The 461373-nt window shown below is 64.9% G+C and carries 380 protein-coding genes, 3 tRNA genes, 7 pseudogenes and 2 riboswitches (2 of these 392 only partly in view); of the genes and pseudogenes, 188 read left to right on the forward strand and 202 right to left on the reverse strand.

What is annotated here, in order from left to right; genetic code table 11:
* A protein-coding gene (locus NJ69_RS20225) for a ParA family protein (protein WP_029613852.1) crosses the window boundary here: on the forward strand, window positions 1-739 show its 3' portion. Its footprint begins 35 nt before the window's first position; only the last 739 of its 774 coding nucleotides appear in the window; the start codon falls outside the window, past its left edge; it ends in the stop codon at window positions 737-739.
* Here NJ69_RS20225 and trxC read toward each other — a convergent pair.
* The 7 genes from trxC to betI form a co-directional block, all read right to left on the reverse strand.
* The gene (gene trxC / locus NJ69_RS20230; RefSeq protein ID WP_039582593.1) at window positions 736-1170 is read right to left on the reverse strand and encodes a thioredoxin TrxC; all 435 of its coding nucleotides are present in this window, start codon (window positions 1168-1170) and stop codon (window positions 736-738) included. The two genes, NJ69_RS20225 and trxC, sit on opposite strands and share 4 nt — an antisense overlap.
* 46 nt (window positions 1171-1216) lie before the next feature.
* Window positions 1217-2677, reverse strand: a complete 1461-nt coding sequence (gene selO / locus NJ69_RS20235; protein ID WP_039582595.1) for a protein adenylyltransferase SelO — start codon at window positions 2675-2677, stop codon at window positions 1217-1219.
* An 81-nt stretch (window positions 2678-2758) separates the two neighbouring features.
* A complete protein-coding gene (mscK, locus tag NJ69_RS20240; RefSeq protein ID WP_039582596.1) occupies window positions 2759-6067 on the reverse strand; it encodes a mechanosensitive channel MscK in 3309 nt (1102 codons plus the stop codon).
* A 35-nt stretch (window positions 6068-6102) separates the two neighbouring features.
* Complete coding sequence (locus NJ69_RS20245) at window positions 6103-7845, reverse strand: potassium/proton antiporter (protein ID WP_039582597.1); 1743 nt, start codon at window positions 7843-7845, stop codon at window positions 6103-6105.
* A 269-nt stretch (window positions 7846-8114) separates the two neighbouring features.
* Window positions 8115-9806, reverse strand: a complete 1692-nt coding sequence (betA, locus tag NJ69_RS20250; RefSeq protein WP_029613849.1) for a choline dehydrogenase — start codon at window positions 9804-9806, stop codon at window positions 8115-8117.
* Between the two features lie 233 nt (window positions 9807-10039).
* The gene (betB, locus tag NJ69_RS20255) at window positions 10040-11512 is read right to left on the reverse strand and encodes a betaine-aldehyde dehydrogenase (protein ID WP_029613848.1); all 1473 of its coding nucleotides are present in this window, start codon (window positions 11510-11512) and stop codon (window positions 10040-10042) included.
* A gap of 30 nt (window positions 11513-11542) precedes the next feature.
* Window positions 11543-12202, reverse strand: a complete 660-nt coding sequence (gene betI, locus NJ69_RS20260) for a transcriptional regulator BetI (RefSeq protein ID WP_039582598.1) — start codon at window positions 12200-12202, stop codon at window positions 11543-11545.
* 536 nt (window positions 12203-12738) lie between these two features.
* On the opposite strand from betI, the pseudogene NJ69_RS20265 reads away from it, so the two are divergent.
* Window positions 12739-14282, forward strand: a pseudogene (locus NJ69_RS20265) (BCCT family transporter); the annotation flags it as partial.
* 46 nt (window positions 14283-14328) lie between these two features.
* Window positions 14329-14685, forward strand: coding sequence for a hypothetical protein (locus tag NJ69_RS23285; protein ID WP_304484843.1), 357 nt, complete (start codon window positions 14329-14331; stop codon window positions 14683-14685).
* A gap of 4 nt (window positions 14686-14689) precedes the next feature.
* Here the strand turns inward: NJ69_RS23285 and NJ69_RS20270 are convergent, their stop codons facing one another.
* Window positions 14690-16159, reverse strand: coding sequence for a trypsin-like serine peptidase (locus NJ69_RS20270; RefSeq protein WP_039582602.1), 1470 nt, complete (start codon window positions 16157-16159; stop codon window positions 14690-14692).
* A gap of 153 nt (window positions 16160-16312) precedes the next feature.
* Between NJ69_RS20270 and NJ69_RS20275 the strand changes: the two genes are divergently transcribed.
* On the forward strand, window positions 16313-20968 hold the full coding sequence (locus tag NJ69_RS20275) for a dermonecrotic toxin domain-containing protein (RefSeq protein ID WP_039582603.1): 4656 nt from the start codon (window positions 16313-16315) through the stop codon (window positions 20966-20968).
* Between the two features lie 6 nt (window positions 20969-20974).
* On the opposite strand, the gene NJ69_RS20280 is transcribed toward NJ69_RS20275, so the two are convergent.
* The 3 genes from NJ69_RS20280 to NJ69_RS20290 form a co-directional block, all read right to left on the reverse strand.
* On the reverse strand, window positions 20975-21739 hold the full coding sequence (locus NJ69_RS20280) for a divergent polysaccharide deacetylase family protein (RefSeq protein ID WP_039583329.1): 765 nt from the start codon (window positions 21737-21739) through the stop codon (window positions 20975-20977).
* Between the two features lie 8 nt (window positions 21740-21747).
* Complete coding sequence (locus NJ69_RS20285; RefSeq protein WP_039582604.1) at window positions 21748-23073, reverse strand: S41 family peptidase; 1326 nt, start codon at window positions 23071-23073, stop codon at window positions 21748-21750.
* Between the two features lie 85 nt (window positions 23074-23158).
* Entirely contained in the window at window positions 23159-24460 is a 1302-nt protein-coding gene (locus NJ69_RS20290; RefSeq protein WP_039582605.1) for a murein hydrolase activator EnvC family protein, read from the reverse strand.
* Window positions 24461-24768: 308 nt separating this feature from the next.
* Here NJ69_RS20290 and NJ69_RS20295 point away from each other — a divergent pair, with 308 nt between their 5' ends.
* Window positions 24769-25203, forward strand: a complete 435-nt coding sequence (locus NJ69_RS20295) for a sn-glycerol-3-phosphate transporter (protein ID WP_155290554.1) — start codon at window positions 24769-24771, stop codon at window positions 25201-25203.
* A gap of 65 nt (window positions 25204-25268) precedes the next feature.
* On the opposite strand, the gene gpmI is transcribed toward NJ69_RS20295, so the two are convergent.
* A complete protein-coding gene (gene gpmI, locus NJ69_RS20300; protein WP_039582607.1) occupies window positions 25269-26804 on the reverse strand; it encodes a 2,3-bisphosphoglycerate-independent phosphoglycerate mutase in 1536 nt (511 codons plus the stop codon).
* Between the two features lie 206 nt (window positions 26805-27010).
* On the opposite strand from gpmI, the gene NJ69_RS20305 reads away from it, so the two are divergent.
* The 3 genes from NJ69_RS20305 to secB are packed head-to-tail and all read left to right on the forward strand — an operon-like array spanning window position 27011 to window position 28204.
* Window positions 27011-27424: a rhodanese-like domain-containing protein gene (locus NJ69_RS20305; RefSeq protein ID WP_029613838.1), complete on the forward strand. Its 414-nt coding sequence runs from the start codon at window positions 27011-27013 to the stop codon at window positions 27422-27424.
* A 1-nt stretch (window position 27425) separates the two neighbouring features.
* The gene (gene grxC / locus NJ69_RS20310; protein WP_029613837.1) at window positions 27426-27680 is read left to right on the forward strand and encodes a glutaredoxin 3; all 255 of its coding nucleotides are present in this window, start codon (window positions 27426-27428) and stop codon (window positions 27678-27680) included.
* A 41-nt stretch (window positions 27681-27721) separates the two neighbouring features.
* Window positions 27722-28204 (forward strand): protein-export chaperone SecB, encoded by a 483-nt coding sequence (gene secB, locus NJ69_RS20315; RefSeq protein WP_039582608.1) that lies wholly within the window; start codon window positions 27722-27724, stop codon window positions 28202-28204.
* Window positions 28205-28275: 71 nt separating this feature from the next.
* Here the strand turns inward: secB and NJ69_RS20320 are convergent, their stop codons facing one another.
* Together NJ69_RS20320 and NJ69_RS20325 are read right to left on the reverse strand one after the other, a co-directional pair.
* A complete protein-coding gene (locus NJ69_RS20320; protein WP_029613836.1) occupies window positions 28276-28719 on the reverse strand; it encodes a hypothetical protein in 444 nt (147 codons plus the stop codon).
* 78 nt (window positions 28720-28797) lie between these two features.
* Entirely contained in the window at window positions 28798-30897 is a 2100-nt protein-coding gene (locus NJ69_RS20325; protein WP_039582610.1) for a TonB-dependent receptor, read from the reverse strand.
* Window positions 30898-31367: 470 nt separating this feature from the next.
* On the opposite strand from NJ69_RS20325, the gene NJ69_RS20330 reads away from it, so the two are divergent.
* Complete coding sequence (locus tag NJ69_RS20330) at window positions 31368-32687, forward strand: OprD family porin (RefSeq protein ID WP_039582612.1); 1320 nt, start codon at window positions 31368-31370, stop codon at window positions 32685-32687.
* Between the two features lie 85 nt (window positions 32688-32772).
* On the opposite strand, the gene NJ69_RS20335 is transcribed toward NJ69_RS20330, so the two are convergent.
* The 13 genes from NJ69_RS20335 to tssA all read right to left on the reverse strand — a co-directional run bounded on the left by NJ69_RS20335 (window position 32773) and on the right by tssA (window position 51081).
* Window positions 32773-33909: an ankyrin repeat domain-containing protein gene (locus NJ69_RS20335; protein ID WP_039582613.1), complete on the reverse strand. Its 1137-nt coding sequence runs from the start codon at window positions 33907-33909 to the stop codon at window positions 32773-32775.
* A complete protein-coding gene (locus NJ69_RS20340) occupies window positions 33906-38291 on the reverse strand; it encodes an RHS repeat-associated core domain-containing protein (RefSeq protein ID WP_039582615.1) in 4386 nt (1461 codons plus the stop codon). The genes NJ69_RS20335 and NJ69_RS20340 overlap by 4 nt, the downstream gene beginning before the upstream one ends.
* A 6-nt stretch (window positions 38292-38297) precedes the next feature.
* Window positions 38298-38732 carry a DcrB-related protein gene (locus tag NJ69_RS20345; protein ID WP_039582617.1) on the reverse strand — a complete coding sequence of 145 codons (435 nt, stop codon included), beginning with the start codon at window positions 38730-38732 and terminating at the stop codon, window positions 38298-38300.
* Between the two features lie 11 nt (window positions 38733-38743).
* On the reverse strand, window positions 38744-40681 hold the full coding sequence (locus tag NJ69_RS20350; RefSeq protein ID WP_039582618.1) for a type VI secretion system Vgr family protein: 1938 nt from the start codon (window positions 40679-40681) through the stop codon (window positions 38744-38746).
* Between the two features lie 23 nt (window positions 40682-40704).
* Entirely contained in the window at window positions 40705-43380 is a 2676-nt protein-coding gene (tssH, locus tag NJ69_RS20355) for a type VI secretion system ATPase TssH (protein WP_039582620.1), read from the reverse strand.
* Complete coding sequence (tssG, locus tag NJ69_RS20360; RefSeq protein WP_039582622.1) at window positions 43373-44422, reverse strand: type VI secretion system baseplate subunit TssG; 1050 nt, start codon at window positions 44420-44422, stop codon at window positions 43373-43375. The genes tssH and tssG overlap by 8 nt, the downstream gene beginning before the upstream one ends.
* The gene (tssF, locus tag NJ69_RS20365; RefSeq protein WP_039582624.1) at window positions 44386-46248 is read right to left on the reverse strand and encodes a type VI secretion system baseplate subunit TssF; all 1863 of its coding nucleotides are present in this window, start codon (window positions 46246-46248) and stop codon (window positions 44386-44388) included. The genes tssG and tssF overlap by 37 nt, the downstream gene beginning before the upstream one ends.
* Entirely contained in the window at window positions 46245-46760 is a 516-nt protein-coding gene (tssE, locus tag NJ69_RS20370; protein ID WP_039582625.1) for a type VI secretion system baseplate subunit TssE, read from the reverse strand. Before tssE ends, tssF begins: the two co-directional genes overlap by 4 nt.
* Window positions 46754-47251: a hypothetical protein gene (locus NJ69_RS22835; protein ID WP_205419297.1), complete on the reverse strand. Its 498-nt coding sequence runs from the start codon at window positions 47249-47251 to the stop codon at window positions 46754-46756. Before NJ69_RS22835 ends, tssE begins: the two co-directional genes overlap by 7 nt.
* Before the next feature lie 71 nt (window positions 47252-47322).
* Window positions 47323-47811 carry an Hcp family type VI secretion system effector gene (locus tag NJ69_RS20380; protein ID WP_039582628.1) on the reverse strand — a complete coding sequence of 163 codons (489 nt, stop codon included), beginning with the start codon at window positions 47809-47811 and terminating at the stop codon, window positions 47323-47325.
* A gap of 152 nt (window positions 47812-47963) precedes the next feature.
* A complete protein-coding gene (tssC, locus tag NJ69_RS20385; protein WP_039582630.1) occupies window positions 47964-49457 on the reverse strand; it encodes a type VI secretion system contractile sheath large subunit in 1494 nt (497 codons plus the stop codon).
* A 10-nt stretch (window positions 49458-49467) separates the two neighbouring features.
* Window positions 49468-49983: a type VI secretion system contractile sheath small subunit gene (tssB, locus tag NJ69_RS20390; protein ID WP_039582632.1), complete on the reverse strand. Its 516-nt coding sequence runs from the start codon at window positions 49981-49983 to the stop codon at window positions 49468-49470.
* A gap of 57 nt (window positions 49984-50040) precedes the next feature.
* Entirely contained in the window at window positions 50041-51081 is a 1041-nt protein-coding gene (tssA, locus tag NJ69_RS20395) for a type VI secretion system protein TssA (protein WP_039582633.1), read from the reverse strand.
* A 406-nt stretch (window positions 51082-51487) separates the two neighbouring features.
* Between tssA and tagH the strand changes: the two genes are divergently transcribed.
* From tagH to NJ69_RS20480, 17 genes are all read left to right on the forward strand, one after another.
* The gene (gene tagH, locus NJ69_RS20400) at window positions 51488-52888 is read left to right on the forward strand and encodes a type VI secretion system-associated FHA domain protein TagH (protein WP_039582634.1); all 1401 of its coding nucleotides are present in this window, start codon (window positions 51488-51490) and stop codon (window positions 52886-52888) included.
* Between the two features lie 48 nt (window positions 52889-52936).
* Window positions 52937-53428, forward strand: coding sequence for a type VI secretion system lipoprotein TssJ (gene tssJ / locus NJ69_RS20405; RefSeq protein WP_052192174.1), 492 nt, complete (start codon window positions 52937-52939; stop codon window positions 53426-53428).
* A 15-nt stretch (window positions 53429-53443) separates the two neighbouring features.
* Entirely contained in the window at window positions 53444-54778 is a 1335-nt protein-coding gene (tssK, locus tag NJ69_RS20410; protein WP_039582636.1) for a type VI secretion system baseplate subunit TssK, read from the forward strand.
* A 6-nt stretch (window positions 54779-54784) separates the two neighbouring features.
* Window positions 54785-56092, forward strand: a complete 1308-nt coding sequence (locus tag NJ69_RS20415; RefSeq protein ID WP_039582637.1) for a DotU family type VI secretion system protein — start codon at window positions 54785-54787, stop codon at window positions 56090-56092.
* Window positions 56089-59595 (forward strand): type VI secretion system membrane subunit TssM, encoded by a 3507-nt coding sequence (tssM, locus tag NJ69_RS20420; protein ID WP_039582639.1) that lies wholly within the window; start codon window positions 56089-56091, stop codon window positions 59593-59595. The genes NJ69_RS20415 and tssM overlap by 4 nt, the downstream gene beginning before the upstream one ends.
* Window positions 59592-60254 (forward strand): type VI secretion system-associated protein TagF, encoded by a 663-nt coding sequence (tagF, locus tag NJ69_RS20425; protein ID WP_155290555.1) that lies wholly within the window; start codon window positions 59592-59594, stop codon window positions 60252-60254. Before tssM ends, tagF begins: the two co-directional genes overlap by 4 nt.
* A complete protein-coding gene (locus NJ69_RS20430; RefSeq protein WP_039582640.1) occupies window positions 60251-60970 on the forward strand; it encodes a PP2C family protein-serine/threonine phosphatase in 720 nt (239 codons plus the stop codon). The genes tagF and NJ69_RS20430 overlap by 4 nt, the downstream gene beginning before the upstream one ends.
* Window positions 60971-60978: 8 nt before the next feature.
* Window positions 60979-63996, forward strand: coding sequence for a serine/threonine-protein kinase (locus NJ69_RS20435; RefSeq protein ID WP_039583334.1), 3018 nt, complete (start codon window positions 60979-60981; stop codon window positions 63994-63996).
* Window positions 63996-64712, forward strand: a complete 717-nt coding sequence (locus NJ69_RS20440; protein WP_039582641.1) for an ABC transporter ATP-binding protein — start codon at window positions 63996-63998, stop codon at window positions 64710-64712. Before NJ69_RS20435 ends, NJ69_RS20440 begins: the two co-directional genes overlap by 1 nt.
* Window positions 64712-65926 carry an FtsX-like permease family protein gene (locus NJ69_RS20445; RefSeq protein ID WP_039582644.1) on the forward strand — a complete coding sequence of 405 codons (1215 nt, stop codon included), beginning with the start codon at window positions 64712-64714 and terminating at the stop codon, window positions 65924-65926. Before NJ69_RS20440 ends, NJ69_RS20445 begins: the two co-directional genes overlap by 1 nt.
* 31 nt (window positions 65927-65957) lie before the next feature.
* Window positions 65958-67718, forward strand: coding sequence for a formylglycine-generating enzyme family protein (locus tag NJ69_RS20450; RefSeq protein WP_369811419.1), 1761 nt, complete (start codon window positions 65958-65960; stop codon window positions 67716-67718).
* A 68-nt stretch (window positions 67719-67786) separates the two neighbouring features.
* A complete protein-coding gene (tagQ, locus tag NJ69_RS20455) occupies window positions 67787-68704 on the forward strand; it encodes a type VI secretion system-associated lipoprotein TagQ (RefSeq protein WP_039582648.1) in 918 nt (305 codons plus the stop codon).
* A 126-nt stretch (window positions 68705-68830) separates the two neighbouring features.
* Entirely contained in the window at window positions 68831-69733 is a 903-nt protein-coding gene (locus NJ69_RS20460) for a hypothetical protein (RefSeq protein ID WP_039582649.1), read from the forward strand.
* Window positions 69733-70164, forward strand: a complete 432-nt coding sequence (locus NJ69_RS20465) for a hypothetical protein (protein WP_039582651.1) — start codon at window positions 69733-69735, stop codon at window positions 70162-70164. Before NJ69_RS20460 ends, NJ69_RS20465 begins: the two co-directional genes overlap by 1 nt.
* A gap of 82 nt (window positions 70165-70246) precedes the next feature.
* A complete protein-coding gene (locus NJ69_RS20470; protein ID WP_039582653.1) occupies window positions 70247-70480 on the forward strand; it encodes a hypothetical protein in 234 nt (77 codons plus the stop codon).
* Window positions 70477-70935, forward strand: a complete 459-nt coding sequence (locus NJ69_RS20475) for a hypothetical protein (protein WP_039582654.1) — start codon at window positions 70477-70479, stop codon at window positions 70933-70935. The genes NJ69_RS20470 and NJ69_RS20475 overlap by 4 nt, the downstream gene beginning before the upstream one ends.
* Before the next feature lie 53 nt (window positions 70936-70988).
* A complete protein-coding gene (locus NJ69_RS20480) occupies window positions 70989-71390 on the forward strand; it encodes a hypothetical protein (protein WP_052192176.1) in 402 nt (133 codons plus the stop codon).
* A gap of 1 nt (window position 71391) precedes the next feature.
* Here NJ69_RS20480 and NJ69_RS20485 read toward each other — a convergent pair whose 3' ends face one another.
* Window positions 71392-72759, reverse strand: a complete 1368-nt coding sequence (locus NJ69_RS20485; protein WP_039582655.1) for an ATP-binding protein — start codon at window positions 72757-72759, stop codon at window positions 71392-71394.
* A 1-nt stretch (window position 72760) separates the two neighbouring features.
* The gene (locus NJ69_RS20490; RefSeq protein ID WP_039582657.1) at window positions 72761-73477 is read right to left on the reverse strand and encodes a response regulator; all 717 of its coding nucleotides are present in this window, start codon (window positions 73475-73477) and stop codon (window positions 72761-72763) included.
* Window positions 73478-73613: 136 nt separating this feature from the next.
* Between NJ69_RS20490 and NJ69_RS20495 the strand changes: the two genes are divergently transcribed.
* Window positions 73614-75911 carry a TonB-dependent siderophore receptor gene (locus NJ69_RS20495; RefSeq protein WP_039582658.1) on the forward strand — a complete coding sequence of 766 codons (2298 nt, stop codon included), beginning with the start codon at window positions 73614-73616 and terminating at the stop codon, window positions 75909-75911.
* 476 nt (window positions 75912-76387) lie between these two features.
* Here NJ69_RS20495 and NJ69_RS20500 read toward each other — a convergent pair whose 3' ends face one another.
* Together NJ69_RS20500 and NJ69_RS20505 are read right to left on the reverse strand one after the other, a co-directional pair.
* Window positions 76388-77614 (reverse strand): type II toxin-antitoxin system HipA family toxin, encoded by a 1227-nt coding sequence (locus NJ69_RS20500; RefSeq protein ID WP_039582660.1) that lies wholly within the window; start codon window positions 77612-77614, stop codon window positions 76388-76390.
* Window positions 77614-77937 carry a helix-turn-helix domain-containing protein gene (locus NJ69_RS20505; protein ID WP_029612673.1) on the reverse strand — a complete coding sequence of 108 codons (324 nt, stop codon included), beginning with the start codon at window positions 77935-77937 and terminating at the stop codon, window positions 77614-77616. The genes NJ69_RS20500 and NJ69_RS20505 overlap by 1 nt, the downstream gene beginning before the upstream one ends.
* 229 nt (window positions 77938-78166) lie before the next feature.
* Between NJ69_RS20505 and NJ69_RS22970 the strand changes: the two are divergent.
* A pseudogene (locus tag NJ69_RS22970) lies at window positions 78167-78322 on the forward strand (phage integrase); the annotation flags it as partial.
* A 696-nt stretch (window positions 78323-79018) separates the two neighbouring features.
* Here NJ69_RS22970 and NJ69_RS20510 read toward each other — a convergent pair.
* The 7 genes from NJ69_RS20510 to NJ69_RS20540 form a co-directional block, all read right to left on the reverse strand.
* Window positions 79019-79094: transfer RNA gene (locus tag NJ69_RS20510), tRNA-Thr, on the reverse strand.
* Window positions 79095-79191: 97 nt separating this feature from the next.
* Complete coding sequence (locus tag NJ69_RS20515) at window positions 79192-79443, reverse strand: hypothetical protein (protein WP_039582662.1); 252 nt, start codon at window positions 79441-79443, stop codon at window positions 79192-79194.
* A 429-nt stretch (window positions 79444-79872) separates the two neighbouring features.
* Entirely contained in the window at window positions 79873-81090 is a 1218-nt protein-coding gene (locus NJ69_RS20520) for a methyltransferase (protein ID WP_039582664.1), read from the reverse strand.
* Window positions 81091-81153: 63 nt separating this feature from the next.
* Window positions 81154-81843, reverse strand: a complete 690-nt coding sequence (locus NJ69_RS20525; RefSeq protein WP_029612671.1) for an ABC transporter permease — start codon at window positions 81841-81843, stop codon at window positions 81154-81156.
* The gene (locus tag NJ69_RS20530) at window positions 81840-82535 is read right to left on the reverse strand and encodes an ABC transporter permease (RefSeq protein WP_029612670.1); all 696 of its coding nucleotides are present in this window, start codon (window positions 82533-82535) and stop codon (window positions 81840-81842) included. The genes NJ69_RS20525 and NJ69_RS20530 overlap by 4 nt, the downstream gene beginning before the upstream one ends.
* A gap of 57 nt (window positions 82536-82592) precedes the next feature.
* Window positions 82593-83348 (reverse strand): ABC transporter substrate-binding protein, encoded by a 756-nt coding sequence (locus NJ69_RS20535; protein WP_039582665.1) that lies wholly within the window; start codon window positions 83346-83348, stop codon window positions 82593-82595.
* 11 nt (window positions 83349-83359) lie between these two features.
* Window positions 83360-84133 (reverse strand): ABC transporter ATP-binding protein, encoded by a 774-nt coding sequence (locus tag NJ69_RS20540; RefSeq protein ID WP_039582666.1) that lies wholly within the window; start codon window positions 84131-84133, stop codon window positions 83360-83362.
* A gap of 616 nt (window positions 84134-84749) precedes the next feature.
* Between NJ69_RS20540 and gabP the strand changes: the two genes are divergently transcribed.
* Both gabP and NJ69_RS23025 read left to right on the forward strand, forming a co-directional pair.
* Entirely contained in the window at window positions 84750-86138 is a 1389-nt protein-coding gene (gabP, locus tag NJ69_RS20545; RefSeq protein WP_029612667.1) for a GABA permease, read from the forward strand.
* Between the two features lie 154 nt (window positions 86139-86292).
* Entirely contained in the window at window positions 86293-86427 is a 135-nt protein-coding gene (locus NJ69_RS23025; protein WP_275898074.1) for a hypothetical protein, read from the forward strand.
* Window positions 86428-86487: 60 nt separating this feature from the next.
* Here NJ69_RS23025 and trmL read toward each other — a convergent pair whose 3' ends face one another.
* The gene (gene trmL, locus NJ69_RS20550) at window positions 86488-86943 is read right to left on the reverse strand and encodes a tRNA (uridine(34)/cytosine(34)/5-carboxymethylaminomethyluridine(34)-2'-O)-methyltransferase TrmL (protein ID WP_039582668.1); all 456 of its coding nucleotides are present in this window, start codon (window positions 86941-86943) and stop codon (window positions 86488-86490) included.
* Here trmL and NJ69_RS20555 point away from each other — a divergent pair.
* Complete coding sequence (locus NJ69_RS20555) at window positions 86942-87379, forward strand: hypothetical protein (protein WP_029612666.1); 438 nt, start codon at window positions 86942-86944, stop codon at window positions 87377-87379. The genes trmL and NJ69_RS20555 overlap by 2 nt on opposite strands.
* A gap of 466 nt (window positions 87380-87845) precedes the next feature.
* Here the strand turns inward: NJ69_RS20555 and ntrC are convergent, their stop codons facing one another.
* The 4 genes from ntrC to glnA form a co-directional block, all read right to left on the reverse strand.
* Window positions 87846-89282 carry a nitrogen regulation protein NR(I) gene (gene ntrC, locus NJ69_RS20560; protein WP_039582669.1) on the reverse strand — a complete coding sequence of 479 codons (1437 nt, stop codon included), beginning with the start codon at window positions 89280-89282 and terminating at the stop codon, window positions 87846-87848.
* The gene (gene glnL / locus NJ69_RS20565) at window positions 89279-90364 is read right to left on the reverse strand and encodes a nitrogen regulation protein NR(II) (RefSeq protein ID WP_039582670.1); all 1086 of its coding nucleotides are present in this window, start codon (window positions 90362-90364) and stop codon (window positions 89279-89281) included. The genes ntrC and glnL overlap by 4 nt, the downstream gene beginning before the upstream one ends.
* 252 nt (window positions 90365-90616) lie before the next feature.
* Window positions 90617-91159, reverse strand: a complete 543-nt coding sequence (locus NJ69_RS20570; protein WP_052192177.1) for a chorismate mutase — start codon at window positions 91157-91159, stop codon at window positions 90617-90619.
* Between the two features lie 150 nt (window positions 91160-91309).
* The gene (gene glnA, locus NJ69_RS20575) at window positions 91310-92716 is read right to left on the reverse strand and encodes a glutamate--ammonia ligase (RefSeq protein ID WP_039582672.1); all 1407 of its coding nucleotides are present in this window, start codon (window positions 92714-92716) and stop codon (window positions 91310-91312) included.
* Between the two features lie 427 nt (window positions 92717-93143).
* On the opposite strand from glnA, the gene thiI reads away from it, so the two are divergent.
* A complete protein-coding gene (thiI, locus tag NJ69_RS20580) occupies window positions 93144-94598 on the forward strand; it encodes a tRNA uracil 4-sulfurtransferase ThiI (RefSeq protein WP_039582674.1) in 1455 nt (484 codons plus the stop codon).
* A gap of 127 nt (window positions 94599-94725) precedes the next feature.
* Window positions 94726-96546, forward strand: a complete 1821-nt coding sequence (gene typA, locus NJ69_RS20585) for a translational GTPase TypA (protein ID WP_039582676.1) — start codon at window positions 94726-94728, stop codon at window positions 96544-96546.
* Between the two features lie 117 nt (window positions 96547-96663).
* Here the strand turns inward: typA and NJ69_RS20590 are convergent, their stop codons facing one another.
* The 6 genes from NJ69_RS20590 to NJ69_RS20615 form a co-directional block, all read right to left on the reverse strand.
* A complete protein-coding gene (locus NJ69_RS20590) occupies window positions 96664-98364 on the reverse strand; it encodes an acid phosphatase (protein ID WP_039582678.1) in 1701 nt (566 codons plus the stop codon).
* Window positions 98365-98474: 110 nt separating this feature from the next.
* Window positions 98475-100130 carry a bifunctional metallophosphatase/5'-nucleotidase gene (locus NJ69_RS20595; RefSeq protein ID WP_052192242.1) on the reverse strand — a complete coding sequence of 552 codons (1656 nt, stop codon included), beginning with the start codon at window positions 100128-100130 and terminating at the stop codon, window positions 98475-98477.
* Window positions 100131-100228: 98 nt separating this feature from the next.
* On the reverse strand, window positions 100229-100876 hold the full coding sequence (locus NJ69_RS20600) for a MotA/TolQ/ExbB proton channel family protein (protein WP_039582680.1): 648 nt from the start codon (window positions 100874-100876) through the stop codon (window positions 100229-100231).
* A 23-nt stretch (window positions 100877-100899) separates the two neighbouring features.
* Complete coding sequence (locus tag NJ69_RS20605) at window positions 100900-103182, reverse strand: TonB-dependent receptor (RefSeq protein WP_039582682.1); 2283 nt, start codon at window positions 103180-103182, stop codon at window positions 100900-100902.
* A 23-nt stretch (window positions 103183-103205) separates the two neighbouring features.
* Window positions 103206-103976, reverse strand: a complete 771-nt coding sequence (locus NJ69_RS20610; RefSeq protein ID WP_039582684.1) for an energy transducer TonB family protein — start codon at window positions 103974-103976, stop codon at window positions 103206-103208.
* Window positions 103973-104380 carry an ExbD/TolR family protein gene (locus NJ69_RS20615; RefSeq protein ID WP_029614708.1) on the reverse strand — a complete coding sequence of 136 codons (408 nt, stop codon included), beginning with the start codon at window positions 104378-104380 and terminating at the stop codon, window positions 103973-103975. The genes NJ69_RS20610 and NJ69_RS20615 overlap by 4 nt, the downstream gene beginning before the upstream one ends.
* A 189-nt stretch (window positions 104381-104569) precedes the next feature.
* On the opposite strand from NJ69_RS20615, the gene NJ69_RS20620 reads away from it, so the two are divergent.
* The gene (locus tag NJ69_RS20620; RefSeq protein WP_039582686.1) at window positions 104570-106138 is read left to right on the forward strand and encodes an alkaline phosphatase D family protein; all 1569 of its coding nucleotides are present in this window, start codon (window positions 104570-104572) and stop codon (window positions 106136-106138) included.
* A gap of 66 nt (window positions 106139-106204) precedes the next feature.
* On the opposite strand, the gene NJ69_RS20625 is transcribed toward NJ69_RS20620, so the two are convergent.
* On the reverse strand, window positions 106205-106603 hold the full coding sequence (locus NJ69_RS20625) for a YkgJ family cysteine cluster protein (RefSeq protein ID WP_029614709.1): 399 nt from the start codon (window positions 106601-106603) through the stop codon (window positions 106205-106207).
* 185 nt (window positions 106604-106788) lie between these two features.
* Here NJ69_RS20625 and NJ69_RS20630 point away from each other — a divergent pair, with 185 nt between their 5' ends.
* The 5 genes from NJ69_RS20630 (at window position 106789) to NJ69_RS20650 (ending at window position 112053) form a co-directional block, all read left to right on the forward strand.
* On the forward strand, window positions 106789-109239 hold the full coding sequence (locus NJ69_RS20630) for a glycogen/starch/alpha-glucan phosphorylase (RefSeq protein WP_039582687.1): 2451 nt from the start codon (window positions 106789-106791) through the stop codon (window positions 109237-109239).
* A 174-nt stretch (window positions 109240-109413) separates the two neighbouring features.
* Window positions 109414-110424 carry a class 1 fructose-bisphosphatase gene (locus NJ69_RS20635; RefSeq protein WP_039582689.1) on the forward strand — a complete coding sequence of 337 codons (1011 nt, stop codon included), beginning with the start codon at window positions 109414-109416 and terminating at the stop codon, window positions 110422-110424.
* 3 nt (window positions 110425-110427) lie between these two features.
* Window positions 110428-111024, forward strand: a complete 597-nt coding sequence (locus NJ69_RS20640; RefSeq protein WP_029614710.1) for a DUF924 family protein — start codon at window positions 110428-110430, stop codon at window positions 111022-111024.
* 205 nt (window positions 111025-111229) lie between these two features.
* A complete protein-coding gene (bamE, locus tag NJ69_RS20645; RefSeq protein ID WP_029614711.1) occupies window positions 111230-111484 on the forward strand; it encodes an outer membrane protein assembly factor BamE domain-containing protein in 255 nt (84 codons plus the stop codon).
* Window positions 111481-112053 carry a lipocalin family protein gene (locus NJ69_RS20650; RefSeq protein ID WP_039582690.1) on the forward strand — a complete coding sequence of 191 codons (573 nt, stop codon included), beginning with the start codon at window positions 111481-111483 and terminating at the stop codon, window positions 112051-112053. The genes bamE and NJ69_RS20650 overlap by 4 nt, the downstream gene beginning before the upstream one ends.
* A gap of 45 nt (window positions 112054-112098) precedes the next feature.
* Here the strand turns inward: NJ69_RS20650 and NJ69_RS20655 are convergent, their stop codons facing one another.
* Window positions 112099-113463, reverse strand: coding sequence for a formimidoylglutamate deiminase (locus NJ69_RS20655; RefSeq protein ID WP_039582691.1), 1365 nt, complete (start codon window positions 113461-113463; stop codon window positions 112099-112101).
* 141 nt (window positions 113464-113604) lie between these two features.
* On the opposite strand from NJ69_RS20655, the gene hutC reads away from it, so the two are divergent.
* Together hutC and NJ69_RS20665 are read left to right on the forward strand one after the other, a co-directional pair.
* Entirely contained in the window at window positions 113605-114315 is a 711-nt protein-coding gene (gene hutC, locus NJ69_RS20660; protein ID WP_167335988.1) for a histidine utilization repressor, read from the forward strand.
* The gene (locus NJ69_RS20665; protein ID WP_039582694.1) at window positions 114312-114887 is read left to right on the forward strand and encodes a HutD/Ves family protein; all 576 of its coding nucleotides are present in this window, start codon (window positions 114312-114314) and stop codon (window positions 114885-114887) included. The genes hutC and NJ69_RS20665 overlap by 4 nt, the downstream gene beginning before the upstream one ends.
* A gap of 335 nt (window positions 114888-115222) precedes the next feature.
* Here NJ69_RS20665 and NJ69_RS20670 read toward each other — a convergent pair whose 3' ends face one another.
* A complete protein-coding gene (locus tag NJ69_RS20670; protein ID WP_155290556.1) occupies window positions 115223-115384 on the reverse strand; it encodes a hypothetical protein in 162 nt (53 codons plus the stop codon).
* Between the two features lie 626 nt (window positions 115385-116010).
* Between NJ69_RS20670 and hutU the strand changes: the two genes are divergently transcribed.
* The 9 genes from hutU to hutG all read left to right on the forward strand — a co-directional run bounded on the left by hutU (window position 116011) and on the right by hutG (window position 127028).
* On the forward strand, window positions 116011-117690 hold the full coding sequence (gene hutU, locus NJ69_RS20675) for a urocanate hydratase (RefSeq protein WP_039582696.1): 1680 nt from the start codon (window positions 116011-116013) through the stop codon (window positions 117688-117690).
* Between the two features lie 93 nt (window positions 117691-117783).
* Window positions 117784-118752, forward strand: coding sequence for an ABC transporter substrate-binding protein (locus tag NJ69_RS20680; protein ID WP_029614634.1), 969 nt, complete (start codon window positions 117784-117786; stop codon window positions 118750-118752).
* A gap of 27 nt (window positions 118753-118779) precedes the next feature.
* Window positions 118780-119631: an ABC transporter permease gene (locus tag NJ69_RS20685; RefSeq protein ID WP_029614635.1), complete on the forward strand. Its 852-nt coding sequence runs from the start codon at window positions 118780-118782 to the stop codon at window positions 119629-119631.
* Window positions 119628-120458, forward strand: a complete 831-nt coding sequence (locus NJ69_RS20690) for a quaternary amine ABC transporter ATP-binding protein (protein ID WP_039583338.1) — start codon at window positions 119628-119630, stop codon at window positions 120456-120458. Before NJ69_RS20685 ends, NJ69_RS20690 begins: the two co-directional genes overlap by 4 nt.
* Before the next feature lie 8 nt (window positions 120459-120466).
* On the forward strand, window positions 120467-121990 hold the full coding sequence (locus NJ69_RS20695; protein WP_039582698.1) for an HAL/PAL/TAL family ammonia-lyase: 1524 nt from the start codon (window positions 120467-120469) through the stop codon (window positions 121988-121990).
* A 23-nt stretch (window positions 121991-122013) separates the two neighbouring features.
* On the forward strand, window positions 122014-123546 hold the full coding sequence (gene hutH, locus NJ69_RS20700; protein WP_039582699.1) for a histidine ammonia-lyase: 1533 nt from the start codon (window positions 122014-122016) through the stop codon (window positions 123544-123546).
* A 45-nt stretch (window positions 123547-123591) separates the two neighbouring features.
* On the forward strand, window positions 123592-124995 hold the full coding sequence (locus tag NJ69_RS20705; RefSeq protein ID WP_039582701.1) for an amino acid permease: 1404 nt from the start codon (window positions 123592-123594) through the stop codon (window positions 124993-124995).
* A 15-nt stretch (window positions 124996-125010) separates the two neighbouring features.
* Complete coding sequence (gene hutI, locus NJ69_RS20710; RefSeq protein WP_039582702.1) at window positions 125011-126216, forward strand: imidazolonepropionase; 1206 nt, start codon at window positions 125011-125013, stop codon at window positions 126214-126216.
* An 8-nt stretch (window positions 126217-126224) separates the two neighbouring features.
* Window positions 126225-127028 (forward strand): N-formylglutamate deformylase, encoded by an 804-nt coding sequence (gene hutG, locus NJ69_RS20715; protein ID WP_039582704.1) that lies wholly within the window; start codon window positions 126225-126227, stop codon window positions 127026-127028.
* Window positions 127029-127056: 28 nt separating this feature from the next.
* On the opposite strand, the gene NJ69_RS20720 is transcribed toward hutG, so the two are convergent.
* On the reverse strand, window positions 127057-131676 hold the full coding sequence (locus tag NJ69_RS20720; RefSeq protein WP_155290557.1) for a dermonecrotic toxin domain-containing protein: 4620 nt from the start codon (window positions 131674-131676) through the stop codon (window positions 127057-127059).
* A gap of 204 nt (window positions 131677-131880) precedes the next feature.
* Here NJ69_RS20720 and pip point away from each other — a divergent pair, with 204 nt between their 5' ends.
* The 7 genes from pip (at window position 131881) to NJ69_RS20755 (ending at window position 140720) form a co-directional block, all read left to right on the forward strand.
* The gene (pip, locus tag NJ69_RS20725; protein ID WP_039582708.1) at window positions 131881-132852 is read left to right on the forward strand and encodes a prolyl aminopeptidase; all 972 of its coding nucleotides are present in this window, start codon (window positions 131881-131883) and stop codon (window positions 132850-132852) included.
* Window positions 132849-133286, forward strand: coding sequence for a D-aminoacyl-tRNA deacylase (gene dtd, locus NJ69_RS20730; protein WP_039582710.1), 438 nt, complete (start codon window positions 132849-132851; stop codon window positions 133284-133286). The genes pip and dtd overlap by 4 nt, the downstream gene beginning before the upstream one ends.
* A gap of 311 nt (window positions 133287-133597) precedes the next feature.
* On the forward strand, window positions 133598-135343 hold the full coding sequence (locus NJ69_RS20735; protein WP_280790893.1) for a glucan biosynthesis protein G: 1746 nt from the start codon (window positions 133598-133600) through the stop codon (window positions 135341-135343).
* Window positions 135336-137903, forward strand: a complete 2568-nt coding sequence (gene mdoH, locus NJ69_RS20740) for a glucans biosynthesis glucosyltransferase MdoH (protein ID WP_039582712.1) — start codon at window positions 135336-135338, stop codon at window positions 137901-137903. The genes NJ69_RS20735 and mdoH overlap by 8 nt, the downstream gene beginning before the upstream one ends.
* Window positions 137904-138107: 204 nt before the next feature.
* On the forward strand, window positions 138108-138905 hold the full coding sequence (locus tag NJ69_RS20745) for a transporter substrate-binding domain-containing protein (protein ID WP_029612516.1): 798 nt from the start codon (window positions 138108-138110) through the stop codon (window positions 138903-138905).
* 125 nt (window positions 138906-139030) lie between these two features.
* Window positions 139031-139993 carry an amino acid ABC transporter permease gene (locus tag NJ69_RS20750; protein WP_039582714.1) on the forward strand — a complete coding sequence of 321 codons (963 nt, stop codon included), beginning with the start codon at window positions 139031-139033 and terminating at the stop codon, window positions 139991-139993.
* The gene (locus tag NJ69_RS20755) at window positions 139986-140720 is read left to right on the forward strand and encodes an amino acid ABC transporter ATP-binding protein (RefSeq protein ID WP_039582716.1); all 735 of its coding nucleotides are present in this window, start codon (window positions 139986-139988) and stop codon (window positions 140718-140720) included. The genes NJ69_RS20750 and NJ69_RS20755 overlap by 8 nt, the downstream gene beginning before the upstream one ends.
* A 202-nt stretch (window positions 140721-140922) precedes the next feature.
* On the opposite strand, the gene NJ69_RS20760 is transcribed toward NJ69_RS20755, so the two are convergent.
* The 12 genes and pseudogenes from NJ69_RS20760 to ubiE all read right to left on the reverse strand — a co-directional run bounded on the left by NJ69_RS20760 (window position 140923) and on the right by ubiE (window position 151065).
* Complete coding sequence (locus NJ69_RS20760) at window positions 140923-142866, reverse strand: methyl-accepting chemotaxis protein (RefSeq protein WP_039582718.1); 1944 nt, start codon at window positions 142864-142866, stop codon at window positions 140923-140925.
* Between the two features lie 152 nt (window positions 142867-143018).
* Complete coding sequence (locus NJ69_RS23290) at window positions 143019-143891, reverse strand: methyl-accepting chemotaxis protein (protein ID WP_369811488.1); 873 nt, start codon at window positions 143889-143891, stop codon at window positions 143019-143021.
* Window positions 143874-144935, reverse strand: a pseudogene (locus tag NJ69_RS23295) (methyl-accepting chemotaxis protein); the annotation flags it as partial. The gene NJ69_RS23290 and the pseudogene NJ69_RS23295, both read right to left, overlap by 18 nt.
* Before the next feature lie 106 nt (window positions 144936-145041).
* Window positions 145042-145749, reverse strand: a complete 708-nt coding sequence (locus NJ69_RS20770) for a 16S rRNA (uracil(1498)-N(3))-methyltransferase (RefSeq protein ID WP_039582721.1) — start codon at window positions 145747-145749, stop codon at window positions 145042-145044.
* A complete protein-coding gene (gene tatC / locus NJ69_RS20775; RefSeq protein WP_039582723.1) occupies window positions 145746-146537 on the reverse strand; it encodes a twin-arginine translocase subunit TatC in 792 nt (263 codons plus the stop codon). The genes NJ69_RS20770 and tatC overlap by 4 nt, the downstream gene beginning before the upstream one ends.
* The gene (gene tatB / locus NJ69_RS20780) at window positions 146534-146908 is read right to left on the reverse strand and encodes a Sec-independent protein translocase protein TatB (protein ID WP_039582724.1); all 375 of its coding nucleotides are present in this window, start codon (window positions 146906-146908) and stop codon (window positions 146534-146536) included. Before tatB ends, tatC begins: the two co-directional genes overlap by 4 nt.
* A gap of 3 nt (window positions 146909-146911) precedes the next feature.
* Window positions 146912-147205, reverse strand: a complete 294-nt coding sequence (locus NJ69_RS20785) for a twin-arginine translocase TatA/TatE family subunit (RefSeq protein ID WP_029614272.1) — start codon at window positions 147203-147205, stop codon at window positions 146912-146914.
* Window positions 147206-147260: 55 nt separating this feature from the next.
* The gene (locus NJ69_RS20790; protein WP_029614271.1) at window positions 147261-147596 is read right to left on the reverse strand and encodes a phosphoribosyl-ATP diphosphatase; all 336 of its coding nucleotides are present in this window, start codon (window positions 147594-147596) and stop codon (window positions 147261-147263) included.
* 2 nt (window positions 147597-147598) lie between these two features.
* On the reverse strand, window positions 147599-147991 hold the full coding sequence (hisI, locus tag NJ69_RS20795; protein ID WP_039582725.1) for a phosphoribosyl-AMP cyclohydrolase: 393 nt from the start codon (window positions 147989-147991) through the stop codon (window positions 147599-147601).
* A gap of 73 nt (window positions 147992-148064) precedes the next feature.
* Window positions 148065-149675, reverse strand: coding sequence for a ubiquinone biosynthesis regulatory protein kinase UbiB (gene ubiB, locus NJ69_RS20800; RefSeq protein ID WP_039582727.1), 1611 nt, complete (start codon window positions 149673-149675; stop codon window positions 148065-148067).
* A complete protein-coding gene (locus NJ69_RS20805) occupies window positions 149672-150295 on the reverse strand; it encodes a ubiquinone biosynthesis accessory factor UbiJ (protein ID WP_039582728.1) in 624 nt (207 codons plus the stop codon). Before NJ69_RS20805 ends, ubiB begins: the two co-directional genes overlap by 4 nt.
* The gene (gene ubiE, locus NJ69_RS20810) at window positions 150295-151065 is read right to left on the reverse strand and encodes a bifunctional demethylmenaquinone methyltransferase/2-methoxy-6-polyprenyl-1,4-benzoquinol methylase UbiE (protein WP_039582730.1); all 771 of its coding nucleotides are present in this window, start codon (window positions 151063-151065) and stop codon (window positions 150295-150297) included. Before ubiE ends, NJ69_RS20805 begins: the two co-directional genes overlap by 1 nt.
* Before the next feature lie 124 nt (window positions 151066-151189).
* On the opposite strand from ubiE, the gene NJ69_RS20815 reads away from it, so the two are divergent.
* Together NJ69_RS20815 and NJ69_RS20820 are read left to right on the forward strand one after the other, a co-directional pair.
* A complete protein-coding gene (locus NJ69_RS20815; RefSeq protein ID WP_039582732.1) occupies window positions 151190-151465 on the forward strand; it encodes a polyhydroxyalkanoic acid system family protein in 276 nt (91 codons plus the stop codon).
* Between the two features lie 212 nt (window positions 151466-151677).
* Window positions 151678-152355 carry a phasin family protein gene (locus NJ69_RS20820; RefSeq protein ID WP_039582734.1) on the forward strand — a complete coding sequence of 226 codons (678 nt, stop codon included), beginning with the start codon at window positions 151678-151680 and terminating at the stop codon, window positions 152353-152355.
* Window positions 152356-152404: 49 nt separating this feature from the next.
* On the opposite strand, the gene NJ69_RS20825 is transcribed toward NJ69_RS20820, so the two are convergent.
* The 16 genes from NJ69_RS20825 to gshB all read right to left on the reverse strand — a co-directional run bounded on the left by NJ69_RS20825 (window position 152405) and on the right by gshB (window position 166631).
* On the reverse strand, window positions 152405-153019 hold the full coding sequence (locus NJ69_RS20825; RefSeq protein ID WP_029614268.1) for a TetR/AcrR family transcriptional regulator: 615 nt from the start codon (window positions 153017-153019) through the stop codon (window positions 152405-152407).
* Window positions 153020-153025: 6 nt separating this feature from the next.
* Entirely contained in the window at window positions 153026-153247 is a 222-nt protein-coding gene (locus NJ69_RS23300; protein WP_432416626.1) for a hypothetical protein, read from the reverse strand.
* Complete coding sequence (phaZ, locus tag NJ69_RS20830; RefSeq protein WP_432416627.1) at window positions 153220-153888, reverse strand: poly(3-hydroxyalkanoate) depolymerase; 669 nt, start codon at window positions 153886-153888, stop codon at window positions 153220-153222. The genes NJ69_RS23300 and phaZ overlap by 28 nt, the downstream gene beginning before the upstream one ends.
* 61 nt (window positions 153889-153949) lie before the next feature.
* Window positions 153950-155629, reverse strand: coding sequence for a class II poly(R)-hydroxyalkanoic acid synthase (gene phaC, locus NJ69_RS20835; protein ID WP_039582735.1), 1680 nt, complete (start codon window positions 155627-155629; stop codon window positions 153950-153952).
* A 234-nt stretch (window positions 155630-155863) separates the two neighbouring features.
* Window positions 155864-156241 carry a gamma-butyrobetaine hydroxylase-like domain-containing protein gene (locus NJ69_RS20840; RefSeq protein ID WP_039582737.1) on the reverse strand — a complete coding sequence of 126 codons (378 nt, stop codon included), beginning with the start codon at window positions 156239-156241 and terminating at the stop codon, window positions 155864-155866.
* Between the two features lie 180 nt (window positions 156242-156421).
* Entirely contained in the window at window positions 156422-157765 is a 1344-nt protein-coding gene (hslU, locus tag NJ69_RS20845; protein WP_039582738.1) for an ATP-dependent protease ATPase subunit HslU, read from the reverse strand.
* 76 nt (window positions 157766-157841) lie between these two features.
* The gene (gene hslV / locus NJ69_RS20850; RefSeq protein WP_039582739.1) at window positions 157842-158372 is read right to left on the reverse strand and encodes an ATP-dependent protease subunit HslV; all 531 of its coding nucleotides are present in this window, start codon (window positions 158370-158372) and stop codon (window positions 157842-157844) included.
* 114 nt (window positions 158373-158486) lie between these two features.
* On the reverse strand, window positions 158487-159134 hold the full coding sequence (locus NJ69_RS22545) for a hypothetical protein (RefSeq protein WP_080754786.1): 648 nt from the start codon (window positions 159132-159134) through the stop codon (window positions 158487-158489).
* Window positions 159118-160572, reverse strand: a complete 1455-nt coding sequence (locus NJ69_RS20855) for an AAA family ATPase (RefSeq protein ID WP_039582741.1) — start codon at window positions 160570-160572, stop codon at window positions 159118-159120. The genes NJ69_RS22545 and NJ69_RS20855 overlap by 17 nt, the downstream gene beginning before the upstream one ends.
* 176 nt (window positions 160573-160748) lie before the next feature.
* On the reverse strand, window positions 160749-162020 hold the full coding sequence (locus NJ69_RS20860) for a dihydroorotase (protein WP_039582743.1): 1272 nt from the start codon (window positions 162018-162020) through the stop codon (window positions 160749-160751).
* Window positions 162017-163021: an aspartate carbamoyltransferase catalytic subunit gene (locus NJ69_RS20865; protein WP_029614263.1), complete on the reverse strand. Its 1005-nt coding sequence runs from the start codon at window positions 163019-163021 to the stop codon at window positions 162017-162019. Before NJ69_RS20865 ends, NJ69_RS20860 begins: the two co-directional genes overlap by 4 nt.
* A 12-nt stretch (window positions 163022-163033) precedes the next feature.
* Entirely contained in the window at window positions 163034-163552 is a 519-nt protein-coding gene (gene pyrR, locus NJ69_RS20870; RefSeq protein ID WP_039582744.1) for a bifunctional pyr operon transcriptional regulator/uracil phosphoribosyltransferase PyrR, read from the reverse strand.
* Window positions 163553-163598: 46 nt separating this feature from the next.
* Window positions 163599-164024, reverse strand: a complete 426-nt coding sequence (gene ruvX, locus NJ69_RS20875) for a Holliday junction resolvase RuvX (protein WP_029614262.1) — start codon at window positions 164022-164024, stop codon at window positions 163599-163601.
* The gene (locus NJ69_RS20880; protein WP_039582746.1) at window positions 164024-164593 is read right to left on the reverse strand and encodes a YqgE/AlgH family protein; all 570 of its coding nucleotides are present in this window, start codon (window positions 164591-164593) and stop codon (window positions 164024-164026) included. Before NJ69_RS20880 ends, ruvX begins: the two co-directional genes overlap by 1 nt.
* 61 nt (window positions 164594-164654) lie before the next feature.
* Window positions 164655-165554 (reverse strand): energy transducer TonB, encoded by a 900-nt coding sequence (locus NJ69_RS20885; RefSeq protein ID WP_039582747.1) that lies wholly within the window; start codon window positions 165552-165554, stop codon window positions 164655-164657.
* Window positions 165555-165674: 120 nt separating this feature from the next.
* Window positions 165675-166631: a glutathione synthase gene (gene gshB, locus NJ69_RS20890; RefSeq protein WP_029614260.1), complete on the reverse strand. Its 957-nt coding sequence runs from the start codon at window positions 166629-166631 to the stop codon at window positions 165675-165677.
* 234 nt (window positions 166632-166865) lie between these two features.
* Between gshB and NJ69_RS20895 the strand changes: the two genes are divergently transcribed.
* The 7 genes from NJ69_RS20895 (at window position 166866) to trhA (ending at window position 176801) form a co-directional block, all read left to right on the forward strand.
* Entirely contained in the window at window positions 166866-167267 is a 402-nt protein-coding gene (locus tag NJ69_RS20895; protein ID WP_029614259.1) for a response regulator, read from the forward strand.
* Between the two features lie 46 nt (window positions 167268-167313).
* Entirely contained in the window at window positions 167314-167679 is a 366-nt protein-coding gene (gene pilH / locus NJ69_RS20900) for a twitching motility response regulator PilH (protein ID WP_029614258.1), read from the forward strand.
* On the forward strand, window positions 167676-168230 hold the full coding sequence (locus NJ69_RS20905) for a chemotaxis protein CheW (protein WP_039582750.1): 555 nt from the start codon (window positions 167676-167678) through the stop codon (window positions 168228-168230). Before pilH ends, NJ69_RS20905 begins: the two co-directional genes overlap by 4 nt.
* Before the next feature lie 64 nt (window positions 168231-168294).
* Complete coding sequence (locus NJ69_RS20910; protein WP_052192244.1) at window positions 168295-170316, forward strand: methyl-accepting chemotaxis protein; 2022 nt, start codon at window positions 168295-168297, stop codon at window positions 170314-170316.
* Window positions 170317-170326: 10 nt separating this feature from the next.
* Window positions 170327-175621 carry a hybrid sensor histidine kinase/response regulator gene (locus tag NJ69_RS20915; protein ID WP_245219487.1) on the forward strand — a complete coding sequence of 1765 codons (5295 nt, stop codon included), beginning with the start codon at window positions 170327-170329 and terminating at the stop codon, window positions 175619-175621.
* Entirely contained in the window at window positions 175614-176087 is a 474-nt protein-coding gene (locus tag NJ69_RS20920; protein WP_039582751.1) for a chemotaxis protein CheW, read from the forward strand. Before NJ69_RS20915 ends, NJ69_RS20920 begins: the two co-directional genes overlap by 8 nt.
* 96 nt (window positions 176088-176183) lie before the next feature.
* A complete protein-coding gene (trhA, locus tag NJ69_RS20925; protein WP_029614549.1) occupies window positions 176184-176801 on the forward strand; it encodes a PAQR family membrane homeostasis protein TrhA in 618 nt (205 codons plus the stop codon).
* 149 nt (window positions 176802-176950) lie between these two features.
* Here trhA and NJ69_RS20930 read toward each other — a convergent pair whose 3' ends face one another.
* Window positions 176951-177670 carry a 16S rRNA (uracil(1498)-N(3))-methyltransferase gene (locus NJ69_RS20930; RefSeq protein WP_039582753.1) on the reverse strand — a complete coding sequence of 240 codons (720 nt, stop codon included), beginning with the start codon at window positions 177668-177670 and terminating at the stop codon, window positions 176951-176953.
* An 87-nt stretch (window positions 177671-177757) separates the two neighbouring features.
* Window positions 177758-179164: an adenosylmethionine--8-amino-7-oxononanoate transaminase gene (locus tag NJ69_RS20935; protein ID WP_039582754.1), complete on the reverse strand. Its 1407-nt coding sequence runs from the start codon at window positions 179162-179164 to the stop codon at window positions 177758-177760.
* Window positions 179165-179469: 305 nt separating this feature from the next.
* Between NJ69_RS20935 and NJ69_RS20940 the strand changes: the two genes are divergently transcribed.
* The 3 genes from NJ69_RS20940 (at window position 179470) to NJ69_RS20950 (ending at window position 182755) form a co-directional block, all read left to right on the forward strand.
* Window positions 179470-181386, forward strand: a complete 1917-nt coding sequence (locus tag NJ69_RS20940; RefSeq protein ID WP_039582756.1) for a flavin monoamine oxidase family protein — start codon at window positions 179470-179472, stop codon at window positions 181384-181386.
* A gap of 204 nt (window positions 181387-181590) precedes the next feature.
* Complete coding sequence (locus NJ69_RS20945) at window positions 181591-182142, forward strand: cytochrome b (protein ID WP_039582757.1); 552 nt, start codon at window positions 181591-181593, stop codon at window positions 182140-182142.
* A 34-nt stretch (window positions 182143-182176) separates the two neighbouring features.
* Window positions 182177-182755 carry a YceI family protein gene (locus NJ69_RS20950; RefSeq protein WP_029614547.1) on the forward strand — a complete coding sequence of 193 codons (579 nt, stop codon included), beginning with the start codon at window positions 182177-182179 and terminating at the stop codon, window positions 182753-182755.
* 54 nt (window positions 182756-182809) lie between these two features.
* Here the strand turns inward: NJ69_RS20950 and NJ69_RS20955 are convergent, their stop codons facing one another.
* From NJ69_RS20955 to ahcY, 4 genes are all read right to left on the reverse strand, one after another.
* Window positions 182810-184720, reverse strand: a complete 1911-nt coding sequence (locus NJ69_RS20955; RefSeq protein ID WP_039582759.1) for a DEAD/DEAH box helicase — start codon at window positions 184718-184720, stop codon at window positions 182810-182812.
* Between the two features lie 219 nt (window positions 184721-184939).
* Complete coding sequence (locus tag NJ69_RS20960; protein ID WP_039583342.1) at window positions 184940-185728, reverse strand: substrate-binding periplasmic protein; 789 nt, start codon at window positions 185726-185728, stop codon at window positions 184940-184942.
* Between the two features lie 122 nt (window positions 185729-185850).
* Window positions 185851-186696, reverse strand: a complete 846-nt coding sequence (gene metF, locus NJ69_RS20965) for a methylenetetrahydrofolate reductase [NAD(P)H] (protein WP_039582760.1) — start codon at window positions 186694-186696, stop codon at window positions 185851-185853.
* A gap of 162 nt (window positions 186697-186858) precedes the next feature.
* Window positions 186859-188268 (reverse strand): adenosylhomocysteinase, encoded by a 1410-nt coding sequence (gene ahcY, locus NJ69_RS20970; RefSeq protein ID WP_039582761.1) that lies wholly within the window; start codon window positions 188266-188268, stop codon window positions 186859-186861.
* A 21-nt stretch (window positions 188269-188289) separates the two neighbouring features.
* A riboswitch (S-adenosyl-L-homocysteine riboswitch) is annotated at window positions 188290-188385 on the reverse strand.
* A gap of 179 nt (window positions 188386-188564) precedes the next feature.
* Here ahcY and NJ69_RS20975 point away from each other — a divergent pair.
* A complete protein-coding gene (locus NJ69_RS20975) occupies window positions 188565-188966 on the forward strand; it encodes an acyl-CoA thioesterase (protein WP_029614545.1) in 402 nt (133 codons plus the stop codon).
* A gap of 50 nt (window positions 188967-189016) precedes the next feature.
* Here the strand turns inward: NJ69_RS20975 and NJ69_RS20980 are convergent, their stop codons facing one another.
* Window positions 189017-190252: a cation:proton antiporter gene (locus NJ69_RS20980; RefSeq protein ID WP_029614544.1), complete on the reverse strand. Its 1236-nt coding sequence runs from the start codon at window positions 190250-190252 to the stop codon at window positions 189017-189019.
* A 262-nt stretch (window positions 190253-190514) separates the two neighbouring features.
* Between NJ69_RS20980 and NJ69_RS20985 the strand changes: the two genes are divergently transcribed.
* Window positions 190515-190901 carry an MAPEG family protein gene (locus NJ69_RS20985; protein ID WP_039582763.1) on the forward strand — a complete coding sequence of 129 codons (387 nt, stop codon included), beginning with the start codon at window positions 190515-190517 and terminating at the stop codon, window positions 190899-190901.
* Window positions 190902-190967: 66 nt separating this feature from the next.
* On the opposite strand, the gene mltA is transcribed toward NJ69_RS20985, so the two are convergent.
* Window positions 190968-192125 (reverse strand): murein transglycosylase A, encoded by a 1158-nt coding sequence (gene mltA, locus NJ69_RS20990; RefSeq protein ID WP_039582765.1) that lies wholly within the window; start codon window positions 192123-192125, stop codon window positions 190968-190970.
* Between the two features lie 119 nt (window positions 192126-192244).
* Between mltA and NJ69_RS20995 the strand changes: the two genes are divergently transcribed.
* Window positions 192245-192691: a c-type cytochrome gene (locus tag NJ69_RS20995; RefSeq protein WP_039582766.1), complete on the forward strand. Its 447-nt coding sequence runs from the start codon at window positions 192245-192247 to the stop codon at window positions 192689-192691.
* Window positions 192692-192731: 40 nt separating this feature from the next.
* Here NJ69_RS20995 and NJ69_RS21000 read toward each other — a convergent pair whose 3' ends face one another.
* From NJ69_RS21000 to NJ69_RS21010, 3 genes are all read right to left on the reverse strand, one after another.
* Window positions 192732-193127, reverse strand: a complete 396-nt coding sequence (locus tag NJ69_RS21000; protein ID WP_039582768.1) for a DUF1090 domain-containing protein — start codon at window positions 193125-193127, stop codon at window positions 192732-192734.
* A 187-nt stretch (window positions 193128-193314) separates the two neighbouring features.
* Window positions 193315-194505 carry a methionine adenosyltransferase gene (gene metK, locus NJ69_RS21005; protein ID WP_029614541.1) on the reverse strand — a complete coding sequence of 397 codons (1191 nt, stop codon included), beginning with the start codon at window positions 194503-194505 and terminating at the stop codon, window positions 193315-193317.
* A 12-nt stretch (window positions 194506-194517) separates the two neighbouring features.
* On the reverse strand, window positions 194518-195516 hold the full coding sequence (locus tag NJ69_RS21010; protein ID WP_039582769.1) for an ArsR/SmtB family transcription factor: 999 nt from the start codon (window positions 195514-195516) through the stop codon (window positions 194518-194520).
* 260 nt (window positions 195517-195776) lie between these two features.
* On the opposite strand from NJ69_RS21010, the gene tkt reads away from it, so the two are divergent.
* The 8 genes from tkt (at window position 195777) to NJ69_RS21050 (ending at window position 205568) form a co-directional block, all read left to right on the forward strand.
* A complete protein-coding gene (gene tkt / locus NJ69_RS21015) occupies window positions 195777-197774 on the forward strand; it encodes a transketolase (RefSeq protein ID WP_029614540.1) in 1998 nt (665 codons plus the stop codon).
* Window positions 197775-197927: 153 nt separating this feature from the next.
* Window positions 197928-199004 (forward strand): erythrose-4-phosphate dehydrogenase, encoded by a 1077-nt coding sequence (epd, locus tag NJ69_RS21020; RefSeq protein WP_039582772.1) that lies wholly within the window; start codon window positions 197928-197930, stop codon window positions 199002-199004.
* Window positions 199001-200164: a phosphoglycerate kinase gene (locus NJ69_RS21025; protein WP_039582774.1), complete on the forward strand. Its 1164-nt coding sequence runs from the start codon at window positions 199001-199003 to the stop codon at window positions 200162-200164. The genes epd and NJ69_RS21025 overlap by 4 nt, the downstream gene beginning before the upstream one ends.
* 33 nt (window positions 200165-200197) lie before the next feature.
* Window positions 200198-200416 (forward strand): hypothetical protein, encoded by a 219-nt coding sequence (locus NJ69_RS21030; RefSeq protein ID WP_039583343.1) that lies wholly within the window; start codon window positions 200198-200200, stop codon window positions 200414-200416.
* Window positions 200417-200502: 86 nt separating this feature from the next.
* A complete protein-coding gene (locus NJ69_RS21035) occupies window positions 200503-200829 on the forward strand; it encodes an MliC family protein (RefSeq protein ID WP_039582775.1) in 327 nt (108 codons plus the stop codon).
* A 100-nt stretch (window positions 200830-200929) separates the two neighbouring features.
* Complete coding sequence (gene fba, locus NJ69_RS21040; RefSeq protein WP_029614535.1) at window positions 200930-201994, forward strand: class II fructose-bisphosphate aldolase; 1065 nt, start codon at window positions 200930-200932, stop codon at window positions 201992-201994.
* A gap of 389 nt (window positions 201995-202383) precedes the next feature.
* Window positions 202384-203667 (forward strand): GGDEF domain-containing protein, encoded by a 1284-nt coding sequence (locus NJ69_RS21045; protein ID WP_039582776.1) that lies wholly within the window; start codon window positions 202384-202386, stop codon window positions 203665-203667.
* Between the two features lie 122 nt (window positions 203668-203789).
* On the forward strand, window positions 203790-205568 hold the full coding sequence (locus NJ69_RS21050) for an acyl-CoA dehydrogenase C-terminal domain-containing protein (protein WP_039582778.1): 1779 nt from the start codon (window positions 203790-203792) through the stop codon (window positions 205566-205568).
* Window positions 205569-205851: 283 nt separating this feature from the next.
* Here NJ69_RS21050 and NJ69_RS21055 read toward each other — a convergent pair whose 3' ends face one another.
* Entirely contained in the window at window positions 205852-206757 is a 906-nt protein-coding gene (locus tag NJ69_RS21055) for a LysR family transcriptional regulator (protein ID WP_029614532.1), read from the reverse strand.
* A gap of 209 nt (window positions 206758-206966) precedes the next feature.
* Here NJ69_RS21055 and NJ69_RS21060 point away from each other — a divergent pair, with 209 nt between their 5' ends.
* The 3 genes from NJ69_RS21060 (at window position 206967) to NJ69_RS21070 (ending at window position 213437) form a co-directional block, all read left to right on the forward strand.
* Window positions 206967-208145, forward strand: coding sequence for an aspartate aminotransferase family protein (locus NJ69_RS21060; protein ID WP_039582780.1), 1179 nt, complete (start codon window positions 206967-206969; stop codon window positions 208143-208145).
* 287 nt (window positions 208146-208432) lie between these two features.
* The gene (locus NJ69_RS21065) at window positions 208433-210574 is read left to right on the forward strand and encodes a putative bifunctional diguanylate cyclase/phosphodiesterase (RefSeq protein WP_039582781.1); all 2142 of its coding nucleotides are present in this window, start codon (window positions 208433-208435) and stop codon (window positions 210572-210574) included.
* Window positions 210575-210650: 76 nt separating this feature from the next.
* Complete coding sequence (locus tag NJ69_RS21070; protein ID WP_052192179.1) at window positions 210651-213437, forward strand: RHS repeat-associated core domain-containing protein; 2787 nt, start codon at window positions 210651-210653, stop codon at window positions 213435-213437.
* Between the two features lie 15 nt (window positions 213438-213452).
* On the opposite strand, the gene NJ69_RS21075 is transcribed toward NJ69_RS21070, so the two are convergent.
* The 8 genes from NJ69_RS21075 to NJ69_RS21110 all read right to left on the reverse strand — a co-directional run bounded on the left by NJ69_RS21075 (window position 213453) and on the right by NJ69_RS21110 (window position 222831).
* On the reverse strand, window positions 213453-214385 hold the full coding sequence (locus NJ69_RS21075) for a carbohydrate kinase family protein (protein ID WP_039582782.1): 933 nt from the start codon (window positions 214383-214385) through the stop codon (window positions 213453-213455).
* Window positions 214386-214420: 35 nt separating this feature from the next.
* On the reverse strand, window positions 214421-215911 hold the full coding sequence (gene xylB / locus NJ69_RS21080; protein ID WP_039582783.1) for a xylulokinase: 1491 nt from the start codon (window positions 215909-215911) through the stop codon (window positions 214421-214423).
* Window positions 215912-215925: 14 nt separating this feature from the next.
* The gene (locus NJ69_RS21085) at window positions 215926-217401 is read right to left on the reverse strand and encodes a mannitol dehydrogenase family protein (protein WP_039582785.1); all 1476 of its coding nucleotides are present in this window, start codon (window positions 217399-217401) and stop codon (window positions 215926-215928) included.
* 11 nt (window positions 217402-217412) lie between these two features.
* Entirely contained in the window at window positions 217413-218519 is a 1107-nt protein-coding gene (locus tag NJ69_RS21090; protein ID WP_039582786.1) for an ABC transporter ATP-binding protein, read from the reverse strand.
* Between the two features lie 70 nt (window positions 218520-218589).
* Window positions 218590-219423, reverse strand: a complete 834-nt coding sequence (locus NJ69_RS21095) for a carbohydrate ABC transporter permease (RefSeq protein ID WP_039582787.1) — start codon at window positions 219421-219423, stop codon at window positions 218590-218592.
* Between the two features lie 10 nt (window positions 219424-219433).
* Window positions 219434-220357 carry a carbohydrate ABC transporter permease gene (locus tag NJ69_RS21100; protein ID WP_039582788.1) on the reverse strand — a complete coding sequence of 308 codons (924 nt, stop codon included), beginning with the start codon at window positions 220355-220357 and terminating at the stop codon, window positions 219434-219436.
* Between the two features lie 76 nt (window positions 220358-220433).
* The gene (locus NJ69_RS21105; protein WP_039582789.1) at window positions 220434-221744 is read right to left on the reverse strand and encodes an ABC transporter substrate-binding protein; all 1311 of its coding nucleotides are present in this window, start codon (window positions 221742-221744) and stop codon (window positions 220434-220436) included.
* A 181-nt stretch (window positions 221745-221925) separates the two neighbouring features.
* Complete coding sequence (locus tag NJ69_RS21110) at window positions 221926-222831, reverse strand: AraC family transcriptional regulator (protein ID WP_039582790.1); 906 nt, start codon at window positions 222829-222831, stop codon at window positions 221926-221928.
* A 105-nt stretch (window positions 222832-222936) separates the two neighbouring features.
* Here NJ69_RS21110 and NJ69_RS21115 point away from each other — a divergent pair, with 105 nt between their 5' ends.
* From NJ69_RS21115 to NJ69_RS21125, 3 genes are all read left to right on the forward strand, one after another.
* Window positions 222937-223437 (forward strand): M48 metallopeptidase family protein, encoded by a 501-nt coding sequence (locus tag NJ69_RS21115; RefSeq protein WP_029614202.1) that lies wholly within the window; start codon window positions 222937-222939, stop codon window positions 223435-223437.
* 11 nt (window positions 223438-223448) lie between these two features.
* Window positions 223449-223745 (forward strand): winged helix-turn-helix domain-containing protein, encoded by a 297-nt coding sequence (locus tag NJ69_RS21120; protein ID WP_039582792.1) that lies wholly within the window; start codon window positions 223449-223451, stop codon window positions 223743-223745.
* A 160-nt stretch (window positions 223746-223905) separates the two neighbouring features.
* Window positions 223906-224643, forward strand: a complete 738-nt coding sequence (locus tag NJ69_RS21125) for a substrate-binding periplasmic protein (protein WP_039582793.1) — start codon at window positions 223906-223908, stop codon at window positions 224641-224643.
* A 12-nt stretch (window positions 224644-224655) separates the two neighbouring features.
* Here the strand turns inward: NJ69_RS21125 and yccS are convergent, their stop codons facing one another.
* The 7 genes from yccS to NJ69_RS21160 form a co-directional block, all read right to left on the reverse strand.
* Window positions 224656-226839: a YccS family putative transporter gene (gene yccS, locus NJ69_RS21130; protein WP_039582795.1), complete on the reverse strand. Its 2184-nt coding sequence runs from the start codon at window positions 226837-226839 to the stop codon at window positions 224656-224658.
* Between the two features lie 117 nt (window positions 226840-226956).
* Complete coding sequence (locus NJ69_RS21135) at window positions 226957-228138, reverse strand: NAD(P)/FAD-dependent oxidoreductase (RefSeq protein ID WP_039582796.1); 1182 nt, start codon at window positions 228136-228138, stop codon at window positions 226957-226959.
* A 43-nt stretch (window positions 228139-228181) separates the two neighbouring features.
* Entirely contained in the window at window positions 228182-229519 is a 1338-nt protein-coding gene (gene dbpA / locus NJ69_RS21140; RefSeq protein ID WP_245219556.1) for an ATP-dependent RNA helicase DbpA, read from the reverse strand.
* Window positions 229520-229630: 111 nt separating this feature from the next.
* Window positions 229631-231058 (reverse strand): multidrug transporter subunit MdtD, encoded by a 1428-nt coding sequence (gene mdtD, locus NJ69_RS21145; RefSeq protein ID WP_039582798.1) that lies wholly within the window; start codon window positions 231056-231058, stop codon window positions 229631-229633.
* A gap of 70 nt (window positions 231059-231128) precedes the next feature.
* Complete coding sequence (locus tag NJ69_RS21150; RefSeq protein WP_039582799.1) at window positions 231129-232460, reverse strand: TldD/PmbA family protein; 1332 nt, start codon at window positions 232458-232460, stop codon at window positions 231129-231131.
* The gene (locus NJ69_RS21155) at window positions 232460-233902 is read right to left on the reverse strand and encodes a TldD/PmbA family protein (RefSeq protein WP_039582800.1); all 1443 of its coding nucleotides are present in this window, start codon (window positions 233900-233902) and stop codon (window positions 232460-232462) included. The genes NJ69_RS21150 and NJ69_RS21155 overlap by 1 nt, the downstream gene beginning before the upstream one ends.
* A 30-nt stretch (window positions 233903-233932) precedes the next feature.
* The gene (locus NJ69_RS21160; RefSeq protein WP_039582801.1) at window positions 233933-235735 is read right to left on the reverse strand and encodes an acyl-CoA dehydrogenase; all 1803 of its coding nucleotides are present in this window, start codon (window positions 235733-235735) and stop codon (window positions 233933-233935) included.
* Between the two features lie 335 nt (window positions 235736-236070).
* Between NJ69_RS21160 and NJ69_RS21165 the strand changes: the two genes are divergently transcribed.
* A complete protein-coding gene (locus tag NJ69_RS21165; protein ID WP_167335978.1) occupies window positions 236071-238872 on the forward strand; it encodes an RHS repeat-associated core domain-containing protein in 2802 nt (933 codons plus the stop codon).
* 72 nt (window positions 238873-238944) lie between these two features.
* Here the strand turns inward: NJ69_RS21165 and putA are convergent, their stop codons facing one another.
* Window positions 238945-242895 (reverse strand): trifunctional transcriptional regulator/proline dehydrogenase/L-glutamate gamma-semialdehyde dehydrogenase, encoded by a 3951-nt coding sequence (putA, locus tag NJ69_RS21170; protein WP_039582802.1) that lies wholly within the window; start codon window positions 242893-242895, stop codon window positions 238945-238947.
* 356 nt (window positions 242896-243251) lie between these two features.
* Between putA and putP the strand changes: the two genes are divergently transcribed.
* The 10 genes from putP (at window position 243252) to NJ69_RS21220 (ending at window position 254562) form a co-directional block, all read left to right on the forward strand.
* Window positions 243252-244730, forward strand: a complete 1479-nt coding sequence (gene putP / locus NJ69_RS21175) for a sodium/proline symporter PutP (RefSeq protein ID WP_432416628.1) — start codon at window positions 243252-243254, stop codon at window positions 244728-244730.
* A gap of 105 nt (window positions 244731-244835) precedes the next feature.
* Entirely contained in the window at window positions 244836-245672 is an 837-nt protein-coding gene (locus NJ69_RS21180; protein WP_039582806.1) for a 23S rRNA (adenine(2030)-N(6))-methyltransferase RlmJ, read from the forward strand.
* A gap of 109 nt (window positions 245673-245781) precedes the next feature.
* On the forward strand, window positions 245782-247539 hold the full coding sequence (locus NJ69_RS21185; RefSeq protein WP_029612817.1) for a carbamoyltransferase family protein: 1758 nt from the start codon (window positions 245782-245784) through the stop codon (window positions 247537-247539).
* On the forward strand, window positions 247523-248653 hold the full coding sequence (locus tag NJ69_RS21190; protein ID WP_039582808.1) for a glycosyltransferase: 1131 nt from the start codon (window positions 247523-247525) through the stop codon (window positions 248651-248653). Before NJ69_RS21185 ends, NJ69_RS21190 begins: the two co-directional genes overlap by 17 nt.
* Window positions 248653-249549 carry an antimicrobial resistance protein Mig-14 gene (locus NJ69_RS21195; protein ID WP_039582810.1) on the forward strand — a complete coding sequence of 299 codons (897 nt, stop codon included), beginning with the start codon at window positions 248653-248655 and terminating at the stop codon, window positions 249547-249549. Before NJ69_RS21190 ends, NJ69_RS21195 begins: the two co-directional genes overlap by 1 nt.
* On the forward strand, window positions 249546-250946 hold the full coding sequence (locus NJ69_RS21200; protein WP_039582812.1) for a PIG-L deacetylase family protein: 1401 nt from the start codon (window positions 249546-249548) through the stop codon (window positions 250944-250946). The genes NJ69_RS21195 and NJ69_RS21200 overlap by 4 nt, the downstream gene beginning before the upstream one ends.
* A gap of 42 nt (window positions 250947-250988) precedes the next feature.
* Complete coding sequence (locus NJ69_RS21205) at window positions 250989-251873, forward strand: DUF6625 family protein (protein WP_155290558.1); 885 nt, start codon at window positions 250989-250991, stop codon at window positions 251871-251873.
* A complete protein-coding gene (locus NJ69_RS21210; RefSeq protein WP_039582815.1) occupies window positions 251870-253024 on the forward strand; it encodes a glycosyltransferase in 1155 nt (384 codons plus the stop codon). The genes NJ69_RS21205 and NJ69_RS21210 overlap by 4 nt, the downstream gene beginning before the upstream one ends.
* A complete protein-coding gene (locus tag NJ69_RS21215; protein ID WP_029612811.1) occupies window positions 253021-253905 on the forward strand; it encodes a glycosyltransferase in 885 nt (294 codons plus the stop codon). Before NJ69_RS21210 ends, NJ69_RS21215 begins: the two co-directional genes overlap by 4 nt.
* A gap of 18 nt (window positions 253906-253923) precedes the next feature.
* A complete protein-coding gene (locus NJ69_RS21220) occupies window positions 253924-254562 on the forward strand; it encodes a CatB-related O-acetyltransferase (RefSeq protein ID WP_039582816.1) in 639 nt (212 codons plus the stop codon).
* Here NJ69_RS21220 and NJ69_RS21225 read toward each other — a convergent pair.
* Window positions 254545-255750 (reverse strand): acyltransferase family protein, encoded by a 1206-nt coding sequence (locus tag NJ69_RS21225; RefSeq protein WP_209435520.1) that lies wholly within the window; start codon window positions 255748-255750, stop codon window positions 254545-254547. The genes NJ69_RS21220 and NJ69_RS21225 overlap by 18 nt on opposite strands.
* A gap of 1 nt (window position 255751) precedes the next feature.
* A complete protein-coding gene (locus NJ69_RS21230) occupies window positions 255752-257608 on the reverse strand; it encodes a bifunctional O-antigen ligase/aminoglycoside phosphotransferase family protein (RefSeq protein WP_039582818.1) in 1857 nt (618 codons plus the stop codon).
* 144 nt (window positions 257609-257752) lie between these two features.
* On the opposite strand from NJ69_RS21230, the gene msbA reads away from it, so the two are divergent.
* The gene (gene msbA, locus NJ69_RS21235; RefSeq protein WP_029612808.1) at window positions 257753-259558 is read left to right on the forward strand and encodes a lipid A export permease/ATP-binding protein MsbA; all 1806 of its coding nucleotides are present in this window, start codon (window positions 257753-257755) and stop codon (window positions 259556-259558) included.
* Window positions 259559-259685: 127 nt separating this feature from the next.
* Window positions 259686-261107, forward strand: a complete 1422-nt coding sequence (gene hldE / locus NJ69_RS21240; protein WP_039582820.1) for a bifunctional D-glycero-beta-D-manno-heptose-7-phosphate kinase/D-glycero-beta-D-manno-heptose 1-phosphate adenylyltransferase HldE — start codon at window positions 259686-259688, stop codon at window positions 261105-261107.
* A 51-nt stretch (window positions 261108-261158) separates the two neighbouring features.
* Here the strand turns inward: hldE and NJ69_RS21245 are convergent, their stop codons facing one another.
* The 4 genes from NJ69_RS21245 to NJ69_RS21260 all read right to left on the reverse strand — a co-directional run bounded on the left by NJ69_RS21245 (window position 261159) and on the right by NJ69_RS21260 (window position 264536).
* Window positions 261159-262127 carry a hypothetical protein gene (locus NJ69_RS21245; RefSeq protein WP_039582821.1) on the reverse strand — a complete coding sequence of 323 codons (969 nt, stop codon included), beginning with the start codon at window positions 262125-262127 and terminating at the stop codon, window positions 261159-261161.
* Between the two features lie 25 nt (window positions 262128-262152).
* Window positions 262153-262965 carry an aldo/keto reductase gene (locus NJ69_RS21250; RefSeq protein ID WP_039582823.1) on the reverse strand — a complete coding sequence of 271 codons (813 nt, stop codon included), beginning with the start codon at window positions 262963-262965 and terminating at the stop codon, window positions 262153-262155.
* Window positions 262962-264137 carry an NAD(P)/FAD-dependent oxidoreductase gene (locus NJ69_RS21255; protein WP_039582825.1) on the reverse strand — a complete coding sequence of 392 codons (1176 nt, stop codon included), beginning with the start codon at window positions 264135-264137 and terminating at the stop codon, window positions 262962-262964. Before NJ69_RS21255 ends, NJ69_RS21250 begins: the two co-directional genes overlap by 4 nt.
* Before the next feature lie 66 nt (window positions 264138-264203).
* Window positions 264204-264536, reverse strand: a complete 333-nt coding sequence (locus tag NJ69_RS21260) for a DMT family transporter (protein WP_029612805.1) — start codon at window positions 264534-264536, stop codon at window positions 264204-264206.
* Between the two features lie 86 nt (window positions 264537-264622).
* Here NJ69_RS21260 and NJ69_RS21265 point away from each other — a divergent pair, with 86 nt between their 5' ends.
* On the forward strand, window positions 264623-265513 hold the full coding sequence (locus NJ69_RS21265; protein ID WP_039582827.1) for a LysR family transcriptional regulator: 891 nt from the start codon (window positions 264623-264625) through the stop codon (window positions 265511-265513).
* Between the two features lie 44 nt (window positions 265514-265557).
* Window positions 265558-266829, forward strand: a complete 1272-nt coding sequence (gene waaA / locus NJ69_RS21270; RefSeq protein ID WP_039582829.1) for a lipid IV(A) 3-deoxy-D-manno-octulosonic acid transferase — start codon at window positions 265558-265560, stop codon at window positions 266827-266829.
* A gap of 36 nt (window positions 266830-266865) precedes the next feature.
* Here the strand turns inward: waaA and NJ69_RS21275 are convergent, their stop codons facing one another.
* Window positions 266866-268302, reverse strand: coding sequence for a TolC family outer membrane protein (locus tag NJ69_RS21275; RefSeq protein WP_039582831.1), 1437 nt, complete (start codon window positions 268300-268302; stop codon window positions 266866-266868).
* A 160-nt stretch (window positions 268303-268462) separates the two neighbouring features.
* Window positions 268463-268569: riboswitch (TPP riboswitch) on the forward strand.
* A gap of 158 nt (window positions 268570-268727) precedes the next feature.
* Between NJ69_RS21275 and thiC the strand changes: the two genes are divergently transcribed.
* Window positions 268728-270608, forward strand: coding sequence for a phosphomethylpyrimidine synthase ThiC (gene thiC / locus NJ69_RS21280; protein WP_039582833.1), 1881 nt, complete (start codon window positions 268728-268730; stop codon window positions 270606-270608).
* An 88-nt stretch (window positions 270609-270696) separates the two neighbouring features.
* Here thiC and NJ69_RS21285 read toward each other — a convergent pair whose 3' ends face one another.
* Entirely contained in the window at window positions 270697-271443 is a 747-nt protein-coding gene (locus NJ69_RS21285) for an RsiV family protein (RefSeq protein ID WP_029612802.1), read from the reverse strand.
* A 172-nt stretch (window positions 271444-271615) separates the two neighbouring features.
* Here NJ69_RS21285 and NJ69_RS21290 point away from each other — a divergent pair, with 172 nt between their 5' ends.
* The 9 genes from NJ69_RS21290 (at window position 271616) to NJ69_RS21330 (ending at window position 280927) form a co-directional block, all read left to right on the forward strand.
* Window positions 271616-272233: an NUDIX domain-containing protein gene (locus NJ69_RS21290; protein WP_039582834.1), complete on the forward strand. Its 618-nt coding sequence runs from the start codon at window positions 271616-271618 to the stop codon at window positions 272231-272233.
* Complete coding sequence (locus tag NJ69_RS21295) at window positions 272224-272676, forward strand: DUF1249 domain-containing protein (protein WP_039582835.1); 453 nt, start codon at window positions 272224-272226, stop codon at window positions 272674-272676. Before NJ69_RS21290 ends, NJ69_RS21295 begins: the two co-directional genes overlap by 10 nt.
* An 84-nt stretch (window positions 272677-272760) precedes the next feature.
* The gene (cpdA, locus tag NJ69_RS21300) at window positions 272761-273570 is read left to right on the forward strand and encodes a 3',5'-cyclic-AMP phosphodiesterase (RefSeq protein WP_039582836.1); all 810 of its coding nucleotides are present in this window, start codon (window positions 272761-272763) and stop codon (window positions 273568-273570) included.
* Between the two features lie 159 nt (window positions 273571-273729).
* On the forward strand, window positions 273730-274338 hold the full coding sequence (locus NJ69_RS21305) for a YqiA/YcfP family alpha/beta fold hydrolase (protein WP_029612795.1): 609 nt from the start codon (window positions 273730-273732) through the stop codon (window positions 274336-274338).
* A gap of 33 nt (window positions 274339-274371) precedes the next feature.
* Window positions 274372-276276 carry a DNA topoisomerase IV subunit B gene (gene parE / locus NJ69_RS21310; protein ID WP_039582838.1) on the forward strand — a complete coding sequence of 635 codons (1905 nt, stop codon included), beginning with the start codon at window positions 274372-274374 and terminating at the stop codon, window positions 276274-276276.
* On the forward strand, window positions 276276-277262 hold the full coding sequence (locus NJ69_RS21315) for an esterase-like activity of phytase family protein (protein WP_432416629.1): 987 nt from the start codon (window positions 276276-276278) through the stop codon (window positions 277260-277262). Before parE ends, NJ69_RS21315 begins: the two co-directional genes overlap by 1 nt.
* Window positions 277259-277777 carry a retropepsin-like aspartic protease family protein gene (locus NJ69_RS21320; protein ID WP_029612792.1) on the forward strand — a complete coding sequence of 173 codons (519 nt, stop codon included), beginning with the start codon at window positions 277259-277261 and terminating at the stop codon, window positions 277775-277777. Before NJ69_RS21315 ends, NJ69_RS21320 begins: the two co-directional genes overlap by 4 nt.
* Window positions 277778-277787: 10 nt before the next feature.
* A complete protein-coding gene (gene parC, locus NJ69_RS21325; protein WP_039582842.1) occupies window positions 277788-280043 on the forward strand; it encodes a DNA topoisomerase IV subunit A in 2256 nt (751 codons plus the stop codon).
* Between the two features lie 173 nt (window positions 280044-280216).
* The gene (locus tag NJ69_RS21330) at window positions 280217-280927 is read left to right on the forward strand and encodes a PqiC family protein (RefSeq protein WP_039582843.1); all 711 of its coding nucleotides are present in this window, start codon (window positions 280217-280219) and stop codon (window positions 280925-280927) included.
* Between the two features lie 257 nt (window positions 280928-281184).
* On the opposite strand, the gene NJ69_RS21335 is transcribed toward NJ69_RS21330, so the two are convergent.
* Window positions 281185-282657, reverse strand: coding sequence for a histidine kinase (locus NJ69_RS21335; RefSeq protein WP_039582845.1), 1473 nt, complete (start codon window positions 282655-282657; stop codon window positions 281185-281187).
* 135 nt (window positions 282658-282792) lie between these two features.
* Here NJ69_RS21335 and serB point away from each other — a divergent pair, with 135 nt between their 5' ends.
* Window positions 282793-284007: a phosphoserine phosphatase SerB gene (gene serB / locus NJ69_RS21340; protein WP_039582846.1), complete on the forward strand. Its 1215-nt coding sequence runs from the start codon at window positions 282793-282795 to the stop codon at window positions 284005-284007.
* A gap of 54 nt (window positions 284008-284061) precedes the next feature.
* On the opposite strand, the gene asd is transcribed toward serB, so the two are convergent.
* Genes asd through NJ69_RS21355 form a run of 3 tightly spaced genes read right to left on the reverse strand, consistent with a single transcriptional unit; the run spans window position 284062 to window position 287324 of the window.
* Window positions 284062-284925 carry an archaetidylserine decarboxylase gene (asd, locus tag NJ69_RS22975; RefSeq protein ID WP_039582848.1) on the reverse strand — a complete coding sequence of 288 codons (864 nt, stop codon included), beginning with the start codon at window positions 284923-284925 and terminating at the stop codon, window positions 284062-284064.
* Window positions 284926-284934: 9 nt separating this feature from the next.
* Complete coding sequence (locus NJ69_RS22980) at window positions 284935-285744, reverse strand: rhodanese-like domain-containing protein (RefSeq protein ID WP_039582849.1); 810 nt, start codon at window positions 285742-285744, stop codon at window positions 284935-284937.
* 44 nt (window positions 285745-285788) lie between these two features.
* A complete protein-coding gene (locus NJ69_RS21355; protein WP_039582851.1) occupies window positions 285789-287324 on the reverse strand; it encodes an HDOD domain-containing protein in 1536 nt (511 codons plus the stop codon).
* Window positions 287325-287454: 130 nt separating this feature from the next.
* Here NJ69_RS21355 and motA point away from each other — a divergent pair, with 130 nt between their 5' ends.
* Both motA and motB read left to right on the forward strand, forming a co-directional pair.
* On the forward strand, window positions 287455-288306 hold the full coding sequence (gene motA / locus NJ69_RS21360; RefSeq protein WP_029612787.1) for a flagellar motor stator protein MotA: 852 nt from the start codon (window positions 287455-287457) through the stop codon (window positions 288304-288306).
* A gap of 3 nt (window positions 288307-288309) precedes the next feature.
* Window positions 288310-289341, forward strand: a complete 1032-nt coding sequence (gene motB, locus NJ69_RS21365; RefSeq protein WP_039582852.1) for a flagellar motor protein MotB — start codon at window positions 288310-288312, stop codon at window positions 289339-289341.
* A 33-nt stretch (window positions 289342-289374) separates the two neighbouring features.
* Here the strand turns inward: motB and rsgA are convergent, their stop codons facing one another.
* Entirely contained in the window at window positions 289375-290406 is a 1032-nt protein-coding gene (rsgA, locus tag NJ69_RS21370) for a small ribosomal subunit biogenesis GTPase RsgA (RefSeq protein ID WP_029612783.1), read from the reverse strand.
* 93 nt (window positions 290407-290499) lie between these two features.
* On the opposite strand from rsgA, the gene orn reads away from it, so the two are divergent.
* Complete coding sequence (gene orn, locus NJ69_RS21375; protein WP_029612782.1) at window positions 290500-291042, forward strand: oligoribonuclease; 543 nt, start codon at window positions 290500-290502, stop codon at window positions 291040-291042.
* 117 nt (window positions 291043-291159) lie between these two features.
* The gene (locus NJ69_RS21380) at window positions 291160-291774 is read left to right on the forward strand and encodes a trimeric intracellular cation channel family protein (protein ID WP_205419316.1); all 615 of its coding nucleotides are present in this window, start codon (window positions 291160-291162) and stop codon (window positions 291772-291774) included.
* A 13-nt stretch (window positions 291775-291787) separates the two neighbouring features.
* Here NJ69_RS21380 and queG read toward each other — a convergent pair whose 3' ends face one another.
* Window positions 291788-292858: a tRNA epoxyqueuosine(34) reductase QueG gene (queG, locus tag NJ69_RS21385; RefSeq protein WP_029612780.1), complete on the reverse strand. Its 1071-nt coding sequence runs from the start codon at window positions 292856-292858 to the stop codon at window positions 291788-291790.
* Window positions 292859-292922: 64 nt separating this feature from the next.
* Here queG and NJ69_RS21390 point away from each other — a divergent pair, with 64 nt between their 5' ends.
* From NJ69_RS21390 to NJ69_RS23310, 13 genes and pseudogenes are all read left to right on the forward strand, one after another.
* Complete coding sequence (locus NJ69_RS21390) at window positions 292923-293783, forward strand: NAD(P)H-hydrate dehydratase (RefSeq protein WP_039582854.1); 861 nt, start codon at window positions 292923-292925, stop codon at window positions 293781-293783.
* Entirely contained in the window at window positions 293780-294244 is a 465-nt protein-coding gene (gene tsaE / locus NJ69_RS21395; RefSeq protein ID WP_369811489.1) for a tRNA (adenosine(37)-N6)-threonylcarbamoyltransferase complex ATPase subunit type 1 TsaE, read from the forward strand. The genes NJ69_RS21390 and tsaE overlap by 4 nt, the downstream gene beginning before the upstream one ends.
* Complete coding sequence (locus NJ69_RS21400; protein ID WP_205419300.1) at window positions 294245-295690, forward strand: N-acetylmuramoyl-L-alanine amidase; 1446 nt, start codon at window positions 294245-294247, stop codon at window positions 295688-295690.
* Window positions 295687-297588, forward strand: a complete 1902-nt coding sequence (gene mutL / locus NJ69_RS21405) for a DNA mismatch repair endonuclease MutL (RefSeq protein WP_029612778.1) — start codon at window positions 295687-295689, stop codon at window positions 297586-297588. Before NJ69_RS21400 ends, mutL begins: the two co-directional genes overlap by 4 nt.
* The gene (miaA, locus tag NJ69_RS21410; RefSeq protein WP_039582857.1) at window positions 297589-298560 is read left to right on the forward strand and encodes a tRNA (adenosine(37)-N6)-dimethylallyltransferase MiaA; all 972 of its coding nucleotides are present in this window, start codon (window positions 297589-297591) and stop codon (window positions 298558-298560) included. It begins immediately after the preceding gene.
* 92 nt (window positions 298561-298652) lie between these two features.
* Window positions 298653-298913 carry an RNA chaperone Hfq gene (gene hfq / locus NJ69_RS21415; protein WP_029612777.1) on the forward strand — a complete coding sequence of 87 codons (261 nt, stop codon included), beginning with the start codon at window positions 298653-298655 and terminating at the stop codon, window positions 298911-298913.
* A 12-nt stretch (window positions 298914-298925) separates the two neighbouring features.
* Window positions 298926-300227 (forward strand): ribosome rescue GTPase HflX, encoded by a 1302-nt coding sequence (gene hflX, locus NJ69_RS21420; RefSeq protein ID WP_039582859.1) that lies wholly within the window; start codon window positions 298926-298928, stop codon window positions 300225-300227.
* A 96-nt stretch (window positions 300228-300323) separates the two neighbouring features.
* Window positions 300324-301508, forward strand: a complete 1185-nt coding sequence (hflK, locus tag NJ69_RS21425) for an FtsH protease activity modulator HflK (protein WP_039582860.1) — start codon at window positions 300324-300326, stop codon at window positions 301506-301508.
* The gene (gene hflC, locus NJ69_RS21430; protein WP_039582862.1) at window positions 301508-302377 is read left to right on the forward strand and encodes a protease modulator HflC; all 870 of its coding nucleotides are present in this window, start codon (window positions 301508-301510) and stop codon (window positions 302375-302377) included. Before hflK ends, hflC begins: the two co-directional genes overlap by 1 nt.
* 279 nt (window positions 302378-302656) lie before the next feature.
* Window positions 302657-303844, forward strand: a complete 1188-nt coding sequence (locus NJ69_RS21435) for an ATP phosphoribosyltransferase regulatory subunit (protein WP_039582865.1) — start codon at window positions 302657-302659, stop codon at window positions 303842-303844.
* Between the two features lie 56 nt (window positions 303845-303900).
* On the forward strand, window positions 303901-305193 hold the full coding sequence (locus tag NJ69_RS21440; protein ID WP_039582866.1) for an adenylosuccinate synthase: 1293 nt from the start codon (window positions 303901-303903) through the stop codon (window positions 305191-305193).
* A 1004-nt stretch (window positions 305194-306197) separates the two neighbouring features.
* Window positions 306198-306410, forward strand: a pseudogene (locus NJ69_RS23305) (methyl-accepting chemotaxis protein); the annotation flags it as partial.
* A 390-nt stretch (window positions 306411-306800) separates the two neighbouring features.
* Window positions 306801-307316 (forward strand): annotated as a pseudogene (locus tag NJ69_RS23310) (methyl-accepting chemotaxis protein); the annotation flags it as partial.
* Between the two features lie 3 nt (window positions 307317-307319).
* Here the strand turns inward: NJ69_RS23310 and NJ69_RS21450 are convergent.
* The 4 genes from NJ69_RS21450 to NJ69_RS21465 all read right to left on the reverse strand — a co-directional run bounded on the left by NJ69_RS21450 (window position 307320) and on the right by NJ69_RS21465 (window position 310321).
* A complete protein-coding gene (locus tag NJ69_RS21450; RefSeq protein WP_039582869.1) occupies window positions 307320-308885 on the reverse strand; it encodes an ABC transporter permease in 1566 nt (521 codons plus the stop codon).
* Complete coding sequence (locus NJ69_RS21455) at window positions 308885-309898, reverse strand: extracellular solute-binding protein (protein ID WP_039582870.1); 1014 nt, start codon at window positions 309896-309898, stop codon at window positions 308885-308887. Before NJ69_RS21455 ends, NJ69_RS21450 begins: the two co-directional genes overlap by 1 nt.
* A gap of 167 nt (window positions 309899-310065) precedes the next feature.
* A tRNA-Leu gene (locus NJ69_RS21460) sits at window positions 310066-310152 on the reverse strand.
* Between the two features lie 82 nt (window positions 310153-310234).
* Window positions 310235-310321, reverse strand: a tRNA-Leu gene (locus tag NJ69_RS21465).
* A 273-nt stretch (window positions 310322-310594) separates the two neighbouring features.
* On the opposite strand from NJ69_RS21465, the gene rnr reads away from it, so the two are divergent.
* The 12 genes from rnr (at window position 310595) to NJ69_RS21525 (ending at window position 325258) form a co-directional block, all read left to right on the forward strand.
* A complete protein-coding gene (gene rnr, locus NJ69_RS21470) occupies window positions 310595-313228 on the forward strand; it encodes a ribonuclease R (protein WP_039582872.1) in 2634 nt (877 codons plus the stop codon).
* Window positions 313225-313971 (forward strand): 23S rRNA (guanosine(2251)-2'-O)-methyltransferase RlmB, encoded by a 747-nt coding sequence (gene rlmB / locus NJ69_RS21475; RefSeq protein WP_039582873.1) that lies wholly within the window; start codon window positions 313225-313227, stop codon window positions 313969-313971. The genes rnr and rlmB overlap by 4 nt, the downstream gene beginning before the upstream one ends.
* Window positions 313972-314279: 308 nt before the next feature.
* Window positions 314280-314705 (forward strand): 30S ribosomal protein S6, encoded by a 426-nt coding sequence (gene rpsF / locus NJ69_RS21480; RefSeq protein WP_029612766.1) that lies wholly within the window; start codon window positions 314280-314282, stop codon window positions 314703-314705.
* Window positions 314706-314733: 28 nt separating this feature from the next.
* Window positions 314734-314964, forward strand: coding sequence for a 30S ribosomal protein S18 (gene rpsR / locus NJ69_RS21485; protein WP_003249563.1), 231 nt, complete (start codon window positions 314734-314736; stop codon window positions 314962-314964).
* 33 nt (window positions 314965-314997) lie between these two features.
* On the forward strand, window positions 314998-315888 hold the full coding sequence (locus NJ69_RS21490) for a hypothetical protein (protein ID WP_039582884.1): 891 nt from the start codon (window positions 314998-315000) through the stop codon (window positions 315886-315888).
* A gap of 20 nt (window positions 315889-315908) precedes the next feature.
* Window positions 315909-316355 (forward strand): 50S ribosomal protein L9, encoded by a 447-nt coding sequence (gene rplI, locus NJ69_RS21495; protein ID WP_029612764.1) that lies wholly within the window; start codon window positions 315909-315911, stop codon window positions 316353-316355.
* 112 nt (window positions 316356-316467) lie between these two features.
* A complete protein-coding gene (gene dnaB, locus NJ69_RS21500) occupies window positions 316468-317865 on the forward strand; it encodes a replicative DNA helicase (RefSeq protein WP_029612763.1) in 1398 nt (465 codons plus the stop codon).
* A 122-nt stretch (window positions 317866-317987) separates the two neighbouring features.
* The gene (locus tag NJ69_RS21505; protein ID WP_039582885.1) at window positions 317988-320294 is read left to right on the forward strand and encodes a YgiQ family radical SAM protein; all 2307 of its coding nucleotides are present in this window, start codon (window positions 317988-317990) and stop codon (window positions 320292-320294) included.
* Between the two features lie 340 nt (window positions 320295-320634).
* Window positions 320635-321084: an azurin gene (gene azu, locus NJ69_RS21510; protein ID WP_029612761.1), complete on the forward strand. Its 450-nt coding sequence runs from the start codon at window positions 320635-320637 to the stop codon at window positions 321082-321084.
* 157 nt (window positions 321085-321241) lie between these two features.
* Window positions 321242-321757 (forward strand): sigma-70 family RNA polymerase sigma factor, encoded by a 516-nt coding sequence (locus tag NJ69_RS21515; protein ID WP_037027571.1) that lies wholly within the window; start codon window positions 321242-321244, stop codon window positions 321755-321757.
* Entirely contained in the window at window positions 321754-322707 is a 954-nt protein-coding gene (locus NJ69_RS21520; protein WP_052192184.1) for a FecR domain-containing protein, read from the forward strand. The genes NJ69_RS21515 and NJ69_RS21520 overlap by 4 nt, the downstream gene beginning before the upstream one ends.
* Before the next feature lie 88 nt (window positions 322708-322795).
* On the forward strand, window positions 322796-325258 hold the full coding sequence (locus tag NJ69_RS21525) for a TonB-dependent siderophore receptor (protein ID WP_052192186.1): 2463 nt from the start codon (window positions 322796-322798) through the stop codon (window positions 325256-325258).
* A gap of 53 nt (window positions 325259-325311) precedes the next feature.
* Here the strand turns inward: NJ69_RS21525 and nadE are convergent, their stop codons facing one another.
* Window positions 325312-326139, reverse strand: coding sequence for an ammonia-dependent NAD(+) synthetase (gene nadE / locus NJ69_RS21530; protein WP_029612756.1), 828 nt, complete (start codon window positions 326137-326139; stop codon window positions 325312-325314).
* 3 nt (window positions 326140-326142) lie between these two features.
* Window positions 326143-327348 carry a nicotinate phosphoribosyltransferase gene (pncB, locus tag NJ69_RS21535; protein ID WP_039582888.1) on the reverse strand — a complete coding sequence of 402 codons (1206 nt, stop codon included), beginning with the start codon at window positions 327346-327348 and terminating at the stop codon, window positions 326143-326145.
* A gap of 415 nt (window positions 327349-327763) precedes the next feature.
* On the opposite strand from pncB, the gene NJ69_RS21540 reads away from it, so the two are divergent.
* From NJ69_RS21540 to NJ69_RS21565, 6 genes are all read left to right on the forward strand, one after another.
* Window positions 327764-328900: a branched-chain amino acid ABC transporter substrate-binding protein gene (locus tag NJ69_RS21540; RefSeq protein WP_039582890.1), complete on the forward strand. Its 1137-nt coding sequence runs from the start codon at window positions 327764-327766 to the stop codon at window positions 328898-328900.
* A 157-nt stretch (window positions 328901-329057) separates the two neighbouring features.
* Window positions 329058-329972, forward strand: a complete 915-nt coding sequence (locus NJ69_RS21545) for an ABC transporter permease subunit (protein WP_029612753.1) — start codon at window positions 329058-329060, stop codon at window positions 329970-329972.
* Window positions 329973-329974: 2 nt separating this feature from the next.
* Window positions 329975-331276: a high-affinity branched-chain amino acid ABC transporter permease LivM gene (gene livM, locus NJ69_RS21550; RefSeq protein WP_039582891.1), complete on the forward strand. Its 1302-nt coding sequence runs from the start codon at window positions 329975-329977 to the stop codon at window positions 331274-331276.
* Entirely contained in the window at window positions 331273-332148 is an 876-nt protein-coding gene (locus NJ69_RS21555; protein WP_039582892.1) for an ATP-binding cassette domain-containing protein, read from the forward strand. Before livM ends, NJ69_RS21555 begins: the two co-directional genes overlap by 4 nt.
* Window positions 332145-332861, forward strand: a complete 717-nt coding sequence (locus tag NJ69_RS21560; protein WP_039582895.1) for an ABC transporter ATP-binding protein — start codon at window positions 332145-332147, stop codon at window positions 332859-332861. Before NJ69_RS21555 ends, NJ69_RS21560 begins: the two co-directional genes overlap by 4 nt.
* A gap of 591 nt (window positions 332862-333452) precedes the next feature.
* Window positions 333453-334220 carry an SDR family oxidoreductase gene (locus NJ69_RS21565; protein ID WP_080754788.1) on the forward strand — a complete coding sequence of 256 codons (768 nt, stop codon included), beginning with the start codon at window positions 333453-333455 and terminating at the stop codon, window positions 334218-334220.
* A 35-nt stretch (window positions 334221-334255) separates the two neighbouring features.
* On the opposite strand, the gene NJ69_RS21570 is transcribed toward NJ69_RS21565, so the two are convergent.
* The 3 genes from NJ69_RS21570 to NJ69_RS21580 form a co-directional block, all read right to left on the reverse strand.
* Window positions 334256-335365, reverse strand: coding sequence for an AGE family epimerase/isomerase (locus tag NJ69_RS21570; RefSeq protein WP_052192188.1), 1110 nt, complete (start codon window positions 335363-335365; stop codon window positions 334256-334258).
* A 135-nt stretch (window positions 335366-335500) separates the two neighbouring features.
* Window positions 335501-336133: a TetR family transcriptional regulator gene (locus tag NJ69_RS21575; protein ID WP_029612748.1), complete on the reverse strand. Its 633-nt coding sequence runs from the start codon at window positions 336131-336133 to the stop codon at window positions 335501-335503.
* Between the two features lie 182 nt (window positions 336134-336315).
* The gene (locus NJ69_RS21580) at window positions 336316-336681 is read right to left on the reverse strand and encodes a hypothetical protein (protein WP_039582897.1); all 366 of its coding nucleotides are present in this window, start codon (window positions 336679-336681) and stop codon (window positions 336316-336318) included.
* 329 nt (window positions 336682-337010) lie between these two features.
* On the opposite strand from NJ69_RS21580, the gene NJ69_RS21585 reads away from it, so the two are divergent.
* On the forward strand, window positions 337011-339074 hold the full coding sequence (locus NJ69_RS21585) for an AsmA family protein (RefSeq protein WP_039582898.1): 2064 nt from the start codon (window positions 337011-337013) through the stop codon (window positions 339072-339074).
* Window positions 339075-339731: 657 nt separating this feature from the next.
* Here the strand turns inward: NJ69_RS21585 and NJ69_RS21590 are convergent.
* Both NJ69_RS21590 and osmE read right to left on the reverse strand, forming a co-directional pair.
* On the reverse strand, window positions 339732-340262 hold the full coding sequence (locus NJ69_RS21590) for a ferritin-like domain-containing protein (RefSeq protein ID WP_029613665.1): 531 nt from the start codon (window positions 340260-340262) through the stop codon (window positions 339732-339734).
* 48 nt (window positions 340263-340310) lie between these two features.
* Complete coding sequence (gene osmE / locus NJ69_RS21595; RefSeq protein WP_039582900.1) at window positions 340311-340658, reverse strand: osmotically-inducible lipoprotein OsmE; 348 nt, start codon at window positions 340656-340658, stop codon at window positions 340311-340313.
* A 191-nt stretch (window positions 340659-340849) separates the two neighbouring features.
* On the opposite strand from osmE, the gene NJ69_RS21600 reads away from it, so the two are divergent.
* On the forward strand, window positions 340850-341131 hold the full coding sequence (locus tag NJ69_RS21600) for a PsiF family protein (protein ID WP_029613666.1): 282 nt from the start codon (window positions 340850-340852) through the stop codon (window positions 341129-341131).
* Between the two features lie 70 nt (window positions 341132-341201).
* Window positions 341202-342209, forward strand: coding sequence for an AI-2E family transporter (locus NJ69_RS21605; RefSeq protein ID WP_029613667.1), 1008 nt, complete (start codon window positions 341202-341204; stop codon window positions 342207-342209).
* Window positions 342210-342261: 52 nt separating this feature from the next.
* On the opposite strand, the gene NJ69_RS21610 is transcribed toward NJ69_RS21605, so the two are convergent.
* A complete protein-coding gene (locus NJ69_RS21610; protein ID WP_039582902.1) occupies window positions 342262-343533 on the reverse strand; it encodes an Hsp70 family protein in 1272 nt (423 codons plus the stop codon).
* A 163-nt stretch (window positions 343534-343696) separates the two neighbouring features.
* On the opposite strand from NJ69_RS21610, the gene cbpA reads away from it, so the two are divergent.
* Together cbpA and NJ69_RS21620 are read left to right on the forward strand one after the other, a co-directional pair.
* Window positions 343697-344659: a curved DNA-binding protein gene (cbpA, locus tag NJ69_RS21615; RefSeq protein WP_029613669.1), complete on the forward strand. Its 963-nt coding sequence runs from the start codon at window positions 343697-343699 to the stop codon at window positions 344657-344659.
* 2 nt (window positions 344660-344661) lie between these two features.
* Complete coding sequence (locus NJ69_RS21620) at window positions 344662-344967, forward strand: chaperone modulator CbpM (RefSeq protein ID WP_039582903.1); 306 nt, start codon at window positions 344662-344664, stop codon at window positions 344965-344967.
* A 24-nt stretch (window positions 344968-344991) separates the two neighbouring features.
* Here NJ69_RS21620 and NJ69_RS21625 read toward each other — a convergent pair whose 3' ends face one another.
* From NJ69_RS21625 to NJ69_RS21715, 19 genes are all read right to left on the reverse strand, one after another.
* Window positions 344992-345507, reverse strand: coding sequence for a GNAT family N-acetyltransferase (locus tag NJ69_RS21625; protein WP_039582904.1), 516 nt, complete (start codon window positions 345505-345507; stop codon window positions 344992-344994).
* A 30-nt stretch (window positions 345508-345537) separates the two neighbouring features.
* On the reverse strand, window positions 345538-346236 hold the full coding sequence (gene urtE / locus NJ69_RS21630; protein WP_039582907.1) for an urea ABC transporter ATP-binding subunit UrtE: 699 nt from the start codon (window positions 346234-346236) through the stop codon (window positions 345538-345540).
* A 129-nt stretch (window positions 346237-346365) separates the two neighbouring features.
* Window positions 346366-347223 carry an urea ABC transporter ATP-binding protein UrtD gene (gene urtD, locus NJ69_RS21635; RefSeq protein ID WP_039582908.1) on the reverse strand — a complete coding sequence of 286 codons (858 nt, stop codon included), beginning with the start codon at window positions 347221-347223 and terminating at the stop codon, window positions 346366-346368.
* Window positions 347220-348299: an urea ABC transporter permease subunit UrtC gene (urtC, locus tag NJ69_RS21640; RefSeq protein WP_029613671.1), complete on the reverse strand. Its 1080-nt coding sequence runs from the start codon at window positions 348297-348299 to the stop codon at window positions 347220-347222. Before urtC ends, urtD begins: the two co-directional genes overlap by 4 nt.
* Window positions 348299-349819 (reverse strand): urea ABC transporter permease subunit UrtB, encoded by a 1521-nt coding sequence (urtB, locus tag NJ69_RS21645; RefSeq protein ID WP_430736660.1) that lies wholly within the window; start codon window positions 349817-349819, stop codon window positions 348299-348301. Before urtB ends, urtC begins: the two co-directional genes overlap by 1 nt.
* 114 nt (window positions 349820-349933) lie before the next feature.
* Window positions 349934-351199 carry an urea ABC transporter substrate-binding protein gene (gene urtA / locus NJ69_RS21650; protein WP_039582910.1) on the reverse strand — a complete coding sequence of 422 codons (1266 nt, stop codon included), beginning with the start codon at window positions 351197-351199 and terminating at the stop codon, window positions 349934-349936.
* A gap of 201 nt (window positions 351200-351400) precedes the next feature.
* Window positions 351401-352807 (reverse strand): D-serine/D-alanine/glycine transporter, encoded by a 1407-nt coding sequence (cycA, locus tag NJ69_RS21655; RefSeq protein ID WP_039582912.1) that lies wholly within the window; start codon window positions 352805-352807, stop codon window positions 351401-351403.
* Between the two features lie 119 nt (window positions 352808-352926).
* Complete coding sequence (locus tag NJ69_RS21660) at window positions 352927-355665, reverse strand: polysaccharide lyase family 8 super-sandwich domain-containing protein (protein ID WP_039582913.1); 2739 nt, start codon at window positions 355663-355665, stop codon at window positions 352927-352929.
* Window positions 355666-355780: 115 nt separating this feature from the next.
* The gene (locus tag NJ69_RS21665; RefSeq protein ID WP_039582916.1) at window positions 355781-357145 is read right to left on the reverse strand and encodes a PepSY-associated TM helix domain-containing protein; all 1365 of its coding nucleotides are present in this window, start codon (window positions 357143-357145) and stop codon (window positions 355781-355783) included.
* A 70-nt stretch (window positions 357146-357215) separates the two neighbouring features.
* Window positions 357216-359270 (reverse strand): TonB-dependent copper receptor, encoded by a 2055-nt coding sequence (locus tag NJ69_RS21670; RefSeq protein WP_039582918.1) that lies wholly within the window; start codon window positions 359268-359270, stop codon window positions 357216-357218.
* A gap of 64 nt (window positions 359271-359334) precedes the next feature.
* Window positions 359335-359766: a DUF2946 domain-containing protein gene (locus tag NJ69_RS21675; protein ID WP_029613675.1), complete on the reverse strand. Its 432-nt coding sequence runs from the start codon at window positions 359764-359766 to the stop codon at window positions 359335-359337.
* Window positions 359767-359785: 19 nt separating this feature from the next.
* Window positions 359786-360268, reverse strand: a complete 483-nt coding sequence (locus NJ69_RS21680; RefSeq protein ID WP_039582919.1) for a copper chaperone PCu(A)C — start codon at window positions 360266-360268, stop codon at window positions 359786-359788.
* 45 nt (window positions 360269-360313) lie between these two features.
* A complete protein-coding gene (locus NJ69_RS21685) occupies window positions 360314-360700 on the reverse strand; it encodes a DUF2946 domain-containing protein (RefSeq protein ID WP_039582921.1) in 387 nt (128 codons plus the stop codon).
* A 96-nt stretch (window positions 360701-360796) separates the two neighbouring features.
* On the reverse strand, window positions 360797-361651 hold the full coding sequence (locus tag NJ69_RS21690; protein WP_039582922.1) for an SPFH domain-containing protein: 855 nt from the start codon (window positions 361649-361651) through the stop codon (window positions 360797-360799).
* Window positions 361652-361675: 24 nt separating this feature from the next.
* Window positions 361676-362113 (reverse strand): NfeD family protein, encoded by a 438-nt coding sequence (locus NJ69_RS21695; protein WP_039582923.1) that lies wholly within the window; start codon window positions 362111-362113, stop codon window positions 361676-361678.
* 1128 nt (window positions 362114-363241) lie between these two features.
* On the reverse strand, window positions 363242-364438 hold the full coding sequence (locus NJ69_RS21700; RefSeq protein WP_039582925.1) for an IS256 family transposase: 1197 nt from the start codon (window positions 364436-364438) through the stop codon (window positions 363242-363244).
* A 102-nt stretch (window positions 364439-364540) separates the two neighbouring features.
* Entirely contained in the window at window positions 364541-364972 is a 432-nt protein-coding gene (locus NJ69_RS21705) for a biotin/lipoyl-binding protein (RefSeq protein WP_039582927.1), read from the reverse strand.
* A 223-nt stretch (window positions 364973-365195) separates the two neighbouring features.
* Window positions 365196-366545, reverse strand: coding sequence for an amidohydrolase family protein (locus NJ69_RS21710; RefSeq protein ID WP_039582929.1), 1350 nt, complete (start codon window positions 366543-366545; stop codon window positions 365196-365198).
* A gap of 188 nt (window positions 366546-366733) precedes the next feature.
* Window positions 366734-367423 (reverse strand): GntR family transcriptional regulator, encoded by a 690-nt coding sequence (locus tag NJ69_RS21715; protein ID WP_039582931.1) that lies wholly within the window; start codon window positions 367421-367423, stop codon window positions 366734-366736.
* 100 nt (window positions 367424-367523) lie between these two features.
* Here NJ69_RS21715 and NJ69_RS21720 point away from each other — a divergent pair, with 100 nt between their 5' ends.
* From NJ69_RS21720 to NJ69_RS21730, 3 genes are all read left to right on the forward strand, one after another.
* Window positions 367524-368537 (forward strand): L-dopachrome tautomerase-related protein, encoded by a 1014-nt coding sequence (locus NJ69_RS21720; RefSeq protein ID WP_039582932.1) that lies wholly within the window; start codon window positions 367524-367526, stop codon window positions 368535-368537.
* Between the two features lie 30 nt (window positions 368538-368567).
* Window positions 368568-369413 (forward strand): fumarylacetoacetate hydrolase family protein, encoded by an 846-nt coding sequence (locus NJ69_RS21725; RefSeq protein WP_039582934.1) that lies wholly within the window; start codon window positions 368568-368570, stop codon window positions 369411-369413.
* A gap of 69 nt (window positions 369414-369482) precedes the next feature.
* A complete protein-coding gene (locus tag NJ69_RS21730) occupies window positions 369483-370304 on the forward strand; it encodes a helix-turn-helix transcriptional regulator (protein WP_039582935.1) in 822 nt (273 codons plus the stop codon).
* Window positions 370305-370342: 38 nt separating this feature from the next.
* On the opposite strand, the gene NJ69_RS21735 is transcribed toward NJ69_RS21730, so the two are convergent.
* Entirely contained in the window at window positions 370343-370906 is a 564-nt protein-coding gene (locus NJ69_RS21735) for a YbhB/YbcL family Raf kinase inhibitor-like protein (RefSeq protein ID WP_039582937.1), read from the reverse strand.
* A gap of 273 nt (window positions 370907-371179) precedes the next feature.
* Here NJ69_RS21735 and NJ69_RS21740 point away from each other — a divergent pair, with 273 nt between their 5' ends.
* Both NJ69_RS21740 and NJ69_RS22550 read left to right on the forward strand, forming a co-directional pair.
* A complete protein-coding gene (locus tag NJ69_RS21740; RefSeq protein WP_039582938.1) occupies window positions 371180-372133 on the forward strand; it encodes an aldo/keto reductase in 954 nt (317 codons plus the stop codon).
* A gap of 262 nt (window positions 372134-372395) precedes the next feature.
* A complete protein-coding gene (locus tag NJ69_RS22550; protein ID WP_080754791.1) occupies window positions 372396-372851 on the forward strand; it encodes an REP-associated tyrosine transposase in 456 nt (151 codons plus the stop codon).
* 27 nt (window positions 372852-372878) lie between these two features.
* On the opposite strand, the gene NJ69_RS21750 is transcribed toward NJ69_RS22550, so the two are convergent.
* Genes NJ69_RS21750 through NJ69_RS21760 form a run of 3 tightly spaced genes read right to left on the reverse strand, consistent with a single transcriptional unit; the run spans window position 372879 to window position 375893 of the window.
* Window positions 372879-373598, reverse strand: coding sequence for a cobalt-precorrin-6A reductase (locus NJ69_RS21750; protein WP_039582941.1), 720 nt, complete (start codon window positions 373596-373598; stop codon window positions 372879-372881).
* Entirely contained in the window at window positions 373595-374689 is a 1095-nt protein-coding gene (locus NJ69_RS21755; protein WP_039582942.1) for a cobalt-precorrin-5B (C(1))-methyltransferase, read from the reverse strand. The genes NJ69_RS21750 and NJ69_RS21755 overlap by 4 nt, the downstream gene beginning before the upstream one ends.
* The gene (locus tag NJ69_RS21760; RefSeq protein ID WP_039582943.1) at window positions 374682-375893 is read right to left on the reverse strand and encodes a bifunctional cobalt-precorrin-7 (C(5))-methyltransferase/cobalt-precorrin-6B (C(15))-methyltransferase; all 1212 of its coding nucleotides are present in this window, start codon (window positions 375891-375893) and stop codon (window positions 374682-374684) included. The genes NJ69_RS21755 and NJ69_RS21760 overlap by 8 nt, the downstream gene beginning before the upstream one ends.
* A 136-nt stretch (window positions 375894-376029) precedes the next feature.
* Between NJ69_RS21760 and cobG the strand changes: the two are divergent.
* From cobG to NJ69_RS21795, 7 genes and pseudogenes are all read left to right on the forward strand, one after another.
* Window positions 376030-377360: pseudogene (cobG, locus tag NJ69_RS21765) on the forward strand (precorrin-3B synthase).
* A complete protein-coding gene (locus NJ69_RS21770) occupies window positions 377353-377979 on the forward strand; it encodes a precorrin-8X methylmutase (protein WP_039582945.1) in 627 nt (208 codons plus the stop codon). Before cobG ends, NJ69_RS21770 begins: the two are co-directional and overlap by 8 nt.
* Window positions 377976-378710 (forward strand): precorrin-2 C(20)-methyltransferase, encoded by a 735-nt coding sequence (locus NJ69_RS21775; RefSeq protein WP_205419301.1) that lies wholly within the window; start codon window positions 377976-377978, stop codon window positions 378708-378710. Before NJ69_RS21770 ends, NJ69_RS21775 begins: the two co-directional genes overlap by 4 nt.
* Entirely contained in the window at window positions 378698-380401 is a 1704-nt protein-coding gene (gene cobJ, locus NJ69_RS21780) for a precorrin-3B C(17)-methyltransferase (RefSeq protein WP_039582948.1), read from the forward strand. Before NJ69_RS21775 ends, cobJ begins: the two co-directional genes overlap by 13 nt.
* Before the next feature lie 93 nt (window positions 380402-380494).
* Window positions 380495-381169 (forward strand): hypothetical protein, encoded by a 675-nt coding sequence (locus NJ69_RS21785; RefSeq protein WP_039582950.1) that lies wholly within the window; start codon window positions 380495-380497, stop codon window positions 381167-381169.
* Between the two features lie 60 nt (window positions 381170-381229).
* Complete coding sequence (locus NJ69_RS21790) at window positions 381230-381910, forward strand: hypothetical protein (protein ID WP_039582952.1); 681 nt, start codon at window positions 381230-381232, stop codon at window positions 381908-381910.
* Window positions 381903-382526 (forward strand): hypothetical protein, encoded by a 624-nt coding sequence (locus tag NJ69_RS21795; RefSeq protein WP_039582953.1) that lies wholly within the window; start codon window positions 381903-381905, stop codon window positions 382524-382526. The genes NJ69_RS21790 and NJ69_RS21795 overlap by 8 nt, the downstream gene beginning before the upstream one ends.
* A 13-nt stretch (window positions 382527-382539) precedes the next feature.
* On the opposite strand, the gene NJ69_RS21800 is transcribed toward NJ69_RS21795, so the two are convergent.
* From NJ69_RS21800 to NJ69_RS21850, 11 genes are all read right to left on the reverse strand, one after another.
* Window positions 382540-385290, reverse strand: coding sequence for a hybrid sensor histidine kinase/response regulator (locus tag NJ69_RS21800; protein ID WP_039582954.1), 2751 nt, complete (start codon window positions 385288-385290; stop codon window positions 382540-382542).
* A gap of 104 nt (window positions 385291-385394) precedes the next feature.
* Entirely contained in the window at window positions 385395-386690 is a 1296-nt protein-coding gene (purD, locus tag NJ69_RS21805; RefSeq protein ID WP_039582956.1) for a phosphoribosylamine--glycine ligase, read from the reverse strand.
* 160 nt (window positions 386691-386850) lie between these two features.
* Complete coding sequence (gene purH / locus NJ69_RS21810; protein WP_039582957.1) at window positions 386851-388458, reverse strand: bifunctional phosphoribosylaminoimidazolecarboxamide formyltransferase/IMP cyclohydrolase; 1608 nt, start codon at window positions 388456-388458, stop codon at window positions 386851-386853.
* Between the two features lie 80 nt (window positions 388459-388538).
* A complete protein-coding gene (fis, locus tag NJ69_RS21815; RefSeq protein ID WP_029614158.1) occupies window positions 388539-388859 on the reverse strand; it encodes a DNA-binding transcriptional regulator Fis in 321 nt (106 codons plus the stop codon).
* Window positions 388856-389869: a tRNA dihydrouridine synthase DusB gene (gene dusB, locus NJ69_RS21820; RefSeq protein WP_039582958.1), complete on the reverse strand. Its 1014-nt coding sequence runs from the start codon at window positions 389867-389869 to the stop codon at window positions 388856-388858. The genes fis and dusB overlap by 4 nt, the downstream gene beginning before the upstream one ends.
* Before the next feature lie 212 nt (window positions 389870-390081).
* The gene (locus tag NJ69_RS21825) at window positions 390082-391416 is read right to left on the reverse strand and encodes a DUF3426 domain-containing protein (protein WP_039582960.1); all 1335 of its coding nucleotides are present in this window, start codon (window positions 391414-391416) and stop codon (window positions 390082-390084) included.
* A 41-nt stretch (window positions 391417-391457) separates the two neighbouring features.
* Window positions 391458-392336 carry a 50S ribosomal protein L11 methyltransferase gene (gene prmA / locus NJ69_RS21830; protein WP_039582961.1) on the reverse strand — a complete coding sequence of 293 codons (879 nt, stop codon included), beginning with the start codon at window positions 392334-392336 and terminating at the stop codon, window positions 391458-391460.
* Window positions 392337-392482: 146 nt separating this feature from the next.
* The gene (locus NJ69_RS21835) at window positions 392483-393589 is read right to left on the reverse strand and encodes an acetoin dehydrogenase dihydrolipoyllysine-residue acetyltransferase subunit (RefSeq protein ID WP_039582962.1); all 1107 of its coding nucleotides are present in this window, start codon (window positions 393587-393589) and stop codon (window positions 392483-392485) included.
* Entirely contained in the window at window positions 393586-394608 is a 1023-nt protein-coding gene (locus NJ69_RS21840; protein ID WP_029614155.1) for an alpha-ketoacid dehydrogenase subunit beta, read from the reverse strand. The genes NJ69_RS21835 and NJ69_RS21840 overlap by 4 nt, the downstream gene beginning before the upstream one ends.
* Before the next feature lie 31 nt (window positions 394609-394639).
* Window positions 394640-395617, reverse strand: coding sequence for a thiamine pyrophosphate-dependent dehydrogenase E1 component subunit alpha (locus tag NJ69_RS21845; protein ID WP_039582964.1), 978 nt, complete (start codon window positions 395615-395617; stop codon window positions 394640-394642).
* Between the two features lie 23 nt (window positions 395618-395640).
* Window positions 395641-396696: an ATP-NAD kinase family protein gene (locus tag NJ69_RS21850; RefSeq protein WP_039582965.1), complete on the reverse strand. Its 1056-nt coding sequence runs from the start codon at window positions 396694-396696 to the stop codon at window positions 395641-395643.
* 285 nt (window positions 396697-396981) lie between these two features.
* Here NJ69_RS21850 and NJ69_RS21855 point away from each other — a divergent pair, with 285 nt between their 5' ends.
* Window positions 396982-398835: a sigma-54-dependent Fis family transcriptional regulator gene (locus tag NJ69_RS21855; RefSeq protein WP_039582967.1), complete on the forward strand. Its 1854-nt coding sequence runs from the start codon at window positions 396982-396984 to the stop codon at window positions 398833-398835.
* A 277-nt stretch (window positions 398836-399112) separates the two neighbouring features.
* Here the strand turns inward: NJ69_RS21855 and accC are convergent, their stop codons facing one another.
* The 6 genes from accC to NJ69_RS21885 all read right to left on the reverse strand — a co-directional run bounded on the left by accC (window position 399113) and on the right by NJ69_RS21885 (window position 407286).
* Window positions 399113-400468 carry an acetyl-CoA carboxylase biotin carboxylase subunit gene (accC, locus tag NJ69_RS21860; protein WP_029614228.1) on the reverse strand — a complete coding sequence of 452 codons (1356 nt, stop codon included), beginning with the start codon at window positions 400466-400468 and terminating at the stop codon, window positions 399113-399115.
* Window positions 400469-400485: 17 nt separating this feature from the next.
* Entirely contained in the window at window positions 400486-400941 is a 456-nt protein-coding gene (gene accB / locus NJ69_RS21865) for an acetyl-CoA carboxylase biotin carboxyl carrier protein (RefSeq protein WP_039582968.1), read from the reverse strand.
* Between the two features lie 107 nt (window positions 400942-401048).
* The gene (gene aroQ / locus NJ69_RS21870; protein WP_029614230.1) at window positions 401049-401504 is read right to left on the reverse strand and encodes a type II 3-dehydroquinate dehydratase; all 456 of its coding nucleotides are present in this window, start codon (window positions 401502-401504) and stop codon (window positions 401049-401051) included.
* Window positions 401505-401681: 177 nt separating this feature from the next.
* The gene (locus NJ69_RS21875) at window positions 401682-403445 is read right to left on the reverse strand and encodes a protein-disulfide reductase DsbD (RefSeq protein ID WP_039582970.1); all 1764 of its coding nucleotides are present in this window, start codon (window positions 403443-403445) and stop codon (window positions 401682-401684) included.
* A gap of 103 nt (window positions 403446-403548) precedes the next feature.
* Window positions 403549-405510 (reverse strand): methyl-accepting chemotaxis protein, encoded by a 1962-nt coding sequence (locus NJ69_RS21880; RefSeq protein ID WP_039582971.1) that lies wholly within the window; start codon window positions 405508-405510, stop codon window positions 403549-403551.
* 159 nt (window positions 405511-405669) lie between these two features.
* Window positions 405670-407286, reverse strand: coding sequence for a diguanylate cyclase (locus NJ69_RS21885; RefSeq protein WP_039582972.1), 1617 nt, complete (start codon window positions 407284-407286; stop codon window positions 405670-405672).
* Between the two features lie 250 nt (window positions 407287-407536).
* Between NJ69_RS21885 and NJ69_RS21890 the strand changes: the two genes are divergently transcribed.
* From NJ69_RS21890 to speA, 4 genes are all read left to right on the forward strand, one after another.
* Window positions 407537-408604, forward strand: coding sequence for a DUF2333 family protein (locus NJ69_RS21890; RefSeq protein ID WP_039582974.1), 1068 nt, complete (start codon window positions 407537-407539; stop codon window positions 408602-408604).
* Window positions 408601-409134: an NUDIX hydrolase gene (locus NJ69_RS21895; protein WP_029614352.1), complete on the forward strand. Its 534-nt coding sequence runs from the start codon at window positions 408601-408603 to the stop codon at window positions 409132-409134. Before NJ69_RS21890 ends, NJ69_RS21895 begins: the two co-directional genes overlap by 4 nt.
* A 237-nt stretch (window positions 409135-409371) precedes the next feature.
* Window positions 409372-409743 carry a translation initiation factor Sui1 gene (locus NJ69_RS21900; protein WP_029614351.1) on the forward strand — a complete coding sequence of 124 codons (372 nt, stop codon included), beginning with the start codon at window positions 409372-409374 and terminating at the stop codon, window positions 409741-409743.
* Window positions 409744-409897: 154 nt separating this feature from the next.
* Window positions 409898-411811, forward strand: coding sequence for an arginine decarboxylase (gene speA / locus NJ69_RS21905; protein ID WP_029614350.1), 1914 nt, complete (start codon window positions 409898-409900; stop codon window positions 411809-411811).
* A 39-nt stretch (window positions 411812-411850) separates the two neighbouring features.
* Here the strand turns inward: speA and NJ69_RS21910 are convergent, their stop codons facing one another.
* Window positions 411851-412300: a hypothetical protein gene (locus tag NJ69_RS21910; protein WP_039582976.1), complete on the reverse strand. Its 450-nt coding sequence runs from the start codon at window positions 412298-412300 to the stop codon at window positions 411851-411853.
* A 96-nt stretch (window positions 412301-412396) separates the two neighbouring features.
* Window positions 412397-413734 (reverse strand): MATE family efflux transporter, encoded by a 1338-nt coding sequence (locus tag NJ69_RS21915; protein ID WP_039582978.1) that lies wholly within the window; start codon window positions 413732-413734, stop codon window positions 412397-412399.
* 379 nt (window positions 413735-414113) lie between these two features.
* Here NJ69_RS21915 and NJ69_RS21920 point away from each other — a divergent pair, with 379 nt between their 5' ends.
* Window positions 414114-419015 carry an alpha-2-macroglobulin family protein gene (locus NJ69_RS21920; protein WP_039582979.1) on the forward strand — a complete coding sequence of 1634 codons (4902 nt, stop codon included), beginning with the start codon at window positions 414114-414116 and terminating at the stop codon, window positions 419013-419015.
* Window positions 419016-419111: 96 nt separating this feature from the next.
* On the opposite strand, the gene NJ69_RS21925 is transcribed toward NJ69_RS21920, so the two are convergent.
* Entirely contained in the window at window positions 419112-419405 is a 294-nt protein-coding gene (locus tag NJ69_RS21925; RefSeq protein ID WP_039582982.1) for a hypothetical protein, read from the reverse strand.
* Window positions 419406-419464: 59 nt separating this feature from the next.
* On the opposite strand from NJ69_RS21925, the gene pbpC reads away from it, so the two are divergent.
* Window positions 419465-421825: a peptidoglycan glycosyltransferase PbpC gene (pbpC, locus tag NJ69_RS21930; RefSeq protein WP_039582984.1), complete on the forward strand. Its 2361-nt coding sequence runs from the start codon at window positions 419465-419467 to the stop codon at window positions 421823-421825.
* An 18-nt stretch (window positions 421826-421843) separates the two neighbouring features.
* Here pbpC and NJ69_RS21935 read toward each other — a convergent pair whose 3' ends face one another.
* A complete protein-coding gene (locus tag NJ69_RS21935; RefSeq protein ID WP_029613639.1) occupies window positions 421844-422254 on the reverse strand; it encodes a response regulator in 411 nt (136 codons plus the stop codon).
* 48 nt (window positions 422255-422302) lie between these two features.
* Window positions 422303-422479 carry a Flp family type IVb pilin gene (locus tag NJ69_RS22555; RefSeq protein ID WP_080754792.1) on the reverse strand — a complete coding sequence of 59 codons (177 nt, stop codon included), beginning with the start codon at window positions 422477-422479 and terminating at the stop codon, window positions 422303-422305.
* Between the two features lie 284 nt (window positions 422480-422763).
* On the opposite strand from NJ69_RS22555, the gene cpaB reads away from it, so the two are divergent.
* Genes cpaB through NJ69_RS21975 form a run of 8 tightly spaced genes read left to right on the forward strand, consistent with a single transcriptional unit; the run spans window position 422764 to window position 430157 of the window.
* Window positions 422764-423702: a Flp pilus assembly protein CpaB gene (gene cpaB, locus NJ69_RS21940; RefSeq protein ID WP_039582985.1), complete on the forward strand. Its 939-nt coding sequence runs from the start codon at window positions 422764-422766 to the stop codon at window positions 423700-423702.
* A gap of 17 nt (window positions 423703-423719) precedes the next feature.
* Window positions 423720-424964 (forward strand): type II and III secretion system protein family protein, encoded by a 1245-nt coding sequence (locus tag NJ69_RS21945; protein ID WP_039582986.1) that lies wholly within the window; start codon window positions 423720-423722, stop codon window positions 424962-424964.
* Entirely contained in the window at window positions 424961-426151 is a 1191-nt protein-coding gene (locus NJ69_RS21950) for a pilus assembly protein (RefSeq protein ID WP_039582989.1), read from the forward strand. The genes NJ69_RS21945 and NJ69_RS21950 overlap by 4 nt, the downstream gene beginning before the upstream one ends.
* Window positions 426148-427404, forward strand: coding sequence for a CpaF family protein (locus tag NJ69_RS21955; protein WP_039583352.1), 1257 nt, complete (start codon window positions 426148-426150; stop codon window positions 427402-427404). Before NJ69_RS21950 ends, NJ69_RS21955 begins: the two co-directional genes overlap by 4 nt.
* The gene (locus NJ69_RS21960) at window positions 427401-428279 is read left to right on the forward strand and encodes a type II secretion system F family protein (protein WP_039582991.1); all 879 of its coding nucleotides are present in this window, start codon (window positions 427401-427403) and stop codon (window positions 428277-428279) included. The genes NJ69_RS21955 and NJ69_RS21960 overlap by 4 nt, the downstream gene beginning before the upstream one ends.
* Before the next feature lies 1 nt (window position 428280).
* A complete protein-coding gene (locus NJ69_RS21965) occupies window positions 428281-429168 on the forward strand; it encodes a type II secretion system F family protein (protein ID WP_029613643.1) in 888 nt (295 codons plus the stop codon).
* 9 nt (window positions 429169-429177) lie between these two features.
* Window positions 429178-429879 (forward strand): tetratricopeptide repeat protein, encoded by a 702-nt coding sequence (locus NJ69_RS21970; protein ID WP_080754793.1) that lies wholly within the window; start codon window positions 429178-429180, stop codon window positions 429877-429879.
* A gap of 17 nt (window positions 429880-429896) precedes the next feature.
* Window positions 429897-430157, forward strand: a complete 261-nt coding sequence (locus tag NJ69_RS21975; RefSeq protein WP_039582994.1) for a DUF3613 domain-containing protein — start codon at window positions 429897-429899, stop codon at window positions 430155-430157.
* 9 nt (window positions 430158-430166) lie between these two features.
* Here the strand turns inward: NJ69_RS21975 and NJ69_RS21980 are convergent, their stop codons facing one another.
* Both NJ69_RS21980 and NJ69_RS21985 read right to left on the reverse strand, forming a co-directional pair.
* The gene (locus tag NJ69_RS21980; protein ID WP_039582995.1) at window positions 430167-430943 is read right to left on the reverse strand and encodes a response regulator transcription factor; all 777 of its coding nucleotides are present in this window, start codon (window positions 430941-430943) and stop codon (window positions 430167-430169) included.
* Between the two features lie 115 nt (window positions 430944-431058).
* Entirely contained in the window at window positions 431059-431529 is a 471-nt protein-coding gene (locus NJ69_RS21985) for an A24 family peptidase (RefSeq protein WP_039583354.1), read from the reverse strand.
* Window positions 431530-431606: 77 nt separating this feature from the next.
* Between NJ69_RS21985 and NJ69_RS21990 the strand changes: the two genes are divergently transcribed.
* Both NJ69_RS21990 and NJ69_RS21995 read left to right on the forward strand, forming a co-directional pair.
* A complete protein-coding gene (locus NJ69_RS21990; protein WP_039582997.1) occupies window positions 431607-432050 on the forward strand; it encodes a TadE/TadG family type IV pilus assembly protein in 444 nt (147 codons plus the stop codon).
* Window positions 432047-434689, forward strand: coding sequence for an ATP-binding protein (locus NJ69_RS21995; RefSeq protein ID WP_039582998.1), 2643 nt, complete (start codon window positions 432047-432049; stop codon window positions 434687-434689). Before NJ69_RS21990 ends, NJ69_RS21995 begins: the two co-directional genes overlap by 4 nt.
* On the opposite strand, the gene NJ69_RS22000 is transcribed toward NJ69_RS21995, so the two are convergent.
* The 7 genes from NJ69_RS22000 to NJ69_RS22030 form a co-directional block, all read right to left on the reverse strand.
* A complete protein-coding gene (locus tag NJ69_RS22000; protein WP_039583000.1) occupies window positions 434674-436635 on the reverse strand; it encodes a pilus assembly protein TadG-related protein in 1962 nt (653 codons plus the stop codon). The genes NJ69_RS21995 and NJ69_RS22000 overlap by 16 nt on opposite strands.
* A 154-nt stretch (window positions 436636-436789) precedes the next feature.
* Window positions 436790-437350: a DUF4136 domain-containing protein gene (locus NJ69_RS22005; protein ID WP_039583001.1), complete on the reverse strand. Its 561-nt coding sequence runs from the start codon at window positions 437348-437350 to the stop codon at window positions 436790-436792.
* Between the two features lie 20 nt (window positions 437351-437370).
* Entirely contained in the window at window positions 437371-438000 is a 630-nt protein-coding gene (locus NJ69_RS22010) for a DUF4136 domain-containing protein (protein ID WP_039583003.1), read from the reverse strand.
* Between the two features lie 22 nt (window positions 438001-438022).
* Window positions 438023-438772 carry a methyltransferase domain-containing protein gene (locus NJ69_RS22015; protein WP_039583005.1) on the reverse strand — a complete coding sequence of 250 codons (750 nt, stop codon included), beginning with the start codon at window positions 438770-438772 and terminating at the stop codon, window positions 438023-438025.
* Window positions 438769-439074, reverse strand: coding sequence for a MazG-like family protein (locus NJ69_RS22020; protein WP_039583008.1), 306 nt, complete (start codon window positions 439072-439074; stop codon window positions 438769-438771). The genes NJ69_RS22015 and NJ69_RS22020 overlap by 4 nt, the downstream gene beginning before the upstream one ends.
* A 68-nt stretch (window positions 439075-439142) precedes the next feature.
* Complete coding sequence (locus tag NJ69_RS22025) at window positions 439143-439997, reverse strand: MaoC family dehydratase (RefSeq protein WP_039583009.1); 855 nt, start codon at window positions 439995-439997, stop codon at window positions 439143-439145.
* 2 nt (window positions 439998-439999) lie between these two features.
* A complete protein-coding gene (locus NJ69_RS22030) occupies window positions 440000-441352 on the reverse strand; it encodes a 3-oxoacyl-ACP reductase (RefSeq protein WP_039583010.1) in 1353 nt (450 codons plus the stop codon).
* Window positions 441353-441511: 159 nt separating this feature from the next.
* On the opposite strand from NJ69_RS22030, the gene NJ69_RS22035 reads away from it, so the two are divergent.
* Window positions 441512-442789 carry an acetyl-CoA C-acetyltransferase gene (locus tag NJ69_RS22035; protein ID WP_039583012.1) on the forward strand — a complete coding sequence of 426 codons (1278 nt, stop codon included), beginning with the start codon at window positions 441512-441514 and terminating at the stop codon, window positions 442787-442789.
* A gap of 40 nt (window positions 442790-442829) precedes the next feature.
* Entirely contained in the window at window positions 442830-443618 is a 789-nt protein-coding gene (locus NJ69_RS22040; protein WP_039583013.1) for an AraC family transcriptional regulator, read from the forward strand.
* Window positions 443619-443621: 3 nt separating this feature from the next.
* On the opposite strand, the gene NJ69_RS23315 is transcribed toward NJ69_RS22040, so the two are convergent.
* The 5 genes and pseudogenes from NJ69_RS23315 to NJ69_RS22060 all read right to left on the reverse strand — a co-directional run bounded on the left by NJ69_RS23315 (window position 443622) and on the right by NJ69_RS22060 (window position 448991).
* Entirely contained in the window at window positions 443622-444389 is a 768-nt protein-coding gene (locus NJ69_RS23315; RefSeq protein ID WP_375063416.1) for a methyl-accepting chemotaxis protein, read from the reverse strand.
* 90 nt (window positions 444390-444479) lie between these two features.
* Window positions 444480-445565, reverse strand: a pseudogene (locus NJ69_RS23320) (cache domain-containing sensor histidine kinase); the annotation flags it as partial.
* 183 nt (window positions 445566-445748) lie between these two features.
* The gene (gene cueR / locus NJ69_RS22050) at window positions 445749-446153 is read right to left on the reverse strand and encodes a Cu(I)-responsive transcriptional regulator (protein WP_039583015.1); all 405 of its coding nucleotides are present in this window, start codon (window positions 446151-446153) and stop codon (window positions 445749-445751) included.
* A complete protein-coding gene (locus NJ69_RS22055; RefSeq protein WP_039583018.1) occupies window positions 446150-448552 on the reverse strand; it encodes a heavy metal translocating P-type ATPase in 2403 nt (800 codons plus the stop codon). The genes cueR and NJ69_RS22055 overlap by 4 nt, the downstream gene beginning before the upstream one ends.
* Before the next feature lie 52 nt (window positions 448553-448604).
* Complete coding sequence (locus NJ69_RS22060) at window positions 448605-448991, reverse strand: hypothetical protein (protein ID WP_039583021.1); 387 nt, start codon at window positions 448989-448991, stop codon at window positions 448605-448607.
* A 146-nt stretch (window positions 448992-449137) separates the two neighbouring features.
* Between NJ69_RS22060 and NJ69_RS22065 the strand changes: the two genes are divergently transcribed.
* Window positions 449138-449335, forward strand: coding sequence for a heavy-metal-associated domain-containing protein (locus NJ69_RS22065; RefSeq protein WP_029615189.1), 198 nt, complete (start codon window positions 449138-449140; stop codon window positions 449333-449335).
* Window positions 449336-449391: 56 nt separating this feature from the next.
* Here NJ69_RS22065 and NJ69_RS22070 read toward each other — a convergent pair whose 3' ends face one another.
* The gene (locus NJ69_RS22070) at window positions 449392-451059 is read right to left on the reverse strand and encodes a hypothetical protein (RefSeq protein ID WP_039583023.1); all 1668 of its coding nucleotides are present in this window, start codon (window positions 451057-451059) and stop codon (window positions 449392-449394) included.
* Between the two features lie 223 nt (window positions 451060-451282).
* Here NJ69_RS22070 and NJ69_RS22075 point away from each other — a divergent pair, with 223 nt between their 5' ends.
* Window positions 451283-452464: a multidrug effflux MFS transporter gene (locus tag NJ69_RS22075; protein ID WP_039583024.1), complete on the forward strand. Its 1182-nt coding sequence runs from the start codon at window positions 451283-451285 to the stop codon at window positions 452462-452464.
* On the opposite strand, the gene NJ69_RS22985 is transcribed toward NJ69_RS22075, so the two are convergent.
* A complete protein-coding gene (locus NJ69_RS22985; protein WP_080754794.1) occupies window positions 452415-452612 on the reverse strand; it encodes a hypothetical protein in 198 nt (65 codons plus the stop codon). The two genes, NJ69_RS22075 and NJ69_RS22985, sit on opposite strands and share 50 nt — an antisense overlap.
* Before the next feature lie 507 nt (window positions 452613-453119).
* Between NJ69_RS22985 and NJ69_RS22080 the strand changes: the two genes are divergently transcribed.
* Window positions 453120-453833, forward strand: a complete 714-nt coding sequence (locus tag NJ69_RS22080) for an ArsR/SmtB family transcription factor (protein WP_039583025.1) — start codon at window positions 453120-453122, stop codon at window positions 453831-453833.
* A 23-nt stretch (window positions 453834-453856) separates the two neighbouring features.
* Here the strand turns inward: NJ69_RS22080 and NJ69_RS22085 are convergent, their stop codons facing one another.
* From NJ69_RS22085 to NJ69_RS22110, 6 genes are all read right to left on the reverse strand, one after another.
* Window positions 453857-454804 (reverse strand): adenosine deaminase, encoded by a 948-nt coding sequence (locus NJ69_RS22085; RefSeq protein ID WP_039583026.1) that lies wholly within the window; start codon window positions 454802-454804, stop codon window positions 453857-453859.
* Between the two features lie 95 nt (window positions 454805-454899).
* Window positions 454900-456255, reverse strand: a complete 1356-nt coding sequence (locus tag NJ69_RS22090) for an 8-oxoguanine deaminase (RefSeq protein ID WP_039583028.1) — start codon at window positions 456253-456255, stop codon at window positions 454900-454902.
* 120 nt (window positions 456256-456375) lie between these two features.
* On the reverse strand, window positions 456376-457062 hold the full coding sequence (locus NJ69_RS22095; RefSeq protein ID WP_039583029.1) for an SDR family oxidoreductase: 687 nt from the start codon (window positions 457060-457062) through the stop codon (window positions 456376-456378).
* A gap of 365 nt (window positions 457063-457427) precedes the next feature.
* Complete coding sequence (locus tag NJ69_RS22100; protein WP_039583030.1) at window positions 457428-458012, reverse strand: IMPACT family protein; 585 nt, start codon at window positions 458010-458012, stop codon at window positions 457428-457430.
* 10 nt (window positions 458013-458022) lie between these two features.
* Complete coding sequence (locus NJ69_RS22105; RefSeq protein WP_039583032.1) at window positions 458023-458688, reverse strand: TetR/AcrR family transcriptional regulator; 666 nt, start codon at window positions 458686-458688, stop codon at window positions 458023-458025.
* 72 nt (window positions 458689-458760) lie between these two features.
* Window positions 458761-459678 carry a LysR family transcriptional regulator gene (locus NJ69_RS22110; RefSeq protein ID WP_039583033.1) on the reverse strand — a complete coding sequence of 306 codons (918 nt, stop codon included), beginning with the start codon at window positions 459676-459678 and terminating at the stop codon, window positions 458761-458763.
* Between the two features lie 118 nt (window positions 459679-459796).
* Here NJ69_RS22110 and NJ69_RS22115 point away from each other — a divergent pair, with 118 nt between their 5' ends.
* The gene (locus NJ69_RS22115; protein ID WP_029612533.1) at window positions 459797-461143 is read left to right on the forward strand and encodes an aspartate aminotransferase family protein; all 1347 of its coding nucleotides are present in this window, start codon (window positions 459797-459799) and stop codon (window positions 461141-461143) included.
* 65 nt (window positions 461144-461208) lie between these two features.
* Window positions 461209-461373: the start of a CoA-acylating methylmalonate-semialdehyde dehydrogenase gene (locus NJ69_RS22120; protein ID WP_039583035.1), read on the forward strand. It continues 1329 nt past the right edge of the window; the window shows 165 of its 1494 coding nt (coding positions 1-165); the start codon lies at window positions 461209-461211; its stop codon lies off the right edge, out of view.

Here is a 461373-nt window from a genome sequence, read left to right on the forward strand (position 1 = left end):
GGGCAAGTCGAGCATCGCCTGCAACCTGGCGGCGGTGAGCGCCAGCGAAGGCTATCGCACCCTGTTGATCGACCTGGATGCCCAGGCCAACTCCACCCAGTACCTCACCGGCCTGACCGGCGACGACATTCCCATGGGCATCGCCGACTTTTTCAAGCAGAGCCTGGCCGGCGGGCCGGTCGCGAAGAAGAACAAGGTCGATATCTACGAGACCCCGTTCGACAACCTGCACGTGATCACCGCCACGGCGGAACTCGCCGACCTTCAGCCCAAGCTCGAGGCCAAACACAAGATCAACAAGCTGCGCAAGTTGCTCGACGAGTTGAGCGAAGACTACGAGCGGATCTACATCGACACGCCGCCCGCGCTGAACTTCTACGCGGTTTCAGCGCTGATCGCCGCTGATCGCGTGCTGATTCCCTTCGATTGCGACAGCTTCTCGCGCCAGGCCCTGTATGGCCTGCTCGCCGAAATCGAGGAACTCAAGGACGATCACAACGAAGCCCTGGAGGTCGAGGGCATCGTCGTCAACCAGTTCCAGTCCCGCGCCAGCCTGCCGCAGCAGATGCTCGACGAACTGCTCGCCGAGGGGCTGCCGGTGTTGCCGGTGTACCTGGGCAGCTCGGTGAAGATGCGCGAGTCGCACCACGCCAGCCTGCCGCTGATTCATCTGGAGCCACGGCACAAGCTGACGCAGCAGTTCGTCGAGCTGCACTCGCTGCTCGAAGAGAACGCCTAGACGCCCTGCCCGCGCAGCCACTCCAGCAACGATTGCAGTGGCAGTGCGCCGGCCTGGCGGCTGACTTCGCGGCCCTGCTTGAACAGGATCAGGCTGGGGATCGAGCGAATCCCCAGTTGACCGGCCAGGCTGCGGTTGGCTTCGCTGTCCAGCTTGGCCAGGCGGCAGCGGCCGGCGAGCTGGCGGGCGGCCTGGGCGAACGTTGGGGCGAAGCTCTTGCACGGCCCGCACCAGTCGGCCCACACGTCCACCAGCAGCGGCAGATCGCCCTTGATCTGGCTGGCGTAGCTGCGCTCGGTCAGCTCGAAGGGCTGGCCAAGCAGCACCTCCTGCTTGCAGCGCCCGCACTTGGGGCTGTCGCCCAGGCGCTCGGCCGGCAAGCGGTTGAGGCCGTTGCAGTGAGGGCAGGGGATGACCAGGGGTTCAGGCATATCTTCTCCTTGGGGTGCGATAGGGCTGTCAGGCCGCGCCTGGCATTCAGGACGAGCAACTGATCTCCAGGTGCTTGCCCCAGGTTGGCGGGCGCTCGGCGTAGGCCTGCATGCCGGGCTGTTCCTCGAACGGCCTGCTCAGCACCTGATGCAAGCGCCGGACTTCACTGTAGTCGCCCGCTTCGGCCGCCTCGATGGCCTGCTGAGCCAGGTAGTTGCGCAGGATGTACAGCGGATTGACCGCGTGCATGCGCGCACGCCGGCCCTGGGCATTGTCGGGTTCGCGCTGGCAGCGTGCCAGGTAGTCGGCGGCCCAGGCGTCGAAGCCGGCGAGGTCGACGAAGTCGTCACGCACCCCGTGTAGCGCCTGTTCGACCGGTTGCTCGCCGAGCCGGCGGAAGAACAGCGTGTAATCCACTGCGCCACGCTGCATGCACTGCAGCAGGCGCTCGACCAGCGCCAGGTCGTCCTCTTCAGCACAGGTCAGGCCGAGGCGGCGACGCATCAGGTCCAGGTAGTGGGCCTGGTACAGCGGCAGGAACAGCCCCAGCGTGTCCTTGAGCGCCTCGACCTCCACCACCGTGGTCAAGGCCTGGGCCAGCGCGCTGAGGTTCCAGTGGGCGATCGGCACCTGGTTGGCGTAGCTGTAGCGGCCACGGTCGTCGGAGTGGTTGCAGATGAAGTTGGCGTCGAAGTCGTCGAGGAAGGCGAACGGGCCGAAGTCGAAGGTGATGCCCAGGATCGACATGTTGTCGGTGTTCATCACCCCGTGGCAGAAACCGTAGGCTTGCCAGCGCGCGATCAGCTCGGCGTTGCGCTCGACGATGCTTCGGAACATGGCCAGGTACGGCTGCTCGGCCGCAAGGCACTCGGGGTAGTGCTGTTCGAGCACATGGTCCAGCAGCACCTGCTGCTGCTCGGGTTTCTGCGTGTAATAGAAATATTCGAAATGGCCGAAGCGGACATGGCTGGGCGCCAGGCGCAGCAGCATGGCCGCGCTTTCCTGGGTTTCGCGCCACACCGGCGTGCTCGAACCGATCACGCACACGGCGCGACTGCTGGGAATGCCCAGCGCGTGCAGGGCTTCGGAGGCGAGGAATTCGCGGATCGACGAGCGCAGCACGGCGCGGCCATCGCCCATGCGCGAATACGGGGTCTGGCCGGCGCCCTTGAGGTGCAGGTCCCAGTGCTCGCCCGCGTCGTTGACCACCTCACCCAGCAGCAGGCCACGACCGTCGCCCAGGCGCGGGTTGTAGCCGCCGAACTGATGGCCGGAATACACCATCGCCCGAGGGTCGGCGTCTTCCCAGAGCTTATGACCGCCGAACAGCTCGGCGAACACCGGCAACTCGGCCTGCGCCGGATCCAGATCGAGCAACGCCAGGGCCGCTTCGCTGACCACCACCAGGCGCGGGTCGGCGATCGGCTCTGGCAGCACCTGGGTGGAGAAGGCGTCGCCCAGGCGGGCGAAGCGGTTGTCGAACTGCAGGTGGTCGAGCGTTTTCACGGGCGGCTCCGGGTTGTTGAGGGGCGGTCCAGGTGCAGCGTTGACTGGCATTCTGGGCGCTTGCACCGGTCAGCGTCCAATTCAGCTCGGTGGCGTGCTGCTGTCGGGTGTGTTCTCCAGCGGGATCATCTGCTGCTTGCCGTTCTTGGTGTCCATCAGGAACACCTCCACCTGGCGCACCGAGATCTTGATGTCGTGGGCCTTGAACTCGCGGTTGATGTAGCGGTTGATCTCGTCCAGCGTCGGGTTGCGGTCGCCCAGGTCGCGCACGTGCATGCGCAGTTCGTGGTCCAGCGAGCTCTCGCCGAATTGCAGGAAGTACACCAGCGGCTCAGGGTCCTTGAGCACCCGGGGATTTTCGTGGGCGCCCTTGAGCAGCAGGTCACGCACCAGGTCCAGGTCCGAGCCGTAGTCGATGCCCAGCTTCAGCGTCACTCGGGTCACCGTGTCGGTCAGCGACCAGTTGATCAACTGCCCGGTGATGAAGGTCTTGTTGGGGACGATGATGTCCTTGCGGTCGAAGTCGGTGATGGTGGTGGCACGGATGCGGATCTTGCTCACCGTGCCGGACAGGTTGCCGATGGTGATGGTGTCGCCGATCCGCACCGGGCGCTCGAACAGGATCATGATGCCGGAGATGAAGTTGGCGAAGATCTCCTGCATGCCGAAGCCCAGGCCCAGCGACAGGGCGGCGACCAGCCATTGCAGCTTGTCCCAGCTCACCCCGAGGGTGGCCAGGGTGCTGACGATGCCCACCCCGACGATGACGTACGACAGCAGCGTGGTGATGGCGTAGGCGCTGCCCTGGGCCAGGCTCAGGCGTGACAGCACCAGCACCTCCAGCAGGCCCGGCAGGTTGCTGGCCAGGGCGATGGTGATGCCGGCGATGACCAACGCGCCGAGCAGGTCGCCGAGGCTGATCGGCACCATGCTGGCGGTGGCGCCGGTGCCGCTGGTGTATTCGTACAGGGTGAAGTTGTTGAGGTAGGAGAACACCGAGATCAGGTCCGACCACACCCAGTACAGGCCGGCGATGAAGCCGCCTAGCAAGGCCAGGCGGATCAGGCGCAGCGACTGCTGGTTGACCTGCTCGATGTCCAGGGTCGGTTCTTCGACGATCACCTCGCCGTCCAGGCCTTCCTTGGCCGCCGCACGCTTGCTCAGCGCGCGTTGGTAGGCCAGGCGCCGCGCCGCCACCGACAGACCGCGCACGAACGCCGCCTCGATCACCAGCCAGAACAGCAGCAGGTACAGCGTGTAGATCAGGCGGTCGGTGAGTTTCAGCGCGGTGTAGTAGTAGCCGAAGCACACCGCGACGAACAGCGCGATGGGCAGGGCGGTGAAGGCCACGCCGACGGCCTTGCGGAACAACGAGGTGTTCTGGTGCGCCGGACTGCTCAACAGCAGGCGGCTGAGCAGCCAGGCCATCAGTCCATAGCAGGTCAGGACCACGCCGATGCCGAGCACGTCGTCGGCCAGCGCCGAGGGCTGGTGCTCAGCCACGGCCACCACGCCGACCAAGGCCAGCACCACGGTGCCGAGCCGGCGCACCCAGCCACGCAGGAACTCGACCTGCGGCTTGTGCCAGCGGAAATGCACTTCCGCCACGCCGCCGGGGGCGAGGATGCGGTAGGCGGTGTAGAACACCAGCCAGGCCTGGGCCAGTTGCCAGAGCGCGGCGCCGAGGTTGGCATTCTGCCCGCGCGCGTCGATCTGCAAGGCGTAGCTGCACAGCGCCAGGCCCAGGCTCAGCGGCATCGCAAGGAGGATGTTGATCAAGATCGCCTGGGGCGTGTGCCACTGGCTGTCGCGGCGGAAGTGGCCGATGTCCTGGTGCACCTTGCTCAGGCGCTGGTACAGGTACTTGCGTCGCCACAGCAGCGCGCCGATCACCAGCAGCAGCGGCAGGAACAACAGTGGCCTTTGCAGCAGGCCGTCGGCCAGTTCGTTGATACCCGAGCTCCACGGCAGGCTGGCAACCTGTTCAGCGAGACGCTCCGGCACGTAGCGCAGCCAGTCCCAGTCCAGCGGCTTGTTGCTGGGGATCCAGAACATCTGTTCATCGAGGGTGGTGCGCAGGTTTTGCGCGGTACTGAGCAACTGTTTCTGGTTGAGTTGCAGGGTGATCGATTCGTTGAGCAGCGCCGACAGCTCGCGGTTCAGCCGTTCGAGCAGGTCGCTGCGGGTGATGGCCACTTCCAACAGGGCTTTGCGCAGTTGCGGCGTGACGTCCTGCTCGGGCTGTTTGGACAGCAGGTCGTCGACGTAGCTGATCGGGCTGCTCATCTGCTCGCGCTGCTGGTTGACCTCGAACTGGTAGAGGCGGATATCAGCGATCTGGTCGGCCAGGTCGCGGTCCAGCTTCAGGTGCGGCAGGGCCTGCTTCTGCTTGTAGAGGATCTTGGACAGCAGCAGGCTGCCCTTGAGCACGTTGATCTGCTCGTCCAGGGCCTGGTCGGCCTGGGTCAGGGTATCGAGTTGCTGCTTGGCCTGCAGGTTCTGCTGGGTCAGTTCGTTGAGACGGTCGGTGCTGCGCAGCAGGTAGTCGGAGAGCTTGAGGTTGGCTGCGCTCTCGTTGGCCAGCAGGGTGCTGCCGCCGGCCTTCTGCGCCTCGATGGACTGCTGGGTGACGGTCTGCTGGGACTGCGCCAGGCGCTTTTCGTTGATCAGCGTCTGCAGGTCCTGAATCTCCTGCTCCAGGCGCGCGGTGCGCTCGATCAGCAGGTCATGGCGGGCGCTGCCCAGGTCTTGCAGCAGGCTGTTGCCGGCCAGCTCCTGGCGGCGCAGCAGGGTCAGGGCATTGAGCGAGGCCTGTTCGGCGATGAGCTGGTTGCGCTGGTCGGGGGACAGCGCCTTGCCGTTGTCCTTGCCCGACTTGAGCGCGTTGTTGATCTGCTGGACGCGAGTCTGGTTGTTGCTGATCTCGGCCTGGGCACGCTCGGGGCGGGTCTGCGAGTTGATGATCAGGCTGTTGGCTTCGGACAGCGCTTTTTGCAGGTCGCCCTGCTGGGTGCTGCGTTCGCTGAGCATCAATTCGAGCTGCGGCACGCTGAGGTTGGCGTAGCGCTGCGCCACCGGGGTGGGCTTGCTGGTCTTGAGCTTGGCCAGCTCGTGCTGGCTGTCACGGGTTTCCTGGGGCGCGCTGGCGAGCTGCTGCTTGAGTTCGGCGAGCTTGCGGTCGCTGTCGTCCTTGCTGGCGATCAGCGTCAGGGTTTGCTCCAGCACTTGCTGCAGCGCCTTCTGTTCGGCCTCCGGCAGCTTGCGCTCGGCGATCTTGTCGAGGCTGTTCTGAACGCCCGGAGCGGTGGGCATCTCGGCCGCCACGGCGGCGAACGACAGGGAGAGGCACAGCCCGAGCAGGGCTGTGCGGGCATATACGCGCAGGGACATAGGCAGACTACTAGCGAAAGGGCATGAATCGGAGTTTAGAGGAACAGACCGGGTCCGGGTCGGGTTCCTTCGGGGAATCTGACGCCCACTTTCTGGATCTTGTTCCCGTCCATGGTCGCCACCGTCCAGATCGTGCCCTGCCATTCCACCTGGTCGCCCACGATGGGCGCGCCGCCGACCTTCTGTCGGATGAACTGCGCCAGCGGGGTGGACGCCTCCAGGCCGTCGAGCGTGAGACCGTACAGTGCGGCCACCGCGCCCAGTTCGGCATCGCCTTCGAGCACGAAGTCGCCGAAGAAGCGCAGGTCCAGGCCGCGCTGGGGCGCCTGGCTGAACAGTTTGCCCAGGGCCGGCAGGTTGTGTTCATGGCCGATCACGCAGAGCATGTCGTCGACCTCCAGCACGGTACTGCCGGACGGGTGCAGCAACTGTTGGCCGCGGAACAACGCGGCGATGCGCGTGCCCTCGGGCATCCTCAGCTCGCGCAGGGGCGAGCCGATGCACCATTTTTCCGCGCCGAGGCGATAGACGAACAGCTCCCATTCGCTGGTGATGTGCACCTCCAGCGCCGAGCGGGAAATCGGCGCCGGGTCCGGCGGCACCGTGACCTTCAGCAGCTTGGCCATCCACGGCAGGCTGGTGCCCTGCACCAGCAGCGATACCAGCACGATGAAGAACGCCAGGTTGAAGAACAACTGCGCCTGCGGCAGGCCCGCCATCAGCGGGAACACCGCCAGGATGATCGGGACCGCGCCCCGCAGGCCGACCCAGGAAATGAAGCCTTTCTCGCGACCATGGAAGGCCTTGAACGGCAGCAGCGCAGCGACCACCGACAGCGGCCGGGCGACGAGAATCATCCACAGCGCCAGGCCCAGGGCGGGCAAGGCGATGGGCAGCAGGTCGTGCGGGGTGACCAGCAGGCCGAGCACCAGGAACATGCCGATCTGCGCCAGCCAGGCCATGCCGTCGAGCATGTGCAGGATGCCGTGGCGGCTGCGGATCGGCTTGTTGCCCAGCACCAGGCCGCACAGGTAGACGGCGAGGAAGCCGCTGCCATGCAGGGCGTTGGTCAGCGAGAACACCACCAGGCCGCCCGCCACCACCAGGATCGGGTACAGGCCACCGGCCAGGTTGATACGGTTGACCAGTTGCAGCATCAGCCAGCCGCCGCCCAGGCCCAGCAGGCCGCCGATGCCGAACTCGCGCAGCAGGTGGGTCAGCAGGCTCCAGTGCAGGCCGGTCTGGCCGCTGGCGATCATGTCGATGAGCGTCACGGTGAGGAACACCGCCATCGGGTCGTTGCTGCCGGACTCGATCTCCAGGGTGGCGGTCACCCGCTCGTTGAGGCCTTTGCCGCCGAGCAGCGAAAACACCGCGGCAGCGTCGGTGGAGCCAACGATGGCGCCGATCAGCAGGCCTTGGATCAAGCTCAGGTCGAACAGCCAGGCGGCGACCATGCCGGTCAGCGCGGTGGTGATGAGCACCCCGACCGTGGCCAGCGACAGCGCCGGCCACAAAGCCACGCGGAAGCTTGCCACCCGTGTGCGCAGGCCGCCGTCGAGCAGGATCACCGCCAGGGCCAGGTTGCCCACCAGGTAGGCGGTCGGGTAGTTGTTGAAGATGATGCCGCCGCCATCCACGCCGGCAACCATGCCGACCGCGAGGATGATGACCAGGATGGGAATGCCCAGGCGCGAAGACAGCGAGCTGACCAGGATGCTTGCGCCCACCAGCAGTGCGCCGATCAGGAACAGGCTGTTGATGGTACTGGCATCCAAAGGCAGGTACTCCGGGACTTCGCGGGGATGAAGACGTGGTAGTGCTGAATAGAACTAGCAGGTCGCGTGCCAATCGATTCTAACCTGATGAATTGGCGGCATGTAAAGCGTTTCTGCAGATGTACGAAAGGCACCGTCGAGGTGCCTTTCGTGGGTGCTGCGGTGTGGCGGCGGGTCTCATCGCGGGGCAAGCCCGCTCCCACAGGTTCCCTGTAGGGATCAGCAGCAGCGCCGTTTCAGAGCACTGCGCAGAACCTGTGTGGGCGCGCTTAGCCCTGCTTCACCTCGCGCATCGCCTTGCCCTTCACCGGAGCATCGCCGGCCACATAGTACTTGGCGGTGCTGCGCGGCAGCGGCTGGCGCTGGCGGATCTTGTCGGCGATTTTCTCGGCGATCATGATCGTGGTGGCATTGAGGTTACCGGTGATGATGATCGGCATGATCGAGGCGTCTACCACGCGCAGGCCTTGCATGCCGTGCACGCGGCCTTCGCCATCGACCACCGCCATGTCGTCGGTACCCATCTTGCACGAGCACGACGGGTGGAAAGCGGTCTCGGCGTGCTCGCGGATGAATTTGTCCAGTTCCTCGTCGGTCTGCACGTGCTCGCCCGGGCTGATCTCACGACCCCGATACGGATCCAGCGCCGGCTGGGCCATGATCTCGCGGGTCAGGCGGATGCCGTCGCGGAATTCCTGCCAGTCCTGCTCGGTGGCCATGTAGTTGAACAGGATGCTCGGATGCTGGCGCGGATCTTTCGACTTGGCCTGCACGCGGCCGCGGCTCGGCGAGCGCATCGAGCCCATGTGCGCTTGGAAGCCGTGCTCCTTCACGCCGTTGGAGCCGTTGTAATTGATGGCCACCGGCAGGAAGTGATACTGGATGTTCGGCCACTCGAACTCAGGACGGGTGCGGATGAAACCGCCGGCCTCGAACTGGTTGCTGGCGCCGATGCCAGTGCCGTTGAACAGCCACTCGGCACCGATGGCCGGCTGGTTCCACCACAGCAGCGACGGGTACAGCGACACCGGTTGGGTGCAGGCGTATTGCAGGTACAGTTCCAGGTGGTCCTGCAGGTTCTCGCCGACGCCCGGCAGTTCGTGGACCACGGGAATGTCGAGGCTGTCGAGCAGGGCGCGGGGGCCTACGCCGGAGCGCTGCAGCAGTTGCGGCGAGGCGATGGCGCCGGAGCTGACGATCACTTCCTTGCGTGCACGCGCTTGCACGCGCTCTTCGCTGTCGCCGACCAGGTAGGTCACGCCGACGGCGCGTTTGCCTTCGAACAGGATACGGTCGCTCAGGGCGTGGGTGACGATGGTCAGGTTGGGACGCTTCTTGGCCTGATCCAGGTAGCCACGGGCAGTGCTGGAGCGGCGGCCGTTCTTGGTCACCGAGCGGTCCATCGGGCCGAAGCCTTCCTGCTGGTAGCCGTTGAGGTCTTCGGTGCGCGGGTAACCGGCTTGCACGCCGGCTTCGACCATGGCGTGGAACAGCGGGTTGTTGCCGGCCTTGGGCGTGGCCACGCTGACCGGGCCTTCGCCGCCGTGGTAGTCGTTGGGGCCGATGTCACGGGTTTCGGCCTTGCGGAAGTAGGGCAGGCAGTCGAGGTAGGTCCAGTCTTCCAGGCCTGGCAGCTTCGCCCAGCCGTCGAAGTCCATGGCGTTGCCGCGGATGTAGCACATGCCGTTGATCAGCGACGAGCCACCGAGGCCCTTGCCGCGACCACATTCCATGCGGCGGCCATCCATGTGCGGCTCTGGATCGGTCTCGTAGGCCCAGTTGTAGCGCTTGCCCTGCAACGGGAAGGCCAGGGCGGCGGGCATCTGGGTACGGAAGTCGAAGCGATAGTCAGGGCCGCCCGCTTCGAGCAGCAGCACCGACACGCTGGCGTCTTCGGTCAGGCGGGTGGCCAGGGTGTTACCGGCCGAACCGGCACCGACGATGATGTAATCGTATTCCATGGGGGGCTTCCTCCGGAAGCAGTTGCAAGCTTCAAGCCTCGAGCTTCAAGAAGAAGCGTTCGCGCCAAGCTTGCGATTGATTGGGTCCTGCAAGATCGGTGAGGCGATACGCGCCTCACGTTCCCTGCAGCTTGCCGCTAAGGACTTACGGCTGCGCGTTGCCTGCAAGGGCCGGCGGCTATCGCCGACCGGCTCTTTCTTGCAGCTTGCAGCTAGCCGCTCGCGGCTGTCTGTCAGAAGACCGACGTGTAGCCGCCCAGTTCGACCTGGACCGACTTGATACGGGTGTACTGGGCCAGCGAGCTGACGCCGTTTTCGCGGCCAACGCCCGATTGCTTGTAGCCACCGACCGGCATTTCGGCCGGCGATTCGCCCCAGGCGTTGATCCAGCAGATGCCGGCTTCGAGCTGGTGGATGATGCGGTGGGCGCGGCTCAGGTCGTTGGTGCACACGCCGGCGGCCAGGCCGTACTCGGTGTCGTTGGCGCGGCGTACGGCTTCTTCCTCGGTCTCGTAGCTGAGGATGCTCATCACCGGGCCAAAGATCTCTTCCTTGACGATGGTCATGTCGTCGCGGCAGTCGGTGAACACGGTCGGTGCAACGAAGGCGCCCTTGGCGAAGGCGCCGTCGGTCAGGCGCTCACCGCCGCACAGCACACGGGCACCTTCTTCTTTGCCCTTGGCGATGTAGCCCAGCACGCTTTCCATGTGGGCGAAGCTCACCAGTGGACCGAAGTTGGTGTTGTCATCTTCCGGGTTGCCGACGCGGATGCGCGCGACGCGCTCGAGGATCTTGGCCTCGAAGGCGGCTTTGAGCGAAGCAGGAATGAACACGCGGGTGCCGTTGGTGCACACCTGACCCGAGCTGTAGAAGTTGGCCATCATGGCGATGTCGGCGGCCTTGTCCAGGTCGGCGTCGGCGCAGATGATCAGCGGCGACTTGCCGCCCAGCTCCATGGTCACTTCCTTGAGCGAGGAGCTCGAAGCGCTGGCCATGACCTTCTTGCCGGTGGTGGTGCCGCCGGTGAAGGAGACTTTCTCGATGCGTGGGTGCTCGGTGAGCCAGGTGCCCACTTCGCGGCCGCTGCCGGTCAGCACGTTGAATACGCCGTCCGGCAGGCCGGCTTCGGTGTAGATCTCGGCCAGTTTCAAGGTGGTCAGCGAGGTGACTTCCGACGGCTTGAAGATCATCGCGTTGCCGGCGGCCAGGGCTGGTGCGGATTTCCACAGGGCAATCTGGATCGGGTAGTTCCACGCGCCGATGCCAGCGGTCACGCCCAGCGGTTCGCGACGGGTGTAGACGAAGGACGATTCGCGCAGTGGGATCTGCTCGCCTTCGATGGCGGGCACCAGGCCAGCGTAGTATTCCAGCACGTCGGCGCCGGTGACGATGTCGACGTAGCGGGTTTCGGAGTACGACTTGCCGGTGTCCAGGGTTTCCAGCATGGCCAGCTCGTCGTTGCGCTCGCGCAGGATGTCGACGGCGCGGCGCAGGATGCGCGAACGCTGCATGGCGGTCATCGCGGCCCAGACTTTCTGGCCCCGCTCGGCGCTCTCGACGGCGCGCTCGACGTCAGCCTCGGTCGCACGCTGGACGTGGGCCAGCACTTCGCCGGTGGCCGGGTTGATGGCTTCGAAGGTGGCGTCGCTGGCAGCGTCGACATAACCGCCATCGATGTAGAGTTTTTGCGTTCCGAAACGGGCCATAGAATCCTCGCAAGTGCAGTGTGTGATTGGCTAGCCGCCTCGTGCGCCTGCCTTCAGGGCAGCGGTCGCGGGCGGTTGTGCAGCGGCCTGGGGAGCCAGGTTGTGCTGTTTAGCCAGTTGTAGATCCATGTATTCGTAGGCGATGCGTATCGCCTGTTCCGTGTCGAACGCATCGCCCGACAGCGCGCCGCGCAGCCACAGACCATCGATCAGGGCCGCCAGGCCGCGAGCTGCCTTGCGCGCATGGTAGAGCGGCAGGACGCGGCGAAACTGACAACACAGGTTGGAGTACAGGCGGTGGTCGTTGATCCGCTGCAACCTGTGCAAGGACGGTTGGTGCATGCTCGAGGCCCAGAACGCCAGCCAGGTCTTCATGGCCGGACCGTTCACCTGGCTGGCATCGAAGTTGCCCTCGATGATCGCCTGCAGGTGGGCTCGCGGAGAGTCTTCATGCAGCGCCTCGCGGCGTGCGCTGACCCCTTCGCTGAGCATCTTCATGACGTAACTCATGGTCGCTGCGATCAGGCCGTTCTTGTCCTGAAAGTAGTGACTGATGATGCCGTTGGACACGCCGGCCAAACGGGCAATCAGCGCAATGCTGGCATCTCCCAGTCCGACCTGATCGACCGCCTGTAACGTGGCTTCGATCAACTGCTGGCGGCGGATGGGTTGCATACCGACCTTGGGCATCGTGCTATCTCCTCAGGCCTGCGAGCGGACGAGACGCCTCCGACTCGGCGAGGGCCAGTCTATTTTGTTTTGATTGAACGTTCAATCAATAAAGAATAAGCTCTGCGACAATTTGTGCCATTGACAGCTTTTGAGGCTGCTCCAGCGACACGGATTGACACCCCAGGAAATCGTGAAACCCCCGTGATACAGGGCGTTTGCGGGTAGGAATGGTGCAGCGACAGATCCCGCCGGGCGGTCATCGACCGTGCGGCAGACCTTTGGAGCGGGTCCGGCGAACTGCGACAGATGCGCGCATCCCACGCGGATGATCGTGCTGAAATCCGGCCAGCCACTCTGTTTTTTTGCAGCGATTCGGTTCGGGTTCACGGTTTCCAAGGTGCTTTTATAACACCTGACGCAGTGGGGGGATTCCACCAATTGCTCGGGACAAGACTGAAATTAGCCTCCACCGCCGCACTGCCCGGAGCATTCGTGCAATGAGTTCTGCCTCCCTGACAAAGCCCCCCGCCGAGAGGGTTCGGGTCAACCGCGTGGTGTTCTACACCTCTGCGCTGCTGATCCTCGCGTTGACTGCCTTGCTTATCGCTGTACCCGAAACCGCCGGTCAGGTGCTGAGCGTCGCTCAGCAATGGCTGACACGCAGCTTCGGCTGGTACTACATGCTGGTGATCTGCGGTTACCTGCTGTTCGTCATCTACCTGGCCTTCTCCGACTACGGCAAGCTCAAGCTGGGCGGCAAGGACGACCAGCCCGACTTCAGCTATGGCGCCTGGGCCGGCATGCTGTTTTCCTCCGGCATCGGCATCTCGCTGCTGTACTTCGGCGCGTCCGAGCCGCTGGACCACTACTTCAACCCGCCCGAAGGCACGCCCGCCAGCCTGGAAGCGGCGCGTCAGGGCCTGCAACTGACCTTCCTGCACTGGGGCCTGCATGGCTGGGCGATCTACGCCCTGGTCGGCCTGGCCGTGGGTTACTTCGCCTATCGCCACAACCAGCCGCTGGCGCTGCGCTCGGCGCTGTACCCGCTGGTGGGTGAACGCTGGGTCAAGGGTGCGGCGGGCAACGCCGTGGACATCTTCGGCATGTTCGTCACCCTGCTGGGCCTGGTGACCAACCTGGGCATCGGCTCGATGCAGGTGGCCTCGGGCCTCGAATACCTGTTCGGCATGGACCACAGCAAGACCAACCTGCTGGTGGTGATCCTGGTGATGGCCGGTGTTGCCACCGTGGCCGCGGTGTCGGGTGTGGAAAACGGCATTCGCCGCCTGTCCAACCTCAACATCGTGCTGTTCAGCGGTCTGCTGATCTTCGTACTGCTCGGCGGTGAGACCCTGCACCTGCTCAACGGCTTCGTGCAGAACATCGGCGACTACCTCAATGGCCTGGTGCTCAAGACCTTCGACCTCTATGTCTACGAAGGCGAGGCCGGCAAGTCCGAGCGCTGGCTGGGCCTGTGGACCGTGTTCTACTGGGCCTGGTGGATCTCCTGGGGTCCGTTCGTCGGCATGTTCATCGCGCGGATTTCCAAGGGGCGCACCGTGCGCCAGTTGGTCAGCGGCGTGCTGCTGATCCCACTGGGCTTCACCCTGGCGTGGCTGTCGATCTTCGGCAATACCGCGCTGGACCTGGTGATGAACCACGGCGCCGTGGAACTGGGCAAGACCGCCCTGGAGCAGCCGTCGATGTCGATCTACCAACTGCTGGAATACTTCCCGGCAGCCAAGATCGTCATCGGTGTCGCCGTGTTCGTCGGCTTCGTGCTGTTCCTCACCCCCGCCGACTCGGGCGCGGTGATGATGGCCAACCTTTCCTGCACCGGCGGCCAGGTGGACGAGGACGCGCCGCACTGGATGGTGGTGTTCTGGTCGGTGATCATCACCCTGGTGACCATCGGTCTGTTGTTCGCTGGCAACTTCGAGGCCATGCAGACCATGGTGGTGCTGGCCGGTCTGCCGTTCTCGGTGGTGCTGGTGCTGTTCATGTTCGGCTTGTACAAGGCCATGAAGCAGGACGTGGCGATCGAGCAGGAGCGCGCCGAGTTGGCGGCCCGTGGCCGTCGCGGCTTCAGCGAGCGTCTGACCCAGCTCGAACTGCAGCCGACCCAGGCTGTGGTGCAGCGCTTCATGGACCGCCAGGTCAGCCCGGCGCTCAAGGAGGCGGCTGAGCAGCTCCGCGCCCTGGGCTTCCAGGTCGAGACCCGCGTCGGTCAGTCGCGCAACATGATGGGCGTGCGGGTGATGATGGAAGAGGGCAACCCGTTCGTCTACGAAGTGAGCCTGGACGGCTATCTGGCTGCACCGAACGAGGCGTCGCCCGAGGGCGAGGCAGAAGTGCGCCAGCGCTTCTACCGTGCCGAGGTCTATCTGCATGACGGCAGCCAGGAATACGACCTGATGGGCTTCACGTCCGAGCAGATCGTGCGCGACGTGCTGGATCAGTTCGAAAGCCACCGCCAGGTGCTGGGCCGCGTCTACAGCTGAGCCGTCATGGCGCAGGCAGTAGATGGTCGGTGCGTACCGCCGAATGACTGCCGTTGATGTCCTCGCCTCGGGTGCAGAGTTTCAACGGCAGTTGCTGGGGCTTGAAGGCATACACCTCGTGGCGCGCCCGTCGGTAGCCCGACGGGTTCTCGCAATCGGTCGACTGCGGCGGGCCGCGCTTGACGAAGTAGCGCACCAGATCCGGCGGGTGGCGGGTCCAGGTCACCTCCAGGCTGGCGTCCTCCAGGCGTCGGATCGACACGTCCGGGTCAGGTACTGGCGCAGCCGGAAGCAGATTGACCGGCAGGCTCAGACTGTTGGCCATCAAGCCTGGCGAGGGTCGCTGATCGGCGCCCTCGACGCCGATCAAGCACAGGAAGTACCAGCCCGGCGTCGTGCCAATCGGTGTGTCGATGCGGTTCTGCGCGGCCTCGATCGTGCCGCTGTAGTGCAGCGGATCCTCGCAGGCCTTCGGATCCTGCACGGTCTTGTAGCGATAGCGCGGCGTGTCCAGGGCGAAGGTCATGCCCCACGTCGGCGCCTCGATCTGCCCGTTGGCATCCAGCGCCAGCTTGCGCATGAATGCGATGCGCTCCTGGATCTCGATGTGCACAGCGGGCAGCAAGGTGCAGTCGGGGTTTTCCAGGTCTGCACGCCCCTGTCGCCAGCAGCCTGACAAGCGTTGCACCGGCATGGCGTAATTGAGCGCCTGTCCGGTCAACGCTTCGGCATGATCGAACGCGCACGGGCTGTTGCGCTCGCAGCGCGTCGAATCGGCGACCCCGACACTGTTGATGACGGCGATCAAGCGTTGCCCGTCCTCGCTGATCACCGGGCTGCCCGAGGCGCCCTCGGCGATGCCCGCGCAGTCGTTGCGCTCGATGTCGCGCCAGACCCAGGGGTATTCGATGGCATGGCTGGCACGCTGTTGCGTGCAGCGCATCAGGCGCAGGCCCTCATCAGGCACACTGGGCTCGCCAATCACCATCACCGGCGTGGCCGTATCCGGTCGCTCGCCCAGCCGTAGGGGCTCGATACCCTGGGCCATGACGTCCTGCAAGCTGGCATCAAGCTCGAGCAACGCCAGGTCGGTGCCCTGCATGCTGCTCCACACCCGCTGCTTGAGCGCGAAGGTGACGCGCTGCTCGGACGTGTCGATGAAATAGTTGAAGGCCACCGAGCCCTCGGCCGGCACGTCATGGGCGACCACGCCGTTGCGTGGATCCAGGCAATGGGCGGCGCTGACCACGTAGGCAGGCCCGGACGACTGGCCTGAGGGCTCGCGGGTGTCGAGCAAGGTGGCGATGCATTGATGCGTGCCGTGCTGGGTGCTCAGGCGGCCGATACCGTTCCACTGCACGCTCTGCAACTGGGCATTGAGCAGCGGCACTGGATCGGCGGCGACCACGACGTCGGCGCGAAACGCCAGCAGAAGCCAGGTAGCAGATGCGGATAGGGCGGAGCGTGACGGCATGGCGAATTCCTCTGGACGGTTGCCATGAGGTTGCCGCCGTGGCGCAGACCATCCGCGTTACATAGTGCTGACGATCGAATGCCAGCGATAAGTACGGCCAGTCGGGGTGGGCACCGAGCTAGGGTCGGGGTCCGTTCCCAGCGAGACGTCGTCATGACCGATACCGTCGCTTCATCGCCCGACTTTTGCCTGCTCGTGCGCGCCCAGTTCGCCAGCCGTCCCACGCTGCGACAGGTGCTCAGCCGCCAACTCCTGCTAGCGCTGGTCGAGCAGTACCCGCTAGTCGCCCGCCGGCGCCCCGAACTGGTCGACGCCGACAGGCTCAGCGTGGCCACTCCCAGCCCGGATGACAAGCAGGTCACTTTGCGCCCGCTGGTCGATGTGGTGCTGCAGGCCTACCTCAACGGTGTACTGCTGGATTTCCCCATCGTGGGAATCACCGAGCCTTATCTGATGCTTGATCGCAAACGCTTGTTCGCCATCGAAGATCCGTTTGAAACGGCTGATGGCGATCAGATCGACTTGCAGCGCCTGATCGAGCCATTCAACGATGTGCTGTTGCTGACCGCGGCCTATTTCCGTCAAGCGCAGGTCGATTATTGGCGCGCGCAGGGCAGCATGGGCGCTAGCCGAGACCGCTGCCTGCAGCAAACGATTCGCGCGGCGCTGCTGTACAACCTGCCGCTCAACGGCCTCGATGCGCGCCAGCAGGCGTGCATTCATGGCCTGCTCAAGGGCGGACGTGAGCAGCCGACGGTGTTCATGGTGCAGATCGATCTGCTGCACGACGCCCGCACGAGCAGCACGTTTCTCAGCGATCTGTTCGTGCAGGGGCAGTGGGACGAGGCTGAGGTGGTCCTGTGGTGTCGCCCGTCCGGCGTGATCTGGGCGTTCGACGGCCTCGATGCGCTGACCGATGCCTTGGCCGACGAGTACGCGCCCTCCGCCGAAGGAGTGGGCCTGACCTGGCATCGCCACGTGCTTGAGGGCGACCCCTTCGCACAACTGACGGCGTTGTTGCAGGAGCGCATGCTCGAACAGGTGCAGGCCCTCGACCGTCTGTCACTGCGCAGCGTGGCTGAACTGGAGCAGGCGTATCTGGCGCTCACCGACCCGTCACGCTGGTTTCTCGAAGGCTACATCACCCAGGCACAGATCAAAGGCGTGCCACCGTCGGGCGTGTTCCGGCTCAGTCCAACGAACAGCTTCGCCTGCCAATCGGCGCTGTACGAACTGGCGCTGGCCCAGGCCGAGTCCGGTGGCGCTGGGGCCTTGGGCGAGGTGCTGGACCTGCACAGTTACGCCAGCCAGCAACTGCGCCAGCAACTGCTGGCCGATCACCCGATCGATGCCAATTACTGGCCAGACGACCTGATGCTCGAGCTCACCACCGCCTGGGGCGTGCCAGGCGGGGCGGGTGCCGGCACGGGCGACGGGACGCTGGAACGGCGCAGTGTCAGCCTGACCCAGTTCGCCATCGCCAATCTTGCGTCGCTGCAAGGCGCATCCATCACTGCCATCCGACACCGCGATGGCCAGTTGATCATGGCGTGGATGAACGCCGACTACGTCAAGGCGTTGGTGGAGCGGGTGGACATCGGCGGCAGCTATCCACTGTACGTCGCAGCGCAACTGGACGAGCCGAGCGGCTACTCGATGCGCGTACAGCAGTTCGCTCGACAGTGGCGCAGCGCACTGCTGTTCAGCGCCCTTCGCGCGCGGTTGCACGGACGGATCTGCGAACCCAGTCTGCAAGCGGTCAGCGACTACTGCGCAGGACGCATCGATGTCAATCTGCCGGCGAGCATGCTGATGCCATTGGCCCTGCGCCGTGCGCCCGACAGCCCGGCATACGATGTGGTGCAGGGCATGTATGTGCTGTTCAACGCGGCGCTGAACAACGTCATCCTCTATCGGCCGTTGTACGGCAAGGCCGCCGTGCTCGAGTTCGCGAGTATCGACGCCATGATGCAGGCCGTGCGCGAAGACAAGGACTTGCAAGCCAGCCTGCTCGACTGGTTGCCGCCGCAGGCGCGCCCGGTCTACGACCACGGCGGATTCACCGAACCGCACCTGGGAACGCCGATCGTCGACACCTCGATTCTGCCCGCGCCCGTGGCACCGGTGCAGTTCTGGCCGCGCTACTGGCGCAGAGAGGTGGACCTGCAGCTCTACCAGGCCAACCGCGATCTGCTGGTGACCCTGGCGGACCGCGATTCGGTGTCCAACGCCGAGAGCCGCTGGGCGCTGCTGGTCCAGGGCGCATGGCTGCTGTTCGATGTTGCCAGCCTATTGGTGCGCGGCCCGGTGGCGACGGTGCTGTGGCTGGTGCAGATGTTCGATGCCGCCAGTGCCGATGTGCGAGCGGTGCGCGAGGGCAGCGCGTTCGAGCGCTCGGCGGCCTTGGTCGACATGCTGTTGAACTTGGTCATGGTGATAGGGCACGCCTATGCGCCTGCAGTGTCGCGAGTGCCGGCCAGGCTACCAGATGCAGCCCAGATGCGCGGTCTTGCAGCCGGTGCGGCGCTGCCGATCACCGAGCGCCCCCCCGCGCCTGCGCAGGGCAAGGTGTTCATGGCCGGCGCGCTCGCCAAGCCGCAGGCACTGCTGGACTTCTCCTTCAGTGGCGGTAGCGGATTCAACCTGCTGCCACCGGAACGACTTCGCCAGTTGGAGGCCATGCGCAGCGAGCGTGCGCTGGACGGACTGACCCCACTCGCACAGGGCGCTGCCGCCGGCCTGTACCTCATCGAGGATCAACATTACGTCGGGCTGCGTGGCGATGCCTATCGCGTCACGCTGGGCGAAGAAGGTGTGCGCATCGTCGACGCGCAAGGCAATCCTGGGCCCTGGGTAGAGCGCTATGGTGCCGGCTGGCGAATCGACGTCGGGCAACGACTGCGTGGCGGTATGCCGAAAAGCCGCATTGCCCGCAAGCGCGAGGAGAACATCGCCGCAGAAGCACGGATAAGGGAGCAGGACGTGCAGCTGACCGGTCAGCGCAACAGCCTGGGACAGGCTTTTGGCAAACACCTGGATGAGGTGGAAAAGACCACGGCGAAGATCGACGAGTTGCGGGCGCTGGAGTCTCTGGACGAGCGGCAGCGCGAGTTGCTTGACCTGCATCTGCAGGTGCGCCGGGCACAACGCAACGTGTTGGCGAAAGACCTGAAGGCTCTGATCGAGCATGACCTGGAGCACGAGGCGCTGCTGGCCAGTACCGGTTCGGTGAAGCTGTCCAGTCAGATCGTGGCTGACGCGTTGCTGACGCAACGCAGCGCCTTGCGCCAGGGCCTGATCGCCGCCTGCGAGCATCGCTACAACCTGCTGGCGACGCTTATCAACGATGAGGAGATCGACGCTCAACGTCGGGCGATCGCGATCCTGCCCGAGACCGACGAGGAAAAGCAGCAGTATCTGCGCCTGGTTGCGTCGCTGGAGCGCGTCGAGCAGTTGGGCATCGAACTGGTCGCGCACGCGGGGCGTTTCGACGCGCTTCTGGAAAGCACGCTCAAGGACGACGGTATCGTCTTTCGCGACGATGACGACCAGCCTGTCAACAAGCACCATGAACTGGACAAGGTGATCGAGCAGCGGCGGCACAACGCCGTCGATGTGGAGTTTCGTTTGCTCGAAGACCTTGGCGAGCTGTGCCTGGACCGCCTCAAGGGCTCTACCGAGGAGGAGGTCGCGGACCATGACGAATTGTTGGTCAGCGACGCCTTGCGCAGCGCCGGTAGCGCACATGGCGAACTGGCGGCCAGCGATCTGTCCGAGGAGGAGCGCGTGGCGGTGCTCAACGATGTGATCGAGGCCTACGAGGAAACCATCGGCAGCGCCGAGTATCTGACCAGCACCCAGCCGGCGCTGATTCGCCAGGACAAGCTGCAGTCTTTTCTCAACGTTGCGCGGCGGCTCAAAGCGCGGGCCACTGAACAGATGAGCGCCAGTGTCCGCGAAATCGAACTGAGCGAGCCGGTGCCCCAGCGCACCCCGGTGTATGCGCCGCGCGGCGGTATTCGTCGGGTGGTCAGAACCCAGCGCGGGCGCAATGTGGTGGGTGTGGAGGCCACGGGGGAGGACGGCGAAGCCGTCGTGCAGCAGAGGGACAGTCATGACAATGTGCTCAGAACGTTCCGTCGCCAAGCCAGTCAGTGGCGCGAAGTGGCGGATGAGCTCAAAGAACGGCCTGCCGTCGGGCCTGCACCGCAGCCGGAGGTTCTGCGCACTCAGGTGCAGGCGCTGATTGCCGGCGTGAACCCAACCATCAACATGGCCAAGCGGTTCTTCGGTCACGATGAACCCCTGGGGCTGTCGACGGTGATCGACCTGCATGTGAAGGATCTTCAGCACAGGCTGGCGCAGTTGCCACGCAGTGGCCAGGACGGTGACTTGATCGAGAGGGCCCAGTCAGCCATCCAAGAGCTGGAGGACAGCAAGCGCGATCTGCTGGTCACCCTTTATCTGACCACACGCACGCCGACACTCAATGCCTTGAAGTACCTGCATTCCATTGGTGAGCTCATCATCGAGCGGCGTGATCGACGTTTATCGCTGTCCGATGGTGATTACTTGGACACTTATGAAATCCGGCGGGTGACGGGCAGGAAACTGTGGGAAGCCCATTTCCATTACCCCGCCGAGGAGACCGCCGACCGCGAGTTCCTCCGGGGTCATCTCAAGCTCTGGGAGCAGCGCAAGCTGGGCGCACAAGCGCAGTTGCGTGCGGCAAAGCGCAACCAGGTGCTCAAGGTGTATCGCGGGCAACTGCGCAAGGGCGACGTCGAGGGCATCATTCCCTTCGAGTGAGCACACTCAGCGGTTGCTGTATCGGCCGTGCCGACCATGTGCCGGCATGGCCTGATTGCTGCGCTCGGCGATCATCTGACGCAGCTCGATCAACGCGATGCCCTGGCTGGCCAGCCGGGGCATTTCCCGCTCCAGCACCTGCAAGGTTTGCGGGTACGGATGGCCGATCAGTACCGCCGAGCCTTGCTTGCGCGCCAGCTCGACGCCTTGGCGCAGTTGGGCCGCGATGGCTTCCGGAGTGCGCACATCGTCGAGAAACACATCTCGCGAAACGTGGGCCAGCCCCGTTTCCTGAGCCTTGGCCGCCGCCACCGTGGCGGCGCTGGTGCGGCTGTCGACGAAGAACAGCTCACGACGCTGCAGCTCACCCATCAGCCAAGCCATGGCCTCGGGTTGCGCAGTCATGCGACTGCCCATGTGGTTGTTGACGCCTGCGGCGAACGGCACTTTGATCAGCGCCGCATCCAGGCGCCGCGCCAGTTCCTCGATGGGCAGGCCGGGGTGCCAGGCATAAGGCCCGGTGGCCGGGTCCATGGGCATGTGCAGGATCACCGTGCGCCCGGCCTTGTGGGCCTGGCGGGCGAAGTCGCTGGCGTGCGGGGTATCGGGCATGACCGCCAGGGTGACCGGTCCGGGCAGGGCGAGGGTGCGGCTGTCGCGTTCGCTGTTCTGTCCCAGGTCGTCGATGATGATGCTCATGAACGCCTTGACCGGCGCCGCGTGGGCGGTGCCGGCCAGTGCGCAGGCCAGTGTCAGCAGCAGGGCGCGGATGACGGGCATCAGTCGCCCTTGGTGATGTTCAGGCCCTTGAGCAGGCTCAGGGCCTGGCTGAGCTGGAAGTCATTGTCCTGTGGGCGCTCGGTGCGCTTGCTGCTGCCGGTCGGGCGGTCGGCGCCGCCGTTGCCGTTGCCCAGGTGGCCCTGCAGGTCGGCTTCCTTGAAGTTGTCGGTGTCGGCTTCGGCGGTGAGCTTGGCCTGGCGCACCTCGATGTCCGGAACGATGCCCTGGGCCTGGATGGAGCGGCCGTTGGGGGTGAAGTACAACGCCGTGGTGAGCTTCAGTGCGCGGTCGTTGGTCAATGGCAGCACGGTTTGCACCGAGCCTTTGCCGAAGCTGTCGGTGCCCATCAGCACGCCGCGCTTCTGGTCCTGCAGGGCGCCGGCGACGATCTCCGACGCCGAGGCGCTGCCGCCGTTGATCAGCACCACCAGCGGCACGCCCTCGCTGGCGTCGGCCGGGTCGGCGCTGAAACGCAGCTCGGAGTTGGCGATACGGCCCTTGGTGTAGACGATCAGCCCTTTGGTGAGGAAGTGGTCGGCCACTTCCACGGCCGACTGCAGCACGCCACCTGGGTTGTTACGCAGGTCCAGGACCAGGCCGCGCAGCTTCTTGCCGTTGTCCTTGCGCAGCTTGGCCAGTGCCTTGCCGACTTCCTCGCCGGTCTTGACCTGGAACTGGGTGATGCGGATGTAGCCATACCCGCTTTCCAGCAACTGACTCTTCACGCTCTTGACCTGGATGACCGCACGGGCCAGCGTCACGTCGAACGGTGTGCCACCGTCGCGCACCAGGGTCAGGGTGATCTTCTGGCCGATCTTGCCGCGCATCTTGTCGACCGCTTCGGTCATGGTCTGGCCACGGGTGGGCGCGCCGTTGATCTTGACGATCAGGTCGCCCGCTTCGATGCCGGCGCGCGATGCCGGGGTGTCGTCGATGGGCGAGACCACCTTGATGAAGCCGTCTTCCTGGCCCACTTCGATGCCCAGGCCGCCGAATTCGCCGCTGGTGCTTTCCTGCAGTTCCTGGAAGTCTTCCGGGCCGAGGTAGGCCGAGTGTGGGTCGAGGTTGCTGAGCATGCCCTTGATGGCGTTCTCCAGCAGGGTCTTGTCGTCCACCGGCTCGACGTAGGCGGCCTTGATCCGGTCCATGACCTCGGCGAAGGTGCGCAGCTCGTCCAGCGGCAGCGGCGCCTTGGCCGTCACCTCGGTGGCCGGCATGGCCGCAGGCTTGGCAGCCTTGGCCGGCTCGGCGGCGGTGGCCAGGGGCGCGCCGACGACCAGAGCGATGCTCAGGGCCAGCTGGGTGAGGCGAGACGAGTGCAGCATGTCGAACGAACTCCTGATCCTGTAGGTGCCCCTGACGGAGCATCGACGCCGCCCATAGAGGCGATGCCGTCATGTATGCAAATGCCTAGCCTCGGCACCATTGCGCCGGGTCGGTTGGCCGACCCTGCTGGCGAATCGCGAAGTACAAGCCCGCGCTGTCCTGACCGCCGCTGTCGCCGACGGTGGAAATGGCTTCACCGGCCTTGACGATGTCTCCGGCACTCTTGAGCAGGCTCTGGTTGTGGCCATACAGGCTCAAGTAACCATTGCCGTGGTCGAGAATGACCAGAAGTCCGGCACCGCGCAACCAGTCGGCGAACACCACGCGGCCACCGTGCACCGCGTGCACCTGGGTGCCTGCGGAGGCGGCGATCATCACCCCATCCCACTTGGCGCGGGCGTCACCGCCACGGGTATCGCCGAAGCGTGCCAGCAGTCGACCATTGACCGGCCATGGAAGTTTTCCACGGGCCGCGGAAAAGGCGCCGCCGTAGTTGGCGCCGTCGCTGGATACCAGCGGGCCAAGTACGGTACGGGCCTTCTTCGGCGGCGCTTCGGGCGCTTCGGGCGCCTCGCGCCGAGCATCGGCCAGGGCCTGTTCGCGGCGACGCTTTTCTTCTTCCTGGCGCGCCAGCAGGGCCTTCTGCCGCGCCTCTTCGGCTTCGCGGGCCTGGCGCGCGAGGGTTTCCTCGATGGTCTTGAGCACCTTGGCCAGGTCGGCCTGGTCCTGTTCGCGGGCCTGAAGCTTCTGGTCGCGGGCTTTCATGTCGCTGTTGAGCTTGGCCAGCACCTGCTGGCGCTTGCTGCGCTCGGCTTCCAGTGACTGGCGGCGGGTGTCGAGGTCGGCGCGCTGGGCCAGCAGTTGCTCTTGCTGCCCGGAAATCTCCAGCTCGACGTTGGCCAGTTGGCGCAAGGTTTCGTTGAAGGTGCGCAATTGTTCCAGGCGCGCCTTGCTCAGGTAATCGTAGTAGGTGAGGGTGCGCGCGAACTTCTCGGGATTCTGCTGGTTGAGCAGCAGCTTGAGGTATTCCTCGCGGCCACTCTGGTAGGCCGAACGGGCCTGGATAGCGATCAGCCGTTGCTGTTCAGTACGGGCGGACTGGAGTTTTTTTTTCTCGTGGTCAAGGCGCTCCAGTTCGCCCTCGGTCTTTTTTAGCGCTTGCTGCAGCGCCTCCACCTGTTTCTCGAGATTGCCGATATCGGTCTCGGTGGACTTGAGGTCTTTCTGCACGCCGGCTTTCTCTTCCTGGAGCTTGCCCAGCGTCTTCTTGAGCTCGGCGATGTCCTGGCGAGTGGCGTCCAGCTGTTGCTGGGTCTGGGCGCGCTCGTCGGCGATAGCCGGGGCGAGCAGGCATGACAGGGCGAGGAATATGAGGGCGCGGCGCATGGAATCGGGCGTACCAGGGATGGAGACTGGCCTAGTATGCCCGCCCGGGCTTGCAAAAAAAACGCCTGCCAACGGCAGGAGGGCCGCGTTTGTCAGGAAAGCCGCATGAAATATCGGACTTATCCGTTGTAAAGATCGGAAAGCTCGGCGTGAAGCGCTGCGACGACCGCGCTTACCATCGGCGGCCCTTGCGTGGCGAACGCCGATCCGGCTGCCCGTGCTCTTCCTGCTGTGCGAGAACGTCCATGTCGATATCTTTCCGTTTGTTCCAGTTGAGGCACTTTCTGTTGTGCGCAGGGTGTCTACTGATGGTCCTCATTCCGTCCGTTGCGGCTGCCACCGAGCAGGACAGTTGGACCTTGCAGACCAGTGTCTACACCCGACACTTCAATCCCGACCCGGACCACAACGAGCGTCAGGAACTCATCGGCCTGGAGCGCAATCGCGCCGATGGCCTGCTGTACGGTGCTGCAACCTTCCGCAATTCGTTCCGCCAGCGCTCGGTCTACGCCTACGGCGGCAAGGCCTGGCAGCATGACCGATGGCCGGTGTACGCCAAGGTCAGTGCCGGTTTGCTGCAGGGTTATCGCGGCAAGTACCGCGACAAGCTGCCGCTCAATCGCTTTGGCGTGGCACCCGTGATCATTCCCGCGCTGGGCACCCACCTGGGGCCGGTGGGCATCGAGGCGGTGCTGCTGGGGGGCAACGCCATGATGGTCAACGTTGGCTATCGCTTTCGCTGAACCCTTGAAACGCAAAAAGCCCGATGCAATCGCATCGGGCTTTCATTGTGCAGCGCTGAGCCGGCTCAGGCGTCGAGCAGAATCGAGGTGCCGGTCATTTCGACGGGTTTCTCCAGCCCCAGCAGCTTGAGCATGGTCGGCGCCACGTCCGCCAGCACGCCGCCTTCGCGGACCTTGACCTTGCGCTTGCCGACATAGATGAACGGCACCGGCTCGGTGGTGTGCGCGGTGTGCGCCTGGCCGGTAGATTCGTCTTCCATCTGTTCGACGTTGCCATGGTCGGCGGTGATCAGCGCTTCGCCGCCGACTTTTTCCAGTGCCGTGACGATACGGCCCATGCAGCCGTCCAGCGCTTCGACCGCCTTCACGGCGGCGTCGAATACGCCGGTGTGGCCGACCATGTCGCCGTTGGCGTAGTTGACTACGATCACGTCGAAGCGCTGCTGCTCGATGGCTTCGACGATGCGGTCGGTGACCTCCGGTGCGCTCATTTCCGGTTGCAGGTCGTAGGTGGCGACCTTCGGCGACGGAATGAGAATACGTTCTTCACCTTCGAACGGCTCTTCGCGGCCGCCGGAAAAGAAGAAGGTAACGTGGGCGTACTTCTCGGTCTCGGCGATGCGCAGTTGAGTCTTGCCGTTGTTGGCCAGATACTCGCCGAGCACGTTGTGCAAGCTGGCCGGGGCGAATGCGGCGGGAGCCGGGATCTTCGCCGAGTACTGGGTCAGGCCGATGTAGGCCGCCAGTTTCGGCAGGCGCGCGCGGGGGAACTCGTTGAAATCCGCTTCGACGAAGACGCGCGACAGCTCACGGGCGCGGTCGGCGCGGAAGTTCATGAAGATCACCGCGTCGCCGTCCTCGACCTTCACGGCCTCGCCGATCCGCGTGGCCTTGACGAATTCATCGCTCTCGTCACGGGCATAGGCCGCTTCCAGGCCGGCCACTGCGCTGTCGGCACTGTAGTCGGCGGCGCTGTCGACGATCAGGTTATAGGCCGCGCTGACGCGGTCCCAGCGGTTGTCGCGGTCCATGGCGAAGTAGCGGCCGATCAGGCTGGCGATGCGGCCCTTGCCCAGTCGGGCGAAGGTGGCGTCGAGCAGTTCGAGGGACGACTGCGCGCTGCGCGGCGGGGTGTCGCGGCCATCGAGGAAGGCATGCAGGTAGATCTTCTCGGCGCCGCGCTGCGCGGCCAGTTCGGCCATGGCGACGATGTGATCCTGGTGGCTGTGCACACCGCCATCGGACAGCAGACCCAGCAGGTGGACCGCCTTGCCAGCGGCCACGGCCTTGTCCACGGCGCCGGTAAGCACGGGGTTTTCGAAGAATTCACCGTCACGGATGGCTTTGGTCACCCGCGTGAAGTCCTGATACACCACGCGCCCGGCACCCAGGTTCATATGACCGACTTCGGAGTTGCCCATCTGCCCGTCCGGCAGGCCGACATCCATGCCGGAGCCGGAGATCAGGCCATGCGGCTGGGTGGCGCGCAAGCGGTCGTAGACCGGCGTGTTGGCGGCGAGGATGGCGTTGTATTCGCGGCTTTCGCTGTGACCGAAACCATCCAGGATGATCAGGACCAGGGGCTTGGGGAGGTTCGTCATCGATCAAACTCACGGTTGTTCAAAGATGATAAAGACACGCATTTTAGGGGAAATCGGCCAGAGGCGGCGAATATTCGTCGGACCGCGCGACCAGCGCACCGCCCTATCCTGTGCAAGGCGGGTTTTCGCACCGGCCCGGCGGGCTTTGGCCGGCCTGGGTGGCTGTGTATACTGGCCGGCATTTTCAATCGCCTGGAACACCCCTGATGGTTGCTCACCTGATTCAATTTGCGACAGATCACTTCATCCTGGTTGCGATCTTCTTCATTCTGCTGATCCTGCTGCTTCTCAACGAGATCCGCCGTGGCGGTCAGAGCCTGAGCAACGGTCAACTGACCGCGCTGGTCAACGCCGACAAAGGCGTGGTGATCGATATCCGTCCAGGCAAGGAGTACGCTGCCGGGCACATCGTCGGCGCGCTGAACATTCCCCAGGACAAGATCGCCAGCCGCATGGCAGAGCTGGAGAAGCACAAGGACAAGACCCTGATCATCGTCGACGCGATGGGTCAGCAGTCCGGCACCGTCTGCCGCGACCTGCTCAAAGCCGGCTACACCGCCGCCAAGCTCAGCGGCGGCGTGTCCAGCTGGAAAGCCGACAACCTGCCCCTGGTGAAGTGATATGCAACCGGTCATCGTCTATTCCAGCGACTACTGCCCCTACTGCATGCGCGCCAAGCAACTGCTTGCGAGCAAGAACGTGGCCTTCGAGGAAATCCGTGTCGACGGCAAGCCGCAACTGCGTGCCGAGATGGCGCAGAAGGCCGGGCGTACCTCGGTGCCGCAAATCTGGATTGGCAGCACCCATGTCGGCGGTTGCGATGACTTGTTTGCGCTGGAGCGCTCGGGCAAGCTCGACGCCCTGCTCGAGGCCTGATTCACGCCCCCTTTCAACCCTTTTTCAGACAAGGATCTGCCATGACTGACCAACAGACCAACGGCGCTGCCGAAGAGAACAGCCCGCAATTCTCGCTGCAGCGCATCTACGTGCGCGACCTGTCGTTCGAAGCGCCCAAGAGCCCGCAGATCTTCCGCCAGCAGTGGGAGCCGAGCGTCTCGCTGGACCTGAACACCCGCCAGAAGGCCCTGGAAGGCGACTTCCACGAGGTGGTGCTGACTTTGTCGGTCACCGTCAAGAATGGTGACGAAGTGGCGTTCATCGCCGAAGTCCAGCAGGCCGGCATCTTCTTGATCTCGGGCCTGGACGGGCAGTCGATGAGCCACACCTTGGGCGCGTTCTGCCCGAACATCCTGTTCCCGTACGCGCGTGAAACCCTCGACAGCCTGGTGACCCGCGGCTCGTTCCCGGCGCTGATGCTGTCGCCGGTGAACTTCGATGCCCTGTACGCCCAGGAACTGCAGCGCATGCAGGAAGCGGGCGAGGCACCGTCGCTGCAGTAATTGCCTGCGCGACTTACGAAAAAGCCCCTCGGGATCGACCCGAGGGGCTTTTTCATGGCTGCGAAATGGCGTCAGCCGAACTGTTTCTGCTGTTGCTGCTGCTTGGCCACTGCTTCCGACGCCGCCACATAGGCCGCCTGGAATTCATCGCTTTCCAGCCAGACCATGGTGGCCGCGTCATCGGCACCATCGAGCCAGGCGCGGTAGGCGGTGAACACCAAGACGATATAGTCGGTGGCGTGTTCTTCCTTGTGACCCTTGAGCACCAGCGCCAGCAGGGGGTCGACCAGGAACACCGAAATCATCGCCTCCAGGCCGTTCTCCTGGGCCTGCTTCATCTTCTCGAACAACGCGTCGTAGCTGCCCGAATCCATGGCCTTGTTGAACACCTGCTCGACGCTGGTGCTTTCACCCGAGCTGGCCTTGACCGCCTGGCCACTGCGCACCATCCGGTTCTGCTTGGCCTTGGAGGCGGCGCGCTTGGCGCGTTTCTGTTGCTTGGTGTTGGAAGCCATGCCGTGAATCCTCGGGTGTATCCGCAAAAAACGCGTATTGAAGCCTAGAGTCGGCGTTCTGGATAGAGCCTGGCTGCATCAGAAGCTGTAAGTGCCGGTCACCACCAGGCTGCGCGGGTCGCCGAACTGGATCTGCGCGGCGCTGGTCGCGGCGCTGTAGTAGGTCTTGTCGGTGAGGTTGGACAGGGCCGCGCGCACGTCCCAGTCATGGGTGCGCAACCCGACCAGCGCATCCCAGCGGCCATAGCCGGGCAGTACGGTGGTGTTCTGGTTGTCGGCGTAGCGTTGACCCACCAGGGTCAGGCCGGTTTCGGCGTACCAGCCCAACTCCGGCTTCCAGGTCAGGAACAGGCTGGCATTGCGCCGCGCCACGTTGTTGACTCGGTTGCCCGCCAGGCCGTTGTTGTCCTTGACGATGGTGGCATCCTGCAGACCGACGCCGCCGCGCACGTACCAGTCGCCCACCAGCTTGCCCTGGGCGGTCAGTTCGACCCCGCGTGAGCGCTGCAGGCCGGTGAGCACGGTGATACCCGGGTTGTCCGGATCGCTGGTGCGACGGTTGTAGAGCTCCAGTTCGTAGACGGCGAGGGTAGTGCTCAGGCGGTCGTCGAGCCAGTCGCTCTTGACCCCGATTTCCTTCTGCCGTGTGTTCTCCGGCGCGGTCTCGTTGGTGTTGCCTGCTGCACCGGGGGTGATGCCGATCAAGCCACCGCCGACCGGGGAAAAGGTCTTGCTCCAGGAGGCGTAAAAGGAATGCGCCTGCCAGGGCGAGTACACCACACCAAGGCGCGGACTGGTGCTGTTGTCGTTCTGTTTTTCGGAAATGCCCCGCAGCCTGTTCTGGGTCTGCACCTCGAACTGATCGAAGCGCAGGCCGGCGAGCAGTTGCCATTGATCGTTGAGGCGGATCTGGTCCTGCAGGTAGACACCACGGCTGTCGACCACCGTGTGGTTGTAGCTCGACGCCACCATCGGTCCGGTGTGTTGCAGCCGTCGGTTCGGGGCGTTGAGGTCCAGCGTTGGCACCGCCTGGCCTCCCGCGTTGACCGCGCGCGCGGTGTACAACTGTGGGTCACGGCGCTGGTTGCCGAACTCCACCCCTAGCAACAGCGTGTGGTCCAGCCCCCAGGTGCTGACCTGGCCCTCGGCTTCGAGGTTGTTGAACAGGTTGCGGGTGTTCAGGTCCTGCTGCCAGCGCTGACGAACCACCCGCTGGGTGCTGGGGATGTAGCCGGTGAGGTAGGTGTTGTCGAACTCGCTGTCGAGCTTGAACAGACTCAGGGTGTGGCGCAGTTGCCAGTTGTCGCCCAGCTGATAGTTCAGCCGCGAGCGCAGCGACTGCGCCCGGTCGTCGATGAAGTCGCGCTGCGTATCGCCGTAGGTGGTGCTGCGACCCACATCGGCCGGACGGCCGCCGACGCCGGGAATGCCGCGATCGGGCGTGCGGTTGTAGCGACTGTATTCGTACTGCACCAACCAGTTGAGCTCGGGGCTCAGTTGCCAGCTCATCGACGGGGCGAACAACTGGCGGTTGCCGTCGATGCCGTCGCGGAAACTGTTGTTGTCCTGATTGCCCATGTTCAGGCGCACGCTGATGTCATCGTTCAGGTCGGCGCTGAGGTCGGCGTACAGGCTGCGCAGGTCCTCGCTGCCGCCCTGGACTTCGAGGGTCGAGCGACGACCATGCTCCGGCGCCTTGCTCACCCGGTTGACGATGCCGCCTTGGCTGCCGCGACCGTAAAGCACTGCCGCCGGGCCTTTGAGCACTTCGACGCGTTCGATGTTGTGCAGGTCGCGCACGTACTGGCTGTCATCGCGCACGCCGTCCAGATAGAAATCGTTGCTGGCATCGAAGCCGCGAATGCGCAGGCTGTCGAAGCGTGTGTCGGCCCCGCTGCTGACGTTGGGAATGCCCTCCAGCGCCTTGCCCAGACTATTGCTGCCGTAGTCCAGTACATTGGCCGTCTTGACCGTGTCGATGGCCTGCGGCACGTAGCGCACCGGGGTCGAGGTACGGGTGGCGGTGCTGACGTCCTTGACCCTGGGGTTGTCGCGTTCACGGTCGGTGTCGGCCGAAATCGAGATTTCCGGGAGCAGGGTGGCGGCGCTGACGAGACTGGTGCTGAACATCAGCGAAAAGCCCAAGGGTAGGGATCTGAAGCGGCGGGGAGCAGGCATGGCATGGCATCCGACAAAGGGTCGAGAGAAAGGATGCGAATGGTAATGCTTGCTATTTGCTACTGCTTGGCTATTTGTCAGCTTGAATCATGACGTATGTATCAATTTGTAACTCGCCTCCCGCCAGTAGGTTGGGACCGCAGCGAGATGGCGCTGGCCTTGGTACACACGTCCGAAAAAGAGAAGGAATAACTCCCTGTGAGCCAATCTCCACGGATTTACACCAGCCCAAAGCTTCAATTTGGTTATATCAACCTTCATTTCACGTTTTTTTGACATTCGTTGGCGCGCGCGGATAGGATGCGGCCTCTACGCCTGCCGGCCATCCCATGGCCGAGCGCCGGACGAGGCGCGCGCTCTGCACAGCAGCGCCGCCCACCGTTTGGATACACGCGTCGAACCTACGAAGGGGCGTTGGTTCCTGGCGTTTACGTAGCAGAGCGTTCTGATTCGGTAATAAGGAAAACAACATGTTGAATACAAGGATCAGCCTGGTTGCGCTGGCACTCATCGCCGCCACTCAGGCCCAGGCCAACGACCAGGCCCAGAGCAAGGGGTTCATCGAGGACAGCCACGCCAACGTCCTTCTGCGTAACGCGTTCATCAATCGCGACAAGAAGCACGGCGTCAACGACCAGTCCCAGTGGGGCCAGGGCGTGATCGCCAACTTCTCCTCCGGCTTCACCCAGGGCACCGTCGGTGTCGGCGTCGATGCCTTCGGCCTGTATGCACTGCGCCTGGATGGCGGCAAGGGCCGCAACGGCGGCGGCGGTATCGATTTCTTCAAGCGCGAAAACACCACTGACGCTCAAGGTCGCAGCGACGCGGCCAACGACCTCGCCCGCGCTGGCGGTGCCGTCAAGTTCCGCATCTCCAACACCGTGCTCAAGTACGGCGACCAGATGCCCGCGCTGCCGGTCCTGCAATACGACGATTCGCGCCTGCTGCCTGAAAGCTTCACCGGCACCCTGATCACCTCCAAGGAAATCGAAGGGCTGGAACTGAACGCCGGTCGTTTCACCCAGGAAGCGCGCAAGAGCGCTCAGCGTCGTGACAGCGGTGGTTTGAAGTCGATCAACGTTCTCGGCGGCAGCTACAAGTTCACCGACAACTTCACTGCCTCGCTGTACACCGCGGACAACGAAGACGTCATGAAGCGCCACTACCTGGGCCTGAACTACGTCTTCCCGATCGCCGCCGACCAGTCCCTGACCCTGGACTTTAACGGCTACAAGTCGGACATCGACAGCCAGTACGTGCGTGAAGCCGGCCTCAACGGCGACCGCAACACCATCTGGAGCCTGGCGGCGACCTACGCCTATGGTCCGCACTCCTTCACCCTGGCCCACCAGCGCAGCACCGGCAGCACCGGCTACAACTACGGCTGGTACCAGAACGAAGGCGGCGTGGGCGACGGCGGTTCGACCATCTACCTGGCCAACTCCTACTGGTCCGACTTCAACGCCGAGGACGAGCGTTCCTGGCAACTGGGCTACGGCCTGGACTTCGGCGCCTTCGGCGTTCCGGGGCTGACCTACAAGATCGCCTATGTGGTGGGTGACAACATCAACACCCGCACCGTCGGCAACCCGCAGGGCTGGGGCGAGGGCAAGGAGCGCGAGATCTTCAGTCAGGTCCGTTACGTGGTCCAGGAAGGCCCGGCCAAAGACCTGTCGGTCAAGCTGCGCGGCTCGTTCCTGCGCACCAACGATGCCGTGCGTCAGAATGGCTACAACGACGACGGCAACGAAGTACGCGTGTTCGTCGAGTACCCGATCAGCATCTTCTGATCCGGTTTTGGCGTAACCAACAGCCCCGGCATTTGCCGGGGCTGTTTCGTTTTTGCGTGCAAGGTCGCGAGGTGCGAATTCACCGTTATGGGTTTGGCAACGCCAGGGCGAGTGTCTTCCAGCTTCCCTTGCGCTTGCGCTCCACCAGCGAAGCCAGGGCTTTACCGGTTGGACACTTGGCGAAGGCCAGCGGAGCCAACGTCAGCAGGTAAACGCTGTCCGGCGTGTGCGTTCGGCTGTCCGCCGCTTTGTTCCAAGGCTTGTCGACCGTCAGCAAGGCGTCGGTCTTCTCGGGCCAGGCCAGGTCGGCGAAGCGTGGGTCGCTGCGCAGGATCAATGTGCCTTCACTCAGCGGTGCTTCCTCGAAGGTGAGCGCGGCCAGGCGCTCCAGCAGGCTGACCGGAAAGCGTCGTGCCGCATCGTCGGGGATTCCGGCCTGCGGCAGGGGCCATTCGCCTGGCAGGCACAGGCACAATTCGGTCATCGGCGTGGCCTGGTAAAGGCCAGTGGTGAACAAGAGCTTGTGGGAGGTCTTGCCGTCGATCAGGCTGATGTGCAGGTCGATGCGCGAGTCATTGGTGGGGGGCGAGAAGGCAGTGGGCAGCACGTGCCCGAGGGTCTGGTCGACGAAGTTGACCAGGGTATGCGCTGCACTGTCTTCGACGCCGGTCTCGGGATCCTGCGTGCCGTGGGCGCCGTTGTCCTGCAGCAGCCGCTCGGTGCTTGGGTGGCCCCAAACACGCGTTGCGTCCAGAGGACTTCTGTTGAGGTAGAGGTGCAGCCGGTCGGGGCGTGCGCCTCGCTGAAGCAGCAGCGCCACGACGTCGTCGTGGCCACCTTGGGCGGCTGCGTACAGGGGCGGGCGCACGCTCCAGGGCGAGCCGTCTGGCCAGGCACCTGCGTCCAGCAGGCATGTGCACGTTGCCAGATCGCCCTCGCTGGCTGCCAACTCCAATGCGGTGGAGTGAGCATCGTCCAGGCAGGTCCGATTGGGATCCAGACCTGCTTCGAGCAGTAAGGCGCAGATTTCAGTCTGGCTGGCGCGGGCTGCCAAATGCAACAAGCTAGGTCCATCGCCGTTGCCGTACCGCGGCAAAGTCAGCAGTTCAGGATACTTCTGTATAAAGGCGACCACCGCCGCCACTTTGCCTTCTGCGATGTCCTCATATAGTCGATCAAGTTGGGTTTCGTGCTGTTCGTAGAGTTTCTGCGCTTCGTTCATTTGTTGATCGGTCCCCTTCTGAAGGCTTCGCCCAATTCGGCGAGTGCTCGCTCTACAGCCGGCGTCCCTTTTGCGTCGACTTCCTGCAGGCGCTCGTAGACTTTCCTGGCCGAAGCGACGCTGTGCGTCCCACGGCCATTCTCCGCCCAGGTGAAATTCCTCAAGTCCGTATTCAGGTCGATCTTGTGCTTCCTCATGATCGCCTGGGCATTGAGGATGTAGTCGCGATTTTCCTGCTTCCAGTTCCTCGGTGCATACTCGCGAACGATATGATGGCGATGTGGCCGGACCATGTTGGTCGGTTTGGTCTCATCCAGCTTCGCCATGTCCTCTTTATTCAGCCTGCAGACCTCCAACCCTAGCGGATCGATCCAGGTTGCCGGTGTCGGAGCGTACTGATAGAGATTCAAGCCGCCCGCCAGACCAATCGGATCGGGCTGTGTGAAACGGCCGATATCCGGGTCGTAGTAGCGGAAGGTGTTGTAGTGCAGGCCGGTTTCGCGATCCAGGTATTGACCCTGCATGCGCAGGTTCTGCTCCTGGACCAAGCCGTCCTGGCGAACTTCCTGGACGGTATTGCCCCACACCTGGTACTGGGCCTGCCACAGTAATTGGCCGGTGTCGTCGCTCAGGCGTTCCGGCAGGCCATTCAGGTCATTCTGGTAGTGATGCACCCGCTGGTGAGCGCCTACACCTTCAACGCGCGCCAGAGGCTCATGGCTGTCCTGGTCGTCATAGAGGTAAAGGCTGTGCTGGCCATGCCGGACTTCCTCCAGCAGGCGATAGCCATCCCAGCCGAAACGCGAAAGGCCCAACTGGCGTCCCGTCTCGTCGTGTTCACTTTTTTCGATACGCCGGCCCAGAGGGTCGTAAGTCATGCGCACGATCCGCTCGCGGCCGTTGTTGTGGCTGCGCACCTCGATCAGGCGGTGTTCGGCGTCGTAGGCGAAACGCTGTAGGCCACGCCTGGCGCTGCGCTTTTCGATCAGCCTGCCGAAGGCATCGTAGCGATAGCGCTTGTCCTGATAGGTGAGCACGCGGTTATGCCGTACCCAGCCCAGCGACGGCGTATCGAGCAGGTTGGCGGCTGCATCGTAGGCGAAGACTTCGTCGGGCAGCGCAGCATGGGGCTGGCTGCTACTGACGATTCGCTCGTTGGCATCGTGTTGCAGGTGTTGCTGGACGATACCCTCGGGACTCTGCCGAAAGCGCACGGCCAGGTTGTCCGCCAGGTCGTACTCGAAGCGTTGCTGCAACGGTGCGGGCAGACGTCGGGGTACTGTTCGGGGGTGGCTCAGGCGCGAGCGAATGCGGCCGGCGCGATCGTACTCGCTGCGCGTCTCGAACCCGCCCTGAATGCGCAGCACCTCACGGTGCAGGCGGTCGCGCTCGAAATCGCAGATGACCTTGCCGTCCAGGTTGACCTGATGCAGATGGCCGCTGCCGTAGTACAGCTGGTTGAGCGTACGCCCATCCGGCAGCCAGGTCTGCAGGCGATTGCCCAGTGCGTCATGGCGGTGATGAAGGGTTCCATTGCTGCCCTGCTCCTGGGTCCGCCGGCCGAGGGCATCGAAAGCGAACGCGACGGTCTCGCGCTTGCCTTGGTTGTCGGTGAAGCAGGCCTGCAGCAGTTGGTCTAGGGCGTCGTACTGGTACTCCGTACGGCCATCGTCGGTCACCTTGGCCAGCAGCCGGCAGCCAGCATCACGCTCGAAGAAATGGCTGATCACGGCCGCTGGCGTCGGGGACACCAGCGCCAGGCCGGTCCCGTGCGGTCCGGGCAGGTAGTCGAGCCGCGAGAGGCAGTCGAGAGCGTCGTAGTGATAGCGTTTGGCGCTGTCGTCCAGGTCCCGCTGCTCGACCAGACGATCGGCGGCATCCCAGGTGAAGCGGTACTGCTCGCCATTTTCGTTGGTCAGGCTGAGCAATCGGCCGTACAGGTCGTAGCGGTACTCCACGGTACGGCCCAAGGGATCGACCAACTGCCGCAACTGGCCGCGCGCATCGTACTGGAACTGACGCTGATGGCCGGCAGTGTCGGTATGACGAGCCAGCCGGTCGCCCACGGCATAGTCGAAAGATTGAGTGCGGCCGTCGGGCAGGCGCACCTGCACCAGTCGTCCGGACGCATCGTGCTGGTAGTCGGTACGTTCGCCGTGGGCGTCGATGAGCGCTGCCAGATGACCTCGGTGGTCGTAATCCAGACGCGTGGTGTAGCCGGAGCAGTCGGTCAGGGCACGCAGGGCGCCGAAGTCGGTCCACTGCAACTGCTTGGCCCGACCCGCAGCATCGGTTATTTCGATCACCTGACCGTGTGGGTCATACCGGTAGTGGGTCGTCTGGCCGAGCGGATCGGTCTCGCGGATGCAGTTGCCACGGGCATCGTAGTGGTATCGCCAGCAGTGGCCGGCGGCGTCCATGCGTGAGCGGGGCAGCGCCCAATGCTCCAGCCACTGCGTCGACACGCAGCGGCCCAGAGGGTCGAAGGTCTCGCTGAGGTTGCCGGACTCGTCGTAGTTGAACGACCAGCGTCCGCCGTCCGGGTCGCTGGCGCCGAGCAGTTGCCGGTCTGCGTTCCAGTCGAAACGCCAGGTGCGCCCCAAGGCGTCGGTGTAGGCCGTGATCTGGTACTGGTCGTTCCAGTGGCGTGTGGTGACCCGTTGCAGTCCGTCGGTGACGCGTGTGATGCCCGCTGTCAGGTCGTACTCGAAGCTGTACTCATCACCTGCATCCGTCCAGTGACGAATCACTCGCCAGCCATCCGCCGTCTGCGCCCATTGGTAGTAGCAACTCAAACCGGTGGGCAGTTGGTGCTCGACCATGCGTCCGCCAGTGTCGTAGCTGAAGCGGCGCGTGACCTGCCCGTGGCGATTCTTGACCTGCGCGAGGCGACCAGCGCCGTCGTAGCCGTAGCTCACCAGTGGCTCGACGCTCGCGTCGGTCAGGCGCCGCTCGATCTGGCTCAGGCGCTGCGGCCATTGCGGGTCGTAGCTCAAGAGCGCTTCTGTCTGATCGAAGGTATCGCGTAGCCCACGCAGTCGCCCGCTGTCGTCGTAATCCAGAAAGATACGGTTGTCGTTGCGATCACCGATCTGGCTCAGGCGCAGACGCATGGGGTTGGCGGGGCAGGGCTGGAACAACCGGTAGCGGCCGTCGCGATCCTCGATCAACACCTCGCCGTTGTGTTCGCGGCGCACACTCAGGCCCTCGGCAGCGCTGTAGACCGCATCGCCTGGCGCGATACGGCCCATTTCGATGGCCCTGGCCTGCTCGTCGACGAAGATTAGCCCTTCGCCACCTTGCGCTTGCGTCCTGACTTCGATGTAGACCTCGTACGGCACGCTCCAGCCGGTGCCCAGCAGCCCGTCCTCGCGCTGTCCATGGCTGTTGTAGCAGCGCTGCCAGGTGATGGGCAGCAGGGCCGGCAGGTCGAAGTCGTGATCGTCCTCACCGTTGAGCAGCTTGGCGCCAGTCGGTGTATGCACCGGGTTGGGCGAGCCGACGATGGCCGAGGTGAGGGCGCTGGTGACCTGGCTGGTGACCAGCTGAGTGACGCCACCGATGAGCATGCAGCCGAACTTGCTGTAGAACTTGCCGCCGCGCCCGCGCAGCAGCATCAGCGCGGTGATCGCCAGGCCGATGCCGGGCGTCTTGCCGCTGCGGATCTCGCGCACCACGATGGGCTCGCCGCCGATGCGCACGTTGCTGGAAATCTCGCCAGCGTCCACCACTACCGCCTCGCAGGTGCTGCGATCGCCACTACGGCAGGCCGGGTGGCCGTTGATGAGCACCTTGCTGGAGCCTTCGGCCAGATATTGCGGCGGCATCGCCGGATGTTTGTCGCAGAGGATCTTGTCGTCTTCCGCTTCCTGGGTATTGGGCGCCGGTGTCGCCACGGTCGGCCGCCACATTTGGGAGAAGAAGCCCTTGGCCATGTCCAGGAAGCTTTCTTCCGGCTCATCGCCCGCTGGTTGGCCGGAGGCGTCCGCTGCCGGCCCCACCGGCCCGGTGACGATGCCTGCTGCACGGGCGGCAGGCTTGCCGTTGGTGTGGGTGTTGCCCGAGCCGGTGGCGATGTGCGCCTGCACCGAAGGCGGGAAAAGCGCGTTGCCGATGCCGTCGCATAATCGGCTCAGGCCGGTATCGGCACCGCTCTTGGCCATGGCCACGCCGACCACCAGGCCGACTGCGGCACCCAGCACGAAGCAGCCCAGTCCACCGGTAGCCACGGTGATGCCCAGCGCTGCGCCAACGGCCGCGGTGGCCAGTGCGCCGATCGCCACGTTGGCTGCCACTTCCAGCACGCCCCCGACGATATCGGCCATCATCGAGGTGTGCATCAACGCGTCACCCTCGCGCGCGGCCCAGAATGCATCCGACATACCGGTTCAGCCTAGATTGTCGAAGTCGAGCGACTGCTTGATGGCGGCCCAGTGCGACGCTTCGGATTCACCCAGGGGCGAGGGCTTCACGTAGCTCAGGGCGAACATCTTGCGCGTACCCGGCAGCACCAGCGCCAATTGGTATTGGTAGACCATTTCCTGGCCTTTGCTGAACTGGCTGCTCAGCTCGATGGCCTCGATGTCCTGTGCAGCGCCCACCTTCACCGGGTGAGCCGGCTGGAATTGCAAGTCCTTGACCTGCTGTTGCAGACGCTGCAATTGACCATCGAAGTTGCTCTGCAGCGTTTCGTCATCCGCGAGCGCACTGCGGCTGACGATCAGCGAAGTGCCCAGGCGTTCGAAGCGCAGGATGTTGATGCTGGTGTCGCGCACGTCGGTATCGGGCAGCGCGAGGCAAAATTCATTGAGGCGGTAGTTCATGAAAGGTCTCGTTACTTGCCTGAGTTCGGAAAGAGGGCTTTGACCGCGTCGTCGATGTCCTTCTTTACACCTTGCTTGTCCGGTGAGGTCTGGGCGCCGCTTCCGACATTGAGGTCCAGGGTGCCATCTGTGTTGATTTCCCCGTCCTTACTGGCGTGGAAACTGAAATGCTCGCAGCTGATGTTGATATGGCCGCTGGCGTTGAGCTCGATCACGCTCTTGCCACACACAAGGCGCAGGTTTTCGCCCACCTCGATCAGGTAGCGGGTACTGACGCTGTCTGTTTTACTGGCCCCCACCACCAGTTTGTCGTCACGGCGCACGCCCCGGGTCCGGTCCTGGCCGACGGTGTAGGTTTCCAGCTTGCCCACCGTCTGTGTCCGATTTGCCCCCACCGCCAATGTCTCGTCCTGCTTCACGACAGTGTCCATGTTGCGCTCGGCGTGCATGTACAGCTGTTCCTCTCCGCGCTTGTCTTCCATGCGGATTTCATTGAAATTCGCCGAGCTGCCGTCCTTGCTCGAACGGCTCTTCATGCCACTCTGGGTGGCATTGGCGGGCAGGTCGTAGGGCACTTTCTGCTCGCCGTTGTATACCCGGCCGGTGATGATCGGCGAATCAGGGTCGCCTCCAAGGAAGCTGACGATGACTTCCTGGCCGATCCTCGGAATCTGCATCGCGCCCCAGTTCTTGCCGGCCCAGGATTGCGAAACACGAATCCAGCACGAGCTGTTCTCGTCCGACTTGTCATGGCGATCCCAGTAGAAGTGGACCTTGACCCGACCGTGTTCGTCGGTCCAGATTTCCTCGTCTTTCGGGCCGACCACCAACGCAGTCTGCGGGCCCATGACCTTGGGTCGGGCGGTGCTGGAAACCGATCGGAAGGTCTGCAGCGCATCGGTGCAGGTCAGGTCGCTCTCGAACTGGCCGGCACCGCTGCCGCCGCCGGTTTCCAGCGACTCTTGGACAATGTGATAGCGCGCCGCGACGATCAGGTACTCACGGTTCTGGTCCAGCCGCCAGAAGCTGGTGAGGGCAAACAGATGGCCGCAGGCCAGCCCTCGGGCATTGCCGTGCATGTCGATGCGTTCGTGCAGGCTCTGCAGCGACTCCATGCGCGTGCGTGCGTATTGCTCGCCGTCTTCGGTCTTGCTGTAGCCGCCAGGATAGTCGAACAGCGGATAAGCCCCGTTCAAGTGCGGGCGCGGCATCACCGAGCGCACCTCAAGCCGGGCGTTGGGGCGTTCGAAATCGTAGTCAGTGAGTTCCAGCGAGCCTGGTTGTACCTCACGCGCCAACTGCCAGTCGTTGATGTGGTCGCGCTCGCGGTGCTGTGTGTCGGGCGGATAGAAAGGTACCAGTTCGTAGCCTGGTGCCTTGTGGTGGGCGATGAATGCGTCGGCCAGCACCAGTACATGGCGCAACTTTTCGTGGCGGAAGTAGTAGTAGATGCCTTCATCTTCCATCAGTCGGCTGACGAAATCGAAGCTGGTCTCGCAATACTGCACACAGTACTCGCGCTCGGGATAGCTGCGGCTCAGGCGATCCTCGAAATCCGAGAAACCCAGGTCCCGGAACACTTGCTGGATGATCTGCGGTGCGGTTTTCTTCTGGAAAATCCGGCAATCGCTGGTGCGCGTCAGCATCCACAGCCAGGGCCGCAGCGTAACCCGATAGCTGGCGAACTGACCGCGCGAGACTGACTGGCTGCAGCGGGTCACGATGCCGTGGAAGTAGCGCTTGACCAGGCCATGGGTCTGCACCGATACGCACAAAGGCGTGCCGAGCAGCACGTTAAGCTCGATGGCGATGTTGATGCTGGTCAGTTGCAGCTCGAACTCGAACAGGCGGCCCAGCTCCTCGCTGCCGCCCAGTTCGGAGAGGATCAGCACGTCGGGGCCTAGGGTGCTGTAAACCTTAGCAAGACGTGTCTTTTGCGTGAACAACATGAGTCATCCTATAGGCTCGGCGGTCAGTCGGCCGCGCTGAAGTCATAGTGCAGGTCGTTATCGGTGGTCGTGATGCGCACGCTGGCCAGAGGTTTACCTTCGAGCAGGCGGGTGAGGAATTCACGGCTCATGTCTGGCAGCAGGCCGTTGGTCAGGATGGTGTCGATCATTCGCCCGCCGCTCTCGGTTTCGGTGCAACGCGAGACGATCAGCTCCACGACCGCGTCGTCGTAGGCGAAACCGACCTTGTGCGTAGCCTCCACGCGCTTGCGGATACGCTCCAGTTGCAGGCGGGTGATGGCCTGGAGCATGGCATCGCTGAGCGGATAGTAGGGGATGGTCACCAGGCGGCCGAGCAGGGCGGGCGGAAAGATCTCCAGCAGCGGCTTGCGCAGCAGGGTGGCTACCGCGTCGGGCTCCGGCAGGGTCTGTGGATCTTGGCAAATGTCGGCGATCAGTTCGGTGCCGGCATTGGTGGTGAGCAGGATCAGCGTGTTGCGAAAATCGATCTGCCGCCCTTCGCCGTCTTCCATGACGCCCTTGTCGAACACCTGGAAGAAGATTTCGTGCACGTCGGGGTGAGCCTTCTCCACTTCGTCGAGCAGCACCACGCTGTACGGCCGGCGACGCACGGCCTCGGTCAGCACACCGCCTTCGCCGTAGCCGACATAGCCGGGGGGCGCGCCCTTGAGGGTGGAGACGGTATGCGCCTCCTGGAACTCGCTCATGTTGATGGTGATGAGGTTCTGCTCGCCGCCGTACAGGGCCTCGGCCAAGGCCAGTGCCGTCTCGGTCTTGCCCACGCCCGAGGTGCCGGCCAGCATGAATACGCCGATAGGCTTGTTCGGGTTATCCAGCCCGGCGCGAGAGGTCTGGATGCGCTTGGCGATCATCTTCAAGGCGTGGTCCTGGCCGATGATGCGCTTGGCCAGGTGGCCGTCGAGGTTGAGAACCGTCTCGATCTCGTTGCGCGCCATGCGCCCGACCGGAATGCCGGTCCAATCGGCGACCACCGAAGCCACGGCTTGATAGTCGACGGTGGGCAGGATCAATGGACTTTCGCCCTGCAAGACGCTCAGGCGCTGTTGCAGGTCGATCAGTTGCTCACGCAGTTCATGGCTGCCCTGCGCGTCCACGTCCTGGTCGACGACACCGACCTGCTCACGCAGCCGTGCGCGGGTGGCCAGCAACTCGTCGACCAGCGCCTTTTCGTCGCTCCAACGGCTTTCCAGGGTTTGCAGGCGCTCGCGCTCTTCGGCCAGAAGGCGCTCGGCCGAGGCCTGCCGCTGGGTGGTGTCGACGCCGATGGCTGCCTCGCGGGCGATGATCTGCAACTCGACTTCCAGCGCTTCGATGCGCCGCCGGCTGTCGTCCACTTCGGCGGGCACGGCGTGCAGGCTGATGGCAACGCGTGCGCAGGCGGTATCGAGCAGGCTCACGGATTTGTCCGGCAATTGCCGCGCAGGGATGTAGCGGTGCGACAGCTTGACGGCCGCTTCCAGCGCTTCGTCGAGGATCTGCACCTGATGGTGTTTCTCCATGGTCGAGGCCACCCCGCGCATCATCAGCACGGCCTTGTCCTCGCTCGGCTCATCGACCTGCACCACCTGGAAGCGCCGGGTGAGTGCCGGGTCTTTCTCGATGTGCTTCTTGTACTCGGCCCAGGTGGTGGCGGCCACGGTGCGCAGGCTGCCGCGGGCCAGGGCCGGTTTGAGCAGGTTGGCGGCGTCACCGGTGCCGGCTGCGCCGCCGGCGCCGACCAGCGTGTGGGCTTCGTCGATGAACAGGATGATCGGCTTGGGCGAGGCTTGAACGTCCTCGATGACTTGACGCAGACGCTGCTCGAATTCGCCTTTCATACTTGCGCCGGCTTGCAGCAGGCCGACATCCAAGCTGCGCAATTCGACGTCCTTGAGCGCCGGCGGCACGTCGCCCGCAACGATGCGCAGAGCGAAACCCTCGACCACAGCGGTCTTGCCCACCCCGGCTTCGCCGGTGAGGATCGGGTTGTTCTGCCGGCGGCGCATGAGGATGTCGACCAGTTGGCGGATTTCCTCGTCGCGTCCGACGATTGGATCGAGCTTGCCACTGCGCGCCTGCTCGGTGAGGTCGACGGTGAAGCGCTTGAGCGCCTCCTGCTTGCCCATCGCGGCGGGGGCGACGGCGCCACTGGCTTCGCCCGGTGCCGCTACATTGAAGCCATCGCTGGCGCTCAGGCCGTTTTCGGGGGAGTCGCCGACGTATTCGTCGAAGCGTTCGCTCAGGGCCTCGATCTTCAGCTTGGCGAACTCGCTCGACAGCCCCAGCAGGGCATTACGCAGACTCGACGTCTTGAGAATGCCGACTAGCAGATAACCGGTGCGCACCTGGCTCTGACCGAACATCAAACTGCCGTACACCCAGCCGCGTTCGACCGCTTCTTCCACCTGCGAGGACAGATCGGTGATCGAGGTGGAACCGCGTGGCAGACGGTCCAAGGCATCGGTGAGGTCTCGGGCCAGGCGCGCCGGCTCGACGTTGAACTGGCGCACGATGCGGTGCAGGTCGCTGTCCTGCAACTGCAACAACTGGTGCAACCAATGCACCAGTTCCACATAGGGGTTGCCGCGCAGCTTGCAGAACACCGTGGCGGCTTCGATGGCTTTGTAGGCCACGCTGTTGAGTTTGCCGAACAGCGCGGCGCGACTGATTTCACCCATGTTGCGGACTCCTTGTGCGGGGGGATTGGACCGGTTGCTCGGCGTAGTAGCGAGCCAGTTTGAGATCGTTGGCATCGTGTTGAGGTGTGCCGGCCCAGGTGTCGAAGCCCAGGCGCCTGCCGGCATCGAGCTGCAATGCAGGCACTTGTTCGCGAGCGAGGATAAGGTTCAGGTCCCAATCGAGCTCATGGCCTTGGTACTCGGCGACCCAGGCCGCCAGCTCGACGAAGGCTTGGCCGCCGGGCAGCAGGGCGTGGTATTGCTCCAGGTTCAGCGGGCCAATGCACAGGCGGAACTTGTGCTGGCGATCCCAGACGTGGCGCCCCAGGCACAGGTCCACGCCCAGGCGGTTGGCATGTACGCTCATGCGGCTGCGCTCGGGCAGTTCCAACCACTGGCCGACATACTCTTCGATGTGTACAGGCACGTCGAAATAGCTCGACAGAATGCTGCACAGCCCGTCCGGGTAGCGCGTCTGCGCCGCCAGATGGCCTGAATAGTGCAGTTTGGCCGTATATGGCAGTGGGCCTTGGTGCTGCAGTTCGGGCTGACCTCGGCCGATCAGCGCCGCCAGGCGCGCGGCCCAATAGTCGTCGTCGGGCCGGTCGTGGCTGACTGTCGGCCGTGCCTCGGCCCAAGCCCGATAGAACAGCGTCAGCAGGCGGTGGTGGAAGATGTCGAGGAAGCGCTTGCTGGTGTGGTCGGCGTGGTTGCGCTCGCGCTCGCGCAGGTACTCGGTCAGGTGCAGTGGCAGTGGGCCGTTGGGGCCGCCAAGGCCGAAGAAGAACTGCTCCAGACGCGCGGGCCCGATGTCGCTGTAGGTTATCGAGGCCAGTGTCGCCGGCGCGAAGCTGCAATCGAGGTGCTGACCCAGACGCACGGGTTCGTCGGCCAGGCGCTGGGCATGGCCAAAGCGCGGCAAATCTGGGTGCTCGGTCTCCAGGCGGCGTAGCGCCTGAAAGAAGTCGAACGCCCAGGGTTCGGCGTGCATGGCCTCGAGTATGTTCACAGGCTCGGCCTGCGTCCGGGCTTGGCTTTCCATCGCATGATCTCGCCGCGCTCGGTGGTGCGCAGCACGGTTTCGGTAAAGCTGTTGATGGAGACGTAACGCGTCAGGAAACGCTCGAATACTGCACCGAGCAGGAACACGCCTGTTCCGCGGAAGGCGTTCTCGTCGAATTCCAGAGTGATTTCCAGGCCTCGGCCGAACACGATGGGTCCTGGCATCGGCAGGCGTCGCGTGCAAGGTTTGGCGCTGACCTCGCGCAGGCCTTCGATTTGCAGATGCAAGGCGCTGTCCTGGCTGTCGCCGTAAAGGCGTAACAGCTCGCGCAGCGCTGCCGCCCCTTGACCCTGCTCGGTGAGCGACAAGTAATTGAGCGACAACTGGCTGATCAGGCGCCAGGCGCGGTTGTCGTGGGCGTGGCTGGCCTTCGGCCGGCTGGGACCTGCCAGGCAGCGCACCGCAGAAACCGGCGCGCTGTCGGCCAGGCTGAAATCGCTGCGTCCGTCGCCCACGTTCATGAACAGTGGCAGGTCGCGGTTGCTGCACAGCGCGCTGATACCCAACTGGCGCAAGTCGTGTCGGTAGGGCGCCTGCTGGCCGTCGACCAGGCTGATGAACGTCTCGCTGCCCATGTAACTCGAGCGCGTGCCGGTACGCCGCTGCTCGCTGGACAATACGCGCTGTTCGCGGCGCAGGATGTAGTACGCCTGGTCGCGACCGTAGCGCGATGGGTCGCGCACCGCATAGAACGGCAGGAACGACTGGTCCGAGCCCGTGCCGTGACCGGTGACGGCCTGCAGTGAGTGGATTTCGAAGTCGGTGGGCCGGGTGCGGTCGGCGATCACATGGTGCTCGTTGACCTTGTCGGTCAGATGAATGCGGTCGGTGCGGCGTGGAAACAGGTTGATCGCCGGGGTGCAAAAGGGCACCAGGCGCTCGGCGCCAACACTGTTTTCCAAGGTCGAATCGAAACGCTCGAACAGGACCAGCAGTTCCAGCTCCTGGCCGTTGCAGCGCTTGACCGCGCGCTCGAGCCCGGCGAAGTCGACGAACAGGAACCGTTGCGGCAGGGCGAAATACTCCTGCAGCAGGCGGTAGCCCTGGAAGGCTTGCGGCACCACCGGCAGGGCGGCCTCATGGTCGTCGAAACCGCATGGGCGCAGCGCCTGTTCCAGCGGGATGCGCTCGACCCAGTCGGCGCCGGGCTGGCGGGCGAACACCGCGCAGGCGCTGCCGAGCAACTGCTCGTACAGGCGGTAGGGCATCTCGTCGGCACCATTGAGGTACAACGGCAAGTGCTTGAGTGGCAGGCTGGAAAACGGAATCTCGGCGCCGCTGCGCAGGGTCAGGCGCAAGGCCGCACGAGCCTTGGGCTCGCTGGCAGCGAGGCGACCGAGTACCGCGCCTGGGTTGCCGAAGTACTCTGCGCGCGCCACCTGCAGCGGCCACAAGGTCACCTCTTGCGTGCTGCGGAATTCGCAGGGGGTTTGCGAATCGCGGCCCAGGTTGGCGCGTAATGCGCTGCCGCGCGGCAGCGGGAAACCGGCACTGAGCGAGCCCTCGTCGGGGTCGGTCTGCAACTGCACGATGGTCATCGACGGGGTCGGTGCCAGGTAGTGCGGGTAGGCGATTTCCAGCAGGTTGTGGGTGAAGGTCGGATACTCGGCGTCGAGTTTGAACTGCACCCGTGCGGTGAGGTAGGCAAAGCCTTCGAGCAGGCGCTCGACGTAAGGGTCGGCGCATTCGATGCCGGAGAGCGTCAGGCGCCCGGCGATCTTGGGATACTCACGGGCAAATTCCGCAGCGCTCTCGCGGATGTGGCGCAGTTCTTGGTTGTACAGTTCGAGCAAGCGCGGATTCATGCGCGTCTCCGGCGATCGGCGGTGGTTACACGCACCTGCCCAGACTCCAGGTCCAGGTCGGTCTGCAGCAGCAGTGGCAGGGCCGCGGGCTGGGCCCAGAGGTCGCCTTCGATTTCGAAACTCAGGGCGTTGGCATTCATTTCAGCCGGCGCGGCCAGGGCTCGGACACGCAGCGTGTGGGTCAGGATGCGCGGCTCGTAGGTGGCGATGGCTTGATGAATGATGCGCTCAAGGGCCTGCAGATCGATGTTGGTGGCGCAGTTGCCGGCCAACGCAGGCAGTCCGTAGTTGATCACCGAGGTGCCGGCCGGGGTATTCAGGGTGTCGTCGCTGTCGAGCAACGAGGTGGTGTTCAGTAGCCAGGCCAAGTCGCGCAGGACCGAGGCCTTGAGCTGTTGCAGCGACAGTACGCGTTTGTCCGGAGCTTCCTGCGGGTTGCCGGGATCATCGTCGGTCAGACGATCGAGCAGCGAGGGTTGCAGGCGGTCGCGGGCGGCGATGTCGGCTACCACGTGAATAGCCCCACGAAGTCCTTCTGGTCCAAGGGACCGGTCATGCAGCTCCCACCTTTTGCCAAGATGGAAGGTTCGAGCCCGCTGTCCATCAGGCGCACGGCCTGATACTGGCTATCACATCGCCCAGGCGTTGAGGGATCGGCTTCGACATGGCTCACAATGATGACCTGTGCTCCTCTGAACTGCTCCACTCGAGGCCGGCCAGTGTTGCGTTCGGGGCTCAATTGGCATGGCCACGGCATCTGCAGCTCCAAAAGCGATTGATCGCTTTTTTGCAAGGCGCAGCGGCCTTGGTGACTCACCAGCGCAAGCGTTTGTCCGCCAATCGTGACTGTTGGGTCGAGCGGGAAGGGTGACGGGGTCTGTTGGGTACAAGCACTCAGAGCAAGTGTCATCATCAGGCCGGGCAAGACCCTGGATAGTGTTTCGCAAGGCGAAGCATCGGCGGGGTAGGCATTCCAAAGGTTCATGAAAGAAGGCTTGGCCATGACCGATTACCTTGGGCAAATCTGGTGTACAAGAGAACGCTGGCGCCTTGTGGGGACGCCAGCGTGCGCGATCAGATCTTGACGTTCTGACGCACGTTCCAACCATACTTGATCGCGCCGCCTTCCTTCGTGCCGTCGGCCTTCTGCGGTTGGTAGTCCACGGTAACCTTGGCGAAGTTCAAGGTGACGTTCTCGGTCAGGCGGTCATCGCTGCCCGAGCCGCCGGTGCTCAGCGAGCTGATGATCACTTCATCCAGGTTGATGATCAGGTACTCGACCTGGCTCTCGCCACCGGCCTTGCGCACGGTCAGCTTGACCTTGTCGATGTGCTTGCCGCTGGAGCAGTGGGCCATCAGGTTCGGGCTGGACTTGTCGACGTACTTGGTGATCGACAGGTCCTGGATGTTGACCTTGCCGGCACCGCCGCCGCTGCCCACGTGCATGTTGCCGGACTGGGACATGCCCCAGCTCCAGTTCAGCACGTCGATTTCTTCCTTGTGGGCCTTGTCTGCGGACTCGCCCTTGATGTCGCCGATCTTGATGAAAATGTCTACAGCCATGATGTCCTCGATATATCGCGTCGGTTGGCGTTCGTCGTGAGGTCGTACAGTTCCGGGGAAGCTGCTTCACCTGCGAGACAAGGTTCGTAGGTTGGCAAGGCTTCCCCTCTCGGTCGAGAGGGAAATCACTCCCCCTGAGGGTCAAAAGTCGATCAAGCCCCTTTGGCCGACGGCAGCTTCGAGACCAGTCGCAGCGACACGGTCAGCCCTTCGAGCTGGTAGTGCGGGCGCAGGTAGAAGCGCGAGTTGTAGTAGCCAGGATTGCCCTCGATTTCTTCGACCACCACTTCTGCGGCAGCCAGCGGGTGCTGGGCCTTGGTGGTTTCGCTGGAGTGCGCGGGATCGCCGTCGACGTAGTTCAGGATCCAGTCCTGCAGCCAGCGCTGCATCTCGTCCTTTTCCTTGAACGAGCCGATCTTGTCGCGAACGATGCACTTCAGGTAATGGGCGAAGCGGCAGGTGGCGAACAGGTACGGCAGGCGTGCGGCCAGGTTGGCGTTGGCGGTGGCGTCCGGGTCGTCGTATTCGGCCGGCTTCTGCAACGACTGGGCGCCGATGAAGGCGGCAAAGTCGGTGTTCTTCTTGTGCAGCAGCGGCATGAAGCCGTTTTTCGCCAATTCCGCTTCACGACGGTCGGAAATGGCGATCTCGGTCGGACACTTCATGTCCACGCCACCGTCGTCGGTGGGGAAGGTATGTGCCGGCAGGCCCTGTACTTCACCGCCCGATTCCACACCGCGGATGCGCGAGCACCAGCCGTAGTGCTTGAACGAGCGATTGATGTTCACTGCCATGGCATAGGCGGCATTGGCCCAGGTGTATTTGCTGCTGTCGGCGCCGTCAGTATCCTCTTCGAAAGCGAAGGCTTCGACCGGGTCGGTCTTGGCACCGTAGGGCAGACGTGCCAGGAAGCGTGGCATGGTCAGGCCGATATAGCGCGAGTCTTCCGATTCGCGCAGCGAACGCCAGCCGGCATATTCGGGGGTGGTGAAGATCTTGGTCAGGTCGCGCGGGTTGGACAGTTCCTGCCAGGAACCCATGCCCATAACCGTCGGCGAGGCGGCAGCAATGAAAGGGGCATGCATCGAGGCGCAGACCTTGGACAGCTCGCCAAGCAGCTCGACGTCGGGCGGCGACTGGTCGAAATAGTAGTCGCCCACCAGGCAGCCGTAGGGCTCGCCGCCGAACTGACCGTATTCCTCTTCGTAGAGTTTCTTGAACACCGGGCTCTGGTCCCAGGCGGTGCCCTTGAATTTCTTCAGGGTCTTGTGCAGGTCGGTCTTGGACACGTTGAGCACACGGATCTTCAGTTGCTCGTCGCTCTCGGTGTTGGTGACCAGGTAGTGCAGACCGCGCCAGGCGCTTTCCAGCTTCTGGAACTCGTCATGGTGAATGATCTGGTTGACCTGGGCAGTGAGCTTGGCGTCGATGGCGGCAATGATCTGCTCGATCGAGCCGATGGCATCATCGGAAACCAGATTGGTCTGCGCCAATGCCTGCTCGGCCAGGGTGCGTACGGCGCTCTGCACCGCCTCCTTGGCGCGTTCGGTCTTGGGTTTGAATTCCTGCAGCAGCAGGTTGGCGAACTCGCTGGTCTGCTCGGTGCTGGCCTCGGCGGCCTGGTTGTCGCGCAATGTGTCGGTCATGGCGGGCTCCTCAGGCGCTCGGCTCGTTGTCGGCAGGTTTCGGGGCACTGGCCAGGGCCTGCAGCAGGGCAGGGTCCTTGATGGCCTTGAGGATGATGTCCTCGGCGCCAGTCTTGCCATCCATGTAGGTCAGCAGGTTGGCCAACTGGGTACGTGCCTCGAGCAATTGGTTGAGGGCATCGACCTTGCGCGCGACGGCGGCCGGGCTGAAGTCGTCCATGCTCTCGAAGGTGATGTCCAGGCTCAGGTTGCCGTCGCCAGTGAGTTCGTTGGGGACGTTGAACGCCACGCGAGGCTTCATCGCCTTGAGCCGCGAGTCGAAGTTGTCCACATCGACCTCCAGAAACTTGCGGTCGGCCACGGCCGGCAGCGGGTCTTCCGGCTTGCCGGCCAGATCGGCCAGCACGCCCATGACGAAGGGAAGCTGGACCTTCTTCTCGGCGCCGTACAGTTCGACGTCGTATTCGATCTGCACGCGCGGCGCGCGGTTACGCGCGATGAATTTCTGGGAGCTGTCTTTGGCCACGTGGTTCCTCCTGGTCGCCGCTGGGGGCGCTGTCGTTCGTTGCGGCTGTCGGTGGTATCAGTCGTCCTGGGGCCCGCGCAGGTTCTCGAACTGCGACAGGCCATCGGGAATCAGGTCGCGCACGATGGTCGCGAAATCGGCATCGACCAGGTGCTTGGCCCGGCGCAGCAGCACGGGCAGTGGGCTCGAAGGCTCATGGCGGGCGTAGTACTGCAGCAGCCGGTCGAGGCTCTGGCGGACATCGTCGCGGCTGTTCACCTCGCCGGGCCGCGCTGGCGGGCGGGCACTCGGTGTGGCGGCGCTGGCCGATGGTGCCTGGTCGTTCTCGAACGGGTCATGCGCAGGCGTGTCGGGTACCGTGGCCGATGGCGAGCCGCCGGGTGCGTAGTCGGCGAGCACTTGCGAGGCCAGGCGCAGCGGCTGCTTGAGCGCGCTCAGGTCGACGCCCGAGGCGGAGCCCACGTGGTCGCTCACCCGTCGTTCGATGGCTTCGCAGGCGTCGCGCGCTCGGGTCAAGGCCTGGCGCGTCAGTTCGAGCTCTTCGGCGTCGGCATCGCGCAGTGCGGCGGCCAAGGCTTCGATGCTGAGGTCTTCGCTGGCGAAGTGCTGCAGGCCAGCGGCATGCAGGCCGGCACGCAGGGTCACCGGGCCGAACGCGCGCGAGCGTGCCAGGACGGCTTCGCGCAGCAAGGCGATGTTGGTTTCGCAGGTGAGGCCGGCCAAGGCGTTGACGCGCACGGTCGGGTCGTTGTCGTCCGAGGCATCGAGTTGCGGGTGCAGGTGCAGCCAGTATTCGCCCAGCAGATCGCGGATCAGTTCCAGGCCATCGGCCAGGCCGACAAAACCGTGCAGGGCAAGGTTGGACTGAACCAGGAAGTGGGTAATGCGCAGGTCTTTGCTGCGTTGCAGCAGGGAGATGCAGGACTGTTCGAGAGCGCGCCACTGAGGCGGTTCGGCCGGCTGTACCGCATCGCCCATGACCCGTTCCGGACGCCCTTGGGCATCGCGTTCGAGTTGCAGGAAGTCGGCGTCGTATTCCAGGTCTTCGCCACAAGGGAAGTCATCTGAAACAGCGGCTAGCAGTGCCTGGGAGTTCACCAGATATCGATCTCCATATCGGCCCGTGGTGGGGCTCTGCAAATGGCGCAGGGTAAAAATTTAAAAGTGTGAACCAGCGCACAAAACGCAGGTGAACTTTAAGGGTTGATATTGAACCGATATCAGCGGCTGCAGCTCAAAGTTGCGCATTTATGGTTTATTTCCAAAATGCTGTCAAGGTAAGCTAGCGCGCTGAAAACCCGAGTGTGATCGTTTCAGCAGAATTTCAGCCGGCCGCTGAAACTGACATCAAAGTGCAGCGTGAGTGAGTTAGATTGTCAGGTTCTGTAGCGATAAATAGCGCATCTCCTTTGAAATGACGTGGATTTCAGGGTCTGGTCCTGTAGCGCAAAGCAGTCCATCCATTTGAATGGAATCAAGGTTTATATTCTATGCAGGAGGCGTGATGGCACTTTGCCTAACTATCACTAGTTACCACAAGATCACCCCAGGGCAATGCTCGGAGATCACGGTGGAAAAGGGTGCCGTCAGCATAGGAAGAAGTCCTAACAATGACTGGGTATTACCTGATCCTGAGCGGTTGGTATCTTCTAGTCATTGTGTAGTTCAATTCCGTGAGGGCCGTTACTACATAACGGATAGCAGTACCAACGGTATCGAGTTGGTTCAGGCCGGCGTGCGTCTTCGCCGTGGCAACAGTGAACCGTTGATGGACGGCGAACTCATCCGGATCGGCGATTACGAGATCCAGGCGCGTATCGATTCGGGCTTTTCCGTCGACGAGAGTCGTCAGCCGGGCGCTCAGAGCTTCGAGGCGCTGATGGCCAATCAGGTCGCAGCGTCGAGCTCGCCGATCGCTCCGGCCTCTGCGGCGTTGCTGCAGGGGGCGTCCAGCCACGACACCCTGCCAGATTTGTTCGATTTCCTGGGGGCATCGAGTGTGCCTCCGGCCAGCCAGCCCGACCACGTACCGGCCCAACAACACGATTTCCGGCCACCTGCGCCCGTTGCGCCTGCTCCTGCGCCGCCGCCTCCTGCAGCGCCGGGTATCGGGGCCATTCCAGCGGACTGGAACCCCTTCGACGACAGTCCCGCGCCTGCGCCTTTGCCCGCTGCTGCGCCAGACATCCCGCCCATGCCGGCTTTCGAAAGCCCGTTGGCGGCTGAGCCTGCGCCGCCGATCGCCCCGCCGCAGACGCCTCAGCCGCCGCCCTCAACGCCCGTCGTGGCAGCGCCGCCCGCCCCGCCTGCCGCTGACCAGGGTCTTCTACAGGCATTCCTGCGCGGTGCCGGGATCGACCACCTGCGTTTCGACGCCGAGGATGCGGCTGCGCAGATGGAGGCCGTCGGGCGCAGTTACCGCTTGATGGTCGAAGGGCTGATCGATGTCCTGCGCGCGCGCAGCAGCCTCAAGGGCGAGTTCCGCATGCAGCAGACCACCATCGCCCCCGTGCAGAACAACCCGCTCAAGTTCGCCCCCAATGCCGATGAGGCCTTGCTGCTGTTGCTGCGCCAGGGCAGTCAGGCGTTCATGCCGGCCGACCAGGCCGTGCGCGACAGTTTCGATGATTTGCGTGCCCACCAACTGGCAGTGATGGCCGGCGTCGAAGCCGCCATCAAGCACCTGCTGACCCGCTTCGAGCCTGGGCAACTGGAAGCGCGGCTGGCGCCTGCGGCAGGCCTGGCCAAGCTGTTCGGTGGCTCGCGCCAGGCCCATCTGTGGCAGCAGTTCACCCAGCTCTACGGGCAGATTTCCCGCGAAGCGCAGGACGATTTCCAGGACTTGTTCGGCCGCGAGTTCAGCCGCGCCTACGAAGCCCATACCGCAAGAATGCAACGTTCCTGAGGCTGTGCTTCAGGACCGGAAGAGTTACAGGACGTCATGAGGACGAACATGAATGCAACACGACTGATCACGGCCCTGGCCCTGGTGCTGCTCGGTGCCTGCAGCAAAGACGCGCCCGCACCCGCGTCGGCTGACCACGAGGCGCCCGGCGTCAGCCTGTACTTCAGCGCCGCCGCTGGCCTCAATCCGGGCGCCGACGGCACGCCCGCGCCGGTACGGGTGCGGGTCTACGAGCTGAAGAACGCCGCCGCCTTCGAGCGCGCTGACTATTTCGCCCTGGCCGAGCGCGCTCAGGCCACCTTGGGGGCCGACCTCGTCGATCAGGACGAGGTGCTGCTGCAGCCCGGTCGGCAGTTGCAACTCGACCGTCCGTTGAACCCGGCCACACGCCTGGTCGGGCTGGTCGTCGGCTACCGCGAGGTCGATCGGGCGCAATGGCGCAGCGTGCTGCCGGTGCCGCCACACGACTACCAGATCAGCCTCGATGTGCGCGCCGTGCGCAGCACCGTGGCCACACCACAACCTGTCCCTGCCCGCTAGGCAAACGGAGAACCCATGTCCTGGAACAATCGCGTGGTCTGGTCGGAAGGCATGTTCATCACGACCCAGCACTTCCAGCAGCACGACCGCTACCTGGAGACGTTCATCGATGCCCGCAGTCGCCCGCTGTCCACGGCCGCCTGGGGTTTCTCCGAGTTGCTGATCGACCAGGGCCTGCTGGCCCAGGGCAAGCTGGCGATCATCAGCGCCCGAGGCCTGTTGCCGGACGGTACGCCGTTCGACATCCCGCGTGACGACCTGCCACCGCCGCCGTTGGAAATTCCCGAAGACCTGCGCGATGCGGTGATCTATCTGGGCCTGCCGCTCAAGCGCGCCGGCGCCCGCGACACCGTCGATGAAGGTGAACCGCTGGACGGCGCGCGTTACGTCGCCCGGGTCAGCGAAGTGCGCGACGACAATGCGCCGTTCGAGAACCGCGCGCCGTTGGCCCTGGGCAGTCGCGCCCTGCGCCTGTTGTCCGAGCGCGAGGGCTTGGGCGACTACGCGGCGCTGGGCGTGCTGCGTATCCGTGAGAAGCGCGCCGACCGCGCGCTGATGCTCGATGACAGCTACATCCCGCCCGTGCTGGACGTGGCGGTGAGCGCTACGTTGGCGAATTTCCGCAGCGAACTGCTGGGTCTGCTGCATCAACGCGGCGAAGCGCTGGCCGGGCGCGTGGTGGCTTCGGCCAACGGCGGCGCCTCGGAAATCGCCGACTTCATGCTGCTGCAACTGGTCAACCGGGCGCAGCCGCTGGTCGAGCACCTGGGCCAGCTCAGCCCGCTGCACCCGGAGCGGCTGTTCAGCGAACTGGTCGCCCTTGCCGGCGAGTTCGCCACCTTCACCCAGGACGGCCGGCGTCCGGAGAGCTTCCCGGCGTATCAGCACGATGATCTGGCGGCGACGTTCCAGCCGCTGATGGCTTCCCTGCGCCAAGCCCTGTCGATGCTGATCGACAGCAAGGCGGTGGCCATTCCGATCGTCGAGAAAGCCTATGGCGTGCACGTGGGCATGCTGGCCGACCGCAGCCTGCTGGACAGCGCCAGCTTCATCCTGGTGGTGCGCGCCGATGTGCCGAGCGAAACCCTGCGCAGTCGGTTCGGCCAGCAGAGCAAGATCGGCTCGGTGGAACACATCCGCGACCTGGTCAACCTGCAATTGCCTGGCATCGGCCTGTTGCCGTTGCCGGTGGCGCCCAGGCAGATCCCGTTCCATGCCGGTTCCACTTACTTTGAGCTCGACCGTGGCAGCGAGCACTGGAAACAGTTGCAGCATTCCGGTGGCTTCGCCTTCTACGTCGCTGGCGAGTTCCCTGGGTTGAGCCTGGCGTTCTGGGCCATTCGAGGATAAGCCGCGATGCAGCACGACGATCCTCAAGGCAATGACCGGACCCAATTCATGCCGCGCCCCGGTGGCCGTGGTCCGCAGCCCTCGACACCGGCGCAGCCCGCACCGCCGCCGTTGAGCGTGCCGGCCGAACCGCTGGCGCCTGGGCAGGGCGCCGGGCTCAATCCACTGGAGCAGGCAGCCGGGCCGCTGCTGGCCTTACTCACACGCCTGCGCAACACCATCGCCCATCCCGCCCCGGCCAGCCTGCGCGCACAATTGCTGGCCTACCTGCGTCAGTTCGAGGAGCGTGCCGACGCCGCCGGTGTGCCGCGTAACGAAGTGCTGCTGGCACGCTACGCCCTGTGCACCGCCCTCGACGAGGCGGTGCTGAGCACCCCGTGGGGCAGCAGCAGCGACTGGGGCAAGCAAAGCCTGCTGATCACCGTGCACAACGAGGCCTGGGGCGGGGAGAAGACTTTCCAGTTGCTCGAACATTGCCTGCAGAGCCCGCGTGAGCGCTTGAACCTGCTGGAGCTGCTGTACCTGTGCACCAGCCTGGGTTTCGAGGGCCGCTATCGGGTCATGAACGGGGGCCGCGCGCAGCTCGAAGCGCTGCGCGAACGCACCGCCGCAGCCATCCGCGGCGCCCGTGGCGAGATCGAGCGCGAACTGTCGCCGCATTGGCGCGGCGTCTCGGTCAGCCGCGACCGCCTGGCGCAGTTCATCCCGCCATGGGTCGGCCTGGCCGTGGCCCTGGCGTTGCTGTTGCTGTTGTTGTTCGGCCTGCGCATGAAGCTCGCCTCCGACGCCGAGCCGGTGTTCCGTGGTATTCACGCGCTGGGGGAAATTCCGGTGCAGGCCATGGACCGTCCCGTGGTGCAGCCCAAGCCCGTTGAGCGCCCGCGTCTGGCCGGTTTCCTGGCCGATGACATCAAGGCTGGCCGGGTCTCGGTCGAAGATGCGGTCGACCGTTCGGTGGTGACCATTCGCGGTGACGAACTGTTCGCGTCGGCCAGCGCCAGCATCAAGGGCGACTTCGAGCCCCTGCTGCAGCGCATTGCCGCGGCCGTCTCCAAGGTCAAGGGCAATGTGCGCGTGACCGGGCACAGCGACAACCAACGCATCGCCACGATCCGCTTCCCCTCGAACTGGGCGCTGTCCCAGGCCCGTGCCGAAGAGGTCAAGTCGCTGCTGGTGGCGCGCACCGGTCAGGCCGAGCGTTTCACCGCCCAGGGGCTGAGCGACACCGAGCCGTTGGCGTCGAACGACACCGCGCAAGGCCGGGCGAAGAATCGTCGGGTGGAAATCACAGTTCTGGCGGAGGGCGTCGAGTGAAGGCGTTTTTCAGTTTCGTCATCCGCTGGGTGATCCCGGTGCTGGGGCTGATCGCCCTGAGCCTGATCATCTGGTTCCTGGGTCCGCTGCTGGATGTGCTGGCCCCGCCTGCGCCGCGCTGGATCCTGATCATCCTGCTGTTCGCGGTGTGGATCGCCTACCGCACCTGGCGCATCGTCCAAGCCCGCCGCCAGGCGGCCAAGGTGCTGGAAAGCCTGGCTGCCGAGACGGCGCCGGACCCTACCAGCCTGGCCACTGCCGAAGAACTGGCGACCCTGCGCCAGCGTATGGACGAAGCCCTGGTGCTGCTGAAGAAGGCGCGTCTGGGCGGCGACGAGCGGCGTAATCTCTATGAGCTGCCTTGGTACGTGATCATCGGCCCGCCCGGCTCGGGCAAGACCACTGCGCTGATCAATTCCGGCCTGCACTTCCCGCTGGCCGCGCAACTGGGCGAAGGCGCCATCCGCGGCGTTGGCGGCACGCGCAATTGCGACTGGTGGTTCACCGACCAGGCCGTGCTGCTCGACACCGCTGGCCGCTATACCACCCAGGACAGCCATGCCCAGGTCGACAAGGCCGCCTGGCTGGGCTTTCTCGACCTGCTCAAGCAGCAGCGCTCACGGCGTCCCATCGATGGCGCGTTCATCGCCATCAGCCTGTCGGATCTGCTGCTGGGCAGCGATGCAGAACGCGCCGCGCATGCCATGGCGATTCGCACGCGGATCCAGGAGCTGTATACCCAACTCGGCGTGCGCTTCCCCATCTACCTGATGCTCACCAAGCTCGACCTGGTGCCTGGGTTCATGGAGTTCTTCGACAACCTGAGCAAGGAAGAACGTGCTCAGGTGTGGGGCATGACCTTCGCGCTGGATGAGGGTCAGCAGGGCGAGGGGCCGGTGGCGCAGTTCGAGCAAGAGTTCGGCCTGCTGGAGACGCGTCTGAACCAGCGGTTGGTCGAACGCCTCCAGCAGGAACGCGACCCGGCGCGGCGCGATCTGGTCTATGGCTTCATCCAGCAGTTCGCGGCGCTGCGTGGCAACCTCAAGAGCTTCCTCGACGGCGTGTTCAAACCCAATGCCTTCGAAGAGCGGGCGCTGCTGCGCGGGGTGTACTTCACCAGCGGCACCCAGGAAGGCAGCCCGATCGACCGCCTGATCGGCAGCATGGCGCAGAGCATGGGCCTGGACCGTGCGCACCTGGCGCGTCAGACCGGCACCGGGCGCAGCTACTTCATCGAGAAGCTGTTCACCGCCGTGGCCTTCGCCGAACGCGGGCTGGTGGGCAGCGATCCCAAGGTGGAGCGTCGACGCAAATGGATCGCACGCGGTGCCCTGGCCTTGAGCGTGGCTCTGGTGCTGGTGGTCGGCACCTTGTGGACCTTGAGCTACCGCGCCAACCAGCAGTACATCGCCGAAGTCGACAGCCGCCTCAAACCGCTGGGCAAGAGCGTTCAGGAACTGAGCCCGGCGCAGCGCGAAGTGATCGAGGTGCTGCCGTTGCTCAATGCCGTGCGCCGCCTGGCCAACGATCCGCCCAGTTGGGCCGAGGGCCTGGGGCTGTATCAGGGCGATATGCTCGAGAGCGAGTCCGATAGCGTCTACCGCAAGCTGCTGATCGCCATCTTCGCCCCGCGCCTGGTTACCCGCATCGAGGAGCAGTTGTATGCCGGTGGCCCGTCGGATTACCTCTACGAAGGCCTCAAGGCCTATCTCATGCTCGCCGACAGCGAGCATTACGACGCCGACTTCATCAAGGCCTGGATCAGCCTGGATTGGGAGCGTCATCTGCCGCGCGATCTGGCCCCGGAACAACGTCAGGCACTGGAGCAGCACCTCTCGGCGCTGTTCGACAAGCGCCCGCCCAATGCGCGACTGGATCAGCGCCTGATCGACGACACCCGCCGTCAGTTGCAGCAATTGCCGGTGGCGCAACGGGTGTATGACCGGGTCAAGCGTCAGAAACTGCCGAACGGTGTCAGCGATTTTCGCCTCAGCGACGCGGCCGGTCGCGATGCGGCGCTGGTGTTCCAGCGCAAGAGCGGCAAGCCGTTGACCGATCCGCTGCCGGGCATCTTCACCGTCGACGGTTATCGCAAAGCGTTTCTCGCCGCCAGCGTCGCCCACGCCGAAACCCTGGCCGAGGAGCGCTGGGTGCTGGGTCGCGAGCTGAGCGAGGCCAGCGATGCCAAGCGCCTGGCCGACGACGTGCGCCAGCTCTATTACCAGGACTACATCCGCCAGTGGGATGCGCTGCTGGCCGATCTCGATTTCGTGCCCATCACCAGCGCCGGGCAGGCTGCCGACGTGCTGCGCGTATTGTCCGGGCCGACCTCGCCGCTGAAGAAGCTGCTGCAGGCGGTGGCCAAGGAAACCGACCTGCAACAGCCGACCGTGCTCGACCAGGCCCAGGCCAAGGTGGAGCAGGCCGGGGTTGATCAGTTGCGTCAGCGCCTCGGTGGCCTGCTGGGCGACACGCCGATTCCGGGCACCGAGGCGCAGGCGCGCGAGGTGGACCCGGTCACGGCCCACTTCGCTGAACTGGCCGAACTGGTCGCCAGCGGCGAGGGCCAGCCGAGTTCGCTCGACGGCTTGCTGGCCGACCTCAACGCGCTGTACGTGCAAGTCAGCGCCATGGTCGGCGCCAGTGGCGATGCCTTGCTGGGCGAGGCCAAGAACCAGGCGCAGGCGGCTTCGCAGCGCGTGTCGCTGGGCGCGGCGCGCCAGCCCAAGCTGGTGCAGAACCTGGTCGGTTCGGTGGTCGGCTCGACCAACGCCATCGTCATGGGCGGGGTGCGCAATCAGCTCAACGCCGCCTGGACCAGCGAGGTGGTCAATGTCTACCGTCAGTCGCTCAGCGGGCGCTATCCCCTGAGCGCCGGCAGCCCACGCGATGCCACCCTGGAAGACTTCGGCCAGTTCTTCGGTGTGGGCGGGGTGATGGACAACTACTTCCGCAAGTACCTGCAACCCTACGTCAACACGGCCACGTCGCCCTGGAGCTGGCAGCCGGGCGCCGCGCAGAAACTGGGCATCGGTGGCGGCGTGCTGAACACCTTCCAGCGCGCCGCGACCATTCGCGATGCCTTCTTCCGCACCAGCGGCGGCCTGCAACCGGGGGTGCGTTTCGAGCTCAAGCCGGTGGCGATGGACGCCTCGATCACTCAGTTCCTGCTCGACCTCGACGGTCAGCAGGTCAGCTACGACCACGGTCCGAGTCGCCCGGTGTCGCTGCAGTGGCCGAACCCCAACAGTATCGGCGTGGTGCGCCTGTCGATCTCGCCCCCGGCGGCCAGCGGTCGCTCGGGGATGACACTGGAGGGGCCGTGGGCGTGGTTCCGCTTGCTCGATCAGTCCGATCTCAGTGCCGGCAGTTCGCCGGAGCGCTTCAACCTACGCCTGCGCGTCGATGGCGCCAGCGTGTCCTACGAGCTGCGTGCCAGCAGCGCGTTCAATCCGTTCCGCAGCCGAGTGGTCAGCGGTTTCAGCCTGCCGGAGCATTTGTGAACGACGTGGGTTTCTACGGGAAAATGGCCTGTCGCGGCGATTTCGTCAGCCGCGACCTGCCGCAGACCTTCATCCAGCCCTGGGATCAGTGGCTGGCCGCTGGCATTCAAGCCAGTCAGCGGCAGTTGGGCGAACAGTGGCTACAGGCCTACCTGGTCAGCCCATTGTGGCGCTTTGCCTTGGCGCCCGGCGTGTGCGGGCCTCAGGCGGTGACTGGCGTCGTGATGCCCAGCATCGACCGGGTCGGGCGCTACTTCCCGCTGACCGTCGCTCAGGTGCTTGGGCCGCAGACGTCGCTGGCGGCGATCGTGGCCGGCAGCGATGCCTGGTTCGAGGCGGTCGAGGCGGCATTGTTGGACACGCTGGAGGAGGGGGCGCCGTTCGACGCGTTCGAGCGCGCCGTGCAGCCTTATGGCGCCGACAGCACGGGCATTCAGGGCGCGGCATCCGTACCCAGCGTCGGTGGCCTGCAACGCTTGGTCGCGACCACCCCCGAGGGCCGCGCACACGCGCTGGCCGAGTGCGCCTGCGAAGGCATGAGCCTGTGGTGGGGGCGCGGCTCGGAGCGCATCGCGCCGGGCCTGATGCGTTACCCGGGTCTGCCGCGCAGCGAGCACTTCGCCGCATTCCTGTTGGGCGACGAGGGAGGCGGGGTATGACGACCCTGCATTACAGTGCCGCCAGCTACAGCCACGTGGGCATGGTGCGCAAGATCAACGAGGACGCCTGCCTGGACCTGGCGGCCGATGGCCTGTGGGCTGTGGCCGATGGCATGGGCGGTCATGCGGCGGGCGATTACGTGGCCAGTCTGACTGTCGACAGCCTGCGTCAGTTGCCGTTGCCGGCGCCGCTCGAGGCGCGCGCCCAAGCCGTGCGCGACACCCTGGTGCGGGTCAACCGCGCGGTCCGTGAGGAAACCCATCGTCGGGGCGTGTCGATGATGGGCAGCACGGTGGTGGTACTGGCCGTGCGCGGCGACCAGGGCGTCGCGCTGTGGGCCGGCGACAGCCGTCTGTACCGCCTGCGCGACGGACGCATCGAGCGCCTCAGCCATGACCACAGTTATGTCCAGGAACTGCAGGACAGTGGCCTGCTCAGCGAGGCCGAGGCGCGCGTGCACCCACGCGGCAACATCGTCACCCGCGCCATCGGCGTGGAGGATCAGCTCCAATTGCAGAGTCTCTCGGTGCAAGTCCGTCCCGGCGATACCTACCTGCTGTGCAGCGACGGCCTGACCAAGACCGCCGAAGACCTCGAAATCGGCGAGGTGCTGCACCACGCCGACCCCTATCAGGTGGTGCGCGGGCTGGTCCATCTCGGCCTGACCCGTGGCGCTCCCGACAACATCACAGCCGTGGTGGTGAAGGCCAATTGAAGAACGACATCGACATGCAGATCCCCGGTTTCGACATCGACGGCGAAATTGGCCAGGGCGCCATGGCCAGCGTCTACCTGGCCACCCAGCGTTCGCTGCAACGCAAGGTGGCGCTGAAGGTGATGGCGGCCAGCCTGGCGGCCGATCCGACCTTCTGCGAGCGCTTCCTGCGCGAAGGCCGCACCCTGGCGCGCCTGGCGCATCCGAACATCGCCACCATCCACGACATCGGCAATGTCGGCGAGCTGTACTACATGGCCATGGAGTACCTGCCGGCCGGCACGCTCAAGGAGCGCATCGCGGCGGGTTTGAGCGCCGAACAGGGGCTGGTCTACGTGCGGCAGATGGCCCAGGCGCTGGGCTATGCCCATGCCCAGGGCCTGGTGCACCGTGACGTGAAACCGGCCAACATCCTGTTCCGCGCCGACGGCACTGCCGTGCTGTCGGACTTCGGCATCGCCAAGTCGCTGGATGACCACACCCAGTTCACCCAGGCCGGCTTCGCCATCGGCACGCCCAGCTACATGAGCCCGGAGCAGGCGCGCGGGCTCGAGATCGACGGGCGCGCCGACCTCTACGCGCTGGGCGTGGTGCTGTACGAAATCCTCGTCGGCAAGCTGCCGTACAACGGTGTCGACGCGCTGTCCACGGCGCTGGCGCACCTGACCGAACCGCTGCCGGAACTGCCCATCGAGCACGGCCGTTATCAGGACATCCTGCACGGCTTGCTGGCCAAGGATCCTACTGCACGCTTCGCCGATGCCGACGCGCTATTGGCGGCGTTGGACCGTCTGCCCGCCGAGGGCGACAGCACGGTGTTCATGCCCGTGGCGAGCATTGGGCCGGACTCGGTGTCCGCGCCGGCGCCGGCGTTGGGCGGATTGACCCCGGTCTCCATCGACATTCCCCAGGCCGCTGCGCGCCCAGAGCCGATCAAGCCGCCACCTCTCCAGCCCCAGCCCGCGCCTGCGCCGTCCAAGGCTGCGAAGAAAAAGCCTGCGGTCGCCCTGCTTGCGGTGGCCATCGCGGCGGGGCTGGGGTTGGCTGCCGGTGGCTACTGGCTGTTCAGTGGCGGTGACGAGCCTGCCGTCGAACCGCCGGGGGTGCAGACACCGTCTCACGCCCAGACACCGCCGCCTCTGGCGACAGCCGCCACGGACGATCAGCGTCCGCTGCTCATGCCCGGCAAGAAGACGCTGTTCCAACGCGTGCTGACCAAGCCTGGCGCGCGCCTGGCCGACAGTCCTGGAGGTCAGGCGGGCGAGCCGCTGCCGGCGTTCTCGGTGCTCTACGTCTACCAGCGCAAGGACGTCGACGGTCAGTCCTGGGTGCAGGTCGGTGCCGCCAGCGACGGGCAGCGTGAAGGCTGGCTCGCCGCCGAGCAGACCAGTGACTGGAAGCAGAGCCTGGTGCTCAAGTTCACCGAACGCTCCGGCCGCGCGCCGGTGATGTTCATGCGTCAGCCCGACGACGTGCAGCAGTTGCTCGACGACAGCAACCGCGCCCGCGCGCAATTGCTCCAGGCGCAGAACGATCCGGCCCAGGCGCCCGAGGTGCTGGCGCTGGAGCCTACCGCCAACGCTGTGCCGCAAGACCAGTTCTACCTGATGCCGATCTTCGACTACCGCGAGAGCTTCGACGCCGACGGACAACCTGCGCAGTTGCTCAATATCGCCTCGATCGATCCCGGTGCGGGCGCGTCCGGCGAGGCCGCCAAAGCGTCCCAGGCGCCTGCCACGGGCGCAGCCGACAACAACTTCCGTACCGGCATCGTGCTGGTGGTGGACACCTCGGTGTCGATGCAGCCCTACATCGACCGCGTGCGTCAGGTGGTCAGCGAGCTGCAGGCGCAGTTGGCCGAGCGCGGCGAACTGGACAGCGTCAGCTTCGGCCTGGTGGGCTTTCGCAACAGCATCAAGCGCACGCCGGGCCTGGAATACCTGAGCAAGACCTTGGTGACCCTGGATGAAGGGCGCGATCCTGCACGCTTCCTCAAAGCGGCTTCACAGGTGAAGGCCACCACGGTGTCCAGCCAGTCGTTCAACGAGGACGCCTTTGCCGGGGTGATGCAGGCGGTCGAGGGCATGGACTGGTCCGGCTATGGCGGACGCATCGTGCTGTTGGTCACCGACGCGGGCGCGCTGCGCAAGAGCGATCCGCAAAGCAGCACGCAGATGAACGAAGCCGAAGTCCGTCAGGCAGCGTTGAGCAAGCAGATCAAGATCTACGCGCTGCACCTGCGCACGCCCGCCGGGATCAAGAACCACGGTTCGGCCGAGCAGCAGTACCGCGTGCTCACCGCCGACAGTAACCCGCGCATTGGCGATCTCTACGTAGGCGTGCCGGGCGGTGAGGTGAATGCCTTCGGCGAACGGGTGCGGGAAATTGGTTCGACCTTCGCGGACCTGGTGCATCAGGTCCGCAGCCAGCAGCCGCAGCCGGTGCCGATACTGGGCGCCGGCTCCAGCCTGGCGGCCAAGACCCAGGCGGTGGGCTACGCCATGCACATGGACTTCCTCGGCCGGCGCAGCGCCAGCCAGGCGCCGCAACTGGTCAGCGCCTGGACCGCCGACCGCGACCTGACCAACCCGGCGCTGCCGACCCTGCAAGTGTGCGTGATGCTCACCAAGCTGCAGCTCAACGACCTGCAGCAATCGCTCAAGCTGATCGTCGATGCCGCGCGCAAGACCCGCAGCTCGCCGGGCGACTTCTTCAACGAGATCGCCAGCGCCAGCGCCTACATGAGCCGCGACCCGAGTGCACTGAGCAAGGGCGCCAACCTGGCCCAGGGCGGTGTGCTCGGCGAATACCTCGAAGGCCTGCCGTATCGCAGCAAGTCGTTGAGCATGACCCAGGACCTGTGGCTGTCGCTGTCGGTGGCCGAGCAGGAAGACTTCATCGACGAGCTGGAGTCGAAGATTCGCCTCTACGAAACCTTCCACAACGACATGGCTAACTGGGTGCGTTTCGGCAAGGCCGAGCCGGGCGACGCCTTGTACCGTGTCCCACTGTCGACGCTGCCGTGATGATCAACGTGCAGGGGGTGCGCAAAACGCGCGGGCAGGGTGCCCAGCGCTACAGCCTGGAGATCGGCGAGCTGCATCTGGCGGCCGGTGCGCAGGTGGCGCTGGTCGGCCCCAGCGGCTGCGGCAAGAGCACCTTGCTCGACCTGCTGGCGCTGGTGCTGGCGCCGGACGCTGCCGAGCGTTTCAGTCTCGAACTGGACGGTGCCGCGCAGGACATAGCCGGGTTATGGCGGGCGCGCCAGCTCGATCGCCTGGCGGCGCTGCGCAGCCGCCATCTGGGCTATGTGCTGCAAGCGGGCGGCCTGCTCGGGTTTCTCGATGTGCGCGGCAACATTCGCCTGCCGCGCCAGTTGCTCGGTCTGGCCGATGACGGTGGCGTGGAGCGGCTGGCGGCGGCGCTGGACGTCAGCGATCAGTTGGACAAGCGGCCGGCAGATCTCTCCCTGGGCCAGCGTCAGCGGGTCAGCTGTGCCCGTGCCCTGGTCCATGCACCGACGCTGTTGCTGGCCGACGAGCCGACGGCGGCGCTCGATCCGCTCAACGCCGAGCGGGTGATGCAGTTGCTGCTGCGCCAGGCCGAGGCGCACCGGGTGACCTGCGTGATCGCCACCCACGACGAGACGCTGGCGCGCAACGCCGGGCTGCGGGTGCTGCGCATGCAGTGCCGCCGCGATGCCGATGGCGGCGTCACCACCACCCTGGAGCAGGCCGCCTGATGCGCCCGCTGCTGATCGCCAGGCTGGCCTGGCAGGACTATCGCACCGACGCGCGGCTGTCGGCCTGCGCGGTGCTGGCGCTGGTAGCGGTAATTGCGCCGCTGCTGGTGCTGTTCGGTCTGAAGTTCGGTTTGATCGGCAGCCTGACCGAGCGCCTGCAACGCGACCCCGGTGTGCGCGAAATCATCGCGCTGGGCGGCGGCCGCTTTAGCGCCGAGTTCATCGCGCGGTTGGCAGCGCGCTCCGACGTGGCCTTCGCCATCCCGCGCACCCGGCAGATCGCTGCCACCGCCGAGCTGTTGCTGCCGGCGCAGGGGCGCGGGGTGACGGTCGAGATGCTGCCCACCGCAGCGGGCGATCCGCTGCTCGATGGCGCGGTGGCACCGGACCCCGCCGATCTGCGCGATGTGGTGCTGAGCTTCACCGCTGCAGAAAAGCTTGGCGCGCGGGCGGGCGATCGTCTGCTGGGCAGTTTCAATCGCCAGCAGGGCGGCGATGTGCAGTGGCGGCAGACGCCGTTGCATGTGCGTGCGGTGCTGCCGCTGGCGGCCTTCGAGCGCGACGGCCTGTTTGCCTCGCTGGCGTTGCTGGAGGCAGCCGAAGACTACCGCGACGGCCGCGCGGTGCCTGCGTTGGGCTGGAGCGGCGAAGCGCCGGACGCGGTGGCGGCTGCGGCGCGGGTCTATCCAGCGTTTCGCCTCTACGCCCGCACGCTCGACGATGTGGAGCCGCTGCGGCGCTTTTTCGCGGAGCGCAAGCTGCTGGTGTCGACCCAGGCCGCGCAGATCGCCCAGGTGCAGTCGCTGGGCCGCAACCTGGACCTGGTGTTCTGGATCATCGCCAGCCTGGCGGTGGCCGGCGCCGTAGCGGCCACGGCGGCGGGTGCGGTGGCGGCGGTGCAGCGCAAGCAGCGCGAACTGGCGGTGCTGCGCCTGCTGGGCCTGGGCACCGCCGCGCTGTTGCTGTTCGTGGTGTTGCAGGCCTTGTACAGCGGGTTGTTGGCGGTGTTGTTGGCAACACTGTTGTACCTGCTGGCCGAGCAAGGCCTGAACCGCTTGTTCATGCAGGTGCCGGGTGAATACGCCGCGCATCTGCTGCCCATGCACTATCTCGTCGCACTGCTGGCCGTGCTCTCGGCCAGCACCGCCGCCGCCGCCCTGGGCGGCTGGCGAGTGGCGCGGATCGACGCTTCGCAAGGAATTCGTGATGTGTAAATCAACCGCAGCGGCCCCCGCGCTGCTGAAGGTGCTGTCCCTGGTCGTGGCCGCGATGGCGCTGGGCGCCTGCTCCCCCGCCGATGGCGACGACAAGCCCAAATCCTCCTCCAGCGCCGCTGCGGCCACGCCCGACCCCGCAGCCCTGAGCAAGCTCGACAACCCCAAGCCGCTGCCGGACGACGTCAGCCTGCCGCTGCCGTGCGGCGGTGAAATCGTCTTCCGCCACGTCTACGTACTGGCCCAAGGCAGCCTCGACGACCGCGAGGTCAACCTGGGCTATCCCTTCAGCGAGGGCGAGGCGGGCTACAAGCAGTCGTTCATCTCCGGCTATCGCCGCGACTTCATCAACGGTCAGTTCAGCGTGAAGGACCTGTCGTCCGACTGGCAGAAACAGATCGCCGGCAGCCTGCCCAAGGTCGAGGCCGGCAGCCCGCTCAAGCCGATGATGTACTTCATCGGCAAATACGAAGTCACCGCGCGGCAGTACGCGCAGGTGATGGCCCAGGCCCAGTCGCTGGCCAGTGGCGAGGCCGCGCCGACCTGCGAGCCGGTCACCGAAGCGGCCGGGCGCCTGCCCAAGGTCAAGTTGTCGCGCTTCGAGGCCGAGCGCTTCGCGGCGGTGTATAGCGCCTGGTTGATGAAGCATCACCGCGACCTGCTGCCGGTCAGTGGCCGGGGCAGCAAGGCCGAGGACGGCGGCATCGGCTTCGTGCGCCTGCCCACCGAAGTGGAATGGGAATTCGCGGCCCGTGGCGGCTCGGCGGTCAGCCGCCAGCAGCTCGACGGTCGGTTGTTCCCGCGCCAGGTCGAGGGCAGCGACAGCGAGGGGCCGCTTGCCGACTGGGCGGTGTACAACCAAGTGGCCGGCGGCACCGGCCAGGCGGCGCGGCTGATGCCGATCGGCACCAAGCTGCCAAATCCGCTGGGGCTGTTCGATGTGATCGGCAATGCCGCCGAGATGGTCCAGGAGTCGTTCCAGTTGGTGCATGCCGGGCGTCGCCAGGGTGCCTATGGCGGCTTCGTGGTCAAGGGCGGCAACTACCTCGAAGGCGAAACCACACTGTTCACCGGCATGCGCCGCGAGTACCCGCTGTTCGGCGCCGACGGCACCGAGCAGCGCAACGAGACCACCGGCTTCCGAGTCGCCATCGGTGCGCTGTCGGCGCCGCGTTCGCGCTATCAGGAACTGTTCGAGCAGTGGCAGAAGGAAGGCCGATTGGCGGGCCTGACCGATGACATCGACGCCGCCGCCGACCCGACCCAACGCCTGGACAGCATCATCGCCGGCTCCGGCGATCCGCGCCTGCAAGCCGAGCTGGGCCTGGTCAACGAAGAACTCAAGCGCAATGTCTCGCTGATCGCCCGCCAGCGCGAGGAAGCGGCCGGCAACCTGATCCAGTCCGCCGCTTTGGTGGCCGAGACCATCAACAACTACAACATCCGCCTGACCAACCTGCAGAACACCCAGGCCAAGGCCCAGGCGGCGGGCGACCAGACCAGCGCCAAGCTGTACGGCGCGGCCATCGCCAACGGTCGCAGCGCGCTGGACGGTGCGCTGGCGATCTACATCGACAACCTGGCCAGCGGCACGCGCTACACCGATGCGGTGATCCAGGCGCAGTTCCAGCAGGTCAAGCAGGAACTGGAGCGCAAGCCGGTGCTGGGCCGAAGCCTGGAGGCGCGCGCGACCCTGTTCGTTCGCCACGTCGGCGAATACCGCCAGAACCGGCGGGCCGACCCGGCGACGATTCTCAAGGAGCTGCTGGCCTCGGCCGCTCCACGACCCTGAACCCTTTGCCCAACCTCCGGCCGGCATGACGCTGGCCGGATTTGCACAACCCGAGAGAGAACCCGACCATGCGCATGAACCGCACCTCCCTGATCTCCGCTTCCAAGGCTCGAACTGCCCTGCTGCTCGCCGCCGGCTTCAGCACCGTGCTGCTGACCGGCTGCGCCGGCTCGCCGGTGTCCAAGGTGGGCGCCAGCACCAAGGTGGAGTACTACCCCAACTGCTACGAGCCGGTGCAGCACCTGCGCTCCACCGACGGTGACATGACCCGTTCGGTCGCCACCGGCGCGCTGCTGGGGGCTGTCGGCGGTGCCCTGACCGGTGCCATGGTCGATGGCGACAAGCGTGGCCGTAACGCTGCCATCGGCGCGGCCGGCGGTGCCCTGGTGGGCGGCGCGGCGGGGTACTACACCGAGCGTCAGAAGCAGATCAGCGACGACAAGCAGCGCATCGCCTCCTACGCCGCCGACATCGACAAGAGCGCCGCCGACCTGGACCGCACCACCCAGTACGCCAAGGCCTCGCAGTCGTGCTATCAGCGCGAGTTCGCCAGCCTGATCCAGAACCGCAAGGCCAACCGCATCAACGACACCGAAGGCCGCAAGCGCCTGGCCGAGATCGTCTCGGGCCTGCAGGAATCGAACAACCTGCTGACCGCCGTGAACGGTCGTCTGGGTGAGAACCTGAACAACTACACCCAGGCCTACGAGCAAGACCTCAAGCAAGTGGGCGTGCAGCGCTCGCAAGTGGTCGCTGCGGTCGAGCCGCCGAAGGCCACCGGCAAAGCGGCTGGCAAGAAAGCCTCGTCCAAGGCCAGCAGCACCGTGCCGAGCGAAGCCGTAGCCACCGAGAAGACCCTGCAGAACGCCAGCAGCAAGAAGGCCCAGGCCCAGCAAGTAGCCAAGGCTGGTACCGATCAGGTCAACAGCATGTGCCGCAACCCGGACATGGGCGACTGGGCACCGGTGCCTTGCCCGAACGTTTGATGGGATGCCATGGGGCGCTGCGCGCCCCTTTTCGCGACGCCGGTCCGCCCCGTGCGACCGGTGGCGCGTCGGGTGCAGCGCCGAGGTTTCAGGCGTTGCGCTGCGTGTTGAACGGGGACGCATTCAATGACGGATCTTCTGGTCAATCAACTGGCCAACTCTTCGCAATTCATGGCGCGGCAGCGTCTTCAGTCACGTATCAATCTGCCGCAAATGTTCGCTGCTATCGATGCGGATCCGCGCATCGTGGGGGCTGGGGTGGTTTACGTAGATGCCGATTACAACGTCATCACCCTGCGTGAATTCCAGCCGATTTGCAGCATCAAGCCCAAGCGCGTGATTCTTCGTGAGATCAACAAGTACCAGACACCTGCACAGTACACAGAGCAGCTACAGAACAATCCGCGAGAAACACGCGTGGTGAAGGAGGCGGTCAACACGACGCTGTCTTGCGCAGGTGCAATCATCGGCTGGTGGGTGGTTTTCAGTGGCACCATTGCGGCGCCCTTCACAGCAGGCACCAGCTTGGTGCTGACGTACATCGGGGGAGCGGCAGCCACGGCGAGCACGGCCCAGTGCCTCATTGGCGGAGTACGTACGGTGCGTGAGGTCACTAATCCTGCAGCCAATGACGCAATGGACGACAGTAAGTGGTATCAGGCGACTTCCACGGTGCTCGATGCGGTCTCGCTCATGGGGGTAGGGGCTTCCGGCCTGACCACTCTCAAATACCTTCAGGTTCACAAGGCCGCGACGGGCCGCAGTTGGTTTGAATTGACCAGATCTCTCAGCCGTCAGCAGCGCAAGGCGTTGACCGATGAGTTGCTCTCGATCAAGCACCCGTCACTGACGCCCAAGCAGCTCAAGTTGCAGCAGGCCGCCGGGACCATGACCAAGCGATATACACCCACCCAGATCAACCACGCGACCCAGACACTGTTGCGCGACTCGCTGGGCGCATCGTTCGGCCTGGCGGGAAGTTCGACGGTACAGAGCATTGCCGTGGGGCTCTACGAGGAAATCGACTGATGATGAACTTCAGCGCTTTCCAAGCCTTCATGCGGCAGTACTTTCCCATCTTCCTGACGGGGCTGTTCGTTTCGATCCTATCGATGGTCTTGGCGGTTGCGCTGTGGGTCGATAATCATTGGCGCGACCACCCGGATAATTCCCTCTACACCCTGCTGACGTGTGGTGTGCTATCACTGCTGCTGTGTGTAGGTCACTTCGCGATGATTCGCGGCTTGGGCTGGGCGATATGGGTCGTGCTGTTATCGCTGGCAATCACTTGGCTGATGGCCTTGAGCCTCGTAGGCACGGGGTTGAGCACAATTCTCTTGATCATTGTGACGGCGATGCCGTTGCTGGCGGTTCTGGTGTTGAACAGCTCGCGCCATCGCGAAATGCGCCGAGGCCTGGCGCATCTCCGCGAACAGCGGCGCGCCGCGCGCAAAACTTGAATCAACGCACCGCAGTTATCATCGGTCCGCCGCTCCCGCGCATGACGCAGAGCGGTTTTGTGCAACTCGAGAGAACCCGGCCATGCGTATGGACCGCGCCACCCTCATATCCGCCTCCAAAGCTACCAAGCAAATCAAGTTGAAGCAGAGCACGGGCGCACTCACCAAGCGATACACGCCCACCGAAATCAAGCACGCCACCCAGACGCTGATCAAGGATTTGATCGGTGCATCCCTAGGCTTCGTCGGCAGCAGCACTGTCCAAGGCCAAGCTCAAAGTATCGCGCTGGGCCTTTACGAGGAGTTCGGCGAATGAGCCGTGATCCTGAGCTGCAAAGATTTCTCGATCGGTATCTGCTGATATTTCTAGCCGCCTACTTTCTGTCCCTCTTTGCTATGGCGGGCACCTTTTCACTGGTATGGAGTTCGTACTGCCGCGAATGCACTCGGGAGATCGCCTACCCTGCGAGTCTCGCCGTTTTGATCCTGGCACTTTCCACGGCGCATGCTGCGGTAGTTCGAGGCTTCTACTGGGGGGCATGGTGGGTCGCTGGGCTGTGTATCGGATCAATTGCATTTCTGATTCCGACCTATGCCTACGGACCTCACAAAATGGTCTTCACAAGCATTCTGACCGCAGCGTTGCTTGGCTTGTTGGTGCTTAATAGCCGCACTTATCGGCAGATGCGGATCGTGTTGGCGGAGTATCGAGCCAAGCGTAGGCAGGAGCGTGCGGGGCGAGATTCAAAAGGGCGTACCCCGAAACCATGAGCACTAAGTCACACAACGAAAATCCATCGCCCGACTCTGAACGGTCTTCGTTCATGCGCCGTTATTTTCCGATGTTCATTCTGGGCTTTCTATTGTCCTGCGTGAGCTTGAGTGGCGTAGTGTCGCTGACATTCGCCACCTACCTTCGCGATTTTGAGGGAGATGGGACGTTCTCCTTCGCTGTGACGTTGGGCATTGCTCTGATTGTTGCAGGATCACACATCGCTATCGTTCGAGGCCGCTATTGGGGTGCATGGGTCATGTTGGCGGTATTGGCCGCAGGTCTGGTCGCGGTGGCTCCCTGCTATGCATACACCTCGTTCAGAGGCTCCTTGATAGCGATCGTGCTGCTTATTTTGGTTGCCTTGCTGGTATTCAACACTCGCCGCTACCGCGAAATGCGCCGAGGCCTGGCGCACTACCGTGAACAGCGCCGCGCCGCACGCAAACCCTGAATCACCGAGCCACCGTCACCGTCACCACCAGTCCGCCGCCCTCCCGATTTTCCAGATGCAACGCGCCGCCATGGCTGGCGGCGATGCGCTGGGCGATGCTCAGGCCCAGGCCGTAGCCGCCGGAGCGGTGGTTGCGCGAGGTCTCGCCACGGACGAAGGGGTCGGTGACGGTCGCTAGCAATGCCGGGTCGATACCGGGGCCGCGGTCTTCGACGTGGAGGCGGATGTGTGTCGAGTCAGCGTCCAGTCGCAGCGTCACCTGGCGCCCATAGCGCAGCGCATTGACCAGCAGGTTCTGCAGGCAGCGCTGCATCAGCAACGCATCGACGCGCACCTTGCCGACACTGCCCTGCACCGGCAGTGGTTCCTCGGCGCTGGCCAAATCGGCGCACACCCGCGCCACCAGCCGGTCCAGATCGACCTCTTGCAGGTTCTGCTGCTCTCCGGCATGCAGGTAATCGAGGACCTGGCCGATCATCGCGTCCATCTGCGCGATGTTCTGCTGCAGCCGTACCTTGTGCTCTCCGTCCTCGAGTCGTTCCAGGCGCAGCCGCATGCGCGTGAGCGGGGTGCGCAAGTCGTGGGACACGGCGGCGAGGAAGTAGGCCTTGTCGTTGACCATGGCGATCAGTCGCTGCTGCATGGCATTGAACGCCTGGGCGGCCTGGCGCACTTCCTCCGGGCCCTCCAGCGGCAACGGCGGCTGTTCGAGGTTGCGGCCCAGGCCCAGCGCGGCGTCGGCCAGGCGCCGCAGCGGGCGCAGGCACAGGCGCACCGCCACCAGGCACACCAGCAGCACGGCCAGAATGCGCAGGGCATAGACCCGCAGCAGGTAGTCGCTGATCAGCACCCAGGCCGACTCACCGCTCCAGCCCTGCAACTCTTCGCCATCGACCAGCAACCAGTGGCCGTCCTCCAGCGGTACGGCGAACTGCAAGTGCGCCTGGGCGATGCGCAGGCCGAACAGGCTGCGCCACAGCACCGGTCGGCCCAGTTCGTCGGTGAGCTGCAGCTTGAGCACGCGCGCCTTGAGCGCGTGACCGAGTTCGTAGCTCAGGGCCTGATTGAGCAGCAGTTCGATGCGGTGGCGGCTGTGCGGGTCGTCGGCCTGTGGCGAGGGCAGCGATTCGGCGCAGCGTAGGTGATAGCGGGCAGGGATACGGGGTGGGGTGGTGTGGCAATTGGCCTGGGCGATCAACGGCGCGCTGCGCGCCGCGATCAGCCGCACCGGTGCTTCGAATACCTGGGCGAAGCGCACGTCGAACCAGATGCTGCTGGACACCAACTGCACCAGCAGCGTGCCGCTGATCATGATCAGCAGCAGTTGGCCGAACAGGGTGCGGGGCCACAACCGGCGCAGCAGGCGCACCTTAGACGCCCGGCCTCTGGGCGATGCTGAGCAGGTAGCCTTCGTTGCGGATGGTGAGGATCTGCGCGCTGCCCTCGGCACCACGGCGCAGTTGCTGGCGCAGGCGGCTGATGCACATGTCCACCGAGCGGTCGTCGGGCAGGTGGTCGCGGCCGAAGGCGCTGCGGGTCAGGTGGTCGCGCGACACCACACGGTCGTTGGCGTCCAGCAGTTCGCGCAGCACGCGGTAGTCGGAGCGGGGCAGGTTCAGGGTCTGGCCGTCGGGGAGGGTAAGCAGGCGCTTGATGTGGTCGAGGCTGAAGCCGGCGAAGCGCTGCAGGGACTGGGCCTGTTCTTCGGCAGGGGCGTCCAGGCGCTGGGGGCGGCGTAGCACCGCCTTGATCCGTGCCACCAGCTCGCGCGGCTCGAAGGGCTTGGCCAGGTAGTCGTCGGCGCCCACTTCCAGGCCGATGATGCGGTCCAGGGTGCTGCCCTTGGCCGAGAGCATGATCACCGCCAGGCCCGGTTGGGTGTGCAGGTAACGGCACAGGCTCAGGCCGTCTTCGCCGGGCAGCATCAGGTCGAGCACCACCAGCTCGACCTTGTGTTGCGCCAGTTGCTCGCGCATGCGCTCGCCGTCGGCGGCAGCCAGCACGTGGTAGCCGGCATCTGCCAGGTAATCGCAGAGAAGTTCGCGGATCTCGTCGTCGTCGTCGACGACCAGCAGGGTCGTGCTCATTGCGGGGGCACCTGTGTGGCGCGCGCTGGCGCGCCGTTACGTTCCATTACATCCCCGTACATGTCGGGCATGGAGCCCGGAGGGCACATCCCTAGAATCGTAGCAAAAACCATCTGCGAATACGAAACCTTCCCAAATGAATCCCCTGAAACTTTCCAGCGATTGCGCACGCTCAAGCCGTGGCGGCAGTCGTCTCTCGCCGCTCGCCCTGTGCGTTGCCTTCAGCCTGTGCACCAGTGCTTACGCCGCCGACGGCCAGCCCATCGAACTGAGCGCGACCAGCATCGAGGACAGCGCGCTGCCCAGCGCCGACGCCACCGGGCAGCTTGGCTACACGGTCGAGAGCACACGCAGCTCCACCGGGCTCGATCTTACCCCACGCCAGACCCCGCAGTCGGTGACCACGATCACCCGTCAGCAAATGGACGACCGCGATGTGCACAGCATCGAGCAGGCGTTGGAGACGGCGCCGGGGATCAGCGTCAGCAAAATGGAAGTGGGCGGGCGTACCGACTTCCGCGCCCGTGGCTACACCATCACTAACTGGAAACTCGACGGCCTACAATTTCCGGGCGGCTCGGACTTCAGCGGCAGCGGTAACGCCCTGAACCTCGACTTGTACGAGCGCATCGACATCGTTCGCGGCGCCAACGGCCTGCTCGGCGGCACGGGCGACCCGTCGGCCACCGTGAACCTGATTCGCAAGGCCCCGACCCGCACCTTCGGTGGCAGCGCCTACGCCACCTACGGCAGTTGGGACAAACGGCGCTTGGGCGCCGACCTCAACGTTCCGCTGTCCGAAGACGGCCGCCTGCGCTCGCGCTTCGTGGTCACCCAACAAGACGCCAACTCGTTCCGCGACAACGAGTCCCAGCGCGCCCGCGCCGCCTTGGCCAACTTCGAGTTCGACCTGGATGACGCCACCACCCTCGGCGCCGGCTACCAGTACGAGTACAACAAGGTGGTCGGCGGCGGCTGGGGCGCGAACATCCCGATCTGGTACGGCGACGGCAGCAAGACCCACCTGCCACGCAGCAGCAACGTGGTGCCGAGCTGGAGCTTCGGCGAATACGTCACCCGCACCACCTTCGGCTCGCTGCAGCACCGCTTCGACAACGACTGGACCCTGGACCTCAAAGGCGCCCAGAGCACCACCGATGCGCTCAACCATCGCGGCCTGGCCAAGGTCAACTCATCGGGACGCGGGGTGTACGGCGGCTACTGGGACCAGGACGGCAGCGGCGCCGTGCTCAATGGTTTGCACAGCTCCAGCGACACCACCCAGCAATCGGCGCAGATCGACCTCTCCGGCCCGTTCCAACTGCTGGGCCGCACCCATCAGGCGATGGTCGGCTACAACGACAGCCGCACCGTGGCCTGGTCGCCGGAGTACACCTGCACCCTGACCAGCGCCAACCGCGTCAGCGCGCCGGCGCTGGGCTGTCAGTTCCGCGCCAACAACGGCTTCCCGCTGAGCAACTGGCTCAACGGCGTGGACAGCGACTACAACATGCTCGCCTCGCAAACCGGCCGCCACAGCAAGACCACTACGCGTTTGCAGGGCATGTACGCCGCCACCCGGCTGAGCATCACCGATCCGCTGTCGGTCATTCTCGGCGCCCGCGTGACCGACTATTCCTCGACCACACGCAGCGTCGGCGGCGTGCGCAGCAACCAGCAGAACAATGGCATCGTCACCCCCTACCTGGGCGCGGTGTACGACCTGAACGACACCTACTCGCTGTACGCCAGCTACACCGATATCTTCAATCCACAGACCCAGGAAACCGCCAGCGGTAGCAAGGTCGAGCCGATCCGTGGCCAGAGCTACGAAACCGGCCTGAAGGCCGCCTGGTTCGACGGTCGCCTCAACGCTTCGGCGGCGTACTTCCGCACCAAGCAGGAAAACAAGGCGGTCACCGACGGCGACCTGCTCACCCCGACCGGCGCCACGGCCTACAAGGCCGGCTCCGGCCAGGAAACCGACGGCATCGACCTGGAACTGGCCGGCGCCCTGACCGAAAACTGGAACGTCTACGGCGGCTACACCTACCTGCACTTCCGCCGCCTCGACAGCGACGGCCGCAGCGACCCGTCGCACCTGTTCAAGGCCTCCACCACCTATCGCCTGTCCGGCCCGCTGGACCGCCTGACCCTGGGCGCCGGCGTCACGGCGCAGACCAACATCCGCGCACTGTCCACCCCGGCGGGGCAGCCGACCAATGGCGTGAGCCGCAGCGCCACTGACGTGAACTGGTCGGGTTATGCGATCTGGAACGCCATGGCCAAGTATCAGGTGACCGACGACACCAGCGTCAGCCTCAATGCCGATAACCTGTTCGACAAGCGGTACTACACCCGCTACGGGTTCTATGCGGGGGCAATCTATGGGGATCCGCGGAGTTTGTCGTTGACGGTGAGTACGAATTTTTGAGGTGATTTGGGTGAGGGTTGTTTAAATGTGTGTCGGCATGCCGGTCCTAGTGACCGGCATTGTTGTTTTTAGGGGATTCGGGACATGACGGGAGGGGTTTAGTCTGTGGCAGCTAAAATGCTGGGGCACCAGGAGTCGAAAATTTTAATAAATATATGATTGATAATTTTTTATTTGTTTTTGTGCGGCTCTCTATCTCTAAAACTATCTTTCGGGATTCGCCCAATCTTTCATAGAGGCAAGCAATGCCAAGCTACGATCCATTGCCCTCGAGGCATAGCAGCCTGTCATGCTGACAAGGAGCCATTGCTCCTTTCTAATCGACAGCAAGCGGTTCAAAGGTGCGAAAAGGTAGCTATCCGCTACAAGTGACGTTCAAATCTGTCGATTCAAGCTGGGGCAACTGACGAAGGTGGTGCACGACGATAAAGCAAGCACCAATACCAAGATTTCAATCGAGGGCTTCGTAGCTTATCCTAAGCCAGCAATCTCTTGCTGCTTGTTGCGTCCACCGCCGCATCCAGCTCAGCCCCAGCCAAATGCTTTGCATAGTGCTCCTTCAGTTCCGACTCCCAAGAAGCGACCTGATCCAATAGGGCTACCGCCTCATCTTTCGTCAGTGCGAAATGCTTATGTTGACTAAGCAGGTTATCTCGACTTAGAAGGGGACCGTTTATACCAACATGCATCGACAGCCCTTGTGCAGGCCCCTCTCCCAGTACGGGAAGAACGTCATACATAGGCGAGAGGCGCCAAGCCCCTTCCTGCCAGATCACAGCGTGGTTGCGAGGATGATCGTCACTGTTCCCTACTAGAGCGTTGTAGGCCATTCGCCTGTAGAGCTCTTGCCTATCAGAGTCTGGCGCGCCTCTGCGATACAGCTCATCGGCGAGCGCCGCATAGATCCATCCGTCGTTGCGCTGCGCGTGCCATTCGGCATCGAGAAGAGTCAAGCCACTCATCATTGGGATGCGCCGAAACCTTGCATCAGTCTCTGACCATTTTCGGTCAAATCGCTCCACTATTAGCGTGTTGCCTTTTACACCTTGATGGAGTGCAGTTCGGGCGACATTCATCCCCTTAGTAGTCGCAAAGGTCATGCAGGCATACTCAAATTTCGGCAGGTCGTAGTGATCAAATTTATCGCGAGGCTTAGCAAGAATCAGCTTGTGATCAAAGCGGTATGTGCGCTTGGGCCTGGCACCACCAACAGCTGAGCGCTGATCCCGTATTCTTAAAGCCTCCAACTGCTCAGCGCTCAGCTGGCTGTCATAGATCGCAGCGCAAATATCTATGAAGTGGTCGAGCCCTTTGGCTTCAAGCATTTTCATAGGCCTTTCGCCTGTACCCGGCCTCGGTGTGCGAGCTTCGCCAGCCATGATATTTCCGGCGCGATCTTCGTTAGGAGATAACAACAGGAGCTGGATAGGAGTGAGTTCTCCCTTTTGGGTGCGGCGCAGCAATCGTTCTCCCCAGCCATCTGGCATCGCATCATCAATGAACCCGGGAACGCCGCCATTCTTTTGTACCTGAATGGGTCGAGTGGAGAGCGGATATCGTATTGGATCAGGCACCCAACCCTTGGTATCCACGATCTCCGGCGCATAGACGAAGGTTCCCGTGCGGCCAGAAAGGGTCAGCTTACCCAGCGTCACAGTCTGACCTGTTTGCGGACACTCCATGTAAATGTAAGCGTGCGACATTAGAAGTCCTCCGCTTTGCTGCGCGGCAGTTTTACGCGCTTGGTGGTGTTGCTTTCTAAAGAGTTGAGATCAAGCGCAGGGTCATCGATCAGTGCTTGGAAAACCCGGTCAGAGATCCCCACGGTAAATAGCGCGAGCATGAAATCGCGCAACGAAACACCTTCAGCCTTCCCCCCCTCGAGGTGACGAATAGCTCGGAGAGAAATTCCAGCTAGCTCTGCAAGGTCAGCCTGCCGTATCCCCATGCGCAACCGAGCTTCCTTCATCAGAAGGCCTATACGGTAAAGCACAGAGGTGCTTTGAACAGGGAAAAAGTCTTTCATAAGGTAGCACCTAGCGACATCCTAGAGAGGATAAGATATCACTAATCGCACACTAAAAAATCTTTTGTAGATTTTAAGATGTCGCAAAATGACACCTTATGTACGATAAGGGTTCATGAAATGATACCTTAATAGAGGGGTAGAACCAGCGCGGGTAAGTCAAATCTCGCGTTCTTGGCGGTAATTTTTCCCCAGTTTGGCACTACCCTCGCCAGATCAGCCTTCTGCCAATGGTGGGGATATCCTGACGTTGCAGCGGGTTTTAGGGCACTCGTCGTTGGCCATGACAATGCGCTATGCCCATTTCAGTCCTGGTCACCTTGCAGAGGTGGTAACGCTTAACCCGCTGACCAATCTTGGAGTGAAGGATGCAGGTAATGGTTGAAGCTCTGGAGTGGTGCGTAGTGGTTTGGGATTTTGCTGCTGCGCCGGCTGCCAATCAGTCACTAAACCTGACCACAGTGGGCGTAGCACTGATATCAGGATTGATTGGTATTAGCGGCTCTTGGCTGGCCCTTGGCTGGCAGGCTTGGAGGGAGAGTCGAGTGCAACACCTCTGAAGGGGTAGTCGTTAATCATGGCGTGGGTATTGGGCTCTGTGCGAAAAGTTTTGAGAGGTGAGGTTGTCCGGCGATGGTGGGCTCAGCGCTTGTTTGCCTGATATTCAATGGTGCCAAAGACGCCGTGGACTCAGGCTTTGCTGCCGCTTTGCGGCAGATCGCGGGGCAAGCCCGCTCCCACAGGGTTCTGTGCTGGCTTTTTGGAATTGGGTGGGGCAGTTGCCTTAACGGCGATGGATGGCCGTGCTTTTGGCATTGAACCGAGCGTGTTACTTGGGCTGGGAGAGGCTATTGCCGTCGAAGCGCGTCTACCCGCGCGTTCAGGGCTTGGCCATGCGGCAGGTGGTGTCTATCAGCGGGACTAGTGTGCGAGCTTCGGGCATACCTTTGGCATAGAACTAGACCGTTGCCAGCGCTGGCTGCCCTCCAAGCCCAACGGATCACCAAAACGAAAAAACCCGCCAAAAGGCGGGTTTTCCGTGTGTTCCAGAGATTTAAACAGCCTTCTCCGAAACCTTATATGGTGCCGGCACCAGGAATCGAACCCGGGACCTACTGATTACAAGTCAGTTGCTCTACCATCTGAGCTATACCGGCACAGGGGCGTCATTATAGCGATCGCCAGGCTGCTGTAAACCACTTCCTTGCAATTCGCTCGCAATCACCTAAGTCACCGCCGCGAAAGAAGAAAATCCTACCAGCCGCGATGGATGCTGGTGACGTTCGGCTCGGGTTCGGCTGGGTTGAAAAACAGCTTGTGATTGTCGCAGCCGCGCTTGCGGCACGGGGCGTCTGCTTGCAGGGGCAGGCCGCGGTCGCCGCCGAGCTGCATGGCGGGGGTTTCCCAGCCAAGGTTGGCGGTTTTCGGGGTGGAGGCGCTGTTGGGCGTGCAGCCGCCTAGGGCCAGGGCGAGGGCCAGGAAGGTGAGGGGCGTGGTCTGTTTCACGAGTCGAGATCCGTTCATCAAGCTATCCGGGTGGGCGGATGCGCAGGTGGGTGTTGCCGGTGGGTGGGCGCGGGCGGGATTTTAACGGGTTGCGTGGGGCAGTGGGTAGGGTGAGGTGTGGTGGGTGTGATGGGGTTCTTGTTTGACTCGGGCGAGGGGCTGAGATGGCGGGGGCTGCTGTGTAGGTTTTTCGCGGCGTGTGGGGTGGTGTCGTGAGTGCTAGGCGCGGGGCTTATTCACAAGCGCGAAGCACAGCTTGGGGGAAAGGCAAGGATTGATGACAGTCCGTTGGTCTTTGCGCAAAGGCCTGTTTTTGCTGGTGTTAGATCAGCGATGTGGAATAAGCAAAGAGGCAAAACGTCGCGGGTTAGAGATGAACGGAGAGATTCATCAAAAGCTTGTTCACAGACTTATCCACAGGTTGCTCCGCTATTTTCGTTCGCCTAACAGGAGCAGATTGCGGGGCGTCAGGGGGTAGTCGCAGAAGATGCCGAGTCTGACGTCGTAGCCTTGTTCCTGCAGGAACAACGCGCGGTCGAGCACCAACCAGAGTTCCAGTGGGCGGCGGAACAGGTTGCGCAGCGCTTCGAGGTTGCGCACTTCGGCCAGGCGTTGCCAGCCTGCGGCTTGCAGGGCGGTCCAGTCGGGATTGCCGGTCAGCGGCACGTCGCGCAGGGCGGCGAGGTCGCGGCAGTAGGTTTCGAAGGATTTTTCCAGCCAGGCCGTGGGCAACGAGGGGGTTGGCAGGTAGTCGTCGGTCTGGCGTTGCTGACGCTGCAACAGGTCGAAGCCCAGGCGCCGGGCCATGGAGCGGTCGCGCTGGCGACGGGCGCGGGCGCCGGAGGTGACGGTTTCGCTCAGGGGCAGGCCGAGGTCGTCGAGGCCCAGGTGCAGCGGGGAGGCCTGGGCGGCGAGGGACAGCGGTTGATACTGCGGTGCCTGGATGCGGTTGTAGCAGCACGGGGCCACGGCGATCTGGCGGCAGCCTTGGGCGCTGGCCAGTTGCAGCAGGTGCACGTGCAGGTCGCCGCAGGCGTGCAGGGCCACGACGCTGCTGTCCGGGTGCAGATGGTCGGCGCTGCCGGGGGCCAGTACGTCTTGCTGCACATGCTGGGCCGCGAGTCGGTGGTGATCGCTGAGCGTCTGGCCCGCCGCCACCAGCGCTGGATCGTACTCCAGGCAGGTGAGGTGCTGGCCGGGTTGCAGCAGGCGTCGGCCCAGGTGGCCTTTGCCTGCGCACCAGTCGAGCCAGTGCTGGGCGGGCTGACCGAAGCTGAGGTGGCTGCCGAAGGCTTCGATCTGCTGCCATTTACGGCCGGGCACGTGGACGTCCAGGCGATGGCCGGGCGCGTGCAGCTCGCTGCGCGGCAGCTCGCCGAGGGCGGACAACTGCACGGCCTCGTGGGCCAGTTGCGGGAAGGGCGCTGGGGCGGGCAGTCGTTCGGGGTGCTGCTGCGCGGCTTCGGCGTCATCCAGGGTGCGGGTGCGCAGCCACTGGGCCAGCTCGGGGTGCTGGGATTCCCATGGCAAGTGCAGGGCGGTGAACGGGCGGGGTTTCCAGAGGTGTTCGTGCTGGCGCAGGAACAGGTCCAGGGCCTGGAAGCGCGTGCTCAGTTGTTCGGGGCGCAGGAAGGTGGGCTGAGGCATGACGCGGCGTCGGTGAGGGAAGGGCGCGGGTGGATCGCCGGGGCGACTCACCCGCGAAGGGGGTCAGCGCCCTTGGCAGGCATCGACGCGCAGCCAGCGCTCCAGCAGCTTGAAGCCTTGCACCAGCACGAACGAGATCAGCAGGTAGAACACCCCGGCGGCGAAGAAGATCTCCACCGGCAGGTAGGTGCGGGCGATGATCGTGCGGGCCATGCCGGTCAGTTCCAGCAGGGTCACGGTGCTGGCCAGGGCGCTGGCCTTGAGCATCAGGATCACTTCGTTGCTGTAGGCCGGCAGGCCGATGCGGGCAGCGCGCGGCAGCATGATGTAGACCAGCGCCTTGCCGCGTGACATGCCCAGCGCCCGGGCGGCCTCGATTTCGCCTTTCGGGATGGCCTGCAAGGCGCCGCGCAGGATCTCGGCGATGTAGGCGGCGGTGTGCAGGGTCATGGTCAGCACCGTGCACCAGAACGGATCGCGCAGGTACGGCCACAGCGAACTGCTGCGCACCACGTCGAACTGCGCCAGGCCGTAGTACACCAGGAACAGTTGCACCAGCAGCGGCGTGCCACGGAAGAAGAAGATGTAGCCGTAGGGCAGGGCGCGCACGTACCAATGGCGCGAGGTGCGGGCGATGCCCAGCGGGATGGCCAGGATCAGCCCGGCGATGACGGCGATGGCCAGTAGTTCGAGGGTGAGCGTAGCGCCCTGGGCCAGGCGCGGCAGCCACTTGATGATCACTTCCCAGTTCATTGCGCAGCCCTCGCGAAGCCGCGAGCGGCGCGTTGTTCAAGGAAATGCATGCCGATCATGGCGACGATGGTCAGGCACAGGTAGATGCACGCGGCCACGGCGTAGAAGGTGAACGGCTCCTTGGTCACGGTCACGCCGATCTGCGCGTGACGCATGATTTCTTCCAGGCCGATCACCGACACCAGCGCAGTGTCCTTCATCAGGATCATGAACAGGTTGCCCAGCCCCGGCAGGGCCACGCGCCACATCTGCGGCAGGATGATGCGCGACAGGATGCGGCCTTTGGACAGCCCCAGCGCCAGGCCCGCTTCGCGATGGCCTTTGGGAATCGCCAGGATGGCGCCGCGGAACACTTCCGTGGCATAGGCGCCGAAGCACAGCCCCAGGGCGATCACCCCGGCGGCGAAGGCGCTGAGTTCCAGGCCCGGCATGTTCAGGGCCTCGCCGAGACTGTTCATCAGCCCGACGGTGCCGAAATAGATCAACAGGACCCACAGCAGTTCAGGCACGCCGCGAACCAGGGTCGAGTAGGTGCCGCCCAGCCACTGCAAGGGCTTGAACGGGGAGGTCTTGGCCAGGGCGCCGAGCAGGCCGAGGATCAGCCCCAGCAGCAGGGCACAGAGCGCCAGTTTTACGGTCATCAGGGTGCCGGCCATCATGGCCGGACCGAATCCGTGCAGATCGATATTCATGGGCAGGGTGCATTCAAGGGACGGGCACCGCGCAAAGGCGGTGCCGGTCGGGGTGAATCATTCGATGCTGAACGGGAAGTACTTTTCGTTGATCTTCTTGTACGTGCCGTCGGCCTTGATTTCGGCCAGGGCCTTGTTCAGCTCGTCGCGCAGCTTGGTATCGCCCTTGCGCACGGCGATGCCGATCTTGTCGCTGTCGACCACCGGCTCGCCCTTGAACTCGTAGTTCTGGCCTTCCGGGCTCTTCAGCCAGTCGTACTGCACGTACTTGTCGGCGAGGATGGCGTCGACACGGCCCGAGGTCAGGTCGAGGTAGGCGTTTTCCTGGGTGTCGTACAGCTTGATGGTGATGTCGCTGCCGTAGGTGTCTTCCAGCCAGGTGCCCGCCAGGGTGGCGCGCTGGGTGCCGATGATCTTGCCCTTGAGCGAGTCTTTGTCGGTCTTGAAGTCGACGTTCTTCGGCGCGATGAACTGCAGCTTGTTGGAGTAGTACGGGTTGGTGAAGTCCACCGCCTGCTTGCGCTCGTCGGTGATCGACAGCGACGACACCAAGAAGTCGAACTTCTTGGCGTTCAGGGCGGGGATGATGCCGTCCCAGTTGGAGGTGACGACCGAGCATTCGACCTTCATCTTGGCGCACAGGGCGTCGCCGATATCCTTGTCGAAGCCGACGACGTTGCCGCTGGCATCCTTATTGTTGAACGGCGGGTAGGCCGCTTCGATACCCATGCGCAGTTTTTCCGCAGCCAGGGCGTTGGCCGACATCACCAGCGTGGCGGCCGCGGCCAGGAGAAATTTCTTGTAGGTCTGCATGTGTTGCTCCGTTAGCGGTGGCTGGACATGAATTGCTTGCAACGCGCCGAGGTCGGGTTCTCGAAGACCTGCTGCGGCGATCCCTGCTCTTCCACCAGGCCCTGGTGCAGAAACACCACTTCGCTGGACACCTGGCGGGCAAAGTTCATCTCGTGCGTTACCAGCAGCATGGTACGGCCTTCTTCGGCCAGTGCGCGGATAACGTTAAGCACTTCCTGGACCATTTCCGGATCGAGCGCCGAGGTGGGCTCATCGAACAGGATGACCTTCGGCTGCATGGCCAGGGTACGGGCGATGGCGGCGCGCTGCTGCTGACCACCGGACAGCTGCGCCGGGTAGCTGTGGCGCTTGTCGAAGATGCCGACCTTCTCCAGCAGCGCCTCGGCGGCCTGCACGGCTTCGGCCTTGCTCTGGCCGAGCACGCGGCGTGGCGCCTCGATGATGTTGTCGAGGATCGACATGTGCGGCCACAGGTTGAAATTCTGGAAGACGAAGCCGATTTCACTGCGCAGACGGTTGATCTGCCGGTTGTCGGCGGCGATCAGCTCACCGGTTTTATCGGCCTTGAGCTTGAGCGCTTCGCCGGCCACCAGGATTTCGCCCTGGTGCGGGTTCTCCAGCAGGTTGATGCAGCGCAGCAGGGTGGACTTGCCGGAGCCGGACGATCCGAGGATCGAGATCACGTCACCATCGCGCGCGGTCAGCGAAATGCCCTTGAGAATTTCCTGGTCGCCGTAGCGTTTGTGCAGGTTGCGGATTTCCAGCGCGGGCGTGGCCTGGGCCATGTGCGGTCCTCATGTGATCGGGTGCGTTCCCAGCTGTTGGCGGCCTTCCTGGCGTGCGCAACGCTAGCATAGCGGGTCGGGGCGGCCAACCGGGACGCAGGGGACTCGGGTCGCTGGCGGGACAGTTTGTCGCATCGCTGCAGTGCAACGTCGCGCGGATGTCCGCAACGCGTTGCGCTCGGCGCCGGAGCCTTGATGAAAAAAGGCGCGATGGTGCCAGTTTTGGTTTGGCGAGGAAAGGCTTTTTGCTTCGCGGGTGGATGGCAGGCTCTTGAGTAAGCTTCCTAGCACGGAGTTGGGTTGCGCCTGAGGGTTGCACCTAGGGTGCGTCTTTTTGGTGCGACGGTGTTACTAAGGACTACCTTTGGTGCGTTTGTAAGTGAGTATTTCAGTAATGCACACTGCGCGGACCGCTTCGACGACCCTTCGGTCATTGCTTGGCCGAAGGGCGGCAAAGCCACGTCAATCGCGGTAGCGCGAAGATTCATGTGCATGACCTGCACCGCTGGCGCAGTTATTGCCAGCAGCAAGGCGCCGATTGCCAAGCCGTCTAAATCAACCCTTGGCGCGCTTCGTTCCAGTAATCGGGTGGTCCACTCCTTACAAAGGTAGTTTTATGAGCGGTAAGCACAATTCCAATGACCTCGCTCAGGGGCTCAAACAACGGCATGTCACCATGCTCTCCATTGCCGGCGTGATCGGCGCCGGCCTGTTCGTCGGCTCCGGCCACGCCATCGCCGCTGCCGGCCCTGCCGTACTGCTGGCCTATGCCGCAGCGGGCACCTTGGTGGTGCTGGTGATGCGCATGCTCGGCGAGATGGCGGTCGCGTCGCCCGACACAGGTTCCTTCTCCACCTACGCCGACCGCGCCATCGGGCGCTGGGCCGGGTTCACCATCGGCTGGCTGTACTGGTGGTTCTGGGTGCTGGTGATTCCGCTGGAAGCCAACGCCGCTGCGGCGATCCTGCATGCCTGGTTCCCGGCCGTCGATCTGTGGGCCTTCTCGTTGATCATCACCCTGGCGCTCACCGTCACCAACCTGTTCAGCGTGAAGAACTACGGCGAGTTCGAGTTCTGGTTCGCCCTGCTCAAGGTGCTGGCCATCATCGCCTTCATCGTGGTCGGCTGCGCGGCCATGTTCGGCCTGGTGCCGGGCAGTCAGGTCAGCGGTGTCAGCCACCTGTTCGACACCCAGGGCTTCATGCCTAACGGCCTGGGCGCGGTGCTGGCGGCCATGTTGACCACGATGTTCTCGTTCATGGGCACCGAAATCGTCACCATCGCTGCCGCCGAATCCAAGGATCCGGGCAAGCAGATCAGCCGCGCCACCAACTCGGTGATCTGGCGGATCTGCCTGTTCTACCTGGTGTCGATCTTCCTGGTGGTGGCCATGGTGCCGTGGAACGATCCGGCCCTGGCCGAGAAGGGCTCCTACCAGACCGTGCTGAGCTTGATCGGCGTGCCCAACGCCAAGCTGATCGTCGACATTGTTGTGCTGATCGCGGTCACCAGTTGCTTGAACTCGGCGCTGTACACCTCTTCGCGCATGCTGTTCTCGCTGAGCAAGCGGGGCGACGCCCCTGCCGTCGCCCAGCGCACCACCCGCGCGGGCACCCCGCACTGGGCCGTGCTGCTGTCCACCGCAGCTGCCTTCCTGTGCGTGTTCGCCAACTTCCTCGCACCGGCCGAGGTGTTCGAGTTCCTGCTGGCCAGCTCTGGCGCCATCGCCCTGCTGGTGTACCTGGTGATCGCCGTGTCGCAGTTGCGCATGCGTGCCCAGCGTGAGGCGCGGGGCGAGAAAATCTCGTTCAAGATGTGGCTGTTCCCGGGGCTGACCTGGGCCACCATCGCTTTCATCGTCGCCGTATTGGGCGTGATGGCCCTGCGCGAAGACCACCGCATCGAGATCATCGCCACGGCGCTGTTGAGCATCGCCGTGGTGATCACCGGGCTACTGGTGCATCGCAAGCGCGGCGTCGCCGGACGGGCCGTGCTGGATAACTGAGTCGGCATCTGCATCGAAAAGGCCGCATCCTCTGAAGGATGCGGCCTTTTGCGTTTATCGGACCAGTGGTCGAATCGGCCCGGTAAAAAAATGAATCCCCGGTTTGTCCCCTCGGTCAAGAATTATGTACGCAGTAATCTGACGAGGTAACCGCATGACTATCGAAGCAGAAACACTTGCCGAACTGACCCAGGCGCTCAAGCGACGCGGCCTGAAACGCCTGGTCGATATCGCCTTCACCCGCGCGCCGTACCGCTGCAACCACCGCTGGATCTGCATCGTCGAGTGACGCTTCTCTTTGCCGGCAGCAGGGATTCGCCCGGCCGCCGGCCACCCTTCCTACGCCGATTCAGGCGAATCCTTGCTGGCGCCACGCCTCATACACCGTCACCGCCACCGTGTTGGACAGGTTAAGGCTGCGGCACCCCGGACGCATGGGCAAGCGCAGGCGTTGTTCGGCGGGCAGGCTGTCGAGCACTTCAGCGGGCAGCCCACGACTCTCCGGGCCGAACAAAAACGCATCGCCGGGTTGATAGGCCACTTCATGGAACGGCTGCGAGCCCTTGGTGGTGAAGGCGAACAGGCGCGGCTGGCCGAGGCTTTCCAGGCACTGGGCCAGGCTGTCGTGGCGCTTGAGCGTGGCATACTCGTGGTAATCCAGCCCGGCCCGGCGCAGGCGCTTGTCGTCCAGCTCGAAACCGATCGGCTCGATCAGGTGCAGGTCGCAGCCGCTGTTGGCGCACAGGCGGATGATATTGCCGGTATTCGGCGGAATTTCAGGTTGAAAGAGGATGACGTGGAACATGCACGGCCCCAGGCAGGAAGATGACGCGCATTCTACCCTCGAACCGGACCCGCGTTCGAAGGCATGGCCGCGGGTATTGATGTCGATGGCCATCGTCGGGGTGATGGTCGGTTTGATGATCGGTCGGCTGACGGCGCCCGAGCCGCGTGTGCTGGAACAGGTGCAGGTCATGGATGAAGGCCTGGACCTGTTGTTCAACGCCTCGCCCAAGCTGCATGGCGAGAACGTCAATGGCACCGTGGCGCTGGTGTTCCAGGCCGAGGGCAAGCCGCAGCGTGGCCAGTTGACCCTGCAAGGAAGGCCGGTGGGCTGGCGTTTGCAGCGTAGCGATGAGGGACTGGTGCTGAGCCTGGTGGCCGCGCGTCCCCTGCGCGGCACCTGGAGCGCTGCAGAGGACGCGGGGCGTTGGCGGGTGCAGGTCAGGCTGCACGAATAAAAGAGGGGAGTCTCGGCCTGCCTGTACCGAGGTCCCCGAAGCGGGCGGTGTTGCGAATAAAAGAGGGAGTCTCGGCCTGCCTGTACCAAGGTCCCCAAAACGGGCGGTGTTGCGAATAAAGAGGGGGATGTCCCGGCCTGCCTGTACCGGGGTCCCCGAAACTGTCGTTATCAGTGTTATTGCAGGTGTCGTGCCAGTTTATAAAATCCTTTTAATTCAATGGCTTGCCGGTTTTATTCGATGAGGTGCTCCCTATCCTGTGCCTTGCGCAGGTGCAGCGGGCACTGCATCGGTGCAAGTCCCGGCAGACATGAAAAGGGCCGCTTCGCGGCCCATCCCGGCACAAGGCCGCTCCTACAAAACCCGTGCACGGACCCTGTAGGAGCGGCCTTGTGTCGCGATGGGCTGCGCAGCAGCCCCTATGCCAGCCATGAGCGGCCCCGGTCATGACAGCGACCGCTGGCGATCAGTGCTCCTCGCCGTCGTCCTCATCACTGCCGTCGACCTTCATCCCCAGTTCCTTGATCTTGCGAGTCAAGGTGTTGCGGCCCCAGCCCAACAGCACCGCCGCATCACGCCGACGCCCGGCCGTGTGCTTGAGGGCGGTCTCGATCATGATCCGCTCGAAGCTCGGCACGGCGCTGTCGAGCAGGTTCGACTGACCGCGGGCCAGGGCCTGGTCAGCCCACTGGCGCAGCGCCTGCTCCCAGTTGGTGATCGGTGCCGCGTCGTGGGGCAGGTTGAGCAGTTCTGGCGGCAGGTCGCTGATCAGCACTTCGCGGCTCGAGGCCATCACCGTGATCCAGCGGCAGGTGTTTTCCATCTGACGCACGTTGCCCGGCCACGGCAGGTTGCGCATGAACTCTTCGGTTTCCGGCTTGAGCAGTTTCGGTTCGACTGCCAGCTCCCGTGCCGCTCGCCCCAGGAAGTGACGGGCCAGCGCGGGAATGTCCTCGCGCCGGTCGGCCAGGCGCGGGATATGGATGCGGATCACGTTCAGGCGGTGGAACAAGTCTTCGCGGAACTTGCCGGCCTGCACCAGCGATTCCAGGTTCTGGTGGGTCGCGGCGATGATGCGCACGTCCACCTTGACCGGTAGGTGTCCACCGACCCGGTAGAACTCGCCGTCGGCCAGTACGCGCAGCAGGCGCGTCTGGGTGTCGGCGGGCATGTCGCCGATTTCGTCGAGGAACAGCGTGCCGCCATCGGCCTGCTCGAAGCGGCCGCGGCGCAGGTTGGCCGCGCCGGTGAAGGCACCTTTTTCGTGGCCGAACAGCTCCGACTCCATCAAGTCCTTGGGAATCGCCGCCATGTTCAGGGCGATGAACGGCGCGGCGGCGCGCGGGCTGTGGCGGTGCAGGGCGTGGGCGACCAGCTCCTTGCCGGTGCCGGACTCGCCGTTGATCAGCACGGTGATGTTGGAGTGGCTCAGGCGACCGATGGCGCGGAACACCTCCTGCATCGCCGGCGCCTCGCCGATGATCTCCGGGGTGCGCGCCAGGGTCGGCGGGGCTTGTAGCGCCTGCTGTTCCTGGGCGTGCTGGTTGGCGCGCTTGACCAGCGCCACGGCCTCATCGACATCGAATGGCTTGGGCAGGTACTCGAAGGCGCCGCCCTGGTACGACGCCACCGCGCTGTCCAGGTCGGAATGGGCGGTCATGATGATCACCGGCAGGCGCGGGTGCGCTTCGCGGATCTGCGCCAGCAGGTCCAGGCCGCTGGTGCCGGGCATGCGGATGTCGGAGATGATCACGTCCGGCTGTTGGCGGGCCAGGCGTCCCATGACCCCGTCGGCGCTGTCGAAGCTCTGGGTGGTCATGCCTTCCTGCTGCAGGGCCTTTTCCAGGACCCAGCGGATGGAACGATCATCGTCGACGATCCACACGGTTTCACTACGGCTCATGGGGCTGTGGCTCCTTGTTCCAGGGGCAGGAAGATCGAAAAGGTGGTGTGGCCAGGGTGGCTTTCGCACTCGATCAGCCCCTGATGCTGACTGATGATGTTCTGGGTGATGGCCAAGCCCAGCCCGGTGCCGTCCGGGCGTCCGCTGACCATCGGATAAAAGAGGGTGTCCTGCAGTTGCGCGGGGATGCCGGGGCCGTTGTCGGTGATTTCGATGCGCGCCACCAGGCGGTGGCGCACGTGGCCGATGGTGAACTGGCGCACGGCGCGGCTGCGCAGGGTGATGCGGCCCAGGCGCAATTCGTTCTGGCCGTTGATCGCCTGCATGGCGTTGCGCACGATGTTGAGCACGGCCTGGATCATCTGCTCACGGTCGATCAGCACGTCCGGCAGGCTCGGGTCGTAGTCGCGCACCAGGGTGATGCTGCCTTGGGCTTCGGCGTCCACCAGGCTGCACACCCGCTCCAGCACTTCGTGCACGTTGGTCATCGCCAACGACGGCAGTTTGTTCGAGCCCAGCATGCGGTCGACCAGATTGCGCAGGCGGTCGGCCTCTTCGATGATCACGTTGGTGTAGTCGCGCAGACCGTCCTCGGGCAGTTCGCGGGCCAGCAGTTGCGCTGCGCCGCGAATCCCGCCCAAGGGGTTCTTGATTTCGTGGGCCAGGCCACGCACCAGCATCTTGGTGGTTTCCTGCTTGCTCAGTTGCGCCTCTTCCTTGGTGATGCGCAGCAGCCGATCACGCGGGTGCACTTCGAGCAGCAGCAGGGTGTTGCCCTGATGCAGGATGGGCGTGACAGCGTAGTCCACGGTGATGCTCTGGCCGGTCAGGGAGGTCAACTGGGCTTCGCGCTTGGTGAACGGATGCGCCTGCTCCACGGCCTGGCGCAGGGAGTGCAGCGCTTCGGTCGATTCGGTGAACAGTTCGCTGATGAACTGGCCGTGGCTGCGCTGACCGCTGACTGCCAGTAGCATTTCGGCCGCCGGGTTCATGTACTCCAGGCGCAATTCGCTGTTGAGCAGCAGGGTCGCGGTGGTCAGGTTGTCCAGGAGCAGTCGGTGCTGTGCATCGCTGATGGTCATGGTGCGTTGTCGACCTCTATTGGCGCTGTTCCGGCCCGCATGCCTCAAGGAAGCAGACGGGTCAGCCGCTGGTTGCCCTGGAAAATGCAAGAAACAAACCAAGGCTCCGAAAAGAAGCGGAATTGGCCGATGAAGCGCGGGTTGTGCGCAAAATCGGCTCAATAATTCACGCTTTATCGATTCAACTGACCTGATTTGGGCTGCACCGCAGGGCGTTCAGCTATTTGTTGCACCAATATAGAGCATTGCTCGTCAGCCGCGTGGGCAGAGGCTTGCGGTGGCGCGGATCAGCATGAGGCGGCGAGTGGCATCGCTGGAGCGCAGGCCGATGGCCTTGGCCAGTGCGTGCTCGCAGTGCGCGGGCCGGTGGCGGTCGAAACGCGCCAGGCGATCAAGCATCTGCGCCTGCAACAGGTCCAGTTGTGGGCGAATCTCACGGGTGAGGTCCAGGCGTGGAATGTCTGGCGCGGCTTCCACCAGGCTCCACTGGCTGAGCAGATGGTACTGGCGCAGCTTGTCGGCCTCGATCTGATCGCTGAAGAACAGGGTCGCGCGTTGCGGGCTGACCTTATAGCTCGATGCGGCCTTGCGCACTCTTTCCAGCACCTGCTGCTCGCGAGCGCTGTCCTGCACCGGCTGGCCGCTGTCCCACTTGTGCAGGGCCACGGCGTCGGCGATGGCCAGACGCTGCTCGATGCTGTCGAGCAGGGCCTCGAAGGTGGGGTCGGGATCCGGGGCTTTCAGGCAGCCGGTGAGGGCGAGGATGCACAACAGGCAGAGCGGGGTGAGGCGCATGGCGATCTCCTTGAAATGGGAGACCTGAGTGTGGCCAATGCCCTTTTGTGTACCAGTAGGACGCGTCCGAACCGCGTGACCGTAAAAATACAAACGGCTTCCCGAGGGAAGCCGTTTGGGTTGATCGCTACGGCGCAAGCGCCGCAGTCATCAGACGCTGTAGTACAGGTCGTATTCCAGCGGGTGAACGAAGGTGCGCACCTTGATCTCTTCTTCGGACTTCAGCTCGATGTAGGCATCGATGAAGTCGTCGGAGAACACGCCGCCTTTGGTCAGGAAGGCACGGCCCTTGTCCAGCTCTTCCAGGGCTTCTTTCAAGCTACCGCAGACCTGCGGGATTTCCTTGGCCTCTTCAGGCGGCAGGTCGTACAGGTTCTTGTCGGCGGCATCGCCTGGGTGGATCTTGTTCTGGATACCGTCCAGGCCGGCCATCAGCAGGGCGGCGAAGCACAGGTACGGGTTGGCGGCCGGGTCCGGGAAGCGCGCTTCGATGCGGCGAGCTTTCGGGCTGGACACGTAAGGAATACGGATCGAGGCCGAACGGTTGCGGGCCGAGTAGGCCAGCATGACCGGCGCTTCGAAGCCAGGCACCAGACGCTTGTAGGAGTTGGTGGCCGGGTTGGTGAAGCCGTTCAGGGCCTTACCGTGCTTGATGATGCCGCCGATGAAGTACAGGGCGGTGTCGGACAGGCCGGCATAGCCTTCGCCGGAGAAGGTGTTCTTGCCGTCTTTGGAGATCGACATGTGCACGTGCATGCCCGAGCCGTTGTCGCCGTACAGAGGCTTGGGCATGAAGGTGGCGGTCTTGCCGTAGGCATCGGCCACGTTGTGCACGCAGTACTTCAGGGTCTGAACTTCGTCAGCCTTGGTGACCAGGGTGTTGAACTTCACGCCGATTTCGTTCTGACCGGCGGTGGCCACTTCGTGGTGGTGCACTTCGACGACCAGGCCCATTTCTTCCATGGCGTTGCACATGGCGGTACGGATTTCGTGGTCGTGGTCGCACGGCGGAACCGGGAAGTAGCCGCCTTTGACGGCCGGGCGGTGGCCCTTGTTGCCGCCTTCGACGTCCTGGTCGGTCATCCAGGAGCCTTGCTCGGAGTAGATCTTGAACATCGAGCCGGAGATGTCCGACTTGAACTTGACCTGGTCGAAGATGAAGAACTCAGGCTCAGGGCCGACGAATACGGTGTCACCGATACCGGTGGACTTCAGGAACTCTTCGGCGCGCTTGGCGATGGCGCGTGGGTCGCGGTCGTAGCCTTGCATGGTGGAAGGTTCGATGACGTCGCAGACCAGGATCAGGGTCGGCTCTTCGGTGAACGGGTCGAGCACGGCGGACGAATCGTCCGGCAGCAGGATCATGTCGGAGGCTTCGATGCCTTTCCAGCCTTCGATGGAGGAGCCGTCGAACATCTTGCCGGCTTCGAAGAACTCATCATCCAGCGCATCGCGAGCCGGCATGGTGACGTGGTGCTGTTTGCCTTTGGTGTCCGTGAAACGCAGATCAATCCACTTGACGTCATGATCTTTGATGAGTTGAACCGACTTCGACATGTTGTCCTCCGGATGGTCTAGAGCGCGGTAGGCCGCTGCCCTGGAAAAAGGGTGTCGCCGGGCGCGGATAGTCGGCCAAGCTTACCTGCATCACAAGGGAGCAAATTGTATGCCAGTGCCCGAAAATGGCTAGGGCGGGATAAAAGGCGGCGTCCATAGGCATCTAAGGGCACCCTGCAACGGCGATATGCACCTAAAAAAGGCGTCATTCGCTGGCAATGCACTGATATGGTGCGTAGGTGGGGCAGGCGTGCTTTGTTTGAGGGCTGCGGCGATTCATCAGCCATCAGGCCGCTAAAAGCACTGTCAGACCGCCACGCGGCACCTATCTGTAAACCTCTGATCAAAAGTTGCTCAAATCTCTACCTGTTTCCGCTATAATTCGCGCCCCTCATTTTCGGCAGGCTCCGCGCGCGCTGTTAACCCAATGAAACTTATCGTCAAAGTCTTCCCAGAGATCACCATCAAGAGCCGGCCAGTGCGCAAGCGCTTCATCCGCCAGCTCGGCAAGAACATCCGCAACGTGCTCAAGGATCTGGATCCGGAGCTCGTGGTCAACGGTGTCTGGGACAATCTCGAAGTGGTCACCCGCCTCGAGGACGAGAAGATTCAGCGCGAGATGATCGAGCGCCTGACCTGCACCCCGGGGATCACCCACTTCCTGCAAGTGCAGGAGTATCCGCTGGGCGACTTCGACGACATCGTCGAAAAATGCAGGCAGCACTACGGTCATCTGCTGGCCGGCAAACGCTTCTCCGTGCGCTGCAAGCGCGGCGGTCACCACGATTTCACCTCGATGGACGTCGACCGCTACGTCGGTAGCCAGTTGCGCCAGCAGTGCGGCGCCGCCGGTATCGACCTCAAGCGTCCGGAAGTAGTGGTGCGCCTGGAGATCCGCGACCAGCGCCTGTTCGTCATCCACAGTCAGCACGACGGTATCGGCGGCTACCCGCTGGGCGCGCTGGAGCAGACGCTGGTGCTGATGTCCGGTGGCTTCGACTCCACCGTGGCGGCCTACCAGATGATGCGCCGCGGCCTGATGACCCATTTCTGCTTCTTCAACCTCGGCGGTCGCGCCCACGAGCTGGGGGTGATGGAAGTCGCTCACTTCCTGTGGAAGAAGTACGGCAGCAGCCAGCGCGTGCTGTTCATCAGCGTGCCGTTCGAAGAAGTGGTCGGCGAGATCCTCGGCAAGGTCGACAACAGCTACATGGGCGTCACTCTCAAGCGCATGATGCTGCGCGCCGCCGCGCGCATGGCCGAGCGTTTGCAGATCGATGCCCTGGTCACCGGCGAGGCGATTTCCCAGGTGTCGAGCCAGACCCTGCCGAACCTGGCGATCATCGACTCGGCCACCGACAAGCTGGTGCTGCGCCCGCTGTTGGCCAGCCACAAGCAGGACATCATCGACACCGCCTACCAGATCGGCACCGCCGATTTCGCCAAGCACATGCCCGAGTACTGCGGCGTGATTTCGGTGAACCCGACCACCCATGCCAAGCGTCACCGCATGGAGCACGAAGAGAAGCAGTTCGAGATGGCCGTGCTTGAACGCGCCATCGAGCGCGCCCGGTTCATCTCCATCGACCATGTGATCGACGAGCTGGGCAAGGACATCGAGGTCGAGGAAGTGGCGCAGGCGATGCCTGGCCAGATCGTCGTCGATATCCGCCACCCCGATGCCCAGGAAGACGAGCCGCTGGTGCTCGACGGCATCGAGGTGCAGGTCATGCCGTTCTACGCCATCAACAGCAAGTTCAAGCACCTGGACGACACGCGCCAGTACTTGCTGTATTGCGACAAGGGTGTGATGAGCCGTTTGCACGCACACCATCTGCTCAGTGAGGGACATGCCAATGTGCGTGTTTATCGTCCGGCATAAGACGCCAGGGCTGTATGGCGGCAGCATCCGCCATCGCCCTCCCGACCCACGGGCCCGCTGAGTCTGCTTTCGTACATATTCGCCGCCTACACTGGCGGCCACCGAATCCTCTGCACGAGATACAGTTGTGATCGAAAATCTGCGTAACATCGCCATCATCGCCCACGTTGACCATGGTAAAACCACCCTGGTCGACAAACTCCTGCGCCAGTCCGGCACCCTGGAACGTAACGAGCTCAACGACGAGCGCGTCATGGACTCCAACGACCAGGAAAAAGAGCGCGGCATCACCATTCTGGCGAAGAACACCGCCATCAACTGGAATGGCTACCACATCAACATCGTCGACACCCCCGGCCACGCCGACTTCGGTGGCGAGGTCGAGCGTGTGATGTCGATGGTCGACTCGGTGCTGCTGCTGGTCGACGCCCAGGACGGCCCGATGCCGCAAACCCGCTTCGTGACCAAGAAGGCCTTCGAAGCCGGCCTGAAGCCGATCGTCGTGATCAACAAGGTCGACCGTCCGGGCGCGCGTCCTGACTGGGTCCTGGACCAGATCTTCGACCTGTTCGACAACCTCGGCGCCACTGACGACCAACTGGACTTCCAAGTGGTCTACGCCTCGGCCCTGAACGGCATCGCCGGCCTGGACCACACCGCCATGGCCGAAGACATGACCCCGCTGTACCAGTCGATCGTCGACAACGTACCTGCGCCTTCGGTTGACCGTGACGGTCCGTTCCAGATGCAAATCTCCGCACTGGACTACAACAGCTTCCTCGGCGTCATCGGCGTTGGCCGTATCGCCCGTGGTCGCGTCAAGCCGAACACTCCGGTGGTCGCCATCGACACCGACGGCAAGAAGCGCAACGGCCGTATCCTCAAGCTGATGGGTCACCACGGTCTGCACCGTGTGGACGTCGAAGAAGCCCAGGCCGGCGACATCGTCTGCATCAGCGGTTTCGACGAGCTGTTCATCTCCGACACCCTGTGCGCACCGGACGCGGTCGAAGCGATGAAGCCGCTGACCGTCGACGAGCCCACCGTTTCGATGACCTTCCAGGTCAACGACTCGCCGTTCTGCGGCAAGGAAGGCAAGTTCGTCACCAGCCGTAACATCAAGGACCGTCTGGACAAAGAGCTGCTGTACAACGTAGCCCTGCGCGTTCAAGAGACCGACTCCCCGGACAAGTTCAAGGTCTCCGGCCGTGGTGAACTGCACCTGTCGGTACTGATCGAAACCATGCGCCGTGAAGGCTTCGAGATGGCCGTAGGCCGTCCTGAAGTGATCATCCGCGAAGTGGATGGCGTCAAGCAGGAACCGTTCGAGAACGTCACCATCGACATTCCTGAAGAATCCCAGGGCAAGGTGATGGAAGAGATGGGCCTGCGTAAGGGCGACCTGACCAACATGGTGCCGGATGGCAAAGGCCGTGTGCGTCTGGAGTACAACATCCCGGCCCGTGGTCTGATCGGTTTCCGTAACCAGTTCCTGACCCTGACCAACGGCGCAGGCATCCTGACCTCGATCTTCGACCGCTACGACACCATGAAGTCGGGCCAGATGTCCGGTCGTCTGAACGGCGTCCTGGTGTCGGTCGAAACCGGCAAGGCTCTGACCTACTCGCTGGAAACCCTGCAGGCGCGCGGCAAGCTGTTCGTCGAGCACGGCCAGGAGATCTACAACGGTCAGATCATCGGTCTGAACAGCCGTGACAACGACCTGGGCGTGAACCCGACCAAGGGCAAGAAACTGGACAACATGCGTGCTTCGGGCAAAGACGAAGTCATCGCCCTGGTTCCGCCGGTTCGCCACACCCTCGAGCAGGCCCTGGAATTCATCCAGGACGACGAGCTGTGCGAAGTGACGCCCAAGTCGATCCGTCTGCGCAAGAAGATCCTGGACGAAGGCGAGCGTACCCGCGCTGCCAAGAAAGCCAAGAACTGAGTCAGCGCTGGCTGAATGAAAACGCCCCCGGTCGAAAGGCCGGGGGCGTTTTTTTAGCGGCAAGCGGCAAGCGGCAAGCGGCAAGCGGCAAGTGTGCGGTGGGCTCACTGGGGTGAGCTAGGCGCCGAACTGCAAGGCGTTGGTCAGATCGCCCATGGGCTGCTGACCGCGAGCGATCATCGCCTCGTCGCGGTGCTTGAGACCTTCCAGGGTTTCCAGTTTGAACACCCGCGTGATGAAGCGCAGGATCGAGCCAGTGTCGTACACGGTGTGGTCGACCGTACCTTTACGGGCGAAGGGCGAGACCACCAGTGCGGGAATCCGTGAGCCAGGGCCCCATCTGTCGCCTGCCGGCGGGGCGACGTGGTCCCACCAGCCGCCGTTTTCATCGACGGTGACGATCACCACCATGTCGTTCCATTGCGGGCCTTCTCGCAGCACCTTCAGCACGCGGTTGATATGCCGGTCGCCGGACGCGACATCGGCATAGCCGGCGTGCATGTTGAGATTGCCTTGGGGCTTGTAGAAGGTCACCGCAGGCAGCGTTCCGGCTTGCGCGTCACGTAGAAACAGATTGGTGGCCGGCGTGTCCCCCAGCCCTGCGTCGCGCAGTCTTCGCGTGCGCTCGGCGGGATTTTCAGGTCCCTGCTGCTGGAAGTAATTGAACGGCTGGTGATGGAACTGGAAGTTGGGGATCTTCGGAATGCCGCCCGAATCCTTGAATTGCTCCAGGGTGGCTTGCCAGGCGCCCGCGTACCACGCCCAGTCCACGTTCTTTTTGGACAGCTTGTCGCCAATGTGTTCGTGCGTCTGCGCGACCATGACATTGGGCAATCCGGATTTGGAGTAGTCCGGGCGTTCTGGATCGCGTATCCATGTGGGCCAGTAGGGCGGCGCCAGGGTGTTCACGCCGTAGCCATCGGGTGTCAGGGCGCTGGGGCCAAACTGTGGAGGGCCGTCCATGGCGCTGGCAGGCGAGGTGGGAAGCGGCTTGAGGCGCGGGTCGGTCGGGTCGTCGGACTGCAGCGTGGCGATCTGCGACTTGGCGACCGAGTTCAGCGCATCTGGGTAGTAGGGCGGTCTGGCTGCCACCAGATAGTGGTGATTGAGGAACGAGCCGCCGAAAGCACCCTGGAAGAAGTTGTCACAGAGCACGAACTCCTTGGCGACATCCCATAAGCGCAGCTCGTAGCGCGACTGCGCATAGTGGCCCATCACCAGCCCGCCCGAATCGCCCCAGGCGACGAACCCGTCGTTCTTGCCCCCGTTTATCTGCATCTGGTTCTGGTAGAACACATGCCACAAGTCGCGGGTCACGAGACTGAACGGCAAGTCTTCGCCCTGTGGACCTTTCAGCGCGAAAGGTGCGTTGGGCACGTTGTCCTGAAACGCCTGCCCGGTGGGGTAAGTCACGCCATCCACGGTCTGAGGCCCGACGTGCAGCACCCCTCCCCAGGGTGCAGGCAGCGACGGTAACGCGCTGCCATCTCGGTCGAGCTGGCGATAATCGGCTGGCGCCAGCGACGACAGCGGCTTCTGCAATCCGGGGAAGTCCGCGAACAGGTTGTTGAAGCTGCGGTTCTCGGCATAGATCACCACGACGGTCTTGACCTGCCGTTGCAGCGCCTCGTCCAGTTCCACCGCGCCCAGCGGCGGGCGGCTGGGCGCCGTGCATGGCTTCTCGGTGTCCTCGCAAGCGCCCAGGGTCAGGCCGACCCCCAGCAGTGCGGCACCGCCGATGAAGCGTCTGCGGTTGGGGTCTTGAGGCGAAGGGCTTGGTGTCACGCCATCGCGTTTGTCTTTGGGGGTGTCTGTCATGCTGGTGATTACCTGAGGTCTGCACGTGTCCACGATCTACTGGGCAGAGTAGCGAGCGCAGATGACTGAAAAAAAACACGGGTCACTGCACGCCAGTGACCCGCTCGCGATCAGTTCTTGCGCACGATCCGCCCGGCGCTGTGCGTGGCACCGACGGGGATCGCTTGTTGTTCGCGGTCGCGCAGATAGGCCAGCATCGCGTCCAGGTCGATCCGCTTGCTGTCGACCACATTCGTGCCTTGCTTGAACACCGAGAAGCGCTCCGCGCCTGCCGCCAGGAACGAGTTGGCGACGATGCGATAGCGCGTGTTCATGTCCACCGCTCGCCCCTCCAGGCGCAGGCTGCCGGGTACCACGTAGCTGCCGGCTGGACGTTTGGCATCCCATTGGTAACTGAATCCCTGGGAAATCTGCAGTATGTTGCTGTCGCTGGCGCCGAACTGCTGGTTGAGCAAGGCCAGCAATTGTTCGCCCGTCAGGTCCATCAACACCAGGGTATTGCCGAAGGGCTGCACGCTGGCGACTTGCGCATAGGTCAGGCCCCTGCCAGGGGACTGTTGCAGATCGGCGCGAATGCCGCCGACATTCATGAAGGCGATCTGCGCGCCCCACTGGCGGGTCATGGCCAGTTGCGAATCGGCGACCAAGTCGCCTAGTGGAGACTCACCGTTGCGCTCCTGGCGCTCGCTCACCAGGGGCACGGCGATGCGCCCGGCCGGCGCCTCGAGCACGGCTGCGCTACGCGCCTCAACCTCTTGCTCAAGGGCGGCGAGTTTGGCGTTCTGTGGATAACGCTGAGGATCGGCCAGCAGGTTGTGCGCGGTGACGGCGGTCACCGCATGGGTGCCGGGCGTGACACGCAGGGTCAACTGCGTCAGCAGGTGGCCGTAAGAGCCGCCTTGGCTGACCGACAATTTACCCACCTTGCACAGGTAGCCCTGGTGCGTATGGGCGGTGAGCAGTGCGTCCACCGCCGGATCCAGGCGCTGCGCCACCTCGACGATGTCGCCCTTGAGCTGGCTGCAATCGCTTTGGTCGAACGCTTCTGGCGTACTGCCGCCCTGGTGCACCATGGCGACGATGGCGTTCACGCCTTGGGCCTTGAGATCAGGGATCACACGGTTGATCGCTTCGGCTTCGTCGCTGGCCTGCAATCCTTGCATGCCCTTGGCACTGACCACCTGCGCCACATCGCGCAACACCGCGCCGACGAAGGCGATCTTCACCCCACGGCGCTCCTCGATACGGTAGGCCGCGAACAGCGGCTTGCCGGTGTCGGTGTCGACGAGGTTGGCAGCGATGTATGGGTAACCGCCGCCGGCGAAATCAGGCCGGAAGGTGCAGGCCTGTTGCGGTCGATTGGATTGGCAGCCGCCGTTGATCTGTCGCAGCAGTTCGGCTTTGCCATTGTCCAGTTCGTGGTTGCCCACGGTGCTGAACAGCAGCCCCATGTCGCGCAAGGCCTCGAGCGTGGGTTCATCGGCCCACATCGCCGAAATGGCCGGGCTGCCGCCGATCAGATCGCCATTGCCGACGAACAGCAATTGCGGGTCTTGGGCGCGCAGTTGGTCGAGCATGCCGCCCAAGGTGGCGATCCCTCCGGCGGCGAGGCTGTGCTCGGCGCCGCTGGCATCCTTGTAGCGCCAGGGATTGGCCTGAAGGTAGCCGTGCAGGTCGTTGATGGCGACGATGTTGATCTCCACCGGTTCGCTCGGTGCGACGCTGGGCGTCTGGCTGCAGGCGGCCAGCGCCGCGCACGCCAGCATCGCCGCCAGGCCGCGAGCGTGACGCAGGGCAGTGGACAGGCGCAGTTTTCTGTCGGACGAAGTAAAGGCTTTCACGTGTGAACTCTCGTAGTCCGGCCTCAGGCCGTGCGGTAGTGCGGTGCCTGCACGGGCGTCAGCTCGGCGGGCGCCGTCACCCGAGCACCCATGGAGGCACGGATCAGCAGCATCTTGAGCTGGTCGTTGATGCGCTCCAGGCGATCCTGGAACAGGTTGTGGAAGACCACGCAGAACAGGGCGATGGCGATGCCCAGGCCGGTGGCATAGAGCGCTGTGCCGATGCCGGCGGAAATCTGCCCTGGGTCGGACACACCGGCGCTGGCCAGTGCCTTGAAGGTGTCGATGATGCCCAGGATGGTGCCAAGCAGTCCGAGCAGCGGGGCCGCCGTGACGATGGTCTCGACGATCCACAAGCTGCGCGCCAGGGGCGCCCGGGAAGCGAGATACTGGGTTTCGACGACGTCGTCCAGGTCCTTGCGGCTGCCACCAGCGTGTTTCTGTTTAAGCACTTCCCGGACCATGTCCATGGGCAGGCTCTTGCGTGCGGTCACCTCTTCGCTCAAGCCGCGTTCGTTCTGCACGGCCGGGGTGAGTTGCGCCAGCAGCCGGGCAGCCTGCTTGCGTACGTAGGTGAAATACAGCGAGCGTTCGATGATGATGAACACGGCGATCGCCAGCGCGCCGTACATCACATAGAAGGTCACATCGTGCATCAGGTCGGTGTTCATGAAAGGCTCCGCTTGAGGTTGCGTCAGAAGTTGGCTTCGAGGGCGACGGTCACGGTGCGCTCCACGCCTACGATGTAGGCCGGGTCGCCGTCGCGGAAACCGCTGTAGGTGGCCGAGTTGGTCTTGGTGGTGTAGACGCCGTCGAGGTATTTCTTGTCGAACAGGTTGTCGACGTTCAGGCGCAGCGTCGCGCTCTTGAACACGCGCTTGTCGACCGGCAGGTAGACGCCGGCGCCGAGGTTGAAGACCACGCGGCCGGGGATGCTCTCGTCGTTGGTCAGGTCGCCATACAACTTGCTGGTGAGCTTGCCGCCGAAGGTGCCGTAGTAGCGGCCGTTGTCGTAGCCGATGTTGGCGGCGAGCATGTGTTCGGGCACGTTGGCGAACTGCTTGTCGGCGGTCGGCAGGGTGATCGCCGCACCTTTGTTGAACACTTGCAGGTCGTCTTTCTGCTTGGAGCGGGTGTAGGTGTACGAGGTGTAGTAGTTGAAGTCATGCGGCAGCAGGCCGCTCCACTCCAGTTCCAGGCCGTAGTTGTCCACGGCGCCGGCATTGATGTCGGCAGCGTCGCCATTGATGTCCTTGGACGACACCTGGCGGTTCTTGAACTGCATGTAGAACAGGCTCGCCGACAGGGTCATGTCCGGCTCGACGAAACGCCAGCCCAGCTCGTGGTTCCAGCTGGTTTCAGGCTTCAGCCCGATGGACTCGGGCGAGTTGTCGTACAGCGCGTAGTTCTGCGGGATGCGCATGTTGCGCGACACGCTGTAGAACACCTGGTTGCGGTCGTCGACCTGGTACTTCAGGCCCGCGTTGGGCAGGAATTTGTTGTAGGTCTGGTTGCGGTCCACGGGCGCTTCGGTGAGGCTGCCGTGGTTGTGGCCCTTGCGCTCCACATTCATGAACGACAGGCCGGCGTTGAGGGTCCAGTCGCTGTTGATGTACCAGGTGTCCTGGGCCCAGATCTTCTGCGCCGGGGTTTCGGTGAAGCGGTTGCGGCCCTGGACGATCTGGCCATTGGCGTCGCTCACGCGGTGGCTGTCCGGCCAGATGCTGTCGGGCTTGCCGGCGGTATCGATGCCGATGAAGGGCTGGGTCTGGCGCTGACGCGCATCCTCGAACCAGTAGCCCAATTGCAGGCTGTGTTCGCCCAGGTCCCAGTTCAGCTTGGTGGTGATGCCTGGGCGCCAGGTCTGGGTGCGTGACAAGCGATAGTAGACACCGCTGTTGGGCGTGCCGTCGGCATTGTAGGTGGCGGCCGAGGCCAGGTTGCTCAGGTCGTACACGCCGCTGGCGCTTGAGCCGCTGTTGAGCGCGGAGGTGGAACTGCCGCCACCACCGCCATTGCCGTAGTAGTAATACGGGATGACGTCCATGGAGACGTTGTCGGCGAGTTTGAAATGGGTGTTGAACACCGCCGTGAAGGTTTCGAACGGGTTCTGCGCCAAGCCATAGTAGCTGGTGATCTTGCCGCTGCCGTTGCGCGCGGCCACCGAAGGGTAGGGGTCGTAGCGGCGCCCGAACTGGGTGTACTGGCTCTTGGTCAACTGGCTGTAGCTGTTGTTTTCCTGCTTGTGGTACTTGAGGATCAGGTTGGCCGTATTGCCCTCGCCGGCGTCGAAGAAGCTGTTCCATTCCACCTTGTTGGCGCGCACCGCCCCATCGCCGCGCCACTTGTCACCCTCTTCGTGCGACACCGACAGCCAGTTGCTCAGGCCGTTGATCTCACCGGTATTGAGGCGCGCGAAGGTCTTGCGGGTTGCGTTGCTGCCGATGCTTTGCTTGACGAAGGCACCGGTTTCCTTGGTCGGGCGAAGGGTCACCAGGCCGATGTTGCCGCCACTGGAGCCGATGTGCGGGCCGTCGGCTTCCGAGGCGCCCTGGGTGACGAAGATCTGTTCGATGTTCTCCGCGTCGCCCAGCAGGTTGGAGTACAGCGCATAGTTGCCCGAGTCGTTGATCGGCATGCCATCGACGCTCATGCCGACCTGATCGGAGTTCATGCCGCGCATGGTGAAGCGAAAGCCCGACAGGCCGGTGGCGTCTTCACTGGAGATGTTCAGGCCGGGGGTGTACTTGAGCTTGTCGACGGCGTTGCCGGTGGCGGTCTGCTTGTCCAGTGCTTCCTTGGTCACGGTCGAGCGGGATTTGGCGCTGTCCTCGGGGACCATGTAGCCCCCGCCCTGGGTGGCCTTGCCTTCGACCTTGATGGCGCCGATGTCGGACTCGGTGCTGTCGGCGGCATAAGCCATGCCGTGGGCGAGGCCGGCCGTCATCAGGGCGAGGGTGAGCTTGCTGAACTTCATCACGGGTTTCCTGTGTATCGGTGCTATTGCACGCGGTAGTTGAAGGTGGCGGTGAAGCGGTGCTGGGATTTGCCGCCGAAGGCCTGCTCCGGGAACGGTTTGACTTGCTTGATGCGCTTGAGGCTGGTGGTGGCGGCGCGGTTGAGCAGCATGCTCGAAGCCGGTGTTTCGATACCCGAGTCGAGGACGTTGCCGGCCCTGTCCACCAGCATCCACACCACCACATCGCCGGTGGGTCGTTCGAGGGCCGCCTGGCGGCCGGTGGGGTATTGCTTGAAACGCTCCATGTCGCTGCGCAGGCCCTGCATGTAGCCGCCTTCGAGTGCGGCGACATCGACCTTGGGCGCGGCAGGTGCCGGGGGCGCTGGCTTGGCCGGTTCCGCGGCCGGGCGCACGGGGGCACTGGCCACGGGCGTCGGCTGTGGCTGTGGCACTGGCTTGGGCGCGGCTTTGGCGACGACAGGCTTGGGGGTTGGCTTGGGCTTCGGCGCAGGCTTAGGCACCGGCTTGGGCACGACCGGTTCGGGCGGCGGCAGGGCGGCCTCGGGTTGTTCTTCCACAGGGGGCGGCGGCGGTGGCGTTTCCACCGGCGGCGGTGGGGGCTCGGTGACCGCAGGCGCAGGCTCTTCGGGCGGCGCGGGCTCGACCAGCGCCACCTCGACTGCCGATTCGTCGTACACCGGTTCGATCTTCAACGGCTTGGTATTGACCGCCACCAGGATCGCGGCGATGGCCGCCACGGCCGGTACGGCACCCAGCCATTGGCGGCCGCGATAGAGGAAATAAAGTGTCATGGCTTGCGGGTAGCGATGGAGATGGAGGTGAAGCCGCCTGCGCGCAGGGTGTCCATGACCTCGACCAGTCGCGCCACCTCGACGCCCTTGTCGCTGTTGATGATGATCACGGTCTTGGTGTCAGGCTTCTCCAGGCCCTTCAGGGCCGGCACCAGTGCGTCCACGCTGGTCGCTTGGCCATCGAGCTGCAGCTCGCCATTCAGGCCCAGGGTGAGAATGGACTTGTTCTGCGGCTTGAGCTGCTGCGCGGTGCTGGCGCTGGGCAACTGGGTCTTCATGCCCAGCGCCGGAATCACGTTCAGGCTGATCAGTACAAAGAACACCAGCAGGAACATCATCACGTCGATCATGGGGATCAGTTCGATGTGTGCCTTGCGCTTGGTTGGCTCGTCCCAGGCTCTCATGAAGCCTCCTCGTCTCGATTGGAGGGGCGACACTAGCAACCAATAATGAACAAAAAATGACCAGCCTTGAAAGATTGAAAAGGCTCTAGGACGGGCTTTTTGACGGTTCCATTAACTTTTTTGTGATGTCATGAAATGGACTTGCGCGGCTGCCATCCTGCGCCGATTTGATCAGGCGGACAGATTTTCATGGGCACTGAATCCGGCCTCCCGGACCTTGGCAGACGACGCCTTCTCACCGGACTGGCAGTCGGCGGCAGCTTGGCGTTGATCGGTCCCTACGCCCGTGCAGTCGGCATCGAGTACCCCTTCACGCTGGGCGTGGCCAGTGGTGATCCACTGCCCGATGGCTTCGTGATCTGGACCCGCCTGGCGCCGGTTGGTCGATTGCAGCCCGAGCGCCAGGTTCCAGTGCGCTGGACCGTCGCCACCGATGAAGGCATGCGCCAGGTGGTGCGTCGCGGCGAGGCCCTGGCCCAGGGCGGCTTGGCGCATTCGGTGCATGTAGAGGTGTCCGGCCTGCAGCCTGGTCGGCCCTACTGGTACCGCTTCGAAGCCTTGGGCGAGCAGAGCCCTGTCGGACGATCACGCACCGCGCCTGCCGCCGACAGCCTGGCCCCGGCGCACTTCGGGTTCGCCTCGTGCTCGCATTACGAGCTGGGCTACTTCAGCGCCTATCGGCACCTGGCGCAGGAGCAGGCAGACCTGGTGTTCTTCCTGGGCGACTACATCTATGAAGGCTCCTACGCCGCCGGCTCAGCCAAGATCGTCCGTGCCCACGACGTGGCCGAGGCCAGCGACCTGGCCGGGTATCGCGCGCGCTATACGCAATACAAGCGCGATCCCGACCTGCAAGCGCTGCATGCCAGCGCGCCCTGTGTAGCGACCTGGGATGATCACGAGGTGCAGAACGACTACGCCAACCGCTGGTCGCAGGACGCTGGCGTCAGCCCGCACGCCTTCCTGCGTCGCCGCGCGGCGGCCTACCAGGCGTTCTACGAGCACATGCCGCTGCGTCGCAGCAGCGTGCCGCGCGGCGCCGACATGCGCGTCTACCGCCGCATCGATTTCGGTCAGCTTGCGCGCTTCCACGTGCTCGATGGCCGCCAGTACCGCAGCGAACAGCCCTGCATTCCAGCCAACGGCAGCCATCGCGGGCATGTCGCCGCGCTCGACTGCGCGGACCTGTCAGACCCCCGTCGGACGATGCTCGGCTGGAAGCAGGAGGCCTGGCTGCAGGACGGGCTGGCGCGGTCCCGAGCCCGCTGGAACGTCATCGCCCAGGATTTGCTGGTGGCGCCGATGCTGCAACGCGCTGCCGACACCCAGGCGCTGGGTCACTGGACCGACGGCTGGGACGGCTATGCGGCTTCACGCCAACGGGTGCTCACCGCGATCGACCAGACGAAGGCGCTCAACCCGGTCTTCTGGGGCGGGGATATCCATTCGTTCTGGACCACCGATCTGCACCTGGACAGCCAGGACCCTGCCTCGAAGGTGGTCGCCACCGAATTCGTCGGCACCTCGGTGACCTCCGACGGCCCGCCCTATGAAGCGTTCAACGCCGTGCTGCCGCTCAATCCGCACGTGAAGTTCTTCGACAGCCGCCAGCGCGGCTATGTCTCGGTAACCTTGGAGCCGCGACAAATGACAACGCGCTTCCAGGTGATTTCAGAGCGCCGCGATCCCGCAGCGACGATCTCCACGTTGAGGCGCTTCGTCGTCGAAGACGGCCGCGCAGGCGCCCAGCCCGGCTGAGGCAAAGCCTATGACGCCCTCAAAGCCCTTGCTCTTGCTCCTTCTTGCCGCTTGCCGCTCGCCACTTCAAACTTTCTTCGGCTTGTAGGCGCAATACCCCGGCCGTGGTCCGACCTTGGGATGATTGCGGCAGGTGTCCGGGCGCTTGTCATAAATGGTGCACAGCCGGCTCTTGCGGTCCAGATAGAGGCAGTCGTCGTTGCTCATGCGGGTCAGGGTAAAGATCCCCGACTTCTGATTGAAACGCTCGATGATGCCGTCTTTCTGCAGGCGCTTGGCGACGTTCTTCGGCGGCTCGTCCTTTTCGAATTCGTCCACCACGCCGATGCGGATCAAGTCCTTGATCTTCACTTCCACCGGCAGCGTGCAGCAGGTCGAGTGGCAGCCCCCGCACATGTGGCTGGCATAGCGTTGCCAGGTTTCCAGGCGGTCGACTTCGGCGGCGGCAATCAGGGTCGGTTTCATCGTTTTCGGGCGGATCTGGGGCTGAGGGCGCGCGATCATACCGGAGTTGTACAAATTATGTACAACCTTTTGCCGGATACCCCGGCTAGGCATGAAAACTGCGAACCGTCATGTCAACGCCCTGTCGAAGGGTCTAGTCTCATCACTCTCCCTTGCGTATTCGTCAACTTGCCCGAGGATGCCCGATGTCTCAGGAACCCAAAGCGCGTGACGCCGAGGTGGCTGCTTTTCGCACCGCTGTACTGGACAAACTGACCTACGCGGTCGGCAAGGATCCGGAACACGCCTTCGACCACGACTGGTTCGAAGCCATCGCCCTGGCCGCACGCGATCACATGGTCGATCACTGGATGGATCACACGCGCCAGGCTTACCGGCGCAGTCAGAAGCGGGTCTATTACCTCTCCCTGGAATTTCTCATCGGTCGCCTGCTGTACGACAGCCTGAGCAACCTGGGCTATCTGGAGATCGCTCGCGAAGCCCTGGAAGGCCTGGACGTGGACCTGGAGCGCATCCGTCTGCTGGAGCCCGACGCGGCGCTGGGCAACGGTGGCCTGGGGCGGCTGGCCGCCTGCTTCATGGAGAGCATGTCGACCCTCGGCATCGCTGCCCATGGCTATGGCATCCGCTACGAGCACGGGTTGTTCCGCCAGGCCATCGTCGATGGCTGGCAGCAGGAGCAGACCGAGAACTGGCTGGATTTCGGCAACCCCTGGGAGTTCGAGCGCGCCGAGGTGATCTACCCGATCAGTTTCGGCGGCAGCGTCGAGACCCTGCATGACGCCCACGGCGTGGCGCGTCAGGTGTGGACGCCGGGCGAGACCGTGCGCGCGGTGGCCTACGACACGCCGGTGGTGGGCTGGCGCGGCTCCAGCGTCAACACCCTGCGCCTGTGGCGTGCGCGGGCGCTGGAAGAGCTGCACCTGGAGCGCTTCAACGCCGGCGACCACCTGGGCGCGGTGGCCGAGGTGGCCCGCGCCGAGAGCATCTCGCGGGTGCTGTACCCGGCCGACAGCACCGAAGCGGGGCAGGAACTGCGCTTGCGCCAGGAGTACTTCTTCGTCTCCGCCTCGCTGCAGGACCTGCTGCGCCGTCACCTGAACATGCACCAGAACCTGCTCAACCTGCCGGATGCGGCCGCGATCCAGCTCAACGACACGCACCCCTCGATCGCCGTGGCCGAGCTGATGCGCCTGCTGGTGGACCAGCACGAGATCCCGTGGGACACCGCCTGGGAGCTGACCGTCGGCACCTTGGCCTACACCAACCACACGCTGCTGCCCGAGGCGCTGGAGACCTGGCCGGTGGCGCTGATGGAGCGCATGCTGCCGCGGCACATGCAGATCATCTACCTGATCAACGCGTACCACATCGATGCGCTGCGCGCCAAAGGGCAGCATGACTTCGACGTGCTGCGCGCGGTGTCGCTGATCGAGGAAGACAACGGCCGGCGCGTGCGCATGGGCAACCTGGCGTTCCTCGGTTCGCATAGCGTCAACGGGGTGTCGGCGCTGCACAGCCAATTGATGAAGAGCACGGTGTTCGCCGAACTGCACAAGCTCTACCCGCAGCGCATCAACAACAAGACCAATGGCATCACCTTCCGCCGCTGGCTGTACCAGGCCAATCCGCCGCTCACGGCCATGCTGGTCGAGGCGCTGGGCGCCGGGCTGCTGGACGACCCGCAAGGCGGGCTCAAGGCGCTGGAGCCGTTCGCCGAAAAGAACACCTTCCGTAAACAGTTCGCGGCCCAGCGCCTGCACAGCAAGCGCGCCCTGGCCAGCATCATCCAGGACCGCGTCGGCGTCACGGTCAATCCCGAGGCGCTGTTCGATGTGCAGGTCAAGCGCATCCACGAGTACAAGCGCCAGTTGCTCAACCTGCTGCACACCGTGGCGCTGTACCAGGCCATGCGCAACGATCCCGGCACCCAGTGGGCGCCGCGGGTGAAGATCTTCGCCGGCAAGGCGGCGGCCAGTTATCACCAGGCCAAGCTGATCATCAAGCTGACCAACGATATCGCCCGGGTGGTCAATAACGACCCGACCGTGCGCGGCCTGCTCAAGGTGGTGTTCCTGCCCAACTACAACGTCAGCCTGGCCGAGAGCATCATTCCGGCGGCGGACCTCTCCGAGCAGATCTCCACGGCCGGCTACGAGGCGTCCGGCACCAGCAACATGAAGTTCGCCCTCAATGGCGCGCTGACCATCGGCACGCTCGATGGCGCCAACGTCGAGATGTGCGAGCAGTTGGGCGCGCAGAACATGTTCATCTTCGGCCTGACCGCGCAGCAGGTGGAAGCGCGCAAGCGCGCCGGCGACTTCGGCGCCACGGCGGCGATCGACGCCTCCGGGCGCCTGGGCGATGTGTTGCAGGCCATTCGCAGCGGGGTGTTCTCGCCGGACGATCCGGGGCGCTACGCCGGGCTGATCGACGGTCTGATCGCCTACGACCGCTTCCTGGTCTGCGCCGACTTCGACGCCTACTGGGATGCCCAGCGGCGTGTCGAGGAGCTGTGGCACGCGCCGCAGGACTGGTGGCGCATGGCGGTGCTCAACACCGCGCGGATGGGCTGGTTCTCCTCGGACCGGACCATTCGCGAGTACGCGACCGATATCTGGAAGGCCTTGGATTGAGCTCAGGCCGCGCCGGTGAACCTGCATCTGTCGGCCAGCAGGATCGCCGGCACGGCTGAACTCCCGACCTTATTCGTCGTCTCACTGCCCAGCCCCACCTCGACGCTCGCTAGGGCGCAGCTCTCCCTGTAAACTGCGAGGGTTTTTACCCCCTCTTCCTTTTCGGAGCCATACATGTCCCGCGTTACCCTGAGTCGCTATCTGATTGAGCAGACCCGCAGCAACAACACTCCTGCCGATCTGCGCTTCCTGATCGAAGTGGTGGCGCGCGCGTGCAAGGAAATCAGCCACCACGTGTCCAAAGGCGCCCTGGGCGGCGTGCTGGGCAGCATGGGCACCGAAAACGTGCAAGGCGAAGTGCAGAAGAAACTCGACGTCATTTCCAACGACATCCTGCTGGAGGCCAACGAGTGGGGCGGCCACCTGGCCGGCATGGCGTCCGAGGAAATGGACAACGCCTACCAGATTCCGGGCCGTTATCCCAAAGGCGCCTATCTGCTGGTCTTCGACCCGCTGGACGGTTCGTCGAACATCGACGTCAACGTCTCGGTCGGCACCATCTTCTCGGTACTGCGCTGCCCGAACGAGTACCTGAGCCAGAACGAAACCCTGAACGAGAACGCCTTCCTGCAGCCAGGCACCGAGCAGGTCGCCGCCGGTTATGCCATCTACGGCCCGCAGACCATGCTGATCCTCACCCTGGGCAACGGCGTAAAGGGCTTCACCCTGGACCGCGAGCTGGGCAGCTTCGTGCTCACCCACGAAAACATCTGCGTGCCGGAAACCACCGCCGAGTTCGCCATCAACATGTCCAACCAGCGTCACTGGGAAGCCCCGGTCAAGCGCTACGTCGACGAGCTGCTGGCCGGTGAGACCGGTCCGCTGCAGAAGAACTACAACATGCGCTGGATCGCTTCGATGGTAGCGGACGTGCACCGCATCCTCACCCGTGGCGGCCTGTTCATGTATCCGCGCGACGCTCGCGAGCCGAGCAAGCCGGGCAAGTTGCGCCTGATGTACGAAGCCAACCCGATGTCCTTCATCATCGAGCAGGCCGGTGGCGCATCGACCAACGGTTACGAGCGCATCCTCGACATCAAGCCGGAGAGCCTGCACCAGCGCGTGTCGGTCATCCTCGGCTCGAAGCAAGAGGTCGAGCGCGTCACCGCCTATCACAAGGAGTAAGACATGCTCGCACCTTGGCAGCCGTTGCTGGAGTGGTGGTTCGGTTGGGGCAGCAGTGCCCAGGCCGTGGCTGACGAGAAGAGCACGCTGTGGTTCGGCAAGCACCATGACGCCGACGCCCAGGCGCTGTTCGGCGATCAGGTCGAGCAGGCCCTGGCCGGTGGGCTCGAGGACTGGCAGCAGAGCCCGCAAGGCTGGCTGGGGCTGCTGCTGCTGCTCGACCAGCTCCCGCGCATGATCTACCGCGACACGCCGCGCGCCTTCGAGGGCGACCGGCGTGCGCAGGTGGTGGCCATGCAGGGTCTGCAAAAGGGCTGGGATTACCAGTTGCTGCCGATCCAGCGGGTGTTCGTGCTGCTGGTGCTGGAGCACGCCGAGGTGCTGGACTGGCAGAACCTGAGCGTGGAGCGCTACCGCGCGCTGCTGGACGAGCAGCCCGAGGCCAACCGTCGTCTGTTCGAAGGCTTCCTCGACTACGCCGAGCAGCACCAGCGAGTGATCGAGCGCTTCGGTCGCTTCCCCCATCGCAACCTGGTGCTCGATCGTCCCAGCACCAGCGAAGAGATGGATTTCCTGCTCGAACCGGGCTCCCGGTTCTGAGTTGACGGGGCCCGCTTCCGGGCTCCGTTTTCCCCTTGCATCGCCCTTGACGCACCGCGCTTACACGCGGTGCGTCGTGGTGGGCGTGTGCCGACGAACGGTCTGATACGAAAGCAGGCTTGTCAGGGAACCGGGGAGGCATTTTCGCTTCTAAGGGCTCTGCAGGCCGTCTCGCCTGTTGCATTCATCTCCAGGAGAGCCCTTCATGTCGTTGCGTTCTATCGCCCTGCTGTCGTTGATGGTCGTGCTGACCGCGTGCAGCAAGATCAACCAGGAAAACTACGCCAAGCTCAAGGCCGGCATGACCAAGGTCGAGGTCGAGCAATTGCTCGGCACGCCGAAGGAATGCTCCGGTGCGTTGGGTATGAGCAGTTGTACCTGGGGCGACGAGAGCAGCTTCATCAGCGTCCAGTACGCCGCCGACAAAGTGCTGATGTACTCCGGGCAGGGCCTCAAATGAAGCGCTGGCCTGTGCTGCTGGCGCTGGGTTTGGCGCTGGCGCTGGGCGGCTGTGCGAGTTCGTCGGTGGATCCGCTGGCGCCCAAGACCGCCGGCCACGTCGACCTCAAGCGCTATCAGGGCAAATGGTACGAACTGGCGCGCTTGCCGATGCGCTTCCAGCAGGACTGCGCGCAGTCCGAAGCCCATTACAACCTCAAGCCCGATGGCAGCCTGGGCGTGCTCAATCGCTGCCGCACCGAGGGTGACGAGTGGCTGCGCGCCGAGGGCCATGCGGGCATTGAAGAGCCGGGGCACACCGACAAGCTGTGGGTGGAGTTCGACAATTGGTTCAGCCGCCTGGTGCCGGGCCTGACCCGCGCCGACTACTGGATTCTGTACGTGGACGAGCACTACCAGACGGCAATCGTCGGCAGTCCGAACCGTCGCTACCTGTGGATCTTGTCGCGGACCCCGAGCCTGCCGGCCTGGCAGCGCGAGCACTTGCTGTCCAAGGCGCGCCAGCAGGGCTATGACACCAGCCGGCTGGTCTGGCGTGTGTCGGACAAGCAGATCGTCGCCCGGCACTGATCGGTGCGAATCGCGCGGCCCTCTACTGAAGTGGCCGCGCTTCACTCAGCCCAGTAATGCGCGCAACACCTGCGCGAACGCCTGGGCACTGTCGTCTTCCAGGGCATGGCGCCCCTGTCTCACCACCCACCGTCCGTTGACCATCACATCGCGCACCTGCCGGTCGCTGCCGGCGAACAGCCAGCGGTTGAGCACGGCGTCGCCCTGCGAGGTGGCGATGTACGGATCCTGACCGTCGAGCACCAGCCAGTCGGCGCGCTTGCCGACCGCCAGTTCGCCGACGTTTTGCCCCAGCGCCTGCGCGCCGCCGGCCACGGCCGCGTCGAACAGCGTGCGGCCGACCATCGGCTGGTCGCTGCGGTACAAGCGGTTGCGGCGCTGGTCGCGCAGGCGCTGGCCGTACTCCAGCCAGCGCAGTTCCTCGACCACGCTGAGCGAGACATGGCTGTCCGAGCCGATGCCCAGGCGTCCGCCCTGGGCAAGGAACGCCACGGCCGGAAACAGGCCGTCGCCCAAGTTGGCCTCGGTGGTCAGGCACAGCCCGGCCACCGCGCCGCTGCGCGCCATGGCGCTGACTTCGTCGGCTTCGGCATGGGTGGCGTGGACCAGGCACCAGCGCTGATCCACCGGCACGTGCTCATACAGCCACTGCAGAGGGCGGCGCCCGCTCCAGCTCAGGCAGTCGTCGACTTCCTTCTGTTGCTCGGCGATATGGATATGCACCGGGCAGGTGGCATCGCTGGCCTGCAGCACCTCGGCGATCTGCCGTGGGGTGACCGCGCGCAGCGAGTGGAAGCACAGCCCCAGGTGTTGCGCAGGTTGTGCGGCCACGAGCGGCGCGAGTTGCTGCTGCAGGCGCAGGTACTGTTCGGTGGAATTGATGAAGCGGCGCTGGCCGTCGTTCGGAGCCTGCCCGCCAAAGCCGGAATGGCTGTAGAGCACCGGCAGCAGGGTGAGGCCGATACCGCTGGCGCTGGCGGCAGCGCTGACCTGGCGTGACAGCTCGGTGGGGTCGGCGTACGGCTGGCCGGCGGCGTCATGGTGCACGTAGTGGAACTCGGCCACCGAGGTGTAGCCGGCCTTGAGCATCTCGATGTAGAGCTGGCGGGCGATGACCTGCAACTGGTCGGGGGTGATCAGGCCGACCAGGCGGTACATCAGGTCGCGCCAGGTCCAGAAGCTGTCGTTGGGGTTCCCGACCACTTCGGCCAGACCCGCCATGGCGCGCTGGAAGGCGTGCGAATGCAGGTTGGGCATGCCCGGCAGCAGTGGGCCGGCGAGGCGCTCGGCACCTTCGGCACTGGCGTCGCAGTCCAGGCGTTGGATCTGTCCGTTGGCGCAGACTTCCAGGCGCACGTTGCTGGCCCAGCCCGAAGGCAGCAGGGCACGTTCGGCGAAATAGGCGGACATCGGTCGGTCACCTTGTGGTTATTTGTATATACATATACAGACGTTTGCCTGCCGGGTAAACTGCGGCAAGCTACCGCCACTCACTTTGCACAAGGATGCACGACCGTGCCGACACCCTCCGTCTCCGCGCTGGTGGCCCAGATGGGCGAAGGGCCGGCGCCGCTGTATGCCCGGGTCAAGCAGATGATCGTCCAGCAGATCGAAACCGGCAGTTGGCCGCCGCATCACCGCGTGCCGTCGGAGAGCGAGCTGGTCAGCCAGTTGGGCTTCAGCCGCATGACCATCAACCGCGCCCTGCGCGAGCTCACTGCCGACGGGCTGCTGGTGCGCATGCAGGGTGTCGGCACCTTCGTCGCCGAGCCCAAGACCCGCTCGGCGCTGTTCGAAGTCAACAACATCGCCGATGAGATCGCCAGTCGCGGGCATCGGCACCGCTGCCAGGTGATCGTCCTCGCCGAGGAAGCGGCCGGCTCCGAGCGCGCCCTGGCGCTGGACATGCGCGAAGGTCAGCGGGTGTTTCATTCGCTGATCGTGCACTTCGAAAACGACGTGCCGGTGCAGATCGAAGACCGCTACGTCAACGCCGCCATCGCGCCGGGTTACCTGGAGCAGGACTTCACCCGGCAGACGCCCTACGCCTATTTGTCGCAAGTGGCGCCTTTGACCGAGGGCGAGCATGTGGTCGAGGCGATCCTGGCGGAGCCGGACGAATGCCAGTTGTTGCAGATCGAGCGTGGTGAACCTTGCTTGCTCATTCGTCGACGTACGTGGTCGGGGCGTCAGCCGGTCACCGCGGCGCGGTTGATTCACCCTGGCTCGCGCCATCGCCTGGAAGGACGGTTCAGCAAATGAGCGGGGTCCGTGTGTTGCGTGCCCGCGATTATCCGCGCATGCCCTGGAAGAACGGGGGCGGCTCCACTGAAGAAATTGCCCGCGATGCGGGGGAGGGGCTCGAGGGCTTTGGCTGGCGGTTGTCGATTGCCGATATCGAGTCTTCTGGGGGCTTTTCACGGTTTGCGGCGTATCAGCGGATCATCAGTGTGTTGCAGGGTGAGGGTATGTACTTGACGGTGGATGGGCAGCGGAGCCGGTTGTTGCGGGTGTTCGATGCCTTTGCCTTCAAGGGGGGCAGTGAGGTGGCTTGTACGTTGCCTGGTGGGGGGATTCGGGATTTCAACCTCATCTATGCGCCTGATCTTTATGGGGCTCGGTTGCAGTGGTTTGAGGGGCGGGCTCGATTCTTTAGTGATGCTGGGACGGTGGTGGTGTTTGCGGGGGGCGGGGAGGTGGGGGTTGAGGTTGATGGGGGTGGGGTTTTGTTGGGGGGTTATGACTGTTTGCTGGTGAGTGGTCGTGAGGGGGTGGTGGGGGTTGAGGTTTCTGGGGTTTGTTGTGTTGTTGAGTTGACTCGGGTTGGTGGGTGATTGGCTGTTGGGGGTTTGGGTTTTGGGTTTTGGGGGGCTGCTTTTTTTGGTGGGCTTATCCGGTGGATTGGGTGAGGCTGATTCACCTTTTCGCCCTTACGGCGACCCCCTTTTTTTCTTGGAAAAAAGGGGGGCAAAAACCGCTTGCTCCCGCATCCGGCCCCTTCGCTGCGCTGCGGGGTTCCCTCGCGCCGGTGGCACTCCGGGGGTGCCGCGCTTAGGGGCCATCCATGGCCCCAAGCGCTTGACGGGCATCCATGCCCGTCAACCCCCTCCATGCCACCTCTGCTCGGCCTCCTGAGGTCGCCATGGGCGGCGTCTGAACTGGCGCGCGCTTAGAAGCAGGGCGGTGGGGCAGATGCTCTGGAGCGCTGCGCGATCAAACCGCCGTTGCCGTTGCCGTTGCCGTTGCCGTTGCCGTTGCCGTTGCCGTTGCCGTTGCCGTTGATCTTGATCTTGATCTTGATCTTGATCTTAGTGCGCGGTAGCTCAAACACCGCCAACCGCGACCTCAGGAGGCCGAGCAGAGGCGTTGCGCAGGGAGGTGACGGGCATGGATGCCCGTCAAGCGCTTGGGGCCAGGACGGCCCCTAAGCGCGGTCCTCCCGGAGCGACGCCGGCGCGAGGGAACCCCGAAGCGCAGCGCAGGGGCCGTATGCGGGAGCAAGCGGTTTTTGCCCCCCTTTTTTCCAAGAAAAAAAGGGGGTCGCCGTAAAGGCGAAAAGGTGACTAAAACTCACCATAAATCAAAGAGTTGCAACAAAAACCCCCAATCCCCCGCCCCCAATCCCCGCCCACTACCCCCAAAACACTCCCGAGCCCCCAGTTACCCGTAACGCCCCCCAACAGCCCACACTGTTACCAATCGCCCCGAAATAGCGCAAATCCCCCAACCACCCCCACCCGACAACCCCACCCCAAAACCATCATCACCCCGCCAACCACAAGGCCCCAGCCACCCCACCCACCCCCCCAAAAAAACTTGGCAATCCAATTGCATATGCTTGTATGTACAAGTAAAGCCAAGCGCGCCACAGTGGACTGGCTGTCCCCCAGCGCATCAGTGACACCCCGGCCCGCCACTCTCATCGGGTTCGCCCAGATCGCTCAAGGAGCATTGTTCGTGACTGACCAAAAGCCCACCACCTTCCGTGACGTCGAGATCCGTGCCCCCCGTGGCACCCAGCTGAACGCCAAAAGCTGGCTGACCGAAGCCCCCCTGCGCATGCTGATGAACAACCTCGACCCCGAAGTGGCCGAGAACCCCAAGGAATTGGTGGTGTACGGCGGTATCGGCCGCGCAGCGCGCAACTGGGAGTGCTACGACAAGATCGTGTCCAGCCTCAAGGCACTGAACGACGACGAAACCCTCCTGGTGCAGTCCGGCAAACCCGTCGGCGTGTTCAAGACCCACCGCGACGCACCACGGGTATTGATCGCCAACTCCAACCTGGTGCCGCACTGGGCCAACTGGGAACACTTCAACGAACTCGACGCCAAGGGCCTGGCCATGTACGGCCAGATGACCGCCGGCAGCTGGATCTACATCGGCAGCCAAGGCATCGTCCAAGGCACCTATGAAACCTTCGTCGAGGCCGGTCGCCAGCACTATCAGGGCAACCTCACCGGCAAGTGGGTGCTCACCGCCGGCCTGGGCGGCATGGGCGGTGCCCAGCCGCTGGCCGCCACCCTGGCCGGCGCCTGCTCGCTGAACATCGAGTGCCAGCAGACCAGCATCGACTTCCGCCTGCGCACCCGCTACGTCGACGAACAGGCCAGCGACCTGGATGACGCCCTGGCGCGCATCGCCCGCTACACCGCCGAAGGCAAGGCCATCTCCATCGCCCTGCACGGCAACGCTGCCGACATCCTCCCCGAACTGGTCAAGCGAGGCGTGCGCCCGGACATGGTCACCGACCAGACCAGCGCCCACGACCCACTCAACGGTTACCTGCCCAGCGGCTGGACCTGGGAGCAGTACCGCGAGCAGGCCAAGCGCGATCCCGCCGGCACCGTCAAGGCCGCCAAGCGCTCGATGGCCGTGCACGTGCAGGCCATGCTCGATTTCCAGAAGGCCGGCGTGCCGACCTTCGACTACGGCAACAACATCCGTCAGATGGCCCAGGAGGAGGGCGTGAGCAACGCCTTCGACTTCCCAGGCTTCGTGCCGGCCTACATCCGTCCGCTGTTCTGCCGCGGCATCGGTCCGTTCCGCTGGGCGGCGCTGTCCGGCGACGCGCAGGACATCTACAAGACCGACGCCAAGGTCAAGGAACTGATCCCCGACGACGAGCACCTGCACCGCTGGCTGGACATGGCCCGCGAGCGCATCGCCTTCCAGGGCCTGCCGGCGCGCATCTGCTGGGTCGGCCTGGGCCAGCGCGCCAAGTTGGGCCTGGCGTTCAACGAAATGGTGCGTAGCGGCGAGCTGTCGGCGCCGGTGGTGATCGGCCGCGATCACCTGGACTCCGGCTCCGTGGCCAGCCCCAACCGCGAGACCGAAGCCATGCAGGACGGCTCCGATGCCGTGTCCGACTGGCCGCTGCTCAACGCCCTGCTCAACACCGCAGGCGGCGCCACCTGGGTTTCGCTGCACCATGGCGGCGGCGTGGGTATGGGCTTCTCCCAGCATTCGGGCGTGGTGATCGTGTGCGACGGCACCGACGAAGCCGCTGCGCGTATCGCTCGGGTGTTGACCAACGACCCCGCCACCGGGGTCATGCGCCACGCCGATGCCGGGTATGAAATCGCTGTCGAATGCGCCAAAGAGCAGGGATTGAACCTGCCGATGATCACGGGTTGATCGGAAGGCCTGGGCGCGCCATGCAGCCCAGGCCATCCCACTTCTTTGCAAGGACTGCCGAATTCCACTTCTAAAGTTTGGGAGCGTCACGCAATGAAAACCAACAAGACCTTGCTTGCTTCGCTGTTCGCCGTTGGCCTGCTCGGCACCGCCGGTGCCACGCAGGCAGCGACCTGGTGCGAGTCCGGCAAACCGGTGAAGTTCGCCGGGCTGAACTGGGAAAGCGGCATGCTGCTGACCGACCTGATGCAGTTCGTGCTGGAAAAGGGCTACGGCTGCAAGACCGACAGCCTGCCGGGCAACTCCATCACCATGGAGAACGCCCTGGGCAGCAACGACATCCAGGTGTTCGCCGAAGAATGGGTCGGACGCAGCGAGGTGTGGAAGAAGGCCGAGGCGGCCGGCAAGGTGGTGGGCGTCGGCGCCCCGGTGGTCGGGGCGGTCGAGGGCTGGTACGTGCCGCGCTACGTGATCGAGGGCGATGCCAAGCGCAAGCTCGAGGCCAAGGCGCCTGACCTGAAGCGCGTCGCCGACCTGGGCAAGTACGCCAGCGTGTTCAAAGACCCTGAGGAACCGAGCAAGGGCCGCTTCTACAACTGCCCGGCCGGCTGGACCTGCGAGCTGGACAACACCCAGATGCTCAAGGACTACGGCCTGCAAGACACCTACACCAACTTCCGCCCCGGCACCGGGCCTGCGCTCGATGCTGCCGCGCTGTCGAGCTACAAGCGCGGCGAGCCGATCCTGTTCTACTACTGGACACCCACGCCGCTGATGGGCCAGGTGGACCTGGTCAAGCTCGAGGAAAAACCGGGCGTGGACAAGACCGTGTCGATCAAGGTCGGCCTGTCGAAAGCCTTCCACGACCAGGCCCCCGAATTGGTCGGCGTGCTGGAGAAGGTCAACATCCCCATCGACCTGCTCAACCAGAACCTGGGCCGCATGAGCAAGGAGCGCATCGAGTCGGCGAAACTGGCGAAGATCTTCCTCAAGGAACATCCTGAGGTGTGGCAGGCGTGGGTCAGCGAAGACGCTGCCAAGAAGATCAACGCGGCGCTGTGAGCGTCCTCACCCTGATGAGTGCAGCCTATGTTTCCTGACAACCTCACGTTCTCCATCGCCGACTGGGTCAATGGCTGGGTCGATGCGTTGGTGACCCACTACGGCGATGTGTTCCGGCACATCTCCGACACCCTGCTGTGGGCCATCGTCAACCTCGAAGGCCTGCTGCGTGCCACGCCCTGGTGGCTGATGCTGGCGCTGGTTGGCGTGCTCGCCTGGCACGCCACCCGGCGTCTGCTGCCCACGCTGGTGATCGTCGGCCTGCTGTTCCTGGTCGGTGCGGTCGGGCTGTGGGACAAGCTCATGCAGACCCTGGCACTGATGCTGGTGGCCACGTTGATCTCGGTGTTGATCGGCATCCCGCTGGGCATTCTCTCGGCGCGCAGCAACCGCCTGCGGGCGGTGCTGATGCCGCTGCTGGACATCATGCAGACCATGCCCAGCTTCGTGTACCTGATTCCGGTGCTGATGCTGTTCGGCCTGGGCAAGGTGCCGGCGATCTTCGCCACCGTCATCTACGCCGCGCCACCGTTGATCCGCCTCACCGACCTGGGCATCCGCCAGGTCGACCGGGAGGTGATGGAGGCGATCAACGCCTTCGGCGCCAATCGCTGGCAGCAGCTGTTCGGCGTGCAGTTGCCGCTGGCGCTGCCGAGCATCATGGCCGGGATCAACCAGACCACCATGATGGCCCTGTCGATGGTGGTGATCGCCTCGATGATCGGCGCCCGAGGCCTGGGCGAAGACGTGCTGGTGGGCATCCAGACCCTCAACGTCGGTCGCGGCCTGGAAGCGGGCCTGGCCATCGTCATCCTCGCGGTGGTGATCGACCGCATTACCCAGGCCTATGGCCGGCCCCGTCACGAGGTGAACCCATGAGCGCCCAGCCGATCGGCAAGATCGAAGTGAAGCACGTCTTCAAGATCTTCGGCGAGCGTGCCGCCGACGCGCTGCAACTGATCCGCGACGGGCGCAGCAAGGAGCAAGTGCTGAGCCAGACCGGCTGCGTGGTCGGGGTCAACGACCTGTCGCTGTCGATCGGCAGCGGCGAGATCTTCGTCATCATGGGCCTGTCCGGCTCGGGCAAGTCGACCCTGGTGCGTCACTTCAACCGCCTGATCGATCCCACCAGCGGGCAGATCCTGGTCGATGGCCAGGACATCCTGCAGTACGACATGGACGCCTTGCGTGATTTCCGTCGGCGCAAGATCAGCATGGTGTTCCAGAGCTTCGGCCTGCTGCCGCACCGCAACGTGCTGGACAACGTCGCCTACGGTCTGAAGGTGCGCGGCGAAAGCAAGGCGACCTGCCAGGCCCGTGCCTTGCAGTGGATCGAGACCGTGGGCCTGAAGGGCTACGAGAAGAAGTACCCGCACCAACTCTCCGGCGGCATGCGCCAGCGTGTGGGCCTGGCCCGGGCACTGGCGGCCGACACCGACATCATCCTCATGGACGAGGCCTTCAGTGCCCTCGACCCGCTGATCCGTGCCGAGATGCAGGACCAACTGCTGGAGCTGCAGAAGACCCTGCACAAGACCATCGTGTTCATCACCCACGACCTGGACGAGGCGGTGCGCATCGGCAACCGCATCGCCATCCTCAAGGACGGTCGTCTGATCCAGGTGGGCACGCCGCAGGAAATCCTGCACTCGCCGGCCGACGAGTACGTCGACCGCTTCGTCCAGCGCCGCGCCGTCGCGGTATGAGGAGCCCCATGTCGAACCCTGAAGGGGTGCTGCTCGGCGACGGCCCGGTGCGCTGGCAGGACATCGCCGCCGTGGCCCGACGCGCTGCGCGCCTGGAATTGACGCCGACGGTGTGGGCACGCATCGACAATGCCCAGGCCATCGTGCGCCGCATCGTCGACAGCGGCGAGCGCGCCTATGGCGTCAACACCGGCCTGGGGGCGCTGTGCAACGTGTCGCTGGCTGGCGAGCAATTGAGCGCGCTGTCGCGCAACACCCTGCTCAGCCACGCCTGCGGTGTCGGCCCGGCGCTGCCGGACGAACAGACCCGGGCGATCATCTGCGCGGCCATCGTCAACTACAGTCATGGCCATTCGGGCGTGCAACGGGCGGTGGTCGAGGCGCTGCTGGCGCTGCTCGAACACGGCATCACGCCGCAGGTGCCATCCCAGGGCTCGGTGGGGTATCTCACGCACATGGCCCATGTCGGGGTGTGCCTGCTGGGGGTGGGGCAGGTCAGCTATCGCGGGCGCATTGTCGCGGCTGCCGAGGCCCTGGCCGACGCGGGCCTGGCGCCCGTGCAACTGGGCGCCAAGGACGGTCTGTGCCTGGTCAACGGCACGCCCTGCATGACCGGCCTGGCCTGCCTGGCCCTGGACGATGCCCAGCGCCTGCTGGACTGGGCCGACGTGATCGGCGCCATGAGCTTCGAGGCGCTGCGCGGCCAGATCGCCGCGTTCGATCCCGAGATCATCGCGCTCAAGCCGCATCCGGGGATGCAGGTGGTGGGCGAGCACCTGCGCGCGCTGCTGGCCGGCAGCGAGGTGATCGCCGCCAGCGAAGGCATCCGCACCCAGGATGCCCTGAGCATTCGTTCGATCCCCCAGGTGCACGGCGCGGCCCGCGATCAACTGGCCCACGCGGTGCGCCAGGTCGAGGCCGAGCTCAATGGCGCCAACGACAACCCCCTGCTGCTCGGCACCCCCGATGACTTTCGCGTGGTCTCGCAGGCCAACCCCCATGGTCAGTCGGTGGCGCTGGCCAGCGACCTGCTGGCGATCGCCATGGCCGAGATCGGCGCCATCGCCGAGCGGCGCCTGGACCGGCTGGTCAACCCGCTGGTCAGCGGCCTGCCGGCGTTCCTGGTCAGCGAGCCCGGCGTCAACTCCGGGATGATGATCGCCCAGTACGTGGCCGCCTCGCTGTGCGCTCAGAACCGCCAACTGGCGCAGCCGGCGGTGCTGGACAACTTCGTCACCTCGGGGCTGCAGGAAGATCACCTGAGCCTGGGCACCAATGCTGCGCTGAAGCTGCACCAGGTATTGGAGAACTGCACGCAGATCCTCGCCATCGAGTACCTGCTGGCGGCCCAGGCCTTCGAGTTCCACGCCGACCACCGCCTGGGCGCGGGCACTGGGGCCGCGTGGCGGCAACTGCGCGCGTGCGTCCCGGCCTATCGCCAGGACCGCTGGCTGGCGCCGGACATCGCCACCGCCGCGCGCCTGCTCAAAGACCCTCGACTGCCGCAGCCGCTGCTGGCGGCACGGCACTGAACACAATAACAAGGAGCTATCACATGGCCGCTTTGACCCTGACCCCCGGCCAGCTCAGCCTGGCCCAACTGCGCCGCATTCACCAGGCGCCGGTGAGCCTGAGCCTGGATGCAGGCGCCGCCGAAGCCATCGACGCCAGCGTCGCCTGCGTCGAGCGCATCCTCGCCGAGGACCGCACCGCCTATGGCATCAACACCGGCTTCGGCCTGCTGGCCTCGACCCGCATCGCCAGCCACGACCTGGAAAACCTGCAGCGCTCGCTGGTGCTGTCCCACGCCGCCGGTATCGGTGCGCCGCTGGACGATGCACTGGTGCGGCTGATCATGGTGCTGAAGATCAACAGCCTGGCGCGGGGTTTCTCCGGCATCCGTCGGCAGGTCATCGACGCGCTGATCGCCTTGGTCAACGCCGAGGTCTATCCGCACATCCCGCTCAAGGGCTCGGTCGGGGCCTCGGGCGACCTGGCGCCGCTGGCGCACATGTCGCTGGTGCTGCTGGGCGAAGGCAAGGCGCGCCACCAAGGCCAGTGGCTGGACGCCCGTGAGGCGCTGGCGGTGGCGGGACTGCAGCCGCTGACGTTGGCCGCCAAGGAAGGCCTGGCGCTGCTCAATGGCACCCAGGCATCCACCGCCTATGCCCTGCGCGGGCTGTTCCAGGCCGAAGACCTGTTCGCCGCAGCCATCGCCTGCGGCGCGCTCACCGTGGAGGCGGCACTGGGCTCGCGTGCGCCGTTCGATGCCCGCGTGCATGCGGTGCGCGGCCAGCGTGGGCAGATCGACGCGGCGGCCTGCTACCGCGACCTGCTGGGCGATTCCACCGAGGTGTCGCAGTCGCACAAGCATTGTGGCAAGGTCCAGGATCCCTATTCGCTGCGCTGCCAGCCGCAGGTGATGGGCGCCTGCCTGACGCAGATGCGCCAGGCTGCGGAGGTGCTGGCCATCGAGTCCAACGCCGTGTCGGACAACCCGCTGGTGTTCGCCGCCGAGGACGAAGTGATTTCCGGCGGCAACTTCCACGCCGAGCCGGTGGCCATGGCGGCCGACAACCTGGCCCTGGCCATCGCCGAGATCGGCGCGCTGAGCGAGCGGCGCATCTCGCTGATGATGGACAAGCACATGTCGCAGTTGCCGCCTTTCCTGGTGGAGAACGGCGGGGTCAACTCCGGCTTCATGATCGCCCAGGTCACCGCTGCCGCGCTGGCCAGCGAAAACAAGGCCCTGTCGCACCCGCACAGCGTCGACAGCCTGCCCACCTCCGCCAACCAGGAGGACCACGTCTCCATGGCCCCGGCGGCGGGCAAGCGCTTGTGGGAAATGGCCGAGAACACCCGTGGGGTGCTGGCCATCGAATGGCTGGGCGCCTGCCAGGGGCTGGACCTGCGCGAAGGGCTGAAAACCTCGGCGAAGCTGGAGCAGGCGCGTGTCACCCTGCGCCGTGAAGTCCCGCACTACGACCGCGACCGCTTCTTCGCACCGGACATCGAGGTGGCGGTGGACCTGCTGGCCGAGGGACGTCTCACCGGCTTGTTGCCGGCGGGGGTTCTGCCGAGTCTGTGATTGCTGTCCAGGCCCTCTCCAGCAGCCCAACGATAAGGACGACTCATGCAGCAGGCACAAGGACTCAAACGCGGGCTGACCGCCCGGCACATCCGCTTCATGGCCCTCGGTTCGGCCATCGGCACCGGGCTGTTCTACGGCTCGGCCTCGGCGATCCAGATGGCCGGGCCGGCGGTGCTGCTGGCCTACCTGATCGGTGGCGCGGCGGTTTTCATGGTCATGCGCGCGCTCGGTGAAATGGCCGTGCACAATCCTGTGGCCGGCTCATTTGGCCAATACGCCAGTACCTATCTCGGTCCGCTGGCCGGGTTCGTCCTGGGCTGGACCTACGCCTTCGAGATGATCATCGTCTGCATCGCCGACGTCACCGCCTTCGGCATCTACATGGGCTTCTGGTTTCCCGAGGTGCCGCGCTGGATCTGGGGGCTGGGCATCGTGTTCCTGATCGGCGCGCTGAACCTGTGCAACGTCAAGGTGTTCGGTGAGCTGGAGTTCTGGCTGTCGCTGCTGAAGGTCGGCGCCATCGTCGCGATGATCCTCGCCGGCTTCGGCATCATGGCCTTCGGCCTGGGCCAGGCGGGCGGCGACCCGGCACTCGGGGTTGGCAACCTGTTCGCCCACGGCGGTTTCCTGCCCAATGGCGTCGCCGGGCTGATCGCCTCCTTTGCGGTGGTGATGTTCGCCTTCGGCGGCATCGAGATCATCGGCATCACGGCGGGCGAGGCGCAGGATCCGCGGCGTGTCATTCCCAAGGCGATCAACGCGGTGCCGCTGCGCATCCTGCTGTTCTACGTGTTCACCCTGTTCGTGCTGATGTGCCTGTACCCCTGGCCGCAGATCGGCACCCAGGGCAGTCCGTTCGTGCAGATCTTCAGCCACCTGGGCATCGGCTCGGCAGCGGCGGTGTTGAACGTGGTGGTGATTTCGGCAGCGGTGTCGGCGATCAACAGCGACATCTTCGGCGCCGGACGCATGATGTACGGGCTGGCCGAGCAGGGCCAGGCACCACGCGGCTTCGCCCGGTTGTCGCGGCACGGCGTGCCGTGGCTGACGGTGCTGGTGATGGGCGCCGCGCTGCTGCTGGGCGTGCTGCTCAATTACCTGATCCCGGAGAACGTGTTCCTGCTGATCGCCTCGATCGCCACCTTCGCCACGGTGTGGGTGTGGCTGATGATCCTGCTGACCCAGGTGGCCATGCGCCGGCGCCTGGACCGCGAGCAAACCGCCGCGCTGGCCTTCCCGGTGCCGTTCTGGCCCTGGGGGCCGGCGCTGGCGATCGTATTCATGTTGTTCATTTTCGGTGTGCTCGGCTACTTCCCCGACACCCAGGCGGCGCTGCTGGTCGGCGTGGTCTGGGTGGTGTTCCTGGTGCTGTCCTACCGGCTGTGGTGCAAACCGCGCGCCGGTGGCGACCAGGTCGCCCGGGAACAGGCCGAGCTGCACCGCTGACGTGTGGAGCGCACTATGAGAACCCTCTGGCAGAACTGCCATGTCGCCACCATGGCGCAGGGCAACTACTCGACGATCGAGCAGGCAGCGATCGTCAGCAATGCCGGGCTGATCGAATGGATCGGCGCGCAGGCGGACGTCCCCAGCGTCGAGGCCGAGCGGGTGGTCGACCTGGGCGGCGCCTGGGTCACCCCTGGCTTGATCGATTGCCATACCCACGCCGTGTTCGGCGGCAACCGCAGCGGCGAATTCGAGCAGCGCCTGCAAGGCGTCAGCTATGCCGAGATCGCCGCCAACGGCGGTGGCATCGCCAGCACCGTGCGTGCCACCCGTGCGGCCAGCGAGGACGCCCTGCTGGCCAGCGCCCGCCAACGCGTGCAAGCGTTGCTGCGCGATGGCGTGACCACCCTGGAGATCAAGTCCGGCTACGGGCTGGACCTGGTCAACGAGCGCAAGATGCTGCGCGTGGCCCGCCGCCTCGGCGAGGAACTGCCGGTGACCGTGCGCGCCACCTGCCTGGCCGCCCACGCGCTGCCACCGGAGTACGCTGGGCGCGCCGACGCCTACATCGACCTGGTCTGCGAGCAGATGCTGCCGGCCCTGGCCAGCGAAGGGCTGATCGATGCGGTGGATGCGTTCTGCGAGCACCTGGCATTCTCCCCGGCCCAGGTCGAGCGGGTATTCATCAAGGCCCGTGAACTGGGCCTGCCGGTGAAGCTGCATGCCGAGCAGTTGTCGTCGCTGCATGGATCGAGCCTGGCGGCGCGCTACCAGGCGCTGTCGGCCGATCACCTGGAGTTCATGACCGAAGACGATGCCATCGCCATGGCCAAGGCCGGCACTGTGGCGGTGCTGCTGCCGGGCGCGTTCTATTTCCTGCGCGAGACCCAGTTGCCGCCCCTGGACGCCCTGCGTCGGCATGGCGTGAAGATCGCCCTGTCCAGCGACCTCAACCCCGGCACCTCGCCGGTGCTGTCGCTGCGCTTGATGCTGAACATGGGCTGCACCCTGTTGCGTATGACGCCGGAAGAGGCGCTGGCCGGGGTGACCGTGCATGCCGCCACGGCCCTGGGGCTTGGCGCCAGTCACGGCACGCTGGAGGTCGGCAAGGTGGCCGATTTCGTCGCCTGGCAGATCGACCGTCCCGCCGACCTGGCCTACTGGCTCGGCGGCGACCTGCCCAAGCGTGTGGTGCGCCTGGGCCATGAAATTTCCCATTGAGAGGCGTCATGGACAAGGTATTGAGTTTTCACGCAGGCCGCCTGCCGTTGTTGGTCAGCATGCCCCATGCCGGTCTCGCGCTGACGCCGACGGTGCAGGCGGGTTTGGTAGAGGCAGCACGTGGCCTGCCGGACACCGACTGGCACATTCCACAGCTCTACGATTTCGTCGGCGAACTGGGCGCCAGCGTGGTGGCGGCGCACTACTCGCGGTTCGTCATCGACCTCAACAGGCCCGACGATGACAAGCCGTTGTACGTCGGCGCCACCACGGGTCTGTATCCGGCCACGCTGTTCGAGGGCGAGCCGCTGTTCAAGGACGGTCAGGCGCCGTCGGCCGAAGCGCGCGCCAGCTACCTGGCGCAGATCTGGCGCCCCTACCACGACACCCTGCGTCAGGAGCTGGAACGCCTGCGCGCCGAGTTCGGCTATGCGCTGCTGTGGGACGCCCACTCGATCCGCTCGCACATCCCGCACCTGTTCGACGGCAAGCTGCCGGACTTCAACCTCGGCACCTTCAACGGCGCAAGCTGCGATGCGCAGTTGGCCGAGCGCTTGCAGGCGGTCTGCGCCCAGGCGCCGAACTACAGCCATGTGCTCAACGGGCGCTTCAAGGGCGGGCACATCACCCGCCACTATGGCGATCCGGCGCAGCACATTCATGCCGTGCAACTGGAACTGGCGCAGAGCACCTACATGAACGAAGTGGCGCCATTCGAGTACCGCGAAGACCTGGCACGACCGACCCAGGCCGTGCTGCGGCAACTGCTGGAAACCCTGCTGGACTGGGGCAAGGCGCGCTACGGCCGGTAGCCGCAGCGCGCCGGTCAGCGGCCGACGCTCAAGGTCGGTAGTCGTGCGGCAGGTACAGGTGCAGGCTTTCGGGGTCATCCAGTCGCTGCACGATATCGGCCTCCAGCGGGTTGCCCATCAGCGAGACACGCGTCCTGCCGGTGTCGACTGTGCTCACGCCGAGCACCGAGTCTGGCAAGCGGCTGATCTGGTTGTCGTCCAGGTCCAGGATCTGCCGAGGCATCACATCGAACAGCCAATCTGCCCAGGCGGTCATTCCGGTCTTGCTCAGCGACAGGCTTTCCAGGCGTCTGGCAACTTGGAAAGGCCCGCTCAGTGCAGGGCTCAAGACGTTGTCGGAAAGGTCCAGCGCTTTGAGTGCAGGCAGCCTCAGCAGCGCTTGCAGGTCGTCGTTGTCGATCGTCAACCCCTGGTTCACCAGCTCGAGCTCGACCAACGAAGCCAGCTCGGTGATGGCCGTTGGCACGTGTTGCAGGGACTGGATATTTTCGTACAGGGCCAGCGTCGAGAGGCGTGGGAAGCGCCTGAGCAGCGTGTCCAACTGCGCTGGCGTGCCGTTCAGGCGCTCGAGAATCAGGTGGTCCACTTGCTGGTCGAAAGCGCTGGGCAGCACCGGCGGGAAGTGCTCCAGCGCCAGGTCGATCAAGTGCAGTGGCGTCTGTGCACCGCGAACCCGCGCTTCCCAGTAGCCGCTCAAGTCATTGGCGATCTGCCAACGCAGTTGCGTGGCACCGCCCGGCGCCGGCGCGCTGCTCACCCAGTTGAACAGCGCTTCGCGCAACTGGCTGCGCTGATTGAACAGCGTCTGCAGTTCCGGCAGCAGATGCAGGGGCGCTGCCAGGTTGAAATGAAACCGGCGCGCAAGGCCATCCTCGCTGAACATGAGATTGCGCAGGTGCGCCTCGCTCAACGGATTGCCGCTCAGCGACACGATGGTATGGAAGGTGTCGCTCTGCTCGTTGAGGGTCAGAAACGCAGGCACCTGGTGCAGGTCGTTGTGCAGCAAGGACACCGCTTCGATCCGCTCCAGAGCGTCCAGGTTCAGCCAGGCTGGCCAGTGCGTCAGCGCCATGCGCTCCAGTCCCAGGTATTGCAGCCGCCACGGCGACAGTTGGGCATCGGCTTGCGGAATCAGGGCATTGCCGCCGAGGTCCAGGTAGGTCATGGTCTCGGGGCTGGCCAGGCGGTCGATGGCCTGCACGCTCAGTTCGATGTTCTGATTGACCAGCCGCAGTTCCCTCAGTCCGGCCAAGCGTTCGCTGATCGGTCCGAGGCTGTAGCGAAACGCCGAGGGCGGCGCGTCGCTGGCGTACGGGCGTTCGATTTCCAGGGCCTCCAGGGCCGGGAAGTGCTGGAACAGGTTGTGCAGGTGGCCTTCTATCAACGCCTGCGGCGCCTCCTGCTCGAGCGCATGCGCGATCCAGACGTCGCTCAGGCGCAGGCGTTTGACCCCAGAGGTGAAGCTCTCGGGCAACTGCTGGGGAAACTCGGCGATGAAGGTGCGCTCCAGGGTCAGGGTGTCGGGGGACGGACTGGATTCGGGAATGGCGCGCTCGATCCAGTGACCCCAGATCGCCATCTCGATGGAATTGCGCGCGTGGATACGGGTGATGGCATCGCTGATCTGGCCCGGCGAGGCGCGCCAGGCGGCCAGGCTGTTGTCCAGCTCCACTGCCGAGGCCGATGGCAACTGTGCGATGCGTTGGGTCATCGCTTCGTGGGTGATTGGCGCATCGGCCAGGTTGCTGAGGATCCAGTTGGCGATTGCCGGCGAAAAGCCTTGGCCCTCGAGCTGGCGCAAGTGGCGGTTGATCGCGTCCAGGTTGCCGATGTCATGCAGCAAGGGGCGAGGGGTGGGGCTCAGGGGATAGCCGAAGCGCCCATCGGCCAGGCGCATGGGCGACCTGAGGGTGCGCCGCTGCAGGCCCAGGTGTCGGCGCAGGGCATCACGAGACATCGCGGGTGCGTGGCGAATCTGCTCGCGCAAGGCGGTGGCGTCGGCGACCACGTCACCGCCGAGCGCTTCGTGCAGGGCGTCGTGAAGCGTGGCATGCAGGCGCAGGGTCGGGCTGTCCGGGTAGGGTTTGGAAACGGTGTAGCCATTCGGGTAGCGGGTGATGAGTTTGCGCTGGAGGCTGTCGCCCGGGCCGACTCGATCGATGGGTTGTGGATCGATGGCGCCTTCATGAAGGTCTATCGCCAGTTCGGCCGGCCAGTCGGGTAATTGCGCGGCGGTGTGCAGGATCAGGCGGTCGCTGTCGGCGCTGTGTGCCGCGTCCAGATACAGGCCCTCGTAGGCACGGTTCAAGCGCAGTTGCTGTTGGTAGACACGGATCTCTTCGCCCACACGCAGCGGCACCTTGCCATCGATCAACTGCTGGACTTCATCGGCCGTGGCGTTGCCCAGCAGCTCTTCGGTCACGGCGTTGGGCAGGTTCGGATAGACCCGTTGGATGACGGCCGCCCCGGGCGCCTCGGTGCAGGGCAACTGCCGATAACGCCGCTGGAATTCGCTGCGGCGCTGCGCCAGTGGCAGTCCGGCGCTGTCTTGGGCAATCGCCTGTTCGAGCTTGAGGCGCAGCAAGGCATCTTCCAACAAGGCTGGGAGCCGCTCAGAGTGGCTGAGCGCACGCCGCAGCACGCTGTCTTCGACGCCGCTGAACTGGGCGAAGCGCAGTGCCAGGTCATCGCTCACGGCGGCACCCAGCGGGCCTAGGCGCCTGAACAGTTCCGGGCCTTGCCAGGCGCTGGGCCGGTCCAAGGCATGCAGCCAGGTGCCGGCGCGATTGTGTCGCAGCGGCAGGCGGTAGCTCATGGCCGGGTGTGCGGGCAGCAGGTGGTACTGGTCGGTCTGCGGCGAGTGCCCGACCGCGTAGGTCTGGCCCTCCAGCGTCAGCCAGGTGCGGCCTTGATGGTGCAGCAGTCCCAGGGCATCGGGTTGCAGGCTGGTGGGCAGGGTGATCTCGTGGACGAAGGGTTGCAGATCGGGTTTCCACAGGCGCTGTTCGCCGTTGGGCAATTCCACGGGATGAAGCGCCTCGATGAACGCTGGCCTGGGCACCGCCGCCTGAGCGCCGGCCGCCGCGCCCGCGGCGCCGAGTGCGGCGGTCAGTGCCAGGTTTTCCACCACATCCATCAGGTAACCCTGCGCCTGCTCCCGCTCGCCGTCGGCCCAGCTGTCGAAGCCTTCGTAGGTTTCATAGCTGAGCTGGGCGATCGACAGACTCAGCATCAATTGATCCAGCCCCGGTACCACGAAGGCGGCCACCATCAGCGCATCGCTCGCCCATTGGCTGAAATAGGCGCGACGGCGGGCGGCGCTCTTGCGGTCTTCCTCAGCGCTGGGCACGGCATGGAACAGCGCATCCTGCCTGAGGCGCTGCTGCCACTGGCTGACGCGCTCATCGATGAAGGCCTGGGTGAAGGGCGCGAGGGTCAGGGTGATCCAGGCGTTCGGATCGGGTCTGCGCTGGGCGCTGGCCCCGCCTTGCCCAGGCTCGGGCGTGACCGTCGTCCAGTCGATGGGCTGCAGCACGTCGCGCAGTCGGGTGAGGAAGGCGGCGCTGTCGGCGGCGGCGACCGCGCGCGACAGGGCGCCGAGGTCCATGATCGACAGTTGTTCGCGCAGGTAGCGCTGCGCCTGCTGGCTGGTGGCGTGGACTTGAAGCGGCGACGGCGCGCCCGGCAGATAGGTCAGCAGCAGGCCTTTGTAAGGCAGTAGCAGCGGGTCATAGACCAGCAGCCGTTCCGGGCTGGGGACCAGGCCGATGACCACGGCGCCGGTCAGCTCGAAGCCCAGCAGCCTCATGCGCGCACAGCGTAGCGGGCTGTCGAGGTACTGCGCCTGGCCGCTGTCGGCCAGGGTCAGCAGGGCTTCGAACAGCCCGTGTTCGAGCATTCCACTCAGGTAGGCGCGGTGCACCTCCAGGTGCCATTGGCCGCGTTGGGCCTGGGTGAAGAGGGCGGTGGCCGACCCGTCGTTGCACAGGCCTTCGACCTGCTTCAGGTAGTTCCCACCGATGTCGAGTTCGCGGCACAGGGCGGCGAAGGCGTGGGGCGCGATGTCGATCACCTGGCCGCTGGGAATCACCGACTCGAAGCGGTCGCTGTCCAGTACCAGGGCGCTCAGGCCTGCCGCATCGAGACCGCCTTCGCAGGCTTCGTCGGCCTCGAAGTTTTGCAGCGCGCAGTGCAGCAGCGATTGGGTCGCCAGTTTGAAGGCCCGGGCGGCGCCCTGAATCGGGTCGCCGTTGACCTCCTGCTGGTAGGCGACGGCCTTGTTGGCGTTGAACAGGTAAGTGCGGTCGACATCCAGCGCCAGGCCGAAACGATCCTTGAGCGCGGGGGCCAGTAATGCCCTGGCGAACGGCAGCAGGTCCGGCAGCGCCTCCAGTCGCTTGCCGACGGCTGCATCGGCCGCGCGGCTGACGGCGTAGGCACTGGCAAGCGCGCGGGCGGCGTCAGGGCGGGCCAAGCGGCAGTCCTGGAACCAGGCGGGCACAGCGCGCTGTGCGGCGCGCAGGCGTGAATGGACGTCGGCGGGCGCCGCGACCATCCAAGCGGGCGTATGGCAGGCGATCAACTGTTGTTGGGAAGCAGGGGGCGTTGCGCAGGACGTCGACGGTGGCGTCGCGGCAGTCGAGTTCATCGGGAGGACCTCGCGTGATGGAGGGCCCATGCTAGGGACAGGGCTGTGCGCTGCCCCCATAACATGATCTGGCAGATACGCGTGGCGCAGGGGCTATCGTCAGGCCGCCGCTTCGCGTACCGATGTCGATGGAGACAGGCATGCTCTTGGCGCGATTCAGGTTTATGATGGCCTTCGGCCGACTAATCCCACACGGAGTGCGCAATGCAGACCCTCTACCCGCAGATCAAACCCTACGCCCGGCACGATCTGGCCGTGGAAGCGCCGCATGTGTTGTATGTCGACGAAAGCGGCTCGCCCGAAGGGCTGCCGGTGGTGTTCATCCACGGTGGGCCGGGTGCCGGTTGCGATGCCCAGAGCCGTTGCTACTTCGATCCCAACCTGTACCGCATCATCACCTTCGACCAGCGCGGTTGCGGGCGCTCCACGCCCCACGCCAGCCTGGAGAACAACACCACCTGGCATCTGGTCGAAGACCTGGAGCGTATCCGCGAGCACCTGGGCATCGACAAGTGGGTGCTGTTCGGCGGCTCCTGGGGTTCCACGCTGGCGCTGGCCTACGCCCAGACCCACCCCGAGCGCGTCCATGGTTTGATCCTGCGGGGCATCTTCCTGTGCCGCCCGCAGGAGATCGAGTGGTTCTACCAGGCTGGCGCCAGCCGCCTGTTCCCCGACTACTGGCAGGATTACCTTGCGCCGATTCCGCAGGACGAGCGTGGTGACCTGGTCAAGGCGTTCCACAAACGCCTCACCGGACACGACCAGATCGCCCAGATGCAGGCGGCCAAGGCCTGGTCCACCTGGGAAGGACGCACCGCCACGCTGCGGCCCAACCCGTTGGTGGTCGATCGCTTCTCCGAGCCGCAGCGTGCCTTGTCGATCGCCCGCATCGAATGCCACTACTTCATGAACAATGCCTTCCTCGAACCGGATCAGCTGATTCGCGACATGCCCAAGATCGCCCACCTGCCGGCGGTCATCGTGCATGGCCGCTACGACGTGATCTGTCCGCTGGACAACGCCTGGGAACTGCACCAGGCCTGGCCGAACAGCGAGCTGAAGGTGATTCGCGACGCCGGCCACGCCGCCTCCGAGCCAGGCATCACCGACGCCCTGGTGCGCGCCGCCGACCAAATGGCCCGGCGCCTGCTGGACCTGCCGTTGGAAGAAGCATGAAAGGTTTGCTGCAGCGCGTGCGCGGCGCGCGGGTGGAAGTCGAAGGGCAGGTGGTGGGCGCGGTGGACCAGGGCCTGCTGGTGCTGGTGGCGGTCGAGCCTGAAGACACCCGCGAGCACGCCGACAAGCTCTTGCACAAACTGCTGAATTACCGGGTATTCAGCGACCCACAGGGCAAGATGAACCTGTCGCTCAAGGACATCGGTGGCGGCCTGCTGCTGGTGTCGCAGTTCACCCTGGCGGCAGACACCCGCAGCGGCCTGCGGCCGGGCTTTTCCACCGCCGCGCCCCCTGCGCTCGGTGCCGAACTCTTCGACTACCTTGTGCAACAAGCCCGAGGCCAGCATTCGGTGGTGGAAACCGGCCAATTCGGGGCTGACATGCAAGTGCACCTGGTCAATGATGGCCCCGTGACTTTTATGTTACAAATTTGAAGCACTGGCGCGTGTAGGATCAGGCTTGCAGCCAAGGTGCGGCGTTGCCTGTCACGGACAGGCACGCGGCTACAGATTTTGCAGATTTGGCTGATAAATAGTTTGTTAAGCATGATGCGTTGTCACGCAGCCTGCTGGATAATCGCGCGCTGCGTGAGCCTGCGTTCGCAGGTTCGTTTCACCCTGACTCGAGCATTGTCTGGATCCGCCTAGGGAATCATTGCCCGGTTGCGGGGTCCGAACAGTGCTCGCCAACCCGGCATTGGTCGCTGGCCGTTGGTTTCATGATCTGTTTACGGCGAGGGTTGCTCGTGATTGTAAGTCCCTGTAATGCACCAAGAATCCCCGGCAATCGGCTGCGCAAGGCCGTGTTGGCAGGCGCAGCGCTGGTTGGCCTGATGAGCGCTGGCCAGTTGTGGGCATTCAATCTTGACGATGTTGCAGCCAAGGCGAAGGATCTGGCCGGCCAGAAGTTCGAAGCACCCAAGAGCAATCTGCCGCCGGTGTTCCGCGACATGAAGTACGCCGACTACCAGAAGATCCGCTTCATCCAGTCCAAGGCCGAGTGGGCCAACGACAAGACCCCCTTCAAGCTGTCCTTCTATCATCAGGGCATGCACTTCGACACGCCGGTGACCATCAACGAGATCACCGCCAACAAGGTCGAAGAGATCAAGTACGACCCGAGCCGCTTCGAGTTCGGTGACGTGCCCCACGATGCCGACGCCACCAAGAACCTGGGCTATGCCGGGTTCCGCGTGCTCTACCCGATCAACAAGGCCGACAAGCAGGACGAGATCATGACCCTGCTTGGCGCCAGCTACTTCCGCGTGGTCGGCCGTGGCCACGCCTATGGCCTGTCGGCCCGTGGCCTGGCCATCGACACCGCGCTGCCGTCGGGCGAAGAATTCCCGCGCTTCCGTGAGTTCTGGATCGAGAAGCCCAAGCCCAACGACAAGCACCTGGTGATCTACGCCCTGCTGGACTCGCCGCGCTCCACCGGCGCCTACAAGATGATCCTGCGTCCGGGCGACGACACCATCGTCGACGTCAAGTCCAAGGTGTTCCTGCGCGACCACGTCAGCCGCCTGGGCATCGCGCCGCTGACCAGCATGTTCCTGTTCGGCCCGAACCAGCCGTCGAAGGTGCAGAACTACCGTCCGGCGCTGCATGACTCCGAAGGCCTGTCGATCCACGCCGGCAACGGCGAGTGGCTGTGGCGTCCGCTGAACAACCCGAAACACCTGGCGGTGAGCAACTTCAGCGTCGAGAACCCGCGTGGGTTCGGCCTGATGCAGCGTCAGCGCGCCTTCAGCGACTTCGAAGACCTGGACGACAACTACCAGAAGCGTCCGAGCGCCTGGATCGAGCCCAAGGGCGACTGGGGCAAGGGCACCGTCGACCTGGTCGAGATTCCGACCGCCGACGAGACCAACGACAACATCGTTGCCTTCTGGAGCCCGGAAACCCTGCCCGAGCCCGGCAAACCGTTCGAGTACAACTACCGTTTGCACTGGACCATCGACGAGGCCAAGTACCAGCCTCAGGACCTGGGCTGGGTCAAGCAGACGCTGCGTTCGACCGGTGACGTCAAGCAGGCCAACCTGATCCGTCAACCTGACGGCAGCATTGCCTTCCTGGTCGACTTCAATGGCCCGGCCCTGGCCGCACTGCCTGAAGACACCGCTGTGCGCAGCCAGGTCAGCGTCGGCGACAACGCCGAGCTGGTCGAGAACAACCTGCGCTACAACCCGGAGACCAAGGGCTGGCGTTTGACCCTGCGTCTGAAGGTGAAGGATCCGAAGAAGTCCACCGAAATGCGCGCTGCGCTGCTGCGTGACGTGCCGGTCGAGGCACCGAAGGTCGAGAAAGCCGCCGAGACCAAGCAGGACAAGGCCGCTGCCAAGCATGCCAAGGCTCAGCACGGCAAGGTCGAGAAGGCCGAGAAGCCGGCCGAGCAGCCAGCCGCCGATGCGGCGTCCACCCCCGAGGCCCCGGCCACCACCGAGAAGGTGCTGACCGAGACCTGGAGCTACCAGTTGCCTGCCGATGAGTAATCCCAACGCAAGGCTGGAATCGCTTGGCGAGTATCTGGCCCACCTCCCCCTGAGCGACGAGCAGCGCGCCGAACTGGCCAGTTGCGCCTCGTTCAGCGAGCTGCACCAACGCCTGTCGGCCCAGCCGGATGCCCGCGAGGCCGTGCAGGCCTCGGTGGGCTCGCGCCTGACCGTCGGCAGCGCCGCCGAGCTCGAAGAGGCCGAGATGCTCGGCGTCGATGCGGGCGGGCGTCTGAGCCTGAAGATCGCACCGCCCATCAAGCGTACCCGCGTGCTGCCCGAACCCTGGCGCACCAACGTGCTGGTGCGCATCTGGCGTCGCCTGACCGGCCGCAGCAATGCCCCGCAGCCGCCCAAGCGCGAGCTGCCGCCGGCTCGCTGGCGTTGGGTCGGCTCGATGCGCCGCTACATCCTGCTGCTGCTGATGATTGGCCAGACCTTGGTCGCCGGCTGGTACATGAAAGGCATCCTGCCGTACCAGGGCTGGTCGTTCGTCGACTTCAACGAGGTGGTCAACCAACCGCTGTGGGACACCGTGGTGCAGGTCTGGCCGTATGCCTTGCAGACCTCCATCCTGATCCTGTTCGGTATCCTCTTCTGCTGGGTGTCGGCTGGGTTCTGGACTGCGCTGATGGGCTTCCTGGAACTGCTCACCGGTCGCGACAAGTACAAGATTTCCGGCAGCAGTGCCGGCAACGAACCGATTGCCGCCGAGGCGCGTACCGCGATCGTCATGCCGATCTGCAACGAGGACGTGCCACGGGTGTTCGCCGGCTTGCGCGCGACCTTCGAGTCGGTGGCCGCCACCGGCAACCTGGACCGCTTCGACTTCTTCGTGCTCAGCGACACCAACGATACCGACATCGCCGTGGCCGAGCAGCAGGCGTGGCTGGAAGTGTGCCGTGAAGCCAAGGGCTTCGGGCGCATCTTCTACCGCCGCCGTCGCCGTCGGGTGAAGCGCAAGAGCGGTAACCTCGACGACTTCTGCCGTCGCTGGGGTGGCGAATACAAGTACATGGTGGTGCTCGACGCCGACAGCGTGATGAGCGGTGAATGCCTGAGCAGCCTGGTGCGCCTGATGGAGGCCAACCCGGACGCCGGCATCATCCAGACCGGGCCGCGCGCCTCGGGCATGGACACCCTCTATGCCCGCATGCAGCAGTTCGCCACCCGTGTCTACGGTCCGCTGTTCACTGCGGGCCTGCACTTCTGGCAGTTGGGCGAGTCGCACTACTGGGGCCACAACGCGATCATCCGCATGAAGCCGTTCATCGAGCACTGCGCCCTGGCGCCGTTGCCGGGCAAGGGCGCGTTCGCCGGTGCGATCCTCTCCCACGACTTCGTCGAAGCCGCGCTGATGCGCCGTGCCGGCTGGGGCGTGTGGATCGCCTACGACCTGCCGGGCAGCTATGAAGAGCTGCCGCCGAACCTGCTCGACGAGCTCAAGCGCGACCGCCGCTGGTGCCACGGCAACCTGATGAACTTCCGCCTGTTCCTGGTCAAGGGCATGCACCCGGTGCACCGCGCGGTGTTCCTCACCGGGGTGATGTCGTACCTGTCGGCGCCGTTGTGGTTCCTGTTCCTGGTGCTGTCCACGGCGCTGCTGGCGACCAACACGCTGATGGAGCCGCAGTACTTCATCGAGCCGTTCCAGCTCTATCCGCTGTGGCCGCAGTGGCACCCGGAGAAGGCCATCGCGCTGTTCTCCACCACTATCGTGCTGCTGTTCCTGCCCAAGCTGCTCAGCGTCATCCTGATCTGGGCCAAGGGCGCCACCGAATTCGGCGGACGCATCAAGGTCACCCTGTCGATGCTGCTGGAGATGCTGTTCTCCATGCTGCTGGCGCCGGTGCGGATGATCTTCCACACCCGCTTCGTGCTGGCCGCGTTCCTCGGCTGGGCCGCGACCTGGAACTCGCCGCAGCGTGACGACGACTCCACGCCGTGGAGCGAAGCGGTGCGTCGGCATGGCCCGCAAACCCTTCTGGGCATCGCCTGGGCCGGGCTGGTGGCGTGGCTGAACCCGAGCTTCCTGTGGTGGCTGGCGCCGATCGTCGGTTCGCTGGTGCTGTCGATCCCGGTGTCGGTGATTTCCAGCCGCGTGCGCCTGGGCCTGGCGGCCAAGGACGAGCAGCTGTTCCTGATTCCCGAGGAATACGCCACGCCGCCGGAGCTGCTGTCGACCGACCAGTACACCCACGAGAACCGCTGGCATGCCCTGCGCGACGGTTTCGTCCGGGCGGTGGTGGACCCGCGTCAGAACGCCCTGGCCTGCGCCATGGGCACTGCTCGCCATGGTCATTCCGAGGCCATCGAGACGCTGCGCGCCGAGCGCATCGCCAAGGCGCTGGAAGCCGGTCCCAAGGGCATCGACCTCAACACCCGCCTGGCGCTGCTGAGCGACCCGGTGGCGCTGTCGCGGTTGCACGAACGGGTCTGGGCCGAACAGCACGAGGCCTGGATCAAGGCCTGGCGCGGCTCGATCGCCAACGATCCGCATGCGCCGTTGTTGCCGTTGCAGCCTGAGGGCGAGGGGCAGCCGACGCTGGTGGGCGCCTGATCGGTCTTCTCGCGGGTGAATCGCTACGGCGGTTCACCCGCGCTGCTTTCAACCTCCAGCGCTAATTTGGCCAATAAAGTCCCTTTCCGGCCCTAGGTCCCAGGCTGTGCATGCGTTAGCATCCGTCCCGACATAACGCCGCGGCCGGCACGGCCGTGCACACAACAAGATTCTGCGAACTTCCTGCTAGGGGACTTGGTGATGATGAAGAAATACCTGTCGCGCATGCTGCTGGGCGTCACGGCACTGGTGGCGGTGTCCGCCGCCCAGGCCGGCGCCATCGACGATGCGGTCAAGCGCGGCACCCTGCGTGTGGGCATGGACCCGACCTACATGCCGTTCGAAATGACCAACAAGCGTGGCGAGATCATCGGCTTCGAGGTGGACATCCTCAAGGCCATGGCCAAGTCCATGGGCGTGAAGCTGGAGACCGTCTCCACGGCCTATGACGGCATCATCCCGGCGCTGCTCACCGACAAGTTCGACATGATCGGCAGCGGCATGACCCTGACCCAGGAACGCAACCTGCGCCTGAACTTCAGCGAGCCGTTCATCGTGGTCGGCCAGACCCTGCTGATCCGCAAGGAACTGCAAGGCGAGATCAAGTCGTACAAGGACCTGAACGACGAGAAGTACCGCCTGACCTCCAAGCTCGGCACCACCGGCGAGATGGTGGCCAAGAAGCTGATCAGCAAGGCCAAGTACCACGGTTACGACAACGAGCAGGAAGCGGTGATGGACGTGGTCAACGGCAAGGCCGACGCCTTCGTCTACGACGCGCCCTACAACGTGGTCGCGGTGAACAAGGCCGGCGCCGGCAAGCTGGTGTACCTGGAAGAGCCCTTCACCTACGAGCCGCTGGCGTTCGGCCTGAAGAAGGGCGACTACGACAGCATCAACTTCATCAACAATTTCCTGCACCAGATCAAGCACGACGGCACCTACGATCGTATCCACGACAAGTGGTTCAAGAAGACCGACTGGCTCAAGGAAATGGAATAAACCCAGACGCGCGCGGCAAGCGACACGCGGCCCGCTACGAGCACGCGCGACACCTGATGACGGTGCGCGTCTGCTCGTAGCGGACCGCGCGTGGCTTGCCGCGCGGCGCTGTGCGGAGTACCCCCGTGATCAAACACAACAAACCCCAGTGGCCCTGGCACGCGCTCACCGCGCTGGTGCTGGTGGGGCTGGCGTGCAGCCTGTACCTGGCCACGTCGATGATTTCCTATGAGTGGCGCTGGAACCGCGTCCCTCAATACTTCGCCTTCCAGGCCGAAGATGTGCAACGTGCGGCCAGCTACGGCAGCGTCGAGGAGATCGTGGTCTCCGGCGACCAGGCGCGCGTGACCCTCAAGGGCGAGGACGGCGACACGCAGGTGCTGGACGTGGCCAAGGACAGCCTGCAACTGAGCCGTGGCGATGATGTCTCCGAGGGCGATGCAGTCGGCGTGACCCGCCACTGGACGGCCGGACCGCTGGCCTGGGGGTTGTGGACCACCTTGTGGATTTCCGTGCTGTCCGGCGCCTTCGGTCTGCTGATTGGCCTGTTCGCCGGGCTGTGCCGGTTGTCGAACAACCCGACCCTGCGCGACCTGTCCACGGTGTACGTCGAACTGGTGCGCGGCACGCCGTTGCTGGTGCAGATCTTCATCTTCTACTTCTTCATCGGCACCGTGCTCAACCTGTCCCGGGAGTTTGCCGGGGTGGCGGCGCTGGCGCTGTTCACCGGCGCCTACGTGGCCGAAATCGTGCGCGCGGGCGTGCAGTCGATCGCCAAGGGGCAGAACGAGGCGGCGCGCTCGCTGGGCCTCAATGCCGGGCAGTCGATGCGCCACGTGATCCTGCCCCAGGCCTTCAAGCGTGTGCTGCCGCCGCTGGCCGGTCAGTTCATCAGCCTGGTCAAGGACACCTCGCTGGTGTCAGTGATCGCTATCACCGAGCTGACCAAGAGCGGTCGCGAGGCCATTACCACGTCCTTCTCGACCTTCGAGATCTGGTTCTGCGTGGCGGGCCTGTACCTGCTGATCAACTTGCCGCTGTCGCACATCGCCAGCCGGCTCGAGCGGAGGCTTGCGCAAAGTGATTGAAGTTCGTGACCTGCTGAAAGTCTTCGACACCCGGGGACAGGTGGTGCGTGCGGTGGACCAGGTGAGCACGCAGGTGGCCAAGGGCGAGGTGGTGGTGGTGCTGGGCCCGTCGGGCTCGGGCAAGTCGACGTTCCTGCGCTGCCTGAACGGCCTGGAGCATTTCGACCAGGGCCATGTGGCCATCGACGGCTTGCGCCTGGAAGACCCCAAGACCGACATCAACGCCTACCGCCGCGAAGTGGGCATGGTGTTCCAGCACTTCAACCTGTTCCCGCACATGACCGTGCTGGAGAACCTGTGCCTGGCCCAGAAAGTGGTGCGCAAGCGCAGCAAGGCCGAGCGCGAGGCCAAGGCGCGGGCATTGCTGCTGAAGGTGGGCATCGCCGAGAAAGCCAACGAATACCCCTCGCGCCTCTCCGGTGGCCAGCAGCAGCGGGTGGCCATCGCCCGTGCGCTGGCGATGGACCCCAAGGTCATGCTGTTCGACGAGCCCACCTCGGCGCTTGACCCGGAAATGGTCGGCGAGGTCCTGGACGTGATGAAGACCCTGGCCCAGGAAGGCATGACCATGGTCTGCGTCACCCACGAAATGGGCTTCGCCCGTGAAGTGGCCGACCGCGTGCTGTTCTTCGACCATGGCAAGCTGCTGGAGGATGCGGCACCGGCCGCGTTCTTCGCCGCACCCACCGATCCGCGCGCCCAGGCGTTCCTGCGCCAGGTGCTGTGAGCGGGGATGCCAATTGCGGCGGCAGAGCTGGAAAGCGGGGACCGCTACGCGGTCCAATCGCGACGCAAGGCCGCTCCCACGAGATCCCGCAGCCCCCAAGAAGTTGAGCAAGACCGCGGGTCGGTGGTAGGTGAAAGACAGTTGGCTTGCATCGCGATTGGACCGCAGAGCGGTCCCTGTATCAGGTGATTGTTTGGCACGGCTACAAGCTGAAGCGCCCGACCATTCCCCTTAGCTGTTGGCCCAACTGCTCCAGTTCGCCGCTGGAGCTGGCGGTCTGCTCGCTGGCAGTGCTGGTGTGGTCGGACGCCTCGCGCACGCTGATCACGCTGCGGTTGATCTGTTCGGCCACCACACTCTGCTGTTCGCTGGCGGTGGCGATCTGCTGATTCATGCCCTGGATGTTCGACACCGTGCGGGTGATCTGGCTCAGCGCGTCGCCTGCGCGGCGGCTGAGTTCGACGCTCTGCTCGGTGAGGGTGCGGCTGCTGTCGAGCAACGAGGTCACTTCGTCGGTGCCCTGGTGCAGGCTTTCGATCAGGTGCTCGATTTCCTCGGTGGACTGCTGCGTGCGCTGGGCCAGGCCGCGCACTTCGTCGGCGACCACGGCGAAACCGCGTCCGGCCTCACCGGCGCGCGCCGCTTCGATGGCGGCGTTGAGCGCCAGCAGGTTGGTCTGCTCGGACACCGACTTGATCACATCGAGAATGCTGCCGATGCGCTGGCTTTCCCCGGCCAGGTGCTGCATCGAACTCAGGCAGCGGTCCATCTGCATCGCCAGCTGCTCGATGCGGGCGATGGCCTCGCCCACCACCTGGTCGCCCATCTGCGCCTGGTGGTCGGCGTCGGTGGCGGCCAGCGAGGCATGCTCGGCGTTCTGCGCCACCTCCTGTACCGTGGCGCTCATCTGGTTCATCGCCGTGGCCACCTGGTCGGTTTCCTCGCGCTGCTGGGTGATGCGCTCCAGGGTGTCGGCGCTGGCACCTGCCAGTTGCGTGGCCGCCTGTGACAGATGGCCCACGCTCTGGTCGATGCCTCCGATCAACTGGCGCAGGCTCAGGGTCATCTCCTGCATGCTGGTCTGCAACTGACCCATCTCGTCGCGACGCGCCACGCTGTGCACCAGGCTGAGGTCGCCACGGGCGATACGCGCGGCCTGGGCCAGGGTCTGGCGCAGGGGCAGAGTGATCTGCCGGGTGATCAGCCAGGCCGCCAGCACGCCCACCAACAACGCCAGCAACGCGACGCTGGTGAGCAGCGAGTGGGCGGCCAGGGCCTCGCGGTCACGCTGCTCGACCTTGTGCTCGGCCAGGGTCACGCTGGTCGCGCGCAGTTGGTTACCGATGCTCTCCATGCTGTTCTGCAGACGCTCGGCACGGATCGCCACCTGGCGGTACTGCTCCAGGCTGGCCCGGTACTGCGCCAGGGCCAGCTTGGGCCGCCCCATCAGATCGGCCGGCAGGCCCAGGGGCGCCAATGCCGTGAGCATCTGCTCCAAGCTGACCTGCGCGGCGTCCAGCGCCTGGTCGCCGACCTTGGCGAAGTCTTCCACCGGCGAAAAAGTATAGGCCGGCACCAGGCTCTGCTGCTCGGCGCTGTCGACCTGGCGGGTGAGCGTATCCATGACCCCGAGCAGCCCGTTCTGCTGACCGTCGGCCGGTAGCTTGAGCAGGGCCTGGGTCTGCACCTCGTCGATGGCTTCAGCCAGGGTGCGCACCCGGGCCTGCATAGTGCTGCGCAACTCGGCGCGGTTGAGCACCACCCCCAGCAGCTCGCTGAAGTTCTGCCGCAGGCGCTGCAACTGTTGCAGGCTTTCGGTGAGCAATTGGCGTGAGTCTTCGACGCTGCTGCGCTGCTGGAGCAGGGTGAGCATGCCCTGCAACTGTTCGAGGATCTGCTCAATGCGGGCCTTGCTGGCGTCATCGGACAGCACGCGGAAGGTGATGCGCTCAGCGCGCAGGTCCTTGGTCAGGTCGTTGATGCGCACGATCTCGCTGAGCTGCTGCGAGCGGTTGATGGCGCCGTCCAGGGCCCGCCAACCGGTGACGGTGGTGGCGAGTGTGAGTAGCAGGACCACGGCGAAACCGAGGGTGAGCTTGAGCCGGACACTGAGGTTGTCCAGGCGGCGAGTGAAGGGTCCGAACATGGCGAGTCTCCGTCCAATTGAGAGAAAGGCCATGCTGGTAAGTTGCCAGTATGGCTCTTCTGCTCATCGGCACGGACCTCGTGGGACTCGACCTGTAAATACTGTGGGAAACGTCCTCTACATGGGAGTGAAGATTCCTTGGGCGCGGCGCTTCACAAGCGGAAGCGCGCGACCAGGCTCTGCAAATGGGTGCCCAGGCGTGCCAACTCGACGCTGGAACTGGCGGTTTCTTCGCTGGCCGCCGAGGTCTGGTCGGAAATGTCGCGCACGTTCATCACGCTGCGGTTGATCTCTTCGGCCACCGCGCTCTGCTGCTCGGCGGCCGTGGCGATCTGCTGGTTCATCGACTGGATCGACGACACGGTGCGGGTGATGGTCGCCAGTGAACTGCCCGCGCGACGGGTCAGTTCGACGCTGCTGTCGGTGAGTGCACGGCTGCCGTCCATGACGCTGGACGCCCGCTGGGTGCCGCTCTGCAGCCTGGCGATCAACTCTTCGATTTCTTCGGTGGACTGCTGGGTGCGCTGGGCCAGACTGCGGACCTCGTCGGCGACCACGGCGAACCCGCGACCGGCTTCCCCGGCGCGGGCCGCTTCGATGGCGGCGTTGAGCGCCAGCAAGTTGGTCTGCTGGGCTACGGCCTTGATCACGTCCAGCACGCTGCCGATCTTGTCGCTTTCGCCGCGCAACTGGGTCATGGCCTCGCTGGAGTGCCCCACCTCGGCGGCCAGGCGCTCGATCTGGGCGATGGCCTCGGCGACCACCCGATCGCCCTCGCGGGCTTGCTGGTCAGCCATCAGCGCCGCTTCCGAGGCCTGCTCGGCATTGCGCGCCACGTCCTGCACGGTGGCGGTCATCTCGTTCATGGCGGTGGCCACCTGGTCGGTCTCCACCTTCTGATTGTTGACCCCCGCACTGGTCTGCTCGGTGACCGCAGAGAGCTCCTCGGCGGCGCTGGCGATCTGCGTGACACCGTCACCGATGCCGCCGATCAGCTCGCGCAGGCTCTGGGTCATGCGCTGCATGCTGGCCTGCAACTGTCCGAGTTCGTCGCGGCGCTGCACCGGTGCATCCAGGCTGAGGTCGCCACTGGCCACGCGTTGCGCCGTCGAGAGGGTCTGGCGCAACGGCGCGACGATCTGCCGGGTGATGGCCAGCGCAGCGAGCATGCCCAACAGCAGCGCCAGGGCAGTGGCACCGCCGAGCAAGGTCTTGGCCTGGCGGGCGCCGCTGTCGCGCACCTGGGTTTGCGAGGCGGTCATCTGCTGGCCCAGGTCGTTGATCAGCCGGTCCTGGCTGACCATGCGCTGCAAGGCCTGGTTGGCGGCGTCCTGCGCCACCCCGACCTGCTCGACGGCATCGCGGTAGGCGGCCATGGCCGTCGCCGCATCGTCGAGGCTGCTGGCGTATTCAGCCGGAACCTGGGTGGGCAGGGCCTTGAGCACCGTCACCGACTGGTCGATGGCCTGCAGGGCGGTTTGCTGGAATTCCGCCTTGCCGCTGTAGGTGTAGCCGCGCACCTGGAAGCGCGCCTGCTGCAGCAGCGTGCTGGCCTGCACGATGGACTGATACTGATTGATATCGCCGCCTTGCAGCAGACGCTGCTGGACCTGGGCAATGAGTGCGGCGGCTTTGTCGGCGCTGTCGCCGAGCACCCCGCGGGCAGCCTGGCGGCGCTGTTCGGCCTGGGTCAGGTCGGCCAGGGCCTGGCGGTACGCTTCCAGCGCCTTGCGCTGCTGTTCCAGGCGCTGGTGATCCTCGGGCTGCTCGATTTGTCCGGTCATTTTCTCGACCTGCGCGGCGAGCTGGTCGATGGCCTGCTGCAGTTGGCCTGCCGATGCCTCGTCGCGCTCACGCTCGAAGCGCTGGCGGGCGATACGCAGGTCCTGGGCGTTGGCCAGAATGACCGAGATGTTGCCGAGCTTGTCGCCGCGGCTGGTGATGCTGTCCATGCCTCGCCAGCCGGTGGCAGCGATGGCCAGTGTCAGCAACAGCACCAGACCGAAACCGACCGCAAGCTTGCGGCTGACACTGATGTTTCCCAGTGATTGGGCAACCTTTGCGAACATGACGTCCTCCCCCTGGACACGCGGCGATGCCTGGATTTGTTATGGGCATTGTCTAGCCCATCGGCCAGTGGGGGAGAAACTTGACTCTTTATTTCTGACTGATCGGTCAGAAAATTCGCGATAGTAGCGCGGTAACGGCGGTTTCCACGCGCAGGATGCGCTCGCCGAGTTGCACCGGTGCCAGTCCGGCCTCGGCCAACAGGTCCACTTCATAGGGAATCCAGCCGCCCTCGGGGCCGATGGCCAGCGTCACCGGCCTGTCCACCGCCCGCGGGCAGGCTGGGTACGGTCCCGGATGCCCCACCAAACCCAGGGTATCGGCGGCGATGGCCGGCAGGCGGTCTTCGACGAAGGGCTTGAAGCGCTTTTCGATGATCACCTCCGGCAGCACCGTGTCGCGTGCCTGTTCCAGACCCAGGATCAGGTTCTCGCGGATGCTATCGGGGTGCAGGAAGGGGGTCTGCCAGAAGCTTTTCTCGACCTTGTAGCTGTTGACCAGGATCAGCCGAGGCACGCCGAGGGTGGCGATGGTCTGGAACAGACGCCGCAGCATTTTCGGCCGGGGCACCGCCAGCACCAGGGTCAACGGCAGTTTGGCCGGTGGCGGCTGATCGAAGCTGACGCGCAACTCGGCCTGGTGAGCGGCCAGGCTGAGCACTTCGGCCTGGCCCATGAGACCGCCGATGCGACCGACGCGCAGGCGGTCACCCACCGCGACGCGGTGGATGTCCTGCATGTGGGTGAAGCGCCGGTCGGCCAGCACCACACGGTCGTCCGCGACGAAGTCGGCTTCCTCGAGCAGCAGCAGGTTCACGGCTGGGTCGCAGGTGGCTGATCGTCGGAATCGTTTGCCGCCTCGTCCATCTCTTGGCCGCGCTTGCGGATCAGGCCGCCGCACAGCACGCCGATCTCGAACAGCAGCCACATCGGCACGGCCAGCAAGGTCTGGGAGAAGATATCCGGCGGGGTGAGGATCATGCCGACCACGAAGCAGCCGATGATCACGTAGGGGCGGATTTTCTTCAGGTACTTCACGTCGACCACGCCGATCCACACCAGCAGCACCACCGCCACCGGGATTTCGAAGGCCACGCCGAAGGCGAAGAACAGGGTCATGACGAAATCGAGGTAGCTGGCAATGTCGGTCATCATCGACACGCCTTCGGGGGTGGCGCTGGCGAAGAAGCCGAAGATCAGCGGGAACACCAGGAAGTAGGCGAAGGCCATCCCGGCGTAGAACAGGATGATGCTGGAGATCAGCAGGGGAATGGCGATGCGCTTTTCATGGCGATACAGCCCAGGCGCGATGAAGCCCCAGATCTGCTGGAGGATGAACGGGATGGCCAGGAACAGCGAGACGATCATGGTCAGCTTGAACGGCGTGAGGAACGGCGAGGCCACGTCGGTGGCGATCATCGTCGCGTTGGCCGGCAAGTGTTCGCGCAGTGGCGCCGAGACCAGGGTGTAGATCTGCTGGGCGAAGGAGAACAGTCCGGCGAAGATCAGGAAGATGACCGCGACGCAGCGCAGCAGGCGCGTGCGCAGTTCGGTCAGGTGCGAAACCAGCGGCATCGGCTGGTCGTGGTCCGGGATCTGGCTCATGGGGCTTTTGGGGGCTGCGGCGGCTCAGGGTGGGTGGGCACCGCTGGCGCGGCGGGGGCATCGGTCGGGGCGACCGGTGGGGTGCCGGTCGGCGGCGTGTCCACGGTGGGCGCCGCCGGTGCCTTGTACGGGTCGAGAATGCGCTTGGCTTCTTCTTCCATGCGCAGGATGTGCTCGTTGTGCAACTGACGGCGGATGTCGTCGGCACCGATCTCGCGCTCGACCTCCATCTTGATGCTGTTGAAGCTGCGCTTGAGCCGCCCGATCCACAGGCCTGCGGTGCGCGCGGCACCCGGCAGGCGCTCAGGGCCGAGCACCAGCAGGGCGACCAGGCCGACGAGCAACAGCTCGCTGAAGCTGATACCGAACATGGGTCAGTCTTTGCGCTGCGGCTCTTGGACCGGCTGAGCCTGGCCCTCGAGGGTGTGTGGCGTGGTCAGCGGCGCGGTGCTGTGCGGCTGCTGGGTGGGCTGGACGGTCGGTTGCACGGGCTGAACGGGTGGAGGTGTCGGCTCGGCCGGCTTGTGTTCCTCCTCGTTCATGGCCTTGCGAAAGCCCTTGATCGATTCGCCCAGGTCGCTGCCAAAGTTCTTCAGCTTCTTGGTGCCGAACACCAGCACCACCACGACCAGCAGGACGATCCAGTGTTTCCAGTCAAAAATACCCATGTTCGTACTCCTGAAAATGTGTGTCGGCCAAGCGACGCTGCGGGGGCGGTGAACGTCAGGCCGACGGTTGGCGCGCGGCTTTCTCGTCGTGCCCGGACAGCCCGAAGCGGCGGTCCAGTTCGTCCAGCACCGCTTGCGGATGCTGGCCCAGTGCGCTGAGCATCACCAGGCTATGGAACCACAGGTCTGCGGTCTCGTAGATGACATCGCTGCAATCGTTGCTCACGGCAGCGTCCTTGGCAGCGATGATGGTCTCGATCGATTCCTCGCCGAGCTTCTCCAGAATCTTGTTCAAGCCCTTGTGGTACAGGCTGGCCACGTAGGAGCTGTCGGGTGCCGCCTGCTTGCGCTGTTCCAGCACCTCGGCGAGGCGGTCAAGGGTGTCGCTCATGTTCAGTGCCCTGCGTGGTAGATGGCGTCCGGGTCTTTGAGCACCGGATCGACGATTTTCCATTGGCCGTCTTCGAAGACGCGATAGAAGCAGCTTTCACGACCGGTATGGCAGGCGATGTGGCCCAGTTGCTCGACCATCAGGATGACCACGTCGGCATCGCAGTCCAGGCGCAGCTCATGCAGCGTCTGCACATGGCCGGACTCTTCGCCCTTGCGCCACAGCTTGCCACGCGAGCGCGACCAGTAGATGGCGCGATGCTCGGCGACGGTGAGGGCGAGCGATTCACGGTTCATCCAGGCCATCATCAGTACGCGCCCGGTCTTGTGGTCCTGTGCGATCGCCGGTACCAGGCCATCGCTGTTCCACTTGATCTCGTCCAGCCAGTCTTTCATCGTCGACTCCAACTCAGGCCCGCTCCCGTACCGGGCCGATTGCCGCTAGTGTGCCAGCCAGCCGCGCGGCTGGCTATCGGCGCACGATCAGGTACAGCCCGGCGGCGAGCATCAGCCAGGCCGGCCAGGCGGCGGGTGCGCTGAGGCTGGCAGCGCCAGCGGCGAGGGTCGCGCCGCCGGTCAGCAGACCGGCACCGAGCAGGCGCAGCGCCCAGCGGTCAGCGGGCGCTTGGCGCTCGGGCAGATGCGCATTGTGCAGGTGCGGCTGCGACAGGCGTTCGAGCACATCGCGGGTCATGTCGGCCAGGTGCGGCAGTTGCTCGGCCTGGCTGTAGAGGTTGCCCAGGACCGCCTTGGGGCTCATGCGCTCACGCATCCAGCGTTCCAGGTACGGTTTGGCAGTGCTCCACAGGTCCAGCTCCGGGTACAGCTGGCGGCCCAGGCCTTCGATGTTGAGCAGGGTTTTTTGCAGCAGTACCAGTTGCGGCTGCACTTCCATGTTGAAGCGCCGTGCGGTCTGGAACAGGCGCATCAGCACCTGGCCGAAGGAAATATCCTTTAACGGTTTTTCGAAGATCGGCTCGCACACGGTGCGAATCGCCGCCTCGAACTCGTTGACCTTGGTCGTGGCTGGCACCCAGCCCGAGTCGATGTGCAACTGTGCCACGCGGCGGTAATCGCGCTTGAAGAAGGCGATCAGGTTACGCGCCAGGTAGTCCTGGTCCTCATCGGTGAGGCTGCCGACGATGCCGCAGTCGATGGCGATGTACTGCGGGCTCCAGGGCTTGACCGTGCTGACGAAGATGTTGCCCGGGTGCATGTCGGCGTGGAAGAAGCTGTCGCGGAACACCTGGGTGAAGAACACCTCGACACCGCGCTCGGCCAGCGCCTTCATGTCGGTGCGCTGGTCGGCGAGGGTGGCCATGTCGGTCACCGGCACGCCGTAGATGCGCTCCATCACCAGCACTTTCGGGCGGCAGAAGTCCCAGTAGACCTGCGGCACGTACATCAGCTCGGAGCCTTCGAAGTTGCGCCGCAGTTGGCTGGCGTTGGCCGCCTCGCGCAGCAGGTCGAGCTCGTCGTAGATGGTCTTCTCGTAATCGCCGACCACCTCCACCGGGTGCAGGCGGCGCGCGTCGGCCGAAAGCCGTTCGGCGCCCTTGGCGATCAGGAACAGCCACGCCAGGTCTTGGGCGATGATCGACTTCAGGCCGGGGCGCACTACCTTGACCACCACTTCCTCACCACTCTTGAGGCGCGCGGCATGCACCTGGGCCACCGAGGCGGACGCCAGCGGCTCGACGTCGAAGCGGCTGAACACTTCACCGACCTTGGCCCCCAGTTGCGCTTCGATCAGCGCCACGGCCTGCTGCGGGTCGAACGGCGGCACGCGGTCCTGCAGCAGCATCAGCTCATCGGCGACGTCGGCCGGCAGCAGATCGCGGCGGGTGGACAGCAGTTGGCCGAACTTGATGAAGATCGGGCCGAGATCCTGCAAGGCCAGGCGCACCCGCGCACCACGGCTGAGCGCGCTGCGCTTGCGCGGCAGCCAGCGCCAGGGCAGCAGCAGGCGCAGGCTCAGCAGCCACCAGGGCAGGGGCAGGTCGAACAGCAGGTCATCGAGGCGGTAGCGGATCACGACGCGCTGGATGCGCAACAGACGGCGGACGGCGAGCAGCTTCATGCGTTATCGCTGGAATCAGGGGGGAGGGAAAGGCGGCGGATACGCGCCTCGAGACGTTCGATGTCGACTTTCAGCGCGTCGAGCTCGCTGAACGCGGCCTCGGCTTCGCGCTGGCCGACCAGGGTGCGCGATTCCTCGGCCAGGTACTCGGACAGGTTCTGGCCGAAGCGCGCCAAACCCTGGCGCGTCCACTGCGCGCGCTGGCGCACATGACCTGCGAGCAGCGCGGTGGGCACTGGGCCCAGCCAGCGCGCCAGCTCGTATTCCCAGTCCAGTTCCAGGTCCTGGAGCACACCGACCAGGTCCAGCAGCACGGCGCTGTCGCCATGCAGTTGCACCTGTGGGCTGTGCAGCACGGCGGTCTTGTCCTTGGCCAGCGCCAATTGGGCGAGGCTGGCGGCGGGGGCGCGCAAGGTGCAGTGCACGTCGCCTTCCCAATGCGCGGCCAGCATCAGGCCTTGCTCGTCAGGCAGGATGAACAGTTGCAGGGCCGGCTGGCGACAGTCGATGGCGATCACCTTGCCTTCGAGCGCGCTCAGGCGCGGCAGCGCCGTGCTGTCCAGGCGCAGCACGCGGTTGAGCCCGTGCTCGACGCTGGCGAGCAGGCCGGCCATGAGCATCAGGGCTTGATCCCGCGGTGCACGGCGACGATGCCGCTGGTCATGTTGTGGTAGGTGACGCGGTCGAAGCCGGCGGCGACCATCATGCTCTTGAGGGTTTCCTGGTCGGGGTGCATGCGGATCGATTCGGCCAGGTAGCGGTAGCTTTCCGAGTCGTTGGTGATCAGCTTGCCGGCCAGCGGCATGAAGGCGAACGAATAGGCGTCGTAGGCCTTGGACATGAGTTTGTTGGTGGGCTTGGAGAACTCCAGCACCAGCAGGCGACCGCCCGGCTTGAGCACGCGCAGCATCGAGCGGATGGCGTCGTCCTTGTGGGTGACGTTGCGCAGGCCGAAGGCGATGGTCACGCAGTCGAAGTGGTTGTCGGGGAAGGGCAGCTTCTCGGCGTCGGCCTGGACGAACTCGATGTTGCCGGCCACGCCACGGTCGAGCAGGCGGTCGCGACCGACCTTGAGCATCGATTCGTTGATGTCGGCCAGCACCACCTGGCCGGTGGGGCCGACCAGGCGCGAGAACTTGGCGGCCAGGTCGCCCGTGCCGCCGGCGATGTCGAGCACGCGATTGCCGGGGCGTACGCCGGACAGCTCGATGGTGAAGCGCTTCCACAGGCGGTGCATGCCGCCGGAGAGCACGTCGTTCATCAGGTCGTATTTGGCGGCCACGGAGTGGAAGACCTCGGCGACCTTCTTGGCTTTCTGGCTTTCAGGCACGTCCTGATAGCCGAAATGAGTGGTGGGTTCGGCGGAGTCGCCTTTGCGCTGGTCGTTCATATCGCTTCACCGGGAAAAAGTACCGCCATTCTAGGGTGAACGGGCGGATTTGTCTTGGCGGGGTGTACCCTCTGGCGGGCGCGGGCATAATGCCGATTATGTCTTCATTGCCTGGATACCCCGCATGACTCAGATCAGCGTCGAACGCAAACATTCCCTCGGCCGCGAAGCCGCCCGCGCCAAGGCCGAGGCCCTGGTCGAGCGACTGTCGCGCGAGTACGACCTGAAAGCCACCTGGGACGGCGACCGCGTCGATGTGGCGCGCAGCGGCGCCAAGGGCAGCGTGCACATCGGCGAGGACAGCATCCGCGTCGATCTGAAGCTGGGCATGATGCTGTCGATGATGAGCGGGACCATCAAGGGCGAGATCGAGCGGGCGTTGGACAAGAGCCTGGTGTGAGCGCCTGGCCTGCCGTCCGCCAAGCCGATGCGCTATAGGGTGAGCATTCTAATTTCTACTTCTAAAGTGTGAGCAGACTTCGGCGCGCAAGCGTTCTGCGCCTTGAATCGCGTCGGCTTAGCGTCTACACCTGACGTTGATGCAGTGTCCATCACGCTCGAACAGCTCACCGGGTTGCTCGAGCCTGTCGCGCATACCATGAGGAGAGCAGGATGGCTGGCAAGAAAAACACCGAGAAAGCAGGCAGTTCGTGGATCGGCGGGGTCGAGAAGTACTCGCGCAAGATCTGGCTGGCGGGCCTGGGGATCTACTCGAAGATCGACCAGGACGGCGCCAAGCTGTTCGATTCGCTGGTCAAGGATGGCGAGAAGGCCGAGAAGCAGGCCAAGAAAGAGGCTGGCGCTGCCAAGTCGGCTACGACTTCGCGCGTATCGGACGTCAAGGACCGTGCCTTGGGCAAGTGGAGCGAACTCGAAGAAGCCTTTGACAAGCGCCTCAACGGCGCGATCTCGCGTCTTGGCGTGCCGAGCCGCAATGAGATCAAGGCCCTGCACCAGCAGGTCGAGCACCTCACCCAGCAGATCGAGAAGCTGACGGGCACCTCGACCGCTTCGGCCTCTACGGCGACGGCCAGCAAGAGCGCGGCCAAGCCGCTGACCAAGGCGGCGGCCAAACCTGCAGCGAAAACCCCAGCGGCCAAGCCGGCGAGCAAAGCGGCTGCGCAGAAACCGGCGGCCAGCAAAGCGGCTGCCAAGCCCGCCGCGAAACCCGCCGCTGCCAGGAAGCCTGCTGCGAAAAAGGCACCGGCCAAGTCGACAGCGACCCCAACCGCCGCGTCGGCCTCCAGCAGCGACACGCCCGCCGCGTCCAGCTCCTCGACCCAGGCCTGATCGTCCGCCCAGGCGACCGCGATGTCCGCGCGGTCGCCTGGCGCCGGGCTCATCTGGGCAGGTACTTCCCCGCCAAGCGCTGCACCGCGCTCCGTGCCGGCTCCGCCAGGTGCGGCGCCACCAGCATCATTGCCTGGTACACCACCACGGCTTCCTCGCCCAGGTGCCCCAGCACCCGTTGATAATCCAGCGAAAACAGCAGCGTCAGGGTGATCTGCTCCACCAGCAGCCCCAGTGCCTGGGTGTCGCTGAGCACCAGCCCCTGGGCCTGGAGGCTGGCCAGCAGCGCCGCCAGCGTGCGCTTGAGTGCGTCGATCAGGCGGCGCATGCCGCGCGCCAGCTTGGGCAAGCGGCCCGCCAGGTTGGACAAGTCCTGGAACAGGAAGCGGTAGCGCGCCATGTGCTCGACGATCAGGTGCAGGAACAGGCCGTAGTCCTCGGCCTGCAGTCGCGCGTCCAGCGGCGGTTCGAGCAGCGGCATCAGCTCGTCTTCGAAGCGCTCCAGCAGCCCCAGCACCAGCGGCTCCTTGCCGTGGAAGTGGTAGTACAGGTTGCCGGGGCTGATGCCCAGCTCGGTGGCGATCTGCAGGGTCGAGACGTTCGGTTCGCCGTGCTGGTTGAACAGGTCCAGGGCGCAGGCGAGGATGCGTTCGCGGGTCTTGATGGCCATCTAGCGCTTGCCGTTGCCCGGCGCTGCCGGCCGTGGGTGCATGACCGCGCGCTGGCGTTCCTGCTGGAGGAATTTCATGATGATCGGCGCCACCGCTTCGGCCCGGGTGATCAGGAACAGGTGGCCGTCATCGATGACGTGCAATTGGGCGTTGGGAATGCGCCAGGCCAGCAGGCGCATGTTGATCAACGGAATCAGGGGGTCGTCGTCACCGGCCAGCACCAGGGTGGGCTGATGGATCTTGTGCAGCCAGTGGATGCTGGTCCAGCCAAGCCCCGCAAACAGTTGCCAGTAGTAGCCGGTCTTGCCGCCGGAGCGCACCTTCGAGGCATGGTGCAGCGCCAGGTCCGGGTCGCGGCGGAAGGCCCGCCGTAGATCATCGGCGCGATGCGGATCACATGGGAAGGCTGCACGTAGCGCCGGGGGCTGGCCATCATCCACAGGACCTTGGGCTTGCCGGGCACCATGAAGGCGCCGGCGGCGGTGGCGGCCAGCACCAGCTTGCGGCAGCGTTCGGGATAGTCGTGGGCGAACTGCTGGGCCAGCGCACCGCCCCAGGACACCCCGATGACATTGACCTGGCCGTAGTCCAGGTAGTCGAGCATGCGCGCGGTGAGCTTGGCCAGGCCGGGGAAGCGGTAGGGGTGGCGTGGAGTCGACGAGCCACCGACACCGGGCACGTCGAAGGCGATCACTTCCAGGTCCGGGTCCAGCGCCTCGATGAACGGGAACACCAGCTCCAGGTTGGCGCCGATGCCGTTGAAGATCAGCAACGGCGTGAGGTGCGGCTTGCCGGGGCGGACCGCGGTGCGGATCGACTGGTCGTCCAGCTCGACGGTCCTGAACACGTAGGGTTGCGACATGCGCCTGACTCTGAGGTGGATGAAGCGCCGTGTCCTGCCAAGGGCGGGAAGGCGGCGGAGCTCAACGCTCGTGAACGTAAGTGCCGGGGGCGGCCTCCCCCGGGCTGTAGGCACGATTGCCCAGGCGTGTAGGCGCTTTCTTGAGATCGCCGGCGCGCTCGCCCAGCCATTTCTGCCAATGCAGCCACCAGGAGTCGGCATGCTTGATGGCGTTTTCCTGCCAGGCCAGCGGGTCGTCGGGACGGTCTTCGCCGGTCTGGAAGCGTGCCTTGGGGTTGCCCGGGGGATTGAGGATGCTCTGGATGTGGCCGCTGTTGGACAGCACGAACTCGATGTGGCCGCCGAACAGGTGCGCCGAGCGGTAGCACGACTGCCACGGGGTGATGTGGTCGGCGGTGCCGGCGACGGCGTAGATGTCGCACTGCACCTGCTTGAGGTCGATGGCGGTGCCACAGACCTCCAGGCCGCCGGGGCGGGTCAGCGGGTTGTTCTTGAACATCTCGATCAGGTCGCCGTGGAAGGCGGCGGGCAGGCGCGTGGTGTCGTTGTTCCAGAACAGGATGTCGAACACCGGTGGCTCGTTGCCCAGCAGGTAATTGTTGACCCAGTAGTTCCAGATCAGGTCGTTGGGGCGCATCCAGGCGAACACCTTGGCCATGTCGCTGCCTTCGAGCACCCCGGCCTGGTAGGAATGGCGCTTGGCCGCCTCCAGCGTGGTTTCATCGACGAACAGCGCCACCTGGGTATCGACCGTGGTGTCGAGCACGCTCACCAGCAGCGTCAGCCCCTTCACCTTGGTTTCGCCCAGTGCGGCGTAGTGGCCCAGCAGCGCGGTGCAGGTGATGCCGCCGGAGCAGGCGCCGAGCATGTTCAAGTCCTTGCTGCCGGTGATCGCCAACACCGCGTCGACCGCTTCCTTGAGTGCTTCGATGTAGGTGGACAGCCCCCACTCGCGCTGGGCCTTGGTCGGGTTGCGCCAACTGATGATGAACGTCTGCTGGTTGGAGCGTAGGCAGAAACGCGCCAGGCTCTTCTCCGGGCTGAGGTCGAACACGTAGAACTTGTTGATCTGCGGGGGCACCACTAAAAGCGGGCGGCTGTGCACCTGCTCGGTGATCGGCCGGTACTGGATCAGCTCCAGCACGTCGTTGCGAAACACCACCGCGCCCTCGCTGGTGGCGATGTTGCGCCCCACTTCGAAGGCCGCCATGTTCACCTGGCTGGGCATGCCGCCATTGTTGACCATGTCCTTGGCCAGGTTGGCCATGCCGTCGAGCAGGCTCTTGCCGCCGGTCTCGAAGAAGCGCTTGACGGCCTGCGGGTTGGCCAAGGTGTTGGTGGGCGCCATGGCCTCGGTCATCAGGTTGATGACGAACTGGCCTCGGCTGATGTCCTGGGGCGACAGGTCGCTGTCGGCGATCCAGTCGTTGAGCTCCTTGCGCCAGGCCAGGTAGGTCTGCAGGTAGCGGCGGTACAGTGGGTTCTGGCTCCAGGTCGGATCGCTGAAGCGGCGGTCGTCGCTGGCCGGGAGCAGCTGCGAATTGCCCAGCACCACGTTCTTCAGTTCCAGTGCGAAATGGGCGACGTGCTTGGCGCTGTGCAGCGGTTGGCGCACGGCCTGGCGCAACACGGTGCGCGCTGAGCTGAGCAGGTCCTTGCGGCGGATGCCAATGACCGGATTGAGCCCCAGCGTGCTTTCCGAGGCCTGCTTCTGCAGTTCATCGTTGTTCTTGTTACTCATCTACGACGCTCCGTTGTCTCGAGACGAATACCGACTGCCTGTGGCGGGCTCGCAGGCGACCGCCCGGTACCCCCGCTCGGGTGACCAGTGATGACGAACAGGTGCTGAAACTTGCCAGACCCCTTGGTTACCCGAGTTTCATGTAATGCGCAAGACAGGCCAGTCATTGGCTGTCTATAGGGCATTCAAGCAGAGTTCGTTAGAAAGCGCGTTCCAACGATGTCGCGCCTTGACCTAGAGCATCAGCTTGACCGCAGACACGGCCGGATCACGCGATTTGCCGGCCTTGTGCAGTTCGTCGAGGTATTCGGCCCACAACTGTGTCTGGCGCAAGCACAGTTGTTCCAGGTACTCCCAGGTGAACAGCCCGCTGTCGTGGCCGTCATCGAAGGTGAGCTTGAGCGCGTACTGCCCGGCAGGTTCCAGGCCACTGAGCCCGACGTTGATCTTGCCGAACTGCAGGATGGGATTACCGTGCCCCTGCACCTCGGCCGAAGGCGAGTGCACGCGCAAAAACTCGGCAGGCAGGTGATAGACCTCGCCAGGCGCGTACGTAAGCGAAAGGGTTTTCGAGGCTTTGTGCAGGTTGATGGCGGTAGGAAGGCGGGCCATGACACATCTCTTTTTTGAGCTTCAAGCTGCAAGCTACAAGCTACAAGAGGTGAGATTCAAGCTATCGCGGATGTATCTGAAGAAAAAGCGCTGCTGCAAGCGACACACATGAGCTTGTCGCTTGCAGCTTGTGCTTGAAGCTCAGACCCAGCTTGTCGCTTGCAGCTTATCGCTTGAAGCTTAAAGGATGTAACGGGAGAGGTCTTCGTTCTGTGCCAGTTCGCCCAGGTGGCCGTTGACGTAGGTGGCGTCGATGTTGACCGGGGTTTCGTCGTGGCCGCTGGCCAGGTCGCCGGCGCTGAACGACAGCTCTTCGAGCAGGCGCTCGAGCAGCGTGTGCAGGCGGCGGGCGCCGATGTTTTCGGTCTTTTCGTTGACCTGGTAGGCGATCTCGGCCAGGCGCTTGATGCCGTCTTCGGCGAAGGCGATGTTCAGGCCTTCGGTCTTGAGCAACTCGCGGTACTGCTCGGTCAGCGATGCATGCGGCTCGGTGAGGATGCGCTCGAAGTCCTGCGGGGTCAGGGCCTTGAGTTCGACGCGGATCGGCAGACGGCCCTGCAGCTCAGGCACCAGGTCGCTCGGCTTGCTCAGGTGGAAGGCGCCGGAGGCGATGAACAGGATGTGATCGGTCTTGACCATGCCCAGCTTGGTGTTCACGGTGCAGCCCTCGATCAGCGGCAGCAGGTCGCGCTGCACGCCTTCACGGGACACATCGGCACCGCCGACGTTGCCGCGCTTGGCCACCTTGTCGATCTCGTCGATGAACACGATGCCATGCTGCTCCACCGCTTCCAGGGCCTTGGCCTTGAGCTCTTCCTCGTTGACCAGGCGGCTGGCTTCCTCGTCACGGACCATCTTCAGCGCTTCCTTGACCTTGAGCTTGCGGCTCTTGCGCTTGCCCTTGCCCATGTTGGCGAACAGGCTCTGCAACTGGTTGGTCATCTCTTCCATGCCGGGCGGCGCGGCGATTTCCACGCCCACTGCGTCGGCGACCTCGATGTCGATTTCCTTGTCGTCCAGCTCGCCCTGGCGCAGGCGCTTGCGGAACAGTTGGCGGGTGTTGGAGTCGCTGCTCGACTGCTGGGCTTCCTCGCTGAAGCTGCTGACCCGAGCCTGCGGCAGCAGGGCGTCGAGGATGCGGTCTTCGGCGGCGTCTTCGGCGCGGTGGCGCACGCGGACGATTTCCTGCTCGCGCAGCATTTTCAGGGCCGCATCGGCCAGGTCGCGGATGATCGACTCGACGTCACGGCCGACATAGCCCACTTCGGTGAACTTGGTCGCTTCGACCTTGATGAACGGCGCGTTGGCCAGCTTGGCCAGGCGCCGGGCGATTTCGGTCTTGCCCACGCCCGTGGGGCCGATCATGAGGATGTTCTTGGGCGTGACTTCGGCGCGCAGTTCCAGCGGCAGTTGCATGCGCCGCCAGCGGTTGCGCAGGGCGATGGCCACGGCGCGCTTGGCGTCGTCCTGGCCGATGATGTGGCGGTTGAGTTCGTGGACGATCTCGCGGGGGGTCATGGACATGATGAATTGGGGCCTCGGATGGAGTGGATCAGCGTGGGAAAAAGTCCCGCAGCGCGCGGGACACCAGAACAGCTGATCACTCGGCCAGGTCCTGCTCCTCGATGGTCAGGTTGTGGTTGGTGAACACGCAGATGTCGCCGGCGATGTTCAACGCGGTCTCGGCGATTTCGCGGGCCGAGAGGTCGGTTTTGTTCAGCAGGGCGCGTGCAGCGGCCTGGGCGTAGGCGCCGCCGGAACCCATGGCGATCAGGCCGTCTTCGGGTTCGACCACGTCGCCGTTACCGGTGATGATCAGCGAGGCGTCCTTGTTGGCCACGGCCAGCATGGCCTCCAGGCGGCTCAAGGTGCGGTCGGTACGCCACTCCTTGGCCAGCTCGACGGCAGCGCGCACCAGATGGCCGGAATGCTTCTGCAGTTGCGACTCGAAGCGCTCGAACAGGGTGAAGGCGTCGGCGGTAGCGCCGGCAAAGCCTGCGATGACCTCGCCGTTGTACAGGCGCCGGACTTTCTTGGCGTTGCCTTTCATCACGGTGTTGCCCAGGGATACCTGGCCGTCGCCGCCCATGACGACTTTGCCGTTACGGCGGACTGAAACGATGGTGGTCAAGAGAGAGTCTCCACGCAGCGGGGCGAAAATGCCTGTTGCAGACTCATATGGGGGTGGGGGGAAGAATTTCAACCGGTGCGGATGAATGGTCGTGATGAGGCCTCAGGGGAACGCTTAACTCTGTTTTGACCAGCCACACAGCCAACCCCGGAGAATGTTGGCGACTACAGGTGCAAACGGGGGCAGTCTACCCTCGACTGGAGTACTCAAATCCTCAAGAAGTGCGTGTAACAAGTCATCTTCTTCAAGAGGGGAGGTGGGATCAATACCGTGGATCACCATCAGCGCGTGGGAGAGCGTTTTACGCTTTTCTACTAACGAGCGATTGTTTCGCTCGTGATCGCCAAGGTTTAAGATTCTTATCGTTTCCTGCGCACGCTCGGTAAGTCCCTCTACTCGACCGCTGATTCGGAATTTTAGCTCACCTTCACACTCATCCATCAGTGGAGTGAGTCCCATGAGTTGATGGCCATGAGCGTCATCACACTGCCCCCTTGATGTACAACTAGCCACGATATTATCGTAGGCCACGCTCAAATGTGGATGCGAAGATCGCGGCAGTATATGCTCATTCATCGTGTCTGGAGACTCACCACTCACAAACTGACAACAATATGCGCAAAGATAAAACTGTTCGGCTACGCAAGAGCGCCTAATCGCATCTCTTTCGGGGTGGCCCAAGGAATCGTAATGTCGTCCAGGATTGTTGCGCTTCCAATGTGTAAGCGCAACTGGCTCTATTGATTTATTGATTTTTTTCAACGCGGAGCTCCTGCTTTCTCAACATCAGTCTCGCTTTTGTAAGCTCGGTATTGTTCGGTGAGACATTTTTCTCTAGATAGGCGATTATACCCTTTGCTTTTTTGAGTTCTAAGTCCTGAATTGCGTCGTAGAGATCGTTGAAGTAGCTTTCTATTTTGGAGTTGCGTATTGGGGTGTCCATGACGTCTAGTAATACGGAGTTGGCATCCTGACCGTATTGCGAAGTTACAGCGTTGACCGCTCCATCGTCCAAGGAGTAAATTTTCAGGTCTTGAGTGTCACTAATGACAAGAGGTGAGTGAGTGGTCAAAATGAACTGACAGTTGGGAAATGTTATTTTTAATTGTTCTACGATTCCGCGCTGCCATTTAGGGTGTAGATGCATATCCACTTCGTCAATCAAGACAATTCCGCGTCCTTGCAGTGGGGATTCAAGAGTGGGGTTTAACATGGAGAGTCTGCGAGCTATATCGCCCACCAGTGCCAAGAGAGATTTTTCACCTTGTGAAAGCTGTAGTATGTCCAGTGTTTCATTTTTTTTGTCAACCAGCATTTGCAGTCGAGGTTTGCGATGCACTCTTAAATTTTTGAACCCGGGCATGAACTGCTCAATCGCATCGCGCACGGCTGTGAGCTGTCGGTCTTTTGGAAGAGTTTGGGCGTGAGATAAGAGCTTTGGAATTTTAACGCTGACGGCATTGTTGACATCCGAAATGGTCTTGTTTAAGACTTCTAGCAATGCTGTACGTTTGCTTTTTGAAAGAAGAGTGTCCTCTGTAACCGCGTTTTTTGCTGCGTGTGCGGCTTCTAGTAACGCATTCCCTTCCTTAGCGTAAGCGTGCAATTCATTTTCATGATCCTCTCTGTCACGGAACCATTCGAAAAATTTACTGAAATTGGCAGTATTTTCAGTGAATCCATCATAGCCAGCCAATTGTGGAAACGTAGGGTTTCTACGGGGTTTGAGTGGTGCGTCGATCACTGATCGCTCCACGGGATAGTACGCGATCAATGGAAGGTCGTATGGCGCTTCAGTAGTTAATGCTTCTCGATAAAGAGCTGCTAATTGAACCAGTCCGGACAGCTTGCTGACTTCAGGGCTGTTGAAACCTGGACGGGTACGGACAAGTTTCCAGCTAAAATGACTATCGACATCCTTGGTCGTCAAGTCCGAAACTTCGATCTGGATTGATGCGGTGTTTTCCGAGTTGTTGATCTCGTCATCTTTTATGAGGCTGCCGGAGCCTTTTTCCGAGCGCAGGCGTGCGATGAACCATCCTAGAGAAATCGACAGAGATTTCAGTATGGATGTCTTGCCTGCGCCGTTATTGCCGACCAATATCAAGGCTTGAGAAGGAGCATCATTTGCTTTCAAAAGAGAAAGTTCGAGACGCTTGAAACGGCCAATGTTCTCTATTCGAAAAGCTCGGATTTGCATAATGTCAACCTTATGGATTTCACGCCGTTCGGGCGCGCACAACCTGGCAACCTTAGCATGCATGCGAATGATATCTGGAGCATGAGAGAGATTATCAATCCGTCAGACACTTCGTGTATCGAGTAGCGGTACGTGCTTGAGAAAAACCAGGGCCGCATCGCAGCCCTTGCGTCCTCTCAGGCCTCGTGGCACACCCGCCCGTCGACCAGGGTGTAGCGTACCGCGCCCGGCAGGCAGTGGCCGATGAACGGGCAGTTCTCGCCCCGCGAGAACCAGTGTTCGCCAGCGACCGTCGAGGCGTTGGGGTCGAACAGCACCAGGTCGGCGGCGGCACCCACCTTCAGCTCGCCGGCTGGCAGGCGCAGGGCCTGGGCCGGGCCGCTGGACAGGCGTGCCAGCAGGGTCGGCAGGTCGAGCAGGCCGTCTTCCACCAGGGTCATGGCCAGCGGCAGCAGCAGTTCGACGCTGCTGATGCCCGGTTCAGTAGCGCCGAACGGCGCCAGCTTGGCATCACGCTCATGGGGCTGGTGATGGCTGGAAATGGCCTGGATCACCCCGGACTTCACCGCTTCGCGCAGGCCATCGCGGTCGGCGGCGGTGCGCAGCGGTGGTTGCACGTGGTAGAGGCTGGAGAAGTCGCGCAGGGCGTCGTCGGTGAGGATCAACTGGTACAGCGCCACATCGGCGGTGACCGGCAGCCCCAACTGCTGGGCCTGGGCGATCAGGCGCGCGCCACGGGCGCTGGTGATCTGGGTGAAGTGCGCGCGTACGCCGCTCTGCTCGACCAGCAGCAGGTTGCGCGCCAGGGCCACGGTCTCGGCGCTTTCGGGAATGCCTGGCAGGCCGAGGAAGCTCGCCATGGCGCCTTCGTGGGCCAGGCCGCCGGCCGACAGGTCGCGGTCCTGGGAATGGAACACCACGGTCAGGTCGAAGGTGGCGGCATACTCCAGGGCGCGGGCCAGGGTGCGGTTGTTGGGGATTTCCTTGAGGCCGTTGCCGAAGGCCACGCAGCCGGTGTCGCGCAAAGCCACCAGTTCGGCCAGTTGCTCGCCGTCCAGGCCTTTGGTGAGTGCGCCGATCGGGTAGACCTTGCTGTTGCCCGCGTCACGGGCGCGGTCGAGGATCAGCTCGGCCACTGCCGAGGTGTCGAGCACGGGTTTGGTCTGCGGTGGGCAGCACAGACTGGTGACGCCGCCGGCCACCGCCGCGCGGGTTTCGCTGGCGATGTTGCCCTTGCGGCTGAAGCCTGGTTCGCGCAGGGCGACGTCGAGGTCGACCAGGCCGGGCGCGGCCACCAGGCCCTCGGCCTGGAGCGTGCGGCGGGCGCTGAAGCCGGCCGGGGCTGCGCCGATGGCGACGATCCGCCCGCCTTCGAGGTGCAGGTCGCTGACCTGGTCCAGGCCGCTGCTGGGATCGATGACCCGTGCGCCGATGATGCTGATGGTCACAGGGCGTTCTCCTGGTCGAGTTGACGTTGCGCGTTCTGGCCGCTCATGGCCATCGACAGCACGGCCATGCGTACGGCGATGCCGTAGGTGACCTGGTTGAGGATCACCGAATGCTTGCCGTCGGCCACCGCCGATTCGATTTCCACGCCGCGGTTGATCGGGCCTGGGTGCATCACGATGGCGTCCGGCTTGGCCTTGGCCAGGCGCGCGGTGGTCAGGCCGAACAGGCGGTAGAACTCGCCTTCGCTGGGCAGCAGGCCGCCGGCCATGCGCTCGCGTTGCAGGCGCAGCATGATCACCACATCGACGTCCTTGAGCCCCTCGGCCAGGTCGGTGTAGACCTTCACCCCGTACTGCTCGATGCCGATCGGGATCAGGGTCTTCGGCCCGATCACGCGGATGTCCGGGCAGCCCAGGGCCTTGAGCGCGAGCATGTCGGAGCGGGCCACGCGCGAATGCAGGATGTCGCCGACGATGGCCACCGACAGGTTCTCGAAGCTGCCTTTGTGGCGACGGATGGTGAGCATGTCGAGCATGCCCTGGGTGGGGTGCGCATGGCGGCCGTCACCGCCGTTGATCACGGCCACCTCCGGGCAGACGTGCTCGGCGATGAAGTGCGCGGCGCCGGAGTCCGAATGGCGCACGACGAACATGTCGGCGGCCATGGCTTCGAGGTTGCGCAGGGTGTCGAACAGGGTTTCGCCCTTGCTGGTGGACGAGGTGGACACGTTCAGGCTGATGACGTCGGCCGACAGGCGCTGGGCGGCCAGCTCGAAGGTGGTGCGGGTCCGTGTGGAGTTCTCGAAGAACACGTTGCACACGGTCTTGCCGCGCAGCAGCGGGACTTTCTTCACGGCGCGGGCGCCGACTTCGAGGAAGGAGTCGGCGGTGTCGAGGATTTCGGTGAGCAGTTCGCGGGGCAAACCGTCGAGCGAGAGGAAATGGCGTAGCTGGCCCTGGTCGTTGAGCTGCAGCGGGCGCTTGGCGTCGAATGGCGTCATCGCGGGGGACTCTTAAAGGGCGGATGCGGAGGCGAGGTCCTGGCGCTCGAGCGCGAGCGGCGCGGGACCGGTCAATTTTACCCGCTCATGGGCTGCCAGGGACAGCGTCGCGCCCAGTACGTTGGGACGGATCGGCAACTCGCCAGCGTCCAGGTCGAGCAGGCACACCAGGGTCACGCTGGCCGGGCGCCCGTAGTCGAACAGCTCGTTGAGTGCCGCGCGGATGGTGCGACCGCTCATCAGCACGTCATCGACCAGCACCAGGTGCTGGCCTTCGATCTCGAACGGCAGCTCGGAGGGGCGCACTTGCGGGTGCAGGCCGTTCTGGCTGAAATCGTCGCGGTAGAACGACACGTCGAGGGTGCCTAGCGGACTGTGGTCGTCGAGTGCCTCTTGCAGGGCCTGGGCAACCCACACGCCACCGGTGCGGATACCGATGAAGCGGGGCTCGGCGATGGCGCGGCGCGCCAGGTGGGCGCGAAGATCGACGGCCATCTGCCGGATCAGTGCGGCGGGATCGGGTAGGCTCATTGCGTGCTCCTTGGGGCGCCAGCAGGGCCGGCGGCAAAGCGGATGGTCAGGTATTGGCCTCCAGCCAGCCTTGCAGCAGCAGTGCCGCGGCGATGGCGTCGACCGGGTTGTCGCGGTAGCTGCCACGTGGCCCGCCGCGGGCCATTTGCTCGCCCTTGGCTTCGAAGGTGGTCAGGCGTTCGTCGTGGGTGTGTACCGGCAGGTTGTAGCGCCCGTTGAGGCGGCGGGCGAATTTCTCCGCACGCTCGCTCATTTCGCTCGGCGTGCCGTCCATGTTCAGCGGCAGGCCAACGACGATGGCATCGGGTTTCCATTCCGTGATCAGCTTTTCCACCTGGTTCCAGTCCGGCACGCCGTTCTGCGCCTTGAGCGTGCACAGCTCGCGGGCCTGACCGGTGATGACCTGGCCGACGGCGACGCCGATCTGGCGGGTGCCGTAGTCGAAGCCCAGCAGCAGGCGCAGCTCGGCCATCAGGCGTGTCCTGCCTGGCTGGTCAGCAGGGCGAGGTTGATGCCCAGGCTTTGCGCGGCCGCTTGCAGGCGTTGTTCGCAGGCCATGCCGAACAGGATGTTGGCGTCGAACGGGCAGTTGAGCCAGGCGTTGTCGGCCAGCTCTGCCTCCAGCTGTCCGGCTTCCCAGCCGGCGTAGCCCAGGGTGATCAGGCTCTGTTTCGGCCCGACGCCTTCGGCGATGGCGAACAGCACGTCCTGCGAGGTGGACAGCGACACACCTTGCAGCTCGACGGTGGCCTGGTAGCTGCATTCCGGGCTGTGCAGCACGAAGCCGCGGTCGGTTTGCACCGGGCCGCCCTGGTAGATGGGGATCTGCAGGGTGCTGGGTGCGGGCTCCTCGTCCGGGCGCAGTTGCTCGAGGATGTCGGCCAGGTACAGATCCTGCGGGCGGTTGACCACCAGCCCCATGGCACCGTTGGCATTGTGCTCGACGATGTAGGTGAGGGTCTGGGCAAAGTTCGGATCGGCCATGTGCGGCATGGCGATCAGGAACTGGTGCTTGAGGTAGCTGGGGGCGAGGGTTTTCATGAGGGGTAGTGTGGCGTCAGGTGGCGAGGCTGACAAGCTGGCCGTGCGGTGTCCGTACCGGTCAGTTGCTCGACAGCCGGTCGCCACGGGCGAAGCGCCAGGTGCGGATGATCTCCAGGCGGTCGTACTCGGCCAGGTCGCCGGTGAACGGTGCGAACGGTGCGGCCAGGCGCACGATGCGCTGGGCGGCCTGGTCGAGCAGCTTCTGGCCGGACGATTCGAGCACCAGCACCTCGTACAGCGAGCCATCGCGGTTGATCGACACTAGCAGGCGCAGGCTGCCGTATAGCTGCTGACGGCGGGCTTCTTCCGGGTAGTTGAGGTTGCCGATGCGCTCGACTTTCTTGCGCCATTCCTCTTTGTACCAGGCGCCTTTGTCGCGCATGGTCGAGGCGGCGTTCAGGCGATGGATGCGCGGCCGCTTGGCGTACAACTGCTGCTCGTTGGACAGCTCGGCTTCCAGGCTGGCGATCTGGCTCGACAGCTGCGAGCTGTCGAAGGTCGGCGCCGCCTGCGCCGGTTTAGGTTGCGGCTTGCTCTCCTTGGGCGCGGTCTCGGCCTTCTGCGGCTTGCTCGCCTTGGTGGTCACTGCGGTTTTGGCCGGGGGCGGCGGCGTTTCCACGCGGGCGGCCGGCGGCGGGGTGATTTTGTTGACCTTGCTGTCCTGGAACGGCGCCACCTCGGTGGTGGTGGGCACCGCCTTCTTGTCCAGTGTGCCGCTGCCTTGCTGGTTGTCCTGTGCCTGGAAGTCGGCCTTCTCGGGCGCTTTCTCGCTCTTGAAGGTGGCCAGGGTGATGTCCATGGTCTGGCGAATTTCGGCGGGCTTGATGACGTTGAAGCTCACGCCGAGGATCAACGCCAGGTGCACCAACGCCGCCAGGAACAAGGTAAAGCCAAGCCGATCCACCGGGCGTACGCGCGGTGGCAGCAGGTCGGCGGGAATATCGGCGGGCGATGTCATCTTGTGTCCCAGAGAAGCAGCTTCAAGCTTCAAGTTTCAAGCGGCAAGTAGAGGCGATTCGGCGCTGGATCGCGCTTTTTCTTGCCGCTTGTAGCTTACCGCTTGCCGCTGAGCGCCAGCTTAGCGCTGAGCGCTAAGCTGGCGCTCGATGGCGTCCATCAGTTGGCCGCCGATGTCGGTGTTGTAGGCCGCGTCGATTTCGCGGATGCAGGTCGGGCTGGTGACGTTGATTTCGGTCAGCGAGTCGCCGATCACGTCCAGGCCCACGAACAGCAAGCCTTTTTCGCGCAGGGTCGGACCGACCTGGGCGGCGATCCAGCGGTCGCGCTCGGTCAGCGGGCGGGCTTCGCCGCGACCGCCTGCGGCCAGGTTGCCACGGGTTTCGCCGCTGGCCGGGATGCGCGCCAGGCAGTAGGGCACCGGCTCGCCGTCGATCATCAGGATACGCTTGTCGCCATCGACGATCTGCGGCAGGTAGGCCTGCGCCATGATCTGCTGGTGGCCGTGCTGGGTCAGGGTTTCCAGGATCACCGACAGGTTCGGGTCGCCCTGGCGATGGCGGAACACCGACGCCCCGCCCATGCCGTCGAGCGGCTTGAGGATCACGTCGCCGTGGGTGGCGGCGAACTCGCGCAGGATGTCGGCGCGGCGGCTGACCAGCGTCGGCGCCATGCACTGCGGGAACTGCGTGGCGAACAGCTTCTCGTTGCAGTCGCGCAGGCTCTGCGGCTTGTTGACGATCAACACGCCGTCGCGCTCGGCCTGCTCCAGCAGGTAGGTGCTGTAGACGAACTCCATGTCGAACGGCGGATCCTTGCGCATCAGGATCACGTCCAGCTCGCCCAGAGCGCTGTCCTGTTCCTCGCCCAGCTCGAACCAGCGCGTGGCATCGGCGAACACCTTCAGCGGGCGCATGCGCGCGCGCGCCTGCCCGGTGCCCTGGTACAGGTCGCGCTGCTCCATGTAGAACAGGCTCCAGCCGCGCGCCTGCGCCGCCAGCAGCATGGCCAGCGAACTGTCCTTCTTATAGGAAATGGACGCGATGGGGTCCATGACAATCCCGAGGCGAACGCTCATGGGGTAAATCCTCTTGGCGACCTGCGGCCGCGATGGCACGAAAGAAAAGTGGCTCAGGGTGGCGCCGCAAACGCGGCGGGTCAAGGGGCAGGCAGATGCAATGGCCCTGCGGACTGTGTTAAAAAAGCAGCTTCGAGCGTGTAGCGGCAAGCGGCGAATGGACGCGGATCGGCTCGGTCTGCGCTTCTGCTGTGGCTTGCGCGTCTGCACTCACCTGCGCACGGGTAGACGTCTATGGAACAACCTCTGAAGGTGATGGTGATCGACGACTCGCGCACCATCCGCCGGACCGCCCAGACGCTGCTGGGGGAGGTGGGTTGCGAGGTGATCACCGCCAGCGACGGTTTCGATGCCCTGGCCAAGATCGTCGATCATGCGCCGCGGATCATCTTCGTCGATGTGCTGATGCCGCGCCTGGACGGCTACCAGACCTGCGCGATCATCAAGCACAACGCGCTGTTCAAGGACACCCCGGTGGTGTTGCTGTCCTCGCGCGATGGCCTGTTCGACAAGGCCCGTGGGCGGGTGGTCGGCTCCGACCAATTCCTGACCAAACCGTTCACCAAGGAAGAATTGCTCGAAGCGATCCGCGTGCATGTGCCCGGATTCGCCGAACATGCACACCACGCACCCTGACCGCGCCGCGCCGGCGCGGTCTTCATGTTTCTGATGGGGAAACCGCATGGCCCGAGTTCTGATCGTCGACGACTCGCAGACAGAGATGCAAAAACTCACCGGATGGCTGCAACAACACGGTTACGAGGTGCTCAAGGCCGAAACCGGTGCAGACGGCGTGGCCCTGGCGCGCCAGGAAAAACCCGACGCGGTGCTCATGGACATCGTCATGCCGGGCATGAACGGCTTCCAGGCCACCCGGCAGTTGAGCAAAGACCCCGAGACCTGCGCCATTCCGGTGATCATGGTCACCACCAAGGACCAGGACACCGACCGCATCTGGGCCACGCGCCAAGGCGCGCGCGACTTCCTCACCAAACCCGTGGAAGAACACGCGCTGATCGCCAAGCTGGCCGAAGTGCTGGGCACTTGACCACCCGCCCCCAGGGCGCGTCGCTGACCGCGTTCGAGCTGCTGCTGGACATCGACCGCCGTTGCCGCCTGCTGGTGGCCGACCAGCCGCCGCAGGACACGCGCCTGCAGCACTGGAGCGGCATCGGTTTTCGCATCGCCGGGCAGTGGTTCGTCGCGCCCATGGGGGAAATCGCCGAAGTGCTGCGCGAGCCGCGCAGCAGCCGCGTGCCGGGCGTGCAGCCCTGGGTGCGTGGGGTGGCCAACCTGCGCGGCAGATTGCTGCCGGTGATGGACCTGTCGGCCTTTCTTGGCCTCGGCCCGGCAGCGGCGGGCAAGCAGCGGCGGGTGCTGGTGCTGGACCACGACGACCTGTTCGTCGGTCTGCTGGTCGACGAAGTGGTCGGCCTGCAGCATTTCGCCCTCGACAGCCTCGCGCTGTCGCCGCCGCAGCCGCTGATTCGCGCGGCGGCGCCGTTCGTACAGGGGCATTTCCCCCGCGAGCACAACTGGGCGATCTTCAGCCCTTTCGCCCTGGCCCAGGCGCCAGGCTTTCTCGATGTGGCGTTGTGAGGCCCCTGCGACAGTGAACCCTTCGATCCCCAGCAAGCCCACCCCGACCGTCGTTCCGGAAGCGGTGGCCCAGCGTCCGCGCAGCACCGCGCAGATCACCGTGCTGTTCGTGGTGCTGATCCTGTCGATCGTGCTGCTGTTCGCCAACTTCGCCTACCTCAACACCCAGTCCAGCCACGACAAGCAGTACATCGGTCATGCCGGCGAGCTGCGCGTGCTGTCCCAGCGCATCGCCAAGAACGCCACCGAAGCGGCGGCGGGCAAGGCCTTGGCGTTCCGTCTGCTGTCCGATGCACGCAACGACTTCGAGCGGCGCTGGAAGTACCTGCGCGAGGGCGACAAGACCACCGGGCTGCCACCGGCGCCGGCCACCGTGCGCGACGAGATGGACGCAGTGCGCCAGGACTGGGAAAACCTGCGCCGCAACACCGACACCATCCTGGCCAGCGAACAGACCGTGCTGTCGTTGCATCAAGTGGCGGCGACCCTGGCCGAGACCGTGCCGCAGTTGCAGGTCGAGTACGAGAAAGTGGTGGAAATCCTCCTGCAAAGCGGCGCACCGGCCAGTCAGGTGGCCGTGGCCCAGCGCCAGTTGCTGCTGGCCGAGCGGATTCTCGGCTCGGTCAACACCGTGCTTGGCGGCGACGAGGCGGCGGTGCAGGCCGCCGACACCTTCGGCCGCGATGCCAGCCGCTTCGGCCAGGTGCTGCAGGGCATGCTCGACGGCAATGCCGCGATCCAGGTGACCCGCGTCGAAGACCCCGACGCCCGTGCGCGCCTGGCCGAAATCGCCGAGCTGTTCCAGTTCGTCTCCGGTTCGGTGGACGAAATTCTCGAAACCTCCCCAGAGCTGCAGCGCGTGCGCGAGGCGGCGAGCAACATCTTCAGCCTGTCGCAGACCTTGCTCGACGAAGCCTCGCATCTGGCCACCGGCTTCGAGAACCTGGCCGGACGCACCCTGGATACCGTGGGCGGCTACGTGCTGGGCCTGCTGGCGCTGACCTCGATCATCCTCATCGGCCTGGTGATGGTGCGCGCCACCAATCGCCAGTTGCGCGACACGGCGCAGAAGAACGAACGCAACCAGCAGGCGATCATGCGCCTGCTCGACGAGATCGAAGAGCTGGCCGACGGCGACCTGACCGTGAATGTCTCGGTCACCGAAGACTTCACCGGGGCCATCGCCGATTCCATCAACTATTCGGTGGACCAGTTGCGCGACCTGGTGGCGACCATCAACCACAGTGCCGAGCAGGTCGCCGCCGCCGTGCAGGATACCCAGAACACCGCGCGCCAGTTGGCCAAGGCCTCGGAGCACCAGGCCGATCAGATCAGCGAGGCGTCGCTGGCGGTGGGCGACATGGTCGAGTCGATCGACCGCGTGTCGGCCCACGCCTACGAGTCGGCCAAGGTGGCCGAGCGCTCGGTGGCCATCGCCAACAAAGGCAACGAAGTGGTGCACAACACCATCGACGGCATGGACAACATCCGCGAGCAGATCCAGGACACCGCCAAGCGCATCAAGCGCCTGGGCGAGTCGTCCCAGGAGATCGGCGATATCGTCAGCCTGATCGACGACATTGCCGAGCAGACCAACATCCTGGCCCTCAACGCGGCGATCCAGGCGTCGCTGGCGGGCGAGGCCGGTCGCGGTTTTGCGGTGGTCGCCGATGAAGTCCAGCGCCTGGCCGAGCGCTCGTCGTCGGCCACCCGGCAGATCGAGGCGCTGGTGCGCACCATCCAGGCCGACACCAACGAAGCGGTGATCTCCATGGAGCAGACCACCGCCGAAGTGGTGCGCGGCGCGCGCCTGGCCCAGGACGCCGGCGTGGCCCTGGCCGAGATCGAAGGCGTGTCGCAGACCCTGGCCGACCTGATCCACAGCATTTCCGATGCCGCGCAATTGCAGACCTCGTCGGCCGGGCAGATTTCCCACACCATGGCGGTGATCCAGCAGATCACCGCACAGACTTCCCACGGCTCCGGCGCCACCGCCGACAGCATCCGCCACCTGGCGAAGATGGCCAGCGAGATGCGTCGCTCGGTCTCGGGGTTCACCCTGCCGCCGCCGGCCGAGCCGAACTGAGGCGCCGTCGATGGCCATCACCTCCATGAACCCCGCACGCCACGACACCGTCGCCCTGAGCTGGAGCAAGCCGGCCATCGCCGGATGCCTGGCCCAGGCCCGCCAGGCCCTCGAACGCTTCGCCAGCGAACCGGGCGAGCCTGCCCACCTGGCGCCGATGGTGGACAACCTGCACCAGGTCCATGGCTGCCTGGCGCTGCTCGAACTCAAGGGCGCCGCGCGCCTGGCCGAAGAGCTCGAACAGCTCGGGCGGGCGCTGCTCGACGGCCAGGTCAGCCCGCGCGGCGACTGCCTCGGCGCGCTGTTCCGTGGCCTGGAGCAACTGCCGTCCTACCTCGAGCGCCTGCGCGGCCCGCGCCACGACCTGCCGCTGGTGGTGCTGCCGCTGCTCAACCAGTTGCGCCTGTGCCGCGGCGCCGAGGCGCTGGCCCAGGACAGCCTGATGGGCGAGGCCGCGCAGCGCCTGGCTGGGGCCAGTGACCTGGCCAATCTCGACCTGTCGCTGGGCAGTTGGCGCGACCAGTTGCAGGCCGGTCAGGGGCGCGATGCCCTGCGCTCGGTGATCACCGCCCTGTGCGACGACCTGGTGCGCATCAAGGAGCGCCTCGATCCGTTCATGGCCGGTGGCCAAGCCCCGCGCGAGCCGCTGCAACGCTTGCTGGCGCCGCTGCGGCACGTGGCCGACACCCTGGCGGTGCTCGGCTTCCAGCAGCCACGACGCGTGATCATCGATCAGGTGCTGGCGTTGCAGGCGCTGGTCGAGGGTGAGAAGGCGGTCAGCGATGCGCTGCTGATGGATGTAGCCGGCGCCCTGCTGTACGTCGAGGCGACGCTCAACGGTATGGTCGGCGGCCTGGCCGAAGGGCTGGAAGGCGGCATGCCCGGCGCCGAGCTGGGCGAAATCCGCCAGCGGGTGTTCGAAGAATCGCTGTCGGTGCTGCAACAGGCCAAGGACCTGCTGAGCGACTGCCTGGAGTGCGACTGGTCGCGTCAGCGCCTGTTACCGTTGCCGGGCCTGTTGCAGCAAGTACGCGGCGCGCTGGCCATGCTCATGTTGGCGAACGCGTCCGAGTTGTTCGGCCTGTGCGCGGCCCATGTGCAGGACGCGCTGCTGCCGCTGGAACAGGTGCCGCCCGAGGCGCAGCTCACACCGCTGGCCGAGGCCCTGAGTGCGCTGGAGTGTTACCTGCAATGGCAAGTGGCGGACCCGCTGGCCGATGCCGGGCATTTTCTCGATCTGGCCGGCACCCGCCTGGCCTCGTTGGGGCTGCGCGGCAGCGGCGAGACCGAGGCGGGTGAACTGCCCGCCGCACAGGACGGCGTTGACGAGACCCTGCGCGAGGTGTTCCTCGAAGAAGCCGGCGAGCTGCTGCCGGAAATCGAGCGCCAGTGGTTGCGCTGGCGCGCCGACGATCACCCGCGCGAGGCGTTGATCGCCCTGCGCCGCGCCCTGCACACGCTCAAGGGCAGCGGGCGGATGGTCGAGGCGCGGGCCGTGGCCGAACTGGCCTGGGCGGCCGAACATTTGCTCAATCGCGCCCTCGAAGGGCGCGTCGCGCTGGGCGGCGAGGGCCTGGTGGCCTTGCAGCAAGCCTTCGTGCATCTACCCGACCTGCTCGCCGATTTCGCCGTCGGTCAGCCGCCACGCCTGGCGGAGCTTGAGCGGCTGGGCGATCACTTGCATGCCCTGGCGGTGCGCGACAAGCCGCCGCCCAGCACCGTCGAAGGGCTCGACCCGCAGTTGCTGGAGATCTTCCGCAACGAAGCCCAGGGCCACCTGGCCAGCCTCGACGCGTTTCTGCTTGCTGCCCAGGGTCAGGATGCAGCGGTCACCGACGCCCTGCAGCGTGCCCTGCACACGCTCAAGGGCAGCGCGGCCATGGCCGGGGTGATGCCTATCGCCGAGTTGGCCACTGCCTTCGACCGTCTGGCGCGCGAGTACAAAGTGCATCAATTGCCGGTGCAGGTAAGCGATCTGGACGCGCTGACTGCGGCTGGCATGCTGTTCCGGCAGGGCCTGGCGCAGCTCGACAGTGCGCCACTGGCGGCCATCCCCGGCGCCGCCGCCCTGATCGAACAGGTGGGCGAGGCGGTGGATGCGCGCCTGGCTGCATTGCAGCACGAGCCTGCGCACGCGCGCCGCGTACGCCGCGACCCGCAGATCATCGCCAGCTTCCTGGCCCAAGGCATGGACAGCCTGCTCGATGCCGAATCGCTGCTGTCGCGCTGGCAGGAGCACCCTCGCGAGGGCCAGGCGCTGGAGACCTTGCTGGACGAATTGACCACCCTGGGCCACGCCGCCCACTTGGCCGATTTCTGGCAGGTGGACGCGCTCTGCGAAGCCTTGCTCGACCTGTACGGGGCCGTGGAGGAGGGGCGTCTGGTGGCCGATGCGCGCTTTTTCGTCCAGGCGCGCCAGGCCCATGAACGGCTGCTCGACATGTTCGACGAGATCGCCGCCGGGCAGGACATCACGCCAGCCGACGACTGCCAGCACGCCTTGCGCGCGCTGCTCGACGGTGCGCTCGACCCGGCCGCCAGCGGTGTGGTCGGTGCCGACGGCGTGACGCCGCTGGCGGTAGCCGTGGACCTGCCGGAACCGGCGGTGGTGCAACTGTTCCTCGACGAAGCCAGCGACCTCCTCGACAGCGCCCAGCAGGCCCTGCAGCGCTGGCAGCAGGCGCCGGAGGGCGTCTCGGCGTTGTCGGCCCTGCAGCAGGACGTGCAGACCCTGCGCGGCGGCGCGCAACTGGCGGCGATCGGCCCGGTCGAAGTGCTGGCCCAGGAGCTGGCACGGGTCTACGAGGGCCTGGTCGACCGCCGCCTGCGCGCCGACAGCACGCTGGCCGAGTTGCTGCAGCGCAGCCATGCGGCGTTGGCGCAGATGCTCGACGACCTGCGCCAGGGCCAACTGCCCGCCTCGGCGGTGGCGCTGCTGGGAGAACTGCGCGAGTTTCGCCATGCCCCGCCGTCGCAGTTGCCCCTGGACGCGCCGGTCGATGACGAACAGGCACCGGCCGACAAGGAACTGCTGGAGGTTTTCCTCGAGGAAAGCTCCGACATCGTCGAGAGCGCCGCCGCCGCGTTGGCCCGTTGGCAGGCCGACCCGCGCAATCGCGCCGAAGCGGAGAACCTGCTGCGCGACCTGCACACCCTCAAGGGCGGCGCGCGCATGGTGCAGATCGCCGCCATCGGCGATCTGGCCCACGAGCTCGAGTTTCTCTACGAACTGCTCGCCGCCGGTCGCCTACCGCCGACCCCGGCCTTGTTCAGCCTGTTGCAGAACTGCCACGACCGTGTGGCGCAAATGATCGATGCCGTGCGCCTGGGCCAACCGCTGCATGCGGCGACCGCGCTGATCGACTACATCCGCAACTTCTCCAGCGCTGCCCTCACCGACAGCGCAGCGGGCCAGGCGACGGTTCAGGCCGAACCTGCCGAGGCGCCGGCACTGGCACCGGAGCGCACGCCTGCAGACCTGGTCAAGGTCGATGCCGAACTGCTCGACGACCTCGGCAACCTGGCCAGCGAGCACGCGATCATTCGCGGGCGCATCGAGCAGCAGGTCAACGATGCGCAGTTCGCCTTGAGCGAAATGGAAACCACGTTGGAGCGCATGCGCGACCAACTGCTGCGCCTGGACACCGAGACCCAGGGGCGTATGGCCGGTCGCTGGCAGGCCGAGGGCGATGTCTACGATGACTTCGACCCGCTGGAGATGGACCGTCACTCGCAGTTGCAGCAGTTGTCCCAGGCCCTGTTCGAATCGGCCTCCGACCTGCTCGACCTGAAGGAAACCCTGGCGCTCAAGACCCAGGAAGCGCAGGGCCTGTTGCAGCAGCAGGCGCGGATCAACAGCCAGTTGCAGGAGGGCCTGACCGCCACCCTGATGGTGCCCTTCGAGCGCCTGGTGCCGCGCTTGCAGCGCGTGGTGCGACAAGTGGCCAGCGAGCTGGGCAAGCAGGTGGAACTGGTGGTCGGCAATGCCGAGGGCGAGCTTGATCGCAGCGTGCTCGAACGCATGGTTGCGCCGCTGGAGCACATGCTGCGCAACGCCGTGGACCATGGCCTGGAGCCGCGCGAGGTGCGCCTGGCGGCCGGCAAGCCGGAGCAGGGCACCATTCACCTGGACCTGCTCCACGAGGGCGCCGACATCGTCATCGAGATGAGCGACGATGGCGCCGGTGTGCCGCTTGAGGCGGTGCGCAACAAGGCCATCAAGCGCGGCCTGCTGGCGCCACAGGCGCAGTTGAGCGATCACGAGATTTTGCAGTTCATCCTGCGCCCTGGCTTTTCCACCGCCGAGAAGATCACCCAGATTTCCGGTCGCGGCCTGGGCATGGACGTGGTGCATGAAGAGGTCAAGCAGCTCGGCGGCTCGATGAGCATCGAGTCCAGTGCCGGCAAGGGCGCGCGCTTCCAGATCCGTCTGCCGTTCACGGTGTCGCTGAATCGGGCGCTGATGGTGCACCTGGGCGAGGAGCAATACGCGATCCCGCTCAACACCATCGAAGGCATCGTCCGGGTGCCGCCCGCCGAGCTCGAAGCCTGTTACCAGCAGGACCCGCCGCGCTACCGCTACGGTGGGCAGGACTATGCCCTGCGCTATCTCGGTGAGCTGCTCCAGGCGGTCGCGCGTCCGCGACTGTTGGGGCAGCGCGTGCCGTTGCCGGTGCTGCTGGTGCATGCTCAGGAGCAGTCGTTCGCGATCCAGGCCGATGGCCTGTCACCCAGCCGCGAGATCGTGGTCAAGAGCCTGGGGCCGCAGTTCGCTGCGGTGCCGGGGCTGTCGGGCGCGACCTTGCTGGGCGATGGCCGGGTAGTGCTGATTCTCGACGTGCTCGGGCAACTGCGCGGCCAGCAACGCCGTCTGGCACGGCTGCCGTTGGGCGAGGGCGGACGACGCCCGCTGCTGGGCCCGGCGCCGCGACGTCAGTTGCTGGTGATGGTGGTGGACGACTCGGTGACCGTGCGCAAGGTCACCAGCCGCCTGCTCGAGCGGCACGGCATGAGCGTGCTGACCGCCAAGGACGGCGTCGATGCCATGGCGCTGCTGGAGCAGCACCGTCCCGACGTGCTGTTGCTGGACATCGAAATGCCGCGCATGGACGGTTTCGAGGTGGCGACGCGGATCCGCCGCGACAGCCGTCTGAGCGCGCTGCCGATCATCATGATCACCTCGCGCACCGGCCAGAAGCACCGTGAGCGGGCCATGGCCATTGGCGTCAACGAGTACCTCGGCAAGCCGTATCAGGAGTCGCTCCTGCTGCAAAGCATCGCCCACTGGAGCCAGCCCCATGCTTGAACATATCGCCGGCCAGCGCAGCAGCCTGACCGGGCTGCTGCTGCCTTTGGGCGACCGCACCCTGGTGCTGCCCAACGTCGCCGTTGCCGAACTGATCGGCGAGCGTGCCTGGGTGTGCGAGCGCTTCGCGTTGAACTGGCACATGGGCTGGCTCGACTGGCGCCAGCAGCGCCTGCCGCTGATCGGCTTCGAGGCCGCCTGCGGCGGGCAGACCCCGTGCGGCGAGCGGGCGCGCATCGTGGTGCTCAACGCCCTGGGCGATACCGGCCTGCGCTACCTGGCGCTGCTGCTGCAGGGTATTCCTCGCTCGTGCAAGCTCGACAGCCAGCTCAACTATGTGGACGTGCCCCTGGGGCCGTTCGAGCTGGCGGCGGTGCAGGTGGGCGAGCAAGTGGCCCACGTTCCCGACCTCGCGGCGCTGGAGCGTCTGGTGCGTGACGCCGATCTGCAACCTGGGGCGGGGTAGAGTTGTCGTTTTACCGGTCTGGTCGCGGGTTGCCCGCGATCTGGCGGCATGGTCTTCAGACCGGAACCCCGTCTTTTTCAAAAGGTCTCTGTCTGCATGTATTACGGTGAACGCTTCAATGCTTGGACTCACCTGTTCGGCGCCTTGCTGGCGGCGGTCGGTGCCATTTGGCTGGTGGTCATCGCGGGGTTGCAGGGCGACCCGTGGAAGATCGTCAGCTTTTCGATCTACGGTTTCACCCTGCTGTTGCTCTACAGCATCTCCACGCTCTACCACAGCACCCGTGGGCGGACGAAGGTGATCATGCGCAAGCTCGATCATCTGTCGATCTATTTGCTGATTGCCGGCAGCTACACGCCGTTCTGCCTGGTCAGCCTGCGCGGGCCGTGGGGCTGGAGCTTGTTCGGGGTGGTCTGGGGGCTGGCACTGATCGGCATGCTGCAGGAGATCAAGCCGCGTTCCGAGGCGCGCATCCTGTCGATCATCATCTACGCGGTCATGGGCTGGATCGTGCTGGTGGCGGTCGATCCCTTGCTGCGTCAGTTGGGTACCGCTGGCTTCACCTGGCTGGCGGCCGGCGGCGTGTTGTACACCGTCGGCATCATTTTCTTCGCCTTCGACAGCCGCTTCCGTCACTGGCACGGCATCTGGCACCTGTTCGTCATCGCCGGCAGCCTGATGCACTTCGTCGCGGTGTCGCTCTACGTGGCCTGAGCGGCTTTAGGCTCTGTCTGAAAAGCCCTGATACTTGGTGATCCTGCGTTGAAAACAGCCTCGGAATGCTCATTTACAACCAGTAAACTCCGCTTCCTCGGCTGTTTTCGCCTTGTCTCCCCGGCGTTTCAGAACTTTTCAGACAGAGCCTAGAAGTCGCCCCACAGCTGCTGTGCCACCGACAGCGCCACCACCGGCGCAGTTTCGGTGCGCAGCACGCGCGGGCCGAGGCGGGCAGCCTGGAAACCGGCGGCGTTGGCCTGCTCCACTTCCAGCTCGCTCAGGCCGCCCTCGGGACCGATCAAAAAGGCCAGGCGTGCGGGTTTGGCATGGCTGACCAGCGGCTCGGCCACCGGGTGCAGCACCAGCTTCAGGTCGGCGTCGGTCGCTTTCAGCCACTCGGCCAGGGTCACCGGTGCATGGATCGTCGGCAGGCTGGAGCGGCCACATTGCTCGCAGGCGCTGATCGCCACCTGCCGCCAGTGGGCCAGGCGCTTGTCGGCGCGCTCGTCCTTCAGGCGCACTTCGCAGCGTTCGCTGACGATCGGGGTGATGGCGTTGACGCCCAGCTCGGTAGCCTTCTGGATCGCCCAGTCCATGCGCTCGCCGCGCGACAGGCCTTGCCCCAGGTGGATGTGCAGCGGTGAGTCCGGCTGACCGGCCAGGGCCTGGTCGAGGCCGACCCGCACGGATTTCTTGCCCACTTCGAGCAACTGGCCGAGGTACTCCTGGCCGCTGCCGTCGAACAACTGCACGGCGTCACCCGTGCTCATGCGCAGCACGCGACCGATGTAATGGGCCTGGGCTTCGGGGAGTTCGTGCTCGCCGAGGCTCAGGGGGGCGTCGATGAAGAAGCGGGACAGTCTCATGGTTTGGCTCGAAAGGGGCGTGGGCATCATCCTCTGTCGGCGCGGCGAACTGCCATGCCGACAGGGTCTGGCGGTGGGCTCGAGGGGTTAGCCCGGATCGCGGAAGTCCGGGTGAAAATCAGCGGGCACGGCCACGCTGACCCGATCACGGGTAGCGATATCGATGCCTTCGCTGGCCACCTCGGCGAGGAAGTCGATCTGCTCCGGGGTGATCACGTACGGCGGCAGGAAGTACACCACACTGCCCAGCGGGCGCAGCAGGGCGCCACGGCTCAGGGCGTGCTCGAACACCTTCAGCCCGCGACGCTCCTGCCAGGGATAGGCGACCTTGCCGGCCTTGTCCTTGACCATCTCGATGGCCAGGGCCATGCCGGTTTGACGGACCTCGGCCACGTGCGGGTGATCGACCAGGTGCGCGGTGGCGCTGGCCATGCGCGCCGAAAGCGCTTTGTTGGCCTCGATCACTTGGTCCTGCTCGAAGATGTCCAGCGTGGCCAAGGCCGCCGCGCAGGCCAGCGGGTTGCCGGTGTAGCTGTGCGAGTGGAGGAAGGCGCGCAGGGTCGGGTAGTCGTCGTAGAACGCCTGGTACACGTCATCGGTGGTCAGGCAGGCGGCCAGCGGCAGGTAGCCGCCGGTCAGGGCCTTGGACAGGCAGAGGAAGTCCGGGCGGATGCCGGCCTGCTCGCAGGCGAACATCGTGCCGGTGCGGCCGAAGCCCACGGCGATTTCGTCGTGGATCAGGTGCACGCCGTAGCGATCGCACGCCTCGCGCAGCAGCTTCAGGTACACCGGATGGTACATGCGCATGCCGCCGGCGCCCTGGATCAGCGGCTCGACGATCACCGCGGCGACGCTGGCATGGTGCTCGGCCAGGGTCTGCTCCATCACCGCGAACAGGTTGCGCGAGTGCTCCTCCCAGCCCATGCCTTCCGGGCGCAGGTAGCAGTCCGGGCTGGGCACCTTGAGGGTGTCGAGCAGCAGCGCCTTGTAGGTTTCGGTGAACAGCGGCACATCGCCCACCGACATCGCGGCGATGGTCTCGCCGTGGTAGCTGTTGGTCAGGGTGACGAAGCGCTTCTTGTCCGGCTGGCCCTTGTTCTGCCAGTAGTGGAAGCTCATCTTCAGCGCCACTTCGATGCACGACGAGCCGTTGTCGGCGTAGAACACCCGGTCCAGACCAGCCGGGGTCATGGCCACCAGGCGTTCGGACAACTCGATCACCGGCTGGTGGCTGAAGCCTGCGAGGATCACGTGTTCGAGCTGGTCGACCTGGTCCTTGATGCGCTGGTTGATGCGCGGATTGGCGTGACCGAACACATTGACCCACCAGGAGCTGACCGCATCCAGGTAGCGCTTGCCTTCGAAGTCCTCCAGCCACACGCCTTCGCCGCGACGAATCGGTATCAGCGGCAGGTGCTCGTGGTCTTTCATCTGGGTGCAGGGGTGCCACAGGACCTTGAGGTCGCGCTGCATCCACTGTTGATTCAGGCCCATGGGCAAATCTCCTGGCGGGGGCATTTAGGCTCTGTCTGAACGGCATCGACTCGCCCATACGGCGTTGAAACGGGGCTCGCGTGCGCGTGTGCTCCCCGCTACAGATGCTTTCCAGACAGACCCTGGGACGGCGTAAGCCTAAGCAAAGGCACCTGTGGCGACAACCTTGGATTGCCTGGCGCCCTGGTCTGGCTCACGTCATAGCGCCGCGCTGGCGGCGCCGAGGGCTCCTGACGTATTCTTCACGCGCCTCCCGGGGAATCCCTCCCTACTTACATTTCGCTTCTGATCCGGAGTTCGCCGACATGGCTGCTGCTTGGGTGCGCCTGTGCGCATTGGTGTTGATAGGTGCATCCAGCGCGACTGCGCTGGCGAAGGACAAAACGCCCTCGGCCATCGTGGTCGGTGGCGGCATGGCGGGCCTGACGGCCGCCTACGAGCTGCAGGCCAAGGGCTGGCAGGTGACGTTGCTTGAGGCCAAGGACAGCATGGGCGGGCGCTCGGGGCTGGCGACCAGTGAATGGATCGGCAACGACAAGGCGCAGCCGGTGCTCAATCAGTACCTGCAACGCTTCAAGCTCGATACGCTGCCGGCGCCAGAGTTCGTGCGTACCCCCGGCTACCTGATCGACGGCGAGTATTTCAGCGCTGCCGACCTGGCCATCAAGCAGCCCGCCACGGCCGACGCGATCAAGCGCTACGAGAAGACCCTCGACGACCTCGCCCGCTCCATCGACGACCCGCTCAACCCTGCGGCCAGCAGCACGCTGTTCGCCCTCGACCAGATCAACGTGTCGGCCTGGCTCGACAAGCTGCAACTGCCCGCCACTGCGCGTCAGTTGATCAATCAGGAAATCCGCACCCGTTACGACGAGCCTTCGCGCCTGTCGCTGCTGTACTTCGCCCAGCAGGCGCGGGTGTACCGGGGTGTCGGTGATCGTGACCTGCGTGCGGCGCGCTTGCCCGGCGGCAGCCCGGTGCTGGCCCAGGCCTTCGTCAAGCAGCTCAAGACCCTCAAGACCCATTCGCCGGTCACTGCCATCGTCCAGGACAAGGACGGCGTGACGGTGAAGGTCGGTGCCGTCGGCTATCAGGCCGACTACCTGGTACTGGCCGTGCCGCTGCGGGCGCTGGCGAAGATCCAGATGACCCCAGGCCTGGACGCCCAGCACATGGCTGCGCTCAAGGGCACCAACTATGGCTGGCGCGACCAGTTGCTGCTCAAGTTCAAGAATCCGGTGTGGGAAAGCCGCGCGCGGATGTCGGGCGAGATCTTCAGCAACGCCGGTCTCGGCATGCTGTGGGTCGAGCCGGCGCTCAAGGGCGGGGCGAACCTGGTGATCAACCTGTCCGGCGATAACGCGCGCCTGCTGCAGGCCTTCGGCGACAAGCAGATGGTCGATCAGGTGCTGATCCGCCTGCACGCCTTCTATCCGGAGGCCCGTGGCGCGTTCACCGGCTATGAGGTCAAGCGCTACAGCGCCGACCCGGGCACCGGTGGCGCCTACCTGGCCTACGGCCCGGGACAGATCAGCAAGTACTGGCGTCTGTGGGAACGTCCAATGCAGCGGGTCACCTTTGCCGGTGAGCACACCGACGCGCTGTATCCGGGCACGTTGGAAGGCGCGCTGCGCAGCGGCCAGCGTGCGGCAGGTCAGGTCGAGGACCTGGCGGCGGGCAAGTCGTTCGACCCGGTGGCCAAGGCCGCGCCGGTCGCGGCTGCAGCCGGAGCAGCGGCCGCTGGCGCTGTGGCTGCGAAAGAAAAACCGGGCTTCTTCTCCGGGCTGTTCGGCGGTGGCGACAAGCCGGCTGCCAAGCCTGAACCGAGCGCCAAGCCTGCGCCAGAGGCTGCGCCGGCCAAGGAAAAGCCGGGCTTCTTCTCGCGCCTGTTCGGTGCTGACGAGACGCCTGCCGCGCAGCCGCAACCGGCCGTCAAGGCCGCTGAGCCGGCTGTGACGGCTCCTTCAGCACCGGCTGCCGAACCCGTTGCCCCGGCCGCTGCGGCTGCCGCGCCTGCGGTGAAGCCGGAGCCGGTCAAGGCAACCAGCAAACCCGCTGCCGCCAAGCCGGCACCGGCCAAGGCCGCCGTGAAGCACGCGCCGGCCCACAAGCCTGCCGCCAAGCAACCCAGCAAGGCCGAGGCGGCGAAGAAGAAGGCGCCGAGCAAAACCGAGCCGGTGAAGAAGCAGCCTGCTGCTAACACCGCTACCCAAGCCAACTGACGCCAACGTCGTCCAGGGGCTCCGACGAGACACGCTCGTCGGGGCTTCGGGGGGTGGACTGAATCGTTCGCGTTAATGTTTCCTTAATAGGCTGATTACAGAATAATCAATCGACTCTATCGATAATATGAAGCGGTTTTTTCTTCTTTATTTCGATACTTAGTGCGTTATCGTGTGCACAGCTCTCACGGGGATTCCGCCACCATGCAACTGCGCAATTCTGCTTCGCGCTACGGCGCCGTCAGCATCGTCCTTCACTGGGGTGTGGCGCTTGCCGTCTTCGGTCTGTTCGGCCTGGGTCTGTGGATGGTCGGGCTCGACTACTATGATCCATGGCGCAAGGCCGCACCTGACCTGCACAAGAGCATCGGCCTGGTGCTGCTGGCGGTGATGGTGCTGCGCGTGCTCTGGCGTCTGCTCAATCCGCCGCCACCGGCACCGGCCAACCACGGGCCATTCACCCGTGTGGCGGCCAAGTTGGGCCATCTGGCGCTGTATCTGGGTCTGTTCGCGGTGATGACCGCCGGCTACCTGATTTCCACTGCCGACGGTGTCGGCATCCCGGTCTTCGGTCTGTTCGACGTGCCGGCGCTGGTCAGTAATCTGCCCGATCAGGCAGACACCGCTGGCGTGATTCATCTGTACCTGGCCTGGGGGCTGGTGATTTTCGCCGGTCTGCATGGCCTGGCCGCCCTGAAGCACCATTTCATCGACCGTGACGCGACCCTCATTCGCATGCTGGGCCGCAAGGCTTGACCCTCAACCTCAATTGCAAAGGAAGGAAGTAAGGATGTTGAAGAAGACTTTTGCCGCCCTGGCGCTCGGTACCGCTCTGCTCTCTGCCGGCCAGGTCATGGCCGCCGAGTACAAGATCGACAAGGAAGGCCAGCATGCCTTCGTCGACTGGAAGATCAGCCACCTGGGCTACAGCTTCATCCACGGCACGTTCAAGGACTTCGACGGTGCCTTCAGCTGGGACAGCGCCAAGCCTGAAGCCAGCAAGATCAGCGTCGATGTGAAGACCGCCAGCCTGTGGTCCAACCACGCCGAGCGTGACAAGCACATTGCCAGCGCCGACTTCCTCGATGTGGCGAAGTATCCGGACGCCAAGTTCGTCTCCACCGCGGTGAAATCGACCGGTGACAAGACCGCCGATGTGACCGGTGATCTGACCCTGCACGGCGTGACCAAGCCGGTCACCTTCAAGGCCGTCTTCAATGGCGAAGGCAAGGATCCGTGGGGCGGCGAGCGTGCGGGCTTCAACGCCAAGACCACGCTGAACCTGAACGACTTCGGCATCAAAGGCCCAGGCCCGACGTCCCAGACGCTGGATCTGGACATCACGCTGGAAGGTGTGAAGCAGAAGTAAGTTTCTCCCGCCGAACGAGAGAGGGGCCGCAAATGCGGCCCCTCTTTTTTGCTGTCAGCCCTTGCGGGTCAGCAGTGCCGGACGCTCGCCCCGTGGGCGGCTCGGCACGTCTTCCAATTGCTCAGGCGTTGGGTAACGGTCGAGCTTGGATTCCTTGCGGATGATCACAGGCGCCGACTGCGATTCGCGCGGGTTGCGCACGGCCGGTTCCTGGCGCGCGCTGTCTTCACGACGACCACGTCCCGGATTACCGTCACGACGCGCGCCACCGTTGTTGTTGCGAGGACGCTTGTCGCCTGCGCCCTGACCGCCACCTTGACCACCTTGGCGCTGAGCACCGCCGCCGTTGTTGCTGCGCGGCTGGCCGGAGCCTGCCCGCTGCTGGCCTTGGCCTTGCGCCTGTCCACCGCCGCCGGGACGGCGATTGCGGCCCTGGCCCTTGCCGTTCTGGTACGGGCTGACGTAGTCGGCGCGGTTACCAAAGTTGTCTACGTCATCGTCCAGGAACTCTTCCGGGTCGCGGTCGGCAGGCGCCTTGGGCGCGCTGGTCTGGCCCTGGCCGGCCTGCTGTTGACGAGGCTTGCGATTGTCGCGCGGCTTGCGCGGCTCCTGCTTCCTGGCCTGCGACTTGTCGGCAGAGGCGTCTTTGTCGGCAGGCTTCTCGGCGGCCTGGGACTTGGCCCGACCTTTGTCCTTGCCTTTGTCCTTGCGCCCGCCACTGCCGTCCTTGCTGCCTTCGCCACGCGGCTGATTGCGACCGCCGCGACCGGCGTTCGGCTGGCGCTCGCGCACCTCGGGCTTCTCGGCTTCCACTTGCGAGGCATCGAAGCCCATCAGGTCGCCATCGGCGATCTTCTGCCGAGTGACGCGCTCGATGCTCTTGAGCAGCTTTTCCTCGTCCGGCGCGACCAGCGAGATCGCTTCACCGGAGCGGCCGGCGCGGCCGGTACGGCCAATACGGTGGACGTAGTCTTCCTCGACGTTGGGCAGCTCGAAGTTGACCACGTGCGGCAACTGATCGATGTCCAGGCCGCGGGCGGCGATGTCGGTGGCGACCAGTACACGTACGGTATTGGCCTTGAAGTCGGCCAGGGCCTTGGTGCGGGCGTTCTGGCTCTTGTTGCCGTGGATCGCGGCAGCGGTCAGGCCGTGCTTTTCCAGGTACTCGGCCAGACGGTTGGCGCCGTGCTTGGTACGGGTGAACACCAGCACCTGTTCCCAGGCACCGAGGGTGATCAAGTGCGCCAGCAGCGCGCGCTTGTGGCTGGCGGCCAGGCGATAGACGCGTTGCTCGATGCGCTCGACGGTGGTGTTCGGCGGCGTGACCTCGATGCGCTCGGGGTTGTGCAGCAGCTTGTCGGCCAGGTCGGTGATGTCTTTGGAGAAGGTGGCCGAGAACAGCAGGTTCTGGCGCTTGGCCGGCAGGCGGGCCAGCACCTTCTTGACGTCGTGGATGAAGCCCATGTCGAGCATGCGGTCAGCTTCATCGAGCACCAGGATTTCGACCTTCGACAGGTCGACGCTGCCTTGGCCGGCCAGGTCGAGCAGGCGGCCCGGGCAGGCGACCAGGACATCGACGCCCTTGGCCATGGCCTGGACCTGCGGGTTCATGCCGACGCCGCCAAAGATGCAGGCGCTGACGAAATGCAGGTCGCGAGCGTAGAGCTTGAAACTGTCGTGGACTTGCGCCGCCAGTTCGCGGGTCGGGGTCAGGACCAGCACGCGCGGTTGGCGTGGGCCGTGACGCTGGGATTTGTCGGGATGGCCATCCGGGAACAGACGCTCGAGGATCGGCAGGGCGAAGCCACCGGTTTTACCAGTACCTGTCTGCGCGGCGACCATCAGGTCGCGACCTTGCAACACGGCGGGAATGGCCCGCTGTTGCACCGGGGTGGGCTGGGTGTAGCCCGCAGCCTCGATAGCGCGGACAAGTGCCTCGGAGAGACCGAGGGAAGCAAAGGACATGGGCAATCCTGTTCTCGTGTGGGCTGGGCCCTGTGGGATGTTCTGCCTGGCGCGACGGGCATCGGTGAGATGCGATCGCGTCCGGTCCAGCTGGGCTTACACTGCGCATCCGGGAGGCGGCGGGCGGGCACCTGAGGTGCGTCGCTGCTGGTCGAGATGCCTGTTGCGAGGCCGAGCGTCCGGGCGTGAGCCGGGCGGGAAGGCCCGAGTATAACAGAGCTAGCGCGGCGTGCTGCGATCGTGCTGCTCAACGGTGTCGAGAAAATCCTCGGCGGCCTGGGTGTAGCGGGCGGCAAGGGCGGCATACGCCGGTTCCTGCTTGAACCGCTGCAGCTCTTCGCTGAAGGCCCTGGCCAACGCTTCGCGGCCCGGTTTGCGGGCCAATCCGAGGAATTGCGGCTGGCGTTCGATCACCAGCGGCAGCTCCCGGACACTGTCCTGCAGGCCCAGTTGCTGACGCAGATAGCGGCCGGCACGACGATCGGTAATTAGCAGATCGATACGCCCGAGCATCAGTTTGCCGAAGTTGGCTTCATGGGTGGGGGCGTCTTCGCGGTGCAGCCGCGTGCTGTCATCGAGCGCATTGCCATAGGTGTAGCCAGGTGAGGTGCCGATCCTGAGGCCTGCCAGGTCGTCCAGGCGCTGTACGGGATGCGGCCGGGCGTTGGCTTGGTAGAGCACGAACTCGACCGTCGACAGCGGCTCTGACGCGTAGATCAGATAGGATTCACGCTCGCCGACGTGAAAGGTGTCCATGATGCCGTCGGCCAGGCCCTGCTCGACCATCGCCAGGCAGCGCTTCCAGGGCAGGAATTGCCAATCGACTTCGACACCCAGGCGTTTGAACACTTCGCTGACCACTTCGTGATCGATCCCGGCGGGTCGCCCGTACTGCCGATAGATGTACGGCGCCCAGTCGTCGCTGACCAGGCGCAACCGTTCGGCCTGGGCCAACGGGCTCAGGCAGGCGAGCAGCAGTAAGCAGACCAGACGGTTGAAAGCGGACATCAGGCGAGGGTAAGGCGTTTGTGCGGCGAACGCCAGTGACACGCGTTCGCAGATTCAGTGAGCGACGCGGGCCGCTCCTGAAGGTCGCTGAAGCCCTGGGGGAGCGGCCTCGCAGCGACCGATCAGCGTGGCAGCTTGAGGTTTTGCCACACCGCCAGGCTTGGCTCGGCCTGGTTCAGGGTATAGAAGTGCAGCCCCGGTGCGCCGCCTTGCAGCAGCTCGTCGCACAGGGCGGTGATCACCTCTTCGCCGAAGGCCTGGATGCTGGCGCTGTCGTCGGCGTAGGCTTCCAACTGCTTGCGAATCCAGCGCGGGATCTCGGCGCCGCAGGCGTCGGAGAAGCGCGCCAGCTTGCTGTAGTTGGTGATCGGCATGATGCCCGGCACGATCGGGATGTCCACTCCCAACTTCTGGGCGCGCTCGACGAAATAGAAATAGCTGTCGGCGTTGAAGAAGTACTGGGTGATGGCGCTGTCGGCGCCGGCCTTGACCTTGCGCACGAAGTTGGCCAGATCGTCCTCGAAGTTGCGCGCCTGCGGGTGCATCTCGGGGTAGGCAGCCACTTCCAGGTGGAAGTGATCACCGGTCTCTTGACGGATGAACTCGACCAGGTCGCTGGCGTGGCGCAGTTCGCCGCTGGCCATGCCCATGCCGGACGGCAGGTCGCCGCGCAGGGCGACGATGCGCTTGATCCCGGCCGCCTTGTACTCGGCAATCAGGGCGCGCAGCTCGGCCTTGGTGTCGCCGACGCACGACAGGTGCGGGGCGGCGGGAATCTTCACTTCGCTTTCCAGTTGCAGCACGGTATTGAGCGTGCGGTCGCGGGTCGAGCCGCCGGCGCCGTAGGTGCAGGAAAAGAAGTCGGGGTTGTAGGTCGCCAATTGACGGGCGACGGCCATGAGCTTTTCATGGCCGGCGTCGGTCTTGGTCGGGAAGAACTCGAAGCTGTAACGGCGTTCTTGTGACATCTCTGGTTCCTCAGCTTCAAGCGTCGAGCTTCAAGCTGCAAGTAGACGCCAGTTCGGTGATGGCCGACCTGGCGTAGCATGATCAAGATCCAAGCACAGCAGCTTCACGCGGCAACCACGCGCGCCGCCCTTGCTTGCCGCTTGAAGCTCAAGGCTTGCCGCTTAGTAGCGGTAAGCGTCCGGCTTGAACGGACCTTCGACGGTCACGCCGATGTACTCGGCCTGCTGCGGCGTCAGTTGGGTGACCACGCCGCCGAAGCCGCGGACCATCTCCAGGGCCACTTCTTCGTCGAGCTTCTTGGGCAGCACTTCGACGGTCAGGCGCTGGGCCTTCTTCTCGGCGCTCAGGTCGGCGAACTTCTGCTCGAACAGGAAGATCTGCGCCAGCACCTGGTTGGCGAACGAGCCGTCCATGATCCGGCTCGGGTGGCCGGTGGCGTTGCCCAGGTTCACCAGACGGCCTTCGGCCAGCAGGATCAGGTAGTCGTCGTTCTGCGGATCGAAGGTGCCGGCGCCGGTGCGGTGGATCTTGTGCACCTGAGGCTTGACCTCTTCCCATGCCCAGTTCTTGCGCATGAAGGCGGTGTCGATCTCGTTGTCGAAGTGACCGATGTTGCAGACCACGGCGCGCTTCTTCAGGGCCTTGAGCATGTTGGCGTCGCACACATTGACGTTACCGGTGGTGGTGACGATCAGGTCGATGCGGCCCAGCAGGTCTTTGTTGATACCGGCTTCGGTGCCGGTGTTGATGCCGTCTTTGAACGGCGAGACCACTTCGAAGCCGTCCATGCACGCCTGCATGGCGCAGATCGGGTCGACTTCGGTGACCTTGACGATCATGCCTTCCTGACGCAGCGACTGGGCCGAGCCCTTGCCCACATCACCGTAGCCGATCACCAGGGCCTGCTTGCCCGACAGCAGGTGGTCGGTGCCGCGCTTGATGGCGTCGTTCAGGCTGTGACGGCAGCCGTACTTGTTGTCGTTCTTGCTCTTGGTGACCGAGTCGTTGACGTTGATCGCCGGGACTTTCAGCTCGCCCTTGGCCAGCATGTCCAGCAGGCGGTGCACGCCGGTGGTGGTCTCTTCGGTGACGCCGTGGATCTTGGCCAGCATGGCCGGGTATTTCTTGTGCAGGATTTCGGTCAGGTCACCGCCGTCGTCCAGCACCATGTTGGCGTCCCATGGCTGACCGTCCTTGAGGATGGTCTGCTCGATGCACCACTCGTATTCCTGCTCGGTCTCGCCTTTCCAGGCGAACACCGGGATGCCCGCAGCGGCGATGGCGGCAGCGGCCTGGTCCTGGGTGGAGAAGATGTTGCAGGACGACCAGCGCACTTCGGCGCCCAGCGCGACCAGGGTCTCGATGAGCACGGCGGTCTGGATGGTCATGTGGATGCAGCCGAGGATGCGTGCGCCCTTGAGCGGTTGCTCAGCCTGGTATTTGCGGCGCAGGCCCATCAGCGCCGGCATTTCCGACTCGGCGATGATGACTTCCTTGCGGCCCCAGTCGGCCAGGGAAATGTCGGCGACCTTGAAATCGGAAAAACCAGCAGGCGTGTTTACAGCGCTCATGAAGAGCCTCCATTCGTAGTGTGCGAATGGGCGCCGTTGTGCGTTGAGCGTCCGCTGGAGCGGACAACGCCCCGTCCGAGCCTGACAGGAAGACCTGCTGCAGCGCCCCTCGGACGGGTGGCGGGATGACCACCGCAGCGGGTGGCCATTTGGAAACGGGCAGATTATAGCCGCGCCGATGTGACACACCCAAGACTTTCCGTCGATTAATCGAGACGATAGTCGATGCCCGGTGGAGGCCGGTGGGCCGCTCTGCCATCATGGTCGTCCGTCAGTCAGGCATCCGAGGAGTCGCCATGAATTTCCACACGCGCAAGTGGGTGAAGCCCGAAGACCTCAACCCCAACGGCACCCTGTTCGGTGGCAGCCTGCTGCGCTGGATCGACGAGGAAGCCGCGATCTACGCCATCGTGCAACTGGGCAACCAGCGCGTGGTGACCAAGTACATCTCCGAGATCAACTTCGTCAGCGCCTCGCGCCAAGGCGAGATCATCGAGCTGGGCATCACCGCCACCGAGTTCGGCCGCACCTCCATCACCCTCAAGTGCGAAGTGCGCAACAAGATCACCCGCAAGAGCATTCTCACCGTGGACCGCATGGTCTTCGTCAATCTGGGCGAAGATGGCCTGCCGGCGCCCCATGGGCAGACCCGCATCAAGTACATCGGCGACCAGTTCCCGGACGCGGACGAACAATAACGCGCAGTGCGCGCTTCGCGCGGTGGCCGGCGAAGCGCGCTGAGCCGTGGTCAGGGCTGGGCGCTGACCCGGCGGACCACTTTGCCGACGGTCAAGCCCTGCACCAGGATCGACGACAGCACCACGATGTAGGTGATCGACAGCAGCAGGTCGCGTTCGTCGCCCATCGGCAGCGAGAGCGCCAGGGCCACCGAGACACCGCCGCGCAGACCGCCCCAGGTGAGCACGCGCACGGTGCCGCGCGGCACTTCGCGCCAGCGGCGCAGCAGCAGGATGGCCGGCGCCACGGTCAGCAGGCGCGAAGCCAGCACCGCCACCGCCAGCACGCCACCGGCGGCCAGGTGCATCCAGTTGAACGGCAGCAGCAACAGCTCCAGGCCGATCAGGGCGAACAGCAGGGCGTTGAGCATGTCGTCGATCAGTTCCCAGAAACCGTCCATGTAGCGGCGGGTCATGTCGTTCATCGCCAGGTTGCGCCCCAGGTTGCCGATGATCAGACCGGCCACCACCATCGCGATCGGTGCCGATACATGCAGCTCGTAGCACATGGCCGAGCCGCCGATCACCAGCGCCAGGGTCAGCATGACCTCCACCTGGTACTGCTCGATGCCCTTGATCATGCGGTAGGTGGCGTAGCCGATGAGGCCACCGAACACCACGCCGCCAATGGCTTCGCGGGCGAACAGCAAGGCGGTGTCGGCCACGCTCGGGGTCTCGCCCAGCTGGATGATGCCCAGCAGCACGGTGAACACCACCACCGCCGTGCCGTCGTTGAACAGCGATTCACCGACGATGGTGGTCTTCAGGGGTTTGGATGCGTTGGCCGTGCGCAGTGCGCCGAGCACGGCGATGGGGTCGGTCGGCGAGATCAGCGCGCCGAACAGCAGGCAATAGATCAGCGGGACGTCCCAGCCGAACATCGCGAACACCCAGTGCGCCAGGTAGCCGATCACGAAGGTGGCGATCAGCACGCCGATGGTCGCCAGCAGGCCGATCGGCCAGCGGTAGCTGCGCAGGTCGCCCAGATTCACGTGCAGGGCGCCGGCGAACAGCAGGAACGACAGCATCCAGTGCATCAGCAGGTCGTTGAAGTCGATCTGGTTCATCAGGCTCTCGACGCGCTCCTCCAGACCCGGAAAGCCGATCAGGCTCAGGCCTTGCAGAATCAGCGAGAACAGCAAGGCCGTGACCATCACGCCGATGGCGGGCGGCAGGCCGATGAACCGGTAGTTGACGTAAGTGAGGAGGGTGGTGAGGCAGATGAACGCGGCGACTAATTCAAGCATCCTGAATCCTGTGACAGTGGCTTCCAAATCGTACCCGAAGGGTCCGTGCAGTTCTTTGATGACCTGATGCGCGTATCGGGACACACCTTATGACCAGAATTCTCAGCTTCGTTCCTGGGTAGAACGCTTCGTCCGACTCGCAGGGATGGGCAATGCCTGGCCGCAGAACCTTTCCCGGACGGCGTGATCCCAGTTGGCAAGCGGTGTCCGGCGCCCAGGCGGGCGATCGCGCTGCGACTGTCCCGAACCGAGGAGCCTGAACATGACCGTAGCCCTGTGGTGCATCCTTATCGCGCTGTTCCTGCCGCCGCTGTGCGCGTTGATCGCCAAGGTGGCCAGCGGCCGCTTCGGCATGCGCGACAACCGCGACCCGCGTGCCTTCCTCGATACCCTCTCCGGGCTGCCGCGCAGGGCGCATGCCGCCCAGCAGAACGGCTACGAAGCCTTCCCCGCCTTCGCGGCGGCAGTGCTGGTGGCCGATGTCGTCGGCAACGCCGAGCAGGTGACCCAGGACGTGCTGGCCGTGATGTACATCACCAGCCGGTTGCTCTACATCATCTGCTACCTGGCCGATTGGGCGGCGTTGCGCTCGCTGGTGTGGTTCGCCGGGCTGGCGTTGATCGTGTCGTTCTTCGTGGTGTCGGTCTGAGCCTATTCCGGGCTTTCGGCTCGAGCGCGTCAGGGCCGCCAAGCGGCCCTGAGGTGATCGCCTCAGTCAGGGCACCTTCGGCACATCCGGCAATGCTGCGCCCTTGGGCCAGAGCATCCAGATCTGCCCCTGCTGCTTCATGTTGCCCGCCAGTTCGCCCGCTTCAGGGCCGGTGCCCCAGAACAGGTCGGCGCGGACTTCACCGGTAATCGCGCCACCGGTGTCCTGGGCGCCCACCGGGCGTACCACGGGCGCGCCGTCTGGGCGGGTCGTGGAGAGCCACAGCAGGCTGCCCAGGGGAATCACCTTGCGGTCGATGGCCACGCTGTAACCGGCCGTCAGCGGGACGTTCAGTGAACCGCGCGGACCTTCGTTGCTGTCGGGGCCGGTGGCGAAGAACACATAACTGGGGTTGCTCGCCAGCAGTTCCGGTACGCGTTGCGGATTGGCCTGGGCCCAGGCGTGGATGCTGCCCATGGTCACGTCTTCTTTCTTCAATTGCCCCTGTTCCACCAGCCAGCGCCCGATGGGCCGGTAGGGATGGCCATTCTGATCGGCGTAGCCCAGGCGCAGTTGCCGGCCATCTTCCAGTTGTACCCGGCCCGAGCCCTGGATCTGCAGGAACTGCAGGTCCATCGGGTCGGTCAGCCAGGCCAGCACCGGCGCCTTGGCGCCGTCGCGATAGATCGCCTCGGCGGTGTCGTAGGGCTTGAGTACGCGTCCCTCGACCCGGCCGCGCAGGCGCTTGCCCTTGAGTTCCGGATACACGCTGGCCAGGTCGACGACGATCATGTCGTCCGGCGGGCCGTAGACCGGCACGTTGGCCGTGGCCGAGCGCGTGAGGCTGCCTGGATAGACCGGCTCGTAGTAACCGGTGATCAGGCCGTTGGCATCGTTCTGCGCCGAGCGCAGGCCATAGACCTGCAGGTTTTGCTGGAGGAAGCCGCGCACCTGGGCCGGGTCTGCCGGGACTGAGGCCGCCGCGCCGCAGGTGGCGGCCCATACGGGATCGCGGGTGAGTTTCTGGCAGCCATTGCGCCAGGCCTGGAAACCGGCCAGCAGGTCGGCGTCGCTGACGGCCGGCAGGTCCTTGAACTCGACGCTGCTGTAGGTGGCGATGGCGTGGGGCTCGGGTTTGGCTTTTTCACTGTCGCCGCCGTTGCAGCCGGCCAACAGGGCCAGGGCCGGAAGCGCCCAGGCGAGTGGACGCAGAACAGTTTTCATAAGTGCGGTCCTGTGTGGGGCGAAGATGAATATTCGCCCTTGTCTTTTGTGTGGCTATTGGTCTTTGTCCGATGGGCGGCGATACTGCATGCCCGATTCCGTTGGCCGTAGAGACCGTGATGTACAAGCGATTGACCGTAGTGCTGCTCGCCACCCTGGCCCTGTGCGCCTGCGAGCGTGTCGACCCGAACTCGCCGCTGGGCCAGCGCAAGGCGATCTTCAAGGACATGCTCAAGACCAGCGAAGACCTGGGCGGCATGCTGCGCGGACGCCTGCCGTTCGATGCGGCGAAGTTCGAGGCCGGCGCCGCGCGTCTCGATACCTTGGCCCATGCGCCCTGGCAGCACTTTCCGGCAGTGCGCGACGATGGCGACAGCAGTGCCCGGCCCGAGGTGTGGCAGCGTCAGGCACGCTTCGAGGCGCTGGCCCGCCAGCTTGAGGGCGTGACCGGCGAGCTGGTCGCCGCCAGCTCCGGCCAGCCGCTGAACGCCGAGGCACTGAAAGCGCCGATGGACCGCGTCGAGGCAGCGTGCAAGGCCTGCCATACGGAGTTCCGCAACCACTGATCGGCAGCGCGCGCGGCGAGCCCGGCGCGCCACTCGGTCATCAGCGCTCGAGTTCGTCCACCGCTTCCTGCAGTTCCTTCTTCGATTCGGCGAGCTTTTCCTTGCGCTTGTTGATCTTCTCCGGGTCGCCCTTCTTCATGGCCTTGTCCAGGTCCTTGGTGCGCTGGCTGACCTCGTGGCGAGCGTCGAGCACCTTCTGCTCACGCTCCTTGCGCAAGCTGCTGTCGGTGCAGTTGGCAGTGACTTCGCTCAGTGCTTTCTCCAGGCCGGCGGCCTGGTCACTGTTGTTGTGCGCGCGGGCTTCGTTGAGTTGCTGCTCGATGGCGCTGCGTTTGGCGGCGCAGCCGGTCAGGCCGGCATCGGGTTGAGCCGCCTGCAGCGGGCCGGCGGCCAGGCCGACGACTGCCAGCAGGGCGAGCGTGGAAACTGATTTCATGAACGAGGGCCTCTTTACAGGGCGGGACGACAAAGACGAAATCCTGCCCGGATTTTGCCCATTTGGAAACCGTGGTGACCTGATTGACCTCAAGACGGAGAAAGTCCCTACGGTTTTGTGCGATCAAGTATGAAAAAGCCCCTGCCAATCGCTCGGCAGGGGCTTGCGGGTTCGACGCCAGATGGCCTTACAGGCCGGCCGCGTCGCGCAGGGCGGCAGCGCGGTCGGTGCGTTCCCAGGTGAAGGTGGTGAAGGTGTCGTCGCCGACGGTCTTTTGCTGCGGCTCACGGCCGAAGTGACCGTAGGCGGCGGTTTCCTGGTACATCGGGTGGAGCAGGTCGAGCATCTTGGTGATGGCGTACGGACGCAGGTCGAAGCACTCGCGCACCAGTTGCACGATCTTCTCGTCGGAGACCTTGCCGGTGCCGAAGGTGTTGATCGAAATGGAGGTCGGCTGGGCCACGCCGATGGCGTAGGACACCTGGATCTCGCAACGCTCGGCCAGGCCCGCGGCGACGATGTTCTTGGCCACGTAGCGGCCGGCGTAGGCGGCGGAGCGGTCGACCTTGGACGGGTCCTTGCCGGAGAACGCCCCACCGCCGTGGCGGGCCATGCCGCCGTAGGAGTCGACGATGATCTTGCGGCCGGTCAGGCCGCAGTCGCCCACCGGGCCACCGATGATGAAGTTGCCGGTCGGGTTGATGTGGAACTGGGTGCCTTTGTGCAGCAGTTCGGCCGGCAGGGTGTGCTTGACGATCAGCTCCATCACCGCTTCCTGCAGGTCTTTCTGCGACACCTCGGGGTTGTGCTGGGTCGACAGCACCACCGCGTCGATGCCCACTACCTTGCCGTTTTCGTAGCGGCAGGTGACCTGCGATTTGGCGTCCGGGCGCAGCCACGGCAGCAGCTTGGACTTGCGCGCTTCGGCCTGGCGCTCGACCAGACGGTGCGAGAAGCAGATGGGCGCCGGCATCAGCACGTCGGTTTCGTTGCTGGCGTAGCCGAACATCAGGCCTTGGTCGCCAGCGCCCTGGTCTTCCGGCTTGGAGCGGTCGACGCCCTGGGCGATGTCCACCGACTGCTTGCCGATGATGTTCATCACCGCGCAGGTGGCGCCGTCGAAGCCGACGTCGGAGCTGTTGTAGCCGATGTCGATGATGACCTTGCGCACCAGCTCTTCCAGGTCGACCCAGGCCGAGGTGGTGACTTCGCCGGCGATGATCGCCACGCCGGTCTTGACCAGGGTTTCACAGGCCACGCGGGCGTACTTGTCCTGGGCGATGATCGCGTCCAGGACGGCATCGGAAATCTGGTCGGCGATCTTGTCCGGATGCCCTTCGGACACGGACTCGGAGGTGAAAAGGGAGTATTCGCTCATCTCGAAGGGTTCCTAAAATGTACCGATGTGTGTGTTGCCAGCGGCCCGCTGGAAATGCCGGACCTGGATCTGGAAACCGTTACGCAAGCCCACATAGAGGCTGTCGCCGGGGGTGAGCCCGGCCAAGGTGGCCCAACGGGCCAGATCGTCCTGCTCGAAGCCCAGCCACAGGTCGCCGCAGGCTTCGCGGGCCCACGCCTGATCGTGACTGCACAGGTCGGTGACTAGCAGGCTGCCGCCGGGCTTCACCCGTGCGGCCAACTGGCGCAGCGCCTGGGACGGGTCGGGGAAATGGTGCAGCACCATGTTCAGCACCACGCAGTCGGCCTGCACGTCCGCGGCGCCGAGGGCGTCGGCCAGGTGCAGGGTGACGTTGTCCAGCGCCTCGCGCTCGCACACCTGGCGGGCCAGCTCGAGCATGGTCGGGCTGTTGTCCAGTGCCGTGACGTGGGCGAAGCGCCGGGCCAGGTCGGGCAGGAAACCGCCGTCGCCGGGGCCGACCTCCAAGGCGCTGGTGTGGGCGCCGAAGTGCAGCTTGTCGAGCAGGGCCAGCAGGCTTTCCCGGTACTGCGGCAAGCCGGCGATCAGGTCCTGCTGGGCGCGGAATTTCTCTTCGACGCGCAGGAAAAAGTCTTGGCTGGTGGCCGCGCGCCGCTGTTGCACCTGGGCGATGCGGGCCTGCACCTCCTGGGCCAACGCTAGGCCATCGACTTCTTCGAGCAGCGCCGAATGCAGGCGCCCGCCCAGGCGCTGGCTGTCCGGCAGGGCGCGGCGATAGAAAATGGCATTGCCCTCACGGCGGGTGGCCACCAGGTCGGCCTGGGCCAGCACCTTGAGGTGATGGCTCATGCCCGACTGGCCGATGTCGAAGATCTGCGCCAGCTCCAGCACGCCGAAGGAGTCGCTGGCCAGCGCGCGCAGCACGTTCAGGCGCAGCGGATCGCCGCCGGCCTTGCACAGGGCGGTCAGCTCGTCGCTGCGGTGAGAGGTGATGGGCGCTTGAAGATTCATGGAGCGGGAGTCTAGACAGCCAACCGTGCCCCCGCAAGGCCAATATCAAAAAGTTTTGATATTGGGCGGCCGTTCGCCGCCAGCGGCAAGCCTCGAGCTTCAGGCGGCACGTCCGAAGCGGTCCGTAAGGGGGGAACCGGCGTCTTGCAGCTTCAAGCTTGCCGCTTGAAGCTCGAAATGTTTGCCCCTGGCCGCACAGTGGGGGAAAATGGTCGTCTTTTTCCCGTTTCACCACTTCTTCAAGCCTCAGGAGACCTGCGATGCCCAGCCGTCGTGATCGTGCCAACGCCATTCGTGCCCTCAGCATGGATGCCGTGCAAAAGGCCAACAGCGGCCACCCCGGTGCCCCCATGGGCATGGCGGATATCGCCGAAGTGCTTTGGCGCGACTACCTCAAGCACAACCCGAGCAACCCCAGCTTCGCCGACCGCGACCGCTTCGTGCTGTCCAACGGCCATGGCTCGATGCTGATCTATTCGCTGCTGCACCTGAGCGGCTACGACCTGTCCATCGACGACCTCAAGGGCTTCCGCCAACTGCACAGCCGTACCCCAGGTCACCCGGAATATGGCTACACCCCAGGCGTGGAGACCACCACCGGTCCGCTCGGCCAGGGCATCGCCAACGCCGTGGGCTTCGCCCTGGCAGAGAAGATCATGGCGGCGCAGTTCAACCGTGAAGGCCACGACATCGTCGACCACCACACCTATGTGTTCATGGGCGATGGCTGCATGATGGAAGGCATTTCCCACGAAGTCGCCTCCCTGGCCGGCACCCTGGGCCTGAACAAGCTGATCGCCTTCTACGACGACAACGGCATTTCCATCGACGGCGAAGTGCACGGCTGGTTCACCGACAACACCCCGGCGCGTTTCGAAGCCTACAACTGGCAGGTGATTCGCAACGTCAACGGCCACGATGCCGAAGAGATCAAGACCGCCATCGAGACGGCGCGCAAGAGCGACCGTCCGACGCTGATCTGCTGCAAGACCATCATCGGCTTCGGTTCGCCGAACAAGCAGGGCAAGGAAGACTGCCACGGCGCCCCGCTGGGCAACGACGAAATCGCCCTGGCGCGCAAGGAACTGAACTGGAACTACGGTCCGTTCGAGATTCCGGCCGACATCTACGCCGAGTGGAATGCCAAGGACGCCGGTGCCAAGGCCGAAGCCGAGTGGAACCAGCGCTTCGAGGCCTACGCCAAGGCCTTCCCGGAACTGGCCGCCGAGTTCAAGCGCCGCAGCGCCGGTGAGTTGCCTGCCGACTTCAGCCAGAAGGCTCAGCAGTACATCGAGGAAGTGGCCGCCAAGGGTGAGACCATCGCCAGCCGCAAGGCCAGCCAGAACACCCTGAACGCCTTCGGTCCGCTGCTGCCTGAACTGCTCGGCGGTTCGGCCGACCTGGCCGGCTCCAACCTCACCCTGTGGAAGGGCTGCAAGGGCGTCGATGCCGTCGATGCCAGCGGCAACTACGTGTTCTACGGCGTGCGCGAGTTCGGCATGACTGCCATCATGAACGGCCTGGCCCTGCACGGCGGCCTGGTGCCCTACGGCGCCACCTTCCTGATGTTCATGGAGTACGCCCGCAACGCGGTGCGCATGTCGGCGCTGATGAAGCAGCGTGTGGTGCATGTGTACACCCACGACTCCATCGGCCTGGGCGAAGACGGCCCGACCCACCAGCCGGTCGAGCAACTGACCAGCCTGCGCAGCACGCCGAACCTGGACACCTGGCGTCCGGGCGATGCGGTCGAGTCGGCCGTGGCCTGGAAAGCCGCGCTGGAGCGCAAAGACGGTCCGTCCGCGCTGATCTTCTCCCGGCAGAACCTGCAGCATCAGCCGCGCAGCGCCCAGCAGATCGCTGACATCGCGCGTGGCGGCTACGTGCTCAAGGACTGCGCCGGCGAGCCGGAACTGATCCTCATCGCCACCGGCTCGGAAGTGGGTCTGGCCGTTCAGGCCTTCGACGCGCTCAGCGAGCAGGGCCGCAAGGTCCGCGTGGTATCGATGCCGAGCACCAGCGTGTTCGACGCCCAGGACGCCGCCTACAAGCAATCGGTACTGCCGCTGGAAGTCGGTGCGCGCATCGCCATCGAAGCGGCCCATGCCGACTTCTGGTACAAGTACGTCGGCCTCGAAGGCCGCGTCATCGGCATGACCACCTACGGCGAGTCGGCCCCGGCCTCCGCGCTGTTCGAGGAGTTCGGCTTCACCCTGGAGAACATCCTGGGCACCGCCGAAGAGCTGCTGGAAGACTGATTCATGCCGGGCGAGGCGAGGGCGATGCCCTCGTCTCGCGACACAAGGCCGCTTCCACAAGGCACTGCTTGCACCGTGCCCTGTGGAAGCGGCCTTGTGCCGCGCTGGGCTGCATGGCGGCCCCGATGGCCATCCTGCATTAGCGAGTCGCGAATGACCCACGATCGTCCCTACAAAGTTGCACTCAACGGTTACGGCCGCATCGGCCGTTGTGTCCTGCGCGCGCTGTTCGAGCGAGGGGCGAAGGCCGGCTTCGAGATCGTCGCGCTGAACGACCTGGCCGATCAGGCCAGTCTGGAATACCTGACCCGCTTCGACTCCACCCATGGCCGCTTCCCCGGCGAGGTGAAGGTCGATGGCGATTGTCTGCACATCAACGGCGACTGCGTGAAAGTCATGCGCAGTGCCACTCCCGAAGGCATCGACTGGGCGGCACTGGACGTGGACCTGGTGCTCGAATGCTCTGGCGCTTACCACAGCCGAGTCGACGGCCAGCGTTTTCTCCAGGCCGGAGCGCCGCGCGTGCTGTTCTCCCAGCCCATGGCCAGCGAGGCGGATGTCGATGCCACCGTGGTCTACGGCATCAATCAGCACTGCCTGACCGGGCACGAACGCCTGGTCTCCAACGCCTCCTGCACCACCAACTGCGGCGTGCCGCTGCTGCGCGTGCTGGATCAGGCCTTCGGCATCGACTACGTGCAGATCACCACCATCCACTCGGCGATGAACGACCAGCCGGTGATCGATGCCTACCACCACGAAGACCTGCGCCGCACCCGCTCGGCGTTCCAGTCGGTGATCCCGGTGTCCACCGGGCTGGCACGCGGCATCGAGCGCCTGCTGCCGGAACTTGCCGGGCGAATCCAGGCCAAAGCGGTACGCGTGCCGACCGTCAACGTGTCGTGCCTGGACATCACCCTGCTGACCGCTCGCGACACCAGCGCCGCCGAGGTCAACCGGGTGCTGCGCGAGGCCGCACTGGACGGTCCGCTCAAAGGCCTGCTGGCCTACACCGAGCTGCCCCACGCCAGCTGTGATTTCAACCATGATCCGCATTCGGCCATCGTCGATGCCAGCCAGACTCGCGTCAGCGGCCCTCGGCTCGTCAACCTGCTGGCCTGGTTCGACAACGAATGGGGATTCGCCAACCGTATGCTCGACGTCGCGGGGCATTACCTGCACGTCGTCCACCAAACCGCCGCAAACAGCCCTGAAGGACTGCATTCATGACCGTGTTGAAGATGACCGACCTCGACCTGCAAGGTAAACGCGTACTGATCCGCGAAGACCTCAACGTGCCTGTGAAGGACGGTGTGGTCACCAGCGATGCGCGTATCCAGGCTGCGTTGCCGACCATCAAGCTGGCCCTGGAGAAGGGCGCGGCGCTGATGGTCTGCTCGCACCTCGGGCGCCCGAGCGAAGGCGAGTTCTCCCAGGAAAACAGCCTCAAGCCGGTGGCCGAATACCTGAGCAAGGCCCTGGGCCGCGACGTGCCGCTGGTGGCTGACTACCTCGACGGCGTCGAGATCAAGGCCGGTGAGGTGGTGCTGTTCGAGAACGTGCGCTTCAACAAGGGCGAGAAAAAGAACGCCGACGAGCTGGCGCAGAAGTACGCGGCCCTGTGTGATGTATTCGTGATGGACGCGTTCGGCACCGCCCACCGCGCAGAAGGTTCCACCCATGGTGTGGCCAAGTTCGCCAAGGTTGCGGCGGCCGGCCCACTGCTGGCTGCAGAGCTCGATGCCCTGGGCAAGGCGCTGAAGGCGCCGGCCAAGCCGATGGCGGCCATCGTCGCCGGTTCCAAGGTTTCGACCAAGCTCGATGTGCTCAACAGCCTGTCCGGCGTGTGCGACCAACTGATCGTCGGTGGCGGCATCGCCAATACCTTCCTCGCTGCCGCCGGTCACCCGGTTGGCAAGTCGTTGTACGAACCTGACCTGGTCGATACCGCCAAGGCCATCGCCGCCAAGGTCAGCGTGCCGCTGCCGGTGGACGTGGTGGTGGCCAAGGAATTCGCCGAGAGCGCCGAAGCCACGGTCAAGGCCATCGCCGACGTGGCGGACGACGACATGATTCTCGACATCGGCCCGCAAACCGCTGCCCAGTTCGCCGAGCTGCTGAAGTCGTCGAAGACCATCTTGTGGAACGGTCCGGTCGGGGTGTTCGAATTCGACCAGTTCGGCAACGGCACCAAAGTGCTGGCCAAGGCCATCGCCGACAGCGCAGCGTTCTCCATCGCCGGCGGTGGCGACACCCTGGCAGCCATCGACAAATATGGCGTCGGTGCCGATATCTCCTACATTTCCACCGGTGGCGGTGCTTTCCTCGAGTTCGTCGAGGGCAAGGTACTGCCTGCGGTGGCCGTGCTCGAAGAGCGGGCCAAGGGCTGATCGGCGATGGCGCCTGGCAAAGGGAGCGACCTGATGGTCAAGCAATTGCCTGTGCTGGTCCTGTTCGCGCTGCTCGGCGCCTGTTCCAGCGATCGTGCGACGGATAGCGAGCCGGCGCACGCGCCCCAGGGCGGCTGCTACCAGTCGCAGTGGCAGGCCGAGACGGTTCCGGTGATCAACAAGCGCCTGGGGCCGGACGGTCTGGAGAAGTACGACGACGAGTACCAGCGCAAGGCGCCCGGCTGCCCTTGATCGGGTCGTGGGCAACCGATGGGTGGTTTTGTGGTCTTGAACAGTGGGTCGGTGGCGTCACCACCGGCCCTACGCGAGGAAGCTGAATGAAAGCGCTGCTGGCCGCACTGGCCCTGGCAACCCTGGCCGGTTGCTCGTTGCTGCAACCGACCTCCGCTCCGGCGGACACCTGGACCCGCTGGGTCTGCGACAGCCAGGCCGAGGTGCTGTGGCGCTACGCCGACGCCTCGCAGCAGGCGGTGGACGTACGCCTCGGCGGCGCCGACCAGGTCTACCGGCTCAAGGCCGAGCCCGGTGCTTCGGGTGCGTTGTACAGCGATGGCGTGCTCGCCTTCCACACTAAGGGCAACGAAGGCCTGGTGTACTGGGAAGCGACCAACGATCTGATTGGGCGGGGCTGCAAGGCACCGTGATTGGCCGGACCGTCACGGCGGTCCACAACTACTTGAACAGCAACCGCCCCTGCGGCAGGCTTGCACGAAACAACGACGCTTGTCGGGAGAGAGATACACAATGGCACTCATTAGCATGCGCCAGATGCTGGACCACGCCGCCGAGTTCGGCTACGGCGTTCCAGCTTTCAACGTCAACAACCTCGAGCAGATGCGCGCCATCATGGAAGCGGCCGACAAGACCGACTCTCCGGTCATCGTCCAGGCCTCCGCCGGTGCGCGCAAATACGCCGGCGCTCCCTTCCTGCGTCACCTGATCCTGGCGGCCATCGAAGAATTCCCGCACATCCCGGTGTGCATGCACCAGGACCATGGCACCAGCCCTGACGTCTGCCAGCGCTCGATCCAGCTGGGCTTCAGCTCGGTGATGATGGACGGCTCGCTCAAGGAAGACGGCAAGACCCCGTCGGACTACGACTACAACGTGCGCGTGACCCAGCAAACCGTCGCGTTCGCCCACGCCTGCGGCGTGTCGGTCGAAGGCGAGCTGGGTTGCCTGGGCAGCCTGGAAACCGGTCAGGCCGGTGAAGAAGACGGCGTTGGCGCCGAAGGCATCCTGGACCACAGCCAGATGCTGACCGACCCGGAAGAAGCCGCTGATTTCGTCAAGAAGACCCAGGTCGATGCCCTGGCCATCGCCATCGGCACCAGCCACGGCGCCTACAAGTTCACCAAGCCGCCGACCGGCGACATCCTGGCGATCGACCGCATCAAGGCCATTCACCAGCGCATCCCCGATACTCACCTGGTGATGCACGGTTCTTCGTCTGTACCGCAGGACTGGCTGGCGATCATCAACGAGTTCGGCGGCGACATCAAAGAAACCTACGGCGTGCCGGTCGAAGAAATCGTCGAAGGCATCAAGCACGGCGTGCGCAAGGTCAACATCGATACCGACCTGCGCCTGGCCTCCACCGGTGCGATCCGTCGCTTCCTGGAGCAGAACAAGTCCGAGTTCGACCCGCGCAAATACTTCGCCCAGACCGTCGTGGCCATGCGTGACATCTGCATCGCCCGCTACGAGGCCTTCGGTACCGCAGGCAACGCCTCGAAGATCAAACCGATCTCCCTGGACGCCATGTACCTGCGCTACGCCAAAGGCGAGCTGGCGGCCAAGGTCAACTGATCGTTCGAGCGCACTGAACAAGCCCGCAGCGATGCGTAATGCTGTTCACTTAAAGAATGCTGGGGCCGCTTCGCGGCCCTTTCGCGGCGCAAGGCCGCTCCCACAACGTCCGCGTATACCCTGAAACATGGGGCGGAGCTCAGGCCCCTGTGGGAGCGGCCTTGTGCCGCGATGGGCTGCGCAGCAGCCCCAATTCCAGCCATCCAGATCTTAAGTGAACCGCGTTACGCAGCGATGCGGGTTTTTTCATGCCTGCATGTCTGAGTCGGAGGAACCTGGCAGACGCGCGCAAGGTCGGTAGATCGCCCACCTGTATTCATCTATTCATGCGCGCGGCCGATGAATTAAGGCACAATGCTATTATTGACCTTCCGGGTCGGAGATTGCCCGTGTTTCGCCTATCCGCTGTCCGCCCGAGCCACTTCCTGCCTTCGATCCTGCTGCTGCTGTTCGGGCTCGCAGCCGCGTACGTGCGCGACCTGAGCGTGTTCTTCACCTCGCTGTTCAACGTACTGCCGACCATGGTGCTGCTGCTCGGCGGCGCGTACTGTGCGGTCTACCGTCGCCAGCGCGAGCTGTTCCTGATGGTCACGGTGTACATCGCCTATTTCCTGCTCGACACCCAGACCGACTACTACCGCGACCACGGCCAGGTGCGCGAAGACGCTGCGGTGGTGTTCCATCTGGTGTGCCTGCTGCTGCCGGGGCTGTATGGCCTGTTCGGCGCCTGGCAAGAACGCACTCACCTGGCCCAGGACATGCTTGCGCGTTTTGCCGTGCTGTTCGCGGTCGGCGGCGTGGCCCTGGCCCTGGAGCAGAGCTACCCGCAGGCGTTGCTGGGCTGGCTGGCGGAAATTCGCTGGCCGTCGTTGCATGGCCAGTGGATGAGCCTGATCCAACTCGCCTACCCGCTGTTCTTCGGGGTGTTCGTGCTGCTCGTGGTGCAGTACCTGCGCCAGCCACGGCCGTTGCATGCGGCGCAGATCGTCGGCCTGATCGGCATTTTCTGGATGCTGCCGCAGACCTTCATCCTGCCCTTCACCCTGAACATCATGTGCAGCCAGGTGATGCTGATGATCGCCGCCGCGGTGTCCCATGAGGCCTATCAGATGGCATTCCGCGATGAGCTGACCGGCCTGCCGGGACGTCGAGCGCTGAACGAGCGCATGCAGCGCCTGGGGCGCAGCTATGTGATCGCCATGACCGACGTGGATCACTTCAAGAAATTCAACGACACCCACGGCCACGATGTCGGCGACCAAGTGCTGCGGCTGGTCGCCAGCCGCCTGTCGAAAGTGACCGGCGGTGGTCGTGCCTATCGTTACGGCGGTGAAGAGTTCGCGTTGGTGTTCGCTGGGCAGACCCTCGAAGAGTGCCTGCCGCACCTGGAGGCGGTACGCGAAATGATCGCCAACTACGCCATCCAGCTACGCGATCAGAACAGCCGACCGCAGAACGACACCGCCGGTCGCCAGCGGCGTGCCGGATCGGCGGGTAATACGGTGTCGGTGACCATCAGCATCGGTGTCGCCGAGCGTCTGCCGGAGCATCGAAATCCCGATGAGGTGCTCAAGTCGGCCGACCAGGCGCTCTACAGCGCCAAGGCGGCGGGGCGCAACTGCGTGATGCAGACCGGGCAGACGGTGCGGCGTGGCGCTGTACGCACGGCGTGACCATATCTGACCATTCGGTCGCTTGATGACCCTATGTCTCGTAAAAGTTGTTCGGTTACACTGCCTGCAACCCAGTGTGCGGCCCCGGCGGGCCGCTCCGACTCTACTAGCGAGAGGTTGTCATGGCCGACTATAAAGCGCCCCTGCGCGATATGCGCTTCGTACTCAATGAAGTCTTCAATGTGGCCGATCTGTGGGCTCGGCTACCGGGCCTGGCGGAGGTCGTCGACCTCGACACCGCCATGGCTGTGCTGGAAGAAGCGGGCAAGGTCACCAGTCGCAGCATCGCTCCGCTCAGCCGCGCCGCCGACGAAGAAGGCTGCCACTGGGACAACGGTGCAGTACGCACCCCGGCAGGCTTCATCGAGGCCTATCGCACCTATGCCGAAGGAGGCTGGGTCGGCGTCGGCGGCGACCCGCTGTTCGGCGGCATGGGCATGCCCAAGGTCGTCTCCGCCCAAGTGGAGGAGATGGTCAACGCGGCGAGCCTGTCGTTCGGCCTGTATCCGATGCTCACCGCCGGGGCCTGCCTGTCCATCAACGCCCATGCCAGCGAGGCGCTCAAGCAGCGCTACCTGCCGAACATGTACGCAGGCGTCTGGGCCGGTTCCATGTGCCTCACCGAGCCTCATGCCGGCACCGACCTGGGCATCATCCGCACCCGTGCCGAGCCTCAGGCCGACGGCAGCTACAAGGTCAGCGGCACCAAGATCTTCATCACCGGCGGCGAGCACGACCTGACCGAGAACATCATTCACCTGGTGCTGGCCAAGCTGCCGGACGCTCCGCCCGGCCCCAAGGGTATCTCGCTGTTCCTGGTGCCCAAGTTCCTGGTCAACGAAGACGGCAGCCTGGGCGCGCGCAACCCGGCCAACTGCGGCTCCATCGAGCACAAGATGGGCATCCAGGCCTCGGCCACCTGCGTGATGAACTTCGACCAGGCGCTGGGTTACCTCGTCGGTGAGCCGAACAAAGGGCTGGCGGCGATGTTCACCATGATGAACTACGAACGCCTGGGCGTGGGTATCCAGGGCCTGGCGTCGGCCGAGCGCTCCTACCAGAACGCTGTGGAGTATGCCCGTGACCGTCTGCAGAGCCGCGCACCGACCGGCGCGCAGGCCAAGGACAAGGTGGCGGATCCGATCATCGTCCACCCGGACGTACGGCGCATGCTGCTGACCATGAAAGCGCTGAACGAGGGGGGACGCGCGTTCTCCACCTACGTGGCCCTGCAACTGGACAGCGCCAAGTTCAGCGAAGACCCGGCCACCCGCAAGCGCAGCGAGGAACTGGTCGCGCTGCTCACGCCTGTGGCCAAGGCTTTCCTCACCGACCTGGGGCTGGAGTGCACGGTGCATGGCCAGCAGGTGTTTGGTGGTCACGGCTACATCCGCGAGTGGGGGCAGGAGCAACTGGTGCGCGACGTGCGCATCACCCAGATCTACGAGGGTACCAACGGCATCCAGGCGCTGGACCTGATGGGGCGCAAGGTGGTGGCCAGTGGTGGCGCCTACTACCGGCTGTTCGCCGATGAGGTCCGTCAGTTCATCGATTCGGCCGACGCTAATGTCGGAGAATTCACACGTCCGTTGAGCGCGGCCCTGGATCAGCTCGACGGCCTGACCGAATGGGTGCTGCAGCAGGCCAAGGACAATCCGAACGAAATCGGCGCCGCCTCGGTCGAATACCTGCATGCCTTCGGCTATGTCGCCTACGCCTACATGTGGGCCTTGATGGCCCACGCCGCACAGGTCGGCGAGGGCGACGAGGCCTTCTACGGCGCCAAGCTCGGCACCGCACGCTTCTATTTCGCACGCCTGCTGCCCAGGGTCGATTCGCTGGTGGCGGCGGTGAAGGCGGGCAGCGAGCCGCTGTACTTGCTGGATGCGGCGCAATTCTGATGGACGGGACGGGTAATGTGAGACGTCTCTGACGTCTCGGAATCCTCGGCCTTGTAAGCTTTTTCCTACGCTGCGTGGTGACTTTTCGCCTCTTTCCTAAGATTGGATCCAGGGTTAATCTTTCTCACATGGACGCAGCGCAGGAAGCGCAAAGGACAGAACAGGGACACAAGAGGATTTCCCGCCAGGATGGTGGGACGATAAGGATGTCAGGGAAACAGTCTGGATAACCCCGCTTCGGCGGGGTTTCCTTCGTCTGGGGTTTTTATTTCCCATGCGCGTCCTACGGCATCGCGCCATTTCGGGCGTCAGTTTCTTCCTCCAGCACTGTTCGCAGCAGCTCCACCGAGGCCTGCTGACGTTGTGCATCGCGAAACACCAAACCGACCTTCAGCGGCACCCGTGGCTCGCTCAGCGGCTTCCACAGCAGCGCCTGTTCGTCTTCGGCCGCTTCCTTCGCCCGCCCAGGCAGAATGGTCGCCAACGCAGTGTTGGCCAGGCTGTCGAGGATCCCGCCCATGTTGTTCATTTCCGCCTGAACCTGTGGCCGACGCCCAAGATTGGCCAGTTGCGCCTGCCAGATCTGGCGGATCTGGAACTCTTCGCCCAGCATCAACAGCGGCAGCTCGGCGGCCTGGCGGATCGAGACTTTCTTGAAGTCCTTCAACGGGTGGGTGTTGGGGATGACCAGTTGCAGTTCATCTTCGTACAGCAACTGACCGTGCAGCCCCGGCTGGCGCGGCGGCAGGTAGCTGATGCCGATATCCAGGCTGCCGTTGAGCAGCCGCCGCTCGATCTCCAGGCCCGACAGTTCATAGATCTGCACCACGAGATGCGGCTGCGCCCTGCGCAGTTTTTCCAGCAGTCGGGGCACCAGGCTCGGGCGCACGGTCTGCAGCACGCCAATGGCCAGGGTGCGCAGCGATTGCCCCTTGAAACCGAGCATCGCCTCCTGGGCGCGTTGCAGGCCGTCGAGCAGCGGCAGCGCGTGGTTGTAGAGGGTGTGCGCGGCCAGAGTCGGCAACAGACGCTTGTTGCTGCGTTCGAACAAGCTCAGGTCGAGGCTGTGCTCGAGCTGGCGGATCTGTTGCGACAGCGCGGGTTGCGACAGCGACAGTCGCTCGGCGGCTCGGCCCACATGGCCTTCTTCATACACCGCGACGAAATAACGCAGTTGGCGAAAATCCATAAGATTCACTTATCGAAAAAGCTGGGAAAACGAAATGGCCCCGGCGCGCCGAGACGCCTAGTCTAGCGCCGTCAATCAGCAGGATTAAGTGAACGATAGGCTTGATCTTGATGGTGATGAGTATTCATTTTCGATAGGCAGAGCAAAACAACGACCTGCGGCGCAGACCGAGGCGCCTTGCCTGCATGCCTGAATGCCGTGGAGCCACCATGAACCTGTTCAAGCGGCGTCGCCCGACGCTCGCCGTTGTCGAGTCGCGCCAGGCGCAGCGTGGCCAAACTGCAGCGGTAGTGCCCAACGTGTGTGCCCGGGCCTTCGTACGCGGCCAGGGTTCCTGGCTGTGGGACGACCGTGGACATGCCTGCCTGGATTTCGACCAGGCGGGGGCGATGAACAGCCTGGGGCACAGCCCGCCAGTGCTGGTCAACGCGCTCGGCGCTCAGGCCCAGGCCCTGATCAATCCCGGCCATCATTTCGCCAGCGCGCCCGCGCAGGCCTTGATCCAGCGCCTGTGCCAGGCCACCGGCAGCGATCAGGCCTGGGTGCTGGACAGCAGTGCCCAGGCCTGCGAAGACGCGCTCAGGCTCGCCCGTGAGTGGGGCAGACGGCACCGCGGCGGCGCCGAAGGCATCATCACCGCCGGCCGGACCCGCGGGACGGGTTTGAGTCAGGTGCCGTTCAACGACCTGGCGGCGCTGCACGCGCAAGTCGACTCGCGCACCGTGGCCATCATGCTCGAACCGCTCCAGGCTGACGCGGGCGTGATTCCGGCGAGCCGAGACTACCTGCTCGGCGCCGAACAGCTTTGCCGCGAGCTCGGCATCCTGCTGATCCTCGACGAGACGCTGACCGGCAGCGGCCGTTGTGGAGCGTTGTTGGCCGAGCAGACGTATGGCGTGCGTGCCGATATCGTCATTCTCGGCAGTGGCCTGGGCAGCGGCGTTCCGCTAGCCGCCCTGCTGGCACGCGGCACGGCCCTCGAGGCGTTCGCCACGCCCATCAGACAGGCCGATAACGCCTTGATGAGCGCGGCCGGGCTGGCCGTGCTCGATACCCTGCTCACGCCGGGTTTTTTCGATCAGGTGCAGGACAGCGGCCGTCACCTGCGCGATGGCTTGAGCCGAGTAGCGCGGCGTTACAGCCACGGCGAGGTGCGTGGCCAGGGCTTGCTGTGGGCGCTGCACCTGCGTGAGGCCCAGGCCCAGGCACTGGTCGAGGCCGCCTTGGGCGAAGGCTTGCTGCTCGCTGCGGTGAAACCTGACGTCGTGCGCTTTTCCCCGGCACTGGATGTCAGTCGCGGCAATATCGACGACATGCTGCAGCGTCTGGCGCGATCGTTCGCCCACCTGCAGCCTCGTCAACAGCGCTTTGGTGAAGCATTCGGCTGATTTTTGATTTTCAACGAACCGTCTGGCGTATCTGCGCATCGCCCCTGACCTGCTGAGTTTGGTCAGGGGCGTTTTTTTGCCTGTCGCGGGTGTCCCTTCATCTGGATAGCCGCCACCGCCCAATACCCTCGTAACGCCCATTCCATCGGCCCTGCAGGGCTCCGTTGATCGGCTATTCTCATTTAATTCATTGATAGCGAACTGATTGCATCGCTGACAGTGAACTCCGCTGCCGAGTCGACATCGGATCCAACTACAAGACAAAGACGTTCGCGAAGAGAAGTGGCATGGATGGAGCTCAATACGCGGCACCGCAAGGCAGCTCCGTGCTGCTGGTAGTCGATGACTACCCGGAAAATCTGATCACCATGCGCGCCTTGCTGGCCGGCCAGGATTGGCAGGTGATCACCGCAAGCTCAGGCAGGGAAGCCCTGGGCGCACTGTTGGAACACGAGGTGGACCTCGTCCTGCTGGACGTGCAGATGCCCGGCATGGACGGTTTCGAAGTCGCTCGGCTGATGCGCGGCAGTCAGCGCACGCGCCTCACGCCGATCATCTTCCTCACCGCCAACGAGCAGAGTCAGGCCGCTGTGCTCAAAGGCTACGCCAGCGGGGCGGTGGACTATCTGTTCAAACCGTTCGACCCGCAGATTCTCAAGCCCAAGGTGCAGGCCATTCTGGAGCAGCAGCGCAACCAGCGCGCGCTGCAACGCTTGAGCCAGGCGCTGGAGGCGGCGCATGCGTTCAATGCGTCGGTGCTGGAAAATGCCGCCGAGGGCATTCTGGTGGTGGACGACTGCGGCACCATCGGCTTCGCCAACCCGGCCATTTCGCGCCTGTTGCAGGTGCCGGTGGCGCGCTTGCTCGGTGCCCATGTGCTGGACCTGATCCAGTTGCCCAGTGCTGCGCTGTGGCGCGACTCGGACTTCTACCACGCCTACCTGAGCCGGGAGATCTTCCGCGTCCACGATGCCCAGTTGCGCACCCCAGCCGGTCCGCTGATCCCGGTGGCGCTGTCCTGTGCGCCATTGTCGGTCGAGCAGAAGGCCATGGTGGTGACAGTGCTGGACATGTCGGTGGTGCACAGCCTGCATCAGCAACTGGAGCATCAGGCGGTGACCGATCCCCTGACCGGCCTGCTCAACCGGCGCGGTTTCTATCAGACCGCCGAAGCTGCGCTGTTGCGCAACGAGCGCGCAGACAAGGTCCAGGCGCTGATGTACATGGACCTCGACGGCTTCAAGCAGATCAACGACACGTTTGGGCACGAGGCGGGCGACCGGGTACTGCGCTGGGTCGCCGAACAGCTCAGGGACTGTCTGGGTGCCCAGGCGCTGCTCGGGCGCATGGGCGGTGACGAGTTCACCGCGTTGTTCGACGGCTTGCCCTATCCGGAACAGGCAGGTCGCTATGCCGAGGCGCTGATCGAACGCATGTCCAGTTGTCCGCAGGTTGACGGCCAGGACGTGTGCCTGGGCATCAGCATCGGCATTGCCACCTACCCCGACTGCGGCGCCACCGTCGAAGGCCTGCTGCGCGCAGGCGACACGGCGATGTACGCGGCCAAGCGCGCCGGTCGCCAGCAGTACCGCTTCTACGCCCAGGAGCTCAATGGCCGGGCCCGCTCGCGGCTGATGCTCGAAGACAGCGTGCGCACCGCTATCGATCATCAGGATTTCACCTTGGTCTACCAGCCCCAGGTCGGCTTCGCCGATGGCCATCTGCGTGGCTTCGAAGCCTTGTTGCGCTGGCAGCACCCGAGTGTCGGCGACGTGCCGCCGGGGCTGTTCATCCCACTGCTGGAGGAGGCGCACCTGATCCATCGCCTGGCCAGTTGGATCTACGGCAAGGGCGCCGCCCAGCGCCGGGCCTGGCAGCACGTGTTCGCCGACGATCTGGTGCTGGGCATCAGCTTGAGCCGCGCCCAGTTCACCCAACCGAACCTGGTCGACGAATTGCGCCGGGCCATCGAGGAACACGGGCTGGCGCCGGCGCAATTGGAAGTGGAGGTGGCGGAAACCTCGCTGATGTATGACATCGACGCCGCCGCAAAGCAGATCAAGCGCCTGCGCGAGTTGGGGGTGCGCGTGGCGCTGGATGACTTCGGCGCTGGTGACTGTTCGCTGCGCATGTTACGCGACTTGCCCATCGACACCCTCAAGCTCGATCGCCACCTGGTCGCGCGCTTGCCCGAGTCGCTGGCCGATGCGGCGTTGGTGCGCAGTGTCATTGCCCTGTGCGCCGACTACGCCATCACCGTGATCGCCGAAGGCGTGGAAACGACGGCTCAGGCGCAGTGGCTGCGCGACAACGGCTGCGCCTACGTCCAGGGTTTTCTGGTGGCACGGCCGATGATGGCTACCGACGCCCAGGAGTTCTCGTCGGTGTATGCCTGGCCGTCGACGTACTTACCGTCGCCCACGACCTGACAAAACTGCTAGTTGCCGTTCTCTGTGGCGCGGTTGACTGTGTGGTCGATGACACGCCAAATCCGGGAGGCAGGGCATGGGCGGCGAACTGTTCCATCAAACACCTTCTGTCAGGGTTTACGACAATCGTCGTCTGCCCGTGCGTCAGATCGAGTATTACCGGTGCGAGACGCTGACAGCCGCCGCGGAGATTCGTATTGCGCGTCACGGTTACGGCCCAGCGGGCTTGCCGAGCCAGATGGCTGATCCGCGTTTGCATGCTGCCGGTCGGGTCAATTTCCTTTATCGGCAGGGGCTGGCTCGGCAGACACTGCGGGTGCAGAGTGCCGATGCCGGTACTCGGCTAACGCTTGACGACTGCGCTGGGCGGGGGCTGTTCGCGGTCAGCCAGGTGGGCGTCGGCACGGCCGATCAGGACGATTTCACGCAAGCGGTGATGCACCGCCGGGTCTATGAGTTACCCACGCAGGCAGGTCGGCTACTGAGTGTCAGCGAGCAGGTGGTCGGAGCGCCAGCGCGGGTCAGCGAACGCTTGTGCTATGCCGGGCACTCCGCTGCGGACAAAGACCGTAATCTGTCGGGCGATCTGGTGAGTCACTACGACCCTGCCGGGCGGCTCAGCACGCAGGGCAAGGCCCTGGTGGGGACGCCGACCTGTGTGTCACGGCAGTTGTTGCGCGAGGCCGACGACGTTGATGTCCACGCCGACTGGCGCGGCGATTCAGCCCAGGACTGGGACCGTCTGCTGGACACCGATGCCTACCGCACGTGCAGCGGCAGCGACGCCACGGGCAGGCCGCTGTGGTCGCTCGATTGTGCCGGGCATCGGCAGCGCAGCGCTTACGATGTGGCGGGCGCGCTTAACGCTGCTTGGCTGACGCTCGAGAGCAAGCCTGAGCGCGCCATCGTAGTGTCCGTGGACTACTCGGCGCAGGGCCGCAAGCTGCGCGAGGCCCATGGCAATGGCGCGGTGACGGTTTATCGGTATCAGCCCAGAACGTCCTGGCTCGCGTCGATCCAGACCCTCCGGCAGGCGGTGCCGCAGCAGCGCTATTGGGCGCTTGACTATCGCTACGATCCTGTCGGGAACGTGATTGGCACGAGCAACGACGCCGAACCGACCCGGTTCTGGCGCAACCAGCGCGTTGCCGCCGAGTGCGAGTACCGCTACGACAGCCTCTACCAACTGGTCTTCGCCAGTGGTCGGGAAATGGTCAATGTCGGGCGAGAAGGCAATCTGTTGCCTGAGGCGCTGGTACCGCTGCCGGTGGATGACTCGCTCTTCACCCGATATACGCGGCGTTTTACCTACGACAGCGCGGGCAACCTGATCCGCATCCAGCACAGCGCGCCAGCGACCAACAATCATTATGTGACGGCAATCACCGTGAGTCCTCGCAGCAACCGCGGTGTGTGGGATGTGCTGTGTGAGCAGCCGGAGGGCGTGGAAGCGCAGTTCACTGCCGGGGGCGGACAGCGGGCGTTGCTGCCGGGACAAGGGCTGGCCTGGACGGCGCGTGGCGAGTTGCGGCAAGTGTTGGGAGAGGGCGTGGAGCACTATCGCTATGACGCAGGCGGGCAGCGTGTGCTCAAGGTCTGTGGGCAGCGGCAGGGGCCTTCGCTGAAGCAACAGCAGGTGATGTACCTCCCGGGCGTGGAGTTGCATCTTGAGTGCGCTGCCGGTGATGCTAAGGAGCGTGTGCACGTTGTGGTGATGGGCGAAGCAGGTAACGCCCAAGTACGGGCCATGCGTTGCCGCTCGCAAGTGCCGGAGCGTGTCGATCACGATGACATTCGCTACTTCTATGACGACGTGATCGGCAGTGTCGGGTTAGAGCTCGATGCCGAGGGTGAGGTCATAAGCCGTGAAGCGTTTTACCCGTTTGGTGGAACGGCCAGTTTGGTCGCGCGTCATCAGATCAAAGCAACCGATAAAGCGGTTCGGTATTCCGGGCGAGAGCGGGATGCGGGGGGGCTGTATCACTACGGCCATCGGTATTATCAACCCTGGACGGGGCGTTGGCTGAGTGCGGATCCGGCAGGGGGAGTCGATGGGGCCAATCTATACGCCATGGTGCGAAATAGCCCCGTAACGTATTTTGATGCCGCAGGCTTGATTTCGATGAGCATGAATCTCGATCAAGGGCGAGGTGATCTCGTTTATGGGATCTCCACTCACCGTCATCGCTATCTCGCGGTCGCGATCGATGGGTATGAAGAGTCGCAGGATGACGTTGCGTTGACCATCGATCACTACAACATCGCCGTGGCGAAAGCCGTGCTAAGTTATGCATTGATTAAGTTCAAACTGACAATTACTGCTCCACCACGCCACCTACTACGGGCGGCGGCTCCGAGCACTAAAAATTTCGCGGTCGCCAGGGAGACGTTTGAGACCTATGTGCATTGGGATCGCTATTTCGCGGTGAGTCAACACAGTCCGAAGTTCAATATCCCAGCGATCTACGAGAGCGTGGCCACGCAATGGGAGACCAGTAGATTTCACAATTGGATAGAGGGTGATGTCGGACCACTGTTATTTTGGAAGCGCGGATCCAAACTGGGTCTTCACATGGCGACCAACCAGGAAGGACCTAAGATTCACTTTATCCTTGACGACCTGATTGAGTCGGCCGTTATCGATAAAAGCGGTGAATTCGGGCAGTCCGTCACCGCCAGTGAGTTGCGCTATGCGTTTCGTAACAGAGCGGCGCTCGGAGGGCAGATTCATTTCTATAAAGGTGGTTTGGAAGTTCCAGCGCCTTGGCACGCGGCGCCTTGGCGGTGGAGCGCTTACAAACCGCATTCAGAGCCCAGAGGCCGATATGCACGCTGGCAGTCATTGCGACGCGAACGTAGCTGATGGCGTAACCTTTAATTAAAGCTCCCGGGCAAACGGCAAATCCGGCCCCACTCGCGAACAGGTGATGGCCGCCGCGCGAATGGCGAATTCGAGGAGGTCGTCGATCGCTTCGCGCGTCAGCGCCGCCAGTGCCTGTGGACTGTCCGCGTTCAGCGTGGCCAGCCCGCTCAACACTGCCGCCTGGAAGGTATCGCCCGCGCCGACGGTGTCGCGCAGGGGCCGCGAGGTGTCCGCCGGGCGCTTCCATGAGCCCTGCGCCGTGTGCGCGCTCGCGCCGTTTGCCCCGTGGGTGACGAACACCAGCCGACAGCGCGGGTTGAGCCAGCCCCGTGCAACCTCGGCGGGATCGCGCTGCGGGTAGAGCAGGGCCAGGTCTTCCTCGCTGGCCTTGATCAGGTGGGCATGCGCGGCGAATGCCTCGACCTGGCGGCGCCACAGCGTCACGTCGGGCTGCGTGTTCAGGCGCACGTTGGGGTCGAGGCTGATCAGCCGCCGCTCGCTTTCACGCTGCACCAGCGCCAGCAAGGTGTCCGCCACCGGCTGCACCACCAAGGTGTAGGAACCCACATGGATGCCGCGTACCTGACCGTCCAGCACAGGCAGGTGCTCCAGGCGCACCTGACGGTCGGCGCAGCCGTCGCCACGGAACTGGTACTGCGCCGAGCCATCGGCGTTCAAGCCGACCAGTGCCAGTGTGGTGGGCGCCTCGCTGACGACCAGATGGCTGCAATCGACCTGTTCCTCTTGCAGCACCCGACGCAGTCGCGCGCCGAGATAGTCGCTGGACAGGCCGCCGAACAATGCCGACTCCGCGCCGAGGCGGCGCAGGCCGACCGCGACGTTGAACGGCGAGCCGCCGGCAATCGCCTTGAAATCCAGCTCACTGCTGCGGGGACTGTCCGCCTGGCTGAACACATCGAACAGCGCTTCGCCACAAACCAGATACATGAAGGTCTCCGAGCAAACATGAATGAGGGCCGCGCTCAGCGCGCCGGCAGGTGCGCCCGATAACGTTGGTAGGCGGTCTCGAAAGCCGCCTGTTGTGCGGGCTGTGGCTCGGTCCGGGTGCTGGGGTCGAGTGCTACGCAGCGCTCGACCAGCGTCGGCAGGTCGTCCCCGCTGCCCAGTTGACGCCCCAGGCTCCAGGCCGCTTGGATCGCCGCACCGAGCGCTGCAGCTTCGGTCTGGCGCGGACAGATCAGCGGCACGCCGAGCAGGTCGGCGAGGGTCTGGCGCCACAGCGGGCTCTTCGCCGCACCGCCCACCAGGCGAATTTCCTGGCCCAGCAGGCCGACCTCGCGCAGCAGGTCGAGCCCGTAGCGCAGGCTGAAGCACGTGCCCTCCAGCACCGCCCGGCACAGGTTGGCGCGGTTGAGGTTGGCGCTGGTCATGCCCAGCAGGCTGGCGCTGGCGTCGGGCAGCGCCGGCACCCGCTCGCCATCGAAGAACGGCAGCATCAGCAGCCCACCGGCACCGATTGGCGCCTGGCCAGCCAGTTCGCCGAACTGCTGCAGGTCCAGTTGCGCCAGGTCTTGAATCAGCGCGCAGGCACCGGTCAGGTTCATGCTGCAGATCAGCGGCAGCCAGCCGCCGGAAGACCCGCAGAAGGTGGCGACTTCGGCCTGGGGACTGATCTGCGCCAGGTCGGTGTGCGCGGCGAGGGTACCGGAGGTGCCCAGGCTCAAGGTGATGAGGCCTGGGCGGATATTGCCTGTGCCGATCGCGCCGAGCATGTTGTCGCCGCCGCCGCTGGCGACCCAGGTGCTGGCGTCCAGCCCGAGCGCCTGGGCCGCTGCTGTCTGCAACGTGCCGATGCAGTCACCCGACGCCACCAGTTGCGGGAGCGCCGCCGCCAGGCGCGTGCCGGGTTCGACCAGCTCCAGTACATCGGTGGCCCAGGCGCGTTGGCGCACATCGTAATAGCCGGTGCCGGACGCATCGCCCGGCTCGGTGCAGGCGCGGCCGGTGAGCCAGTGATTGAGGAAGTCGTGGGGCAGCAGCAGGTGTTCGGCGCGGGCGAACAGCTCGGGGTGGTGACGCTTGCTCCACAGCAGCTTGGACAGCGTGTAGCCCGGCGCGATCACCAGTCCGAGTCGCTCCAGCGAGCCGGCCGGTCCGCCCAGCGCCGCCAGCAGATCCTCGTTCTCGGCGCTGCTCTCGGTGTCGCACCACAGCTTGGCGGGGCGCAGCACCTGGCCCTGGCCATCGAGCATCACCAAGCCGTGCTGCTGGCCGGAGACGGCCAGCGCGCGAATGGCCGAGCCGGGCACACCGGCGCAGGCCAAGGCCTCGGCCACGGCCGTGCGCAAGGCCCGCAGCCAGTCCGCCGGGTCCTGCTCGCGGCGACCCTGCTCGCCCTCGGGCGGGGCATGCGCGGCGCTGCCCAGGCCCAGCACTGCGCCGCTACCGGCGTCGAGCACCAGGGCCTTGGTGCCCTGGGTGCCGCAGTCGATACCGAGAAATAGTCCGTCCATCGTCGCGCTCCGTGTCAGTCGCCCAGTACCCGGCGCAGGGTGTCGCTGACGCCGACCTCACGCAAGCTGTCGTAGAGACGCTCGAAGGCGACGACGAATTCGCGTGACGCCGGGATGGCCGTGCCGAAGAGGGTCTCGTCGCCCAATACCCGTGCAGCCAGTCCGTCGCGCTGTACCACGCGGGCCTGGCACTGGGCGGCGCGGGGATCGGGAATGGCGTAGTGGTTGCCCTGTTCGTCCACGCCGCCCAGGTACAGCGCCCAGGCCGCGACCACCAGCGCCACGCGTTCCAGCGGCCGGCCGTCGGCGATCAGGCGGTTGGCGGTGGGCACGATGAACTTGGGGAATTTCGACGAGCCGTCCGAGCACACGCGCTCGAGCTGGTCGGCGATGGCGCGGTTGGCGAAGCGCTCGATCAGTGCTTCCTTGTAGTGCGCCAGTTCGATGCCCGGCACGGGTGCCAGCTGTGGCGTCACATCCAGGTCCATGAAGGTGCGCATGTAGCGGCGCAGGAGTGGGTCGGCCAGGGTTTCGTGGACGAAGCGGTAGCCCTGCAGAAAGCCCAGGTAGGTGAGGGCCAGGTGGCTGCCGTTGAGCAGCTTGATCTTCATCTCCTCGTAGGGCGTGACGTCGTCGGTGAACTGCACGCCGACCTTTTCCCAGGCCGGTCGGCCACTGACGAACTGGTCTTCCAGCACCCATTGCAGGAAGGGCTCGCAGACCACCGGCCAGGCGTCCTCGATGCCGTGACGCTCGGCCAGTTGCTCGCGGTGGGCGGCGCTGGTCATGGGCGTGATGCGATCGACCATGGCGTTGGGGAAGCTGACGTGGCGGGCGATCCACTCGGCCAGGTCGGCGTCGAGCAAGCGGGCGAAGGCCAGCAGGGCCTTGCGCGCCACTTCGCCGTTGTGCGGAAGGTTGTCGCAGGACATCACCGTAAATGCCGCGCTGCCCGCCTCGCGTCGGCGTCGCAGCGCCTGGCAGAGGAAACCGAACACGCTGCGCGGTTGCTCGGGGCTGGCCAGGTCGTGCTGGATCGCGGGCAACTGGTCGAGGAACTCGCCGGTGCTGTCGTCGATGCAGTAGCCGCCTTCGGTGATGGTCAGCGAGACGATACGGATGGCCGGGTCGGCCAAAGTGTCGAGCAGCGCCGGGGCATCGTCCTCGGCCAAGAGCATGCCGTTGATCGCGCCAATCACGCGGACCTCGGTATCGGCTCCATCGCCCAGCTCGAACAGGGTGTACAGGTGGCCCTGGCTGGCCAGGGCATCGCGCATGGCGCGGTCTTCGCTGCGCAGGCCGGCGCCGCAGATCGCCCAGTCGTGGGCTTCGCCGAGGTTCATCAGGGCGTCGGTGTAGGCCGCCTGGTGGGCGCGGTGGAATCCACCGACACCGATGTGCACGATGCCCTGGCGCAGTTGCGCAGGATCGTAGGTCGGGCGGGCGACGGTGGTTGGCAGTTGGTCGAGCGTACGCGGGTCGAGTTTCATCGGGACTTCCTTCAGGCGGCCACTTGCAGGGGTTTGCTCAGCGCCTGGCCCTGGCTGTCGAACAGGTGGCAGTGCTGGGGATCGATGTGCAGGTGCAGCGGCTCGCCGAAGGTTGGCGCGAAGTCGCCGCGCACCCGTACCGTGAGCATTTCTCCGCAGGCGCTGCGCACGTGGCAGTAACTGTCGCTGCCCAGCCGCTCGCTGACATCGGCGATCACCTGCAGGGCGCCGGGCTCACCGGGGCTGGCGATGTTCAGGTGTTCGGGGCGAATGCCCAGGGTCAGCGGACTGCCGGTGGCCAGCTCGCCGGCGCACAGCGGCACGTCCAGGCGCGTCCCGCACTCCAGCGCCACTTCGCAGCGCTCGCCATGATTGCGGCTCAGGTGGCCGCGCAGGAAGCCCATCTTCGGCGTGCCGAGAAAGCCTGCGACGAACAGGTTGGCCGGGTGGCGGTAGAGCTCCAGCGGTGAGCCGACCTGCTCGACGCGGCCGCCGTTGAGCACCACCACCTTGTCGGCCAGGGTCATGGCTTCGACCTGATCGTGGGTCACGTAGATCATGGTCGCGGCCAGTTCCTTGTGCAGGCGCGACAGTTCCAGGCGCATCTGCACGCGCAGGGCGGCATCGAGGTTGGACAGCGGCTCGTCGAACAGGAAGATCTTCGGGTTGCGCACGATCGCCCGGCCGATGGCCACGCGCTGGCGTTGGCCGCCGGAGAGCTGGCGCGGCTTGCGTTCGAGCAGCGGTTGCAGTTCGAGGATGCGCGCGGCGTCCTCGACCTTGCGGCTGACCTCGGCCTTGGCCACCCCGGCCAGGTCCAGGGCGAACGACAGGTTCTTGCGCACGGTCATGTGCGGGTACAGGGCGTAGGTCTGGAACACCATGGCCAGGTCGCGCTTGGCCGGGGCGGTGTCGGTGATGTCGCGGCCATCGAGCGCGACGGCGCCGCTGCTGACCTCTTCCAAGCCGGCGATCAGGCGCAGCAGGGTCGACTTGCCGCAGCCCGACGGGCCGACGAACACCACGAACTCGCGGTCGTGAACGTCCAGGTCGATGCCTTTGATGATGGCGTGGCCATCGAAGCCTTTATGCAGGTTACGGATCTTCAGATCAGCCATGTAGAGTGCGCTCCGTGGCGGCAGGGGTTCGATTGGGGGTTGGGCTGCGCAGCAGCCGCACTGAGCCGTCTCATTTCACCGCTCCGAACGACAGCCCGCGCACCAGTTGCTTCTGGCTGATCCAGCCGAAGATCAGGATCGGCGCGCAGGCCAGGGTGGAGACGGCCGAGAGCTTGGCCCAGAACAGGCCTTCGGGGCTGGAATAGGACGCCACTAGCGCGGTGAGCGGGGCGGCGGCCGACGAGGTGAGGTTGAGCGACCAGAACGCCTCGTTCCAGCACAGGATGAGTGACAGCAGCACCGTGGAGGCCAGGCCGCCGCGGGCGATGGGCAGCAGCACGCGGACGATCTCCTGCCAGGTGCCGGCCCCGTCCAGGCGCGCCGCCTCGAGGATGTCCACGGGGATGTCCTTGAAGTAGGTGTAGATCATCCACACCACGATCGGCAGGTTGATCAGGGTGTAGACGATGATCAGCGCCAGGCGCGAGTCGAGCAGGCCGAACTGCTTGGCCAGCAGGTAGATGGGCATCAGCACGCCCACCGGCGGCAGCATCTTGGTCGAGAGCATCCACAGCAAGGTGCGCTTGGTGTGGCGCGACTCGAAGAAGGCCATGGAATAGGCGGCCGGCACTGCGATCAGCATGCACAGCAGTGTCGCCGTGGCCGAGATCAGTACAGAGTTCCAGGCATAAGCGAAGTAGTCGCTGCGCTCGTTGATGTGCAGGTAGTTCTCCAGCGTCGGCTGGAAGATGAACTGCGGCGGCGTGGCGAAGGCGTCCAGTTCGGTCTTGAAGCTGGTCAGCAGCATCCAGAAGATCGGGAAGAAGATCACCAGGGCGATGCCCCAGCACAGCAGGCCGAGCAGCGCGTCGCGCAGGCGGCGGGTTTGCTTGAGTGTCAGCATGGCGGGCTCCTCAGCTGCGCTCGGTGAGGTTCTTGCCGATCATGCGCACCAGCACGATGGCAGCGACGTTGGCGATCAGCACGGCGATCAGGCCACCGGCCGACGCCATGCCGACGTCGAACTGCAGCAGCGCCTGGTTGTAGATCAGGTAGGCCAGGTTGGTGGACTCGTAGCCCGGTCCGCCGCTGGTGGTGGTGAAGATCTCGGCGAACACCGACAGCAGGAAGATGGTCTCGATCATCAGCACCACGGCGATGGGCCGTGCCAGGTGCGGCAGGGTCAGGTGCCAGAAGATCGCCAGCGGGCCGGCACCGTCCAGGCGCGCAGCTTCCTTCTGTTCCTGGTCCAGCGACTGCATGGCGGTCATCAGGATCAGGATGGCGAACGGCAGCCACTGCCACGACACGATCAGGATGATCGACAGCAAGGGGTAATGCGCCAGCCAGTCCACCGGCTGCGCGCCGAACAGGCGCCAGAGCGCGGCGAGAATGCCGGACACCGGGTGCAGGATCAGGTTCTTCCACAGCAGCGCACTGACCGTGGGCATGATGAAGAACGGCGAGATCAACAGCACCCGCACCACGCCGCGGCCCCAGAATTCCCCAGCCTCCAGCAGCGCGGCGATGAGCACGCCGAAGACGATGCTGATCGCCAGCACGCTGCCCACCAGGGTCAGGGTGTTGAGCGCACCGGGCAGAAAGCCCGCGTCGGTGACGAAGAAGCTGAAGTTCTCCAGGCCGACGAAGTCGTTCTCGCCGGGGTACAGCAGGTTGTAGCGGATCAGCGAAAAGTACAGGGTCATGCCCAGGGGCACGATCATCCACAGCAGCAACAGCGCTACCGAGGGGCTGACCAGGAACCAGCCGGGGCCGATGCGGCGTTTGCCCCGGCGCTCGGGGGCCAGGGTCGGGGTGTCCAGGGCCGACGTCTTCATCACGATTCCTCAGGCGGCAGGCAGGGCGGGCGAGCGTCGACGCGCCCTGGCGGGCGCGCCGACGGATCCGTTCGGACTACTTGGGGTAGCCGGCGCGTTTCATCTCGCGTTCGGTGGAGGCCTGGGCGGCGGCCAGCGTCTGCTCGGGCTTCATCTGCCCGGTCAGGGCGGCGGCGAACAACTTGCCGACCTGGGTGCCGATGGCCTGGAACTCAGGGATGGTCACCAGTTGGATACCCACATAGGGCACCGGCTTGAGGGTGGGATGGTTGGGGTCCACCCGCTTGAGCGACTCCAGGGTCACCTTGGCGAACGGCGCAGCCTGCAAGTATGCCTCGCTGTAGGTGGAGGCGCGGGTGCCGGGCGGCACGTTGGCCACACCGTCCTTGTCGGCCACCAGTTGGGCGTAGGCCTGTGAGGTGGCCCAGGTGCTGAAGGCCTTCGCCGCGTCCTTGGACTTGGAGCTGGTGGGGATCGCCAGGGCCCAGGAGTACAGCCAGCTCGCGCCTTTGTCGGTGACTTGCTTGGGGGCGAAGGTGAAGCCGGTGACATCGGCCACCTTGCTCTGGGATTTATCGGTGACGAACGAGCCGGCGACGCTGGCATCGACCCACATCGCGCACTTGCCGCTGTTGAACAGCGCCAGGTTCTCGTTGAAGCCGTTGCTCGACGCGCCGGGCGGCCCGTAGTGCTTCATCATGTCGACGTAGAAGTTCAGCGCTTGGGTCCATTCGCTGCCGGTGAATTCCGGCTGCCATTGTTCGTTGAACCAACGTGCGCCGAAGGCATTGGCCAGGGTGCCGATCAGGGCCATGTTCTCGCCCCAGCCGGCCTTGCCGCGCAGGCAGATACCGTACTGGCCGTCCTGGGGCTTGTTGAGCTTGGCGGCGAACTCGCCCAGTTGGGTCCAGGTCGGCTGCTCGGGCATGCTCAGGCCGGCCTGCTGGAACAGGTCCTTGCGGTAGTAGGTGATCGAGGCTTCGGCGTAGAAGGGCAGGGCGTAGAGCGTGCCCTTGACCGAAAGGCCGTCGCGCACCGAGGGGAAGACGTCGTCGAGATGGTAGTCGGCCGGCAGGTCCTGCATCGGCTCCAGCCAGCCCTTGGCGCCCCACAACGCGGCTTCGTACATGCCGATGGTGAGCACGTCGAACTGCCCGCCCTGGGTGGCGATGTCGGTGGTCAGGCGCTGGCGCAGCACGTTTTCTTCGAGCACCACCCACTTCAGCGCGATGTCCGGGTGCTGCTGTTCGAACACCTTGGACAGACGCTGCATGCGGATCATGTCGCTGTTGTTGACGGTGGCGATGGTCAGGGTTTCGGCGGCCTGGGCCAGTGGCGTCAGGCCGAGGCAGGCGACGGCCAGGCAGGCCTTGATCGAGTCGTTCATGCGGTGAACTCCCCTCCCGGACCGCAGGACGGCGCAGGAGACATTATTGTTTTTGTCATGCTCGCCACCGATTACACCTGTGACGGGATTCAGCGACAAAGCCTAGCCTGCACCCTGACCGATACTTTTTTGCTGTGCGTCATTGGCGCGTGGTGTGCTGCCAAACAGCTCGCGCCCAGGCTCAGGCGCGGTTCTGCTCGGTCAGGCGCTGGGTCACCAGGCTGCGGTAGCCGGAGGGGGTCATGCCCTTGAGCTGCTGGAAGCGCCGATTGAAATTGGACAGGTTGCTGAAGCCCGACTCGAAGCACACCTCGGTCACCGGCAGCTCGCTGCGCGCCAGCAGTTCGCAGGACTTGCTGACCCGCAGGCGGTTGACGAACTCGACGAACCCCCGGCCTGCGGCCTGCTTGAAGAAGCGCGAGAAGTAGGTGGTGGTCATGCCCAGGTGCTCGGCTACCTCGCGTTGCGTGAGGTCCTGGGCGTAGTGCTCGAAGATGTAGTCCACGGCCCGGTTGATGCGGTCGACGTTGTGCTCGTCGGCCAGGTGCGAGGAGGTGACGGTGGACAGCAGTTGGTAGTCGTCGCAGGCCGCCAGTTTTTCCATGAGGATAAAAAAGTATCCCAGGCGAGCCATGCCCTGGCTGTCGGCGATGCGTTGCAGCAACAGCCGGCTCTGGTCTATCAGCACCGGGTCGCGGAACTCGATGCCGTAGCTGGCGCGGGCCAGCAGGGGCGCCAACTGGTTCAGCTCGGAGAACACCTGGCTGCCGTGTTCGAGCACCTCGTCGGTGAAGTTGACCAGCATGTCGCGGGTGTGCACCACCTCGTCGACGGCGACCTGGCTGATCCAGTTGTGCGGCAGGTTGGGGCCGGTAAGGAACAGGGTGCCGGGCGCGAAGTTGCCGATGTAGTCGCCGATGAACACCTTGCCGGCGCTGGCGACGATCAGGTGCAGCTCGTATTCCTTGTGGAAATGCCAGCGCACCAGCGGGCTGGGAAAGCCATGCTGGCGGTAGATCAGCGAGTGGCCTTCGTGGTCGTCCATCAGTTCGTAGGAGGGGTCGATGACTTTGCTGGCTTTGGGCATGGTCAGTGCTTCGAGCGGGGATGAAGGGATCATCGTAGCCAACAATGGCGCCGAGCGCTGGCAGCACGCACACAGGGACGCGGCGATTGGGTAAACTCCCCGGCCATGACGCCCCTACGCTACTTGCAAGCCTACCCGCCGCACCTGCAGGAACAGGTCCGCCAACTGATCGCCCGCGATCGCCTGGGCGACTACCTGCAGCAGCGCTATGCGCAGCGCCACGACGTGCAGAACGACAAGGCGCTGTACCTCTACGCCCAGGACTTGCGCCAGCAGTTCCTGCGCAGCGCGCCGCCGCTGGACAAGGTGCTCTATGACAATCGCCTGGACCTCACCCACCGCGCCCTGGGGCTGAACACCGCGGTGACCCGGGTGCAGGGCGGCAAGCTCAAGGCCAAGAAGGAGATCCGCATTGCGTCGCTGTTCAAGGACGCGGCGCCGCAGTTCTTGCGCATGATCGTGGTCCACGAACTGGCCCACCTGCGCGAGCGCGACCACAGCAAGGCGTTCTACCAACTGTGCCAGCACATGGAGCCGGACTACCATCAGCTGGAATTCGACCTGCGTGTCTACCTGACCTGGCGTGAACTGCCAGGCATCGCCTGAGGCTCCCGAGCATGGACGTAAGCAAGACCAAGAGCAGTTTCTACCGCCGACTGTACGTCGCCTGGCTGATCGACAGCCAGACCGCGACCAGCGTGCCGGCACTGATGGAGGCCACCGGCATGCCCCGGCGCACCGCGCAGGACACCCTCACCGCCCTGGCCGACCTGGACATCGTCTGTGAATTCGAGCAGCTAAGCGGCGCGCGCAACCATGCCGGGCAGTACCGCATCCGCGACTGGGGGGCGATCGACAAACAGTGGATCGAAGCCCATCTGGCGCACATCCGTCAGGTGCTGGGTTATCCCTGAGGCGCGAGCAGCGTTCGCCGTCGTGCAGCGGCCCTCGCCGCTCAGCGATTCGGCCAAAATAGAGGCTAAATGACATTATTGCCTGCTGCCGTCGGCGGTCGGCTTTGTGTACCCTCGAGCCATCGGCTGCGATCCCTCCAGACCGCGAGAGGTACTGTGCATGCGCTCACTGCTTGGCGTTGTGGGACTGATCGCGGTGTTGGCGATGGCACCTGCCGTGGCCCAGCCGACGTTGCGCCTGGTGGCCGATAAATGGCCGCCGTTCTCCGACAGCAGCTTGCCCGGCGGCGGCCTGGCGACCGGTCTGGTCAGCGCGGCGCTGGCGCGTGCCGGGTATGCCAGCGAATTCGAGGAGGTACCGTGGGCCAGGGCGCTGATGGGCGTGGGCGAGGGCCGCTACGACGTGTTGGTCAACGCCTGGTACACCGAATCGCGTACCCAACTCGGTGAATTCTCCAGCCCTTACCTGAGCAACCGCATCCGCCTGCTCGGGCGCAAGGATCGACCCTTCAGCTTCACCCAGTTGGCCGACCTGTACCCCTACAGCATCGCCGTGGTGCGTGATTATGCCTATTCTCCGGCCTTCGACAGCGACAGCCGACTCGACAAGGTGCCGGTGCGCAGCTTCTCGTCGGCCATCCGCATGCTGGCTGCCGGCCGGGTCGACCTGGCGGTGGAAGACGAACTGGTGGCGCGCTACCTGCTGCAACACGAGCCGCCCGAGGTGCGCGGGCAGGTGGACTTCGTCGCCCAGCCCCTGGGCGAGAACAGCCTGCACATACTGGTCAGCCTGAAGAACCCGCAGCATGACCAGATCGTCCAGGGTTTCGACCGCGCGATTCAGGCGATGAAGGCCGATGGCAGCTACGCGCGGATCATGCGCCAGTACGGCTTCTGACGCGCCGGCACCTCAGGCCGGCTCGCTGTCCTTGATCAAATGCGCCGCCAGCGTGCGCAGCGGTCCCAATTGCCTGCAGATCAACGCCAGTTGCGACTGCACCAGGCGCTGGTGCTCGTCCAGCTCTTCGGGCATCTGCTCCAGTTGCTGGGCCAGGGCCTCCTCCGCGTCGCTGTGGATGGCCACCGGCGAGCGCGCCGCCAGGCCGCTGGCGATCTCGTCGAGGCTGCGCGCCAGGCTGCTGCCCACGCCATCGATCAACTGCTCGTGCACCTCGGCGGGCAATGCCGTGTCGCGGTGCGCGCCCAGGCCCGACAAGTAGCTGAGCAGGGTGTGCGAGAGCACCAGGAAGCGGAAGCCCACGTCGGCTTCCTTGCGGAAGTGCCCGGGCTCCATGAGCATGTTCGACAGCGTGGTCGACAGCGCCGCGTCGGCGTTGTGCGCGTTGCGGCGGGCCAGGCGATAGGCCAGGTCGTCGCTCTTGCCCACGGCGTACTGCTGCATGATCTGGCGCAGGTACTCGCTGGCGCAGCTCAGGGTGTTGGCCAGCACCTTGTTCAGGCGCCGTCCCTGCCAGTCGGGCAGGAACAGGAACACCGCGAGGATGGCGATCAGGCTGCCGACCAGGGTATCGAACAGGCGCGGCAGGAACAGCCCGTAGCCATCGCCGATCTGGTTGAAGCAGAACAGCACCATCAGCGTGATCGCCGCCGTGGCCAAGGTGTAGCGGGTGGTGCGGTTGACGAAGAACACCACACCGGCCACCACCGCGAACAGCGATTGCACCACCGGGTTGGGGAACAGGTCGAACAGCGCCCAGCCCACCGTCAGGCCGATGGCGGTGCCGAAGATCCGCTGCACCAGCTTGCGCCGGGTCGCGCCGTAGTTGGGCTGGCAGACGAACAGCGTGGTGAGGATGATCCAGTAGCCCTGCGTGGGGTGGATCAGGTGCACCATGCCGTAGCCGATCGACAGTGCCAGCGGCAGGCGCAAGGCATGGCGGAACAGCAGCGAGGTGGGGGTGAGCTGGGTGCGCAGGCGTTTCCAGACTTCCTTGAAGGTGCGCGGCGAGCGGTCCAGCAGGCTGCTGTCGCTGGCGGCGACCAGGCTGTCGGGGTTGCTCGCCGCACCGAGCAGGCGATCGAGGGTCGCCAGGTTCGCCGCCAGGGCGCGCAGCGAGCGCAACAGGCCGCGCCAGGCCGGGTTGTTCTGCTGGCGCAGGTACTCCAGCGAGGCGTTGAGGTCTTCCAGGGCCTCGGGGTAGCCGCTGGCGAGCACGAACGGCTGGCGCAGGCGGATCGAACGGGCCAGTTCCTGACAGGAGGAGCCCTGTTTGCGCAGCAGGCGTTGGCAGCGGAACATCACGTCGCTGTGGAAGAACGTCTCGCTCAGGGCGTTGTAGGGGTAGTGCGAGGCGCTGACCCGTTCATGGATGTCCTGGGCCAGGAAGTACAGTTTCAGGTAGCGGCTGACCTTGGAGTTGGGCTGGCTGTTGCCAACCCGGTGCAGGATGATTTCCTTGGCGGTGTTCAGCGCCGCGACCACCCGGCCATTCTGCTTGGCCAGCTCCAGGCGCGTGGCTTCGACATCCAGGGTGCGCACCGGCTCGAACAGGCTGGCCTTGAGCTTGAGGTAGCTGCCCAGCTCGAAGAACAGCTTGGCCAGGCTCTGCTGCACCGGCTGGTTGGAGAACAGCGCCTGCCACAGCACCGAGAGCAGGCCGTACCAGGCCGCGCCGGCCACCAGCAGCAAGGGTTCGTGCCAGAAGTCGCTGACCTGGCCGCCGCGCTGGTCGACGCCGATCATGGTGTACACCGACAGGATCAAGGTCGCCGAGGCGATCGCGCCATAGCGCTCGCCCAGCGCGCCGAGCATGGTCAGGCCGAAGGCGGCCAGGGCCAGCGAGATGACGAAGATCCAGGGGTAGGGGAACAGCAGCTCGACCGCCAGGGCGGCGATGGCGAAGCACACCAGGGTCACGGCCAGGGCGCTGAGGCGACCTTGCCAACCGTCGTCGGTCTCGGCCAGGGCGCTGGCGATGATGCCCAGGAACAGCGGGATGAGCAGGCTCATCTCGTTGTGGTACCAGCACCAGGCCATGGAGCCGGTCAGGGCGATGGTCACCCGGATGGCGTAGCTGAACTTGTCCTGGCCCCACAGGCGACGCAATGAATGGCGCAACGAACTCGATGACATAGTGGCCCTGGGCTGTGAGCGAAAGGGAGTTCTGATCGGGTTCGGGGCCGCACAGCGGCCCCGGAAGTAGCCTTGCACGATCCAGCAATAACCGTTCCGTGCGCAGCGGATTCTACCTCAGACGAACTGCGCCGCGGCGTTGGCCGAGGCCCAGGCCCACTGGAAATTGAAGCCGCCCAGGTGGCCGCTGACATCCAGCACCTCGCCAATGAAGTACAGCCCCGGACTCTTCAACGATTCCAGGGTCTTGGACGACACTTCGCGGGTGTCCACGCCGCCCAGGGTCACTTCCGCCGTGCGATAGCCCTCGGTGCCGGCCGGCACCACCTGCCAGGCCGACAGCTGTTCGGCGATCTGCGCCAGTTCCGCCGGGGTGTACTGCTTCAACGGCCTGGAGACGAACCACTGCTCGGCCAGCAAGTTCGCCAGCTTGCGGGTGAACACCTCGCCCAGCACGGTCTTGAGCTCGCTGTTGGGGCGCTCGGTTTGCTGTTGTTGCAGCCATTGCAGCGCGTCGTGGTCGGGCAGCAGGTTGAGCTCGACGGTGTCGCCGCTTTCCCAGTACGAGGAAATCTGCAGGATCGCCGGGCCGCTCAGGCCACGGTGGGTGAACAGCAGGTTTTCGCGAAAGCTCACGCCATTGCAATGGGCGATGCAGTCCAGCGAGGTGCCGGACAGCTCGCTGCACAGTGCCTTGAGTTGGGGCTCGGTGACGGTGAACGGCACCAGCGCAGCGCGGGTCGGCAGCAGGGTGTGGCCGAACTGGCGGGCGACCTGGTAACCGAAGCCGGTGGCGCCCAAGGTCGGGATCGACAGGCCGCCGGTGGCGATCACCAGCGACTGGCAGGCGAACGGTCCGGCGCTGGTGTGCAGGCGGTAGCCGTCGTCGGTCTTGTCGATCCGTTCGATCTGCGTGTTCAGGCGCAGCTCGGCACCGGCGGCGTCGCACTCGGCCAGGAGCATGTCGAGGATGTCGCTGGACTTGTTGTCGCAGAACAGTTGGCCGAGCTTTTTCTCGTGGTACGGCACGCCGTGGCGGGCCACCAGTTCGATGAAGTCCCACTGGGTGTAGCGGGCCAGGGCCGACTTGCAGAAGTGCGGGTTCTGCGACAGGAAGTTGGCCGGCTCGGTGTACATATTGGTGAAGTTGCAGCGCCCGCCGCCGGACATGAGGATCTTCTTGCCGGGCTTGTTGGCATGGTCGAGCAGCAGCACGCGGCGACCGCGGCGCGCGCTGAGGTGTGCGCACATCAGGCCGGCGGCGCCGGCTCCAATGATGATCACGTCGGTGGAGTGCACGGTGTGAACCTGTCTGGAGTCGAAAAGGGAGCTTGCCAAGGGGTTAGATGATGCGGACCTTGAGCGCGCGGCCCTTGATCTTGCCGCTGTTGAGCCGCTGCATCGCCCGCTTGGCCACCGCCCGCTCCACCGCCACGAAGGCGACGAAGTCGAAGATGGCGATCTTGCCCACTTGCTTGCCCGGCAGCCCGGCGTCGCCGGTCAGCGCACCGAGGATGTCGCCTGGGCGCAGCTTGTCCTTGCGCCCGGCACCGATGCACAGGGTGGTCATCGGCGGCAGCAGGGGCTCGCCACCCTTGTGCTTGAGGCCGTCCAGCGGTTCCCAGCGCAACGGGCGCTTCTGCAAGTCCTCGATGGCCTGGGCGCGATGGCCTTCGGCCGGCGCCACCAGGCTGATCGCCATCCCTTTCTCACCGGCGCGGCCGGTACGTCCGACGCGGTGCACGTGAATCTCGGCGTCGCGCGCCAGTTCGACGTTGATCACCAGGTCCAGGCCATCGATGTCCAGGCCGCGAGCGGCCACATCGGTGGCCACCAGCACCGAGCTGCTGCGGTTGGCGAACATCGTCAGCACCTGATCGCGGTCGCGCTGTTCCAGGTCGCCGTGCAGGGCCTGGGCGACGATGCCCTTGGCGGTCAGGTGGATAACCAGGTCTTCGCACTGCTGCTTGGTGAAGCAGAACGCCACGCACGACTGCGGACGGTAGTGACCGAGCACGCGGGTGACCGCCTCCAGGCGCTGCTGTGGATCGATCTCGATGAAGCGCTGCTCGATCTGGCTGTCGCTGTGCTGGCTCTCGACCTTGACCTGCTGCGGCGTGCGCATGAAGTCGGCGGCCAGTTGCTCGATGCCGGCCGGGTAGGTGGCCGAGAACAGCAGGGTCTGGCGCCGCGAGGGGGTCTTGCCGATGATCGCGGCGATGGCGTCGAAGAAGCCCATGTCGAGCATGCGGTCGGCTTCGTCCAGCACCAGCGTGTTGAGGCCCTTGAGGTCGAGGGTGCCCTTGTCCAGGTGCTGCTGGATGCGCCCTGGGGTGCCGACGATGATGTGCGCGCCGTGTTCCAGCGAGGCGATCTGCGGGCCGAGCGAGACGCCGCCGCACAGGGTGAGGATCTTGATGTTGTCCTCGGCCCTGGCCAGGCGGCGCAGTTCCTTGGCCACCTGGTCGGCGAGCTCGCGGGTGGGGCACAGCACCAGCGCCTGGCAGCCGAAGTAGCGCGGGTTGATCGGGTTGAGCAGGCCGATGCCGAAGGCGGCGGTCTTGCCGCTGCCGGTCTTGGCCTGGGCGATCAGGTCCTGGCCCTTGAGGATGACCGGCAGGCTCTGCGCCTGGATCGGGGTCATCGCGGCATAACCCAGGGCATCCAGGTTGGCCAGCATGGCGGCGGACAGCGGCAGGGAAGCGAAAGCGGTGGAGTCGGTGGTCACGGGACTGGCCTGCGGTGCGAAGCGAAAAATGCCGCACAGTCTACCAGCCCATGGCGATTCCCCCTACGTTTCCACGTGCTCTTCCGGACGACGGGTACGCCGGCCGTCTGTCGGCGAAAGCTGCAGGAAGATCGCCGCAGCCAGCATCGCCATCAAACCGATGGTCAGGAAGGTGAGCTGGAACGCCCCCAAGGTGGTTTCCACGCCGTCGGCATTGCCTGAGGCGGTGAAACCACCGAGCAGGGCGCCGGCGCAGGCCACGCCCAGGCTCAGCGACAGTTGCGCGACCACCGACAGCAGGCTGTTGCCGCTGCTGGCGCTGACATCGTCCAGGTCGATCAGGGTCACGGTGTTCATGGCCGTGAACTGCAGCGAGTTCACCGCGCCCAACACGCCCAGTTGCACCAGCAGCAGCCAGTACGGCGTCTGCTCGTCGACCAGGCCGAGGCTGGCGAGCATCACGCCGAGCAGCAGGGTGTTGCCGGTGAGGATGATGCGGTAGCCCAGGCGCTCGATCAGCGGACGTGCCACCGACTTGGCCAACATCGCTGCGGCCGCCAGCGGGATCATGCTCATGCCCGCCTGCGCCGGCGAGTAGCCCAGCGCCACTTGCAGCAGCAGCGGCACTAGGAAGGGCAAGGCGCCGCTGCCCAGGCGGGCGAACAGGTTGCCGAGGATGCCGATGGCGAAGGTGCGCACGCGGAACAGGCTGGGCGAGAACAGCGGCTCGGGGTCGCGTCCGGCGCGCAGCCAGTAAGCGGCCAGGCAGGCCATGCCGGCGAACAGCAACAACATCACCCGCAGGTGCGGCAGGTGCAGTTCGCCCAGGCCTTCCATGGCGATGGTGATCAGCACCATCGCCGCGCCGAACAGCAGGAAGCCCGGGCCGTCGAAGGTGGTGCGCTCGCTGCCGCGCAGGTCCGGGATGAATTTCCACACCGCATAGCAGCCCAGCGCGCCGACCGGCAGGTTGAGCAGGAAGATCCAGTGCCAACTGAGGATTTCCACCAGCCAGCCACCCACGGTCGGGCCGAGCAGCGGCCCGAGCAGGCCGGGGATGGTGATGAAGCTCATGATCCGCACCAGTTCCGAGCGCGGGTAGGCGCGCAGCACCACCAGGCGCCCGACCGGCAGCATCAGCGCACCGCCCAGGCCCTGGATGACCCGCGCGAAGATCAGAAAGCCCAGGCTGTTGGCCGCCGCGCACAGCAGCGAGCCGACGCTGAACAGCAGGATCGCGCCGAAGAAGATGCGCTTGGTGCCGAAGCGGTCGGCGATCCAGCCCGAGGCGGGGATCAGCAGGGCCACGGTGAGCATGTAGGCGATGATCACGCCCTGCATGCGCAACGGGTCCTCGGCCAGCGAGCGGGCCATGGCGGGCAGCGCGGTGTTGAGGATGGTGCCGTCGAGCGACTGCATGAAGAAAGCGATGGCCACCACCCAGGGGAGCCAGCGGGCGGTGATGGGGTCGAGCGGGGCGCGTTCGGGCATGACGTCCTCTTCTGCCTGTGCCGGCCCTGGCGCGGATCGATCGCGGTGGCGATAGGGCCGGCAGGGCCAATCACAATGTCAATGTCAGTCCTCTGACCAGCGCGCCGGGCAAATGACTCGATCCGGTCTGCCGCTGTCCGTAGGTGCTGGTGGACAGGATCAGCTCGCGCTCGCAGGTCAGCGCTTCCAGACGGTCGCCCAGCAGGTTGTACAGGCTGTCGTCGAAGCGCATGGTGCTCACCGGTCCCTGGATCTGCCCGTCCTGCACCCAGAAGGTGGCGAAGCGGGTCAGGCCGGTCATGCGCGCGGCGGGCAGGTCGGAGTAGTTCAGGTACCACAGGTTGCTGATGTACAGGCCGGTGCCGAGGTGTTCGAGGATGTCCGCCGTGGCCAGCGATCCGGGGGCCAGGCTCAGCGCGCAGGGCGCCTCGTAACTGTCTGCACCGTTGGCCAGCAGGGCGAATTCGGCGGCGCTGCGCGCGCTGGTCAGGCGCTCGAGGGCGCGGCCTTCGCCAATCAGGGTCAGGTCCTGGCGGGGCGAGCCTTCGTCGGAGAACGCTGGGCTCAGCGAGCCGCTGACCTGTTCGGCGACGCTCACCAGCGGGCTGAGCCGGGCATCGCCGTTGTACAGGCGTTGCAGCGGGCTGTTGCCGGTGGCCAGGGCCTGGGCTGAAAAGCCGCCCCAGCCCAGCATGTCGGCGATCTCGTCCATGGCCGCGGGGGCCAGGTAGGCGCGGTAGCTGCCGGGTTCGAGGGTGATGGCCGGGCGGCCCAGGTGCTGCAGTTGCTCGCGCGCCAGCCGCAGGCGCGTGGCAAAGGCCTCGGCGCTCCAGGCCTGGCCGGCATAGTTGGCTTTCACCGCCTGGCCGTTGGCGTGGAACAGGCTCCAGTCGAAGTTGAAGCTGTTGGCCTGGTGCCAGCCGAAGGCGCCATAGGAACTGGCGAAGCCCCGGCAGAGGGGACCGGCGGCATAGATGCCGACCAGGTCCAGGTCGCCGGCCTGTTGCTCGACCAGCGCCAGCACTTCGTCGAAGTCGGGCAGGGGCTCCTCTTGCACGCTGTGGCTGTGCCAGGCGCGCTCGTCCAGTTTCAGGTAGGGATCGGCGGGCAGCAGCGGCAAGGTCTGGCGCAGTTGCGCCAGCGCGTCGTGCAGGCGCTGGCGGTCGAGTTGCGGGTCGTCGCCCAGGGTGAACTGCTGCTCGGCCTGACGGCCGTCACGCACCAGGCGCAGGCTCGCACTGGCCTGGCTGACATCGCCGGCCTGACGCACCTTGGCCTGGTTGAAGCGCACGAAACGCGACTGTTCGGCGCTGTAGCCGAGGGTGAACTGCTCGCCGGGATGCACGGCGTCGCGCAGGGCGCCGTGCAGGTGCTCGAAGCGAGGTCGATACGAAGTGCTCATCAGGCGTCTCCTCCGAATACGTCGATCTGGCGGAACACGCAGGCCGGCGAGGCGTGGCCGACGCGGATGACCTGGTTGGGCTCGCCCTTGCCGCAGTTCGGGGTGCCGAGCACCTGGAAGGTGCTGCGGTCGCCCACCGCCGAGAGGTTGCGCCAGAACTGCGCGGAGATGCCGCGGTAGTTGGGGTTCTTGACCACGCCCTTGAGTTGGCCGTGCTCGATGAGCTGGCCCCATTCGCAGCCGAACTGGAACTTGTTGCGCGCGTCGTCGATGGACCAGGAACGGTTGGTGCGCATGAGGATGCCGTGCTCGATGCCCGCGATGAGTTGCTCCAGCGAGTGCTCGCCCGGTTCGATGTTGAGGTTGGCCATGCGGTCGATGGGGGCGCGGTTCCAGCCGCAGGCACGGCTGTTGGCCACGCCGTCGAGGCCGGAGCGCAGTTGCGAGAGGGCGCCGCCCAGCGGCCGCAACAGCGTGCCCTGGCGAATCAGGAACTGCTTGCTGGCGGGTGTGCCGTCGTCGTCGAAGCTGTAGCTGGCCAGCTCTTCTGGCAGGGTCGGGTCGAAGGTGACGTTGAGCAGCGCCGAGCCGTATTGCAGATGGCCGAAGTCGCTGGCCTTGACGAAGCTGGTGCCGGCGTAATTGCGCTCGTCACCGAGGATGCGGTCCATCTCCAAGGGGTGACCGATGGACTCGTGGATTTGCAGCATCATCTGGTCGGGCATCAACAGCAGGTCGCGCACGCCGCTGGGGGTGTTGGGCGCCAGCAGCAACTGCAGGGCCTCGTCGGCCACGTGTCGGGCCGCGCCTACCAGGCCGCAGCGTTCGATGATCTCGAAGCCGCCCTGTTGGCCGAAGTTCTCCCGGCCCAGGGTGCGGCTCTGGCTGTCCTGGCCATCGCTGGCGGTGACGCCCAGGCCGGGGAAGACGAAGCGCTGCGCATGGCGCAACTGCGCACCGGCCGAGTTCAGGTAGGTCTGCTCGACGAGGGTGATGCCCAGGCTTGCCTGCCAGTCCACCAGGCGTGCGTCCTTGGGCACGCTGGCCGATTCGGCGGCCAGCAGCTCAAGGCAGTCGGCCAGGTTGGGCAGGGCCTGCTCGAAGTTGGGCGAGACGTGGTCGTGACGTTGGCTGGGCACCGGCTGCTGGCGCAGATCGAGCAGGTGGTGGCCAGCGATCTGCCGGGCCAGGGCCTCGGCCTGTTCCAGCGCACGTTGCAGTCCGGCTTGCGACAGGTCGGCGGTGGCCGCGTAGGCTTCCACGCCGTTGAGCCGAACGCTGAGCATGGCGCCCTCATCCTGGCTGAACGACGGTGGTTCGGCGACGTTACGCCGCACTGACAGCGATTGGTGCGCTTGCTTGACGTGGCGCAGCGAAAAGACGTCGGCCGTGCTGCGCAGCCCGGCGAAGCGCTGGCGCAGCAGGGCGCTGGAATCGAACATGCAAGAACCTCCGGTACACGGTGGCTCCCCCTAGAACCACCCCTCGTGCATGCCCAGGCACGTGTCGTCACGTGCCTCGAGCAAGGCGAGCTCAGTATGGCAGCCTGGCACCTCCCAGATCAGAAAATAACGCGCCGCTTGTAGTTTGCCTTGATAGAAATCGCGATCGGCTTCGACGCCCTTGAGCAACCCGAGCTCGGCGTGGATCGCCTGCTCCAGCCAGCGCCAGCCGATCACGCAGTGACCGAACACCTTGAGGTACAGCGCAGAATTGGCCAGCGCAGCCGCCGCCTTGCCCTGGGCCAGATCGCCGAGCAGGGCCAGGGTTGCGGCCTGCAAGCGATTGACCAACTGCTCCAGCGGCTGGCGCAGCGCATCCAGGTTGGGGTGATGGCTGGCGCGCTCGGCGGTGGCGGCGATCAGGCGGATCAGGTGCTTGAGCCCGGCACCGCCGTTCTGCGCCAGCTTACGCCCCAGCAGGTCGAGCGACTGGATACCCTCGGTGCCCTCGTGAATCGGGTTCAGGCGGTTGTCGCGGTAGTACTGCTCCACCGGATAGTCGCGGGTGTAGCCGTGGCCGCCGAGGATCTGGATCGCCAGTTCGTTGGCCTTGAGGCAGAACGCCGATGGCCAGGATTTGACGATGGGGGTGAGTAGGTCGAGCAGTTGCTGGGCCTGCTCGCGAGTGGTTGCATCGGGCGCGGTGTGGGTGTCGTCGAACAGCCGCGCGGCGTACAGCCCCAGGTCGAAGGCGCCTTCCACGTAGGCCTTCTGCATCAGCAGCATGCGCCGCACGTCGGCATGCTCGATGATCGGCACCGGCGGGCTGTGCGGGTCTTTGTTGTCCACCTGACGGCCCTGGGGGCGCTGGCGAGCATAGTCCAGCGAGTACAAGTAGCCGGCGTAGCCGAGCATCACTGCGCCCATGCCGACGCCGATGCGCGCCTCGTTCATCATCTGGAACATGTACGCCAGGCCTTGGTGCGGCTGGCCGACCAGATAGCCGATGCACTGGCCGTTATCGCCGAAGTTCAGCGCCGTGGAGGTGGTGCCGCGCCAGCCCATCTTGTGGAACAGCCCGGCCAGCGTCACGTCGTTGCGCGCGCCGAGGCGACCGTCGGCGTCGACCCGGTACTTGGGCACGATGAACAGGGAAATGCCCTTCACCCCGGCCGGGGCGTCCGGCAGCTTGGCCAGGACCATGTGCACGATGTTCTCCGATAACTCGTGGTCCCCGGCGGAGATGAAGATCTTGTTGCCCTTGAGCCGGTAGCTGCCGTCGCCAACGGGCTCGGCGCGGGTGCGGATGTCTGCCAGCGACGAGCCGGCATGGGGTTCGGTGAGGGCCATGGTGCCGAAGAAGCGGCCGTCGATCATCGGTTGCAGGAACAACCGCTTCTGCGTTTCGTCGCCGAAGCTTTCGATCAGGTTGGCCGCGCCCATGGTCAGGAACGGGTAGGCGGTGGTGCCGGCGTTGGCGGCCTGGAAGTGGGCGAAGCAGGCTTGCGAGACCAGGCTCGGCAACTGCATGCCGCCGACGTCGAAGTCGCGGTTGGCATTGAGCAAGCCCGCGTCGAGAAACGCCTGCACGGCGGGTTTGACCTCCGCGATCAACTCAGCCCGGCCGTCCACATAGCGCGGTTCGTGCTCGTCGCCTTTGCGGTTGTGCGGGGCGAAGTACTTTTCCGCCAGGCTGCGCGCAGTGCCCAGCGCGGCGTCGAAGGTTTCGCGGTTGTGCTCGGCAAAACGCGGGCGGGCGGTCAGGGCCTCGGCATCGAGGACTTCATAGAGTTCGAACGCAAGGTTGCGGCTGCTGAGGAGTTGCTCGGACATGGCGGCATTCCTGGAATCGGGATGCGCCGAGTCTAGTGGCGGTGACCGTTACCGCACAGGCTAATGGATGTGGGTGATAGCGCTTCAAAAGCACGATGGCGGTGCAGGGTCAGGTGGTGCTGCGGGACTGACAGTTCTGCCAGGTGCCGCCGAGGTTTTGCGACGCTAGTATGCAAAGCACACCGTGGTTGAGATTGGCGCGGATGCGTATGTCGATTGGAGGACGCTCGATGACCTGCTCTGCGCCGTTGGTTGCCCACAACACGCCCCGAGTACAAGTCTTTGCAGGGAGACTGACGGTCCGGGAAATTGTCTATCATCGCCATGACCGGAGCTTGGAGCGCACCGATCAGCGCGTCACGTGCCACGGGTACGATCGCCGAGGTGTGCTTGAGCGCAGCGTCGATCCGCGTCTGGCTAAATCGGGCCGGGTGAACTTTACCTTTGCGAACGATCTCGTTGGCAGGCCAGTGCGCGCTGAGCGTGCTGACGCCGGCATTTGTGTAGCCCTCGCCGATATCCTCGGTCGCCCTCTCGTACGGTTCAGTGCGATCGCCGCCGATGCGGATGGTCGCGACGACTGCGGCCAAGTGGTCGTACGCAGTCTGGCCTATGAAACTGCCGGTTCGCCCGGGCGGCTGGTGAGCATTACCGATACTCAAGCGGGCGGTGATCCGCGCATCGTCCAACGCTTCGTTTACGGCGGTGGCAGTGCATCGGAATGTGCGTCGAACCTGGCGGGGCGGTGTGTCGGCCGTTATGACGGTGCTGGACTTGCGCTGCTCGAGGGGGCTGCCCTTACCGGCACACCTATTGCGTTCACGCGGCGGCTTCTTGAGCACGGTGATGATGAGCAGACCACTGCGCACTGGCGAGGGGAGACGGCCAGTGACTGGGATCGGGCGCTGGAATCGGTCGAGTTCGCCTACACGACGTGCGCGGTGGTGGATGCCTGCGCAGCCGTTTCAAGTGTCACCGATGCCGCCGGAAACCGGCAGCGCGTGGCTTGCGACATTGCGGGTCACCTCAAGGCTGCGTGGCTGTCTCGCAAAGGGGCGCCAGAACGCGAAATCGTGCGCTCGCTGAGTTACCTGGCCTGTGGCGCCAAAGCGTCTGAGCTGCACGGTAACGGTGTATTGACCCAGTACTTTCACGACCCCACCACGCGACGTCAGACCGGCCGACGCATCGAGCGGCCAGCGGCTCATGCGCGCGGCATGAAAGTATTGCAGGACGTGCGCTATACCTTCGATCCGGTCGGTAACCTGGTCGGGGAGTTGGACATGACCGACGTTGCCAGCTTCTGGCGAAACCAGAAGGTGGTACCCAAAAAGACCTACCGCTACGACAGCCTCTATCAACTGGTCAGCGCTTCGGGGCGTGAACACGCCCAGGGCGAGGCTGCACCAGGATTGTCCAAAGACTGCCAGGTTGGCGCAAGCGACCAGACCCTCCTGACCTGCTATAGCCGAGACTTTACCTACGACGCAGCCGGCAATTTGATGCGCACGGTGCACCTCTCGCCCGCCAGCAGTCGCTGCTATGTCGTGGGCATGATGGTCAGTGACCGCAGTAACCGGGCGGTACTCGACACGATGGCGAGCAGCCCCGCTGAAGCGCAAGCCGCATTCACAGCGAGTGGGCATCAGGCCATGCTGCTACCTAATCAGCCATTGCTCTGGACGTCGAACGGCGAACTGCGTCACGTGGTTTCGGTGCAGCGCGAACAGTCGCAACAGGACGACAGCGAGCATTACCGCTACGACGGCGATAGTCAGCGAATCACGAAGATCAATACGCAGTGGGCTTCTGCGAGCCGGCGCAGGCAGCGCGTCATTTATCTGCCAGGGCTCGAATTGCGCCGCACTGTCAGCAATGCGCGTGTCGAAGAGGAGCTACAGATACTCAAGGTCGGAGGGGGCGGGTATGCCCAAGTTCGGCTTTTATATTGGTCCAACGCCGCCCCCCCGGGTTTACAGAACGATCAACTGCGCTACAGCTACGACACCCCTTTGGGTAGCAGCATTTTGGAAATCGACGGGGATGGTCGCTTGATCAGCCACGAAGACTACTATCCCTACGGCGGCACGGCATTTTGCCTGGCGCGAAATAAGCTCGAGGCGAATTACAAGACGTTGGGCCATGGTGGCAAGGAGCGAGATGTCACTGGGCTTTACTACTATGGCCAACGCTACTATCAGCCCTGGGCAGGGCGCTGGCTGAGTGCCGATCCAGCGGGTGCAGTCGATGGCCTCAATCTGTATTGCCGGGTACGTAATAACCCCGTTACCCGTCGGGATGACGACGGCTTGCAGAGTTTCGAAAGCGAATTTGGCCCGGATTTCAGTGCTTTGGATAAAGTCATCGACTTTCCAGAGATTTTCAAGGCTGCGCCTGAAGGTGTCGTCCTCAAGGGCAATGTCAGCGAGCATTCACTGGGGCGATTGAGGTTGAAGGTGTATTGGCAACGGGAAGTGCCCGCCTACCAGCCGTTGCCCTCTGAGCAAGTGATCGGTGCGCTGGGCGATGATGGGCGTGGTCAGCTCGGCCCCGATGCCCAGCGCGCACGTACGCTTGGGGTGACCGAGCAGTTCGCCAAGGACCTGACTCGCAGCAGTTACACGGTGATTGAAGGTGGCCAGGAAAAGCCGTTAGGCGAACACACCATCGATCAGTTGTTCACCCGGCAGCAGAAAGAGATCGTTTCTACCCTTGCGCACCAAGCCCACGCCGCCGAATTGGCCGTGCTGAGCTACGGCATTGAAGCCGCTGGCGGCACGTTCGACGAGCAAGGCCAGTTCCGCGCTTCTTGGGTGCAGGCCCCCGGAGCTGACCCTGAGCACATCATCGAGAAGCCTTCACCGAGCGACAGGTCGCTCATTGTCAGGTCACGGCAGATTTTCAGTCTCAAGTACACGGAAACGGAGCAACTGGCTGCCGACCTGAGCCTGACCGCCGAGCAGATTTCGGTCTTGCGTGTGGACAGGCAGGGTGGGGAGATTACCTACCACTATCAGGACGCACATCCGACGATTCAGAAGTTGCAGATTTCCTACGTAACTCCCGTCGCGCCCGTCAGTACCAAACGTTCACTTGCCTCAAAGATAAAATTCTGGCGATCGTCCAGCAAACAGTGAGCAGGCTTGAACGGTGGCCAAAAGAAAGCAGGCGCGCCCGAGACGCGCCTGCTTTCATCGCCTCGCGTGATCCTAGCCGATGGTCATCAAGCTCGCGTTACCGCCCGCCGCCGCCGTATTCACGCTGACCGCCCGCTCGATCACCAGCCGCTCCAGGGCGATCTGCTGGTCACCGCTAGACAACCCGTGCACGCCGACGATGGCACCGGCACGCTTGGCCACCTGCTGGCACACTGCGCGGAGCTGGTCGGAGTGACCGTGGTGGATGACGGCGTCGAAGGCCACGTCATCCTTGGTCCAGTCGGCCACCAGCCTGAGCTTGCCTTGCAGCTCTTTCGGCAGGCGGCTGCGCAGGCCCTTGGCCGGCTCGCCATCGCTGCACAGCGCCGAGCTGCCGACCGCCAGCACCGCTGCGAACTGCGTCAGCAGGTCGGCTTCGTTGTCGGCCAGGCACAGCACGTGCTCGCGGGGCAGCACGCTGTAGGTGTTGCGCTCGCCGGTGGGGCCAGGCAGCACACGGGTAATGCCGCTCTGCGACTGCTCGGCGAACTGCTCGCACAGGGCGACCAGCTCAGGCTGGTGGCTGGACGCCCAGGTCTTGAGTGCGTGCAGTGGCTTGAGCAGTTGCTCGTGCAGCGCGTTGTCGGCCTTGCCGTGTGCGTCGGTACGCTGGAAGTGCCGGGCGATGGCGTCGGCCGGGCGGGTCGACAGCAACCGGTACAGGTACAACGGACCACCGGCCTTGGGACCGGTGCCGGACAGGCCTTCACCGCCGAACGGCTGCACGCCGACCACGGCGCCGACGATGTTGCGGTTGACGTACATGTTGCCGGCATTGACCTTGTCCACCACCTTGGCGATGGTTTCGTCGATGCGGGTGTGCACGCCCAGGGTCAGGCCATAGCCAGAGGCGTTGATCTGTTCGATCAGTTGGTCGATGTGCTTGCGGTTGTAGCGCACCACGTGCAGCACCGGGCCGAAGATTTCGCGCTTGAGCTCGTCGAAGCTCTCCAGTTCTATCAGGGTCGGCATGACGAAGGTGCCACGCTTGCATTCCTCGCCCTCGGCCAGGGCCACCTGATAGACGCTGCGGCCCTTCTCGCGCATGGCCTGGATGTGCTTCTCGATGCCGGCCTTGGCCTCGGCGTCGATCACCGGGCCGACGTCCACCGACAGGCGCTCGGGGTTGCCCATGCGGTTCTGCGCCATGGCGCCCTTGAGCATTTCGATGACCCGGTCGGCGCAGTCCTCTTGCAGGCACAGCACGCGCAGGGCCGAGCAGCGCTGGCCGGCGCTGTCGAAGGCCGAGGACACGACGTCGATCACCACCTGTTCGGTGAGCGCCGAGGAGTCGACGATCATCGCGTTCTGGCCGCCGGTTTCGGCGATCAGCGGAATCGGTCGACCCTGGGCGTCGAGGCGCCCGGCGACATTGCGTTGCAGCAGACGCGCCACCTCGGTGGAACCGGTGAACATCACGCCTTTGACCCGCTCGTCACCGACCAGACCGGCACCGACGGTTTCGCCGCGCCCTGGCAGCAGTTGCAGCACGCCCTCGGGAATGCCCGCTTCGAGCAGCAGGCGCACGGCCTGGGCGGCGATCAGCGGGGTCTGTTCGGCGGGCTTGGCCAGGACAGGGTTGCCAGCGGCCAGCGCCGCCGCCACCTGGCCGGTGAAGATCGCCAGCGGGAAGTTCCACGGGCTGATGCACACCACCGGGCCCAAGGGGCGGCAGGCGTCGTTGCTGAAGTCGGTGCGCGCCTGCACCGCGTAGTAGCGCAGGAAGTCCACGGCCTCGCGCACTTCGGCGATGGCGTTGGCGAAGGTCTTGCCGGCCTCGCGGATGAGCAGGCCCATCAGCGGTTGGATCTCGGCTTCCATCAGGTCGGCAGTGCGCTCCAGGATCGCCGCGCGCTCGGCCGGCGGGGTGGCCTGCCAGATCGGGGCGGCGTTCAGCGCGCACTGGATGGCGTTGTCGACGTCGGCGACGCTGGCCTCCTGCACATGACCCACCACGTCGCGGTGGTCGGCGGGATTGAGCACGGCCTCGACGGCACCTTCGCTGGCCGTGCAGGCCAGCAGGGGCGAAGCATTCCAGTCGGTGTGCGCGGTGGCCAGCAGGGCGCAGGACAGCGAAGCCAGGCGGTGCTCGTTGGCCATGTCGATGCCGGCCGAGTTGGCCCGCTCGCTGCCATACAGCTCACGCGGCAGCGGGATGCGCGGGTGCGGCAGGCCGACGTTGCCTTCCTGGGTGGCCATGCGCTCGATGCTCAGCACCGGGTCGGCGACCAGTTCCTGGATGGAAATGGAATGATCGGCGATGCGGTTGACGAACGAGGTGTTGGCGCCATTTTCCAGCAGGCGCCGCACCAGGTAGGCCAACAGGGTTTCGTGGGTGCCGACCGGCGCGTAGACGCGGCACGGACGGTTCAGCTTGCCGTCGGCGATCTTGCCGACCACCTGCTCGTACAGCGGCTCGCCCATGCCATGTAGGCACTGGAATTCGTACTGTCCTGGGTAATAGTTCTGACCCGCGATGTGGTAGATGGCCGATAGGGTGTGGGCGTTGTGGGTGGCGAACTGGGGGTAGATGGCTTCCGGCACCGACAGCAGCTTGCGCGCGCAGGCGATATAGGAGACATCGGTGTAGACCTTGCGAGTGTAGACCGGGTAGCCCTCCAGGCCTTCGACCTGGGCGCGCTTGATCTCGCTGTCCCAGTAGGCGCCCTTGACCAGGCGGATCATCAGGCGGTGGCGGCTGCGCTTGGCCAGGTCGATGATGGCGTCGATCACATAGGGGCAGCGTTTCTGATACGCCTGGATGACGAAGCCGATGCCGTTCCAGCCCGCCAGCGACGGCTCGAAGCACAGGCGTTCGAGCAGGTCCAGCGACAGCTCCAGACGGTCGGCTTCTTCGGCGTCGATGTTCAGACCGATGTCGTACTGCTTGGCCAGCAAGGTCAACGACAGCAGGCGCGGGTACAGTTCGCCCATGACGCGTTCGTACTGCGCACGGCTGTAGCGCGGGTGCAGCGCCGAGAGCTTGATCGAGATGCCTGGGCCTTCATAGATGCCGCGCCCGTTGGACGCCTTGCCGATCGAATGAATCGCCTGCTCGTAGGAGGCCAGGTACTTCTGCGCGTCGTGCTCGGTGAGCGCGGCTTCGCCGAGCATGTCGTAGCTGTAGCGGAAGCCCTTGGATTCGAAGCGGCTGGCGTTGGCCAGGGCCTCGGCGATGGTCTCGCCGGTGACGAACTGCTCGCCCATCAGGCGCATGGCCATGTCGACGCCCTTGCGAATCATCGGCTCGCCGCTCTTGCCGATGATGCGGGTGAGCGAAGAACTCAGGCCGGACTCGTTGTGGGTGGACACCAGCCGGCCGGTGAGCAGCAGGCCCCAGGTGGCGGCGTTGACGAACAGCGACGGGCTGTTGCCCAGGTGCGGTTGCCAGTTGCCGGTGCTGATCTTGTCGCGGATCAGCGCATCGCGGGTGCCTTTGTCCGGGATGCGCAGCAAGGCCTCGGCCAAGCACATCAGGGCCACGCCTTCCTGGGACGACAGGGAGAACTCCTGCAGCAGGCCTTGGACGATGCCGGCACGGCCGCTGGCGCTTTTCTGATGGCGCAGCTTGTCGGCAAGCCCCGCAGCCATCTTGTTGGTGGCCTCGGCCAGCGGGGCGCTCAGGCGCGCTTGCTCCAGCAGCATCGGCACCACTTCCTGCTCGGGACGGCGGTAGGCGGCGGTGATGGCCGCGCGCAGCACCGATTGCGGCAGGATGCTCTCGGCGAACTCGAGAAAGCATTGGTGCGCGTGGTCGGTCGGCACGTCGCCGGCATCGTCGCCATTGCTGGCGGCCAGGCCGTCGATGTCGTTGGGGTTGGCACCACCCTCGAGCTTCTCCAGGTAGTTGAAGATCGCCTGCTTGATCAACCAGTGCGGGGTGCGGTCGATGGACTGCGCAGCCGCTTTGAGTCGTTCACGGGTCGGGTCGTCGAGTTTGACCCCAAGGGTGGTCGTCGCCATTTCTTATCCTCGTTATTGCCACGGGAGTGGCTAAGCTGGCGGCAAGATTAGCGGGCGGCGTTTGCAGGTGCAACCGGGTGCAACCCGAATTTTTTCTGAAAAAGGTGCAACTCGTCCGCCAGTCTCTGAAGGAACCTCCTGTAGTCCATTTTTGCTGCCTTAACGTCTTAAAACCCTGACTTTTGTCGCAAAAAGTAGCAAAAAAGCGGTTTTATCTGAAAATGCATTTATGGGTGCAACTTGCAAATGAAAAGTGGTTGCACCTGATGAAGGTTGTTGCATAGGATGCGCCGCCTGGGTGCAACCGCCTCGTCATGTGTGGTTGCGAGAGATAACAACAACGCCAGGACATAACCATGGGCAATCCAATCACGATCACCTTCGTGGTCTACATCGCAGCAATGGTGCTGATCGGCTTCGCCGCCTATCGCTCGACCAAGAATCTTTCCGACTACATTCTCGGCGGCCGCAGTCTCGGCAGCGTGGTCACCGCCTTGTCGGCCGGTGCTTCGGACATGAGTGGCTGGTTGCTGATGGGGCTGCCGGGCGCCATCTACCTGTCGGGCTTGTCCGAGGCCTGGATCGCCATCGGCCTGACCGTCGGCGCCTACCTCAACTGGCTGTTCGTCGCCGGTCGATTGCGGGTACAGACCGAACACAATGGCGATGCGCTGACCCTGCCGGACTTCTTCTCCAGCCGTTTCGAAGACACCAGCGGTCTGCTGCGGGTGATCTCGGCCATCGTCATCCTGGTGTTCTTCACCATCTACTGCGCTTCCGGCATCGTCGCCGGCGCCCGCCTGTTCGAAAGCACCTTCGGCATGTCCTACGAGACGGCGTTGTGGGCCGGTGCAGCAGCGACCATTGCCTACACCTTCGTCGGTGGTTTCCTGGCGGTGAGCTGGACCGATACCGTGCAGGCCACGCTGATGATCTTCGCGCTGATCCTCACGCCGATCATCGTGCTGATCTCCACCGGCGGCTTCGACACCACCCTGCTGGCCATCGAAGCGCAGAACCCGGCCAACTTCGACATGTTCCGCGGCGCCACCTTCATCGGCATCATTTCGCTGATGGGCTGGGGCCTGGGCTATTTCGGCCAGCCGCACATCCTGGCGCGCTTCATGGCGGCCGACTCGGTGAAGTCCATCGCCAATGCCCGACGCATCTCCATGACCTGGATGATCCTGTGCCTGACCGGTACCTGCGCGGTGGGCTTCTTCGGCATCGCCTACTTCTCGGCCAATCCTGGCCTGGCCGGGCCGGTGACCGAAAACCATGAGCGGATCTTCATCGAGCTGGCGAAGATCCTGTTCAACCCGTGGATCGCCGGGGTGCTGCTGTCGGCCATTCTCGCTGCCGTGATGAGCACCCTGAGCTGCCAACTGCTGGTGTGCTCCAGTGCGCTGACCGAGGACTTCTACAAAGCCTTCCTGCGCAAGGGCGCTTCGCAGACCGAGCTGGTTTGGGTCGGTCGCCTGATGGTGCTGGCCGTGGCGCTGATCGCCATCGCCCTGGCCGCCAATCCGGACAACCGCGTGCTGGGCCTGGTCGCCTACGCCTGGGCGGGCTTCGGCGCGGCGTTCGGCCCGGTGGTGCTGATGTCGGTGCTGTGGAAGGGCATGACCCGCAATGGCGCGCTGGCGGGTATCGTGGTCGGTGCGCTGACCGTGATCCTGTGGAAGAACTACGTCGGGCTGGGGCTGTACGAGATCATTCCGGGCTTCCTGTTCGCCACCGTCGCGATCGTCGTGGTGAGCAAGCTGGGGCGTCCGAGCGCCAGCATGGTTTCGCGGTTCGAGACGGCTGACGCGGCGTACCACGCCGACAAGTAAGCGACAGGCCGAGCGCGGGCCTGCCCGCGACTCGGCCGGCGCCGACCACCGCACCTGACGCCGTCAGCCCGACAAGGTAAACTTGCCGGTTCCTCAGGAGCCCACATGAACTATCGTCACGCCTTCCATGCCGGCAACCACGCCGACGTCTTCAAGCACATCGTGCTGACCCGCCTCATCGCCCTGATGTCGCGCAAGGAGCAGCCGTTCGCCTACCTCGACACCCATGCCGGCCTCGGTCTGTACGACCTGCAGGGCGATCAGGCGACGCGCACCGGCGAGTACCTGGAAGGGGTAGCGCGACTCTGGGGCCGCGACGACCTGCCAGCGGTGACCGACGACTACCTGCGCATCATCCGCCGCCTGAATCCGGAGGGTGAACTGCGTTACTACCCCGGCTCGCCGGAGCTGGCGCGGCGCCTGATGCGCCAGCAGGATCGCGCACTGCTCAACGAGAAGCACCCCGAGGATGGGCCGCTGCTCAAGGACAACATGAAGAAAGACCCGCGCGTCACCGTGCACCTGGGCGAAGGCTGGCACGTGCCGCGGGCCTTGCTGCCGGTGCAGGAAAAGCGCGCGATCATGCTGATCGACCCGCCGTTCGAACAGGCCGATGAGCTCAAACGCTGCACCCAGGCGGTGAAAGAGGCGATCGGGCGCATGCGTCAGACCGTCGCGGCCATCTGGTACCCGATCAAGGACCAGCGCTCGCTGACCCGCTTCTACCAAGACCTCACCAGTACCGGCGCGCCCAAGCTGCTGCGGGTCGAGTTGTACGTGCATCATCAGGACAGCCCGCAGGGCCTGAACGGTTCTGGCCTGGCCATTGCCAATCCGCCGTGGGGCCTGGAAGACGAGCTGCGCGAGCTGCTGCCGTGGCTGGCCAAGGAGCTGGCACAGAGCGCTGGCAGTTGGCGCATGGACTGGCTGATCGCCGAGTAACAGGCGCAGCCGTGCGGTACAGGTTGTTTGCGCTATAATCGCGCGCTTTGGTCGCCAGCCGCCCACCCGGCTCCTGGCGCATCTCATATCGAATGAAGAGGCGAGTCCCTTGGCATTGACGATTCTTGGCCTGTCCGGCGCCCTCAGCCATGACCCTTCCGCGGCCTTGTACATCGACGGCAAACTGGTTGCCGCCGCCGAAGAAGAGCGCTTCGTGCGTGACAAGCATGCGAAGAACCGCATGCCGTATGAATCGGCGAAGTTCTGCCTGGAGCAGGCCGGCATCAAGCCGTCCGACGTGGACGTGGTGGCCATTCCGTTCGCCCCCATCAGCCTGTTCGGCAAGGCCCGCTGGCACTACGCCAAGCGCTACTGGTACGCCCCGGACCGCGCCCTCGACGCTATCCTCATGGGCAACCGTCGCTACAAGCGCTACCGCAAGAAGATCGTCTGGTGCCTGGAGCAGTTGGGCTTCGATCCGAAGAAGATCAAGATCGAGCCGGTCGAGCACCACCTGGCCCACGCGTCCAGCGCCTATCACTGCTCGGGCTTCAAGGAAAAGACCGCGATCCTCGGCATCGACGGCAAGGGCGAGTACGCCACCACCTTCTTCGGCTACGGCGAGAACGGCAAGATCCACAAGATCAAGGAGTTCTTCGATCCGGATTCTCTGGGCGGCCTGTACGGCGCGATCACCGAGTTCCTTGGTTTCGAGATGCTCGACGGCGAGTTCAAGGTGATGGGCATGGCGCCGTACGGCGACGCCAGCAAGTACGATTTCTCCCGTCTGGCCAGCTTCGAGAATGGCGAACTGGTGATCAACACCGAGTACGCCAACGTCATCGGTCTGCGCCGCTATAAAGAGAAGGGCAAGGGCTTCTACTTCTCGCCCAAGCTGATCGAGTGGCTCGGTCCCAAGCGCGAAGGCGACATCGCCGACGAGCCCTACATCCACTACGCCGCCAGCATGCAGGCCCTGTTCGAGAAGCTGGCCCTGCAGATGATCGACCATTACCTGGGCGACATCCTCAAGGAAACCGGCAAGCTGGCCTTTGCCGGTGGCTGCGCGCTGAACGTCAAGCTTAACCAGAAGATCATCGCTCGCCCGGACCTCAAGGAGCTGTTCGTCCAGCCCGCGTCCGGCGATGCCGGCACGGCGGTCGGTGCCGCCGCCTACGTGTCGCACGCCCGTGGTGTGCCGGTCGAGAAGATGGAACACGTCTACCTCGGCCCTGCGTACTCCAACGAGGACGTCATCGCCGCCTGCGCGCGTCATCCCAGTGCGCCGAAGTGGCGCAAGCTCAACGACATGCCTCAGCGCATCGCGCAGATCATGGTCGATGGCAACCCGGTGGCGTGGTTCCAGGGCCGTATGGAATTCGGTCCGCGTGCCCTGGGTGGCCGTTCGATCATCGGCTGCCCGAGCGTGCCCAACGTCGCCAACCGGATCAACGAGCAGATCAAGTTCCGCGAGCGCTGGAGACCCTTCTGCCCGTCGATGCTCGACACCGTCGCGCCGCAGATGATCAAGATCGACCACCCGGCCCCGTTCATGACCTTCACCTTCGAGGTGGCCGAGGAGTGGAAGACCCGTGTGCCGGAAGTGGTCCACGAAGACGGCACCTCGCGGGCCCAGGTGCTCAAGCGCGAGTACAACCCGCGCTACTACGACATGATGAAGGCGCTCGAAGACCTCACCGGCAATGGTGTGTCGCTGAACACCTCGCTCAACCGTCGTGGCGAGCCGATGATCTGCTCGCCGACCGACGCGCTGAACATGTTCTTCGGCTCGGACCTGCAATACCTGATCATGGAAGACATCCTGGTGGTCAAGGACGGCGCGGCGGCGTATGACCAGCCGCTCTGACCTGCGGGTCCTGCAGTTCTGCCACGGCTACGACGGGCCGTTCCTCGATTGTGCCCGTCAGTACGCCAGCCTGTTCGAAGGCCGGGGCTACAAGGTCACCACGGTGTTCCTCACCGGCAAGGCCGACCCCCAGGTGGCTGCCGGCTGTGGTGGCGATGAAGTGCTGTTTCTCGAATTCAGCTCCAAGGCCGTGCGCGGGCTCAAGCTTGGCGCCATCGCGGCCTTGCGTCGAATCGCCCGAGAACGCACGTTCAGTTTCTGCATCGCCCACCGCTTCAAGCCCCTTTATGTGGCGCTTTTGGGCACCGCGCTGCCGGTGATTGGCGTGCACCATGCCTTCGGCGACTATCAACGCCAGGGCCGTCGCCTATTTGCCAACCTGGCGCGCAAGCGCCTCAGCCTGCTGGGCGTGTCCGACGCGGTGCGTGACGACATGCGCCGCTGTCTGCCCGGCTGGCCAGCCGAGCGTATCCAGACGCTTTACAACCGCATCGACGTCGCGGCGCTGCAGGCTGCACTGCTGCCGCGTGACGAGGCGCGGCGTGCCTTGGGGTTGGACGCTCAGGCGTGGATCGTCGGCAATGTCGGCCGCCTGCACCCGGACAAGGACCAGGCCACCTTGCTGCGCGGCTTCGCCCAAGCCTTGCCGGGATTGCCCGGGAACGCCCGATTGGCGCTGCTGGGCAAGGGTCGTCTGGAAGACTCGCTCAAGGCGCTGGCCGCCGAACTGGGCATCGCCGAGCGCGTCGATTTCCTCGGCCAAGTGGCCGATGCCCGTCGCTACTTCCAAGCCTTCGACGTGTTCGCCCTGAGTTCCGACCATGAGCCATTCGGCATGGTCCTGCTGGAGGCCATGGTGGCGGGCGTGCCGGTGCTGGCCACCGCTTGCGGTGGTGCGCGCGAGGTGGTCGAGGGCGTGGGCGTGCTGTTCGCGCTGGGCGATGCCGGGCAATTGGCCCAAGGGCTGCAGCACATGGCCGGTCTGAGCGACGAGCAGCGCCGCGAATGCGCCACCCTGATGCTGCAGCGTTTGCATGAGCGATTCTCCGATGAGGCCGTGCGTCAGGTGTTCTGGCAACTGCCCCAGGTACGAGCGCTGGAGGCGCGGGTCTGATGCTCAATCATCTGCGCGCCTGGCGCGAACGCGGCTGGACCGCCATCGACGCGAACGCTTATGCCCAGGCCTGGCAACGCTTTGGTGGCAGTGTCGCCAGTCATCCGCTGGTGCTCGAGCAACTGGCCGACCTGGCACAGATTCCCGTGCGCTACCTGGGCTGGGAACGTGACGGCGAACTCAAAGCGGCAGTGCCGACCTGGGGCCGGCACCTGGCGCTGTCCAAAGAGGTGCTCAAGCGCCACGGCAAGAAGGGCCTGTTCGATCTGGGCAATGCCGAAATCATCCTGCCCGCCGCTGACGATACCGCTGCACCGCTGCGCCATGCCGGGCGTTACTTGTCCGAGCTCAATCACGGTCGCTTCGACGGCCTCAAAGCGCAGACCGAGCAACTGGCCTTGGCGCGCCCGCACGAAGACCTGTCGAAGAAGTTTCGCTACAACCAGCGTCGCGAGCTGCGTCTGCTGGAAGAGGCAGGCGGTGTTGTGCGGCCGATCAGCGAGTTCAGTGCCAGCGACATCGCCGCCATGTACTGCGATCTGTTCCAGCGTCGTTGGGGCTTCCCCGCCACGGGTGCTGCGCACATGGCCGAAGTGATCGAGCGCTTGCGCGAGCTGCTGATCGGTTCGGTGCTGTTCCTCGACTCGGCGCCGATCGCCATCCAGCTGGTGTATCGGGTCGAGTCACCGCAATGGGTCAGCGTCGAGTATGTCAATGGCGGGGTCGATCCTGAAACCAAGGCGTTCAGCCCCGGTAGCGTGCTCAGCTTCCTCAACACCCAGGCCGCCTGGGAAGACGCCAAGGCGCGCGGCAAGGCCCTGCGCTTTTCCTTCGGCCGGGCCGACCGGGAGTACAAGGAGCGCTGGTGTCATCCGGTGCCGGTGTACCAGTCATGAGCCGCAAGCAGCAGTTGCTCAAGCGCCATCGCCGCAACAAGCGCATCGGCTTGCTGGTGACGCTGCTGGCCTTGCTGCTGGCGGGCGTGTTCGTCGCCTGGTGGTTGCCGGTGCTGCTGCTGCCGCTGCTGTGGGTGGCCCATGAGGCCTGGTTTGCCGATCACCTGTTCTATGCCGCGAACGAAGACTACCTCTACAGCTTCCCGGACAGCGCCGAAGTGCCCGACGTCACCCTGGAGAACGGCCGGCTGAGGGCGGCGGACCTGAGTCTGCAGGGCGATGAAACCCTGGTGTTGCAGGTGGAGTTGCGCTGCGGCTGGCTGGGGCGACTGTTCGACCCCGGCGTGCACATCGAGGGGGCCGAGCGCGCCGACCTGCAGGTGTTCGAGCGCGGCGTGCGAGGCTTGCGCTACTTGAATCTTGGCGGCTGCGCCCAGGCCTTGGTGGACGGGCGACTGACCCTCGCCGGCCGCTTCTGCACGGTGGTCGGGCAGCCGCGGCTGTGGGTGTTGCGCCAGGCCGATCCGCGTCGGCGCCGAGTGATGGTCATCGCCCCGCACGCCGATGACGCCGAGCTGGCTGCCTACGGCTTGTACAGCCAGGCAGACGAGGCGTGGATCGTCACCCTGACTGCCGGTGAGATCGAAGCCGAGCATTACCAGGACATGGGCTTGTCATCGACCGAGGCGGCGCGCCTCAAAGGCCGCTTGCGGGCCTGGGACAGCCTGACCGTGCCGCGCTGGGCGGGTGTGCCGGAGTCGCGTTGCGTGCAACTGGGCTACTTCTGCCTGCAACTGTCGGCCATGCGCGAGTCGCCGCAGGCGCCCATCGGTTCGCGCGAGGCCGATCTGACCGACACCCGTGTGTTCCGCCAATTCAACAGCCTGGCTCTGCCAGGTGACGATGGCGTGCCCTCCTGGAACAACCTGCTGGCTGACCTGCGCGAACTGCTGCGTCTGGCGCGACCGGAAGTGATCGTAATGCCCCACCCGGTGCTGGATCCGCACCCGGACCATGTCTGCGCCCAGCAGGCGCTGCGCGAAGCGCTCGCAGGCCTGGCGTGGCAGCCACAGTTGCTACTTGGCTACGCCAACCATCTGCACGACAACGACCGCTGGCCCATGGGCGACAGCGGAGCGGGCGTCGCCTTGCCGCCAGTGACCGACGAACACACCCTCGGACTGCCCTTGAGCCTGTCGCTGGAGCCGCCTGTGCAATACGACAAGGCCATGGCGCTGGGCATGATGCATGACCTGCAGCCCAGGCCGCCGTTCAAGCGTCGACTGCGCCGGTCGATCCAGCGCTGCCTGGCCGGGCGGCGCGGCTCAGTGTTCGGTGAGAACGAATTCTTCCGCAAGGCGGTGCGCCGCCATGAGCTGTTCTGGATCCTCGATTAATCAGACCACGCTGCAGGCCACATTCGACAGAGAGAGCTTCACGTGACCCTACCGACTCCACGAATCCTGTTTGTCATTCCTTATTTCGGCGAGTGGCCGTTCTGGATGCCATTCTTCCTGGAAAGCTGCCGGCGCAACGCGGATATCGACTGGCTGTTGTTCAGCGACTGCGGCACACCCGCCGACCTGCCCGCCAATGTGCGCATCGAGGCGATCAGCTATACCGATTACTGCCGACTGGTCTCCGACCGGTTGGAAATCGACTTCGCCCCGCAGCAAGCCTACAAGCTGTGCGACATCAAACCGGCACTGGGCTACATCCACGCCGATCGCCTGGAAGGCTATGACTTCTGGGCCTTTGGCGACATCGACCTGGTATATGGCGACTTGCGGGCGTACTTCACCAACGAACGGTTGGCGCGTCGGGACTTCTTCTCGACCCATGAGCGCCGCGTGGCCGGGCACCTGTGCCTGATCCGCAACACGCCGTGCAAGCGCGCCCTGTTCAAGCGCATGCCGAACTGGCAGGCGCGGTTCACCGACCAGACCCACCATGCGCTGGACGAGGGCGCGTTCAGTCGGTTGTTCCTGCGCCGCAAGAATCTGCCCAGGCCGCTGTTCAAGCTGCTGGGCCAGTTGAACCCTCTGCGTCGTCGCAGCGATTTCACCGAGGCCTACAGCACGCCCAACGGCTGCATCGCCTGGCACGACGGGCGCAAGGTTTTCCCCCAGCGTTGGTACTGGCGTGACGGGCGGCTGAGCAACGATCTGGACAGCCAGCGCGCTTATCCCTATTTCCATTTCGCCTGCTGGAAGCGCAACGAGTGGCGCGACGTGCCGCAGCCCGATTCGCAGCAGGTGCAGCAACTCGCGGCAACGTCGAACTGGATGATCAACGACCGCGGGTTCCATCAGGACAGCGTATGAAGCAGCGTTACAAGGTTCTGCAGTTACAGCCGGACTACAACATCAAACAGCATGATTTCGCCGATCTGGCCGAGCAGATCTTCAAGGCCCTGCCTGCCGATCGCTTCGACACCACCATGGCGTTCCTGCGCGGCAAGCCTGTGTCGGGTCAGCCGGTGAGCCGGGCCGAGCGCTCGGTCTACTTCGAATTCAGCGACAAGGCGCTCAAAGGCATGCGCTTGAAAGCCTCCTGGCAACTGTTCCAGTTCTGTCGGCGGGAGCGCTTCGATGTGGTCATCTGCAACCGTTTCAAGCCAGTGAACATGCTGCTGCAGCTCAATCGCTGGCTCAGGATTCCCCTGTGCATCGGCATCTCCCATGGCTTTGGCGAGTACGACCGCTTCTACCGTCGGCGCCAGGCCAAGCGCTTGATCGACCGCGCCTGGCAGTTCGTCGGTGTGTCGCCGGCGGTCAAGCAGTACCTGCTCGATTGCCGGTGCGGTTTCACCGACGCCAATACCCATGGCATCACCAACGCCATCGATATCGAGCAGGCCGAGGCCCTGCAACTGTCGCGGGCCGACGCCAGGGCGCAGTTGGGGCTCGATGCCGATGCCCGGCTGGTGGGGGCGCTCGGGCGTCTGGTGCCAGTCAAAGGCCACACTTACCTGATCGAGGCGTTCGCTGCGCTCAAGGACAAGTATCCGCAGACGCAGCTGGCCATCATCGGTGCCGGTCGCGAGCAGGCGCGTCTTCAGCAGCAGATCGAGCGCGCCGGCCTGGCTGGGCGCGTGCATTTGCTCGGCTTCAAGGAAAACGCCCTGCAATACGTGCGAGCGTTCGACCTGTGGACCATGCCGTCGCTGGCCGAGGGCCTGGGCCTGGCGCTGCTGGAAGGCATGAGCGGGCACCTGCCGGTGATCGCCAGCGATGTGCCGGCCATGCGGCCGCTGATCGAAGGCGCGGGCGGGCTGGCGGTCAAGCCTGCCGACGTGGCGAGCCTGACGGCGGCCCTGGATACCTATTTGGCGCTCGATGATCAGGCCCTGCGCGCCAAAGGCGAGCAGGCTTATGGCTACCTGACGCGTGAGCATGACATCGAGGTGTTCCGTCAGCAGTACCTGCAACTCATCGAGTCGGGCCTGTCCGCGGCTACCAAGGAATCGAAATGACCCAGTTTCAACCGCAGGTGACGGTGATCATCGCCTCGTACAACCATGGTCCCTACATCGAGGAAAGCATTCTCAGTGTGCTCGGGCAGACCTACCCCAACATCGAGTTGCTGGTGGTGGACGATGGTTCGACCGATGACAGCGTCGAACGCATCCAGCGCCTGCAGGACAAGCATGGCTTCGACTTCCGGGTGCAGCAGAACATGGGCCTCACCCATACCCTCAACGCGGCGGTGGCGCGAGCCAAGGGCGAGTTGATCGTGCCCTTCGGCTCCGACGACATCATGCTGCCGGAGCGTATCGCCATTCAGGCCGAGTACATGGCCGACAAGCCGGAAGTGGGTATCTGCGCGGGCAACATCGAGCTGATCGACGCCCAGGGCGAACTCTTCCCCGAGACTCGGCAGCGGCGCGATATCGCCTTCCGGCGCATGGACTTCGAGGACATGTTCCTGGAGCGCAAGCCCTACCCACCGGCGCCGACCTTGATGATCCGTCGCGAAGCCTTGGAGAAGGTCGGTGGATTCGACCCGCAGATCCGCCTCGAGGACTTGCTGATCGAGCTCAAGATCACCCATGCCGGCTATTTCATCGACGGCTTGAACGTGCTCATGGCGCGTTATCGCAAGCACGCCAGCAACTCCTACAAGAACCACCGGTTCATGATCGACAACATCCTGCGCACCTATGCCTTGTTCAAGGACCACCCAGCCTACGAGCAGGTGAAGTTCAAGGCATTGAATTCCATGTTCCTGAAAGTGGCCAACCGCGATCGCGCCCTGGCCCGCGAACTGCTGGCGCAGATTCCGTTGCGGGCGTTCACCCGCAAGACCTGGCGTGGGCTGGCGCGGTTGTACTTCTCGCCGCTGGAGCGTCCCTGACCGAGGAGGTCGTACCCCATGGGCTGGTTATCACGCTACCTGGAAAAGCGCGCCAAACGGGCGATCCGCAAGCTGCCGCCTATCGAGCGGGGGCGAGCCCGTTTCGCGGCGCGTTATCCGCACTATGCCTTTGGCGTCGGCAGCTATGGTGTCCCGCAGGTACATGACTGGCAGGAGGGCGCCACCCTGAAGATCGGCGCCTACTGCTCGATTGCCGAAGGCGTGCAGATTTTCCTGGGGGGACATCATCGGGCGGACTGGGTCACCACCTATCCCTTCCCGGCGATGCTGGCTGAAGCCGCCTCCATCAAGGGGTATGCCTTCTCGCGGGGTGATGTGGTCATCGGCAACGATGTCTGGTTGTGTTCCAACAGCAGTATCCTGTCCGGCGTGACCATCGGCAGCGGTGCGGTGGTGGCGGCGGGGGCGCTGGTCACCCGCGACGTGCCACCGTATGCGGTGGTGGGTGGCAATCCTGCCACGATTTTGCGCTGGCGCTTCCCCGAAGAGGTGCGCGCCGAGCTGCTCAAGAGCGCGTGGTGGGACTGGCCGCCGGCTGAAATCGCCAGTGTGGTGGACAGGCTCTGCAGCGACCGCATCGAGGCATTCCTGGACTACGCGCGCCAGCGGCGCGGCGACTCAGACCTGGTCGGCTGACTTCAGGCCGGCGACACGTTTGTCGCGATGGCGACGGGCCAGGCGTTTGCCCAGGGCAATGCCGGGCTTTTCGAAGAGCAGGAAAGTGGCGCTGCTCAGCGCCACCAGCACGATGCAGCACACCGCGACCAGCGCGGCGAACAGCCAGGGCGCGTCGCTGGCCAGGTCCAGTTGCGGGTACAACCGATAGGCCATCCACCACAGCAGCAGCCCATGCAGTAAATAGGTGCTGTAGCTGATTTCGCCCATCCACCGCGCACTGCGCAGGCTCAATGCGCCCAGTAGATTGTTGCCGGACGCGACGATGCAGAAGAACACGCTCAACAGCAGTAGCGCCGGCACGGCAAAGGTCTTGTGCAGCACGGTCATGACCACCAGCAACAGGCCCAGGGCGACGAAGGTCGCGGTCCTGGTCTTGGCCCATTCGACCAGCGCCGGGTTGCGTATCCAGTACACCGCGGCGATGCCACCGAGAAAGCTCAGCAGGTATTTTTTCTTCAGCGAGTGCTCCCAGCCGACCAGTTGCGCCAGCACATAGAGGCCGACCACGCAGGCCAGGGGTCTGGCGAACCCGCGTCGATAGAGGAAGATGGCGCCGAGCAGGGGCAGGGCGAGGTAGAAGTAGGCCTCGTAGATCAAGGTCCAGGTGACGTTGGAAATCAAGTTGCCGGTGCCGGCCAACTGGTTGATGTCCGGCCGGTGGAACACCAGCCACAGCGACAATTGCTCGGCCAGTTGCAGCGGCGAGTCGCGCAGGGTCCAGTGCTGCAGGTAGAACACGGTCAGCAGCAGCGCCGCCAGCAATGGCAGGTACAGGGGATAAAGGCGCATGACCCGCGAAATGGCGAACGAGCGCCAGTCGAAGTCGGCCCGCTGCCTGACCAGCCGGTCCCAGAACAGGAACCCGGTGATCATGAAGAACAGCGCCACGCCGACCTGGCCGATCTGGGCGAAGAAGCGCTCTGGCGGCATGGCGATCTGACCGCTGCTCTGGTAATGCCAAGCGATGGCGGCGTGATGAATGAACACACCCAGGGCCAGGTAGCCGCGCAGGCCATCCAGCGTGGCCCAGCGGCCCGCCACCGGTTCCAGGTGCCTGGCCACCAGGGGGATGCGCAGCAGCAGCGCAGCGACGCTGAAGGCGAGCACGTAGGTGAGGGCCGAGAACACGGGGGCGAGATAGCTCATGTCAATGCGCCGTGCGCGGGCTGTGGCCCAGTTGCGTGCGCAGGGCCTGGCTCATGCTTGCACTGGCGGTGCTCGCATAGCCTTCCAGCAGGGCGTCCACCTGCTCTTCGAACAGCCATTGACGGTCCTGGTCGTAGCGCTGCATGTGGCGCAGATTGCGTCGGCGCAGCTCGGCAGACAACGCCGAGGGCAGCAGGCGCATGTCGGCCAGGTCGATCAGGCCGAATTCGCCGCTGTTGAGCAGCAGGATGTTGCCCAGGTGCAGCGAGCGGAAGTAGACCCCCTGATCGTGCAGGCGGGCGATGAACTGGCCCAGCCGATGCACCAGTTGCTGGCGTTCCTGGGGGGACGTGCTGGCTTGCAGGGCCTGGCGTACCGTCTGTCCGGACAGGGGGCGATAGCGCACGCCCTGGCTGCCGTCGGTGCGCACCATCAGTTCCAGCACGTCGGGCGTGGCGATGCCGGCCAGTGCCAGCCGCTGGCTGTTCCTGACGAAGCGTGCCGAGTACGGATGCCAGGCGCCTGAGGTGTACCAGTCGCGACGGCGGAACAGTTTCAGAAAGCTGCCGTCACGCAGTTCGAGCACTTTCGGACCCAGCCCATCTTCTTCGATGAGGCGGGCACCGTCGGTGAGTTGGTCGAACTGGGTATCGCTGATGCGCGGTCGAGGCGCCGGCAGCAGGCAGCCGGCACGGCGCGCGATGTTGAGCCCGGCGATCAGCGCCAGCGGGATCCACAGCAGGAACCAGTGCTCCTTGGGACGCGACAGGATGCCGCCGCCTTCGGTCAGGCCGGCACCGATGCCGAACACCAGCAAGGTCGAGGCCAGTTGGAAGACCGGCAGCGCCCGTTGCTTCCATCCGCTGTACAGCGCATAACCGATCATTGCGATCCAGGGGATGAAGCCCAGGATGCCGACGTTGAACAGCACACCCAATGCAAAGTTGTGTGGCTCGCTCAGCAGGTAGCCCATGCCGGTGTCCACACGCATCGGCGCATCGTAGCCATGTCCGATGAGCGGGTGCTGAACGAACAGTTGCCAGGTGGTCTGCCAGATCTCGAACCGGTACGAATCGCCGCGACCGGTGATCAGGTGGGGCGCGAACAGCAGAATGCCGGCGATCACCAGCGGTGCAGCGGCGAACAGCGGGATCGAACGGCGGTTCCAGCACAGCAGTGCCAGCCAGTTGGCCGCCAGGGTCATGGCCACCAGCGGGGTTCGTGAGCCAGTCGCCACGACGGCGACGAACATGACGGTGAACGCGGCCAGGCACAGCGCCATGAGGTGCAGGCGCTTGCTGTCCATGGCCATCCACAGCCAGTAGATGCCGAAGAAGCCGAACAGGTGGGAGCTGAGCAGGGGGTTGTCCAGTGCGCCGGTGCCGATCAGCCGAGTGCCTGGCGTATAGGTCAGGGCAAAGGCGTACAGATCGCGCAAGGTGCCCAGCAACGCCAGCAGCGCTGCGCCCAGGAAGATCGACTTCAGCACTCCTGGGCGATGGCGCAACAGCAGCGCGGTGCCGAAAAACAGCATCAGGGTGTGCAGTGGGCGCTTGATCAGGTTGTCGGCAGCGGTCGTCGTGGGCGACCAACACAGGCTGAGGATGGCGAACCCGGCGAACAGCATGAAGAAGATCACCACCGGCTCGCCGACCAGTCGCTTGAGTTCCGAGGGACGGATGCACAGGGCGAGCAGGGTCGGAATGCTGAACAGGCCGTAGTACAGCTTGTGATGCACGCTGCGGTCGGGGAGGAAGAACAGGGTGCCGAGCAGCATGAGCAGGCCTACTGGGAGAACCCACAGGCAGACGAAGTCGAAGAAGCGGTTGCCTGTTTGGCGAAGGCTGCTGATGTGCATGCTGAAACGGACCGGCTGAGGGCGGGGGGCAATCTTAACCCAGCTTTGCACGCATTGCAGGGCGAAACCGTGGTGTACCCGGAGCCCGACGTTCAGCCCCAGCTGTGCTACAGTCTGCACCCCATTTTCAGCATGTTTCGCGATATGACAGACGCCAGTGGCTCCGCCAGCCCATCGAGCATGAAGATCTACTTCCGCCTACTCGGCTATGTGCGCCCCTATCTCGGGCTTTTCCTGCTGAGCATCGTGGGTTTCCTGATCTTCGCCTCTACCCAGCCGATGCTCGGCTACATCCTCAAGTATTTCGTCGACGGGCTGTCCAACCCGGATGCCTCGCTGTTCCCGAACGTGCCGTACCTGCGTGAGCTGCACCTGCTCAACACGGTGCCGGCACTGATCATCCTGATCGCGGCCTGGCAAGGCCTGGGCTCGTTCCTGGGCAACTATTTCCTGGCCAAGGTTTCCCTGGGCCTGGTGCACGATCTGCGGGTGCAATTGTTCGACAACCTGCTGAGCTTGCCCAACCGCTATTTCGACCAGAACAACTCAGGCCATCTGATCTCCCGCATCACCTTCAACGTGACCATGGTCACCGGGGCGGCCACAGACGCGATCAAGGTGGTGATTCGCGAAGGCATGACCGTGGTGTTCCTGTTCGGCTCGCTGCTACTGATGAACTGGCGGCTGACCTTGGTGATGGTCGCCATCTTGCCGCTTATCGCCTTGATGGTCGGCACTGCCAGCAAGAAATTCCGCAAGCAGAGCAAGAAGATTCAGGCCGCGATGGGCGATGTGACCCACGTCGCCTCTGAAACCATCCAGGGCTACCGCGTGGTCCGCAGCTTCGGCGGTGAGGTCTACGAGAGCGAGCGTTTCCTCAAGGCCAGCCAGAGCAACACCGACAAGCAGTTGCGCATGACCCGCACCGGTGCCATCTACACCCCATTGCTGCAACTGGTCATCTATAGCGCCATGGCGATCCTGATGTTCCTGGTGCTGTACCTGCGCGGTGATGCTTCGGCGGGCGACATGGTGGCCTACATCACCCTGGCCGGCCTGCTGCCCAAGCCGATCCGGCAGTTGTCCGAGGTCAGCTCGACCATCCAGAAGGGTGTGGCCGGTGCTGAGAGCATCTTCGAGCAACTGGACGAGCCGCAGGAGCTGGACAAGGGCACCGTGGAGCGCGACGCCCTGACCGGCCGTCTGGAGGTGCGCAACCTCAGCTTCACTTACCCCGGCACCGATCGCCAGGTGCTCGACGACATCAACTTCACCGTAGAACCGGGGCAGATGGTGGCGCTGGTAGGGCGTTCAGGCAGCGGCAAATCGACCCTGGCCAGCCTGATTCCGCGGTTCTACCACCACAGTACCGGTGAAATCCTGCTCGATGGCGTCGAGGTCGAGGACTTCAAATTGCTCAACCTGCGCCGCCACATCGCTCAGGTGACCCAGCATGTGACCCTGTTCAGCGACACCATCGCCAACAACATTGCCTATGGCGACCTGGCCGGTGCGCCCCGTGCCGACATCGAGGCAGCGGCCGCCGCCGCCTATGCCAAGGACTTCGTCGAGCAACTGCCCCAGGGCTTCGACACCCAGGTCGGCGAGAATGGCGTGCTGCTGTCCGGTGGCCAGCGCCAGCGCCTGGCGATTGCCCGGGCACTGCTCAAGGACGCACCGCTGCTGATTCTCGACGAGGCCACCTCGGCGCTGGACACCGAGTCCGAGCGGCACATCCAGGCGGCGCTGGACCATGTCATGCAAGGGCGCACCACCCTGGTGATCGCCCACCGGCTGTCGACCATCGAGAAAGCCGACCTGATCCTGGTGATGGATCAGGGCCGGATCGTCGAGCGCGGCGACCATGCCACGCTGATCGCGCAGAATGGCTATTATGCCCGCCTGCACGCCATGGGCCTGGACGAACCCGGCAAGGCCGACATCACCTGAAACACCGGCACTCGGGGCCTGGCGCCCCCAGTGCCGGCGTGTTTTTCGACTCGGCAGTTGGCGCTAAAGCCGCCGCCTGCCCTGTGCTAATATCCCGCCCCTGTTCATTTTTCCATTTGGGTTGCCCATGAAGTTGTCCATGCCGCGTTTCGATCAAGCCCCGGTACTGGTGGTCGGCGATGTGATGCTCGACCGCTACTGGCATGGCGGTACGTCGCGTATCTCGCCGGAAGCGCCGGTGCCAGTGGTCAAGGTCGACCAGATCGAGGACCGTCCGGGCGGTGCGGCCAACGTGGCGTTGAACATCGCCGCCTTGGGCGCCCCGGCGGCGCTGGTGGGGGTGACCGGCCAGGACGAGGCGGCCGACAGTCTGGCCAACAGCCTGCAGGCCGCCGGCGTGCGCTCGATTTTCCAGCGCATTGCGCACCAGCCGACCATCGTCAAGCTGCGAGTCATGAGTCGCCATCAGCAACTGTTGCGTATCGATTTCGAGGAGCCCTTCGCCACCGACCCGCTGTCGCTGGGTGAGGAAGTCGATGCCCTGCTCGACGGCGTCAAGGTGCTGGTGCTGTCCGACTATGGCAAGGGCGCGCTGAAGAATCACCAGTCGCTGATCCAGGCCGCGCGTGCCAAGGGCATCCCGGTGCTGGCCGACCCCAAGGGCAAGGATTTCTCCATCTACCGGGGCGCCAGCCTGATCACCCCGAACCTCAGTGAGTTCGAGACCATCGTCGGGCGCTGTGCCGATGAGGCCGAACTGGTTGCCAAGGGCCTGCAACTGCTCGAAGACTTCGACCTCGGGGCGGTGCTGGTCACCCGTGGCGAGCACGGCATGACCTTGCTGCGCATCGGTCATCCGGCGCTGCACCTGCCGGCCCGCGCCCGTGAAGTGTTCGACGTCACCGGCGCCGGCGACACGGTGATTTCCACCCTGGCCGCCGCCATCGCCGCGGGCGAGGAACTGCCGCACGCCGTGGCGCTGGCCAACCTGGCCGCCGGCATCGTCGTCGGCAAACTGGGTACGGCGGCCATCAGCGCGCCGGAACTGCGCCGGGCGATCCAGCGTGAGGAAGGCTCCGAGCGTGGCGTGCTGGTCCTTGAGCAACTGCTGCTGGCCATTGACGACGCCCGTGCGCACAACGAGCGTATCGTCTTCACCAACGGCTGCTTCGATATTCTCCACGCCGGCCACGTCACCTACCTGGAGCAGGCCCGTGCCCAGGGTGATCGGCTGATCGTCGCGGTCAACGACGACGCCTCGGTCAGCAGGCTGAAAGGGCCGGGTCGGCCGATCAACAGCGTCGACCGGCGGATGGCGGTACTGGCGGGGCTGGGGGCGGTGGACTGGGTCATCAGCTTCAGCGAAGGCACGCCTGAAAACCTGCTGCGTGAGGTCAAGCCCGACGTGCTGGTCAAGGGCGGCGACTATGGCATCGACCAGGTGGTCGGTGCCGATATCGTCAGCGCCTACGGCGGCACGGTGAAGGTGCTGGGCCTGGTGGAGAACAGCTCGACCACGGCGATCGTCGAGAAGATCCGCAAGCACTGAAGTTGCAAATGGCTGGCCCGTGTCCAGGGGCCAGCCCTCAAGCAATGAGGCTTACTTGTTCAGCGAGGTCCGCGCCCGCTGCAGCAGCGCTCGGGCCTTGTCGCTGAAACGCTGCAGATGCGAGGGCTTGTGCGGCCGTGCCTCCACCAGCCCTTGCTGGCGCAGCCAGTCCTTCCAGCGCACCCGTTCCTCGCGCACCACCCAGCCGTCCTGCTGGGCGAAGCTTTCGGCCAGGTACAGCCCGCGTGTGCTCGCTGGAATCAATTGATCCTTCTTCAGGGTGTACAGCTCGGCGATGGGCTGGCCGTCCTGAAGCGGCATCAGGTAAAGGTCGGGACGCTTGCGGTTGAGCCGGGTGACCAGTTGATCGCCTTCCAGGCGCTCGTCCACATGGAACAGGCTCAGCGACTTGGCCTCCCTTGGCACCTGCAAGCGCAGGTCGTAGATCAGTTGCAGCGACGCGGTGGGCAGGTGCACATAGGCCCGAGGCCGCTCCAGTAGCGTCAGATTGGCGCATTGCACCGGACGTGCCGCGCCGGAGGCCGGGCTCAAGGTGAACGGCGGGGTTTCCCGGTAATGCAGGGCGGCGGCGTAGGGCGTCGGTAGCCAGGTGTCGTTGAAGCGTCCGCCGAGCCAGCCTTCCGGGGTTTCCATCAGGCACTCCTCGGCCACTTCCTGAATGGCTGTGTGCAGCGGCAGGTTCAGTTCCTGGGCCGGCACGTAGCCGGAAATCAGCTTGAGCACCACATCGCCACGGTCCTGGCGGCGCTGGCGCACCAGCACCCAGTAGTCGCGGTTCTGCCAGGTGAGGGTCAGGCGCACTGACACGCCGAGGTTGGCCAGCTCGATGGCGAAACGTTCGCTGTCTTCCACGTGCACGGCCTTGCGCCGCTGCAGGGTCTGGGCGAAGTTCAGCGGCATGCCGACGCTCTGATAGCTCAGGCCCTCGGGGGTGGCTTCGACATGCAGTGGCAGGGTCTTGAAGTTGCTCGGGTTCTTGCGGATCAGGGTGCGCGCCACGAGGCTCCTCCTTGCATTCGACGGCTTAGGTCTTGCCCAGGATTCGGGCCACGGTGGCCACGTTATGGGCCAAGTGCAGCGGATTGATGGTGCCGACAATAGCACTGCTCACCCCTGGGTGGGCGAACAGCAGCTCGAAGCTGGCCTGCACCGGGTCGACGCCCGGCGACAGGCACACATGTCCACTGGCCAGCGCCTTCTTCACCAGGATGGCCTTGCCGTGCTCGGCAGCGTAGTCGAGTACCGCGCGCTCCGCCTGTTCCTTGAGGTTGTAGGTGACCATCGCGCAATCGCCCTGTTCCAGCGCTTTCAGGCCCCCGGCGACGGTCTTGCCGGAAAGGCCGAAGCCGAGGATCTTGCCTTCCTGCTTGAGCGCAGCGAGGGTCTGGTAGACCTCCTGCTCCTCGAGGATGGCCAGGTCGTTGCCGTCCGAATGCACCAGCACCAGGTCGATGCGGTCGGTTTCAAGACGCTGGAGGCTACGTTCGACCGAACGGCGGGTATGGGCCGCGCTGAAGTCGAAGTGCGACTGGCCGGCCTCGAATTCTTCGCCGACCTTGCTGACGATCACCCAGTGCTCACGCTGTCCGCGCAGCAGCGGGCCGAGGCGTTCTTCGCTGCGGCCATAGGCGGGGGCGGTGTCGATCAGGTTGATGCCCAGCTCGCGGGCTTGGGCCAGCAGTAGGCGCGCGTCGTCGTCGCCGGGGATGGTGAAACCGGTGGGATACTTGACGCCCTGGTCGCGGCCGAGCTTGACCGTGCCCAGCCCCAGGGGCGAGACGCTCAGGCCGGTGCTGCCCAGTGGACGGTGGAGGTCGTGCAGGGTCGGCAGGCTCATGGCAGCAGTTGCTCCCAGGCCGGTACGCCGAGCGGCGGACGCGGCAGATCGGTGAGGTCGGGGTGGGCGGCGGGGCGGATGCCGTCACGCTCGAAAGTGGCCAGCACGCGGTCGGCGAAGTCCGGGGCCAGGGCCAGCTTGGTCGGCCAGCCCACCAGCAGGGGTGCCTGCTCGCTGAGAAAGGCGTTGTCCGGACGTACCAGGCCCGATTGCGCCGGCTCGGCGCGGTCTACCCGCAAGGTGGCCCAGCGGATCTGTTGTTGATCGACCCAGGGCAGCAAACTGCCGATTTCCCGCTGCGCGGCGGCGATCTGCGCGGCCGGCTCGCGGGCCACGCCCTCGGCCTCGGCCAAATCGCCGCCCAAGTACCAGACCCACTGGCCATCGGCAGCCGGGTGGGTGGTCACCGTGACCCGGGGCTTGGGGCCACCTCCCAGGCAGTGGGCATACAGGGGTTTGAGGTTGGGACCTTTGGCCAGCACCATGTGCAGCGGCCGGCGCTGCTGGGCCGGTTGGCTCAGGCCGAGGGCGTGCAGCAGGTCTTCGTTGCCGCTCCCGGCACTGAGCACGATGCGTTGCGCACGGATTTCGCGGTCGTCGACCGTCAGCCCCACCAGCGCCTTGTCGTCGTGCAGTGGTGCGATGCGCTCCCCAGCCAGCAGGCTGTCGCCGGCCAGTTCGGCGAGATTGGCCAGCAGGCTCGGCACGTCGATGACCAATTCGGCCAGGCGGTACACCTTGCCCTTGAACGCACGGTCCTGCAGGGCCGGGGGCAGGTGTTCGCCTTTGACCTGATCGACCCGACCGCGCACGGCCTTGCTGGCGAAGAAGCTGGTGAGGTTGCCGGCCAGGGTGCCGGGTGACCACAGGTAATGGGCCTCGGACAGCAGGCGGGTGTGGCGCAGGTCCAGTTCGCCATTGCCGGCCAGGGCTTCGCGCCAGCGCCGTGGCATGTCGGCAATGGCCTCGGAGGCGCCGGTCAGGGCGCCGTGCAGGGCATACTTGGTGCCGCCGTGAATGATGCCCTGGGACTTGAGCGTCTGTTCGCCGCCGAGACTGGCGCGCTCCACCAGCACTGTCGAGTAGCCCAGGCGCCGCAGCCTGGCATTGAGCCAGAGGCCTGCGACCCCGGCGCCGACGATCAGTACGTCAGTGGAAATGGCAGATGGCATGCGGGCACCTCGAAAACCGGAACGATTGCCCAGTATACAGGTGCGCTGCGGCCGTGGTCTTGACGCTCAGTGGCCGGCGGTCTTGGAGAACACCTGGATCACCACCACGCCGGCGACGATCAGCGCCATGCCCAGCATGGCCGGCAGGTCCAGCTTCTGGCCGTAGATCACCAGCGCGGCCACGCTGATCAGCACGATTCCCAGCCCTGACCAGATCGCGTAGGCGATACCCACCGGAATGCTGCGCACCACCAGGGTGAGCATCCAGAACGCAATGGCGTAGCCGCCGATCATCAACAACAGCGGCACGGGCGTGCTGAGACCTTTGACGGCTTTCATCGACGCGGTGGCGATGACTTCGGCGCAGATGGCGATGGCGAGATAGCTGTAGGCATTCATGGGCAGTTCCTCCGGTACAGGCTCGGCATTCTAGCGGTGGCATAGATGCGGTAAAGTCATTACCTATCCGTTTTGGAGATGGGTTGATGGCCGATCAGTGGAACCTCGAACAGTTGAAAACCTTCGTGCAGGTGGCGGAACTGCGGTCCTTTTCGGCGGTGGCACGGGCGCAGCGCAAGGCGCAGTCGGCAATCAGCACGGCCATTGCGTTGCTCGAAGCCGATTTGGGCGTGAGCCTGTTCGAGCGCAGCAGCGGCCGCCAGCCGACCCTCACTGAAAGCGGTGAGGTGCTGCTGGAGGACGCCCGTGAATTGCTGCGCCAGTGCGAGCGTTTCGACAGCCGCGCCCTGGCGCTGATGCGCGGCCAGGAGGCGTTGTTGCGCGTGGCCCAGGACGAGGCCATGCCTTATCAGCCGGTACTCGACAGCATGGATGACCTGGCCAGCCGCTTTCCGTACCTGCAGGTGCACCTGGCCAGCGGCGCCCAGGGCGATGTGGCGCGCAAACTGGTGCAGCGCCGCGCCGACCTGGGCTTGTTCTTCAACCACGAGAGCATCCCGGCCTCGTTGGAGCGCCGCACGCTGGGCAGCGTCGAGATGGTCACCGTGTGCGCCGTGAGTCATCCATTGGCACGGCAGGGGCGGGTGTCTCTGGAGCAATTGGCCCGCCACCGACAGTTGCTGATCACGCCGGGTGACAGTGACTACCCGGGCGGGCAGGCGATCAGTCCGCAGGTGTGGCGCGCCGACAGCTTCTACGCCATGGCCGAGTTGCTCATGCGCGGGCTGGGGTGGGCGTGGCTGCCGCGCCATGTGGTGCAATACCCCACCTACCAGGCGCACATGCTCGAACTCGACAGCGAATGGCGCCCGCCGGCGCTGGTGGCCGAACTGGCCTGGCGCCGCGACGAGCCGCTGGGCCCAGCCGGGCAGTGGCTGGCCGAGCGTTTCGCCGTGCATTTGCGGGCCATCGGCTGAGCGCGGCAGGTGTTTTGCGGCGGATCCGGGTAAACTGCGGCGCCATGAACAGAACCCTCTATACCCTGCTGTTTCACTTGGGCCTGCCGCTGATCGCGCTGCGCCTGTTCCTGCGCGGGCGCAAGGCACCGGCCTACCGCCAACGCATTGCCGAGCGCCTGGCGTTCGGCCTGCCGGCCATGCGCCAGGGGGGCATCTGGGTGCATGCCGTGTCGGTGGGCGAGAGCATTGCTGCGGCGCCGCTGGTCCGGGCGCTGTTGCAGGCCTATCCGCAGTTGCCGATCACCCTGACCTGCATGACGCCGACTGGCTCGGAACGCATCCGCGCGATGTTCGCCGACGAACCGCGGGTGCAGCACTGCTACCTGCCCTACGACCTGCCTTGGGCCGCCGGACGTTTCCTCGACCGGGTGCGCCCGCGCCTTGGCATCATCATGGAAACCGAGTTGTGGCCCAACCACATCCACCAGTGCGCACGGCGCGGCATTCCCGTGGCCTTGGCCAATGCACGGCTGTCGGCGCGTTCGGCGCGTGGCTATGCGCGGTTCGCCGGACTCACCCGGCCGATGCTCGAAGAGATGAGCCTGATCGCCGTGCAGACCGAAACCGAAGCCGAGCGCTTTCGCAGCCTGGGCGCCCGTGCCGAGTGCGTGCAGGTCACCGGTTCGATCAAGTTCGACCTGAAGCTGGATGACACCTTGGTGCCGCGCGCTCGGCAATTGCGTGAGCAGTGGGGCGCCAGCCAGCGGCCAGTGTGGATCGCTGCCAGTACCCATGAGGGTGAAGATGCGGCAATCCTCGACGCCCACCGGCGTGTGCTCCAGGTGCATGGCGATGCGTTGCTGATTCTGGTGCCGCGCCACCCGGAACGATTCGACGCCGTGCACGCGCTGTGTCGCGCCAGCTTCACCACGGTGCGGCGATCTGCCGAGGTGGCAGTGGACGGGCAGACCCAGGTGTTGCTCGGCGACACCATGGGCGAATTGCTGTTCCTCTACGCCCTGGCCGATATTGCCTTCGTAGGCGGCAGCCTGGTGCCCACCGGCGGGCACAACCCGCTGGAGCCGGCGGCGTTGGGGTTGCCGGTGATCACCGGTGCGCACGTCTTCAACTTCCTGGAAATCAGCGCGATGCTGCGCGATGCCGGCGCCTTGCTGCAGGTGGACGACGCCGAAGGCTTGGCCGCGGCTGTACGTCGTCTGATCGAGTTGCCCCAGGACGGCCGGCGCATGGGCGAGGCGGGCAGGGCGGTGATGCAGGCCAACCAGGGCGCCTTGCAGCGCTTGCTCGACGGGTTGGCGAAGCTGATCGGCTGACCCGCGCGTCCGATCGGCCCCGCCAATGCCGCCGACTCAGCGTCGGCGCTCGAAGTTCTTCGCCGCTGCCGCTGCCAGGTCTGGCGGCAGGAAGTCCTTGTCCGGGTTGTAGTCGGGCTTCAGGTAGCGTCCCAGGTCTTGCAGATCCTGCGGGCTGAGGGTGCCGGCCGCCTGTTTCAGGCGCAGGTTGTCGAGGATGTAGTCGTAGCGGCTGTTGTTGTAGTCGCGCACCGAGGCATACAGCTGACGTTGGGCGTCGAGCACGTCGACGATGTTGCGGGTGCCCACCTGATAGCCGATTTCGGTGGCTTCCAGCGCGCTCTGGTTGGAGACGATCGACTGCTTGCGTGCCTGCACCTGCTCCACGTCGGTATTGACCGCCCGGTGCAGGTTGCGGGTGTTCTCGACCACCTGGCGGCGCAGGCTTTCGCGCTGCTGCTCGCTCTGGTTCAACCGCGCATAGGCCTCGCGCACCTGCGAACTGGTGAGCCCGCCGCTGTAGATCGGAATGTTCAATTGCAGACCGACGCTGGTCTGCTCCACATCGCCGCCGTAGCGCACACCCGGTTGCGGCGCTGGATTGCTGAATCCAAGGTTGTCGTTGTCGCCTTTCTGGTAGCGCGCCACGGCATCGAGGGTGGGTGCATGGCCAGCCTTGCGCTGGCGCAGGGTTTCCTCGGCAGCCTCCACCGCGTGGTTGGTGGCCAGCAGGTTGAGGTTCTGCCGCGCGGCGGTCTCGACCCAGGCTTTGGCGTCATTGGGCGTGGGCACTTGCACCGGCAGGCTGTGCACCACGCCCTGCAGCGAGCCGTACTCGCGGTTGGTCAGGGTCACCAGCGCCTCGAAGGCGTCCTGCACCTGGCGCTCGGCCAGGATGCGGTTGGCGCGGGCGGTGTCGTAGCCAGCCTGGGACTGCAGCACGTCGGTCTTGTCGGAAAGGCCCACGTCGAAGCGTTCGTTGGACTGGTCGAGCTGGCGCTTGAACGCTGCTTCCTCGGCCTTGGTCGAGGCCAGGTTGTCCTGGGCGCGCAGCACCGTGAAGTAGCGCTCGGCGCTTTGCAGGATCAGGTTCTGTTCGGTGGCCGACAACTCCAGCGCGGCCTGTTCGTTGACCGCTTCGGCGGCCTGCAACTGGAACCAGCGGTCGGCACGGAACAGCGGCTGCGACAGGGTCGCGCTCCAGGCGGTGCCGCTGCGCGTGGAGGTGATCGATGGCTGATCCAGCTGGGTGCGGGTGTTCATCGTCTCGGCCCCGGCGGAGAGGTTGGGCAGCAGGCCCGCCCGCGCCTGCGGCACCACTTCCCGGCGCGCGCCGTAGTCGGCGCGGGCGGCCGCGAGGTCGGCATTGTTGCCCACCGCTTCCTGGTAGACGCTGACCAGGTCGGTCTTCACCGTCATGGGCACAGCCGCTGCCCAGGCCGCACCGTGGGACGCACAAGACACGGCGAGCGCCAGTGAAAGTTTGCGCAGCATAGGGCAATCCTTGTACGAAAAATAATTTCTGAACTGTTGAGTATCGGGCGATGCGCCAGTGTAGTGCCGGGCGCCGCCGGCAACAATCGGCGGCCTGCGCCTTTCGTCCCTTGCCCGGCAATGCGCTTGGCTTTGCAGACCAGACCAGTCTAGACTGCGCAAGTTCTTGTCGGGGTGCCTTGAGTCGAAGGCTGAGATCGGAGAGTTCCGGATCCCGTTGAACCTGATCAGGTTAGCGCCTGCGTAGGGAACAAGATTGCTCACCTTCCCGGGGAGCCTCTTGTGCCAGGTCCGGGATCGTCGCCGCTGTCACACAGCCAAGGCACCCCATGTATCCGGCACTGCACTCCAGCAAGGAGTGCGTCCGCGCCTTTCAGGTTCGCCCCGACATTCCGCCCGCTAGGAAGCTGTCTGGAGAGCCTGTGATGAGTCAACAAGAAAAAACGATCAGCCTGAGCGAGTCGGCCCGCGTCGACCAGCAGTCCGTGCAACCGCTGCCCAATTCGCGCAAGGTCTACGTCCAGGGCTCGCGCCCGGACATCCGCGTGCCCATGCGCGAGATCAGCCTGCACGACACCCCCACCGACTTCGGCGGCGAGCAGAACGCCCCGGTACTGGTCTACGATACCTCCGGCCCCTACACCGACCCTGACGTCATCATCGACGTGCGCAAAGGCCTGGGCGATGTGCGCTCGGCGTGGATCGACGCGCGTGGCGACACCGAGCGCCTGGACGGCCTGAGTTCGAACTTCGGCCAGCAACGGCTCAACGATGCGGAGCTGACCAAGCTGCGCTTCGCCCACGTGCGCAACCCGCGCCGGGCCAAGGCCGGCGCCAACGTCACGCAGATGCACTACGCGCGTCAGGGCATCGTGACCGCCGAAATGGAATACGTGGCGATCCGCGAGAACATGAAGTTGCAGGAGGCCCGCGCCGCCGGCCTGCTCGACCAGCAGCATGGCGGTCACAGCTTCGGCGCCAGCATCCCCAAGGAAATCACCGCTGAATTCGTCCGCGAGGAAATCGCCCGTGGGCGCGCGATCATCCCGGCCAACATCAACCACACCGAGCTGGAGCCGATGATCATCGGCCGCAACTTCCTGGTGAAGATCAACGGCAACATCGGCAACAGTGCCCTGGGCTCGTCCATCGAAGAGGAAGTGGCCAAACTGACCTGGGGCATTCGCTGGGGGTCGGACACGGTGATGGACCTGTCCACCGGCAAGCACATCCACGAGACCCGCGAGTGGATCATCCGCAACTCGCCGGTGCCGATCGGCACCGTGCCGATCTACCAGGCCCTGGAGAAGGTCGGTGGCGTTGCCGAAAACCTCACCTGGGAGCTGTTCCGCGACACCCTGATCGAGCAGGCCGAGCAGGGTGTGGACTACTTCACCATCCACGCTGGCGTACTGCTGCGCTACGTGCCGCTGACCGCCAAGCGCGTCACCGGCATCGTCAGTCGTGGCGGCTCGATCATGGCCAAGTGGTGCCTGGCGCATCACCAGGAGAACTTCCTGTACACGCACTTCGACGAGATCTGCGAAATCATGAAGGCCTACGACGTCAGCTTCTCGCTCGGCGACGGCTTGCGTCCCGGCTCGATCGCCGACGCCAACGACGCCGCCCAGTTCGGTGAGCTGGAAACCCTGGGCGAGTTGACCAAGATCGCCTGGAAACACGATGTGCAATGCATGATCGAAGGCCCCGGCCATGTGCCGATGCAGTTGATCAAGGAGAACATGGACAAGCAGTTGGAGTGCTGCGACGAGGCGCCGTTCTACACCCTTGGCCCGCTGACCACCGACATCGCCCCCGGCTACGACCACATCACCTCGGGTATCGGCGCGGCGATGATCGGCTGGTTCGGCTGCGCGATGCTCTGCTACGTCACGCCCAAGGAACATCTGGGCCTGCCGAACAAGGACGACGTCAAGACCGGCATCATCACCTACAAGATCGCCGCCCACGCCGCCGACCTCGCCAAAGGTCATCCCGGCGCGCAGATCCGCGACAACGCGCTGTCCAAGGCGCGTTTCGAGTTCCGCTGGGAGGATCAGTTCAACCTGGGCCTGGACCCGGACACGGCGCGCGCCTTCCACGACGAGACCCTGCCCAAGGAGTCGGCCAAGGTCGCGCACTTCTGCTCGATGTGCGGGCCGAAGTTCTGCTCGATGAAGATCACCCAGGAAGTGCGCGAATACGCCGCCAAGATCGACACCGTCGATGTCACGGCCGAGCAAGGCATGCGCGAGCAGGCTCAGCGCTTCCGTCAGGAAGGCAGCCAGTTGTACCGCAAGGTGTGAGTGCGGCGGGCCGCGCGGTTGCACACCGCGCGGCCCTTTTCAGCGAGTCGAGGTGCCGTTCGCGGGCAAGCCGCAACGGCCGACGCGCTTAGCCTCGGCCAGGGAACAGCTCTGGACGGATGACGCCGTTCAGGCGTGGATAGGGGATTTTCAGTTCGACGTGGCCCATGGAGTAAGGGGCGATGGCATAGACCTCGTACTTCACCACGACCGCACCGTAGGTCAGGGCGATGTGCGGCGATGGCTTGAACGGCCAGGTTTTGACGAACTCGGCGTCCTTGTCCATGCCCGTGCTGATCAGCCAGGCGCGGTGCGATTCCTCGACGGTTTTCCAGAAGGTGTCTTCCTGGCCGGGGATCAGCATGTCCTGCAGGGTCAGCACCTTGTCCTGCTTGCGCGAGTAGTTGATGAAGGCGCGGCCCGGCATGCCATGGGCACCGCCGCTGTCCAGGTAGCTGGACAATTCGACGATCACCAGTCCGTCATGCTGCTCGCGTACCTTGGCTTGCAGGTAGCTGCTGTTGCGCGCCGGGGCGCTGGCCAGGTACTGCTGTTCGTATTGCTGCAACGTGGTCGGCGCAGTGCCGCGCTGATTGTCTTCGGTCAGTTGCAGCAGGCGGCGCTCCACCAGGGCATCGAGCTTGGGCAACGTCGGGAAGTGCACGGTGTCGATATTCACCAGAGGGCAGTCGCGCTCGCTGCAGCCGGGTTTGACGTGTTCCCAGGCTTCGCGCTTGACCTCGACCGGCGCGCGGTAGTTGGGCGCGAACAGGCTCTGGCAGGCGCCGAGGGTCATCGCCAACAGGGCGACGGCGGTCAGTTTGACGAGCGTCATGGGAGTCCTTGCAGAACGGGGTTGATCGGCCTTGGACCGTCGGCAGGGCCTTCGGTTCGCCACTAAGCTAACAGAGTGCAGGCGGCCTGTCCCGGTCGCGGGAAAGGGATGAAACGCGGCGATTCGCAGAGTAGGATGGCGCGATGCAGTGGTTGATGTAGCGAGGAATTTCATGTCAGACACCTTGAACACGGTGCCCAGGGCGGTGCAGATCGTCGAGCGGACCAATTGCTTCCAGGGCTTCTACAAGCTCGACAAAGTGCGCCTGCGCCACGAGCTGTTCGCCGGCGGCATGGGCCGTGAGATCAGCCGCGAGCTGTTCGTGCGCCATGATGCGGTGTGCGTGCTGCCCTACGACCCGCAGCGCGACGAAGTGGTGCTGATCGAGCAGTTTCGCGTCGGTGCGCTGGACAAGACCGACAACCCTTGGCTGATCGAACTGGTCGCCGGTCTGATCGACAAGGACGAGCAGCCCGAGGAAGTGGCCCATCGCGAAGCCGAGGAAGAAGCCGGCCTGCACTTTGCCGCGCTATGGCCGATGACCCGCTACTTCCCCTCGCCGGGCGGCAGTGACGAATACGTGCACCTGTTCCTGGGTCGCTGCAGCAGCGAGGGCGCCGGCGGACTGCATGGCCTAGAAGAGGAGGGCGAGGACATCCGCGTGCGCGTGTGGACCTTCGACGACGCTTTGCAGGCGGTGCGCGACGGGCGCATTGCCAACGCCGCGAGCATCATCGCCCTGCAATGGCTGGCGCTGAACCGCGACGAAGTGCGGGGGATGTGGAGGTGAACCTGCTGCGCGAACGCTATCGGGTCGACCTGGCCGGGCTGCAGGCGGCCTGTGAGGCCAACTACGCCCGGCTGATGCGCCTGCTGCCGGACATGCGCAGCACCCAGAGTTCGCGACGCATCGGTATGACCCAGGGTGACCAGATGCTCGGGGTGCTGGTGCTCGAGGTGGTGCTGGCCTGCCCCTATACCACCACCTTGCGTGTGCGCCAGGAGCACAGCCTGCCCTGGTTGCCGGTTCCGCACTTGGAGGTGCAGGTGTATCACGATGCGCGCATGGCCGAGGTGGTCAGTGCCGAGCATGCGCGGCGCCTGCGCAGCATCTATCCGTATCCGAATGCGGCGATGCACCAGCCCGACGAAAAGGCTCAGCTCAACCTGTTCCTCGGCGAATGGCTGAGCCACTGCCTGGCCTGCGGCCATGAGTACGAAACCGTGCGTTGAAATGTGACGCTCGTCGATTTTGCGTCTTTGCCTCATCTTTCACTGCGTCCATAATTCTGCCGATTCCGCACAAGGAGACGGCCGTTGTCGCACCCACCCACGCCTCCCGCACCGCTGCACCTGGTGCAATTGACCGACCCTCATCTGTTCGCCGATCCCGCGGGGGCCATGCTTGGCCTGAACACCCGCGACAGCCTGCGCCATGTGATCGCGCAGGTACGCCGCGAACAGCCGCGCATCGACCTGCTGTTGTGCACCGGTGATTTGTCCCAGGATGGCAGCGCCGCGTCCTATGCCGCGTTTCGCCAGCTCACCGACGAGCTGGGCGCGGCAGCCCGCTGGCTGCCAGGCAATCACGACGACGCCCGACTCATGGCCGAGGTGACCGCGCACAGCGCGCTGATGCAGGCGGTGACCGATATCGGCGCCTGGCGCATCGTCATGCTCGACAGCGCCGTGCCCGGTGCCACCCATGGTCAGCTCGCGGCGGCGCAACTGGCGCTGCTCGACGCTGCCTTGGCCAGCGCGGGAGACCGTTACTGCCTGGTCTGCTGCCATCATCAGCCGGTGGATATCGGTTGCGCCTGGATCGCCCCGATCGGCCTGCGCAACGCCGATCAGCTCTTGGCGCGCCTGGCGCAGTACCCTCAGGTCAAGGCGCTGCTCTGGGGGCATGTGCATCAGGAGTGGGACGAGGTGCGCGAGGGGCTGCGGTTGCTGGCCAGTCCATCGACCTGCCTGCAATTCGCCCCCGGCAGCGCGGATTTTCAGGTGAGCGAGCAGCAGCCAGGCTATCGCTGGTTGCGCCTGCATGCCGATGGACGGTTGGAAACCGGCGTCGAGCGGGCACGGGATTTCCAGGTCACGCTGGATTTCGACAGTCCTGGCTATTGAGGCCTGCGGCAGCCTCGAGAGGGGACGCCGTGCTCAGGGTGTGTTGCCGAAGAACTCGTAGGTAAAGTCCGGGCCTTTCGTCAAAACCCCGCGAACAGGCTAAACTGCGCGTCCTACGCCCATCACATCGGGCGCGAAGCCGCAGATTCCGGGGGTAGCATGTCGGGTTCGATCCTCTATATCCATGGCTTCAACAGCTCGCCGCTGTCCACCAAGGCCCGGCAGCTCGAAGCCGTCATGCAGCATCTCGGCCTGGCCGAGCGACTGCGCATCCCGGCCCTGCATCATCACCCGCGCCAGGCCATGGCCCAGCTCGAAGCGGGCCTTGCCGAGCTGGACGCGCCGCTGCTGGTCGGCAGCTCGCTCGGCGGCTACTATGCCACCCACTTGGCCGAGCGCCACGGGCTCAAGGCCCTGCTGATCAACCCGGCGGTCACGCCGCACCGGCGCTTCGACGGTTATCTGGGCACCCAGCGCAATCACTACAGCGGTGAAACCTGGGAGCTGACCCACGACCATGTGCAGGCCCTGGCCGAACTCGAAGTGCCGCCGCCGCAGGACGCGACGCGTTATCAGGTGTGGCTGCAGACCGGCGACGAAACGCTGGACTACCGCGACGCCGAGCGTTTTTACCGGGCGTGTGCCCTGCGCATCCAGGCCGGAGGCGATCACGGCTTCCAAGGCTTCGTCGAGCGCTTGCCCGCCCTGCTGGCCTTTGCCGGCATTGCCCGCGGACAGTACGCGGCGCTCGACTTCTCTGTATTTTGACCTTTGCATTCACCAGACTGACGACGAGAACCCATGGCCAATCCCAGCGCTAGCGCCTATAACGCAGACGCCATCGAAGTCCTCTCCGGCCTCGACCCGGTCCGCAAGCGACCGGGCATGTACACCGACACCAGCCGGCCCAACCACCTGGCCCAGGAAGTCATCGACAACAGTGTCGACGAAGCCCTGGCGGGCCACGCCCGTTCGATTCAGGTCGTGCTGCACGCCGACCACTCCCTGGAGGTCAGCGACGACGGCCGTGGCATGCCGGTGGACATCCACCCCGAAGAGGGCGTGTCCGGCGTCGAGCTGATCCTCACCAAACTGCACGCCGGGGGTAAGTTCTCCAACAAGAACTACCAGTTCTCCGGCGGCCTGCACGGCGTTGGCATCTCGGTGGTCAACGCCCTGTCCTCTCAGGTGCGCGTGCGCGTCAAGCGCGACGGCAACGAATACCAGATGACCTTCGCCGACGGCTTCAAGGCCACCGAGTTGGCGGTGGTCGGCACGGTCGGCAAACGCAACACCGGCACCAGCGTGTACTTCGCCCCCGATCCGAAGTATTTCGACTCGCCCAAGTTTTCCATCAGCCGCCTCAAGCACGTGCTCAAGGCCAAGGCTGTGTTGTGCCCGGGGCTGTCGATCAGCTTCGAGGACAAGGGCACCGGCGAGAAGGTCGAGTGGCACTACGAAGACGGCCTGCGCTCGTACTTGGTCGACTCGGTCAGCGACTTCCTGCGCCTGCCCGACGAGCCGTTCTGCGGCAGCCTGGCCGGCAACAAGGAAGCGGTTGACTGGGCGCTGCTGTGGCTGCCGGAGGGCGGCGACAGCGTCCAGGAAAGCTACGTCAACCTGATTCCCACAGCGCAGGGTGGTACCCACGTCAACGGCCTGCGCCAAGGCCTGCTCGACGCCATGCGCGAGTTCTGCGAGTTCCGCAACCTGCTGCCGCGTGGGGTCAAGCTGGCGCCGGAAGACGTCTGGGAACGCATCACCTTCGTGCTGTCGATGAAGATGCAGGAGCCGCAGTTTTCCGGCCAGACCAAGGAACGGCTGTCGTCGCGCGAGGCGGCGGCATTCGTCTCCGGCGTGGTCAAGGACGCCTTCAGCCTGTGGCTCAACGCCCACCCCGAACTGGGCATGCAACTGGCCGAACTGGCCATCAGCAACGCCGGGCGGCGTTTGAAGGCGAGCAAGAAGGTCGAGCGCAAACGCATCACTCAAGGCCCGGCGCTGCCCGGCAAGCTGGCCGATTGCGCCGGTCAGGACCCGATGCGTGCCGAGCTGTTCCTGGTCGAGGGCGACTCGGCCGGTGGCTCGGCCAAACAGGCGCGGGACAAAGAGTTCCAGGCGATCCTGCCGCTGCGCGGCAAGATCCTCAACACCTGGGAAGTCGATGGCGGCGAGGTGCTGGCCAGCCAGGAGGTGCACAACATCGCCGTGGCCATCGGCGTCGATCCGGGTGCCGTTGACCTGTCGCAACTGCGCTACGGCAAGATCTGCATCCTCGCCGACGCCGACTCCGACGGCCTGCACATCGCCACCTTGCTGTGTGCGCTGTTCGTCCAGCACTTCCGTCCGCTGGTCGAGGCCGGCCATGTCTACGTGGCCATGCCGCCGCTGTTCCGCATCGACCTGGGCAAGGACATCTATTACGCCCTCGACGATGCCGAACGCGATGGCATTCTCGATCGTCTGGTCGCCGAGAAGAAACGCGGCAAGCCACAGGTCACCCGCTTCAAAGGCCTGGGCGAAATGAACCCGCCGCAACTGCGCGAAACCACCATGGACCCCAATACCCGGCGCCTGGTGCAGCTCACCCTGGACGACTTGCCCGGCACCACCGAGATCATGGACATGCTGTTGGCCAAGAAGCGCGCGGGCGATCGCAAGCACTGGCTGGAGACCAAAGGCAACCTGGCCGAGGTCCTGGTTTGATGCGGTCACTGTGCGCGGTGCTGCTCACGCTGCTCAGCGTTTCGACGCTGGCCAGCGAGTGGCCCGAGCTCACGCTCACTGCCGAGCATCCGATCGACGGCATGCGCGGCGGCAACCTGTCGGGTCTGGCCCAGTGCCGGGGCGCCCTGTGGGGTGTTTCCGACCGCGACGACGACCGTATCTACCGCTTCGAGCAGCACGACGATGGCGTGTGGCAGAGCGAAGCGCTCACCTTCACTGCGCCGCCTCCACCGGAAAGCGGGTTGCCCTGGGGACTGAAGTCGCGAAACTGGGCGGCATCCTACATTCGTGGCGGTGAGCTGGACTTCGAGGGCATCGCCTGCGACGGCGCCGACAACCTCTATGTGGTCAGCGAAGCCCACGCCGGCGTCCTGCAACTGCCGTTGCAGGGCGAGCCGGACTGGCTACGCATCGATCCGGCCATGGTCCGCCAGGCCAGGGCCAGTGGCATGTTGCTGCATTTCAACGCGCTGTTCGAAGGCCTGGCCATCAATCCTGCCGGCGACCGTCTGTGGCTGGCCGCAGAACGCGAGCGCCGTGGCCTGATCTCGATACAGCGCCAGCAGTCGTTGTGGACCTGTGGCGTCAGTTGCGTACTGCTCAGCGAGGCGGGCCTGGAGATGCAGCCACCGCAGATGCCCAATGCCCGAGCGGTGTCGCGGGACTTCGCCGACTTGGCGCTGTTCGACGGCAAGCTGTTCACCCTCGAGCGCAACGCCTACCGCATTTGCCGCCGCGATGCCGACAGCGGCGCGGTGGAGCGCTGCTGGTCGTTCGCCGCCGAGGCGCTGGTGGAATCGCGCCGCTACGACCAGCCTTACGGCCTGGCCGAGGCATTGGTGATCGACAAGGATGGCGCCTGGATCGGCCTGGACAACAACAACGGCCGCCGTGCCGATGGCGAAACCCGACCGATCGTCTGGCGCTTCGCTGCGCCGGCCGGCGGCTGGAGCGCCAAGCCTTGAGTCAGCCACCGGGCAAGCGTGCCGGACGCGTGCTGATGATCGTCGCCTGGGCGGCCGCGCTGTTTCTCGCCACGCGCTTTTTCGGCCAATGGGAAGATCGCCAGCTCAATCCCAACAGCGCGGTGCAGTCCTCCCATGGCGAGGGCTTCATCGAAGTGAGTCTGCTGGCCAACGGCCAGGGTCACTTCGTGGCCGACGGCGCGATCAATGGCCAGGGTGTGCATTTCATGCTCGACACCGGCGCCACCGACGTGGCGATCCCTGAGGCGCTGGCTCGCGACCTGGCGCTGCAACGCGGCGCGCCAGTGATGCTCAGTACCGCCAACGGTCGCACCGAGGGCTATCGCACCCGGCTCGACAGCCTGCAGTTGGGCGATATCCACCTGCGCGAGGTGCGCGCCTTGGTAGTGCCCGGGCTGGACGGCCAGACGGTGCTGCTCGGCATGAGCGCCCTGAAACAACTTGAATTCACTCAGCGCGGCGGCACCATGCTGCTGCGCCAGAACCTGAAATGACGAGGCTCGCATGAGCGACTTACTGGACAGTCTCGAAGGCGTCGAACGCCGTTCCCTGGCCGACTTCACCGAACAGGCCTACCTCAACTATTCCATGTACGTGATCATGGACCGGGCCCTGCCGCACATCGGCGACGGCCTCAAGCCCGTGCAGCGGCGTATCGTCTACGCCATGAGCGAGCTGGGCCTGGATGCCGACGCCAAGCACAAGAAGTCGGCGCGTACCGTCGGTGACGTACTGGGTAAATTCCATCCCCACGGCGACTCGGCCTGCTACGAAGCCATGGTGCTGATGGCGCAGCCGTTCAGCTACCGCTACACGCTGGTCGATGGCCAGGGCAACTGGGGTGCGCCGGACGATCCGAAATCCTTCGCGGCCATGCGCTACACCGAGGCGCGGCTGTCGCGTTATTCCGAAGTGCTGCTCAGCGAGCTGGGCCAGGGCACCGTGGACTGGGGGCCGAACTTCGACGGCACGCTCCAGGAGCCGCTGGTCCTGCCGGCGCGCCTGCCGAACATCCTGCTCAACGGCACCACCGGTATCGCCGTGGGCATGGCCACCGACGTGCCGCCGCACAACCTGCGTGAAGTCGCCAGCGCCTGCGTGCGTCTGCTCGACGAGCCGAAGGCGACCCTCGAGCAACTGTGCGAGCACATCCAAGGCCCGGACTACCCCACCGAAGCCGAGATCGTCACGCCGCGCGCCGACATCCTCAAGATGTACGAGAGCGGCAAAGGCTCGATCCGCATGCGGGCGGTGTATCGCGTGGAAGATGGCGACATCGTCGTCACCGCCTTGCCGCATCAGGTGTCCGGCGCCAAGGTGCTGGAGCAGATCGCGGCGCAGATGCAGAACAAGAAGCTGCCGATGGTCGCCGACCTGCGCGATGAGTCCGACCACGAAAACCCCTGCCGCATTGTTATCATCCCGCGCTCGAACCGCGTCGATGCCGCTGAGCTGATGCAACACCTGTTCGCCACCACCGATCTGGAAAGCAGCTATCGGGTCAACGTCAACATCATCGGCCTGGACGGGCGTCCGCAACTCAAGAGCCTGCGTGCGCTGTTGCAGGAGTGGTTGCAGTTCCGCATCGGCACCGTGCGCCGCCGCCTGCAGTTCCGTCTGGACAAGGTCGAGCGTCGCTTGCACTTGCTCGAAGGTCTGCTCACCGCCTTCCTCAACCTGGATGAGGTGATCCATATCATCCGCACCGAGGAGCATCCCAAGCAGGCATTGATCGAGCGTTTCGCACTGAGCGAAATCCAGGCCGACTACATCCTCGAGACCCGTCTGCGCCAATTGGCGCGCCTGGAAGAGATGAAGATTCGCGGCGAACAGGACGAACTGCTCAAGGAGCAGGCCAAGTTGCTGGCGCTGCTGGGCAGCGAGGCCAAGCTGCGCAAGCTGGTGCGCAGCGAGCTGATCAAGGATGCCGAAACCTACGGCGACGCGCGTCGCTCGCCGATCGTCGAGCGCGCCGAGGCCAAGGCCCTGTCGGAAACCGAGCTGATGCCGACCGAGCCGGTGACCGTGGTGCTCTCCGAAAAAGGCTGGGTGCGCTGCGCCAAAGGCCATGACATCGATGCCACCGGTTTGTCGTACAAGGCCGGTGACGGCTTCAAAGCGGCAGCGGCGGGGCGTTCGAACCAGTTTGCGGTGCTCATCGACTCGACCGGCCGCAGCTACTCGCTGGCGGCCCACAGCCTGCCCTCGGCCCGAGGTCAGGGCGAACCGTTGACCGGTCGGCTGACGCCGCCGCCCGGCGCCAGCTTCGAGTGCGTGTTGCTGCCCGAGGACGATGCGCTGTACGTGGTGGCGTCCGATGCCGGCTACGGATTCGTGGTCAAGGGCGAGGACTTGCAGGCCAAGAACAAGGCGGGCAAAGGGTTGCTGAGCCTGCCCAATGGCGCCAAGGTCATTACCCCGCGTGCGGTCGATGATCGCGAGCAGGATTGGCTGGCGGCGGTGACGACCGAAGGGCGTTTGCTGGTGTTCAAGGTGGCCGACCTGCCGCAACTGGGCAAGGGCAAGGGCAACAAGATCATCGGTGTACCGGGGGACCGGGTCGCCAGCCGGGAAGAATACGTCACCGACCTGGCCGTGATCGCCGAGGGCGCGACCCTTGTGTTGCAGGCTGGCAAGCGTACCCTGTCGCTCAAGCCAGATGATCTGGAACATTACAAAGGCGAGCGGGGTCGCCGTGGTAGCAAGTTGCCACGAGGTTTCCAGCGCGTCGACAGCCTCACGGTAGAGCGTCCGGCGTGAACCGACTGTCCGTCCGGAACGGCGTTTTCAGCGTCGATCTGGGCGGAAATGCTGGAGTCTGCCGACCATTTCGCGGATGATACACCCCTCGCGGGGCCGGCGTGGCCGTGTGCCCCCAGGAATCCACACGAGTATCACTGCGGTTGCCGCGCGGCAACCGCCTGGATGGGACGATGAAATTTCTGCGCCTTCCCTTTGCGCTGTTGATGACGGGACTGCTGGGCCTGGGCGGGTGCACCATGCACCAGCCGGTGGCCTTGTATCAGCTCGACAGCGGTGACCCCGGCCAGCCGACGCAGGCTGCCGGCATGGCGGTCGTGCTCGGACCGGTCTCGGTCGCCGACTACCTGCAACGTGAAACCTTCCTGCAACGTCAGCCCGATGGCAGCCTCACCGCCGCGACCGACGGTCGCTGGGCCGGCAGCCTGTCGTCGGATATCGACCAGTTGCTGGTCCGCCAGCTCGCCTGGCGTCTGGATAGCCAACGCGTGGTCCTGGCCCCGGCCAGCACCGGCTTCACGCCTGATGTGCAGGTGCTGTTGTCCATCACCCGCCTGGACTCCGGCAGCAGCCAGCCGGCGATTCTCGATGCCCAGTGGCGCGTGCTCGACCGTCGCGGCCATGTGCGCGACAACCGTATCGTTCATCTCGAGCAGCAGCACGAAGGCAGCGAAGCGTCCCAGGTTCAGGCCCAGGGGCAACTGCTGCAGCGGTTGGTCGAGCAGTTGAGCAGCGCGGTCAAGCCTTTGGCCAACCAGCCGGCGCTCGCCGAAGAAGCCCCGAAGAAGCCGGCGGCCCAAGCCCAGGTGAAGAAGCAGCCCGAGAAATCGAGAATTCCGATGGCTTCGCCGATTCGCACGGACATGGAAGTGTTCCGCTTCTGACCCATCCGGCACAAAAAAGCCCGCAGCGATGCGTAATGCGGTTCACTTAAGATCTGTTTTGCTGGAATTGGGGCTGCTGCGCAGCCCATCGCGGCGCAAGGCCGCTCCCACAGGGTCCGTGCAGCCTCATGTTTAAGGGTTTGCGCGGAATTTGTGGGAGCGGCCTTGTGCCGCGAAAGGGCCGCGAAGCGGCCCCAGCATTCTTAAGTCAACCGCATTACGCAGCGCTGCGGGCTTTTTTGTGCGTTGGCCTCCGATCAGCCGCGCCGCTCGTGCATGCGGGCCAGTTGACGCTCCAGCATCGACGGATACGGCTCCATCAGTCGTTCGACACAGCAGGCCCCCTCGGGGCTGGCAATCGGGCGAATACGCGCACGCTGGCGGATCAGCGCATCGTCGCTGACCTGACGTTCGACCAACAGCAGGTTGCGGCTGTGCTGTGACAGGGCCAGGGCTGCCTGGGCCTTGTCGGTCATCAGTAGATCCACCTGGTCCATGTCCAGCAGGTCTTCGCCCAGCGCCAAGCCCAGTTGCAGTTGCAAGGTGATGCCGCTGTCGGCCACCTCGATCTGCAAGGCGTGGCCCAGGGCGCGCAGCAGCTCGCCGCAGCAGATGGCGTTGGTGAGGTAGTCCTCGCCGCTGTGACGGCTGTGGAACAGCAGCAGGGTGCTGCCATCGTTGAGCGTCTGCACTTCACCTTCGTAGAGCGACGCGGCCTGATCCAGGCAGTCGCGGTAGCGCTCCAGAAGCTCGGTCAGGCGCGTGCGCGGCAGGCGCCGCAGTTGCTCCTGGGAGCCCAACTGCACCGCCAGCACGGCGCTGGTGTTCGGTTCGTCCGGCTCGGCAACACTCAGCGCCTTGGCGCTGGGCTCGTTGTCCTCGAGCAGGTCGGCGAAGGCGTCGTCGTCGGCCTCTTCGTCGGCCGCGACGGGGCGGGCGCTCACGGGCTTGGCGGTGGGCTTGCGGGGGGCGGGCTCGACCGGTAGGTCGGCGAAGTCGTCCTCGTCTTCCGGCTCGGGTTCAGGCTCCGGTGGTGGCGGCGGCGCCAGCTTGGCGTGCAGCTGCCTGGCCAGATCGCCGATCTCGTCCTGACGCTCGATGCCCGGGGTGTAGGGGTGAGGATCGCGTAACCAGACCCGCAGTTGCAGCAGCGGCGTGGAGATGAAACGACCCAGGCGCAGGCTCAGGGTCAGCGCCAAGGCCAGCAGGATGGCGGCGAGAATGCCCATGCTCTGCAGGCTGATCAGCATCGGCTGCTGGAACTGGCTCATGTCCAGGCTGATGCGCAGTTGCCCGGCGGTCACGTCCTGGAAGGTGATCTTGGTCTGGTAGACACCCTCGGCCTCGCCCAGCAGGCTGTTCTTCGGCCGTTGCCCGGCCTCGGCGAGGATGCGGTTGTCGGGGCTGTAGATCGCCGCGTGGGCCACCAGCGGGTTCTTCACCAGGTTGCCCAGCAGCACGTTGAGGCTGAGGATGTCGTTGGACACCAGCAGCTCGGTCGCCGACGTCGCCGTCTGGGTGGTCAGGCTCTGGCCCACGGCATCGGCCTGCTCGTGCATGGCCTGCTTGAACTGCAGGCCCATCACGCAGGCATAGATCACCAGAGCCAGCGCCACCAGGAAAATGTTGTGGCTGGCGATGCGCAATGCCAAGGGAATACGGCGTTGGCTCAAGGCTCGGAAGATCATCAGAAAGAAGTTGTCGGTTTTGACGGGCGTGGGCCGGTTCACAGAGCGCGGCTCTTTATGGCGGAATTGATGCCGGGCAGTATAGCGACCCGCGTTTTGTCGGCAAAGTATCGGTGCTGCCCGATGGTCACTGAAAGTGGGTAGAATGCGCACTTTTCATCGAGTTGGAGCACGGTCTTGCGCGAAATCGTCCTGATCAACATCACTGGTGAAGACCGTCCGGGTCTCACTGCGGCCCTCACCGGCGTCCTGCTCCAGGGCGGTGTGAACATTCTCGACATCGGTCTGGCCGTCATGCACGGCACGCTGTCGTTCGGCATTCTGGTGGACATTCCCGACAACGAGGTGGCCACCGCCTTGCTGCAAAGCGTGCAGTCCAAGGCTCACGAGCTGAACCTGCAGGCGCGCTACACGCCGATTTCCGAAGAAGACTACCAGCAGTGGGTCGACGGTCATGGCGACAACCGCCATATCGTCACCCTGCTCAGCCGCAAGGTCACCCCGGCACAGTTGCAACGCGTCAGCGCGCTGATCAGCCAGTACGGTCTGACCATCGAGCGTATCGAGCGCCTGTCGGCCCGGGTCGCGCTCGATGCGCCCACCGAACAGGGGCGTGCCTGCCTGGAAATCTCGGTGCGCGGCGAGCCGACCGATCCCCAGGCCCTGCGCGCCGAGTTCTTCGCGCTGTCCTCCGAGCAGGGCGTCGATATCGCCTTTCAGCAGGATGATCTGTTCCGCCGCAACCGTCGCCTGGCGGTCTTCGACATGGACTCGACCTTGATCGAAGCCGAAGTGATCGACGAGCTGGCCAAGGCGGCGGGTGTCGGCGAGCAGGTGTCGGCGATCACCGAACGCGCCATGCGCGGCGAACTGGACTTCCGCGCCAGCTTCAAGGAGCGCATGGCCTTGCTCAAAGGCCTGGATGTTGGCGTGCTGGACGAGATCGGCGCCTCGCTGCGCCTGACCGAAGGCGCCGAGCACCTGTTCGCTGAACTCAAGCGCCTGGGTTACAAGACCGCCATCCTCTCCGGCGGCTTCTCCTATTTCGCCAGGCAGGTGCAGGCGCGCCTGGGCATCGACTACGTCTTCGCCAACGAGTTGGAAGTGGTGGATGGCAAGGTGACTGGGGTGGCGGTGGAGCCGATCGTCGATGCCCAGCGCAAGGCCGATCTGCTACAGGAGCTGGCGATCAAGGAGGGGCTGCAACTGGAGCAGACCATCGCGGTGGGCGATGGCGCCAACGATTTGCCGATGCTGTCGCTGGCGGGCCTGGGCGTGGCCTTCAGGGCCAAGCCGCTGGTGCGTCAATCGGCCAAGCAGGCCATTTCTACGCTGGGTCTGGACGGGGTGTTGTATCTGCTGGGCTGGCGCGACCGCAACGGTTGCGCGTGAGGGCCTGGTAGAGGCATGAGGGCGCGGCAGGCTGCCGCGCCCTCATGTGTCTGGTCAGCCTTGGGTCGGCAGTGCCAATTGCTCACCCATGCGTACGGCCGACAGCGCGCCGAGGTTCTGCGCCCACTTCACCTGATCCGGCCCGAACAGCACGATGGCGGTGGAGCCCAGCTTGAAGCGGCCCAGTTCCGCACCTTTCTCCAGATGGATCGGCGCACGGCTGGCTTCGTCGTAGCGAACGGTCTTGAGTTCGCGCTTGGGTGGTGTGACCAGCCCGGCCCACACCGTCTCGATCGAGGCGACGATCATTGCACCGACCAGCACCACGGCCATCGGCCCGCGCTCGGTGTCGAACAGGCACACCACGCGCTCGTTGCGGGCGAACAGTTCCGGTACGTTTTCAGCGGTGGTTTGGTTGACCGAGAACAGCCGACCTGGCACGTAGACCATCTCACGCAGGGTGCCGGCCAGCGGCATGTGCACGCGGTGGTAGTCCTTGGGTGACAGGTAGATGGTGGCGAACTCGCCGCCCATGAACGGCGCTGCCAGCGCCGGATCGCCGCCCAGCAGCTCCTGGGCGCTATAGCTGTGGCCCTTGGCCTGGAAAATGCGCCCGTGTTCGATCGGGCCAAGCTGGCTGACGGCGCCGTCGGCCGGGCACAGGATCGCGCCGGGGGTGTCGTCCAGCGGGCGTGCGCCGGGCTTGAGGGCACGGGTGAAGAAGGCGTTGAAGTGCTCGTAGGCGGTGAGGTCTTCGACCAGCGCTTCGCTCATGTTGACCTGGTAGCGCTTGGCGAACCAGGCGGTGAAGGCATTCTTGAACCAGCGTACGCGGCACTCGGCCACGCAGCCGGCCAGGCGCGAGAGCAGGTGATGCGGCAGCAGGTACTGGCTGATGATGAACAAACGGGATTTCATGCAGTTTCCTTAAACGTCTACAGGCGTGTCCGGGTGATTGCCCCACTCGCTCCACGAGCCAGCGTAGGCCTTGACCCGTGGATAGCCCAGGGCCTTGGCGACCAGGTAGGTGAAGCCGGAGCGACGGTGGGTCTGGCAGTGGGTGATCACTTCCTTGTCGGGGGTGATGCCCAGGTGCTGAAGGGTCTGTGCGATATCGCCGCGAATGCGCAGGCGGTCGTTGAGGTCCATGCCGGCGGTCCACTCGAAATTGATCGCACCGGGTATGTGTCCGCCTCGGGCGGCCAAGACTTTCTCGCCGGAGAACTCCTGCGGTGCACGGGCATCCCAGACCACCAGGTCAGGGGCGCCCAGGCGGCTTTGCAGGTACTCGCGGGTCGCGGTGGGTTCGCCGTGCAGGCGCAACTTAACCGGTGTGTTCGCCACGGGCGGCACCTCGGTGGACAGTTGATCGGCAGGCCAGGCCTGGATCCCGCCATTGAGGTAGTGGTAGGCCTTGTGCCCGATCACGTCGAGCAGCCAGATGAAGCGCCCGGACCAGCCGCCGCCTTCGTCGTCGTACACCACGTACACCGCATCGTCGCGATGACCCAGTTCGCTGAATAGCTTTTCCAGATCGCCCAGCGCTGGCAACAGGCCGGGCGCAGGCGGTTGGCCGAGCTGGGTGCGCTTGCCGTCGACCAGGCGCGCGCCGGGGATGTGGCCGCTGCCGTAGCGATTGGCGCTGCTCAGATCGACCAGGATCAGCTCGGGCGACTGCAGGCGCGGCAGCAGGTCGTCGGCTTCGATCACCAGAGGCAAGCCGGAAAAATCAGTCATCCACGGTCTCCGGGGGCGAGAAAGGGGCGATTGTAGCGCACGGCTCAGCCATTGCGGTTGGCGAAGCTGGCCAGTGCGCGCTCGATACATTGCGCGGTTTTGCCAAACGCCTGCACGCCAACATCGGCCAGCGGCTTGCCGCCCTGGTCGGCGATCACCAGCATCAGCGCCTGCTCATTCAACGCCAGCGAGCGCAGCAGCACGTGTTCGCTGGGGAACAGGGCGCGCAGTGTGGTGGGCAGCAGGGGCGCGAAACGGGCGTGGTTTTCCGGCGTCAGGCGCAGTTGCGAAGCTTTGCTCAGCAGTTTTTGCAGCAGGGTGCTTGCGTTCAGGTCGACCTTGAGCGCCGCCGCCTCACGCGGCAGGACGGCGCTTTGCTGCACGCGCAGGCAGTCGTTGGGCTTGTCCAGCATCAGCAGCAGCACCCGCTGCATGCCGCAGGCCAGCAAGGCATCACGTGCCAGGGTGGCCAGGTGCATGCTGTTGCTGAACGGGCTGGGCTGGGTCAGCAACTCGCCACACAGGGCACGCCAGCGTTCCAGGTCCTGCGCAGGGGGCGGCGGCGCGGTGAGCATGTCCGGGTGCGGCCGGCGTTGCTCCCAAGGCCAGATCAGCGCTTCGGCCGGATGGAACAACGCATGCCGGGCGTGATGGCGGGCGCTGGCGGCCGCCTGCTGGTGGACCTGCTGCTGGACGTCGTCCAGGGTGGTTTGCAAATACAGCGCGGTCAGCAGTTGCCAGCGCAGCAGGTGCGGGTTGTCCCAGCCGACCTGCGCCGACAGCGCCAGCCCGTTGGCGAGCAGCACGGTATTGGCCGGCTGGTTGAACCAGCGGCGCAGACCGCTTTCGTCGTCCAGGCGATGCTGTTGGTTCAGTGCATCGGGATCGCGCGCGATATTCAGCACCTGGGCCAGTTGCTCGCGCTCTTCGAGCAGCAGGCGATAGCCCTGGGTGACCCATTCCGGCAGGCGCCAGTGCAGGGCGACGGCCCGGCACAGTTCCATGATGCGCACGCCGAACAACGCATGCTCCACCTCGGCGGCGTCCTCGCCCTTGTGGATCACCCGCAGTTCCCAGGCGTCGAGCAGCTTGGGGTAGGCCAACGCCAGGGGCCACAGCGGCGAGAGGAACAGCAGGCTGCCCCAGTGGATTTCCTGCCACAGCCGTGCCAGGCGACTGGCGAACAGGCCGTTGGCCTGTTGCGTGGCGTGCTGGCTGATCAGCAGGAACTGGCGCAGCACCGGCGGGATGTCGTCGGCCGGCACCGCCGGTAGACGCCCCATGAGCTGCAGGATGCGTGAAAGACCCAGGCGGTTGAGGGCGACCTCCAGGCTTTCGGCTGGCTCGGCCATGCTGGCGTTGGCCGGATGGTTGGCCTCGCGCATGACGCACAGCACCAGCGACGGGCTGTCCTGCATCAGTTCGGCGATGTCGCGCAGCGAGCGGCGGTTGTCGTTGACCGCCGCCAGGACGCGGTCATGACTCTCCTTGGGCACCGGCACACGGATACCGTCGAGTAGCTTTACCCAGCCCTCGAGAGAGGAGGGGACCTGCGCTGGCAGCTTGGTTTCGATTGGCATTTTGACATCAGTCCGAACTGGCTTTTCGCATTATGTGGCTATAGTCTGGCGCAGTTCTGCCGATAAGTAGAAGCAGAGTTTCAAAGCTCCCGCCCCTGAACCTGACCACGACAGCAAGTGCTTCCAATCTATGGCTAAAATTATCGGCATCATCGTCGTATTCGCGAGCGTTCTCGGCGGGTACGTCCTATCCCACGGCAAGATCGCGGCGCTGATCCAGCCATTCGAAGTGCTGATCATCGGTGGTGCAGCCTTTGGTGCCTTCCTGCAGGCCAACCCGGGCTACATGACCCTGCACGTGATCAAGAAGTCGCTGAAGATGTTCGGCAGCCGCTTCACCCACACGTTCTACCTGGAAGTGCTGGGCCTGATCTACGAGATTCTCAACAAGAGCCGCCGCGAGGGCATGATGGCCATCGAGGGCGACATCGAAGATGCCGCCGCCAGCCCGATCTTCGCCAAGTACCCGGCAGTGCTCGGCGACGAGCGCATGACGGCGTTCATCTGCGACTACCTGCGCATCATGTCCACCGGCAACATGGCACCCCACGAGCTCGAGGGCCTGTTCGACATGGAACTGCTGAGCATGAAGGAAGAGCTCGAGCACCCGTCGCACGCGGTGACTGGCGTGGCCGACGGCATGCCCGGCTTCGGTATCGTCGCGGCGGTACTGGGCATCGTGGTGACCATGGCCTCGCTCGGCGAGGGCGACCAGAAGGCGATCGGCATGCACGTGGGCGCGGCGCTGGTCGGTACCTTCTTCGGTATCCTGGCGGCCTATGGCTTCTTCGGCCCGCTGGCCAACTGCCTGCAGCACGACGCCAAGGAAGAGCTGAACGTCTACGAGGCGATCAAGGCCTCGCTGGTGGCCTCGGCCTCCGGCATGCCGCCGTCGCTGGCGGTCGAGTTCGGGCGCAAGGTGCTGTATCCAAAGCATCGCCCGAGCTTCGCCGAGCTGGAACAAGCGGTGCGCGGTCGCTGAGTCATGGAGAACAACCAGCCCATCATCGTCAAGCGCATCAAGCGCTACGGCGCCGGCCATCATGGCGGCGCCTGGAAGATCGCCTTCGCCGACTTCGCCACGGCAATGATGGCGTTCTTCCTCGTGCTGTGGCTGCTGTCCACGGCCACCCCTGAGCAGAAGATCGCCATCGCCGGTTACTTCAAGGATCCGATCGGCTTTTCCGAGAGCGGTACGCCTTACGTCATCGACCTGGGCGGCTCGCCGCAACTGGCGCCGGAAAAGACCATCAACCCGGAAGAGAAGTCCGAGCCGACGCCTGACACCAGCCTGCAACTGGACAAGGACAAGGTCGAGACCATGGCCGAGCAGGTCGAACAGGAGCGTCTGCAACTGTTGCTGCAGGAACTGCAGAACAAGGTCGAAGAAAACCCGCAACTGCAGAAGTTCAAGGATCAGATCCTGTTCGAAATCACTCAGGACGGCCTGCGTATCCAGATCATGGACGCCGAGAACCGGCCGATGTTCGACCTGGGCAGTGCGCGCCTCAAGCCCTACTTCGAGGACATCCTGCTGGCCATGGCCGACACCATCAAGGCGGTGCCGAACAAGATCAGCGTGAGCGGCCACACCGATGCCAAGCCATACGCCGGCACCGGCGACTTTGGCAACTGGGAGTTGTCGGCCAACCGCGCCAACGCCGCGCGTCGGGCGCTGATAGCGGGTGGTTATCCGGACGATCAGGTGGCGCGGGTGGTGGGCTATGCTTCGTCGTCGCTGTTCGACCGCGAGCATCCGCAGAACCCGGTCAACCGCCGCATCGACATCATCGTGCTGACCAAGAAGGCCCAGCGCGACATCGAAGGCGAGCAGAGCCAGCCCGATGCGCCGGCCAGCCCGACCACGCCGCCCGCCAACGCCGCGCCTGCGGCACCCGGCGCTGCGGCGGCGCCCACCACCGATCCGGCGCAGCCGATGCAACCGCGCGAGTTGCGCCAGAAGCTGAACATCTTCGAGAACGGCACCTTGAAGATGGACGACAGCAAGGAAAACTGACGCGCTGCCACGGCCCTGCAAGGGCCGTGGCTGTCAGTAGGTGTCTTGGGTCAGGCTGGCCACGATCGAGCGATAGCTGTGCATGCGCTGCGCTGAAACACGACCCTCTTCCAGCGCCTTGAGCAACGCGCAGCCCGGCTCGCGGTCATGCTTGCAGTCGCGGAAGCGGCAGTTGCCCAGCAGGTCGCGAAACTCGATGAAGCCTGCTTCCACATCGTCGCGGCTGACGTGCGCCAGGCCGAATTCGCGGATACCCGGCGAGTCGATCAAGTCGCCGCCATTGGGGAAGTGATAGAGCCGCGCCGTGGTGGTGGTGTGGGTGCCCTGGCCGGACCATTCGGACAAATCGCCCACCCGCGTCTGCGCCTGCGGCAGCAGGCTGTTGACCAGCGACGACTTGCCCACCCCCGATTGCCCGACGAACACACTGATGTGCGCGTCCAGCGTCTGTTGCAGGCGCTGCATGCCATCGCCGTGGTGGGCCGACACTTCCAGCAATGGATAGCCCAGGTCGCGGTACACCGCCAGCAGCGCGTTGAGCGTGGGGGCATTGTGCGCGTCGATCAGGTCGGCTTTGTTCAGCAGCAGCAGCGGGCGGATACCGGCGTGTTCGGCAGCGACCAGGTAGCGGTCGATGAGGTTGGCCTGGGGTTCGGGCGCCGGGGCGAAGACGATCACGATCAGGTCGACGTTGGCCGCCACCGGTTTGAGTTGGCCGTGGTTGTTGGGCCGGCACAGCTCGGTGCCGCGCGCAAGCTGCGCCACGATCACGCCGTTGCCCTGGTTGCCGGCACGCCAGACCACCTTGTCACCGGTGACCAGCGCCGGCAGGTTGGCGCGCAGGTTGCAGCGGAACACCTGGCCGGCGGCCTCGCCGTCCTGGGCTTCGACCTCGACCGTGACACCGAAGTGGGCGATCACCAGGCCCAACTGCTCGGGGCCCAGGTCGCCACCTTCGAGCTCCTGCAGCGCGTGCTGCTCGCGTTTGGCAGCGCGGGCGGCGCGTTCACCCTGGATCTTTTCGATGCGCCAGTTCTGGCGGCGATTGAGCTGGCGTTTGGCCATGAAGGTTCCGTGTCGGCGGGGCAGAAAGAAAACGGCAAGCAGTTTAGCACGCTCCACTAGGCTAATATGGCGGCCTATTCGAGGAGCTCATGCATGCACAACCCACAGAACCTGATCTGGATCGATCTGGAGATGACCGGCCTGGACCCGGACACCGATGTCATCATCGAAATGGCCACCATTGTCACCGACAGCGAGCTGAACACCTTGGCCGAAGGCCCGGTGATCGCCATCCACCACAGCGATGAGGTGCTGGCGCGCATGGACGAGTGGAACACCCGCACCCACGGCGCCTCGGGCCTGACCCAGCGCGTGCGCGAGAGCCGCATCGACATGGCCCAAGCCCAGGCGCAGACCCTGGCGTTCCTCGAGCAGTGGGTGCCCAAGGGCAAGTCGCCGATCTGCGGCAACAGCATCTGCCAGGACCGGCGCTTCCTCTATCGCCACATGCCTGAGCTCGAAAGCTACTTCCACTACCGCAACCTGGATGTCTCCACGCTCAAGGAGCTGGCTGCGCGTTGGGCGCCGCACGTGCGCGACAGCTTCCAGAAGGGCGGAACGCACCTGGCCCTGGACGACATCCGCGAGTCGATCGCCGAGTTGCGCCACTACCGCCAACATTTCATCAAGGTCTGACCAGCGGCGACTTGTCGCCGCCGCTGCACGTCATTAGCGGCAAGCCACCCGTGAGAAGCCGTGCACCACACAGGCTTGTCGCTTGCCGCTTGCCATTCGAAACTGCCTCTCAGGTGCATCATGCTGTTGTTGCTCTATCTGATCGCGATCACGGCCGAGGCCATGACCGGTGCGCTGTCCGCTGGGCGGCGTGGTATGGACTGGTTTGGCGTGGTGCTGATCGCCTGCATCACCGCCCTGGGCGGCGGGTCGGTGCGTGATGTGCTGCTCGGGCACTACCCGCTGACCTGGGTGAAACATCCCGAGTACCTGGTGCTCACCAGCTTCGCCGCCTTGCTGACCATTTTCATCGCGCCGTTGATGCGCCATCTGCGCACGCTGTTTCTGGTGCTCGATGCGCTGGGGTTGGTGGCGTTCACCCTGATCGGCTGCATGACGGCACTGGAAATGGGCCAGGGCATGCTGGTGGCGTCGATCAGCGGGGTGATTACCGGGGTGTTCGGTGGGATCTTGCGCGACATCTTCTGCAACGACATCCCACTGGTGTTTCGCCGTGAGTTGTACGCCAGCGTGTCGTTCGCGGCGGCCTGGTTCTATTTGGGCTGCGTGTACTTTCAGGTGCCGGCCGAGCAGGCGATGCTGTTGACGCTGTTCGGCGGTTTTCTGTTGCGGCTACTGGCGATCCGCTTTCACTGGGAAATGCCCAAGTTTCATTACAACGATGAGCGATGAGGCCTGCGGGATGCTACTCCAGCGCGACCTGATGCCGCGCCAGCGCCCACTGCACATGCTCTCTGACTAATGCCGATGGGTGCTCGCGCCGTGCTTTCAAGGCTTCGATCACGGCGATCGTCGAAGGCGCATTGCCCAAGCCCACCGCCAGGTTGCGCAGCCAGCGCTCATAACCGGCGCGGCGCAGCGGCGAGCCTTCGGTGCGGCTGAGGAAGGTCTTTTCGTCCCACAGGAACAGCGCCGCCAATTCGGCGTTGTCCAAACCGTGGCGGGGTTTGAAGTCGTCTTCACCGGTGGACTTGGCGAAGCGGTTCCAGGGGCAGACGATCTGGCAATCGTCGCAGCCGAAGACCCGGTTGCCGATCAATGGCCTGAGCTCCACCGGAATGGCGTCCCGCAGTTCGATGGTCAAGTACGAGATGCAGCGCCGGGCATCGAGTTGGTAGGGACCGACGAAGGCGGAGGTCGGGCACAGGTCCAGGCAGGCCTGGCAGCGTCCGCAGTGTTCGCTGGTCTGGGCCTCGTCCGCCGGCAGTGGCAGGTCGACGAACAGTTCGGCGAGGAAGAAATAGCTGCCGGCCTTGCGGTTGAGCAGCAGGGTGTTCTTGCCGATCCAGCCGAGCCCGGCCTGTTGGGCGATGGCCTTTTCCAGCACCGGGGCACTGTCGACGAAAGCGCGGTAGCCGAACGGGCCGATGGCTTCCTGGATGCGGTCGGCCAGGTGCTGTACGCGCTTGCGCACCAGCTTGTGGTAGTCGCGGCCTAGGGCGTAACGCGAGACATAGGCTTTTTCAGGCTGGGCCAGGCGCTGGGCCATGCGGGTGTCGCCGGGCAGATAGTCCATGCGCAGCGACACCACGCGCAAGGTACCGGGAATCAGTTCGGCCGGGCGCGAACGTTTCGTGCCATGCGCTGCCATATAGTCCATCTCACCGTGGTGCCCGGCGTCCAGCCAGCGCTGCAGATGCTGTTCGTGTTCGCCAAGCTCGACATCGGCGATGCCCACATGGGCAAAACCGAGTGCGTGGCCCCAATCCTTGATGGACTGGGCCAATAGAGGCAGGTCTGGAAGAGAGGCGGACATGGATGGACAGGCATTACAGGCTCAGGTGCGTATAATTCTGCCAGACATCGGAGCCTTTGACCCCATGCCTCAGACCAAACACCCCGGCAACGCCCCGCTCGCGCTCAGCAGCCTGACCGTCGCGCACCTGCCCGCGCGTCTCGCCGACGCCCACAAAGGCGACTTCGGTCATGTGCTGGTGATCGGCGGCGACCTGGGTACTGGCGGTGCGGTGCTGCTCAGTGCCGAAGCGGCACTGCGCTGTGGCGCCGGGCTGGTCAGCGTGGCGACGCGGCCCGAGCACGTGGCCGCCAGCCTGGCCCGTCTGCCGGAAACCATGTGCCTGGGCGTGAGTTCGGCCAATCAACTGATGGCGGTACTTGAGCGCGCCTCGGTGCTGGTGGTCGGGCCCGGCCTTGGCCAGGCCGCCTGGGGGCGTAGCCTGCTGTCGGCCGTGGCCAACGCGCGGTTGCCGCAAGTGTGGGACGCCGACGCACTCAACTTGCTGGCGCGTGCGCCGTTGGCGCTGCCGGCCGGTAGCATCCTCACCCCGCATCCAGGCGAGGCGGCGCGGCTTTTGGGGCTGTCGACCGAGGCGGTGCAGGCCGACCGTGCGGGGGCGGCGCGCAAGCTGGCGCGCCGTCATGGCAGCGTGTGCGTGCTCAAGGGAGCCGGCACGTTGATCGCCGACCCGCACGGCCAGTTGCGCGTATGCGAGCGCGGTCATCCGGCGATGGCTGGCGCGGGCCTGGGCGATGTGCTCAGCGGCGTGCTTGCCGCGCTGCTGGCCCAAGGCCTGGACGCGTGGCAGGCGGCGGGGCTGGGCGTGTGGCTACACGCCTGTGCCGGCGAGCGCCTGGGCGTCCGGGGTAGAGGCTTGGCCGCCAGCGATCTGGCGCCGGTCATTCGAGAATTGTTGGAGGAGCATTCAGCGTGTCAGGCATAACCCTGTTTCTGGCCGACGAACCGGCCACCGTCGCCTTCGGTGCGACCCTGGCTCAGGTCACCGGCGGCCATGGCGTGATCTTTCTGGAGGGCGACCTGGGCGCTGGCAAGACCACCTTGTCACGCGGTCTGATCCGTGGGTTGGGCCATACCGGCGCGGTGAAAAGTCCGACCTTCACTGTGGTCGAACCCTACGAGATCGGCGATATACGCGCTTTTCATTTCGACCTGTATCGCCTGGTCGATCCAGAGGAGCTGGAGTTCATGGGCATTCGCGACTATTTCGAAGGCGATCCCCTGTGTCTTTTCGAATGGCCGCAGAAGGGCGCGGGCGTTTTGCCAAAGCCTGACCTGACCATTACCATAAGCCCCCAGGCGGGCGGCCGCTCGCTGAACCTGTCGCCGCAGGGGGCTCGCGGCGAAGCCTGGTGTGCCACTCTGGCTGCCGAATTCAAACAGTAAGTGGGGAAAGGTATGCCGCGCATCCGCGCACTGGTCGCCATCGTTGGCCTGCTGTTGACAGCAGTGACCCTCGACGCTCTGGCCGTCACGCAAGTCAAGAGCATGCGCCTGTGGCGCGCGCCGGACAACACACGGCTGGTCTTCGACCTGTCCGGACCGGTGCAGCACAGCGTCTTCACGCTCAGCGCGCCCGATCGTCTGGTCATCGACATCAATGGTGCGACGCTGGCCTCGCCGCTGAACGTCTCCACCTCGAACACGCCAATCACCAGCGTGCGTTCGGCTCAGCGCACCCCCACCGACCTGCGCGTGGTGGTCGACCTGAAGAAGGCCGTCACGCCGAAGAGCTTCACCCTCGCGCCGAACGCCCAGTATGGCAACCGTCTGGTGGTGGATCTGTACGACCAGGAGGCTGACGCCATCGCCGCCAGCAACCCGACGCCTGCGCCGGTCGCTACCGCGCCGGCGACCACGCCTGCGGTGCCGGTCACTCCGACCCAACCGGCGATCAAGCTGCCGCCGGTGCCCAACGGCAAGCGCGACATCGTGGTTGCCATCGATGCCGGTCACGGCGGCGAAGACCCCGGGGCCTCCGGCTCGCGGGGGCAGCATGAAAAAGACATCGTGTTGCAGATCGCCCGCGAACTGCAGCGCCAGATCAACACCGAAAAGGGCTATCGCGCCGAACTGACCCGCACGGGCGACTACTTCATTCCGCTGCGCAAGCGCACCGAGATCGCCCGCAAGAAGGGCGCCGACCTGTTCATCTCCATCCACGCCGACGCAGCGCCCTCCAAGGCCGCCTTCGGCGCCTCGGTGTTCGCCCTGTCCGACCGGGGCGCCACGTCCGAAACCGCGCGCTGGCTGGCCGACAGCGAAAACCGTTCCGACCTGATCGGCGGTGCTGGCAACGTCAGCCTCGACGACAAGGACCGCATGCTGGCGGGCGTACTGCTGGACCTGTCGATGACCGCCACGCTCAGCTCCAGCCTCAATGTCGGGCAGAAAGTGCTGGGCAACATGGGCCGCATCACGCCGCTGCACAAGCAGCGTGTGGAACAGGCCGGATTCATGGTGCTGAAATCGCCTGATATCCCTTCGATCCTGGTCGAGACCGGGTTCATCTCCAATGCCAACGAGGCCAACAAACTGGCCACCCGCAGCCATCAGCAGGCACTGGCACGTTCCATCCACAGCGGCGTGCGCCAGTTCTTCCAGCAGAACCCACCGCCCGGCACCTACATCGCCTGGCTGCGCGACTCCGGCAAGATTGCCCAGGGGCCGCGTGAGCACAGTGTGAGGCCCGGTGAGACGCTGGCGATGATCGCCGTGCGTTATCAGGTCAGCGTGGCCAGCCTGCGCAGTGCCAACAACCTCAAGAGCGAGGAGCTCAAGGTCGGTCAGCACCTCGATATCCCGGCTACCACCCTGGCTTCGCAGCAATGAGCGACGGCGTCCGTATCCAGCTGCTCAGCCCGCGGCTGGCCAACCAGATCGCCGCAGGCGAGGTGGTCGAGCGTCCTGCTTCGGTGGTCAAGGAACTGCTGGAAAACAGCCTTGACTCCGGTGCCCGGCGCATCGATATCGAGGTGGAGCAGGGCGGGGTCAAGCTGCTGCGGGTGCGGGATGACGGCCGTGGCATCGCCTCGGATGATTTGCCGTTGGCCCTGGCCCGTCACGCCACCAGCAAGATCCGTGAACTGGAAGACCTCGAAGGTGTGCTGAGCCTGGGTTTTCGCGGCGAGGCGTTGGCTTCGATCAGCTCGGTGGCGCGCCTCACCCTGACCTCGCGCACCGCTGATGCCGGCGAGGCCTGGCAGGTGGAGACCGAGGGCCGCGACATGCTTCCACGGGTGCAGCCCGCGGCGCATCCGGTCGGCACGTCGGTCGAGGTGCGCGACCTGTTCTTCAACACACCGGCCCGACGTAAATTCCTCAAGGCCGAGAAGACCGAGTTCGACCACCTGCAGGAAGTGATCCGGCGCCTGGCGCTGGCGCGATTCGACGTGGGCTTTCATCTGCGCCATAACGGCAAGAGCATCCTCAGCCTGCACGAAGCGCCAGACGATGTCGCGCGGGCGCGGCGTGTCGGCGCCATCTGCGGTCCTGGCTTCCTCGAGCAGGCGTTGCCGATCGAGGTCGAGCGCAATGGCCTGCGCCTGTGGGGCTGGGTCGGGCTGCCGACCTTCTCGCGCAGTCAGGCCGACCTGCAGTACTTCTTCGTCAATGGCCGGGCGGTGCGCGACAAACTGGTCGCCCACGCGGTACGCCAGGCCTACCGTGACGTGCTGTTCAACGGTCGCCACCCCACCTTCGTGCTGTTCCTCGAACTCGACCCCACCGGCGTCGATGTCAACGTCCATCCCACCAAGCATGAAGTGCGCTTCCGTGAGGGGCGCATGGTGCACGACTTCCTGTACGGCACCTTGCACCGGGCACTGGCCGATGTGCGCCCTGAAGACCAATTGGCAGCGCCGGCCGCCAGCAGCGAGATCGTCCGTCCCACCGGTCAGCAGGCCGGCGAGTTCGGCCCGCAGGGTGAAATGCGCCTGGCTGCCTCGGTGCTCGAGCAGCCTGCGGCCGAGTCGCGCCCGACGTTCTCCAATGGCGGCGCCGGGGCGGGCTACCAGTATCAGTATTCGCCGCGCCCGGCGGCGCCCGTGCCGGCCGGCGAGGCCCAGGCGGTGTATCGAGAGTTCTTCGCCCCGCTCGACGGCGCGGCGCCTGCTCCAGCGGCATTGCCGGACAGTCAGGGCGATATCCCGCCGCTGGGCTATGCCCTGGCCCAGCTCAAAGGCATCTACATCCTGGCCGAGAACGCCGTCGGCCTGGTGCTGGTGGACATGCACGCCGCCCACGAGCGAATCATGTACGAGCGCCTCAAGCTGGCGATGGCCAGCGAAGGCCTGAGCGGCCAGCCGTTGCTGGTGCCTGAGTCTCTGGCGGTGAGTCAGCGTGAGGCCGACTGCGCCGAAGAGCATGCGCAGACTTTCCAGCGCCTGGGCTTCGAACTGCAGCGCCTGGGTCCGGAAACCCTGGCGATCCGGCAGATTCCGGCGCTGCTCAAGCAGGCCGAGGCCAACCGTCTGGTTCAGGACGTGCTGTCCGACCTCATGGAGTACGGCACCAGCGACCGGGTCCAGGCGCACATCAACGAGTTGCTCGGCACCATGGCCTGCCACGGCGCCGTGCGTGCCAACCGGCGTCTGGCGATTGCCGAGATGAATGCGCTGCTGCGCGACATGGAAAACACCGAACGCAGCGGCCAGTGCAACCACGGCCGACCGACCTGGACCCAAATGGGCCTGGACGATCTGGACAAACTTTTCCTGCGCGGTCGATGAATGAGTCTTCACCCCCCTGCCATTTTTCTCATGGGCCCGACGGCCGCCGGCAAGACCGACCTGGCCATCGCGCTCACCCAAGCCTTGCCGTGCGAGCTGGTCAGCGTCGATTCGGCCATGGTCTACCGCGGCATGGACATCGGCACCGCCAAACCCTCGCCCGAGGTGCTGGCGGCGCATCCTCATCGGCTGGTGGACATTCTCGATCCCGCGCAGAGCTATTCGGCGGCGCAGTTTTGCACCGATGCGCTGGCGGCCATGGCCGAGATCACCGCGCGTGGCAAGATCCCGCTGCTGGTCGGCGGCACCATGCTCTATTACAAAGCACTGGTCGACGGCCTGGCCGACATGCCGCCGGCCGATGCCACGGTGCGCGCCGAGCTCGAGGCACAGGCCCGCGAGCAGGGCCTGGCCGAACTCCATCGGCAGCTTGCCGAGGTGGATCCGGTCTCGGCCGCGCGCATTCACCCCAATGACCCGCAGCGGTTGATTCGCGCGCTGGAGGTGTTCCGCGTCAGCGGCCAGAGCATGACCGCGCATCGGGCCCGTCAATCCTCCGAAAGCAGCGGTGTAGAGGCGGGCGCGGGCGGTCATTTGCCCTATACTGTGGCCCGTCTGGCGATCGCGCCGGCGGATCGTCAGGTGCTGCATGAACGAATTGCATTACGATTTTCGCAGATGCTGGAACAGGGCTTCGTCGACGAGGTCCGAGAGTTGCGGACCAGAAGTGACTTGCACGTGGGGCTGCCGTCTATACGGGCAGTGGGGTACAGGCAGGTCTGGGAATATCTGGACAGCCAACTGACAGCCGAACAGATGCGTGAACGCGGTATCATCGCCACCCGTCAGTTGGCCAAGCGGCAATTCACTTGGCTGCGCAGCTGGTCCAATGTGCACTGGCTGGACAGCCTGGCCTGCGACAATCTGTCCCGCACCTTGAAATACCTGGGATCGGCCTCCATATTGAGCTGAGTCCCTGCAATTGCCGTCTATTCTTGCAACAGACGGCGTTAATGAAAGAATTCTTCAGCTTTTTACTATTGATCCTTACAGGAGTGCGGCATATGTCAAAAGGGCATTCGCTACAAGACCCTTACTTGAACACCTTGAGAAAAGAAAAAGTCCCGGTTTCGATCTATCTGGTCAACGGGATCAAGCTGCAGGGCCAGATCGAATCCTTCGACCAGTTCGTCGTGCTGCTGAAGAACACCGTCAGCCAGATGGTCTACAAGCACGCCATCTCCACTGTCGTACCTGCCCGCCCGGTTCGCCTGCCAAGCCCGTCCGATTCCGAACACGGCGACAGCGAGCCAGGCAACGCCTGATAGGAGCCTGCATTGTTCTTTGAGCGCCACGGTGGTGGTGAACGGGCCTTGCTCGTTCACTTGGAAGGTCAGAACCCTGAGGCGCGCGAAGACCCGCAGGAGTTTCAGGAGCTGGCACTGTCGGCCGGGGCGGACATCGTCCACCTGGCCACGGTTGCGCGGCACCAGCCCACAGCGAAGTTCCTGATCGGCAGCGGCAAGGTCGAGGAACTGCGCGACCTGGTCAAGGCCGAAGAAGCCGACCTGGTCATCTTCAATCACACCCTCACGCCCAGTCAGGAACGCAACCTCGAGCGCGTCTTCGAGTGTCGCGTGCTCGACCGTACCGGCCTGATTCTCGACATCTTCGCCCAGCGCGCACGTACCCACGAAGGCAAGCTGCAGGTCGAACTGGCCCAGCTCGAGCACATGAGCACGCGCCTGGTGCGCGGCTGGACTCACCTGGAGCGGCAGAAAGGCGGTATCGGCCTGCGCGGCCCGGGTGAAACCCAGTTGGAAACCGACCGCCGCCTGCTGCGGGTACGCCTGCGGCAGATCAAGGCGCGCCTGGAAAAGGTCCGCAGCCAGCGCGAGCAAGCCCGGCGCGGGCGTCGTCGTGCGGATATTCCGTCGGTGTCGCTGGTGGGCTACACCAACGCCGGCAAGTCCACGCTGTTCAACGCCCTGACACGCTCCGACGTGTACGCCGCCGACCAGCTGTTCGCCACCCTCGACCCCACCTTGCGCCGGCTGGAGCTGGATGACCTGGGGCCGATCGTGCTGGCCGACACCGTGGGCTTCATCCGGCATTTGCCCCACAAGCTGGTCGAGGCGTTTCGCGCCACGCTCGAGGAATCGAGCAACTCCGACCTGCTGCTGCACGTGATCGATGCCCACGAGCCGGAGCGCATGGAACAGATCGAGCAGGTACTGGCCGTTCTAGGCGAGATCGGTGCCGAAGGCTTGCCCATCCTCGAGGTCTATAACAAACTCGACCTGCTCGAAGACGTCGAGCCGCAGATCCAGCGCAATGCCGACGGCAAGCCGGAGCGGGTCTGGGTCTCGGCGCGAGACGGGCGTGGCCTTGAGCTCGTCGGGCAGGCGATAGCCGAATTGCTGGGCAATGATCTGTTCGTCGGCACCCTGCGACTGGAGCAGCGATTGGCGCGCCTGCGTGCGCAGTTCTTCGAGTTGGGGGCCGTACAGAGCGAGGAGCACGACGACGAAGGCAGCAGCCTGCTGAGCGTGCGTTTGCCGCGGGTGGAACTTAACCGTATGGTCAGCCGCGAGGGCCTCGAGCCTGACGCGTTCATCGCGCAACACACTTTGCAATAAATGCCCGTCGAGGTCGCCGGGCAGCCGTGACAGGCATTCTGTAGCATTGGACGGCGCGCCGTGGGCGCGTCTTTGCTTTATCAGATGGAGAGCGCTATGGCTTGGAACGAGCCGGGTGGCAACTCGAACAATCAGGATCCCTGGGGCGGCCGCCGCGGTGGCGGCGGTGGTGGCGACAAGAAGGGGCCACCGGATCTCGACGAGGCCTTCCGCAAGCTGCAGGACAGCCTCAACGGCATGTTCGGCGGCAAGAAGAAACGCGGTGGCGGTGGTGGTGACCGCAACGTCGGCAAAGGCGGCGGCTTCGGCCTGCTGGGCATTGGCCTGGCGGTGCTGGCGGCTATCTGGCTGTACAGCGCCGTCTACGTGGTCGACGAGCAGGAGCAGGCCGTGGTGCTGCGCTTCGGCAAGTACTACGAAACCGTGGGCCCGGGCCTGAATATCTATTTCCCGCCTATCGACCGCAAGTACATGGAAAACGTCACGCGTGAGCGGGCGTACACCAAGCAGGGCCAGATGCTCACCGAAGACGAGAACATCGTCGAGGTGCCGCTGACGGTGCAGTACAAGATCAGCAATCTGCAGGACTTCGTGCTCAACGTCGACCAGCCTGAAGTCAGCCTGCAGCACGCCACCGACAGCGCCCTGCGCCATGTGGTGGGCTCCACCTCGATGGACCAGGTGCTGACCGAAGGCCGTGAGCAGATGGCCGTGGATATCCGCGAGCGCCTGCAGCGTTTCCTCGACACCTACCGCACCGGTATCACCGTCACCCAGGTCAACGTGCAGAGCGCGGCAGCCCCGCGTGAAGTGCAGGAAGCCTTCGACGACGTGATCCGTGCGCGCGAAGACGAGCAGCGTTCGCGCAACCAGGCCGAGTCCTATGCCAATGGCGTGGTGCCGGAAGCCCGTGGTCAAGCGCAGCGCATCATCGAGGACGCCAACGGCTACCGCGACGAAGTGATCGCCCGCGCCAAGGGTGAGGCCGACCGCTTCACCAAGCTGGTCGCCGAGTACCGCAAGGCGCCTGACGTCACCCGTCAGCGTCTGTACCTGGAGACCATGCAGGAAGTCTACAGCAACACCAGCAAGGTGCTGGTGACCGCCAAGGACGGGCAGAACAACCTGCTCTACCTGCCACTGGACAAGATGGTCGAAGGCAGCCGCAACAACGCAGCGTCGTCCAGCAGCGGGTCGCCGTCGGTCAACGACGCCGCCGTTCGCTCGGCCCCCGACCTGCAACAGCAACAACAGCCGCTGCGCACTAGGGAGAGCCGCTGATGAGCAATAAATCGCTGTTCGCCCTCATCGCTGCCGTGGTGTTGGCGATCGTCGCCTGGAACTGCTTCTACATCGTCTCGCAGACCGAGCGGGCGGTATTGCTGCAGTTCGGTCGCGTGGTCCAGGCCGATGTTCAGCCGGGTCTGCACGTGAAGGTGCCGTACGTCAACCAGGTGCGCAAGTTCGACGCCCGCCTGATGACCCTCGACGCTCCCACCCAGCGCTTCCTCACGCTGGAGAAGAAAGCGGTCATGGTCGACGCCTATGCCAAGTGGCGAGTGAAAGATGCCGAGCGCTTCTACACCGCAACCTCGGGTATGAAGCAGATCGCCGACGAGCGCCTGTCGCGTCGCCTGGAAAGTGGCCTGCGCGACCAGTTCGGCAAGCGCACCCTGCATGAAGTGGTTTCCGGTGAGCGTGACGCGTTGATGGCTGACATCACCGCCTCGCTGAACCGCATGGCCAACAAGGAGCTGGGTATCGAAGTGGTGGACGTTCGCGTCAAGGCCATCGACCTGCCCAAGGAAGTCAACCGGAGCGTGTTCGATCGCATGAGCACCGAGCGTGAGCGCGAAGCCCGCGAACACCGCGCCAAAGGTAACGAGCTGGCCGAAGGTATTCGCGCCGATGCCGACCGTCAGCGCCGCGTGTTGCTGGCCGAAGCCTATCGCGAAGCGGAAGAAACCCGTGGTGATGGTGACGCTCAGTCGGCCTCCATCTACGCCAAGGCCTACGGCCAGGACGCTGATTTCTACGCGTTCTACCGCAGTCTGCAGGCCTACCGCGAGAGCTTCTCCAGCAAGAGCGACGTGCTGGTCCTGGATCCGAAGAACGAGTTCTTCCGTTTCCTCGACAAGAGCAAGCCGTAAGCGTAAGACGCCCCGCCGGGCAGCTAAAACGTCCGGTGGGGTGCATCCCGAAGAAAAAGGGGTGTATGATGAGTCAGCCGGGAAATTCCCGGCTTTTTTGCGTCTGCAAGGTTGATTGGCCCCAGGCTTTTCGACGACTTGGTCAGCTCGCAGGTATTTCGAGGGTGTTGGCACGGCGGCGGCGCTGGGATCGGTGCTGCCTGCTGTTGTGCGCCAACGCCTGCTTTACAGGTGGCTAACCCGCAGGGCAGCCGCCCGGACCAGAGGGGAAATGGCGTAATGGCAACGGTAGACCGCTGGCTGCTGCCAGATGGCATCGAGGAAGTACTGCCACCTGAAGCGGCGCGCATCGAAATTGCGCGTCGCCAGGTGTTGGACCTGTTCCAGAGTTGGGGCTACGAACTGGTCGTCACCCCGCATATCGAGTACCTGGAATCGCTGCTCACCGGCGCAGGCCAGGACCTGGACCAGCGTACCTTCAAGGTGGTCGATCCACAGTCCGGCCGCTTGATGGGCTTCCGTGCCGACTTCACCCCGCAGGTGGCACGCATCGATGCCCACACCCTGCGCCGCGAAGGCCCGAGTCGTCTGTGCTATGCCGGCAGCGTGCTGCACGCCGAGCCGCGGGCGCTGTCCACGTCGCGCAGCCCCATCCAACTGGGCGCCGAGCTGTATGGCGATGCCAGCCCGACCAGCGATGTCGAGGTGATCAGCCTGATGCTGAGCACCCTGCAGCTCACCGATGTGGCCGACGTGCACATGGACCTGGGCCACGTCGGTATCTACCGCGGCCTGGCGCGCGCCGCCGGCCTCTGCGGCGCGGTCGAACAGCAGTTGTTCGATGCGTTGCAGCGCAAGGCCGTGGACGAGGTCCACGCCCTGACCGCGGAGCTGCCGAAGGACCTGGGCAATATGCTGCGCGCCCTGGTCGAGCTGTGCGGTGGCCGCGAGGTGCTGGCCGAAGCCCGCGTGCGCCTGGGGCGTGCGCCTGCCAGTGTGCTGGCGGCGCTGGACGATCTGCTGGCCATCGCCGATCGCCTGGCTGCGCGCTATCCGCAACTGCCGCTGTACTTCGACCTGGGCGAGTTGCGCGGCTACAACTATCACACGGGCGTGGTGTTCGCCGTCTTCGTTCCCGGTGTCGGTCAATCGATCGCCCAGGGCGGGCGCTATGACGACATCGGCGCCGACTTCGGCCGGGCGCGCCCGGCTACCGGTTTCTCCACGGATTTGAAGACCCTGGTCACACTGGGGCGAGCGCAGGTCGCATTGCCGTGCGGTGGCATCTGGATGCCCGACAATGGCGACGCGGCCCTCTGGCAGCAGGTCTGCCAGTTGCGCAACGAGGGCCAGCGTGTGGTTCAGGCCCTGCCTGGGCAGCCGCTGAGTGCTGCCTTCGAAGCGGATTGTGATCGGCAATTGATTCAGCAGGACGGGCGCTGGCAGGTTCTGCCGCTGACCCATTGAGATTCTTCGCCGGCAATGGGCCGGCAACCAAGATTGCGTGAATGAGGACAAGTGTTATGGGTAAGAATGTCGTCGTCCTGGGCACCCAGTGGGGTGATGAGGGCAAAGGCAAGATCGTCGATCTGCTGACCGAACATGCTGCCGCCGTCGTGCGTTACCAAGGTGGCCACAACGCGGGCCACACCTTGGTGATCAACGGTGAGAAGACCGTTCTGCACCTGATTCCCTCGGGCATCCTGCGCGAAGGCGTGCAGTGCCTGATCGGCAACGGCGTGGTGGTCGCGCCCGATGCATTGATGCGCGAAATCACCAAGCTGGAAGAAAAAGGCGTGCCGGTGCGCGAGCGTCTGCGCATCAGCCCGGCGGCGCCGCTGATCCTGTCCTACCACGTGGCACTGGATCAGGCCCGTGAGAAGGCCCGTGGCGAAGCCAAGATCGGCACCACCGGTCGCGGTATCGGCCCGGCCTACGAAGACAAGGTCGCGCGCCGTGGCCTGCGCGTCGGTGACCTGTTCCACCGCGAGCGCTTCGCCGCCAAGCTTGGCGAGTTGCTGGACTACCACAACTTCCAATTGGTCAATTACTACAAAGAGCCGGCCATCGACTTCCAGCAGACTCTGGACGACTGCATGGCTTACGCCGAACAGCTCAAGCCGATGATGCTCGACGTCACCGCCGAGCTGCATAACCTGCGCCGCGCCGGCAAGGACATCATGTTCGAAGGCGCCCAGGGTTCGCTGCTGGATATCGACCACGGCACCTATCCGTACGTCACCAGCTCGAACACCACCGCAGGCGGTATCTCCACCGGCTCCGGCGTCGGCCCGATGTACCTGGATTACATCCTGGGTATCACCAAGGCCTACACCACCCGCGTCGGTTCCGGTCCATTCCCGACCGAACTGTTCGACGAGACTGGCGCCACCTTGGCCAAGCGTGGCCATGAGTTCGGCTCCACCACCGGTCGCGCCCGTCGTTGCGGCTGGTTCGACGCCGTGATCCTGCGCCGCGCCATCGACGTCAACAGCATCTCGGGCATCTGCCTGACCAAGCTCGACGTGCTCGATGGCCTGGAAACCATCAACATCTGCGTCGGCTACAAGAACGAGCACGGTGCCGTCATCGACGCGCCGTCCGATGCCGACAGCTACATCGGCCTGGAGCCGGTGTACGAAGAGATGCCAGGCTGGAGCGAATCGACCCTGGGCGTGAAAGCCCTGGAGGAGCTGCCGCAGGCTGCGCGCAACTACATCAAGCGCATCGAAGAGCTGGTCGGCGCGCCGATCGACATCATCTCCACCGGCCCGGACCGCAACGAAACCATCGTGTTGCGTCACCCGTTCGCCTGATCGACCGCCAGGTCGATTCGACGCCGTAGTCCTGCAAAGGGCTGCGGCGTTTTTGTTTGTGTCGATGACAGGCCGTCGCGTTGCTCGACCTTGGCGTATATCCCCGCTGCGCCAGGCACAACCCTTGCTGTAAGAAGCGTCTGTAGCTGCCATCAAAGTAATGGCGCCAGAAACACGAGGGTTCAAACGTGTCTGCCATCCTCTCTCTGTTACGAAGCCGCCTCCTGCGGCCTGTGTTTGTTGCACTCGGTATCGCCCTGCTGGTGCAGGTGTTGGTGGCCGTGGTGCTGACTCGAAGCACCATCTCTGCACTCGAAGCGGATCTGGGCGAGCGCCTGGGCAGTGACAGCCGCAAGCTGGCCGAGGAGCTAGGCCTGGCGGGCCAGGATGTGCGCGCAGGGCTCGACAGCCTTTCTGCCAGCACCCGTCAGCGCTTGAGCGCTGGTCTATCCAGTCGTTTGCAGAGCGAACAGCAGCAATTGCGCACTACTTTGGAGCAAAGTCTCAAGGACTCGGCCAACGACATGGCCGAACTGCTGGCCTCGGTGGCACCCAGGGCGATCTGGGATAACGACGTGCCGACGCTTTCCGACTTCGCTCGACGCGCCCAGCGCAATCCCAACGTGTTGTTCGTCATCTACGACAACGCCGAGGGCGAGCACCTGACGCGCTATCTGAATCGGCAGAACCCGATCAACCAGGCGCTCATGGACAAAGGCCAGGGCGAGCGGGCGTTGGACAAGGTGCTGGATGCTGCGCGCCACGATCCTTCGGTGTACTTCGTCGAGGCGCCCATCAGCCCAAACGGCGCCACCATCGGCAAGGTCCTGATGGGGGTATCCACCGTGGCCGTGGACCAGACGCTCAGCGCGCTCGACCAGCGCTTTACCGCCCTGATCAGCAGCAGCGAGCAACTGGTCGGCGAAAGCTTGGGCGCGGCCGCCGCCGACAGTGGCAAGGCCCTGCAGGCACGCCTGGAAACGGCGCAACACAGTGCTACCGCGATGCAGGCCAATACCGCACAGACCGTGCGCGAAGCGGCTGGGGAGCTGCGTTGGCGCATCGGCCTGGGCCTGGCGCTGGTGGGGCTGGGCGTGCTGTTGCTGGTGGCGGTGGTGCTGGGTCGGCGCGTGGTGAGCAAGTTGCGCCTGCTGATCGCCGCCCTGGACGACCTGGCGGCTGGCGAGGGCGATCTGACCAAGCGGGTGGCGCTTGACAGCCGCGACGAAATTGGCGACATGGCCTCAGCGGTCAACCGCTTCGTCGACAAGTTGCAACCCATCGTGCGGGAGGCCGGCGAGGTGGCGCAGCGAACCGGCGTCGAGATCGGCAGCATGGCGCAGCGCACGGCTGGTGCGGATGCGGCGGCGGCGTTGCAGCGTGACGAAGTGGCGGCCAGTCTGCGCGACTTGTCGAGCATGGCCGACGAAGCCCAGGCCGAGAGTCATGCCATGCAGGCAGCATTGCAGCAGGTGGTGGACATCCGCCAGGCCACCGACGAGAACAGTCGGGCCTCCACTCAACTGGCCAAATTGATCGAGAAGTTGGCCGGCGAAGTGGACAGCGGGGCCCAGGTCATCGAGCGGCTGGCCAAGCAGAGCGAGCAGATCGAGGTGGTACTGACGGTGATCCACGGTATCGCCGAGCAGACCAACCTGCTGGCGCTCAATGCGGCGATCGAAGCGGCCCGTGCGGGTGAGACGGGGCGTGGCTTCGCGGTGGTCGCCGATGAAGTGCGGGCATTGGCCAGCAAGACGCAGAGCTCTACCGGTGATATCCAGGCGCATATCGTCGCGCTGCAGCAAGGCGCCAAGGAGGCCGTCGCGACCATCGGCCAGGCCGGGCGGCAGGCCAGCGAGGGGCTGTTGGTGCTGCGCGACAACGAACGCCGGCAGCAGTCGGTGCAGGCGGCGGTCGAGCAGGTGCATGCGGCCATCGGTGTGGCCACGCGCGCGGCCGAACAGCAGGCCAGCGGTGCCCAGGCGGTGCGGGGCCGGGTAGAGAACATCCATGCCCAGGCCGAGCGGTCGGCCGAGGTGGTCATGCAGACCACCGCCAGCAGCAAGGTGCTCGACGACCTGGCGACGCAGTTGCGTGCAAGCCTTGGCCAGTTCAGGGCGTAAGGTTCACGCCCTGTTCAGGTACATCCGCGTGGTCAGCAGGTACACCGGCAATCCCGACACCACAATCAGCAGGGCGGCGTAGGGCGCTGCCGCTGCGAACTCGACATTGGCGGTGTGGGCCCAGACCTCCGTGGCCAGGGTGGTCATGCCGGTCGGGCTGAGCAGCAGGGTGGCGGTCAGTTCCTTCATGGCGTCGAGGAACACCAGGGCAAAGGCGGCGGCCAAGGCTGGGAAGATGATCGGCAGGGTCACCCGGCAGAAGGCGGCGAGGCTGCTGGCGCCCAGGGTGCGGGCGGCTTCTTCGAGCGTCGGCGAGGCCTTGTTCAGCGCGGTGCGCACCGGTGCCTGGGCCAGTGGCAGGAACAGCAGGGCATAGGCCAGGATCAGCAGCGCGGTGGTCTGGTACAGCGCCGGCACGTAGTGCAGGGCGAAGAACACCAGGGTCAGGGCGATCACCAGGCCGGGCAGGGCGTGCAGCAGGTAGGGCAAGCGTTCGGCCCAGATCGCCAGGCGCCCTTTGTAGCGCACCACCAGGAAGCTCACCGGCAGCGCCAGTGCCACGCAGAAACCGGCGCCACCGAGCGAAACCGACAGGGAGGTGAGCAGCGCCTTGCCGATCGCCGCGACCGGGAAGGCTGCCGACGAGCCGACGCTCAGCCAGTAACCGAGCATGGCCAGCGGAATGCCGCTGCCGAGCACGGCCAGTCCCAGGCAGAACAACTGCGCCGGCAGTGTCCAGCCTCTGAGCCGCAACGGTTGTGCACGTCGGGCTACGCCTTGGCCGATGCGTACATGACGGGCCTTGCCACGCACGCGCAATTCCAACCAGAGCAACGCCAGGCACAGTGCAAGCAGCACGGCCGAGAGCATCGCTGCATTGGCATTGCTGAACTCCAGCTCGAACTGCTGGTAGATCGCCGTGGTGAAGGTTTGCAGGCCGAGGATCGACAGGGCGCCGAATTCCACCAGCATGTGCAGGGCGATCAACAGGCCGCCGCCGAGCATGCTCGGCCACAGCAGTGGCAGGGTGACTTTGAAGAACACGCCGCTGCGGCTGCAGCCCAGCGTGCGCGCCGACTCTTCCAGCGAGGTATCGAGGTTGCGCAGGGTGGCCGCCACGGGTAGGAACACCAAGGGGTACTTGGACAGCGCCATGACCAGGACCGCCCCGCCGAGGCCTTCGAAGTCAGAGCTCAGCGACACCCAGGTGAAGCTGCTGACGAACGAGGGCACGGCGAACGGCAGGCACAGCACCACGCCCCATAAACGTCGTCCGCGCAAGTCGCTGCGTTCGAGCAGCCAGGCCAGCGCCACGCCGACCACCAGGCAGGCGAGGGTGACCCCGGCCATCAGCAGCAGTGTGTTGCGCAGCAGGTCCCAGACGAAAGGGCGCCAGAGCAGGCGCAGGGCTTCATGCCAGCCGGCTTCCCAGGCCTTGATGGCCACATAGGCCAGTGGCAGCAGGCTCGCAGCGACCAGGCACAGGACGGGCAACACCACCCACACGGAGGGGCGCTTGCGGCGCGGCACGAAGCGTACCAGGGCCGACTCGGGCACGGCGGCAGTCATCAGAGCAGGCCGACCTCACGTTCCAGTTCGAGTGCTTCTTCGGCATTGCCCAGATCGGCCGGGCTGATCTTCGGTGGGCGCAGGTCCTCGAATGGCTTGAGCCCACGGTCCGAGACCATGCCCTTGTGCAGGGGGTACTCGGCAGTGGTCTGGGTGATCACGCGCTGGCCTTCTTCGCTGGCCATCCAGTTGAGCAGGGCTTGAGCTTCCTTGGGATGCTTGCTGGCCTTGACGGCGGCTGCGCCGGAAATGGTCACCAGGTTGCCTGCATCGCCGTCGGCCAGGTAATACAGCTTGGAGTCGAGCTTGCCGCGCTCGCGCTCCAGGGCGTACCAGTAGTAGTTGTTCACCAACACCGCTGCCACTTCGCCTTTCTCGACGGCTTTGAGCGCGACCATGTTGTTGGTGTAGGTCTTGCCGAAGGCCTTCAGGCCCGTCAGCCATTCCTCGGTGGCTTCGCGCCCGTGCATCTTGAGGATGGCCACGGCCTGTTCCTGGAATGCGCCACTGGTCGGCACGAAGCCGACTTTGCGGTCCCATTCGGGGTTGGCGAAGTCCATCACGGTCTTGGGCAGGTCGTTCTCGTCGATCTTCTTCGGGTTGTACACCACCACGCGGGTACGCGCAGTCACGCCCATCCAGGTCCCGTTACCGGCCACGTATTCCTTGGGCAGCATGTCCAGGGTGTTCTGGTCGATCTTGGCCAGCAGGCCCAGTTCGCCCAGGTTGTTCAGTGGCGGAGATTCTTCGGTGTAGATGATGTCGGCGGGGGAGCGCTCGCCCTCTTCGATGATCTGGCTGGCCAGCTGGTTGCTGCTGCCCTTGCGGATATCGATGTGGATGCCGGTCTTGGCCTCGTAGGCCTTGGCGATGGCTTCGCCGATTTCCTTGTGCTGACCGTTGTACATCGTCAGCGTCACCGGTGCGTCTGCCTGGGCTGCCGGCGCGCCGATCACCAGGCCAAGGACGGCGGCAGTCAGGGTGCGCAGCAGCGGTGTGGGGCGAATCCTCATGCGGGTACTTCCTCGCTTACGGCTACATATTTCGAAACAATGGTAAACGAAATCGTTTCTCATGTGGCTGTGGCGGGGGAAATTCGCTGGGTGCGCGGCGGTGAGGGCGGGCGATGGAAAAAACGCAGGCAAGAAAAAACCCACTAGCAAGCTAGTGGGTTTTTATATGGTGCCCAGGAGAAGACTCGAACTTCCACGACCGTTAAGTCACTGATACCTGAAACCAGCGCGTCTACCAATTCCGCCACCTGGGCAAAGCTTTTGCATCTACAACGATGAAACTTCAAGCGTCTTGCTGAATGACAGAAAAACCTGCTATCTATCACTCGAAATATTTGGTGCCCAGGAGAAGACTCGAACTTCCACGACCGTTAAGTCACTGATACCTGAAACCAGCGCGTCTACCAATTCCGCCACCTGGGCACACATTCTGTCGAGGTCACATGATGCTTTACATCAGGCTTCATCTCAACTACAACGTCGGCTGACCGTCGTTGTGGTGCGCACTATACGGACGGTCCCTGAGGCTGTAAAGCCCCGGATCGAAAAATTTTTCAAAATATTCAAGTCGTTGATTCCAGTGACCTATTGCCCTCAGCAGGATATCTGCCGGGGGCTGTCCAAGGCAGACATTTCCGGTTTCAATACGCACATGGCAGAATTCTTATCTATATACCCCAAGGTGAACCCCTTCTGATGGCCGATTGGCAATCCCTCGATCCCGAGGCCGCTCGCGAAGCGGAAAAATACGAAAATCCCATCCCCAGCCGTGAGCTGATCCTTCAGCGCCTCGCCGACCGTGGCGAACCTGCCGCTCGCGAGGAGCTGGCAAACGAATTCGGTCTTTACGAAGAAGACCAGATCGAAGCCCTGCGTCGCCGACTGCGCGCCATGGAACGCGATGGCCAGCTTATCTATACCCGGCGCGGCACCTATGCCCCGGTAGACAAGCTCGACCTGATCTGCGGCCGCGTCTCCGGCCACCGCGACGGCTTCGGCTTCCTCATTCCCGACGATGGCAGCGAGGACCTGTTCCTCAGCCCGGCGCAAATGCGCCTAGTGTTCGACGGCGACCGTGCGCTGGCGCGGGTCAGTGGCGTGGACCGCCGCGGGCGCCGCGAGGGGGCGCTGGTTGAGGTCATCTCCCGCGCCCACGAAAGCGTCGTCGGCCGCTACTTCGAAGAAGGCGGCATCGGCTACGTGACCCCGGACAATCCGAAGATCCAGCAGGAAGTGCTGGTGACCGCCGGTCGTAACGGCGGGGCGAAGATCGGCCAGTTCGTGGAAATCAAGATCACCCACTGGCCCACCCCGCGCTTCCAGCCGCAGGGTGACGTGGTGGAAGTGATCGGCAACTACATGGCGCCGGGCATGGAGATCGATGTCGCCCTGCGCAGCTACGACATTCCCCACGTCTGGCCGCAGGACGTGATCAAGGAAGCGCGCAAGTTCCGCTCCGAAGTCGAAGAGAAGGACAAGGAAAAGCGCATCGACCTGCGCCATTTGCCGTTCGTCACCATCGACGGCGAAGACGCCCGCGACTTCGACGATGCCGTGTTCTGCGAGCCGCTGGGCAAGCTGCGCCTGTTCTCCGGAGGCTGGCGCCTGTATGTGGCCATCGCCGACGTCTCGAGTTACGTGCGCCTGGGCTCGGCCCTGGACGTCGAGGCTCAGCAGCGCGGTAACTCGGTGTACTTCCCCGAGCGCGTGGTGCCGATGCTCCCCGAGGAGCTGTCCAACGGCCTGTGCTCGCTGAACCCGCATGTCGATCGCCTGGCCATGGTCTGCGAGATGACCATCAACAAGGCCGGCCAAATGGTCGACTACCAGTTCTACGAAGGCGTCATCCATTCCCATGCGCGCCTGACCTACAACAAGGTCAGCAGCATGCTCGAGCATGCCCGCACCCGTGAAGGCAAGGCCCTGCGCGAGGAGTACAGCGCGGTGCTGCCGGACCTCAAGCACCTCTACGCCTTGTACAAGGTGCTGGTCGATGCCCGTCATACCCGTGGCGCCATCGACTTCGAAACCCAGGAAACCCGGATCATCTTCGGTGAAGACCGCAAGATCGACGAAATTCGTCCGACCGTGCGCAACGACGCCCACAAGCTGATCGAAGAATGCATGCTGGCGGCCAACGTCGCCACCGCCCAGTTCATGCAGAAGCACAACGTGCCGTCGCTGTACCGCGTGCACGACGGCCCGCCGCCGGAGCGTCTGGAGAAACTGCGTGCCTTCCTGGGCGAACTGGGCCTGTCGCTGCACAAGGGCAAGGAACCGTCGCCCAAGGATTACCAGGCGTTGCTGGCGAGCATCGCCGGTCGTCCGGACTTCCACCTGATCCAGACCGTCATGCTGCGCTCGCTCAGCCAGGCGGTGTACAGCGTCGAGAACAACGGCCACTTCGGCCTGAACTACGAGGCGTACACCCACTTCACCTCGCCGATCCGCCGCTACCCTGATCTGCTCGTGCACCGCGCCATCCGCAGCGTGATCCGCTCGAAGATGGATACCCCGCACGTCAAGCGTGCCGGTGCCATGAGCATTCCCAAGGCGCGCATCTATCCGTACGACGAGACGGCCCTGGAGCAGATGGGCGAACAGTGCTCGATGACCGAGCGGCGCGCCGACGAGGCCACCCGCGACGTGGTCAACTGGCTCAAGTGCGAGTACATGCGCGACCGCGTGGGCGAGACCTTCCCGGGCGTGATCACGGCGGTGACCGGTTTCGGCCTGTTCATCGAGCTGACCGACATCTACGTCGAAGGCCTGGTCCACGTCAGCGCGCTGCCGGGTGACTACTACCACTTCGACGCCGTGCATCATCGCCTGGCCGGTGAGCGCACCGGGCGTAGTTTCCGTCTCGGCGACAGCATCGAAGTGAAGGTCATGCGCGTCGACCTCGAACAGCGCAAGATCGATTTCGAGCTGTCCGAGGCGACGATCAAGGCGCCGGTCGGTCGCAAAGGTCGTGGCGAGTCTGGCGAGCCTGACAAAGCCAAGGCCAATGTCACGGCCAAGGGCGCGAGCGGTGCCAAGGCCAGTGGGCCTGCTCAGGCCGAGGCCGCACCGGCCAGCGAGGCGCGGATTTCGCCCAAGCCCCGCAGCCGCAAGAGCGAAAGTGCCGAGGCCTACTTCCCCAAGGATGCCGTGCAGCGCAACGCCGAGGTGCGCAAGAGCCGTGAGATGAAGAAGGCGCTGATGGGCGACGCCCGCAACCAGGCCTCGCACAAGTCCGAGAAGGGCGACAAGGCATCGGGCAAGACCAAGCATCGCAAGGGGCCGTCGAAGTCCGGCGCGCCACGCAAGGGCAAGAGCAGCAAGTCATGAGTCAGTTGGAAAAGATCTACGGCGTGCACGCGGTGCAGGCCTTGCTGCAGCACCATCCCAAGCGGGTCAAGCAGATCTGGTTGTCCGAAGGCCGCAGTGAGCCGCGTCTGCAGGCGCTGCTGGCCCTGGCCGGCGAGAACCGTGTCGCGGTAGGGCAGGCCGAGCGGCGTGAGCTCGATGCCTGGGTCGAAGGCGTGCACCAAGGCGTGGTCGCCGAGGTCAGCCCGAGCCAGGTATGGGGCGAGGCGATGCTCGAGGAATTGCTCGAACGTAGCGAGACCGCGCCGTTGATCCTGGTGCTCGACGGCGTCACCGATCCGCACAACCTCGGCGCCTGCCTGCGCACCGCCGATGCCGCAGGGGCCACCGCCGTGGTGATTCCCAAGGACAAGTCGGCGACCCTCACGGCCGTGGTGCGCAAAGTGGCCTGCGGCGCCGCCGAGGTGATTCCGCTGGTGGCGGTCACCAACCTCGCGCGTACCCTGGAGAAACTCCAGCAGCGGGGTCTGTGGGTGGTCGGCACGGCGGGCGAGGCCGAGCAGGAGATCTACCAGCAGGACCTGACCGGCCCGTTGGTGATGATCATGGGCGCCGAGGGCAAGGGCATGCGTCGCCTCACCCGCGAGCACTGCGACTTCCTGGTCAAGCTGCCCATGGCCGGTAGCGTCAGCAGCCTGAACGTCTCGGTGGCCACCGGGGTTTGCCTGTTCGAGGCCGTGCGCCAGCGTCAGGCCAAGCGTTGAATCCATGGGCTGCCCGGCAGCCCGTCGCGACACACGGCCGCGCCACAGGTTTTCGGATACTGTGGGCGCGGCTTTGTACCGCATAAGGGGCGCATCGCGCCCCGGATCTTGAGGGTTCGAGAAGTCTGTTGGCGATTGTTCAAATAATCGCCAATCGCCTTGCTTGTCCGACCGGCCTTCTCTACAATTGCGCCCCTTGCCACGCTGGCAGGTGCGCATGCGCCTCCCCTCAGGGCGAGACACACAGTGTCATTCACTCCTTGTCTGACCAGATTCGCTGGCAGACTACTAACCCGTAAGGAGCATTCATGCGTCATTACGAAATCATCTTCCTGGTTCACCCGGACCAGAGCGAGCAAGTCGGCGGCATGGTCGAGCGTTACACCAAGCTGATCGAAGAAGATGGTGGCAAGATCCACCGCCTGGAAGACTGGGGCCGTCGTCAACTGGCCTACGCAATCAACAATGTTCACAAGGCTCACTACGTGATGCTGAACGTTGAGTGCACCGGCAAGGCCCTGGCCGAGCTGGAAGACAACTTCCGCTACAACGATGCCGTGATCCGTAACCTGGTCATCCGTCGCGACGAAGCCGTTACCGGCCAGTCCGAGATGCTGAAGGCTGAAGAGAACCGCAGCGAGCGCCGTGAGCGTCGCGAGCGTCCTGAGCATGCTGACTCCGCCGACGGCGACGACAGCAATGACAGCGACTCCAGCGATAACGCTGACGAGTAATCCACGGACCTTTAGAGGAGCCTATTAAATGGCACGTTTCTTCCGTCGTCGTAAATTCTGCCGCTTCACTGCTGAAGACGTGAAAGAGATCGACTTCAAAGATCTCAACACCCTGAAAGCTTACGTATCCGAAACCGGCAAGATCGTTCCAAGCCGTATCACTGGTACCAAAGCTCGTTATCAGCGTCAGCTGGCTACCGCTATCAAGCGCGCCCGCTTCCTGGCCCTGCTGCCTTACACCGACAGCCACGGCCGCTGAGACCGGGTCGTCGACAAGCAGTAAGGGATAGGCATGCGAGCGTTGGCTGATTTCATCATGCGCGGTCGCGTGCAGGCCACTGTCGTGGTGGCTGGTTGTGCGGCAATGCCGCTGTTGTTCTGGTTGAGTGCCGCCGCCGGGAGCCTGGTGTTCCTGCGGCGTGGTTTCAAGGACGCATCCTCGGTCATCGTGTGGGGCATCTTGCCCGCACTGGCCTGGTGGATCTTCGGCGAGCCGCGCACCTTGATGGTGCTGCTGGGGACGCTGGGGCTGGCCGCGCTGTTGCGCGCCGGGCATTCCTGGAACCGGGTGCTGTTGTCCAGCATCGCCCTGGGCCTGTTGTACGGTGTCATCCTCGGTTCAGTGTTCCGCGAACCGATCGAAGCTCTGGCGCGAGCGCTTGAAAAAGCCCTGCCGCAGATGCTCGACGGTCTCTACCAGCAGTTGTCGGTGGAGGAGCAGGCACACCTTGGAGCACTCATCGTACCGGTGCTCAATGGCCTGATTGCAGCGTTGCTGCAGGTCGTCAGCGTACTGGCCCTGATGTTGGGGCGGTACTGGCAGGCCGCGTTGTACAACTCAGGAGGGTTCGGCCGCGAATTTCACGCGGTGCGCATACCTCGGGTGCCGGCACTGGTGCTGCTGGCGTGCATGGTGTTCGGGCCGAACTTCGGTTCCGCCGTCGCCCTGCTCACGCCACTGTGCAGTGTGCCGCTCATGTTCGCGGGCATCGCCCTGCTGCATGGGCTGGTGGCCCAGAAACGCCTGGCCAAGTTCTGGCTGGTGGGGTTGTACGTCACGCTGGTGCTGTTCATGCAGCTGACCTATCCGTTGCTCGTGGTCCTGGCCATTGTCGACAGCCTGATTGATTTTCGCGGTCGCCACTCCCCGAAGGGGAATGATCCCGCGAACGGTGAAGGTTAAAAGTTAAGAGGTTTTACCAAATGGAACTGATCCTGCTGGAAAAAGTCGCCAACCTGGGCAACCTGGGCGACAAAGTAAATGTTAAGGCTGGCTACGGCCGCAACTTCCTGCTGCCATTCGGCAAGGCTACCGCTGCGACCGCCGCCAACCTGGCTGCATTCGAAGAGCGTCGTGCCGAGCTGGAAAAAGCCGCTGCCGACAAGAAAGCTTCGGCTGAAAGCCGTGCTGCCCAACTGGCCGAGCTGGAAGTGACCATCACTGCCACCGCTGGCGACGAAGGCAAGCTGTTCGGTTCGATCGGCACCCACGACATCGCTGATGCCCTGACCGCCTCCGGCGTTGAAGTGGCCAAAGCTGAAGTGCGTCTGCCGAACGGCACCATCCGTCAGGTTGGCGAATACGATGTAGCCGTGCACCTGCACAGCGACGTCGAAGCCACCGTACGTGTGGTCGTCGTAGCGGCCTAAGCTGCGCTGATCGGCTGGCCCCTCGCGGGCCAGGCGGTTAACATCGGGCACGGTCCTGTCTGACAGGCCGTGCCCTTTGTCTTTTTAAATTCCTCAGAATTCTTGCGTGGCCATGAACGAGATTACCCATCCCGAACAGCTCGACCTGCAGACTGCTTCCCTGAAGGTGCCGCCGCACTCCATCGAGGCCGAACAGGCCGTGCTCGGTGGTCTGATGCTGGACAACAACGCCTGGGAGCGGGTGCTGGATCAAGTGTCCGATGGCGATTTCTATCGACATGACCATCGCCTGATCTTCCGCGCCGTGCACAAGTTGGCCGATGCCAACCAGCCGTTCGACGTGGTCACCCTGCACGAACAGTTGGACAAGGAAGGCCTTTCCACCCAGGTCGGCGGCCTGGCCTACCTGGCGGAGTTGGCCAAGAACACGCCGTCGGTGGCCAACATCAAGGCCTACGCGGCGATCATTCGCGAACGTGCCACGCTGCGCCAACTGATCAGCATCAGCACCGACATCGCCGACAACGCCTTCAACCCTCAGGGGCGCAACGCCGAAGAGATCCTCGACGATGCCGAACGGCAAATCTTCCAGATCGCCGAAGCGCGGCCCAAGACCGGTGGTCCGGTCGGCGTCAACGAGCTGTTGACCAAGGCCATCGACCGTATCGACACCCTGTTCAACTCCGACAGCGACATTACCGGTGTATCCACCGGCTTCACCGACCTGGATGAAAAGACCAGCGGCCTGCAGCCGGCCGACCTGGTGATCGTCGCGGGCCGTCCGTCGATGGGCAAGACCACCTTCGCCATGAACCTGGTGGAGAACGCCGTGCTACGCAGCGACAAGGCGGTGCTGGTGTTCTCCCTGGAGATGCCCGGCGAATCGCTGATCATGCGTATGCTGTCCTCGCTCGGTCGCATCGACCAGACCAAGGTGCGCTCCGGCCAACTGGACGACGATGACTGGCCGCGCCTCACCTCGGCGGTCAACCTGCTCAACGACCGCAAGCTGTTCATCGACGACACCGCCGGTATCAGCCCTTCGGAAATGCGTGCGCGCACCCGCCGCCTGGCCCGCGAGCACGGCGAGATCGCGCTGATCATGGTCGACTACCTGCAGCTCATGCAGATCCCGGGCTCGGCTGGCGACAACCGCACCAACGAGATCTCCGAGATCTCCCGCTCGCTCAAGGCCCTGGCCAAGGAATTCAACTGCCCGGTCATCGCCCTGTCGCAGCTCAACCGCTCCCTCGAACAGCGCCCGAACAAGCGCCCGGTCAACTCCGACTTGCGTGAATCCGGAGCGATCGAGCAGGACGCCGACGTGATCATGTTCGTCTACCGCGACGAGGTGTATCACCCCGAGACCGAGCACAAGGGGGTCGCCGAGATCATCATCGGCAAGCAGCGTAACGGCCCCATCGGCTTCGTGCGCCTGGCCTTCATCGGCAAATACACCCGCTTCGAAAACCTCGCCCCGGGCATGTACAACTTCGACGACGACGAGTAACCCGTGCCGGCGAGTGGTACTTCGTCATCGCCATGAATCCGACCGCTATCGTCGGATTTGATCAAAATTTGTGCTATATTCCGCGCCCGCGATTTCCCTGCACATTAGAACCGGTCACTGACATGCAAGCAGCCAAACCACTCTACGACTATCCCAAGTACTGGGCCGAATGCTTCGGGCCAGCGCCGTTCCTGCCCATGAGCAGGGAGGAGATGGATCAGCTTGGCTGGGATTCCTGCGACATCATCATCGTGACCGGCGACGCCTACGTCGACCACCCGTCGTTCGGCATGGCCATCATTGGTCGCCTGCTGGAAGCCCAGGGCTTTCGCGTCGGCATCATCGCCCAGCCGAACTGGCAGTCCAAAGACGACTTCATGAAGCTCGGCGAGCCGAACCTGTTCTTCGGTGTCGCGGCCGGCAACATGGATTCGATGATCAACCGCTACACCGCCGACAAGAAGGTGCGCTCCGACGACGCCTACACCCCAGGCGGTCTGGCCGGCAGCCGTCCCGATCGCGCCAGCCTGGTCTACAGCCAGCGCTGCAAGGAGGCCTACAAGCATGTGCCGATCGTGCTCGGTGGCATCGAGGCCTCGCTGCGCCGCATCGCCCACTACGATTACTGGCAGGACAAGGTCCGCCATTCGATCCTGATCGACGCCTGTGCCGACATCCTGCTGTTCGGCAACGCCGAGCGCGCCGTGGTGGAAGTGGCCCAGCGCCTGTCCGGTGGCGAGACCATCGAGTCGATCACCGATGTGCGCGGCACCGCCTTCGTGCGCCGCGACACGCCGCAGGGCTGGTACGAAATCGATTCCACGCGCATCGACCGTCCGGGTCGGGTCGACAAGATCATCAACCCCTACGTCAACACCCAGGACACCCAGGCCTGTGCCATCGAGCAGGCCAAGGGCGAGGTGGAAGACCCGAACGAAGCCAAGGTGGTGCAGATTCTCGACAGTCCGCGGGTGACCCGCGAGAAGTCGGTGATCCGCCTGCCGTCGTTCGAAAAGGTGCGCAACGACCCGGTGCTCTACGCCCACGCCAACCGTGTGCTGCACCTGGAAACCAACCCTGGTAACGCCCGCGCCCTGGTGCAGAAGCATGGCGATGCGGATGTCTGGTTCAACCCGCCGCCCATTCCCATGAGCACCGAGGAAATGGACTACGTGTTCGGCATGCCCTACGCCCGTGTGCCGCATCCGGCCTACGGCAAGGAGCGCATCCCGGCCTACGAGATGATCCGTTTCTCGGTCAACATCATGCGCGGCTGCTTCGGCGGCTGCACCTTCTGCTCGATCACCGAGCACGAAGGCCGCATCATTCAGAACCGCTCCCACGAGTCGATCCTGCACGAGATCGAGGAGATGCGTGACAAGGTGCCGGGCTTCACCGGCGTGGTCTCCGACCTCGGCGGCCCGACCGCCAACATGTACCGCATCGCCTGCAAGAGCCACGACATCGAGAAGCACTGCCGCAAGCCGTCGTGCGTGTTCCCCGGCATCTGCGAGAACCTCAACACCGACCACAGCTCGCTGATATCGCTGTACCGCAAGGCGCGGGCGTTGCCTGGAGTGAAGAAAATTCTGATCGCCTCGGGCCTGCGTTACGACCTGGCTGTGGAGTCGCCTGAGTACGTGAAGGAACTGGTGACCCACCATGTCGGCGGCTACCTGAAGATCGCTCCGGAGCACACCGAGCGCGGTCCGTTGGACAAGATGATGAAGCCGGGCATCGGCACCTATGACCGCTTCAAGCGCATGTTCGAGAAGTTCTCCAAGGAGGCGGGCAAGGAGCAGTACCTGATCCCGTACTTCATCGCGGCCCACCCGGGTACCACCGACGAAGACATGATGAACCTGGCCCTGTGGCTCAAGGGCAACGGCTTCCGTGCCGACCAGGTGCAGGCCTTCTATCCATCGCCCATGGCCTCGGCCACGGCCATGTACCACTCGGGCAAGAACCCGCTGCGCAAAGTGACCTACAAGAGCGAAGGCGTGGAGATCGTCAAGAGCGACGAGCAGCGCCGGCTGCACAAGGCGTTCCTGCGTTATCACGACCCCAAGGGCTGGCCGATGTTGCGCGAAGCGCTGACGCGCATGGGCCGCGCCGATCTGATCGGTACGGGCAAGCATCAGCTGATCCCGCTGCACCAGCCGCAAAGCGACAGTTACCAGAGCGCGCGACGCAAGAACTCCACGCCTGCCGGCAGTCACAAGGTGGCCAAGGAACAGAAGATCCTGACCCAGCACAGCGGCCTGCCGCCGCGCGCCAGCGATGGCAGCAAGCCGTGGGACAAGCGTGAGAAAGCCAAGGCCGAAGCGTTCGCCCGTAATCAACAGGCGGCCAAGGAGCGCAAGGAAGCGGCCAAAGGCGGCAAGGGCGGCAAAGGCAAGAAGCCGCGTCAGCCGGTGATTCCGCGCTGATCCACCTGCCAAGGGCTGCCTCGCAGCCCTTTTTCATTCCCGTGAAGGCGTCGCATCACTCCGGCCGGGCAAACTCGTAAAGCGCCGCGCCTGTAGCCCCGCATGCATAGGCGGCCAACAGGCCGCGCATGAAATTTCCTAAATTCATCGCACTCGCTCCTAAATGATGGGTTGTCCCATCGTCTATCAAGCAGGCATGATGTGCTCTTAGAAATTTTGTATACAATCCATTGAACAATGCTACTGGCTGGCCTATTGATAGCCCTTGACCCATGTCAGCAAGGGCCTGGTCGGTTTCAGGCAGTCTGGCAATGGATAACCCTCGCCAAGGAGATTCACGATGTTTGCGAAAGCTGTAGCGGTATCCCTGCTGACCCTCGCCAGTGCCTCTGTCTTCGCCGCCGAGTGCTCGGTCACCGTCGATTCCACCGACCAGATGAGCTACAACACCAAGGAATTCACGGTCGACAAGAGCTGCAAGGAATTCACCGTCAAGCTGACCCACTCCGGCAACCTGCCGAAGAACGTCATGGGTCACAACCTGGTGATCAGCAAGACGGCCGACATGCAGGCCATCGCCACCGAAGGCATGAGCCAAGGCCTGGACAAGGACTACATCAAGGCCGACAACGCCGCGATCATCGCCCACACCAAGCTGATCGGCGCGCCGGAAAAAGAGACCGAGGTGAAGTTCGACACCTCCAAGCTGGAAGCGGGCGGTGACTACAGCTTCTTCTGCACCTTCCCAGGCCACGTGACCATGATGAAGGGCAAGGTGGTGGTCAAGTAAGCCACGCGCTGTACCGTTGAAATCGTCGGGGCCGCTTTGCGGCCCCGCTGTTTTACGGGGCTGTGCAGAGAGAGTTGCACACGCTCATCAATCTGGAATAATGCATCTCATTCTCAGTTCAAGCCTCGCCTGTGCGGGCATCCGAGGAATGGGGTCGATGCCAGAAAGCCAACAGCAGGCGCATTTCAGTACGCTCTACGGCGAGCACAACAGCTGGCTCAAGACCTGGCTGTTCCGCCGTCTCGGTTGCCGGGAGGTCGCTGCCGACCTGGCCCAGGACACCTTCGTCAGGGTGCTGAGCAAGGGCCTTTCTCCTCGCATCGAGCAGCCCCGCGCCTTTCTCTCCACCATCGCCCATAGCCTGTTCGTCAATTTGCTGCGTCGGCGCCAGCTCGAAGCCCGCTACCTCGAGGCACTGGCCCAGCTCCCCGAGGCCTGTGCGCCTTCGCCTGAAGAGCGCTGGCAACTGTTCGAGGCCCTGCAGGCGCTCGACGCCCTGCTCGACGGTCTGCCCGCCAAGGTACGAAGCGCTTTGCTGATGTGCCAGCTCGAAGGCCTGACCCATGAACAGATCGCGGCCAGGCTGGGCGTTTCGAAAAGCTCGGTACGCCAGTACATCGCCCGTGCCTTGCTGCACTGCATGACTCACGCGCCCGAGGCGTGCCCGGCATGACCGAGGCCACTTGCCCGCATCAGGCCTTGGCACAGCGCCAGGCTGCCGACTGGTTCGCGCTGTTGTCGTCCGGCGAGGCCGGTGAGCACGAGCGGCGCCAGTGGCTCGACTGGCGCCAGGCCGCGCCGGTGCACGAGGCGGCCTGGTGTCAGGTGGAGGAGGTGGTGTCACGTTTCCAGAGCCTGCCGCCGGCCCTGGCACAGCACACCCTGAACGCCCCGGCGCTGGACCGGCGCGCCGCGCTCAAACTGCTGGCCACCTTGCTGGCCATTGGCGGGGCGGCCGCTGCGGGAATGCGCAGCGAGTTGGCCCAGCAGACCTTCGCCGACCTGTCGACGGGTGCCGGCGAGCGCCGTAGTTGGACCTTGGCTGACCATACCCACCTGCACCTCAATGCCCGCAGCGCGGCCAGCGTGCAGTTCGAGGGACGACGGCGCCAGGTACGCCTGTATTCGGGCGATTTCATGTTCCAGGTGCAGGGGCGATCGGATCCGCACCCGCTGCAGATCACGACCGAGCATGGGCGCATCGAGGCCGAGGCGGCGCGCTTCATGGTCAGCCAGCGTGACGGCCGCGTGTCGGTCTCGCTGTTCGAAGGCGCGCTGCGGCTGCAACCGGATACGGCGCCCTGGCAAGCGTTGGGCGCCGGCCAGTCGGCGCTTCTGCAGCCTGGTCGGGGCGTGTCGGTGGGCCCGCTGCAGCCGCAGGTCGCGGCCTGGGAGCGGGGCCTGGTGTTCGCCGAGGGCATGCCGCTGCGGCACTACCTGGCTCAGTTGGCGCCTTACCGCACTGGACTGTTGAGCTGCGACGCGGTCGCCGGCCGTCTGCGCGTTTCGGGTGTCTTCAGCCTCGATCACAGCGATCGGCTGCTGGCGCAATTGCCGGACATCCTGCCGGTACGGGTGCGCTACTTCTCGCGCTATTGGGTGCGTGTCGAAGCGCTCGGCTAGCCAAGCGCAAAAAAAACCGCTCAGCGCCTGACACTTTTGCCGTTTCGCTTGGCATTGAAAGTGCGACTCATCAACTGGAGCACTTGCGGTGAACACCCCCTTCAAACCTTTTCCTGCCCACATGTCCCCCCTGCGGCGCAGCCTGCTGGCCTGCCTGATGCTGTGCTTGCCCTTCGAGATGGCCCGCGCTACCTCGGTGACCCGCGAGCAGGATACCGCGCGGCAGATGGAGATCGCCGCGTCCTCGCTCGACCGGGTGCTGTCGAGCTTCGCCGCAGCCCAGGGCGTCACCTTGCTCTACGACACGCGTCTCACCGAGGGCCTGAACAGTCCGGGCTTGCACGGGCGCTACGGGGTCATCGACGGATTCTCCACGCTGCTGCGCGGCACCGGCCTTGAACTGATCGGCCACGGCAGCGACTTCAGTGTGCAGCGCCGCGCCGCCACCACCTTGGAGGACACTCAGGTCCAGGATTCGCGCCTGACCCTGGGTAGCACCACCGAGCACAGCGGTTCCTACACCACTGGCAGCCTGGGCGTGGCCACCCGTCTGCCGCTGTCGATTCGCGAGACGCCGCAGTCGGTGAGCGTGGTCACCCGCACGCGCATGGACGATCAGGGCATGACCCGCCTGGAAGACGCGTTGCAGCAGGTGGCCGGCGTCAATGTGATGTATGAGAGCGCCGACCAGGTGCGCTTCTACTCCCGCGGCTTCGCCATGGACAACGTGCAGGAGAATGGCGCCAGTTCGTCGTTTCAGGGCAGCGTGCCGGGCATGGGCTCGGCCGAAGCCTCCAGCGATTCCCCGGACCTGGCCATCTATGACCGGGTCGAGGTGCTGCGCGGTGCTTCCGGCCTGACCCAGGGCACCGGTGAGCCGGGCGGCACGGTCAACCTCGTGCGCAAGGCGCCTACCCACGACTTCCAGGCCTCGACCCGCCTCAGTGCCGGCTCATGGGACCGTTACCGCAACGAAATCGATGTGTCCGGTCCGCTCGATGCACAAGGCAACCTGCGTGGCCGGGTGGTGACGGTGTATCAGGACGGCAACTCGTTCATCGACCACGTCGGCACCGATCGGCAATTGCTGTTCGGCACCCTGGCCTACGATTTCACCCCTGACACCACCCTCACCACCGGCTACACCTGGCAGAAGTCGCACATCGTGCCCAACCTCTATGGCGTGCCGATGGCCACCGACTACAGCAGCCTGCCGCTGTCGCGCTCGACCTTTCTCGGTGCGAGTTGGAACAGCATGACCTACGAGAAGCACAACACCTTCGCCGAACTGGAGCATCACTTCGACCCTGACTGGACCCTCAGTGCGTCGCTCAACTACACCGCGACCCAGGGCGATGGCCAGTTCATCGGCGTCTTCGGCAATGGCGTGGCCGGGGTTGGCCGCGACGGTCTGGCGCGGCTGAACAACGTCATTCACCGCGACAACGCTGGCGACCAATACGCTGGCAATCTGAACCTGGCCGGCCGTTTCGACCTGCTCGGCCGCAGTCACGAGGTGGTGCTGGGCGGGGACTATCAATTGGAGCATTACGACAATCGCGTCGGCATTCTGGCCAACACCGCGCGGGTGGATGTGTACCGCTTCGACCCCTCCAGCCTGGCCAAACCGCACGTGCCGTACCGCAGTCGCTATCGCTACGACAACTATCAACGCGGCGCTTATGTCGCCACGCGGTTGAACCTGAGTGACGACCTCAAGCTGATCTTGGGCAGCCGTTACAGCGGGTTCTACTTCAACTTCCGCTCCAAGAGTCTGGCCACCGGCCGCGAAACGCGCTCGCCGTACCGCGAAGACGGCCAGCTCACGCCTTATGGCGGCCTGATCTGGGACTTGGACGAACACCTGTCCTGGTACGCCAGCTACACCAGCATCTTCAAGCCGCAGAACCTGGTGGACGAGTCCAACTCACCGCTCAAGCCCATCGTCGGCAGCAACTATGAGACCGGCCTCAAGGGCAGCTACTTCGAGGGCGGGCTGAATGTGTCGGCTGCGCTGTATCGCATCCTTCAAGAGAATCGCGGCATAGACAACGGCAATCCAGCGTGTGTGGACAACTGCAACGAAGCGGCGGGCAGGGTGCGCAGCCAAGGCGTGGAGCTGGAGGCTTCCGGTGCCTTGAGCGAGCGTTGGCAGGTGTATGCGGGCTATACCTTCAGCCGCAGCGAGTACCTGGACGATGCATCGACCAGCATCAAAGCCGGTGATCCCTATGCACAATGGTTCCCCAAACACCTGCTGCGCCTGTACACCGACTACCGCCTGGCCACAGGCGGTGATCGCTGGAGCATCGGCGGCGGCCTGAGCAGCCAGAGCAGCACCGATACCAGTCGCAACATGTACCAGGGTGGCTACACCCTGTTCAGCGCCAACCTGGCGTACCGGCTGGATTCGCACACCACCGTCAGCCTGGTGGGCAACAACCTCACCGACAAGGCCTACTACATCCCGGTGTCCAATCGACACCGCGGTGGCAACAACTTCTACGGCGATCCGCGCAATGCCACCCTGACGGTGACCTGGACCTACTGAGTGGCCAGTCGGCTCACGGCAAGCGCCACGAACAGGCTGGCCAGTCGCGCGCCTCAGGGGGCGTAGGGCTGCTCGCGCTTGTGCTGGGTCTTACGGTAGGTGGCGACGATGATGTCGAACGCCTCCTGACGCACCGGCTGGCCCTGCAGGAAGGCATCGATCTCTTGATAGGTGACGCCGTGGGCCGCTTCGTCGGGCTTGCCCGGCTCCAGGTCTTCGAGGTCAGCCGTCGGCACCTTCTCCACCAGCGACTCCGGCGCGCCAAAGTGGCGAGCGATCGCCCGCACCTGGTTTTTCACGAGTCCCGCCAGCGGGGTGAGGTCGCAGGCGCCATCGCCGAACTTGGTGAAGAAGCCCATCACCGCTTCGGCCGCGTGGTCAGTACCGATCACCAGGCCCGCGCGAGCACCGGCAAGGGTGTACTGGGCGACCATGCGGGTGCGCGCCTTGACGTTGCCGACCACGAAGTCCACCAGGGTGGGCGAGCCGTGCTTCAGTTCTTCCACTTCGGCGGCCAGGGCCTTCACCGCCGGGGCGATATCGACGGTATGCACTTCGTCGGGCTTGATCACCGCAAGGCAAGCCTGGGCGTCGTGTTCGTCATGCTGCACCTGGTAGGGCAGGCGCACGGCGATGAAGGTGTAGGCCTTGTCACCGGTTTCACTGCGCAGCTCGGTGATGGCGCGCTGGGCGAGCAGGGCGGCGGTCAGCGAATCGACGCCGCCGCTGATGCCCAGCACCAGTGTCTTGAGCCGGGCGTTGGCCAGGCAGTCCTTGATGAAGGCCACGCGCCGGGCCACTTCCTGCTCGAGCGCGGCGGCGTCGGCGAAAGGCGGCTGCACCTTGAGCGCCTGGGCAATTTCCTGCTGGACGGCTTGCATGGGTTACTCCTTGCTGGGGACTTTGAATACGTGACGCAGGTAAGCGACGAAATTGTCGTCGCGGCATTGGGTCTTGGCCGCCTCGTCGGAGATCTTCGCCACCGGCGAGCCGTTGCAGTCGGTCATTTTAAGCACGATGCTCATCGGCGCCACGCCCGGTATGTCGCAGGTCAGGTTGGTGCCGATGCCGAAGCTGACGTTGATCCGACCGCGCAGGGCGCGGAAGATGCCCAGGGCGCGGGGCAGGTCCAGGCCGTCGGAGAACACCAGGGTCTTGGTCATCGGATCGATGCCCAGCTTGCGATAGTGGGCGATGGCTTTTTCCGCCCAGGCCACCGGCTCGCCGGAATCGTGGCGCAGGCCGTCGAAGAGCTTGGCGAAATACAGGTCGAAGTCACCGAGAAACGCATCCATGGTGATGCAATCGGTCAGGGCGATGCCCAGCAGTCCGCGATACTCGCGAACCCAGCAGTCCAGCGCGGCGATCTGGCTGTCGATCAGCCGTGGACCGAGCTGCTGGTGGGCCATGATCCACTCATGGGCCATGGTGCCCAGCGGCTTGATGTCCAGCTTCCAGGCCAGATCGACGTTGCTGGTGCCGACGAAGCGTCCTGGGAAGTCGTCGCGCATCATGCGCACCACCTGCTCCTGCACGCGGCTGGAGAAGCGCCGACGGGTGCCGAAGTCGGCGACCTGCAACTGGCTCAATTCCTCCTCGCTGGCATTGCTACGCAGCCAGTCGAACTTGCGCTGCAACTGCTCGCTCGCCGCACTCAGTGGCATTTGCGGGTGCAGGTGACGGTTGCGCATCTCGCTGATGATCGCCAGCAGCGGCACTTCGAACAGGATCACATGCAGCCAGGGGCCGCGCAGGCGCAGGAACAATTGGTCATGCTCGATGCCCAGGTGCAGGTAGCGCAGGTTGAAGCGGAACAGGCGCAGGAAGCGCAGGAAGTCGGGCTTGAGAAAGCTGATGCGTTCCAGGAACTGCATCTGGCCGTCATCGAGGGTCAGGTCGGCCAGCTGTTCGATCTGCTGGCGGATTTCGCTCAAGTAAGGCCGCAGGTCCTCGCCGTTGCGGCAGCGGAATTCCCATTCCACGTCGGCGTCCGGATAGTTGTGCAACACGGCCTGCATCATGGTGAGCTTGTAGAAATCGGTGTCGAGCAGGTTGTGCACGATGCGCTCAGCGAATGCGCTCTCGCTCATTGAATGGCTCCAGGGCGGCGATTGGCGCTCATTGTGCCAGGGTTCAGCGACTGCGCGGGAATGGAAGCAGAGGTTGCGGGTTGGGTCACAGCCTTGAAACGGTGCCTGTCTGTAGCACTCGTGCACCAGCGGTGTGCACTTCGGTGACGTCGCACCGTTACACGCAGGTTGCACGTTGATGCCTGTGTTGGTTGCAATGATGGCACCCGTGGGTTGCACCTGGCTGGCGAAGGAGGTGGCGCTTCGCCGGAGCTAGACGGTTGCACGGTCAATAAAGAAACGTCCTACAGGGCGAGGGGCGTTGTCTGAGGCATATCCTGTTCCGTCAGATAAAACCGATGGCACGGCCCTTGCTCGGAGCATCGTGTTGATGAAGTTGTAGTGCCAACTAAAAAAACTCTAGGAGCACCACCTCATGTCGCAGACGTTTTACAAGAAAGGTTTCCTGGCACTGGCCGTGGCAACGGCACTGGGTGTTTCTTCGTATGCACAAGCCGACGTGAAGATCGGCGTGGCGGGCCCGATGACCGGGGCCAACGCAGCGTTTGGCGAGCAATACATGAAAGGTGCGCAAGCGGCGGCCGATGTGATCAACAAGGCCGGCGGCATCAATGGGGAGCAGATCGTGCTGGTCAAGGGCGACGATGCCTGCGAGCCGAAGCAGGCCGTGGCCGTAGCCAACCGTCTGGTCGATCAGGACAAGGTGATCGGTGTGGTCGGACACTTCTGCTCCTCCAATACCATTCCTGCCTCCGAGGTGTACGACGAAGCCGGGGTGATCGCCATCACGCCAGGTTCGACCAACCCGCAGGTTACCGAGCGTGGCCTGTCGGCGATGTTCCGCATGTGCGGTCGTGACGACCAGCAGGGCATCGTCGCCGGCAACTACATCGTCGATGTGCTCAAGGGCAAGAAGGTCGCCGTGCTGCACGACAAGGACACCTATGGCCAGGGCCTGGCGGACGCGACCAAGGCGCAACTGGAGAAGCGCGGCATCAAGCCGGTGCTCTACGAGGGCCTGACCCGTGGCGAGAAGGACTTCAGCGCCGTGGTGACCAAGATTCGCGCGGCCGGTGCCGATGTGGTGTATTTCGGCGGCCTGCACCCGGAAGCCGGCCCTCTGGTGCGCCAACTGCGCGAGCAGGGCCTGAAGGACGTGGCGTTCATGTCCGACGACGGCATCGTCACCGACGAGCTGGTCTCCACCGCCGGCGGCGCCCAGTACACCAACGGCGTGTACATGACCTTCGGCGCCGACCCGCGCCTGCTGCCCGACAGCAAGGCCGTGGTCGAGGAGTTCCGCAAGGCCGGCACCGAGCCTGAAGGCTACACCCTCTACGCCTACGCTTCGCTGCAGGCACTGGCTGCGGCCTTCAACGGCGCCAAGTCGAACAAAGGCGAAGACGCTGCCAAGTGGCTCAAGGCCAACCCGGTCAAGACCGTCATGGGCGAGAAGAAGTGGGATGCCAAGGGTGACCTGACCGTCTCCGACTACGTGGTCTACCAGTGGGATGCCAACGGCAAGTACCACCAGCTCGAAAAACAACAATAACAACGGCCGCGGCCCGGTCGCCTGAAGGCGCCGGGCCTGGCTGCGCGGTGTCCGTACTTTATCCGTAGATCTGCACAGTCCTGCGCGGCGAGGGTCGTGTCACCCTTGCCCCCGCCGTGGTCGGCGCTCGTGCAATCTCGACAGGTGAGATTGCGTTATGGATGGGATTTTCCTGCAGCAACTGATCAACGGCCTGACCCTCGGGTCGGTCTATGGTCTGATCGCCATCGGCTACACAATGGTCTATGGCATCATCGGCATGATCAACTTCGCGCACGGCGAGGTGTACATGATCTCCGCGTACCTCGCGGCGATCAGCCTGGCATTGCTGGCCTACTTCGGCATCGAGTCCTTCCCGCTGCTCATGCTCGGCACGCTGTTGTTCACCATCGTCGTCACCGGTGTCTATGGCTTCACCATCGAGCGCATCGCCTACAAGCCGCTGCGCAACTCCACCCGCCTGGCGCCGCTGATCAGTGCCATCGGCATTTCGCTGATCCTGCAGAACTACGCGCAGATCAGCCAGGGCGCCCGCCAGCAAGGCGTGCCGACCCTGCTCGAAGGCGCCTGGCGCGTCGACATCGGCAGTGGCTTCGTCCAGCTCACCTACACCAAAGTGTTCATCCTGGTCGCTGCGTTCGCGGGCATGGCCCTGCTCACCTACATCATCAAGTACACCAAGCTCGGGCGCATGTGCCGGGCCACCCAGCAGGACCGCAAGATGGCCTCGATCCTGGGTATCAACACCGACCGGGTGATCTCCTATGTGTTCGTCATCGGCGCGGTCATGGCCGCGTTGGCCGGTGTGCTGATCACCTTGAACTACGGCACCTTCGACTTCTACGCCGGCTTCATCATCGGCATCAAGGCCTTTACCGCCGCGGTGCTTGGTGGCATCGGCTCGCTGCCGGGGGCCATGCTCGGCGGGATCATCCTGGGCATCTCCGAGTCGCTGTTCTCGGGGCTGATCAACTCCGACTACAAGGATGTGTTCAGCTTCTCGCTGCTGGTGCTGATCCTCATCTTCCGTCCACAAGGCCTGTTGGGCCGCCCACTCGTGGCCAAGGTGTGAACATGTCCATTGCCCATACTGCCCCTGTCTCCACCCGCAACGGCTTCGACATCAAGCGCAGCCTCGTGGAAACCCTCGTCGCCGGCCTGCTGGCGCTCATCGTCTTCGGCCCGGTGGTCGGCGTGGTCCTCGACGGCTACAGCTTCAACGCCGAGCCTCGGCGCGTGGCCTGGTTGGTCGGCACCGTGATGATCGGCCGCCTGTTACTCAGCCTGTTCCTGCAGAGCGCCGCCGGCCAGCGCTTGCAGCAGGGCTTCGACAACGGCGGCTCCGGCGTGCACGTGCTGGCGCCCAACTACAAATCGCGCCTGCGCTACATCATTCCGGCGCTGATCGTGATCGCCATCGTCTTTCCGATCTTCGCCAACAAGTACCTGCTGACCGTGGTCATCCTCGGGCTGATCTACGTGCTGCTGGGCTTGGGCCTGAACATCGTGGTCGGCCTGGCCGGGTTGCTCGACCTGGGCTACGTGGCGTTCTACGCCATCGGTGCCTATGGCCTGGCGCTGGGCTACCAGTACCTGGGGCTGGGCTTCTGGAGCGTGCTGCCGCTGGCGGCCATCGCCGCCGCCCTGGCCGGCTGCATCCTCGGTTTCCCGGTGTTGCGCATGCATGGCGACTACCTGGCCATCGTGACCCTGGGCTTCGGCGAGATCATCCGTCTGGTGCTGAACAACTGGCTGTCCTTCACTGGCGGTCCGAATGGCATGCCGGCACCGTCGCCGACCTTCTTCGGCCTGGAGTTCGGCCGCCGGGCCAAGGACGGCGGGGTGCCGTTCCACGAGTTCTTCGGCCTGGAATACAACGCCAACTACAAGTTCCTGTTCATCTACATCGTGCTGTTCCTGGTGGTGCTGGCGGTGCTGTACATCAAGCACCGGCTGACCCGCATGCCGGTGGGGCGCGCCTGGGAGGCGCTGCGCGAGGACGAGATCGCCTGCCGCTCGATGGGCCTGAACCATGTCCTGGTCAAGCTCTCGGCCTTCACCTTAGGGGCGTCCACCGCGGGCCTGGCCGGGGTGTTCTTCGCCACCTACCAGGGCTTCGTCAATCCGTCTTCGTTCACCTTCTTCGAGTCGGCGCTGATCCTGGCCATCGTCGTGCTCGGCGGCATGGGCTCGACCGTGGGCGTGGTGATCGCCGCGTTCGTACTGACCGTGGCGCCGGAGCTGTTGCGCAGCTTCTCCGAATACCGCGTGCTGCTATTCGGCGTGCTGATGGTGCTGATGATGATCTGGCGACCGCGCGGGCTGATCCGCATCAGCCGCACCGGCGTGGTTCCGCGTAAAGGAGTGGCGCCATGAGCGACGACATCATTCTCTCGGTGGACAACCTGATGATGCAGTTCGGCGGCATCAAGGCGCTCAGCGATGTGAGCCTCAAGGTGCGCCGTAACCAGATCTTCGCCCTGATCGGCCCCAACGGCGCCGGCAAGACCACCGTCTTCAACTGCCTGACCGGCTTCTACAAGGCCAGTGGCGGACGCATCGAGCTCCACGCGCGCGGTACCCGCACCAATGTCATCGAGCTGCTGGGCGAGCGCTTCGAAGCGGCGGATTTCTTCTCCCTGCCGCGCTTCGCCAGTCGCGTGTACTACAAGATGTTCGGCGGCACCCACTTGGTGAACCGTGCTGGCCTGGCGCGGACCTTCCAGAACATTCGCCTGTTCAAAGAGATGTCGGTGGTGGAAAACCTGTTGGTGGCCCAGCACATGTGGGTCAACCGCAACCTGCTGGCCGGCGTGCTCAACACCAAGGCCTACCGCCAGGCCGAAAGCGATGCCCTGGACCATGCGTTCTACTGGCTCGAAGTGGTCGATCTGGTCGATTGCGCCAACCGCCTGGCCGGCGAGCTGTCGTACGGTCAGCAGCGCCGTCTGGAAATCGCCCGCGCCATGTGCACACGGCCCAAGATCATCTGTCTGGACGAGCCGGCTGCCGGCCTCAACCCGCAGGAGACCGAGGCCCTGAGCCGCATGATTCGTGTACTGCGCGACGAGCACGACATCACCGTGGTGCTGATCGAGCACGACATGGGCATGGTCATGAGCATTTCCGACCACATCGTCGTGCTCGACCACGGCAACGTCATCGCCGAAGGTGCGCCGCAGGATATCCGCAACAACCCGATGGTGATCGCCGCCTACCTGGGTGCCGACGAAGAGGAACTGGTATGAGTGCACCCATTCTCGAACTCAAGGACCTGGACGTGTTCTACGGCCCGATCCAGGCGTTGAAGCAGGTCTCGATGCACATCGAGGAGGGCGAGACGGTCAGCCTGATCGGTGCCAACGGTGCGGGCAAGTCCACGCTGCTGATGTCGATCTTCGGTCAACCGCGCGCCAGCGCCGGGCAAATTCTCTATCGCGGCACCGACATCACCCGCAAGTCGTCGCACTACATCGCCTCCAATGGCATCGCCCAGTCGCCGGAGGGGCGGCGGGTGTTTCCCGACATGACGGTCGAGGAAAACCTGATGATGGGGACCATCCCCATCGGCGACAAGCACGCCGACGAGGACATGCAGCGTATGTACGCCCTGTTCCCGCGTTTGAAGGAGCGGCGCAACCAGCGGGCGATGACCATGTCCGGTGGAGAGCAGCAGATGCTGGCCATCGCCCGGGCGCTGATGAGCCGGCCCAAGCTGTTGCTGCTGGATGAGCCGTCGCTGGGGCTGGCACCGATCGTGGTCAAGCAGATTTTCTCGACCCTGCGCGAGCTGGCGCAGACCGGCATGACCATCTTTCTGGTGGAGCAGAACGCCAACCATGCGCTGAAGTTGTCGGATCGCGCCTACGTGATGGTCAACGGGCAAATTCGCATGACTGGTACGGGGCAGGAGTTGTTGGTAAACGACGAGGTGCGCAGCGCGTATCTGGGCGGCCACTGAACACGATCCCGCCCTGCTGCGTGGGGCGGGCATCGATGTGGACAACTTGTCGCACGTGCGTTTTCGAGGGCCTTGAATGCGCCCCGTATACCCAGCGTCACGCGGGTGGGATCTTTTCCACGATTAATGTTGATCTGCCTGTGGAAAACGTGGTGGCACCTCGCTAGACGCCCTATGGATAAAGGGTTTGCGGCAAGTGTTCATTATTTGACCAATTAGATCTTATTCACAGAGCGGTGCTGCTGCGGGCCGTCGTCAGTCGTTCGGAATCCATTCGCCCAGGCTGTGGATAACTCTGTGGGCAACCACTGGACAGACAGCTGCATCCAGCGTGGTGTGAGCCTTGCCCCCCGTGTCAGCGCGCCGTGCGGCTGCTCAGGCGGACCGAGAGGCGAGCGTGACCTCGACAATTGCCCCCAATCCGTGGGGAAAGCCCTGTGGATAACATGCGCATAGCCTGAGCCAGCCCTTGCGCCATAAGGCATGCAGGCTGTTGAACATATTTTGACCAGTGACGCTGTGGCTTGTCGCCAGCCCACGCTGAGGGCATGCTGCCACTCCCGTGACGACCCATCTGCAAAGGAGATCAGCATGACGTCCACCGTATTCATCACCGGGGCTACTTCCGGTTTCGGCGAAGCCACCGCCCGCCGCTTTGCCGAGGCCGGCTGGAAACTGGTGCTCACCGGACGGCGCAAGGAGCGCCTGGATGCCCTGTGCGCCGAGCTGTCGGCCAAGACCGAGGTGCTGGGGCTGGTGGTCGATGTGCGCGATCGCCAGGCCATGGAGGCGGCGATCGCCAGCCTGCCGCCAAGCTTCGACACGCTTCAGGCCCTGGTCAACAACGCCGGTCTGGCCCTCGGCGCCGACCCTGCGCCGCAGTGCGACCTGGATGACTGGGACACCATGGTCGACACCAACATCAAAGGCCTGATGTACACCACCCGACTGCTGCTGCCCCGCCTGATCGCCCATGGCCGTGGCGCAAGCATCCTCAATGTCGGCTCCGTCGCCGGCAATTATCCGTATCCGGGCAGCCATGTGTATGGCGGCACCAAGGCGTTCGTCGGCCAGTTCTCTCTGAGCCTGCGTTGCGACCTGCGCGGCACCGGGGTGCGGGTCACCACCATCGAGCCGGGGCTGTGCGAAAGCGAGTTCTCGCTGGTGCGCTTCGGTGGCGATCAGGCGCGTTACGACGCGACCTATGCCGGTGCCGAGCCGATCCAGCCGCAGGACATTGCCGAGACCGTCTTCTGGGTGCTCAACCAGCCCGCCCACGTCAACATCAACACCCTCGAACTGATGCCGGTGAGCCAGGACTGGGCCGGTTTCGCCATCGACCGCAGCGTCAAGGGCTAGCCGTCAGAGGGCGCCGCACGGCGCCCACACCCCGCTCAGACGATCTGCAGCAGCCCGTGCAAAGCGGTAGCCAGGTGATAGGGCGTGGTCGAGGGCATGTCGTGACGGCTCACCGCGCCGCTGGCGTCGCGGCACTCGTGCCAACCGGCCGGGTACAGGAAGTCGTCCTGCAGGGCGGTCAATTGCTTCACCAGGCGAGGTTCGGCGTTCGACTGCAACGTCAGCGCGCGCAGGTACTCGGCCTTGGCCCAGATGCGCTGCGTGGCGTCGAGCACGCGGCCGTCGATGTCGAGCATCGCCACTACCGCATTGCCTTGCACGCCATGCTGTTCGGCGTAGCTGAAAGCGCGTTCGATGGCCGTGTGCAAGGCACTGTCGCGCAGTAGCGGTGAGGTATCGAGCAAGAACAACCATTCGAACTGATGGCCGGGCTCGAACCAGTTATCCACAGCGCCCAGCGGCTTCTCCATCATCACGCCATGCGCCGGATCGATGAAGTCACGGTGCAGGGCTGTGCATAACTGCACCAGGGCCTGCTCGACCGCCGTGTCCTCGCGCACTGCCAGGGTTTGAAGAAAGGCTTCGGCCAGGTGCATTTGCGGATTCTGCAGCGGCCCACTCGAGAGATCCGACCAGTCCTCACCGAGCACCGCCTCGTAGAGTCCATCGTCGCGGGCGAAGCGTTCTGCAATCACCGCCAGGGCAGCGTTGAGGGTCGACTCGACCAGCCCCTCACGCACCTGCCCCCAGTAATGCGCGCAGGCAAAGGCGATGAAGGCATGCGTGTACAGGTCTTTGCGCCGGTCCAGCGGCGTGCCGTCGGCGGCGATGCTGTAGAACCAGCCACCGTGCTCGGCATCGTGGAAGTGCCGCTGCAGCGAGCGGAACAACGCCGCTGCACGCTCGGCCGCCCCCGGTTGCTCGATGCGGCTGCTGAACAGGTACAACTGCCTTGCGCACGCCATGGCCCGATAGCGCTGCACGGGCAGAGGACGGTGCTCGGCATCGAGCGCCTCGAAGGGCAGGGCCATGTCAGCGTTCCAGCCCGGCCCTTGCCACAGCGGCACGATGCGCGAGTCGAAATGCTCACGGACCTGGGCCAGGCGGTTGGTCAGCTCGGACGGTTCAGGAAGGGACTTGGACATGGCAACGCTCGTGACAATCGGGCAGGTCGCCATGTTAACAGCTAGCGGCAAGCGGCAAGTTGCGAGCGACAAGAAAAAGCCGTGCACTCACTGGCTTGCCGCTTGCCGCTTGCCGCTTGCCGCTTGCCGCTTGCCCTATCCCCGATTGCCCAGGCCTTGCCAGTGGCGTGCGCCGACAAAGATGAAGCGCAACTGCTGGGTGATCTTTTCCTGGGGCGTCAACGACTGCGGACAAGTCGGGTCGGGGGTGTCGATCAGCTCGGGCAGGGTCGCGAACACGGTCTTGACCACCAGGTCGGCCATCACCGTCAAGGCGGCGCTGTCCAGGTGCTGCCAGCGTTTCATGCGTGCCAGATCCGTGGCCAGGTCCGAGCTGATGTCCTCGCGCAGGCGGGCGATGGCTTGGCGTACTGGCTGCGAGCCGCCGTACTGCTCGCGGGCCAGGAACAGGAACTGGGCGTGATGCGCCGCGACGACGTCGAGGAAGATGCGCACCGACGCGTCGGTGATACCGCCCAGTTCGAATTCGTTGTGCCGCACCAGGCGGATCGTGTGGCGGAAGGTGGCGTCGACTTCGGCCACCAGGGCCAGGCCCAGGGCGTCCATGTCGGGAAAGTGTCGGTAGAAACCGGTGGGCACGATGCCGGCGGCCTTGGCCACTTCGCGCAGGCTGATGCTGCTGAAGCCACGACCACTTTCCATGAGCTGACAGACCGCATCGAGCAGGGCCAGGCGGGTCTGTTGCTTCTGTTCGGCGCGCGGCAGCATGGGCGGTGAATTCTGAGGCTGTACGGCAGGGCACTCTAGTGAATAAAACGAAGAGCGGTCAATGGCCTGGGATGTCGTCTAGAGAAGGTAGTCGGGGCTGCGTGGCAACCCCGGCATGCTGGCGTGAACAACGTGGGTAGGCTCAAAGCCGTGGGACTGCGTCGCTTCGGCAGCCAACCGCATCAGCTCACCCGGCGGCTGTCGATCAAGCGATCCGAGCCACCTTCGGCCACGCGGTCGTTGCGTTCGATCAAGCGATCCGAGCCACCTTCGGCTACGCGGTCGTTGCGTTCGATCAAGCGATCCGAGCCACCTTCGGCCACGCGGTCGTTGCGTTCGATCAAGCGATCCGAGCCGCCTTCGGCCACGCGGTCGTTGCGTTCGATCAAGCGATCCGAGCCGCCCTCTGCAAGGGGGGTCAAGGGCTGCGCGATCACCGTCGAGGTGGGGCGAGCTTCGCCGCTCAAGTGTTGTTCGGCGGCCGGCAGGGCAAAGGCATTGGCGGCCAGAAGGGAAAGACCAAGGCTCAGCAACAGTGGGCGTTTCATGATTCAGTGCTCCTCGTGGGATGCGAAAAGTGGGTACGAGGGCAATGCTACGCTCGGTAACTCAGCAGAGAAGTTCATACGGTCGATGGTAACAATCAACGCCAATGATGTTCGTCGCGGGAGGCTCTATCGCCGGTGTTTCAGGGCGTCGTTCAGCGCGCCGATCAGGTAGCGGGTGGCGTGCATCTGTCCCTGGAACTGGGCAGTGGGTCAGAAAAACTTCGCTATCATGACCGTCATCGATAAAACCCTGCCGGCTTTCGTCAGTCCCAGCTAATGAACGCCAAGCGCCGCACCGCTTCAGGTCATGCAGTCAGGAGAGCCCCGCAATGACGCGCCCCACCAGAATCTTCACCTGGATCCTCGCCAGCCTCCTAGCCCTGCTGGTGATACTGGTGGTGGTGATCGCCACCTTCGACTGGAACCGCATCAAGCCGCTGCTCAACGAAAAAGTCTCTGAAGCCTTGCACCGTCCCTTCGCCATCAATGGCAACCTGGCCGTGCACTGGCAGCGCGAGCGCGACGAGGGCGGGTGGCGCGCCTGGGTGCCGTGGCCGCGTTTCGTCGCCGAAGACCTGACGCTGGGCAACCCGGACTGGCTCAAGGCGCCGCAGATGGTCGGTCTGGAGCGGGTCGAGTTCCGCCTCTCGCCCTTGCCGTTGCTGGTTCAGACGATTTCCATTCCGCGCATCGACCTCACCCATCCCACGGCCGACCTGACCCGCCTGGCCGATGGCCGTGCCAACTGGAACTTCGATTTCGGGCCCAAGGACGAGAACGCCGAACCGTCGAAGTGGGTGCTGGACATCGGCGCCATCGGTTTCGACCAAGGCAATGTCAGCTTCGACGACCAGACCCTCAAGACCCAGATGAAGGTGCAGATCGACCCACTGGGCAAGCCGATTCCGTTCAGCGAGATCGTCGGCAAGGCCAAGGCCGACGAGACCGGCGGCGCGCAGGACTACGCCTTCGGCCTCAAGGCCCAAGGTCGCTACAAAGGTCAGGCGGTGAACGCCACCGGCAAGATCGGTGGCCTGTTGGCGCTGCAGGACAGCCGCCAGCCGTTCCCGCTGCAAGTCGATGCGCGCGTGGGCGATACCCGCGCTGCCGTCGCCGGCACCCTGACCGACCCGCGCAACCTCGGCGCCCTGGACCTGCGCCTGAAACTCTCCGGCAGCAGCCTGGGCAACCTCTATCCCCTGACGGGCGTGACCTTGCCCGACACCCCGGCCTATTCCACCGACGGTCACCTCACCGCCAACCTGCACGACGCCGGCGGCGCGCGTTTCCGCTACGAAGACTTCAACGGCAAGATCGGCGACAGCGACATCCACGGCGACCTGGCCTTCGTTGCCAGCCAGCCACGGCCCAAGCTGTCCGGCAAGCTGGTCTCCAACCAGTTGCTGTTCAAGGACCTGGCGCCGCTGATCGGTGCCGATTCCAACGCCGAACAGAAAGCCCGCGGCGGTGCCAGCAAGCAACCCGGCGACAAGGTGTTGCCGGTCGAGGAATTTCGCACCGACCGCTGGCGCGCCATGGACGCCGACGTCACCTTCGCCGGCAAGCGCATCGTCCATAGCGAGCAATTGCCGTTCAAGGACCTGTCGGCCCACGTAGTGCTGGAAGACGGTCTGCTGCGCCTGACTCCGCTACGCTTCGGCGTGGCCGGTGGCAACCTTGATGCCAACATCCGTCTGGATGGCCGCTCGGTGCCGATGCAGGGCCGCGCCCGCCTGACCGCGCGCGGCTTCAAGCTCAAGGAGCTGTTCCCCACCTTCGCACCCATGCAGACCAGTTTCGGCGAGCTCAATGGCGATGCTGACATCAGCGGGCGCGGCAACTCGGTGGCGGCGCTGCTTGGCACCTCCAATGGCGACCTGCGGCTGTTGATCAACGATGGCGCGATCAGCCGCAGCCTGATGGAAATCGCCGGGCTCAACGTCGGCAACTATGTGGTGGACAAGCTGTTCGGCGACGAGGACGTGAAGATCAATTGCGCGGCGGCCGACGTCGGCATCAAGGATGGCTTGGCCAGTACCCGGCTGTTCGTCTTCGATACCGAGAACGCGATCATCTACATCAACGGTACCGCCAACTTCGCCACCGAACGCCTGGACTTGAAAGTCACCCCCGAATCCAAGGGCCTGCGCCTGTTCTCGCTGCGCTCGCCGTTGTACGTGCGCGGCGCGTTCGCCAAGCCCAGTGCCGGCGTGCAAGCGGTGCCCCTGGCCTTGCGCGGGGCAGGCATGGTGGCGTTGGGCGTTGCGGTGGGGCCGGCGGCTGGGCTGCTGGCGTTGATCGCACCCAGCGGTGGTGAGCCTAACCAGTGCACGCCGCTGCTCGAGCGCATGAAGGCCGGCAAGGCGCCGGCTGCAGTGAAGTCGAAGAAGTGATGCGCTTGAAGAAGGCTGCAGTGCTAACGCTGTTCCCTTGAGATCTGTATTGCTGGCATTGGGGCTGCTGCGCAGCCCATCGCGGCACAAGGCCGCTCCCACAAAAATCCGTGCAAGGCCCTGTTTTCAGGGGGTACGCGGACTTTGTGGGAGTCCAATCCATGCATACCGCTGCTCGAGCGCATGAAGGCTGGCAAGGCGCCGGCTGCGGTGAAGTCGAAGAAGTGATGCGCTTGAAGAAGGCTGCAGTGCTAACGCTGTTCCCTTGAGATCTGTATTGCTGGCATTGGGGCTGCTGCGCAGCCCATCGCGGCACAAGGCCGCTCCCACAAAATCCGTGCAAGGCCCTGTTTTCAGGGGGTACGCGGACGTTGTGGGAGTCCAATCCATGCATACCGCTGCTAGAGCGCATGAAGGCTGGCAAGGCGCCGGCTGCGGTGAAGTCGAAGAAGTGATGCGCTTGAAGAAGGCTGCAGTGCTAACGCTGTTCCCTTGAGATCTGTATTGCTGGCATTGGGGCTGCTGCGCAGCCCATCGCGGCACAAGGCCGCTCCCACAGAATCCGTGCAAGGCCCCTGTTTTGAGGGTTTACGCGGACGTTGTGGGAGCGGCCTTGTGCCGCGAAAGGGCCGCAAAGCGGCCCCGAGGATACCTGACTTACAGGCCTTCGAGCAGATCCGACATGTCGTCGGCGTGCTCTTCTTCCTGGGCCAGGATGTCTTCGAAGATGCGGCGAGTGGTCGGGTCTTTGTCGCCGATGTACTGGATGATCTCGCGGTAGCTGTCGATGGCGATGCGCTCGGCCACCAGGTCTTCGAGGACCATTTCCTTCAGGTTGGAACCGGCCACGTACTGGGCGTGGGAGTTCTTGCTCAGGTTGTCCGGGTTGAAGTCCGGTTCGCCACCGAGTTGCACGATACGCTCGGCCAGCTTGTCGGCGTGCTCGGATTCCTGGTTGGCGTGCTCGAGGAACTCCTCGGCGGCGACGCTGGCCTTGATGCCGCTGGCCATGAAGTAGTGGCGCTTGTAGCGCAGGGTGCAGACCAGCTCGGTGGCCAGCGACTCGTTGAGCAGGCGGATGATCTCTTCACGGTCGGCCTTGTAGCCTTCGGTGATGGCGCCGTTCTCGACGTGCTCACGGGCACGATGGCGCAGGGTTTCGATATCGGTCAGTACAGAGTTGCTCATGGGATTCTCCAGTCGAATCAGCTTTTCAGGTCAGAGTCTCGAGAGGTTTTACGCGCCAGGCACGGCCTTGCGGTCCTCTTCTCGTTGCTTGCAGGTCTTGAAACCTTTGGCGTCGACATGCCCGCTGGCGTCGAAGCGCACGTAGTAAGGCTGCTGCTTGCCATCCTTGTTGAGGATGTAGTCGTTGCAGATGCCCCCGTTGGGCAGGTCGCTCATGTTCGACGGACTGCCGCCGATGGCGATGACCTTCTGCGTGGTCATGCCGTTCTCGACCTGCTTGACCAGCGGCTCGTTGCGGTAGGTGACGTAGTCGACCGGATTTTCCGGGCGGCTGTTGCTGCTGCAGGCGGCGAGGGCTGCGCTGGCGATCAGGACGGCCAGGGTCGCTTTGCTCATGATTACGCTCCTTGCAAAAGGTCCGTTACGGGTGGCTGTTAAGCTTGGAACCGCACGGCGCGTCAGGAGTTCGATTCATCAAGCGAAGCGGCAAGAGGCCGGAATACGGGGCCTGGCCGAGGATGTAAAAATTCTTGTCTACACTCAGCAGGACGAGCGCGCATCCAGCGCGCAGACAAGGAGACCACTCCATGAAGCTGCTGCACGTGTCATTGCTGGTGTTGGGCATGTCGATCGCCGGGCAGGGATTCGCCGCCACGGCGCAACAGGAAAAGATGAAGACCTGCAACGCCGAAGCCACGGGCCAGTCGCTCAAGGGCGATGCGCGCAAGGCGTTCATGAGCACCTGCCTGAAGAAGTCGCCCCCCACCCAGCAGGAGAAAATGAAGACCTGCAACGCTGACGCCAGCGGCCAGTCGCTCAAGGGCGACGCACGAAAAGCGTTCATGAGCGACTGTCTGAAGAAGAAGTGACCGGTGCCTATGCCTGTCGCCTGAAGGCTGGCAGACTGCGGATCTTCCCGCTGTCTGCCGCCGAGGCTGTATGACCTTCACTCCCCGCCAGATCACCCTGGCCAGTTGCATCATCGTGGTTGCCGGCCTGCTCCTGGCGTTGCCCCTGAAGTTGTTGCCCAGCCTGCTGGCCGGCCTGCTGGTGTTCGAACTGGTGAACATGCTCACCCCGCGCCTGCAACCGCTGATCGCCGGCCAGCGCGCCCGTTGGCTGGCGGTGGCGCTGTTGGGCACCTTGGTGGTCACCAGCCTGGCGTTGCTGATCGCCGGCGCCTTCAGCTTCCTGCTGCACGAGGCCGAGAACCCCGGCGCTTCGCTGGACAAGTTCATGGGCCTGGTGGAGCGCGCGCGGGGTCAGTTGCCGCCGTTCATCGAGGGTTACCTGCCCGCCAGTGCCGCCGAGTTCAAGGTGGCCATCGGCGACTGGATACGCAGTCACCTGAGCGATCTGCAACTGGTGGGCAAGGGCATGGCACACATGTTCGTGACCCTGCTGATCGGCATGATTCTCGGCGCCATCATCGCCTTGCAGCGTATCCCCGACCTGTCCCGGCGCAAGCCGCTGGCGGCTGCGCTGTTCGAGCGCCTGAGCCTGCTGGTGCAGGCGTTTCGCAACATCGTCTTCGCGCAGATCAAGATTTCCCTGCTCAACACCACCTTCACCGGCATCTTCCTGGCCGTGGTGCTGCCGCTGTTCGGCGTGCACCTGCCGTTGACCAAGACCCTGATCGTGCTGACCTTCCTGCTGGGTCTGCTGCCGGTGATCGGCAACCTGATCTCCAACACGCTGATCACCATCGTCGGGCTGTCGCTGTCGATCTGGGTGGCGGCTGCCGCGCTGGGTTACCTGATCGTGATCCACAAGGTCGAGTATTTCCTCAACGCGCGTATCGTCGGCGGGCAGATCCGCGCCAAGTCCTGGGAACTGCTGCTGGCGATGCTGGTGTTCGAGGCGGCGTTCGGGTTACCGGGGGTGGTGGCGGGGCCGATCTACTACGCCTATCTCAAGAGCGAGTTGCGGCGTATGGAGCTGGTCTGAAGGCCATCGGGGGCTCTAGCGCAGGTTGCCCGCGCTAGAGCCCCGCGCGATCTCAGACCGCCCCGTAGCGCTTGCGCGCTTCGATCGCCAGCCCGCTGCCGATGCTGCCGAAGATGTTCCCTTCCACGTGCCGGGCGTTGGGCAACATCGCCGCGACGCTATTGCGCAGCGCCGGGATGCCGCTGGAGCCGCCGGTAAAGAACACCGTGTCGACCTGCGCCGCCGTTACCCCGGCCTTGACCAGCAGCTCGTCGACACTGCCGCGTACCCGTTGCAGCAAACCGTCGATGGCGTCTTCGAACAAGGCCCGGCTCAACTGCGCCACCAACCCCGACTCGACCCGGCCCAGGTCGATGCTGCGGCTGTCGCGCTCGGTCAGTTCGATCTTGCTGGCCTCCACTTCCATCGCCAGCCAGTGCCCGGCGCGCTGTTCGATCAAGTTGAACAGCCGGTCGATGCCCAGGGTGTCCTCGATGTCATAGCGCATGTTGCCCAGGGCCAACTGCGATTTCTGGCCGTACAAGGCGTTGATGGTGTGCCAGGTGGCCAGGTTCAGGTGATAACTGGTGGGCATCAGCGCGCCGCTTTTCATTCGGCTGCCATAGCCGAACAGCGGCATCACGCCTTGCAGACTGAGCTGCTTGTCGAAATCGGTACCGCCGATGTGTACGCCGCCGGTGGCGAGGATGTCGTCCTGGCGCGCGTCCAGCCGATGACGCTCGGGTGACAGGCGGATCAGGGTGAAGTCCGAGGTACCGCCGCCGATATCGACGATCAGCACCAGCTCTTCAGCGGTGATGCCCGACTCGTAGTCGAAGGCGGCGGCGATGGGTTCGTACTGGAACGACACGTCCTTGAAGCCGATCTTGCGCGCCACCTCGGTCAGGGTATCTTCGGCCTCCTGGTCGGCGGCCGGATCGTCGTCGACGAAGAACACCGGGCGGCCCAGCACCACCTGCTCGAAACTGCGCCCGGCACTGGCTTCGGCGCGCTTCTTCAGTTCGCCGATGAACAGTCCCAGCAGGTCCTTGAACGGCAACGCGCTGCCCAGCACGCTGGTGTCGTGCTTGATCAGCTTGGAGCCCAGCAGGCTCTTGAGCGAGCGCATCAAGCGGCCTTCGTAGCCTTCGAGGTACTCGTGCAGGGCCAGGCGGCCGTACACCGGGCGACGCTCCTCGATGTTGAAGAACACCACCGACGGCAAGGTGATCTTGCCCTCTTCCAGGGCGATCAGCGATTCGACGCCCGGGCGGTGCCAACCCACGGTGGAGTTGGAGGTGCCGAAGTCGATGCCGAGGGCGCGGGCCGGGGATACGTCAGACATGGGGGAAAGCTTCCGGAGGCAAAACGGCCGCGCAGTTTATGCCAGTGGCCGACAGAATCAAGACCGATCGTCTGTCATGGCGCAACGCCAAACGGCCCTTGAAAGGCTATGCTTCACCCCTATCTTCACAAGCAGCACGATATTTCCTACTGGTGATCCTTAGATGGACTTCAAAGACTATTACAAGGTACTCGGCGTTGACCCCAGCGCGGACGAGAAGGCGATCAAGGCGGCCTACCGCAAGCTGGCGCGCAAGTATCACCCTGACGTCAGCAAGGAGCGCGACGCCGAGGACAAATTCAAGGAGGCCAACGAGGCCTACGAAGTATTGGGCGACGCCACCAAGCGCGCCGAGTACGACGAGATCCGCAAGTACGGTGGCCAGCACGGCCGGCCGTTCCAGGCACCGCCGGGCTGGGAAAGCCGTGGCGGTGGCGGCGGTGGTTTCGAGGGCGGCGATTTCTCCGACTTCTTCAGCTCGATCTTCGGTGCCCGTGGCGGCAATCCCTTTGGCGGCGCGCGCGGCCAGCAACAGCAGCGCAGTGCCGGCAGGCGAGGGCAGGACGTGGAACTGGAACTGGCGGTGTTTCTCGAAGAGACCTTGAGCAAGGAATCCAAGCAGATCAGTTTCCAGGTGCCGCAGACCAACGCCGCCGGGCAACGCACCGGCTTCACCACCAAGACCCTGAACGTGAAGATCCCGGCCGGCGTCACCGACGGCGAGCGCATCCGCCTCAAGGGCCAGGGCGCACCGGGCGCGGGCGGCGGCGCCAACGGCGACTTGTTCCTGACCATCCGCATGGCCCCGCACCCGCTGTTCGACGTCGAGGGCCACGACCTGATCATCACCGTGCCCCTGGCACCGTGGGAAGCCGCCCTGGGCACCAAGGTGGCGGTGCCGACGCTCACCGGCAAGATCAACCTGACCATCCGCCCCGACAGCCAGAGCGGCCAGCGCCTGCGGGTCAAGGGCATGGGCCTGGCCACCAAGCAGGGCGAGCGCGGTGACCTCTACGCCCAGCTCAAGGTGGTCATGCCCAGCACCTCCGATGCGACCACCCGCGAACTGTGGACCAAGCTCTCCGAGCAGGCCGCGTTCAACCCGAGGACACAATGGAGTAAGTGACCATGAGCAGCACCCTGATCGTTCAACTGGACATGCGAACCCTCTGCCAGGAAGCCAACCTCACGGCCGACTGCGTGATCGAGATCGTCGAGCACGGCATCGTTGAACCCTCAGGGCGAACGCCCGACGACTGGGTGTTCGACGACCACGCGCCGGTCACCGTCAAGCGCGCGGTGAAGCTGCACCAGGAGCTGGAGCTGGAATGGGAAGGGGTGGCGCTGGCGCTGGAACTGCTGGAGGAAGTGCAGCAGTTGCGCAGCGAGAACAGCATGTTGCGCCAGCGTCTGGGGCGGTTCACCCAGATGTGATCCTGCCGGTGCTCAACGTCAGCTTCAGCGGGGCTCGGCACCTGGGTTGAGCAGCAGTTGCATGAAGGTCAGATCCAACCACCGGCCGAACTTCACCCCCACCTGCGGCATCTGCCCGGTCACGGCGAAGCCCAGGCGCTCGTGCAGGCGGATCGAGGCGGCATTGCCGCTTTCGATGGCCGCCACCATGACGTGCTTGCCACCGCTGCGGGCACGCTCGATCAGCGCCTGCATCAACAGCGGCCCCAGGCCTTTGCCACGCTGGTCGCCGCGCACGTACACCGAGTGCTCCACCGTGTGGCGGAAACCTTCGAAGGGGCGCCAGTCGCCGAACGAGGCGTAGCCGAGCACGCCGCTGTCGTCGGTCGCCACCAGAATCGGGTAGCCCTGCTCGGCCCGGGCGGCGAACCAGGCCTGACGGTTGGCCAGGTCCACCGGGGTTTCATTCCAGATCGCCGTGGTGTTGCACACGGCGTCGTTGTAGATGTCGAGGATGCCGGCCAGGTCGTCTGGCCGGGCATCGCGGATGCAGTCGCTCATGGCAGTGTCTCGCGAAGTCGAGGCCGCAGATTAAATGGTTACCAGCCCGCGCACACCCTCGGCCTGCATGTTTTCGCCACGGCCGCGCTGCACGATCTCGCCACGGGCCATCACCAGGTACTGGTCGGCCAGCGCCTCGGCGAAGTCGTAGAACTGTTCCACCAGCAGGATCGCCATGTCGCCGCGCTGCGCCAGGCGGCGGATCACCGCGCCGATTTCCTTGATCACCGAGGGCTGGATGCCTTCGGTGGGCTCGTCGAGAATCAGCAGGCGCGGGCGGCTGGCCAGGGCACGGCCGATCGCCAGTTGCTGCTGCTGGCCGCCGGACAGATCGCCACCTCGGCGCTGCTTCATCTGTTCGAGCACCGGGAACAGTTCATAGATGAACGCCGGCACCTGCCGCGCCTCGCGGGCGCTGAAGCGCGACAGGCCCATCAGCAGATTCTCCTCCACCGTCAGGCGCGGGAAGATTTCCCGGCCTTGGGGCACGTAGGCGATGCCCGCGTGCACCCGCTGCTGGGGCTTGAGCGCGGTGATCGGCTTGCCTTCCCATTCGATGCGGCCCTCGCGGGCGGGCACCAGGCCCATCAGGCAGCGCAGCAGGGTGGTCTTGCCCACGCCATTGCGGCCCAGCAGGCAGGTCACTTCGCCGACCTTGGCCTCGAACGACAGGCCTCGCAGGATGTGGCTGCCGCCGTAGTATTGGTGCAGTGCGTCGATTTTCAGCATGTTCTGCCATCCGGTGATTCAGGTCGTGGGCGCGGGCTCGCCCCGCGCTAGCGCCAGACCTGCAAATGATGTTGGCCGGGCAGGTCTAGACGCGGGGCATGCCCGCTCCCACGCCGATTCAGCCTCTCCCTATCGACCGAGGTACACCTCGACCACCCGCTCATCCGCCTGCACCTGTTCCAGCGATCCGTGCGCCAGTACGCTGCCGTGGTGCAGCACGGTGACATGATCGGCGATGCTGCCGACGAAGCCCATGTCGTGCTCCACCACCATCAGCGAGTGCTTGCCCGCCAGCCCCTTGAACAGCTCGGCGGTGAACTCGGTCTCGGCGTCGGTCATGCCCGCCACCGGCTCGTCGAGCAGCAGCAACTGCGGCTCCTGCACCAGCAGCATGGCGATCTCCAAGAACTGCTTCTGGCCGTGCGACAACAACCCGGCCTGGCGCGAGGCCTGGCTGTGCAGGCGCACGGTGCCCAGCACCTGGTCGATACGCGCGCGTTGCGCGTCGGTCAGCCGCGCGGTCAGGCTGGCCCACACCGATTTGTCGGTCTTGAGCGCCAGTTCGAGGTTCTCGAACACCGTCAGCGCCTCGAACACCGTAGGCTTCTGGAATTTGCGACCGATGCCGGCCTGGGCGATCTGGTATTCGCTCAGGCGGGTCAGGTCGAGGGTGTCGCCGAAGAAGGCGCTGCCGCTGTCCGGCCGGGTCTTGCCGGTGATCACGTCCATCAGCGTGGTCTTGCCGGCGCCGTTCGGGCCGATGATGCAGCGCAGTTCACCGACGCCGATGTACAGGGTCAAGGCGTTGAGCGCCTTGAAGCCGTCGAAGCTGACGCTGATGTCCTCCAGGCTCAACACGGTGCCGTGGCGGGTGTCGAGTCCGGCCTTGCGGGGCTGGCCCAGGCCGATGGCATCGCGACCGCTGCCGAGCTGATCGAACACCGGCTCGAGCATGAACTCCGGGTGTACCGCAGGCAGGCCTCTCATGGCTGGCTCCTTTTCTTCAGCAGCCCGACCACGCCCTTGGGCAGGTACAGGGTGACCAAAATGAACAGTGCGCCGAGGAAGAACAGCCAGAACTCCGGGAAGGCCACGGTGAACCAGCTTTTCATCCCGTTGACCAGGCCGGCGCCGAGCAGTGGGCCGATCAGCGTGCCGCGTCCGCCCAGGGCCACCCACACTGCGGCCTCGATGGAGTTGGTCGGCGACATCTCGCTGGGATTGATGATGCCCACCTGCGGCACGTAAAGGGCACCGGCCAGGCCACACAGCACGGCGCTGAGCACCCACACCAGCAGCTTGAAGCCGCGCGGGTCGTAGCCGCAGAACATCAGGCGGTTCTCGGCGTCGCGCAGGGCGGTGAGCAGGCGGCCGAACTTGCTGCGGGTCAGCCGCCAGCACAGGTACAGGCTGCTTAGCAGCAAGGCCACGGTCAGCAGGAACAACACCGCCCGTGTGCCGGGCGCGGCCACGTCGAAGCCGACGATGGTGCGGAAGTTGGTAAAGCCGTTGTTGCCGCCAAAGCCGGTCTCGTTGCGGAAGAACAACAGCATGCCGGCGAAGGTCAGGGCCTGGGTCATGATCGAGAAGTACACGCCCTTGATCCGCGAGCGGAAGGCGAACCAGCCGAACACCAGGGCCAGCAGCCCCGGCGCCAGCACCACCAGGCACAGTGCCCAGGCGAAATGCTGGGTGCCGGCCCAGTACCACGGCAGCTCGCTCCACGACAGGAAGGTCATGAAGCCAGGCAGGCCGTCGCCGGCGGCCTGGCGCATCAGGTACATGCCCATGGCGTAGCCGCCCAGGGCGAAGAACAGGCCGTGGCCCAACGACAGCAACCCGGCGTAGCCCCAGACCAGGTCCAGGGCCAGGGCGACGATGGCGTAACAGAGGATCTTGCCGACCAGCGTCAGGGTGTAGGCCGAGACCTGCAGGGCGTGCCCCTCGGGCAATAGCGACAACAGCGGCAGGGCGATCAGCACCAGGGTCAGCAGGGCGCCGAGGGCCAACGACAGCCGAGGCCCGGCCTTGTGCGCGGCGGTGACAAGCAGTGGCTGGTTCATCAGTCGATTACCCGTCCCTTGAGGGCGAACAGACCTTGCGGGCGCTTCTGGATGAACAGAATGATCAGCGCAAGGATGAGGATCTTGCCGAGCACCGCACCGATCTGCGGTTCCAGCAGCTTGTTGGCGATGCCCAGACCGAAGGCCGCCCAGAGGCTGCCGGCCAGTTGCCCGACGCCACCGAGCACCACCACCAGGAAGGAGTCGATGATGTAGCTCTGGCCCAGGTCCGGGCCGACGTTGCCGACCTGGCTCAGGGCCACGCCACCGAGGCCGGCGATGCCCGAACCGAGGCCGAAGGCGAGCATGTCCACGCGGCCGGTGGACACCCCGCAGCACGCCGCCATGTTGCGGTTCTGGGTGACGGCACGCACGTTCAGCCCCAGCCGCGTGCGGTTGAGCAGCAGCCAGGTGAGCAGCACCACGGCCAGGGCGAAGCCGATGATCACCAGGCGGTTGTACGGCAGCACCAGGTTCGGCAGCACCTGCACGCCGCCGGACAGCCAGGCCGGATTGCTCACTTCGACGTTCTGCGCGCCGAACAGCAGGCGTACCGCCTGGATCAGGATCAGGCTGATGCCCCAGGTGGCCAGCAGGGTTTCCAGGGGGCGGCCATAGAGGTGGCGGATGACCGTGCGCTCCAGCGCCATGCCGACCCCGGCGCTGATGGCGAAGGCCACCGGCAGGGCGATCAGCGGATAGAACTCCAGGGCGCCGGGGGCATAGCGCTGCACCAGCACCTGAACCAGGTAGGTGCTGTAGGCGCCGAGCATGAGCATTTCGCCGTGGGCCATGTTGATCACCCCGAGCAGGCCGAAGGTGATGGCCAGGCCCAGCGCCGCCAGCAGTAGGATCGAGCCCAGCGACAGGCCGCTGAAGGCCTGACCGAGCAGTTCGCCGATCAACAGCTTGCGTTGCACCTGGGCCAGGCTGGTTTCGGCGGCGGTGCGCACGCCCGGATCGCTTTCCGCACCGGGTTGCAGCAGTGCTTCGAGGCGGGTGCGGGCCAGCGGGTCGCCTGTCTCGCCAAGCAGGCGCACGGCGGCCAGACGCACGCGCGGTTCGCTGGCGCCCAGTTGCAGGTTGGCCAAGGCCAGGCCCAGCGCGGCGTGCACCGCCGGGTCGGACTCCTGGGCGAAAGCGCGGTCGAGCGTTGCCATCTGCGCCGGTTGCGCGCTTTTCTGCAGTTGCTGGGCCGCGCCCAGGCGCACACGGCTGTCGCCTGCGGACAATTGGTGGCTGGCCAGGGCGTTGTCGATCAGGCCGCGCAAGCGGTTGTTCAGGCGCACCTTGCGCGTGTCATCGGCGGCAATGCGGCCTTCGCGCAGGTTTTCCAGCAGCGCCAGGCGCGCAGGGTCCGGCTGCGCGGCCCAGCGTTCGAGCAGGTTGGCCTGCTCGGCAGGCTTGGCGGCGAGGAAGAATTCGCCCTCGCTGGCCTCGGCTACCAGCGGCAGGAGCAGTAACAGCGTCAGCAGCAGTCTGAGCATGTGGGCAGTCCTGGATATCGGAGGTGGATTCATCGCGGGGCAAGCCCGCTCCCACCGGGGCTGTGTAACCCCATGTTCATGGGGTCACGCGGCTGTTGTGGGGGCGGGCTCGTCGCGCGATTGGGCGCGCCGCGCGGCCCCCTGCACTCAGTTGCCTTTCACCGCATGGTCAGGCCGCTTGTCGTTGCCCGGAATGAACGGGCTCCAAGGCTGCGCGCGCAGTGGCTGTTCGGTCTCCCAGACCACGCTGAACTGCCCGTCGTCCTGGATCTCGCCGATCATCACCGGCTTGTGCAGGTGGTGGTTGGTCTTGTCCATGGTCAGGGTGAAGCCCGACGGCGCCTGGAAGGTCTGCCCGGCCAGCGCTTCGCGCACCTTGTCCACATCGGTGGACTTGGCTTTTTCCGCTGCCTGCGCCCACATGTGGATGCCCACGTAGGTGGCTTCCATCGGATCGTTGGTCACCGCCTTGTCGGCGCCGGGCAGGCCCTTGGCCTTGGCATAGGCCTTCCAGTCAGCCACGAACTTCCGGTTGACCGGGTTATCCACCGACTCGAAGTAGTTCCAGGCCGCCAGGTGACCGACCAGCGGCTTGGTGTCGATGCCGCGCAACTCTTCTTCACCCACCGAGAACGCCACCACCGGCACATCGGTGGCCTTCAGGCCCTGGTTGGCCAGTTCCTTGTAGAAGGGCACGTTGGAGTCGCCGTTGACCGTGGAGATCACGGCCGTCTTGCCGCCAGCGGAGAACTTCTTGATGTTGGCGACGATGGTCTGGTAATCGGCGTGGCCGAACGGGGTGTACACCTCTTCGATGTCCTTGTCGGCCACGCCTTTGCTGTGCAGGAAGGCGCGCAGGATCTTGTTGGTGGTGCGCGGATACACGTAGTCGGTGCCCAGCAGGAAGAAGCGCTTGGCGCTGCCGCCGTCTTCGCTCATCACATATTCAACCGCTGGGATCGCTTGCTGGTTAGGCGCCGCACCGGTGTAGAAGACGTTTGGCGACATCTCTTCACCCTCGTACTGCACCGGGTAGAACAGCAGCCCGTTGAGTTCCTCGAACACCGGCAGCACGGACTTGCGCGACACCGACGTCCAGCAGCCGAACACCACCGCGACCTTGTCCTGGGTCAGCAACTGGCGGCTCTTCTCGGCGAACAGCGGCCAGTTGGACGCAGGGTCTACCACCACAGGTTCGAGCATCTTGCCGTTGACCCCGCCCTTGGCGTTGATCTCGTCGATGGTCATCAGCGCCATGTCCTTGAGCGACGTCTCGGAGATGGCCATGGTGCCGGACAGCGAATGCAGGATGCCGACCTTGATGGTCTCGGCGGCCTGGAGGCTCCAGCTCAGGCCCATGGCCGCGAGCGATGCGCTGAGGGTAAAGGCCTTGATCAGACTGCGACGCTTCATGTGCTCTCTCCGCTGCGTTGTTGTGGTGTTGGCGCAGGGGAGACTGCAAAGGCTGTGCCGTGGTGCGCAAAGGCACGCGGCAGACGGGCTGTGCTTCGGGGCGGGGCGTAGGCGGGGGCGAGGTTGGTGCTCGCTGGCGAGGGCTGCACCGAGCTGGTGCCGGGGCGGGGTGATCGGGGCCGCACGGCGGCCCCGCGTCAGTCAATCGCGACGCACGGCGCCGCGCGCCTGGCGCTTGCTGCGCACGAACTGGTAAGTCACCGCCAGAATCAGGAACCACAGCGGCGTGACCACCAGCGCCGAGCGGGTATCGGCCTCCAGGCTCAGCAACACCAGGATGAAGGCGAAGAACGCCAGGCACACGCAGCACATGAAGCGTCCGCCCGGCATCTTGTATTTCGAGGCCTGGTGCAGGGGCTCACGGTGCTTGCGGTAGCTCAGGTACGACAGCAGGATCAGCGTCCAGACGAACATGAACAGCACCGCCGATACCGTGGTCACCAGGGTGAAGGCTTCGATCACGTTCGGCACCAGGTAGATCAGCACCGCGCCCAGCAGCAGGCAGGTGCAGGAGAAGTACAGGCCGTTGGCCGGGACGGCGCGGCGCGACAGTTTCTCGAACGCCTTCGGCGCGTCACCTTCCTGGGCCAGACCAAAGAGCATGCGGCTGGTGGAGAACACGCCGCTGTTGGCCGAGGACGCCGCCGAGGTCAGCACCACGAAGTTGATGATGCTCGCCGCTGCCGGCAGGCCGGCCAGCACGAACAGCTCGACGAACGGGCTCTTGCCCGGCACCACGTCGCGCCATGGGGTCACGGCCATGATCGCGATCAGTGCCAGCACGTAGAACACGATGATGCGGATCGGGATGGAGTTGATCGCCCGGGGCAAGGTGCGCTCGGGGTTCTTCGCTTCGGCGGCGGTGGTGCCCACCAGCTCGATGCCGACGAAGGCGAACACGGCGATCTGGAAGCCGGCGAAGAAGCCCATGACCCCATGCGGGAACATGCCGGCGTCGTTCCACAGGTTGGCCAGTTGCGCAGTGCGCCCGCTCGGCGAGGTGAAACCGGTGACCACCATGTACAGGCCGGTGGCGACCAGGCCGAGGATGGCGATGATCTTGATCAGGGCGAACCAGAACTCCATCTCGCCGAACAGCTTGACCGTGACCAGGTTCAGCGACAGCAGCACCGCCACGCAGGTCAGTGCCGGTATCCACTGGGGAAGCTCCGGAAACCAGAATTGCGTGTAGGCGGCGATGGCGACCACGTCGGCGATGCCGGTGACCACCCAGCAGAACCAGTAGGTCCAGCCGGTGAAGTAGCCGGCCCAGGGGCCGAGCAGGTCGGCGGAAAAGTCGATGAACGATTTGTAGTTCAGGTTCGACAGCAGCAGCTCACCCATGGCGCGCATGACGAAGAACAGCATGAAGCCGATGATCATGTAGACGAAGATGATCGACGGACCGGCCAGGCTGATGGTCTTGCCCGAGCCCATGAACAGGCCGGTGCCGATGGCGCCGCCGATGGCGATGAGCTGAATGTGGCGGTTGGTCAGGTTGCGTTGCAGATGCTGGTCATCTGTCGGGGAGGGAGAGGTTTGGGTCATAGGCTGCATTCCATTGAGAGGGTCAGTCTTCTTGTGCAAGCCGAGTAGGCTATCACGGGCGCCCCCACGTGGGGGCGCGTCAGATTGACCGAGTCTTTGGGGTACAGCTTCCCAGGTGCTCAGGTGCGCGACTGCAGGCCGCTGGCGGTCAGTGTCAGCGTCAGACTCTTGCCACGCTGCGCTTCATCGGTAGGCAGGTCGACCGTGTGGGTGGTGTGTTTGCCGGCCCAGTTCAGGTGCACGACGATGGACTGGCGCTTTTGCGTGAGGTCGGCCAACGTCAGCCGCAGGGTGCTCGCGTCGCTGTGCTCGGCGATGAACGCCAGCGGTCCGCTGAGCGTCAGTTGCACCTGTTCGAGCTGCACCAGCACCTCGGCATCGGTGAACAGGGTGCCCATCGCGCCTTGCAGGCCGTGCCCGGTGAGGACATGGGCCGCGTTGCCGAGGGTGCATTGGCCGCTGGGTGGGGCTGGCTGATCGGACCGGCTGATGCTGTAGCAGTAGTCGCCCAGACCGGATTTCTCGTGTTCGACCCACAGCGAGAACACCGTCCCACGCACGCGCTTGGCAGACCCGTTCCGGTTGATGTCGCTCCAGGCACCGGTGCGCGCACTGATGTCCACGGTGACGCGTTGGGTGACGTGCAGGAAACGGTAGACGAAGCCGTCGTGGATCACTTCGGCGATGTCCTCGCTGCTCAGACGCCCCTGGTCGAGTGTCTGTTGACGGCCATCGCGCAAGCGCACCTGCACCTTTGCGCGCAGCCAGCTCTGGTTGACGGTGGTGCACACCGGGTGCCGGGTCCTGTTCAGGTTTCCCGCGTTGCCCAGGCAATAGACCTGTTCGCCCACCGCCATCACCGACTTGCGCGCGTCGCTGATGTTACCGCGGGTCAGTTGCATCGAGGCCACGCCTGCAGCGCCGTTGCTGACCACGCCAGTGGCATCATGGCTGCCCCAGGCGCCATAGCCCCAGTCGATCAGCGGGAAGGCGAAGTTCGGCACCTGCTCCACGGTAGTGCCCGGCAATTTCTGCCAGTCCCACAGCGGCTGAATGTTCTTGTATTCCTCGCCGCTCGCCACCGCGAAGTAGCTGCCGCAGCCCAGGTAATACCCTTTGAGATTCTCGCCGTTGCCGCTCTCGGTACCCACGGTACGGGTCGACACCAGCTTGGCGAACAGCGCGAAGCCAGCAGCGAGGTGGCTCATGTAGTCGTTGGTCCAATAGGCGCGGTTGCCTTTGAAGGCGCTGCCATCGAAGGGCTGGCCCAGCGCGCGGGCTTTCATCGTGCGCAGCAACTCCGGATGCTGCGGTGCATCAGCCAGCAGCACGTCACACCACCGGGCCCATGAGCGATGACCTTCCATGCCACGACTGATCGCCCGACCGCACACATGGAAGTCGTAGAAACCGGACTGGGCGAACCAGCCCAGGCCCTGCACCATGAAGCGCTCGATGTTGCGCACGGACTCGCGCTCCAGCGAGAAGACGCCGGTCAGCAGCACCTTGAAGGCGAACAGCGTGTTGAGCAGGACGAAGCCGTAGGTGGCTGCGTACAGTTGCGAATAGAGCGCGCCCTCGGGCGCCGGGTTGTGCTGGCTGAACGAGTGGTCGACGCGTATGCCCTCGCCCTGCTCGGCGCCCGCAAGGCTGACCGGCAGGCACAACCGCGAAACGGTCTGCACCGCCTCGGCCACTTGGCTCAGGTAACTGTCGTCCTGCTTGATCTTCCAGCCAGCAATGGCCCAGTGCAATTGGATGTAGGCGAAGTCGGCCTGGTTGGCGCCTGTGTAGCCCAGGCCCGTGTTGGCGGCGGCCTGCAGATAGTCGACCACCCCGCCCAGGCGGCTGCGCTGGGGGCCATCGGCGAGCAGCACCAACCCGGCAGACGCCGCCCTGGCCAAGCCGATCTGACGATGCCACCAGTTGGTTGTCTGGTAGTTGCTGCTGGCATAGAACACCAGGGCATCGGCGGCGGCCTTCGTGCAGGCCGCGTCAGAGCAACTGGCCAACAGCCGAGTCCGCTCCAGATGCAGGTACAGTGGATCGACATCGGCTTGGCGGGCCGAGGTCGGATAACGGATGTCGGCGAAGCGTCCGTTCTGCAAGCCAGCCAGCCATTGGGCGGTTTCTGCTTCATCGGGCTGCAGACGCATGACCTCGCACAGGCGTTGGTAAACCTGCTCGGCGTCCTGCTGCCAGCTCGAGGAGACCTGCACGCTCAACTGGACGCGCAGGTCCGCGCCGCGTGGCAGCCACAGGCGGTTCAGGCTGCCAGGCGGCTGAGGCTCGATGCGTTGAGTGGTCGCGTTGCCCAGGCCGATGCGTACCAGGCTACCGCGCTCGTCCAACAAGCTGGCGAGTTTCGCGGGCCAGATCGCGGGATCGCTGCTGTTATTGTCGAGGGGCAGGTCGATGGTTTCGTGCACAGGGCCTTTGGGGCTGCTTACCACCACGCGTACGGACAGGCCGGGGGCGACCGGCAATTGAGTGTCCACCGCGCCGACGTCCACCCAGTTGCTCAGGCCCGGATGGGTCGAGAACGCCACGCCATTTGAATTGCGCGGTTTCCACAGTCGATTGCGGTAGCTGCTCCACGGGGTATCGAACCCACCAGAGGCGTTTTTTTCGCCCGCTCGCAGGGGAGTATTGGCTTTGTTGATGGCTTCGGCGAAATAGTGAGTCCAACTATGCTGATAGGATTCGTTCTCGTTGGGGACTTTGTAGGGAACGCGCGCCAGCATCTGCCCGGAGTTCGGGTCCAGCAGAAACGCCGTCAGGGTTTCGCCGATTTTCGCATGCCCTGCCGAGCTGAGGCTGGCGTCGCCGGCCTGGACCCAGTCATTGTGATCGCTCATCGTCCCCTCCTGCCTCGGTTATGGCGACACCCAGGTACGGCGTCGTGCTCGGTAGGAGCTTCGCAGCGGCCCCAGCACCCCGACAACTAGCAGATTTGTCAGGCGTGGCCGGCACTCAACGTGGCAGCGGTCTGCGGCGGCGTAACCACAGGCGGTCGGCCAAACCGACCACCAGCATCGACAACCCCACCAGCGGAAACAGCACGCCCAGCAGCGCCATCACCGCCACGGCGGCCTTCCAGCGTGGCAGGTCATGGCGCAGCGGTGGTGCGCCCAGGCTGCCGCTGGGTTTGCGTTTCCACCACATGACCAGCCCGCTGACCGCGCCCAACAGAATCATCAAACACACCAGCAGGATGATCGCCTGGTGCACCGGGCCGAACATCCGCCCCTCATGCAGCATCACCCCCAGCTCAGTGGCGCGCGCCGCCGTGCCGTAGTCCTGCCAGCGCACGTCGGCCAGCACCTGGCCGGTGTACTGGTCCACATGCAGGGTGGCGTCGTGGCGCGGGTCGTCGGCGAACACGGCGATGGTGAAGACGCCGTCGGCGGTGGTCGGCGCAGTGATGCTGTAGCCGGGCGTCACGCCACGCGCGTCGGCCAGGTCCTGGACTTGCTGCAAACCGATTTGCGGCGCCGCTGGAGCACTGTGGCCGGTGTGATGTCCCCTATGCTCGGCGTGCGCACCGGACACCGGCATCGGCGTATTTTCCAGGGCCCAGGGCACGGTTTGGCGGTGAGCGTCGTTGAGCGCACCGGCCTGTTGGTCCGAGGTGGGCACCGTAGTCCACATGGCCGCCGGAAAGCGGTTCCACAGCTCGGCGTATTGCTTGCCCCAGAAGCCGGTCCAGGTCATGCCGCTGAGCAGCATGAACAGCAGCAGTGCCGATCCCCAGAAGCCGACGACCGCATGCAGGTCGCGCCACAGCAGGCGCCCGCGCGCCGTCAGGCGTGGCCACAGCACGCCGGCGCCGCTGCGTCCTCGCGGCCACCACAAGTACAGCCCGGACACCACCAGCACGATGCCCCAACCCGCCGCCAGTTCCACCAGACGGTCGCCCAGGGTGCCGATCATCAGTTCGCCGTGCAGGGCGCGGGCGATGGCTTGCAGGTTGCGCTTGCCGTCCTGGACGCCCAGCACTTCGGCGCGGTAGGGGTCGACGAACACGTTCAGCTCACGGCCGCCGTCGTGCACCACGAACTGCGCACTGCGCTCGGCGTTCAGCGGCGGCAGGTACTGGCCGATGTGGCCCTGGGGATAGGCCTGCCGCACCTTGGCCAGCAGCGTGTCGGCGCTCTGGCGCTGCGCGCCGGCCTCGACCACCATCAGGTCGCGGTACATCCAGGGGTCGAGCTGCGGCTTGAACAGGTAGACGATCCCGGTGAGCGCCAGCAGGATCATGAACGGTGCGACGAACAGCCCGGCGTAGAAGTGCCAGCGCCAGGCCAGGTTGTAGAAGGAAGGCTGCGGTTGTTTCACGGTATCTCCCGTTCGCCCCAGCGGGCGCGGTGTTGGCCGCGTCCGCGGGGTCGATGTCGTTGTTGTTATGTCAGAAGCTGAAATCGACCTTGGTCCAGAAGGTTCTGCCCGGCTCGTTGACCGGCTGCGGATCGGCGGCCGGATAGCCGAACCCGGCGTTGCCGGCCAGGTTCAGGTGCTCGGCGTAGGTCTTGTCGAACAGGTTGTCGACACCGGCGCTGAGCTTGAGGTTACGGTTGACCTTGTAGGCTCCGTTAAGCGAGAACACGCCGAATCCGCCGCTCTTCTCGTAGTCCTTGCCGACCACGTTGCCCTGGTTCTGGGCGATGCGGTTCTGCGCCGCCACCAGCCGCCACAGCCCGCCGACGCTCCAGGTGTCGCGACTGTAGGTCAGGCCCAGGCGACTTTCCAGCGGTGGCATCTGCGGCAGCGCCTTGCCGTCGCTGCTGTTTTTGCCCCAGGCGTAGGCCAGGGTGGCGTCGGCCTTCCAGTTGTCGGTCAGCGCATAGGCCGCGCCCAGTTCGCCGCCCATGATGCGCGCATCGATGTTCTGCGCCTGGGTGCTGCTCATGCCCATCATGCCGGTGCGGTAGTCGAACAGGATGTAGTCGCGGATCTGCCCGACATAACCCGATGCCCAGGCCTCCAGGCGCTCATCCTTGTACTGGATGCCAACGTCGAGCTGGGTGGTCTTCTCCGGCTTGATGGCGTCGAAGGCGTTCACCGCGCCGTTGGGCCCCTGCTTGGGCGAGAACAGCTCCCAGTAGTCGGGGAAGCGCTGGGCGTGGCCCAGGCCGACGTAGGCGGTGGCCGGGATGGCCGCGAGGTCGTGCTCGTAGCGCACGAAGCCGCTGGGCAGGGTGTCGGCGCGGGTGTCGCCAACGGTGGCGCTGGTCTGGCGGAAATCGCGGGCCGAAGCACGGTCCAGGCGGGCGCCGGCGATCAGCCGGTCTTCGCCGGTGGCGTACCAGGTCAGCTCGCTGAACGCCCCGTAGTTGTGGAAGTCGGCGTCCTTGGTCCAGGGCTGGCCCTTGTGGGCGTCGACGCCCATGCCGCCGCGCTTGCGGTGCTCGTTGGTCTGCGCGTCGAGGCCGCTGATCAATTGCACGTCGGCCCAGCGCCAGGTGGCCTTGAGTCGCGCGCCGAGGGTGCGGCGGTCGACGTTGCTGACCATGGGCATGCCCATCATGCCGCGCCCGGACGGGGTGCGCAGGTTGTAGTTGTCCATCACGTGGTCGGCGTAGTTGTAGTAGACCTGCGCCTCGACCTTGTCCAGCACCTCGCCCAGGTTGGACTTCTCGAAACGCAGGCCCAGGCTTTCGCGCTTGAATTGCGAGCCGTCCATACCGCGGCCGGCATAGCGCGCCTCGCCATCGCCCTTGCCAGCCGTGAGTTCGAGCAGGGTATCGGCGTCCGGGGTCCAGCCCAGGGTGACGTCGCCATTCCACTTGTCCCAGCGCGACGGCACCGTGTCGCCGTGGCCATCGTGGTAGTCGTCGGCGCGCGACTGGTTGCCGACGAAGCGGGCGTAGCCCTGATCGTTGCCGGCGGCGGCGTCGAGCACCTTGTCGAAGCGCCCGTTGGAGCCGGTCAGCAGGCTGGCGTTGACGCGGCTGCCGAGGGTGCCGAACTTTTCGGGCTCGCGCTCGAAGAGGATGGTCCCGGCCGAGCCGCCAGGCCCCCAGATCACGCTCTGCGGGCCTTTGATCACGGTCAGGCGGTCGTAGGTTTCCGGGGAGATGTAGGAGGTCGGCGCGTCCATGCGGTTGGGGCAGGCGCCGAGCATCACGCCGCCGTTGGTGAGGATGTTCAGGCGCGAGCCGAACATGCCGCGCAGCACCGGGTCGCCGTTGGTGCCGCCGGAGCGGATGGCGGAGAAGCCGGGGATGGTCTTGAGGTAGTCGGCGCCGTCGCTGGCCGGCACCGGCTGGCGGGGATCCTTGGGGTTGGTGACCACGGTCAGCGGCGAGCTGGGGGCCACGGCAGTGATCACCGTCGGGCTCAGCTCGGGTGCGTCAGGGTGCGAGTGGTCGGCGGCGACGGCCAGCGCGAGAGGGCTGAGCAGCGAGCCGCAGAACAGGGCGAGGGTGCGCGGTAGCGCAGGGGTACGGGTGCAGCCGGACATAATGATTCCAGTCGATCAGTCGTGAAGACGCGCAAGGCCACCAGGCCTTGGGCATGAAGGGGGTTCAGACGACGATCGACAGGGGCGGCGCGCGGCTGCGCGCGCCGGGAAACACGGCATGCAGGGCATGGCCCTGGCGGGTGGGAATGGCGCCCAGGGTGGGCGGCGCCAGGCGGCCAGCACTGAGCGGGCTGAGGGTCTGGGGCAGGGCAGGGCAGTTGAACAGCAGGCTGCAATAGCCGCAGCGTTCCCAGTCGGCGTGCAACTGGCCGTCGTTGCAGTGGTCCTGCGCGGCCGGCTCGGCGTGCGCCATGGGCATGTCCATGGGCATGCTCATGTCCATCGCCATGCCGGCGTGGTGATCCATCGGCAGCGACTGGGAAACCAGCGGCCCGATGAAGATCATCCACATGGCGAACAGGCTCAGCCAGCCGCCACCGACGCGCCTGCGATCAGGGCGGGTGTTGCGGGCTGTGCGTGTGCGCGACAGGCTCATGGCCAGCGCCGATCAGCGGTCAGTGCGCGTGGGCGTGTCCGGCCTGTTCGGCGGGCGGCTGCTTCTGCACCACCACCTGGACGGTGACGTCGCCGGCCTTCTCGAAGTGCAGGGTCAGCGGGAAGCGCTTGCCGTCCTCGAGCAGGCTACGGTCCTTGGGCTGCATCAGCATGACGTGGTAGGCGCTGGGGGCGAACACCACGTCCTTGCCCGCGGGCACCTCGACGCCCTTGACCTGCTGCATCTTCATGGCGCCGGTGGTGGTTTGCACATGCTCGTGCAACTGGGTGTCGTCGCTGATCGGGCTGTCGGCGCCGAGCAGGCGATCGTCGCTGGCGCCGTTGTTGTGCACGACGAAGTAGGCGGCGACGTTAGGGGCGTTGGGCGGTAGTTGCAGCGACCAGGGATGGGCGATATGCAGTTCGCCCACGCTGTATTCGTGGGCGTTGGCGAAGGCGCCGGGCAGCAGCAGGGCGGCCAGGACGAGGGCATGCTTGAGCATTGAATGTTCTCCGGTCTGTCGAGGTTCAGGGACGGCGTCGTGAACTCAGACCAGGGGAGAGGCGCGCGGATTGAGCGCCGGCCACAGTTGGCGCGGCGTCGGCTGGTGCGCGGGCAGTGGCGGTGACTGGGCGAAGCTGCGCCCGGGCGGGCTGTGCAGATGCGGCGCGTGGCCGGTGAGGGCGAGCGCCGGAGCGCTGCCGGAACAGCACCAGCAGTGTTGCATGCCGGCGTGTTGGTCCTGCTGGCCGAGATCGATCTTGGCCAGGGACTGCACGTCGAACGTGGCCTTGCTCGCCCCGCTGGAGCAGAAGGCACCCCACAGCAACTGCTCGGCCGCACCCTTGGGTGCGGCCGAAGACAGCGGCATGGCCAGCAGGTTGAACAGCACTGCAAGGCAGGCTATCCAGGCAATGTGCCGACGTGGGGTCATGGAAAGATCCGGTCAGGAATCAGGTGGCTATTGTACGGCGCAGTATAGGGAAAAACGCCCCGGTGCGGTGATCTGCCGCAGAGGCGAGTCGCCTCGTCAAACCTTGCCGCGCCCCAGCAGCCCGCGCACGGTTTCCTGCAGGTCCGCCGGTAGCACCACGATCTTCGAATTGTCGCTGCCGGCCAGGTTATCCATGGCGTCGATGTAGCGCTCGCCCAGCAGGTACATGGCGGGGGTGGTTTCGTTACCCACCGCATCGCGCACCAGCGAGATCGCCCGCGCCGAGGCTTCGGCCAGGCTGATCTGTGCTTCGGCATCGAGGCGGGCGGCCTGCAGGCGTGCCTCGGCTTCGAGGATCGCCGCCTGTTTGGCACCTTCGGCGCGGGTCACGTCGGCCTTGCGCTCACGCTCGGCGGCGGCCTGGCGTTCCATGGCCTTCTGCATGTTCTCCGAGGGCTTGATGTCCTGGATCTCCACCGAGCGCACGGTCACGCCCCAGTCTTCGGTCTGCTCGGACATCGCCTCGCGCAGGCGTGCCTTGATCTGCTCGCGGCTGGACAGCGCTTCGTCCAGGTCCATGGCGCCGACGATGGCGCGCAGCGAGGTCATGGTCAGGCTGGTGACGGCGAAGGAGAAATTCTGCACGCCATAGGAGGCTTTCTGCGGGTCCACCACTTTGGCGAAGCACAGGGCATTGGCGACGATCACCGCGTTGTCGCGGGTGATGATTTCCTGCTGCTGCACGTCGAGGATGATGTCCTTGGTCGGCAGGCGATAGGCGACCACGTCCATGTACGGCACGAGGATGTTCAAGCCGGGCTTGAGGGTGCTGTGGTAGCGACCCAGACGCTCGACGATCCATTCCTCGCCCTGGGGGACGATGCGCACGCCCTTGAACACGGTGATCAACACGAACAGCGCGATGGCGCCGACGACGATGAGGCTGGTCATTGCTAGCTTCCTTTCAGTAGAGGTTCAGGGGCGGGTCACCCGCACGATGTTGCCTTCGATGGCGCTCAGGCGCACACGCTCGCCAGCGGCGATGTCGCTGTCGGCGATGCAGGTCCATTCCTCGTTGCCCAGCACGGGCTTCTGAAAACGCACACGGCCTTTCTGGAACTGCGACACGCTGGCGGTGAGCAGGCCGACTTCGCCGATCACGCTGTCGGCGGTCCAGCGCAGGTCAGGCTTCTTGTTGCGAAACACCTTGAACCACAGCAGCGTGGTGACGGAGGACAACGCCACCCACAGCAGCACTTGCATGTCCAGTTGCAGGGCCGGCGCGACCAGGGCGGTCAACGCCACCAGCACGGCGCCGATGCCGAACCAGAGAATGAAGAAGGTCGGCAGCACCAGTTCCAGCAGGATCAGCGCGATGCCGAAGACGAGCCAGATCCACCATTGCATTTCCATATGGGCAGGGCCTTGCGGTGAGGGAGGCTGAAGTTTACGGCAGGGGGCCGCGACTGTCTTGTGCCTGAGCTTTGGCAGTGGTGAGGGCGGCGGTGAGCTGGCGTGTTGGGGTCGCCGTTTGGCGTCCTGCAGGTGTGCAGCGCTCGGGATCATGGGGCCGCTGTGCGGCCCAATCGCGACACAAGGCCGCTCCCACGAGGGCGTGCAGACTCCAATGAAGTTGAGCAAGACCACGGGTCGGTGGTAGGTGAAAGACAGTTGGCTCCTACCGAGATTGCGCTCGCTTTATTTCCGGGGCACGGCATGCGAAACCGGGTAATCATGCGTTTGTTGTTCATCTACAGCGCATGACTTCTAGAATCCTGCGCGTCTTTTTGTGGTAGCGGCCTTGTGTCGCGATTGGACCGCAAAGCGGTCCCGGCAATGGCAGCGGCGAAGCTGAAAACCTGGGACCGCTACGCGGTCCAATCGCGACGCAAGGCCGCTCCCACGAGGGCGTGCAGACTCCAATGAAGTTGAGCAAAACCACGGGTCGGTGGTAGGTGAAAGACAGTTGGCTCCCACCGAGATTGCGCTCGCTTTATTTCCTCGGCGCGGCATGCGGAACCGGGTAATCATGCGTTTGTTACTCATCTGCAGCGCATGATTTCCAGAATCCAGCGCGTCTTTTTGTGGGAGCGGCCTTGTGTCGCGATTGGACCGCACAGCGGTCCCGGCAATGGCAGCGGCGAAGCTGAAAACCTGGGACCGCTACGCGGCCCAATCGCGACGCAAGGCCGCTCCCACGAGGGCGTGCAGACTCTAATGAAGTTGAGCAAGACCACGGGTCGGTGGTAGGTGAAAGACAGTTGGCTCCCACCGAGATTGCGCTCGCTTTATATCCTCGGCGCGGCATGCGGAACCGGGTAATCATGCGTTTGTTACTCATCTGCAGCGCATGATTTCCAGAATCCAGCGCGTCTTTTTGTGGGAGCGGCCTTGTGTCGCGATTGGACCGCAGAGCGGTCCCGGCAATGGCAGCGGCGAAGCTGAAAACCTGGGACCGCTACGCGGTCCAATCGCGACGCAAGGGATCGTGTCCCAGGAAGTGGTGTAACTCATCATGGCGCTGGCCACTGAGTTTGCCGTTTAGTTGATTACGGCCGACAGCTTGGCCTGTGGATTATCACTGACGGATTCAAAGGCCTCCAACTGCATACATCGCCGTTGCAGGCACCATTCGTCGTTCTGCTCCAGCAGCATCGCCCCTACCAGCCTTGTGATCGCAGGATCGTTGGGGAAGATGCCCACGACGTCGGTGCGGCGCTTGATCTCTGCGTTGAGCCGCTCCAGTGGATTGGTGCTGTGCAGTTGCTGTCGATGCGCTTTGGGAAACGCCATGTGCGCCAGCACCTCGTCCTCGCACCCGTCCATGAGTGTTGCGATCTTGGGGTACTTCTCGCGCAGTTGGTCTGCAACCAAGCGCCACTGTTGGTGGCATTCAGCGCGGCTATCCTGGGCGAAAACCGTGCGCAGAAGCGCCGCTACCATGGTGCGCTGGCCCTTGCCGACATGGGCCATGGCGTTGCGCATGAAGTGTACGCGGCAGCGCTGCCAGGTCGCGTTGAAGACCTTGGAAACCGCAGCCTTCAAACCTTCGTGGGCATCGGAGATGACCAACTTCACGCCACGCAGGCCGCGCCGCATCAGGCTTCGCAGGAAGTCCGTCCAGAACGGCTCGGCCTCCGACGGCCCAACCCGCATGCCCAGGACTTCGCGGCCACCATCCGTGTTCACGGCCACGGCAATTATTACGGCGACCGAGACGATGCGCCCGGCCTCCCGCACCTTGACGTACGTGGCGTCGATCCACAGGTAAGGCCAGTCGCCTTCCAAAGGGCGATCAAGGAAGGCGTGGACGCGTTCATCGATCTCGCCAGCCAGCCGTGACACCTGGCTCTTGGAAATGCCGGTCATGCCCATGGCCTTGACCTGCTCGTCCACCGAACGCGTTGAAACGCCTTGGATATAGGCTTCCTGGATCACCGCCGCCATGGCCTTCTCGGCAGTACGACGAGGCTCAAGAAAGCCGGGGAAATAGCTGCCCTGACGCAGTTTCGGGATCTTGAGATCGACATCGCCAGCGCGGGTTTGCCAGAGGCGATCCCGGTAGCCGTTGCAGCTGTTTATCCGGTCAGGGCTTTTAACGTCGAAGCCGGCGCCGCACAGACTTTCGACATCGAATTCCATCATGCGCTGGGCAACGAACTGGATCATTTGCTTGAGCAGATCAGCGTCTGCCCCTTTCTCAACCAACTCGGTCAGTGCGATAGTGGGCTTGGTCATCGTGGTTTCCCTGGTGAGTGTTAGGTCTTCGCAAACTCAACGTTAGCCAAGAACCACGATGACCACCCTCTTTCGCCCACAGGGCGCCTTCGGCTGGTTCAGTTACACCACTTCTCGGGACACGATCGCATAGTCATCGGACGCCTTCTGATAATCGCTTTGCCGCAGACTGACCTCCCCCTCAAGCTCCCTCACTCGCAGAAACTGCCCCTTCGCTGTTCTCACGGAGGTTCCTAGCGCCGCTTTAGCACTTTCGAGTGCCAGCAGTTGGTCTACATCACTCAACTCCACTAACCCCTGCCCCTGGCCAACCTTGTCGGTATCGTCGACCTTAATGGCCGTCACGGTACCGCCAATCTGTGCAGTGACCTGGACTAGGTTGCCGCCTACATAGGCATCCTCCGTGACCTCTGCATCCAATCCTGCTTGATAGATTGCTCCCGCTATGCAGGCCACCGCGAACAATGCGATCGCTGCTTGCACACGCCTCGCGTTCTTACGTGGATTGGGGATTTGATCATTAACAGTGCTCATGAAATGTACCTGCAAAAAAGACACGCGCACGCGGACACCACTTGATCCAAGAGGTGTTCGCTAAAAGTGTTCAGGGTTTACAAGGCAAAGCCATCGAGCAGACGCGCTCGACATACCGATGCCAGGTTGCCTTACCAATGCTGTGCATTGAGGCAGCAGAAAAAGCGCGTGAAATGATCACGCGCCTGGGAGAGCAGCAGGACGCCACTCCCCCAGATCGGGCTTAGTAAGGCGTAAACGTGAGGGAAGCTTTTTCGCCGGAGCTGCGCACTTCTACGATGTGATCGAGCGCCTCAATATTCTTGGTGGGATCGCCGTCAACCACGACAAGGTCTGCACGCTTGCCAGCTTCGATACGACCACGGTCAGTCAACTTCATCATGTCTGCAGCCTTACCTGTAGCGAGCGTCAGAGCTTGTGCAGGCGTCATACCGGCATGAACCAAAAGCTCGAGTTCACGATGCTCGGCATAGCCAGGAATACGTAGTGGCATAGCGCCAGAGTCGGTACCGAAGCCCACCGCCAAGTTTTCATCCACGAGTCGTTTGGTATTTCGCAGATTGTTCTCGAGCCCCTGATGCCAAAGCTTGAGCCCGGGGTTCGCCAACTGCGTCTCCCGCCACTTCGGATCTTCGAATTGAGCCAGCAGCTTTGGATTCAGAGCCTTTCGAACGCTTGGATCCTTCAGCAGCTCTGGCTGCTCTGCAAATCGGAACGAAGCCTCGTCTACGCCCAGAGTAGGAATGTACCAAGTGCCGTGAGTACGCATCAGGCTCACGAACTCGTCATCGATCAACGTATCGCGAACGCCATGGCCAAGCACGTCTGCACCGGCCTTGATCAGATCCTTGGCATCCTGGAGATAGTAAATGTGCGCAACGACCCGGAGCCCTTGCTTATGCGCCTCATCAATTGCCGCGGTATAGATGGCAGGCTCCATCTTGACCAAATGCGCCCCTTGGAAGTCATCCAGCCAAAGCTTGATTAGGTCGGTACCGCGTGCAGCCGCAGCTCTGACTGCTGCACGAGCTTCATCCGGGGTTGCAGGCCTATCCAACTGATCAGCACCCACTTTTGCTGGAGGAGCGCCTAGCGGTACACCAATGCCCTTGTCGGCGCCGAAGATATCTGCGCCCTTCATTGAGTGACTGCGGAGCTTTTCTCGAATGGGGTAGAACTCAGGCCCGTTAACCCCCATGGATACCACCGTAGTGACACCAAACCCTTCATACTGAAGCAACTGTCGAGCGATAGTCGCCTCATTGAAAGGTGACCCAGAAATAGTGGCGTCGTACTGCCCCAGGTGAGTGTGATCGGAGATCAATCCTGGGATGATGGTTTTACCCTTGTACTGGGTAACGATGGCACCAGCAGGGATGGTGACGTCTGCCGCAGCACCCGCAGCCTTGATTATCCCGTCTTGAATGACAACCCGGGAATTATCAATCACTGGCTTGCCGCTGCCATCAAACAGCTGAGCCCCGTCTAAAACCGTCACGTTGGCTGCAAAGGAAGCAGTGGACAGCGACATGATCGCCAAAAGGCATGCTGAAGCTAGGGAAGAGCGTTTCATGCATTCATCTCTCTGAATGTGCAAAGCACGGTTGAGATGAATTTTCCGTCAGTCGCCCTTTTTAACACCGACAGATGCGCTCATTCACAGTGTCAATCCGATCAAGTCTCGGATTCTGTATGTGAAAATGTTACGCCGCCTCACGAGCGAAGCGGCGCAAGCGCTTACTGCGCTGGGAACAAGGGCATCTACTGATCGCCTAGGGCTTTCGAGGCCTGCAATTCAGTCATCAGTACGGCAGAAGTCTGCTGAATGTGTAAGCCGATGAGCGCAACAGCCGTATCGGCGTCACGAGCCAATGCAGCGTCTAGTAACCCCTTGTGCTCGCCTGACAGGTCACGATCACCCGCCGTGATGGCGACGGAGAGGGCTCTGTAGCGGGAGTTCTGCTCGAACATCATTTTGCGCAACCTGGACAGCCAGGAGTTGGGACATGCGCTGACCAGCGTCTCGTGGAACGCAGAGTGCGCCCCATTCCACTGCACGGACTCATATTTATCGCCTGACTCTGGGCCAGGCGCTCTAGACAAACTGTGGTAGGCCGAAACCAATCGGGCTTCCCAGCTGACGTCGCCGTTCTCGATCGACTGGCGAAGGCACATCCCCTCGATTTCGATTCTTGCGAGCGTGAGATCCCGCAAGTCAGCCAACGATATTGGCGCAATCCGAAAGCCCTTCTGAGGCTCCAAGACGACCAAATCTTCCGAAGTGAGCCGAGAAAGCGCCTCACGGACGGCTCCTCCACTCGCCTCATACAACTCAGCGAGCTCTTTCACATTCACGCGACTACCAGGCGCCAATGCGCAGGACAGCACGTCTCTACGCAGGCGCTCGTAGGTCGCCTGGGTAAGGCTTTTGGCAGGGTTATCTACCGACATGGCGAACCTTCCTTACGTATCCGCATAATCTTCTTTATTGCACAAAATATATTTTCGGGAATAAACTGGATTTTCTCAAGTCTGCCTGAGGTCTACCGCTGTGGAGCTGATCGAAGTCGCTCAATCCCATGATTATCTCTGGAATGGCGCCGTTTGTGCGCCTAATGGTCGTTTATTTGCGAGCATGCCGGGCTGGACTGGCCCCACTCCAGGCGTTGTCGAGATCGCAAAGGACGGTTCGTGGAAACCGTACCCTAACAATCACTGGAACCAATGGCAGAACGGGGTCAATGACCCTACCCAGGCCTTCGTAGATATCAACAGCGTTTTCGCAGACGACAGGGGCAGCCTGTGGGTGCTGGACGCCGCGGCCCCGAATTTCGCGAAAGCTATCCCAGGCGCGGTGAAACTCATCGAGATTGATCTCTCGACGAACGAGGTTGTAAGGGTCATCCGCTTCGCTCCGGAGGTTGCGCACCCAGGCACTCGTTTGGCGCACATCCGTTTCGCCGGGCATTACGCAATCATGGCAGAGTCGAAGGAAGGCTCTTTCTACGTCATCGACCTCCGTGACAACTCCTATCGTCGCGTCCTCGTTGGCCACCCACTGATGCGGTGCCTCCCAGATGATGTCCCGACCATGGAGGGACGCCTGATCCGATTGCTCGACGGTCGGCCGATGTACATACACAACGACTTGCTTGAGTTCGGTGAAGACAAGTCGAAGCTCTTCTTCATGTGCTTGTTCGGCTCGAGAATTTTCGAGGTCGACGTCAATGTGCTGACCAACCCAGCGCTCACAGATGACGAAATCGCTGAGAAGGTGACTGTGGCTCACGTTGTCGGCCCTTGGGTAGCTGGCCTCTGCCGTGACAAGCACGGAAATATTTATATGTCCGATGCGGAGAAGAACGGCATGACCGTCCTACGACCAAACGGCGAATTCCAACAGCTCGTGACTGATGATCAGATCGTTTGGCCTATTGCACCTTCTGTTGGCCCGGATGGTTATCTCTACTTCCCGAGCACCCAACTCAACCGAATCCCGATGTTCTCTGGCGGCCCGAACCTGGTTCAGAAGCCCTGGAAGATCTTCAAGATCAAAGTTTCCTGATAGCTCCCCCCACAAATAGAGGCGTAACCAATGAAGCTCTGCCGCTTTGGCCAACCGGGCCAAGAACGTCCTGGCCTGATCGATGCCGAAGGAAAAATTCGCGATCTGTCCGCTCACGTCACCGACATCACCCCTACTGAACTGTCTCCGGAGAAACTGGCGCAGCTCTCAGATATCGATGTCTCGACCCTGCCTGTAGTTGACGCTGGCGTGCGATACGGCACTCCTGTCTCTGGCGTCCGTAAGTTCATCGCCATCGGCCTGAATTACCGCGATCACGCTGAGGAAGCGGGCATGGCCATTCCGACCGAGCCAGTTGTCTTCACCAAGGCTATTACCTGCATCAGTGGCCCGAATGACGACATCGTACAGCCCCCTCACTCCACCAAGCTGGATTGGGAGCTCGAGCTTGGCGTGATTATCGGAACTGAAGCGCGCTTCGTATCTGAGGAAGACGCCCTGAACTATGTCGCTGGGTACGCCGTCATCAACGACGTGTCTGAGCGTGCTTTCCAACTGCAGTCGTCTCAATGGGATAAGGGCAAGGGCTGCGATACCTTCGGCCCGATCGGCCCTTGGCTGGTTACCCGTGACGAAGTACCAGATCCGCAGAATCTGAACATGTGGCTTGATGTGAACGGTGAGCGCCGTCAGGCCGGCAACTCCAAGACCATGATTTTCACCGTTGCTGAAATCGTATCTTACCTGAGCCGTTACATCACCCTGCAACCGGGTGATGTAATTTGCACCGGCACCCCTCCAGGCGTAGGCATGGGCATCAAACCTGACCCTGTTTACCTCAACACCGGCGACACCATTCGCCTGTGGATCGAAGGGCTGGGCGAGCAACAACAGCGCGTTGTTTCCGCCTCTTAAGACATCCCCGTCTGCTGGCGCCTGCAGTGGCGTCGGCACTCGGTTTTCTTGGCAATGGAGTGCGCGCCAATGAAGCGTTCAACCGTAGGCCGTGGGAATGTGGGTGCGAGCGCCCGGGTGATTCAGGGCCGCAAGCTACTCACCCATCGTGTGCACATCGAAGAATCCACACTGGTGGCTGTGTGGAAGGGCCAGAAATGCCTCCGTTGGGCTGGCCAGGAATTGGTCGTACGCCCTGGGGAGATCGTAGCCTTAGCGTCAGAACAGACGTTCGATGTGATCAACACACCATGCCCCAGAACTGGCATCTACGAAGCAGAGGTTCTGATCTGCGCCGACGCTGTGGTTAAGTCTTTTTTGGAGCGGCGACCCAACGGTCGAAGAATTAATGACGTTCAGCTGATCCAAGGAAGCTGCAACGGCTTGCTTGCATCCTTCCGCCATGCCTACGCTGGATTTTGTGAGAAGGAGGACATCCCTGAGTCGATAGTTCGAAGTCGCCTCGAGGAAATGCTGGTCTGGCTTGATCACCACGGGGGGTATTTCGGTACCAGCTCGACTAATCAGATTACGTTGAGGGTTCGCCAGCTAATCAGCAGTGATCCTGGTGAAACGTGGACGGCAACGATGGTGGCGCAGCATCTCGCAATGAGCGAGGCCACGCTCAGGCGTAGGCTCGTTGTGGAGGACACGCACTTTCAGCAGCTTCTATTAGATGTCCGAATGTCCAGGGCGCTAACACTGCTTCAGGTCACCGACCTACCAGTAGCAAATATCGCCTGTGAGGTTGGATACAGCTGCAGCTCTCGGTTCTCTTCCAGATTCAGACAGCGTTTCGGTCATAGCCCATCGGACGTGCGTTTGTCGGAGGCCTTTGAGCCTGTAGTGTGAGGGCACGAAGGCAACTACCACCCTCGCGCCCGCTTCCGTTAGCGGCCCTGCTTGATCGTTAGCTTGGCTTCACCTAGCGAATTGGCCTTCGTGAAGAAACCAACGAATGCAGGTGTCGCTTCTGCAGTCACCATAGGTAGAGCATCAACCTTCACAGCCGTGAGGGTAATCTCGAAATCATGCGTAGAACCCTCTGGCGGGCAAGGGCCACCGTACCCAGGGACACCGAAGTCTGTGCGTGGCTGAAGTGCCCCGGCAGGCAGATTCTTGCCTTGCGCGTCGATGCCGCCTGGCAGGCCTTTAGCGGTGGCAGGAATGTTCGCCACAACCCAATGCATCCAACCCACACCAGTAGGCGCGTTGCGATCATAAATAGTCAGGACGAAGCTCTTGGTGCCCGCCGGCACGCCACTCCAGGTGAAGGATGGGGAGATATTTCCACCTTTGCACCCAAAGCCATAAGGCTCGCTCAGTAGATTGGCATTGCCAAATTTCCCACCTTCCAATTCAGGACTGTGGAGCGTGAAAGTTTCGGCGAAGGTAGCGCCAGACGCACCTGCCAATGCCGAAGCCAGCACGAGACCGGCGATTTTCTTATTCATGATTCAACCCCAAAGAACGTTTGAGACTCGATCCTACGATTGTCCCCAGGTGACAACTGCAACGGGTCAATCAATTTTCGTGCTTAAACGCGCATCATCTCTGCGCGGGGCGTTCGCAACGCTCCAGCATGCAGGGATGCTCAAAAAACTGACAGTTCCAATCATACCGAGGCATCCGGCTAGGTTTGGATGGTACCGATGGTTAGAGTTCTTCCATTCAGAAGCCTGGTCGTAATCAGGGATTCAAAACCTAAAAACCCCATGGAGAGACACATGAAGCAGCACCCTCTCGGTAAAACAGCGCTGAGCATTTCGCCCATCGTGTTCGGTGGCAATGTCTTTGGTTGGACGATTGACGAAAAGCGTAGCTTTGAGCTTCTGGACGCCTTCGTCGATCACGGTTTCGACACCATAGATACTGCCGATGTCTACTCAGTCTGGGCACCAGGCAACAAAGGTGGAGAATCTGAAGCCATCATTGGTCGCTGGCTCAAATCGAGACCGGGTGTCCGTGACAAGGTGAAAATTTTCACCAAGGGGGGTGCTGATGTGGGAGATCCTCTTCGTAAAGGCCTGTCCAAGAAATGGATCACCCAAGCCTTTGACGAGTCGCTACGCCGACTGGGCAGCGAGTATATCGACGTCTATTTCTCGCATTTTCCTGATGACGAGACACCTCACGAAGAAACTCTGGCGGTGTACCAAGGGCTGATCGATAGTGGAAAGGCTCGCATCCTGGGCGCGTCGAATTTCTCAGCACAGCAGCTCCGAGAGGCCAACACAGCCGCCGCGAGGAATGGCCTGCAGCCTTACCAAGTCATCCAACCTGAGTACAACCTATACGACCGCGAAAGCTTCGAGACTGAGCTCAAGCCTGTTTGCGATGAACTAGGCCTGGGCGTAGTCACGTACTACAGCCTCGCCTCGGGCTTCCTCACCGGAAAATACCGAGACAAGGAATCCATTGAGGGAACTGCTCGCTACGACGATCTGGCTAGGTATATGGATGCTCGAGGACGAAAGATCCTAGATGCTTTGCAAGTCGTAGCCCATCGTCACGATGCCAAAATGGCGGAGGTGGCCCTCGCGTGGCTGATTGCTCAACCAGGCATAAGTGCACCGATCGCCAGTGCGACCTCCCTGTCTCAGCTCGAGAGCTTCAAGGCAGCTACCGAGATCAAGCTGTCGCCTGACGACCTCTCGAAACTGGCAGACGCCAGCGAATGAATTGAGTCCCATGCGATGCCATAGGCATGGGCTCCAATCGCTTACCAAGCATAAGCCTGGTTATGAAAAAGTGCCCTTCCCCCTGATCGTGTCCCACGAGGGCGTGCAGACTCCAATGAAGTTGAGCAAAACCACGGGTCGGTGGTAGGTGAAAGACCCCCCAGTCCAACCAGATCATGGTTGTCATACGAAGCAACACTGCAATCCAACCGCTCAGGCGCACCGCGTCTATCGTCGAACACACCTTCCACAGGAGCGCGACATGGACCGTCCCAGTTCCCATCGGCTACGACGAGGCCGCTTTTCCGAGCCAGGGCGGTTCTATCTGCTGACTACCACCACCCGCAATCGGCTTGCTCTTTTCGACGCCTTCCCGCTCGCCCGGACGGTCATTTCTCAATTGAGACATTCTGGCCAAGAGCAGGCCTGCCGCTCGCTGGCCTGGGTACTGATGCCTGACCACCTGCATTGGTTGATCGAATTGGGCAATGTGAAACTCGACACACTCATGTGCCGCTTCAAGTCCCGCAGCAGTTGCGCACTGTATCGGGCAGGGGCCCCACGTAGGCCCATCTGGCAGCCAGGCTTCCATGATCGAGCGCTGCGTCGTGAAGACTACCTCAGGGCTGTCGCTCGCTACATCGTTGCCAACCCGCTCCGAGCAGGGCTGGTCAGGCAAGCGGGTGATTATCCGCATTGGGATTGCGTGTGGTTGTGAGCCCGGCAGTACTCACCTGCCCAGGTTTCACAACCCCAACGCCTCACTCAGCGCCGCCACCGACTCGAACAGTCGATCCACTGTCGGCAGCGGCGGGCGCTTGAGCACCAAGACCGGCACCCCGCGCTCGCGGGCCACTTGCAGTTTCGGTTCGGTGGCGGCGCTGCCGCTGTTCTTGCTGACCAGCACGTCGATCTGCCGTCGTGCGAACAGCGCCCGCTCGTCTTCCAGCTGAAACGGCCCGCGTGCGCCGATCACTTCGCAGCGCGCGTTGCCCGGACAGGCTTCCAGGGCGCGCAGGGTCCAGAACTGCTGCGGCGGGATGGCCTGCAAATGTTGCAGCGGCTCGCGCCCGAGGGTGAACAGGGGTCGCTGAAACGGCGCCAGGGCGTCGATCAGTTCCGTCCAGTCGGCCACCTCACGCCAGTCGTCTCCCGGCTGGGCCTGCCACGCCGGTCGGCGCAGCGCCCAGCAGGTCACCCCGGCCGCTTGCGCGGCGCGTGCGGCGTTGGCGCTGATCTGCGCGGCATAAGGGTGGGTGGCGTCGATCAGCAGGCTGATGCGTTCGGCTTTCAGGTACGCCGCCAGCCCTTCGGCGCCGCCATAGCCGCCCACGCGCACCTGGCAAGTCAGGTCGTCGGGCACACGACCGATGCCGGCCAGGCTGTAGACGTGCAGCGGGCCCAGGCGCCGGGCGATGGCCAGGGCCTCGGTGATGCCGCCGAGCAAAAGAATGCGCCCGCTCATTGCACACCCGCCGTGCCGACCACACCGCCCTGGCGGTCGATGGCGAACACCTCCACCTGCACCTGCGTCGGCACCACGCTGCGGGCGAAGGCCAGGGCGTGGGCGCAGACCGCATCGCCCAGGGCGACACCCGCCGCATGGGCCAGCGCCAGCGCCTGCTGGCTGGTGTTGGCGGCGACGATGGCGTCTTGCAGCGCGGCGGGCGCGCCGATGTCCGCTGCCCAACCGGCCAACTGCGGCAGGTCGATGCTCGAGTGGCGGCTGTGCAGGTCCATGTGCCCGGCGGCGAGCTTGCTGATCTTGCCGAAGCCGCCGCACAGGGTCAGGCGTGCCACCGGGACCTTGCGCACATGCTTGAGCACCGCGCCGACGAAGTCGCCCATCTCGATCAAGGCCATTTCCGGCAGGCCGTAGATCCGCCGCATGGTGTCCTCGCTGGCGTTGCCCGTGCATGCGGCGATGTGCGTGCAGCCATTGCTGTGGGCGACATCGATGCCCTGGTGGATCGAGGCGATGTAGGCCGCGCAGGAAAACGGCCGGACGATGCCGCTGGTGCCCAGAATCGACAGCCCGCCCAGGATGCCCAGGCGCGGGTTCATGGTCTTGAGCGCCAGCGCCGCGCCGTCCTGCACGTTGACCGTGACCTCGAACCCACCGGCATAGGCGCAGGCCTCGGCCAACTGCTGCAGGTGTTCGCCGATCATCCGCCGCGGCACCGGGTTGATCGCCGGCTCGCCCACCGCCAGCACCAGGCCGGGGCGGGTGACGGTGCCCACGCCCTCGCCGGCGACGAAGCGCACGCCGGGCTGTTCGATCAGCCGCACCTGGCTGTAGAGCAGGGCGCCATGGGTCACGTCCGGGTCGTCGCCGGCATCTTTCAGGGTGCCGGCTTCGGCGCGCTCGGCATCGCGCCGGCAGAATTCCAGGCGCATCTGCACCTGCTTGCCCTTGGGCAAGGTGATCTGTACCGCATCGCTGGTCTGGCCGGTCAGCAACAGGCGCGCCGCCGCCAAGCTGGTGGCCGTGGCGCAGCTACCGGTGGTCAGGCCGCTGCGCAGCGGCGCCGGTTGTTCGCGGGTTTCTTCACGCATCGACGGGCTTGACCACCTCAAGCAGGGTAATCGGCAGGGCTTGGCGCCAGGTGTCGAAGCTGCCCAGGGCCTGGGCCTGGGCCACATGCAGGCGGGTCAACTCGCCGCCGTGCGCTTCGCGGAACTGCGCCAGGGCCAGCTCGCTCTGCAAGGTCACGGCATTGGCCACCAGCCGCCCGCCGGGGCGCAGGCGCTCCCAGCACACCGGCAGTACGCCCTCGCCCGTGACACCGCCGCCAATGAAGATGGCGTCGGGGCGCTCCAGCTCGGTCAGGGCCTGTGGCGCCTTGCCACGAATCAGTTGCAGACCCGGCACGCCGAGCTGGTCGCGGTTGAATTCGATGAAGCCCTGTCGGCCTTCGTCGGCCTCGATGGCCAAGGCGCGGCAACTGGGGTGGGCGCGCATCCATTCGATGCCGATCGAGCCACAGCCGGCACCGACATCCCACAACAGCTCGCCCGGCTGCGGCGCCAGACGCGCCAGGGTGATGGCACGCACGTCGCGCTTGGTCAACTGACCGTCGTGGCGAAAGGCGCTGTCGGGCAGACCGCTGACCGGTGACAAGCGCGGCGTGTCGGGCGCGGCCTGGCAGTCGATGGCGACCAGGTTGAGCGCGGCGCTGCTGCCTGCTGGCCACGCGTCGGCGGTGCCGCTCAGGCAGCGTTCGGCCGCCCCGCCCAAGTGCTCGAACACCTGCAGGCGACTGGGGCCGAAACCGCGTTCGCAGAGCAACCGGGCGATGGCGGTCGGGCTGTCGCCGTCATTGCTCAGCACCAGCAGGCGCATGCCGCTGTAGAGGTGGGCATTGAGCGCCGCCAGTGGCCGCGCCACCCCCGAGACCACCTGCACCTCCTGCAAAGGCCAGCCCAGGCGCGCGGCGGCCAGGGCGCAGGAGGAGGGCATCGACAGCACCTGCATCTGCTCGGCCGGCACCTGGCGCGCCAGGCTCGCGCCGACGCCGTAGAACATCGGGTCGCCGCTGGCCAGCACGCACACCGGCTCGCCGCGCCGGGCCAGCACCGGCGCCAGGGAGAACGGGCTGGGCCAGGGCTGGCGCTGGCCGACCACGCAGCGCGGCAGCAACGCCAACTGGCGCGGGCTGCCGAAGATCGTCGGTGCGCCCAGCAGTGCGCGCCGGGCCTGTTTGCCCAGGCCGCTGAAACCGTCTTCGCCGATGCCTACTACTGTCAGCCAGGGGGCCATGTGATGCTTCCGTTGGGTTGAGGGGCACGATCAGCGCCAGCGCGATTTCCACGACCGGCTCGACCACCGGCTTTTCATGCCGCCGGACAAAGCAGGCATAATACCGCGCCTTCCCTCCACAAGCGCGCCTTGACGATTGCCGGACACCCTCTTGAAGCCAAGCCCACCCCCCCGCGCAGCACCACGTCCCTCGGCCTGTCCGGGGTTGTGGCGCATCGTCGCCGCACGCGACGGCGGTATCTGCCGGATCAAGTTGCCCGGCGGGCGTTTGGTAGCCGCCCAGGCCGAGGCCGTGGCCGACGCCGCCGAGCGCTACGCCTCGGGCGTGATCGAGGCGACCAACCGCGCCAACCTGCAAATCCGCGGCATCGGCGCGCAGCACCCGGCGCTGATCGAGCACCTGTTGGCTGCCGGGCTGGGGCCGCGCGAGGCTGCTGGCGACGATGTCCGCAACCTGATGCTCAGCCCGCTGGCCGGCCTCGATCCGGCCAGCGTCGTGGATGTTCGTCCGCTGGCCGCGCAGCTCTTGCAGCTGCTGGAAACCACCCCGCGCCTGCATGCGCTGTCGGCCAAGTTCGCCGTGCAGTTGGACGGCGGCGAGGACCTGGCGATGCTCGCTCACCCTCATGATCTGTGGCTGTCGGCCCTCACCCTCGACGGCGAGCCCTGGCTGGCCTTCGGCCTGGCCGGCTGTCCGGGCGAGGATCCGCCGCTGGGGCCGTGCCGTTCGACCAGGGGCTGGCGCTGGTGCAGGCCGTACTGGAACGCTTTCTCGACCTGGCCAGCCCTGAGCAGACGCGCATGCGCCAACTGCTGCAGACCTGTCCGGTGCAGACCTTCGTCGCCGGTCTGGGCCTGCCGATTCGTCACGATGCCGCCGTACTCGAATGGCGCCGTCCGGCGAGTCAGGCGCACTGGCTCGGCGCGCTGGCCCAGCGTCACGGCGTGGCCCTGGGCGTCGCGCCGCCGCTGGGACGCCTGACTCCAGACATGCTGCGCGGCGCGGCGCACGTCGCCCGTCTGGTCGGAGACGGCAGCCTGCACGTGACACCCTGGCAAAGCCTGGTACTGCCGAACCTCGACCCCACGCAGCTCATCCATGCCCAGGCGGCGCTGGCCGAGCTGGGCCTGATCGACGCGGCGCAGCAGCCGCTGGCCCGCCTCGCGGCCTGTACCGGCTCCAGCGGTTGTGCCCGCGGCCTGGCCGACACCAAGGCCGATGCCCGGCTGCTCGCCGGCCGGCTGCACCACGGCGCCCCGGCCAGCGTGCACCTGACCGGCTGTCCGCGCTCCTGCGCCATGGCCCACGTGGCCCCGGCGACCTTGCTGGCCCGCGCGCCCGGACGCTACGACCTCTATCTGCGCGACGCGCGCCTGCCCGGCTTCGGCCGCTTGCGCGCTTGCGACATTACCCCAGAAGAAGCAGGCGCCATGCTCGACCTGCCGACGGAGCACCTTGATGATTGACTACATCCGCGATGGTCAGGAGATCTATCGCAATTCCTTCCGCATCATCCGCGAGGAGGCCCGCCTGGAGCGGATTCCCGCCGACCTGGAAAAGCTCGCCGTGCGCGTGATCCATGCCTGCGGCATGGTCGAGGCCATCGATGGCCTGCAGTTTTCTGCCGGCGCGGGTCTGGCCGGACGCCAGGCCCTGGCCAACGGCGCGCCGATCCTGTGCGATGCGCACATGGTCGCCGAGGGCATCACCCGCGCCCGCCTGCCGGCCAATAACCCGGTGATCTGCACCCTGCGCGACCCGCGCGTGCCGGACATGGCCAAGGCGGCCGGCAATACCCGCTCCGCGCTGGCCCTGGAGCTGTGGCGCCCGCACCTGGCCGGCAGCGTGGTGGTGATCGGCAATGCCCCCACGGCACTGTTCTACCTGCTGGAAATGCTCGATGCCGGAGCGCCCAAGCCCGCACTGATCCTGGGCTTCCCGGTGGGCTTCGTCGGCGCTGCCGAGTCCAAGGCCATGCTCGCCGCCGACAGCCGTGGCGTGCCCTTCGTGATCATGCAGGGCCGCCTGGGCGGCAGCGCCATGGCCGCAGCGGCAGTCAACGCACTGGCCACGGAGGTGGAATGATGCAGGCACGCGGACGTCTGCTGGGGCTGGGCGTAGGCCCCGGCGATCCCGAGCTGATCACGGTCAAGGCGCTGCGCCTGCTGCGTGAGGCGCAGGTGGTGGCCTACTTCGTGGCCAAGGGCAAGCGCGGCAACGCCTTCGGCATCATCGAGGGGCACTTGCAGGCGCAGCAGACGCTGCTGCCGCTGGTGTACCCGGTGACCACCGAGGCGCTGCCGGCGCCGTTGTCGTACGAACAGGTGATCAGCGACTTCTACGACGAAGCCAGCGTGCAGGTGGCCGAACACCTGGAGGCCGGTCGCGACGTGGCGGTGATCTGCGAGGGCGATCCGTTCTTCTACGGCTCGTACATGTACTTGCACGACCGCCTCGCCCAGCGCTACGAAGCCCAGGTAATCCCAGGCGTGTGCTCGATGCTTGGCGGCGCCTCGGTGCTGGGCGCGCCGTTGGTGTACCGCAACCAGACCCTGACCGTGCTCTCTGGCGTGCTGCCCCACACCGAGCTCAAGCGGCGCCTGGCCGACGCCGACGCGGCGGTGATCATGAAGCTGGGCCGCAACTTCCCCAAGGTGCGCGAGGTGCTCGCCGAGCTGGGCCTGGATGGCCGCGCCCTGTACGTGGAGCGCGCGACCATGGCCAACCAGAAGATCGTCGCGCTCGATGCGGTCGATCCGCAGTCCTCGCCGTATTTCTCGCTGATCGTGGTGCCGGGGGAAAAATGGCAGGGATGAACACGCAGGCGATGGCCATCGTCGTGCTCGGCCAGGGCAGCCTGGCCACCGCCCGGCGTCTCCAGCAGCGTTATCCACAGGCACGCATTCATGGCCTGAGTGGGCGTGTGGAAGGCGCCGATCACCTGTATGCCTCGTTCGGCGACACCCTGCGCGCGCTGTACCGCGCGGGCGTACCGATCATCGCCCTGTGCGCGGCCGGCATCGTCATTCGCAGCCTCGCCGCTGTGCTCGACGAAAAGGGCAGCGAGCCGCCGGTGCTGGCGGTGGCCGAGGACGGCAGCGCAGTGGTGCCGCTGCTCGGTGGCCTGAGCGGGGTCAATGGGCTGGCCCGCGAGCTTGGCGAGGCGCTGGGGGTGGCTGCGGCGATCACCACCAGCGGCGAACTGCGCTTCGGCACCTGCCTGCTCAACCCGCCGCCCGGTTACGCCCTGGCCGACCTGGAGCAGGGCAAGCGTTTCGTCTCTGACCTGCTGGCCGGCGAGCCGCTGCGCATCGAAGGCGCGGCGCCTTGGCTGGCCCAGGCCCCACTGACCCAGGCCGACGACGCACGCCTGACTTTGCGCGTGGGCTGCACGGCGCGCCCGGCCAGCCGCGATGAACTGCTGATCCACCCGCGTTCGGTGCTGGTGGCGGTGGACGAGACCCAGCCCGACCTGGCCCGGCGCGTGCGTGAGGCGCTGGCGGCAGCGAACATCGCCCATGCGTCGCTGGCCTGCCTGCTGGCGAGCGAGCCGGCGATGGCCGAACCCGCCGTGCACGAGGCGGCCTGCGAGCTGGGCGTGATCCTGCGCTTCGCCCCGGCAGGCGTCAGCGTCAGCGAGAGGGCGCAGCAAGCGCTGGCCGGTGCGCAGGTGATCGAGCAGGACGGCTTGGCCATCGCCGTAGCCGCCGCGCCGTTCGATCCGCAGCAGATTGGCCGGGGCCGTGGTCGTCTGGCGGTGATCGGCCTGGGCCCCGGCGCGGCCGAGCTGATGGTGCCGGCGGTAAAGGCCGAGCTGGCCCGCGCCGAGGATGTGCTGGGCTACGAGACCTATGTGCGCATGGCCGGTCCTTTCCGCGACGACCAGGTGCTGCACTGCACCGACAACCGCGAAGAGATGCAGCGCGCACGGCATGCCTTCGCGCTGGCGGCGCAGGGGCGTTCGGTGGTGGTGGTGTCGTCGGGCGATCCGGGGGTCTTCGCCATGGCCGCCGCCGTGCTCGAAGCGCTGCATGAGTCCGACGACCCGGCCTGGCACCGGGTCGACTTGCAGATCCTGCCCGGTGTCTCGGCCTCGCTGGCCACCGCTGCTCAGGCGGGCGCGCCGCTGGGGCACGACTTCTGCGTGCTGTCGCTGTCGGACAACCTCAAGCCCTGGTCGATCATCGAAACCCGTCTGGACCTGGCGGCCCAGGCCGATCTGGTGCTGGCGTTCTACAACCCCATCTCCAAGGCCCGCCCCTGGCAACTGGGCCAGGCCCTGGACGTCGTGCGCCGTCACCGCGACGGTCGCACGCCGGTGGTGCTGGGGCGTGACATCGGCCGCCCGGGACAGACGCTGAAGGTGGTGACGCTCGCCGAGCTGCTGCCGGAGATGGTCGACATGCGCACCATGGTGCTGGTCGGCTCGTCCACCACCTGCGTATTCCAGCATCCGGGCGGTGTGCAGTGGGTGTACACCCCGCGCTGGTACCCCCCGCACGGGTGACCGCAGAGGAACTCCTTCAGAGCGCCACGCCAGGCGGCGCCTGGCTAACGTGGTGGTCCCTGATGTGCAGGGACCACCCCAAGGAGTTTTCAAATGAGCGACGACAAAACCAGCGCCGATGCTGGCTTGCTGGTCGAAGGCAACCTGCTGGCCTGCGGTGCGGGCATGTCCGATCAGCACCGCCAGGATGTGAAGAACGCGTTCCACTTCGCCACCCTTGCCGCAGACAAGGTGCTGGACATCGAAAAGGATGGCAAGGCGTGGTACGACAAGTTCCTCGACGCCATGCGTGACGTCGGTTTCACCACCCCCAAGCGCAGCTTCGAGATGGAAACATCCACCGAGCTCAGCGTCACCCTCGGTGCCGTGGCCGTGCGCGTCATCGGCGCGGCTGGCAGTGCCCTGCTCGGCGGCACTGCGGTGGGCGAGCTGGCGAAGAAGGCGTTCGACAAGCTCACCACGGTGGAGAGCGACACCCGCATCGTCCATCACAAGAAGAAGAGCAAGGACCGCGGCGTGGTGGGCATGGCCGCCTGCGTGGAAACCGCCAAGGGCGATGTGGTCATGGTCATGAGCTGCGTGCAATCGACCGCGCCGAACATCGACGATGACGTGCTGGGTGTGCAGTTCAAGCTCGACAAATCGGATTACTACGCCGGTCAGGCCGTACTGACACTCAACAGCTTCGTCTACGAAAAGGTGCGCGCCACCATCGAGGAAAAGCTCGGCGTGCGCAGCGTCGAGAACGTCCTGCAGTACGACATCTGATCCAGGCGCGGCGTCCGTGGGCGCCGCGTTTCCGAGTCCGTCCAGACGAGAACTACCGCCATGACCTATCACGATCACAGCGTGCTGCTGGTCGGCCACAGCATCGTGCTGATGCCGCCGGACATCTTGCCGCAGTCACGCGCCGATGCCCTCGATTCACTGCAGTACTGTCAGTTGCTGGCCTGCAAGCAGGCTGGCGAGCGCTTCGACCATCCTGACGCCTGGGCGGCGGCTTATCGCCAGGCGTTCGCTGCGCTGAGCTGGATCCGCACCGTCAACCTGCACGAACAGATCACCTTGGGCGCTGACGGCCTGAGCACTGACGACGCACCCCTGGCCACTTGGTTCAAGCAGCGCCAGATCGCGCTCGATGCACTGAGAGAGGCGGCCGCCGAGCGCGTCTGCGGCCATGCAGCGGGCCTCGATCATCTCCTGCGTTTTGCCGTGCGCCAGCAGGCCGAGCGCGCAGACGTGAGCGTCGAGTTCGCGCTGCTCGGCAGTGGTCCGAGCCTGGACCTGTGCAGCGTAGCGTGGCGCAGCGAGCAGCCGGTGACCCGCGACATCTTTGCGGCGGCCTTGCGCCACCTGCCGTCCAGTGTCGAGGTGAGCCTGCGCGCGATGTCATTGAACCTGAACACCCAAGCCTTCGCGTCACGCCGCGCCGCCCTGCGTGGTCTGGTCGAGCAGAAGGAGCGCGATCAGCCACGGCGCCTGGAACTGGGAGTGAGCAGCCATGAGTGAGCACAATGCTGCCGTAATCGGCGCCGGAGTGGTGTCGTTCCTTCCGGGCCTGTCGCTGGCGCAGAAGGACAAGGTGAAACTGGCGCTGGCGCTGGCCGAGCGTGCGACCCAGGGTGCGTTCGAAGAGGGCCTGGTGCAGGACTGGTTCGCCTACTACCGCAACCAGTTGAAGTTCATGGGCTGGGATGCGGTGACCGCCGAGCAGATCCATTGGCCGGACGATTCACGAGCCGAGCAGGTGGACAAGGTGCTGAGCCTGATCGCCAAGACCGCCGGCGGCCATTTCGCCGATGCGGTACAACTGTCGCTGGCCAAGCTGCTGGGCAATCCCAAGCCACTGGCCAGCCTCGAGCACCACGCCCAGGCGCGCCAGCACTTCCAGCTACTGCCCTGCGCCCCGGCCGGCGAGCACCGCGTGGACATGGTGCTGTATCACGAGATCGACACCCGCGATGTCTGGAGCGCTGGCTTTCTCACCCGCCAGCGCACCCTGAAAAATGTCCGCGCCGAACTCGTGCGCTTCAACCTACTGGCCTTCGAGCACAGTCACCTGCCCAAAGTGCAGCAACGTGTGGTCGAGGTTTCACTCAACCGCATCCTCGATTACGACCTTTAGTTGCTTGCAGCTTTCAGCCTTGCTGGCGCTGGCTGACCCAGAACTGGATCAGCTCGCGCAGCTGAGACAGCTCCACCGGTTTGGCCATGTGTCCATCCATGCCGACCTGCAAGGCGCGCTCTTTGTGTTCGCCGAGAATGTGCGCGGTCAGCGCCACCACCGGCGTGCGCGGGCGCTGGTTGGCCAGTTCCCATTGGCGAAGCTGTTCGGTAGCGGAGAACCCGTCCAGCACAGGCATCTCGCAGTCCATCAGCACCAGGTCGTAGCGTTGGGTCTTCATCGCCCTCAGCGCTTCTTCGCCGTTGCTGGCCGTGTCGGGCTCGAGATTGAGTTTGCCGAGCATGCCGCGAATCACTTTGGTGGAAATGCTGTTGTCCTCGGCCACCAGGATGCGGAAGTCGGTGGGCAACTCCAGCGGTGCCGGGGCGTTGCCCAGGGCGCTGGCCAGGGCCGTCTCGCGACCGCGCTGGGCCAGTTCCTCGGCGAGGGTGGTCTTGAGCGTGTAACCGGCCACCGGCTTGGCCAGGATGCGTTTGATCCCGGCGTTGCGGGCGATGACCTTGCTCGGCGCATTGCTGATCCCCGTGAGCATGATCACCAGAATGTCGTGATTCAGGCTCGGGTCTTCCTTGATCTTCGTCGCCAGTTGCATACCGGTCATGCCGGGCATGTTCTGGTCCAGCAGTACGGCGTCGAAGTAGTCGCGCAAGTGCGCCTTGGTGCGCAGCAGCGCCAGCGCTTCCTTGCCCGACGGTACTGCGCTGACGTTCATGCCCCAGGCGCTGCACTGCTGCACCAGCACCTTGCGGCAGGTGTCGTTGTCGTCCACCACCAGCACCCGAGCGTCGCGCAGCGAGCCGTCGAGGTCGGCGCTGGGCTGTTCGAGGCGCGCCGGATCCAGCGGCAGGGTGAGCCACAAGGTGTTGCCACGGCTGGTGCTGGTCTTGATGCCGAACTCGCCCTGCATCAGGCCGATCAGTTGCTTGGCGATCACCAGGCCCAGGTGGCCGCCGAGCTTGTTGCTGGAGAGGAAATGGTGGCTGTGCAACTCGGCCTGCAGCAGCGCCTCGCGCTCGGCGCTGGGCATCGGCTCGCCGCTGTCCTGCACGGCGATGCGCAGGCGCGTGGCGTCGCCGCGCTGATCGAGGGCCACCACCAGCAGGATTTCGCCTTGGTCGCCGTTCTTCAGGGCGCTTTCCAGCAGGCTGGACAGCGCCTGGCGCAGGCGTGTCGGGTCGCCGCTGATGACCCGCGGCACCTGCGGCTGGGTGAAGCTGATCAGCTCGATGTTCTGTTGCTCGGCCTTGGCCCGGAAGATGTTCAGGCAGTCTTCGATCAGTGCATTGAGGTCGAACTGCACATCGTCCAGCTCGATCTGCCGCGATTCGAGCTTGGAGATGTCGAGGATCTCGTTGATCAGGGTGAGCAGCTCGTTACCGGCGCTGTGAATGGTCTGTACGTAGTCGCGTTGCTTCACCGACAGTGGCGTGCCGAGCAGCAGTTCGGTCATGCCCAGCACGCCGTTCATCGGGGTGCGGATCTCGTGGCTGATCTTGGCCAGGAACTCGGCCTTGGCATTGATCTCGGCATTGCTGGCGGCCAGCGCGCGGCTGGCGCGCACGCGCTCGTCGTTGGTCCTGCGCAGGCGCTCGCTGACCGCCAGGTTCAGCAGCAGGCCGCTGACCACCGTCAATCCCAGCAGGATGCACAGCAGCCACGGTGTGGCGGTGCGGGTCAGGCCGAGCAGGGCGGGCAGCAGCACCAGGCCGCCCAGGCTGAACACCAGCATGCCCGAGGCGAACAGCCGCGCAGGCGTGTAGCCCTGATACCAGTAATAGGCACTGATCAGGAGCATGCTCAGGCTGCCGAGGGCGAGCAGGACGTAGGTGGTGAGGTTCAGCGGCAGGGTGTCGACGAACAGCAGCAGCAGGCCGCAGAGCCCGCCGATGAGCATCTGCGCCTGTAGCAGACGGTTCAGCCGGCGCGAAGCGCAGGGGGCGAAGAAGCGTTGGGTGAAGTGCAGGCCGACCAGCCCGGCCAACACCAGCATCAGGAAGGCCGCCGGGGTTTGCGCGCTGTGCCACAGGCGCCACCAGGGGCCGCAGAGGTTGAGCAGGATCAGCGCGCTGAGCAGCATCAGCGCGTGGTACAGCGCCAGCACCAGGGTGGTGCCGGAGCGGGTGTAGAAGAAGCGGATCAGGTTGTGCAGGATCAGCATCGCCAAGGCGCCGAACAGCAGGCCGAACAGCAGCGGTTGGCGTTGGTCGCTGGCGGCCTGCGCCGCCGATTCCAGGCTGATCGCCGGGCGCAACTGGTGTTCGGACACCAGCCGCACATAGAGGTCCAGCGCTTGCGTGGCATTGGGCAACGCCAGTACATGGTCGCTGCCACGCAAGGTCGGGTTGCCATCGCTCGGCGCGCGACCATGGTGGAACTGGCGCAGCAGCTTGCCGTCGGCCAGGGCATAGAGGTCCAGGCGCGAGAGGTCGGGGGCGAAGATGCGCAGCAGGCGTTCCTGGTCGGCAGGCTCCAGGCGGTAGTGCAGCCACAGGGCCTGGTCAGGCTCGGCAGCGTCCAACGCGTCCAGCTCGAGGGGACTGAACTGGTTGCGGTAGCGTTCGGAGCGGATGTCGGACAGTTGCAGGCTGGCCTGCTCGTCGAGCAGCACCGACCAGCCCGAGCCTTGTTCGGCCGAAGCCGGCAGCAGGCAGAGCAGGGTCAGCAGGCTGACCAGCAGGGCAGTGGCAATCCGAAGCCGACGCACGTCGAGATCCTTTCTGGGCTGAGGGGCCGGGCGACAACTATGCGCGGCGGGGCGCGACGAAGGCAAGGCCCCGAAGGGCCCTGTCGACGAGCGCGGGGCAGGCGTCAGCGCGGGTATTCACCGCGCTCGCGGGCGATGGCGCGATAGCCGATGTCGGTGCGGTAGAAGCTGGCGTCCCAGCTGATCTGTTCAGCCAGGCGGTAGGCCTGTTGCTGGGCCGCCTGGACGGTGTCGCCCAGGGCTGTGGCGCAGAGCACGCGACCGCCGGCGGTGACCACTTGGCCCTCCTTGAGCGCGGTACCGGCATGGAACACCTTGCCTTCCAGCGCGGCGGCCGCGTCCAGGCCGCTGATCGCCGCGCCCTTGGCGTAGTCGCCCGGGTAGCCACCGGCCGCCAGCACCACGCCCAGGCTCGGACGTGGATCCCACTGCGCCTCGACCTTGTCCAGGGCCTTGGCGAAGGCCGCTTCGATCAGCAGCACCAGGCTCGACTCCAGGCGCAGCATTACCGGTTGGGTTTCCGGGTCGCCGAAGCGGCAGTTGAATTCGATGACCTTGGGGTTGCCCGCCTTGTCGATCATCAGGCCGGCGTAGAGGAAGCCGGTGTAGACATTGCCTTCGGCGGCCATGCCGCGCACGGTCGGCCAGATCACCTGGTCCATCACGCGCTGGTGCACCTCGGCGGTTACCACCGGCGCGGGCGAGTAGGCGCCCATGCCGCCGGTGTTCGGGCCGCTGTCCTGGTCGCCGACACGCTTGTGGTCCTGGCTGGTGGCCATGGGCAGCACGTTGTGGCCGTCGACCATGACGATGAAGCTGGCTTCCTCGCCGTCGAGGAATTCTTCGATCACCACGCGCGAACCGGCATCACCGAAAGCGTTGCCGGCGAGCATGTCGCGCACGGCGTCTTCGGCTTCCTGCAGGGTCATGGCGACGATCACGCCCTTGCCCGCGGCCAGGCCGTCGGCCTTGATGACGATCGGTGCGCCTTTCTCGCGCAGGTAGGCCAGGGCCGGTTCGATCTCGGTGAAGTTCTGGTAGTCGGCGGTCGGGATCTTGTGGCGAGCCAGGAAGTCCTTGGTGAAGGCCTTGGAGCCCTCCAGTTGCGCCGCGCCCTGGGTAGGCCCGAAGCAGTCCAGGCCACGGCTGCGGAACAGGTCGACCACGCCGATGACCAGCGGCGCTTCCGGGCCAACGATGGTCAGGTCGACGTTCTTCTCGGCGAAATCGGCCAACTGCTCCAGGGCACAGACGTCGATGGCGACGTTCTCGCACTTGGCTTCGGTGGCAGTGCCGGCGTTGCCGGGGGCGACGAAGATTTTCTCGACCCGTGGATCCTGCGCGACTTTCCAGGCCAGGGCGTGTTCACGACCGCCGCTGCCAATGATCAAAACTTTCATTACAGACTCCTTCGGAGAAGCTGCAAGCTGCAAGCTGCAAGAAAAGCGCTATGCGCTGATTCTGCCAACCCTGCAGCCAGGGGATGTGTGATGCTGCCGCTGCAGGCAAGCGCTCAGGGCTCTTGCTTGCAGCGTGTAGCTTGAAACTTGCCGCTACCGTTTAGTGGCGGAAGTGGCGCATACCGGTAAACACCATCGCGATACCGGCCTCGTCGGCGGCGGCGATGACTTCGGCATCGCGCATCGAGCCGCCCGGTTGGATCACCGCGCTGATGCCGACCTTGGCGGCGTTGTCGATGCCATCGCGGAACGGGAAGAACGCGTCCGAGGCCATGACTGCACCTTGCACCTGCAGCCCAGCATGCTCGGCTTTGATGGCAGCGATGCGCGCGGAGTTGACGCGGCTCATCTGACCGGCGCCGACGCCGATGGTCTGACGGTTCTTGGCGTAGACGATGGCATTGGACTTGACGAACTTGGCCACTTTCCAGGCGAACACCAGGTCATGCAGTTCCTGTTCGGTTGGCGCGCGCTGGGTCACGACCTTCAGCGCCTCGGCACCGATCATGCCGATGTCGCGGCTCTGCACCAGCAGGCCACCGTTGACGCGCTTGAAGTCCCAGCCCATCGGGCGCTCGGCTGGCCACTGGCCGCACTCGAGCAGGCGCACGTTCTGCTTGGCTGCGACCACTTCGCGGGCGGCCTGGGAGATGCTCGGGGCGATGATCACCTCGACGAACTGACGCTCGACGATGGCCTTGGCGGTTTCGCCGTCCAGTTCGCGGTTGAAGGCGATGATGCCGCCGAATGCCGACTCGCTGTCGGTGGCATAGGCCAGTTCATAGGCCTGGCGGATGCCGCCTTGGTCTTCCGGCACCACGGCCACGCCGCACGGGTTGGCGTGCTTGACGATGACGCAGGCCGGCTTGACGAAGCTCTTCACGCATTCGAGCGCGGCATCGGTGTCGGCCACGTTGTTGAACGACAATTCCTTGCCTTGCAACTGGAGGGCGGTGGAGATGCTGGCCTCGCCCTTGTTCGCCTCGACATAGAACGCCGCGCTCTGGTGCGGGTTCTCGCCGTAGCGCATTTCCTGGGCCTTGACGAACTGAGTGTTGAAGGTGCGCGGGAATTCGCTGCGGCCTTCGGTGGACAGTTGCGCCTGGGACTGGTCGATGCTGCCCATGTAGTTGGCGATCATGCCGTCGTAGGCGGCGGTGTGCTCGAAGGCCTTGAGCATCAGGTCGAAGCGCTGGGCGTAGGTCAGGCCGCCGGCCTTGAGGCTTTCCAGGACTTGGGCGTAGTCGCTGGCGTTGACCACGATGGCCACGTCTTTATGGTTTTTCGCGGCCGAGCGGACCATGGTCGGGCCGCCGATGTCGATGTTTTCGATGGCGGTCGGCAGGTCGCAGCCCGGCTTGGCGATGGTCGCCTGGAACGGATACAGGTTCACCGCGACCAGGTCGATCGGTTTGATGCCGTGTTCGTCCATGATGGCGTCGTCGGTGCCGCGACGGCCGAGGATGCCGCCGTGGATCTTCGGGTGCAGGGTCTTGACCCGGCCGTCCATCATTTCGGCGAAGCCGGTGTAGTCAGCCACTTCCACCGCGTTCACGCCGTTGTCCTTGAGCAGCTTGTAGGTGCCGCCGGTGGACAGGATCTCGACACCGAGCTGTTGCAGCTCGCGGGCGAACTCGAGGATACCGGTCTTGTCGGAGACGCTGATCAGGGCGCGGCGGATCGGCAGGCGGGTAGTCTGGTCGGTCATTTCGGATTCCATAACGCGGTGGAGTCAGCAAAAAAGGCGCCTCTTTCGACGGAGCCGCCTTTTCTGATTGGGATTCTGGCTTACAACAGGTCGTACTGCTTGAGCTTCTTGCGCAGGGTGCCGCGGTTGAGCCCGAGCATCTCGCTGGCCTTGGTCTGGTTGCCCTTGACGTGGTTCATCACGCTTTCGAGCAAGGGTGCCTCGACTTCCGAAAGCACCAGGTTGTACACGTCCGTGACGGTGGCGCCTTCCAGGTGGGCGAAGTAGTTGTGCAGTGCCTTCTCGACGCTGTCGCGGAGCGTCTGCCCCTCTTCGCTCGGCGTGTTCAGGTGCTGCTTGAGGTTGGCGTTGTCGCTCACGGGCGTTGTTCCACTCACTAATGTCTCGGTCATCATCGTCATGCGGCCACCCCTTGTCCGTCCTCTGTCTCAAGGCTCTGTCGACGTTCGGCGAAGAACGCCTGAACGTTGGCGCATTGCGCTTGGGTATCTTCCAAGGCATTGAACCGGGCGCGAAACTCCCTGCCGCCCTTGCGTGTTGCCAGGTACCAGCCCACATGCTTGCGGGCGATACGAACGCCCATCACATCGCCGTAGAAGGCGTGCAATGCGGCCAAGTGCTCCAGCAGAATGCGTTCCACTTCGTCCAGCCCGGGGGCTGGAAGCTGCTCGCCGGTGCGCAGGTAATGCTCGACCTCGCGGAAGATCCACGGGCGTCCCTGCGCGGCGCGGCCGATCAGCAGGCCGTCGGCACCCGTGGCCGCCAGCACCGCTCGGGCCTTCTCCGGAGAGGTGATATCGCCGTTGGCGAACACCGGAATCGACACCGCCTGCTTGATCGCGGCGATGGTGTCGTACTCGGCGTCACCGGTGTACAGGTCGGCGCGGGTCCGGCCATGCACGGCCAGCGCCTGGATACCCGCCTGTTCGGCGATCTTCGCCACCGTCAGGCCATTCTTGTTCGAGCGGTCCCAGCCGGTGCGAATCTTCAGCGTGACCGGCACATCGACCGCCGCGACCACCGCCTCGAGGATCTCGGCGACCAGCGCTTCATCTCTCAATAAAGCAGAGCCTGCCGCTTTGTTGCAGACTTTTTTCGCCGGGCAGCCCATGTTGATGTCGATGATCTGCGCCCCGGATTCGACGTTGGCCCGCGCCGCCGCCGCGAGCATCTGCGCATCGCCGCCGGCGATCTGCACCGAGCGCGGCTCGGGATCGCCTTCGTGGATGCGGCGCAGGCGCGACTTGCGGCTGTTCCACAGGTTCATGTCGCTGCTGACCATCTCCGACACCACCATGCCCGCCCCCAGGCGTTTGCAGAGCGTGCGAAAAGGCTGGTCCGTGACCCCGGCCATGGGCGCGAGGATCAGGTTGTTGTGCAGTGTGTATGGGCCGATGCGTACCGCCGACATAGGTGTTCCCTGTTGTGGGGCCGGATCAATTGGAGTTCGAAAAAGGGATCGCATGATACCCGCTCTCGGTGACCGGATAAAGATGGATCTGGATAAAAAGTGAGCAGCTTGGCGCAGGCGCCAAGCTGCAAGCTATGAGCGACAAGCGGCAAGCAGAAGCCAGCGCGGATCGGCTTCTGCTTGCCGCTTGCCGCTTGCCGCTTGGCGCTGCGTCAATCCGGGGAACGGAAGCTGAGGCTGTAGTTCACCGCCTTGGGGCCAGGGTCGAGGATGTCGAGGGCGATGTGGATGGGGGTCTGGCTGGGCATTTCGCCGCGCCCGGCCAGTTCGCCCGAGAGGTACTCGCTGGGCTTGAAGCGACGGCTGGCGATCAACTGGCCGTTGAGGTCGGCGAAGCGCAATTCCAGCAGCGGGAAGGGCTGGCTGAACGGGGCGCGGTTGTAGATGATCGCGTCGACGATCAAGGCGCCCTTGAAGTCCGGGTGGCTGCGCACCACCAGGTTGCTGCTCTTGATGCGGTTGATGTCGACGCGGGTCGGCACCTGGCAGCCGAGCGTCGGACACAGTTGCTGGAACAGCGGGCGATAGCGGTCGTGGCGGGCCATTTCGTCGAAATGGTAGTAGACGTACTGGAACACAAGCAGGCCGGCGGCGATCAGCGCCAGCGCGCCCCAGAGCAGGCGCTTGCCCCAGTTCGGTGCGGGTTTCTGCCAACCCAGTTGCAGTGGATCGTCCATCACCTCCACCAGCGGCGCCTTGCGGGTCCGGCTCGGCGTGCTCGACAGCATCGGCTCCAGCCGTTCGTCGGCGCCAGTTTCGTCGGGGGGCTCGAGGTGATCGTCGTCGTCGCGGGCCGAGACCCGCACGGCGGCGACTTCGTCGTCCAGTGCCGACAGGCCGCTGCGCTCAAGCGCTGGCTCGCGCAGGGGCGGCGCCTCGTCGAAGGGTTCGTCGTGCTCGGCGTGCAGCCCGGTGGGGCGTTCGTCGTCGTCCAGGTCCAGGCGCGTGCCCAGCGAGGGTTCGGTGCGCGCGCTGTCTTCGGCGTCGAGGTCCGGCGCCGGGGTGTCGAGCAGAATCGGCGTCGGAGGGGGCTCGGGATGCGGTTCGAGGTGCTCGTCGTTGGCCGTGCCGAAGGCCTGCTCGCCGAGCTCATCGGCACGCGGATCGTCGCGCCGCGCCTGCAGCGAGTCGTCGCCGTGCGCGCGCTGACGCTGCGCGTCCGGGCCGCGCCGTTCCAGGTGGGCGAGGGCCTGGTCCAGGTCCATGGCGTCGAGGTCGGCAGCCCAGTCGCCCTGAGTGGGCGGCGGCGCCACGGGGTCGGCGGCCACCGGAGCGGCTGCCAGGGGTGTCTGCGGCGGCTGTGCCGGGGCCTCGGTCAGCGGCTTCACGGCGCTGATCTGGCTTTGTTCGAGCAACTGCCGGGCGGCGTTGAACACCTGCAGGCACTGCCCGCACCGCACCACCCCACGGGCCACGCTCAACTGTTGATGGTTGATGCGAAAGCGGGTCTGGCAATGCGGGCACTGGGTGACGAAACTGTCGGTCATGCGGCGATCCGGGGGCTGTGCAGGGGTTGGGTCCAAGAGGTTCAGCGGCGACGGCCACTGATGCGCACCCAGCCGTCGCGTTCGGCGATCGGGTCCAGGTCGAAATCGTCAGCATAGGCCTTGGCCACCTCTTCGCCCTGTTCGGCGAGGATGCCCGACAACGCCAGCAAGCCACCGGGGCGCACCAGGCCGGACAACTGCGGCGCCAGCGACACCAGCGGCCCGGCGAGGATGTTGGCGACCAGCACGTCGGCTTGCAGGGCCGGCAACTGCTCAGGCAGGTAAAGCGCCAGGCGCTGTTCGGCGATGCCGTTGCGCCCGGCGTTGTCACGCGAGGCCTCCAGGGCCTGCACGTCGATGTCGGTGCCGACCGCCTCGCGGGCGCCGAGCAGCAGCGCGGCGATGGCCAGGATGCCCGAGCCGCAGCCGAAGTCCAGCACCTGAACGCCGTCCAGCGCCTGACCGTCGAGCCATTCCAGGCACAGGGCGGTGGTGGGGTGGGTGCCGGTGCCGAAGGCCAGGCCCGGATCGAGCAGCAGGTTCACCGCCTCGGGCTGCGGCGCCTGGTGCCAGCTCGGCACGATCCACAGGCGCTGACCGAAGCGCATGGGCTGGAAGTTGTCCATCCAGCTGCGCTCCCAGTCCTGGTCCTCGATCACCTCGGCCTGGTGCTCCGGCAGCGTGTCGCCGGTCAGCAGGCGCAGGTGGGCGAACACCTGCTCAGGCTCGGCGTCGGCCTCGAACAGCGCCAGCAGATGAGTGTGCGACCACAGTGGCGTGGTGTTGAGGTCGGGCTCGAAGATCGGCTGATCTTCGGCGTCCATGAACGTGACCGAGACGGCGCCGACTTCCAGCAGCGCGTCTTCGTAGGTTTCGGCTTGTTCCGGGCTGATGGCCAGGCGTACTTGCAGCCAGGGCATGGCGGGCACCTTTGGTAAATCTGCAGGGGCAGCGACGGGGCTGCGCGAAAGCGTGCAAGTTTACGCGAGTGCGCGGGGTTTGTAGAGCCGAAGGCCTGGCCTCGATCGCAGCGTTCGGCGCGACCCAGGCCAGGCGGGCGCCGCGTTCAGGGTTGGCGCAGGAACGCCAGCACGGCAGCGTTTACCGCGTCGGCAGCCTCCATCTGCACCATGTGCCCGACACCCGGTAGCACCTGCGCCTGGGCGCTCAGCCCGTCGGCATGGGACGCTGGGATGATCGCGTCCTCGGCGCCCCAGACCAGCAGCGTCGGGTGCTCGGCGGTCACGCTGCGCAGGTCGTGCCGTTGCCGGTCGCCCTCGGCCAGCGCCGCCGCCAGTTGGCGCAAGGCGGCGTCCACGCCCTCCAGGCGCTTGAACTTGAGCATGTCCTCGAGCATTTGCCGAGTCACCTGCGTGGCGTCGGCGAACAGCTGGCTCATCGGTCCTTTCAGGGCATTGCGGCTGCCGGCCTCGATGAAGTCGTGCAGGTACCGGCCGTTGAGGGTTTCGCCCAGTGCGGCGCTGGCGACCAGGGTCAGGCTGGCCACTCGCTGCGGCGCCAGGCGCGCCGCATTCAGGCATACCGCGCCGCCCATGGAGTGGCCGGCCAGGTGGGCGCGGGCAATGCCCAGGTGATCGAGCAGGGCCAGCAGCGCCGCGCTCAGTTCGTCCAGGTCACCGCGCTGCAGGGCCTTGGCCGATTCGCCGTGGCCGGGCAGGTCGAGGGCGATCACCCGCCGTTCGGCGGCCAGGGCCGGGTGGTTGAACAGCCAGTTGTTCAAGTCGCCGGCAAAGCCGTGCACCAGCACCAGCGGTGTGTCGCCTTCGCCCAGCTCGAACCAGCGCAGCAGGCGCCCACCGACCTCGGCCTTCTGCGGTAGCGGCCCCTGGGGCTGGTCGCTGCCGCCGTCGGCGACGAACTCGGCCTGGAAGCGCTGCACCACGGCGTCGATCTCGGCCTCGTCGGCTTCGCCCTCGACCACCACCGCCAGCAGCGCACCCACCGGCAGGGTTTCGTCGGGCTGGGCGACGCAGCGACGTAGCACGCCGGTGAATGGCGACTCGACGCTGCCGTTGATCTTGTCGGTCTCGACGTCCAGCACTTCCTCGCCGGCGTTGAGCGTGTCGCCTTCCTGCTTGAGCCAGGTATCGACCCGGCCTTCGCTCATCGACAGGCCCCACTTGGGCATGGTCAGGGTATGGATCTGGCTCATGCGGCATTCCTCGCAGCGTCGATCACTTTATGCACGGCCGCTTCGATCTTCGCCGCGTCCGGCAGGTAAAGGTCTTCCAGCGCGTCGGAGAACGGCACCGGCGTGTGCGGCGCGGTGACCATCTCGATCGGGCCCTTGAGCGCGCAGAAGGCTTTCTGCGCCACCAGTGCGCTGATGTCGGTGGCCATCGAGCAGCGCGGGTTGGCTTCGTCGATCACCACCAGTCGGCCGGTCTTCTCCACGCTCTCCAGAATGCTGTCCTCATCCAGCGGGCTGGTGGTGCGCAGGTCCAGCACTTCGCAGTCGATACCCTGGCGGGCCAGGTTGGCGGCGGCTTCCAGCGCGACGTGGACCATGCGCCCGTAGGTCACCAGGGTCACGTCGTCGCCGTCGCGCAGGTAGCTGGCCTCGCCGAACGGCACCGTGTACACCTCTTCCGGCACCTCGCCCTGCAGGCCATACAGCAGCTTGTGCTCGCAGAAGATCACCGGGTCGTTGTCGCGGATCGCCTGGATCAGCAGGCCCTTGGCGTCGTAGGGCGTGGCCGGGCACACCACTTTCAGGCCGGGGATGTGCGTCCACAGCGAGGTGAGCATCTGCGAGTGCTGGGCGGCGGCGCGCAGGCCCGCGCCGTACATGGTGCGCATCACCAGCGGGGTCACGGCCTTGCCGCCGAACATGTAGCGAAACTTGGCGGCCTGGTTGAGGATCTGGTCCAGGCAGCAGCCGGCGAAGTCGACGAACATCAGTTCGCAGACCGGGCGCAGCCCTTGGGTCGCGGCGCCGACCGCCGCGCCGACGTAGCCGATTTCCGAGAGCGGCGCATCCAGCACGCGGCCGGGAAACTGGTGGTACAGGCCCTTGGTCACGCCGAGCACGCCCCCCCAGGCGTCGTCCTCGCCGGGCGCACCGGCGCCGCCGGCCACGTCCTCGCCAATGATGAACACCGTGCTGTCGCGGCGCATTTCCTGAGCCAGGGCCTCATTGATGGCCTGCTGGTAGCTGATCTTTCTAGCCATGGTGATTCTCCTTGTCGTTCTTCGGGTCGGCTCAGGGATAGGCGACGTAGACGTCGGTGAGCAGGTCGGCCGGTTGTGGCTTGGGGTCGGCCTTGGCGCGGAGTACGGCCTCCTCGATCAGGTCGGCGACGCGGGCGTCGATGGCGTCGAGCTGGGCGGCGTCGAGCAGGCCGGCGCGGGTGGTCTTGTCGCGGAACTGCAGCAGGCAGTCGCGCTGCTCGCGCAGGTTCTTCACCTCGTCCGGGGCACGGTAGGTCTGGGCGTCGCCCTCGAAGTGACCGTAGTAGCGGCTGAGCTTGACCTCGATCAGCGACGGCCCTTGCCCGGCGCGGGCGCGCGCGATGGCGGCAGCGGCGGCTTCGTAGACGGCGAAGAAGTCGAAGCCGTCGATGGTCACTCCGGGCATGCCGAACCCGGCGGCGCGGTCGGCGATGTGGTCGCAGGCCACCGACCAGGTGGACGCAGTGGCTTCGGCGTAGCCGTTGTTCTCGGCGACGAAGATGCACGGCAGGTTCATGATCGAGGCCAGGTTCATCGCCTCGAACACCGCACCTTCGTTGGAGGCGCCGTCGCCGAAGAAGGCCACCGCCACGTCGTCGCGGCCCTTGAGCTTGGCCGCCAGCGCCGCACCGGCCACCAAGGGTGCGCCAGCCCCGACGATGCCGTTGGCGCCGAGCATGCCCTTGCCCAGGTCGGCGATGTGCATCGAGCCACCCTTGCCGCCGCACACGCCGGTGCGCTTACCGTAGATCTCGGCCATCATGCCGTGCACATCGACGCCCTTGGCGATGCAATGGCCGTGGCCGCGGTGGGTGGACGCGATGCAGTCGCTGTCGCGCAGGTGCGCCATGACCCCGGCTGCCGACGCTTCCTCGCCGGCATACAGGTGGACGAAACCGGGGATCTCGCCAGTGGCGAACTCCACGTGCAGGCGTTCCTCGAAGGCGCGGATGGTGCGCATCACTTCATAGGCATGCAGCAATTGCGCTGAACTGAGCTCAGTGGACATGTTGTTGTTCTCCAGGGGTTGTCTCAACACGGGGTTGCAGGGTGCAGTCGGTGGCCGTGGGTCACGGCCAGCAGGCGATGACGGGCGGCGTGGGCGAGCACGGCCTCGACCTCGACGGTCAACGGGCCGTGCAGGTCGAGGGTGATGGTCGGGGTGTCGTGGGCGGCGAATTCGATCTCGCGCTCGCCGTCGAGCGCCAGGGTGCCGGCACGCAGGTGCGGACGCTGCGGGGTGTCCGGGCTCAGCGTGCCGCTGGCGCTGATGCCGCAGCCTTGCAGCAGGCCAGGGGCCAGCGGCACGATCAGCGCCTGCTCGGCACCGGGGCTCAGGCGCACCCAACTGCCCAGCGGCGCCTCGCGGCTCACCGGCTGCCACAACCCGCACAGGGCCGACAAACCGATGGCGTGGGGCTCGGCGAAGCAGGCGAAGATTTCGTCGAGATCCTCGCGCCGGCTGAGGGCGCGGGCGCCGACGAAACGCTGGGGCGAGACCGCCACTTCGACCAGCGCCCATTCGCACAGGCCCTGCTCGGGCACCTTCACCAGCAGTCGCTTGTTGCGCCGCAGCGCCAGGCTGGCGGGCACCCGACCCGTAGCCACCAGCCCGGCAGCGAGTCCGGCGCTGGTGGCTTCGCGCAGTTGTGGGAAGGCGTTGTTGGTGCCGGTGGACAAGGTCAGCAACGGGATGTCGCCCACGTGCGCCGCCACCGCCTTGTGGGTACCGTCGCCGCCCAGCACGGCGATCAGGTCCACGCCGCGCTCGCGCATGCGGCGGGCGGCCAGGTGGGTGTCGGCGACGGTCTGGGTCAGGGGCAGGTCGAGGATTTCCACGGCCGGCCAGTGCTGCAGACTCGCCCCCGGCCCTTGGCTGGCCTTGAGTACGGCAGCGGCGATCCCGGTCATGTCGCTGGGTAGTAGCACCTTGGCCACGCCCGTGGCGCCGAAGGCCGCGAGCAGGCGCTGGATGGCCGAGGCCTTGTCGGTGCTCGAGTGCAGCCCGGCGCTGCTGGTCAGGCGCCGCAAGTCGCGACCGGAGGCCGGGTTGGCGATGATTCCGAGGGTGGGGCCGGGCTGCGTCATGGCGCACCTCATCTTGTTGTTATGCCTTGCCCGGAGCAGGAGCAAGCGCGGTGCCAGCTCTTGGGTTTGGTGCTGAGAGGGCTGTAATAGAGCACTCTGGGCAGAGTTCGACGGAGCGCGCCCGGGACTTCGCTGAGACGCGGCGTGTCGCTTGGCTCACCCGCGGCGGGGGTTGCTGAGACGCGGCGTCTCACGCCTGCCGATAATCAGTCGAGGCTTGTCGATGCCTGCCGGCAAGCGCTTAATGGCCGCACAACGACAAGAACCACAGGAACCGGAGGCCTCATGCTTGCCGCGCATTCCCGAGCCCACGTCGATTGCGTCAGTCGCGTGGTGAAAAACGCCGAGCGCTTGCCCCAGGCGCCCGTACCGCCGCTGATCCTCGACTCCTGGCGACGCTCCATGGAGGTGTACCGTCTGGACCCGGCCTCCCAGCAGGGCCCGCGCATCCTTTCACAACGCCTGCTCAACGAATGCCGCGAACGCGCCGAGCTGTTCCTGCGCATCGCCGGCGATGCCGTGGCGCGCCTGCATGAACAGGTGCGCGGCGCCGACTACTGCGTGCTGCTCACCGATGCCCAGGGGCAGACCATCGATTACCGGGTCGAGACGAACATCCGCAGCGACTGCCGCAAGGCCGGGCTGGACCTGGGCGCCTGCTGGTCCGAAGGCGAAGAGGGCACCTGTGGGGTCGCGGCGGTGCTGACCAGCAAGGCGCCGGTGACGGTGCACAAGCGCGATCACTTTCGCGCCGCGTTCATCGGCCTGACCTGTACGGCGGCGCCGGTGTTCGACCCGCTGGGCGACCTGCTGGGGGTGATCGACGTTTCCGCGCTGCGCTCGCCCGATGAACGGCGCAGCCAGCACCTGATCCGCCAACTGGTCGAACGCACGGCGCGGGAGATCGAGAACGCCTTCTTCATGCACCAGGCCCAGGGGCACTGGGTGATGCGCGCGCACGGTACGCCGGGCTACGTGGAGAGCCAGCCTGATTATCTGTTGGCCTGGGATGCCGAGGGCCGCCTGCAAGCGCTCAACAGCCTGGCCCGGCAGTGCCTGGTGCAGCGATTGGGGCGGCTGCCGGCGCACATTGGCGAGCTGTTCGACCAGGCGCAGTTGCGCCAGGTCTGCAACGCTTCGGCCCAGCGCCTGCCGGGGCTGGGTGGCCTGTATGGGCGGGTCAGCGCGCCGCGCCAGCGTACCCCCGCGTCGCCGCTGCACAGCGCGCAGGATTCGCGTATCGCACAGCATCTGCGCCTGGCGACGCGGGTCAAGGACTGCAACCTGGCGGTGCTGGTCGAGGGCGAGACGGGGGCGGGCAAGGAGGTGTTCGCCCGCCAGGTGCACCACCAGAGCCAGCGCAGCGCCGGTCCCTTCATCACGTTGAACTGTGCGGCCATTCCGGAAAGCCTCATCGAAAGCGAGCTGTTCGGCTATGTGGCCGGGGCCTTTACCGGGGCGTCGAGCAAGGGCATGCAGGGGCTGTTGCAGCAGGCGCACGGCGGCACCCTGTTCCTCGACGAGATCGGCGACATGCCGCTGAACCTGCAGACGCGTCTGCTGCGGGTGCTGGCCGAAGGTGAGGTGGCGCCGCTGGGCGCGGCGCGACGTGAGCGCGTCGACATTCAGGTGATCGCCGCCACGCACCGCGATCTGGCCGCGAGGGTGGCGCAGGGGCTGTTTCGCGAAGACCTCTATTACCGCCTGGCCAATGCCCGCTTCGCGCTGCCGCCGCTGCGCGCGCGCGAGGACAGGCTCGGTCTGATCCAGCGCTTGCTCGCCGAAGAGGCCGTGGCCTGCGGTGTGGACGTGGTGCTGAGCGATGCGGCGTTGCAGGCGCTGCTGGAATACCGCTGGCCTGGCAACCTGCGCCAGTTGCGCCAGGTGCTGCGCTATGCGTGCGCGGTGAGTGAGGGCGGGCAGGTGCAATGCAGGGATTTACCGCACGAGGTGCGCGGCGAGGTGCTGGAGACGGGCGACGGCGTGGTGTCCTGCCCAGCACGACAGGCGTTGCTCGACGCGTTGATTCGCCATCGCTGGAAACCGGCTGACGCCGCGCGTGCACTGGGCATTTCGCGGGCAACCTTGTATCGGCGAGTGCACGAGCATCGGATCGAGATGCCACGCATGAAAGGCTGAGCGCCCCGCCGACGACCGAGCGCCCATGAAAAACCCCGGAACGCGTCCGTAATGCTGTTCACTTAAAGAATGCTGGGTCCGCTTCGCGGCCCTTTCGCGGCACAAGGCCGCTCCCACAAAGTCCGCGCAAACCCTGAAACATGGGGCTGTACGGACCCTGTGGGAGCGGCCTTGCGCCGCGATGGGCTGCGCAGCAGCCCTAATTCCAGCAATACAGATATTAAGTGAACAGCATTACGGAACGCGTCCGGGGTTCGGGTCCATCACGCTAACGCGATCACTCCTGGTTGGCCAGTTTGTGCTCGAGGTAGTGGATGTTCACGCCGCCTTTGCAGAACCCTTCATCGCGCACCAGGTCGCGGTGCAGCGGGATGTTGGTCTTGATGCCATCGACGACGATTTCGTCCAGGGCATTGCGCATACGGGCCATGGCCTCGTCGCGGTCCTTGCCCCAGGTGATCAGCTTGCCGATCAGCGAGTCGTAGTTCGGCGGGACCGAATAGCCGCTGTACAGGTGCGAATCGACACGTACGCCATTGCCACCTGGTGCGTGGAAGTGCTTCACCGTGCCTGGGCTCGGGATGAACTTCTTCGGGTCTTCGGCGTTGATCCGGCATTCCAGCGAATGGCCGTGGACCACGATATCTTCCTGGCGGAACGACAGCTTGTTGCCTGCGGCGATGCTGAGCATCTCCTTGACGATGTCGACACCGGTGACCATTTCCGAGACCGGGTGCTCGACCTGGACGCGGGTGTTCATCTCGATGAAGTAGAAGCGGCCGTTCTCGTACAGGAACTCGAAAGTACCTGCACCGCGGTAGCCGATCTCGATGCACGCGTCCACGCAGCGCTTGAACACTTCCTGGCGGGCTTTCTCGTCGATGCCTGGAGCTGGCGCTTCTTCCAGTACCTTCTGGTGACGGCGCTGCAGCGAGCAGTCACGGTCGCCCAGGTGGATCGCGTTGCCTTGGCCGTCGGACAGGACCTGGACTTCCACGTGGCGCGGGTTGGTCAGGAACTTTTCCAGGTACACCATCGGGTTGCCGAAGGCTGCACCGGCTTCGGTACGGGTGAGCTTGGCCGAGGCAATCAGGTCCTCTTCCTTGTGCACCACGCGCATGCCGCGACCACCGCCGCCGCCAGCGGCCTTGATGATCACCGGATAGCCGACTTCACGGGCGATGGCCAGTGCGGTCTCTTCGTCTTCCGGCAGCGGGCCGTCGGAGCCCGGCACGGTAGGCACGCCGGTCTTGATCATGGCGTCCTTGGCCGACACCTTGTCGCCCATCAGGCGAATGGTGTCGGCCTTGGGGCCGATGAAGGCGAACCCGGATTTTTCCACCTGTTCGGCGAAATCGGCGTTTTCAGCCAGGAAGCCGTAGCCCGGGTGGATCGCCGTGGCGCCGGTGACTTCGGCGGCCGCGATGATCGCCGGAATATGCAGGTAGGAATCCTTGGACGATGCAGGGCCGATGCAGACCGACTCGTCTGCCAGGCCCAGGTGCATCAGTTCACGGTCGGCGGTGGAGTGCACCGCGACGGTCTTGATGCCCAGCTCTTTGCAGGCACGCAGGATCCGCAGGGCAATTTCCCCACGGTTGGCGATCAGGACTTTTTCGAGCTTCCCAGACATCGTTGGCTCTCCGCGATTCAAACGACGGTGAACAGCGGCTGGTCGAACTCAACCGGCTGGCCGTCTTCTACCAGGATGGCGTCGATGACACCGCCGATTTCGGCTTCGATGTGGTTCATCATCTTCATGGCTTCGACGATGCACAGGGTGTCGCCTTTCTTCACCGACTGGCCCACTTCAGCGAAGTTCGGCGAGGTCGGCGATGGCTTGCGGTAGAAGGTGCCGACCATCGGCGAGCGGACCACGGTGCCTTTGAGGGCAGGCGCTGCGGCTTCGGCGGCCGGTGCAGCGGCAGGGGCAGGTGCGGCAACCGGTGCGGCCATCGGCGCTGGCGCGGCGAAGTACTGGGCGCCGGCAGGGGTTTTGCTGTTACGGCTGATGCGAACGGACTCTTCGCCTTCCTTGATCTCCAGTTCGTCGATGCCGGACTCTTCCAGCAGTTCGATCAGCTTTTTGACTTTACGGATATCCATTAATCAGCAACTCCCAGGATTCGGTCGGGGACTTAAAATGTGAAAACGTGTCGAAAACGTTTCTTCGTAGTGCTTTCAGGGCCAGGTCCATCGACCTGAACCGCGTGTCATCGGGGCTGTGCGTTGGCAGCCAGGTGTTCCAGGGCCGACTCCAGGGCCAGGCGGTAGCCGCTGGCGCCCAGGCCGCAAATCACGCCTACAGCCACGTCGGAGAAGTAGGAGTGGTGACGGAACGGTTCACGCTTGTGCACGTTGGAGAGGTGCACTTCGATGAATGGGATGCTCACTGCGAGCAATGCGTCACGTAATGCGACGCTGGTGTGGGTGAACGCTGCCGGATTGATCAGGATGAAATCCACGCCTTCCTGGCGCGCCGCATGGATGCGGTCGATCAGCTCGTATTCGGCATTGCTCTGCAAGTACTGCAGATGGTGGCCGGCGGCGCGTGCGCGCTGCTCGAGGTCCTGGTTGATCTGGGCGAGGGTGACAGCGCCGTAGACGCCTGGCTCGCGGGTGCCGAGCAGGTTCAGGTTAGGGCCGTGCAGCACCAGTAGGGTGGCCATCTGCGTATTCCTTGGTTTTGTAGGGCAATTCGACATAGCGCGGCGACTATGCCGCAAGTCGGTGGCAGTGTCCAGTTCCCCGCAATAGCCAGCACGTTGACCGAGGTTCGGGCAAAGTATGTGACTGCGAGCCTGGGTTTGGTCACTTTCGTGGGATAAAAACGCCGCTGTGGGACGTTATAGCCCCAACTTGCCGCGCACGCGCGTCAGAATCGTCGCAAATTCCTCGGCATTCACCTCGCCGATCACCCGATCAGTGGTCATTTCGCCGCCGTTCGCGGCAAAGAACAGCATCGCCGGTGGGCCGAACAGTCGGTAGCGGTCGAGCAGGCTGCGCTGTTCGGCGCTGCTGGCCGTTATATCGAAGCGCAGCCGTTTGAAGCCGGACAGCATCGGCTGGACCTGGGCGGCGCCGAGCACGTCCTTCTCGATCACTTTGCAACTGATGCACCAGTCGGCGTACCAGTCCAGCAGCACCGGCTGGCCGGCCGCTTTGGCCTGGGCCAGGGCCGCGTCCAGCGCGGCGGGGGTGGTGAGGGTCTGCCAGGCATCGGCCTGCTCAGGCGCCGCCGAGGCGGCAGACGCGGGCGGCGGCAGCGGCCGCAGTGGGTCGCCTTGACCGGCCAATGCGCCGTACCAGCAGGCCAGGGCGTAGACCAGGCACAGCAGGCCGAGCAACTGAGCCAGGCGCTGGCGCGGCGACTTGACCACGAACTCCAGCGCGCCGAGAAACAGTGCCACGCCAGCGGCCAGCAGGCCGACCAGCAGCAGCGTCAGCGGCCCGGGCAGCACGCGGCTGAGCAGGCCGATGGCCACGCCCAGCAACAGCACGCCGATGACGTTCTTCACGCTGTTCAGCCATGGCCCGCTCCTGGGCAGCCAGGCCGCGCCGCCGGTCGCCACCAGCAGCAGCGGTGCGCCCATGCCCAGGCCCAGGGCAAACAGTTTCAGGGCGCCGCCGACGGCATCGCCGCTGGCGCTGATGTACAGCAGAGCGCCCGCCAACGGCGCCGACACGCAGGGCGAGACCAGCAGGCTGGAGAGCACCCCGAGCACCGCAGCGCCCAGCAGTGATCCGCCGCGCGTGCCGCGTGCCACCCGGTCCAGGCGCTGGCTCAGGGCGTGCGGCAACTTGAGTTCGAACAGACCGAACATGGCCAGGGCGAACACCGCGAAAAACAACGCAAAGGGCACCAGCACCCAGGCCGATTGCAGGCGTGCTTGCAGGTTCAGGCTGGCGCCGAACAGCCCCATCAACGCGCCGAGTCCGGCGAAGCTGGCGGCCATCGGCAGCACGTAGGCCAGCGACAGGCTCAAGCCGCGCCAACCGCCCACCTGGCCGCGCAGCACCACGCCGGACAGAATCGGCAGCATCGGCAGCACGCAGGGGGTGAAAGTCAGGCCGAGGCCGGCGAGGAAGAACAGTAGCAGCGCCTGCCAATCGAGCCGTTCGGTGGCACTGGCGGCGTTCGCAGCGCCCTCTCCCGGAATGCTCAGGCGCGCGGTTTCCGGGGGATAGCACAGGCCTTTGTCGGCGCAGCCTTGATAACCCACCAGCAAGGTGAAGGCGCGTGGGTCGGTGCGCGGCACTTCGATGTCGACGATGCCGTGGTACACCTCGACGTCGCCGAAGAACTCGTCGTGCTTGGCTTCGCCCTGGGGAATGCGTGGGCTGCCCAGGGCGATGTCGCCTGGCTCGCTGCGCACCTGGAAGCGGTGACGATAGAGGTAGTAGCCCTCGGTGGCGACGAAGCGCAACTTGATCGACTGCGCATCGGCCTGGAGCAGTTCCAGCTTGAAGGCTTCGTGGACCGGCAGGAAGTCGGCGCTGTTGGACAGCGAGGCGGCGCCCAGGGTGGCGCTGGGGCGGTTGTCGAGCAGGCCCGAGGCGAAGCTGGGGCCGGCCAGCAGCAGGAACAGCAGGAAAAACAAGCGGCGCATGGCGGACTCGCGAGGTGGAACGTGGCCGGCATGATAGCGGAGTTGGCAGCGGCTGGGGGCGATCGGGCTGGGCGCGGCGGCGAAGCGCCGCACCCCAGAGCGCTTACACGCGAAACGCGCCGACCGCCTGGTTCAGTTCGCCGCCGAGCTGCAGCAGTTGCTCGCTCTGCTGGCGACCTTCGCCGATACGCTGCAGGTTGTCTTCGCCCAGTGCATGGATACGCTCACTGTGGTCACGGATCTCGCTCACCGCGCCGCTCTGCTGGGCGGTCACATCGGCGATGCGCACCGCCGTGTCGGCGATGGTGCGAATGGCGCTGACGATCTCGTCCAGCGCACCGTCGGCCATCTGCGCCTGGCTGGCGGTGGCCTCGGCATGTTCGAGCTGGGTACGCATGCCGCTGACCGATTCGCGCGCGGCCTGTTGCAGGCGGTCGATCAGCACCTGGATTTCGCCGGTGGCGCCGGTGGTGCGCTGGGCCAGCGAGCGCACCTCGTCGGCCACCACGGCGAAGCCGCGGCCCATCTCCCCGGCACGGGCCGCCTCGATGGCGGCATTGAGCGCCAGCAGGTTGGTCTGCTCGGCGATGGCGCGGATCACCGTCAGCACGCCACCGATGGTCGCCGACTCGGCCGCCAGTTGCTCGATCAGCTGAGCATTGCCCTGCACCTCGTCGACCAGCGCACGCAGCCCCGACAGGCTGTCGCCGATCACCGCCTGGCCGTGCTCCACGGCGCGACCGGCGTCACGGCTGGCGTCGGCGGCTGCGCTGGCGTCGCCGGCCACCTGCTGGATGGTCGCTTCCAGTTCGCCCAGGGCGTCGCGGATCTGCGCGGTGTCGCCGGCCTGGCGTTCGGCGCCGTCGTGCAGCGCCGTGCTCATGCCGGCCAGGGCGTGGCTGCTGCCGGCGACCTGTTCGGCGTTGTCGCGCAAGGTGCCCACCAGCGTCACCAGGTACTGGCGCAGGCGGTTCAGCGAGGCCTGGATCTCGTGCAGTTCGAGGTTGGTACGGCCCAGCTCCACGGGCTGGCCGAAGTCGCCTTCGGCCCAACGCGACAGAGCCGGTACCAGGCTGGTGAGGGTGCGGGTGAGGCGCCGTTGCAGGGTGTCGATGAGCAGTGCGATCAGCAGGATCAGGCCGATCATCACGCCCTGGGTGAGTCGCACTTCGGCGGCGATCTTCGCGTGCTGGCCTCGCACCTGCGGCTCCAGTGCGGCGATGGCCTGCTGCACGGCATCGATACGTTCGCGGGTACTGGCGGCCAGCGCGGCGCGGCGCTCGATCTGTTCGCGGGTGCGCTGCAGCTCGGCGGGGTAACGGCCGAGCAGGCTTTGCAGTTCGCGCTTGAGGCCGACGGCGACATCTTCCTGGCGTTCGTTGGCCTGGCTTTGCAGGCCCATCATCGCGGCGAAGTCGTCGGCGCCGGACTCGGCGGCGCGGGTCACCCCCAGCAGCGGCAGGGCGTCGATGAGCTGGGCCTGGGCGCGGATCTGCTGCAGCTCGCGTTCCACCTCGTCGGCCAGCTCGGCGCGACCGCTGCTGACCAGTTTGTCGCGGGCCAGCGCCAGGCGGCCCAGGTGCAGCGAGGCGTCCAGCAGGGGTGTCAGGTAGCGCGGCGCCTCGGCGCTGCCGCTGTCACGGGCGTAGCTGGCCAGTTGTTCGAAGTTGGCCCCCAGTTCGCGCTCGGCTTGCAGCAGCAGGGCTTGCGGGTCGCCGGCCAGTTTGCCGGCGGCCAGCAGTTCGTTGGCGGTGAACGCCTGCAGGCCGTCGAGGCTGGGCCGCAGTTGCGCGGCCAGATCCTCCGGCCACTGGGCCAGCGCCTCGTGCAGGTGCCGGGTGGCCTCCGTGGCGGCGGCATGGCGCAGGGCGTCGCCACTGGCCAGGTAGACCTGGATATTGTCGGCGGCCTGGTTCTGGAACTGCTGAGACAGGCTCAGGTAGCGCTCCATCAGTTGGTAGGGGCGCTCCAGTGCGCGCTGCGACCACCACAGGGTCGCGCCCAGGGCAAAGCACACGGCCACCAGCAAGAGGGTGTTGAAATTGGTCAGCCACTTCAGGCGCATAGCCGCTAACTTCCTGGGCAATGGTGAGGTAGGTGGCTGAAGTTATTGCGATTTTGTGACGCCGTGATGACGCCGGAGGCTTGGCGCCATAAAAAAGTGGCACATTGCTGGTATGGCTGGCGTCGTGGCTGATGGCTGTGCAGGAAACGCCGTGGGCGCTTACGGCTCGACCCGCATCACGCAATTGCGCCCGGCATGCTTGGCCCGGTACAGCGCCTCGTCCGCAGCACTGGCCATGCTCAGGGCATCGAGCGCCTCGTCGAGCTGCACCACACCGGCACTGAAGGTGCATTGCAGGTCCTGAGGCTGGGCGGGGTAGTGGATTTCGGCGAAGCGCTGGCGGATCTGGTCGAGCACCTTGTGCGCGGCGTCCAGCCCGGTGTCAGGCATGACGATGGCGAATTCCTCGCCGCCGTAGCGGCCGATGAAATCGGTCTTGCGCAGGCGCTGCTTGAGAAACAACGCCAGGCTCTTGATCACGCGGTCGCCCATGGGATGGCCATGGCGATCATTGATCTTCTTGAAGTGGTCGATGTCGAGCATGGCGAAGCTCAGCGGCCGTTGCTCGCGGCGGGCGCGGAAGCTGCAGTCTTCGAGCAGTTGCAGGATGTGGGTGTGGTTGTACAGCCCGGTCAGGCTGTCACGGACCATGCGCGCCTTGAGGTGGCGGGCGCGGGCGGCGCGGTTGCGCACGGTGGTGATCAGGTGGCGGGCGCGGATCGGCTTGGTGAGAAAGTCGTCGCCGCCCTCGCTCATGGCATCGAGCTGCTTGTCCAGGTCGTCTTCGGCCGACAGGTAGATGATCGGCACGCTGACGTAGCGGTCGTTGTGGCGGATCACCTTGGCCAGTTCCACGCCGGTACAGTCGGGCATGTACATATCCAGGATGATCAGGTCGGGCTGAAAGTCCGCCAGTTCGGCCATGGCGCGCATCGGCTCGGTGAGGGTGCGGGTGATGATGCCGGCGCCGTTGAGCAGGCGCTCGGTGTTCAGGGCCTGGGCCCGCGAGTCGTCGATGACCAGCACGCGGAACGGCTCGTACTGGGTGGTGCTGGTGAGCAGTTCGACTTTCTCCAGCAGGCTCGACGCTTCCAGGGTGCCGGTGAGGAACTCCTGGCCGCCAGCCCGCACCGCTGCCAGGCGCGTGGGGGTGTCGGCTTCGTGCAGACTGAAGAACAACAGTGGGATGGGCGTTTGCAGACCGTGCTGGGCGTCGGCCGCCAGGCGCAGGCCGGCGCCGGGACCGGCGAAATCCACGTCCATGACGATCGCCGCCGGCAGGTGCTCGCTCAGCGCCGCGCGCAAGGCCTCGCCGCTGTCCAGGGCTTGTGCGCTCAGGCCGAAGAACGCCAGTTGCTGGGCCAGGCGCTCGGCGCGCTCGGCGTCCTGCAGCAGGATATGCACCGGCTTGCGCACGGCCGGCAAGTGCACGCTGTCGAGCTGGTCGCCCTGGCGCAGGCCCGTGCGCGAGAGGCGCTGCATCAGGCGGTTGAGCTCACCGATCAGTTGCGAGTTGAGGCGCGCGCTGTTGGCTTCGATGGCCTCCAGGGTCTGACCGATGGCCTGCGCCAGGCCGATGTGCTCGGCCTGCTCGAAGCGCTCGGCGTAGCGCTGCAGGCGCAGGTTGGCATCGCTCAGCTCGCCCAGTCCGGCACTCGACCATTCGCCGCGTTGCAGGCGTTGCCAGGTCTCCAGCATCTGTCGAGCCTGGTGGATGACCCGCTGGGCGAAGTGTTGACGCAAGCGCTCGTGGCTGGGCTCGGCGTGTCCGGTCATGTCCTGTCTGCTTGTTGGAAAGAGGTATGCAGGTTCAATGATGGCTCTATGCTAGCAGCTATCGTCCGACCCGTGAGTGCCGCGGATCAACAAAGCGTTCACGCCCGTCCATTCAGTTTGCGACTCGTGGGTCGCTTATGCGCATGGCGGCGTCTGCTTTATAGTGCCCAGGTGCAGGCTTGCCGTGGCACCCTGGCACGGGCCTGTGGTCCAAGCCCCTGAACCCTCATGTTTGATTAAGGACAACGCCATGCTGGACTGGAAAAACCGCGAGGCCAAGGCCGAGCGGCGCGAGCGCGCCGACGGCCGTGGCGCCGCCACCCGTAGCTACTTCGGCGGCCTCTGGAGCCGCGCCCTGCTTATCCTGATCGGTGTGTACCTGGTGGTGTGCATCGGTCTTGGCTGGTACTGGAGCCAGGAACCGGCCCTGTTCCCGGTGCAGCAGAATGCCCAGGCCGCTGCCCAGCGCAACGGCCAGCAGATGGTGATCGGCTACACCACCACCGAGACCCTGAAGACCGTCGCGGCCACGCTGCTCGACAAGCCCGGTGGCTACATCGCCAACGACCGCTTCCCGCCAGGCCTGTGGATGGACAACATGCCGAGTTGGGAATACGGCGTGCTGGTCCAGGTGCGTGACCTGTCGCGCGCGCTGCGCAAGGACTTCGCCCGTTCGCAATCGCAATCCACCGAAGACGCCGACCTGGCCAAGGCCGAACCGCGCTTCAACTTCGACTACAAGAGCTGGATCCTGCCGTCCAGCGAATCGGAGTTCGAGGAAGGCATCAAGTCGCTTAGCCGCTACCAGGCGCGCCTGGCCGCTGGCGACAAGGGCGCGATCTTCTACACCCGTGCCGACAACCTCAACAACTGGCTGGGCGACGTGGCCACGCGCCTGGGTTCGCTGTCCCAGCGTCTGTCGGCCAGCGTCGGCCGGGTCAAGCTCAACAGCAACCTGAAGACCGAAACCGTGCAGGCCGGCCAGGCGCCGCAGGTCGACGAGGAAATCGTCGAGACGCCATGGCTGCAGATCGACAACGTGTTCTACGAAGCCCGTGGCCAGGCCTGGGCCCTGTCGCACCTGCTGCGCGCCATTGAAGTGGACTTCGCCGACGTACTGGCGAAGAAGAACGCGACGGTCAGCGTGCGGCAGATCATCCGCGAGCTGGAAGCCTCGCAGGAACCGCTGTGGAGCCCGATGGTGCTCAACGGCAGCGGCTTCGGCATGTGGGCTAACCACTCGCTGGTGATGGCCAACTACATTTCCCGGGCCAACGCCGCCGTGATCGACCTGCGCCAGTTGCTCTCGCAAGGATGACCCTGAGCCCTGACGAAGCCGCGCACCGTGCGGCTTCGGACGCCGAGTCGGTGGCCTGGGTCGATGCCCAGGATCGCTGCTTGGGCGCGCTGCCCCGGGCCGAGTTGCGCGAGCGCGGGCTGATCGGTCGCTGTACCTTCATCCTGCTGTTCAATAGCCGAGGCGAGCTGTGCGTGCACCGGCGCACCTTGAGCAAAGCGTTGTATCCCGGCTTCTGGGATGTGGCGGCCGGCGGCATGGTGGGGGCGGGCGAAAGCTACGACGCCTCGGCAGCGCGAGAGCTTGGTGAGGAATTGGGCATCGCGGATGTGCCGTTGCGCTTCCATGAGAAGTTCTACTTCGACCAGCCGGGCAACCGGCTGTGGTGCGCGGTGTACTCGGCCGTGTCCGATGCGCCGTTGCGCTTGCAGCCTGAAGAGGTGATGGAGGCGCGCTTCATCAGCGTGGCCCAGGCCGAGGCCGAGAGCCGAGTGAAGGATTACTGCCCGGATTCGCTGGTGGCGTTGCAGCGGTTCAAGGCCAGTTCGTGACAGCGCTGGTATCGGCAGCGCGGGGCGTCCGCCCCCTGAACAGAGCGTCGCATAACGCGTGGAAAATGCCGCAATCCGCTACTTAGCAAGCCATCGATTTACCGTTACACTGCGCGCCCTTTTCGGGCTGTCGCCGCATCTGCGACAGTAGCGCCGCCCCTGCCAGAGTGGGGCTTCGCGGTCGGTCCAGCGATGCTGCGAGCCGACCAGTTTTTGTCCTCAGCAAGAGGAACAAAAGTGGCCAAGAAAGCTTCTTCCTTTTCCGCCCTCGGCGGTCTCGTGTTTTCCACCGACGCCGGTCGGCATTGCCCCGACTGCAGCCAGCCGGTGGATGCCTGTGTCTGCAAGCAGCAGGCCGTGCCCGAAGGCGATGGCATCGCCCGCGTGCGCCGCGAAAGCAAAGGGCGTGGCGGCAAGACCGTCACCACCATCAGCGGCGTGCCGCTGCCGCTCGATCAGCTCAAGGAACTGGCCAGCACCCTCAAGCGTCGCTGCGGCACCGGCGGCGCCCTGAAAGACGGCGTCATCGAGATCCAGGGCGATCATGTCGAACTGCTGCTCGGCGAATTGCTCAAGCAGGGTTTCAAGGCGAAGAAGTCCGGCGGCTGACCCCGCGACGAGGATTTTTCGCCCGTGGCTTTCTAAACTCGTTCCTGCGGTCAGGGTCTACCGCCGCAGACGGACGAATCGTCATCTTCAGCTTTCATACTGCGCGCGCCTCCCAGGCGGGGCAGTGTCCAGAACTTATCGACAGGGGACTTGAATGTCCGTACGACGCACACGCAAAGACGATGGCAGCCAATGGACCGTGGCCGACAGCCGCAGTGTTTACGGGATCCGCCACTGGGGTGCTGGCTATTTCGCCATCAATGATGCCGGGCGCGTCGAAGTGCGCCCCAACGGCCCGGACAGCTCGCCGATCGACCTCTTCGAACAGGTCGAGGAGCTGCGCCAGAGCGGCCTGTCGCTGCCGCTGCTGGTGCGTTTCCCGGACATCCTGCAGGACCGCGTGCGCCAATTGACCGGTGCCTTCGACGCCAACATCGCGCGCCTGGAATACCAGAGCCAGTACACCGCGCTGTACCCGATCAAGGTCAACCAGCAGGAAGCGGTGGTGGAGAATATCATCGCCACCCAGAACGTCTCGATCGGCCTCGAAGCCGGCTCCAAGCCTGAGCTGCTGGCGGTGCTGGCGCTGGCGCCCAAGGGCGGCACCATCGTCTGCAACGGCTACAAGGACCGCGAGTTCATCCGACTGGCGCTGATGGGCCAGAAGCTGGGCCACAACGTGTTCATCGTCATCGAGAAGGAGTCCGAGGTCGCCCTGGTGATCGAGGAAGCCGCCGAGCTCAAGGTCAAGCCGCAGGTGGGGCTGCGTGTGCGCCTGTCGTCGCTGGCGTCGAGCAAGTGGGCCGACACCGGCGGGGAGAAGTCCAAGTTCGGGCTGTCGGCGGCGCAGTTGCTGTCGGTGGTGGCGCGCTTCCGCGAGGCGGGGCTGGATCAGGGCATTCGCCTGCTGCACTTCCACATGGGCTCGCAGATCGCCAACCTGGCCGACTACCAGCACGGCTTCAAGGAAGCGATTCGTTACTACGGCGAACTGCGTGGGTTGGGCTTGCCGGTCGATCACATCGACGTGGGCGGCGGCCTGGGCGTCGACTATGACGGCACCCACTCGCGCAACGCCAGCTCGATCAACTACGACATGGACGACTACGCCGGCGTGGTGGTGGGCATGCTCAAGGAGTTCTGCGACGCGCAGGGCCTGCCGCATCCGCACATCTTCTCCGAGAGCGGCCGCTCGCTGACTGCACACCACGCCATGCTGGTGATCCAGGTCACCGACGTGGAGAGCCACAACGACGAAGTGCCGACCATCGAAAACAAGGCCGCGCTGCCCGAGACCGTGCAGTGGCTGGTGGACCTGCTCGGTCCGACCGACATCGAGATGGTCACCGAAACCTACTGGCGCGCCACGCACTACATGGGCGACGTGGCGGCGCAGTACGCCGACGGCAAGCTCACCCTGGCCGAGAAAGCCCTGGCCGAGCAGTGCTACTTCGCCGTGTGCCGGCGCCTGCACAACTCGCTCAAGGCGCGCCAGCGTTCGCACCGCCAGGTGCTGGACGAGCTCAACGACAAGCTGGCCGACAAATACATCTGCAACTTCTCGGTGTTCCAGAGCCTGCCCGACACCTGGGCCATCGGCCAGGTCCTGCCGATCATTCCGTTGCACCGCCTGGACGAAGAGCCGATGCGCCGTGCGGTGCTGCAGGACTTGACCTGCGACTCCGACGGCAAGATCAACCAGTACGTCGACGAGCAGAGCATCGAGACCAGCATGCCGGTGCACGCGGTCAAGGAAGGCGAAGACTATCTGCTGGGCGTGTTCCTGGTCGGCGCTTACCAGGAGATCCTCGGTGACATGCACAACCTGTTCGGCGACACCGATTCGGTGAACATCTACCAGAACGCCGACGGCAGCGTGTACCACGCCGGTATCGAGACCCACGACACCATCGAAGACATGCTGCGCTACGTGCACTTGTCGCCGGAGGAGTTGATGACCCATTACCGCGACAAGGTGGCCAGCGCCAAGATCAGCGCACGTGAGCGCACCCAGTTCCTCGACGCCTTGCGTCTGGGGCTGACTCGCTCGTCTTATCTGTCGTCCTGATTGCCTAGGTGAGGTGGGGCTGCGGTGCAGCCCCCGGCATCAGTGCGACGCACGGAGCCTGTCTTTTCGAGCATCGAGCTCGATGTCCACGATCTGTGGCGCATCCCCGTCCTCCAAGAGCGCAACGCTCGCGAATCGATAGACGGTATCGTAGGTTTTCGCTTTGACTACCCAGCCATCCACTTCGGTAATCGCCCCCGATTGCTTGGTCACCAGGAAGGGATGCTGAGTACGTAATTGCGTGAGGGCTTTGGTTGGATCTGTTTCCGTCTTCATAAGGTAATACAGGTACGTCTTAGCCACGGTCGCGCCGCCCGAGTTGCTGACCACCTCATAAACTGAACTGTGGTCGCCGATAGCGGTGGTTCGAACAATGTCGTCCAGGCTGGGTGCCGGGGTCCAATTGATCGCAGACCAGCCGAATTGGCCCACGGCGAGTGCTGCAAGAACTGGGGTGAGCCAGCGTTTAGTGGCCTTGCGAGCGGGCATACTCGATACCTCTCCTTATCCAAAGTCGCGTAGTGTCCGGAGTTCTGCTCATGAGGGGCAAATCTGTTGTTTTTCCACATGTGCAGAACCCAGCACTTACTGCATCCAGCGATCCTGGCTGCGCAACCTCCACCCCACCCACCCCAATGTCACCGCCCGCAACCCCATGAACCCGAGAAACGCCAACCACAACCCGTGGTTGCCGAGCCCGCGCAGGGCGAATGCCACGGGCAGGGCGATCGCGACCGATACCAGCATCGCATTGCGCATCTCCCGGGCACGTGTGGCGCCGATGAACAGGCCGTCGAGCAGGTAACTCCACACCGCCACCAGCGGCAACAGGGCCAGGTACGGCAGGTACGGGTAAGCGGCTGCGCGCACGCTGGCGATGTTGGTCTGCAGGTCGATGAACAGGTGCCCGCCCAGCAGGAACGCCGCGGCGAACAGCAGGCTGACGATCAGCGACCAGCCGCAGGCCACCACCAACGAGCGGCGCAAGGTGTCGCGCTCGCGCGCGCCGATGGCGTGGCCGCACAGGGCTTCCACGGCATGCGCCAGGCCGTCGAGGGCATAGGCGGTCAGGAGCAGACCATTGAGCAGCAGGGCATTGGCGGCCACCGTCGCCTCGCCCAGGCGCGCGCCCTGCACGGCGATCAGCAGGAACACCAGTTGCAGCGCCAGGCTGCGCAGGAAGATATCGCGATTGACCGACAGCAGCGGTCGCCACGCCTGCCAGCGCGTGAGCGCCGACCAGACGATCCGTCCGGGATGCGCGCGCAGCGCCGGCCGGGTCAGCGCCAGGCCGAGCAGGGCGGCGCTCCATTCGGCGATCACCGAGGCCCGCGCCGAGCCCAGCACGCCCCAGTCCAGGCCGAGCACGAACCACAGGTTCAAGGCGATGTTCAGCACGTTGGTGGTCAACAGGATCGCCAGCGGCGCCCGCGCGTTCTGGGTGCCGAGGAACCAGCCGACCAGGGCGTAGCTGGCCAGCGCCGCCGGCAGGCCGAGCAGGCGCGTATGGAAGAACGTCTCGGTGGCGCTGCCCAGCGCCTGGCTGGGCTGCATCGCGTGCAGCGCCAACTGGCTGAAGGGCAGGGCGAGCAGGCCGACCACCAACGCCAGCGCCAACGCCAGCAGTAACCCCTGCGCCAGCACCTGGCGCAACGCGGCACCGTCGTCGCGCCCGGCGGCCTGGGCGGCGAAGCCGGTCGAGCCCATGCGCAGAAAGCCCATCAGGCCGACCATGAAGGTGAACAGCGTGGCGCCGACGGCGACCGCGCCCAACTGGTGGGCGTGGGGCAGGTGGCCGACGACCGTGCTGTCGACCAGCGCCACCAGCGGCACCGAAATGTTCGACAGGATCATCGGCGCGGCCAGGGCCCAGACCTTGCGGTGGGTCAGGCGGTGCTGCCAGTCGGTGGACAACTGCGACATGGGGATTCCCGGATCTGTGGTCATGCTGTTCACTTGAAGAATGCTGGGTCCGCTTCGCGGCCCTTTCGCGGCACAAGGCCGCTCCCACAAAGTCCGCGCAAACCCTGAAACAGGGGGCTGTACGGACCCTGTGGGAGCGGCCTTGCGCCGCGATGGGCTGCGCAGCAGCCCCAATGCCAGCAATACGGATCTTAAGTGAACCGCATTACGGATCTGTGGGGCCTTGGCGGCGCCTGGGTGTATGGCCGGCGCATTGTAGCGGCCCGGCAACCAAATCGTGCGACCGCGGTCTCACTTGCCACTTGTCGAGAGGTCAACGCCTCGACGTTGCGCTATAGTTGCTGCCCTCATCACCCCGCTGCCGAAGAGTTCCCTTTCCATGTTCAACAAAGGATTGTTGCTGGCGTGCGCGCTGGCCTTGCTCAGTGCCTGTGATTCCTCTTCCAAGGACACCCCGGTGCCAGCCGAGAAGCCGGCAGCGACAGCACCGGCCGAAACCCGCGCGGCCAAACGTGAGGACCCGGCAGTGCTGGCCAAGCGCTACGCTGATCGCGAATTGGAGGTGCTGGATGTCTCCGAAGTCCAGGTCGACGGCGCCAGCGCCTTGTCGATCAGCTTCTCGGTGCCGTTGGATGCCAACCAGGACTTCGCCGCCAAGGTGCACCTGGTCGACACCGTCAAGGGCAAGCTCGACGGCGCCTGGGAACTCTCCGACAACCAGATGGAGCTGCGCCTGCGCCACCTGGACCCGCAACGCAAGCTGGTGCTGACGGTGGATAAAGGCCTGCTGGCGGTCAACGGCAAGGCGCTGGCCAGCGAGTCGGTCAGCCGCCTGGAAACCCGCGACATGCAGCCCACCGTCGGCTTCGCCAGCCGCGGCTCGCTGTTGCCCACGCGCCTGGCCGAAGGCCTGCCGGTGATCGCGCTGAACGTCGACAAGGTCGATGTCGAGTTCTTCCGCGTCAAGCCCGAGCAACTCTCCAGCTTCCTCGCCAACTGGGGCCGCAACAGCAGCCTGTATGCCTACCAGTCCAAGGAAACCCTGCAGATGGCCGAGCTGGTCTACAGCGGCCGCTTCGACCTCAATCCCGCGCGCAACACCCGCGAAACCGTGCTGCTGCCCATCGCCGGCATCAAGCCGCTGCAAGAGCCGGGCGTGTACCTGGCGGTGATGCGTGCCTCGGGCACCTACGACTATTCGCAGCCCGCCACGCTGTTCACCCTCAGCGACATCGGCCTGTCCGCGCACCGCTACCGTGATCGCCTGGACGTCTTCACCCAGGCGCTGGAAGGAGGCAAGGCGCTGGGCGACGTAACGCTGGAGTTGCACGACGAGAAAGGCAAGCTGCTGGCCCAGGCCAAGACCGACGGCAAGGGCCACGCGCAGTTGCCGATCACCGCCAAGGCCGACACCCTGATCGCCACCCAGGGCGTGCACACCACGTTGCTGCGCCTGACCACTGCCGCGCTGGACCTGGCCGAGTTCGACATCACCGGTCCACAGGCCAACCCCCTGCAATTCTTCATCTTCGGCCCGCGCGACCTTTATCGTCCGGGTGAAACCGTGCTGCTCAATGGCCTGCTGCGCGATCAGGACGGCAAGCCGGTCAAGGCCCAGCCGATCACGGTCGAAGTGCGCCGTCCCGACGAACAGGTCAGCCGCAAGTTCGTCTGGGAGGCCGACTCGAACGGTCTGTTCCAGTACCAACTGCAGTTGGCGACCGAGGCGCCGACCGGCCGTTGGCAACTGTTGCTGGATCTTGGCGGCGGACGCCAGCAGGTCTATGAGTTCCTCGTCGAGGACTTCCTCCCCGAGCGCCTGGCGCTGGAGCTCAAGGGCAGCAAGACACCGCTGAGCCCCGAAGAGACCGCCCGCATCCAGGTCAACGGCCGCTACCTCTACGGCGCGCCGGCTGCCGGCAACCGCCTCAGCGGCCAAGCCTATCTGCGCCCGCTGCGCGAGGCCGTGCCGGCGCTGCCCGGCTATCAGTTCGGTTCGGTGACCGAAGACGAGCTGACCCAGGACCTGGAGCTGGACGAAGTCACCCTCGACCAGGCCGGCAAGGCCACGCTGAACATCGAAAGCCGCTGGGCCGAGGCCCGTTCGCCGCTGCAATTGACCGTACAGGCCAGCTTGCAGGAGTCCGGTGGTCGCCCGATCACCCGCCGTCTGGAGCAGCCGATCTGGCCGGCCGAGCGCCTGCCGGGCCTGCGCGGTCTGTTCGACGGCGAGGAAACCGACAGTGACGCACCGGTGCAGTTCGAAGTGCTGGTCGCCGACCGCGACGGCAAGAAACTGGCCGCCGACGACCTCAAGGTGCGGCTGATCCGCGAGCGCCGCGACTATTACTGGAACTACTCCCAGGACGACGGCTGGAGCTACAACTACAACGAGAAATTCCTCACCCAGAGCGAGGAAGCCGTCAGCGTCAAGGCCGGTTCCACCGCCAAGCTGACCTTCCCGGTCGAGTGGGGCCCGTACCGCGTCGAAGTCGAAGACCCGCAGACCGGCCTGGTATCCAGCGAGCGCTTCTGGGCCGGCTACCGCGCCCAGGACAACGCCGAAGGCGGCGCTGTACGTCCCGACCAGGTCAAGCTGGCGCTGGACAAGCCGTCCTACGCCGACGGCGCCACGGCCAAGATCACCGTCACGCCGCCGGCCGCGGGCAGCGGCTACCTGATGATCGAATCCAGCGACGGACCACTGTGGTGGCAGGAAATCGACGTGCCGGCCGAGGGCAAGACCTTCGAGGTCGAGCTGGACAAAAAGTGGGCACGCCACGACCTGTACGTCAGCGCCCTGGTCATCCGCCCTGGCGAGCGCAAGGCCAACGCCACGCCCAAGCGCGCCGTCGGCGTGCTGCACCTGCCGCTCGACCGCGCCGAGCGCAAGCTGGCGGTCAGCTTGCAGGCGCCGGAGAAGATGCGTCCCAAGCAGCCGCTGAGCGTGAAGATCAAAGCCGTCAACGCCGATGGCAGCGTGCCCAAGCAGGTGCATGTACTGCTCTCTGCGGTGGACGTGGGCATTCTCAACATCACCGACTTCAAGACCCCTGACCCCTTCGCCAGCCTGTTCGGCCGCAAGGCCTACGGCGCTGACCAACTGGACATCTATGGCCAGTTGATCGAAGCCGGTCAGGGCCGTCTGGCCAGCCTGGCGTTCGGCGGTGACGCCGCCATGGCCAAGGGCGGCAAGCGCCCGAATACCACGGTCACCATCGTCGCCCAACAGAGCCTGCCGGTGACCCTGGACGACAAAGGCGAAGGTCTGGCCACGGTCGACATCCCCGACTTCAACGGCGAGCTGCGCCTGATGGCGCAGGCCTGGACCGACGAGCACTTCGGCATGGCCGAGGGCAAGACGGTGGTGGCCGCGCCGCTGATCGCCGAGCTGTCGGCGCCGCGCTTCCTGGCCGGCGGCGACCAGACCCGCCTGGCGCTGGACCTGGCCAACCTGTCCGGACGTGCCCAGCAGCTCGACGTGCAGGTCAGCACCGACGGCCAGCTCGACCTCACCGGGCCTGCGCAACAGAGCCTGAGCCTTGCCGAAGGCCAGCGCACCACGCTGATGATCCCGGTGCAGGCCCGTGGCGGCCTGGGCCAGGGCAAGGTGCAGGTGCGCGTCAACGGTCTGCAGTTGCCGGGCGAAAACGCCCAGGGCTTCGAGCGCGAATGGACCCTGGGCGTGCGTCCGGCCTATCCGGCGATGCTCAAGCACTACCGCGTGGCCCTGAAGGACCAGCCCTGGACCCTGCCGGACAACGACCTGGCCCAGTTCGAGTCGTCGGGCCTGGAGGCAACCCTGGCGCTGTCCAGCCGTCCGCCGCTGAACCTCGCCGAGCAGATCCGTGCCCTCGAAGCCTATCCCTATGGCTGCCTGGAGCAGACCACCAGCGGCTTGTACCCCTCGCTCTACGCCGATGCCGACAGCCTCAAGCGCCTGGGCATCAAGGGCGAGCCGGCCGATGTGCGCAAGCGCAAGATCGAGATGGGCATCGAGCACCTGCTCGGCATGCAGCGCTACAACGGCAGCTTCGGTCTGTGGAGTTCGGACAGCGAGGAGGAGTACTGGCTGACGGCGTACGTTACCGACTTCCTCTTGCGCGCCCGCGAGCAGGGCTACGGCGTACCCGCCGAGGCGTTGAAGAAGGCCAATGAGCGTCTGCTGCGTTACTTGCAGGAACGCAACCTGATCGAAGTCGACTACAGCCAGAACGCCGAGCACACCCGCTTCGCCGTGCAGGCCTATGCCGGTCTGGTCCTGGCGCGCAGCCAGCAGGCACCCTTGGGTGCGCTGCGCAGCTTGTTCGAGCGCCGCAGCGATGCCCGCTCCGGTCTGCCACTGGTGCAACTGGCGGTGGCGCTGGACAAGATGGGCGACAAACCGCGTGCCCAGCAAGCCTTGCAGGCGGGCCTGGCCATCGGTCGCGGCAAGGGCTGGCTGGCCGACTACGGCAGCGCCGTGCGCGACCAGGCGTTGATCCTGGCGTTGTTGCAAGAGAACAACCTGGCGACCGATCAGGTCGACCAGCGCCTGTTCGCGCTGTCCGACGAACTGGCCGCCAACCGCTGGTTGTCGACCCAGGAGCGCAACGCGCTGTTCCTCGCCGGTCGCGGGCTGCTGGGCAAGCCGGAAGGCAAGTGGCAGGCGCGCCTGGACAGCGCCGGCGAAGTGCGCGAGTTCGACAACGCCGACTCGGGCATGCTGCTCGACGGCCCGTTGCTGGCCTCGCCGCTGACCGTGCAGAACCAGAGCAGCGACACGCTGTACCAGCAACTGACGCTGTCCGGTTACCCGCGTCAAGCGCCTGCACCCAGCAGCAACGGTCTGCAGATCCGCCGCGAGTACCTGGGTATGAACGGCCAGAATGTGGACCTGCGTAACCTGCGCAGTGGCGACCTGGTGCTGGTGCACCTGGCGCTCAAGGCCCAGGAGTCGGTGCCGGATGCGCTGGTGGTGGACCTGCTGCCGGCGGGCCTGGAGCTGGAAAACCAGAACCTGGCGCAGAGCGCCGCCAGCCTGGACAACGCCAGCAGCGCGGTGAAGGAATGGCGCGAGTCGATGCAGAACGCCAGCGTGGTGCACCAGGAGTACCGCGACGACCGCTATGTCGCGGCGCTCAAGCTCGACGGCTACGGCACCACTCACCTGCTGTATCTGGCGCGGGCGGTGACGCCGGGCAGCTACCGCATCCCGCCACCGCAGGTGGAGTCGATGTACCGGCCTAACCTGCAGGCGGTGGGTGAGAGCCAGGGCGAGCTGGTGGTGCGCGGTCGTTGAGATCTGCGCAATATCGTCAGGCCACGCTGTAGGCGCTGTGGTTCATCCGCGAACATCGGCATTGCCGATGCCCTCGCGGATGAATGGCATGCCCTCTCAATGAATGATCCAGCTCAACACCCACAACCCCAGCACCAGCCAAATGATGCCCATCACGATCGACGCCCGCAGGAATGCACGGATCGCCGAATACAGCAGCATCAGCCCGACCACCAGGGCCAGGATGCTGACCAGCGAAGTGTCCATCCCCAAGGTACGCGAGAGACCGTCGATGAAATTGCCGCCGGCATTGGCCAGCAGGTTGAACAGGCCACTCATGAGGTCGACGATGAATTTGATCACCGCGCCCAGCGCCTGGCCCAGCCACTCGAAAAACCCTTCTACATGCATAGCTGCTTCCTGATGATCGTTCCCAGCCTTTGGCCATCGCCCGAGCGCGTCGGTTCCCAATGCCAGGCGCACGCATAGTGCGCGGACACACTCGCGCGGGCAAGGTGCTGCGCGCGATGCTGATCGCCAGCCTGCTGATGGCCGCCCTGCTGTGGCTGGCCGACCGTCTGTGGCCGCTGCCCATGCCGGGCGACGACCTGGCGCGGGTGGTGCTCGCCGAGGACGGCACGCCGCTGTGGCGCTTCGCCGACAGCGACGGTGTGTGGCGTTACCCGGTCAGCCCCGAGGAGGTCTCGCCGCTGTACCTGGAGGCGCTGCTGACCTATGAGGACCGCTGGTTCTACGACCATCCGGGGGTCAACCCGCTGGCCCTGGCCCGCGCCGCCTGGCTGAACCTGCGCGGCGGGCGTGTGGTGTCCGGGGGGAGCACCCTGTCGATGCAGGTGGCTCGCCTGCTCGATCCGCACGACCGCACGTTGCCCGGCAAGCTGCGCCAGCTCTGGCGCACGGCGCAGTTGGAGTGGCACCTGTCCAAGCGCGAGATCCTGCAGATCTACCTGGACCGGGCGCCGTTCGGTGGCACCTTGCAAGGCGTCGCTGCCGCCAGTTGGGCCTACCTGGGCAAATCGCCCAAGCACCTGACGCCCGCCGAGGCCGCGCTCTTGGCAGTGCTGCCGCAAGCGCCCAGCCGCCTGCGCCCGGACCGCCATCCCGCGCGTGCCCAGCAAGCCCGCGACAAAGTGCTGCAACGCCTGGCCGACTATCAGGTGTGGCCTGCGCAGCGCATCGCCGAGGCGCGTGAGGAACCGCTGCTGCTGGCGCCGCGTCAGGAACCGGCCCTGGCGCCGTTGCTGGCGCGGCGGCTGAACACGCCAGACAGCCCGCCGCTGATCCGCACCACCCTCGACGCCACCCTGCAACGCCGCCTCGAAGACCTGCTGCTGGGCTGGCGCGCGCGTCTGCCCGAGCGCACCTCGGCGGCGATACTGGTGGTCGAGGCGCAGACCATGGCGGTGCGCGCCTACCTCGGCTCCATCGACCTGAGCGACGAGCGGCGCTTCGGTCACGTCGACATGGTCCACGCCCTGCGCTCACCCGGCTCCACCCTCAAGCCCTTCCTCTATGGCCTGGCCATGGACGACGGCCTGATCCATTCCGAATCGCTGTTGCAAGACGTGCCGCGACGCTACGGCGACTATCGACCCGGCAACTTTTCCATGGGCTTCAGCGGGCCGGTGTCGGCCAGCTCGGCGCTGGCGCTGTCGCTCAACCTGCCGGCCGTGCAGTTGCTCGAGGCCTACGGGCCCAAACGCTTCGCCGCGAAGCTGCGCATTGGCGGCGTGCCGTTGGTGCTGCCGCCCTTGGCCGAGCCGAACCTGTCGCTGATTCTCGGCGGTGCGGGCAGTCGCCTGGAGGACTTGGTCGGTGGCTACGCCGCGCTGGCCCGTCAGGGCCGCAGTGCACGGATCCGCCTGCAACCGCAGGACCCGCTGTTGGAACGGCCGCTGCTGTCGCCCGGCGCGGCCTGGATCGTGCGGCGCATCCTCAGTGGACAGGCGCGCCCGGACCGCGATCCGCATGCCGAACTGGTGCAGCGCCCGCAACTGGCCTGGAAGACTGGCACCAGCTATGGCTTTCGCGACGCTTGGTCGATTGGCGTCGGCCCGCGCTACCTGATCGGTGTGTGGATCGGCCGTCCCGATGGCACGCCGGTGCCGGGCCAGTTCGGCCTGGCGTCGGCGGCGCCGTTGATGCTGCAGGTGCACGACCTGCTGAGCAACCGCGACCGCCAGCGCGGTATCGCGATGCCGGTGGAGAACGTGCCCGCCAGTGTCGGGGTGGCCGCGATCTGCTGGCCGCTGGGGCAGCCGATGAAGCGCCAGGATCCGCAGTGCCGCCGCCAGCGCTTCGCCTGGACCCTCGACGGCACCACGCCGCCGACCTTGCAGGCGGCCGACCAGCCGTTGGGCCTGGGCCTGCGCGAAACGGTCTGGGTCAATGAGCGCGGCCTGCGCGTCGATGCCCGTTGTACAGGCGCGCAGGCGCAGGACATCGCCCTGTGGCCGGCGCCGCTGGAGCCTTGGTTGCCGCGTGTGGAGCGGCGCAGCGCGCGACTGCCGGCGATCGACCCCAACTGCCCGCCGCAAGTACCGCCCAGCGCGCCGCCGTTGTCGATCGTTGGCGTACGCGGCGGCGATCACTTGCGCCGACCGTTGACCAGTCACGAGCCCTTGCAGGTGCAAGTGTCGGCCTTGGGTGGAGCAGGGCGGCGCTGGTGGTTCCTCAATGGCACGCCGCTGGGCGAGACCGAGGGTCAGGACAGCCTGGCCCTGCACCTGGAGCAGCGCGGGCGCATGGAGCTCAGTGCCCTGGACGAGAGCGGCGAGACCGCGCGGGTGGAGTTTCAGGTGGGCGAGTGAGGCCGTGCCTGGCGCCGCTCAGCGCCTGAGCGCCTGTACCGAGACCTTGGGGAACAGATTGTCCAGCGTTTCCAGCAAGCGGGCGTAGTAGATCGGCTTGCGGAACAGGTCGAGCACTTGCAGGCGCAGCAGGTCGCTGACGTCGTTGAGGTCGGCATGCCCGGACATGACGATCACCGGCAGGTGCTGGCGCGCGGTGTGATCGCGCAGACGCTGGATCAAGGCGATGCCGCTCTCTTCGGGCATGCGCAGGTCAGTGATGACCAGGCCCACGTCGGGGTAGCGGGTGAGCTGCTGCAACGCGACTTTCACCGAGGTTGCGGTGTGACAGGTGAAACCCTCGTTTTCCAGCAGCTCAGCCAACTCCAGCAAGGCGTCTTCCTCGTCGTCCACCAAGAGAATCTGCTGGCGTGAGGAAGCGTTCGGCATGATGGACTCCTGGTTGCCGTGGAGAAGGTCGCAAGGCGTCGATCACGCTCACAGGGCTCCTGAGATGGAGGTGAACAGGGCTGTGATCTTGGTCGAGATGGTCGGTACGAACGGCACCAGCACCACCGCGACCATCGCGGCGATCAGCGCATATTCGATACCCGACGCACCGTCCTCGCGGCGGATGAAGTTTTTCAAGTGTAGAAGGATCTGCTGCAATTGCATGGCATCGCTCCCTGCGCCCACGGCGCTGCTGTCAGGACGTGGCGGAATAACGTCCATTTGCCATCACAGGATTGCCAAGCTGACGCAGCCTGCAAATGTAAGAAGGTATTAGCACTAAAGTTTGAATCCCATTCGGGTGAGTTAACTGTCTGTTTTGCAAGCAGATGAATGCGAGTCGAAAAAAATCCGACCGCCGCTCATGGCGATTGATGAGCGCTGCGCTACCGTGCAATAGCGAAATAGTTCCTTTTTGCTAGCACGGGTCAACTCGCACGGAGGCGGATATGAGCAGTCGCACGACCCTGTTCCTTGCTCTGGCGTTTTTGCTCGCCGCCTTGCTGGCCGGATACTGGGGCCTGATGCTCAGTCGTCCCGCTGAGCTGCCCGATCCGGTCGAAATCACTCCTCCAGCGCCAGCCGCTGAAATCGTCTCGGCGCTGTCCGCCCCGGCCGCCGAACCCACCGGATCGCCGATCGTGGTGCTGCGCAGAGCACTGCCTGCCAATACGCCCCTGAGCGAAGACGACGTGCTGCTCGAGCACCTCCAGGTGGTACCGGCCGGTGCCTTCGAACGTTTCGACCAGGTGCTCGGGCGCAGCAGCGACCGGCCCTTGGCCGCTGGCAGTTGGTTGGCCGAGTCGAGCTTTCAGCGCGGTGGACCCTTGGCGCGGATGATCCGCAGCCACGAACGTGCCGTGACCCTCGGCGTGGACGAGGTGGTGGGCGCGGCTGGGCAACTGGACCCGGGCGACTATGTGGACGTGTTGCTGTACCTGCGTGAGGAAAACCGCAACCCGCAAGCGTCGGCGCAGGTGGTGTTGTCGGCACTGCGCGTGCTCAGTGTCAACGAGCAGGTGGGCCTGGCCAACGACGGTCAGCCCGCGCAGAGCGCTGAGCAGCAACAGGCCCGACGGGAACAGCAAGCGCCACGTGCGGCCAGCACGCGCACCGTGACCCTGGCCGTGCCCGAGGCCCAGGCCAGCCGACTGATGCTTGCCGCCCAGGTCGGCACGTTGCGTCTGGCCGTGCGCAGCGCCGACGAACAGCGCCTGGCGCACTACTGGGCCGATGTCGCGCCAGCGCCCCCCGCACCGTCCGCCGAGCCCCTGCGTTTCGACCAGCTGTCCCGTACCTCCGCGCCGGCCACGACGGCGCGCGCTGCTGCCCACGGCATGCAGATCATCCGCGGGGCGAAGACCACCCACGCCAACCAGACGCCATGACCAGGCAGGATGCAGCGATGCGATGTTCCGAACGCAGTCTCAAACAGGTCGGCACTGTGCTGCTGTTGCTGGCGGCGTTGTCAGCACCGGCCCAGGCCGCGCTGTCGGGCTGCGAGGCGGTCAACCGGTTACCGACGGTGATCGAGATCGCACAGGGCCAGCAGCAGGAGCTGCGTCTGCCGCTGGTCATCGGCCGGGTCGCGGTGGGCGAGCCGACGGTGGCCGATGTACAGGCCAGCGGCGAGCGTGCGGTGCTGCTGACCGGCGTCGGCGCGGGCAACACCACCCTGATGCTCTGGACCGCGTGCGCGGCCGCGCCGCACCGGGCGATGCTGTTCGTCAAGGGACGCGCCAGCAGCGACATGGACCCGGCCAGTGTGCTGCCATCCCAGGATGCCCAGTTGCCGAGCCAGGTGCAGGCCGACATTCGCTTCGTCGAGGTGCGCCGCAACAAGTACCAGGAAGCTGGCGCGCGGCTGTTCCTGAATGGGTCCAGCAAGAGCCTGTTCGGCTCGCCCGGCACCGCGCCTGCCGGCACGGCGGTGACGCCTGGCGCGGTGCCCATCGCCCGCCCGGCGATCCCGCTCGACGATGGCGTGTTCAACATCGTCTGGGGCAGCAGCAAGATCCTCGCGGCGATCAACGCCCTGGAAAACAGCGGCTTCGCCTATACCCTGGCGCGCCCCAGCCTGACCGTGCTCAGCGGCATGACCGCCAGCTTCCTGGCCGGCGGCGAGATTCCGGTGCCGGTGCCCAGTGCCGGCAGCGACAACATATCGATCGAATACAAGGAGTTCGGCGTGCGCCTGTCGCTGACGCCGACCGTGGTCAGCCGCGAGCGCATTCTGCTCAAGGTCGCCCCCGAGGTCAGTGACCTGGACTACTCCCGCCCGGTGGTCATCGCCGGCACCCAGGTGCCAGCGCTCAGCGTGCGCCGCACCGACACCAGCATCTCACTGGCCGATGGCGAGAGCTTCATCATCAGCGGCCTGGTGAGCAACAGCACGCGCTCTTCGGTGGACAAGTTGCCGGGCCTGGGCAACCTGCCGATTCTCGGCGCGCTGTTCCGCCAGTCCAGCGTGCAACGCGACGACACCGAACTGCTGATGATCGTCACGCCGCACCTGGTCCAGCCGTTGGCCGCCAATGCACGCCTGCCGGCGTTGCCCGGTGAGACCCTGCGCCGCTACGACCCCAGTTGGGGCCATTTGTTTTTCCAGGAAAAAGGCGACTTTCAAGGACAAGGGGGGTTATCCCGATGAACGACAGCCTCAATCCCACCTACCTGGCCATCACCCGCAACGAAGACGACCTGCACTGGCTGCAGGACGCCCTGGCGCCCCAGGGCCAGGTGATCGGTGCCAGCGCCGGGAGCCTCGACGAGTTGCTGGCGCTGGTCGATGTCACGTTCAGCAACCTGGTGTTCATCGGCCTGGACCGCGAGCAGTTGGTCGCCCAGTGCGCCTTGATCGAAGGCGTGCTGGAAGCCAAGCCGATGCTGGCGATCGTGGTCCTGGGCGATGGCATGGACAATCAGTTGGTGCTGCACGCGATGCGCGCCGGGGCACGCGACTTCGTCGCCTATGGCTCGCGGGCCAGCGAAGTCGCCGGGCTGGTGCGTCGGCTCGGCAAACGCCTGCCGACGGTCACCAACAGCCCGGCTCTGGGCGGCCTGACCGTGCTCTACGGCGCCCAGCGCGGCGCCGACGGTGCGCTGCTGACCAGTCATCTGGCGCGGGTGGTGCAGGACAGCGGCCAGCAGACCCTGCTGCTCGACCTCGGCCTGCCACGCGGTGACAGCCTGGCCTTGCTCGGCCTGGAGGCCTCGTTCCATTTCGGCGATGCGTTGCGCCACCTGCGCCGGCTCGACAGCACCCTGATCGACAGTGCCTTCACCCGCGACAAAGGCGGCCTGCGCCTGCTCGGTCACGCCGAGCACGACGAGCCCCTGGCGCAGACCAGCGCCGCCGAGCTGTACATGCTGCTCAGCGCGTTGCGCCAGCACTTCCAGCACATCGTCGTCAACCTCACCGGGCAGGCCGACAGCGAGGCACTGCGCACCTTGGTCAGTCACTGCGACAAGCTGATCGTCTACACCGACCAGAACATCCTCGACTGCCGTCGCAACCTGGACGTGCTCGACGCCTGGCGCGAGCGCGGCATCAAGCTGGAGCACGCCAGCCTGCTGGTCGATCGCTACCTGCGCAACGTCGCGCCCGACGCCGATGCACTGGCCCGACGCTACGCCCTGCCGCTGCTCAAGGTCATGCCCGACAGCCCCGAGGTGCGCCTGAACGTGAAGAATCAGGGCCTGAGCCTGTTCGAGCTGGCCCCACGGGAAAGCTTGACCCAAGCGCTGCGCGGCCTCGGCGAGCGCCTGGCGCGGCGCTCGGAAACCCTCGCGCCGCCGAGCCTGCTCTGGCTGCGCCGGCTGTGGGGCAGCCGATGAACGGCGACCAGCCCTTTGGCGGTCAACGCCAGGCGGGCGCCGATCCACACGCGCTCAAGCGCGCGCTGCACCGCTTCGTCATCGACGCCATCGAGGACAGCGGCCGCAACCTGCTCGAAGGCGCACGCCCCGCGCTGACTCCCTTCGTGCTCGAACAGGTGGCCGATTACGTCGGCCGTCTGCGCCTGGCACTGTCGCGCTACGAGATGGAGCGCCTGGCCGAGGAACTGGTGGACGAGCTGACCGGCTTCGGTCCCCTGGAGGTGCTGCTGCGCGACCCCAGCGTCACCGAGATTCTGGTCAACGGGCCGCACCGAGTGTTTGTCGAGCGGGCGGGACTGTTGCAGGAAACCGACCTGCGCTTCATCGACGCGCACCATGTCGAGCGGGTCATGCAGCGCATCCTGGCGCCGCTAGGCCGGCGTCTGGACGAGTCCTCGCCGATGGTCGATGCGCGCCTGCCCGATGGCAGCCGGGTCAACGCGATCATTCCGCCCGTGGCCTTGGACGGCCCGTGCCTGTCGATCCGCAAATTCCGCCAGGACATGCTCAAGAGCGCCGACCTGCTGGCCACCCGCGCCATCGACCAGGCCATCTTCGACTTCTTCGAGCGCGCCGTGGCGCGGCGCTGCAATATTCTGGTCAGTGGCGGCACCGGCACCGGCAAGACCACCTTGCTGAACATCCTCAGCCAGATGATCGCGCCGCGCGAGCGCCTGGTGACCATCGAAGACGTGGCCGAGCTGCAGTTGAATCATGGCCACGTGGTGCGTCTGGAAACCCGTCCGCCGAATGCCGAAGGCCATGGCGAGATCAAGCCCAGCGAACTGATCCGCAACGCCCTGCGCATGCGCCCGGACCGCATCATCCTCGGCGAGATTCGCGGCGCCGAGGTGCTCGATGTGCTCACGGCGATGAACACCGGGCATGACGGCTCGATGAGCACGGTGCACGCTAACAATGCCCAGGATGCGTTGTTGCGCCTGGAGACGCTGGTGGGGCTGAGTGGTCGGCAGATCGCCGAAAAGACCTTGCGGCAAATGATCTGCGCGGCCCTGGACGTGGTCATCCAACTGACCCGCCTGCCCGATGGACGACGCTGCGTCAGCGAGGTGCTGGAAGTGGTCGGGGTACGTGAAGACGTGTACGTGACCAACACCTTGTTTCGCCTGGACCGACGTGGCACCGACAGCTTCCTGCGCGAGGCCCTCAATCCGGCGGGCAGCAAGTTGCGCCAGGACGGCGTGCTGTGATCGGCCCGCTGCTGCTGACCCTGGCCCCGGCGTTGCTCGGCGCCGCCGTGCTGTTGCTGCGCCAGGTGCGCTACAAACGTGGCGAGGAACGCGCCCTGCGTCGCCTGGGGCGCGCCTGGCAAGCGCAGAGCGGCGCAACGCGGCGCGACTGGCTCGAGCTGAGGCTGCAGCGCGCCGGGCTCGGCGCTGCCGAATGGCCCGTGCGGCGAATCCTGCTGTTGTGGCTGGGACTGGCCCTGCTGGCCGCGCTGGTGATCGGTTGGCAGGTCGCGCTGCTGCTGTTGCTGGGGCTGCCCCTGGCCGGTTATCTGTACCTGGGCTGGCGCGCGCGTCGGCGCATGCGTCAGCTCATCGAGCAACTGCCCGGCCTGCTCGATGCCAGCGTCCGTAGCCTGAAGGCCGGACGAACCCTCAGCGATGCAGTGCTCGGCGGCATCGAGGGCACCCGTGAACCGCTGCACTCGACCCTGAGCAAAGTCCGGCGCAGCGTGCAATTGGGCGTGCCGCTGGACGATGCGCTGAGCGAGCTGGCCGAGCTGTACGACCAGGACGAGTTGCGGCTGTTCGCCCTGGGCCTGCGCATCAACCAGCGCCATGGCGGCAACGCCAGCGAGCTGATGGAGAACCTGATCCGCATGATCCGCGAGCGTGAGCAGGGTATCCGCCAGCTCAAGGCGATGACCGGCGAAACCCGCGTCACGGCGTGGGTGCTCGGTGCCCTGCCGCTGTTCATGGTCGGCTATTTCCTGGTGGTCAACCCGGCTTACTTGATGCAGCTCTGGCAGGACGCCAGCGGGCAAATGATGTTGCTGCTGGCGTTCGCCTTGCAGACGCTGGGTTGTGTGGTGCTGTGGCGCATGATGAGGAGCCTGTGACATGGCCTGGCTGATCTGCGCGTTGTGCCTGCTGATCGCCGCCGCGCTGCTGGGCCTGCAGGCCAGCCGTCAATTGCAGGCGCGCCATCGGGTCGGCCGCCGCCTGCAGGGGCGACTGGGGCGCGAACAGCGCCTGGGCGATCTGCTTCACGCCCTGGGCAGCAGTGGCCTTGGTCAGCGCCTGCAACGCCTGGATGGCGAAAGCCAAGGGTTGCTCGACCGCATCGGCTGGCGCCGCAGTCGCCAGCGTGCACTGTTCGCGGCCGCGCAGTTGGGCCTGCCGTTGCTGGCACTGGGGCTGGCCTTGCTACTGCAGCACGCGCTGCTCGGTGAGCAGACGCCGCACTGGCCGGTGCTGCCGCTGTGTGCATTGGTGCTGGGCTATCTGCTGCCCAAGCGGGTGCTGGCGTGGGCCGCTGCACGGCGGCAGCGCCGCATTGCCGAGGAGGTCAGCCAGATGATTGCGCTGCTGCGCATCCTCTTCGAGACCGGCTTGGCCGTGGAGCAGGCACTGCGTGTGCTCAGCGTAGAGGGACGCGGCCTGCTTCCGGAACTCAGCGAGGAACTGCGGCAGTTGTTGCAACGGGTGGATTCCGGCATGGCGCTGGGCGCGGAACTGGACAAAAGCGCGCGACTGCTGGCGGTGGACGAGTTCAGCGATACCTGTGTGATTCTCCAGCAACTGCTGGTGCAGGGCAGTGGCGCGATGAAGTCGTTGCAGGCGCTCAAGACCTTGCTCGACGACAGGCACCTGACGGGCTTGCAGGAGCGGGTGTCGAAGATGTCGGCAAAAATGTCGGCGGTGATGATGCTGTTCCTGTTCCCGGCCTTGCTGATCGTGCTGGCCGGGCCGGGTTTTTCCGCGTTGGCGCGGGCTTTGGGAAGCTAGGGAGAGGCGATGAAAGCGATGCTGATGTGGAGTTGCCTGGTGCTGCTGGGCGGGTGCGCGGCGCAACCGTCGCCAGGACTGGGCACGTTGTTCGGCGCAGGCGCATGCGCCAAACCCGACGCCGACCAGCAACTGGCGCTGAACCTGGCCGACGAGATGCTCAACGAAGGACGGCCCCACGCCGGCCTGGCGCACCTGGAGCAGTTGCCCGAGCGCCTCGATCCGGTTCGCCTGCGCAAGGCGCAGGTCTCGCGGCTGCTCGGGCGCAGCGAGGCCGAGCCCTTGTACCGCAGTCTGCTCGGCGGCTGTCTGGCCGCCCAGGGCGAGCACGGCCTGGGGCAGTTGGCGGCGGCCCGTGGCGATGACCTGCTGGCCTTGCAGCATTTGCAACGCGCCGTGCGTCTGGCACCGACCGATGAGCGGGTGCGCAACGACCTGGGCGTGGTGCTGATGAACCTGGGACGCTTCGAGCCGGCGCGCTTCGAACTGCTCACCGCCCTCGAACTGCAAGACGACCAGCGCCTGCCGGCGATCAACCTGGTGACGCTGGCGCTGGTGCAGGACGACTGGCAGCAAGCCAGCGATCTGGTGAGTCGTCTGCGCCTGGGACCGGAGCAGTTTGCCGAGGCCCAGGCCAGGGCACGGCAGGTCAAGTCGAGCGGGCGCGGTTCGCTTGCCGCGGCCAAGACCGCGGCTGACGTGGTCAACTGAGCGGTCGAGGAGGCGTGATGATCAGATACCTTGTGCTGCTCATCGGCAGTGTCGGTCTGGGCGTGGTGCTGGCGCAGGAACGGCCGCCAGCACCTGCCACCGAGACCGCCGCCGAAGCCTGGCTGCGCGTCCAGGCCAGTGGTACGCAGGCTTCAACGCGCGGCCAGGCGCAGACCGCGCAGGAGCGCGAGCGCGCCCTGCAGCGTTGGTTGGACAGCTACAAGCACCCCATTCCTCAGTACCTGCGCCGGCCCAGTGCGAAGACGGCGGACAACTGATGACGCTGGCTAATGGGCCGTGAAGCGCTGGTGCAGCGGTGAGGCACTGGGCGCCAGGGCCAGCGCCAGTTGCGTGCGGTTGTGCAGCCGAGTCAGACGCAGCACCTGCGACACGTAGAGTTTCACCGTGTTTTCGGTGATCCCCAGCTCGCAGGCGATCTGGTAATTGGTCTTGCCCTGGCTGACCAACAGGGCCACCTCCAACTGGCGCGGTGACAGCTTCTCGAACAGCGGCGGCAACTCGCCCGGCGCGTCCTCGACATCGTCGGCACGCCGGTGGGCGCCCTGGCCACGGGCCTTTTCCAGATCCTGGTACAGCGTGTCGATGGACTCGGCGAGTTCTTGCAGGCGCTGGTTGAGGTTGCCCAACTGCTGGAAGTTGCTGCGCCGCTCCAGCAAGGCCTGCTCCCCGCGTCGCAGGCCCTCGAGCAATTCGGCCATGTCCATGGGTTTTTGGTAGTAGTCGGAGAAGCCCTCGCGCAGGGCGCGGATCACATCCTGCTTGTCGGCGTGGCCGGTCAGCATGATCGCTTCGAATGTCCGCTGCTCGCCTGCGATGAGTTTGAGTGCGCGGACCAGTTCCACACCGTCCTGATCGGGCATGTGCAGGTCGCACACCACCAGGCCAATGGCTTCGTCGGCCGCGTAGCGCTCAAGGGCTTGGGCGGTGGAGTTCGCTGGCACGCATCCATAGCCTGCGCTCTCGAAGTACTCGCACAACTCCTCGACGATCATCGGTTGATCGTCGACCACCAACACTTTCACTTCACTTGCGCCTTTGTTCACGTTCAACTCCCTGTTGGTACGGATACCGCTCCGTGGCCATACCGGCCGACAACACGCGTGATGCCTTGCAGACACGCCAATTTTCGCGCCGCAGGAGTTTGGACCGCACGGTCATTTATTGGATCCATACAGATGTCAGGAGAAAGCCCGCCAGCACGTAGGGCGCGAAGGGTTGCTTGTCACCCATCTGTTCGGCCAGGTGCTGCAGGCGCCTTTTCACCTTGGGATTGGCCAGCGTCCACAACCGCCGACGGCAGATCAACCACACCAGGACGCTCACCCCAGCGCCGATGAAGGTGCCGAGCACATACTGCTGACTGGTGGCCAGGGCCAGGGCACCGAGCAACTTGACGTCGGCGGCACCGAAGCGGCCGAGCCAGTAGCCGGGCAAGGTCAGCAGCATCACGATGGCCAACGCCCAGCCGGCATCGCTGGCCTCTGCGCCGATCCAGCTCTGCCCGGTCACGAACAGCCACACCAGTGCACACGCGGCCACACCCAGGGTCAGGCTGTTGGAAATCTGTCGTTGGCGAACATCTTGTTCGGTGCACAAGGCAAGCCACATCAGAAGAACAATGCTGTGCATTTGGCAAATGGCCATCCATCTTCGTTGAACGGGTTCTATGCTGTCATTCAGGAATCATAGTCAGGGTAGACGCGATCATGCAGGCAAGCCCGGCACGACGGCAAAAAGGCGCGGCAGCCATCGAATTTGTCGCAGTCTTCCTGCTGTTCTTCGCAGTGTTCTACGGCTTGGTCAGCTATGCGCTGCCGATGCTGATGCTGCAGTCGTTTCATCACGCCAGCAGTGAGGCGGTGCGTCGCTGCGTGGCCTTGGACCCGGCCAGCAGCAGCCATGCGGCCGACGTGCAGACCCTGGCGCGCCAGGTGGTGGCCCGGCAACTGAGCTGGATGCCCGTTGCGCTGGATTTCCAGCCGGCCAGCGATGTGCGAGTGACCTTGAGTGCCGACAAGGTGCTGACCGTGGCCATCGACTACCCGAAACGCAAACTGACCCGCGTGCTGCCCTTGCTGGTGCTGCCGATGATCGGCGAGGTGCCGCGCTTGCCCCAGCGTCTGCACGCCGAAGCGAGCGTGCAATTGTGAGCGGGGCGTTCGAACGTTGGCTGGGCGGCGGCCAGCCGCTGGCGGGCGCGAGCGTGCCGGCGGTCGGCCTGCAATTCTGGCTGGACGAGCAGGGTGGTGTGCAGCACTTGGGCGGTCCATTGCGCGCACAGTTGCCGCCTGTGGCGCAACGCGCGGTTCGGGTGCAGGACGCGCTGTTGCCGCACAGCGCAGTGGTGCTCGAGGGCGCGCCTCAGGACTGGCAAGGCCAGCCATTGGATCTGGATTTTCCGACCGTGCAGGGACCGCCGTTGCGCACCCGTGGTTGGCTGCAACGCCAGGGCGCAGGCTGGTTGCTGCAGCTGTTCGATATCGGTGATCTGCTGGGTGCGCAGCAGCATCAGGCCGTGCGCGATGACGTCCAGCGGCTGGCCGTCGAGATCGGCCGTGCTGTACGCGAATGCACGGGCGAGCGTCTGCTGCCGGTGATTGCCCAGCAGTTGCAGCGCCTGGCCGAGCACTGGCAGGCCCGCGCGGTGCAGGTGTGGTGCCATGAGCAGGGCGATTGGCATAGCCACGCCGCGAGCGATCACCACTGGCCCTGGGCAGCGCAAGCGCAGGTACGGCCTTGGCTGCATGTCTTGGCGCAACAGGGCGATCTCGATGACCGCGCGCTGGCTGAACTTCAGGTGCTGTGTGGCGGCCTGCCGCTGCGGGTGCTGCCTTACCGAGAAGGCGGACAGGTCCAGGCCTGCCTGCTGTGCGTGGCGGCCGAGGCGCCGTTCGCCCAGGCGGCCAGCGAGGCGCTGGTGCAGGCACTGCTCGACCCGTTCCTGGCGCGCTGGCGCCAGCAGCACATGCAGCGCAGCACCGACCACTTGCACGATTTGCAGCGTCAACTCGGGGCCGGTGGCTGGCACTGGTCGCCGGACGGACTGCTAGAACTGGAGGCGGCCCTGGCCGAACGTCTTGGCCTGCCATGCGCCGTCAGCATCGAGCACTGGCTGGAGCAACTGCATCCGGCGGACCGCGAAGCGGCGCGGCTGGCGTTGCAGCAGGTGCGCGAGGGGCAGGCGCTGAGCCTGGACCTGCGCTTGTCCCAGGCCGACGCCCAGGGCGATACCCGCTGGCTGCACTGGGTCGGCGCGCTGCATGGCGGCCAAGTGCGCGGCGTAGTGCTCGACATCAGCGCGCTGAAGGCCCAGGAGCAGCAAGCCGGTGCTGCTCGCGCGCGCCTGGAAAACCTCATCGCCAGTTCGCCCGCCGTGATCTACGTGCAACGCTACGACGAAGGTGCGCTGCACAGCGCGTTCTTCAGCGCCAGCCTGGAGCCGCTGCTCGGCTGGCGCAGCGACGGCGAGCAGGTACGCCAGCCGGGGCTGGCGGTGCATCCGCACGACCGTGAGCAGTGGCTGGAGCGCACCCGTACGCTGCTGCGCGAAGGGCAGGTGCGCTGCCGCTATCGCCTGCGCGACCAGCTTGGCGGCTATCACTGGATCCTGGACGAGGCGCGCCTGCTGCGCGACGACCTCGGGCAGCCACTGGAAGTGGTGGGCTTGTGGCTGGACGTCAGCGACGCCACCGAGGCCGCCGAGCGCGTGCGCCAGAGCGAGGAACGCTACCGGGCGCTGGTCGATGACTCGCCGGCGATGATCTGCCGTTACCGGCCCGATCTGCAGGTGCTGTTCGGCAACCGGCCGTTGGCCGACTACCTGGAGTGCGCGCCGGACCAGCTCGCCGGGATGAACCTGGGCCGATGGTTGTCCGAAGGCGATCGCGAGGCGTTCGTGCAGCGCTTGGCCAGCCTGACCCCGGAGCAGCCGCTGAGCAGCGCTGAAATCTGCCTGCAACTGCCTGGGCGCGAGCAGGCCTGGTGGGTGTGGGCCGACCGAGGACTGTTCGATGCGCAGGGTCGCTTGCTCGAGGTGCAGGCGGTCGGACGCGACAACACCGAGGTACGGCGCAGTCAGCGGCAGTTGTTGCAAGGCGCCAAGATGGCCACGCTGGGCGAGCTGGCCACCGGGCTGGTGCACGAGATCAACCAACCGTTGAACGTGATGCGCATGGCCGTGACCAACAGCCTCAAGCGCCTGCACAGCGGCACGGCGGATGTGCCCTACCTGAGCGAAAAACTGCAGCGTATCGAGACCCAGGTCGAGCGTACGGTGCGGCTGGTGGAGCACATGCGCGTGTATGGCCGGCGCTCCGAGCTGGAGCGCCAGGCGTTCGTCGCCTGGCGCGCGGTGGACGGGGCCTTGGCGCTGCTGGGCGAAGGGTTGCGCGGCAAGGGCGTGAAGGTGCAGGCCGAGTCGCCTGCGTCGGCGTTGCAGGTGCTGGGGCACCCGGATCAGTTGGAACAGGTGCTGATCAACCTGATGGTCAATGCCCGCGATGCGTTGCTCGAACGTCGAACGCCGGCACCGTGCATTCGGCTTGCGCAGCAGCAGGTGGAGGGGCGCGTGTGCCTGCTGGTCGAGGACAACGCCGGCGGCATCGACCCGCGTCTGTTGGGGCGGATCTTCGAGCCGTTCTTCACCACCAAGCCGGCGGGGGTCGGCACCGGCCTGGGGCTGTCGGTGAGCCACGGCATCATCGAAGCCATGGGCGGCACGCTGGAGGTCGCCAATGCCGAGCACGGGGCGTGCTTTCGCGTGGTGTTGCCGCTCTACAACACCAGTTGAGCGCGGCCGCTGGAGCAACTGAGGTTGGCGCCCACCTCGGCGCCCACCAGATCGACGCCGAGCACTTTGAGTAGCGCATTGACCAGTGGGTCGAGCAACGGGCCGAGCAGGCCTCTGATCAAGGGTTCGACAATGGCCTTGACGCCGCCGAGCACGCTGGCCGCCCCGGCCAGCAGCTCGCCCAGGCCGCTGTTGCCGGAGGGCTTGTAGGCCTGCAGTTGGATGCCCTGCAGGGTGTCGGCCAGGCTGCTCACCACGCGGTCGTTGGCGTTTTGCAGCATCAGGTAGGCCGGCGGCTGACCGATGTTCGGCGGCAGGCTGTCCGGCCCCTGGAACACCAGCGTGCGCGCCTGCGCGCCGCTGCCGAGCACGGTGCTGTCGACCCGCAGGCCGATACCGCCCCCGACGAAGGGCACCCGCGGCTCGCACTCACCCAAGGGCAGCAGCAGCAGGCGTGTACAGCGCTTGCTGCCGATGTCGATCAGCGCCAGTGCCTTGATCGCTGTGGTGCCTTGGCTGAAGAACGCATCGGCTGAGGCGAATTGGCCGACCGCGATTTTCACGGCCGAGGTCTGGCTGCGCGTGGACAGGCGCTTGGGCGAGCAGCTGAAGGCATTCACGGCAGTGGGCGCGAAGCGGGTGCTGGCCTCGGCGACCTCCAGGCCGATGTCCAGGTGCAGCGTGCCGGGCACCAGTTTGATGTCGCTGACGGTGCAGGGAATGCCAATCAGGCACAGCACCGATTGCACGGTGCTGACCAGGTTGAGGCTGAGCAGATTGTTGACCACGTTGGTCAGCGGCGCGGCCAGGTCGAGCACGGCGTTGACCAGGCCGAACACGCCGTCGAGCACGGGCAGGTCGAGCGAGACCATCGCCCTGACCTGGGCCGTGTGCACCTGCAAGGTGTCGCGGCGAGGATCGCCGACCGCCGAGATCTGCTGCGGTTCGATCACGTTCAGGCGGACCCGGCCGTTGACCAGGCCCAGCACGTCGAGTGGCAGGTCGACGTTCACGGCCCGCTCGCGCGCCGCCAGTTGGATCACCCCTTGCACCAGTTGCAGCAGTTGCACGTTGGCGTCCAGCCCGGCCTGGGTGGTGCCGTTCTGGATGTCGAGGATATCGCCCAGGCGCAGCAAGGTGCTGTCGCCGCTGGCCAGGGCGACCTTACCCAGGTTGCTGGCCACCTCCAGCGCGGCGCCACCGCGTTGCAGCACCTTGACGGCGGCCTGCAACAGTTGCGTGGCGCTGGCGTTGGCATTGAGCAACTGCTGGTAGTCGCCGACCTTCACGCCCAGGTCCAGCGCCAGTTGGTCGAGGTAGCCGAGCAGCTTGATGTCGGTGTTGGCCAGCCCCCGCCAGCCGGCAAGCTCCAGTTGTGTGCCGCCACCCAGGGCGCCCAGCAGGCCGTTGAGCAGTGCCGACTGCCGGGAATCGACCGTGGCCAGGGTGGTGCGCAGGCTGAGCATGGCCTGGGGCGGGGAGGGCGCCGCCGCCACGGCCTGGGCGCGCAGGGTGGTAGTCGGCGGCAGGCGATTGCCCTGCAGCAGCGCGTGCACGCCTCCAGCGACGCTGCTGGCGACGGTGCGCGACACCTCCACGCGAATGGCGTCGTGGCGGTTGTCGTCACGGGTGAAGCGGCGCAGGTGGTCGTCAGCGCTCAGGACGTAGCCGCAGGTGGCCTGCAACGGGCCATCGGGCGCATGGCCGTTGCGGGTGGCGGCCGTGCGCGCGATGGCGCTGGCCGAGGGACCGCTGCCGGTGCACATGGCGAACTGCCCGGCCGCTTCCAGCGCCGCCATGTCGGCGATGCGCTGCAACTTGCGTTGCTCCAGGTAGAGACGGCCGCTGTCGACGACCAGCAACAGCATCAGCAGGGCCAGACCCAGGGTGATGACGGCCATCAGGCCGATCGCGCCGCGTTGGCGCGCAGCGGAAGTGGACAGCACGGGCACTCCTTTGCAGGCGGCGCGCCTTGCTTGGCGTGTGCGGTCCAGTGAGTGTAGTCAGGGTGATGGCGTCTTGCCGTATGAGCAGGCGAGCGGCGAGCCGGTCGGCCTTGGGGCGCGCGTGCGCCCTCGGGCCTGGAACCCCGACGCCGGGTCAGCGCGGTGGGTAGTTGCCCATGACTTGCGCCACGGTTTTCTGGATCGCCGCGTTGCGTTCCTGCGGGCTCGGCGGGTAGCTGTTCATCACCTGTTCGGCACTGCCGCGCCACACCAGCTTGCCGTCGCGCCCGTCGAGCAGGTCGACCTGGATGGTCGCCACCTTGTAGTCGACGCTGCGGGTTTCGTTGTACACCGGTCCGCCCCAGTAGCCTCCCCAATAGCCGCCCCAGCCGCCGCCATAGTTGGTGGTGACTTGCTGCTGGCGGTCTTCGACGATCAGGTACGCGCGCACCTTCACGTCCGCCCGCGCGTTGCCCTGCACGGGCCGCAGGCCACGCTGGTCGAGCTGGTCGGCCACGGCCTGGCGAATGCGCTGTTCGGTCAGGTCGCTCTTGATCCTGGGGTCATCCGGGCGGTATTGCAGCGCCGGCTCCTGCCAGGCCCAACTGCGGTAGGCCGCGAAGTCGCGGCTGGCATCGAAATCCTGGGTGACGTTGTTGCTCGCGCAGGCCGCGACCAACAGCACGAATGACAGTACGACGAGACGGCGCAGCATGATGAGACTCCTGCATTCGGTTAACGGGGAGGATAGCCGCTGAGGGCCTTGCGCACGGCCTCGCGCAGGGCGTCTTCACGTTCGCGGGGCGAGCCCTGGTCGCTGCCGCTTTCAGCGCTGGCGCTCCACACCGCCTGGCCGTTGCGGGCATCGAACAGGTCAATGCGCACTACCGTCACGTCCACTTGGTAAGTGCGCACGATCGGTACGCTGCCGTAGGCGCCATAGCCGTTGCGGTAGCCGCCATAGCCGACGCCGCCGTAGGGGCCGTAAGGGTAGGGGTCGTAATCATAGTCGCGGACCTGGCGCAGGCGCTTTTCCAGACGCACGTTGGCACTGACCAGCAGGTCGCCGGGTCCGCCGCGAGCCGGACGCAGACCGTGCTGGTCGAGCACACCGCTGATGGCGTCGGCCAATTGCGCAGGATCGGCGTTGGCCATGCCGCTGGGCAACTGGCCGTTGCGCCAGCTCCAACTCTGGTAGCGGCCGTAGTCGCGCGGCGCCGCCGGGTAAGCGCTGGCGTCGAAGGTGTTGGCTGCCTGGGGTGGTGCCGGCGGCATGGGCAGCGAGCTGGCGACATACGGATTACTGCCCTGGCAACCGACAAGGGCCAGGGTCAGCAGGGCCAGACACAACGGACGGTACGGCATGTGTTCCTCCCGACAGGCGGGGTCAGCGTGGGCGACAGGTCCAGTGCAGGTAACGGCCAAGGCCGGCGAAGCTCGGATGACGACGGTGGGCCAGTTCCATTTCCAACAGGTCGAGCAGCTCGGCCTTTTCCTGGAACTCCTTGGGCATGTAGTCGTGGAACACCCGGATGCCACTTTCGCTTTCGACCTGCCACAACGGTTCGAGTTGCGCGCGCAACTCACGGGGATCGACGGGCATCTGCGGCGTCAGGCTCTGCTTTTCGCCGGCCAGGCGGTCGCTGCGCAGCTTGCGGAAGTGCCCCTTGAGCAGGTTGCGGTAGACCAGCGCATCGCGGTTGTAGAAGGCCAGCGACAACCAGCCGCCGGGCGCGGTCAACTGGTGCAGTACAGGCAGGATACTGTGGGGCTCTGCCAGCCATTCGAGCACCGCATGGCACAGCACCACGTCGAACGGCTCGGTGAGTTGGCCGAGCAGGTCCTGCCAGGGCGCCTGGATGAACGTGGCACGCTGGCCCGCCTCGGCGAAGCGTTCACGGGCGCCGTCGAGCATCGGCGCAGCGGGCTCGGCGAGGGTCAACGAGTGCCCGCGTTGGGCCAGCCACAATGCCATGTGCCCGAGGCCGGCGCCGACATCGAGGATGCGCAGCGGGCGCTCGGGCAAGCGCTCGGCCAGGTCGGCCTGCAACACCGCCAGGCGAATGGCGCCCTTGGCGCCGCCATAGATCTTCTCGGCGAAACGGCTGGCCAGCTCATCGAAATGACGGTCGTTCATGGGGCGAAGCGCCGTTCGCTGTCGGCGAGCTTGGCCCGCACCACCGCGTCCATGTCCAGCCCCAGTTCGCTGCACAGCAACAGCAGGTACAGCACCACGTCGCCGACCTCCTGGCCGGCGTGGGCGAGCTGCCCGGGGGACAGTTGGCGCGATTGCGCTTCGCTCAGCCACTGGAAGATTTCCACCAGCTCGGCCATCTCCACGCTGGCGGCCATGGCCAGGTTCTTCGGGCTGTGGAAACCGCGCCAGTCGTTGTTGTCGCGGATCCGGTGCAGGCGCTCGGTCAGTTCTTGCAGATTCATCGGGGACTCTCCTTCTGGCGCATAGCTTCGGACGCGCCAGGAAGCAAAGCAAGTGAATTGCGAGCGCGCTACAGCGCTCGCCAGGCCCCGGTCATGTGCAGCAGTTCGCCGTGGCCGGTCAGCGCCAGCCGTCCGTCTGGCGCCGCCTGGCTGGCGCTCAGGGACACTTCCGAAGGCAAGCGCACCGGCTTGTGGAAGTCCACGACGAAACCGTAGCCGGCCACCGGCAGATGCCCGCGCAGGGCGGCCAGGGCCATGGCCTTGCTCCACATGCCGTGGGCGATCGCCTTGGGGAAACCGAACAGCCGGGCGCTGGCAGCGCTCAGGTGAATGGGGTTGTAGTCGCCGCAGACCTTGGCATAGCGCCGGCCGATGTCGCGGTCGGCGTACCAGCGCGTGACGTCCGTCAGGCCCGCCAGCGATGGCTCGCCCGCCGGCTCGTGCACCACGCCGTCGAGCTTCAGGCCCCTGACCAGCATGCGACTGGTTTCGCGCCAGAGCACGCCGAGGCCATCGTGGGCCTCGGTGACCAGGTCGAAGGTGCCGCCCTTGGCATGGGCCTGCAGGTTGTCGGCGTGTACCGCGAAACGCAGGCCTTCGAGACCGCCCAGGGGGCGCAGCACTTCGATGTCGTTGTGCAGGTGCACCAGCCCCAGCAGCGGAAACGGAAAGTCTGCGGCGGTGAGCAGTTGCAATTGCAGGGTGAAGGCCATGACATGCGGGTAAGTGGCCGGCAGCCGGCGGTCATCGCTGAAATGGCACAGCCGCCGATAGGCCTGAAGGTTGCGCGGGTCGATGCGCAGAAAACAGCGCAGGCCGCGTTCGGGCAGGCGCGTGCCGGTGATCTTGCGCTTGCCCAGTGCCCTCAGATAGAGGCGGCTGCGAGCCTCGGGGCTGTGCAGGTCGAGCCAGGATCGCTTCATGTTCACGCTCCTATCAAGGCTTGGCCGCAGACCCGCAGGTACTGGCCACTGACCGCGCCGGTGCCCGGCTGCGCCAGCCAGGCGACAGCCTCGGCAACGTCCTGCGGGCGGCCACCCTGGCCGAGCGAACTCAGCCTGCGGCCGGCCTCGCGCAGGCCCATGGGCATGGCGGCGGTCATGTGCGTCTCGATGAAGCCGGGCGCCACCGCGTTGATGCTGATGCCGCGCTCGCCCAGGGGCGCGGCCCAGGCCTGGGCCAGGCCGATCAGGCCGGCCTTGCTCGCCGCATAGTTGGCCTGGCCGCGATTGCCCGCGATGCCGCTGACCGAGGCCAGCAGCACGATGCGCGCATCGTCGTGCAACTGGCCGCCGTCGAGCAATGCCTGGGTCAATTGCTGCGGGGCCTTGAGGTTGACGGCCATGACCGCATCCCAGTAGTCGGGGGTCATGTTGGCCAGGGTCTTGTCGCGGGTGATGCCGGCGTTGTGCACCAGGATGTCCAGGCCGTCGGGCAGGGCCTGCTGCAACTGCGACGCGGCGTCGCTGGCACAGATGTCCAGGGCCAGCGCCTGCGCGCCGATGCGCGCGGCCAGGGCGTCGAGGTCTTTCTGTGCCGGCGGCACGTCCAGCAGGATCACCTCGGCACCGTCGCGGGCCAGGGTCTCGGCAATGGCAGCACCGATGCCGCGTGCCGCGCCGGTGACCAGCGCGCGCTTGCCCGCCAGCGGTCGCGTCCAGTCCTGCACCTGGCGGGCGCAGGCCTCCAGGCGCAGGACCTGGCCGGAAACGAAGGCGCTCTTGGGCGACAGGAAGAAGCGCAGCGCGCCTTCGAGCTGATCGTCGGCCGCAGCGCCCACGTACAGCAACTGTGCCGTGCCGCCATTGCGCAACTCCTTGGCCAGCGAGCGACTGAACCCTTCCAGGGCGCGCTGGGCCACACGCGCCAGCGGGTCGTCGAGCTGCTCCGGGGCGCGCCCGAGAATCACCACCTTGGCGCACGGGGCGAGGCTGCGCAGCAGCGGTTGAAAGAACGCGCGCAACTGCCCGAGCGTATCGCTGTCGGACAGATGACTGGCATCGAACACCACCGCCTTGATCTTCGGCCCCAGACCAGCGACCCAGGCGGGGGATTGCAGATCAACACCTTCGAAGTGGTAGCACTCGTCGGTGAGTGCCGGGGCCAGGGCCTCGACGCGCCGCGCCAAGGGGCCTCCGCCGAGTACCAGGGCGCCCTCGATGGGCCGCAGGCGTCCGGCCTGCCAGCGTTCCAGTGCAGCCGGGCGGGGTAGGCCAAGGGCATCGACCAGGCGGCGGCCGAGCGTGGAGTTGGCGAAGCCGATATAGCGATCGCTCATGATGCGGGTCTCCCTGAAGGCAAGCATGCAAGTGTGGACCTTAATTGCGCGCAGGTCGTTCGAATCCTCGAAAAAGCGCCTAGGCTGAGGCTTTGCCCAATGGCGCGGGTCAACGCGTGACTCGATAAATTGGCTCAAATTGTTTCAGGAGAAATCAGCATGCAGTCACCTCGTCGCGTTGCGATCCTGGGCGGCAACCGTATTCCGTTCGCCCGCTCCAACGGCGCCTACGCCACCGCCAGCAATCAGGCGATGCTCACTGCGACGCTGGAAGGTCTGGTGGAGCGCTATCGGCTGCACGGGCTGCGCTTGGGCGAAGTGGTGGCCGGCGCGGTGCTCAAGCACTCGCGCGACCTGAGCCTGACCCGCGAATGCGTGCTCGGCTCGCGGCTGTCGCCGCAGACCCCCGCCTACGACATCCAGCAGGCCTGTGGCACGGGGCTGGAGGCTGCGCTGCTGGTGGCGAACAAGATCGCCCTCGGGCAGATCGACAGCGCCATCGCCGGCGGCGTGGACACCACCTCCGATGCACCGATCGCGATCAACGAGGGGCTGCGCCGGGTGCTGCTGGAGGCCAACCGCGGTCGGCAACTGAGCGAACGTCTGAAGCCGTTTCTCAAGCTGCGGCCGAGCTTTCTCAAGCCCGAGTTCCCGCGCAATGGCGAGCCGCGCACCGGGCTGTCGATGGGCGAGCACTGCGAGCGCATGGCGCAGACCTGGCAGATCGAGCGCGCCGAGCAGGACGCACTGGCGCTGCTCAGTCACCAGCACCTGGCCGAGGCCTATGACCAGGGTTGGCACGATGACCTGCTCACGCCCTACCTGGGTCTGACCCGCGACAACAACCTGCGGCCAGGCCTCACCGCCGAGCAGTTGGCCAAGCTCAAGCCGGTGTTCGACAAAGGCCCCAAGGGCACCCTGACCGCTGGCAACTCCACCCCGCTCACCGATGGCGCCTCGCTGGTGCTGCTGGGCAGCGAGGCCTGGGCCGAGCAGCAGGGATTGTCGGTGCTGGCCTATCTGGTGGACGGCGAGGCGGCCGCCGTGGACTTCGTCAAAGGTCGCGAAGGTCTGCTCATGGCGCCGGTGCATGCGGTGCCACGCCTGTTGGCGCGCAATGGCCTGAGCTTGCAGGACTTCGACTACTACGAAATCCACGAAGCCTTCGCCGCCCAGGTGCTGTGCACCCTCAAGGCCTGGGAGGACGAGCGCTACTGTCGCGAGGTGCTGGGGCTCGACGCGGCGCTGGGCGCCATCGACCGCAGCCGGCTCAATGTCAAGGGCAGCTCGCTGGCTGCCGGTCATCCGTTCGCCGCCACCGGTGGGCGGATTCTGGCGAACATGGCCAAGTTGCTGGCCAAGGCCGGCAAGGGTCGCGGACTGATCTCGATCTGCGCTGCGAGCGGGCAGGGGGTGACGGCGATCGTCGAGCGCTGAGGTGGTAACCTTTGGCCAAACCACGACAACAAGCCGCGCCATGCCGACCCCAGGTCCCCTCACTGCCCCCCGTGCCATCCCCACGCTGCAGCGCTTGCCGCGGCCGCTGTACGCCCGCGCCGAAAGCCTCGGCGCAGGCTCCTGGACCCCGCGCCATCAGCATGACTGGGCGCAGTTCTCCTACGCCATCAGTGGCGTGCTGGGCGTCTACACCAGCGATGGCAGCTACTTTGCTCCGCCGCAGTGGGGGGTGTGGATTCCGGCGGGGCTGGAGCACGAGGTGGTGACCTCGATGCAGGCGGAAATGCGCAGCCTTTATGTGCGTCGCGATGCCTGCACCTGGGGCGCCGATGCCTGCCAGGTGGTGGAGGTGACGCCCCTGGCGCGCGAGCTGATCAAGCAATTCTGCCAACTGCCGGCGGCCTACCCGGAAGGCGACACGGCCGAGGCCCGCCTGGTGGCGGTGCTGCTCGACCAGTTGCAGACGCTGCCGCACGTCGGCTTCTCGTTGCCGCTGCCGCGCCATCCCGGCCTGCTGGCGCTGTGCAATGCGCTGATCGCCGCGCCTGATCGCGCGCAGACCCTGCAGCAGTGGGCGCTGCAACTGGAGTGCTCGGACAAGACGCTCATGCGCCTGTTCCAGCGCGAGACCGGCTTGAGTTTTCGCAACTGGCGCCAGCGCATGCGTCTGCTGTCGTCGCTGGCGCTGCTCGAAGCCGGGCACAGCGTCACCGAGGCGGCGCTGGGCTGTGGCTACGACTCCACCTCGGCCTACATTGCCGCCTTCAAGCAGTTGTTCGGTGCCACGCCAGGCGAACTGCGCCTCTGATCTTCAGGTCTTGAACCGGCGCACCAACGCATCCAGTTCGCTGGACAGGCCTTCCAGGCTTTGCGAGTCCTGCCGCGCCGCCTGCGCCAGTTCGGCCACCAACTGCGCATCGCCATGGATCTGGCTGATGTGGCGGTTGATGTCTTCGGCCACCTGGTGCTGCTCTTCAGCGGCGGTGGCGATCTGCGTATTCATGTCGCGGATGACGTCCACCGACTCACGGATCTGACCGAAGCTGTCACGTGCCTCGCCGATGCGGCTGACCGACTGCTGCGACACGTCCAGGCTGGCATGCATCTGCGCAGCCACCTGGGCCGTACGGCTGGCCAGGTTGCCCAGCAAACCATCGATCTCGGCGGTGGAGTCGGCGGTGCGCTTGGCCAGGGCGCGCACTTCGTCGGCGACCACGGCGAAGCCGCGACCCTGTTCGCCGGCACGGGCCGCTTCGATGGCGGCGTTGAGCGCCAGCAGGTTGGTCTGCTCGGCGATCGAGCGGATGGTGCCCAGAATCGACTGGATCGAATTGCTGTCACGCTCCAGTTGCTGCATCGACTGGGCAGACTGTTCGATCTCATGGCTCAGGCGATCGACGCTCTGCACCGCCGCGTCGATCTGCTGCTGACCCTGGCGCGCCTGCTGCTGGCCGCTGTCGGCCGATTGCGCGGCCTGGCTGCACGAACGCGCCACTTCGTTGGCGGTGGCGACCATTTCGTGGAAGGCCGTGGAGACCATGTCCACCGCTTCGCGCTGGCGCCCGGCCGCCTCAGCCATGTCGCCGGACACCCGGGTAGAACTGGCCGAGGTGGCGAGAATCTTCCCGGCGGCGCCTCCGATGTGCTGGATCAGGCTGCGGATCGCGCCGAGGAACTGGTTGAACCAACTGGCCAACTGCGCGGTTTCGTCGTTGCCGCGCACGTCGAGGTTGCGGGTCAGGTCACCTTCGCCCTGGGCGATGCCTTCCAGGCCACTGCTGACACCGGTGATCGGCCGCACGATGAGCTTGGCGAAGGTGGCGCCGGCCACCGCGAACAGCGCGGCGAGCACCAGGGCGATGACGCCGATCTGCCAGGTCAGGCGGGTGGCGGCCTGCATCACCTCGTCCTGCTGGATCAGGCCGATGAAGGTCCAGCCCAACTGCTCGTCGACATAGACGTTGGCCATGTACGGTTGGTCGTCGATACGCACCTGCACCAGACCCTTGCCGGCCTTGGCCAACTCGGCGTAGCCGCCGCCGAAACTCTCCAACTGCTTGAAGTTATGGTTGGGGTCGCGTGGGTCGACCAGCACGTTGCCGTTCTTTTCCACCAGCATCAGGTAACCGCTTTCGCCCAGCTTGATCTTCTTGACGATTTCGCTGAGGCCCTTGAGCGACACGTCGATGTTGACCACGCCGCCAGGAGCGCCGAGTTGGTTGTTGACGGCGCGTACGGTGCCGATCAGCGCCAGGTCGTCGGCAGCCCAATAATAGGCGCCGGTGCGCACGGTCTTGCCGGGGTTGGCCATCGCCAGTTGATACCAGGGGCGCTGGCGTGGGTCGTAGTTGGTGTACTTCTGCCCGGCGGGCCAGCCGACATAACCGCCGTCGCTGACGCCATAGGACACATAGGCGTAGGCCGGATGGGTTTCAGCCAGACGGGTGAAGGCGGCCAGTACCAGTTTGTCCTGCTCACCCAGTTCGGTCGGCGGGTTGGCGCTCATGAACTTGTTCAGGTTGCTGCCTGCGGCGCCGACCTGGGGCAGGGAGGCCAAGTAGTCGACGTTCTCGTCGATGCCCTGGAAGAACATGTTCATCGCATTGGCGACCTGGCGGATTTCCCGGCTGCTGCTGTCGAGGAAATCGTCCCGCGCGTCTTCGCGCAGGTTCAGCACCACCACGGCGGCGACGATGACGATGGGCAAGCCGGCAATGACGGCGAAGGCCCAGGTGAGTTTCTGCTTGATGTTCATTCGCGCTCCCGGATTTTTTCTTGTAGACGCATGGAACTGGTATCAAGGGCATCGGCAGGGCGCTGGTGTTTCTGAAGGAGTCTGTAGGAAAACTCCCAGTTTTAAGGGATGAAAGCGGCAGACGAGGCCGCTTCAGTCATACCTGGCTAATAGGGCATACCCAATTGCCGTGCTTGAGGGCATTCAGTGGCAGCAACTGCCTTCATCCGCCAGGCCCTGGAGGATCGGACAGTCGGGTCGATCATCGCCATGGCAATGGGCGACCAACTCGCTGAGGGTGTCGCGCAGGCTCACCATTTCCTCGATCCGACGGTTCAGGTCCTCGATGTGCTGGGTCGCCAGCGCCTTCACATCGGCGCTGGCGCGCTGGCGGTCCTGCCACAGCGCCAGCAGACGCGCGACCTCGTCCAGGGAGAAGCCCAGGTCGCGCGAGCGCTTGATGAAGTTCAAGCTGTGCAGGTCGTCCTGCTGGTAGAGGCGATAGCCGCTGTCGCTGCGCAGCGCTGGCTTGAGCAGGCCAATGGACTCGTAGTAGCGGATCATCTTGGCGCTGAGCCCGGTACGCCGGGCGGCCTGGCCGATGTTCATGGGGTCTCCTTGACGGCGATGTCGCGCGGCTTCCAGGTCTTGAGCCAGAGGGCGTTGCTGACCACGCTGACGCTGGACAAGGCCATGGCGGCGCCGGCCAGCACCGGGTTGAGGTAACCGAAGGCGGCGAGGGGGATGCCAACCAGGTTATAGATGAAGGCCCAGAACAGGTTCTGCCGAATCTTGGCGTAGGTCTTGTGGCTGATTTCCAGCGCCGCCGGCACCAGGCGCGGGTCGCCGCGCATCAGGGTGATACCGGCGGCCTGCATGGCCACATCGGTGCCACTGCCCATGGCGATGCCGATGTCGGCGGCGGCCAGGGCGGGCGCGTCGTTGATGCCGTCACCGACCATGGCCACCACGCCTTGCTGCTTCAATGCGTTGACGGTGGCCGCCTTGTCGGCCGGCAGCACTTCGGCGTGTACATCGTCGATGCCCAAGGCTTGGGCAACCACCCGGGCGCTGCCGCGGTTGTCGCCCGTCAACAGGTGGCTGCTGATGCCTTGGGCATGCAAGGCGGCGATCGCCTGGTCGGCACCGGGCTTGAGGCTGTCGCCGAAGGCGAACAGGCCCAGCACCTGGCGCTGCGGCGAGCACTCGATCAGCCACGACAACGTGCGGCCCTCGGCTTCCCAGGTGTTTGCCTGAGTTAGCAAGGTGTCCGGCTGCAATTCGTTCTCGTCGAGCAGGCGGCGGTTGCCCAGCGCCAGCACCCGGCCTTCGACCGTGCCCTGGATACCGCGTCCGGTCAGCGACTGGCTGTCACTGACCTGGGGAATGTCCAGGCCTTGCTCGCGCCCGGCTTCCAGGACGGCCTTGGCCAGCGGATGCTCGCTGCCGCGTTGCAGGGCACCGGCCAGGCGCAGCAGGTCATGGTCGGCGCCTGCCGCCGCCTGCAAATGAACGATGCGCGGGCTGCCGGAGGTGAGCGTGCCGGTCTTGTCGAACACCACGCGGTTCACCGCATGGGCGCGCTCCAGGGCTTCAGCGTCCTTGATCAGGATGCCGTGGCGGGCGGCTACGCCGGTGCCGGCCATGATCGCCGCTGGTGTCGCCAGGCCCAGGGCGCACGGGCAGGCGATCACCAGCACGGCGACGGCGTTGATCAGCGCGCTTTCCAGCGGCGCACCGGCCAGCCACCAGCCGACCAGGGTGATCAGCGCCAGTACCAGTACCGCCGGGACGAACACCTGGCTGACCCGATCCACCAGCTTCTGGATCGGCGCCTTGGCCGCTTGGGCGTCCTCGACCAGGCGGATGATGCGTGCCAGTACCGTCTCCGTGCCCAGCGCCTGGGTGCGCACCAGCAAGCGGCCTTCGCCGTTGATCGCTCCACCGGTGACGCTGTCGCCAGGCGCTTTGGCCACTGGCAGGCTTTCACCGCTGATCAGCGCCTCGTCGGCATGACTGCTGCCTTCGAGCACCTCGCCATCGACCGGAAAGCGCTCGCCTGGCTTGACCAGCACCTGGTCGCCCAGGCGCAACTGACTGATCGATACCTCCTCTTCACTGCCGTCGATCACTCGCACGGCGCGCTCCGGCCGCAGGGCTTCCAGGGCGCGGATAGCGCTGGCGGTCTGACGCTTGGCGCGGCTTTCCAGGTACTTGCCCAGCAGCACCAGGGCGATCACCACCGCCGAGGCCTCGAAATACAGATGCGGCTCCATTCCAGCCGGCGCCTGCGCCCATTGATAGAGGCTCAGGCCATAGCCGGCGCTGGTGCCCAACGCGACCAGCAGGTCCATGTTGCCGGCGCCTGCGCGCACGGCTTTCCAGGCGGCCTTGTAGAAGCGTGCGCCGAGGATGAACTGCACCGGCGTGGCCAGCGCGAACTGCGCCCAGGCCGGCAGCATCCAGTGCAGGCCGAACGGTTGCACCAGCATCGGCAGCACCAGCGGCAGGGCCAGCAGCACGGCGGCGAGTACCGCCAGGCGCTCGCGGCGCAGGCGACGCTGAGCCTGGTGTCGGTCGTCGTGGGCATCGCGCGGCAGGCGGGCGCTGTAGCCGGCCTGTTCGACGGCGGCGATCAATGCCGCCTCGGCCGTACCCGCCAGTACTTCCAGGTGAGCGCGTTCGCTGGCCAGGTTGACGCTGACCTGTTCGACGCCCGGCAGTTTGGCCAGTGCCCGTTCGACGCGGCCCGCGCAACTGGCGCAGGTCATGCCGCCGATCTGCAGTTCCAGGGTGTGGGTCGGTACGCGGTAGCCGGCTTGGCGCACGGCGTCGATCAACGCTGGCAGGCTGCTGGCCGGGGCCTGGATGCGGGCCTGTTCGGTGGCCAGGTTGACGCTGACCTGTGCAGCGCCGTCGACCTTCTGCAGCGCGCGTTCGACGCGGCCGACGCAGCTCGCACAGGTCATGCCGGCAATCGGCAGGTCGAAGGTGGTGGTTGCGGCCATGGCTTCTCTCCTTGATCAGGCCTGCAGCATCAACCTTGCCATGCGGGGAAGGTCAATACCCCAGGTCGGCTCGCTTGAGCTGCAGTCCATTCTGGCCCAAGGCGATGCGGTACTTGTTGATCTGACCGGCGTGCAGCACCAGTCGAGTGCTGCGCTGATCCTCGACGCCTGCGCCGCAGCCGGGCGCCTGGCCGGGCAGCAGGCGCAGGCGCACGTCCACCGGCCCTGGCGGCAGGTTGAAGGAGGTCGATTGTTCCTGGAAGACGCGCCCGGACAGTTGGTCGTTGAGGTAAACGCCGATTTCGCAGCTGGTGGCCACTTCCAGACGCTCCCGGGAAATGATCAGTACGCTGTACTGCGCGTTGTCCTCGGCGCTGGCCGGCGGCACCATGGCCAACGTGCCCAAAAGCCCGACAACGCCCGCTGTTGCCCTGAACATGAAGAGTCTCCTGCTGGCTGACGATCTGCAAAAGCGCAGCTTGGCCGAGGTTGGCAAGGATTGCTACCCCGGTCCGTCATCGAGGCGCTTGACCTTGCCACCATGGCAAGGTCGAGACTGCGGCGAAATCCTCAGGAGGTAGCACCATGCACGTGTTCAATGTTCAAGGCATGACCTGCGGCCACTGCGTCAAGGCGGTGACCCAGGCGATTCAGGCGGTGGACGCAGCAGCCCAGGTGGAGGTGGATCTGCCGGGGCGTCAGGTGAAGGTGCAGAGCGAATCGCCTGCCGAGCGGATCGTCGCGGCGATCGTGGAGGAGGGGTATCAGGCGCAGCTAGCCTGACAGCGCGGGGCACGGGCGCAGTGGCCAGTGGCCTTGCTGCGGCCGTGCCCCACGGCTCAGGCCGGGACGTTGTAGCGCAGGTAGCGCCCCACGTGGATCCGACCGTTGTTCACGCTCATCGAATAGCTGACATACACCGTACGTCCTCGGTTGGCGGCGATCCAGGCGGCGGGAATCGTCCAGTCCAGGTGCGTCTGGCCGTCGCTGCCGTAGTACAGGATCGGCGAATCCTGCTGCCAGCCCGACTCAGGGTGGTACCAGCGCACTACCGTGCGAAACGCACGCGTGCCAGGTCGGGGAATGCGCAACGTGTTGCTGTTGAGCATGAACGGTGGCGGCATGGACTGGAAGGGCGCGTCGTAGTCCTTGACCTGAACGCGATAGAACTGCGAGGCGTTTATCCGGCCATTGGGCTCGGTGACCACGGTGTAGTTCACGTTGGCGAAATGGCCGACGGTGTCGATGACTTCGATGGAGCGGATCTTGAATTCCATCGGGCCGATGGCGCGAACCGTCTGCACCGCCGTGTTCCAGACCACGTTGTTCGACCAGCTCACCCTGACCGTATGCCCCACGCGCATCCCGGTGTAGGCCGGCACTACCACCGTCGCTTCTCCACCGCGATTGGCGAGTAGCCAGTGATAGTCGAGCATGCCATTTTGCAGGTCCCTCACAGTGGGCGCCGGCAGGAACAGTTGCTCGGTGGATTCGTTGACCTGCACCGTCGCGACGGATGAGGTCATGGTCTGGCCGCCGCGGGTCACCACGAAGCTCACGCTCACCTGGCGGTCCTTGTTCTCCCGCGCCCAACCCAGATCCACCGTGATAGTCATCGGACCGATGCCGACCACTCGCTCGGTCTTCTGCCGATTGGCTGCGCCCTGCCAGAGCAGGGTGACGGAGTCGCCCACCTGCATACCGTAGTCCGGCACCAGTACATCCAGTCGATTCAGGCCTCTGAGGTCGATCAGCGTGACCCGTGAGCCGTTGGCCCTGACAGTGGGTGCTGCCAATTGCACCCGGACCTGGGTAGGGCGTGCCTGGCGGGAGTAGTTATCAACGAAGTCGCGAATGTCGTAAGTCACCGGCACGGTGCCTTGGGTGCCCACCATCATCACGACCGCTGCGGGAATCACCACCGACTCGGGAATCGAGGGGTTGGTTACCTTGGGGTGATTCACCGGCACGCCGCCCCAGTAGACGATCAGTTCGTCACCGACTTTCTTGTTCAACCAGCGCGGCACCTGCACTCGAACGGTGGCATCCAGGTTGGTGACGGGATTCGGCGTAACGGTGCACGGTGTGAGGCGACTGTTGTAGGGCGGTTGCATATCCGGGCCAGCGCCGCCTGGTACCTGAGTGTTCACTGCGATCGTGCGCACAGGGCTGCGCTCCGGCGGCTCGCCGGAGACTTTGTCCTCATAGGTGTAGAAGACCCGTCCCGACGGAGGTTGGACGCGGCTGACCGGTACCGAGAACTGAAGGCGCGGGTTACCGACCATGCTGCCGTCAATGATGATGGTCTGTACCGGCACATCGTTCCAGTACAGGATCACTTCATCACCGATCTTGGGCACGGTGGCCATCGACGCGTGCAGCCGCACGGGCCGTTTGAGTAACTCGTAGTTGATCCCTAATCGTGGGTTCGCCGGGCTGTCGTAGAGGTCGGTGAAGTAGAGTTCGGCCACAGCTTCGATATCTGGCCTGCCATTTGATGAGTTCATGCCGTGCTCCTGATCGCGGGATCGGTCTGGGGGCGCGATGACATCGAACGGTGCAGGTGCCAGTCATCGCCTTCGATCAGGATGCTATGACCCGCTGGATGGGGTGTAACCTGGCATTTTTATCAGGAGGAGCCGGGCGCTCGGCGAATCGTCAGGTTTTACTGGCATGGCGAATGGGTGGCTGTAGACTAGCGGCTTTGCTTAGCCTGCTATGGATTTTTTAATGAACCTGCGAACGGTGATGATCCTGGGCGCCTTGAGTGCGTTCGGGCCTTTGGCAATCGACTTCTACCTGCCTGCTTTTCCGGCGATGGCACAGGCCTTCGCGACCGACGAGCGGCAGATCCAGACGACCTTGGCCGTCTACTTCCTCGGGCTGTCGATCGGTCAGTTGGCCTATGGCCCCGCGGCGGATCGCTTCGGACGGCGCAAGCCGCTGTTGTTCGGCGTGGGGCTGTTCACGCTGGCTTCACTGGCCTGCGCTTACGCGCCCAACCTTCAGACCTTGGTGATGGCGCGGTTCGTTCAGGCGCTTGGTGGCTGTGCGGGCATGGTGCTGTCGCGGGCCATCGTCAGTGACAAATGCGATGCCGTGGCCTCGGCCAAGGTGTTCTCGCAACTCATGCTGGTCATGGGCCTCGCGCCGATCCTGGCGCCCATGCTGGGCGGTGCGCTGGTCAACGTCGCCGGCTGGCAGTCGATCTTCCTGTCGTTGAGCCTGTTCAGCGCAGCGGCGCTGCTGGCGGTGGTGCTGGGACTGCCGGAAAGCCTGCCGGCGCATGTGCCGCGTCAGCCGCTGTCCGGTGCGCTGCGCCAATACCTGCGGCTGGCGCGCGATCCGCTGTTCATCGGTCATGCGCTGACCGGTGGGGTCGCGATCGCCGGCATGTTCGCCTACATCGCCGGTTCTCCGTTCGTGTTCATCAAGCTTTATGGCGTGCCCGCCGAGCACTACGGCTGGCTGTTCGGCATCAACGCGGCGGGCTTCATCCTGGTCGCCCAGTTCAATGCGCGCCTGCTGTCCAGGCGCCCGCCGGGATGGCTGCTGGTGCGTGCGGTCTGGGTGTACCTGTTGGCAGGGCTGGCTTTGCTGATGGTGTCGGCGCTGCATCCGGCGGCACTCTGGCCACTGTTGCTGCCGCTGTTCGTGTGTATCGCGAGCCTGGGCTGCATCATTCCCAATGCCTCGGCCTGCGCCATGAATGGGCAGGGTGCCCGGGCAGGCAGCGCCTCGGCTTTGCTGGGCTGCCTGCAATTCAGTGTCGCTGCAATGGCTGCGGCGCTGGTGGGTGTGCTGCATGACGGCAGCGCTGTGCCGATGTCGCTGGTGATCAGTCTGTGCGGCCTGCTGGTGGTCAGCGTCGCGCTGCTGACTCGACGCCGCCAGGCGAAGGCGCCTGCATGAGACTGTGGGGTGCATTCAGACGCGCCTGCAGCGAGGCGACGAAGGCGCGCGCCTCCACCTCGCTGCGAAATCCCACCACCTGTTGATCGAGCTGAACCTGCCAGGGGCAGGTCCGATGGTGATTCGAAGCACTGACGACAATCTTCATGGCGGCGTCCTCGTGTGGATGTGACGGCGGGACATGAGTTTAGTCCGACTGAGGTGCGCCGCCAGGCGCGGCACGCGACTGCTGACCGATGGTCATGGTCTGGCAGCTCGATGAACCTTCGCATTTGCATGCACTACTTATGGAATCCGACTGTCGGCATTGTTCCTGGTCTACGAACCGATGCGCGGCCGGGAAGGCCCGTGTCCTTGAACGCAGAGCGAATGCCCCGAATCCCGACCTTCTTTCTATTTTTCCTACCTTGCAGAGGGTACTGCCACCCTCGTTCGCCGGGCTTCCCTATAGCCACCAGCTCCCTCTAGTGCAGGGGTTCTGGCGGCTTATACTTGCCCGCGCAGGCAATGCAGACAGAGCGATTTCCCTCTCAGACTGCAGTGTCGAACGTTGCGTCTGAACTCACCGGTCCCATGTGCCGCCACTGCGGGCGATGCTGGGTGCCATGGATGGCCATCGGACAAGAAACATGACTTTGCAGGGAGTGGATGGAGCATGAAAGCAGTCAGCAGTATCAGCCAGATCGCCGGCCTGATGGCCGAGCCCAAACGCAGTGCGATGCTCTGGGCCCTCATCGATGGCTCGGCCCGGCATGCAGACGAGTTGGCTTCGATGATAGGCGTGACACCTTCCTCGGCTTGTGCCCACCTGTCTCTATTGTCGTCTGCCGGTCTGTTGCGGCTGGAAGCGCGCGGGCGCAAGCGCTATTTCCGCCTGGCGACGCCTGAGGTGGTGGCGGCGGTCGAGGCTTTGGCCAGCGTGCAACTGGGCAGTCGCGCGGAGAACCTGGCCTCGATCAAGCCGCTGCAGGTGCCGGTGTCACTGCGCCGGGCGCGTCGGTGCGGTGATCACCTGGGCGGCGAGCTGGCGGCTGACCTGTACCGGCGCATGGCGTGTGCGGGGTGGTTGGAAGGCAGTCAATTGCAGGCCAGCGTCAGCGCTGAGGGACGTGTGCAACTGGCGCAGATCGGCGTCTACATCGATGCGCTGGCACCGCGCCAACGCGGCAGATGCGAAATCTGCCATTGCAGCGAATGGAGCGACAGCAGCGCCCATTTGGGCGGTGCGCTCGGCCAGGCGCTGCTCAGTCTGTTCCTGCAGTCGGGGTGGATACGTGAACAGGAGGGCACCCGAACCCTGAAGCTCTCGACACTCGGTGTGCAGGAAATCAATCGCATCGCTAACGTTCCCGCCTTGCAGGTGGGTTGAAGTGCAAGGCGGCCAGGTTCGAATCAGACCAGACGAGCGGCCAGACTGTTCTGCGCCAGACGCTGTGCCTGATCCTGAGTCATGCCTAGATGCTCGTGCAGCGCCATGAAGTTTTCGGTGACGTAACCCCCGAAGTAGGCAGGGTCGTCCGAGTTGACGGTGACCTTCACGCCGCGCTCGAGCATGTCGAGGATGTTGTGCTGGCCCATGTGCTCGAACACGCACAGCTTGGTATTGGACAGCGGGCAGACGGTCAGTGGGATCTGCTCGTCGATGATGCGCTGCATCAGGCGCTCGTCCTCGATGGCGCGCACGCCATGGTCGATGCGCTTGATCTTGAGCAGGTCGAGGGCTTCCCAGATGTACTCGGGAGGGCCTTCTTCACCGGCGTGGGCCACGGCCACGAAGCCTTCGCTGCGGGCGCGGTCGAATACGCGCTGGAATTTGCTGGGAGGATGGCCTTTTTCCGAGCTGTCCAGGCCGACGGCGATGAATGCGTCACGGAAGGGCAGTGCCTGGTCGAGTGTCTTGTGCGCCTCGTCTTCGCTCAAGTGGCGCAGGAAGCTGAGGATCAGGCCGCTACTGACGCCCAACTGCTCGCGGCCGTCCTTGAGGGCCTGGCCGATGCCACCGAGCACCACCTCGAAGGGAATGCCCCGGTCGGTATGGGTCTGAGGGTCGAAGAACGGCTCGGTGTGGATCACATTCTGCGCCTTGCAGCGTTGCAGGTAGGCCCAGGTCAGGTCATAGAAATCCTGCTCGGTACGCAGTACGTCCGCACCTTGGTAATAGAGGTCGAGGAACTCTTGCAGGTTGTTGAAGGCGTAGGCACTGCGCAGCGCCTCCACATCCGTCCACGGCAGCGCGATCTTGTTGCGGGCAGCCAATGCGAACAGCAACTCGGGCTCCAGCGAACCCTCCAGGTGCATGTGCAGTTCGGCCTTGGGCAAGGCGTTGAGCCAGTTGTACATGGGAAAACTCTCGAATCAGTCACGGTTGGCCGACATTCTACAGGCCTGGACGCGCGGCGACAGGCCGGGGGCTGACTGGCAACCCCCGGCCAGGCTCAGCCGTTGATCAAGGCGGCGGCGGCCTGGCGGTGGTCGGCGATCAGCTTCTGCACATCCAGTCCTTCGATCTGGCCATCGATCACCCGCCATTGCCCGGCCACCATCACCCGGTCCGCTCGGTCTGCCGCGCACAGCAGCAAGGCCGAGAGCGGGTCATGGCTGCCGGAGAAACGCAGCTCGTCGAGTTTGAACAGTGCCAGGTCGGCCTGCTTGCCGACGGCCAGTTCACCGATGTCATCCCTGCCCAGCAATTGTGCCGAGCCCCGGGCGGCCCAGTTCAGCGCCCGCTGCGGGGTGATCTGTTCGGCGCCGTAGCGCAGGCGCTGCAGATACAGGGCCTGGCGCGCTTCGAGGAGCATGTTGGAGGCATCGTTGGAGGCCGAGCCGTCCACGCCCAGGCCCACGATCGCGCCAGCGGCCTCCAAGTCCGCCGTCGGGCAAATGCCCGAGGCCAAGCGCATGTTCGAGCTCGGGCAATGGCATACGCCGGTACCGGCGTCTGCGAGTCGGGCGATTTCCTCCGGGTTGAAATGGATGCCGTGGGCCAGCCAGGTGCGTGGGCCAAGCCAACCGACGCTGTCCAGATAGTCCACTGTGCGCAGCCCGAAGCGTTGCAGGCAGAAGTGTTCCTCGTCGAGGGTTTCGGCCAGGTGGGTATGCAGGCGCACGTCCAGTTCTTCGGCCAGGGCCGCGCTGGCGCGCATGATCTGCGGGGTGACGGAAAACGGTGAACACGGCGCCAGGGCGACCTGGATGCGCGCCCCGTCACCTCGCTCGTGGTAGCGGTGGATAAGTCGCTGGCTGTCGGCCAGGATGGTTTCGCCTTGCTGTACGGTTTGCTGCGGTGGCAGGCCGCCGTCAGCCTGACCCAGGCTCATCGAGCCGCGGGTAAGCATGGCGCGCATGCCCAGTTTGCGTACCACCTCGACCTGAATGTCGATGGCGTGCTCCAGTCCGTCGGGGAACAGGTAGTGGTGATCGGCAGCGGTGGTGCAGCCTGAGAGCAGCAGTTCGGCCAAGGCGACTTCGCTGGCCAATGCCAGGCTGGCTGGGGTCAGGCGTGCCCAGACCGGATAGAGGGTTTGCAACCAGGGAAACAACGGCTGATTGACCACCGGCGCCCAGGCCCGGGTGAGGGTCTGGTAGAAGTGATGGTGGGTATTGATCAGGCCTGGCAGCACCACGTGTTGGCGGGCATCGAAGACCTGCTCGCAGGGTTGTTCGGGCTGTTCGCCCAAGGCCAGCAGTTGGCTGATGCGACCGCTTTCGATGACCAGACCGCCACGGGCATCGGCGTGGTTGGCAGTAAAGATGGCGAGGGGAGATTTCAACCAGGTACGGGTGGCAGGCATGGCGCCGGCTCCTCTGAAAATGGGTTCAGGGTTAGCCAGCTCAGTGTTGTCCTGTCTGCTGATCCAGGTCCGCCGCAAGGCGAGGCATCGAGTCTACTGCCTCGCCCGGCGCCGTTCAATTCACCAGGTCAGGCTGTCGCCTTTGTAGTTGATGAAGTGCAGGCCGCCGTGGCCGCTCTGTGCGTTGATCTGGTCGAGCATGCCGCGCGTACTGGTGAACACGTCTATTTCGGCGTTCTCGCCGCCCATGTCGGTCTTCACCCAACCCGGATGCATGGCCACCACGCTCAAGTCGGAGCGCTGCAGCTCCACCACGAAGCTGTTGATCATCGAGTTCAAGGCGGCCTTGCTCGCCTTGTACAGGCAGATTTCATTACCGTCCGGGCTGGTCACGCTGCCCAGACCTGAGCTCATGAAGGCCAGCACGCCGGTGTTTTGCCGAATGTGCCCGACCAGGCGACGGGCCACGCGGATCGGTGCGACGGCATTGGTCATGAACAAGGCGCCAATGTCTTCGTTCTGAACGGCTTCCAGATCCTGGGGCAGAGGGCCCATGACGCCGGCGTTGATGAACACCAGGTCGAACGTTTCGCCCTGCAGCCGCTGCGTGAGGCCGTCGAGCAGGGTGGTGTCATTCATTTCCAGGGACTCGATGCGCACCCCCGCAACGTCGGCCAGAGCGCCGGGTTTGTGCGCGTCACGCACGGTGGCGGTGACATTCCAGCCGTCTTCGCGCAGACGTTGTACCAGGCCAAGACCCAGCCCGCGAGACGCACCGATGATGAGGGCATGTTTGCTGGTGGACATAGGAGCTCCAAGATCGTTTGAACGAAGGGCGCAGGATACCCCAGGCCAGCACTCGCAGGGCAGCAACGGCAAGTGATCAAAAAATGATCGAAGTTGCGCATGCCTTGTGCTCAAAGGGGTGCAGGCTATTCGCGCACCGCTTATCCACAGGCTGCTCCACAGTTATTGTGTGAAAGCAGTGTGGTATTGAACGGCTCGGTCGATGGGTCGGTTTGTGGATAAATACAGAGGGTTCAGTGGTTTGCGACTGTCATCAAATCGTGATCAAAATATGTACAGTTGGCTGCGGCCATTGCAGGACTAGGTCTGCAGTGAAATACCCCAAGCTTATCCACAGGCAGGCCAACAGTATTTGTGGGCAGCTTTCAGCAGCGCTCAAGGCGGATTCGGCCCCGGCTCAGGTCTGCCAACTGTTGAGCCAGGGTGCTGAGGTGCGCCTCGCCCAACGCCACGCGCAGATCGACGCCATTGGCGGTGAATTGTTCGTCCAGCACCAGACCCTCGACCTCACCCAGGCGCAGTTTGAGCAGGGCCAGCTCGCTGAACGTGCAACTGCAGTTGAATTGGCTGCGCTGCACCAGTTCGCGTTTCGGCGCCTGCTGCAGGCACTTGTTGGCGCCGCCGCCGTAGGCACGCGCCAGGCCACCGGTGCCGAGCTGAATGCCGCCGTACCAGCGGATCACCAGCACCACGACCTGATCGCAGTCCTGTGCCTCGATCGCGGCGAGGATGGGTCGGCCAGCGGTGCCGCCCGGTTCGCCATCGTCGCTGCTGCGGTACTGCGGGCCGAGTTTCCAGGCCCAGCAGTTATGCGTCGCGGTAGGGTCGCTGTGACGCTCGATGAAGGTCATGGCCTCGGCCACGCTGGTGATCGGGCCGGCGAGGGTGACGAAGCGGCTTTTGCGGATGTCTTCGCGTAATTCGCAGACGTCGAGCAGAGTTGAAGGCATAAGTTGGCGATCAGGCGGCCGCGGTGGTGATGCCGCAGCCTTTGAGAATGATGTGGATAAGATTGTTACTGGCGTCTTCCATGTCCTGCTTGGTCAGGCGGCTGCGCCCGGTGACCTGGCAGATCTGGGTGGCGAAGTCGGCATAGTGCTGGGTGCTGCTCCAGAGCAGGAAAATCAGGTGTACCGGATCGACCGGATCCATCTTGCCGGCCTCGATCCAGGCCTGGAACACGGCAGCGCGGCCGCGGAACCATTCGCGGTAGTCGGCACTGAAGTAATCGGTCAGGCATTGTCCGCCGCTGATCACTTCCATGGCGAAGATCCGCGAGGCCTGGGGATTGCGCCGCGAATACTCCATCTTGGTGCGGATGTACTGGTCCAGCGCCTGGGCCGGATCGTCCTCGACGCTCAAAGCGTTGAAGGTGCTGTCCCATAATTCGATGATATTGCTCAGCACCGCGATGTACAGGCCGAGCTTGTTAGTGAAGTAGTAGTGCAGGTTGGCTTTGGGCAGGTTGGCCTTCAGCGCGATGGTGTTCATGCTGGTGCCCTTGAAACCATGGCGGGCGAACTCGTCTTCGGCCGCCTGGATGATAGCCTGTTCGTTCTTCTGGCGAATGCGGCCGGCGGGTTTGCCCGAGGCGGAGAGGCGGTGCGCAGGGACTTCGAGTGTCATGGACGATTCCGTACAGGTTCTGTGGGCAACGGCTGTCGGACAGATTACCTGCCTGTGCAGAAGTGACAAGGGTTAGCGCGTTGTCGCCAGGCTTTCGAGAAAACTCTCCAATACCAGGTTGGGTCGACGTCCCTTGCGGGTGACCCAACTCAAGCTCAGGTCGTAGAAGCGCTCAGTGGGCTTGAGCGCACGCAAGCGCCCCTGCTGCACCCAGAATGTGGCGTAGTGATCGGGCAGGTAGCCAATGTAGCGTCCGGTCAGGATGAGAAAGGCCATGCCTTCGCGATCCGAGGCGCTGGCGGTGCAGTTCAGCGCTTGGTAGTGCGCCTGGATGTCGGCCGGCAGACGGAACGTCGGCGCGATGGCCTCCTGGGCATTGAGCCGTGGATCGTCGATCTGCTGATCGTCGGCATAGAACAGGGGGTGGCCCACTGCGCAGTAGAGCAGCGAGCGCTCGCTGTAGAGCGGCTGATATTCCAGGCCGGACAACGGGCTGGTCTGCGGTACCACGCCGACGTGCAGGCTGCCGTCCAATACGCCTTGCTCCACCTGGCTCGGCGCGATCATGCGGATCTGGATGCGCACGTCAGGACCGCGATCCTTGAGTTCGGCCAAGGCATGGGTGATGCGCATGTGCGGGAGGGTGACCAGGTTGTCGGTAAGACCGATGTTGAGCTCGCCACGCAGGTGCTGGTGCAGGCCGTTGACTTCGGTGCGGAATGTTTCCAGTGCACTGAGCAGTTGCAGCGCCGAGTGATACACCTCGCGGCCTTCCTCGGTCAGCGAAAACCCGGCACGTCCGCGCTGGCACAGGCGCAGGCCCAGGCGCTGCTCGAGGTCGTTCATTTGCTGGCTGATTGCCGAGCGACCGATGCCCAATACGTTTTCGGCGGCCGAGAAGCCGCCGCACTCGACCACGCTGCGGTAAATCTTCAGCAGGCGAATGTCGAAGTCGCTGACTTGGGCGAGGGGATCGGGGCGTCGGCTCATCTGTTTAGTCCGGGTCTGACTGAAGGTTAGAAATGTTGGCTTTTTCCGACTTTATCCTCATGCCAACGTAGCGGCAACAACACCCATCGTTGCCTATTCGTTTGCCGAGGAACCGCCGATGAACATGCCTGAAGCCGCGCCCACCGGTCTGGCCAGCCAGCTCAAGCTGGACGCCCACTGGATGCCCTACACCGCCAACCGTAATTTCCATCGCGATCCGCGCCTGATCGTCGCGGCTGACGGCAATCATCTGGTCGACGACAAGGGACGGCGCATCTTCGACGCACTTTCGGGCCTGTGGACCTGTGGCGCAGGGCACACGCGCAAGGAAATCGCTGACGCCGTGTCGCGCCAGATGAGCGTGCTCGACTACTCACCAGCCTTCCAGTTCGGTCATCCGCTGTCGTTCCAGTTGGCGGAAAAGATCGCCGAGCTGACGCCAGGCGATCTGAACCACACCTTCTATACCAACTCCGGCTCCGAATGTGCCGATACGGCGCTGAAGATGGTGCGTGCCTACTGGCGCCTGAAGGGCCAGGCCAGCAAGACCAAGATCATCGGCCGTGCCCGCGGTTATCACGGCGTCAACATCGCCGGTACCAGCCTGGGCGGGGTCAACGGCAACCGCAAGATGTTCGGCCAGTTGCTGGATGTCGATCATTTGCCTCACACCGTGTTGCCGGTCAATGCCTTCTCCCGAGGACTGCCGGAAGAGGGTGGTATTGCCCTGGCCGACGAGATGCTCAAACTGATCGAGCTGCACGATGCCTCGAACATCGCTGCCGTGATCGTCGAGCCGCTGGCAGGCTCTGCCGGTGTGCTGCCGCCGCCGAAGGGTTATCTGAAGCGTCTGCGTGAAATCTGCACCCAGCACAACATCCTGCTGATCTTCGACGAAGTGATCACCGGCTTTGGTCGTATGGGGGCGATGACAGGCGCTGAAGCGTTTGGCGTGACCCCGGACCTGATGTGCATTGCCAAACAGGTCACCAACGGCGCGATTCCAATGGGCGCCGTGGTCGCCAGCAGTGAGATCTACCAGACCTTCATGAATCAGCCGACCCCGGAATATGCGGTGGAATTCCCCCACGGCTATACCTACTCCGCTCACCCGGTAGCTTGCGCGGCCGGTATCGCGGCGCTGGACCTGCTGCAGAAGGAAAACCTGGTGCAGGCTTCGGCCGAGCTCGCCCCGCACTTCGAGCAGTTGCTGCATGGGCTCAAAGGCAGCAAGAACGTGGTGGACATCCGCAACTATGGCCTGGCTGGCGCGATTCAGATCGCTGCCCGCGACGGCGATGCGATCGTGCGTCCCTACGAGACTGCCATGAAGCTGTGGAAGGCTGGGTTCTATGTGCGCTTCGGCGGCGACACCTTGCAGTTCGGGCCGACCTTCAATACTCAGCCGCACGAACTGGACCGTCTGTTCGATGCGGTAGGCGAAACGCTGAATCAGATCGACTGATCTTTCCGACTTTGAGGACAGGCGCTTCGGGCGCCTGTCTTTCCCTTCTTTATCTGGAGTCTCGCATGAGCATCGTTCAGCACCTGATCAACGGTGAGCTGGTTTCCAAAGGCGGCCGTACCGCCGACGTCTTCAACCCCTCCACAGGGCAGGCCACGCGCAAGGTCGAATTGGCCAGTCGCGCGACCATCCAGGATGCCATCGACGCGGCCAAGGCCGCGTTTCCGGCC

It is taken from the genome of Pseudomonas parafulva (assembly GCF_000800255.1).
Taxonomy (GTDB): domain Bacteria; phylum Pseudomonadota; class Gammaproteobacteria; order Pseudomonadales; family Pseudomonadaceae; genus Aquipseudomonas; species Aquipseudomonas boreofloridensis.

Excerpts from the sequence above, each read along its gene's own strand:
- tssC (WP_039582630.1), bottom strand. The coding sequence starts at position 49,457 with ATGACCGACACATTGCGCGACAACCAGGCCGCCGAGGCCAGCACCGAG.
- glnA (WP_039582672.1), bottom strand. The coding sequence starts at position 92,716 with ATGTCGAAGTCGGTTCAACTCATCAAAGATCATGACGTCAAGTGGATT.
- NJ69_RS21575 (WP_029612748.1), bottom strand. The coding sequence starts at position 336,133 with ATGCTGCCGCGCGCCGAACAGAAGCAACAGACCCGCCTGGCCCTGCTC.
- NJ69_RS20960 (WP_039583342.1), bottom strand. The coding sequence starts at position 185,728 with ATGTCCGCTTTCAACCGTCTGGTCTGCTTACTGCTGCTCGCCTGCCTG.
- NJ69_RS21435 (WP_039582865.1), top strand. The coding sequence starts at position 302,657 with ATGGCAACGGTAGACCGCTGGCTGCTGCCAGATGGCATCGAGGAAGTA.
- NJ69_RS20505 (WP_029612673.1), bottom strand. The coding sequence starts at position 77,937 with ATGAAAGACTTTTTCCCTGTTCAAAGCACCTCTGTGCTTTACCGTATA.
- NJ69_RS21915 (WP_039582978.1), bottom strand. The coding sequence starts at position 413,734 with ATGTCGCAGTTGTCCACCGACTGGCAGCACCGCCTGACCCACCGCAAG.
- NJ69_RS21970 (WP_080754793.1), top strand. The coding sequence starts at position 429,178 with ATGAAAGCGATGCTGATGTGGAGTTGCCTGGTGCTGCTGGGCGGGTGC.
- NJ69_RS21600 (WP_029613666.1), top strand. The coding sequence starts at position 340,850 with ATGAAGCTGCTGCACGTGTCATTGCTGGTGTTGGGCATGTCGATCGCC.
- pip (WP_039582708.1), top strand. The coding sequence starts at position 131,881 with ATGCAGACCCTCTACCCGCAGATCAAACCCTACGCCCGGCACGATCTG.
- NJ69_RS21605 (WP_029613667.1), top strand. The coding sequence starts at position 341,202 with ATGACCTTCACTCCCCGCCAGATCACCCTGGCCAGTTGCATCATCGTG.
- NJ69_RS20445 (WP_039582644.1), top strand. The coding sequence starts at position 64,712 with ATGCGCCCGCTGCTGATCGCCAGGCTGGCCTGGCAGGACTATCGCACC.
- tssF (WP_039582624.1), bottom strand. The coding sequence starts at position 46,248 with ATGAATCCGCGCTTGCTCGAACTGTACAACCAAGAACTGCGCCACATC.
- queG (WP_029612780.1), bottom strand. The coding sequence starts at position 292,858 with ATGTCCGCCTCTCTTCCAGACCTGCCTCTATTGGCCCAGTCCATCAAG.
- NJ69_RS20815 (WP_039582732.1), top strand. The coding sequence starts at position 151,190 with ATGACTCAGATCAGCGTCGAACGCAAACATTCCCTCGGCCGCGAAGCC.
- hutI (WP_039582702.1), top strand. The coding sequence starts at position 125,011 with ATGAGAACCCTCTGGCAGAACTGCCATGTCGCCACCATGGCGCAGGGC.
- NJ69_RS21770 (WP_039582945.1), top strand. The coding sequence starts at position 377,353 with ATGATTGACTACATCCGCGATGGTCAGGAGATCTATCGCAATTCCTTC.
- NJ69_RS22065 (WP_029615189.1), top strand. The coding sequence starts at position 449,138 with ATGCACGTGTTCAATGTTCAAGGCATGACCTGCGGCCACTGCGTCAAG.
- NJ69_RS20500 (WP_039582660.1), bottom strand. The coding sequence starts at position 77,614 with ATGTCGCACGCTTACATTTACATGGAGTGTCCGCAAACAGGTCAGACT.
- NJ69_RS21735 (WP_039582937.1), bottom strand. The coding sequence starts at position 370,906 with ATGAATAAGAAAATCGCCGGTCTCGTGCTGGCTTCGGCATTGGCAGGT.
- NJ69_RS20640 (WP_029614710.1), top strand. The coding sequence starts at position 110,428 with ATGCTCGCACCTTGGCAGCCGTTGCTGGAGTGGTGGTTCGGTTGGGGC.
- NJ69_RS21890 (WP_039582974.1), top strand. The coding sequence starts at position 407,537 with ATGCTGGACTGGAAAAACCGCGAGGCCAAGGCCGAGCGGCGCGAGCGC.
- bamE (WP_029614711.1), top strand. The coding sequence starts at position 111,230 with ATGTCGTTGCGTTCTATCGCCCTGCTGTCGTTGATGGTCGTGCTGACC.
- secB (WP_039582608.1), top strand. The coding sequence starts at position 27,722 with ATGACTGACCAACAGACCAACGGCGCTGCCGAAGAGAACAGCCCGCAA.
- NJ69_RS21095 (WP_039582787.1), bottom strand. The coding sequence starts at position 219,423 with ATGCTGACACTCAAGCAAACCCGCCGCCTGCGCGACGCGCTGCTCGGC.
- livM (WP_039582891.1), top strand. The coding sequence starts at position 329,975 with ATGTCCATTGCCCATACTGCCCCTGTCTCCACCCGCAACGGCTTCGAC.
- urtD (WP_039582908.1), bottom strand. The coding sequence starts at position 347,223 with ATGAGAGGCCTGCCTGCGGTACACCCGGAGTTCATGCTCGAGCCGGTG.
- NJ69_RS20705 (WP_039582701.1), top strand. The coding sequence starts at position 123,592 with ATGCAGCAGGCACAAGGACTCAAACGCGGGCTGACCGCCCGGCACATC.
- NJ69_RS20475 (WP_039582654.1), top strand. The coding sequence starts at position 70,477 with ATGAGCCGTGATCCTGAGCTGCAAAGATTTCTCGATCGGTATCTGCTG.
- NJ69_RS21455 (WP_039582870.1), bottom strand. The coding sequence starts at position 309,898 with ATGAGGATTCGCCCCACACCGCTGCTGCGCACCCTGACTGCCGCCGTC.
- NJ69_RS21560 (WP_039582895.1), top strand. The coding sequence starts at position 332,145 with ATGAGTGCACCCATTCTCGAACTCAAGGACCTGGACGTGTTCTACGGC.
- trxC (WP_039582593.1), bottom strand. The coding sequence starts at position 1,170 with ATGCCTGAACCCCTGGTCATCCCCTGCCCTCACTGCAACGGCCTCAAC.
- NJ69_RS21200 (WP_039582812.1), top strand. The coding sequence starts at position 249,546 with ATGAGCCGCAAGCAGCAGTTGCTCAAGCGCCATCGCCGCAACAAGCGC.
- NJ69_RS20790 (WP_029614271.1), bottom strand. The coding sequence starts at position 147,596 with ATGAGCGACACCCTTGACCGCCTCGCCGAGGTGCTGGAACAGCGCAAG.
- NJ69_RS22835 (WP_205419297.1), bottom strand. The coding sequence starts at position 47,251 with ATGGCCAAGCCTTCTTTCATGAACCTTTGGAATGCCTACCCCGCCGAT.
- trhA (WP_029614549.1), top strand. The coding sequence starts at position 176,184 with ATGTATTACGGTGAACGCTTCAATGCTTGGACTCACCTGTTCGGCGCC.
- NJ69_RS21695 (WP_039582923.1), bottom strand. The coding sequence starts at position 362,113 with ATGGAAATGCAATGGTGGATCTGGCTCGTCTTCGGCATCGCGCTGATC.
- NJ69_RS21490 (WP_039582884.1), top strand. The coding sequence starts at position 314,998 with ATGCGAGCGTTGGCTGATTTCATCATGCGCGGTCGCGTGCAGGCCACT.
- NJ69_RS21700 (WP_039582925.1), bottom strand. The coding sequence starts at position 364,438 with ATGACCAAGCCCACTATCGCACTGACCGAGTTGGTTGAGAAAGGGGCA.
- NJ69_RS20930 (WP_039582753.1), bottom strand. The coding sequence starts at position 177,670 with ATGAGACTGTCCCGCTTCTTCATCGACGCCCCCCTGAGCCTCGGCGAG.
- NJ69_RS21120 (WP_039582792.1), top strand. The coding sequence starts at position 223,449 with ATGGACGTAAGCAAGACCAAGAGCAGTTTCTACCGCCGACTGTACGTC.
- waaA (WP_039582829.1), top strand. The coding sequence starts at position 265,558 with ATGAACAGAACCCTCTATACCCTGCTGTTTCACTTGGGCCTGCCGCTG.
- thiC (WP_039582833.1), top strand. The coding sequence starts at position 268,728 with ATGAGTCAACAAGAAAAAACGATCAGCCTGAGCGAGTCGGCCCGCGTC.
- NJ69_RS22555 (WP_080754792.1), bottom strand. The coding sequence starts at position 422,479 with ATGCAATTGCAGCAGATCCTTCTACACTTGAAAAACTTCATCCGCCGC.
- NJ69_RS20480 (WP_052192176.1), top strand. The coding sequence starts at position 70,989 with ATGCGCCGTTATTTTCCGATGTTCATTCTGGGCTTTCTATTGTCCTGC.
- NJ69_RS20530 (WP_029612670.1), bottom strand. The coding sequence starts at position 82,535 with ATGAATATCGATCTGCACGGATTCGGTCCGGCCATGATGGCCGGCACC.
- NJ69_RS21520 (WP_052192184.1), top strand. The coding sequence starts at position 321,754 with ATGACCGAGGCCACTTGCCCGCATCAGGCCTTGGCACAGCGCCAGGCT.
- NJ69_RS21545 (WP_029612753.1), top strand. The coding sequence starts at position 329,058 with ATGGATGGGATTTTCCTGCAGCAACTGATCAACGGCCTGACCCTCGGG.
- NJ69_RS22980 (WP_039582849.1), bottom strand. The coding sequence starts at position 285,744 with ATGACTGATTTTTCCGGCTTGCCTCTGGTGATCGAAGCCGACGACCTG.
- NJ69_RS21505 (WP_039582885.1), top strand. The coding sequence starts at position 317,988 with ATGCAAGCAGCCAAACCACTCTACGACTATCCCAAGTACTGGGCCGAA.
- hutG (WP_039582704.1), top strand. The coding sequence starts at position 126,225 with ATGGACAAGGTATTGAGTTTTCACGCAGGCCGCCTGCCGTTGTTGGTC.
- ubiE (WP_039582730.1), bottom strand. The coding sequence starts at position 151,065 with ATGAACGACCAGCGCAAAGGCGACTCCGCCGAACCCACCACTCATTTC.
- NJ69_RS20635 (WP_039582689.1), top strand. The coding sequence starts at position 109,414 with ATGTCCCGCGTTACCCTGAGTCGCTATCTGATTGAGCAGACCCGCAGC.
- purH (WP_039582957.1), bottom strand. The coding sequence starts at position 388,458 with ATGACCGACCAGACTACCCGCCTGCCGATCCGCCGCGCCCTGATCAGC.
- NJ69_RS21290 (WP_039582834.1), top strand. The coding sequence starts at position 271,616 with ATGTCAGACACCTTGAACACGGTGCCCAGGGCGGTGCAGATCGTCGAG.
- ntrC (WP_039582669.1), bottom strand. The coding sequence starts at position 89,282 with ATGAGCCGTAGTGAAACCGTGTGGATCGTCGACGATGATCGTTCCATC.
- NJ69_RS21835 (WP_039582962.1), bottom strand. The coding sequence starts at position 393,589 with ATGAGCCAGATCCATACCCTGACCATGCCCAAGTGGGGCCTGTCGATG.
- NJ69_RS23315 (WP_375063416.1), bottom strand. The coding sequence starts at position 444,389 with ATGGCTGAGGCGGCCGGGCGCCAGCGCGAAGCGGTGGACATGGTCTCC.
- NJ69_RS22080 (WP_039583025.1), top strand. The coding sequence starts at position 453,120 with ATGAAAGCAGTCAGCAGTATCAGCCAGATCGCCGGCCTGATGGCCGAG.
- NJ69_RS21555 (WP_039582892.1), top strand. The coding sequence starts at position 331,273 with ATGAGCGACGACATCATTCTCTCGGTGGACAACCTGATGATGCAGTTC.
- NJ69_RS21195 (WP_039582810.1), top strand. The coding sequence starts at position 248,653 with ATGCTCAATCATCTGCGCGCCTGGCGCGAACGCGGCTGGACCGCCATC.
- NJ69_RS20345 (WP_039582617.1), bottom strand. The coding sequence starts at position 38,732 with ATGAACTACCGCCTCAATGAATTTTGCCTCGCGCTGCCCGATACCGAC.
- NJ69_RS21690 (WP_039582922.1), bottom strand. The coding sequence starts at position 361,651 with ATGACCAGCCTCATCGTCGTCGGCGCCATCGCGCTGTTCGTGTTGATC.
- betA (WP_029613849.1), bottom strand. The coding sequence starts at position 9,806 with ATGGAATACGATTACATCATCGTCGGTGCCGGTTCGGCCGGTAACACC.
- NJ69_RS20460 (WP_039582649.1), top strand. The coding sequence starts at position 68,831 with ATGACGGATCTTCTGGTCAATCAACTGGCCAACTCTTCGCAATTCATG.
- NJ69_RS21775 (WP_205419301.1), top strand. The coding sequence starts at position 377,976 with ATGATGCAGGCACGCGGACGTCTGCTGGGGCTGGGCGTAGGCCCCGGC.
- NJ69_RS20630 (WP_039582687.1), top strand. The coding sequence starts at position 106,789 with ATGTCTCAGGAACCCAAAGCGCGTGACGCCGAGGTGGCTGCTTTTCGC.
- NJ69_RS20615 (WP_029614708.1), bottom strand. The coding sequence starts at position 104,380 with ATGAGAGCCTGGGACGAGCCAACCAAGCGCAAGGCACACATCGAACTG.
- NJ69_RS22010 (WP_039583003.1), bottom strand. The coding sequence starts at position 438,000 with ATGCCGTACCGTCCGTTGTGTCTGGCCCTGCTGACCCTGGCCCTTGTC.
- NJ69_RS22025 (WP_039583009.1), bottom strand. The coding sequence starts at position 439,997 with ATGAAGCGATCCTGGCTCGACCTGCACAGCCCCGAGGCTCGCAGCCGC.
- NJ69_RS21025 (WP_039582774.1), top strand. The coding sequence starts at position 199,001 with ATGACCGTGTTGAAGATGACCGACCTCGACCTGCAAGGTAAACGCGTA.
- NJ69_RS20275 (WP_039582603.1), top strand. The coding sequence starts at position 16,313 with ATGACCGATACCGTCGCTTCATCGCCCGACTTTTGCCTGCTCGTGCGC.
- NJ69_RS21880 (WP_039582971.1), bottom strand. The coding sequence starts at position 405,510 with ATGCGCCTGAAGTGGCTGACCAATTTCAACACCCTCTTGCTGGTGGCC.
- NJ69_RS20885 (WP_039582747.1), bottom strand. The coding sequence starts at position 165,554 with ATGACATCGCCCGCCGATATTCCCGCCGACCTGCTGCCACCGCGCGTA.
- NJ69_RS21440 (WP_039582866.1), top strand. The coding sequence starts at position 303,901 with ATGGGTAAGAATGTCGTCGTCCTGGGCACCCAGTGGGGTGATGAGGGC.
- trmL (WP_039582668.1), bottom strand. The coding sequence starts at position 86,943 with ATGTTCCACGTCATCCTCTTTCAACCTGAAATTCCGCCGAATACCGGC.
- NJ69_RS20720 (WP_155290557.1), bottom strand. The coding sequence starts at position 131,676 with ATGAACTCGACTGCCGCGACGCCACCGTCGACGTCCTGCGCAACGCCC.
- NJ69_RS22075 (WP_039583024.1), top strand. The coding sequence starts at position 451,283 with ATGAACCTGCGAACGGTGATGATCCTGGGCGCCTTGAGTGCGTTCGGG.
- NJ69_RS20950 (WP_029614547.1), top strand. The coding sequence starts at position 182,177 with ATGTTGAAGAAGACTTTTGCCGCCCTGGCGCTCGGTACCGCTCTGCTC.
- tssG (WP_039582622.1), bottom strand. The coding sequence starts at position 44,422 with ATGGAAAGCCAAGCCCGGACGCAGGCCGAGCCTGTGAACATACTCGAG.
- NJ69_RS20330 (WP_039582612.1), top strand. The coding sequence starts at position 31,368 with ATGTTGAATACAAGGATCAGCCTGGTTGCGCTGGCACTCATCGCCGCC.
- tatC (WP_039582723.1), bottom strand. The coding sequence starts at position 146,537 with ATGAGCCAGATCCCGGACCACGACCAGCCGATGCCGCTGGTTTCGCAC.
- xylB (WP_039582783.1), bottom strand. The coding sequence starts at position 215,911 with ATGGACGGACTATTTCTCGGTATCGACTGCGGCACCCAGGGCACCAAG.
- pilH (WP_029614258.1), top strand. The coding sequence starts at position 167,314 with ATGGCCCGAGTTCTGATCGTCGACGACTCGCAGACAGAGATGCAAAAA.
- NJ69_RS20305 (WP_029613838.1), top strand. The coding sequence starts at position 27,011 with ATGGTTGCTCACCTGATTCAATTTGCGACAGATCACTTCATCCTGGTT.
- NJ69_RS20495 (WP_039582658.1), top strand. The coding sequence starts at position 73,614 with ATGAATCCCCTGAAACTTTCCAGCGATTGCGCACGCTCAAGCCGTGGC.
- NJ69_RS20620 (WP_039582686.1), top strand. The coding sequence starts at position 104,570 with ATGGGCACTGAATCCGGCCTCCCGGACCTTGGCAGACGACGCCTTCTC.
- pyrR (WP_039582744.1), bottom strand. The coding sequence starts at position 163,552 with ATGAGCCTACCCGATCCCGCCGCACTGATCCGGCAGATGGCCGTCGAT.
- NJ69_RS20940 (WP_039582756.1), top strand. The coding sequence starts at position 179,470 with ATGGCTGCTGCTTGGGTGCGCCTGTGCGCATTGGTGTTGATAGGTGCA.
- gshB (WP_029614260.1), bottom strand. The coding sequence starts at position 166,631 with ATGAGCGTTCGCCTCGGGATTGTCATGGACCCCATCGCGTCCATTTCC.
- miaA (WP_039582857.1), top strand. The coding sequence starts at position 297,589 with ATGAGTCTTCACCCCCCTGCCATTTTTCTCATGGGCCCGACGGCCGCC.
- NJ69_RS21975 (WP_039582994.1), top strand. The coding sequence starts at position 429,897 with ATGATCAGATACCTTGTGCTGCTCATCGGCAGTGTCGGTCTGGGCGTG.
- NJ69_RS22070 (WP_039583023.1), bottom strand. The coding sequence starts at position 451,059 with ATGAACTCATCAAATGGCAGGCCAGATATCGAAGCTGTGGCCGAACTC.
- NJ69_RS20610 (WP_039582684.1), bottom strand. The coding sequence starts at position 103,976 with ATGACACTTTATTTCCTCTATCGCGGCCGCCAATGGCTGGGTGCCGTA.
- rpsF (WP_029612766.1), top strand. The coding sequence starts at position 314,280 with ATGCGTCATTACGAAATCATCTTCCTGGTTCACCCGGACCAGAGCGAG.
- NJ69_RS20415 (WP_039582637.1), top strand. The coding sequence starts at position 54,785 with ATGCAGCACGACGATCCTCAAGGCAATGACCGGACCCAATTCATGCCG.
- NJ69_RS22105 (WP_039583032.1), bottom strand. The coding sequence starts at position 458,688 with ATGACACTCGAAGTCCCTGCGCACCGCCTCTCCGCCTCGGGCAAACCC.
- NJ69_RS21030 (WP_039583343.1), top strand. The coding sequence starts at position 200,198 with ATGGTCAAGCAATTGCCTGTGCTGGTCCTGTTCGCGCTGCTCGGCGCC.
- NJ69_RS21705 (WP_039582927.1), bottom strand. The coding sequence starts at position 364,972 with ATGAGCACTGTTAATGATCAAATCCCCAATCCACGTAAGAACGCGAGG.
- putA (WP_039582802.1), bottom strand. The coding sequence starts at position 242,895 with ATGGCGACGACCACCCTTGGGGTCAAACTCGACGACCCGACCCGTGAA.
- NJ69_RS21855 (WP_039582967.1), top strand. The coding sequence starts at position 396,982 with ATGCTTGCCGCGCATTCCCGAGCCCACGTCGATTGCGTCAGTCGCGTG.
- NJ69_RS21590 (WP_029613665.1), bottom strand. The coding sequence starts at position 340,262 with ATGAGCAACTCTGTACTGACCGATATCGAAACCCTGCGCCATCGTGCC.
- NJ69_RS20295 (WP_155290554.1), top strand. The coding sequence starts at position 24,769 with ATGGTCCTCATTCCGTCCGTTGCGGCTGCCACCGAGCAGGACAGTTGG.
- NJ69_RS21450 (WP_039582869.1), bottom strand. The coding sequence starts at position 308,885 with ATGACTGCCGCCGTGCCCGAGTCGGCCCTGGTACGCTTCGTGCCGCGC.
- betI (WP_039582598.1), bottom strand. The coding sequence starts at position 12,202 with ATGCCCAAGGTCGGTATGCAACCCATCCGCCGCCAGCAGTTGATCGAA.
- NJ69_RS20470 (WP_039582653.1), top strand. The coding sequence starts at position 70,247 with ATGCGTATGGACCGCGCCACCCTCATATCCGCCTCCAAAGCTACCAAG.
- NJ69_RS20920 (WP_039582751.1), top strand. The coding sequence starts at position 175,614 with ATGCTTGAACATATCGCCGGCCAGCGCAGCAGCCTGACCGGGCTGCTG.
- fba (WP_029614535.1), top strand. The coding sequence starts at position 200,930 with ATGGCACTCATTAGCATGCGCCAGATGCTGGACCACGCCGCCGAGTTC.
- NJ69_RS21920 (WP_039582979.1), top strand. The coding sequence starts at position 414,114 with ATGTTCAACAAAGGATTGTTGCTGGCGTGCGCGCTGGCCTTGCTCAGT.
- NJ69_RS23290 (WP_369811488.1), bottom strand. The coding sequence starts at position 143,891 with ATGCAGCGCATGACCCAGAGCCTGCGCGAGCTGATCGGCGGCATCGGT.
- azu (WP_029612761.1), top strand. The coding sequence starts at position 320,635 with ATGTTTGCGAAAGCTGTAGCGGTATCCCTGCTGACCCTCGCCAGTGCC.
- tssK (WP_039582636.1), top strand. The coding sequence starts at position 53,444 with ATGTCCTGGAACAATCGCGTGGTCTGGTCGGAAGGCATGTTCATCACG.
- rlmB (WP_039582873.1), top strand. The coding sequence starts at position 313,225 with ATGAGTCAGTTGGAAAAGATCTACGGCGTGCACGCGGTGCAGGCCTTG.
- NJ69_RS21620 (WP_039582903.1), top strand. The coding sequence starts at position 344,662 with ATGAGCAGCACCCTGATCGTTCAACTGGACATGCGAACCCTCTGCCAG.
- NJ69_RS20440 (WP_039582641.1), top strand. The coding sequence starts at position 63,996 with ATGATCAACGTGCAGGGGGTGCGCAAAACGCGCGGGCAGGGTGCCCAG.
- pbpC (WP_039582984.1), top strand. The coding sequence starts at position 419,465 with ATGCCAGGCGCACGCATAGTGCGCGGACACACTCGCGCGGGCAAGGTG.
- hutC (WP_167335988.1), top strand. The coding sequence starts at position 113,605 with ATGGGCGAAGGGCCGGCGCCGCTGTATGCCCGGGTCAAGCAGATGATC.
- NJ69_RS22110 (WP_039583033.1), bottom strand. The coding sequence starts at position 459,678 with ATGAGCCGACGCCCCGATCCCCTCGCCCAAGTCAGCGACTTCGACATT.
- tssH (WP_039582620.1), bottom strand. The coding sequence starts at position 43,380 with ATGGGTGAAATCAGTCGCGCCGCGCTGTTCGGCAAACTCAACAGCGTG.
- NJ69_RS21585 (WP_039582898.1), top strand. The coding sequence starts at position 337,011 with ATGACGCGCCCCACCAGAATCTTCACCTGGATCCTCGCCAGCCTCCTA.
- NJ69_RS21785 (WP_039582950.1), top strand. The coding sequence starts at position 380,495 with ATGAGCGACGACAAAACCAGCGCCGATGCTGGCTTGCTGGTCGAAGGC.
- parE (WP_039582838.1), top strand. The coding sequence starts at position 274,372 with ATGGCCAATCCCAGCGCTAGCGCCTATAACGCAGACGCCATCGAAGTC.
- NJ69_RS21840 (WP_029614155.1), bottom strand. The coding sequence starts at position 394,608 with ATGGCTAGAAAGATCAGCTACCAGCAGGCCATCAATGAGGCCCTGGCT.
- NJ69_RS20465 (WP_039582651.1), top strand. The coding sequence starts at position 69,733 with ATGATGAACTTCAGCGCTTTCCAAGCCTTCATGCGGCAGTACTTTCCC.
- mltA (WP_039582765.1), bottom strand. The coding sequence starts at position 192,125 with ATGAAAACTGTTCTGCGTCCACTCGCCTGGGCGCTTCCGGCCCTGGCC.
- metK (WP_029614541.1), bottom strand. The coding sequence starts at position 194,505 with ATGAGCGAATACTCCCTTTTCACCTCCGAGTCCGTGTCCGAAGGGCAT.
- tatB (WP_039582724.1), bottom strand. The coding sequence starts at position 146,908 with ATGTTCGGTATCAGCTTCAGCGAGCTGTTGCTCGTCGGCCTGGTCGCC.
- urtA (WP_039582910.1), bottom strand. The coding sequence starts at position 351,199 with ATGAAGCGTCGCAGTCTGATCAAGGCCTTTACCCTCAGCGCATCGCTC.
- NJ69_RS20520 (WP_039582664.1), bottom strand. The coding sequence starts at position 81,090 with ATGCCTCAGCCCACCTTCCTGCGCCCCGAACAACTGAGCACGCGCTTC.
- NJ69_RS20600 (WP_039582680.1), bottom strand. The coding sequence starts at position 100,876 with ATGAACACCGACCTGATGCACGATGTGACCTTCTATGTGATGTACGGC.
- NJ69_RS22035 (WP_039583012.1), top strand. The coding sequence starts at position 441,512 with ATGCAGTCACCTCGTCGCGTTGCGATCCTGGGCGGCAACCGTATTCCG.
- NJ69_RS21790 (WP_039582952.1), top strand. The coding sequence starts at position 381,230 with ATGACCTATCACGATCACAGCGTGCTGCTGGTCGGCCACAGCATCGTG.
- NJ69_RS21925 (WP_039582982.1), bottom strand. The coding sequence starts at position 419,405 with ATGCATGTAGAAGGGTTTTTCGAGTGGCTGGGCCAGGCGCTGGGCGCG.
- NJ69_RS21950 (WP_039582989.1), top strand. The coding sequence starts at position 424,961 with ATGAACGACAGCCTCAATCCCACCTACCTGGCCATCACCCGCAACGAA.
- hflK (WP_039582860.1), top strand. The coding sequence starts at position 300,324 with ATGGCTTGGAACGAGCCGGGTGGCAACTCGAACAATCAGGATCCCTGG.
- NJ69_RS21000 (WP_039582768.1), bottom strand. The coding sequence starts at position 193,127 with ATGAAATCAGTTTCCACGCTCGCCCTGCTGGCAGTCGTCGGCCTGGCC.
- cueR (WP_039583015.1), bottom strand. The coding sequence starts at position 446,153 with ATGAACATCGGCCAGGCCGCCCGGCGTACCGGGCTCAGCGCCAAGATG.
- NJ69_RS20895 (WP_029614259.1), top strand. The coding sequence starts at position 166,866 with ATGGAACAACCTCTGAAGGTGATGGTGATCGACGACTCGCGCACCATC.
- rplI (WP_029612764.1), top strand. The coding sequence starts at position 315,909 with ATGGAACTGATCCTGCTGGAAAAAGTCGCCAACCTGGGCAACCTGGGC.
- NJ69_RS20680 (WP_029614634.1), top strand. The coding sequence starts at position 117,784 with ATGAAAACCAACAAGACCTTGCTTGCTTCGCTGTTCGCCGTTGGCCTG.
- NJ69_RS20690 (WP_039583338.1), top strand. The coding sequence starts at position 119,628 with ATGAGCGCCCAGCCGATCGGCAAGATCGAAGTGAAGCACGTCTTCAAG.
- dusB (WP_039582958.1), bottom strand. The coding sequence starts at position 389,869 with ATGTCGGCGGTACGCATCGGCCCATACACACTGCACAACAACCTGATC.
- NJ69_RS21660 (WP_039582913.1), bottom strand. The coding sequence starts at position 355,665 with ATGAGCGATCACAATGACTGGGTCCAGGCCGGCGACGCCAGCCTCAGC.
- NJ69_RS21035 (WP_039582775.1), top strand. The coding sequence starts at position 200,503 with ATGAAAGCGCTGCTGGCCGCACTGGCCCTGGCAACCCTGGCCGGTTGC.
- NJ69_RS21190 (WP_039582808.1), top strand. The coding sequence starts at position 247,523 with ATGACCAGCCGCTCTGACCTGCGGGTCCTGCAGTTCTGCCACGGCTAC.
- speA (WP_029614350.1), top strand. The coding sequence starts at position 409,898 with ATGTCCGTACGACGCACACGCAAAGACGATGGCAGCCAATGGACCGTG.
- rpsR (WP_003249563.1), top strand. The coding sequence starts at position 314,734 with ATGGCACGTTTCTTCCGTCGTCGTAAATTCTGCCGCTTCACTGCTGAA.
- NJ69_RS21065 (WP_039582781.1), top strand. The coding sequence starts at position 208,433 with ATGGATGGAGCTCAATACGCGGCACCGCAAGGCAGCTCCGTGCTGCTG.
- osmE (WP_039582900.1), bottom strand. The coding sequence starts at position 340,658 with ATGAGCAAAGCGACCCTGGCCGTCCTGATCGCCAGCGCAGCCCTCGCC.
- NJ69_RS21305 (WP_029612795.1), top strand. The coding sequence starts at position 273,730 with ATGTCGGGTTCGATCCTCTATATCCATGGCTTCAACAGCTCGCCGCTG.
- NJ69_RS20335 (WP_039582613.1), bottom strand. The coding sequence starts at position 33,909 with ATGAACGAAGCGCAGAAACTCTACGAACAGCACGAAACCCAACTTGAT.
- NJ69_RS20350 (WP_039582618.1), bottom strand. The coding sequence starts at position 40,681 with ATGTTGTTCACGCAAAAGACACGTCTTGCTAAGGTTTACAGCACCCTA.
- NJ69_RS21110 (WP_039582790.1), bottom strand. The coding sequence starts at position 222,831 with ATGCCCAAAGCCAGCAAAGTCATCGACCCCTCCTACGAACTGATGGAC.
- NJ69_RS22030 (WP_039583010.1), bottom strand. The coding sequence starts at position 441,352 with ATGAGCGATCGCTATATCGGCTTCGCCAACTCCACGCTCGGCCGCCGC.
- NJ69_RS21570 (WP_052192188.1), bottom strand. The coding sequence starts at position 335,365 with ATGTCCAAGTCCCTTCCTGAACCGTCCGAGCTGACCAACCGCCTGGCC.
- NJ69_RS20975 (WP_029614545.1), top strand. The coding sequence starts at position 188,565 with ATGAATTTCCACACGCGCAAGTGGGTGAAGCCCGAAGACCTCAACCCC.
- epd (WP_039582772.1), top strand. The coding sequence starts at position 197,928 with ATGACCCACGATCGTCCCTACAAAGTTGCACTCAACGGTTACGGCCGC.
- NJ69_RS21680 (WP_039582919.1), bottom strand. The coding sequence starts at position 360,268 with ATGCTCAAGCATGCCCTCGTCCTGGCCGCCCTGCTGCTGCCCGGCGCC.
- NJ69_RS21760 (WP_039582943.1), bottom strand. The coding sequence starts at position 375,893 with ATGGCCCCCTGGCTGACAGTAGTAGGCATCGGCGAAGACGGTTTCAGC.
- NJ69_RS21070 (WP_052192179.1), top strand. The coding sequence starts at position 210,651 with ATGGGCGGCGAACTGTTCCATCAAACACCTTCTGTCAGGGTTTACGAC.
- gabP (WP_029612667.1), top strand. The coding sequence starts at position 84,750 with ATGAGCGGTAAGCACAATTCCAATGACCTCGCTCAGGGGCTCAAACAA.
- NJ69_RS20785 (WP_029614272.1), bottom strand. The coding sequence starts at position 147,205 with ATGGGTATTTTTGACTGGAAACACTGGATCGTCCTGCTGGTCGTGGTG.
- NJ69_RS21845 (WP_039582964.1), bottom strand. The coding sequence starts at position 395,617 with ATGTCCACTGAGCTCAGTTCAGCGCAATTGCTGCATGCCTATGAAGTG.
- NJ69_RS20595 (WP_052192242.1), bottom strand. The coding sequence starts at position 100,130 with ATGCTGGCGTGCGCGGCGCTGGCCGCCTGCAGCCAGACGCCCAGCGTC.
- cycA (WP_039582912.1), bottom strand. The coding sequence starts at position 352,807 with ATGACCCAAACCTCTCCCTCCCCGACAGATGACCAGCATCTGCAACGC.
- NJ69_RS22005 (WP_039583001.1), bottom strand. The coding sequence starts at position 437,350 with ATGCTGCGCCGTCTCGTCGTACTGTCATTCGTGCTGTTGGTCGCGGCC.
- hldE (WP_039582820.1), top strand. The coding sequence starts at position 259,686 with ATGAAGTTGTCCATGCCGCGTTTCGATCAAGCCCCGGTACTGGTGGTC.
- purD (WP_039582956.1), bottom strand. The coding sequence starts at position 386,690 with ATGAAAGTTTTGATCATTGGCAGCGGCGGTCGTGAACACGCCCTGGCC.
- NJ69_RS21225 (WP_209435520.1), bottom strand. The coding sequence starts at position 255,750 with ATGAGCTATCTCGCCCCCGTGTTCTCGGCCCTCACCTACGTGCTCGCC.
- hfq (WP_029612777.1), top strand. The coding sequence starts at position 298,653 with ATGTCAAAAGGGCATTCGCTACAAGACCCTTACTTGAACACCTTGAGA.
- msbA (WP_029612808.1), top strand. The coding sequence starts at position 257,753 with ATGACAGACGCCAGTGGCTCCGCCAGCCCATCGAGCATGAAGATCTAC.
- accB (WP_039582968.1), bottom strand. The coding sequence starts at position 400,941 with ATGGATATCCGTAAAGTCAAAAAGCTGATCGAACTGCTGGAAGAGTCC.
- NJ69_RS21850 (WP_039582965.1), bottom strand. The coding sequence starts at position 396,696 with ATGACGCAGCCCGGCCCCACCCTCGGAATCATCGCCAACCCGGCCTCC.
- NJ69_RS21825 (WP_039582960.1), bottom strand. The coding sequence starts at position 391,416 with ATGACCGACAGTTTCGTCACCCAGTGCCCGCATTGCCAGACCCGCTTT.
- NJ69_RS20655 (WP_039582691.1), bottom strand. The coding sequence starts at position 113,463 with ATGTCCGCCTATTTCGCCGAACGTGCCCTGCTGCCTTCGGGCTGGGCC.
- urtB (WP_430736660.1), bottom strand. The coding sequence starts at position 349,819 with ATGAATCCACCTCCGATATCCAGGACTGCCCACATGCTCAGACTGCTG.
- NJ69_RS20540 (WP_039582666.1), bottom strand. The coding sequence starts at position 84,133 with ATGGCCCAGGCCACGCCCGCGCTGGAAATCCGCAACCTGCACAAACGC.
- NJ69_RS20855 (WP_039582741.1), bottom strand. The coding sequence starts at position 160,572 with ATGCAAATCCGAGCTTTTCGAATAGAGAACATTGGCCGTTTCAAGCGT.
- NJ69_RS20665 (WP_039582694.1), top strand. The coding sequence starts at position 114,312 with ATGAGCGGGGTCCGTGTGTTGCGTGCCCGCGATTATCCGCGCATGCCC.
- nadE (WP_029612756.1), bottom strand. The coding sequence starts at position 326,139 with ATGCAAGCCGTCCAGCAGGAAATTGCCCAGGCGCTCAAGGTGCAGCCG.
- ahcY (WP_039582761.1), bottom strand. The coding sequence starts at position 188,268 with ATGAGCGCTGTAAACACGCCTGCTGGTTTTTCCGATTTCAAGGTCGCC.
- NJ69_RS20745 (WP_029612516.1), top strand. The coding sequence starts at position 138,108 with ATGAAGAAATACCTGTCGCGCATGCTGCTGGGCGTCACGGCACTGGTG.
- NJ69_RS21275 (WP_039582831.1), bottom strand. The coding sequence starts at position 268,302 with ATGCTGCGCAAACTTTCACTGGCGCTCGCCGTGTCTTGTGCGTCCCAC.
- NJ69_RS21085 (WP_039582785.1), bottom strand. The coding sequence starts at position 217,401 with ATGAAACTCGACCCGCGTACGCTCGACCAACTGCCAACCACCGTCGCC.
- NJ69_RS20285 (WP_039582604.1), bottom strand. The coding sequence starts at position 23,073 with ATGCTGCACTCGTCTCGCCTCACCCAGCTGGCCCTGAGCATCGCTCTG.
- betB (WP_029613848.1), bottom strand. The coding sequence starts at position 11,512 with ATGGCCCGTTTCGGAACGCAAAAACTCTACATCGATGGCGGTTATGTC.
- NJ69_RS21675 (WP_029613675.1), bottom strand. The coding sequence starts at position 359,766 with ATGAGCCTGTCGCGCACACGCACAGCCCGCAACACCCGCCCTGATCGC.
- NJ69_RS20535 (WP_039582665.1), bottom strand. The coding sequence starts at position 83,348 with ATGCAGACCTACAAGAAATTTCTCCTGGCCGCGGCCGCCACGCTGGTG.
- gpmI (WP_039582607.1), bottom strand. The coding sequence starts at position 26,804 with ATGACGAACCTCCCCAAGCCCCTGGTCCTGATCATCCTGGATGGTTTC.
- NJ69_RS21265 (WP_039582827.1), top strand. The coding sequence starts at position 264,623 with ATGGCCGATCAGTGGAACCTCGAACAGTTGAAAACCTTCGTGCAGGTG.
- prmA (WP_039582961.1), bottom strand. The coding sequence starts at position 392,336 with ATGCCCTGGCTGCAAGTACGCCTGGCCATCAGCCCGGAACAAGCCGAA.
- NJ69_RS21730 (WP_039582935.1), top strand. The coding sequence starts at position 369,483 with ATGAAGCGTTCAACCGTAGGCCGTGGGAATGTGGGTGCGAGCGCCCGG.
- NJ69_RS22020 (WP_039583008.1), bottom strand. The coding sequence starts at position 439,074 with ATGAATCTGCAAGAACTGACCGAGCGCCTGCACCGGATCCGCGACAAC.
- NJ69_RS22040 (WP_039583013.1), top strand. The coding sequence starts at position 442,830 with ATGCCGACCCCAGGTCCCCTCACTGCCCCCCGTGCCATCCCCACGCTG.
- dbpA (WP_245219556.1), bottom strand. The coding sequence starts at position 229,519 with ATGCTGGCCAACCTGGATGCCCTGGGTTATGCCGCGATGACCCCGATC.
- NJ69_RS21285 (WP_029612802.1), bottom strand. The coding sequence starts at position 271,443 with ATGACGCTCGTCAAACTGACCGCCGTCGCCCTGTTGGCGATGACCCTC.
- NJ69_RS20935 (WP_039582754.1), bottom strand. The coding sequence starts at position 179,164 with ATGGGCCTGAATCAACAGTGGATGCAGCGCGACCTCAAGGTCCTGTGG.
- motA (WP_029612787.1), top strand. The coding sequence starts at position 287,455 with ATGGCTAAAATTATCGGCATCATCGTCGTATTCGCGAGCGTTCTCGGC.
- NJ69_RS20570 (WP_052192177.1), bottom strand. The coding sequence starts at position 91,159 with ATGCGCCTCACCCCGCTCTGCCTGTTGTGCATCCTCGCCCTCACCGGC.
- NJ69_RS21755 (WP_039582942.1), bottom strand. The coding sequence starts at position 374,689 with ATGCGTGAAGAAACCCGCGAACAACCGGCGCCGCTGCGCAGCGGCCTG.
- NJ69_RS23025 (WP_275898074.1), top strand. The coding sequence starts at position 86,293 with ATGACTATCGAAGCAGAAACACTTGCCGAACTGACCCAGGCGCTCAAG.
- NJ69_RS20880 (WP_039582746.1), bottom strand. The coding sequence starts at position 164,593 with ATGAAAACCCTCGCCCCCAGCTACCTCAAGCACCAGTTCCTGATCGCC.
- NJ69_RS21255 (WP_039582825.1), bottom strand. The coding sequence starts at position 264,137 with ATGCCATCTGCCATTTCCACTGACGTACTGATCGTCGGCGCCGGGGTC.
- mutL (WP_029612778.1), top strand. The coding sequence starts at position 295,687 with ATGAGCGACGGCGTCCGTATCCAGCTGCTCAGCCCGCGGCTGGCCAAC.
- mscK (WP_039582596.1), bottom strand. The coding sequence starts at position 6,067 with ATGTCCCTGCGCGTATATGCCCGCACAGCCCTGCTCGGGCTGTGCCTC.
- grxC (WP_029613837.1), top strand. The coding sequence starts at position 27,426 with ATGCAACCGGTCATCGTCTATTCCAGCGACTACTGCCCCTACTGCATG.
- NJ69_RS21150 (WP_039582799.1), bottom strand. The coding sequence starts at position 232,460 with ATGAGCACTTCGTATCGACCTCGCTTCGAGCACCTGCACGGCGCCCTG.
- NJ69_RS21250 (WP_039582823.1), bottom strand. The coding sequence starts at position 262,965 with ATGAGCCTGCCGACCCTGCACGACCTCCACCGTCCACTGGGCAGCACC.
- NJ69_RS21935 (WP_029613639.1), bottom strand. The coding sequence starts at position 422,254 with ATGCCGAACGCTTCCTCACGCCAGCAGATTCTCTTGGTGGACGACGAG.
- NJ69_RS21050 (WP_039582778.1), top strand. The coding sequence starts at position 203,790 with ATGGCCGACTATAAAGCGCCCCTGCGCGATATGCGCTTCGTACTCAAT.
- tkt (WP_029614540.1), top strand. The coding sequence starts at position 195,777 with ATGCCCAGCCGTCGTGATCGTGCCAACGCCATTCGTGCCCTCAGCATG.
- NJ69_RS21985 (WP_039583354.1), bottom strand. The coding sequence starts at position 431,529 with ATGCACAGCATTGTTCTTCTGATGTGGCTTGCCTTGTGCACCGAACAA.
- yccS (WP_039582795.1), bottom strand. The coding sequence starts at position 226,839 with ATGTCATCGAGTTCGTTGCGCCATTCATTGCGTCGCCTGTGGGGCCAG.
- NJ69_RS21180 (WP_039582806.1), top strand. The coding sequence starts at position 244,836 with ATGAACTATCGTCACGCCTTCCATGCCGGCAACCACGCCGACGTCTTC.
- NJ69_RS21155 (WP_039582800.1), bottom strand. The coding sequence starts at position 233,902 with ATGTTCGATTCCAGCGCCCTGCTGCGCCAGCGCTTCGCCGGGCTGCGC.
- NJ69_RS22550 (WP_080754791.1), top strand. The coding sequence starts at position 372,396 with ATGGACCGTCCCAGTTCCCATCGGCTACGACGAGGCCGCTTTTCCGAG.
- dtd (WP_039582710.1), top strand. The coding sequence starts at position 132,849 with ATGAAAGGTTTGCTGCAGCGCGTGCGCGGCGCGCGGGTGGAAGTCGAA.
- urtE (WP_039582907.1), bottom strand. The coding sequence starts at position 346,236 with ATGCTGAAAATCGACGCACTGCACCAATACTACGGCGGCAGCCACATC.
- asd (WP_039582848.1), bottom strand. The coding sequence starts at position 284,925 with ATGAAATCCCGTTTGTTCATCATCAGCCAGTACCTGCTGCCGCATCAC.
- NJ69_RS21330 (WP_039582843.1), top strand. The coding sequence starts at position 280,217 with ATGAAATTTCTGCGCCTTCCCTTTGCGCTGTTGATGACGGGACTGCTG.
- fis (WP_029614158.1), bottom strand. The coding sequence starts at position 388,859 with ATGACGATGATGACCGAGACATTAGTGAGTGGAACAACGCCCGTGAGC.
- rnr (WP_039582872.1), top strand. The coding sequence starts at position 310,595 with ATGGCCGATTGGCAATCCCTCGATCCCGAGGCCGCTCGCGAAGCGGAA.
- metF (WP_039582760.1), bottom strand. The coding sequence starts at position 186,696 with ATGTCACAAGAACGCCGTTACAGCTTCGAGTTCTTCCCGACCAAGACC.
- thiI (WP_039582674.1), top strand. The coding sequence starts at position 93,144 with ATGAAACTTATCGTCAAAGTCTTCCCAGAGATCACCATCAAGAGCCGG.
- NJ69_RS21625 (WP_039582904.1), bottom strand. The coding sequence starts at position 345,507 with ATGAGCGACTGCATCCGCGATGCCCGGCCAGACGACCTGGCCGGCATC.
- NJ69_RS21955 (WP_039583352.1), top strand. The coding sequence starts at position 426,148 with ATGAACGGCGACCAGCCCTTTGGCGGTCAACGCCAGGCGGGCGCCGAT.
- NJ69_RS21910 (WP_039582976.1), bottom strand. The coding sequence starts at position 412,300 with ATGCCCGCTCGCAAGGCCACTAAACGCTGGCTCACCCCAGTTCTTGCA.
- NJ69_RS22985 (WP_080754794.1), bottom strand. The coding sequence starts at position 452,612 with ATGAAGATTGTCGTCAGTGCTTCGAATCACCATCGGACCTGCCCCTGG.
- NJ69_RS21715 (WP_039582931.1), bottom strand. The coding sequence starts at position 367,423 with ATGTCGGTAGATAACCCTGCCAAAAGCCTTACCCAGGCGACCTACGAG.
- NJ69_RS20995 (WP_039582766.1), top strand. The coding sequence starts at position 192,245 with ATGTACAAGCGATTGACCGTAGTGCTGCTCGCCACCCTGGCCCTGTGC.
- NJ69_RS21125 (WP_039582793.1), top strand. The coding sequence starts at position 223,906 with ATGCGCTCACTGCTTGGCGTTGTGGGACTGATCGCGGTGTTGGCGATG.
- NJ69_RS21610 (WP_039582902.1), bottom strand. The coding sequence starts at position 343,533 with ATGTCTGACGTATCCCCGGCCCGCGCCCTCGGCATCGACTTCGGCACC.
- NJ69_RS21895 (WP_029614352.1), top strand. The coding sequence starts at position 408,601 with ATGACCCTGAGCCCTGACGAAGCCGCGCACCGTGCGGCTTCGGACGCC.
- NJ69_RS20820 (WP_039582734.1), top strand. The coding sequence starts at position 151,678 with ATGGCTGGCAAGAAAAACACCGAGAAAGCAGGCAGTTCGTGGATCGGC.
- NJ69_RS21315 (WP_432416629.1), top strand. The coding sequence starts at position 276,276 with ATGCGGTCACTGTGCGCGGTGCTGCTCACGCTGCTCAGCGTTTCGACG.
- NJ69_RS21210 (WP_039582815.1), top strand. The coding sequence starts at position 251,870 with ATGAAGCAGCGTTACAAGGTTCTGCAGTTACAGCCGGACTACAACATC.
- NJ69_RS21710 (WP_039582929.1), bottom strand. The coding sequence starts at position 366,545 with ATGAAACGCTCTTCCCTAGCTTCAGCATGCCTTTTGGCGATCATGTCG.
- hslU (WP_039582738.1), bottom strand. The coding sequence starts at position 157,765 with ATGTCCATGACCCCCCGCGAGATCGTCCACGAACTCAACCGCCACATC.
- NJ69_RS21515 (WP_037027571.1), top strand. The coding sequence starts at position 321,242 with ATGCCAGAAAGCCAACAGCAGGCGCATTTCAGTACGCTCTACGGCGAG.
- NJ69_RS21740 (WP_039582938.1), top strand. The coding sequence starts at position 371,180 with ATGAAGCAGCACCCTCTCGGTAAAACAGCGCTGAGCATTTCGCCCATC.
- NJ69_RS21160 (WP_039582801.1), bottom strand. The coding sequence starts at position 235,735 with ATGTCCGAGCAACTCCTCAGCAGCCGCAACCTTGCGTTCGAACTCTAT.
- NJ69_RS20980 (WP_029614544.1), bottom strand. The coding sequence starts at position 190,252 with ATGCTTGAATTAGTCGCCGCGTTCATCTGCCTCACCACCCTCCTCACT.
- NJ69_RS22100 (WP_039583030.1), bottom strand. The coding sequence starts at position 458,012 with ATGCCTTCAACTCTGCTCGACGTCTGCGAATTACGCGAAGACATCCGC.
- NJ69_RS21010 (WP_039582769.1), bottom strand. The coding sequence starts at position 195,516 with ATGAATCTTCAAGCGCCCATCACCTCTCACCGCAGCGACGAGCTGACC.
- NJ69_RS21540 (WP_039582890.1), top strand. The coding sequence starts at position 327,764 with ATGTCGCAGACGTTTTACAAGAAAGGTTTCCTGGCACTGGCCGTGGCA.
- dnaB (WP_029612763.1), top strand. The coding sequence starts at position 316,468 with ATGAACGAGATTACCCATCCCGAACAGCTCGACCTGCAGACTGCTTCC.
- NJ69_RS20695 (WP_039582698.1), top strand. The coding sequence starts at position 120,467 with ATGTCGAACCCTGAAGGGGTGCTGCTCGGCGACGGCCCGGTGCGCTGG.
- mdoH (WP_039582712.1), top strand. The coding sequence starts at position 135,336 with ATGAGTAATCCCAACGCAAGGCTGGAATCGCTTGGCGAGTATCTGGCC.
- NJ69_RS20625 (WP_029614709.1), bottom strand. The coding sequence starts at position 106,603 with ATGAAACCGACCCTGATTGCCGCCGCCGAAGTCGACCGCCTGGAAACC.
- urtC (WP_029613671.1), bottom strand. The coding sequence starts at position 348,299 with ATGAACCAGCCACTGCTTGTCACCGCCGCGCACAAGGCCGGGCCTCGG.
- NJ69_RS21580 (WP_039582897.1), bottom strand. The coding sequence starts at position 336,681 with ATGAAACGCCCACTGTTGCTGAGCCTTGGTCTTTCCCTTCTGGCCGCC.
- NJ69_RS21100 (WP_039582788.1), bottom strand. The coding sequence starts at position 220,357 with ATGAAGACGTCGGCCCTGGACACCCCGACCCTGGCCCCCGAGCGCCGG.
- NJ69_RS20805 (WP_039582728.1), bottom strand. The coding sequence starts at position 150,295 with ATGCTCATGGCCGGCCTGCTCGCCAGCGTCGAGCACGGGCTCAACCGC.
- NJ69_RS23285 (WP_304484843.1), top strand. The coding sequence starts at position 14,329 with ATGGACCGCCAGGTCAGCCCGGCGCTCAAGGAGGCGGCTGAGCAGCTC.
- phaZ (WP_432416627.1), bottom strand. The coding sequence starts at position 153,888 with ATGTCGCAACCCTACGTGTTCAGGACCGTCGAGCTGGACGACCAGTCG.
- rsgA (WP_029612783.1), bottom strand. The coding sequence starts at position 290,406 with ATGGCCAAACGCCAGCTCAATCGCCGCCAGAACTGGCGCATCGAAAAG.
- phaC (WP_039582735.1), bottom strand. The coding sequence starts at position 155,629 with ATGAGTAACAAGAACAACGATGAACTGCAGAAGCAGGCCTCGGAAAGC.
- NJ69_RS20945 (WP_039582757.1), top strand. The coding sequence starts at position 181,591 with ATGCAACTGCGCAATTCTGCTTCGCGCTACGGCGCCGTCAGCATCGTC.
- NJ69_RS20760 (WP_039582718.1), bottom strand. The coding sequence starts at position 142,866 with ATGTTCGGACCCTTCACTCGCCGCCTGGACAACCTCAGTGTCCGGCTC.
- NJ69_RS21565 (WP_080754788.1), top strand. The coding sequence starts at position 333,453 with ATGACGTCCACCGTATTCATCACCGGGGCTACTTCCGGTTTCGGCGAA.
- aroQ (WP_029614230.1), bottom strand. The coding sequence starts at position 401,504 with ATGGCCACCCTACTGGTGCTGCACGGCCCTAACCTGAACCTGCTCGGC.
- NJ69_RS20685 (WP_029614635.1), top strand. The coding sequence starts at position 118,780 with ATGTTTCCTGACAACCTCACGTTCTCCATCGCCGACTGGGTCAATGGC.
- NJ69_RS21990 (WP_039582997.1), top strand. The coding sequence starts at position 431,607 with ATGCAGGCAAGCCCGGCACGACGGCAAAAAGGCGCGGCAGCCATCGAA.
- NJ69_RS21060 (WP_039582780.1), top strand. The coding sequence starts at position 206,967 with ATGAACCTGTTCAAGCGGCGTCGCCCGACGCTCGCCGTTGTCGAGTCG.
- NJ69_RS21685 (WP_039582921.1), bottom strand. The coding sequence starts at position 360,700 with ATGACCCCACGTCGGCACATTGCCTGGATAGCCTGCCTTGCAGTGCTG.
- hutH (WP_039582699.1), top strand. The coding sequence starts at position 122,014 with ATGGCCGCTTTGACCCTGACCCCCGGCCAGCTCAGCCTGGCCCAACTG.
- cpaB (WP_039582985.1), top strand. The coding sequence starts at position 422,764 with ATGAGCAGTCGCACGACCCTGTTCCTTGCTCTGGCGTTTTTGCTCGCC.
- NJ69_RS20525 (WP_029612671.1), bottom strand. The coding sequence starts at position 81,843 with ATGAACTGGGAAGTGATCATCAAGTGGCTGCCGCGCCTGGCCCAGGGC.
- NJ69_RS21105 (WP_039582789.1), bottom strand. The coding sequence starts at position 221,744 with ATGAACGACTCGATCAAGGCCTGCCTGGCCGTCGCCTGCCTCGGCCTG.
- parC (WP_039582842.1), top strand. The coding sequence starts at position 277,788 with ATGAGCGACTTACTGGACAGTCTCGAAGGCGTCGAACGCCGTTCCCTG.
- NJ69_RS21885 (WP_039582972.1), bottom strand. The coding sequence starts at position 407,286 with ATGACCGGACACGCCGAGCCCAGCCACGAGCGCTTGCGTCAACACTTC.
- NJ69_RS21725 (WP_039582934.1), top strand. The coding sequence starts at position 368,568 with ATGAAGCTCTGCCGCTTTGGCCAACCGGGCCAAGAACGTCCTGGCCTG.
- NJ69_RS20270 (WP_039582602.1), bottom strand. The coding sequence starts at position 16,159 with ATGCCGTCACGCTCCGCCCTATCCGCATCTGCTACCTGGCTTCTGCTG.
- NJ69_RS20380 (WP_039582628.1), bottom strand. The coding sequence starts at position 47,811 with ATGGCTGTAGACATTTTCATCAAGATCGGCGACATCAAGGGCGAGTCC.
- motB (WP_039582852.1), top strand. The coding sequence starts at position 288,310 with ATGGAGAACAACCAGCCCATCATCGTCAAGCGCATCAAGCGCTACGGC.
- NJ69_RS20590 (WP_039582678.1), bottom strand. The coding sequence starts at position 98,364 with ATGACAGACACCCCCAAAGACAAACGCGATGGCGTGACACCAAGCCCT.
- NJ69_RS20915 (WP_245219487.1), top strand. The coding sequence starts at position 170,327 with ATGGCCATCACCTCCATGAACCCCGCACGCCACGACACCGTCGCCCTG.
- NJ69_RS20490 (WP_039582657.1), bottom strand. The coding sequence starts at position 73,477 with ATGAGCACGACCCTGCTGGTCGTCGACGACGACGACGAGATCCGCGAA.
- NJ69_RS21355 (WP_039582851.1), bottom strand. The coding sequence starts at position 287,324 with ATGCCAATCGAAACCAAGCTGCCAGCGCAGGTCCCCTCCTCTCTCGAG.
- NJ69_RS20430 (WP_039582640.1), top strand. The coding sequence starts at position 60,251 with ATGACGACCCTGCATTACAGTGCCGCCAGCTACAGCCACGTGGGCATG.
- NJ69_RS21220 (WP_039582816.1), top strand. The coding sequence starts at position 253,924 with ATGGGCTGGTTATCACGCTACCTGGAAAAGCGCGCCAAACGGGCGATC.
- NJ69_RS20865 (WP_029614263.1), bottom strand. The coding sequence starts at position 163,021 with ATGACGCCATTCGACGCCAAGCGCCCGCTGCAGCTCAACGACCAGGGC.
- ruvX (WP_029614262.1), bottom strand. The coding sequence starts at position 164,024 with ATGGCCGAGCTGCGCCTGCTGCTGGGCTTCGACTACGGCACCCGCCAG.
- hflC (WP_039582862.1), top strand. The coding sequence starts at position 301,508 with ATGAGCAATAAATCGCTGTTCGCCCTCATCGCTGCCGTGGTGTTGGCG.
- NJ69_RS22115 (WP_029612533.1), top strand. The coding sequence starts at position 459,797 with ATGAACATGCCTGAAGCCGCGCCCACCGGTCTGGCCAGCCAGCTCAAG.
- NJ69_RS21965 (WP_029613643.1), top strand. The coding sequence starts at position 428,281 with ATGGCCTGGCTGATCTGCGCGTTGTGCCTGCTGATCGCCGCCGCGCTG.
- NJ69_RS20320 (WP_029613836.1), bottom strand. The coding sequence starts at position 28,719 with ATGGCTTCCAACACCAAGCAACAGAAACGCGCCAAGCGCGCCGCCTCC.
- NJ69_RS21115 (WP_029614202.1), top strand. The coding sequence starts at position 222,937 with ATGACGCCCCTACGCTACTTGCAAGCCTACCCGCCGCACCTGCAGGAA.
- NJ69_RS20340 (WP_039582615.1), bottom strand. The coding sequence starts at position 38,291 with ATGTCGGATGCATTCTGGGCCGCGCGCGAGGGTGACGCGTTGATGCAC.
- putP (WP_432416628.1), top strand. The coding sequence starts at position 243,252 with ATGGGCAATCCAATCACGATCACCTTCGTGGTCTACATCGCAGCAATG.
- NJ69_RS21075 (WP_039582782.1), bottom strand. The coding sequence starts at position 214,385 with ATGTATCTGGTTTGTGGCGAAGCGCTGTTCGATGTGTTCAGCCAGGCG.
- orn (WP_029612782.1), top strand. The coding sequence starts at position 290,500 with ATGCACAACCCACAGAACCTGATCTGGATCGATCTGGAGATGACCGGC.
- NJ69_RS21875 (WP_039582970.1), bottom strand. The coding sequence starts at position 403,445 with ATGCGCCGCTTGTTTTTCCTGCTGTTCCTGCTGCTGGCCGGCCCCAGC.
- mdtD (WP_039582798.1), bottom strand. The coding sequence starts at position 231,058 with ATGCCCGAACGCGCCCCGCTCGACCCCATCACCGCCCGCTGGCTCCCC.
- tssJ (WP_052192174.1), top strand. The coding sequence starts at position 52,937 with ATGAATGCAACACGACTGATCACGGCCCTGGCCCTGGTGCTGCTCGGT.
- NJ69_RS20840 (WP_039582737.1), bottom strand. The coding sequence starts at position 156,241 with ATGGCCCGCCTTCCTACCGCCATCAACCTGCACAAAGCCTCGAAAACC.
- accC (WP_029614228.1), bottom strand. The coding sequence starts at position 400,468 with ATGTCTGGGAAGCTCGAAAAAGTCCTGATCGCCAACCGTGGGGAAATT.
- NJ69_RS22015 (WP_039583005.1), bottom strand. The coding sequence starts at position 438,772 with ATGAACGACCGTCATTTCGATGAGCTGGCCAGCCGTTTCGCCGAGAAG.
- NJ69_RS20290 (WP_039582605.1), bottom strand. The coding sequence starts at position 24,460 with ATGCGCCGCGCCCTCATATTCCTCGCCCTGTCATGCCTGCTCGCCCCG.
- NJ69_RS21945 (WP_039582986.1), top strand. The coding sequence starts at position 423,720 with ATGCGATGTTCCGAACGCAGTCTCAAACAGGTCGGCACTGTGCTGCTG.
- NJ69_RS21090 (WP_039582786.1), bottom strand. The coding sequence starts at position 218,519 with ATGGCTGATCTGAAGATCCGTAACCTGCATAAAGGCTTCGATGGCCAC.
- pncB (WP_039582888.1), bottom strand. The coding sequence starts at position 327,348 with ATGAGCGAGAGCGCATTCGCTGAGCGCATCGTGCACAACCTGCTCGAC.
- NJ69_RS22085 (WP_039583026.1), bottom strand. The coding sequence starts at position 454,804 with ATGTACAACTGGCTCAACGCCTTGCCCAAGGCCGAACTGCACATGCAC.
- NJ69_RS20325 (WP_039582610.1), bottom strand. The coding sequence starts at position 30,897 with ATGCCTGCTCCCCGCCGCTTCAGATCCCTACCCTTGGGCTTTTCGCTG.
- NJ69_RS21260 (WP_029612805.1), bottom strand. The coding sequence starts at position 264,536 with ATGAATGCCTACAGCTATCTCGCCATCGCCATCTGCGCCGAAGTCATC.
- NJ69_RS21795 (WP_039582953.1), top strand. The coding sequence starts at position 381,903 with ATGAGTGAGCACAATGCTGCCGTAATCGGCGCCGGAGTGGTGTCGTTC.
- NJ69_RS20605 (WP_039582682.1), bottom strand. The coding sequence starts at position 103,182 with ATGAAGTTCAGCAAGCTCACCCTCGCCCTGATGACGGCCGGCCTCGCC.
- NJ69_RS20955 (WP_039582759.1), bottom strand. The coding sequence starts at position 184,720 with ATGTCCTTTGCTTCCCTCGGTCTCTCCGAGGCACTTGTCCGCGCTATC.
- tagQ (WP_039582648.1), top strand. The coding sequence starts at position 67,787 with ATGCGCATGAACCGCACCTCCCTGATCTCCGCTTCCAAGGCTCGAACT.
- NJ69_RS20985 (WP_039582763.1), top strand. The coding sequence starts at position 190,515 with ATGACCGTAGCCCTGTGGTGCATCCTTATCGCGCTGTTCCTGCCGCCG.
- NJ69_RS20555 (WP_029612666.1), top strand. The coding sequence starts at position 86,942 with ATGCACGGCCCCAGGCAGGAAGATGACGCGCATTCTACCCTCGAACCG.
- NJ69_RS21215 (WP_029612811.1), top strand. The coding sequence starts at position 253,021 with ATGACCCAGTTTCAACCGCAGGTGACGGTGATCATCGCCTCGTACAAC.
- tagH (WP_039582634.1), top strand. The coding sequence starts at position 51,488 with ATGGCACTTTGCCTAACTATCACTAGTTACCACAAGATCACCCCAGGG.
- cbpA (WP_029613669.1), top strand. The coding sequence starts at position 343,697 with ATGGACTTCAAAGACTATTACAAGGTACTCGGCGTTGACCCCAGCGCG.
- NJ69_RS22055 (WP_039583018.1), bottom strand. The coding sequence starts at position 448,552 with ATGGCCGCAACCACCACCTTCGACCTGCCGATTGCCGGCATGACCTGT.
- ubiB (WP_039582727.1), bottom strand. The coding sequence starts at position 149,675 with ATGAAGCTGCTCGCCGTCCGCCGTCTGTTGCGCATCCAGCGCGTCGTG.
- NJ69_RS21750 (WP_039582941.1), bottom strand. The coding sequence starts at position 373,598 with ATGAGCGGGCGCATTCTTTTGCTCGGCGGCATCACCGAGGCCCTGGCC.
- NJ69_RS22095 (WP_039583029.1), bottom strand. The coding sequence starts at position 457,062 with ATGTCCACCAGCAAACATGCCCTCATCATCGGTGCGTCTCGCGGGCTG.
- NJ69_RS21390 (WP_039582854.1), top strand. The coding sequence starts at position 292,923 with ATGCCTCAGACCAAACACCCCGGCAACGCCCCGCTCGCGCTCAGCAGC.
- NJ69_RS21670 (WP_039582918.1), bottom strand. The coding sequence starts at position 359,270 with ATGTCCGGCTGCACCCGTACCCCTGCGCTACCGCGCACCCTCGCCCTG.
- NJ69_RS22090 (WP_039583028.1), bottom strand. The coding sequence starts at position 456,255 with ATGCCTGCCACCCGTACCTGGTTGAAATCTCCCCTCGCCATCTTTACT.
- cobJ (WP_039582948.1), top strand. The coding sequence starts at position 378,698 with ATGGCAGGGATGAACACGCAGGCGATGGCCATCGTCGTGCTCGGCCAG.
- NJ69_RS21055 (WP_029614532.1), bottom strand. The coding sequence starts at position 206,757 with ATGGATTTTCGCCAACTGCGTTATTTCGTCGCGGTGTATGAAGAAGGC.
- NJ69_RS20650 (WP_039582690.1), top strand. The coding sequence starts at position 111,481 with ATGAAGCGCTGGCCTGTGCTGCTGGCGCTGGGTTTGGCGCTGGCGCTG.
- NJ69_RS22060 (WP_039583021.1), bottom strand. The coding sequence starts at position 448,991 with ATGTTCAGGGCAACAGCGGGCGTTGTCGGGCTTTTGGGCACGTTGGCC.
- NJ69_RS21230 (WP_039582818.1), bottom strand. The coding sequence starts at position 257,608 with ATGCACATCAGCAGCCTTCGCCAAACAGGCAACCGCTTCTTCGACTTC.
- glnL (WP_039582670.1), bottom strand. The coding sequence starts at position 90,364 with ATGACCATCAGCGATGCACAGCACCGACTGCTCCTGGACAACCTGACC.
- hisI (WP_039582725.1), bottom strand. The coding sequence starts at position 147,991 with ATGAAAGACTGGCTGGACGAGATCAAGTGGAACAGCGATGGCCTGGTA.